This window comes from Mycobacterium sp. M23085 (assembly GCF_045343915.1).
Lineage (GTDB): Bacteria > Actinomycetota > Actinomycetes > Mycobacteriales > Mycobacteriaceae > Mycobacterium.
In genome coordinates this window covers 1,036,366-1,487,714 of record NZ_CP174280.1, presented here as the reverse complement: position 1 = coordinate 1,487,714, position 451,349 = coordinate 1,036,366, and the positions used below count along the sequence as shown (strand labels likewise).

Here is a 451,349-nt window from a genome sequence, read left to right as displayed (position 1 = left end):
GCAGTTGTTCACGGCTGGCCGCGGCGATCGGGGGACCACCGCAGCGGCGGCGCAGCTCGTTGTGGATCCAGCCGTGTGGCTTGCCGGTGCGGTGATGGGCGATCGACACCAGGGTGTTCAGCTCGCGGCGCAGCTCCCGAAGCTGGCCGTGCACGGTGGCCGGCGGGGTGGCGACGGCCGACAGCGGCCCGCCTTCTTTCTGCAGTTGGGCCCGCTTCTGCAGCTGCTCGTCCTGACGCTGGTGCAGCAGCGCACGCATCTGCTCGGCGTCGAGCAGGCCCGGGATGCCTAGGTAGTCGGCCTCCTCGTCGCTGCCGGCCGGGGCGGCGGTGCCGAACGACGATCCGTCGAAGATGAGCTGATCGAGTTCGGCGTCGGCGCCCAGCGAGGTGAATCCCTTGTCGAGGTCGCCCTTCTCGTCCTGGGTCTTGGTGGCGGGATCGTCCTCCAGCGGGTCGCCCTCGGAGACGCGGTGCGGCTCGCCGAGCACGTGGTTGCGCTGCGCCTCCAGCTCGCTCGCCAGCTGCAGCAGGTTCGGCACCGAGGGCACGAAGATGCTCGCGATCTCACCCGGTCGGCGCGACCGGACGAACCGGCCGATGGCCTGTGCGAAGAACAGCGGCGTCGAGGCGCTGGTGGCGTAGATGCCCACCGACAGCCGCGGCACGTCGACACCTTCGGAGACCATGCGCACCGCGACCAGCCAGCGGCTGGTGCTCGCGGCGAATTCGCTGATCCGCGCCGACGATCCCGGGTCGTCAGAGAGCACCAGCGTCGGCGCCTCGCCGGTCAGCTTCGCCAGCAGGGTGGCGTAGGCGCGCGCGGCGGTCTGATCCGAGGCGATGATCATGCCGCCGGCATCGGGTATGTGCGTGCGTAGCTGGCGCAGCCGCAGATCCGCGGCGGTGATCACCGCGGGCATCCATTCGCCGGCCGGGTCCAGCGCCGTGCGCCACGCGCGCGCGGTCTGCTCGGCCGACAGCGGCTCGCCGAGGCGGGCCGCGTGCTCCTCGCCGGCGCTGTCACGCCACCGCGCCTCCCCGGAGTAGGCCAGGAAGACCACCGGCCGGACCACGCCGTCGGCGAGCGCGTCGGTGTACCCGTAGGTGTGGTCGGCCTGCGAGCGCCGTATCCCGTCGGGACCGGCCTCGTAGGTCACGAACGGGATGGGGCTGTCGTCGCTACGGAAAGGCGTCCCCGTCAGGGCGAGCCGGCGGGTCGCGTCGCCGAAGGCCTCGCGGATGGCGTCGCCCCATGTCTTGGCGTCGCCGCCGTGGTGGATCTCGTCGAAGATGACCAGCGTCTTGCGCTGCTCGGTGCGCACCCGATGCAACGTCGGGTGCGCGGCGACCTGCGCGTAGGTGACCATCACACCGTGATACTCCGGCGCGATCCGCGCGTTGCTGTTGGAGAACTTCGGGTCCAGGGCCAGGCCGTAGCGCTGCGCGGCCTGCGCCCACTGCACCTTCAGGTGCTCGGTGGGCACCACGACGGTGACGTGCTCGACGGCCCGCTGGCCGAGCAGTTCGGCCGCCACCCGCAGGGCAAAGGTCGTTTTCCCTGAGCCCGGGGTGGCCACCGCCAGGAAATCGCGCGGCTGGCCGGCGAGGTACTTGACCAGCGCCCTGCGCTGCCAGCCACGCAGCACGCCGGTGTCGCTGGGATCGCTGTCGGCCTGCGCCCGGATGCTGCTGAGCGGCACCGACACAGGCCCCCCGTTCATTGCTCGTCGACGCGGCCGACTCGATTGAGCCGCGGCTGTGAAATCTAGCACGCCAACGCTTTTCGGCGCAGTAATGACTCGACTGGCTATCGTGTCGGGCTGACCGTTTCGCGGGTCTGCAGCCATTCGTGGATGCGTCCGGCAACGTCGGCCCAGCCCGGTTCCAGCATCATGTTGTGGCCCATGGGGAAGAATTCCGGCTCGGTCCGGTAGGCGCGCGCCGTGTTGCGCACCTCGCGGACGCTGACGAAGCCGTCGTACTCGGCGCCCAGCACCAGGATCGGCGTGGTCACCCGCTTGGTCCTGACGCGGCGGACGATCGGGTCGGTCATGGCGGCGCGGACACTCTCGGCCCCGGCGCGTTGCCGGCAGGATTCCACCACGTCCTCGGGCGTATCGGAGCAGAACAGATACTCGCGGGCCAGCGCCGGGGTGGCGAGGAATCTCAGCAGCGTGGGATCGCTCCACGACTCCACCGTCATCGACGGTCGGCGGCGCCACACCCGCAACGCCATCGTGAGCACGCCCTGCGGCGGCACGGATCCCACCAGCACCGCGGCCGGGGCGCGGCGATCTTCCAGGTAGCGCTGGATCACGAAGCCGCCCAGCGAATGGCCCACCAGGACCGGACCGCCGCCCAGGTCGTCGGCCACCGAACGGACGTCGTCGATGTAGTCGGCGATGGACACCTTCGGCAGCGGCTTGGCCGTGGGGCTGGCGCCGTGTCCGCGCAGGCTCATCGCGACCGCGCGGTAGCCGGCGTCGGCGAAGAAGTCCAGAAAGTGTTCCCAGCACCACGCGCCGTGCCAGCCGCCGTGCACGAAGAGCAGCGGCACCGGATGCGCTTCGCTGCACGATCCCTTGGCGATCACCTCGAGCATGAGCCTGACCTCGTTCGGCGGCGGTTTTGTTCGCCCGACCATTCAAGCCCAGTCACCGGCTCGGCGAGAGTGAAATCACGCACACCGTTACCGGCGTGTCGTGTGCGTAGTTTCAGTGTCGCGGTCGATAGCCGCGCCTCCGCCCCGCCGGGCTACCACTAGGCTGGCGGGGTGTTTGAATCGCTGTCCGACCGATTGACCGGTGCCCTTGCCGGGCTGCGCGGCAAGGGTCGATTGACCGACGCTGATATCGAGGCCACCACCCGGGAAATCCGGCTGGCGCTGCTGGAAGCTGACGTGTCGCTGCCTGTGGTGCGCGCCTTCGTCACCCGGATCAAGGACCGCGCCAAGGGCGCCGAGGTGTCCGGTGCCCTCAACCCGGCGCAGCAGGTCGTCAAGATCGTCAACGAAGAACTCATCGGCATCCTGGGCGGACAGACCCGTCAGCTGGCGTTCGCCAAGACGCCGCCGACCGTGGTGATGCTCGCCGGTCTGCAGGGTTCCGGCAAGACGTCGCTGGCCGGCAAGCTGGCCGCCTGGCTGCGCGGACAGGGCCACACCCCGCTGCTGGTGGCGTGCGACCTGCAGCGCCCGGCCGCGGTGAACCAGCTGCAGGTCGTCGGTGAGCGCGCCGGCGTTCCCGTCTTCGCGCCGCACCCCGGTGCGTCCCCCGAATCCGGGCCCGGCGACCCCGTCGCGGTCGCGGCGGCCGGACTCGCCGAGGCGCAGGCCAAGCATTTCGACGTGGTCATCGTCGACACCGCCGGCCGGCTGGGCATCGACGACGAGCTGATGGCCCAGGCCGCCGCCATCCGCGACGCCATCAATCCCGACGAAGTCCTGTTCGTGCTCGACGCGATGATCGGCCAGGACGCCGTCACCACCGCGGAGGCGTTCCGCGAGGGCGTCGGCTTCACCGGTGTGGTGCTGACCAAGCTCGACGGTGACGCCCGCGGTGGTGCGGCGCTCTCGGTCCGCGAGGTGACCGGCGTACCAATCCTTTTCGCCTCCACCGGCGAGAAGCTGGAAGACTTCGACGTCTTCCACCCCGACCGGATGTCCAGCCGCATCCTGGGCATGGGCGACGTGCTGAGCCTGATCGAGCAGGCCGAGCAGGTCTTCGACGCCGAACAGGCCGAGGCGGCCGCCGTCAAGATCGGCAGCGGTGAGCTCACGCTGGAGGACTTCCTGGAGCAGATGCTGGCCATCCGCAAAATGGGGCCGATCGGCAACCTGCTGGGCATGCTGCCCGGCGCCGGCCAGATGAAGGACGCGCTGGCCCAGGTCGACGACCGCCAGCTCGACCGTCTGCAGGCCATCATTCGGGGCATGACCCCCGCCGAGCGTGCCGACCCGAAGATCATCAACGCGTCGCGGCGGCTGCGCATCGCCAACGGTTCGGGCGTCACGGTGGCCGAGGTCAACCAGCTGGTCGACCGCTTTTTCGAGGCCCGCAAGATGATGTCGTCGATGCTCGGCGGCATGGGCATCCCCGGATTGGGCCGCAAGTCGGCGACGCGAAAGTCCAAGGGAGCCAAGGGCAAGGCGGGCAAGAAGGGCAAGAAGGGCGCACGCGGCCCGACACCGCCGAAGGCCCGCAACCCGCTCATGCAGGGCATGCCGGCCGGATTCCCCGACCTCTCGCAGATGCCCGAAGGCCTCAACGAGCTGCCGCCCGGCTTGGCCGACTTCGACCTGTCCAAGCTGAAATTCCCGGGCAAGAAGTCGTGACGATCGCGAGCGCGGCGGCGCCGGGTGAAGCGGGTCGTCACCATCAGAATTAGCCGCCCGGTGCGCATGCACGTGCGGGGCGTGGGGCTGCCCGACGAAACCGAGATCGAACTGTGGATCGTCGACGGCCGGATCAGCGCCGAGCCGGTCGCGGGCGCCGATACCGTCTTCGACGGCGGCTGGATCGTGCCCGGGCTGGTCGACGCGCACTGCCACGTCGGCCTTGGTGATCACGGCGAGATCCCGCTGGACGACGCGATCGCCCAGGCCGAGATCGAACGCGACGTCGGCGCGCTGCTGTTGCGCGACTGCGGCTCGCCCACCGACACCCGCAGCCTCGACGACCGCGACGACCTGCCCCGCATCATCCGGGCCGGCAAACACCTGGCCAGACCCAAGCGCTATGCGGCCGGCTTCTCCCGCGAGCTGGAAGACGAATGGCAACTGCCCGAGGCGGTGGCGCAGGAGGCCCGGCGCGGTGACGGCTGGATCAAGCTGGTCGGCGACTGGATCGACCGCAGCGTCGGGGATCTGGCCCCGCTGTGGTCCGACGACGTGCTCAAGGCGGCCATCGAGACCGCGCACGCCCATGGCGCCCGGGTCACCGCGCACGTCTTCAGTGAGGACGCGCTGCCCGGCCTGATCAACGCCGGCATCGACTGCATCGAGCACGGCACCGGGTTGACCGACGACACCATCGAGCTGATGGTCGAGCACGGCACCGTCCTGGTCCCGACGCTGGTCAACATCATCGAGAACTTCCCCGGGATCGCCGACGCCGCCGCGAAGTATCCGGCCTACGCCGCGCACATGCGTGACCTGCACGCGCGCGGCCTGACACGGATCGCGGCGGCCCGCGAAGCGGGCGTGCCGATCTACGCCGGCAGCGACGCCGGCACCATGGTCGCGCCCGGCCGCATCGCCGACGAGGTCGAGGCGCTCAAAAGCATCGGGATGAACCCGACGCAGGCGCTGGGCGCGGCCTGCTGGGACGCGCGGCGCTGGCTCGGCCGCCCTGGGCTCGATCACGGCGCCTCGGCGGACTTGCTGTGCTACGCCAGCGACCCGCGCACGGGCGCCGCGGTCCTGAATCGACCCGATCTGGTGATCCTGCGCGGCAAGACGTTTCGCCCGGCCGCTTAGCCGCGCGCCGCTGCGCGCGGGCGGATAGGATCGCCGAATGTCGTTGCCAAGCGGCGCGAGCTTTGCCGGCTACCTGGTATCGCGAGAGCTGGGTTCAGGAGTGACGGGTGAGGTCTACCTCGTCCAGGAGCCCGGGTCGATGCGCCGGCAGGCGTTGAAGGTGCTGTCCCGCGAACTGTCGGCGGACACCGACTTCGCGGCACGGTTCCGGGAGGAGACGCCAATCGTCGTCAACCTGCACTACCGCCACATCGTCGAGGTGCACGAGCGCGGCCAGTTCGACGGGCGGCTCTACATCGCGATGGAATACATCGACGGCACCAGCGCCGCCCAGCTCATCACCGACCGGTTCCCGGCTGTTTCGCCGGCCGTCGAGGTGCTGGCCATGGTCACCGCGATCGCCGGCGCCCTCGATTACGCCCATCTGCGCGGGCTGACGCATGGCGATGTGAAACCGGCCAACATCATGCTTACCGATCGTGACGGCGGGAAACAACGAATCCTGTTGAGCGACTTCGGCATAGCCGGGCAACGTGCGCAGGCAGCCGACGGCGCGCCGCACGTCACTGTGGCTTACGCGGCGCCGGAACAGTTGAGTGGCGACGACGTCGACGGGCGCGCCGACCAATACTCGTTGGCTGCCACCGCATTTCATTTGTTGACCGGCGCGCCGCCGGTTGCGCTTGCCGACCCCGTGGCCGCGCTGCGCCGGCACCGCGACGGCAAGCTGCCGCGCCTCAGCGATCAGCGCCCCGAGCTGGCACACTTGGACAGCGTCTTTGCCAAGGCGCTCGCCGAACGACCCGAAGACCGATTCGAAACGTGTCACGACTTTGCCCAGGCGGCAAGCGAACTGGCGGGCCTGCCGGCGGATGAACGCCCCGAACCCGATTCCGATCCGGAGCCAGACGCCGACGTGCAGGACACCGCGGCAGGCCCGGAGGACGTCGCGGCCACGGCACCGGACGAACCGGACGTGCCCCGCAAGCGCAGGCCGCGAACGGTCTTGTTGGGCGCCGCGGTGGTGGCGCTCGTCGCCGGGGCGCTTGTTGCGGGCATCGCCATCGGGCGCCACACCGGTACGACACCTAAGCAGGTCGCCGCTCCGATACCGACCACCCCGGCGCCCCCGCCGGCCCCGCCGGCCCCCCTGGACGGGAGCTACCGCATCGAGGCCGAGCGCACCCAGCAGACCTACAACGACGTCGCCGATCCGCAGCCGCCGGACGTCAGAACGTGGTGGGCGTTCCGGTCGTCGTGCAAGCCAGAAGGCTGCTCCGCGGCCGCGACGCAGCTCGACGACGACGACCACACGCAAGGGATGTCACCCGGTGGGGGATCCCTCTTCATGAAATACACGGACGGCGAGTGGCAGTCGACGCCGGTGCATCTCAACTTCCCGTGCGTGGCGCCGGACGGATCGCAGTTCACGCAGGGCACGACCATGGTCCTCGCGCTGCGGCCGCAGCCCAACGGCGAGTTCGTCGGCGAGGAGACCGTCACCGTGCAAACGGATGAATGCGGCCAGCGGTCGGGCGTGATCCGGGTGCCCACGGTGGCGAGCCGGACCGGCGAGGTGCCGCCGGCCGTGGCCGTGCCGGAGCCTGGCTCGGGTCCGCCCAGCCCGGAGCGGCACGCGCCCAGCGCCGCGCCGACGGCGGCGCCGTTTCGGCCGCAGAACTGATCGGTGACCTGAATAAGCCGGCAGCCCTTGCACCGGCGTGTCGGGTCCGAAAAGATTGCGAGTGCTTGCTATCTAGGTTAGCGTTGTCCGTAATGCCGACATGGAGGACGCCATGGCCTACGACGTGATCATCCGCGACGGATTGTGGTTCGACGGCACCGGCAGCGCGCCCCTGACGCGCACCCTCGGCATTCGCGACGGCGTCGTGGCCGCGGTCTGCACGGAGTCGTTGGACGAGACCGGGTGCCCCGAAGTGATCGACGCCGCCGGCAAATGGGTGGTCCCCGGCTTCCTCGACGTGCACACCCATTACGACGCCGAGGTGCTGCTGGATCCGGGGCTGCGCGAGTCGGTGCGCCACGGTGTCACCACGGTGCTGCTGGGCAACTGCTCGCTGTCGACGGTGTACGCCGATTCCCAGGACGCCGCCGACCTGTTCAGCCGGGTGGAGGCGGTGCCGCGCCAATATGTCTTCGGCGCGCTGGATTCCAACCGCACCTGGTCGACGGCCGCGGAGTACGTCAAGGCGATCGACGCCCTGCCGCTCGGGCCCAATGTCGGCTCGCTGCTTGGTCATTCGGACCTGCGGACCGCGGTGCTCGGACTGGATCGGGCCACCGACGCAACGGTGCGACCCACCAAGGGCGAACTGGCCAAGATGGCCGACCTGCTCGGCGAGGCCCTTGACGCCGGGATGCTCGGCATGTCCGGGATGGACGCGCCCATCGACAAACTCGACGGTGAACGGTTCCGCTCGCGCGCCCTGCCGTCCACCTTCGCGACGTGGCGGGAACGACGCAGGCTGATCAAGGTCCTGCGCAAGCGCGGCCGAATCCTGCAGAGCGCCCCCAACGTCGCAAAGCCGTCGACGGGCATGCTCTTCTTCCTGGCCAGCAGCCGGATATTGAACTGGGGCAAGGGCGTTCGGATGAGCATGCTGGTGTCCGCGGATGCCAAATCGATGCCGCTCTCGGTTTACGTGTTCGGTCCAGGGACTCGCCTGCTCAACAAGCTGCTGGGCGCCAGCGTGAAATTTCAGCACCTGCCGGTGCCCTTCGAGTTGTACTCCGACGGGATCGACCTGCCGGTCTTCGAGGAGTTCGGCGCCGGAACGGCCGCCCTGCACCTGCGGGAGCAGTTGGAGCGCAACGAGTTACTGGCCGATAAGGAATACCGCCGCAAGTTCCGGCGCGAGTTCGACCGCATCAAGCTCGGACCGTCGCTGTGGCACCGCGACTTCCATGACGCGGTCATCGTCGACTGTCCGGATAAGTCGTTGATCGGCAAGAGCTTTGGGGAGATTGCCGATGAACGCAAGTTGCACCCGCTCGACGCATTCCTGGACGTGCTCGTCGAAAACGGTGAACGCAACGTCCGGTGGACCACCGTCGTCGCCAACCACCGACCCAAGCTGCTCGACGCGCTCGCCACCGAAGGCAGCGTGCACATGGGCTTCTCCGATGCCGGTGCGCACCTGCGCAACATGGCCTTCTACAACTTCCCGCTTCGGATGCTCAGGCGTGCCCGGGACGCCCACCGGGCCGGCGCGCCCTTCATGTCGATCGAGCACGCGGTGCACCGGCTCACCGGTGAACTGGCGGAGTGGTTCGGCATCGACGCCGGCACGCTGCGCCACGGCGACCGCGCGGACTTCGTGGTGATCGACCCGGCCGGACTCGACGCGGCGGTGGACGGCTACCACGAGGAGGCGGTGCCGTTCTACGGCGGCCTGCGGCGCATGGTCAACCGCAACGACGACGCCGTGATCGCCACCGGCGTGGGCGGCGCGGTCGTCTTCGGGGGAAGCCACCGCAAAGGCCAATTCCGGGACGGGTACGGGCAATCCGTGCGGTCGGGCCGCTATCTGCGGGCGGGGCGGCGCGGCCGTCGGGAACGCGGCGCGCTGAGCGTCACCGCCTGACATGGCTCGAACCCAGCAGCAGCGCCGCGAGGAAACCGTCGGGCGGCTCATCGACGCCTGCATCGCCACCATCATCGAGGTCGGCTACGCCCGGGCGTCCGCCGCGGTGATCACCAAGCGGGCCGGGGTCTCGGTCGGCGCGCTGTTCCGGCACTTCGACACCATGGGCGATTTCATGGCGGCCACCGCATCCGAGGTGTTACGCCGCCAGCTGGAATCGTTCACCAAAGGGGTCGCCGAGATACCCGCCGACCGGCCGGCCCTGGAAGCGGCGCTGGTGATCCTGCGCGACATCACCAGCGGCCCGTCCAACGCCGTCATCTATGAACTGCTGGTCGCCGCCCGCACCGACAAAAAGCTCAGGGAGACTTTGCAACACGAGCTAGGGCAGTACGCGGCGAAAATCCATGACGCGGCCCGCGCGCTGCCGGGGGCCGAACGCTTCCCCGAAGACACCTTCCCGGTGTTCGTGGCGCTGATGACCAACGTGTTCGACGGGGCTGCCGTGGTGGAAGGCGTTCTGCCGCAACCGGAAATCGCGGCCCAGCGGATTCCGGTACTGATGGCGCTGCTCACCGCGACCCTGCCGGACGCGGACTCCTGACGCAGAATTACAGCGAGCCGATGCTCGCCTGCGGGCTCTGCGCGAATCCCCAGTCGAACAACGTCGCCGCCTGATCCCAGTACGTCGGTCCGCCCTGTTTGATCAGCCCGTACATCATGGCGATCACCAGCCGCCGGCCGCCGCGCGCGGCGGCCCCGACGAACGTCTTGCGCGCCGCGTCGGTGAAGCCGGTCTTGCCGCCGATCGCGCCGGGATAGCGCTGCAGCAGCTCGTCCTGGTTGGTGATCAGGTGATCGCCGTTATCGCCGGGAAACATCGCCGACGGCTCGGCGGTGATCTGCGCGAACACCGGGTTGGCCATCGCGGCGCGGAAGATCACCGCCAGGTCGTGCGCCGTCGACGCGCCGGACCCCCCGGGGCCGTCCAGACCGGACGGTGTCGCGGCGTGCGTATTGGTGGCGCCCAGCGAGGCCGCCTTGGCGTTCATCTTGGCGACGGTGACGTCCGGGCCGCCCAGCATGTGCGCCAGCGTGTTGGCGGCATCGTTCCCCGACACCAGCAGCAGGCCGTCGAGGAGCTGGCGCGCGGTATAGGTGCGGCCCGGTTTGATGCCGACGCAGTTGCACTCCACCTGGGTGTCGGCGACGTCGGCGACGACGGTCGAGTCCAGGCTCACCGAGTCCAGGACCACCTGGGCCAGCAGCGTCTTGATGGTGCTCGCCGGGGGGTGGGCCACATTCTGGTCGCGGCCGGCCAGCACCTGACCGCTGTCCAGGTCGGCGATGATCCAGGTTTGCGCCGGGCCGTCGGGAATGGGAACCGACCCGACGGGCTGCGTGTTGTCGGCCCGCGCGGTGGACAAGGCGACGGTGGCGGTGCAGGTCCCCACCGCGAGCAGGGTGGCGGCCACCCTGCACCCCAGGGCCGTGAGCTTCCGCATGGCCGCAAAGTCTAACTTCCCGTCCCTGTCTTAGCTGGATGGTTCCCTGTGCGACGGCTAGACGGCAGTAGCGGCGGGTACGGCCGCAGCCCGGGTGGGTGCCGGCGTGATGGTGTCGGCGCGCAGGAAGCTGCCGGTGCGCTGCGTGCCCAGCAGGCCGGTGGGCCGCCCGTCGACGAACACCGCTCGCCCGGCGACGAGCACGGCGGCGACGGTGTCGTCGTTGCGGTTGACCATCCGCGACAGCCCGCCGTACTGGTCGACTTCTGCTTCGGCGTAGCTGTCCAGCGAGCCATCGAGGTGCGTCGGGTCGACGATCACCAGGTCGGCCCGGTCGCCCGGCCGCAGATGGCCGGCGTCGATCCGGTACCAGTCGGCCAGTTCGCCGGTCAGTCGATGAACCGCCTGCTCAATGGTCATGAACGGCTTGCCGGCCGTTTCGGCGTCGTGGACGTGGCGCAGCAGCCGCAACCCGAAGTTGTAGAACGCCATGTTGCGCAGGTGCGCTCCCGCGTCCGAGAAACCCATTTGGACGCCCGGTTCGCGGGCCAGCTTCCTGAGCAACTCGGGGCGGTGGTTGGAGATTGTGGTGCGCCACCGCAGCGCGGTGCCGTGCTCGACGACCAGGTCCAAGAACGCGTCGACGGGGTGCAGCCCGCCGCGGTCGATACCGACCTGCCCGAACGACTTTCCGATGACGGACGCATCGGGGCACGCGACGATCTCGGCGTCGAAGAAGTCGCGGTGCCACACCCGCAGCCCGAACTTGCTGTCGTAATCCTTGCGGAACCACCGCCGGTAGTCCTCGTCGCACAGCAGCTGATTGCGTTGGGCCACTTGTTCTTTCAGATGCATAGCCGCCGCGCCGGAACCGAACTCTTCGAAGATCACCAGATCGATGCCGTCGGCATACACCTCGAACGGCACCGGCAGGTGCTGCCAGCGGAAATCGCCGCCCAGCTTGTTGACGAGCCGGGCCGCCGGCCCCATCGTCGCGATCAGCCACGGGTTGGCCTTGATGTCGGCGGCTGAGAGCAGAGTGGTCTTCAGCTGCCTGCGGCCGATCCCCAGCGACTGCATCGCCTGCGATGCGATGTTGAGCGGGTTCTGAATGTCGGGCCCCGCCTGCAGGACTCGCCCACTGCGCCGCAGCAGGGATTTCAGCCGGCGCAGCTCCCGCGGCTTTGCATACGTGGACGGCAAGGTACGGGAGCGGCAGGTCTGGCCGTCGAGCTTGTCGAAAAGCAGTTGCTGCGAAGACATTCCGACAAAGCCCGCCTCCAATGCCTCGGCCAGCAGCTGTTCCATTCGCGCCTGCTCGGTTCTGCTCGGCCGCACCTGCTTGCGGGTGGCGCGGTCTAGCCCCATCGTCGCTGCCCGCATGTCCGAATGACCTACGAAGGCAGCTACATTCGGCCCCAACGGTCGCGCCTCCAAGGCGGCGACGTATTCCTCGCAGCTGCGCCACGTCTTGTGCTGGTTCACCGTGCTGATGACGTGTTCGCGGGGGATGGCTTCGACCCGCGCGAACAGGTCGCCGGCGTCTTCCCCGTCGACGTGAACGGTCGACAACGAGCACGACCCCACCATCACCGTCGTCACGCCGTGGCGCAGTGACTCCGACAGTGACGGAGCCGCCAGCACCTCGACGTCGTAGTGGGTGTGGATGTCGACCATGCCCGGCAGCACCCACTTGCCTGCGGCGTCGATCACCTGGCCGCAGCCGGTTTCGTCGAGCGGTTGCGCGCTGATCGCGGTGACGTGACCGTCACTGATGCCGATGTCGCGGATCGCCGACGGCGCGCCGGTGCCGTCGAACCAGCGGCCGTTGCGGATCACGGTGTCGAAGCTCATGGGGATTCCTTTGGTCGGGTTGCCTCGTCGGCTCCCAGGGTGCGCCCGCGACAGCCGCGCAGTCTTGACATTTCCGGACGATTTTTTGACATTTGTTGACATGTCGGTGGTGCGGGGAACGTCGCTGACGGGCTATCCCCGCCTGGTCGCCGAACTGGGCGGCGACCCGGTCGAGCTGCTGCGCGCCGCCGGCCTGCGGCCCGAAGACGTCGGCGAGCACGAGGTGTTTCTGCCCTACCGCAGCCTCATCGTGGCCGTCGAGAACGCCGCGGCGGCCACCTCGACCCCGGATTTCGGTCGGCGACTGGCGCTGCGCCAAGGCATCGAAATCCTTGGCCCGCTCGGGGTGGCCGCGCGCACCGCGCCCACCGTCGGCGAGGCCTTCACCATCGTCGAAACCTTCTTGGCCGCCTACAGCCCGGCCATCTCAGCGCGCATCACCTCGGCCGCCGAAGCCGACCAGTCGTTCTACGCATTCGAAGTGCTCATCGAGCGGCCACCCCCACATCCACAGACCACCGAACTGTCCCTCGGGGTGTCGCTGGGGGTGTTGCGGTTCCTGCTCGGCGCGCAATACCGGCCCTTGACCGTGCACCTTCCGCACCAACCGCTCACGGCGACCGCAGACTATCTGACGTACTTCGGCTGCCGGCCGTGCTTCGTGCAACCGACAGCGGGCTTCACCTTCCGGACCGCGGATCTGGCGCGCTCCCTTAACCAGGACGCGCTTGCCCATCAAGCGGTCGTGCAGTACTTGACCGGGATCACGACCCACCAACCGGGCATGACCCAGTCGGTGCGCGCGATGGTCCGCCAGCTCCTGCCCACCGGCACCGCCAGCCTCGAGCTGATCGCCGCCCAGTTCGATCTGCACCCCCGGGCATTGCACCGTCGACTGGCCGCGGAGCACACCACCTTCGGCAAACTCATCGACGGCGTGCGCCGCGAAACCGCGGAACACTACCTACGCGACACCGACATGAGCCTGTCGCACCTGACCCGAGAACTCGGCTACGCCGAGCAGAGCGTGCTGAGCCGGTCGTGTCGGCGGTGGTTCGGCTGCGGCCCCAGCGGCTACCGGATGGCGGTCCGCTCCGGCGTGCCCGGCCAGTCCCGCTAGCACGCCGCGCCGGGCCGGCGGATCGTGTTCAATCAACGACATGTTGAGCCTGGCCGAAATCTCCGACCGCCTCGAGATCCAGCAGCTTCTGGTGGACTACTCCACCGCCATCGACCAGCGCCGATTTGACGATCTGGACAAGGTGTTCACCCCCGACGCCTACATCGACTACACGGCGCTGGGCGGCATCGAGGGCCACTATCCGGAGGTGAAGAAATGGCTGGCCGAGGTGCTGCCCAACTTCCCGGTGTACGCGCACATGCTGGGCAACTTCTCCGTCCGGGTCGACGGGGACACGGCCTCGTCACGGGTGATCTGCTTCAACCCCATGGTGCTGGGCGGCGATAAGGACCAGGTGCTGTTCTGCGGACTCTGGTACGACGACGAGTTCGTGCGCACGCCCGACGGCTGGCGGATGACCCGGCGGGCGGAGACCAAGGTCTTCCAGAAAGTGATGTGAACGCAGGTCGCGATTTCAGCCGCGGCGCCCGGTTCTGGCACAATGGGCGGCTGTCCGCCGCGCGATCACGCATCGCCGACCGGTCATACACGCGAGGCAAAACCGGATCCGGGCATCCCGCCCCGATCGCTGAATTGCAGCGTGACACACACAGGAGAAGTCGCTTAACCATGGCTGTCAAGATCAAGCTCACCCGGCTTGGCAAGATCCGCAACCCCCAGTACCGCATCGCCGTCGCCGACGCACGGACCCGGCGCGACGGACGCTCCATCGAGGTCATCGGCCGCTACCACCCGAAGGAAGACCCGAGCCTCATCGAGATCAACTCCGAGCGCGCCCAGTACTGGCTGTCCGTGGGCGCCCAGCCCACCGAGCCCGTCCTCAAGCTGCTCAAGATCACCGGTGACTGGCAGAAGTTCAAGGGCCTGCCGGGCGCCGAGGGCCGCCTGAAGGTCGCCCCGGCCAAGCCCAGCAAGCTCGAGCTGTTCAATGCCGCGCTGGCCGAGGCCGACGGCGGACCGACCACCGAGGCCGCGAGGCCGAAGAAGAAGGCCCCGGCCAAGAAGGCCGCCAAGGGTGCCGACGAGTCCGCCGACCCGCAGGCCGCCGCGGAAACCCCAGCCGAGACCGCCGCCGAGGCCCCCGCTGAGCCCGAGGCGCCCGCCGAGGGCGGCGAGCAGGCCGCGCCGACCACCGAAAGCTGACCGCGGCGATGAGTACGGTTGTCGTGGACGCTGTTGAGCACCTGGTTCGCGGAATTGTCGACAATCCCGACGACGTCCGGGTGGACATGGTGACCAGCCGCCGGGGGCGCACGGTCGAGGTGCACGTCCATCCCGACGACTTGGGCAAGGTGATCGGCCGCGGAGGTCGCACCGCAACCGCGCTGCGCACGCTGGTCGCCGGCATCGGCGGTCGCGGCATCCGCGTCGACGTGGTGGACACCGACCAGTAGCGGAGCGCTGCTCATGGAACTCCCTTGGAGTTGACCGTCGGGCGTGTGGTCAAAGCCCACGGCATCACCGGTGAGGTGGTTGTCGAGGTTCGCACCGACGACCCCGACGCCCGCTTCGCCCCGGGAAACGGGTTGCGCGCCAAGCATTCCCGTGCCGGCTGGGAGCGTGACTTCACCGTCGAGAGCGCGCGCGAACACGGCGGGCGGCTGCTGCTGCGGCTGGCCGGCGTCACCGACCGTGATGCCGCCGACGCGCTGCGCGGCGCGCTGTTCGTGGTCGATTCCGCGGACCTGCCGGAGATCGACGAGGCGGACACCTACTACGACCACCAGCTCGAGGGCCTGCGGGTGCGCACCACGGCGGGCGAGCAGATCGGTGTCGTCGCAGAGGTGTTGCACACCGCGGCGGGCGAACTGTTGGCGGTGCGGCGCGAGGCCGGCGACGAACAGCGGGAAGTTTTGGTGCCGTTCGTCACTGCGATCGTCACAGCGGTGTCGCTGGACGACGGCTCCGTCGAGATCGACCCGCCCGAAGGCCTGCTGGACCTGTAGGCCTTCGAGATGAGAATCGACGTCGTCACGATCTTTCCGGCCTATCTGGACCCGCTGCGGCAATCGTTGCCCGGCAAGGCGATCCAATCCGGCCTGGTCGATCTGCAGGTGCACGACCTGCGGAGCTGGACGCATGACGTGCACCGCTCGGTCGACGATTCCCCCTACGGCGGTGGCCCGGGGATGGTGATGAAGGCGCCGGTATGGGGTGAGGCGCTGGATGAAATCGCTTCTGCGGAAACGCTTTTGGTCGTTCCTACCCCGGCCGGTCGGTTGTTCACCCAGGCGACGGCCGCGCGCTGGAGCGCCGAGGCCCACCTGGTGTTCGCGTGCGGTCGTTACGAGGGCATCGATCAGCGCGTCATCGAGGATGCCGCGAGGCGGATGCGGGTCGAGGAGGTGTCGATCGGCGACTACGTACTGCCGGGCGGTGAGTCGGCGGCCGTGGTGATGATCGAGGCCGTGCTGCGCCTGCTCGACGGCGTCCTCGGCAATCCCGCGTCGCACCGCGAGGATTCGCACTCACCGGCGCTGGACCGGCGCCTGGAGGGCCCCAGCTACACCCGGCCGCCGAGCTGGCGCGGGCTCGACGTCCCCCAGGTGCTGCTGTCGGGTGACCACGCGCGAATCGCGGCATGGCGCCGGGAGATCTCGCTGCAGCGCACCCGCGAACGCCGGCCCGAGCTGCTTGACACTGAAGACGAATCGGCTCGCTAAAGCCCGTGCCGGGGCGCGTCGATGCGGCCCTCGGGAAAGATCGTCTTGACCGCCCGGGTGATGGTGTCGCGGGCGGTGGTGTCGTCAGCGGTTTGCAGCGACTGAACCACCATGATGTAGCGGTGGTCGGCCCCGATCACCCCGGTGGACAGGTGCATCCAGTCGCTGCCGATGCAGCACATCCAGCCCTGCTTGACCGCGACCGGCTCGGCGTACAGACCGTCCGGGATGCCGAATCGCTGCGGATAGCCGTCCAGCCCGTTGGGGGTGGACTGGGCCAGGTCGTTGACGATGATCTTGGCGTCATCGGCCGGCAGGCCACCGGAGCCGTCCAGCAGCATCTCGTAGTAGCGGATCAGGTCGGTCACCGAGCTCATGGTGTTCCACCACCGCCCGTCGCTGGGCGGGGTGGTGGAGGCCAGGCCGTAGCGGGCGGCCACCTCGGTGATGATGGCGGCCCCGCCGCCCTGGCCCCAGAACTTCTCGGCCGCGCCGTCGTCGGACGACTGCAGCATGATGTCCAGGGCCTGGTGGTCGTCGGCGCTCAGCGGCGCCTTGCCCTCCGATTCGTGCAGCAGCAGATCGTCGGCGATGAACAGCTTCGCCACCGACGCGGTGCCGATGACCTGGCTGTTCCCGTTGGAGATCAGTTGATGGGTGCTGCGATCGAGGATGGCCACCGACAGGGCGGCGCCACTGCCGGCAGCTTCGTCGGCGGCCTGCTGGACGCGGGCCTGCAACTGGCCGAATCCCGTGCTCGGTGGTAGCGCCACGGCGGGCGGCGCAGGTGTGGCCGCCTCGAGCCTCAGCGTGGCCGACTGTGGAGGAGTCGAGGGCGGTGGCGCCGAGATGACCCGGACGGGCGCGGCGACCGGCAGCTTGTACACCTTGGCTTGGACCAGCGCCTCGGAACCGGCGGCAACCACCAACGTCACCGCCGCCGTGGCGGTGAGCATCGTCAGCGGACGAACCCGCATTCGGTCTCCTCCGGCGTGACTTCGACCCAGGGCAACGGCGGGCCCCACGCGCCGCCTGCACCGGCCATCACGCTTCGGTGCGGGCAGCGCGTTCTGACCCCAGTCATATGTACCATTTACCAGCGCGTTTGGCGCGTCAGGAACCGCCGACTCGCGGTGATTTTCGTGGCGCGCGCCCCGTCTGGCACAATTGACCAGTTGTCTCCAGCGGTTGCAGGCCGGTTGGGCCGTTTCCCGCCTGCTGCGAGATGCGCCAGAAAGCCCGAAACCATCGGCTTGGCGACCGCCTCACACCTGCGTGTGGGTAGCTGCCGTCGGCCGCGACCGCAAGGAAGTGTCTCGCATGAACCGGCTGGACTTCGTCGATCAGGCGTCGCTGCGCGACGATATCCCGGTGTTCGGCCCGGGTGACACCATCAACGTGCACGTCAAGGTCATCGAGGGCGCCAAGGAGCGTATCCAGGTGTTCAAGGGCGTGGTGATCCGTCGGCAGGGTGGTGGCATCCGCGAGACGTTCACCGTGCGCAAGGAAAGCTATGGCGTCGGCGTGGAGCGGACGTTCCCGGTGCACTCGCCCAACATCGACCACATCCAGGTGGTGACCCGCGGTGACGTCCGCCGCGCGAAGCTGTACTACTTGCGTGAACTGCGCGGCAAGAAGGCCAAGATCAAGGAGAAGCGCTGACCCGGGACGTGTTGGCGGCGCAGGTGATTCGCCCTGTCGTTTCTCTGGTGCGCCGGTTTGGGCGGCCCCCAGGCGCGCTGGCTACGCTGATCTCGTGACCGATACCGCGGATTCATCGAAGCCTGAGCCCCACGCCGGCGAGTCAGATCCGAAGGTCTCTACCCGCAACCCGGAGACGCACCCCGACGACGCCGCGACGACGGCCGGATCGACCCCCGAACCGGGGCCGGCGGCGGAGACGCCCGACCAGGGCGAACCGCAGGACCCGAAGCGTTCGACGCTGCGCGAATTCGCGATCCTGGCCGTGATCGCCGTCGTGCTCTACTACGTCATGTTGACGTTCGTGGCGCGGCCCTACCTGATCCCGTCGGAGTCCATGGAGCCCACGCTGCACGGGTGCAGCGGCTGCGTCGGCGACCGGATCATGGTCGACAAGGTCAGCTACCGGTTCAGCGCCCCGCGCCCCGGGGACGTCATCGTCTTCAAAGGCCCGCCGCCCTGGAACCTCGGCTACAAATCGATCCGGTCCAACAACACCGTGCTGCGCTGGGTGCAGAACGCGCTGTCGTTCATCGGTTTCGTGCCGCCCGACGAGAACGACCTGGTCAAGCGCGTCATCGCGGTGGGCGGGCAGACGGTGCAATGCCGCGCCGACACCGGGTTGACCGTCGACGGCAAGCCCCTCAAGGAGCCGTACCTGGACCGCACCACCATGGCCGCCGACCCGTCGGTGTACCCGTGCCTGGGCAGCGAGTTCGGGCCCGTCGCGGTCCCGGCCGGACGGCTGTGGGTGATGGGCGACAACCGCACGCACTCGGCGGACTCGCGGGCCCACTGCACCAGCGTGCCGGCCGAAGCCCTCAAGGGTGTGCTGTGCACCGGCGACCCGACCTCGGGAACGGTGCCGGTGTCCAATGTGATCGGAAAAGCCAGGTTCATCGTGTGGCCGCCGTCCCGATGGGGCGGCGTGGACTCGGTGAACCCGCAGCAGAATCGGTAGCCGTGGCCACGACGTGGCCGCCGCGGACGGTGATCCGTAAATCGTCGGGACTGCGCACCCTGGAGTCGGCGCTATACCGCAGCGGGTTGGGGCCGGTGGCCGGCGTCGACGAGGTCGGCCGCGGCGCCTGCGCCGGACCGCTGGTGGTGGCGGCCTGTGTGCTCGGCCCCGGGCGAATGGAAAGCCTTGCCGCCCTTGATGATTCCAAGAAGCTCACCGAGGCCGCCCGGGAAAAGCTGTTCCCGCTGATTCGCCGTTATGCGCTGGCCTACCACGTGGTGTTCATCCCGCCGTCCGAGGTGGACCGGCGCGGCGTGCACGTCGCCAACATCGAGGGCATGCGCCGTGCGGTCGCCGGGCTGTCCGTACGGCCCGGCTACGTGCTGAGCGACGGCTTCCGGGTGCCCGGACTGGCCGTCCCGTCGCTGCCCGTCATCGGCGGCGATGCGGTGGCGGCATGTATCGCGGCCGCCAGCGTGTTGGCGAAGGTCAGCCGGGACCGGTTGATGGTCGCCATGGAGGCCGACCATCCCGGCTACGGCTTCGCCCTGCACAAGGGCTACAGCACGCCGGCACACAGCACTTCACTGGCGCGGCTCGGCCCGTGCCCCGAGCATCGTTATTCGTTCATCAACGTGCGGCGCGTGGCCGACGGGGCGGGCGGCCGGGTGGTGGCGGAATGCCGACCGGACCCACCGCTGCAGCGCGACGGATATCGGTGAGGAAAGATGGAACCAGGATTCCCGCCCCGGCGGACGGCAGCTAGCGCCGGGATGCCCGGGGAACGCTGTCTGGGAGAAGGACGTCTGAGCAGATGAGTGCAGAAGATCTCGAAAAGTATGAAACCGAGATGGAGCTCTCGCTGTACCGCGAATACAAGGACATCGTCGGCCAGTTCAGCTACGTCGTGGAGACCGAAAGGCGCTTCTACCTGGCCAACAGCGTGGAGATGACGCCGCGCAACGCGGACGGCGAGGTCTATTTCGAGCTGCGGCTGTCCGACGCCTGGGTATGGGACATGTACCGGCCGGCGCGGTTCGTCAAGCAGGTGCGGGTGGTCACCTTCAAGGACGTCAACATCGAAGAGGTCGAGAAACCGGAGCTGCGGCTTCCCGAATAGCCGCCGCTACGTGCCCGGCGGCAGCTGGTTGTCGCCGGGAACACGCAGCTGGCCACGCTGCTCGATGACCTCGCGTGCGACGTCGGCCAGCTTGATGTTCAGCGCCTGGGAGTGGCGCCGCAGCAGGTCGAACGCGGCCTCCTCGTCCATGTCGTGCAGCATCATCAACATGCCCACGGCCTTGCCGATCTCGCGGTTGCTGATCAGCCCGCGGCGCAGGCTGGCCGCGTCCTCGCCCTTGCTGACCGCGTTGATCGCGACGCTGGCGAACGCGGCCAACACCGCCGCCCGCCCGGCGGATTCGGCGTCGAACACGTTCGGGGTGTCGCTGAACAGATTCAGCGCGGCCCCTTTGCGTTTGTCGACCAGCAGCCGGAACCCCATCGCGCCACGCACCGGTGTCTCGGCGACCAGCACGGCGGCCAGCTTGGGCCACAGCGACGGCGTGCTCAGGTCGGGGTCGATCTGGGGCGTCTCTTCTTCGATGGCGTCGATGCACGGGCCGTCGCCGGCGCGCCGCTCCAGCTCATCGATGGTTTGTGCCAGCCGATCACTGGCGCCGGCGGTGACGTATTTGTCGTTCTCGCGCACCATCAGGCTGGCGTGGTCGCAGCCGCGGACCGTCAGGGTGGCCGCGACACAGATGGCCGCATACATCTGGTTGGCGTCCGAGCCCTGATAGATGATCTCGGCGAGGGCGGCGAAAACCGTCGCGGGGTCGGCTTTCTCCCCGCCCGTCGCGGCTGCGTCCGCGCCGGTCTTCGGTTCGTCGCCCATGCTGCGCCTCGTTTCCTGCGGTGTCGGCGGTGTGATCCCTTCGGATCGTCGTAAATTATCGGTCGCCGAGACCGGCCTCACACGCGGTTCCGTCTTGTTGCGGCCAATCAGCGGGCATCGAGCCGGTCACCGTCGACCCGCACGTCCAACCGCTCACGAATCGCGAGACGCTGGAATGATGGTTCTATCATGCGCGGATTGCGGGCGCCGGGGACTCGGTGACGTCCGCGCACCGGGCTCCGGCTGGCGGCGGCAGGGAAGGAAGTTCTGATGGGAGTGACCGTCGCGGTGACCGGTCCGACGGGGGAGATCGGCGTCTCCGCGGTGACGGCGCTGGAACGCGAGCCCGCCGTCGACGCGATCATCGGGATGGCCCGCCGGCCGTTTGACCCGTCGTCGCGGGGCTGGCTGAAGACCACCTACCAGCAGGGCGACATCCTGGACCACGACGCCCTCGACGCGCTGGTCGCGCAGGCCGACGTGGTGATCCACCTGGCCTTCATCATCATGGGTTCGCGCGACGAGAGCGCCCGGGTGAATCTCGAGGGCACCCGCAACGTGTTCGAGGCCACGGTCGCCGCCGAGCGGCCGCGGCGCCTGGTGTACACCTCGTCGGTGGCGGCGTACGGCTACCACTCCGACAACCCCGTCCCGCTCACCGAGGACGTGCCCGCCCGGGGATCCGCGGAGCACTACTACTCCGAGCAGAAGGCGGCCTGCGAGAAGCTGCTCGCCGACATCACCAAGGACTCGTCGCTGGAGGTGTTCGTTCTGCGGCCCTGCATCGTCGCCGGCCCCCAAGCAACCGCCCTCGCCGACGCCATGCCGTGGAACCAACTGCCCGGCCCGATGCGTGCCGTGGTCAAAGCCGTCCCGATCCTGAAACCGGTGGTGCCCGACCCGGGCTACCCGCTGCAACTGGTGCACCACGACGACATCGCGACGGCCGTCGCGCTGGCCGCCACCGCCCCCGCGCCGCCGGGCGTGTACAACATCGCCGGCGACGGGGTCGTGACGGTGGCCGACGTGGCCAAGGCGCTGGGCGGGCGCCCGGTGCGGGTTCCGGCCGTCGCCGCCACCGCGGCCTCGGCGGCGATCTCGCGGGTGCCGGGGGTGCCGTCCATGCTGGAATGGCTGCACACCGCGCGCACGTCGATGGTGATGGACACCACCAAGGCCAAGACCCAGCTGGGCTGGCGTCCGCTGCACTCCTCGGCCGAGACGTTGGAAGCATTGGCCGCCGGGCCGTGAGAGCGCAATGGAGGATCCGGTTTTCGGCAACCCCGCACCGACCGGAGTAGTTTGATCCGGTGGGTTTCCAGCGTTCCGCCGCTTCGCGCGACGCCTCCGCCGGCGGTGAAATCGCCTAGTGGGGCGCGTCACCTCGCGTCGGCGGGTCATACATCTGACCGCCGAGAAGGCGATCACCCGACCGGAGACCCTGGTCGTCGAGGAGCCGTTGGAGATCCGGGTCGACGGCGCGGCGATCACCGTGACGATGCGCACGCCGGGATCGGATATTGAGCTCGCCCAAGGCTTTCTGCTCACCGAAGGCGTCATCGCTGGCCGCGACGACGTGCACAGCATCCGGTATTGCGCCGGTCGCGACGACGAGGGCGCGAACACCTACAACGTGCTGGACGTGACGTTGGCCGCCGGGGTACCGAAACCCGGCCTCGACGTCACCCGAAACTTCTACACCACCTCGTCGTGCGGGGTCTGCGGTAAGGCGTCACTGGACGCGGTGCGGGTGATCAGCCGGTTTTCTCCGGGAACCGACCACGCCTCGGTCGCGGCGGCCACCCTCAAGGCGATGCCCGACCAATTGCGTTCGGCGCAAAAGGTTTTCGACAGCACCGGTGGACTGCACGCCGCCGCGCTGTTCGGGGTGGACGGCACGATGCTGGTGGTGCGCGAGGACGTCGGGCGGCACAACGCGGTCGACAAGGTGATCGGCTGGGCGCTGGAGCACGGGCGGATACCGCTGCAGGCCTCGGTGCTGCTGGTCAGCGGGCGCGCATCGTTCGAGTTGACGCAGAAGGCCGTGATGGCCGGGATCCCGGTGCTGGCGGCGGTGTCCGCGCCGTCGTCGCTGGCGGTGTCGTTGGCCGAGGAGTCCGGCATCACGCTGGTGGCGTTCCTGCGGCAGGCCTCGATGAACATCTACACCAGGGCGGACCGGATCACGTAGGCCGATCGCGGTTGTGGATGGGCGCCGCACTGGGGATAACTGCCCAGTGGTGACGGGCGCCCGTGCCGATGGAGGCCCCTCTCGTCGGGGGCACCGGGCACCGTGACCCGCATGACGACCGAAACGACGATGACCCGGATCCAATTGGGGGCGATGGGCGAGGCGCTCGCCGTGGATCATCTGATGCGGAGGGGACTGCGGATCCTGCAGCGCAACTGGCGCTGCCGCTACGGCGAGCTCGACATCATCGCCCGCGACGACGCCACGTCCACGGTGGTGTTCGTCGAGGTGAAGACGCGCACCGGCGACGGATACGGGGGACTGGCGTATGCCGTCACCCCGCGCAAGGTGCTCCGGTTGCGCAGGCTCGCCGGGCTGTGGCTGGCGGGCCGCGACCAGCGCTGCGCGGCGATCCGCATCGACGTCATCGGGGTGCGGATCGGGCGTCGCCGCACCCCGGAGATCACCCACCTGGAAGGGATCGGCTGATGGCGCTGGGACGCGCGTTCTCCGTCGCGGTGCGCGGCGTGGACGGGCAGATCGTGGAGATCGAAGCCGACATCACCTCCGGCCTGCCGGGCGTGCACCTGGTGGGCCTGCCCGACGCCGCCCTGCAGGAGTCCCGCGACCGGGTCCGGGCGGCCGTCACCAACTGCGGCAACGACTGGCCCCAGGCGCGCCTCACACTGGCGCTGTCGCCGGCGACGCTGCCCAAAATGGGGTCGGTCTACGACATCGCCCTGGCCGCCGCGGTGTTGTCGGCGCAGCGCAAGAACCCGTGGCACCGGCTGGAGAAGACGGTGCTGCTGGGCGAGTTGTCCCTGGACGGCCGGGTCCGGCCGGTGCGCGGGGTGCTGCCCGCCGTGCTGGCCGCCAAGCGCGAAGGCTGGCCGGCCGTGGTGGTGCCGGTGGACAACCTCGCCGAGGCCAGCCTGGTCGACGGCATCGACGTGTGGGGCGTGCGCACCCTGGGGCAGCTGCACAAGTGGCTCAGCGGCACCGGCGGCCTGGCAGGCAGGATCGACGCGAAACCCACCGACGGGGAGCCCGCCGCGGATCTGGTCGACGTGGTGGGCCAAACGCAGGCGCGGTTCGCCGTGGAGGTGGCCGCCGCCGGGGCGCATCACCTCATGCTCACCGGCCCGCCCGGGGTGGGCAAAACGATGCTCGCCCAACGCCTGCCGGGACTGCTGCCGTCGCTGACCGATGCCGAGTCGCTCGAAGTGACCGCGATCCACTCGGTGGCCGGGTTGCTGTCGGGCGACACACCCCTGATCACCAGACCGCCGTTCGTGGCTCCTCATCACAGCTCCAGCGTCGCCGCGCTGGTCGGCGGTGGGTCGGGGATGGCGCGTCCCGGCGCGGTCAGCCGGGCGCATCGCGGGGTGCTCTTCCTCGACGAGTTCGCCGAGATCCGGGTCAGCGCGCTGGAAGCCCTTCGAACACCGTTGGAGGACGGCGAGATTCGCCTCGCCCGCCGCGACGGGGTGGCGTGTTATCCGGCCCGGTTCCAGCTGGTGCTGGCCGCCAACCTGTGCCCGTGCGCGCCGGCCGACCCGCAGGACTGCGTCTGCGCGGCGGCCGCCAAACGCCGCTACCTGGGGAAGCTGTCCGGGCCGCTGCTGGATCGGGTGGACCTCCGCGTGCAGATGCACCAGGTCAAGGCCGGCGCGTTCGCGGGCCAAGCCGGCGAATCGACGGCACAGGTCCGTCACCGGGTGGCACAAGCCCGTGCGGCCGCCGCCCAGCGCTGGCTACCGCACGGATTCCGCACCAACGGTGAGGTCAGCGGAACGTTGCTGCGCCGAAAATTCCGTCCCAGCAACGCGGCGATGGAGCCGCTGCAACGGGCGCTGGACCGTGGACTGCTCAGCATCCGTGGCCTGGACCGCACGTTGCGGGTCGCGTGGAGCCTGGCCGACCTGGCCGGGCGCACCTCGCCCGGGACCGACGAAGTTGCCGCCGCTCTCAGCTTCCGCCAGCCCGGGGCGCAGCGATGAGCGCCGCGGCCCACCAGCTGGATGTGCTACCAGCGGGCCATGGTCAGCCAATCGGTGTGCCCACCCCGCAGCGCTATCGCGACGGTCACCAGGATCGCGAAGGCGCGGGCGAATTGGGCCATGGCACGGCCACTTTCACCCCGCTGTTCCATCTCGCGCAACCCGATGCAGGCCAGGCCGATGCTGATGAGGGGGATGGGCAAACCGATCCAGCTCACCACGCTGAGCGCGAAAGCCGCGACGGCCCAGGGGTTCTTTGGCCGCTCGGACATGCTGTACGTCATGGGCAGGTCGAGGATCATGGGTCGTTCCGTTCGTTCGGGGCCGGCGTGCGGCGGGCGGCTGACAACACCACGTTCGCGCGCCGGGCTCAATGGATTCTTGACGAGTTCTTGCAGCCGGGGGCACGGCGATGACGGCGGCGCTCGACGATCCCACGTTGCGTGCCTGGGCCTATCTGTCTCGGGTGGCCGAGCCACCCTGCGCCGAACTCGCCGCCCTGGTGCAGCGCGTCGGCCCGGTGGAAGCCGCGGAGCGCATCCGGCGCGGGCTGGTCGACGACGACCTGGCCCGGCGCACCGAGGCCCGGCGCGAAATCGACCGATGCGCCGCCGATCTCGAGATGCTCGCCCGGCGCGGCGGAAGGTTGATTACCCCGGACGATGACGAGTGGCCGCTGCTGGCGTTCGCCGCTTTCCGCGGCGGCGCACCGCGACCCGGCGGCGCGCCGCTAATTGCCCCGCTGGTGTTGTGGGCGCAGGGACCCGTGCGGCTCGACGAGGTCGCGCACCGGGCGGCGGCCGTGGTGGGGACGCGCGCTGCGACCGCGTACGGCGAGCAGGTCGCCGGCGAATTGGCGGCCGGCTTGGCACAGCGCGATGTCGCGGTGGTCTCCGGCGGCGCCTACGGCATCGACGGCGCGGCGCACCGCGCCGCCCTGGACTGCGACGGCGTCACGGTGGCCGTGCTGGCCGGCGGGCTCGACGTCCCCTACCCGAGCGGTCATACCGCACTGCTGCACCGCGTCGGCCAGCACGGGCTGTTGTTCACCGAGTACGCGCCCGGCATCCGCCCGGCCCGCCACCGGTTCCTGACCCGCAATCGTCTGGTGGCCGCCGTGGTGGGGGCCGCCGTCGTGGTGGAGGCCGGCCTGCGCAGCGGCGCGGCCAACACCGCCTCCTGGGCGCGGGCGTTGGGGCGAGTGGTGGCCGCCGTGCCCGGACCCATCACGTCCTCGGCATCGGCGGGCTGCCATGCGCTGCTGCGCAACGGCGCCGAGCTGGTCACCCGCGCCGACCACGTCGTCGAGCTCGTCGGCCACATCGGCGAACTGGCGCACGATGAGCCGCATCCGGGGACGCCACTCGACGGCCTCAGCGACGCCGAACGCCGGATCTATGAGGCGCTGCCGGACCGCGGCGCCGCCACCGTCGACGAGATCGCGATCGCCTCGGGAATGGTGCCCGAGCTGGCGCTGGGGCCGCTGGCGATGCTGGAGCTGGCCGGGCTGGTGCAGCGGCACGAGGGGCGGTGGCGCATCGTCCGGGCTCGCCGGGCCGTGCCGGCGCCGCCGCCTCCATGAACGGGATCAGGCGTAGAGCCGCCCGCGGCCCGGGGAAGCGCAACCGACCCAGCTGGTGCACTCTGAAACCTCATGATGGCCCAACTCGCCAATCTTGAATTCAAATTGGGCGCGCAACGGTTCCCGTTTGCTCAGCCGCTTCTGAACCTCAACCGCGCGCCCCTCCGAGTCCAGTAGTTCAATGTCGACGTGCCCTCTTGATCGCTCGCCGTCCGCGGCACTTCGACGAAAATTCCGAGGCCCACCGATACGGTAAAGGGCTCCGGGTGTCCGGCCGGAATGAGGCCCGGATCTGTGCCTCCCGCCGAGACGTACAACAAGTTGTTTTGCGTCTCCGCGTGGTCGCACAAAATTGCCGTCAACGCCATGTCGAGGTCAGGGCCCGGAAAGCCTTACGGCAGTGACTATTTGGCAGCATTGCCTGCCCACTCCGTGCTGGGTTGAATGATGTTGTGAGTCAACGGAGTTCGCTGACTATTCCTCTTCCGTTGCTCGGAAGTCAGTTGCCGATTCGGGGTCAAGGTTGACTGCAGAGGTGGTGACCGGGGCGGGCGGCGCCGCACTGCGCGTTTGGCTCGCTTACCGTGACGCGGCGGAAGATGTTTGAATTCATCGGCTTCCACTGACGTCTCATGCCATCCGGTAGTGCGATGAGGTCGGGCTCGGCGCTTAGCTGGGCCTCTTCGCCGATCAGGACAAAAGCCGAGCCGGCACCGAAGTCCCGGCGGCCGTCGCGTGTTGGCGGTTCACCGAACGTCCGCCCCCGGCCACTTGGCGATACCGGTTCGATTCCCGAGGCCAGTCCATAAAACAAACGACGGTTGACGAGCCAGCCAAATTTTGTTAAAGGTTAGGGAACCTATACTACACGCGCGCAATAGGAGCCATCGAGGTCGAAGTCGAACCGGCGCAGTTGCAATCTTCTGACTTTGGGTCGTCACCCAATTAACTCAGTGAGAGAAGGCTATGGACTTTGCCGCGCAGCCCCCAGAAGTCAATTCCGCGCGCATGTACAGCGGCCCTGGGTCAGGGCCGCTTCTGGCGGCCGCGGCTGCTTGGGACGCACTGGCCGCTTCACTGGCCTCCACCGCCAGCGGCTACGCCACGGTGCTATCGGAGCTGACGGGCCAGGCGTGGCTGGGTCCGGCTTCGGTGGCGATGCTGGCTGCGGCGACCCCCTATGTTGAGTGGCTGGCTGCCACTGGCAGTCAGGCCGCGCAGACCGCCGCCCAGGCGTATGCGGCGGCGGCGGCCTACGAGGCGGCGTTTATCGCCACGGTGCCGCCCCCGGCGATCGCCGAGAATCGGGCGCAGCTGGCGGCGTTGGTAGCGACGAATTTCCTGGGCCAGAACACTCCGGCGATCATGGCTACCGAAGCCCTCTACATGGAGATGTGGGCTCAAGACGCCGCGGCCATGTACGGCTATGAGGCTGCTTCGACGGCTGCCAGTACCTTGACGCCGTTCGCCGAGCCTCCCCGCACGACCAACCCTGCCGGGCCGGGGGCTCGCGCGGGCGCGCTGGCGCGGGCCGCCGGTGATTCCACCAGCGCTCGAATCCAACATCTGACGCAACTCAGCTCGCATCCATTCTCACAGCAGCTGGGCTCGCCGACCGCGTCTCAGCAACTGAGCTCGACGACGGCTTCCCAGCAATTGGCCTCGGCCGCGGTGTCTCAGCAGCTCAGTTCGCCTACCGCCACCCAGCAGCTGGCCTCCACGACCGCCTCTCAGCAGTTGACGTCGGCCGCGATGTCTCAGCAGGTCGGTTCGCCTGCCGCCACTCAGCAGTTGGCCTCCACGACGGCGTCCCAGCAGGTCGGTTCCAGCGCGGTGTCGCAGCAGGTCGGTTCGAGCGCGGTGTCGCAGCAGGTTGGTTCGTCCGCTGTCTCGCCGCAGTCGACCTCCACCACGGCCTACCAGGCGGCCGCACCCGCCGCGTCCCACCAGCCGTTGATGACGGCCGCCTCGCAGCAGCTCGGCTCTACCACCGCGTCCCAACAGCTGGCCTCGCCCGCCGTGTCGCAGCAGTCGGCGTCGGCGGCGGTCACTCAGCAGTCGGCGTCGGCGGCGGTGTCGCAGCAGTCCGCATCGACCGCAGTCTCCGAACAGGTCAGCACGACCGCCGCCTCGCAAGGGCTCACCGAAACCCACGTCATCATCAACGGCGTCGATCCGATTGCCCTCTCCGGTGACGTCACCGGCACCACGCATCTCACGGCCGGCAACAGCTACGTCGTCCTCGCCGGCAACACCGTCACCATCGACCCAGGCGCCAGCCTGATCGCCGACTCGGGCAGCACCCTCACCGTGGACGGCACCATCACCATCGACGGCGGAACGCTCGGCTCCGGCGGCACCCTGGTCGACAGCGGCGCCATCACCGTCGCGAACGGCGGGGCCGTAACCATCAACGGCGGAACGCTTCTCGCCGACGGCGGCACTCTTTCCGTCAGCAACGCCTTCACCGTCGCGAGCGGCGGTTCCGTCACCGTCAACAGCGGAGCGGTTGTCGGAGCAGGCGGCAGCATCACAGTCGGCTCCGGCGGCACCCTCACCGACGCCGGCAGCATCACCGTCAGCAGCGGAGGAGTTCTCGGCGCGGGTGGCACCGTGACCGACGGCGGCACGTTGACCGTCAGCGCCGGCGGAGTGCTCGCCGACGGCGGCACCGTGACCGTGAGCTCGGGTGGCACGCTGGCCGACGGTGGCACCGTGACCATCAGCTCCGGAAGCACGTTGACCGTCAGCTCGGGTGGCGCGTTGAGCGACGGCGGCGCCTTGACCATCAGCTCGGGTGGCACGCTGACCGATGGCGGCAGCGTCACCGTCACCGGGGGTGGCCTGCTCACCGACGGCGGCACCCTGACGAACACGGGCGGGACCGTCATTGTCAGCACCGGTGGCGCTGATAGCGGCACGTTGACCGTCGGCTCGGGCGTGACCTTCACCGACAGTGGCACCGTGACCGTCGGTTCGGGTGGCACCCTGACGGACGGCGGGACTGTGTCCGTCGCGGGCAGTGGCACATTGACCGACGGCGGCACGGTGACCGTCGCCAGCGGTGCCACGTTGACGGATTCTGGTGCACTGACCGTCAATTCGGGCGGCGTGTTCACCGATAGCGGCTCGTTCACCGTGGGCGCTGGTGTCACGGTTGCCGATAACGGCACGCTCAACCTCAACAACGCCGTCACCCTCACCGGCAGCGCGATCAACGTGGGCCCCACCGGCGCGCTCAACGTCAATAGCGGCGGCACGCTCGCCACCAGCCTGGGTGGCACCTTGACCGACAGCGGTGCTGTCACCATCAATTCGGGCGGCACCCTGACCGACGGCGGGACGGTGACCGTCACTGGCGGTGGCACCTTGACCGATGGCGGCACCCTGACCAATACGGGTGGGTCCCTGGTGGTCAGTACCGGGGGGAGTGATAGCGGCACCTTGACGGTGGGCTCCGGTGTGACCTTCACCGATAGCGGCACGCTGACCGTCAACACCGGCGGCAACCTGACGGTCAACGGAGCGCTGACCGTGGGTCCGACTGGGACGTTGACCGACGGTGGTGCGGTGACGGTGAATTCGGCTGGGGTGTTGACGGATAGTGGTGCGCTGACGGTCAATTCGGGTGGCACTCTGAGCGATGGCGGCACGGTGAGTGTCGGCTCGGGAGTCACGCTCACCGATAGCGGCACGGTGACGGTGGGCCAGGGCGGTGCTTTGACGGACAGCGGCACGCTGAGCGTGAGCTCGGGTGGCGCCGTGTCGGACAGCGGGACGCTGACAGTTGCCAGTGGTGGGACGTTGACCGATGGTGGTGCGGTCACGGTCAATGCGGGCGGGATGCTGGCGGATAATGGTGCGCTGACGGTCAATTCGGGTGCGGTGTTGACGAACGGTGGTTCGTTGACTGTGGGTTCTGGTGTCACCCTTGTTGATAACGGCACGCTGAATATCAACAGCGGTGCCAGCGTCGCGGGCACGATCGACGTGAGTTCCACCGGTGCGGTGAACGTCAATAGCGGCACGCTGACGGTGGCCAGTGGTGGGACGTTGACCGATGGTGGTGCGGTCACGGTGAATGCGGGTGGCACGTTGACCGATGGCGGGACTGTCACGGTCAGCGGTGGTGCGGTGTTGGGTTCGGGCGGCACCCTGACCGACGGCGGTACGGTCACCGTGGCGAACGGTGGCAGTCTTTCCGTCGACGGCGGATCGGTTCTGGGCTCCGGTGGTCTGCTCACCGACAGTGGCAGTCTCACCGTGGCCAACGGCGGCACTTTGTCCGCCAACGGGGGGTCGGTTGTCGGCTCGGGGGGCACCGTGACGGTCGGCTCCGGTGGCGTGCTCACCGATGGCGGCACCGTCACTGTCAACGGTGGAGGGCTTCTCGGGTCGGGCGGCACCCTGACCGACGGTGGGACTGTGACGGTCAGTGCCGGCGGCACCTTGACCGATGGCGGGACTGTGACGGTCAGCGCCGGCGGCACCCTGACCGACGGCGGGACCATGACCGTGGGCTCCAGCGCCACCTTGACCGACAGCGGCACGCTGACCGTCAGCTCGGGTGGCGCGCTAACCGATAGCGGTGCGATGACCGTTGATTCGGGTGGCGTGTTCACCGATAGCGGTTCGTTCACGATGGGTTCCGGTGTCACGATGGTGGACAACGGCACTCTCAATATCAACAGTGGCGTAACCCTGACCGGCAGCACGATCAACGTGGGTTCCACCGGCGCCCTCAACGTCGATAGTGGTGGCACGCTCACCGTTGGTTCCACCGGCACATTGACCGATGGTGGTGCGGTCACGGTGAATTCGGGCGGGGTGTTGGCGGATAATGGTGCGCTGACGGTGAATTCGGGCGGGGTGTTGACGAACGGTGGTTCGTTGACTGTGGGTTCTGGTGTCACCCTTGTTGATAACGGCACGCTGAATATCAACAGCGGTGCCAGCGTCGCGGGCGCGATCGACGTGAGTTCCACCGGCGCGGTGAACCTCAACAGTGGCACACTGACGGTGGCCAGTGGTGGGACGTTGACCGATGGTGGTGCGGTGACGGTCAATGCGGGTGGGACGTTGACCGATAGCGGGACTGTCACGGTCAACGGCGGTGCGGTGCTGGGTTCGGGCGGCACCCTGACCGATGGCGGCACCGTCACCGTGGCGAACGGTGGCAGTCTTTCCGTCGACGGCGGATCGGTTCTGGGCTCCGGCGGTGTCTTGACGGACAGCGGCACATTGACCGTCGCGAACGGTGGCAGTCTTTCGGTCGGCGGGGGGTCGGTGGTCGGTTCCGGGGGCAGCGTGACCGTGGCTTCGGGGGGAACGCTGACCGACGGCGGCACCGTCACTGTCAACGGTGGAGGGCTTCTCGGGTCGGGCGGCACCCTGACCGACGGTGGGACTGTGACGGTCAGTGCCGGCGGCACCTTGACCGATGGCGGGACTGTGACGGTCAGCGCCGGTGGCACCCTGACCGACGGCGGGACCATGACCGTGGGCTCCAGCGCCACCTTGACCGACAGCGGCACGCTGACCGTCAGCTCGGGTGGCGCGCTAACCGATAGCGGTGCGATGACCGTTGATTCGGGTGGCGTGTTCACCGATAGCGGTTCGTTCACGATGGGTTCCGGTGTCACGATGGTGGACAACGGCACTCTCAATATCAACAGTGGCGTAACCCTGACCGGCAGCACGATCAACGTGGGTTCCACCGGCGCCCTCAACGTCGATAGTGGTGGCACGCTCACCGTTGGTTCCACCGGCACATTGACCGATGGTGGTGCGGTCACGGTGAATTCGGGTGGCGTGTTGACGGATAGTGGTGCGCTGACGGTCAATTCGGGTGGCACCCTGAGTGATGGCGGCACGGTGAGTGTCGGCTCGGGCGTCACGCTCACCGATAGCGGCACGGTGACGGTGGGCGAGGGCGGTGCTTTGACGGACAGCGGCACGCTGAGCGTGAGCTCGGGTGGGGTTGTGTCGGACAGTGGCACGCTGACGGTGGCCAGTGGTGGGACGTTGACCGATGGTGGTGCGGTGACGGTCAATGCGGGTGGGACGTTGACGGACAGCGGGACTGTCACGGTCAACGGCGGTGCGGTGCTGGGTTCGGGTGGCACTCTGACCGATGGCGGCACTGTCACCGTGGCGAACGGTGGCAGTCTTTCCGTCGACGGCGGATCGGTTCTGGGCTCCGGCGGTGTCTTGACGGACAGCGGCACATTGACCGTCGCGAACGGTGGCAGTCTTTCGGTCGACGGGGGATCAGTGGTCGGTTCCGGGGGCAGCGCGACCGTGGCTTCGGGGGGAACGCTGACCGACGGCGGCACCGTCACGGTCAGCGGTGGGGGAATCCTGGGGTCGGGTGGCACCCTGACCGATGGCGGGACTGTGACGGTCAGTGCGGGTGGCACGTTGACCGACGGCGGGACGGTGACGGTCACTGGTGGTGGGGTGCTCACCGATGGCGGTGCTCTGACCAATACGGGTGGGACGGTCGTCGTCAGTACTGGCGGCACCGATAGCGGCACCTTGACGGTGGGCTCCGGTGTGACCTTTACCGATAGTGGCACGCTGACCGTCAACACCGGTGGCGAGGTGACGGTCAACGGAGCGCTGACCGTGGGTCCGACTGGGACGGTGACCGACGGTGGTGCGGTGACGGTGAATTCGGGTGGGGTGTTGACGGATAGTGGTGCGCTGACGGTCAATTCGGGTGGCACTCTGAGCGATGGCGGCACGGTGAGTGTCGGCTCGGGAGTCACGCTCACCGATAGCGGCACGGTGACGGTGGGCCAGGGCGGTGCTTTGACGGACAGCGGCACGCTGAGCGTGAGCTCGGGTGGGGTTGTGTCGGACAGCGGGACGCTGACAGTTGCCAGTGGTGGGACGTTGACCGATGGTGGTGCGGTCACGGTCAATGCGGGCGGGATGCTGGCGGATAATGGTGCGCTGACGGTCAATTCGGGTGCGGTGTTGACGAACGGTGGTTCGTTGACTGTGGGTTCTGGTGTCACCCTTGTTGATAACGGCACGCTGAATATCAACAGCGGTGCCAGCGTCGCGGGCACGATCGACGTGAGTTCCACCGGTGCGGTGAACGTCAATAGCGGCACGCTGACGGTGGCCAGTGGTGGGACGTTGACCGATGGTGGTGCGGTCACGGTGAATGCGGGTGGCACGTTGAGCGATAGCGGGACTGTCACGGTCAGCGGTGGTGCGGTGTTGGGTTCGGGCGGCACCCTGACCGACGGCGGTACGGTCACCGTGGCGAACGGTGGCAGTCTTTCCGTCGACGGCGGATCGGTTCTGGGCTCCGGTGGTCTGCTCACCGACAGTGGCAGTCTCACCGTGGCCAACGGCGGCACTTTGTCCGCCAACGGGGGGTCGGTTGTCGGGTCCGGGGGCACCGTGACGGTCGGCTCCGGTGGCGTGCTCACCGATGGCGGCACCGTCACTGTCAACGGTGGAGGGCTTCTCGGGTCGGGCGGCACCCTGACCGACGGTGGGACTGTGACGGTCAGTGCCGGCGGCACCTTGACCGATGGCGGGACTGTGACGGTCAGCGCCGGTGGCACCCTGACCGACGGCGGGACCATGACCGTGGGCTCCAGCGCCACCTTGACCGACAGCGGCACGCTGACCGTCAGCTCGGGTGGCGCGCTAACCGATAGCGGTGCGATGACCGTTGATTCGGGTGGCGTGTTCACCGATAGCGGTTCGTTCACGATGGGTTCCGGTGTCACGATGGTGGACAACGGCACTCTCAATATCAACAGTGGCGTAACCCTGACCGGCAGCACGATCAACGTGGGTTCCACCGGCGCCCTCAACGTCGATAGTGGTGGCACGCTCACCGTTGGTTCCACCGGCACATTGACCGATGGTGGTGCGGTCACGGTGAATTCGGGTGGCGTGTTGACGGATAGTGGTGCGCTGACGGTCAATTCGGGTGGCACCCTGAGTGATGGCGGCACGGTGAGTGTCGGCTCGGGCGTCACGCTCACCGATAGCGGCACGGTGACGGTGGGCGAGGGCGGTGCTTTGACGGACAGCGGCACGCTGAGCGTGAGCTCGGGTGGGGTTGTGTCGGACAGCGGCACGCTGACGGTGGCCAGTGGTGGGACGTTGACCGATGGTGGTGCGGTGACGGTCAATGCGGGTGGGACGTTGACGGACAGCGGGACTGTCACGGTCAACGGCGGTGCGGTGCTGGGTTCGGGTGGCACCCTGACCGATGGCGGTACGGTCACGGTGACCAACGGTGGCAGTCTTTCGGTGGACGGTGGATCGGTTTTGGGCTCTGGTGGTCTGCTCACCGACAGTGGCAGTCTCACCGTGGCCAACGGCGGCACTTTGTCCGTCGACGGGGGGTCGGTTGTCGGCTCGGGGGGCACCGTGACGGTCGGCTCCGGTGGCGTGCTCACCGATGGCGGCACCGTCACTGTCAACGGTGGAGGGGTTCTCGGGTCGGGTGGCACGCTGACCGATGGTGGGACTGTGACGGTCAGCGCCGGTGGCACGTTGACTGACGGCGGGACGGTGACCGTCACTGGCGGTGGCACCTTGACCGATGGCGGCACCCTGACCAATACGGGTGGGTCCCTGGTGGTCAGTACCGGGGGGAGTGATAGCGGCACCTTGACGGTGGGCTCCGGTGTGACCTTCACCGATAGCGGCACGCTGACCGTCAACACCGGTGGCGAGGTGACGGTTAACGGAGCGCTGACCGTGGGTCCGACTGGGACGGTGACCGACGGTGGTGCGGTGACGGTGAATTCGGCTGGGGTGTTGACGGATAGTGGTGCGCTGACGGTTAATTCGGGTGGCACTCTGACTGATGGCGGCACGGTGAGTGTCGGCTCGGGAGTCACGCTCACCGATAGCGGCACGGTGACGGTGGGCCAGGGCGGTGCTTTGACGGACAGCGGCACGCTGAGCGTGAGCTCGGGTGGGGTTGTGTCGGACAGCGGGACGCTGACGGTGGCCAGTGGTGGGACGTTGACCGATGGTGGTGCGGTCACGGTGAATTCGGGCGGGGTGTTGGCGGATAGCGGTGCGCTGACGGTCAATTCGGGTGGGGTGTTGACGAACGGTGGTTCGTTGACTGTGGGTTCTGGTGTGACCCTTGTTGATAACGGCACGCTGAATATCAACAGCGGTGCCAGCGTCGCGGGCACGGTCGATGTGAGTTCCACCGGTGCGGTGAACGTCAATAGCGGCACGCTGACGGTGGCCAGTGGTGGGACGTTGACGGACGGTGGTGCGGTGACGGTGAATGCGGGTGGGGCGTTGGCCGATAGCGGGACTGTCACGGTCAACGGTGGTGTGGTGCTGGGTTCGGGCGGCACCCTGACCGACGGCGGCACCGTCACCGTGGCGAACGGTGGCAGTCTTTCGGTGGACGGTGGATCGGTTTTGGGCTCTGGTGGTCTGCTCACCGACAGTGGCAGTCTCACTGTGGCCAACGGCGGCACTTTGTCCGTCGACGGGGGGTCGGTTGTCGGCTCCGGTGGCACCGTGACGGTCGGCTCCGGTGGCGTGCTCACCGATGGCGGCACCGTCACTGTCAACGGTGGAGGGGTTCTCGGGTCGGGCGCAACCCTGACCGATGGTGGGACTGTGACGGTCAGTGCCGGCGGCACGTTGACCGACGGCGGCACCGTGACGGTCAGCGCCGGCGGCAGCCTGACCGACGGTGGCACCATGACCGTCGGCTCGGGTGGCATGTTGACCGACGGCGGCGCCGTGACCGTCAACGCCGGCGGCGCGTTGACTGACAGCGGCGCCGTGACTGTTGATGCCGGCGGCACCCTGATGGACAGCGGCACCGTCACCGTCAGCAGCGGCGGCACGTTGACCGATGGTGGCAGCCTGACCGTCGCCAGTGGTGGCGCGTTCACGGATGGCGGTGCGCTGACGGTTAATTCGGGTGGGATGTTGACGGATAGCGGCTCGTTCACGATCGATTCCGGTGTCACCGTAATCGATAACGGCACGCTGAATATCAACAGTGGTGTGAGTCTGACCGGCAGCACGATCGACGTGGGCTCCACCGGCGCCCTCAACGTCGATAGCGGCGGCACGCTCACCGTCGGTGCCACCGGCACGCTGACCGATGCCGGTGCGGTCACCGTTCACTCAGGCGGAGCGTTGACGGATGGCGGCACCGTAACCGTCGGCGGCGGAGGGGTTCTCGGCTCGGGCGGAACCTTGACCGACGGCGGCACTCTGACGATCAGCGCCGGTGGCACCCTGACCGACGGCGGCACGTTGACCGTGGGCTCGGGTGGCACGCTGACCGACGGGGGCGCCCTGACCGTGAGCTCCGGCGGCGCCGTGACCGTCGACACCGGCGGCGCCCTGACGGACAGCGGCGCACTGACCGTCAGCTCGGGTGGCACCCTGACGGACGCCGGGACCGTCACCGTCACCGGGGGCGGGACCCTCACCGACGGCGGCACAGTGACCAACACGGGCGGGGCCATCATCGTCAGTACCGGTGGGACCGACAGCGGCACGTTGACCGTCGGCTCCGGTGGCACCCTCACCGACAGCGGCACGGTTTCTGTGGGTTCGGGTGGCACGCTGACGGACAGCGGGACCGTCACCGTTGCCAGTGGTGGGACGTTGACCGACGGCGGGACTGTGACGGTCACCAGCGGCGGCACATTAGCGGATAGTGGTGCGCTGACCATCAATTCGGGCGGGACGTTAACCGATGGCGGGACGCTCACCGTCGGGTCCGGTGTCACTCTGACAGACGACGGCACGCTCGACATCAACAGCGGCATGAGCCTCAGTGGCACGATCGACGTGGGTTCCACAGGCGCGCTCAACGTGAACAGCGGCGGGACCCTGGCGGTCGGGCAGGGTTCCACGCTCACTGACGGTGGCGCCGTCACGATCAATTCGGGTGGCACGCTGACGGATAGCGGGACTGTCACCGTTGCCAGCGGCGGCACGATGACCGATGGCGGTGCGCTGACGGTTGATTCGGGTGGGTTGTTGACCGACAGTGGCTCGTTGACTGTGGATGCTGGTGTCACGGTGGTGGATAACGGGACGTTGGATGTCAATGGTGGTGCCGGCGTTGCGGGCACGATTGATGTGGGTTCGACGGGTGTGGTGAACGTCAACGGTGGGGGCACGCTGAGTGTCGGTTCCACCGGCGCGTTGACCGATGGTGGTGTGGTGACGGTTAATTCGGGTGGCGTGTTGACCGATGGCGGGACGGTCACGGTCAATGGTGGGTCGGTTCTGGGCTCCGGTGGCACCTTGACGGATAGCGGCACCGTCAGCGTCACGAACGGCGGAAGCATTTCCGTCGATGGAGGTTCGGTCCTCGGGGCGGGCGGAACCCTCACCGACAGCGGCACTCTCACCGTCGCGCACGGTGGTGCTCTGTCCGTTAACGGTGGGTCGGTTCTCGGGTCCGGGGGAACGGTGACGGTGGGATCAGGTGGCACGTTGACCGATGGTGGCTCGGTCACGGTCGGCGGTGGCGGGGTGCTGGGCTCGGGTGGCACCCTGACCGATGGCGGCACCGTGACGGTCAGTGCGGGCGGCACGTTTACCGATGGCGGGACCGTGACGGTCAGTTCGGGGGGCTTGTTGACCGACGGCGGCACCGTGACGGTCAGCTCGGGTGGCACGTTGACCGACAGCGGCACCGTGACGGTTGGTTCCACTGGAGCTTTGACGGACGGCGGGACGGTCACCGTCAACGCCGGTGGCACTTTGGCCGACGGCGGCACTGTCACGATCGATTCGGGTGCCACCCTGGCTGATAGCGGGACGGCGACGGTCAGCTCGGGCGGCACCCTGACTGATGGCGGCACGCTGACCGTCAATGCCGGCGGCACGTTGACGGATAGCGGGACTGTGACTGTCACCAGCGGCGGTACTCTGACCGATAGCGGCGCACTGACCATCAATCCGGGCGGCACGCTGACCGATAGTGGTGCGCTGACGGTCAATTCGGGTGGGACGCTGACCGACGGTGGCACCGTGACAGTCGGCGGCACTCTGACCGACAGCGGCACAATCAACGTGGGCGCCACTGGTGCGGTCAACGTCGATGGCTCCCTCGCAGTCAATGCGGGTGGCACGTTGACCGATGGTGGTGCGATCACCATTCATTCCGGTGGTGCGTTGACCGATGGTGGTGTGGTGACGGTTAATTCGGGTGGCGTGTTGGCCGATGGTGGGACCGTCACGGTCAATGGTGGGTCGGTGCTGGGGTCCGGTGGCACCTTGACGGATAGCGGCACCGTGAGTGTCACGAACGGCGGAATCCTTTCCGTCGATGGAGGTTCGGTCCTCGGGGCGGGCGGGACCCTCACCGACAGCGGCAATCTCACCGTCGCGAACGGCGGTGCCGTCTCGATCAACGGCGGGTCGGTGCTGGGTTCGGGCGGGGCGCTCACTGACACCGGCCATCTCACGGTCGCGAACGGCGGTGCCCTATCCGTGAATGGTGGTTCGGTCGTTGGCTCCGGGGGCACGGTGACGGTGGGGTCGGGTGGCACGTTGACCGATGGTGGTTCGGTCACGATCAGCGGTGGAGGGCTGGTGGGCTCGGGCGGCACCCTGACCGATGGCGGCACCGTGACGGTCAGCACCGGGGGCACCCTGACCGACGGCGGGACCGTGACGGTCAGCTCGGGCGGCTTGTTGACCGACGGCGGGACCGTGACGGTCAGCTCGGGCGCCACCCTGACCGATAGCGGCACCGTGACGGTCAGTGCCGGTGGCACCCTGACCGATAGCGGGACCGTGACGGTCGGCTCGGGTGGCTTGTTGACCGACGGTGGGACCGTGACGGTCAGCTCGGATGGCACGTTGACCGATAGCGGCGCGGTGACGGTCAGCACCGGTGGCATCCTGACCGACAGCGGCACGGTCACCGTCGACGCCGGCGGCACGCTGACCGATGGCGGGACCGTCACTGTCACCAGTGGCGGCAGCATGGCTGACGGCGGCGCCGTGACGGTCAGCTCGGGCGGCACCCTGACCGACGGCGGCACCCTGACTGTCGGCTCGGGCGGAACGTTGACCGACAGCGGAACCGTCACGGTCGGTTCTGGTGGGACGTTAACCGACAGCGGAACGGTGACGGTCGGCGGAAGCTTGACTGACAACGGTGCCGTCGAGGTGACCAACGCCGGCTCGCTGACCATCAATACGGGCGGCACGCTGACCGACAGTGGTGCACTGACGGTGGATTCGGGTGGGACGCTGACCGACGGTGGCACCGTGACGATCGGCGGCAGTCTGACCGACGACGGCACGATCAACGTGGGCGCTACCGGTGCGGTCAACGTCAACATCAACGGTTCGCTCACTGTGAATGCGGGTGGCACGTTGACCGACGGTGGCGCGATCACCATTCATTCCGGCGGCGCGTTGACCGATGGTGGTGTGGTGACGGTTAATTCGGGTGGCGCGTTGACCGATGGCGGGACCGTCACGGTCAATGGTGGGTCGGTTCTGGGCTCCGCTGGCACCTTGACGAATAACGGCACCGTGAGCGTCACGAACGGCGGAACTCTTTCCATCGAGGGAGGTTCGGTGCTGGGGGCTGGCGGGACCCTCACCGACAGTGGCACTCTCACCGTCGCGCACGGTGGTGCTCTGTCCGTCAACGGTGGGTCGGTTCTCGGGTCCGGAGGAACGGTGACGGTGGGATCGGGTGGCACGTTGACCGATGGTGGCTCGGTCACGGTCGGCGGTGGCGGGGTGCTGGGCTCGGGTGGCACCCTGACCGATGGCGGCACCGTGACGGTCAGTGCCGGCGGCACGTTGACCGACGGCGGGACCGTGACGGTCAGTGCCGGTGGCGCTTTGACTGATGGCGGGACCGTGACGGTCAGCTCGGGTGGCACGTTGACCGACAGCGGCGCCGTCACGGTCAGCTCGGGCGGCACCCTGACGGATGGCGGCACGCTGACGGTCAATGCCGGCGGCACGCTGACGGATAGCGGGACTGTCACGGTCGCCAGCGGCGGCACACTGACCGATAGCGGTGCGGTGACCATCAATTCGGGCGGCACGCTGACGGATGGCGGTGTGCTGACGGTCAATTCGGGTGGGGTGTTGACCGACAGTGGCTCGTTGACCGTGGACGCTGGTGTCACGGTGGTGGATAACGGGACGCTGAACGTCAATGGCGGTGCCGGCGTTGCGGGCACGATTGATGTGGGTTCGACGGGTGTGGTGAACGTCAACGGTGGGGGCACGCTGAGTGTCGGTTCCACCGGCGCGTTGACCGATGGTGGTGTGGTGACGGTTAATTCGGGTGGCGTGTTGACCGATGGCGGGACGGTCACGGTCAATGGTGGGTCGGTTCTGGGGTCCGGTGGCGCCTTGACGGACAGCGGCACCGTGAGTGTCACGAACGGCGGAACTCTTTCCGTCGATGGAGGTTCGGTCCTCGGGGCGGGCGGGGTCCTCACCGACAGCGGGCATCTCACCGTCGCGAACGGCGGTGCCGTCTCCATCAATGGTGGGTCGGTGCTGGGTTCGGGCGGCGCGCTCACTGACACTGGCCATCTCACGGTCGCGAACGGCGGTGCTCTCTCCGTCAACGGTGGTTCGGTCGTTGGCTCCGGGGGCACGGTCACGGTGGGGTCGGGTGGCACATTGACCGATGGTGGCTCGGTCACGATCAGCGGTGGAGGGCTGCTGGGCTCGGGTGGCACCCTGACCGATGGCGGCACCGTGACGGTCAGTGCCGGGGGCACCCTGACCGACGGCGGGACCGTGACGGTCAGTGCCGGTGGCGCTTTGACTGATGGCGGAGCGGTGACCGTCAGCTCGGGTGGCACATTGACCGACAGCGGCGCGGTGACGGTCAGCACCGGTGGCATCCTGACCGACGGCGGCACGGTCACCGTCAATGCCGGCGCCACTTTGACCGATGGCGGGACCGTCACGGTCACCAGTGGCGGCACCTTGACCGATAGCGGCACGGTGACCGTCAGCGCGGGCGGCACGCTCACGGACAGCGGCACGTTCGCGGTCAATTCGGGCGCCGCGCTGACCAACGGTGGCACCGTCACCGTCGGCGGCACCCTGGCTGACAGCGGCATGGTCACTGTGAGTTCTGGCAGCACCTTCACCGTCGATGCCGGCGGCGTCCTCCCCATCCTCAATGGTGGAAGCATCACCATCGGCCCCGGCGAGGTCATCACCATCGGCCCCGGCGGAAGTTACACCTCCACCGGTGTGATCGGCCCCGTCACCATCGCTCCCGCTACACCGGTGCCGCCCGTGCCGCCGGCCCCGTCGCCGGTGGTGGTCGGCATCTCTCCGAGCGGGCTTGCCGCCCCGGGCCTGTCGGGCCTCGCGGGGCTCTCCGGAATCCAAGGCCCGCAAGATGATTCGACGTTGGCATCGTGTGGACCGGACGATAGGTCCTGCTGTCGATATGTGGATGCCAATGGAGGTCGGTGCTGTTGGGATCTCGTCGCGTCTGAGGTTGACTGATGGGTCCGGTTCAGGCAGCCGCCGTGGCGGAAAGCGTTGGGCGAGGAAACGACTCGAACGCCAGAGCGCCAGAGCCGGTGCAGTCTCCGGCGGGCGAGGCCGCCGGACGGCGCGGCAAGGCCATCTCGCGCGGGCCGTTATCCGTGCCGCTGAGTTGGTCCACGGCGGCCCCGCGGATCGAGCCGGCGTCGCTGTTGTCCGCTGCTGCCAGCCGTAACGCCACCGCTCGGTCCACCGCAGCAATCCCGATGGCAAGCACGTTCCTCAAGGGACTGATGACAATGCTTGCCGGGCCGGGTGCGGCAACCGCAGCGACCCGTTCACTACCGGACCCCAACAAGAGTCACGGAGAAAACGCCGCGGTTCGTCACGCCGAGACAAGGGTCCGAGACGACGCCTCCCCGGAAGCCGCCAACACCGCCGAACGGACCGCGGGCCCCGTCATCGCCATCCGCATCCTGCAAGGTCAAACCGTCACCCTTCGATATGGCAGCACCATCGCTCTCGCCGAAGGCACCACCATGCTCGTCAACAGCGGCTCCATCACCGTGCAAGGCGCCGGGACTTGCCTAGCCAACGCCCCCGTCACCGTCAACGACGGCAGCACTGTCACCACCCTTGGTAGGTGTTACGCGGGTGGCGCCGTAATCCCGTCCGACACGCGACTACACGCCGGCAGCTATGGCCCGTTCACCCTCACCCAGTACCGCCGCGCCAAGGTCGAGGTCGAGCTGTTCAGCGGCTCGGCCACCATGGGTGCCGGCGCACACGTCGGCGAGGTGATCACCCCCGCACACCGAACCGCCACCGCCACCGTCGGCGCGGAGGGTGCCACCATCACCAACACCGAAGGCACGATCACCGTCACCACCCGGCGGTATCCCCAACTCGGGCACTGCCACGGCATGCCTTCGCCGGCTCACGTGCACCCATAGCCAGGGTTGGGTTTCCGACGCCGGGATGGCCCCATAGTCGGGCCGCGCGCGCGGCGAAAAGCGGCCAAGCTGCGTCAACGACACGACTCGTATAGTCGACCGGGAGTCGGGGTTTTAACAGGAGGACAAGTGGCAGGTCGACCACTGCAATGCTTCGAAGTCGTCGGTACCGAACAGCTCACACGCCACATGGTGCGGATAGTGCTCGGAAGCAAGGACTTTGACGCCTTCGTGCCCAGCAAGTTTACCGACTCCTACGTCAAGCTGGTATTCATCGCCGACGACGTGGACGTGGCCGGCTTGCCCGGGCCGCTGACGCTCGACAGCTTCGCCGACCTACCCCCGGAGAAAAAGCCATCGGTGCGCACTCTCACCGTCCGCCACGTCGACGTCGAGAAACGCCGCATCACGCTGGACGTCGTCGTGCACGGCGAGCACGGCATCGCGGGCCAATGGGCAGCCACGGCCCAGCCCGGCCAGCCGATCTACCTGATGGGCCCCGGCGGCGCCTACACACCCGACCCCGCCGCCGACTGGCACTTGCTGGCCGGCGACGAGTCGGCGCTGCCGGCCATCGCCGCGGCGCTGGAAGCGCTGCCCCCCAGCGCGGTCGGCAAAGCGTTCATCGAGGTTGGGGGCCAGGAGGACGAAATCCCGTTGACCGCACCCGAAGGCGTTGAGGTGCACTGGGTCTACCGGGGCGGGCGTGCCGACCTGGTGCCCGAGGATCGCGCCGGCGACCACGCGCCGCTGATCGAGGCCGTCACCAGCACCCCCTGGCTGCCCGGGCAGGTGCACGTCTTCATCCACGGCGAGGCCCAGGCCGTCATGCACAATCTGCGCCCCTACATCCGCAAGGAGCGGGGCGTGGACGCCAAATGGGCGTCGTCGATCTCGGGGTACTGGCGCCGCGGCCGCACCGAAGAGACGTTCCGGCAATGGAAGAAAGAACTGGCGCAGGCCGAGTCGGCGAACTCGTCAGCCTGACGGCCGCCTGGCATTGTCTTTCCCATGGCATTCGGCGACTACCAGAACGAGATCTACTTCAAGGGCCTGGCCGGGGTGGCGCCCGCGCTGCCGATGGCCTTCGCGGAGCTGGAGGCCCGCGCCGAGCGGGCCATGTCGCCGTCGGTGTGGTCCTACGTCACCGGTGGCGCCGGCGACGAACGCACGCAGCGGGCCAACCGGGAGGCGTTCGATCGCTGGGGCCTGATACCGCGGATGTTCGTCGGTGCCGCCGCGCGCGACCTGTCGGTGGAGATGTTCGGCCTGACCCTGCCGTCGCCGGTGTTCATGGCCCCGATCGGCGTCATCGGCATCTGCGCCCAGGACGGCCACGGCGACCTGGCCACCGCTCGCGCGGCCGCGGCCACCGGGGTGCCGATGGTGGTGTCCACCCTGACCGCGGACCCCATGGAAGACGTCGCCGCGCAATTCGGTGACACCCCCGGCTTCTTTCAGCTCTACACGCCGAAGGATCGTGACCTGGCCGCCAGCCTGGTGCAGCGGGCCGAAGCCGCCGGCTTCAAGGGCATCATCGTCACCCTGGACACCTGGATACCCGGGTGGCGCCCGCGCGACCTCAGCACGGCCAACTTTCCGCAGCTGCGGGGGCTCTGCCTGAGCAACTACACCAGCGATCCGGTCTTCCGGGCCGCCCTGCAACGCCCGCCGGAAGAGGACCCGCAAGGCACCGTGCTGCAGTGGGTCACGACCTTCGGGAACCCCCTGACGTGGGACGACCTGCCCTGGTTGCGGTCGCTGACCGACCTGCCGCTGATCATCAAGGGCATCTGCCACCCCGACGACGCCCGGCGCGCCAGGGACGGCGGCGTCGACGGCATCTACTGCTCCACCCACGGCGGCCGCCAGGCCAACGGCGGCCTGCCCGCCCTCGCGTGCCTGCCCGGCGTCGTCGAGGCGGCCGACGGGCTGCCGGTGCTGTTCGATTCCGGGGTCCGCAGCGGCGCCGACGTCGTCAAAGCGCTCGCGCTGGGCGCCACGGCCGTGGGCATCGGCCGACCGTACGCCTACGGTCTGGCGCTCGGCGGCGCCGACGGCATCGTGCACGTGCTGCGCTCGATCCTGGCCGAAGCCGACCTCATCATGGCCGTCGACGGCTATCCCACGCTCAAAGATCTCACCCCGGACACGCTTCGGCGCGTCGACTAGAGCGCCCCGGTCCGCGCCTGCGACCGTGGGGGAGTGCAGGCGATCCTCGACGAGTTCGACGAATACCTGGACCTGCAGTGCGGCCGGTCGGCGCACACCCGGCGCGCCTACCTCGGTGATCTGCGCTCGCTGTTCGCCTTCCTCGCGGACCGCGGCACCGACCTGGACGGATTGACCCTGCCCCTGCTGCGCTCCTGGCTGTCCACCGCGGCCGCGGCCGGCGTCGCCCGCACGACGCTGGCCCGGCGCACCTCGGCGGTCAAGGCCTTCACCGCCTGGGCCGCGCGGCGCGGCCTGCTCACCGCGGACCCGGCCGCGCGGCTGCAGGTCCCCAAGGCGCACCGCACGCTGCCCGCGGTGCTGCGCCAGGATCAGGCGCTCGACGCCATGGCCGCCGCCAAATCCGGTGCGCAGCAAGGTGATCCGCTGGCGCTGCGGGACCGGCTGATCGTCGAGATGTTATATGCCACCGGGATCCGGGTCAGCGAGCTGTGCGGCCTGGACATCGACGACGTCGACACCCACCATCGGCTGTTGCGCGTGCTCGGTAAAGGCAACAAGCAGCGCAGCGTGCCATTCGGCAGGCCCGCCGCCGAGGCGCTCGACGCGTGGCTCGCCGACGGGCGCCCGGCCCTGGCGAACGCCGAATCCGGCCCGGCGCTGCTACTGGGCGCGCGGGGCCGCCGGCTCGACGTTCGGCAGGCGCGCACCGTGGTGCACCAGACCGTCGCCGCGGTGAACGGCGCGCCGGACATGGGGCCGCACGGCCTGCGGCACAGCGCGGCCACGCACCTGCTCGAAGGCGGGGCCGACCTGCGCGTCGTCCAGGAGCTGCTGGGCCATTCCAGCCTGGCCACCACGCAGCTCTATACGCATGTCGCGGTGTCGCGGTTGCGCGCGGTGCACGATCAAGCCCACCCGAGGGCCTGACCGTCCGCTCAACGGTTCAGCGGTTTGAGCCGTACCGGCGTGGATTTCAGCAGCCCCAGCGGATCGACGTACCGCGCGCCCGACGCAGGACCCCACATCGCACCCCAGTGCAGACACGCCGCGACCGGGCACCCGGCATGCCCGGGCATCAGCTCGCCGATCGCAGTCGCGGCCGTCACCGACTGGCCGACCCGCACGGCCGCCCGGACCGGCTCATAACTGGTGTGCAACCCGCCGGGATGGGTCAGCGACACCACCGGCCGTCCGGCCAGCAGCCCGGCGAACACCACGGTCCCGCCGCCCCCGGCGTACACCGGCTGACCGGCCGCACCGGCCAGGTCCACGCCGCGGTGTCCGGGCTTCCAGTCCGGAGCCGGGGCGTCGAAGGCCCGGGTGACGGCCGGAGGCGGGCGCAGCGGCCACTCCAGGCGATCCTCGGCGGCAACCGCCGGCACCGCACCGACCAAGCCCGCGCACAATACGAGCGCTCTGCACCGCACCCAGGCAGTTCAGCGCGGCGCCGCCGTCCGGACCACCCGGGCGCGCCGCGGTTGTGGACCGGCGGCCCGGTTGGGGAAGCGCGGCAAAACCACCTGCTGAGTCGGTGTAAACTGCTGGTCGCAGCTCGTTCGCGGGCTGACTTCGCGCGTCTGCATCGCGTCTCTGGTTCCACTAGGAGAACGCAATCGCATGCCGGGCGGTCCCGACCGGGGGTTTTCCCGGCCGGGTCCGGCATCGCAGCAGCCGCCAGGGCCCGGCCTCAACCCGATGCCAGGCGACAACCGACACAAGTAAGGCATAACCATGGCCGTCGTAACCATGAAACAGCTGCTGGACAGCGGCGCCCACTTCGGGCACCAGACCCGTCGCTGGAACCCCAAGATGAAGCGGTTCATCTTCACCGACCGCAACGGCATCTACATCATCGACCTGCAGCAGACGCTGACCTTCATCGACCAGGCGTACGAGTTCGTCAAGGAGACCGTCGCCCACGGGGGCAGCGTGCTGTTCGTCGGCACCAAGAAGCAGGCGCAGGAGTCCGTCGCCGCCGAGGCGACCCGCGTCGGCATGCCGTACGTCAACCAGCGCTGGCTGGGCGGCATGCTCACCAACTTCTCCACCGTGCACAAGCGGCTGCAGCGCCTCAAGGAGCTCGAGGCGATGGAGCAGACCGGTGGCTTCGAGGGCCGCACCAAGAAGGAAATCTTGATGCTGACCCGGGAGAAGAACAAGCTGGAACGCAGCCTCGGCGGTATCCGCGACATGGCCAAGGTGCCGTCGGCCATCTGGGTCGTCGACACCAACAAGGAGCACATCGCCGTCGGCGAGGCCCGCAAGCTCGGTATCCCGGTCATCGCGATCCTGGACACCAACTGCGACCCCGACGAGGTCGACTACCCGATCCCGGGCAACGACGACGCGATTCGTTCGGCCGCGTTGCTGACCAAGGTGATCGCCTCGGCCGTCGCCGAGGGCCTGCAGGCCCGCGCCGGAGTCGGCCGCGGCGACGGCAAGCCCGAGGCGGGGGATTCACTGGCCGCCGAGCCGCTCGCCGAATGGGAGCAGGAGCTGCTGGCCTCCGCTACCACCACCGCCCCCACCGACGCCGCTGCGGGCACCCCAGAACCAACACCCACGGAAGGCTGAAATGGCGAACTTCACCGCTGCCGATGTCAAGCGGCTTCGGGAGCTCACCGGTGCCGGCATGCTCGACTGCAAGAACGCGCTGGCCGAAAACGACGGCGACTTCGACAAGGCCGTCGAGGCGCTCCGCATCAAGGGCGCCAAAGATGTCGGCAAGCGTGCCGAGCGTGCGACGGCCGAAGGTCTGGTCGCGGCCCAGGGCGGCGCGCTGATCGAGCTCAACAGCGAGACCGACTTCGTCGCCAAGAACGCGGAGTTCCAGGCGCTGGCCGACCAGATCGTGGCCGCGGCCGTGGCCTCGAAGGCCAAGGACGTCGACGAACTCAAGACCGCCACCGTCGGTGGCAAGACCGTCGAGCAGGCCATCGCGGAGCTGTCGGCCAAGATCGGCGAGAAGTTGGAGCTGCGCCGCGTCGCGAACTTCGACGGCACCGTCGAGACCTATCTGCACCGCCGGGCAGCCGATCTGCCCCCCGCGGTCGGTGTGCTGGTCGAATATCAAGGCTCGGACACCGAGGCGGCGCACGCCGTCGCGCTGCAGATCGCCGCGCTCAAGGCCCGCTACCTGTCCCGCGACGACGTGCCCGAGGACGTGGTGGCCAGCGAGCGCCGCATCGCCGAGGAAACCGCCAAGGCGGAGGGCAAGCCCGAACAGGCCCTGCCCAAGATCGTCGAGGGCCGGCTGAACGGCTTCTTCAAGGACGCGGTGCTGCTCGAGCAGCCGTCGGTGTCCGACAGCAAGAAGACGGTCAAGGCGCTGCTCGACGACGCCGGTGTCACGGTGACGCGGTTCGTGCGCTTCGAGGTGGGTCAGGCCTGACCCAGGCCTGATACCGGTTCCGGTCGCCGTCCGTGTCGCGACAAGCCGGGAAATCTCCCGGTGGCACGGGTGCGCGAGTTAGCGTCAGTGCCATGCGACACGTGCACGCGTTCGGCGACGATGCCCTCGGAGATCTGGACGCGGTCGGCCTGGCCGAAGCCCTGAAATCCGGCCGGGTCGGCAGGGCCGAAGTGATCGAGGCCGCGATCGCCCGCACCGAGGCCGTCGACCCGCTGCTGAACGGGCTCGCGTACGCGGCGTTCGAGCAAGCGCGGGCGACCGCGGCGGAGCCGCCCAGCGGTTACTTCGGTGGCGTCCCGACGTTCATCAAGGACAACGTCGACGTCGCCGGGCAGCCCAGCATGCACGGCACCGATGCGTGGACCAGCTGGAACGCCGCCGCGGACAGCGTGTTCACCCGCCTGTTCCTGGGCACCGGCCTGACCTCGGTGGGCAAGACGCAGTTGTCGGAATTCGGCTTCAGCGCGTCGGCCGAACACCCGCGGCTGGGCCCGGTCCGCAACCCGTGGGACACCGACTACACCGCCGGCGCGTCGTCGTCGGGTTCGGGTGCGTTCGTCGCCGCCGGTGTGGTGCCGATGGCGCACGCCAACGACGGCGGCGGATCGATCCGGATTCCGGCCGCTTGCAACGGGTTGGTCGGACTCAAACCCTCGCGTGGGCGGCTGCCGCTGGACGCGACGCTGCGCCGGATGCCGGTCGGTGTGGTCGTCAACGGGGTGGTGAGCCGATCGGTGCGCGACACCGCGGCCTTCTACCGGGAAGCCGAGCGGATCTGGCGCAACCCCAAGCTGGCGCCGGTCGGCGACATCACCGCGCCCGGACGGCAGCGGTTGCGCATCGCGGTGCTGACCCGCTCGGTGCAGCGCGAGTGCAGTCCCCAGATGCGGGAGCTGACGCTGAAGTCCGCAGGCCTACTCGAGGAGCTGGGGCACCGCGTCGAACACGTCGACGAACCCCCGGTCGCGGCCAGTTTCGTCGACGACTTCGTGATGTATTGGGGATTTCTGGCGCTGGCCCAGGTCCGCGGCGGGCGGCACATGTTCGGCGAGACGTTCGACCGCAGCAAGCTGGACAGCCTGACGCTGGGGCTTCTGCGGCACACCAGCCGCAACCTGCACCGCCTCCCGACGGCGATCGTGCGCCTGCGCCGGGCCCGCAGACGCACCGCGCGGTTCTTCCGTACCTACGACGCGGTGCTCACGCCGACCCTCGCCGACGAGACGCCCCGCATCGGGTTCCTGGCGCCGACCGACTACCGGCAGGTGATCAGCCGGCTGATCGACTGGGTCTCGTTCACCCCACTGCACAACGTCACCGGCGAACCCGCGATCTCGCTGCCGCTGGCCCAGTCCGCGAACGGCATGCCAGTGGGCATGATGCTGTCGGCCGACATGGGGCAGGAGGCGCTGCTGCTGGAACTGGCCTATGAGCTCGAAGAGGCGCGGCCGTGGGCGCGCATCGACACCACCATCTGAGCACAAGCGCTAGTCGGAGCCGAGTTTCTCGAGCATCCTTTTGAATTCGCGCTGCTGAGTCTCGGTGAGCTTGGCCAGGATGCGGGCGTCGGCGCCGCGGACCGCGCCTTCGGCGCGTTTGAGCAGCGCGCGGCCCGTGCCGGTCAGGTTGGCCGGCAGCGCGCGCCCCGAGGACACCGACGACGGGCGCGCCACCGCCCCGACTTCTTCGAGCTTGCGCAGCACCGTGTTCATCGCCTGCGGAGTGACGTTGGTGTGGCGGGACAGTTCGGCGCTCGACATGCCGGGGAACAGCGAAAGTATGCGCAGGCAAACGAATTCGGGCAGGGTCAGCCCCAGCGGACCCAGCGCGGCGGCAACTTCCGGTCGCAGCGCCGCCCCCACCCGATAGAGCAGGTAACCCAGCGGGGCATCGTCGGCCTGAATCATGTCAACGATATTGACATATTCGGCCGCTCCGATGCGCACATTGCTCAGACCGTGATTGTCCGCGGGGCGAACGGGTAACCGAGCGGTTACCCGCAGCGCGGAACACAAGGAGGTTCGATGCCGAAGACGACGAAAGGCGGCGCGGCCAAAAAGAGCGAATTGCCCAGCACGTTGCGGCGTTCCAACGCCAAGGCCCAACGCACGTTCGCCAAGACCCATGACGCGGCCGCCGAGGAGTACGGCAGCGAGGAGCGCGCCCACCGGGTGGCCTACGCCGCCGTCAAGCACAGTTTCGAAAAGGTCGGCGACCACTGGGAGCCCAAGGACGAAAAGGGTCCGTCCGATGAGCGGGCCGAGAGCGGCGGTCCGCGGCCAACCGGCCAATCGGCCGAGGGCGTCGACGCGAACGCCAGCAAAAAACATCTGCTCGAACTGGCCCGCCGCCTCGATATCGCCGGCCGGTCCACCATGAACAAGTCGCAGTTGGTCGACGCGATCAAGAAACACAACCGCCGGGTCCGCGGCCGCTGAGGGCGGCCTAGCGCCGAAACCTCGGTTGACCGCGGCGCTTTCGGCTCACCGTCCCGTCGCGCATTTTCGCGGGAGGGCGTTTAGGTTCCGGGTTACCGGGCACCCCGCCCCCCATGGTTGCGTCTACTACCCCCGGTCAACTTCGTCAGTGCCTCAACGATGTGGACTTCCCGGCGAACAAGGATGAGTTGCTCAGCGCGGCCGAGCGCAACGGCTGCGACGGTGAGACCATGCGTGCCCTGCGCGCGGTCCCGCCGGAAACCTACGCCAACCTCGCTCAGGTTGCCGCGTCGGTCACCATCGCCGACGAACACGATGTGTCGGACCGGGACAAGGCCGCGGCGCGTCGCACCCACACCCAGCCCGGCCGCGCCGAAAGCGCCAAGGACATCCCGACTCAGAGCCCGATCGTCGACGAGTTGGGTGAGAACCGGGGCTCGTGAGCGCGGCAGCGAAACCCGCTGCGGGTGACGACGTCCGCTAGAGGATCGGCCGTCCGCCGGTGACCGCCACCCTGGCCCCGGAGATGTAACTCGCGTCATCGGAGGCCAACAGCACGTAGACCGGAGCGAGTTCGGCGGGTTGGCCGGCGCGCCCCAGCGGCACGTTGTCGCCGAAGGACTCCACGCTGTCCGGCGGCATGGTCGACGGGATCAACGGTGTCCATATCGGTCCGGGTGCCACGCTGTTGACGCGAATCCCCTTGTCGCCCAACAGTTGGGCCAAGCTGGCCGAGAAATTGGCGATCGCCGCCTTCGTCGCCGCATAGGGCGCCAGCTTGGGATTGGGCGTATCGGAATTCACCGATGAGCTGCCGATAATCGACGAACCGGGGCTCATGTGCGGCACGGCCGCCTTCGCGAGGTAGAAGTAGGCACCGACGTTGAGCCGGAAGGTGTACTCCCACTCCTCGTCGCTGATCTCGTCGAGGCTGTCGTGCATCATCTGAAAGGCGGCGTTGTTGACCAGAATGTCCACGCCGCCCAACTCGCGCACCGCCCGGTCGACGACGGCGCGACAGTGCGCCGGGTCGGAGAGATCGCCGGGCACCAGTACGCAGTTGCGCCCGGCATTGGTGACGTAACGGGCGACGTCGCGCGCGTCGTCGTCCTCGTTGAGGTAGGCGATCAGTACGTCGGCGCCTTCCCGCGCGAACGCAATCGCGACCGCGCGTCCGATGCCGCTATCGCCGCCGGTGATGATCGCCTTTTTGCCCAGCAGTTTTCCGGAGCCCTGGTAACTGTTTTCCCCACAGTCGGGAATCGGGTCCATCTGCGCCTGTACGCCGGGGACGGATTGTTGTTGCGGCACAAAGCCCATGCGATTTCCTCTACGGTTTCACGAGTCGCGCGGTACCGGACCGGCCGTCGGGACGTCCGGGTCGTCGTCGGCCGGCGGCTCGGGGTCGCGCCATTCCTCACTCCGGCTGGATCGATTGCCGCGAATCGTGCCTTCCAATTCTTCCTTGAGTGCATCGTCCTCGCGTGCACCATGCTTGGAGTTTCCGCGTTGCACGTGACTGCCCCCTTTTCCGGCTGTCTGGCTTGCCTACCTGGCATGCCGTTCGCCAGGAGAAGGCCTCAGCGCACGGACTACCCCCCGGGACGGGACCTAATCGCTTCGCCGGCTGTGAGTGCTGGTGCGGGTGTTACCCATTGATACAAAGATGCTGTCCGAGAATGAAACACCATTTCCACGGCTAACCGGGCGTTATGGACTTAGATGTTTAAATCAGCGATCGGCTGGCTATTTGCTGGACATATTTGTTTGCCCTTCGGGGGGTAATTGTTCGACAGGAAAGGAATGAACAATGAAGGTCGCCAAGACTGCCATTGCGACAGCCGCCGCTGCCGGGGGGATAGCGGTGGCAACGATTTTCGCGACGCCCGCTACCGCTGCGCCCAACATTCAGGGCTTCGGCACCAGCGAGCAACTGGTAGACGGGCCGTTGATCACCAATTACACCGTGAGCAACCTGCAGCCCAGTAACGTCGCCATTCCCGGCTACACGCCGAAAGGCACGCTGTATCAGGCCGACATCACCGCGAGGTCGGACGGTGGGCTGGTAACCCCTATGGTCAACGACTTCATCGCCCGCGGGCCCAACGGCCAGAACTACCGGGTGATCGACAAGGTTGGGGTTCCTAACGGGCTCAGCCCGGCGCCGATCGCACCCGGCAATGAGTCGACCGGCACGCTGTACTTCGACGTGACCGGCGCGCCGCCGAACGGCGTCGTCTACAACGACGGGATGCAGGACATCCTGATGTGGACGTCCAACGTGCAGGGTGGCTCGGCGCCCGGCGCGCCGAACAGCCCGGCACCGGGTGCCCCGCCCGCGCCGGCGCCGCACACCTAAACCGGTCCTCAAAGTCTCCCCGCGCCGCCCGTGGCGCGGGGAGATTTGCATCTGGGCGAATTGTCGGCGCTCGAATCGGGTATTCGACACCGTATGAGTAACCCGGATCACAGGCCGGCGCAGGTGCGCGCCCAAGCGCAGCGGCACGCCGAAGAAGCCCGCGAGGCAATGGAGGAACGACGCAGCAACCTTGGCGGTGGGCTGAGCGGCTGGGTGGCCGAGCGCGCCGCGCGGTGGGATCTCTCCGGCCAGGACGAGACCACCCTGCAGCGACAGAAATATTTGTGGAATGTGCTGGTGGACTACTGGTTTCGGATGGAGATCGACGGCTGGGAGAACATTCCGGACTCGCCACCGGCGCTCTTGGTGGGGATCCACTCCGGAGCTCCGTTCGTCTGGGATGCGTGGACCGTCGGCCTGCAATGGTGGCGGCGCTTCGGGCAGGATCGCCCCTTGCACGGCACCGCTCACGATGCGTTGATGGCAATTCCTTTGTTCGGGCGGTACTTCCGGTCGATGGGGGTGCTGCCTGCCGCCCCGGACGCGATCGCCACCGCGCTGGCGGAAGGGCGTGACGTGGCGCTGTGGCCCGGTGGGGAAGTGGACTCGCTGCGCCCGTGGACCGAACGCGATCGGGCCAACCTGGCGGGACGGACCGGCTTCGTGAAGATGGCGATTCGTGCCGGCGTGCCGATCGTGCCCATCGCCACCGTGGGCGGCGCCGACGCGATGCCGGTGCTGATCCGCGGCGACCGGCTGTCGAAAGCCTTGCGGTTGGATCGCATTCTGCGGCTCAAGGTGTTTCCGCTGGCCGTTTCGTTGCCGTGGGGGATCGCGCCGGCGGCGCTTCCGCAGCTTCCCCTGCCGGCCAAGATCAGGACCCGGTTCATGCCCCCGGTGGAACTCGACAACGATCCCGCGCGGGCGGAGGACGAGCAATACATAGACCGCAAATATCACGAGGTGCAAGACGCCATTCAGGAAGGAATGGATGCGCTGGCGCGCAAGCGGGCGTTCCCGTTCTTTGGCTGATCGCCGGAAGTGTCCGAGCCAAAAATGTTAGGACGTTGACGCTTTCGGGTTCAGCCGATCCACACCGGGGGCGGTGGTCGACGACCAGATCGGCGTCAGCGCCGAATCGGCCGCCACCCATTCCGGCTGTGGGGGTGTGGCGGCCCGGTAGCCGACACCGCGGACGGTGTCGACCAGAAATTGGTGCCGGGGGCCGAGCTTCGCGCGTAACCGCCGAATGTGGACGTCGACGGTACGCACCTTGTCGGTGCAGTCGTGGTCCCAGGCCTCCTGCATCAGCCGTGTCCGGGTGAATGCCCGACCCGCATGCTGCACAAGGAAGTTCAGCAACTTGAACTCGGTCAGCGTCAGGCCCAGGTCGTTGCCGTTTAGCGAGGCGGTGAAACTGTCCGGGCGCAGCTGCAGGTCGCCGAACCTCAGGGTGCCGTCGACCGCACTGCGCCGGCGTCCGACCGCCAGGCGCAGCCGGGCGTACAACTCGTCGGCGCCAGTGCCGGGCAGCATCACCTCGTCGAAATTGCAGTCGACGTCCACGGCCGCGCAGTCGGCCGGTGCCACCAGGGCGATCACGGCGGTGCCGGGGCTGTCGGTGGTCAGCCGATGGCTGACGGCCTGGGCCACCGCCATATTGCTGCGGGCATCGATGATCGCGATGTCGGCCGTGGCGCAATGGCCGTCGGTGTCTGCCGTGAGGGTGACCCGGCGCATCGGCTGCGCGAATGCGGCCAGGTCCGGTAGTGCCGCCTCGAAATCGTCCTCATCGGTGAGTACCACCACGTCCAACGACATCTCCAACCCCTAGTGACGTCCCGGCTTCCCCCCCGGTCCGTAGGCACCTCTGCGGAGATGTCTTACAGCGCTACGCCTGGATACCCGCCCGGCTCAAAACTATGCAGCGTCACGCCGCCCACCAGCCGACTCTGCCTGGAGAACAACGAGGGGCCCAGCCCGTTTCCGGACCAGGCCCCTCGCTTACCACTTGTTACTGGTTCGCCTTCTGGCGCTCCTCCGCCGCCTCGGCGCCGCCGCGCGCGGCTTCCGCTTCGGCTTCCTTCTTGGCCGCATCGCGCTGCGCTTCGGCCTTGTCTTGCTGCGCCTGGCCTTCGCGAGTGAGGTCATCGCGGCCGGCCACGGCGCCCACGGCCTCCTTGGCCTTGCCCTTGACGTCCTCGACGACGCCCTTCACGGCCTCGGCAGGTCCCGACTTGTTTTCTTCGCCCATGGAAGTGTTCCTCCTCGTTGACGTACTTTCAGCGATCCACGCTCAACGGTGAGCGCGAGCGATCCGCCCGGTCATACGGCGAGGCTGGCCCTCGTTGCTCAAGACCGCATAATTCTGCCGCGTTGATGCGGGTTCCCAAGCCAACCGTGGCTCAAACGCGACCCCGAGATTGCCGACGGCAGTAGACCGATTCCGGTACCGATGGACTCGAAAATTGGTCTGGTGCGCCAACTACGCGCATAATGCACCCGCCGACGCCGCATTGTGCTGCGATGAGGCAGGATGTGAAATGCCGTTCCGGATGGAGATCGTCCGGGATGGCACTCTCATGCGAGGAGTCTGATGACGGAGTCCAGGGAGCCCCAAGTCGCCGGCTCGGCGGCTCCGAGGCCGGAGCCGACAACCACCGGCAACGGCGTCGCCGGCCAGCCGCTGGGCCGGGCCAGGTATTCGCGAGTGCTGCTCAAGCTTGGCGGCGAGATGTTCGGCGGCGGCCAGGTCGGCCTGGACCCCGATGTCGTGGCGCGGGTGGCCCGACAGATCGCCGAAGTGGTGCGCGACGGTGTCCAGGTCGCCGTCGTGATCGGTGGTGGCAACTTCTTCCGGGGCGCGCAGCTTCAGCAGCGCGGCATGGAACGCACCCGTTCGGACTACATGGGCATGTTGGGCACGGTCATGAACAGCCTTGCGCTGCAAGACTTTCTGGAGAAGGAAGGCATCGTGACCCGGGTCCAGACGGCCATCACGATGGGCCAGGTCGCCGAGCCCTACCTGCCGTTGCGCGCCGTACGCCACCTGGAAAAGGGGCGCGTGGTGATCTTCGGGGCCGGCATGGGTTTGCCGTACTTCTCCACCGACACCACCGCCGCGCAGCGCGCCCTGGAGATCGGCGCCGAGGTGGTCTTGATGGCCAAGGCCGTCGACGGCGTCTTCGACGCGGATCCGCGGCAGCATCCCGATGCCGAATTGATCACCGCGATCAGCCATCGGGAGGTCATCGACCGCGGTCTACGAGTGGCCGATGCCACCGCGTTCAGCCTGTGCATGGACAATGGCATGCCGATCCTGGTGTTCAACCTGCTGACCAATGGCAATATCGCCCGAGCGGTCGCTGGTGAGAAAATCGGGACTCTGGTCACCACCTGAGGGGGAAACGCGATGACTTGCGCGTGCGAGGATGCGCAGCGCAGCGATGTGGAGGAGCGGCGCACATGATTGACGAGGCTCTCTTCGACGCGGAAGAGAAGATGGAGAAGGCCGTAGCGGTCGCCCGCGACGACTTGTCGACCATCCGGACCGGCCGCGCCAACCCGGGCATGTTTTCCCGGATCGTGATCGACTACTACGGCGCGGCGACGCCCATCACCCAACTGGCCAGCATCAACGTGCCCGAGGCGCGCCTGGTGGTCATCAAGCCCTACGAGGCCAGCCAGGTGGGGCCGATCGAAACGGCGATCCGCAACTCCGACCTCGGCGTCAACCCCACCAACGACGGGACTCTGATCCGGGTGGCGGTGCCGCAGCTCACCGAGGAACGGCGCCGCGAACTGGTCAAGCAGGCCAAGGGCAAGGGAGAGGACGCCAAGGTCTCGGTGCGCAACATCCGCCGCAAGGCGATGGAGGAACTGCACCGCATCCGCAAGGACGGCGAGGCGGGCGAGGACGAGGTCGGCCGGGCCGAAAAGGACCTGGACAAGACCACCCACCAGTACATCACCCAGATCGAAGAGCTGGTCAAGCACAAAGAAGGCGAACTGCTGGAGGTCTAGCGACCGCTCAGCAGCTAAGTTCATCCAGGCCAGTGGCTATCCCAGAACCCGGCGCAGGCGACCCGTCCGACAACCCGGCACGTGCCGCCAAGGAAAGGATCGGGCAGCCGGCGAAGAAGACGTCCCGGGCCGGGCGTGACCTGCGCGCCGCCATCGCGGTCGGGGCCGGGATCGGCGGCGTTCTGATCGTGACGCTGGTGTTCGCGCCCCGCTTCTGGGTCCCGATCGTCGCCCTCGCCATCGTGGTGGCCACCCACGAGGTGGTGCGGCGGCTGCGGGAAGCCGGTTACGTCATCCCCGTCATCCCGCTGCTGGCCGGCGGCCAGCTCACCGTCTGGCTGACCTGGCCGTTCCACGCCGCGGGCGCCCTGGCCGGCTTCGGCGTCACCGTGGTGGTCTGCAACGTGTGGCGGCTGTTCATGCAGGACAACAGCAAACGGCCCGAGCCGTTCGCCGGCTCGCCGTCGGCGAACTATCTCCGGGACGCCTCGGCCACCGTGTTCCTGGCCGCCTGGGTGCCGCTGTTCGCGTCCTTCGGCGTGTTGCTGGTCTACCCGAACGACGGGGCGGGACGGGTGTTCTGCCTGATGATCACCGTCGTCGCCTCCGACACCGGCGGCTATGCCGTGGGGGCGCTGTTCGGCAAGCACCCGATGGTCCCGGCGATCAGTCCCAAGAAGTCTTGGGAGGGATTCGCCGGTTCTCTGGTGTTCGGGATCACTGCGGCGACCCTGACGGCGACCTTGTTGGCTCACAAACCGTGGTGGATCGGCGCGTTGCTGGGTGTCGTCCTGGTGCTGACCTGCACGCTCGGCGATCTGGTGGAATCCCAGATTAAGCGCGATCTCGGCATCAAGGACATGGGCCGGCTGCTGCCCGGTCACGGTGGTCTGATGGATCGGCTCGATGGCGTCCTGCCGTCGGCGGTCGCGGCTTGGACGCTGCTGACACTCGTTCCCTAGGCATGCCTGGACGTGACCGATACTGGACAGGTCATGGTTCAACAATTGGTGTTCTCCGAGCCGCGGCGCGGCAAGCCGCCGCGGCACCTGGCCGACCTCGATGAGGACGGCCGCGCCTTGGCCGTCGCGGAGCTGGGCCTGCCCGGGTTTCGCGCCAAGCAACTGGCGCATCAGTACTACGGCAGGCTGATCGCCGACCCGCGGCAGATGACCGACCTTCCGGCGGGCCTGCGGGACGCCATTGCCGAGACGATGTTCCCGATCCTGCTCACCGCGGCCTCCGAGGTGACCTGCGATGCGGGTCAGACCCGAAAGACGTTGTGGCGCGCCCTCGATGGGGTCACCGTGGAGTCGGTGCTGATGCGTTATCCGCAACGCAACACCGTGTGCATCTCGTCGCAGGCGGGCTGCGGCATGGCCTGTCCGTTCTGTGCGACGGGCCAGGGCGGGCTGACCCGCAACCTGTCGACGGCCGAGATCCTCGAGCAGGTCCGCGCCGGCGCCGCGGCCCTGCGCGACGACTTCGGGGACCGGCTGTCCAACGTGGTGTTCATGGGGATGGGGGAGCCGCTGGCCAACTACGCGCGGGTGGTGGCCGCGGTGCGGCGCATCATCGCCCCGCCGCCTCAGGGTTTCGGCATCTCCGCCCGCTCGGTGACCGTGTCGACGGTGGGCTTGGCGCCGGCCATCCGCAAACTCGCCGACGAACGGCTCGGGGTGACGCTGGCGCTATCGCTGCACGCACCCGACGACGAGCTGCGCGACACCCTGGTACCGGTCAACAACCGGTGGAAGATCAGCGAGGCGCTCGACGCCGCACGCTATTACGCCGGCGTCACCGGACGGCGGGTGTCGGTGGAGTACGCGTTGATCCGCGATGTCAACGACCAGCCTTGGCGCGCAGACCTTTTGGGGCAGCGGCTGCATCGTGCGCTCGGCCCGCTGGTGCACGTGAACCTGATTCCGCTCAACCCGACCCCGGGAAGTGAGTGGGACGCCAGCCCCAAGGCGGTCGAGCGGGAGTTCGTCCGGCGGGTCCGCGGCAAGGGGGTTTCCTGCACGGTGCGCGATACCCGCGGCCGTGAGATCAGCGCCGCTTGTGGACAGCTGGCCGCCGAAGGCGGGTAGCTGGGATGAACCGCCGGGTCGGCCGATACGTCTTCAGGGCATAACGCCGGCAAACGGGGGTGCGCCATGATTCGCCTGTTCTCTCCGCCCAGGTTGTTTGTCGCGGCCCTTTGCGCCGCCGCACTGATCTTCGTGCTGGGCGGTGCCCCACGCGCGCTGGCCGCCGACGAGCGGCTGCAATTCACCGGGACGACGCTGCGCGGGGCGCCGTTCAACGGCGCCGATTTGCAGGGCAAGCCCGCGGTGCTGTGGTTCTGGGCCCCCTTCTGCCCGTTCTGCAACGCCGAAGCCCCCGGCGTCAGCCAGGTGGCGGCCGCCCACCCCGGTGTCACCTTCGTCGGCGTCGCCGGACACTCGGACGTCGTCTCGGAGCAGAACTTCGTTTCCAAATACGGGCTCAACTTCACCAACCTCAACGACGCCGACGGATCGATCTGGGCCCGCTACAACGTCCCGTGGCAGCCCGCCTACGTGTTCTACCGCGCCGATGGCAGCTCGACGTTCGTCAACAACCCGACCTCTGCGATGTCACAGCAGGAGCTTTCCGACCGGGTGTCCGCCCTGAGGTCCTGACTCGGTGGACCAGGGTTTGGTCGGTCTGGCCTTCGCTGCCGGACTGGTGGCCGCACTGAACCCGTGTGGGTTCGCCATGCTGCCCGCCTACCTGCTGCTGGTGGTGCGCGGCCAGCGTTCGGCCGCGACGTCCGGCGCCGCCGCCGCCGGGCGGGCGCTGGCGGCCACCTTCGGGATGGCGCTGGGCTTCCTGACAGTGTTCGGCCTGTTCGGCGCGCTGACGATCTCGGCGGCCACCACCGTGCAGCGGTACCTGCCATACGCCACCGTCACCGTCGGCGTGGTGCTGGTCGTGCTCGGGGTGTGGCTGCTGTCGGGACGGGCGCTGTCGGCCCTGACCCCGCGGCCGGTGGGGCCGCGCTGGGCTCCGACCGCACGGCTGGGCTCGATGTACGGGTACGGCGTCAGCTACGCGATCGCCTCGCTGTCGTGCACCGTCGGGCCGTTTCTGGCGGTCACCGCCGCCGGCCTGCGCGGGGGGTCAATCATGTCCGGCGCGGCGATCTACCTCGCCTACAGCGCGGGGCTGACCCTGGTGGTCGGTGTGCTCGCCGTTGCCGCCGCGACGGCGAGCTCGGCGATGGTGGACCGGGTGCGCCGGATGCTGCCGTTCGTCAACCGGATCGGCGGCGCGCTACTGGTGCTGGTCGGGCTGTACGTGGCCTATTACGGCGGCTACGAGGTGCGCCTGTTCGGCGCGAACGGCAATCCGCGGGACGCGGTGATCACCGCGGCCGGGCGGCTGCAGGGCGCGCTGGCCGGCTGGGTGCATCAGCACGGGATATGGCCGTGGGCGATCGCGGTGCTCGCGTTGGCGGTCGTGGTGATCGGCGGCGCCTGGCGTCGCCGGGCGCGGCGCTAGGGCCACACCGGGGTGGCGGCTACCGGATCCAGCCGCGGCGGCGGCCCCACAGGTCGCGGATCAGGAAGACGAGGATCAGCGCCGCGAATCCGATCAAATACCAGTTCTCGATGTGGCCGACGTGGTTGCCGCGCAGCATCGCCAGCAGGAAACCGAAACCGATCAGGCCGACGATGTGCCAGGTCCGGTGGTTGATCCTGCTCCAACCCCACGCTGCCGACGGCACTTCGGCGGTGTCGACGCCGCTGAAGTGTTCCACCTCGGTACTGGCCACGGCGAATCCCCTTCGGATCGGATTGGCTTGTCGAACACAAATTCTGGCACACCACCCACCGGGCCTGCGGGCACGGCCCGGGAGATGGCCGCCGCCGGTGCCGGGCGGCACAATGAATGGGTGACCAACCCGACGACGGACGGGCAAACGGGGGACCGGCTGCGCGTGCTGGTGCTGGGCAGCACCGGTTCCATCGGCACCCAGGCGCTGGACGTCATCGCCGCCAACCCGGACCGCTTCGAGGTGGTCGGGCTCGCCGCCGCCGGCGCCAACCTGGACACGCTGCTGCGCCAGCGCGCCGAGACCGGTGTGACCAACATCGCGGTCGCCGACGAACGCGCGGCGCAACGGGCCGGCGACATTCCCTTTTCCGGGCCCGAAGCGGCTACCCGGTTGGTCGAAGAGACCGAGGCCGACGTCGTGCTCAATGCGCTGGTGGGGGCATTGGGCCTGCGGCCCACGCTGGCCGCGCTGGAGTCCGGTGCCCGGCTGGCGCTGGCCAACAAGGAATCGCTGATCGCCGGCGGCCCGCTGGTGCTCAAGGCCGCCCAGCCGGGACAGATCGTGCCGGTCGACTCCGAACACTCCGCGCTGGCGCAGTGCCTGCGCGGCGGCACCCCCGACGAGGTCGCCAAGCTGGTGCTGACCGCCTCGGGCGGGCCGTTCCGCGGCTGGACGGCCGCCCAGCTCGAGGACGTCACGCCGGAGCAGGCGGGCGCCCACCCGACGTGGTCAATGGGCCCGATGAACACGCTGAACTCGGCCTCGCTGGTCAACAAGGGGCTGGAGCTCATCGAGACGCACCTGCTGTTCGGCATCCCATACGACCGCATCGAGGTGGTCGTGCACCCGCAGTCGATCGTTCATTCGATGGTCACGTTCGTGGACGGCTCGACCCTCGCGCAGGCCAGCCCCCCGGACATGAAGCTGCCGATCTCGCTGGCGCTGGGCTGGCCGCAGCGCGTCCCCGGCGCGGCCGCTAGCTGCGACTTCAGCACGGCGTCTAGCTGGGAATTCGAGCCGCTGGACGATGACGTCTTCCCCGCGGTCGAGCTGGCCCGGCACGCCGGGCGGACCGGAGGCTGCATGACCGCGGTCTACAACGCGGCCAACGAGGAGGCGGCGGAGGCCTTCCTCGCGGGGCGGATCGGGTTCCCCGCGATTGTCAAAACCATCGCCGACGTGCTGCACGCCGCCGACCAATGGGCGCCCAAATTCGGCGAAGTACCCGCTAACGTGGATGAGGTACTCGATGCGCAGCGCTGGGCACGTGACCGGGCGCAGCGTGCCGTCGCGCAAGCCCAGCCCGCCAAGGTCTCAGCAAAAGCCTCCGGAATGGTGTGAGAAAGGTCCTGCAGCCCAGATGATGTTCGTTGTCGGCATTGTGCTGTTCGCACTGGCCATCCTGATCTCGGTGGCCCTGCACGAGTGCGGACACATGTGGGTCGCCCGCGCGACCGGCATGAAGGTGCGGCGCTACTTCGTCGGCTTCGGCCCCACGCTGTGGTCGACCCGGCGCGGTGAGACCGAGTACGGCCTCAAAGCGGTTCCGCTGGGCGGCTTCTGCGACATCGCCGGCATGACCTCGGTGGAGGAGTTGGCTCCCGACGAGACCGACCGCGCCATGTTCAAGCAGAAGGTCTGGAAGCGGGTGGCGGTGCTGTTCGCCGGCCCCGCCGCGAACTTCGTCATCTGCCTGGTGCTGCTCTACGGCATCGCGCTGATCTGGGGGCTGCCCGACCTGCACCCGCCGACCCGCGCTGTGGTGGGCGAAACCGCTTGTGTGGCACCGGAAATCGCGCCCGGCAAGATCGCGGACTGCACCGGGCCCGGTCCGGCGGCGCTCGCCGGGATCCGCCCCGGCGACGTCATCGTCAAGGTGGGTGACACCCCGGTGTCGACCTTCGACGAGATGGCCGCCGCCATCCGCAAGGTGCACGGCAACGTCCCGATCGTCGCCGAGCGCAACGGCGCCACGATCACCACCCACGTCGACGTCACCACCACCCAGCGCTACCTGGGCTCCGGGACCAACGGGCAGGGCGGCCCGCAGCAGCCCTCGACGGTCGGCGCCATCGGCGTCGGCGCTGTCAAGGTTGCGCCCACGCATTACGGGGTGTTCACGGCGATCCCGGCCACCGTCGCCTTCGCCGGTGACCTCACCGGCGAGGTGGGCAAGGCGCTCGTCGCGATCCCGACGAAGGTCGGTGCGCTGGTGCACGCCATCGGCGGTGGGCAGCGCGACCCGCAGACCCCGATGAGCGTCGTCGGGGCCAGCATCATCGGCGGCGACACCGTCGACCACGGGTTGTGGGTGGCGTTCTGGTTCTTCCTGGCCCAGCTGAACCTCATCCTGGGCGCGATCAACCTGGTGCCGCTGCTGCCCTTTGACGGCGGCCACATCGCCATCGCGGTGTTCGAGAAGATCCGCAACCTGGTCCGGTCGGCCCGTGGCATGGTCGCGGCTGCGCCGGTGAACTACCTCAAACTCATGCCCGCGACGTACGTCGTGCTGGTGTTCGTGGTCGGCTACATGCTGTTGACCGTGACCGCCGATCTGGTCAACCCGATCAGGCTTTTCCAATAACCAACCGAAGGAATTCGAACAGTGACCATTGGCCTGGGCATGCCGCAAAGTCCGGCGCCCACGCTTGCTCCCCGGCGTACCACGCGCCAATTGATGGTCCGCGACGTCGGGGTGGGCAGCGACTATCCGATTTCGGTGCAGTCGATGTGCACCACCAAGACGCATGACGTCAACACGACGCTGCAGCAGATCGCCGAGTTGACCGCGGCCGGCTGCGACATCGTCCGAGTGGCCTGCCCGCGCCAGGAGGACGCCGACGCGCTGGCCGAGATCGCCCGGCACAGCCAGATCCCGGTCATCGCCGACATCCACTTCCAGCCCAAGTACATTTTCGCCGCCATCGACGCCGGGTGCGCCGCGGTGCGGGTAAACCCCGGCAACATCAAGGAATTCGACGGCCGGGTGGGTGAGGTGGCCAAGGCCGCCGGCGCGGCCGGCATCCCGATCCGCATCGGCGTCAACGCCGGCTCGCTGGACAAGCGGTTCATGGAGAAGTACGGCAAGGCCACGCCCGAGGCGCTGGTCGAGTCCGCGCTGTGGGAGGCCTCGCTGTTCGAAGAGCACGGCTTCGGCAACATCAAGATCAGCGTCAAGCACAACGACCCGGTGGTGATGGTCGCCGCCTACGCGCAGCTGGCCGAGCAATGCGATTACCCGCTGCACCTGGGTGTCACCGAGGCCGGCCCGGCCTTCCAGGGCACCATCAAGTCCGCAGTCGCGTTCGGCGCGCTGCTGTCCCGCGGCATCGGCGACACCATCCGGGTGTCGCTGTCGGCGCCGCCGGTGGAGGAAGTCAAGGTCGGCATTCAGATTCTCGAATCGCTGAATTTACGGCCGCGCGGGCTCGAGATCGTGTCGTGCCCGTCGTGCGGTCGTGCCCAGGTCGACGTCTACACGCTGGCCAACGCGGTCAGCGCCGGGCTGGACGGTCTGGACGTGCCGCTGCGCGTGGCCGTGATGGGCTGCGTCGTCAACGGCCCGGGGGAGGCCCGCGAGGCCGACCTCGGCGTCGCGTCGGGAAATGGCAAGGGGCAGATCTTCGTTCGCGGCGAGGTCATCAAAACGGTGCCCGAAGCGCAAATCGTCGAGACGTTGATCGAAGAGGCGATGCGGATCGCCTCCGAGATGAACAGCGGTGACGGGCCGACGGCAACATCCAGCGGTTCACCTGTTGTCACCGTAAGCTGATAAAGGCCAGCGTCGGTCGAAGAGTTCGCAGCACAGAGAGTTCGCCACATGTCGGCTCCGCCCCTGTTCCGCCTTGTCGGTGAGCGACGGGTGTCCGTGGTGCGCGACGCGGCCGCGGTCTGGCGGGTGCTCGACGACGATCCCGTCGCGTCGTGCATGGTCGCGGCGAGGGTGGCCGACCACGGCATCGACCCCAATGCGATCGGCGGCGAACTGTGGACGCTGCGCGGCGCCGACGAATCGCTGTGCTTCGCCGGCGCCAACCTGATTCCGCTACGTGGCGCGCCGGCCGACCTGAGCGCGTTCGCCGACGAGGCCATGCGCGGGACGCGGCGCTGCTCGTCGCTGGTTGGTAGGGCCGACTTGGTGATGCCGATGTGGGACCGGCTCGAGGCGGCCTGGGGCCCGGCCCGTGACGTGCGCGACCATCAGCCGCTGCTGGCGTTGTCCAACCACCCCGACTGTGATCTCGATCCCGGTGTGCGGCAGGTCCGGCCCGAGGAGCTGGACGCCTACCTGGTGGCCGCCGTGGACATGTTCATCGGCGAAGTCGGCGTCGACCCGAGGCTCGGCGACGGCGGCCGCGGCTACCGGCGGCGGGTGGCGAGCCTGATCGCGGCCGGGCGCGCCTGGGCGCGGTTCGAGCACGGCCAGGTCGTGTTCAAGGCCGAGGTGGGTTCGCAGTCCCCAGGGGTGGGTCAGATCCAGGGGGTCTGGGTGCACCCGGAGTGGCGCGGGCTGGGCCTGGGTACCGCAGGCACCGCGACGGTCGCCGCGGTGATCGTCGGCACCGGGCGCACCGCCAGCCTGTACGTCAACGACTTCAACACCGTGGCGCGCGCCGCCTACGCCCGCGTGGGGTTCACCGAGATCGGGACCTTCGCGACCGTGCTGCTCGACTGAGCGGCGACCGGCCGGCCGCCTGCCGTCCGAACGACCGGCCGGCCGCCTGCCGCCGCCCGAACGCCCGGCTGGACGGGCACTCGGGGACGAACGCCCAGCTGGCCGGGCACTCGGCGAGCTCCTGCGCGACATAACGGTTGGGTCTCGGTGTGTCGGCGCTGCTGTCCAGGCCGCAGTTCTTAACATTTGCACCGATGGCAACTAGAACAACACTGGCCTCATCCGCCTCAAGCTTGCTGCTGGTCGCGGTCATCGTCCTGTCCGGCTGCACGCCCCGGCCCGACGGCCCCGGCCCGGCGGCGGAGAAGTTCTTCCGCGCCCTGGCCGTCGGTGACACCGCGACCGCCGCGCAGCTCAGCGACAGCCCCAACGAGGCGCGCGAAGCGCTCAACGCCGCCTGGTCCGGCCTGCAGGCCACCCACCTCGACGCGCAGATCCTCAACGCCAAGTACGCCGAGGACAGCGGGACCGTCGGCTACCGCTTCACCTGGCACCTGCCTAAAAACCGGACCTGGACCTACGACGGCCAGCTCAGGATGGCGCGCGACGAAGGGCACTGGGCGGTGCGATGGACCACCACCGCGCTGCACGCCAAGCTGGGCGAACACCAGACGTTCGCGCTGCGCGCCGACCGGCCGCACCGCGCCTCGGTGAACGAGCTCGGCGGCAGCGACGTGCTGGTGCCGGGCTACGTGTACCACTACACGCTGGACGCCACGCAGGCCGGGCCGGCCCTGTCCGGCACGGCGCATGCGATCGTCGACGTGCTGCACCCCTTCAACGGGGCCCTCAACGACCCCCAGCTGCTCGCCGAGCAGGCCAGCTCGACGCCGCATCCGGTGGACCTGGGGGTGACGCTGCACCCCGACGACAACGACAAGGTGTCCCCGCTGATCGGGCACCTACCCGGCGTCGTGGTCACGCCCCAGCCCGAGATGCTGCCCACCGACCCGCATTTCGCGCCGGCGGTCGTCTCCGCGGTGAAGAAGGCCGTGGTCGACCAACTCGACGGTGAGGCCGGCTGGCGGGTGGTGAGCGTCAACCAGAACGGCGTCGAGGTCGAGGTGCTGCACGAGGTCGAGGGGTCGCCGGCGCCGTCGGTGTCGATCACGCTGGACCGGGTGGTGCAGAACGCCGCCCAGCGCGCGGTCGACAACAAGGGTGGCAAGGCGATGATCGTCGTGATCAAGCCATCGACCGGGGAGATCCTTGCGATCGCGCAGAACGGCGGCGCCGACGCGGACGGTTTACCCGCCACCAACGGCCTGTTCCCGCCGGGGTCGACGTTCAAGATGATCACCGCCGGCGCGGCCGTCGACCGCGGCATGGCGACGCCCAACTCGATGCTCGGCTGCCCGGGCCACCTCGACATCGGGCACCGCACCGTGCCCAACTACGGCGGCTTCGATCTCGGCGTGGTGTCGCTGTCTCGCGCGTTCGCCAGCTCGTGCAACACCACGTTCGCGGAGTTGAGCAGCCGGATGCCGCCTCGCGGCCTGACCCAGACGGCCGCCCAATACGGGATCGGCCTGGACTACACGGTGGACGGCGTCACCACCGTGACGGGATCGGTGCCACCGACGGTGGACCTGGCCGAACGCACGGAGGACGGCTTCGGCCAGGGCAAGGTGCTGGCCAGCCCGTTCGGCATGGCCCTGGTGGCGGCCACGGTCGCCGCCGGCAAGACACCCGTGCCGCAACTGATCGTGGGCCGGCAGACGGCCGTTCAGGGCGACACCACGCCGATCAGTCCGAAGATGATCGATGCGCTGCGCCCGATGATGCGTCTGGTGGTGACCAATGGGACCGCCAAGGAGATCGCCGGCTGCGGTGAGATCTACGGCAAGACCGGTGAGGCCGAGTTCCCGGGCGGATCGCACTCCTGGTTCGCCGGCTACCGCGGCGACCTGGCCTTCGCCTCGCTGATCGTCGGAGGCGGCAGTTCTGAGTGGGCGGTCCGGATGACCAAATTCATGTTCGAAGCGCTGCCGCCGAACTTCCTGGCCTAGTCAAATGGCGGCGACCCGCAGCGCCCGGCTATGCCGCGCTTGCGATCGCCCCTAGTCAAATGGCGGCGACCCGCAGCGCCCGTCCGCGACGGCGGCATCAGCGGTAAATTGCCAACATGACCGATACCGGCGGCGACATGGTGGCCTTGCGGGTCTCCGACGCCGACCGCAACGGCACGATGCGGCGACTGCACAACGCCGTCGCCCTCGGGCTGATCGACATCGACGAGTTCGAGCAGCGCTCGTCGCAGGTGTCCTACGCGCGCACCCGGGGCGAACTGGACGGTCTGGTGGGCGATCTGCCGGGGCCGGGCGCCATCGTCACCTCCGCGGCCGACCGGGTGGAGCTGCGAGGCTGGGCCGGTTCGCTCAAGCGCCACGGTGAATGGACGGTGCCCACCCGCCTGGCCCTGGTCCGCAGGCTGGGCTCGGTAGAGCTCGACCTCACCAAGGCCCGGTTCGCGGGGCCGGTGGTGGTCGTCGAACTCGACATGAGATTCGGCTCGGTGGAGATTCGATTGCCCGACGGCGCCAGCGCGTCGATCGATGACGTCGAGGTCTACGTGGGCAGCGCCAGCGACCGGCGCAAAGACCCACCCGGTGAGGGCCGGCCGCACGTGGTGCTGACCGGGCGGGTGGTGTGCGGCTCGGTGATCATTCGGGGACCGCGCCGCTCGCTGCTGCGCCGCCAGCGGCTCTGATCGCTGCGCTGGACCCCGGTTAAGCTGGTCGCATGCCTGCTCGCACCGCGCTTTCGCCCGGAGAGTTGTCCCCGACTCTGCCGGTGCCCGGCCGTATCCCGCGCCCGGAATACGTCGGCAAGTCCACCGCCCAGGAGGGCAGCGAGCCGTGGGTCCAGACACCCGAGGTGATCGAGAAGATGCGCGTCGCCGGCCGGATCGCGGCCGGCGCGCTGGTGGAGGCGGGCAAGGCCGTCGCGCCCGGGGTGACCACCGATGAGCTGGACCGCATCGCCCACGAGTACATGGTCGACCACGGCGCCTACCCCTCCACGCTGGGCTACAAGGGCTATCCGAAGTCGTGCTGCACGTCGCTCAACGAGGTGATCTGCCACGGCATCCCCGACTCGACGGTGATCCAAGACGGTGACATCGTCAACATCGATGTCACGGCCTACATCGACGGGGTGCACGGCGATACCAACGCGACTTTCCTGGCCGGCGACGTCTCCGAGGAGCACCGGCTGCTGGTGGAGCGCACCCGGGAGGCGACGATGCGCGCCATCAACGCCGTCAAGCCCGGACGTGCCCTGTCGATCGTGGGCCGAGTGATCGAGTCGTACGCGAATCGGTTCGGCTACAACGTCGTTCGTGATTTCACCGGCCACGGTATCGGCACCACGTTCCACAACGGCTTGGTGGTCCTGCACTACGACCAGCCGTCGGTGTCCACCGTCATGCAACCGGGGATGACCTTCACCATCGAACCGATGATCAACCTGGGCGGCCTGGACTACGAGATCTGGGACGACGGCTGGACGGTGGTCACCCGGGACCGTAAGTGGACCGCGCAGTTCGAGCACACCCTGCTGGTCACCGACACCGGCGTAGAGATCCTCACCTTGCCATGACGTTTGCCGGATGACCGGAGCGCTGCTGGTTGCGGGCACCAGCTCCGACGCCGGGAAATCGGTGGTGGTGGCGGGCCTGTGCCGGTTGCTGGCCCGTCGCGGCGTCCGGGTCGCGCCGTTCAAGGCGCAGAACATGTCTAACAACTCCGTGGTGACCGTCGAAGGCGGCGAGATCGGCCGCGCCCAGGCCATCCAGGCGCGCGCGGCGGGGCTGGAGCCCAGCGTGCGATTCAACCCGATCCTGCTCAAGCCGGGCAGTGACCGCACCTCGCAGCTGGTGATCAAGGGTCGGGTCGCCGAATCGGTCAGTGCCAAAAGCTATGTGCGGCATCGCGATCGGTTGGCCTCCATCGTCCTCGACGAATTGGACTGCCTGCGTCACGAATTCGATGCGGTGATCTGCGAGGGGGCGGGTTCGCCGGCCGAAATCAACCTGCGCGCCACCGATCTGGCCAACATGGGCCTGGCCCGGGCCGCCGATTTGCCGGTGCTACTGGTCGGGGACATCGACCGCGGCGGCCTGCTGGCGCATCTGTTCGGGACGGTCGCGGTGCTCGAACCCGACGACCAGGCGCTGATCGCGGGGTTCATCGTCAACAAATTCCGCGGTGACCCCGCGCTGCTCGAACCCGGACTGCGCCGGCTGCAGGACATGACCGGTCGCCCCACCTACGGCGTGCTGCCCTACGCCGACGAGCTGTGGCTGGACGCCGAGGACTCGCTCTCGGTGGTCGCGCACCGCGTCGTCGGCACGCCCGCGCCGCCGCGCGGTGACCAGTGGCTGCGGGTGGCCGCCATCCGGCTGCCCCGGATCTCCAACTCCACCGACGTCGAGGCGTTGGCCTGCGAACCGGGTGTGCTGGTGCGCTGGGTGACCGACCCCGCCGAGGTCACCGACACCGACCTGATCGTCATCCCTGGCAGCAAAGCCACCGTCTCCGACCTGTGTTGGCTGCGCGACCGCGGCCTGGCCGACGCGATCACCGCGCATGCCGAAGCCGGCAAGCCGGTGTTGGGCATCTGCGGGGGATTTCAGATGCTGTGCAGTCGCCTAGACGATCCGGTCGAGTCGGGCGCGGCCGGCGTGCCCGGCCTGGGGTTGCTCGACGCCGACATCGCCTTCGATCCCGACAAGACCTTGCGCCGCTGGCAGCAGCCGCTCACCGGCTACGAGATCCATCATGGCCGGGTCGTCCGCTGCACCGAGGCGAGCTGGTTCGACTCCGATGCGGATTCCCAGGGTGTGGTGCGCGGCGCGGTCTTCGGGACCCATTGGCACGGCTTGCTCGACAACGACGACTTCCGCCGCGCCTGGCTGCGCCGGGTCGCCGACGCGGCGGGTCGCGTCGGCTTCGTGGTCGGCGAGGTCAACGTCGCCGCGCGGCGCGATGCCCAACTCGATGCGGCCGCCGACATGCTGACGTCCCATCTCGACATCGAGGCTGTTCTCAGCCTGCTTGATGGTCCACCGCCACGGCGACCGCATCTCGCAAGTCACTTGTGGCCGTAGGACATTCGCGGCCACCGCAGCTGGACGCGACCGTTGACGACCCGGTTGAAAAAACCGGTTTCGCGCAATTGATGCCGAAGAATCGTCGCGCACGCATGCCGTTTAGTTGTAGCGTGCTGGGGTGTCCTCGATGATGACCACCCTGGACGGGTTCCCCGTGCCGGTGGTTGTGGGCGGCCCGGAAAACGGCGTCGTCGTCGTCATCTTGGGCGACGAGGACCGCGTCCCGGCGGCGTACGACGCGGTCTGCGAGCGGCTGCACACCGCCTCGCTGCGGACGGTGGTGATCGGCTTCGATCCGCGCCTGACCCCCAAGTCGGTGATCGGCATCCTCGACGCGCTGGGCATCGGGTGGGCGGTGGTCATGGGCGACCGCGCCGGCGGCGAGCTCGCCTGGGAACTGACGGCAACCCGGCTGGGCCGGTTCGTCGGTCTGGTGGTGATCGACCGCGGCCACCCGCGGGCCGGCGATTACGAGGGCGCGGTCACTGACGGACACTGCCCGCCGGTCGAGATCGGCACCACCGTGTTGGTCAGTTCGCCGGCCGCCCGGGCGGTGGCCGAGGCCAGCCAGCGTTACGTTTACGCCGAATACCGGGTGGTCCAGCTGGGGCGGCGCACCGTGCAGGAGTCGACGGCGCAGTTGGCCGCCGAGATCATTTTGCGCGCCAGCACCTGGTAGCGCCTGGTTGACTGACGGTCATGGCCAGTGAAGAAAGTGCCGTGACCGATCCCGACGCCGCGATGTTGTCGTTGACCGCGCTGGAAGGGCTAGTGGGCGCCGGCGAGGTGGACACCGTCATCGTCGCATTCGCCGACATGCAGGGCCGGCTGGTCGGCAAGCGGATCGACGCGCGGCTCTTCGTCGACGAGGTGGCCGCCCACGGCGCCGAGTGCTGCGGCTACTTGCTCGCCGTCGACGTCGACATGAACACCGTCGGCGGCTATGCGATGTCGAGCTGGGACACCGGCTATGGCGACACGGTGGCCAGACCGGACCTGCCCACCCTGCGGCGCATTCCCTGGCTGCCCGGCACGGCGTTGGTGCTCGCCGACGTCGGCTGGGCCGACGGGCGTCCGGTCACCGTGTCACCCCGGGCGATCCTGCGCCGCCAGCTCGAGCGGCTGGCCGAACGCGGGCTGGCCGCCGACGTCGCGACCGAGCTGGAATTCATCGTGTTCGACGAGCCGTATCGCCAGGCGTGGGCCAGCGGATATCGCGGGCTGACGCCGGCCAGCGACTACAACATCGACTACGCGATCTCGGCGTCGTCGCGCATGGAGCCGCTGCTGCGCGACATCCGGCGCGGGATGATCGGCGCCGGGCTGCGATTCGAAGCCGTGAAGGGCGAATGCAACAGGGGGCAGCAGGAGATCGGTTTCCGCTACGCCGACGCGCTGGTCACTTGCGACAACCATGTCATCTACAAGAACGGTGCCAAGGAGATCGCCGATCAGCACGGCAAGAGCCTGACGTTCATGGCCAAATACGATGAGCGAGAAGGCAACAGTTGCCACGTGCACCTCTCGCTGCGCGACCCGCAGGGCGGTGCGGTGTTCGCCGACCCCAGCCGCCCCCACGCCATGTCGACGACGTTCGGCGGTTTCCTGGCCGGCCTGCTGGCCACGCTGCGTGACCTCACGTTGTTCCATGCGCCGAACATCAACTCCTACAAGCGATTCGCCGACGGCAGTTTCGCGCCCACCGCGCTGGCGTGGGGTTTGGACAATCGCACCTGCGCGCTGCGGGTGGTCGGTCACGGGCCCAGCACCCGGGTCGAGTGTCGGGTTCCGGGCGGCGACGTCAACCCGTATCTGGCGGTGGCGGCGATCGTTGCCGGCGGGCTGTACGGTATCGAACAGGGCCTGGAGCTACCGGAGCCGTGCGCGGGAAATGCCTACCAGGCGCCCGGCGTGCAGCGGCTGCCCGGCACGCTCGCCGAGGCGGCCGCGGTGTTCGAGCGCTCGGCGCTCGCGCGGGACATGTTCGGCGACGACGTTGTCGCCCACTACCTGAACAACGCCCGGGTCGAGCTGGCGGCGTTCAACGCGGCGGTCACCGACTGGGAGAGGATGCGTGGGTTTGAACGGCTCTGAGTTCGATGGTGGCGACCCGCCGCGCCCGGCTTCGCCGCGCTTGCGATCGCCACAGTTCGATGGTGGCGACCCGCCGCGCCCGGCTTCGCCGCGCTTGCGATCGCCACGCCCGGTAGTCGGCCTGACGACGTATCTCGAGCAGGTGCAGACCGGCATCTGGGACATCCGCGCCGGGTATCTGCCCGCCGACTACTTCGAGGGGGTGATCCTGGCCGGCGGCATCGCGGTGTTGCTGCCGCCGCAACCGGTGGCCGCCGAGATCGTCGACTCGGTGCTGGACGGCTTGCACGCGCTGGTGATCACCGGGGGATACGACCTGGATCCCGCCAGCTACGGCCAGCAGCCGCACGCGACCACCGACCGGCCCCGCGCCGACCGCGACGCCTGGGAGTTCGCGCTGTTGCGGGGCGCGCTGCGGCGCGGCCTGCCGGTGCTCGGAATCTGCCGGGGCGCCCAGGTGCTCAATGTGGCGCTGGGCGGCACGCTGCACCAGCACCTGCCCGACGTGCTCGGCCACAGCGGTCACCGGGCGGGCAACGGGGTGTTCACCAGGCTGCCGGTGCGCACCGTGTCCGGAACCCGGCTGGCCGCGCTGGTCGGGGAGTCCGCCGATGCGCCCAGCTATCACCACCAGGCCGTCGACCGGGTGGGGGACGGCCTGGTGGTCAGCGCGCGGGACGCCGACGGCGTCGTCGAGGCGCTGGAGCTGCCCGGCGACAAGTTTGTGCTTGCGGTGCAATGGCATCCGGAGCAGACGCTGGAAGACCTGCGGTTGTTCGCCGCGGTCGTCGACGCGGCGCGGTCGTACGCGGGACGCGCGCGTTGAGCGCCGCGCAGCTGATCAACCCGGCGACCGAGGAAGTGTTGCGCTCGGTCGAGTGCGCCGACGCCGCCGCGGTCGACGACGCGGTGGGACGGGCCCGGGCGGCCCAGCGGCGGTGGGCGCGGTTGTCCCCGGCCGAGCGGGCCGCCGGCTTACGGGCCTTCGCCGCCGCCGTCGACGCGCACCTCGGCGAGCTGGCGGCCCTCGAGGTGGCCAACTCGGGGCACCCCATCGCGTCCGCCGAATGGGAGGCCGGTCACGTCCGCGACGTGTTGAACTTCTACGCGGCCAGCCCGGAACGCTTGTCCGGCAAGCAGATTCCCGTGGCCGGTGGTCTGGATGTCACCTTCAACGAACCGATGGGCGTGGTCGGCGTGATCACCCCGTGGAACTTCCCGATGCCCATCGCGTCGTGGGGCTTCGCCCCGGCCCTAGCCGCGGGCAACGCCGTGCTGATCAAACCCGCCGAGGCGACGCCGTTGACCACGATGCGGCTCGGTGAGTTGGCGGTGCGAGCCGGGCTGGACGCCGACCTGCTGCAGGTGCTGCCGGGACGGGGCGCGGTGGTCGGCGAGCGGTTCGTCAGCCATCCCGACGTTCGCAAGATCGTGTTCACCGGGTCCACCGACGTCGGTAAGCGGGTGATGGCCGGCGCCGCCGCTCAGGTGAAGCGGGTGACCCTGGAACTGGGCGGCAAGAGCGCCAACATTGTCTTCGCCGACTGCGATCTCGAGCGCGCCGCCGCGACCGCCCCGGCCGGAGTGTTCGACAACGCGGGACAGGACTGCTGCGCCCGCAGCCGAATCCTGGTGCAGCGCAGCGTCTATGACCGGTTCATGGAGCTGCTCGAGCCCGCCGTCGCCGGCGTCGTCGTCGGCGACCCGGCATCCCGTGACACCCAGATGGGCCCGTTGGTGTCGGCCGCGCACCGCGACAAGGTGGCGTCCTATGTGCCCGACGACGCGCCGGTCGCCTTCCGCGGCACGGCGCCGGTCGGCCGCGGATTCTGGTTCCCGCCAACGGTTCTGACGCCGCAGCGCACTGACCGGGCCGCCACCGAGGAGATCTTCGGCCCGGTGGTCACGGTGCTGGCCTTCGACGACGAGCACGACGCCGTCGCCCTGGCCAACGACACCGCCTACGGGCTGTCCGGATCGATCTGGACCGACGACCTGTCCCGCGCGCTACGCGTCTCCCGCGCGGTCGAAGCCGGGAATCTGTCAGTGAATTCACACTCGTCGGTGCGATACAGCACGCCGTTCGGCGGTTTCAAGCAGTCCGGGCTGGGCCGCGAACTGGGCCCCGACGCGCCGATGCACTTCACCGAGACCAAGAACGTATTCATCGCGATCGGAGAGGACTAGCTGGTGGCGGTCGATCTCACCCAACGATTGGCGGGCCGCGTGGCCGTCGTCACCGGCGCCGGCGGCGGCATCGGGCTGGCCGCGGCGCGGCGCATGCATGCCGAGGGCGCCACCATCGTGGTGGGCGACATCGACGGCGACGCGGGCGGCGCGGCGGCCGACGAACTGTCCGGCTTGTTCGTGCCCACCGACGTGTCGGACCAGGCCTCGGTCGACGCGCTCTTCGATACCGCGGCGCAGGCCCATGGGCGCATCGACATCGCGTTCAACAACGCCGGCATCTCACCGCCCGACGACGACCTCATCGAGAACACCGAACTGCCGGCGTGGCAACGCGTTCAAGACGTCAACCTGAAGTCGGTGTACCTGTGCTGCCGGGCGGCGTTGCGCCACATGGTCCCCGCGCAGAAAGGGTCGATCATCAACACGGCATCGTTCGTGGCCGTCCTGGGCTCGGCGACGTCGCAGATCTCCTATACCGCCTCCAAGGGGGGTGTGCTGGCCATGTCGCGCGAGCTGGGTGTGCAGTTCGCCCGCCAGGGCATCCGGGTGAACGCGCTGTGCCCCGGTCCGGTCAACACCCCACTGCTGCAAGATCTTTTCGCCAAGGACCCCGAGCGGGCCGCGCGCCGGCTGGTGCACGTGCCGGTGGGCCGCTTCGCCAGCCCCGACGAAATCGCCTCGGCGGTAGCGTTTTTGGCCAGTGATGACGCATCGTTCATCACCGCGTCGACGTTCATGGTCGACGGTGGCATCAGCGCGGCCTATGTGACTCCGCTTTAACCTCCGTACTCGCTGGCCGCATGTGGGCCGGGCCGCTCGCTGACCGCGACCAGGCGAATCGGCGCGCCGATCCGGTCTTCGCGCAACCGCTGCAGCGTGGGGGCCGCGGCCGCCCAGTCCCGCGGTACCGACAGGACGCCGACCGCGGTGCGACGACCCAGGGCCGCGTTCACGCGGTTGGCGTCAGCCGGCTTGGGGAACAGCGACTTCAGGGCCGCCATCTTATTGATCGAATTGAGGTGGCCGATCGCGAAATCCGACAGCGCGGTCACCGAAGTCAGTTTGGACAGCGACGGGGTGACCGGCGACAGGGACGCCTCGAGCGTCGTCAGCGGCGACTCCGACAGCCGTTTGAGTGCGCCGGGTATCGCCGACATCACCTCGCAGCCGGCCGATATGACATGCAGCGCCGACTGCGCGACCCAATCACGTTCCTTCACAACGGGATTGCCGGGCGGAGCGGGGAAGGGAGCGATCGTCACGGCGGCTGCCGCCGCCACGGCGTAGCCATACATGGCAGCGACGTTTCGCACCCACATCGCGTCGTATTCGGCATCGGCGTCCGCGATCGACGCGCTCAGCTGGCCTAGACAATTCGTCGACACCAGCGACATTCGTCGCGTGCAGTTGGCCGCGATCTCCGGTGGTGGCACCATCGCCGTGAAGGCCGACTGGTACGCGCCGACCGCCGCCTTGAGCTGGGTGGCCGCGTGCTCACTTCGGTCTCCGGCGGCGTCCAGCCAGTCGACATAGCGAGCCACGGCTTCGGTGCGAGCGTTCGGAGCCGGGACCTGCTCGCCCGCCCCCAGCTTCGCCGTCACCGCACGGTAGTCGGCCGCCGCGCTGAAGAGCCGCGCTGCCAACGTCTCCCACGCTGCGGCGGCCTGCATCATCGATGCTGCGCCGGGGCCCGAAAACATCAGCCCGGAGTTGACCTCGGGGGGTAGCGTCGCGAAATCCATTACAACCTCCGCCTGCCTGTGGCGGTACAAGTGGTGCCCGAGAACATGAGGGTCTTCTTTCACGAGATAGACGCGGGGGTTACAGGCCATCGGGCGCGTGCCTGTCGGGGGGCGCGGTGCGCCGGCGACATTCGCTCGGCCCGGGCGCAACGATCAGCGGCGGGCGACGCAGATTCGGGTTGCGATATCTCGGTCGGACGGCATGGCCGCGGGAGCGCGGGCGGGTGCGCCGACGGGCGCGCACCCTATCGGGGTGAACGACGCGGGCGCCGGCGTCAGCACAGATTGCGGCGACAACCGATTCCACGTCGGCGGCCATTCCTTCGTCATCCAGGCGCTGTGGAACGGCTTGGTGTTGGTCTTGTTCGCCGGTGCCGAAGACCGCGACACGGCCGCGGCGGCCCGGTCGAGGGCCGGGGTACGGTCCTGCATCGGTCCGGCGTGCGCGCCGGCGGCCGCCGCTGACCACGCCGCCGGTTCCGGCAGCGCCGCCGCGGCGGCGTTGGGCCGCAACGCCGAACCGGTGATCAGGGCGACGAACACGCCGAGCGCCGCGGCAACCGCGATGGCAGGCTGCCATCGCCGAGTTTCGCCAACGCCAACTCCCCGGAAAACCACAGTGCACCGAATGTACCGCGCAGAAGTTGGTGAACGGTTGCGGCGAGCTGTGAACTCGATTCGAGTCCGGTGTGTGTTTGCGCAGGTGGTGTGCCTGGCCCATCGGCCACCGAGAGCTAAGGCCTACTAAGGCCGGAAAACGATCAGCGGAATCGCCATCTCCGCCGCGGTGGCGCCGCCGTGAAATCCGACCAGGCGCGACGTTTCCGGCGGCTCATGCGCGCTGGCCAGCAGCGCGGCGTCGCCGGAACAGACGACGACCACGTCGCCGAGCCGGCCCAGGTGCGGCCCCGCGACCGGGCCGAACATGCCGCTGGCCACCGCCTGCTCGCGGCTGTACACGGCGGCGCGGCCGTCCAGCAGCTCGGTCCACGCGCCCCGCACGTCGGCGGCGGCGCCGGGCTCGGTGTGCAGATACCGCACCCGCGGTTCGCCGGCCACCAGCCGGATCCCGGCGGCCAGCCGGGCATCGGTGTCGAGGTCGATGCGCGCCTCGGGCGGGACGTTGATGCCGCCGTGGTCGGCGGTCACCAGCGCCGCGGTATTCGCGGGCAGCGCGCCGAGCAGACGCGAGAGCAGCGCGTCGACATTCGTCGCCGCGGTATGCCATTGGTCCGAGCCGATACCGAAGACATGGGCGGCGGTGTCGAGCTCGGCGGTGTAGCCGTACACCAGCCCGGGCGCCGCACGCAGCTCGTCGGCCACCAGCCGCGGGTAGTCGTCGGCGGGGTTGGCCGCGCGGATTTCGGCGCCGCGGTAGGCGGCCTCGGTGAGACCGCTGCCGACGAACGGCGCCGGCAACACGGCGCGGGCGCTCACGCCAGCCTTCTTGAGCCGCTCGAACCAGGTCGGCACCGGCTGCCACACGACGGGGGACGGGTCATCGCGCCACCGGACGTGGTTGAGCACCCGATCGGTGCCGGGCACCCTGAGCGTGAAGCCGAGGATCCCGTGTTCGCCCGGCAGCGCACCGGTGCCCAGCGACACCAGGCTGGTCGGCGTGGTCGACGGGAATGTGCAGTCCAGCCGGGTCAGCCGCCCGGTGGCGCCGGCCAGCACGGACGCAAGCAGCGGCGCGCTCCCGGCCAGCTGCGGAAGCAGGTGCCAGCCCAGCCCGTCGATCAGCATGACCAGTACCCGGTCGAGCCGGTCGGCGCCGACCGCGTCCGTCACCGCAAGCTTGTCCAGGTTGTCCGAAGGATCCGGGACGCCCAGCAGCGCGGCCGCGGCCGGCAGCACGTCGCAGATTGAACCGGGCACCGGGCCAGTCTGGCGGCGAAGTCAGACGCGCGCCAGTCGTTGGCCTGTCGCCAGCAACTGCCGTTTCGTGCTGTCGGTCAGCGCGCACAGCTGCGCCGGCGACAGCCTGCCGCACAACCGGCCCCAGTGCATCGCCACCACATCACCGGCGGCCACGTCGGGCACCGCGCTGTACCCGTCGACCGACACCTCGAGCACGCGCGCCGACGGCTCCGCCAGTGTGAGCGCCTGGCCGTCCCAGGCCAGACGTCGGCACAACACCTCCACTCGGTTGGCATCGCGGGACAGCACTGTGCCGGGCGTGATTCGGCAATTGTCCAGCACGCTCAGCGGCTGCTCGTCGATACCTCGACCCAAAAACCGCGTCCACGGGTACACCCCGAACACATGGAAGCAGTGATTGCCGGCGGCCTCGCACGCCAGATCCGCCGTCAGGTGCGACCAGTAGTGGCCCGCCTGCGGGCCGATGATCGCCAGCAACGCGTCGAAGAATTCCCGCGGCTCCAGCTCGGCGGCGACGCCTCCGCCCAGCCAATACGATTCGACCAGACGGTAATCCAGCGGGTCGGCGATGCCGGTCAGCTCCGACAGCACCCGCAGATACGGCCACGCGCCGGAAAACCTCGTCGCCGCCCTGCGCATCTCGGCCACCGACCCGTCGCGCAAGGTGGCTCCCAACGGCGGTCCGCAATAGCCGAGCGCGTTGGGCGCGTAGGCGTAGTGGGCGAACATCTCAACGCCCTTGTCGCGGCTGTCCATATCGGCCAAGGATCACCCGCGTCCGGCCTGGCCCACCAGCTTGACCGCGTCCCGGTGCATGCGGCCGAAGTTGTAGTAGGCCGCGCAGGCCCCTTCCGGGGACACCATGCACGTCCCGATCGGTGTCTCCGGTGTGCAGGCGGTGCCGAAAACCTTGCATTCCCAAGGCTTTAGGACACCCTTGAGTACCTCGCCGCACTGGCAGGCCTTGGGGTCGGCGACCCGCACGCCGGGCATCGCGAACCGCAGCTCGGCGTCGAACTCGGCGAAATCGTCGTGCAGCCGAAGCGCGCTTTGGGAGATGAAGCCCAGCCCGCGCCATTCGAAGTGCGGGCGCAGCGCGAACACCTTGCCCATCAGCGCCAGGGCCGCGGGGTTGCCGTGCTCGGGTACCACCCGCTTGTACTGGTTCTCCACTTCGCAGCGGCCCTCGCGGATCTGACGCAGCAACATCGCGACCGAAGCCAGGATGTCTAGCGGTTCGAAACCGGCCACCACCAACGGCTTTCGGTACACTTCGGGGACGAACCGGTAGGGGCGGTTGCCCACCACGGTGGACACGTGACCGGGCCCGATGAAACCCGACAGCCGCAGGTCCGGTGACTCCAGGATGGCCCTGATGGGCGGGACGATGGTGACGTGGTTGCAGAAGACGCTGAAGTTGGGCAGGCCCAGCTCGCGCGCCCGCACCAGGGTCACCGCGGTGGACGGCGCGGTGGTCTCGAAACCGATGGCGAAGAACACCACCTGCTTGCCGGGATTGTCGACCGCGATCTTCAACGCGTCCAGCGGCGAGTAGACGAACCGCACGTCGGCGCCGCGGGCCTTGGCGTCCAGCAGGCTGCCGTGCGAGCCGGGCACCCGCATCATGTCCCCGAAGCAGGTGAAGATCACGTCGGGTTGGCGGGCCAGCCACATCGCGTCGTCGATGCGGCCCATCGGGATCACGCAGACCGGGCAGCCCGGGCCGTGCACCAGTTCAACCTTGTCGGGCAGCAGGTGTTCGATGCCGTGCCGGTAGATGGTGTGCGTGTGCCCGCCGCACACCTCCATGAACTTGAACTGCTCACCGTCGGTCCCGGCCAGGTGTTCGATGGCCACCAGCAGCTTGCGGGCCGCGGCCGGGTCGCGGAACTCGTCAACGAATTTCATTGCCGCTCCTCGTCAAACGATGGCCGACGAATCGAAGGCCTGCATTTCGGTCGTGTAGGTGTCGCCCAGTCTCTTGATGGCGGCCAGGGTCAGCAGCGCTTCGGTCTCGTCGATCTTTGCCATCGCGAACCCGACGTGCACCAGCACCCAGTCGTCCGGTGCGGGCAAGTCGTTCTCCAACAGCCGGACGCTGATCACCCGCTGCACGCCGCTGACGTCGACCTTGGCCAAACAATTGGCGGGATCGGTGATCTCCACGATCCGGCCAGGAATCCCCAGACACATGTTCGGTTATCTCCCTTCGTTCTCTGTCGTGGCGACCCGCTGCGTCCGGCTTCGCGGCACTTGCGATCGCCACGTCAGCAGATCCGCGGCAACGGATCCCCGACGAGCATGTCGACGATCCGGGTGCCGCCGAATCCGGTGCGCAGCACCACGCTTTCGGCGGGCTCGGTGACGATTTCGCCGACCTCGGCGGCCTCGGCGCCCAGCGGGTGCGACCGAAGCGCGTCGAGTCCCGACCGAGCCTCGTTCGGCGCGACGACGGCGACGAACTTGCCCTCGTTGGCGACGTACAGCGGGTCGATGCCGAGCAGTTCGCAGGCGCCGACGACCATGGGCGCCACCGGAAGTCGCTCCTCTTCGAGCAGCACGCCGAGGCCGCAGGCCTGGGCCAGCTCGTTGCACACCGTGCCGACCCCACCGCGTGTCGCGTCGCGCATCCATCGGGTGGACGGGGCCGCCGCCATCAACAACTCCACCAACGGGCTGACCGACGCGGTGTCCGAGGCGATGTCGGCCTCGATGGCCAGATCGCCCCTGGCGAGCATCACCGCCATGCCGTGATCGCCCATCGAACCCGACAGCAGCACCTTGTCTCCCGGGCGCACCGCCCGTGCCGACAGCGTGCGGCCCGCCGGGATGACACCGGTTCCGGCGGTGGTGATGAACAGGCCGTCGGCCGCGCCCTTGGGGACCACCTTGGTGTCGCCGGTGACCACCTGCACGCCGGCGCCCGCGGCCGCGGCGGCCATGTCGGCGACGATCTCGCGCAGTTCGGCGATGGGGAAACCTTCTTCGAGCACGAAGGCCGCCGAGATCCAGGACGGCACGGCGCCGGCCACCGCCAGGTCGTTGCAGGTGCCGTGGATGGCGAGTTGTCCGATGGACCCGCCGGGAAACCGGCGGGGCTGCACCACAAACGAATCCGTCGACATCGCCACCCGCTCGCCGCTGGGCAGGTCCAGGACGGCGCCGTCGCCCATCGACTCCAGCAGCGGGTTGCGAAACGCCTCCACGAAGACCGCGTCCACCAGCGCCGCCGACGCCTTGCCGCCCGCCCCGTGCGCCAGGGTCACGTGGTCGTCGAGCAGTCGGGGGCGACGCCGGCGGAACGACTCGATCCGCTCGATCACGTCGCCCTCGCCGAACCGCGGTCCCGACGACAGGTAGTCGTTCGCTGGCTTGTTCATGCCGCCCCCACCCCTCGATCGCCGCCGAGACAGTCGTGCACCGCCGACCACAGTTGATAACCCAGCAGCGCCTGCGATTCCTGAATCCGGTGCACGCTTTGCGAGCGAACGACGAAGCAGGCGTTCACGTTCGGGTTGTTCACGAAGGCGCCGCCGTCGTAGCCGGCGAAACCGATGGTGTACAGGCCGCGCTTGCGCGCCTCGGCCAGCGCGGTCAGCAGATTCGGCGAATTGCCACTGGTCGACATCGCGATCGCGATGTCGCCGTCGCGCGCGCGGGCGATCAACTGCCGGGCGAACACCAGCTCGAAGCCGACGTCGTTGCCCAGGGCGGTCAAGATCGCCTGATCGGCGGTCAACGACCACGCCGGCAGGGCATTGCCGAGCGGTGGCCGCGCGAACAATCGCGCCAGCGTGCTGCAATCGGTGCAGCTGCCGCCGTTGCCGAAGGTGAACAACCTTCCGCCGGCGGCGAATCGGCGCGCCAGCTCGCCGGCGGCCTCCGCCAGCAGGTCGGCGTTGGCCTCCAATGTGGCGCGCCGCAACGCCACGCTCTCGGACGCCTTGGCCCGTGCGGACGCGGCCAGGTCGGCGAGCAGCGCCGAGGCGTCGTCCTCTTCGGCGTCGATGAACGGGTACAAGAAGTTGGTGGGTTCGTCGGTGGGATTCATGAAACACCTTCTCGCTCTTCATCATCGCCGACGCGGTCTGATGGCGCTGCTCCTCGGGTCCCGGCTACGCCGGCATCCTCGTCGCAGACGCGGCTGATCGCCGTGCCGGCGTGCACCAGCACCAGCTCGCCGGGCGACACTGGGTCCACGAGTGTGGTGACCACATCCTCGAGTCCCCGGGCGGTGCGCACCCTGGCTTGACCGTCCACCGCAGCGCTCACCACTTCACCGAGCCGGCCTTCGTCGCTGCAGGTGACACACACCTCGTCGTCGTCGCCGTCGGGTTTGAGCAACCCGGAATGCTCGAAACACACATGGGTCAGCTCCCACAGCAGGTGGTAGAAGAGCACGAAGCCGCCGGTGGCGGGCACCCGCGGATCGGGATCGTCCAGCCAGAGCACGTGATCGGCCATGGCCGCCGCGGGTGGGTCGCCGCTGCCGATCCATATCGTGGTGGCGCCCCATGCCGGGGCACGGCGCATCACCGAGCGCACCTCCGCGTTGCCCGCGCCGGATATCGCGACCACGATGTCGCCGGGCCGCACCGATACCCGGACCAGATCCACCAATTCGGGCCCGGTCAACGCCACGGCCGGCAGGGCCCGCTTGCCCATGATCACCGGATGGACGAATTCGACCGCGATGTGCAGCGCATGGGGTTCCCACGACGGCGCGATGGACCACATGGTGGCGCCCGCGGCGAATCGCCTGGCCAGCGTCAGCGCGGTGGCGGCAAGGTCTTCGGACAGTTCGGCGCTCAGCCCGCGATCGATGGCGGTGGTGATCATCGCGTCCACCCCTCCTCCTGCGCGGTCAGCACCGATACCGCGGCCTGTCCCAGGGCCAGCCCGCCGTCGTTGGGCGGCACGATGCGATGCGTTATTACCTCGAATCCGCTCTGCTGCAACCTCTTACGGCAGTACTCCAGCAGCAGGACGTTCTGGAATACCCCGCCGGTGAGGCCCGCCAGCGCGGTGGAGCCCGCCACCCGGGTGACCACCTCGGCGACCGCGACGGAGACCTCCCGGTGAAACGCCGCGGCCAGCACCGCCGGTGGTGTCCCGGCGTACAGTGCCGACACCATGGTCTGCACCATCGGGGCCGGATCGATCACCCCGTCGGGGCGCACCGGCAGCGGCAACGACGGCTGCGTGGACGTCACATCAACCGATTGCGCCAGCGCCTCGAGTTCGATCGCGGCCTGGCCCTCGTAGTCGATGCGGTGCCGCACGCCGAGCAGCGAGGCGACGGCATCGAACAGGCGGCCCATGCTCGAACACGGCACGCAGCCCGCCCCGGTCTCCAATTGCGAACGGACGAGCCGCAATTCGTCGGCCGTCGCGGCGGTAACCGGCGCCAGGTCGGGGGTCCAGTCGATGTCGGCATTCCACAGCTGGGACAGCGCCATCCGCCATGGGTTGCGCACCGCCGCGTCTCCGCCGGGCAGCGGCACCGCCAACAGGTGGCCGGCCCGGACGAAGCGGTGGCTTCGGGTGTCGAGCGTGACAACCTCACCGCCCCAGACGGTGTCGTCGCAGCCGTATCCGGTGCCGTCGAAGGAGACCCCCACGATGGGTTCGCCGAGGCGCCCGTGTTCGGCCAGCAGCGACACCACGTGGGCGTGGTGGTGCTGGACCAGGTCCAGTGGGCGCTCGCCCGCACGGCGCTCCGCCCAGCTCCGGGTGTGATAACCGGGGTGCAGGTCGGCGGCCAAGCGCACCGGCCGGCCGCGGATTTCGCTCAGCTGGGTCACCGCCCGCTCGAACGCGCGTAGCGTCTCCCAGCTGGCCATGTCGCCGATGTGGCCGGACAGGTAGGCACGGCGGCCGTCGGTGAGGCAGCAGGTGTTCTTCAGTTCGCCGCCGACGGCCAACACGGCGGGGCCGTCGAGCCTGAGGTCGATCGGCAGCGGGGCGTAGCCACGGGACCGGCGGATCGGCAGCTCGTGGGCTCCCTCATCATCGTGGACGACGCGCACCACCGAGTCGTCACACGGCACGTGAATCGGCCGGTCGTGGTCGAGCACCGCGTCGCATAGCGCCGGAAGCCGTTGTGCGGCATCATCTTCGGTGAAGCAGATCGGTTCATCCGAGCGGTTGGCACTGGTCAGCACGAGCGCGTCGGGCACCGGTCCGGCGCTGCCCGGCACCGGCGCCAGCAGCAGGTGATGGATGGGGGAGTACGGCAGCATCAGCCCCAGCAGCGGATTGCCGGGTGCGACGGCCTCGGCGACGGGCGCGCCGGCACGCCGCCGCAGTAAGACGATCGGCCGAGCCGGACCGCACAGCACCGCCGCCTCGGTGCCGTCGACGTGAGCGTAGCGGCGGGCCACATCGAGATCACGAACCAGGATGGCAAAAGGCTTGGCGCCACGAGCTTTTCGCGCGCGCACTACGCCGACCGCCGTCGCATCGTCGACGGCGCAGGCCAGGTGGTAGCCACCGACTCCCTTGATGGCCACCACGGCACCGGTTGCCAGCGCGGCCTGGGCGGCGCTCAGTGCCTCGTCTGAGCCGCGCACCCGGCCGGCCGGCGATGCAAACCACAGGGTCGGCCCACAGTCCGGGCAGGCGATCGGCTGTGCGTGGAATCGGCGGTCCGCCGGATCGCGGTATTCGGCGGCGCAGCGCGCACACATGGCGAACGACGCCATCGTGGTGGCCGGCCGGTCATAGGGCAGTCCGGTGATGATGGTGAACCGGGGCCCGCAGTTGGTGCAGGTCACGAACGGGTGCCGGTAGCGGCGATCGAGTGGGTCGAACAGTTCGGCGACACAGTCGTCGCACAACGCGATGTCGGGGGGAATCGGGGTGGCCGCGCCGGGAGCCAATTGGCTTGGCACGATGCGGAATCCGGCCGGGCGGCCGGCGCGGGTCGCGACGTCGGTGACCCGGATGTCGGTGATCCGCGCCAGGGGCGGCGCCTCGGCGCGCAGCCGGCGGCCGAACTCCGTCACCCGCGCCGGGGAGCCCTGTACCTCGAGAAAGACCGCACCCGAGTCGTTGCCGACGAACCCGGTCAGACCCAGTTCGGTCGCGATCCGATGCACGAACGGGCGGAAGCCGACCCCCTGGACCACGCCGGTCACCGTGACGCGCTGCCGCACTTGGGTGTCCGGGGCGCCGGTCCGCAACAGCAGGGGGGTATCGGTCATGTCAACCGGCCTCCGGCTGCGGTGTCAGGTCGCTGCGGCCCCGGCCCATCAGCTCCAGGCCGGCCATGGCCTGCGCGGCCCCGGCCTGATCGGTCTTCTCGACGACGAAGCCCATGTGAATGATCACCCAGTCGCCGGGCGCGAACGTCTCCTCCGGCAGCATCCCGACATTGACCTTGCGTGATTCACCGGTGACGTCGACGAGTGCGAGCTGCCCCTCGAAACCATCCAGCATTTCGATGACCTGTCCGGGTATGCCCAAACACATGGCTCAGCACTCCTTTTCGGCCATCGACGATGTGGCGGCCTGCAGCGCCGCGACGATCTCTTCCACCGCCCGCGCCGCCCGCGGGATGGCCTGGGCGACCGGTTCGGTCAGCCCGATGCCCTCCCGGACGCTGCCCGCCTCGCACCCGACGACCACGGTGTAGGGCGGATGGCCGCCCAGTGCCCGCAGGCTGGCGAAGACCGCGGCGGGGTCCATGCTGTGCCCGTCCAGTCCGTCCGTCGCGGGCGACGCATCGTGGTCGGCCTGAAAGATGTGCAAGGTGCCGGGATGACCCTGGCTGGGCACGGCGTCGACCAAGACCAGCGTGTCCCACTCTTCGAGTAGGTCATAGGCGAGGTGCATGCCCCGAATTCCATAGTCGATGACCTGGACGGTCGGATCGTCCTGGGGCAGCTCGGCATTGCGGACCACTTCGGAGCCGAACCCGTCGTCTCCCAGGAAGATGTTGCCGATCCCGGCTACCAGGATGCGCGCTGTCATGGCGGTACCCGCGTCGGTTACATCCGCCTCAACTTGAGATAGCGCCGGGCATCCGGTACCGATATCACGCCGAGCGCCAGCGCGACCGCGGCCACCAGCGCGACGATGGCGATGAAGATCCAACCTAGGACTTCCATGGTGAACTCCTTTCAGGGGTTTGTGCTGTGCTGCGACTGCAGCGGTTCGATTTCGTCGGGGGAGAAGTACAGATAGCGGCCGTACCAGTCGTGCAGGTCCGCGGCCGGGTCTTCGTCAACCACGACGCCGACGTGCTTGTTGCCCTCCACGTCCTCATGCACCGACGTGACGCGCGCGATCTTGCCGGCGACGAAGATGTCCTGGGCATCGGCGTTACGCCTCGGCCGCAACCGGACCTTGCTGCCCCGCGCGATCCGCACCCCGTTCACCAGCACCGCATCGATCTCTGGGCGGACGGCGTTGTCGGCCAGCGGATCCCACCAATCCACTCCCTCGGGGATCTCGGGCACCAGCCCGGCGGAGACATCGAGCGTGTGCGGATCACGCAGCACGCCGTGCAGCCGGGCCATCGCCTCGGGTGACATGGCGTCGCATTCGTCGATGATCCGCGCGGCCCGCGGGTCGGTTGCCCGGGCCTGTGCCTTCTCGTCGTCGGTCATGGTCATCACGCGCAGGGTGAGGATCTCGTCGATCTCCGTGCAGTCGTACAGGGCGGTGTCGCTCTGCTCGGCGACCTCGGGGTGGTCGTACAGGATGATCGGTGAGATCAGCAGCATGTCGTCGGCGCCCGGGGGTCCGGCCAACACCGGGAAGCAGCGGTGCTGCCGGCACCGGGACACCGCATCCGTCGCGTCCGGGGACGGCTCGAGCAGCGAGATGAACCGGCCGCCAACCACTTCGGCGAGGACGTGCGTCCCGATCATGGATCGCGCGATCGCATCCGCCTTATCGTGCGCGGGCGCCCCGGTGTTGGCGACCCGTACCGAAACCCGCCGCAGGTCGCCGTCGGGCTCGCTGCTGACCGTCAGCACACCGCGTATCTCGTGTCGCTCGCGAACCAGCCGGCCGCCGTCCAGCACTTCGATGTCGGTTGCCGCGGCGACCGTCAGCGGCAGCGACCAGGGCTCATCGCCGAACGCGAGGGGGCCGAAGGAGAGTTCGCACTCCACCGCTTCGTCCCAAGACAGCCACGAGCCGGCCGGGGTCCGCAATTCGTCGACGGGCGCGAAATCGCCGTCGCCGACTTCCCGTTCGGCCCGCCGGTGCTGCAACTGCAGGAAGCGCACCACCAGCGTCAGCGCCCGGGCGTCATCGATCATGAACTCCGCGCAAAGGGTATCGTCTTCGCCCAGGCCGGCTTCGGCCGCGCCCTGCGGCCCCAAAACGCCGAATTGCCAACGTGATTGGTTCTTGCTCGACGTTCCCCGGTACGGGTACAGCAGATAGCCCTCGTAGAGCACCGCGTCGGCGACGGTGCGCGCCCGATCCCAGCTCGAGGTCATCGCGAAACCTCGTGATCGGCGGTGGCATCCAGCAGCGAGGTGACCGCGTGGTCGAAGTCGAGCATCCCGTGGGCTGACTTGTAACCGGCCAGCTCCGCGATGGTCTCGTGGCTCAGCCGGATCCATCCGCTGTTGGGGTAGTGCTGTGCGATCAGGTCACGCCAGACCGTGACCGGCATGGCATAGTTGTCCTCGCAGTCCCACGACACCTGCTGAACCGAGAACCCGCGCCCGGAGTTGACGAAAACCGTTCCGCTGAACAGGAACTGCAGTGGCACGGCACCATCGCGCAGCGCGTGCAGATATTTGGCCGCGGCGACCTCGAAGTCGTAGGTGCACTCCAGCGGCAGGGTCGCGGTCGTGTGACCGGTGAACCCCGGCACCATCGCGGTGCAATGCTGCCAAAGGAAGGTGCGTTGGGTGCTGGCCCAACGCTCGCGGCCGCCGAACAAATCCAGCAGACCGGCCGCTTCCTCGTCGGAATACGTGCGGCGCAGCGGCTCGATGCGGATCTGGCAGCGCAGGGCGATGGCGTGCACCGGGTCATCGCCGCCGGCGGTGACGCCGACGCGGGCGGTGAGCACCGGACTGACGCTGTACGGTTCGGGCGTCACGTCCAGAACCGCGAAGCTCACGTTCATCGGCGGGCCGTTCATCGCGGTGTCTTTGTGGCGCGGGTGGCGAGCCGGTCGAAGAAGCCGTCGATGAATTCCCGGGCCTGCTGGCCGCCGTCGAAGCCGCGCCACACCATGCGCAGGTGTCCGACGAATTCATAGCAGGCATCGATGGGCACCAGATACGTTTGCGGCTGCGATAACTCGCCATCCTGGCTGCTGTCGGCGACCCGTACCAGCAGCGCCTCGACGTCGTCGGCCAGCAGGCTCACCCGCGGGTCGGCGCCGCGAATGGTGTCCCAGACGTCCATGTCCAGCTCGGATTCGGTGGCCCCGGCCGGCCCCGGGTAGAAGGCGACGGTGTGTCCCAGGGCCGAGTTGGTGAAGAAGAAGGCGACCCCGACCGGGATCTGCAGCGCCTCCCACACCTGGCGATCCAGCGCGAAGTCGGGAAACCACAGGTACCGGTCCGGCACCGCGCGGTACCGCAGGTCGGCTTCGGTGTCGGTGAACAGCAGATAGCAGGCCCGGCAGACGCACATCAGTTGGCGGCCGGCCACATTGACCACGTGCTGATGCTCGTCGGCGATCGACTCCGCGCACATCTCACAGCGCTCGCCCGCCGGCTCGGGGGCGCGCCGGTCGCTCCTGATGCGGGCCAAGACGTCGAACGGGGTGCTCATGCCGGTGCGCCCAGCACGTCGGACCGCAACGCCACCGACAACAGGCCGTCTCGGGTCAGCAGCGGAATCGGATCGAGGTGGACCGCCGCACCACCGGCCGCGGTTCCCGCGGCGACGACGTCGAAATCCGTTCCGCAGCGGGCACATCCCAGCAGGTGACCGCGCAGTTGTGAACCCGTCAGCGAGTCGTCACACACCGGGCAGTGATCGCGGTAGGCGAAGGTCTGGTCGGCGACCCGGCAGGCCAGCACGGCCACCCCCTCGATTACGAATCCCGCGACTTCGCCGGGTGTCAACTCGGCCAGCTCGGGTGCCGGGTGCCAGGCGGTCGGGCCATGGCCGTTCGAATGCAGATGCGCCAGGAGCGATTCGGTGGGAATGACGTTCGGTGAAGTGGCCGTCGGGGCGGCGGTCACCACCTCGATCGCGGAGATCTCCGGGGCCGCCGCGCGCACCGCGTCCTGCACGGCCAGCTCCAGCGTCACCGCCGACGACGGGCAGCTCTTACAGCTACCGGTGAAGGCCAGCCGTACGGTGAGTTCTTCCGGGTGGGCGCCCGGAACGATGTCGAGCAGGTCGACGTCTCCGCCGTGTGAACCCAGGTACGGACGGACCCGATCCAGCGCGTCGGAGACCCTGCGGTGCAGGTCGTGCGGATGTAACCCGTGCACCAGGAGCAGGCTGGCCACCAGGTCGTCGGTGGCCAGCCGCTCGACCAGCCCCCTATCCGGCCCGGGATCACCGGCCATCTGCATGATCCGCTCCAGCCCGGCGCCGTAAAGCCCGACCACCTCGCGAACCAGTTGCTGCGCACGGTCATACGCGGCGGTCCCACTCGCTGCGCAGGAATCCAGCAGTGTCTGGATCCGATCGCCCGCCTCACGCCACCGCGCGTCGTTCGGGGACATCTCCGGGCGATCCGCCATACGTCACTCCTTTAATGGTGCCGACCCGCCGCGCCCGGCTTCGCCGCGCTTGCGATCGTCACTCTCCGGCGGGTGACTGGGTTGGCGTGTGCAGTCTCTCCAGGGATTTGCCCTTCCCCAGGTACATGTGCACGCCACACGGCAGGCACGGATCGAAGCTGCGCACCGTGCGCATGACGTCGATGCCCTTGAAGTTGTCCCGGTCGTTCTCCTCGAAGATCGGCTGGCCCTGCACCGCGTCCTCGTACGGGCCCGGTGTGCCATAACTGTCGCGTGGGTTGGCATTCCACGGGGTGGGCGGATACGGGTGATAGTTGGCGATCTTGCCGTCCCGGATCACCATGTGGTGGCTGAGCACGCCGCGCACCGCCTCGGTGAAGCCGCATCCGATGGCCTCGTCGGGCACGTCGAACTTCTCCCACGTCTTGGTGCGCCCGGCCCGAATCTCTCCGAGCGCCTTCTCGGCGAAGTGCAAAGCGCAGGCCGCCGCATAGGCCTGGAAGTAGGTGCGCGCCCGGTCCCGTTCGATCGTGTTGCTGCCGTACTCGGGGATCTTCCACTCGAACTCGACGGGTCCCTTGAGGGCCGTCTTGGGCAGGTTGATCTTGACGCTGGAACCGGTCGCCTTGACGTAGCCGATGTCGACCAGGCCGGCCAGCGCCGTCGACCACAGCCGGGCCAGCGGGCCGCCGCCGGTGTCCAGCGCCAGGTGGTCCTTGCCGTCGAACCAGCGCGGGGACATCACCCAGCTGTACTTGCCGCCCTCCATATCCCGCTTTTGCGGATGCGGGTTGGTGTGCTGGTTCCACGGATGGCGCCGGTCCACCTGGTTGCCCAGCGGATCGGTCTTGACGAACATCTCCTGGTCGGTCCAGTCGTCGTAATACGAACTGCCCAAAAGGATTCGGATGCCGAGGTTGATGTCCACCAATGAGTGGGTGACCAGCTTTCCGTCGACCACCACGCCCGGGGTGACGAACATCGCGTTGCCCCAGCGCTCCATGTCCTTGTATTCGAAGTTGCACACCTCGGGGTCCTGGAACGAGCCCCAGCAGCCCAGCAGGGTGCGGCGCAGCCCGACGTTTTCGTAACCGGGCAGCGCCTCGTAGAAGAAGTCGAACAGGTCGTCGTGCATGGGCACGACCTTCTTCATGAATTCGACGTAGCGCATCAGCCGGGTCATGTAGTCCGTCATCAGCTGGATCGTGGCCACGGTGCCGACGCCGCCCGGGTACAGCGTGGACGGGTGCACGTGGCGGCCCTCCATGAGGCAGAACATCTCTCGCGTGTACCGGCTGGTCTGCAGGGCCTCGCGGTAGAACTCGCCGCTGAACGGGTTCAGGGAGCGCATGATGTCGGCGATCGTGCGGTAGCCGTGCATGTCGGCACGCGGCGCCGGCGTGTTCTCGGCCCTGGCGAGCACGCTCGGGTTGGTCTCGGAGACCATCTTCTCGCAGAAGTCCACCCCAACCAGGTTCTCCTGGAAGATGTTGTGGTCGAACATGTATTCCGCGGCCTCACCGAGGTTGACGATCCACTCACCCAGGTGCGGCGGTTTGACCCCGTAGGCCATGTTCTGCGTGTAACACGAACACGTGGCGTGGTTGTCGCCGCAGATGCCGCAGATGCGGCTGGTGATGAAGTGGGCGTCGCGAGGGTCCTTGCCCTTCATGAAGATCGAGTAGCCGCGGAAGATCGACGAGGTGCTGTGGCACTCGACGACTTCTCGGTTCTCGAAGTCGATCTTGGTGTAGATGCCCAGACTGCCCACGATCCTGGTGATGGGATCCCAGGCCATGTCGACCAGTTGGCCGGGTTCCCTCTTGGCATGGGTGGGTTCGGGAATGGTGGTTGTCATCGCGCTACTTCTTCCGCTTTGGCTGCTGTCCGCGTTGGCTGACGCGGCGACGGCTCTTCGTCTACGAATTCAGAGAAGAGCGCGCCGACCCGGTAGGTGACCTACCAGGTGCGGCGTGCTCCGGTGGTGAGTTGGTCGCCGTTGTGGCGCCAGCGCGGCTCCTTGTCGACCGTGCGGCCGGTAATGTGCCTCAGGCTGCGGATCACGCCCCCGTACAGACCCGATGCCGCGGTGGACACCTTGCCCCCAGGCGGCTCATCCATGAACGGCATGAACTTGTCCGGGAAGCCCGGCATCGTGCAGCCGATGCAGATGCCACCAACGTTGGGGCAACCCCCGACACCGTTGATCCACCCGCGCTTGGGCACGTTGCACTTTACGACCGGACCCCAACAGCCCAGCTTCACAATGCATTTCGGCGAGCCGTACTCGGTGGCGAAGTCACCCTGCTCGTAGTAGCCGGCCCGGTCGCAACCCTCGTGCACGGTCTTGCCGAACAGCCACTGCGGGCGCAGCGCGTCGTCGAGCGGGATCATCGGCGCCTGACCGGTGGCCATGTAGAGCAGATAGGTCAGCGTCTCGGACAGGTTGTCCGGGTGGATCGGGCAGCCGGGCACGCACACGATCGGGATGCCCGCCTTGCTCTTCCAGTCCCACCCGAGGTAATCCGGTACGCCCATCGCCCCTGTCGGGTTGCCCGCCATCGCGTGGATTCCCCCGTAGGTGGCGCAGGTCCCGACCGCCACGATGGCGGTGGCCTTGGGCGCCAACCGGTCGAGCCACTCGCTGGTGGTCATCGGCTGCCCGGTGGCCGGGTCGTTACCGAAACCGCACCAGTAACCTTCGTCCTTGATCCTCTCGTTCGGGATGGATCCTTCGACCACGAGCACAAAGGGTTCCAACTCGCCGCGGTCGGCCTTGAAGAACCACTCCAAAAAGTCGTCCGCCCCTCCGTTGGGTCCGCATTCGAAGTCGATCAGGGGCCAGTGCACGGCGACCTGCGGGAGTCCGGGCAGGGCGCCCAGAGCGATTTCCTCGACGCTGGGTTGGGTGGCGGCAGTCAACGCCACCGAATCACCGTCACAACTGAGGCCCGCGTTGATCCATAGGACATGAATCAATGTTTGTTCTGCCTTGACTGCTGCTTCCGTTGGCATGCTGCAGCTTTCCGGAGCCGGGCTGGGGCTCCTGCGCCGCCGGAGTCGACCGTCGGCCCACTTGCGCAGCGCTATTTTTCGGGTCTACTCCCGCGATCGTGCGTTGTCAACGGTTCGGCATTACTCACTAATAGTCATATGTCGTATGACGCCGAAACCGCGTGCTGCGCCTGGGAGATTCGCCGAGTCCCGCCAAGCATCGCGGCGCGGTCGTCCTGCGAATGCTTCGCAGGATCACGAGCGGTGCGCGCTCGCGCCCTCCTCAATCAGGCCCCGTCGGCGGCGAAGCGCCGCAGCCAGCCGAACCATGCGGCCATCCCGTCGCCGGTGCGGGCACTGACCGGCAAAATCGTCGCTGCCGCATTGACTTTGCGCACATGGGCGATGTACGTGTCGACGTCCACGTCGAGGTGGGGCACCAGGTCGATCTTGTTCAGCAGCACCACGTCCACCGACCGGAACATCACCGGATACTTCAGCGGCTTGTCCTCGCCCTCGGTCACCGAATAGACCATGGCCTTGGCGTGCTCGCCGACGTCGAACTCCGCCGGGCAGACCAGATTTCCGACGTTCTCGATGATCACCAGGTCCAGCGCGGCGAGGTCGAGGCCGGGCAGCGCGCGGTTGATCATGGGCGCGTCGAGGTGGCATTCGCCGCCAAATCCGTTGCTGGTATTGAGCAGTGATATCTGGGCGCCGCGGCCGCGCAGCTTCGCCGCGTCCAGGTCGGTGGCGATGTCACCCTCGATCACTCCGATCCCCAGCTCGCCGGCGAGTTCATCGAGCGTCGCCCGCAGGACGGTGGTCTTGCCCGATCCCGGCGAGCTCATCAGGTTCAGGGTGCGCACCGCGTTGCTGTCGAAGGCCGCCCGGTTGGCGTCGGCGAGCAGGTCATTCTCGGCGAAGATCGCTTCCAGCACGTCGATGCGCTGACTGCCGGTCTGGTAGTGGCTGTGATCGCCGTGGCCGTGATCGTGCGGAAGGTCATCGTGTGAGTGGGCGTGCACGGTTCCATCGTCGTGCCGATGAAATCTACCCATGGTTGAATCGATTCATAGCCAACGCCTTTCACGAGACATCCAATGACGTCACCAAGAATTCATTGCCGCGCAGCACCTCGACCTCGGAACTGTCGCACCGCGGACACCAAATCGACCACGGCGAGGTGATCTCGGATTGGCCGCCGCACGCGCGGCACCTGACTTCGGCGCTGACGCATTCGAGCTCCAGCTCGGCGTCCGGCATGTCCTCGGCGTCGCGGACCAGCGTCCAGCAGAACGACAGCGACTCGGGCACGACCTGACGAAGCGCGCCCACCCGCACCCGCACCACCTCGACGTGCCGCCCGGCGGCGTGGTCTTTGACCACACCGGCGATCGCCTCGCACAGCGACAGCTCGTGCATGAGCACTGTTCTACACCCGAACGCCGCGGGCAGCACGCGTCTTAGGGCGAGGTCCACTTCTCTTCGATGCGCCCGTAGCGCCAGACGAGCAGGGACACCGCCCAGGTGGCGATGAACATGGCGACGACGACGTAGCCGATCGCGTTGAGGTCCAGCCCACCGATCCAGCTCCAGAACGCACCCCGCCAACCGCATTGGTCGGCGACCAGGGCGAGGAGTTCGACGCTGCCGATCAGGACTGCGACCGCCACCGACAGCGCGGTGATGGTGATGTTGTAGTAGATCTTGCGCACCGGGTTGGAAAAGGCCCAGCCGTAGGCGAAATTCATGAACGAGCCGTCGATGGTGTCCAGCAGGCACATGCCGGCGGTGAACAGCACCGGCAGGCACATGATGGCGTACCACGGCAGCCCGGCGGCCGCGCTGGTGCCGGCCAGCACCAGCAGCGCGATCTCGGTGGCGGTGTCGAAGCCGAGCCCGAACAACAGGCCGACCGGATAGCAGTGCCAGGACTTGGTGATGGATTTCGTGAAGCGGCCGAGCAACCTGTTCATCAGTCCGCGGTTGTCCAGATGCCGCTCCAGTACGGCCGCGTCGTTGTCGGGATCGTATTCGCCCCGGCGCAGCCGCGCGAAGACGCGCAGTATGCCGACCAGGACGATGATGTTGAGCAGGGCGATCGCGTACAGGAACACACCCGAGACACTGGTGCCGATCAGTCCGGTGTAATGGTGTAGCGCCGAGGAGTCGTCGCGGACCGGCCCCACGACCGTCTTCACCCCGCACGCCAGCAGCACCGCCAGCCCGAAGACCACCGTGGAGTGGCCGAGTGAGAAGAAGAAGCCGACCGCCAGCGGGCGCTGGCCGTCATTCATCAGCTTGCGGGTGGTGTTGTCGATGGCGGCGATATGGTCGGCGTCGAAAGCGTGACGCATGCCCAGGGTGTAGGCCGTCAACCCGATTCCGACGCCAAAAGCTCTGCCGCCCAAGCTATATTGGGCCGGCGCCACGAAGACGACCATGGTGAACCAGCCGACTATATGCAGCGCGACGATCACCGCCAGCATCGATGCCAGTCGCCACCACTCCGCCGCTGTCAGGGCGCCGAGAAGCCTGGCCGTCCGTGATGGCCGCCGGTCGATCTCGGTGCTGGCCACTGGGGTCCTTTCGGCGCGTCCGTGCGGTGTCGGGCTGAGAACAACCGGCACGACTGTAAGTTCCCCCGCTCGCCAGATGCAAGTGAGTTGCAGGAATCCCGGAGGGGATGGGTACCGATTGCGTCGAAGACTGGCGATCCCGCCGCCGGGGCGCGACACTGAACCGGTGACGGCCAAGCCATCGGCACCGGATGCGTCGGCCACCGAGCGGATCGGCGAGTTTCTGCGCGCCCGAGGGCTGCGGCGGATGGCCTCGCGTATCCAGGTGCTGACGGTGCTCGAGCCGGTCAGCGGTCATCTGCCGGTCGCCGAGATCCACAAGCGGATGCGGGAGTGTCTGCCGCCCGGCACCCATGCGCCCGACGTGGCGACCGTCTATCGCACCGTGACCACCCTCGTCGACCAGGGGGTGTTGCACGCGCTGACGCTCGACGGCGGGGTGACCACCTACGGGCTGGCCACCGCTCCGCACCACCACGCGGTGTGCACCAAGTGCGGCGCCATCATCGAGGTGCCGGCCTGGCAGCTCAGTTCGGCGCTCGAACACGCGATGGCGGGTAGTTCCTTCGCGCTGTCGGAGGCGGCCGGCCTGACGCTGCACGGCCTGTGCCCGCAGTGCCAGGACGACAAGCCGCGCCGGGGCTGAGGTCAGCGCAGACCCAGGAGCGCGTTCTCCACGACTTCGGGCAGCGCCGGATGGATCCAGTACTGGCCGCGGGCCATCTGTGGGGCGGTGAGTCCGAAGCTCATCGCCTGGATCAACGGCTGGATGATCGACGATGCTTGCGGACCCATGATATGCGCACCCAGCAGTCGCCCGGTGCCGCGCTCGGCGACGAGCTTCACCATCCCGGTGGTGTCCTCCATCGCCCAGCCGTAGGCGACGTCGCCGTAGTTCTGAATGCTCGTCGACACCTTGAAACCCTGTGCGATGGCTTGGTTTTCGGTCAGCCCTACGGAGGCGATCTGTGGATCGGTGAACACCGCCGACGGTACGTAGCGGTGGTCGGTAACGGCCATGGCGTCGGTGTCGTCCCAGTCGCAGAGCAGGTTGTGTTGCACGACGCGCGCCTCGTGGTTGGCGACGTGCTTGAGCTGATACGGCGACGACACGTCACCGAGGGCGAAAATCCCACGCGCCGTGGTTCGCTGGTACTGGTCGACGACCAGCAGACCGTCCTCGACGGCGACACCGACCTGCTCGAGGTCGAGTTGATCGGCGTTGGGCACCCGCCCGGTCGCGACCAGCAGCGCGTCGGCATGCACGGTGCGACCGTCGTCGAGCTGCACGGCCACCCTTGAGCCCTGGTTCTCTGCGCCCACGACGTTGCGGTGGGTGTGCAGTTCCCACTTGCTCGATGCGATGCGGGTGAAGCGTTGGCTCAGGACGTCGTCGCAATGCCGGAGCAAGGCGGAGCCGCGGATCACCAGGGTGACTTTCGAGCCCAGCGAGGAGAAGATGTGGGCGAATTCGGCCGCCACGAAGCCGCCCCCGACGATCACCAGATGCTTTGGCAATTCAGGGATTCGCATGATCGTGTCGCTGGTGTAGTAGCGGGCGCCGCACTCGAGGATCGCCGAGGGGACCACGGCGCGTGCGCCGGCGGCGATCACCACCTGCTCGGCGGTGAACTCGTCGCCGTCATCGGTGCGCAAGAGGTAGCGCCCGTCGTCCTGCACCGGACCGAACCTGGTGTGCTGCTTGTACATGTCGACGTTGGGTGCGGCGGTCCGGTGATCCTCGCCGCTGACCCCGATCGGGTCGATGCGCCCGAAGATGCGCGAGACGATGTCGTCCCAGCGCACCCCGTCGATGCGTGCGTCGATGCCGAAGCGTGCCGCGTCGCGGATCGTCTGGGCCACCTCGGCGGCGTAGACGAACATCTTCGTCGGGACGCACCCGACGTTCAGGCAGGTGCCACCGAAGGTGCCCTGTTCGCAGATCGCCACCCGCTTTTCGGCGAATCGGTCGTCGAGAATGCTGTTGCCCGAACCGGTTCCGATGATCGCGACATCGTAGGTCTCCAAGCCGTCATCCCTTTCGCAGCGATGCCGAGGCATCATTGTCGGTGCGCAGGTAGCCCTCCAGCCAGAGGTCCAGTTCCCGATAGGCGACTGCGCGCGGGCCCGGCACCGACAAGAACACGTCGTGCTTGGCGTCGACCACCGGGACCACGGTGCTGCGGTTGCCGACACAGCCGGCCCAGCGGGCGATCTGGGTGACGTCGAGGACCGCGTCGCCGCACCGCATGGACGCGGAATCGGTGCTTTCCCGCACGCTGTGGTCCGACCGCAGGATCAGATTCGGCACACCGACGTCCAGGCCGCGATGCAGCCGGGCCTGGCCGCGGCGGATGGCGTGCAGCCAGCCGAAGGTGATGGGAAAGCCGCCCACGGGTTTCCATTGCAGGTCGTAGTCGAACTCACCGCCATAGTCGCGGTGCAGGGTGGTGCCGTACCCGCCTTCACCCGGTGACCGGGCGATGCCCTTGGACCGCACCCGGGACAGGCCGGCGATCAGCGCCACGGTCGCGGAATGCCGCAGGATGGGCGGGCCGGGCAACTCCAAGAACGGGCTGTTGAGCACCAGGCCGCCAACCGCGGCGTGCGCGGCCGGATTTCGCCGGCGCAATCGGTCCAGCCACAGCGACACGATGAGTCCGCCCGCCGAATGCGCGTACAACAGCACCCGGCCGTGTTCGGCGGTGCCGGCCAGCGCCTGATCGAGTTCAGCCTCGTAATTGGTGAGGTCGGTGACGAAGTGCGGCGTCTGTCCGTCGCGCCGCGACCGGCCGCACTTATGGAGGTCCAGCGCGTAGAAGGCGAAGCCGCGCGCCGCGAAGTGATCGGCCAGCTCGGTGTGGAAGAAGTAGTCGGTGTAGCCGTGCACCGCCAGCACCGCGTGCCGGGCGGGCGCCGTCTCGCGGCCCGTCTTTTGCGGTTCAGGCCCGCGCCGTATCAGCGTCGCGACGATGTCGCCCTCGCCGGCCGGATCGGGCCCGAGCGCGATGGTGCGCTGCTGATAACCGGGGAGGACATCGGGCATCCAGCCGGTCGCCTCGCCGGTCGCGCCGCCAGTCACCCCGCCTTTCACCACGCCAGCTTAGAGCTTTTGCTGGCATGGGCGGCGCACGGCGTTCGCGCCGACTTCGCCTCGGGATAACCTGGGATCGGCGCAGTCGAGGGAAGGACCAGTAAGCCGGTGTCATCGCTAGCCAGAACCACGTCGACGGACGTCGTGCTGGTGGGCGCGGGCATCATGAGCGCGACGCTGGGAGCGTTGCTGCGCCGGCTGCAGCCGGATTGGTCGATGACCTTCGTGGAGCGCCTGGACGCCGTCGCCGCCGAGAGCAGTAGCCCCTGGAACAACGCGGGCACCGGACATTCCGCGCTGTGCGAACTGAACTACACGCCGCAGCGTGCCGACGGCTCGATCGATATCAGCAAAGCGGTGCGCATCAACGAGCAGTTCCAGGTGACCCGGCAGTTTTGGGCCTACGCCGTCGAGAACGAGATCCTGACCGATCGGCGATTTCTCACCGCGATCCCGCACGCGAGCTTCGTGCGCGGCGCGCAGCGCGTCGAGTATCTGCGGCGGCGCCATCAGGCCTTGGCTCCCAACCCGTTGTTCGCCGGCATCGAATTGATCGACGACGCGGGCGAGTTCGCCCGCCGATTACCGTTCATGGCGGCCGGACGCGACTTCTCCGAACCGACGGCGCTCAACTGGGCCGCCAACGGCACCGATGTCGACTTCGGCGCCCTGTCGCGACAACTGGTCGGGTTCTGCGTGCGCAACGGCGCGACGGTCCTGTTCGGCCACGAGGTGCGCAACCTGTCCCGTCAGTCCGACGGCAGCTGGACGCTGCTGATCCGCAACCGGCGCACCGGCGAAAAACGCCGTCTGAACGCCAGATTCGTCTTCGTCGGGGCCGGCGGTGACGCGCTGCCGCTGTTGCAGAAGTCCGGCATCGCCGAGGTCAAGGGTTACGCGGGGTTTCCCATCGGCGGCCGGTTCCTGCGCGCCGGCAACCCGGCGCTCACCGCCGCGCACCGGGCCAAGGTGTACGGGGCGCCCGCACCGGGCGCCCCGCCGCTGGGTGCTTTGCACCTCGACCTGCGCTACGTCAACGGCGCCCCGTGGCTGGTGTTCGGCCCGTACGCGGGATGGTCGCCGAAGTTCTTGAAACACGGGCACTTCACCGACCTGCCCCGCTCGGTGAAACCGGACAACCTGGCCTCGCTGCTCGGCGTCGGGCTCAGCCAGCGGACCCTGCTCAGATACCTGGTCGGTCAGCTGCGGTTGTCCCAGCCGGATCGGCTTCGCATGTTGCGCGAATTCGCCCCCACCGCAACGGGTTCGGATTGGGAGCTGACGGTGGCCGGCCAGCGCGTGCAGGTGATCCGCCGGGACAAGCGCAAGGGTGGCGTGCTCGACTTCGACACCACCGTGGTTGGCGCCGCCGATGGAAGCATCGCGGGGTTGCTCGGCGGCTCCCCGGGGGCGTCGACCGCGGTGCCGATCATGCTCGGCGTGCTGGAACGCTGCTTTGCCAATCGCTTTCAATCGTGGCTACCCGCGCTCAAGGAGATGGTTCCGTCGCTGGGTGCGTCACTGTCGGATGAGCCGGCGCTGTACGACGAGGTTTTCTCCTGGGGAACGAGGGTTTTGGGGATGGGTGTCAATGGGTGAAGCACTGCGACGTATTTGGGCCAAAGACCTTGACGCCCAGACGCTGTACGAGCTACTCAAGCTAAGGGTGGAGGTGTTCGTCGTCGAACAGGCGATCCCGTATCCGGAGCTGGACGGGCGTGACCTGCTGGCCGAGACCCGGCACTTCTGGCTGGAAACGCCTGACGGCGAAGTGATCTGCACGCTGCGGCTGATGGAGGAGCACGCCGGGGGCGAGAAGGCGTTCCGGATTGGCCGGCTGTGCACCAAACGCAGTGCGCGCGGTCAGGGGCACACCACCCGGCTGCTGCGCGCGGCGCTGGCCGAGGTGGGTGACTACCCGTGCCGGATCAACGCGCAGACCTATCTGGCGGACATGTACGCCCAGCACGGGTTCGTGCGTGACGGCGACGATTTCCTCGACGACGGCGTCCCGCACGTGCCCATGCTGCGCCCCGGCTCGGGTTTGGCGACGATGCCGTGAAGCCCTACCCGTTCAGCGCGATCGTAGGCCATGACCAGCTGCGCCTGGCCCTGCTGCTGTGCGCGGTGCGCCCGGAAATCGGCGGCGCGCTGATTCGCGGTGAGAAGGGCACCGCCAAGTCGACGGCCGTGCGCGGCCTTGCGGCGTTGCTGTCCGAGGCCACCGGCAGCGACGCCGGCCTGGTCGAAATGCCACTCGGGGCAACCGAAGACCGGGTGATCGGCTCGCTGGACCTGCAGCGCGTGCTGCGCGACGGCGAGCACGCCTTCTCGCCGGGCCTGCTGGCCCGCGCGCACGGCGGTGTGCTCTATGTGGACGAGGTCAACCTGCTGCACGATCACCTGGTCGACGTGCTGCTCGATGCCGCGGCGATGGGGCGGGTGCACGTCGAACGCGACGGCATCTCGCATTCGCACGAGGCCCGGTTCGTGTTGATCGGCACCATGAATCCCGAAGAGGGTGAACTGCGTCCGCAGCTGCTGGACCGGTTCGGGCTGACCGTCGACGTCCACGCGTCGCGCGACGTCGACGTGCGGGTGCAGGTCATCCGGCAGCGGATGGCGTACGAGGCCGACCCGGACGGCTTCGCCCAGCGCTATGCCGACGCCGACGCCGAGCTGGCCCGGCGCATCGCCGCGGCGCGGGCGCTGGTCGACGAGGTGGTGTTGCCCGACGAGGAATTACGGCGGATCGCGGCGCTGTGTGCGGCGTTCGATGTGGATGGGATGCGCGCCGATCTGGTGGTGGCCCGCACGGCCGTCGCGCACGCCGCCTGGCGCGGCGCGCACACCGTCGCCGAAGAGGACATCCGGGCGGCCGCCGAACTGGCGCTGCCGCACCGCCGCCGCCGCGATCCCTTCGACGATCCGGGCATCGACCGCGACCAGCTGGATGAGGCACTGGCGCGCGCCCGTTCCGACCCGGAACCCGATCCCGACCCGCCCGGCGGCGGCCAGTCAACGCAAACGGAACAGGATGTGTCACAACAGAACTCATCCGAGAGCGGTAAGCCGCAGCAGCCGAAGACCAGGCCCAGCGCGCCGCCGGCGAAGACCTTCCGGACCCGCGCGCTGCGGGTGCCGGGCGTCGGGGAGGGCACGCCCGGACGCCGGTCGCGGGCCCGCAACGCCAGCGGCAGCGTCATCGCCGCCGCCGATGCGGACGACGCGGGTTGCGCCGGCCACGGGCTGCACCTGTTCGCCACCCTGCTGTCGGCCGCCGAGCGCGCCGGCGCCGGGCCGTTGCGGCCGCGGCCCGACGACGTGCGCCGCGCCGTACGAGAGGGACGCGAAGGCAACCTGGTGATCTTCGTCGTGGACGCATCGGGTTCGATGGCCGCACGCGATCGGATGGCCGCGGTCAGCGGCGCCACGCTGTCGCTGCTGCGCGACGCCTATCAGCGTCGCGACAAGGTCGCCGTCATCACGTTTCGCCAACAACAGGCGCGGCTGTTGTTGCCGCCGACGTCCTCGGCGCACATCGCCGGGCGCCGACTGACCCGGTTCGACACCGGCGGCAAAACCCCACTGGCCGAAGGCCTGCTGGCCGCGCGTGAGCTCATCGTGCGGGAGAAGGCGCGTGACCGGGCGCGGCGTTCGCTGGTCGTGGTGCTCACCGATGGGCGGGCCACCGCCGGCCCGGATCCGTTGGGCCGCAGCCGGATCGCGGCGGCCCGGCTGGTCGCCGAAGGTGCCGCCGCGGTGGTCGTCGACTGCGAAACATCCTTTGTCCGGCTGGGCCTGGCCGAGCAACTGGCCCGCCAACTGGGGGCTCCGGCCATCCGGCTGCAGCAGCTGCACGCGGATTCCCTGACGCGCGCGGTGCGCGACGCGGCCTGAGCGGAAAGGTGACCCCCGATGCCACAGGGTGTTCCACTGCAAGTCCCCAATGACGGCCTGACCACGCGGGCACGGCGTCACACGCCCGTGCTGGCGGTGCACACCGGCGCCGGCAAGGGGAAGTCTACGGCGGCGTTCGGAATGGCGTTGCGCGCCTGGAATGCCGGACTGTCCGTCGCGGTCTTTCAGTTCGTCAAAAGCGCGAAGTGGAAGGTTGGTGAGGAGGCGGTCTTCGCTCGGCTGGGGGAGCTGCACCACCAGCACCAGATCGGCGCTCCCGTCGAATGGCACAAGATGGGCGCCGGCTGGTCCTGGACGCGCAAGGCCGGCAGCGACGTCGATCACGCGGCGGCCGCGGCGGACGGCTGGGCGGAGATCGCGCGCCGGCTGGGCGATCACCGCCACGACTTCTATGTGTTGGACGAGTTCACCTATCCGCTGAAATGGGGCTGGGTCAACGTCGAGGAGGTGGTGGAGGTGTTGGCGGCCCGGCCCGGTCAGCAGCACGTGGTCATCACCGGCCGCGACGCCCCGCAGCGCCTGATCGACGCGGCCGACCTGGTGACCGAGATGGCCAAGGTCAAACACCCGATGGACGCCGGGCGTAAGGGGCAGAAGGGCATCGAGTGGTGAGTGTTCCCGCCGTGGTCATCGCCGCTCCCGCCTCGGGTAGCGGAAAGACAACGGTCGCAACGGGTTTGATCGGTGCACTGCGGCGTGCGGGCCACACCGTGGCGCCGTTCAAGGTGGGCCCGGACTTCATCGATCCCGGTTACCACGGCCTGGCCGCCGGCCGGCCCGGCCGCAACCTCGACCCGGTGTTGGTGGGGGAGAGCCTGATCGGACCGCTGTACGCCCACGGCGCCAGCGGCGCGGACATCGCCGTGGTCGAAGGGGTGATGGGGCTGTTCGACGGCCGGATCGGGCCCGCGGCCACGACTCCGGCGGCGGGATCGACCGCCCACGTCGCCGCCCTGCTGGGCGCGCCCGTCGTGCTTGTCGTCGATGCGCGCGGGCAAAGCCAGAGCATCGCCGCACTGCTGCACGGCTTTTCGACGTTCGACACCGCGACCCGCGCCGCGGGAGTGATCCTCAACCGGGTCGGATCGGCCCGGCACGAGCAGGTGCTCCGGCAGGCCTGCGAACAGGCCGGGGTCCCGGTGCTGGGCGCCATCCCCCGGGTGGCTGAATTAGACTTGCCGACAAGGTATTTGGGTCTGGTCACCGCCGTGGAGTACGGGCAGCGGGCGCGACTGGCGGTGGAGGCGATGACCGCCTTGGTCGCCCGCCACGTCGACTTGCCGGGGATCGCCGCGATCGCCGGAAGCCGGGTCAAGCAGCCGCCCTGGGATCCCGCGGCGGCGGTGGGGGAGAACCCCGGGGGGAGCGCCACCGTCGCGGTGGCGGCCGGCAAGGCCTTCAGTTTCGGGTACGCCGAACACGCGGAGTTGCTGACGGCCGCCGGCGCCGACGTCGTGGAATTCGACCCGCTCGTGGACGCGTTGCCCGACGGCACAGACGCGGTGTTGCTGCCCGGCGGTTTTCCCGAACAGTTCACCGCCGAGCTCTCGGCCAATACAATCGTGCGCCGGCAGATCAACGAGCTGGCCGCCGCCGGGGCACCGATCCACGCCGAGTGCGCCGGGCTGATCTATCTGGTCTCCGAGCTCGACGGACATCCGATGTGTGATGTGCTGGCCGGGCGGGCGCACTTCACGTCACACCTGACCCTGGCGTATCGCGACGCCGTCGCCGTCGCGGATTCGCCGTTGTATGCCGCCGGCCAGCGTGCGGTGGGGCACGAATTCCACCGCACCACAGTCACATTCACCGACGACTATCAGCCCGCATGGATGTACCGAGGCCACGACGCCGACCGGCCGGGCGCTCCGGTGGGTGACGGCGCGGTGCGCGCCGGCGTGCACGCGTCGTATTTGCACACCCACCCGGCGGCCGCCCCGGAGGCGGTCGCGCGCTTCGTCGCACACGCCGCCGCCCGGCTTCGCCGCGCTGGCGGTCGCCACTAGGACGATGGTGGCGACCCGCTGCGCCCGGCTTCGCCGCGCTGGCGGTCGCCACTAGGCTTGCCGGGTGACCGAGAGCGCCTACCTCGTCGGGCTGCGGCTGACCGGCAAAAAGGTCGTCGTGGTCGGCGGCGGAACCGTGGCCCAGCGCCGGCTGCCCTTGCTCATCTCCAGTGGTGCCGACGTCCACGTCATCTCGCGCAGCGCCACCCGATCGGTCGAGGCGATGACCGGAATCACCCTGGCATTGCGCGAATACCGCGACGGCGACCTCGACGGGGCCTGGTACGCGATCGCGGCCACCGATGACGCGCACGTGAACGAAGCCGTGGTCGCCGAGGCCGAAAGCCGCCGCATCTTCTGCGTCCGGGCCGACATCGCCGTGGAGGGAACCGCGGTAACCCCAGCGTCTTTCGACTACGCGGGGCTGTCCGTCGGGGTCCTGGCCGGCGGCGACCACCGCCGATCGGCGGCGATCCGCTCCGCCATCCGCGAGGCGCTGCAGACCGGGCTCATCCGGCCGGACAGCCCGGCGAGCTCCGACGTCGTCAAGGGCGGCGTCGCCCTGGTCGGCGGCGGCCCCGGTGACCCCGAACTGATCACCGTGCGCGGCAGGCGGCTGCTGGCCCAGGCCGACGTCGTGGTCGCAGACCGTCTGGCGCCGCCGGAACTCCTCGCCGAGCTGCCCCCGCACGTCGAGGTCATCGACGCCGCGAAGATCCCGTACGGGCGGGCCATGGCCCAGGACGCCATCAACGACGTCATGATCGAACGCGCCCGCGCCGGCAGCTTCGTGGTGCGCCTCAAAGGCGGCGACCCCTTCGTGTTCGCCCGCGGTTATGAAGAGGTGCTGGCGTGCGTCGAGGCCGGGATCCCGGTCACGGTGGTGCCGGGTGTGACGAGTGCCATAGGAGTGCCCGCTCTGGCGGGCGTTCCGGTCACTCATCGGGCGATAAATCACGAGTTCGTGGTGGTCAGCGGACATTTGCCACCCGGCCATCCCGAATCGTTAGTGAATTGGGATGCACTGGCCGCAATGTCAGGCACCATTGTTTTGCTGATGGCGGTCGAACGCATCGAGCTCTTCGCCCACGCCCTTCTCAAAGGCGGCCGACCTGCGGATACTCCCGTGCTGGTAGTTCAGCACGGAACGACCGCCGCCCAACACAGTTTGCGGGCGACGCTGGCCGACACGCCCGAAAAGATTCGCGCCGAGGGTATCCGACCTCCCGCGATCATCGTGATCGGGGCGGTGGCGGCCTTCGGGCTTTAAACGGTTCTTAAGATTACTGTAAGGTAACCCTTTATGACGGCTCTCAACGATGCAGAGCGCGCGGTGCAGAACCTTGCCGCGGCGCGCCCCGATCGTCCGGCCCCGGTGAGCGCTGCGTTCCCGGCGGAGACCGCCTCCGAGCCCCCGGCGGAGACCGGCTTGAAGCGCATCAGCAAGTACTACCCGGCCTGGCTGCCTTCGCGGCGCTTCATCGCGGCCGTTATCGCCATCGGTGGTATGCAGCTGCTCGCGACGATGGACAGCACCGTCGCCATCGTCGCGCTGCCCAAGATCCAGAACGAGCTCAGCCTGTCCGACGCAGGACGCAGCTGGGTGATCACCGCCTACGTGCTGACCTTCGGCGGGCTGATGCTGCTGGGCGGTCGCCTCGGCGACACCATCGGGCGCAAGCGCACCTTCATCGTCGGTGTCGCACTGTTCACCATCTCCTCCGTGCTGTGCGCCGTCGCCTGGGACGAGGCGACCATGGTCATCGCGCGGCTGTCGCAGGGCGTCGGGTCGGCCATCGCCTCGCCGACCGGTCTGGCGCTGGTGGCGACCACCTTCCCGAAGGGCCCGGCGCGTAACTTCGCGACGGCGGTGTTCGCCGCGATGACGGCGATCGGGTCCGTGATGGGCCTGGTGGTGGGCGGAGCGCTCACCGAGGTGTCGTGGCGGCTCGCGTTCCTGGTGAACGTGCCGATCGGCCTGGTGATGATGTACCTGGCGCGCACCGCGCTGCGCGAGACCAACCGCGAGCGGATGAAGCTCGACGCCACCGGCGCCATGCTGGCAACCCTGACCTGCACCGCCGCCGTGTTCGCCTTCTCGATGGGCCCGGAAAAGGGCTGGGTGTCGATCACCACCATCGGGTCCGGCGTGGTGGCGATGGGCGCCGCTCTCGCCTTCGTCATCGTCGAGCGAACCGCCGAGAACCCCGTGGTCCCGTTCGGCCTGTTTCGTGACCGCAACCGGTTGGTCACCTTCACCGCGATCTTCCTGGCCGGTGGGCTGATGTTCAGCCTCACCGTGTGCATCGGCCTGTACGTGCAGGACATCCTCGGCTACAGCGCGCTGCGCGCCGGCGTCGGTTTCATCCCGTTCGTCATCGCGATGGGCATCGGCCTCGGGATCTCCTCGCAGCTGGTGTCCCGATTCTCGCCGCGGGTGCTGACCATCGGCGGCGGCATCCTGCTGTTCTGGGCGATGCTCTACGGCTGGGCGTTCATGCACCGCGGCGTCGCCTACTTCCCCAACCTGGTGCTGCCCATCGTGGTCGGCGGGATCGGCATCGGCATGGCCGTCGTCCCCCTGACGCTGTCGGCCATCGCCGGGGTGGGTTTCGATCAGATCGGCCCGGTGTCGGCGGTCACGCTGATGCTGCAGAGCCTCGGTGGGCCGCTGGTGCTGGCCGTCATCCAGGCGGTGATCACCTCTCGGACGCTGTATCTGGGCGGCACCACCGGCCCGGTGAAGTTCATGAACGACGCGCAGCTGTCCGCGCTGGACCACGGCTACACCTACGGCCTGCTGTGGGTGGCCGGCGTGGCCGTCATCGTCGGCGGCGCGGCGCTGTTGATCGGTTACACCCCCGACCAGGTCGCGCACGCGCAAGAGGTCAAGGAAGCGATGGACGCGGGGGAGCTGTAGCTCACCGCGCACGGCGCCGCGCCGGTCACTGACGGTCTGGTCGGCAAGCTAGGCTGGCCCGCTGTGATCACCCGGATGTCCCAGCTGTTTTTGCGCACCTTGCGCGACGATCCCGCCGACGCCGAAGTCGCCAGCCACAAGCTGCTGATCCGGGCCGGCTACATCCGGCCCGTCGCGCCGGGGCTGTACAGCTGGCTGCCGCTGGGCTTGCGGGTGCTGCGCCGCATCGAGCGCATCGTCCGCGACGAAATGAACGCCATCGGCGGCCAGGAGATTCTGTTTCCCGCGCTGCTGCCGCGCGCCCCGTACGAGACGACGAACCGGTGGACCGAGTACGGCGACTCGGTGTTCCGGCTGCAGGACCGACGCGGCAACGACTACTTGCTGGGCCCCACCCACGAAGAGCTGTTCACCTTGACCGTCAAGGGCGAATACAGCTCCTACAAGGACTTTCCGGTCCTGCTGTATCAGATCCAGAACAAATACCGTGACGAGGCGCGGCCGCGGGCCGGCATCCTGCGGGTGCGCGAGTTCCTGATGAAGGACTCCTATTCGTTCGACATCGACGACGCCGGACTCAAAGCGGCCTACCACGCGCATCGCGAGGCCTACCAGCGCATCTTCGCGCGCCTGCAGGTGCGCTACGTCATCGTCTCCGCCGTGTCGGGTGCCATGGGCGGCAGCGCCTCCGAGGAGTTCCTCGCTGAGAGCGCGGTCGGTGAGGACACCTTCGTGCGGTGCCTGGAGTCCGGCTACGCCGCCAACGTCGAGGCCGTCGTCACCGCCCGTCCGGAGGCGCGGCCGATCGACGGGCTGCCCGAGGCCGTCGTCCACGACACCGGTGACACCCCGACCATCGCCACTCTGGTGGACTGGGCCAACCGGGCGGGCCTGGGCCGCACCGTCACCGCGGCCGACACGTTGAAGAACGTCCTGCTCAAGGTGCGCCAGCCCGGCGGAGACTGGGAGCTGCTTGCCGTCGGGGTGCCCGGAGACCGTGAGGTCGACGACAAACGGCTGGGCGCGGCGCTGGAACCGGCCGAGTACGCCCTGCTCGACGATGCCGACTTCGCCAAGTACCCCTTCCTGGTGAAGGGATACATCGGGCCCAAAGCGTTGCAGGGCAACGGTGTTCGCTACCTGGTCGACCCGCGGGTAGTAGACGGTACCAGCTGGATCACCGGAGCCGACGAGCCCGGGCGGCACGTCGTCGGGCTGGTCGCCGGCCGGGATTTCACCGCCGACGGCACCATCGAGGCCGCCGAGGTGCGTGACGGTGACCCCTCACCGGATGGCGCGGGCCCGCTGGTCTCGGCGCGCGGCATCGAGGTCGCGCACATCTTCCAGCTGGGCCGCAAATACACCGACGCCTTCACCGCCGACGTGCTCGGTGAGGACGGCAAGCCGGTACGGCTGACCATGGGCTCCTATGGTCTCGGGGTGTCGCGGATGGTCGCCGTCATCGCCGAGCAGCATCACGACGAGCTCGGCCTGCGCTGGCCGTCGGCGGTCGCACCGTTCGACGTTCATCTGGTGATCGCCAACAAGGACGCGGAGGCGCGCACTGGAGCCACCGACCTGGCCGCCGAGCTGGACCGGCTGGGTGTCGACGTGCTGCTCGACGACCGCCAGGCCTCGCCGGGGGTGAAGTTCAAGGACGCCGAACTGCTCGGGGTGCCCTGGATCGTCGTGGTGGGACGCGGCTGGGCGGACGGCGTGGTGGAGCTGCGCGACCGCTTCGGCGGCGAAACCCGCGAACTGGCGACCGGTCCGTCGCTGGCCACCGACATCGCGGCGGCCCTGAACAATTAGTCGTTGCCGCCGGGGAAGCTCGTCGTGATGGGCCAGGCGCCCAGCACGCGGCTCCATCGGGCGGCCATCACCGCGCTCTGAATCAGGGCAGTCGCGGCGAACGCGCGGTCCGCTCCGGTCTCCGCATGCTCGGCCACCACGCGCCAGGCCCCCGCGCCGTCGTTCTCCATCCGCGCGGCCAGCCGAGCGGCGTCGGCGGCGCCGCCGACCACCAAGGGCAGCTGGTAGCCGGCCGCGGCGACCGGAGCGGTCACCTTGCGGGCGGCCAGAATCGCGATCACGTCATCGCGCCGCTGGCGGTGCTGCGCCAGCGCCTCCACCACCATGTCGTTGACGCTGGGCGGCGACAGCGCGGACACGATGCCGTAGCCGTAGATCGTCGAGTGCTCGATCACCAGCGCATCGCACAGCGCCTGGTTGTCGGCGTCCTTCCCGGAGGTCATATCGACGGACCCCCGGGCACCAGCGCCACCATGTACGACGCCGTGCACGACGCCGCGATCGAAGCGAGCAGCCCGGCCCGGTAGCCCGATTCGGTACCCACCAGCCGACTCGCGCTGTCGGCCGAGGCGCGCAGCGCGTCGATCACGTCGGACACCGGCGGCGGCGGTGGGGGCGGCCCGGCCGGCCCTGCCTGGCTCGGGCTGGGGGTCTCGCTGGAAGAGGGGGCGGCGAGCTTGCCGGCCGCGCGGGCGATCTCGGCGGAGAGCGCGCGGGCATGCGCGGCGCGCTGGTTCGCCACCACCGCCAGCGCGGCGGCGACCTGCGGCGGGTTCCCGACGGCCGCGGCGGCGGCACCGGCCAGCGCGCTGTCGTGCCGGGCCTGATCCAGCGGCCCCAGCAGTTGCTCGACGGGCGGTGGCTTGGGCGCCGGCTTGCCACAGGCGGACGCCACCGCGCCGAGCGCAGCCAGGGCCACACCACCGGCGAGGACATCTCGCCTGTTGACGAACGGAACAGCGCTGGGCACAAAGACATCCTGCCATCGGCGAAGGCGGGCGAGATGCCAGGACGCGATCCCGCCGTCAACCGCGGTTCCTGGCGTATCGTGGATAGCTGGTTCTCGCAGCGGACGACGGTCCTCTGCCGGGACACCGGAAGTCGCCCGCACGAGGCCATCGGGGCGCCGACATCCACCAGATGACCGGACAACTCAAGATGAGGAGCTCGCCGTGACCACCGGGCTACCGTCGCCGACGCAGGTGCTCGAGCTACTCGGTGGAGAGTTTGCGCGCGCGGGATTCGATATCGAAGACGTGGTCATCGACGCGCGGACCCGGCCGCCCCGAATCCTGGTGATCGCCGACGGCGACAACGGCCTGGATCTGGACACGGCGGCCGCGCTGTCCCGGTCGGCATCGGCGTTGCTCGACGGCCTGGACACCATCGATGACCATTATGTGCTCGAGGTCTCCTCGCCCGGCGTCGACCGCCCGCTGACCAGCGTGAAGCACTTCCGCCGGGCCCGCGGCCGCAAGGTCGACGTCGTCCTGTCGGACGGATCGAAGCTGACCGGCCGCGTCGGTGAGACCACCGACGACGCGGTCGCGCTGGTGGTTCGCGCCGGGCGGGGCTTTGCGATACGCGAGGTCTCGCTCGGTAACATCGCGAAAGCTGTTGTCCAGGTGGAGTTTTCGCCCCCTAATGAAGCGGAGCTGGAACTGGCGAGTATGGGTCAGGCACGGAGAACGGAGACCGGAGCATGAACCGCGCCGGCGACGAGGAGGAGCCGCGCTGATGAACATCGACATGGCCGCACTGCACGCCATCGAGGTCGATCGGGGCATCTCGGTCAACGAGCTGCTCGAGACGATCAAGTCGGCGTTGCTCACCGCCTACCGGCACACCGAAGGACATCAGAACGACGCGCGGATCGAGATCGACCGCAAGACCGGTGTCGTGCGGGTGATGGCCCGCGAGACCGACGAAGACGACAACGTCATCAGCGAGTGGGACGACACCCCCGAGGGCTTCGGCCGCATTGCCGCCACCACCGCGCGTCAAGTCATGCTGCAGCGCTTCCGGGATGCCGAGAATGAGCGCACCTACGGCGAGTTCTCCACCCGTGAGGGGGAGATCGTCGCGGGCGTCATCCAGCGTGACAGCCGGGCCAACGCGCGTGGCCTGGTCGTGGTCCGGATGGGCACCGAAACGAAGGCCTCCGAGGGCGTGATCCCGGCGGCCGAACAGGTGCCCGGGGAAAGTTACGAACACGGCAACCGCATCCGGTGCTACGTGATCGGGGTGACCCGCGGGGCCCGGGAGCCGGTGATCACCCTGTCCAGGACCCACCCCAACCTGGTCCGCAAGTTGTTCTCGCTGGAAGTCCCCGAGATCGCCGACGAATCAGTGGAGATCGTCGCCGTGGCCCGGGAGGCCGGCCACCGCTCCAAGATCGCGGTGAAATCCAACCTTCCCGGCCTGAACGCCAAGGGCGCCTGCATCGGCCCGATGGGGCAGCGGGTGCGCAACGTGATGAGCGAGCTTTCCGGCGAGAAGATCGACATCATCGACTACGACGAGGACCCCGCGCGCTTCGTCGCCAACGCGCTGTCGCCGGCCAAGGTGGTGTCGGTCTCGATCATCGACCAGGCCGCCCGCGCCGCCCGGGTGGTGGTGCCCGACTTCCAGTTGTCGCTGGCCATCGGCAAGGAGGGCCAGAACGCGCGCCTGGCCGCCCGGCTCACCGGGTGGCGCATCGACATCCGCGGGGACTCGCCCGGCGGGCATTCGGAGAGCCAGTCCGATCACGGTGCCAGCCGCGGAATGGCCCACGACCGCTAGCGGCCCGCCGGGCCGCGACTGCGCACCGTCGGGTGGTTCTGACCATCGATTCGGTGACGCTAGACTGAGCCGTGATCCAGCGTGAGCCTTCAGCCCTGGCGCACCGTCATACGGGTGGACCCGTACGTACATGTGTCGGGTGCCGGAAGCGAGAGCTGGCCGCCGAGCTGCTTCGAGTGGTGGCTGTGCCGAACGGGAACGGCGAGTGCGTCGTGATCGTTGACACAGGCAAGAGCCTGCCGGGGCGGGGTGCGTGGCTGCATCCCGGGCCGCAGTGCGCGCAACAGGCAGTCCGGCGGCGGGCTTTCACCAAAGCGCTGCGCATCACCGGTTCACCGGACACATCCGCGGTGGTCGAGCACGTAGAGTCCCTCTGTGCGCCCGAGCGCCCGGCAACAGAACAGGTAGCAAAGAACATGAGCACACCGTGAAGTCCCGATGACAATGCGTCATAGCTAAACCCGAGGCGCGGCCCCACGACTGTCGCCTCATAGACAGGAGATGTAGTGGCAGGTAAGGCCCGCGTACACGAGTTGGCAAAGGAACTCGGTGTCACCAGCAAGGAAGTCCTCGCCCGACTGAATGATCAGGGCGAATTCGTTAAATCCGCATCATCGACGGTAGAAGCGCCGGTCGCTCGCCGGCTGCGCGAGTCCTTCGGCGGCGGCAAGTCCGCCGACAAGGCCCCCGCGAAAGCCTCCGCACCGGCAGGGGCCAAGGCGCCCGCCGCCAAGGCTCCCGACAAATCGCTCGACAAGGCCCTCGACAACGCCATCGGCAGCGTGGGCGGCAACGGCGAAGCGGCGGCGACGCCCGCCAAGCCCGCCGCCCCCCAGGCCTCCGCCGCGGCGCCCGCCGAGGCCCCGGCGCGCCCCGGCCCGGCTCCCGCCCGGCCGTCCGCGCCGTCTCCGGGCCAGCCGAAACCACCCGCCCCCGGGCAGCCGCCCAGCCAGGCGCCGCGCCCCGGCATGACGCCGGGTCCGCGACCGGGCCCGATGCCCAAGCCCCGCGCCCCGCGCGTGGGCAACAACCCGTTCTCGTCGGCGCAACCCGTCGACCGGCCCATCCCGCGTCCCCAGGCGCCCCGTCCCGGAGCGCCCCGGCCGGGGGCCCCGCGTCCCGGCGGCGCTTCGCCGGGCAACATGCCACCGCGCCCCGCCGGCGCCGGTGGGCCGGGTCGCCCGGCCCGGCCCGGTGCCCCGCGTCCCGGCGGCGGCCGTCCCGGTGGTCCCGGTGGCCGTGACGGAGGCGGCGGCAACTACCGCGGCGGCGGTGGAGTTGGCGCCCCGCCCGGTGGCGGCGGCGGTGCGGGAGGCTTTCGAGGCCGTCCCGGTGGCGGTGGCGGCGGTGGCCGTCCCGGCCAGCGCGGCGGTGCCGCTGGTGCATTCGGCCGTCCCGGCGGTGCGCCGCGGCGGGGCCGCAAGTCGAAGCGGGCGAAACGCGCCGAATACGAGAACATGCAGGCGCCCGTCGTCGGTGGCGTCCGGCTGCCGCACGGCAACGGCGAGACGATCCGGCTGGCCCGCGGCGCGTCGCTGAGCGACTTCGCGGACAAGATCAACGCCAACCCGGCCTCGCTGGTGCAGGCGCTGTTCAACCTCGGCGAGATGGTCACCGCCACCCAGTCGGTCGGCGACGAGACGCTCGAGCTGCTGGGCAGCGAGATGAACTACGTCGTGCAGGTGGTCAGCCCCGAGGACGAGGACCGCGAGCTGCTGGAGTCCTTCGACCTGAGCTACGGCGAGGACGAGGGCGGCGAGGACGACCTGCAGACCCGGCCGCCGGTGGTGACCGTGATGGGCCACGTCGACCACGGTAAAACCCGACTGCTGGACACCATCCGGAACGCCAGCGTCCGCGAGGCCGAGGCCGGCGGCATCACCCAGCACATCGGTGCCTACCAGGTGACCGTCGAACACGACGGCGTCGAACGCCCGATCACCTTCATCGACACCCCGGGTCACGAGGCGTTCACCGCCATGCGTGCCCGCGGTGCGAAGGCCACCGACATCGCCATCCTGGTGGTCGCGGCCGACGACGGCGTCATGCCGCAGACGGTGGAGGCCATCAACCACGCCCAAGCGGCCGACGTGCCGATCGTGGTGGCGGTCAACAAGATTGACGTCGAGGGTGCAGACCCGGCCAAGATCCGCGGGCAGCTCACCGAATACGGTTTGGTGGCAGAGGATTTCGGTGGCGACACCATGTTCGTCGACATCTCCGCCAAGCAGGGCACCAACATCGATCAGCTGCTCGAGGCGGTGCTGCTGACCGCCGATGCGGCCCTGGACCTGCGGGCCAACCCCGACATGGAGGCCCAGGGTGTGGCGATCGAGGCGCACCTGGACCGCGGTCGCGGGCCGGTCGCCACCGTCCTGGTCCAGCGCGGCACGCTGCGTGTCGGTGACTCTGTGGTGGCCGGCGATGCGTATGGCCGCGTTCGCCGGATGGTCGACGAGCACGGCGACGACGTCGAAGAGGCGCTGCCGTCGCGGCCCGTGCAGGTCATCGGGTTCACCTCGGTGCCCGGCGCCGGGGACAACCTGCTGGTTGTCGACGAGGACCGCATCGCCCGCCAGATCGCCGACAAGCGCAGCGCCCGCAAGCGCAACGCGCTGGCGGCACGTTCCCGCAAGCGGATCAGCCTGGAGGACCTGGACTCGGCGCTGAAGGAAACCAGCCAGCTGAACCTGATCCTCAAGGGCGACAACGCCGGTACGGTCGAGGCGCTGGAAGAGGCCCTGATGGGCATCCAGATCGACGACGAGGTGGCGCTGCGCGTCATCGATCGCGGCGTCGGTGGCATCACCGAGACCAATGTCAACCTGGCGTCGGCCTCGGACGCGGTGATCATCGGGTTCAACGTGCGCGCCGAGGGCAAGGCCACCGAGCTGGCCAACCGCGAGGGTGTGGAGATCCGTTACTACTCGGTGATCTACCAGGCGATCGACGAGATCGAGAAGGCCCTGCGCGGCATGCTCAAGCCGATCTACGAGGAGCACCAGCTGGGTCGCGCCGAGATCCGGGCGATCTTCCGGTCCTCCAAGGTCGGCATCATCGCCGGCTGCATGATCTCCTCCGGGGTGGTGCGCCGCAACGCCAAGGCGCGGTTGCTGCGGGACAACATCGTGGTCACCGACAACCTCTCGATTACCTCGCTGCGACGGGAGAAGGACGACGTGACCGAGGTCCGCGAGGGCTTCGAGTGCGGTATGACGCTGGGGTACTCCGACCTCAGGGAAGGCGACATCATCGAGTCCTACGAGTTGGTCCAGAAGGAACGCACCTGATCGCCACCGCCGACGATGCAGAACGAAGTGATGAGGAGGAGGCGGTGAATCCGAATGCCTGACCCGGCCCGGGCGCGCCGTTTGGCCAAGCGGATCAACACGATCGTCGCCTCGGCGATCGAGTTCGAGATCAAGGACCCTGGCCTGGACGGCGTGACCATCGTCGACACGAAGGTGACCGCCGATCTGCACGATGCGACGGTGTTCTACACCGTGATGGGACGCACGCTGGACGAGGAGCCGGATTACGGGGCGGCGGCGGCCGCCCTGGAACGGGCCAAGGGCGCGCTGCGCACCATGGTCGGCGCCGGCACCGGCGTGCGTTTCACCCCCACGCTGACGTTCACCCGCGACACCACGTCCGACAACGTGCAGCGGATGGAGGAGTTGCTGGCGCGAGCCCGCGCGGCGGATGCTGATCTGGCGCGAGTTCGTTCGGGCGCCAAGCCGGCTGGGGAGGCCGATCCATACCGGGGTAGCGGATCGGGCGGGGAGTCCGGCCTCGACGGGAGCATCGGTGACGACGACCAACACGAATACTGAACTGGGCGGCCCCAGGGTAGGGGCACGTGTCGACGCCGCGGGTGCGGTCGAATTGCTGTCGGACGCCGACACGGTCGCGGTGATCGCGCACGTGCACCCCGACGCCGACACCATCGGCGCCGGGCTGGCGCTGGGGCTGGTGCTGGACGACTGCGGCAAGCGGGTCGAGGTCAGTTTCGCCGAGCCGGCGGAGTTGCCGGAGTCGTTGGCGTCGCTGCCCGGCTGCCGGCTGCTGGTCAGCCCGGATGCGATGCGTCGCGATGTCGATGTGGTTGTCACCGTTGACGTTCCGAGCGTCAAGCGGCTCGGCGCCTTGAGCGACTTGGCCGTGGCGGCCGACGAAGTGCTGGTCATCGACCACCACGCCTCCAACGAGATGTTCGGCACCGCGAATTTTGTCGACGTGCAAGCCGATTCGACCACGATGATGATCGCCGACATCCTCGACGCGTGGGGCAAGCCCATTGATTCCGAAGTCGCGCACTGCATTTACGCCGGCCTGACCACCGACACCGGGTCGTTCCGCTGGGCCAGCGCGCGGGCCCTGCGGCTGGCGGCACGCCTGGTCGACGGCGGCGTGGACAACGCGGCGATCAGCCGGACCCTGCTGGACAGCCATCCGTTCGCCTGGCTGCCGCTGCTGTCACGGGTACTGGCGTCCGCGCGGCTGCTGCCGGATGCGGCAAGGGGCCGGGGGCTGGTGTATGCCGTTGTCGGCAACGAGGATTGGATCCGTTCACGCGCGGAGGAAGTCGAGAGCATCGTCGACATCGTGCGCACCACACAGCAGGCCGAGGTGGCCGCGGTGTTCAAGGAGATCGCGCCGCAGCAGTGGTCGGTGTCGATGCGGGCCAAGGCCGCGGTGGACCTGGCGGCGGTCGCGTCCGGGTTCGGCGGCGGAGGGCACCGGCTGGCGGCCGGCTACTCGACCACCGGCTCGATCGACGACGCGGTGGCGTCGCTGCGCACCGCCTTGGACCAGAACGTCCCGGACTAGAACGCCCAGCTGCCCGAGCGCTGCACGACGAAGCCGTGGTCACCGCTGGTGGTGTCCAGGCAGGCGACCAGGTTGTCGGCGCCCGCCGCGCAGGTGACGTTGAGGTAGGTCACCTTCTCGCCCGGCGCCAGCGTCTTGGCGCCGGGCGGCAGTGGGGGCGGGTTGCCGTCGCATGTGCCGTAGGGCATGCGGCTCAACTGATAGCCGGGCCCCTTGAAGTCCACCGCACCCACCACGCAGTCGCCGGGTCGCGGCCGACCGCCGGGCAAGGGGACGTCGTCCATCCCGGGCATGTCGCCCTTGCACTTGATGTCCTGCGACGGTTGCGGCACCGGCGGTGGACCGCCGTAGAAGTCACAGACCAGGGCCGTGCCGGCCGAGAAACTGATCCGCGGCGGGCTGCCCGGGGCGCCGGTGCCCAGGTAGCCGTCGGCAGAGACGGCGGTGAAGGTGTCGAGATTGGGAAATCCTGGCGGCGGCAAGGCGGCGGCCTGCGGCGCGGACACCGCGATCATCGACGCCGCCAGCGTCAGGCCGCCGAGCATCCGCACACTGACGCCGACGACCGTTTGCATCAGCTGATCGTATGGGGTGGGCCGGACCGCGGGAAACGGACCGGCGCAGATCACGCGGTCAGCGCACCTGCGAGCGCCCCCGCTGCAGCACGGCCTCCCGGTTGGCGGCGATGTCGTCGCCGCTGGTCCGGAACTGCCGCGCCGCCGTCGCCTCCTGCCACAGCCCCGCACTGGTCTGCATGTCGTCGATGCGGTGATAGGACGCCAGCAGCGCCCGCACCGCGTCCTGGTTGTTCCCGACGATCGACGCCGCGACGGCGCGGGCAGCGGGAAGCAGCTGGTCGTGGGGCACCACCTCGGTCACCAGCCCGGCGCGCAGCGCGTCGGCGGCGGACAGGTAATCCCCGGTCATGCTCATCCGCCGGGCCAGCCCGACCCCCACCTTCTGCGGCAACCGCACACTCAGGCCCCAGGTGGGCAGCAGGCCCACCCGGGCGTGCGTGTCGGCGAATCGGGCGTTCTCCGAGGCGATCAGGATGTCGCAATACAGCGCCAGCTCCAGCCCGCCGGTTACCGCGGCGCCGTTGATCGCGCCGATCACCGGCTTGGTCAGCGCCGGCCACCGCGGCGAGATGTCGGGCAGCGCCGAGGAGCCACCCAGCTCCTTGAGATCCAGCCCCGCGCAGAACACCGGGTCGGCGCCGGTGACGATGATGACGTCGACGTCGTCGTCGGTTTCGGCGTCGGCCAGTGCGCCGAAGAACCGGTCCCGCAGCGCCGAGGACAGCGCGTTGCGCGACTGGGGTCGGTTGAGGGTCAGGGTGCGCACTCGCTCGTCGGTGTCGATCAGCAGGATCTCGTCGCTCATGCGTTCACCGTAACCAGTTGCCCGGCCGCCGGTGCCGCCGGCCGATCCGTCAGGAAGCGGCGACGCCCAGCAACGCTTATCGTGGGCAACATGTGCCGGAACATCACCGAACTGCGTGGCCTGCAGCCCGCCGCCACCGCCGAGGAGATCGCGGCGGCGGCCAGGCAATACGTGCGCAAGGTCAGCGGCATCACGCACCCCACGGCCGCCAACGCCTCAGCGTTCGAAGCGGCGGTTGCCGAGGTCACCGAGGTGACGACGCGGTTGCTGGGACAGTTGCCGCCGCGCCGGCAGCCGCCCAAGACGGTCCCGCCGCTGCGCCGGCCCGAGGTGATGGCGCGGATGGCGGCCGCGAAATGACCGTCACCACAACGGTGCCCGCGCTCAAGGAGTGGAGCGCCGCGGTGCATGCCCTGCTGGACGGCCGCCAGCAAGTGCTGCTGCGCAAGGGCGGCATCGGCGAGAAGCGGTTCGAACTGGCCGCCCGCGAATTTCTGTTGTTCCCGACGGTCGCGCACAGTCACGCCGAGCGGGTGCGCGCCGAGCACCAAGACCTGCTGGCACCCGCGGCCGCCGACAGCACCGACGAGGAGCTGGTGATCAGGGCCGCCGCGAAAGTCGTTGCGGCGGTGCCGGTTGAGCGCCCCGAGGGCCTTGCGGCCATCGAGGATCTGCACATCTGGACCGCCGAGTCGGTGCGCGCCGACCGGCTCGACTTTCGTCCCAAGCACAAACTGGCCGTCCTGGTGGTGTCGGTGATCCCGCTGGCCGAGCCGGTGCGGCTAACCCGGGCGCCGGAGTTCGGCGGCTGCAAGAGCTGGGTGGAGTTACCGGTGCAGGCGCCGTTGGCGGCACCGGTGCACGTTCATGACCAAGCGGCGTTAGCCGCGGTCGCTGCGCGGGTCCGCGCCGCCGTTGGCTGACAGCTCGGCCGGGCCGACGGGCAACAGCAGCCGGGAGCGCCCGTAGCGCACTGTGTGGGTGACGGGCGTGGGCTGCCGGCCGGTCAGGACCGGTTCGCCGGAGCCGAGGTTGTGCGCATAGCGCGGGGACCAACTCCCGGCGATCAGCACCCGGATGCGTGTGCCGGCCCGGAAGCGGTGGGCCACGCTGTCGAGATCGAGGCGAATGACCTTCTCCGACTTGGGTGTTGCCGCCGACGGCAACCGGCGGTATGCCTCGCTCACGTTGCGTGACCGGCCCTTGGCGTCGACCTCGCTCACCCGCACGAACACATCTACGTGGGGATTGTCCGCACCGTGGGCGAGTTCGATCACCGGGCTGCCGTAGACGTACACATCATCGGTGAGCGTCGCGCTGGTGAACGCCAGCACGTCGGAACGAGATGCCAGCCGGCTGTCGTCGCGGTAGCCGCCGTTGTAGGACAGCAATGGGCCACCGGTGGTCGGTGTCGGATCGGTCGGGTCGTAGCGAAAGGTGGCCGGGGCCAACCTTTTCAGCGTGGGTGCGGTCTCACCCAGGTACCCACCGGGCCGCAGGTACAGCGCGCGTTCGGTGGTGGCCGGCGGCCAGTCGGGCAGGCTGCGCCACCCGCCGCCCGCGCCCCCGCCGGTGACGTAGATGCGGACCCGGCTGGACCGGCGCGACGTGGCCGCATCGCCCAGATGGGTGCCCAGCCAATCCAGTGCCTCGCGGGCGCACGTGGAGAACCCGGTGGTGAGCAACTGGGTGTGCGTCCACGGCCCGACGGTGAGCGCGACGTCGACACCGCGGCTGCGCAGGTGCGCATACTGCTGCAGCGTCTGGCGCAGGAAGATGTCTTGCCAGCCGCCCACCAACAGCACCGGTACCTGCACGCGGTCCAGCGCCTCGTTGCACCGCAACGCATTCCAGAACGGGTCGTCGATTTCGCTGTGTTCGACCCAGGATTCGAACCACGGCGCACCCGTGCCGAGCAGCCCCCGCGCGGCGTCGCCCAGCGGCACCGTCGCCGCCGCCTGCGCCACTCTGCGGCGGGTCTGCAGCTGGCGCAGTGCGGCGCGGACTCGAACCGGGTCTTCCTGGTGCGCCACCATGTCGCTCCAGCCCAAAAAGTCGTTGACCGCAAATGCGCCAGTACCCCAGGTTGATTCGTTGAAATCGTGCGGGCCCACCATGATGACGGCGGTGGTCAGTTCCGGCGGGGGATCCTGCAGCAGGGCCCATTGGGTGAAGCCCAGGTACGACATTCCGATGGTGGCGAACCGGCCGGTGAACCAGGGCTGCTCGCGCAGCCAGGCCACGGTGTCGGCGCCGTCTGCCACCTCGTTGGCCATCGGCTCGAAGACCCCGCCGGATCCGAACGTCCCGCGCACGCTCTGCAACACGACGTGGTAGCCGCGTGCCGCGTACAGCGCGCCGAATATCAGGGTGAACGGGAATCCGCGGCCGTAGGGGCCGCGGACCAGCAAGGTGCCTGCGGGCGACGCGGTGGTCGGTTCGTAGTGGTCGGCCACCAGCTGCACCCCGTCGCGCATCGGCACGCGGACGCGCCGCACGGTGTAGTCGGTGGTCGCCGGCGGCAGGCCGAGCAGCCGGCCGGCGGCCTTGCCGCCGAGGTGTCGCAGGGTGTGCAGCGCCGGCTGCGCGGGCCGGATCGAGGTCGTACTCACGCCTAGAACTTGTAATAGGGCGCGAGGTCGTTGGCGCGCTGCAGGTTGGTCTGCATGCAATCGACCTCGGGATTGGAGTAGACGGTCGAGTAGTACAGCGCCTGCTGCAGCACGCCGTAGCTGGTCTTGAACGCGACCATGCACGAGTAGAACCAGTAGCTGTTGTGGTAGGTCGGCTTGAGCACCCAGTACTGCGCAGCGCGGTGACCGGCGATCGTCGTTTCGACGGCGTCGGCGGGCAGCGACTGCTCGTAGGTGCGCCAGATGATCGGCTCGACGGCCACCTGATAGTTACCGGCGTCGAAGTGGCAGCGCAGCCCGTCTTCGTGTTCGGGCGGTGTGAAGCCCAGCCCGAGGCCCTGGATGACGTCGAACGGAATGTCTTCGCACGGGTCGAAGGGGCGCGGATCGGTGGTCGCCACGATCGGACTCTTCATGGTTGTTTCCATCGGCTGGGCGGTCGACCGCAGCTCGACGGACCGATGGCCGGACCCCGGTGCGGCCGGGGCGCCCAGCAAGCCCACCGTGCCCCCGATGGCCGCTGTGAGCAGCGCACCCAGCGCCCCCATCAGACGAACATTGGCGAACACGACACCCCCCGACGCCTCAGCGGTCCTTTGGGGTGGAGTGTACAAGTCGCTTGCGCGGCGTCACAGGCAAACCTGAACTTGTTCTAACTCGCCCGCTCGAGGCGGAAATGACGCCCGCGGAAGGGTCTTGCCCGGGTCGGGTCGTTAGTGTGGTTAATCGTGGCTGGGCATTCAGCGGGGCAGGAATCCACCAACAGTGGGCAACCGACGCTATGGGCGGTCTCCGACCTGCACACTGGTCACCTCGGCAACAAGCCGGTCACCGAATCGCTGCATCCCTCGTCCCCGGATGACTGGCTGATCGTCGCCGGCGATGTCGCCGAACGCACCGACGACATCCGCTGGGCCCTGGACCTGCTCCGACGACGGTTCGCCAAGGTGATCTGGGTGCCGGGCAACCACGAGCTGTGGACCACCACCCGCGACCCCGTGCAGATCTTCGGCAAGGCGCGCTACGAGTACCTGGTCAACATGTGCGACGAGATGGGCGTCATCACGCCCGAGCACCCGTTCCCGGTGTGGACCGAGCGGGGTGGGCCGGCCACCATCGTGCCGATGTTCCTGCTCTACGACTACAGCTTCTTGCCCGAAGGGGCCGCGAGCAAAGCCGAAGGCCTGACCATCGCACGCGAGCGCAATGTGGTGGCCACCGACGAGTTCCTGCTGTCCCCGGAGCCGTACCCCACCCGGGAGGCGTGGTGCCGCGAGCGGCTGCAGATCACCCGCGCCCGCCTCGAAGAGCTGGACTGGATGACGCCGACCGTCCTGGTGAATCACTTCCCGCTGGTGCGCGACCCCTGCGACGCGCTGTTCTACCCGGAGTTCTCGTTGTGGTGCGGAACCACCAAGACCGCCGACTGGCACACCCGCTACAACGCCGTGTGCTCGGTCTACGGTCACCTGCACATCCCGCGGACCACCTGGTATGACGACGTGCGGTTCGAGGAAGTGTCGGTGGGCTATCCGCGGGAGTGGCGGCGCCGCAGGCCACCCAGCTGGCTGCGCCAGGTGCTGCCGGATCCGCAGTACGCGCCGGGTGACCTCAACGACTTCGGCGGCCACTTCGAGATCACTCCCGAGATGAAGGCGCAGGCCGCGCAGTTCCGGGAGCGGTTGCGGCAGCGGCAATCACGATGACGGGGGACACGCTGGTTTCCTCGGTGCTGCCGGTGAGGGACGGCCTGGCCTACTCGGAGGTGTATGCCGACCCGCCGGGCCTGGCCCCGCTGCCCGAAGAGGAGCCGCTGATCGCCAGATCGGTGGCCAAGCGGCGCAACGAGTTCATCACCGTGCGGCACTGCGCCCGGATCGCGCTGGCCGAGCTCGGCCTGCCGCCGGTGCCGATCCTCAAGGGGGAGAAGGGCGAACCCTGCTGGCCCGACGGTGTGGTGGGCAGCCTCACCCACTGCACGGGCTACCGGGGTGCGGTGGTGGGCCGCACCGACGCGGTGCGCTCGGTGGGCATCGACGCCGAGCCGCACGACGTGCTGCCCGACGGCGTGCTGAACGCGATCAGCCTGCCCGCCGAACGCAGCCAGATCCCCGCCAGCCTGACGGGGGACCTGCACTGGGACCGGATCCTGTTCTGCGCCAAGGAGGCAACGTACAAGGCCTGGTTCCCGCTGACCAACAGGTGGCTGGGTTTCGAAGACGCGCACATCGTGTTCGAGGCCGACGGCCCCGGGGCGGCGACGGGTGGTTTCGTGTCGCGGATCCTGATCGACCCCGAGGCGCTGTCCGGCCCGCCGCTGACCGAGCTGCGCGGCCGGTGGTCGGTCCAGCGCGGGCTGGTGCTGACCGCCATCGTGCTATGAGCGAAAGCCCCACCGGGGCCGGAATAGTCGTCGTCGACAAGCCGCCCGGGATGACCAGTCATGACGTGGTCGGGCGCTGTCGCCGAATCTTTTCCACCCGCAGGGTCGGGCACGCGGGCACGCTGGACCCGATGGCCACCGGCGTGCTGGTGATCGGCGTCGAGCGCGCCACCAAGATCCTCGGCCTGTTGACGGCGACCGCCAAGTCCTACACCGCCACCATCCGGCTGGGTCAGAGCACGTCCACCGACGACGCCGAGGGCGAACCGCTGCGCAGCGTGTCGGCGCGGCACCTGACCAGCGAGGCGATCGAAGCCGCGGTGGACGGCCTGCGCGGCGACATCGCGCAGGTGCCCTCGACGGTCAGCGCGATCAAGGTCGACGGCAAGCGCGCCTACCGGCTGGCCCGGGAGGGCCTGACCGTCGAGCTCAAGGCCCGCCCGGTGCGTATCGACCGGTTCGACGTGTGCGACATCCGGCCAGGATCCGGGGGCCACGACGTCGTCGACCTGGACGTCGAGGTCGACTGTTCGTCGGGAACCTACATCCGCGCCCTGGCCCGCGACCTGGGCGCCGCCCTCGGGGTGGGCGGGCACCTGACGGCGTTGCGGCGCACCCGCGTCGGGCGCTTCGGGCTCGACCACGCGCACCCGCTCGACGAACTGGCGGAGCGCCCGCGGCTCAGCTACAGCCTGGACGAGGCCTGCCTGCTGCTGTTCCCGCGCCGCGAGTTGTCCGCCGACGAGGCTGAGGCGGCCGGCAACGGCCGGCCCCTGGCGGCGGCCGGGATCGACGGCGTCTACGCGGCCTGCGACCCCGCCGGCCGGGTGATCGCGCTGCTGCGCGACGAGGGCTCGCGGACCAGGTCGGTGGTGGTGATCCGCCCGGCGACGCTGTGACGGCCCCGGCCGAACGGTTGGTTGGGCTGCGTTGCACACTGAGTGCCTAGACCGTCCACGGTTCGGAAGGGGACAACGATGTCCAGCGAGATGTCCAGCAAGATGTCCAGCAAGGTGTATGTCGTCGGCGTCGGTATGACGAAATTCGAGAAACCGGGCCGCCGGGAGGGCTGGGATTACCCCGACATGGCCCGGGAATCGGGAACCAACGCCCTGGCCGACGCCGGCATCGACTACCGCGAGGTGCAGCAGGGCTACGTCGGCTACTGCTCGGGTGATTCCACCTCCGGGCAGCGCGCGCTCTACGAGCTGGGCATGACCGGCATTCCGATCGTGAACGTCAACAACAACTGCTCGACCGGCTCGACGGCGTTGTTCCTGGCGGCGCAGGCCATCCGCGGTGGCCTCGTGGACTGCGCGATCGCCCTCGGCTTCGAGAAGATGCAGCCCGGTTCGCTGGGCGGCGGCGCCCAGGACCGCGAATCGCCGATGGCCAAGCACGTCAAGGCGATGGCCGACATCGACGAGTTCGCGATGCCCGTCGCGCCGTGGATGTTCGGCGCCGCCGGACGCGAACACATGAAGCAATACGGCAGCACCGCAGAGCATTTCGCCAAGATCGGCTACAAGAACCACAAGCACTCGGTCAACAACCCCTTCGCCCAATTCCAGGAGTCCTACACTCTCGACGACATCCTGGCGGCGCGGATGATCTCCGACCCGCTGACCAAGCTGCAGTGTTCGCCGACCTCGGACGGTTCGGGTGCGGCGATCCTGGCCTCGGAGGACTTCGTTGACACCCACGGGCTGGCCGGCCAGGCGGTCGAGATCGTCGGGCAGGCCATGACCACCGACTTCGCGTCGACGTTCGACGGAAGCGCGAAGAACCTCATCGGCTACGACATGAATGTGCAAGCCGCGCAACAAGTCTACGAGCAGTCCGGACTTGGGCCGCAGGACTTCCAGGTGATCGAGCTGCACGACTGCTTCTCGGCCAACGAGCTGTTGCTGTATGAGGCCCTGGGCCTGTGCGGTCCGGGTGAGGCGCCCAAGCTGATCGACAATAACGACACCACCTACGGCGGTCGCTGGGTGGTCAATCCGTCCGGCGGCCTGATCTCCAAGGGCCACCCGCTGGGCGCGACCGGCTTGGCGCAGTGCGCGGAGCTGACCTGGCAGCTGCGCGGGACGGCCGACAAGCGTCAGGTCGAGGGCGTCAGCGCCGCACTGCAACACAACATCGGGCTGGGTGGCGCCGCCGTCGTCACCGCCTACCAGCGCGCCGAGCGTTGACGGCGCCATGATCGAGTGGTCCGACACCGACCTGATGGTCCGGGATGCCGTTCGGCAGTTCGTCGATAAGGAGATCCGCCCGCACATCGACGAACTGGAGACCGGCGAAATGTCGCCGTATCCGATCGCGCGCAAGCTGTTCAGCCAGTTCGGCCTCGACGCCATGGCCGCCGAGTCGGTCAAGAAGATGCTGGACCGCGAGCGGGCCAAGCTCGAGGGTACCCCCACTCGCGAAGAGGACGATGAAAAGCCGGGCGCGTCAGGCGGTTTCGGTGGCGGCGCGCAGGGATCGATGATCGCGGTGCTGGTATCCGAAATCGCCCGGGTCAGCATCGGTCTGCTCAGCACGGCGTCGGTGAGCCTCGGCCTGGGCGCGGCGACCATCATGAGCCGCGGGACGCTGGCGCAGCAGGAGCGGTGGCTGCCCGGGCTGATGACGCTGGAAAAGATTGCGGCATGGGCCATTACCGAGCCCGACTCGGGCTCGGACGCGTTCGGCGGCATGAAGACCTACGTCAAGCGCGACGGTGAGGATTACCTCCTCAACGGGCAGAAGACCTTCATCACCAACGGGCCCTGCGCCGACGTGCTGGTCGTGTACGCGAAACTCGACGAGGGCGACGCTTCGATCGACAAGCGCAATCGGCCGGTGCTGGTCTTCGTACTCGACGCCGGCATGCCGGGGCTGACGCAGGGCAAGCCGTTCAAGAAGATGGGCATGATGTCCTCGCCAACCGGCGAGCTGTTCTTCGACAACGTGCGGCTGAGCCCGGACCGGCTGCTCGGCGAGAGCGAACAGCACACCGACGGCGACGGCCGCGACAGCGCCCGCGCCAACTTCGCCGCCGAGCGGATCGGGATCGCGATGATGGCGTTGGGCATCATCGACGAATGTCACCGGCTCTGCATCGATTACGCCAAGAGCCGGACGTTGTGGGGCAAGAACATCGGGCAATTCCAGCTGATCCAGCTCAAGCTGGCCAAGATGGAGATCGCCCGAATGAATGTGCAGAACATGGTGTTTCACACCATCGAGCGCCAGCAGGCCGGTAAGCCGCTGACGCTGGCCGAGGCCTCGGCCATCAAGCTGTACTCCTCAGAGGCGGCCACCGAGGTAGCGATGGAGGCCGTGCAGCTGTTCGGCGGCAATGGATACATGGCCGAATACCGGGTCGAACAGCTGGCCCGCGACGCCAAGTCGTTGATGATCTACGCGGGCAGCAACGAGGTTCAGGTCACCCACATCGCCAAGGGTCTGCTGGCCGACTGAGCGAAACGCACCTAGGCCGTCACCCAGATCGCCCGGGCGGCGGGGCTGCCCAGGTCGACCGTCGTCTCGGCGCCGTCGCCGGAGTCGATCGCGACGGAGATCATGCCGGCGAATTCGCGTCGGGTCAGCACCCGCAGCCGCGAATCGAGATTGATGCCGACGTCGGTGAAGTAGCGCAGCATCTCGGGGTCGGCGTCGGAGATGCGCGCCACCGTCCCGGTGTCGCCGTCGTCGCACGCCCACAGCTGGCGGGCCGGCGGGGTGGGTACTTGCCCGTCCGAGGCCGGGATCGGGTCACCGTGCGGGTCGCGCCGCGGGAATCCCAGCTTCGCGTCGATGCGCGCCACCAGGCGATCGGACACCGCGTGCTCGAGCACCTCGGCCTCGTCGTGCACCTCGTCCCAGGCGTAGCCGAGCTCGTTGACCAGAAACGTCTCCAGCAGCCGGTGCCTGCGCACCATCTCCAGCGCCGCCCGTCGCCCCGCCTCGGTCAGCGTCACGGCACCGTATTTCTCGTGGTCGACGAGGCCCTGCTCGGCGAGTTTGCGGATGGACTCCGAGGCCGTGCTGGCCGACACCCCGATCTTTTCGGCCAGCATCTTGGTGCTGACCTTCTGCGGCGCGTCTTTGGGGGACCACTCCTGGGCATTCCAGATGACCTTGAGGTAGTCCTGGCCGACCGCGGTGATACCGCCACGCTCTTCGTCAGCCCTCACAACGACAGAGTTTAGGCAACCCAGGCCTGATCCGGCGTGTTCCCCGACACCATCGCGAGACTTTGCCGCTCCGCATCTCCCGGCGGACCATTGAGCGCCGTAGGCTTGCGGGCGTGCAGCGGTGGCGCGGCCAAGACGAGATACCCACGGACTGGGGCAGGTGTGTGCTCACCATCGGTGTGTTCGATGGTGTGCATCGCGGTCACGCCGAGCTGATCAACCACGCGGTGAAGGCGGCGCGGGCCCGCAACGTCCCCACGGTGCTGATGACGTTCGACCCGCATCCGATGGAAGTGGTGTATCCCGGCAGCCATCCGGCGCAGCTGACGACGCTGACCCGGCGCGCGGAGCTGGTCGAGGAGCTGGGCGTCGACGTCTTCCTGGTCATGCCCTTCACCACCGACTTCATGAAGCTCACTCCGGAGCGCTACGTGCACGAGCTACTGGTGGAGAACCTGCACGTGGTCGAAGTCGTGGTAGGGGAGAACTTCACCTTCGGCAAGAAGGCGGCCGGCACCGTCGACACCCTGCGCAAGGCGGGTGACCGGTTCGGCTTCTCGGTCGAGTCGATGTCGCTGCTGTCCGAGCATCACAGCAACGAGACCGTGACGTTCTCGTCCACCTACATCCGGTCCTGCGTGGACGCCGGTGACATGGTGGCGGCCACCGAGGCGCTGGGCCGCCCGCACCGCGTCGAAGGTGTGGTGGTCCGCGGCCACGGACGTGGCGTCGAGTTGGGTTACCCGACGGCCAACGTGGCGCCGCCGATGTATTCGGCCATCCCCGCCGACGGCGTGTACGCCGCCTGGTTCACCGTGCTCGGGCACGGCCCGGCCACCGGCACCGTCGTGCCCGGTGAGCGCTACCAGGCGGCGGTGTCCGTCGGCACCAACCCGACCTTCTCGGGGCGCACCCGCACCGTCGAGGCGTTCGTCCTGGACACCACCGCCGACCTCTATGGCCAGCATGTCGCCCTGGATTTCGTTGCCCGCATCCGCGGCCAGCACAAGTTCGACTCGGTCAAGGAACTCGTCGCCGCGATGGGCAAGGACACCGAGAAGGCGCGCCAGCTGCTCACCGAATGAGCTGCTAAACTGCCGGACGACATCGGCGCGTGCTGCGGTTCGCGGTGGCCGCGCCTCAACATTCACCTTTCGCGGACCGATTGATGGAGATAGTTCGTGGCGCTGACAGCCGAGCAGAAAAAAGAGATCCTGGGCAACTACGGCCTGCATGGCACCGACACCGGTTCCCCCGAGGCGCAGGTCGCGCTGCTGACCAAGCGGATCGCCGACCTGACCGAGCACCTCAAGGTGCACAAGCACGACCACCACTCGCGGCGCGGGCTGCTGCTGCTGGTCGGACGCCGGCGCCGGCTGCTCAAGTACGTCGCGCAGATCGATGTCGAGCGGTACCGCTCGCTGGTCGAGCGGCTGGGCCTGCGTCGCTGACGCACGCCCCCCGGGGCCGTTAGCGGCCCCGCAAACTCCGAGCGATATGGCGGGCAGAGATCGCCCGTGTAGAGTGAGGACGTTCTGGGCCGGTTCGGCCCGAGCAAACGGTGCGGTCACGCAGATCCGCGTGTGCCGTTCCAGCGTGTCACTACGCAACGTTCGAGGGAGCAGCCCAGTCTGCATCGGGCGGTCTTCGGTAGTGGCTGCCGGGCTCTCCGGATCTGGGGCAGGTCGGCCGCTTCGATCGATGGCCGTAGCCGTATTCAGACTCAGCGCCTCCCGCGGGTGACCCGTGGCCGTCAGGTCTGCGGTTCGCGCGTGGACACGCGAAAAAGCTGAATACAAGAGAGGCCGTACGGACGTCCATGTCTGTCGCTGAAATTGAAGAGGGCGTGTTCGAGGCGACCGCCACCATCGACAACGGGAGCTTCGGCACCCGCACCATCCGTTTCGAGACCGGCCGGTTGGCCCAGCAGGCAGCTGGCGCCGTGGTCGCATACCTCGATGACGAAAACATGCTGTTGTCGGCGACCACCGCCAGCAAGAGCCCCAAGGAGCACTTCGACTTCTTCCCGTTGACCGTCGATGTCGAGGAGCGGATGTATGCCGCCGGTCGCATCCCCGGTTCGTTCTTCCGTCGCGAGGGCCGTCCCTCCACCGACGCGATCTTGACCTGCCGGCTCATCGACCGGCCGCTGCGCCCGTCGTTCGTCTCCGGGCTGCGCAACGAAATCCAGGTGGTCGTCACCATCCTGAGCCTGGACCCCAACGACCTGTACGACGTGCTGGCGATCAACGCCGCGTCGGCCTCCACCCAGCTGGGCGGCCTGCCGTTCTCCGGTCCCATCGGTGGCGTGCGAGTCGCGCTCATCGACGGCACCTGGGTGGCGTTCCCGACCGTCGAGCAGCTCGAGCGGGCCGTGTTCGACATGGTCGTCGCGGGCCGCAAGGTCGAGGGCTCCGATGGTCCCGACGTCGCGATCATGATGGTCGAGGCCGAGGCGACCGACAAGGTCATCGAGCTCGTCGAGGGCGGTGCCCCGGCGCCGACGGAAACCGTTGTGGCCGAAGGGCTCGAGGCCGCCAAGCCGTTCATCGCGGTGCTGTGCACCGCGCAGCAGGAGCTGGCCGACGCTGCGGCGAAGCCCACCGGCGAGTACCCGGTGTTCCCCGACTACGGCGACGACGTCTACTACGCGGTGGCCTCGGTGGCCACCGACGAGCTGGCCAAGGCGCTGACCATTGGCAGCAAGGCCGAGCGCGACGCCCGCACCGACGAGCTGAAGGCCGAGGTGCTGGGGCGCCTGGCCGAGACCTACGAGGGCCGCGAGAAGGAGGTCAGCGCCGCGTTCCGGGCGCTGACCAAGAAGCTGGTGCGGCAACGCATCCTCACCGACCACTTCCGCATCGACGGCCGCGGCATCACCGACATCCGCGCGTTGTCGGCCGAGGTCGCCGTGGTGCCGCGGGCGCACGGCAGCGCGCTGTTCCAGCGCGGTGAGACCCAGATCCTGGGTGTCACCACGCTCGACATGGTCAAGATGGCTCAGCAGATCGACTCGCTGGGACCCGAGACCACCAAGCGCTATATGCATCACTACAACTTCCCGCCGTTCTCCACCGGCGAGACCGGCCGCGTGGGTTCGCCCAAGCGGCGTGAGATCGGGCACGGCGCGCTGGCCGAGCGTGCCCTGATCCCGGTGCTGCCGGGCGTCGAGGAGTTTCCCTACGCCATCCGCCAGGTGTCCGAGGCGCTGGGCTCCAACGGCTCGACATCGATGGGTTCGGTGTGCGCGTCCACCTTGTCGCTGCTCAACGCCGGTGTGCCGCTGAAGGCGCCGGTGGCCGGCATCGCGATGGGCCTGGTCTCCGATGACGTCGAGGTGGACGGCAAGACCGAGCGCCGGTTCGTCACCCTGACCGACATCCTGGGCGCCGAGGACGCGTTCGGCGACATGGACTTCAAGTGCGCCGGCACCAAGGACTTCGTCACCGCGCTGCAGCTGGACACCAAGCTCGACGGCATTCCGTCGCAGGTGCTGGCCGGCGCGCTGGAGCAGGCCAAGGATGCGCGGCTGACCATCCTCGAGGTGATGGCCGAGGCCATCGACCGCCCCGACGAGATGAGCCCCTACGCCCCGCGGGTCACCACCATCAAGGTTCCGGTGGACAAGATCGGCGAGGTCATCGGGCCCAAGGGCAAGGTGATCAACGGCATCACCGAGGAAACCGGCGCGCAGATCTCCATCGAGGACGACGGCACCGTGTTCGTCGGCGCCACCGACGGACCCTCGGCGCAGGCCGCGATCGACCGGATCAACGCCATCGCGAACCCGCAGCTGCCGACGGTCGGCGAACGGTTCCTCGGAACGGTGGTCAAGACAACGGATTTCGGTGCGTTCGTGTCGTTGCTGCCCGGGCGTGACGGCCTGGTGCACATCTCCAAGCTCGGCAAGGGCAAGCGGATCGCCAAGGTCGAGGACGTGGTGAACGTCGGCGACAAGCTGCGCGTCGAGATTGCCGACATCGACAAGCGCGGCAAGATCTCGCTGGTTCTGGTGGAGGAAGACAACTCGGCTCCCGCCGACGCTCCGGCGGCCGCCCCTGCCGATGCCGCAACGGCGAACAGCTGACTCGTCGACCGGGACGCGTCCCGGTCGGGCCGGCGAGCTGCGCCGGGGCAAGGCCGCTGAGGCGGAGTCGGCACCCCGGGCCGCGCTGCGGCGCACCACGCTGCCGGGCGGCCTGCGGGTGGTCACCGAATACCTGCCCTCGGTGCGTTCGGCGTCGGTCGGCGTCTGGGTCGGGGTCGGCTCGCGCGACGAAGGTGCGACAGTGGCCGGGGCCGCGCACTTCCTCGAGCATCTGCTGTTCAAGTCGACCCCCAGCCGCACCGCGGTGGACATCGCGCAGGCGATGGACGCCGTCGGGGGAGAGCTGAACGCGTTCACCGCCAAGGAGCACACCTGCTACTACGCGCATGTGCTCGACAGCGATCTGGCGCTGGCCGTCGATCTGGTCGCCGACGTGGTGCTCAACGGGTGCTGTGCGGCCAGCGACGTCGAGCTGGAACGCGACGTGGTCCTCGAAGAGATCGCGATGCGCGACGACGACCCCGAGGACGCGCTCGGCGACATGTTCCTGAGCGCGCTGTTCGGTGATCATCCGGTGGGCCGCCCCGTCATCGGCACCGCGCAGTCGGTGGCGTCGATGACGCGAAACCAGCTGCATTCGTTTCACGTCCGGCGCTATACGCCGGAACGGATGGTGGTGGCGGTGGCCGGCAATGTCGACCATGACGAGGTGGTCGCGCTGGTGCGCGAGCACTTCGGGCCGCATCTGGTCCGCGGGCGCGAGCCCATAGCGCCGCGCAAGGGTGCCGGACGGGTCGTCGGCCGCCCCGCTCTGCTGTTGGGCAACCGGGACGCCGAGCAGGCGCACGTGTCGTTGGGTGTCCGCACGCCCGGGCGGGGCTGGCAGCATCGCTGGGCGCTGGCGGTGCTGAACACCGCGTTGGGCGGCGGCCTGAGCTCCCGGTTGTTCCAGCAGGTTCGGGAGCTGCGCGGGCTGGCCTATTCGGTCTACTCGACCGTGGATGTCTTCGCCGACAGCGGCGCGCTGTCGGTGTACGCCGCCTGCCAGCCGGAACGCTTCGCCGAGGTGATGGGGGTGACCAGCGACGTGCTCGGCTCGGTGGCGCGCGACGGCATCACCGAGTCGGAATGCCGCATCGCCAAGGGGTCGTTGCGCGGCGGTCTGGTGCTCGGTCTGGAAGACTCCAGCTCGCGGATGAGCCGGCTGGGTCGCAGCGAGCTCAACTACGGCAAACACCGCAGCATCGAGCACACTCTGCGGCAGATCGATCAGGTGACCGTCGAGGAGGTCAACGCGGTGGCCCACCGGCTGCTCGGCCAGCGCTACGGCGCCGCGGTTCTGGGCCCATACGCCTCCAAACGGTCACTGCCCCAACAACTTCGGGCGATGGTAAAGTAGCCCCACATGTCCGCCCCCACACTCGCGCCGTGCCGGCGCTCGCCGTCGGCGGAGTAGCTGAATGGTACTGGGCTTCTGGGACATCATGGTGCCCATCGTGGGCGCACCCATGGCTGGCGGGCCCGGGACCCCCGCCTTGGCCGCGGCGGTGTCCAATGCGGGTGGGCTCGGTTTCGTCCCCGGCGGGCACCGCAGCGCCGAACAACTCGCCGCCGATATCGCCGCGGCGCGCAAGGCCACCACCGGCCCGCTCGGGGTGAACCTGTTTGTGCCCCAACCCAGCGTCGCGGACTGGGTGGCCCTGCACTACTACGCCGCCGAACTCGAAGAGATCGCCGAGCACTACCAGGTCGAGGTCGGCCACCCGCGGCACGGTGACGACGACGAGTGGGAGCAGAAGCTCGAGGTGGTGGCCGACGTGCGCCCCGAGCTGGTGTCCTTCACTTTCGGCGTGCCGCCGCCGGACGTGATCGGGCGGCTGGGCGCGCTGGGACTGCTGGTGATGGTCACCGTGACGTCGGCCTACGAGGCGGGGATCGCCGTCGCGGCCGGCGCGGACAGCCTGGTGGTCCAGGGGCCCGCCGCCGGCGGGCACCGCGGCACCTTCGCGCCGGACATGGAGCCCGCCAACGAGTCGCTGCATCAGCTCATCGACCGCATCCGCCACGCGCATGACGTCCCGATCGTCGCGGCGGGCGGGTTGGGCACCGCCGACGAGGTCGGGGCTGCCCTGCGCAGGGGCGCGGTGGCGGCCCAGGTCGGCACCGCGCTACTGCTCGCCGACGAGGCGGGCACCAACTCGGCGCACCGCGTCGCCCTGAAGAACCCGCTATTCGCCACCACCGTTGTGACGCGGGCGTTCTCGGGCCGCTACGCGCGCGGTCTGGAAAACGACTTCACCCGCACGCTCGATCACGTCGCGCCGCTGGGCTACCCCGAGGTCAACCAGATGACCTCACCGATCCGGGAAGCCGCCGCCGCCATCGAGGATCCCAACGGGATACCGCTATGGGCCGGGACGTCGTTCAAGAATGCGTGCGCCGGCCCCGCGGCCGACATCATCGCCAGTCTCGCGGCCACCAGCTAGCGCGGACACCGGTCAGCCCAGCACGGTGGCCGGGCCGGTGAACGGCAGGCCGAGGTCGGTGGCCACCTGTTCGGACAGCAGGGCGCCCTCATGCGTCGAAAGACCTTTGGCCAGAGCATGATCCGATCGACACGCCGCCTGCCAACCGTGGTCGGCGAGCGCGAGCACGTACGGCATGGTCGCATTCGTCAGCGCCACCGTCGACGTCTTGGGCACCGCACTGGGCATGTTCGCCACGCAGTAGAACAGGGTGTCGTGCACCGCGAAGGTGGGGTCATCATGCGTGGTGGGCCGGGAGTCCTCGAAGCAACCGCCCTGGTCGATCGAGATGTCCACCAAGACCGCACCCGATTTCATCTGCGCGACAAGAGAATTCGAAATCAGATTGGGTGCCTTCGCACCGGGCAGCAGCACGGCGCCGATGACCAGGTCGGCGCGCTTGACGGTGCGCTCCAGGTCGTAGGCCGACGAGTAGCGGGTGCGCACCCGGCCGCCGAACTCCGCGTCGAGCAGCCGAAGCTTGTTGATGTTGACGTCGAGAACCGTGACCGACGCCCCCATGCCGCCGGCCACCCGGGCCGCGTTGTAGCCCGCCGTCCCCGCCCCCACCACCACGACGTCGGCCGGTTTGACGCCCGGTACACCGCCCATCAGCACGCCGCGCCCACCGTGGGTGCGCATCAGGTGGTAGGCCCCCACCTGCGCGGACAGCCGGCCGGCGACCTCGCTCATCGGGGCCAGCAGCGGCAGCGTGCCGTCGGCGGTCTGGACCGTCTCGTAGGCGATCGACGTCGTCCCGGATGCCAGCAGCGCTTCGGTGCAGGAACGCGACGCGGCCAGATGCAGGTAGGTGAACAGGATCTGGTTGCGCCGCAACAGGTCATACTCGGCCGGTACCGGTTCTTTGACCTTGAGCAACAGGTCGGCGTCGGCCCAGACCTGTTCGGCCGTATCGGCCAGCTGCGCGCCGGCCGCCTTGAACTCCGCGTCGCTGATCGCCGAGCCCTCGCCGGCTCCGGCCTGCACCAGCACGTCGTGGCCGCGGCCGGTCAGCTCGGCGACACCGGCGGGGGTGATGGCCACCCGAAACTCGTTGGTCTTGGTTTCGGTAGGTACGCCGACTCGCATGATCGCCCCTTGATTGCCGGTTCATGTTCAAGTGTGAAGAAAGTTTGCGGGAGCCGCAAAGCCTGGTTGTTTGCTGGCTATGATCGGCGGATGACCGACCCGTGCGTGCAGGCGACCGTGCACATCGTTGCCCGGCCCGACGTGGTGTATCGGCTCATCACCGACCTGCCCACGCTGGCCGAATTGGCCGAGGAGGCGGTCGCGATGGAGTGGCGCAAAGGCAGCGCGGCAAGCCCGGGCGCGGTGTTCACCGGCCACAACCGCAGCGGCAGCCGGCGCTGGAGCACCAAGTGCACGGTCACGGATGCGGAACCGGGCCGCCGCTTTGCATTCGACGTCAGCCACACCGTCTTTCCGGTCGCCCGCTGGCAATACGACATCGTCGCGGCCGACGGCGGATGTGAGGTCACCGAAAGCACCTGGGACCGCAGGCCCGGGTGGTTCCGCAAGGTCGCCGGCAAGGCCACCGGTGTCAGCGACCGGGTGGCCGCCAATACCGAGCATATCCGGCTGACCCTGCAGCGCCTCAAGCAGCGCGCCGAGACCGAGTAGCCGAGTACGTCCGGGAGTCCTCCAATGACGCGACGCGATCCCGCCGTAGCCGTCATCGGAGCCGGTATGTCGGGCCTGTGTGTCGCAATTGCCTTGCTGCGCAACGGTATTAACGACGTGACCATCTACGAGAAGGCCTACGAGGTGGGCGGCACCTGGCGGGACAACACCTATCCTGGCCTGGTCTGCGACGTCCCCTCGCGCATCTACCAGTACAGCTTCGCCAGGAACCCGGACTGGTCGCACCTGTTCTCACCGGGTGGTGAGATCCAGGCCTACTTCCGGGATGTCGCCGACCGCTTCGGGCTGCGGGACCGGATCCGGTTCGGCACCGAGGTCTCCCATGCGCGTTTCGACGACGGCCGCTGGGTGCTGCGCACCGCCGCCGGTGCGGAATCGACGGTCGACTTTTTGATCTCGGCCACTGGCGTGCTGCATCACCCACGCCTGCCTTCCATCCCCGGCTTGGATCAATTCGGCGGCAAGGTCTTTCACTCGGCGCGCTGGGATCACAAAGTCGACGTGCGGGGGAGGCGCGTCGCGATCGTCGGCAACGGGTCGACGGGGGTGCAGCTGGTGTGCGGGCTGGCCGGGGTGGCCGGTCACGTCGCGTTGTTCCAGCGCACCGCGCAGTGGGTGCTGCGGCTGGCGAACCCACGCTACAGCGGGCTCACCGGCTTCACCCGGCGGGCGATGCCGTGGCTGGATAAGTTGGCGTACCGCATCTACAGCCTCGGATACGACTACTTCGCGGTGGGGCTGACCAAGCCGGGCCTGCGCCGGAAGCTCATGGCGGCGCTGTGCCGCGCCAGCCTTTGGGAGATCCGCGATCCCGAGTTGCGCCGGTCCCTGACTCCGGATTACACGCCGGCCTGCAAACGCTTGGTGATGTCGAACGGTTTTTACCGCGCGATGCAGCGCGACGACGTCGAACTGGTGACGGCGAGCATCGACCATGTGGAACGGCGCGGCATCGTCACCGCCGACGGCGTCCTGCATGACGTCGACGTCATCGTGCTTGCCACCGGATTTGACACCCACGCATTCTTCCGGCCGATGGAGCTGATCGGCCGCGACGGCATCCGCGCCAACGACGTCTGGCGGGACGGGCCGCGGGCCTACCAAACCGTCGCGATGTCCGGCTTTCCCAACTTCTTCATGATGCTGGGGCCACACAGCCCGGTGGGGAATCTGGCGCTGACGACCGTGGCCGAATCGCAGGCCGACCACATTGTGGGCTGGATCGAGCGCTGGCAACGCCGCGAATTCGACACGGTCGAGCCGACGGCCGCTGCCACCGAGCGTTTCAACGCGAAGCTGCGCGCCGCGATGCCGGACACCGTATGGACCACCGGGTGTAACAGCTGGTACCTCAACAAGGACGGCGTGCCCGAGGTGTGGCCCCTGACGCCGGCCGAACATCGCCGGATGCTGGCGAACCCCGACCCCGGTCAGTATCACCTGCGCCGCCACGCCCCGGCCGGCTGAGGGCGAGCGGCAAGAACCCAGTACCGGCGGTTTCGCATAACTGTGGGGCGTACCTATACTTGGGGACGCGCGACGCCCACCCCAACACCGTGATCGGGGCTGAACGCAGAGGTAGGGGGCATGATGCTGACCGTCGACAACCAGGCAGCGGGTCCACATGACGCCTCGCTGGATCGTGAGCGTCTGGTGCTCGAGGCCCGCGATGTGGACTTCGACTGGGCGCAGCTGCCGTTCCACTACGTGCCCGGTGAGCCGTTTGCCACCCACGTCCTCAACGTGCTGCACCTGCTGCTGCCCGCCGGGGAAGAGTTCTTCGTCGAGGTGTTCAAGCAGACGCTGCCGCTGATCAAGGACGACCAGCTGCGGCTGGACGTCCAGGGCTTCATCGGTCAGGAGGCCGTGCATTCGCAGGCGCACGCGAATGTGCTGGCGCATTTCGCCGCCCGCGGCATCGACCTGACCCCGTATACCCGCCAGATCAAGTGGCTGTTCGACAAGCTGCTCGGGCCCCGGCCTTACTGGAGCGAGCGCCGCCGGCAGAGCTGGCTGCTCGAGCAGGTGTCGATCGTGTCCGCGATCGAGCACTACACCGCCATCCTGGGGGAGTGGATCCTCGACTCGCCAGCCCACGACGCGATCGGCACCGATCCGGTGATGCTGGACATGCTGCGCTGGCACGGCGCCGAAGAGGTCGAGCACAAGGCGGTGGCCTTCGACACCATGAAGCACCTGCAGGCCGGCTACTGGCGGCAGGTGCGCGCCCAGCTCGTCGTGACGCCTGCCATGCTGCTGCTCTGGATCCGCGGCGTGCGGTTCATGTACTCGCTGGATCCCCAGCTACCGCCGCGAGCCAAACCGCGCTGGCGGGACTACTTTTCGGCCGCGCGCCGCGGCTTGGTGCCCGGGCCGCTGCGCTTCATCCGGGCGATCGGCAACTATTACCGGCCGGGCTTTCACCCCTCGCAGCTCGGTGGCCTGGACCTGGCCGTCGACTACCTGGCCGTCTCACCCGCCGCGCGCGCCTCGCACTGATGACCACCACATCGACCACCACATCGACCACCACATCGACCATCACGGCCAGCGACGGCGTCACGCTGGCCGTGCACCGGTACACCGACATCGACCCGGCGCGGCCAACCATCCTGGCAATTCACGGCTTTCCGGATAACCATCACGTCTGGGACGGCGTAGCCCGGGAGTTGACCGGCAAGCCCTACAACGTCGTCGCCTACGACGTGCGCGGCGCCGGTGAATCAACCCGTCCCCCAAAGAGATCCGGATACCTCTTCGCTCAGCTGGTCTCCGACATCGAGGCGGTGATCGACAGCCTGGGTGTCGGGGGGGTGCACCTGGTGGCCCACGACTGGGGTTCGATCCAGGCCTGGGCGGCGGTTACCGACGACTCGGTGATGGGTAAAGTCGCTTCCTTCACCTCTATCTCGGGCCCGCACCTGAACTACGCCGGCGCGTTTCTGCGCTCGGCACGCACGCCACGAGCCGTAGCCCAGGTGATCAGGCAACTGATCTCGTCGGGCTACATCGCCTTTTTCTTGTGCCCGCTCGTGCCGGAACTGTTGTTCCGCTCCGGAATCGGTGTGAAAGTCATTGAGGCACTTGAGCGTATCGGCCGGACGAGCATACGCAGCCAGCGCCACGATACCCTGCGCTCTGTCACCGACTACGTGTACGGGCTCAACCTGTACCGGCAGAACATGCCGGCGCCGATGCTGGCCCCGGGACGGCGGCTTCCCGAGACCACGGTCGCCGTGCAGACTCTGGTGCCACGCCGCGACATCTTCGTCACACCCGCGCTGCAACGGTTCACCGGCGCGATTCCCAACGGCGGCAGGGTGATCGAGATCGAGGGTGGGCACTGGGTGGTGACCTCACGTCCGGACGTCATCGTCCGGCTGACCACCGAGTGGGTCGACCGCAACCTCGCCGGCGCGCCGCGCCCCGGGACGGCCGAGGTGCGCGGCAAGCGGCGTGAGGTGCGCGGCAAACTCGCGCTGGTCACCGGCGCCGGCGCCGGAATCGGCCGGGCCACGGCGGTGGAGCTGGCCCGGCACGGCGCCCGCAAGGTCGTGCTCGTCGATCGTGATCGGGCGGCCGCCAGCGACACCGCCGACGCTGTCCGCGCCGCGTGCGCCGACGCCGCCGTCTACCAGGTCGACGTCAGCGACGAGGCCGCCATGAATGAGCTTGCGGCGCAGGTGCGCAACGAACACGGCGTGGTTGACATCCTGGTGAACAATGCCGGCATCGGGATGGCCGGCCGGTTCCTGGAGACGAGCTCGGCGAATTGGGACGACATCATGGGCGTCAACGTCCGCGGTGTCATCTCGGGCAGCAGGGCATTCGGGGCGCAGATGGTCGAGCGCGGCGAGGGCGGCACGATCATCAACGTGGCCTCGGCGTCGGCGTACCTGCCGTCGAAATCCATGGTCGCCTACAGCACCACCAAGGCGGCCGTGCTGGCGCTGAGCGAATCGTTGCGCGCCGACTTCGCCGACGAGGGGATCAGCGTCACGGCGGTGTGCCCGGGATTCGTCAACACCAACATCGCGAAGAACACCATCTACGCCGGGATGAGCGCGGACCAGCAGGAGCGGGCACGCGGCAAGGCCGACGCCGCTTACCGACGCCGCAACTTCACCCCGGAAGCGACCGCTAAGGCGATCGTCAAGTCCGTGCAGACCGCGCCGGCCGTCTTGCCGATCGCCGCGGAGTCGCGGATCGGATACGCGATGCGGCGCATCAGCCCGGGGATGATTCGGTTGTTCGCCCGCTTGGACATTCGGCAGAAGTAGGGGCAGTTTGGTGCCGGAGAGCATTTGGGCCAGCAGACCCGCCGACCTGTACGGACGGCGGGACCACGACCGCTTCGGGTCGTTGCTGTGGGGGGTCCGTGCGGTGTTCGAGGGCTTCGCCACGGTGTCACGGTGGACGCCGTCGCGGGTGAAGCCGGTGCAGCGCAAGCTGACCGCGGTGGTGACCAAGCGTGAGATGGTCGCGCCGGACGTCGTCGCGTTGACGCTGGCCGATCCCGACGGCGGGTTGCTTCCGTCCTGGACGCCGGGCGGTCACATCGACGTCCTGTTGCCCTCGGGCCGGCGCCGGCAGTACTCGCTGTGCGGTGCGCCCGGGCGTCGCACCGACTACCGCATCGCCGTGCGCCGGATCGCCGACGGCGCAGGCGGATCCATCGAGATGCATGAGGCTTTCGGCGTCGGCGACACGCTGCAGTTCGAAGGCCCGCGCAATGCGTTCTACCTCGGCACCGCGGAGGCGGACGTGTTATTTGTCATCGGCGGCATCGGGGTGACACCGATCCTGCCGATGATCCAAGTGGCCGCGCAGCGCGGCATCGGTTGGCGCGCAATCTATACCGGCCGCAGCCGCGAGTACATGCCGCTGCTTGACGAGGTGTTGTCGCTGGGGCCGGATCGGGTGACGGTGTGGGCCGACGACGAGCGCGGCCGCTTCGCCACCGTGGCCGAGCTGCTGGATGGTGCGGGACCGGCGACGGCCGTCTACGTATGCGGGCCCAGCGCGATGCTGGAGGCCGTCCGCATAGCCCGCAATGAACATGCCGGGGCGCCATTGCATTACGAGCGGTTCAGCCCGGCGCCCGTCGTCGACGGGGTTCCGTTCGAGTTGGAGCTCGCGCGATCACGGCAGGTGCTCGCGGTACCGGCGAATCGGACCGCGCTCGAGGTCATGCTCGATCACGACCCGACCACCCCCTATTCGTGCCGGCAGGGATTCTGCGGGACGTGCAGGGTCAAAGTGCTTGCCGGACAAGTCGATCACCGTGGCCGGGCCACGCCGGGCGACGACGGCATGCTGGTGTGTGTCTCACGTGCCGACGGCGGGCGGCTCGTCATCGACGCCTGAGGCGATAGCCCAGGTGCGGCACCTTGATGCCGGGCACCGGCTCCCAATCCAGGGTGCGTCCATCGGGGTGAAAGTCGTTCTTTTCATAGAAGCTTCGCGCCACGCCGTTGGCTTTTGCGCACCACAACACGACGTCGCCGCGCGGGTCGGCGTTCAGGGCCTTCGCGAGCAGCAGGCCGCCGACGCCATGCCGTTGGCTTGCCTGCGAAATGTAGAGCGCGTCGAGCTCGAGTCGATTCGGGTCGTCCGGATCCGGCCCGAAGATCGTCATGCCGCGGAGCTGCCCGCCGGCCTCGGCGACCCACATCCGCCATCCCGGCCGGCTGAGGTCTCGCGGATAGAGCAGCACGGCCCAGCGCTTCGGCGACGTGAGCACGTCGAGTACTTCGGCCGGTAGCACGCCGGACCAGGATTGCCGCCACACCCGATAGTGCATCTCGGCCACCTCGGCGAAATCGGTTGGCGTGGCCTCGCGGAGGGTGACGTCGGCCGTCACGGCCGGGACTGCTCCAGGTATGCGGCCAGGGCGTTGGTCAGCCCGCGGCGCGCCATGTCGAGGTCGGCGTAGGAACCCAGCTGACGCTCCGAGACCAGGCCGCGCATCGCGCCGGGGATCAGGGCCGCGACCTCGCGGACCCGATCCGGATCGACGGCCAGACCGGCGAACGCGTGCTGGCAGGTCTCCAGCCAGCTTTTGCCCCAGGAAAACAGCTCGGCGGCCGTGCGCGGGTAGAGCCGCTCGAGCTCGTCGGGATCGCGCGGCAGCGCCGCCCGCAGGTTTTCGATCGCACGTGAATCCGCGGACGCCAGGCCGCGGTAGAGGGTCTCGATGATGGCGCCGACGCGCTCACGCAGCGGCGCGTCCGGCGAGATCGGTGTCGACAGCGTGGAGAACGTCGCGGCGCGCCGTTCGGCGGTGCGGTGCAGGACGGCGGCCCAGAACCCGTCGGTGTCACCGAACTGGTACTGCACGGCGCCCCAGGTGGCGCCGATGTCCTTGGCGATGCGGTTGGCCGATACCGAGCCCGGCTCGCCGGAGGCCAGCGAGCGCAACGCCGCCTCGAGCATGCTTTCCCGAGTCGCGTGGCCCCGCCGATTCGGGCGCCGGCCCGCGATGCCGGCTGCGCTGCTCTGACGGGTCATTTGCCGATCTTATCCACTGGGGTGGCGCCGGACGAAGAGTTTCATAGAGGGTACTTTGATTACGGCGCTGCGCGGCCTATCATTCGTACCCGAGGAGGGCAGCTCACATGGCAGGGCTCGATGGCTAAGCCACCGTTGTCGATGAAACCGACCGGCTGGTTCCAGGTCGCCTGGTCCGACGAGATCGGCGTCGGCGACGTGCGCAAGATGAAGTACTTCGACCACGAGATGGTCGCCTGGCGCGCCGAATCCGGCGAGCTCACGGTGATGAACGCCTATTGCGAGCACCTGGGCGCGCACCTGGGATACGGCGGCAAGGTCGTCGGCGAGGTGCTGCAGTGCCCGTTCCACGGCTGGCAGTGGAGCCGGGAAGGTCGCAATGTCTGCATCCCCTACCAGGATCGGCCCAATCGCGGCCGCCGCATTCGCACCTACCCGGTGGTCGAGCGCAACGCGTCGGTGTACATCTGGCACGACCTGGACCGTCGTGAACCCTATTTCGACGCGCCGGACGTGTTCGCCGGGTTCGAGGACGGCAGCAGCGCCGACGACTACTACCCGCAGCAGCGGCTGTACCGCGAAACCCTGGAAATGCACCCGCAATACGTGCTGGAGAACGGGGTGGACTTCGCGCACTTCAAGTACGTGCACAACACCCCGATCGTTCCGGTGTTCACCCGCCACGACTTCGCCGAGCCGGTGTCCTACGTCGATTTCACCATCACCTTCGAAGGCGACGACGGCCAGAAAATCGAGGACGTGAACAGCGGCGTGCAGGCCATCAACGGCGGACTGGGCATCGCGGTGACCAAGAGCTGGGGCATGATCGACAACCGCACCATCTCCGCGATCACGCCGGTCGACGAGTTCACCTCCGACGTGCGCTTCATGGTCTACATCGGCAAGACACCGCACAAAAATGCGGACCGCGCCGCCGCCAAGGCGGGCGAATTCGGGCGTGAAGTCATCCGCCAGTTCGAGCAGGATATCGAGATCTGGCGGCACCAGCGCTATTCGGATCCACCGGCGTTGGCAACCGACGAGTACGAAGGCTTCACCGCAATCCGCAAGTGGGCCAAGCAGTTCTACCCCGAGGCGGTCGCATCGCAGGAAGGCATAAGCCAATGAGTACAGCACCGGTTCGCGTCTTTCAGGTCGGAAGCGGAAACGTCGGCTCGGAGATGATCAAGCGGATCGCCACTCAGCCCGACATCGAACTCATCGGCGTGCACTGCTATTCGCCGGAGAAGGTCGGCAAGGACACCGGCGAGTTCGCCGGGCTGGCACCCAATGGCGTCGCGTTCACCGGGACGGTCGAAGAGATCATCGCCGCCAAGCCGGACGTGCTGACGTTCCACGGGGTGTTCCCCGACGAGGACCTTTACGTCAAAGTTCTTGAGGCGGGGATCAATATCGTCACCACCGCCGACTGGATCACCGGCTGGCACCGCGACAACAACCACCCGCACCCGTCCGGCAAGCCGGTCAGCCAGCTGTTGGCCGAGGCGTGTGAAAAGGGCGGCGCCACGTTTTACGGTACCGGGATGAACCCGGGGCTGAACCAGATCCTGGGCGTGGTGTGCTCGGCCGACGTCGCCGACATCGAGAACGTCACGACCATCGAGTCGGTTGACGTGTCGTGCCACCACTCCAAGGACACCTGGATCGAGGTGGGTTACGGCCAGCCGGTCGACGACCCCGAAATCCCCGCGAAGCTCGAGAAGTACACCCGCGTCTTCGCCGACAGCGTGTACATGATGGCCGACTGCTTCGACCTGCGGCTCGACGAGGTGAAGTTCAGCTACGAGCTGGGCGCGTGCACCAAGGACGTCGACCTGGGCTGGTATACCCTGCCGAAGGGTTCGCTGGGTGGTAACTACATCAAGTACCAGGGCATGGTCGACGGCGTGCCGCGGGTCGAGACGCACCTGGAATGGCAGATGACCCCGCACACCGAGCCCAGCTGGAACATCAAGGGCTGCTACATCACTCAGATCAAGGGCGATCCCTGTATCTACAACAAGCACATGATCTTCCCCAAGCCCGGCGTCGACCTGTCCAACCCGGACAACTTCGCCTCGATCGGCATGACCGTCACCGGCATGCCCGCGCTGGCCTCGATCAAGTCGGTAGTGGCGGCGCCGCCGGGACTCATCACCAGCGCAGACCTACCGCTGCGCGGATTCGCCGGGCGGTTCCGGAAGTAGGCGTTCGGGGTGGTGAAAGTCGTTGGTGCGCGCGCCGCGGTCTAATGGCGGCGGCGGGATCCACTCGGTGCGGCCCCGGACTGTTTTCCCTGTCCGCCATCCCTTTTCGGCCAGTTTGTGGTGCGGCACGCAGGCGAAGGTGAGGTTGTCGGCGTCAGTCGTGCCGCCGCGCGCCCACTCGTCGGCGTGGTGCACCTGGCACCAGTAGCCGGGTGTGTCGCAGCCGGGGTGGGTGCAACCGCGGTCGTGCGCGTACAACACGATGCGCTGATCCGGGGTGGCAATGCGCCGGGACCGGCCGAGATACAGTGGGCGAGCGGTGTGCTCGTCGAAGACGGCGAGATAGTGGTAGGCGTGGCGGGCCATCCGGATCACATCGCGCATCGGCAGCAGCGTTCCGCCTCCGGTCACCGCGCGCCCGGTGCCCGACGTCAGTTCCTGCAGCGTCGTCGACACGATGACCGTGACCGGTAATCCGTTGTGTTGGCCGAGTTTCGGATCGCCGAGCTGACCGCGCACCAGGGCGTTGAGTGCGTCATGCTGGCGCTGCGCGGGGCTGCGCATATCGGTGCGCACCTGATCGTCGCCGGGTTCGCCTGCGATGCAGGGTGTTTGGTCGTCTGGATTGCACACTCCGGGAGCCGCGAACCGCGACAGCCAGGCGTCGAGGTTGGCGCGCAGCTCGGGCGAGGCGACCAGTTTCGCGACGCTCATCCCGTCGGGGCGTTGGCCGCACCAGGTGAAGCCACGCTGGCGTGCCCGGTCGGCGTCGGAGAACTTTCCGTCGGGGTTGATCCGCAGCGCGCACTGGTGCGCGAGCCTCTGCAACTGGTCCGGACGCAACGTCCGCGCCTGCCCGGCCAGGAATCGCTCCGCGTCCTGCGCGGTGGCAGCCGGTACGGAGTCCGGGAGGTCGCGGACAAACGTCTGAATCACCCGCAGGTGCTGACCGTCGAGCACCCCCTCGCGCCAGGCCACGGCCGTGGCCGGAAGCTGGGGCGGCAGCTCCGCGCCGGTGAGGGTCAGGCGTGCAGACAACTCCTTGGCGTCGCGCAGCCGACGGCACGCCTCCGCGTAGCTGATCCGCAGATAGTCGGCGACGACCTTGTGCACCGGGCCGCCTATGTCGGCGGGATCCTCCGCCGCCAAACCGGCGATGACGTCGTGGCTCAGCGCAATCTGTCGCCGGCGCGAGGTCTCCACCCGTTCGAGCACGTGCAGCCGGATCGCGGGGCTCAGCGCATCGAAGTTGAGGCCGCGCAGCGCCGCGTCGGCGGCGTCCTGGGCAGCCAGGGCGGCGGACACGTCCTCCGGAACCTCGATCGAATGCATGTTCGAATTTTATGTCTCCAGGACGACAAGCGGGAAGGATCGCGCCGCAGCTGTGCATAAACCGCGAACTGTGGAGAACACCCCCCGGCTAGGGTGACTCATGCGGTCCCGTCGTGCACCGCGACTCGCACCGCGAAGCTGACGGCAGGGTCACGAAACGGGTTGCCGCGCAACGGGCCACGCCAGGATTGGCTTGACGCGGGCATCGGACAGTCCGGCGTTTCTCCTGGCAGCGCTGCGGGTAATCTCCCGTGGTGCGCGCGGGATTTGGATTTGCGGCAGCCGCGGTCATCGTGGTCCTTGCCGCATGCCCGTGCCCCTCAGGTTCGGCCGATACCGCGTCCGACAGTGCTCCGTTCCCGATCGGTCAGTTGGGCGTGCCCGTGCATGCGCGGGCGGCCAGCGGCGCGACGGCCGACATCACTGTCAACAGTGCGACGTGGTTACCGCCGGGGTGCGCCTCTCATTTCGCGAATCCGACGCCTGGCTCCGCATGCAACGTGGTGGAACTGACCATCACCGCGACGTCCCACCGATTCTTCCAGTTCAAGCACTCCTATGTTTTCGCCGGATACGGCGGCGGCAATCAGCCCTGGACCCATCCCGACGATGCGCCCCAGCCCGCAACGTTGGCGGTCGACTTCCAGAGGCTCGACAAGATGCCCCCGCTGCAATCGGGGGGCCTGCACGACGGGCAGACCGCGCATGGATTCGTCGGCTTTGTTATGCCGACGGCAGGCGACCTGTACATCACGATCAACGATCCCGAGCAGCACGCTCCCTACACCGAAGCGGGCTTTGTCGTCCACACCTGATCGGCGCGAGAAGCCCTCCAAGCCCCGGGCTAGGGTGAAGGCCATGCGGGTAGGAGTGCTGGGAGCCAAGGGCAAGGTCGGATCGGCGATGGTGGCGGGCGTGCAGGCCGCCGAGGACCTGACCCTGTCGGCCGAAGTGGACGCCGGCGACCCGCTGAGCCTGCTGACCGAGGGCGATACCGAAGTCGTCATCGACTTCACCCATCCCGACGTGGTGATGGACAACCTGAAGTTCGTCATCGACAACGGGATTCACGCCGTGGTGGGGACCACGGGCTTCACCGCCGAGCGGCTGCAGCAGGTGCAGGATTGGCTCGCCGACAGCGCGAACACGTCGGTGCTGATCGCGCCGAACTTCGCCATCGGTGCGGTGTTGTCGATGCACTTCGCCAAGCAGGCCGCGCCCTTCTTCGATTCGGCCGAGGTGATCGAGCTGCATCACCCGCACAAGGCCGACGCCCCGTCGGGCACTGCGACGCGCACCGCGAAGCTGATCGCCGAGTCGCGAAAAGGCTTGCCGCCCAATCCCGATGCCACCAGCACCAGCCTGCCCGGTGCGCGCGGCGCCGACGTCGACGGCATCCCGGTGCACTCGGTGCGGCTGGCCGGCCTGGTCGCCCATCAGGAGATCCTGTTCGGCACCGAGGGGGAGACGCTGACCATCCGCCACGACAGCATCGACCGGACCTCGTTCGTGCCCGGCGTGCTGCTGGCGGTGCGGCGGATCAAGGAACACCCCGGCCTGACGGTGGGTCTCGAGGCGCTGCTCAACCTGCAATGACCAAAGCGCTGCGCACTCAACTGCTCGTCGCCTTCATGTGCGTCGCGCTGTTGGTGTATGTCGTGCTGCTGGGGCGGGTGGCCGTCGCGATGATCGGCTCCGGCCGGGCCGCCGCCGTCGGCCTCGGGCTCGCGGTGCTCATCCTGCCCGTGATCGGGCTGTGGGCGATGATCGCCACCCTGCGCGCCGGATTCGCGCACCAGAAGCTGGCCCGGCTGATCGCGGCCGACGGAATGGAACTGGACATCAGCGCGCTGCCGCGCCGGCCGTCGGGCCGCATCCGGCGCGACGCGGCCGACGAACTGTTCGCCACGGTGCGCGCCGAGGTGCAGGACCACCCGGACGATTGGCGGCGCTGGTATCGGCTGGCCCGCGCCTACGACTACGCGGGCGATCGTCGCCGCGCCCGCGAGGCCATGAAGACCGCCTTGGACTTACACCGAGACCTGCAGGGCCGCCCGTGAACCAAACACCGCGCAAGACGCTGTTGATCGTGCACCACACGCCGTCGCCGCACACCCACGAGATGTTCGAGGCGGTGGTATCCGGCGCCACCGATCCCGACATCGAGGGTGTGGACGTGCTGCGGCGCCCGGCGCTGACGGTCTCGCCGGCCGAGATGCTGGCCGCCGACGGTTACCTGCTGGGCACCCCGGCGAACCTCGGCTACATCTCGGGCGCCCTCAAACACGCGTTCGACTGCGCCTATTACCAACTGCTCGACTCGACTCGCGGGCGACCATTCGGTCTATACCTGCACGGCAACGAGGGCACCGAGGGCGCCGAACGTGCCGTCAACACCATCACGACCGGCCTGGGTTGGGTGAAAGCCGCAGAGACCGTGGTGGTTTCAGGCAAGCCGAGCAAGGACGACGTCGATGCCTGCTGGAACCTGGGGGCGACGGTCGCCGCACAGTTGATGGAGTGAATCGTCCAAAACCGGTCAGGGCGAGTGTGTTTCACCGTGTTGCGGGAAGCTTGTGGAGGCGCCCGGGGTGGAGAACAGCGACCTCGGCTCAACCTGCGGCGATGCAGTGGGCTCGGCGTTAGCCATTGTCGTGAGAAAGGCCGAGCCCATTTCGGGGTGCGCGGTCGCTTCCGACATGGGGTGCGAGGTGATGGGCCGAGCCGCTAAGACGGCCGGGTCCGCCATCTGGAATGGTAAGCCGTGACTGCTGATTCGCTCGCCGAAGCGGTCGAACGGCGTTGCCAGCGGGTCGCCCTTGGGCGCTGCGATCTGGCTCTGCCAAGGTATGACGGGCGGCCGGTCGATCACCTTCGGCGGTATCGTGTCCATGCTCCCGCTGGGGGTTTCGGGTGGATTCGGCCCATTCGGCGGAGGACCGCTGTCGGCGTCGTCGGCGGGAGCCGGGGTCGGTGACGGCGGGGTCCACGCCGGACTTGCGCCCGTCGCCTGCTCGAGGTACCGCCGCCACGCCTGGAGGTAACCGAACAGCTGCTGGGTGTAGTCGGCCGGCGCGGGTGGCACCGGCGACCCCGCAACGGTGGGCGGCCCCATCGGCATCGGCGGCATGAACGGCATCGGCGGCATGACGGGCATGTACGGCATGAAGGGCATGAACGGTGCCATGTTCTGCCCTCCCGCCGCCGCGTTGGGCAGCACGGGCGGCGCGGTCAGGAAGGGTGACCCGGCCGCCATGGCCGCCCACTGCTCCAGCAGCTGCCGCCAATTCTGGAGATAGCAGAGCAACTGCTGGTTGTAATCCGTTGCGGGCATGGACATTTGTTGACCTCCAGCTAGTGCGGGATAGGGGGCGGAGGGGTGGTGAACGAAAACCCGGCCGGTGCGTCCAACGGATGCGGTAGCGAGTGCTCGTAGAATCTCGAGTCGAGAATGCGCAGCGCGCGGGTGTCGGCCGGCTCACGGTTTTCGATGTCGAACACGTAGCAGTAGTCACCGGCCGGTGTCGGCATCCGGATCGGACTCGACAGACCTTGATCGAGGAACCCGTATGGGAATTCCCAGTAGAGCGCGGGGCTCTTCTCGCGGCGATCGCGGCCACCCGATTCGACCCAGATGTAGTGGTCCAGAATGGCATTGACGGCATGTCGTCCCGACTCGCACGCAGACTCCATCGACGTCACCCGGGTGAACGTCTTGTTCCACGTGCCCGCGAAGACCACCGAATTGTTGTGCACCTGGTAGCCACCGTGGCGGGCCTGCCAGACATTGCGCTGCGTGAGATCTTCGAGCCACCCGTCGTCATCCGGGGTGGTAGTCCACGACGTTCCGTGCGGGTTCCACGGGTCGCTGCCGGGCCGGTTGTTCCAGTCGCCGACGATGGGAACGAGATACGGTGACTCGTTGCGAATTATCCGGCCATGGCCCTGGCCGGGTCCGGCCGCCATGACCAGCCCGCGGTCGAGTGCATACCACGCGGGCCACGGCATGACCTCTTCCCCCGCGGATCCCGGGCAACTGGTGAGCGCGGAGATGATCTGGCGCCATACCTCCGCGGCGATTTCGTCGGGTGTGCAGTCGCGGGCCGCCTTACCCCGCCCGGAAGCGTCGACCAGATGGGAAGAGGGGGTGTTGAAATCCCCGATGTCCACCGAGAGCACCGAGATGCAACCGTCGCGGTCCAGAATCGGCCGCTTCTCCCACAATCCAGACTGGTTGATCGACGACAGCGCCCACTCCGTGCCGGTGAGCAAGATGTGCCCGCGGAGCAATTGAAATTCCGTGTCGAAGTAGTACTGGATGCCGCACAGTGTTTGGAACCGATCCCATGGCACCCGTCCCATCTCGTCCATCGAGTAGGGATTCCGTCGGTGCTGCGGCCGCGTGGTCTGGGGCTGCAGCGGACCGTCGGGCGGGGGAGGGATGGTGGTGAAACCGTCCAGTCTGGCCACGGTTCCGCCGGTGCCCGCCGAGCGCAGCGCGGTGCTGATGTATTCGGCTGCCGGGGCGTCGACGGCGACGACCGTGTAATCGGGAGCCACTTGGGTGCCGTCGGCGAACGTGATCCGCGCGCGGGGCCGCAGCTGGGGTGGCTGAGCCGGGTCGAAGGCCGGAGGGTCGAGGCGAGTCGCCGTGTTGTGGACGAAGCTCACGCCGAGTGTGACGAGGTGGCGGTACCAATGGTCGAGCCACGACTCGGTAGTGGGACCATTGAGCACCCCGTCAGCCTTGTTGTCGCGGCGGTCCATATTCAGGTACAGCTGCAGATAGGTGCTCATGTTGGTGCGCGCGTCGCCCCAGATTGAATCGAGAGCGACCAGGATCCTTGGCATTTGCCGCAACAGCATGTCGCAACTGGGCGAATAGGAGTACTTGTTGATCCCGGTCGTGGGGTCGTGTCCGACCAAGAAGTCGTAGGCGGATACGTTCTGTAGTTCCCGCGCGCGACGCAACGGGCTGGTGGACAGGTAGTGCAGCAGCCTGCCCAGGTAGGTCCCCACGTCGCTGGGGGTGAAGCCCAATGTTGCGAGTTCGCTGAGGATTCCGAGGAACTCGGCGGGGCTGCGTGGAAGTTCGCTCGGGAAGACCAGCGACGGCCGGTCATGCACCGTGGTGCCCTTGGTGATGACCCGTCGAACGTTGTCGTAGACAGTGCGTGAAGTCGGTGTCCAGGCGGCCGTGTTGCCGGACGTCTGTGTCAGCTGATAGAGCGGGATGCGTTGGAACAGGTCCCAGATGTGTAGGTAGAACGCCGGAAAGAAGCGAAAGCCGTGTTCGCCCGCCACCGCTCGCTGCGGGTTGCGCGGCCGGCCCCGCCGTCCCGGGAATGGACGCAGCTCGGCTTGGCTTCCGTCCTGCGTGCCCACCGTCGAATATTGCGAGGCGGCCAGGCCGCCGAGCTTGACGGGTGGGTAGGTTCCCGCCGGCTCGGATCCCAACCCGTTGCGTTCATCCTGTCGTGACTCGTACACCGTGACGACGAAGCCGCGTTCCGCGAGTTCGTGAGCGGCGGTCAAGCCGGCGATGCCGGCACCGACTACCGCCACCGTAAGGCGCCGTTGCTGTGACGCAGGCGTCGTTATGCGCTCGGACATGTTGCCCCCGCGCGCAATTCGGACAGGAGTGTGGGCTGCGAGGGGGCCCGGACCGCGGCGTGGACGTACGCCAGCAGCGAATCGTGCGCACGCTGGACATCGTCGAGCGGACCACGTACCCGCACCCTGCCGCTCTCCACGGCCTGGCCCAGCCCCACTCTGGCATCGAGCAGGTCGAGGATGGTGACTCGCGAGGTGGCGATCCGAGCGCCGGCCGGCTGCGCCGCCCCTTCCGACACTCGGAGTCGAGGACCACCGCTCAGCGAAAACATCTCGCCGTCGACGTCGAGTTCGACCACCATCGGGCCGAGCGCTGCGACCAGCAATCGGTAGCTGTCGGGCACCTCGGCCTCCAGGTGCTCGAGTGAGCGCCGCAACAGCGCCGAAACCCGTTCAGCCATAGAGGAACTCGAATACGCCGGTGCCGACGAAGTCGAAGGGCTCGCCGTTGATCGTGCCGCTCGCCCGGGTGGTACCGCCCGTCTCGCAGAGCACGGTCGATCGGTCCAGGAACGCCTCGCTCGGCTGCGCCAGGCGGGCGTACGAAAGCGAGCCGAACTCGGCGTGCACCCTGTCGCCCGCCCGTGTCGCGGTGATATCCATCCGGGCCGGAACGGCCGGCACCTCGCCGTCCAGCAGCATCCGCATCGGGGGCGGCAGGGTGCAATCGGCCGGCCGGTCGAGCCGGCCGTCCGAGCGGGTCCGCACCGCGGCGTGCCGGAATATCGCGGCGGGCTCGTCGTGGTGCCAGACGTACACCGCTTGGGACAGGCAGCGCAGCCGGCTGCGATCGGTCGTCTGCAGGAACACCATTGACCACGGGTTCCCGGGTTCGGTCGGCAAAATGGTGCCCCACGTCCAGCCGAAGTCGTCGCCCCACCGGAACCGGCCCCAGTTGTGGTCGTGATAGGCGAGGTCGCCGTCCACACGGTGCTCGCGACCTCCGATACAGAGCCATCCGTCGGCGCGCAGCCGCGGGACGAAGAGCCAGTTGATCCTGCCGTCGCCGAGCGGTTGGTTGCGGACCACGAACGGCCGGGTCGCCGAGGTGAAGCGTAGCTCACCCCGAATGTCCTTGTCGGGCAAGTTGATTGTCACGTGGTAGCCGTCGGGTAGCACGGTCATCCGGTTGCCCCCGATGGTCAGCTCACCCAGATCGGCCGAGATGTTCGGGGTGCGCTCGTCGAACCGCTCGATGGCGCCGGTCCAATTCTCGTCGTGAGCGATCACGATGACGCGCGGCGCAAGCCGGACCTCGTTCGCGCCGAACCCTTCATTGTTGAGGCTGAAGTTGATCAAGAGCCGCCAGTCGCGTCCATGGACCACAAAGTGGTGCCACTCCTTGAAACCTGTGGGGCGCGCGGTGGCCAGCACCGGCGCGCGGAGGAAGTCGTTGCGGGCCAAGAGCGCGCTCATCGTAGCCACCGCGTGGTCGATGTGAGTGCCGAGACAGCCGGATTCTGCTGTGCCGTAATCGGTGCGGCGATCCGCTCGATCGCTGCACCGAGACCGGCAAGCCCGAGCAGGACGTACACGAAGTCATCTGGGCCGCGGCATGCGTCGGGTCGGCGGTCGTCGTCGGCCAGGGTGCGGACCATCCGGGCCACGCCGGCGAGGCCGACCAGGTAGCCGATGAAATTGCTCTGATCGGCAAGCGCTGCGCGAGGATCGGTGAGCGTCATGCGAACCCCTCGGGCCGCAGGCGGGCCAGGATGGAGTCGTCGAGGTCATGCCCGATGACGACGTCGGCCAGCAGATCCGCCCAGGCATCGGGTGCGGCGTCGGGTGCGGCGGGGCCGTCAAGAACGTTGAGGCTCACCATCTCCCAGACACGTCGGAGGTTCTCGACGGCTTCGGAGGCGACCAATGCGTCGCGCAGCCGCGCCCCTCGCGGGGTGGCTGCGTAGCGGCGGCCTTCGGCGACGAGTAGGTCGTGCAGCCTACGGGCGGCCGCGGGGTTGCCCAGCACCGCGCGGCGTGCGCCGACAAGCAACTCGAACGCGGTTCGCTCCGCCCCGCCGGCGTCCTCCGGCGGCACCGGGCGCAATTGCGGTGTTTCCCGATCGATGAGGTCGAGAGTGAGCTCGCGGATCCGTTCGAGCTCGGCGAGCATGCCGATCATGGATTCGGGGTTCATCGGGTCCGCCCGTGCACGTAGTCCACCAGATCGTCCAGCATGTCTCGATGGCGGCTGCGGGGGAACCAGTCGAGACCGGCGAGCACTACCGCCGCCTCCTTGGCATGCTTGGCGGCGACATTCCGGGCGTGCTTAAGTGAACCGGTTCGGTGCATCAGCTCATAGATCCATCGAATGTCGTTGAGGCTCTTCGCCTCCGAGGGATGGTGTACCTGCAGTCGAGCCTGGATTTCGGCCCGTCCCGCCTCAGACAGTTGCCCGCAGACGGTAAGTCGATCCAACAACTGGTTCAGCTCCAACTCGCCGTCGGGTCCCGGTCGGCGCTTTGCCAGGATCGCCACGGCGCGTTCCCGGTCGTTCGGCTCGGCGGATCGCAAGGTGTGCAACAGCATCAGGGTCCGCTTGCCCTCCCAGATGTCGCCGCCGATCTCCTTGCCGTACTCCTCTGGATCCGCTCGCAAGTTCAGTAGGTCGTCGGTGATCTGAAAGGCCGCTCCGAGGTGCCGGCCGAGGGACTCCAAGGGGGCCATGCGCTCGGGCCCGGCGCCGGCAGCGATCGCACCCGCCTGCAGCGGGGTGATGAACGTGTACCAGCTGGTCTTGAGCTCCACCATGGTGAGGTAGTCGCTGTCGTCGAGCCGCCAGGTGTTGGACCGTACCCACTCGAGTTCCAGTGCCTGGCCGTCGACGGTCATTCGGGTCATCTTGGCGATGGCTCGCAGGATGCGCAGGGCCGGCCCGAGCCCGACCCGCTCGACGTTGTCCAGCAGCGGTTGCAGCGACAGCGACAACATCGCGTCGCCGACGTTGACGGCGATCGGCACCCCGTGGTCGATGTGCAGCGTGGGTTTGCCGCGCCGCCACCATGATTCGTCCTCGATGTCGTCGTGGATGAGGAACGCGTTGTGGTACAGCTCGAGCGTCGCGGCGGTCGGAAGTACCGCCTCGAGATGGCCGCCGAGGCCGAGGCAGGTGGCGATGCTCAGCGCAGGCCGCAGCGCCTTCCCGCCGCGCAGCGGGTAGTCGAGGATCAGGTCGTAGAGGCCGGTGGATCCGCGCTCGCCGGCGCCGTACAGCCGGTCGATCTCGCCGTCACAGGCCTCCTTGCACAGGGCGAGATAGTCGTCGAGCGGGTGGCAGGCTATCGGGTTCGTACCGCTGTCACGTGATTCACACTTTGAGAGCGACGAGGCCTGTGGCATCGGTAATCCTTGCCGCGTAGCGGATCCGGGGGGAGAACTGGATTGTGCCCGTGGCGGTTTCGCCGTCGACCTCCAGGCTGGGGAGGGCACTGAATGCGACGTCGACCGGCTCCTCACCGGGCGATGCCTCCGGCGCCGCGCCTTGCGCGATCCGCCGGCGACGGCCGATCAAGACCATCCGGACCTTCGCTTGGTTAGTGCCGTCGAGCGGCTCGAATCGGTACAGCGAGTTGATGTTCGCCGCGTCCAGTATCTGCTGCGCGATGTTGTAATAGCCACTGACCAACTGGTTGAGCTGTTGAAACCCCACGGTATTGGTGACCAGGCAGGACGGCGCCCGGTACCCGGCGTTCTCGACGAGCACACGGGCGCCGATCAGCCCGTTCTGTAGGTCCTGGACGCCGGTCGACCCGAAGGTGATGGTATTCGTGGCGCTCGGTGCCGCAAAGCACTGCTTGAGGACGTCGGTGTCAAAGCTGTTGGCGAGGGTCTTGGTCGCTGTCATCACTGCGGTGAGCAGCGCGTCGGGGGTCGGCGCGATTGTCTCCGCGACTGTCAGCTGGATCGTCGGCGGCGGCGGAGGAGACGGAGGCGGGCCGACGGCTAGAAAGCCCGCGTTCGCACCCAGCAGGCCGTTGGCGACATTGAGCTGGCCGGGGTCGCCGGTGTCCCAATGCGGGATCGCCTGCCAGGCAATGCTGCACTGGCCGAACGCCTCTTTGACTGCTTGGTTGGCGTGGGCCAACCGCTCTGCACTCAGGTACATGGCTAGTGCTCCTTGACCCGCCCGTGGCTGTCGGTACAAATCATGAGACAACTACCACACTCGCGCGATCGCTTCAGCAAAGTTTCAAAAGTGGAGTAGTGCGCTACTTATTCAGGAGTGCTACCTCTTGACCAGGGGTCATCTCACCGCGCGCCACCGCGTCGCAGTGGGCGAGATGCAGCGGTGCGACGGGGTCGTCGGGCAGCAGCTCGCGGCATCGTTCGAAGGCCGCGCGTGCCCCATCGACGTCGCCCGCGTCGAATAGTGCAAAGGCCTCGTCGAACGCCGGCTGTGCGGCGCGCTTCGCGGCGCGAAGCGGAGCCGAATCCTCGTCGTACACCTCGTAAATCGTCACCGGCCGACGCCGATTGACCACCATGACGCGCTCCATGCGACGAACGTTGAACCGCTCCGACGCGGCGAGGCGCTGGTACGTGTTGTCGGAGATGAGGAGGGCGGATCCGTAGCGCTTGTTGGTGCTCTCGATGCGCGCGGCCAGGTTTACCGCGTCGCCGATGATGGTGAGCACCATGCGGTTCACCCCGCCGACGAGTCCAACTCCGACCATCCCGGTATTGATGCCGATCCCGGCGCGCAGTTCTTCGGACCCGACCGCTGTTCGCTCCCGGTTGTGTGCTCGCAACGAGCGCAACATCGCCAGTCCCGCCCGCACGGCGTCGGGTTCGGACTCGAAGACGGCGACGATCTCATCTCCGCGGACGTCTTGAATCATGCCGTTGTAGCCGATGATTGGGAGCTCGACGGCGCGCAGAAAACCCATCGCCAGGTTGCTCGCCTCGCCGACGTTCATGTCCTCGATCATGGTCGTGTAGCCACGGATGTCGCTGATGAGCACCGTCATCTCGCGCTCGACCCGGTAGCCGTTGCGGACGCGGCGAAGGTCGTCGATGTCGAGGATGCGCAGCAGTTCGTTGGGAACGAATCTCGATTGCGCGTCCATCAGGGACTGTCGGTGCTCGTCTGCGGCCCGTAGTCGCGCCTCGAGCTGGAAGTTCCACAGTGGAGCGGCGGCCTGGGCGCACAGGAAGGTGACCGCCTGCTCGTGGTCGGCGCCGAAGTGTCTGCCGGGCTCGTCCTGCTCGGCGTAGATGACACCAATTGTCCTGTTATGCACCCTGATCGGAGCAGCGAGTATGGACGGCGCCTGATGCTCGGCGGCGACGATGACCGGCGAGCCACCGTCCAGCACGCGGCGCACGACGTCCCTGTCGTAGGCAACCTCGGTCCACGGTCCCTCGACGATCGAGATGTGGCCGTGATCCTGCATGGCCCGGACCGACAGATTTTCGGCTTCGCCGGTGAGCAGCAGGACGCGGCCGGCCCCCGTGGTTTCCGCGACCGAGCCCAGGATGATGTTGGCCAATCCTTCCGGATTCGCCGCCCCGGACAGCGCGCGCACCAGCTGATGCGCGCCGACCGGGTCGATCCCGGTCGAGCCCGTCGTGAGGTCGCGTCTGAGTAGCCATGGGTGCTCCCGCGCGAGCCGGTCCGTGCGCACGGTGAAACCCAGGTTCAGCCAGCGCTGGTATGCCGAGCGCAGCATGTGCTCGCGCAGCATTGTTCGTCCGAGTTCCGCGTAGAGGGCGGCGGCCTCCTCGTGGGCGTAGGCGCTGATCACGGGGAGCTGGTTTTCCTCCGCCAGCTCGATCGCCTGGTGAAGGTAGCGCTCCGCCTTGGTGTGTTGACCCTGCGCTCGGGCCCACGAGCCCTGGAGCAGGGCGTACGGCGCCGCGTAGTTCTCCGGTGCGCCGGCCGCCCACTTGCGGTGCATGGCCAGTGTCCGGCGTACGAAGGGGGCGGTCGAGCGATTCCGCGGCGCACACCGAATCATGCTCAGGGCCCCGATCAGGTAGATGAGTTGGGAGATCACGGAGCCCGCCATGCCGCCGACATGTTCGATCGACTCGGGTGTGGCGGCGACTGCACCGGCGTAGTCGCCGCACCAGAAGTGCAATGCCTGCTGCCGGGCGGCGGCCGCGCTCAGCGCCACCTCGTCCCCCTCCCGGCGGGCGGCCGGCAGCACGTCTCGCTCGTCGAAACCGCTCTCACCCGCGACAAGCAGGGCATCGGCGCTGCGGCCCATCAGGTTGAGGCAGAACTGATGCGTGCCCAGGCAAAGCGCGCTGGGCACGGGCTGGGAACGAATGTGGGGGATGAGCGAGCTGGCGAGGGCATCGATTTCCGGGAGTGGACGACCCACCCAGACCGACTGAGCGAGCAGGGCCGCGACCAGAAATCCGGCGTACTCCTGATCGCCTTGGTCGAGTGCTTCCTCGATGGCGTCGCGGAGCTCAGCCAGGCCGTCTCGTACCGGGTGGCGCCAGTGGCGGATGAAGTTCAGATGCGTAAACACCGTCTGCGGCCGGGCCTCCCGGAATTCCGGACGTTCGGCAAGCCGCATGGCTACCTCGCCGAAGCGCTGGCCGCCCGTGCGATCGCCGAGCACTACTCGGATGACCCCGTAACCGCCGATCACCAGCGGCGAATACGGGGTGTGACCGTGGGTCAACGTCAGATCGAGCTGCTTTCGTACGAACAACGGCATGAGGTTGGGCCGGACCAGGTACGACATGTTGCGCAGTTCGAGAAGAATGCGGTGGATCTCGATGACCCGCTGGTCATCGCAGTGCGGTAGCTGCAGCAGCCGCTCGGTGCTCCAGCGGCGGGTCGTCATCATCATCCGCACGATCGCGTTGCCCATGCGTGGCTTGCCTGCGTCGGTCGGCACTCGTTCGCCCAGCTCGGCCAGCGTTTGCAGCCCGATCTCGAGCGCCTCCTGCAGACGGTTCTCCGCGACCCGCCCTTTGAGCCGGAGGTAAGCGATGCGCGCGCGGTCGGGCGGGTCGCGCAGCACCTCCTCGACCTCGTCGAGTAGCGAATTCAGCGCCCCTACGTCACCGACCAGCAGCGCGGCGTCGGCGGCGTCGAGCTGCAGCTGCCGCGTCAGATCGAAGTGTGCGGTCCAGCGCTGCGCACCGAGCAGACTCAACGCGTCCCGGCAGTAGTCGAGCGCCAACGGGAAGGAAGCCTGGGCCCGTGCTTTTTGTGCCGCGCGCCGCAGGACGTCGACATAGCCGACCCGCTCGGTGCTGTCGGTCAGCCCGCGTCCACCGATGCCGAGGTGGCGCGCGGCCTCGAACAGCCGGTCGTCCCCCCGCTGGATCAGCCAGCGACCGATGCGCAAGTGGGTCTCGCGGATCTCGCCGTCGGACAGGCCGACGCGCGCCGCCTCGGTCACCCGGTCATGGCTGAACCGGTACCGGGCGTCGCGGCTGATCGCGTTGGCGATCCGTCTGCCGCCACTGTCGACCGCCTCGAGCAGGCGAAGCTCGAGGCACGCCCATAGCGCCTTGGCCACCACATCGGGCGACCGCCCGGCCGCCGCCGTAGCGTCGTTCAGGTCGAATTCGCCACCGAAGCAGGACAGCGAACTCAACACCGACCGATCCTGCGGACTCAGCTGGCCGAGGTAGCGGCCGAGAAACTCCGCGGCCGTCGCGGTGACCTCGAGCGATGCCAGGACGCGCAGGTCCCAACCGGGGCGCCCGCCCGGCCCCACCGGGAGCAGCGCCCCTTCGCGTTGCGCGCGGTACAACAGCTGACGGACCTGCAGTGGGTTGCCGCCGGTGCGATGGTGGAACTCGGCGGCCACGTCGGCCAGCTCCACGCTCTGACCGCACACGTCGGCCAGCAGCTCCTCGACGTGTTCGGGGGCCAGCGGTTGCAGTTCGATGGTGCTGAGGTTCTCCGATTTGATGCCCCCGGCGGCCGGGTCGAACTCACCCGCGCGGTGGCCGCCGACCACCAGGACATTGCGAAGCGACACGGTCAACAATTCGGACAACAGCAACAGCGTGTCCCGGTCGGCCCACTGCAGGTCATCGATCGCCAGTACCACCGGACGGTAGGACGCGGTGGTCGACACCAGCAGGATGGCGGCGCGGTGCAGACGATGGCGAGCATCTGCCGCATCGAGGCCGGCATCGGTCGAGGACTCGCCCAGCACCGGCGCCAGTTCAGGTACGAGTGGCGACAGGACGCCCGCAAACCCCGCCATCTCGCTGACGAGTTCGGCACGCCAACGATCACGCTCGGCCGGGCCGGTGGCCTCCATGGTGCGGACGACCGAGCTCAGTGCGTCGGCCAAGGCCGAGTACGGAGCCGGCCCGCCGTCTCGACACCTCCCGTAGGCGAATACGCAATTGCGACGGGCGATCTCGACGCCGAACGCCTGAATGAGCGTCGACTTTCCCACTCCGGGGACCCCGCTGAGTAGGACGCACCCTCCGCTGACCCGTTCGGCCGTCGCCACCGCGTTCCGGAGCTCCCTGAGCTCCTGCCGTCGGTCGGCGACACGGCCGTCGAGGTCCAGTAGCGGAGTCGTCACGGCCCGAGGCGCTCCGTGGTGGGCGCCGTCCGTCGGATGGCGCTGCAAGGGGATCGCGAGTCGGAGCGCATGTGCATGGCGGCTCCCCTCCACGGGAATCTCCACCCACCGGAGTGACGGTCCCCCCGCTGCGGGACTGTGCAGATCCGTTCGGCGGGTAGTGCACAGCAGCATAGCCCAATACCAGGCGCTATCCGAGGTCTGGAGCCCGGCTGAGGGGTCGCCGCACAGCCGATGGGGTGACGTCCGGCTAGGCGAAGGTCGGCTTGAAGGCGTCCGCGGGTTGGGCCAGCGCCAGCGCCGAGCTGGTGCCGATGGGTCCGTGCCGATCGAACAGCGTCGCGGCGCCGGTGGCGACTCCGGCCGTGCCGTAGTGGCTCTGGGCGGCCAGCCCGAGAAACTCGCCGTCCGGCAATCGGCTTGCGGTGACGGTGTAGTCGGCGTTGATGTAGCGCAATCCGCCGGTGCCCCAGTGGGTGAGGGAACTGGTGATGTCGCCGACGAACGCCAGGCGGGTGAATGGTGTGAGCGGGTGCCCATCCACCATCGGGCGAAAGAGCCGGGCCCAGGCGAACTTCTGGGAGTGGGTCTGCTCCCACTCGCCGGCGGCGATTCCCGGACTGCCTTGCAACGTCGCCCCGTATCCCCAGATGTGGAACGGCATCTCGTCGGGAAAGCCGTCCGTCGACGCCGGAAGCGGCGGCATTTGCGCGGGCGACGACCACACCTGGCCTTCGGGATGCTCACCGCGGCGCAGGAACAGCGCGCTGGCCCGCGCGACGACCGTGTCACGCTGAATCAATGTGGCGTCGACCAGCTTGATGCGCCGGCCTTCCCGCTGCACCGAGGTCCGGATCTGCACCGGCACCAGCATCGCCGGGCGTAACAGGTCGACCGTGAATCGGGCGGGCTGCAGGTCCGGATCGATGCCGGATTGCTCTATGCCCCAACCCAACAGGCCGCCGACGATCTGGCCGCCCATGGCCGCGCCCCACGGGCCTTGCGTCAGCTGGCCCGGAACATAGGAGTCGCCGTCGACAGTGAAGAACGCCTCGGGCATGATGGCGGAATCCTCGATCGTCACCGCTATCACGATAGGACACGCCGATAGTAAGGACCGGGCATGCCTGAAGTGATCGAAATCCCGCGTGGCCACAACCCGTTCCCGGTGACCGGCGTCTCCCGCGGCCGCGACGGCATCCCGCGCTATGACGAGCTGCCCGCCACGCTGCTGGACATGCTCGCCGCACAGGTCGACGCTCGTCCGGACGCCGAAGCGCTGGTCGAGCTGGGTGCGGGACGGCTGACATACCGCCAGCTCTGGGACCGCGCGGCGCGAGTCGCCGGCGGGCTGCGCGCGGGCGGCCTGCAGCAAGGCGATCGCGTCGCGGTGCGCTACCCTGCCGGAATCGACTGGGCGCTGGCGTTCTGGGGCACCGTGATGGCCGGTGGCGTTGTGGTGGCGGTCAATACGCGGTCGGCGCAACCGGAAGTCGAGTTCGTCCTGGCCGACTCCGGCGCGGGGGTGGATCTGGCGCCGGACGCCGCGCTGCCCGACGGGCAGCCCTACGTCACCGAGCATCTCGGCCTCGCCGACACGGCCGCCCTGTTCTACACGTCGGGCACCACCGGCCACCCCAAGGGCGTGCCGACCACGCACGAGGCGTTCCTGACCAACACCGAGAACGCGATCCGCTGCCTGCAACAGCCGCGGGACCTCGGCGAGGCGATGCGCACGCTCATCTCGGTTCCGCTGTTCCACGTGACGGGTTGCAACAGCCAGCTGCTGGCGGCGGCGCGACTGGGGGGAGCATCGGTGATCATGCCCACGCTCAACCTGGACGCGCTGCTCAACGCGCTGACCGCCGAGCGTGTTTCGGTCATGGTCACCGTCCCGGCAATCTACTCATTGTTGTTGCGGCACAGCGGTTTTGCCGCGCTCGATGTGTCGAACGTACGGTGGGTGGGCTACGGCGGCGCACCGATCGCACCTTCGCTGGTGCGGTCGGTGAAGGACGCGTTCGGCCATGCCACGGTGTTCAACGGCTATGGCATGACGGAGACGGCATCGCTGATGACGGTGCTGCCCGATGGTGAGGCCGTCGAGCACGCCGACTCCGTCGGTTACGCGGTCCCGTCGGTGGACCTGGGGGTGATCCCGTTCGGGGACGACCCGACCGAGGGCGAATTGGTGGCCCGGGGCGCCAATGTGACCACCGGCTACTGGAATCGGCCCGAGGCCAGCGCCGCGACCTTCGCGGACGGTTGGCTGCACACCGGCGATGTGGTGCGCGTCGACGAGGCGGGCCGGGTGCACATCGTCGACCGGCTCAAGGACATCATCAACCGCGGGGGCGAGAACGTCTCCAGCGTCGAGGTGGAGGCCGTGCTGCTGGCGGCGCCCCATGTGGCCGACGCCTGTGTGCTCGGGGTTGCCGACGACGTCATGGGCGAGAAGGTGGGGGCGGTCCTGTTCGGCGGCGGCGACGAGATCGACGTGCCGGCGGTGCTCGACTACTGCCGCGGCCGGCTGGCCGATTTCAAAGTGCCGCAATATGTCACGGTGGTCGGCAGCGCGCTGCCGCGCAATGCGGGCGGCAAACTGATCAAGGCCAGACTCCGCGAGCAGGTACGGTGGGGAGAGCCGCTTCGATGAGTACGAGCCTGCTGGTCGCCAACCGCGGCGAGATTGCCCTGAGAATCATCCGCACCGCAATCGAATTGGGCATCCGCACCGTCGCGGTCTACGCCGAAGATGATGCGGAGAGCCCGCATGTGCACGCGGCCGACGAGGCGATCGGCCTGCCCGGCGCCGGCCCGCGAGCCTACCTCGACCAGTCCGCCGTCCTGGCGGCGGCCAAAAGCTCCGGCGCGAACATGATCCACCCCGGTTACGGATTCCTCAGCGAGAACGCCGAATTCGCCCGCGCCTGCACGGCGGACGGCTATACGTTCGTGGGTCCCGACGCCTCGGTGCTCGAGCTGCTCGGCAACAAGACCTCGGCGCGCGGCGCCGCGATCGCCGCCGGGGTCCCGGTGCTGCCGGCGACCGAGGGGCCCAGCAGCGTCGAGGACATCAAGGCGTTCTTCGCCGAGCGGGCCGGCGGCATCATGATCAAGGCCCTCGCCGGGGGCGGAGGGCGCGGAATGCGCAAGGTGCACAGCGCCGATCGGATCGACGACGCCTACCAGCGCTGCGCCGCCGAAGCGCGGCTGGGCTTCGGCGATCCCGGGTTGTTCGCCGAGGCGCTGCTCACCGACGCCCGCCACATCGAGGTGCAGGTCGTCGCCGCGCCGGCCGGTCACCAGACGCACGCGCACGCGGTCGGGGACCGCGACTGCAGCATCCAGCGGCGTTACCAGAAGCTGGTGGAAATCGGTCCCGCTCAAGGCCTTTCGGCTGATCTGCGCCGAGCCCTGCACCAGGCGGCGGTGCGGCTCTGCGCCCGCGTGGGCCTGCGCGGACTGGCCACCGTCGAATTCCTGGTCACCGGCGAGGAGTTCGTCTTCCTCGAGGTCAACCCGCGCATCCAGGTCGAGCACACCGTCACCGAGGAAACCACCGGGCTCGACCTGGTGGCCGTCCAGCTGGCGATCGCCGGCGGCGCATCCATCTATCAGCTGGGGCTGCCATCCGGAATCGCTTCCGACGGAACCGAAGTCATCGGCGAGCCGGCCGCACGCCGCGGAATCGCGATCCAGCTCAGGGTCAACACCGAGACCTTCGGACCTGACCTCGCCGTCGTACCCTCGGCCGGCACCCTTGCGGTGTTCTCCCCGCCCACCGGTCCGGGCGTGCGCGTCGACACGTACGGCCGGGCCGGACTGGCGATCAGCCCGCAGTACGACTCGCTGCTTGCCAAGCTCATCGTGGGCGTGCACGGCACGTCCTGGCGGGCGGCGGTGCGCAAGGCCCGCACCGCCCTGGCCGAGTTCGGCATCGAGGGCGTCCACACCAACCTCGGATTCCTGCGCGAGCTGCTCACCGACGATCGGATCGAGTCCGGTTGGGTGAGCACCGGTTTCGTCGATGAAAAGCTGCCCGAATTGGCCCAAGCCGCGCTATCTCACCAGCAAGAACCCCCGGCGGCCGCGATCGAGCTGTATCCCGGCGAGGACGTGCTGCGCGCGCAGTTGGCCGGCACCGTGGTCGAGGTGGCGCCCGAGGGAGCCGAATACGCCGCGGGCGGCCAGCTGGTCGTGCTGGAGGCGATGAAGATGCAGCACGTGCTCGTCGCGCCGGACGCGCTGCGGACCGTCCGCGTCCTGGTGCGGCCCGGGCAGGTGGTCGGGACCGGAGACCCACTGCTGGTCTTCACCCGCACGAGGGCCACCGGGGATGGCGAGTCCGTCTCGGCTGCAATGGATCTCGACCGACCGCGCGCCGATCTCGACGAGGTGATGCACCGGCGTTTCCTGACCCTGGATGAGGGCCGTCAAGCCGCGGTTGCCAAACGACACGAGCGGGGTCGCCGCACCGCGCGGGAGAACATCGCCGACCTCGTCGATCCCGACAGCTTCGTCGAATACGGTGCGCTGGCCATCGCGGCGCAACGCAGCCGTCGCTCGGAGGAGGACCTGATCGCCAACACCCCGGCCGACGGCCTGGTCGCCGGTCTGGCCACCATCGGCGCGGACCGGTTCGGCCGAGCCGCGGCGCGGGCCGTCGTGGTGTCCTACGACTACACCGTGCTGGCCGGCACGCAGGGCATGCGCAACCACGCCAAGACCGACCGGGTGTTCGACCTCGCCGCACGAAAGTGGTTGCCCGTGGTGCTGTTCGCCGAGGGCGGTGGGGGCCGGCCGGGGGACACCGACGTCGGCGGCGCCGCCGGGCTGGACGTCCCGACCTTCCGGATGTTGGCGGCATTGAGTGGGCAGGTGCCGTTGGTGTCGGTCGTCTCGGGCCGGTGCTTCGCCGGCAACGCCGCGCTGGCCGGGGTGTGCGACGTGATCATTGCGACGCCGGACGCCAACATCGGGATGGGCGGACCGGCGATGATCGAGGGCGGCGGGCTCGGTGCGTACCCGCCCGAGGCGATCGGCCCGATCGGTGTGCAGCGCCGCAACGGCGTGGTCGGCCTGGTCGCCCGGGATGAAGCACATGCGGTCGCACTGGCCAAGCAATACCTGTCGTACTTTCAGGGCGCCGTGAGCGACTGGGCGGCGCCGGATCCGCGGCTGGCCCGGCATGTGGTGCCGCAGAACCGATTACGCGCCTACGATGTGCGCCGGGCCATCGAGGCCATAGTCGACATCGGCTCGGTGCTGGAACTGCGGCCCGACTACGGCGTGGGCATCGTCACCGCGCTGGTGCGCGTCGAGGGAGTGCCGTACGGGCTGATCGCCAACAGCACCCATCACCTCGGTGGCGCGATCGACGCCGAGGCGGCCGACAAGGCCGGTGACTTCCTCGCCATGTGCGAATCGTTCGGGCTGCCGGTGATCTCGCTGTGCGACACGCCGGGGTTCATGGTCGGGCCCGAGGCGGAGAAGGAAGCGGCGGTTCGCCGGTTCGGTCGGATGTTCGTGCTGGGCGCCCGGTTGACGGTCCCGCTGGGAATGATCATCCTGCGCAAGGGTTATGGGCTTGGCGCGATGGCGATGGCCGGCGGTTCGTTCCGCGCGCCGCAATTCACCATCGCCTGGCCGACCGGAGAGATCGGCGGCATGGGCCTGGAGGGCGCCGTGCGGCTCGGTTTCAGCAAGGAATTGGCCGCTGTCGACGATCCGGCCGAGCGGCAAAGCCTGTTCGACCGCCTGGTGGCCGCGGCCTACGAGCACGGCAAGGCGCTGCGCTCGGCCACAACCTTCGAACTGGACGACGTCATAGACCCAGCAGCCTCCCGGGCCTGGATCACCAGGCTCGCGGGAGGCTGACGGGTCGAATGATCAGGCGTGGCCGGAGCCGCAGCCGACGCCGGGCAGACAGCCGGTGCCGCCGGGGATGCCACCCGGGCCCGCGTTCTGCCCGCCGGAGCCGCAGCCGACGCCGGGCACGCAGCCCTGGCCGCCCGGACCGCCGCCGGGGCCGTTGAACTGGCCGCCGGAGCCGCAGTTCCCGTTCGCGTCGCAGCCGCCGCCGCCCGGGTCGTCCTTGAAGGTGACGTGGGTCGGGGCGGGGAAGTGGGCGGCCGGTCCGGCGGCATAGACATCAGCCGCGGCCACCGGCGCAGCGGCGATGGCCGCAGCGACAGCCCCGCCGACAACCAGCGGTTTCATGAATGTCAATTTCGATAACATGCGCGTGGCATACCACCTCAACATGTGTCCAAAACGTCGCGAATAAAATTCGACGGCAACCACAATCTCCGCGTCCAGACGGCGGCTCTCACCGCGACGGAAGGCCTGACAACATGACCTCACAAGACCTGACCGGCCGCACCGCGATCATCACCGGCGCGTCGCGCGGAATCGGCCTTGCCACCGCCCAGCAGCTGGCGGCCGCGGGGGCCAATGTGGTGCTGACCGCGCGCAAGCAGGAGGCCGCCGACGAGGCCGCCGCCCAGGTGGGCAAGCAGGCCCTCGGGGTGGGGGCCCACGCGGTCGACGAGGACGCGGCGCGCCGCTGCGTCGAGCTCACGCTGGAGCGTTTCGGCAGCGTCGACATCTTGGTCAACAACGCCGGAACCAACCCGGCCTATGGTCCGCTGATCGACCAGGACCATGCCCGCTTCACCAAGATCTTCGACGTCAACCTGTGGGCCCCGCTGCTGTGGACCTCGCTCGTCGTCAAGTCCTGGATGGGTGAACACGGCGGGTCCATCGTCAACACGGCCTCCATCGGCGGCATGCACCAATCGCCGGCGATGGGCCTGTACAACGCCACCAAGGCCGCGCTGATCCACGCCACCAAGCAACTGGCGCTCGAGCTTTCGCCGCGCGTGCGGGTCAACGCGATATGCCCGGGTGTGGTACGCACCCGGCTGGCCGAGGCGCTGTGGAAGGACCACGAGGACCCGCTGGCGTCGTCGATCGCGCTCGGACGCATCGGGGAGCCGATCGACGTGGCCGCGGCCGTCGCTTTCCTGGTGTCCGACGCGGCGAGCTGGATCACCGGCGAGACCATGGTGATCGACGGCGGCATGTTGCTGGGCGCCGCACAGGGATTCCGGTCCGCACCCGGCGACGGGCAATGACCACCGTCGATGCGGCCGACCTGAGCTGCACGGCGGCATCGGTATGACCTTCGAATATCCGGCACACCTGTAACTCAAGCGGGCCAAGAGCGACCAGCTGGCATTCGGCACCGCCTACCGTCACCGCGCCCGGCTGGCCGAATTGGCGGACCTGCCGGCGTTTTGAGGTCCGGCACCGCCACGCTTGAGCTCGCGATGATTTTTATGCGTGCGCTGGCGAAAGCCGGCCCGCCGCGCAGGAATTTGCTACGAGGTTCGCGCCTCGACCCCCGGCCGACGATAAAGTTTGCCGACCAAGCAGGTGGGAGTGGCGCGAATGCGGGTGTTGCTGTCGGCGTACGACTCGCGCGGCGGCGTCGAACCGTTCGCCGCGCTCGCGGTGCAGCTGCGGGCGCTCGGCGTCGACGCGCGGGTGAGCGCGCCGCCCGACGCCGAATTCGTTGAGCTGCTGGCCCGTGTCGGCGTGCCGCTGCTGCCGTTCGGCGACTCGCTGCGCGCGATGAAGACCGGGGCGATGCCGTCGGAGGCGGACCTGCGCCGGCACCTGAACGGGCTGATCGCCGCGCAATTCGACACCGTGGCCGCCGCGGCACAGGACTGCGATGCGCTGGTGGTGGCCGGCTTCCCGCCGGCCGCCGCGGCGGCCCGATCGGTGAGCGAGAAGCTGGGGATCCGCTACCTCTACGTCAGCTACCAGCCCACCATCTTGCCGTCGCCGCACCACCCGCCGCCGACCTACGCCAACGCGCCGTTGCCGCCCGGCATGATCGACAACCGGATGTTGTGGCAACTCGACGGGCGGCACCTGCAGGAATCGTTCGGCGCGACGCTCAACGGTCACCGGGCGGCACTCGGGCTGCCGCCGCTGGACAATCTGCGCGACTACGCGCTGACCGACTGCCCGTGGCTGGCGACCGATCCGATCCTGGACCCGTGGCAGCCCGGCGACCTCGACGTGGTCCAAACCGGCGCCTGGCTGCTGCGCGACGAACGGCCGCTGCCGGCCGAATTGGCCGAATTCCTCGACGCCGGCGCACCGCCCGTCTATGTGGGCTTCGGCAGCATGCCGATGCGCGCCTCGCAAGACGTCGCGGAGACGGCCATCGAGGCGGTCCGCGGCCAGGGGCGCCGGGCCGTGGTCTCGCGCGGCTGGGCCGGCCTTGCCCCCATCGACGACCGAGACGACTGCTTCACCGTCGGCGAGGTCAACCACCAGGCGCTGTTCGGCCGGGTCGCCGCCGTGGTGCACCACGGCGGGGCGGGCACCACGACGACGGCCGCCTTAGCCGGCGCGCCGCAGGTGGTGGTGCCCCAGGGGGCCGACCAACCCTACTGGGCGAGGCGGGTACGCGACCTTGGCATCGGCGCCGCCCACGACGGTCCCAGCCCGACCATTGAGTCGCTGTCGACCGCGCTCAAGGCTGTGCTGACCGACCCGACCCGCGCCCGGGCGAGATCCGTGGCCGCCACGATCCGCACCGACGGCGCCGCGGTGGCCGCGACGCTGCTGATGACCGCGCTAACGCGGTAACGCCGACGCGAACAACTCGGTCATCGCGTCCCAATGCCGCTCGGCCGCGGCGGCGTCGTAGGGTCCGTTGTCCGGGACCGCGAATCCGTGGCCGGCCGCATACCACTCGATGGTGTGCTCGACGCCGGCCGCCGTCAGCGCCTTGTCCAGCTGTTCGGCGTGATCGGCGGTGAATGACGCGTCGTTCTCGGCGCCACCCACGTACACCGTGGCGTTCATCTTGTCGGCCAGCAGGTGCGGGCTGTCCTCGTTGTCGGTCACCAGGCCGCCGCCGTGGAAGGACGCCGCCGCGGCCACCCGGTCGGGCACCCGACCGGCCACCATGAGCGACGTCCGACCGCCCATGCAGTAGCCGCACACCCCGAATCGCTCGCCGATCACCTCGGGGCGGGCAGCCAGGTAGTCGAAGAACGCGCCGGCGTCGGCGGCCATCCGGTCCGGGGTGACGCTGCCGATCATCGAGAACAGCCGGGCGCGTTCATTGTTGTCGCTGAAGACGGTCGCCATGTCGAACGGCGCCCAGTCCGGTGTTCGGTAGTAGACGTCCGGCAGCAGCACGGCGTAACCGAACCCGGCCAGCTTGGCGGCCATCTGCTGGAATGTGTCGCGCACGCCGCCGGCGTCGGGATACATGACCACTCCGGTCCACGGGACTTGCGATTCGGGACCGTCGGGGGTGAACAGGTGCACCGTGCAGGTGCCATCGGGTGTGGTGACGACGTCGATGATGTTCGGCATGGCACCCGTTCTACTCCGCGCCGCGAAACCGAATACATCCGCGTCGACCCGCCGCGCCCGGCTTCGCCGCGCTCGCGATCGCCGCTATTCTGACGGCGTGCCGATCCCGACGCCCTACGAGGACCTGCTCCGCCGGGTGCTCGAGCAGGGAACGGCCAAATCCGACCGCACCGGGACCGGGACCCGCAGCCTGTTCGGTCAGCAACTGCGCTACGACCTGGCGGCCGGCTTCCCGCTGCTCACCACCAAGAAGGTGCACCTCAAGTCGGTGGTCTACGAATTGCTGTGGTTCCTGCGCGGCGATTCCAACGTCGCCTGGCTGCACCAGCACGGTGTCACCATCTGGGACGAATGGGCAAGTGACACAGGCGATCTCGGACCGATCTACGGTGTGCAGTGGCGGTCCTGGCCGACGCCGTCGGGCGAGCACGTCGATCAGATCAGCGCCGCGCTGGAGCTGCTGCGCACCGATCCCGACTCGCGGCGCATCATCGTGTCCGCCTGGAACGTCGGTGAAATCCCGCAGATGGCGCTGCCGCCGTGTCACGCGTTCTTCCAGTTCTACGTGGCCGACGGGCGGTTGAGCTGCCAGCTCTACCAGCGCAGCGCCGACCTGTTCCTGGGTGTCCCGTTCAACATCGCCAGCTATGCGCTGCTGACGCACATGATGGCGGCCCAGGCGGGTCTCTCGGTCGGCGAGTTCGTGTGGACGGGTGGGGACTGCCACATCTACGAGAACCATGTCGAACAGGTGCGGTTGCAGCTGAGCCGCGAGCCCCGGCCATACCCGCAACTCGTTCTGGGTACCAGGGATTCGATTTTCGATTACACCTACGACGACGTCGTCGTCCAGAACTACGACCCACACCCGGCGATCAAAGCCCCAGTCGCAGTATGAGCCGCGCCGGCGACGATGCGGAGCGAAGCGATGAGGAGGAGCGGCGCACCTCCACGGTGGGTCTGGTGTGGGCTCAGTCGACCTCCGGCGTCATCGGGCGCGGCGGCGGCATCCCCTGGAACGTGCCGGAGGACCTTTCCCGGTTCAAAGAGGTGACCATGGGCCACCCGGTGATCATGGGCCGGCGGACCTGGGAGTCGTTACCGGCGAAGGTGCGCCCCCTGCCGGGCCGGCGCAATGTCGTCCTGTCCCGCGACGCCCGCTTCGTCGCGGAGGGGGCGCGGGTGGCCGGGACCCTGGAGGAGGCCCTCGCCCACGGCGACGGCGGGCCCGAGACGTGGGTCATCGGCGGAGAACAGATTTATTTGCTGGCGCTGCCGTACGCCACCCGCTGCGAGATCACCGAGATCGAGATCGATCTGCGCCGCGACGACGACGATGCGCTGGCCCCGACGCTGGACGACGCCTGGGTGGGGGAAACGGGGGAGTGGCTGGCCAGCCGCTCGGGGCTGCGGTACCGCTTCCACAGCTACCGCCGGGCAGCCGCGCACCCGCTGGCGCCCACGCCCTGACCTGACATACTCGGACGCGGGGGTCGGTCGCACAGGGTGAACCCGGCGTTTGGAGTGAAGGGGGAATTGGCAGTGAAAACCGAACCCGTGAAGACGTTCTCTCGAAAATTCATGGGCTACGACGCGGCCGCGGTCGATGCGCACATCGAGATGCTGACCACCAAGCAGCAGCTGCTGCTTGACGACGTCGAGAGCCTACGGGCCAGGCTGCAGGAATCCGGCGACCAGACGGCCGCGCTGCGCAAGGAAGTTGCCGTGCTGACCGACACCTCGCCGTCGCCGCACGCCGTGCAGCAGCGGATGGCGAAAATGCTGAGCCGCGCTGTCGACGAGGTGGCCGAGATGCAGGCCGAGGCGCGCGCCGAGGCGGATGCGCTGATCGCGGCGGCCGAGGCCGAGGCCGAAGCCGCGGAGCGAAAGCGCGACGAGGTGCTCGCCGACATGGCCGCCCAGCAAAAGGCCCTGGAAGCCGAGTACCAGGAGACCAAGGAAAAGCTCGAGGCCGAACTGGCCAGCCTGCGGGCCGACGCCCAGCAGGCGCGTGAGCAGCTGCTCGCCGAGGCCAAGGAGCGCGCCGACCGGGACCGTGAGGAGGCCCGGCGTGCGGTGGAAGAGGCGAGCCGGCAGCGAATCAAGATTCTCGAGCAGCTGATGGGCGTCTACCGCGATCTGGGGGCGGTTCCGGCCGCTCTCGAATCGGCGTACGAGCAACAAGGCAAACCGGCAAAGGAACCGGTCGGCGCCAGCTGACCTCGCGTCATCGCCGAAGACTGTCCTAGCGGGCAGGTATTCTCGGCGCGTGTCGACCCGCAGGCTATCGCCCGCCCAAGCGCGGCGGATAGCCGTTGCGGCCCAAGGTTTTAACGGCCCAAGGCCCGGTGGTGAGGTCAGCCGGGCGCACCTGAACCGGCTGATCTCCAAAATCCAAGTGCTGCAACTGGATTCGGTCTCGGTGGCGGTGCGGGCACACTACGCTCCGGTGTTCAGCCGGCTCGGCCCCTACGACCGCGCCGTGCTCGACCGCGCCGCCTGGGGCCCGCGGTCGTCGCGGCTGCTGGTGGAATACTGGGCGCACGAGGCCGCGCTGATGGCCGTTGAGGACTGGCCGCTGCTGCGCTGGCGGATGCGCCAGTACCGGCACGGCCGGTGGGGCACCCACATCGTCAAGGCCAACCCGCGGCTGGCCGACGAGATCGTCGCCGCCGTCGCCGAGCTCGGGCCCAGCACCGCGGGGCAGATCGAAGCGCATCTGGCTGCCGAGCCGCGACCGGGTGCACGGCACCCGAAAAAGGTGTGGTGGACCCGCAGCGACACCAAGTGGGTGGCCGAGGCGCTGTTTTCCGCCGGGGTGCTCACCACCGCCACCCGGGTGGGCTTCGCCCGACAGTACGACCTGGTGGAGCGGGTGCTGCCGGCCGCCGTGCTGGCCCGCGAGGTCGACGACGACGAGGCGATCCGCGAACTCACGCTGCGGGCCGCCACCGCGCTGGGCGTAGGCACCGAGGCGGACATCCGCGACTACTTTCGGCTGTCGGCCGCCCAGGTGAAGCCGGCGATCGCCGCGTTGGTGGCCGCAGGCGACATCGAGCCGGTCGACGTCGACGGCTGGCCCGCACCGGCGTACCTGCGCGCGGGCCGCGCGGTGCCCCGCGCCGACCGCGGCACCGCGCTGCTGTGCCCGTTCGACCCGCTCATCTTCTTTCGCCCGCGCGTCGAGCGACTGTTCGAATTCCATTACCGCATAGAGATTTACACCCCGGCCGCCAAGCGGCAGTACGGCTACTACGTGTGGCCGCTGCTGATGGACGGGCGGCTGGTGGCGCGGGTCGACCTCAAGGCCGACCGGGCCGCCAACTCGCTGCGTGTCCTGGGCGCCTTCGGCGAGCCCGATGCGCCGAAGGCCCGCGTCGCCGCCGCACTGGCCGGTGAACTTGGGTCGATGGCGTCTTGGTTGGGGCTGGGCGGATTCAGCGTCGCAGCGCGCGGTGATCTGTCCGGCGAGCTGCGTGCGGCGGCCAAGCGGGTCAGCTGATGACGGCGCCGACGTCCAAGGAGCTCGAGGCCACGCTGTGGAAGGCGGCCGAGAAGCTGCGCGGCTCCCTGTCGGCCGGTCAGTACAAGGACGTGATCCTGGGGCTGGTGTTCCTCAAACACGTCTCCGAATCACACTGGAAAGTGTTGGCGGACAACGTAACATCCGCGCACCTGGGCCGGCTGGCCGACGAGGCCATGGACGCCGTGATGGCGGCGAACCCGGCGCTAGCCGGGACGCTGCCCCGGCTGTACGAAAACCTCGACCGGCGCCGCCTCGCCGAGCTGTTGACCGTGCTCGACCAAGCGCGCTTCGGCGATGCCGGCGGGCGGCCCGGGGACCTGATGGGCGAGGTGTACGAGTATTTCCTGCGCAAGTTCGCCCGCTCGGAGGGGCGGCGGGGCGGCGAGTTCTTCACCCCGGCCAGCGTGGTGCGGCTGCTCGTCGAGGTGCTCGAACCGGCCGGCGGCCGGGTCTATGACCCGTGCTGCGGTTCGGGCGGGATGTTCGTGCAGACCGAACACTTCATCGCCGAGCGCGACGGCGACCCCACCGACGTCGCCGTCTACGGACAGGAGAGTGTCGAGCAGACCTGGCGGATGGCGAAGATGAACCTCGCCGTGCGCGGCATCGACAACTCTGGCCTGGGCGCGCGGTGCGCCGACACGTTCGTCATCGACCAGCACGCGGAGCTGCAGATGGACTATGTGCTGGCCAACCCGCCCTTCAACATCAAGGATTGGGCCCGCGACGAGGACGACCCGCGCTGGCGATTCGGCGTGCCGCACGCGACCAACGCCAATTACGCGTGGATTCAACACATTCTGTCCAAACTGGCCCCGGGCGGCAAGGCCGGCGTGGTGATGGCCAACGGTTCGATGTCGTCGAACGCGTTGGGCGAGGGCAGCATCCGGGCCAGGATCGTCGATGCGGACCTGGTGTCGTGCGTGGTCGCGCTGCCCGCACAGCTGTTTCGCAGCACCGCGATACCGGTGTGTCTGTGGTTCTTCGCCATGGACAAGGCGCACCGATCGGGGCAGGTGCTGTTCATCGACGCGCGCGGCCTGGGCTACCTGGTGGATCGCACCGAGCGCGCATTGACCCGCGAGGAGATCGCCCGGATCGCCCACACCTACCACGCGTGGTCGGGCGCGGCGTCGGCCCTCGGCAAAGGCCTTACCTACCAAGATGTTCCGGGCTTTTGTCGGTCCGTTCCGCTGGACGACATCAAGGCCGCGGGCTACCCGCTGACGCCCGGACGCTACGTGGACCCACCGGCCGCGCCGGACGACGGTGAGCCGGTCGGGGACAAGATCGCGCGGTTGGCCAATGACCTGCTGGCCGCGCTGGACGAATCGAGCCGCGCGGAAACGTTGGTGCGCCGGCAGGTGGAGCGGCTGCGGTGAAGACCGTGCTGGGCGAGCACCTCGACTTCAGCACCGGAAGCAGCGCACCGCGGCGGACGCCCGACGGGCGCGTCCCCGTCTACGGCGCCAACGGGGCGATCGGTTACGCCACCGAACACAATTTCACCGGGCCGCTGATCGTCCTCGGCCGCGTCGGGTCCTACTGCGGCAGCCTGCGCTATTGCGACGCCGATGTCTGGGTCACCGAGAACGCGCTGGTGTGCCGCGCCAAGGACCCGCGCGAGACCCGGTACTGGTATTACGCCCTGCAGACCTGTCGGCTGGCCGATCACCGATCCGGGTCCGGGCAAGCCCTGCTCAACCAGCGGGTCCTCAACGACGTTTCGGTGCGGACCGTCGCGGCGCGGCAACGGCGGCGGATCGCCGAACTGCTCGGTGCCCTCGACGACAAGATCGCCGCCAACGACCGGGTGATCGAGGCGTCCGAACGCCTGATGGTCGCCCTCGCCGAATCGGCGCCGGGTCGCGCGCCGCTGTCGTGCCTGGCCACCCGCTCGACGGCGACCCGCAACGTCAGCGAGTTCGCCGATCGCCTCGCCCACTTCAGCCTGCCGGCGTTCGACGACGGGGCGAAACCCCGCCTGGTCGGCGCCGGGGCGGTGCGCAGCGCCAAGTTGCTGCTGACCGCGCCGTGCGTCCTGTTTGCCAAGCTGAACCCGCGGATCCCGCGGATCTGGAATGTGGTCAGCCTACCGCCGGAAATGGCGCTGGCCAGCACGGAGTTCGTCGTGCTGCGCCCAACGGGCATCGATTCCTCGGCGCTGTGGTCGGCGCTGCGGCAACCGGATGTCGCACGGCGGCTGCAGCAACGGGTCGCCGGAACATCGGGCAGCCACCAGCGAATCCGGCCCCGTGACCTGCTGGACGTACGGGTGCCCGACGTGCGCAGGTTGAGCCCGGCGGTGTTGCGCACCATCACCGGCCTGGGTGCGCTGGGCCATGCGCGCCGCGCCGAAAGCGCGCGGTTGTCGGAATTCCGCGATGCGCTGCTGCCCGGGCTGGTCTGCGGCGAGGTGCGGGTCAGCGACGCCGCGCCGCCGGGCTCAGGCTGACTGCCCGGCTCAGTCTGACTGCCCGGCTTCTCCTCGCGCCACTCCGTGGCGCGCATCGTCGCCGGGCTCAGGCTGATTGCCCGGCTTCTCCTCGCGCCACTCCGTGGCGCGCATCGTCGTCGGGCTAAGGTGAGCGCCGTGGCCGAGATCGCGCCGCTGCGCGTGCAACTGATCGCCAAGACCGACTTCTTGGCGCCCCCGGACGTGCCCTGGGACACCGACGCCGAGGGCGGCCCCGCGCTGGTCGAGTTCGCCGGCCGGGCCTGCTACCAGAGCTGGTCGAAACCCAACCCCAGGACCGCGACCAACGCCGGCTACATCAAGCACATCATCGACGTCGGGCACTTTTCGGTGCTCGAACACGCCAGCGTGTCGTTCTACATCACCGGCATCTCGCGATCGTGCACCCACGAGCTGATCCGGCACCGGCACTTCTCCTATTCGCAGCTGTCGCAGCGCTACGTCCCCAAGAAGGAGTCGCACGTCGTCGTGCCGCCGGGCATGGAGGACGACCCGGAACTGCAGCAGATCCTCGCCGCGGCCGCCGACGCCAGCCGCGCCGCCTACACCGAGTTGCTGGCCAAACTGGAAGCGAAATTCGCCGACCAACCGAATGCGGTGCTGCGCCGCAAGCAGGCCCGCCAGGCTGCCCGCGCCGTGCTGCCCAACGCGACCGAAACCCGCATCGTCGTGACCGGTAACTACCGCGCGTGGCGGCACTTCATCGCCATGCGCGCCAGCGAGCACGCCGACGTCGAAATCCGGCGGCTCGCCATCGAGTGCCTGCGCCGGCTGGCGGGAGTGGCACCCGCGGTGTTCGCCGACTTCGAGATATCCACCCTGGCCGACGGCACCGAGGTCGCGACCAGCCCGCTGGCCACCGAAGCCTGACGCGCGACGCGCGGCACCGCGCGTCTACGTGGATGCAAAATGCCTTGCCGCCGCCAGGTAACCTGAACACCGTGAGCACGGTCGGATTCGACGCCCCAGCGCGGTTGGGAACCGTGCTGACCGCGATGGTCACACCGTTTCGTCCGGACGGCTCCCTGGACACCGCGACCGCCGCGCAGCTGGCCAATCATCTGATCGACGCCGGCTGTGACGGCCTGGTGGTCTCCGGAACCACCGGCGAGTCCCCGACCACCACCGACGACGAGAAGCGCGAGCTGCTGCGCGTCGTGCTGGAGGCCGTCGGCGACCGGGCCCGCGTCATCGCCGGCGCCGGCACCTATGACACCGCCCACAGCGTCCGGTTGGCCCAGGCCTGCGCGGCCGAGGGCGCCCACGGGCTGCTGGTCGTGACGCCGTACTACTCGAAGCCCCCCCAGAGCGGGCTGATCGCGCACTTCACTGCCGTCGCCGACGCGACCGAGTTGCCGGTGGTGCTCTACGACATCCCGCCACGCTCGGTGATACCGATCCAGCCCGACACCATCCGCGCGCTGGCCGCCCACCCGAACATCGTCGGGATCAAGGACGCGAAGGCCGACCTGCACAGCGGCGGCCAGATCATCGCCGAAACCGGCCTCGCCTACTACTCCGGCGACGACGCGCTGAACCTGCCGTGGCTGGCCATGGGTGCCACCGGATTCATCAGCGTGATTTCGCATGTGGCGGCCGGGCAGCTCCGGGAGATGTTGTCGGCCTTCAACTCCGGGGACGTCGCCACAGCCCGCAAGATCAACGCCACCGTCGCCCCGCTGTGCGACGCGATGGGCCGGCTGGGCGGGGTGACAATGTCCAAGGCGGGCCTGCGCCTGCAGGGCATCGACGTCGGCGATCCGCGGTTGCCGCAAATGCCGGCAACACCACAACAACTCGACGCGTTGGCCGCCGATATGCGTGCGGCCTCGGTGCTGCGGTGACTCGAGGAGTTTCCGAGAAGTGGATGTAGACCTCGCCCCGCCAGGCCCCTTGGCCACAGGAGGGTTGCGGGTCACCGCTCTTGGCGGGATCAGCGAAATCGGCCGCAACATGACGGTTTTCGAGCATCTGGGCCGACTGCTGATCATCGACTGCGGCGTGATGTTCCCCACCCACGACGAGCCCGGCGTCGACCTGATCCTGCCGGACCTGCGCCACATCTCCGACCGGCTCGACGACATCGAGGCGCTGGTGCTTACCCACGCCCACGAGGACCACATCGGCGGAATTCCGTTCCTGCTCAAGCTGCGCCCCGACATCCCGGTGGTCGGTTCGAGATTCACCCTGGCGCTGGTCGCCGCGAAGTGCCGCGAACACCGGCTCAAGCCGGTGTTCGTCGAGGTAGCCGAGGGCCAGAAGAGCAGCCACGGCGTGTTCGAATGCCAATACTTCGCCGTCAATCACTCCATCCCCGACGCGCTGGCGATCGCCGTGCACACCGGCGCGGGAACCGTGCTGCACACCGGTGACATCAAGCTCGACCAGCTGCCCCTGGACGGCCGCCCGACCGACCTGCCCGGTATGTCCCGGCTCGGTGATGCCGGGGTGGACCTGTTCCTTTGCGACTCAACCAATTCCGAGCATCCCGGGGTCGGGCCGTCGGAGAGCGAAGTGGGCCCGACGCTGCACCGGCTGATCCGCGGCGCCGACGGCCGCGTCATCGTGGCGTGCTTCGCCTCCAACGTGGACCGGGTGCAGCAGATCATCGATGCGGCAGTCGCTTTGGGTCGGCGGGTGTCGTTCGTCGGCCGATCCATGGTGCGCAATATGGGCATTGCCCGCGAACTCGGATTCCTGCGGGTGGCGGACTCCGACGTGATCGACATCGGCGCCGCCGAGATGATGCCGGCCGACCGCGTGGTGCTGATCACCACCGGCACCCAGGGCGAACCGATGTCGGCGCTGTCGCGGATGTCGCGCGGGGAGCACCGCAGCATCACGCTGACCGCCGGTGACCTGGTGGTGCTGGCGTCGTCGCTGATCCCGGGCAACGAGGAAGCGGTCTACGGCGTCATCGACGAGCTCGCCAAGATCGGGGCCCGCGTCGTCACCAATGCTCAAGCGCGCGTACACGTTTCGGGCCATGCCTACGCCGGGGAACTGTTGTTCCTGTACAACGGCATTCGGCCGCGCCACGTCATGCCCGTGCACGGGACATGGCGCATGCTGCGCGCCAACGCCAAACTGGCGGCGCGCACCGGCGTGCCGGAGGAGTCGATCCTGCTGGCCGAGAACGGCGTGAGTGTCGACCTGGTCGCGGGTAAGGCCTCCATCGCCGGCGCGGTGCCGGTCGGCAAGATGTTCGTCGACGGCCTGATCAACGGCGACGTCGGCGACATCACCTTGGGCGAGCGGCTCATTCTGTCGTCGGGTTTCGTCGCGGTGACCGTGGTGGTGGCGCGCGGCACCGGACGCCCGGTCGCCCCGCCGCACCTGCAGTCGCGCGGATTCTCCGAAGATCCAAAGGCGCTGGAGCCCGCCGTGCGCAGGGTGGAGGCGGAGCTGGAAGCCCTGGCGGCCGACAACATCACCGATCCGAGCCGCATCGCCCAGGGCGTGCGGCGCACCGTCGGCAAGTGGGTGGGCGAGACCTATCGGCGGCAGCCGATGATCGTGCCGACAGTCATCGAGGTCTAGTCAGATCTTCTCGGCGTAGGCCGACCACTCCAGTTGCGAGGCTTTGAGTTTGCGCCCGGTCGGCTCGACATAGCGAGCAGCGAGCTCGTCGGGACCGGCCTGCTCCACCAGCCGCCAGCCATACTCGCCGAGGAACGCGGCGACCTCGTCGGGCTGCAGGCCGAAATGCCACAGCTGCCGCCGCTGGCGCACGGTGCGGTACAGCGTGCGGGTGCCATAGCGGTTGCTGCCGTCGATGAAATCCCTACGGACGTAGGTGAACACCAAACGGCTACCGGGTGCGGTCGCGCGCAGCCCGTCCAGCGTGCGCCGCACGGTCGCCTCGGTGAGGTATTGGGTGACGCCCTCGCAGATGAAGAACACCCGGTAGTCGGTGCGATAGCCGTGCTCGGCGAGCGAGGTGAGCAGGTCGTCATGCTCGAGGTTCAACGCCACCAACCGGACCGACAGCGGCAGCTCTCCGAGCACCCGGCGCACCGTTTTGAACTTCCTCGCGACGTTCACCGGCAGGTCGACCTCGAACACCGGGATGCGGACCCGCCGCGTCAACAGGTAGGCACGGGTGTCCAGGCCCGCCCCGAGGATGACGACGGCGTTGATGTCGTCGAGTGACTCCTTGAGCTTGTCGGCGATGAAGCGCTTGCGGCAGGCCAGGTTCGCCCACAATCCCGGACCGGTGAATTCCGACGCCCGGATCATCAGCCGGCGAACCGGCGCGAACCGAGTCGCCCCGACCAGCCACCGCAGCGGCGCGGGCAGGAACAGCTCGGCGAAGTCGTCGTCGACCAGGCGCCGGCCGGGTGGTTCGTTCTGCTCGACGGCGGCCAGCACCATCGGACCAAATGCCGTCTGTGCAACCGGATTTCGTGCCATGACGGCTACTTGTTCAAGAATCCCGCATCGACCGGCAAGGTCACACCGGTGATGTAGCGCGCCTGGTCGGACACCAGCCACGCCACCGCGTTGGCAATGTCCTCCACATCCAGCACCTCCACCGGCATGGCGTTGCCCATGGCGCCCGGCGTATCCGTCGCGGCGGCCATCTTGGCCAGCCACTCGCGGGTGAACTCGTTGTTGATCATCGGGGTCTCGACGCCGGACGGATGGATCGAGTTGACCCGGATCATCTGCCCGGCAAGCAGATTCGCGTAGATCCGCATCAACCCCACCACGCCGTGTTTGGCGGCGGTGTAGCCGACGGATCCGGCGTCCGGGCTGCCCACCCCGGCCAGCCCGGCACTCGAACTGATCAGGACGATCGAGCCCCCGGTGCCTTGCTTGACCATGGTGGGTATCGCGGCCTTGATGGTGTTGTAGACGCCGGTGAGGTTGACGTCGATGACGTCGTGCCAGCCGTCGTCCCCGGATTGCATGGGGGCGATGCCGGCGTTGGCGACGACGATGTCCAGGCGGCCGAACTCGTCCAGGCCCGCCTGCAACGCCGCCGACAGCGATGCCCGGTCGCGGACGTCGCCCTGCCTGGCGACGATGCGAGCGCCGGTGTCCTCGACCAGTTTCACCGTGGCCGCCAGGTCGTCGGGGGTGGCCAGCGGGTAGGGGACGCTGGCGATCTGGTCGCACAGGTCGACGGCGATGATGTCCGCGCCGTCGGCGGCCAGTCGCATCGCGTGCGCGCGTCCCTGGCCGCGCGCCGCGCCGGTGATGAAGGCGACCTTGCCCCGCAGGGGGCCTTGCGACGAGCGGGCCATCAGGGCCGCAACTGTCCCTTGGCCGGATCCCCCGCCGGCACCGGCTGCAGCATCTTGATGTCGGGGGCCCCGTCCAGGTGCTCGCCGGCCGCGGTGAACATCTTGGTGACCGCCGGCGCGGTGCTGTGCGCCTTGAGCGCCTCGGCGTCGGCCCACTGCTCGACGAAGACGAAGGTCTCGCCCGACTGGTGCAGCGAATAGACCTGGCAGCCCGGCTCGTCGTGCACTTCTTCGACCGCCCGGGTGAGGATGTCGCGAACGGTGTCGACCGAGTCAGGTTTGACAGTCATGGTGGCAACGACGACAACGGGCATTGATGGCCTCCTGGGGCGCTGTGTGGGGGTGACGAGCACGACTTCTGGCAACCGAATGTCACCCTACTCACGCGTGTTACCGGCCGATCCGCCCCATCCGGAGAAGCCGAACCGTTACCAGTGTGGCGGGTGGTGTAGATGATGTCGTTGCGACTACCCTAGCCGTCATGCCCAGTAAGACCGCCGCCCGCTCCGGAAGCCGAACGAGCAGGTCAAAGGCCGCTTCGCGGACTGCCCGGTCCCGAGGCGCCCGCCCGGCGGCGCCCCGCAAGAAGGTCGGCAAGCCCGCCCGCCGGCGTAATCAGGCGCCGCTGGTTTCGGCGGGCCTGGCCTGCGGTCGCGCCGCGCGCACCGTCTGGTTGATGGCGGCCCGCGGGACGGGCGGCGCGGCCCGGTCGATCGGCCGGGCCCACGACATCGACCCGGGGCATCGCCGCGACGGCATCGCGCTGCTGTTGCTGGGCTTTTCGGTGGTGGTCGCCGCGAGTTCGTGGTTCCACGCCGCCGGACCGGTCGGCACCTGGGTCGACACGCTGCTGCGGACCTTCATCGGCGCGGGTGTGCTGGCGCTGCCGGTCGTCACCGCCGCGGTGGCGGTGACCCTGATGCGCACCGAGCCCAACCCGGACGTGCGCCCACGGCTGATCCTGGGCGCCAGCCTGATCACGCTGTCGGTTCTCGGTCTGCGGCACCTGTGGTCGGGGTCGCCGGGGGACCCCGAGGCGCGCCGCCGCGCGGCAGGGTTCATCGGCTTCGCCATCGGCGGCCCGCTGTCCGATGGGCTCACGCCCTGGATCGCCGCGCCGCTGTTGTTCATCGGTTTCATGTTCGGCCTGCTGCTGCTGACCGGAACCACCATCCGCGAGGTGCCGGTGGTGATGCGCAACCTGTTCCACACGCGGTTCGTCGACGAGGACTACGACGACGAGCCCTACGACTATGCGGACGAGTTCGATGACGCCGAGGCGGACCGCGACAACCACGACGAGGCGTCTTTTGCCCCGGACGAGGCGCCGGCGTGGTCGCCGGACGACGATGCCCAGGCCGCGCTGCAGGACGACATTCCCACCGTGCCCGAACCCGCCGTGCAGCCCGCTGTGCAGGCCGCGCGGGGCCGCAAGCGCGGACGCTCGGCGGACAAGCACGACACGATGGAGCTGGACCGGGTCGTCGAGGGCCCCTACACGTTGCCCTCGCTCAGCCTGCTGGTGGCGGGGGATCCGCCCAAGAAACGCAGCGCCGCGAACAACGTGATGGCCGACGCCATCACCGAGGTGCTGACCCAGTTCAAGGTGGACGCGGCCGTCACCGGCTGCACCCGCGGGCCGACCGTCACTCGGTACGAGGTCGAGCTGGGGCCGGGGGTGAAGGTCGAGAAGATCACCGCGCTGCAGAAGAACATCGCCTACGCGGTGGCCACCGAGAGCGTGCGCATGCTGGCCCCGATCCCCGGCAAGTCGGCCGTGGGTATCGAGGTGCCCAACACCGATCGGGAAATGGTGCGGCTGGCCGACGTGCTCACCGCGCCGTCGACCCGGCGCGACCACCACCCGCTGGTGATCGGGCTCGGCAAGGACATCGAGGGCGACTTCATCTCGGCCAACCTGGCCAAGATGCCGCACCTGCTGGTCGCCGGCTCCACCGGCTCCGGTAAGTCGAGCTTCGTCAACTCGATGCTGGTCTCGCTGCTGGCGCGGGCCACCCCGGAAGAGGTCAGGATGATCCTGATCGACCCGAAGATGGTGGAACTCACGCCGTACGAAGGCATTCCGCATCTGATCACCCCGATCATCACCCAGCCGAAGAAGGCCGCGGCCGCGCTGGCCTGGCTGGTCGAGGAGATGGAGCAGCGCTACCAGGACATGCAGGCCTCCCGGGTGCGGCACATCGACGACTTCAACGAGAAGGTCCGCTCCGGCGCCATCACCGCGCCGCTGGGCAGTCAGCGCGAATACCGCCCCTACCCGTATGTGGTGGCGATCGTCGACGAGCTGGCCGACCTGATGATGACGGCGCCGCGCGACGTCGAGGACGCCATCGTGCGGATCACCCAGAAGGCCCGCGCCGCGGGCATTCACCTGGTGCTGGCCACCCAGCGGCCCTCGGTCGACGTCGTCACCGGCCTGATCAAGACCAACGTGCCGTCCCGGCTGGCGTTCGCCACGTCGTCGCTGACCGACAGCCGCGTCATCCTGGACCAGGCGGGCGCCGAAAAGCTGATCGGCATGGGCGACGGTCTGTTCCTGCCGATGGGCGCGGGCAAGCCGATCCGCCTGCAGGGCGCGTTCATCACCGACGAGGAGATCCAGGCCGTCGTCGCCGCCTGCAAGGACCAGGCCGAACCCGAATACACCGAGGGCGTCACCACCGCCAAGCCCACCGGGGAACGCACCGACGTCGATCCCGACATCGGCGACGACATGGACGTGTTCCTGCAGGCCGTCGAGCTGGTGGTGTCCAGCCAGTTCGGCTCGACCTCGATGCTGCAGCGCAAGCTGCGGGTCGGCTTCGCCAAGGCCGGCCGGCTGATGGACCTGATGGAGACCCGCGGCATCGTCGGGCCGTCGGAGGGTTCCAAGGCGCGCGAGGTGCTGATCAAGCCCGACGAACTGGCCGGCACGCTGGCGCTGATCCGGGGCGGAAGCGACGCCGACGGCAGCGACCCCGACGAGTAGTGGCGCCGAGCAGACGCAGAGTCGCACTGTTATCGCCCGTCCCGTGCGATTTTGCGTCTGCTCGCGGCCCTACAGCCGCAACAGCATCCGCGAGTTGCCGAGAATGTTCGGCTTGACGTAGCTGAGGTCCAGGAACTCGGCGACACCGATGTCGTAGGAGCGGCACATCTCCTCGAACACCTCGGCGGTGACGGGCGTGCCCTCGATCTCGGTGAACCCGTGCCGGGCGAAGAACTCGGTTTCGAACGTCAACACGAACAGCCGTTTGAGCTCCAGCTCGCGGGCGACTTCCAGCAGCCGGTCGACGATTGCGTGGCCGATGCCGTGACCGGTCATCGCCGGGGCGACCGCGACGGTGCGAACCTCGCCGAGGTCTGACCACATCACGTGTAGCGCGCCGCAGCCGACCACCTCGCCTGGAGAGTCCGGGTGCTCGGCCACCCAAAACTCCTGGACCGCCTCGTACAGCGTCACCAGGTTCTTCTCTAGCAGGATCTTTCCCGCGTAGGTGTCGACAAGGTGCTTGATCGCCGGAACGTCGGACGTTCGCGCGCGCCGAACCAGCGGCCGGGGACGCTGCGGACTTCTGCTCACGGCTAACAGTATCGACATCTCGGACGGCCGTGCTGGTCAACCGTTATTCTGTTGCGGTGTCGGGGCAGCCGCAGACGGGTCCGTTGACCGGACCGCCGGGCCGCGCAAACATCGCGAACCTGGCCAACACGCTGACCCTGTTGCGGCTCGTGCTGGTGCCCATCTTCCTGCTCGCCCTGTTCGGCGGTGACGGCCACCAAAACGGTTTCCGGGTGGTGGCTTTCGTCATTTTCGCGGCCGCCTGCATCACCGATCGGCTGGACGGCCTGTTGGCCCGCAACTACGGCATGGCTACCGAATTCGGCGCGTTCGTCGATCCGATCGCGGACAAGACGCTGGTGGGGTCGGCGCTGATCGGGCTCTCGATGCTCGGCGAACTGCCGTGGTGGGTGACCGTGCTGATCCTGGTCCGCGAAGTCGGGGTCACCGTGCTGCGATTGGCCGTCATTCGCCGCGGCGTCATACCGGCCAGCTGGGGCGGCAAGCTCAAAACGGTGGTGCAGGTGCTGGCCATCGGGTTGTTCGTGCTGCCCTGGGCGGGCACCCCGGGGCCGTTCCGGGTGGCCGCGGCGGTGGTGATGGGCGCGGCGATCGTGCTGACGGTGATCACCGGCATCGACTACGTCGTGTCGACCGTCCGGGAAATGCGCCGCACGCGGGGCTGATTCCGGCGGCACCGCGCGGGAACCAGACCACCGCCGTCGGCGTTCACCTAGTGAGCACCTGCCGGAGGCTAGCTGAGTACGTGCCGCGCAGGGCCGACTGGACGAAGGAGGGCGGGATGCCGCCATTGGTGCGCGAGGTCATCGGCGACGTGCTGCGCGAGGCCCGCACGACACAGGACCGGACACTGCGCGAGGTCTCCGATTCGGCGCGGGTGAGCCTCGGATACCTGTCCGAGGTGGAACGCGGACGCAAGGAGCCCTCCAGCGAGCTGCTGAACGCGATCTGCGACGCGCTGGACGTCCCGCTGTCCTCGGTTCTCACCCACGCCGGCGAACGGATGGCCAGCGAGGAGCGGGCGGCCGTCGGCGCGGCCACCGACGGCGCGAGCGGCACCAGCATCAAGGTCGTCATCCCGCCGGTGGGGTCGTTGGCGCTGGCCTGAGCGCCGGGCACCGATCCCGCGTAAGGGGTGGGGCGATCGGCGCCGACCCACTAAATTGAGCGACAGGCACGGAGCCCGCTCAGGCCCATCCGGGGACCATCCGGATCCTCAAGAAGCGAAGGTGGAGCTAACTCATGGCCAATCCGTTCGTCAAGGCGTGGAAGTACCTCGCGGCGCTGTTCAACGCCAAGATCGACGAGCACGCCGACCCCAAGGTGCAGATCCAGCAGGCCATCGAGGAAGCGCAACGCACGCATCAGGCGCTGACCCAGCAGGCCGCGCAGGTTATCGGCAACCAGCGGCAACTCGAGATGCGGCTCAACCGTCAACTGGCCGACGTGGAGAAGCTGCAGGTCAACGTGCGTCAGGCGTTGACGCTGGCCGACCAGGCCACCGCGTCCGGTGACGCCGCGAAGGCCACCGAGTACAACAACGCCGCCGAGGCGTTCGCCGCCCAGCTGGTAACCGCCGAGCAGAGCGTCGAAGACCTCAAGACGCTGCACGACCAGGCGCTGGGCGCGGCAGCGCAGGCCAAGAAGGCCGTCGAACAGAACGCCATGGTGCTGCAGCAGAAGATCGCCGAGCGCACCAAGCTGCTCAGCCAACTCGAGCAGGCCAAGATGCAGGAGCAGGTGAGCGCCTCGCTGCGGTCGATGAGCGATCTCGCCGCCCCCGGCAACGTGCCCAGCCTGGACGAGGTGCGCGACAAGATCGAGCGCCGCTACGCCAACGCAATCGGGGCCGCCGAGCTCGCCCAGGGTTCGGTGCAGGGCCGGATGCTCGAGGTCGAGCAGGCCGGGGTGCAGATGGCCGGTCACTCCCGGCTCGAGCAGATCCGCGCCTCGATGCGCGGTGAAGCCCTGCCGACCGGCGGAACCCCGGCCGCGGGAACCACTCCCGCACCCGCGGAGAGCGCCGGCGGCCCGGTCACCGAGAAGCCGCTTGGCCAGTAGCCGAAGTGTCATGGCGGTGAAAGCGTCGCAGCCCGGTGTGTGGCGCGCGTTGCTGCACCGCGGACTGGCCACCGCCGCCGACCTTTCCGACCTGGTGGCCCGCCGGCTCAGCGCGGCCGCGGATCCGCGGGCCCGCCAGCTGCGTCGCCGCCGCCGCGCACTGCGCTGGGGCCTGATCTTCAGCGCGGGATGTGTGTTCTGGGCGGCGGTGACGATGCTGCTGGCGGCCTGGGGATGGTTCGCGCTACTGCTGGAAATCACCGGCGGCGTCGCGGTTCTGATGGCCATCCCGGCGACGCTGTTGCTGCTGCGCTATCGCTGGCTGCGGTCCGAGCCGTTGCCGGCGCCCCGGACCGTCAACGTGCGCCGGCTGCCGCCGCCGGGCTCGGCGGCGCGCCCCGCGATGTACGCGCTGGGCGCCTCCGAGCGCGGCTTTTCCTCCCTGATCGCCGTGATCGAGCGGGGCGCGATGTTGCCGACCGCCGAGATCCGCGACCTGACCGCGGCCGCCGCCCGGACCTCGGCGGCCATGGCGTCCACCGCCGCGCAGGTGGTGTCGATGGAACGGGCGGCGCAGGCCAGTGCGGAGTCCCGGTCGTATCTGGTGCCCACCATCAACGCGTTCACCGCGCAGCTGTCCGCCGGTGTTCGCCAGTACAACGAGACGGTCACCGCGGCAGCGCAATTGGTGTCCTCGGCGAACGGCGACGGATCCACCGCGTCGCAGCATTACCGCGCCGAGCTGGCCGGGGCCACCGATCGCCTGCTCGGTTGGGCGCAGGCGTTCGACGAACTCGGCGGCCTGCGCGGGGCCGGCTAGTGTTGTGAGTCGTTAATTCGCTTGCAGTAGTTGGCGATGGATTCGAGGATTTGATCGGCGGTCTTGGTCCAGACGTAGGGGCGCGGGTTGTCGTTCCAGGTGTCGATCCAGGCGCGGATGTCGGTGTTGAGTTGGCGCACCGAGGTGTGGGTGCCACGGCGCAGTTTTTTGGTGGTCAGTTCGGCGAACCAGCGCTCGACGAGGTTGAGCCAGCTTGAGCTGGTCGGGGTGAAGTGCAACACGAAGCGTGGGTGAGCGTTCAGCCAGCGTTTGACCTGCGGTGTTTTGTGCGTGGAGGCATTGTCCAAGACGACATGGCAGTCCAAGTCGGCAGGCACCGCGGTGTCGATCTTCTTGAGGAAGGCCAGAAATTCCTGGGCGCGGTGACGCGAGTGCAGGGCACCGATGACCTGGCCGGTGGCCAGATCCAGGGCGGCATACAAGCTCGAGGTGCCATGGCGGACGTAGTCGTGGCTGGCTCGCGCCGGCGTGCCGGGCAGCATCGGGAACACCGGTGCGGTGCGGTTGAGGGCCTGGATCTGGGTTTTCTCATCCACGCACAACACCACCGCCCGCTCGGGTGGGTTCAGATACAACCCGACGACGTCACGGACCTTCTGGACAAACAGCGGGTCTTTGGACAGCTTCCACGAATCCTGTTTGTGCGGAGCCAATCCGAACGCCCGCCACACCCGCGAGACCATCGACTGGCTCAAACCCAGATGCTCGGCCATCGACCGCGTCGACCAGTGCGTGGCATCGGGGGGCGTGGTCTCTAGCGTCGCGGTGATCAACGCTTCAATCCGCTCATCACCGACCACCCGGGGCCGGCCCGGGCGCGGCTCGTCGAGCAATCCCTCCAGGCGGTCAGCGGCAAAGCGATTACGCCACTTGGTCACCATTCCCCGCGTGATACCCAGATCGCGTGCTACCGCGGTATTACTCGAATCCCCTTCGCAGGCAAGCACAATCCGCGAGCGCAAGGCCAACGCCTGGGCGCTCTTGGGGCGGCGCGCCCATCCCTGCAACTGCTCACGTTCCTCATCGGTCAACACCACGGGCACAGCAATCGGACTCGGCACACCCCAAGTCTACCCAGTGATCGCGAATTAACGACTCGCGACACTAGGTGTTAACGGTCAGAACGTCGCTCTCAGTGACGGCACTACCAGCGCCGCCAGGCCGCGCGCGGTGGCCTTGAGCATGTCGAAGAAGTCGAAGTAGTCCCGCCACAACGTGATTCGCCCATTCTGAACTTCGAACACGCCGCACACCCAGAACTGCAGCCGCAGCGGGCCGAAGATCAGCGCGTCGGTGCGTTCGGTCAGCACCGCGCCGCCGTCAGCGGCGATGCGATGGATCTTCACCTCGAAGGCGGCGCGGCCCTCCATCTGGCGGAACAGCTTGATGGCCCTGGCCCGGCCATGGATGGTGGGCAGGCCGACGTTTTCGTAGACGAGATCGTCGGCCAGCGCGGCGTCGGCGGCGTCGTAGTCGCCGTCCTGCAGGGCGTTCAGGAATCCTTCGACCGTGCGGATGTTCGCAACGGTTGTCCCAGTCAGCTCGGTCATCTTGCCAGCGTAGGCGCGTGGCGGCCGGGCGCTGTGGCAGGGTAAGCACGATGCGCGTCGCGGTGGTCGCCGGGCCGGATCCCGGGCACTCGTTCCCGGCGATCGCGCTGTGCCGGCGCTTCGCCGAAGCGGGTGACGAGCCCACGCTGTTCACCGGCCCCGAATGGCTGGACACCGCCCGCGCCGCCGGCATCGACGCCGTCGCGCTGGACGGGCTGGCGGCCACCGACGACGACGTCGACGCCGGGGCCAGGATCCACCGGCGCGCCGCGCGGATGGCGGTGCTCAACGTCCCCGCGCTGCGCGAATTGGCGCCCGACCTGGTGGTGTCCGACGTCATCACCGCCGGCGGCGGCATGGCCGCCGAGCTGTTGGGCATCCCCTGGATCGAACTCAACCCGCACCCGCTGTATCTGCCGTCCAAGGGGCTACCGCCGATCGGCAGTGGGCTGGCGCCGGGCACCGGCATCCGGGGCCGGCTGCGCGATGCCACGATGCGCGCGCTGACCGCGCGTTCCGTGCGCGCCGGCCTGCAACAGCGCGCGAACTCCCGGGTCGAGATCGGGCTGCCGGCACGCGATCCCGGGCCGCTGCGGCGGCTGATCGCGACGCTGCCCGCGCTGGAGGTTGCCCGCCCGGACTGGCCCGCCGAGGCCGTCGTCGTCGGGCCGTTGCACTTCGAACCGACCGATCGGATCCTCGAGGTCCCCTCGGGCGCCGGACCGGTGGTGGTCATCGCGCCGTCGACCGCCCTGATCGGCACCCAGGGCCTCGCCGAGGTCGCGCTGGGCTGCCTGACGCCGGGGCAGACCCTGCCGGCGGACTCGCGCCTGCTGGTGTCGCGGTTGGACGGACCGGAACTGCCGGTGCCGCCCTGGGCGGCGGTCGGGCTGGGACGGCAGGACGAGCTGCTGGCGCACGCCGACCTGGTGATCTGCGGCGGCGGCCACGGCATGGTGGCCAAGACGCTGCTGGCCGGCGTGCCGCTGGTGGTGGTGCCCGGCGGCGGCGACCAGTGGGAGATCGCCAACCGGGTGCAGCGCCAGGGCAGCGCGCGGCTGATCCGGCCGCTGAGCGCCGACGCGCTGGTGGCCGCGGTCAACGAGGTGCTGTCGTCGCCGGGCTACCGGGCGGCGGCGCGGACGGCGGCCGCCGGCATCGCCGACGTCGCCGATCCGGTCCGGGTATGTCGCGACGCGCTGGCGGTGGCCGGATGATCCGCTGCGCGCCGCCCGGGCCGACTTATGCTTCGGCGGGAGGCACCCGAATGAGGATCAGCACGACAATCGCCGCCGGCGCCCTGCTGGCGGCCTCGCTGGCCGGCCCATTGGCCGGCGCCGCCGTCGCGCATGCCGACAGTCCCGAGGAACAGCAGGCATGCCGGTTGATGGACGATCCGGCCGCCGCCGAACAGGGGTTCGCCCCGGCCGAATACGCGTTCATGCAGTTGCGCGCCACCATGTCGGCCCAACGCGCGCGAGACGTGATGTCCATCGCGGCCCAGGAGGACTGCCCCAACCACATCATCGACCTGCCGGCCAGCTGGAGGTAGCGGGCGTCGCGCTCAGGTGTCCGATGAATGCGGGCTGGGTATCTTGACTGACGTGCGGCTAACGGAGTTTCACGAGCGGGTGGTGCTGCGCTTCGGCACCACCTACGGATCGTCGGTCTTGCTGGATCACGTGTTGACCGGGTTCGGTGGACGCACGGCCGCCCAGGCCATCGAGGCGGGAATTGAGCCCCGCGATGTCTGGCGGGCGTTGTGTGTGGACTTCGACGTGCCTCGGGATCAGTGGTGATCCCGACGCACTATTCGTATCCCGGGTAGGCGTGCTGCCGCAGCACGATGCCGCTGCGGCTGAGGACATCGGGGCCAGGTACCCCGGGGCGCCACGCCAAACGACGCCCGCTTTCCTCCGATCGGCCTACCGCCGGGTCCGGTGCAGCACGCAGTCGCCACACAGGGAGCCCCCCGGCAGGCGATAGAAGAGGCAGCAGCTGCGGCGCCGGAAGCCCAGCTGCGGGCCGGTGACGACGCCGGACCCGGCCAGCACGCCGGTGCCCAGCAGCGACCGGACCGTCTCGACGATGGCGCAGCGCAGGTCCGGCCGCGCCGACAGCAGGGCCGCTGCGGCGCCCACCAGCGCGGAGGCGATGTTGCCCGCGAGCAGGGCGGGCGCCAGCTTGACCGGCAGGCCGGCGCCGAGCGGCCGCATGTGCTCGCTCACCACGATCCGGTACAGCATGTTCGCCGCGGGCGAGGTGACGGGTTTCCCGACGGGTGTGGGCAGTCGTAGCTGGGCACCGTCGTCGGCGCGTTGCAGGCCCTCGAGGTCGGGGACGACGCCATGGCCGATCGCGCACGCGAGCACCGGTGACCACAGCCGGGTGGCGTGGGAGAGGTGCACCAGTGACGCGCCGATCCGCCGATCGGTGGTGCGGTAGCGCCGGATGGTTGCATCGATCAGGTCGGCGTAGCCGTCGGCGTAGGACTGTCCGACCGGATGCCATCCCGCCGCGTCGCCACCCACGGTCAGAGCGAAAAAGCCTCCGTAGGAAGCTATTTCGGCCAGCTGAGCGGAGATGTCCATGGCTTCGCGACCGCCTCTCGGGGAAATCCGCCCCGGTTGTGGTGAGGATGCGTCGACGGCGAGTATCTGGCTCTCTCGCCGGGCGTGCCCTTCGAGATCACAGTGGCGGGACCGCACCGGAGTCACACCGGTTTCCTCGGACCTTCCGGCTGAAGGCCCGTTGGCGCCGTTCGGCAGCAGATGTTGCCACACGCGACGGGGAGAACGGCGTGTCGAACTTGAATCGAACACCTGTTCGGCTACTGTGGTGAACGTTCGGCCAGTCAACTTGTCGGTGGCCTTCTCTAGTGTCACCGCCAACCGACCGATACCGGTCAGACGAACACCGACTATAGGAGAGGCACCATGGCGCAAGCCCCCGACCGCGAGAAGGCTCTCGAACTGGCGATGGCCCAGATCGAAAAGAGCTACGGCAAAGGCTCAGTGATGCGTCTCGGCGACGAGACCCGTCAGCCGATCTCGATCATTCCGACCGGATCCATCGCATTAGACGTGGCTCTGGGCATCGGCGGGCTGCCCCGCGGCCGGGTCGTGGAGATCTACGGCCCGGAATCTTCGGGTAAGACCACCGTCGCCCTGCACGCGGTGGCCAACGCCCAGGCCGCCGGCGGCGTCGCCGCCTTCATCGACGCCGAGCACGCGCTGGACCCGGAGTATGCCAAGAAGCTTGGCGTGGACACCGATTCCCTGCTGGTCAGCCAGCCCGACACGGGGGAGCAGGCCCTCGAGATCGCCGACATGCTGATCCGCTCCGGCGCCCTGGACATCCTGGTCATCGACTCGGTGGCCGCGCTGGTGCCGCGCGCCGAGCTCGAAGGCGAGATGGGCGACAGTCACGTCGGGCTGCAGGCCCGGCTGATGAGCCAGGCGCTGCGGAAAATGACTGGCGCGCTGAACAATTCGGGCACCACCGCAATCTTCATCAACCAGCTGCGCGAGAAGATCGGGGTGATGTTCGGTAGCCCCGAAACCACAACGGGTGGAAAGGCTTTGAAGTTCTACGCGTCGGTGCGCATGGACGTGCGCCGGATCGAGACGCTCAAGGACGGCACCAACGCGGTCGGTAACCGCACCCGGGTCAAGATCGTCAAGAACAAGGTGGCGCCGCCCTTCAAGCAGGCCGAGTTCGACATCCTCTATGGCCAGGGAATCAGCCGGGAAGGCTCGCTGATCGACATGGGTGTGGAGCAGGGCTTCATCCGCAAGTCCGGTTCCTGGTTCACCTATGAGGGCGAGCAGCTCGGCCAGGGCAAGGAGAACGCCCGCACCTTCTTGAAAGAAAACGACGAAGTCGCCAACGAGATCGAGAAGATGATCAAGGAAAAGCTCGGCATTGGCGCGGTCGTGACCGATGACGACGTCCTGCCCGCCCCCGTCGATTTCTGAGCCCTCCCGCGAGGAGCAGGCGCGGGCGCTGTGTCTGCGCCTGCTCACCGCGAGGGCGCGCACTCGGGCGGAGCTGCACGGCCAGCTGGCCAAGCGCGGCTATCCCGACGACGTCAGTGAGCGGGTGCTCGACCGGCTGGCCGCCGTCGGCTTGATCGACGACGCGGACTTCGCCCAGCAGTGGGTGGAGTCCCGCCGGGTGCACGCCGGGAAGAGCAAGCGCGCCCTGGCCGCCGAGCTGCACACCAAGGGCGTCGACAACGATGTGATCACCTCGGTGCTGGCCGGGATCGACGCCGGCGCGGAGCGGGACCGGGCCGAGCAGTTGGTCCGGTCCAAGCTGCGCCGCGAGACGCTGACCGACGACGATGCGCGGGTGACCCGCAGGCTGGTAGGGATGCTGGCGCGCCGCGGTTACAGCCAGACCATGGCGTGCGAGGTCGTTTTCGCCGAGTTGGCCGCCGAGCGGGAGCGCCGCCGGGTCTAGCCCCGTGACGTGCGGTTTCTCGCGGGCGGACCGGCCGCCGTACCATGGCCCCGTGACTTCGATGGTGGCGCGGGACGCGGGGGCCGCAGACGTGGGTGCCGTGTCCGTGCGCACCTACCAGGTCCGCACCTACGGCTGCCAGATGAACGTCCACGACTCGGAGCGGCTGGCCGGCCTGCTGGAAGCTGCCGGCTATCGGCGGGCGGCCGAGGGCTCGGATTTCGGCGACGCCGACGTGGTGGTGTTCAACACCTGCGCCGTGCGGGAGAACGCCGACAACAAGCTGTACGGCAACCTCAGCCACCTCGCGCCGCGCAAGCGCGGCAATCCCGAGATGCAGATCGCCGTCGGCGGCTGCCTGGCCCAAAAGGACCGGGAAGCCTTGCTGCGCAAGGCGCCCTGGGTCGACGTCGTCTTCGGCACCCACAACATCGGGTCGCTGCCCACACTGCTGGAGCGCGCCCGGCACAACAAGGTAGCCCAGGTGGAGATCGCCGAGGCGCTGCAGGAGTTCCCGTCTTCGCTGCCCAGCGCGCGCGAATCGGCTTACGCCGCTTGGGTTTCCGTATCGGTCGGCTGCAACAACAGTTGCACGTTCTGCATCGTCCCGTCGCTGCGGGGCAAAGAGGTCGACCGCAGCCCGAGCGACATCCTGGCCGAGATCGCCTCGCTGGTCGCCGACGGGGTGCTCGAGGTCACCCTGCTGGGCCAGAACGTCAACGCCTACGGCGTGTCCTTCGCCGACCCGGCCCTGCCCCGCGACCGCGGCGCCTTCGCCCGCCTGCTGCGCGCCTGCGGCGACATCGACGGGCTGGAGCGGGTGCGGTTCACCTCGCCGCATCCGGCCGAATTCACCGATGACGTGATCGAGGCGATGGCGCAGACGCCGAATGTCTGCCCCGCCCTGCACATGCCGCTGCAATCCGGATCCGACCGGGTGCTGCGCGCGATGCGCCGGTCCTACCGCGCCGAGCGCTACCTGGGCATCATCGACCGTGTCCGGGCCGCCATGCCGCATGCCGCCATCACCACCGACCTGATCGTCGGATTCCCCGGTGAGACCGAAGAGGACTTCGCCGCCACGCTGGACGTGGTACGCCAGGCCCGGTTCTCGGCCGCGTTCACCTTCCAGTACTCCAAGCGGCCCGGCACCCCGGCCGCCGAACTCGACGGGCAGATACCGAAAGCCGTTGTGCAGGAACGCTATGACCGGCTGATCGAACTGCAGGAGGCGATCTCGCTGCAGGGCAATCGGGCGCTGATCGGGCAGACCGTCGAACTGTTGGTCGCCACCGGCGAAGGGCGCAAGGACAGCCGCACCGCGCGGATGACCGGGCGCGCCCGCGACGGCCGGCTGGTGCACTTCGCCGTCGACACACCAGGCGACGTCAGGCCCGGCGACATCATCACCACGGTGGTCACCGAGGCCGCACCCCATCACCTCATCGCCGACGCGGGCGTCGTCACGCATCGCCGCACCCGCGCGGGTGATGCCCAGGCCGCCGGGCAGCGCCCGCGCGGCGTCGGCCTCGGCATGCCCGCCGTCGGGCCGCCCGTCGGCCCGGCCGAACCCCTTGGATGTGCGCTGTGAAAAAGCAGATGAAAAACGAAGACCCGCAGCTGGGCGCGCTGCGGACCGAAATCGAGGCCGCTGAACGCCGGGTGGCCCGCGGAATCGACCCCGGCCCGCGGGCCTTCTTCGTGTCGATCCTGGTTTTCGTGCTGCTGGCGTCGTTCGTCCTGCCGCACACCGGTGACGTGCGCGGCTGGGACGTGCTGTTCGGTAGCCACGGCGCCGGCGCGGCCGCCGTCGCCCTGCCGTCGCGGGTGTTCGCCTGGCTGGCGCTGGTGTTCGGGGTGGGCTTCTCGATGCTGGCGCTGGTGACACGGCGCTGGGCGCTGGCGTGGGTCGCGTTGGCGGGCACGGCTATTGCCGGGGCCGCGGGCATGCTGGCGATCTGGTCGCGTCAGACGGTGGCCGCGGGGCACCCGGGGCCGGGCTGGGGTCTGATCGTCGCCTGGCTCACCGTGCTCGCGCTCATCTACCACTGGGCTCGCGTGGTCTGGTCGCGCACCATCGTGCAGCTCGCCGCCGAGGAGCAGCGGCGCCGCGTTGCGGCGGCGCAGCAATCCACCTCGCTGCTGGACGGCCCGGCCATGCCCGACGAGACCGGGGAGGACCCCGGCACGACCCCGGGCTCTGCCGGCCGCTAGGGCCTGCGGGTCAGGGCCTCAACCGCCGCCTGCGCCCACTGTCGCCACTGCTCGGCGTTCGCCTTGGCCTCTTCGGCTTCCTTGGTCCGCCCGGCGGCCGCGGCTTTCTGAGCCTGCTGTTCGTATTGTTCGGCGCGGGCCTGGAACTGCTCGGCCCGGGCCTGCGCCTGGGGGTCGGACCAGCCCGCGTCGCCGGCGTCGCGCACCTTCTTCTCGACCGCGCGCAGCCGTCGCTCCAATTCGGCGGACCGCTCGCGCGGCACTTTGCCGATCGCGTCCCACTTCTCGGTAATGGTGCGCAGCGCCGCGCGGGCCGCGTCGTGGTTGCTGGTGTCGAGTTTCTCCGCCTCGGCCAGCAGGGCCTCTTTCGCGGTCGCATTGGCGCGGAACTCCGCATCCTTTTCCGCCGTCACCGCGTTGCGCGCGGTGAAGAACACGTCCTGGGCGGCCTTGAAACGCCGCCATAGGGCGTCGTCGACCTCCCGGGTCGCCCGGCCGGCCGCTTTCCACTCGGTGAGCAGCTTGCGGAATTCGGCGCTGGTGGCCGTCCAGTCGGTCGAGTCGGACAGCGCTTCGGCCCGCTCACACAGGCGTTCCTTGGCCTGCCGGATCCCCGAACGCTCCCGGTCCAGCTCGGCGAAATGCGATCCCCGCCGCCGGTTGAAGGCCTCGCGGGCCGCGGAGTAGCGCTTCCATAACGCGTCGTCGACCTTGCGGTCCACCCCGCTGATCGTCTTCCACTCGTCGAGGATGGCCCGGAACCGGTCACCCGCGGCCTTCCACTGCGTCGAGTTGGCGGCCAACTCCTCGGCCTCCGCCGCCAGCGCCTCCTTGCGGGCGGTCTGGGCGGCCCGATGCTCCTCGCGCCTGGAGCGTTCCGCGGCGACCGTCGCCTCGGCGTGCTCGGCGATGGTGGTCAACCGGCCCGCCAGCGCATCGATGTCGCCCAGCACGGCCGCCGTCGGCAGCGTCTCGGCCAGCTCGGCCGCATGCGCCTTGATCTTGCGCGCGTCACCGGTGCCGGAGGCCAGGCGCTCCTCCATCAGGGTGACCTCGGTGGCCAGGTCATCGAAGCGGCGGCCGAAGTGGGCGAACGCCGCCTCCCGATCGCCCGCCTGCCAGGAGCCGACGATGCGCTCGCCGGCGGCGCTGATCAGCCATACCGTGCCGTCGTCGTCCACCCGCCCGAACTGGTGCGGATTGCTGCGTGGCGGCGCCACCAGCGGATGAGCGGTGGTGGGCCGCGGGGTCGGCCGCGGGCCGGGACGGGGTCCCGGACGCGGCGCGGGCCGAGCGGAATCGTCCCGAGGCTCGTCAGCCGTCATGCGCTCGTCACTACCCTTTCGCAACCCTTCCGCGCGGTCCGTGTCCCGCGCGCCTGCCGCGCGTAGCGGCACCGTCTCCTGCCGCTGCCGGATGCCCGGGGCCGGGTTCTCCGAACAGCTGCTTAACGATATTCAAGCAGCTTGGCGGGGCGCGCGCCGCCACCTTGCCACACCGCAGGGGCCCGGCGGCCGCACGCCACCGGCGCCGTGCCCGCCCGGGCGGGTACGGTCGTGCTAATCGCGTCACCGCAGCGGAGTTCGCCGATCCCGGGTGAGCCCTGGTGAGCGGTGTCTTCGACCCTTTTCCGGGTCGCACGTCGGTTGGAGGTCAGCATCGCCAAGGTGGATATTGCGGCGCTGCTCGCGCTGATCGCCGCGCTGATGTCGGGCGTCGGGGACGTGATCCGGCAGCGGTCGGCGCAAGAGATCACCGACCAACAGGTGGGCCACCTCGCGCTGCTGCGGATGTCGTTGCGCGACGTCCGGTGGTGGCTGGGCGGTGTCGCGGCGGTGGCAAGCTTCACGCTGCAGGCGGTGGCGCTGAGCCTGGGCTCGGTGGTGCTGGTGCAGGCCCTGCAGGTGACGGCGTTGCTGTTCGCCTTGCCGGTTTATGCCTGGCTGACCAAGCACCGGCTGAGCCGCCGGGAGTGGGTGTGGGCGGTCCTGCTGGCCGCCGCGGTCGCCGTTTTCGTCATCGTCGGCGAGCCGGCCGCCGGTTATCAACGGGCGTCGCTGGATGCCTGGGCGGTGGTCGCGATGGTGATCGGGCCGGCGATGGCGTTCTGCGTGCTGGGCGCACGCATCTGGTCGGGCCCGCTGGCCGCGGTGCTGCTGGCGCTGGTGTCGGCGTCCTCGTGGGCGTTGTTCGCGGTGCTCACCAAGGCGGTCGTCGACGTGCTGCCGTATGGGCCGGGGGCGCTGCTTGGCACCCCCGAACTGTATGGCTGGGTGCTGGTCGCGGTGCTGGGCACGATCTTCCAGCAGTCGGCCTTCCGGGCCAGCGCGCTCACCGCGTCATTGCCGACCATGACGGTCGCCGAGCCCCTGGTTGCATCGGTGCTGGGGGTCACCGTGCTGGGGGAGACGCTCGGCGCCAAGGGGCCCGCGGTGTTCGCCTTGGTGGCCGCGGTGGTGGTGGTCATCGTCGCGACCACCGCGCTCGCGAGGGGCGAGGCCGCATCCATGAATGCGGCCGCGCCGGACGATCCAGCCGATGTTGTGACGCTCATCCCATCGCGCGCCGGGGGCGAGACGTAAAACGGCTGGCCGCGGATGGGGCTTAGCCATCGCGCACGGCCCGTCTGTGTAGTTCTCTTACAGTTAGCCCACGCGTTACATAGGTTCACGCGTTACATAGGTTGCTGAAGTACTAGTTGAACCGGTTACCTGCGGCGCAGTGAGCAATGTGTGGAACGTCATGCATTTGTAGTTGAACTGAACGCAAATTGTGCGTGTATTTGCCCGCGCCTCGGGGAAAGCTGGGTCGAACGACTGTGAGGCGGAGGGGTCGATATGTCGAAGGTTGATGTCGCAGCGTTACTTGCCCTGTGCGCGGCGCTGGCATCGGCGGTCGGCGACGTGGTCCGGCAGCGGTCGGCGCACGAGGTCACCGACAGGCAGGTAGGCCACCTCGAACTGTTCCGCATGTCGCTCCGCGACACCCGCTGGTGGCTCGGCGGCCTGGCCGCGATCACCAATTACAGCCTGCAGGCCGCCGCGCTGGCGTGGGGCTCGGTGGTCCTGGTGACCGCCCTGCAGGTGACCGCGCTGCTGTTCGCGCTGCCCATCTACGCGCGGCTCGCCCATCACCGGGTGAAGCCGCGGGAATGGATGTGGGCGCTCATCCTGGCCGCCGCGCTGGCGGTGGTCATCATGGTCGGCGACCCCGCGGCCGGCGAGCAGCGCGGGCTGCTGCGAACCTGGCTGATCGTGGCCGTGGTGATGATCCCGCTGCTGGTGGCTTGCGTGGTGGCGGCGCGGCGCTGGTCCGGCAGCCCGTTCTCCGCGGTGCTGCTCGCGGTGGTGGCCGGCTCGTCGCTGGCGCTGTTCGCGGTGCTGACCAAGGGTGTCGTCGAGATGTCCGAGAACGGCCCGCTGGCCGTGCTGACCTCACCGGAATTCGTGCCCTGGCTGCTGGTGGCGCTGGCCGGGATGATCTTCCAGCAGTCGGCGTTCCGCGCCGGCGCGCTGACCGCGTCGTTGCCGACGATGACCGTGGCCAAGCCGGTGGTCGCCGGCCTGCTCGGGGTTCTGGTGCTGGGTGAGACGCTGAACGCTAACGGCCCCAAGGCGTTCGTGCTGATCGGGGCGGTAGCGGTGGTCATCATCGCGACCATCGCGCTGGCCCGTGGTGAAGCCGCTTCCATCGACCGCGCCGAGCAGAGGTCCGGTGGTGCCCCGCGAGAAATCCCGGCCCCCGAGGTGATCGAAGACGACTTCGGGCCCTTCAGTGACCGGCTGGTGGTGGCGGACAGCGTTCGTCGCTGACTGGGGCCGCAGCCACATCGCACTGGTGGCGGGTCGCCGCGCTACTTTAATGGCGTGCTGAGCGCGATCGCGATCGTCCCGTCGGCGCCGGTTCTCGTTCCCGAACTTGCCGGAGCGGCCGCGGCCGAGGTGACCGATCTGACCGCGGCGACGCTCGCCGCCGCCGCGCTGCTGCCCGACAGCTGGGTGGTGATCGGAACGGGGCCCGCCGACGACGTGCTGGGTCCTGATGCGGTGGGCAGCTTCGCGGGTTTCGGCGTCGACGTGCGTGTCCGGCTCTCCCCACAGGCAGGCGAGGCCGCGCCGCCGCGTGCGCTCCCGGTCTGCGCGTTGCTGGCCGGCTGGGTGCGCGGTCAGGCGCAGCCGCACGCCGCCGCACAGGTCCGGGTCTACCGCGCCGACCACGACGCGGACACCGCGCTGAGGCTCGGCAAACACCTGCGCGCCGAGATCGACCGGCTGCCCGGACAGGTCGGGGTGCTGGTGGTGGCCGACGGCGCGAACACGCTGACAGCGGCCGCCCCGGGTGGACACGAGCCCGCCAACGCCGCCGCGCAGGAGGCCCTGAACGACGCGCTGGCCAGCGGTGATATCGCCGCGTTGCGCGGCCTGCCGCAGCAGATCCTCGGGCGGGTCGCATTCCAGGTGCTGGCCGGCCTGGCCGAGCCCGGGCCCCGATCGGCCAAGGAGCTGTACCGCGGAGCGCCCTACGGGGTGGGTTACTTCGCCGGCGCCTGGCAACTGTGACGGCCGCCGTGCGCCCCCTGGCGATCATCGGACCCACGGGCACCGGCAAGTCACAGCTGGCCCTCGACTTCGCGGAACGGGTCGAGCGGTTCGGCGTCCGCGCCGAGATCGTCAACGCCGACGCGATGCAGCTCTATCGCGGCATGGACATCGGCACCGCCAAGCTGCCCGTCGAGGACCGCCGCGGCATTCCGCATCATCAACTCGACGTCCTGGACGTCACCGAGACCGCGACCGTCGCCCGCTATCAGGGCGCCGCGGCCGCCGACGTGGAGGCGATCGCGGCGCGGGGCGCGCTGCCCATCATCGTGGGCGGCTCGATGCTCTACATCCAGTCGCTGCTCGACGACTGGGCGTTCCCGGCCACCGATCCCGCGGTCCGCGCCCGCTGGGAGCGACGGCTGGCCGAGATCGGAGTGGGGCGGCTGCACGCCGAGCTGGCCCGCCGCGATCCCGCCGCGGCCGCGTCCATCCTGCCCACCGACGCCCGGCGCACGGTGCGGGCCCTCGAAGTGGTCGAGCTGACCGGTCAGCCGTTCGCCGCCTCCGCGCCGCAGATCGGCAAGCCGAGGTGGGACACCGCCATTGTCGGGTTGGACTGCGACACAACCGTTCTCGATGAGCGGCTGGCCCGGCGCACCGACGCGATGTTCGCCCAGGGCCTGGTCGGCGAGGTGATCGCGTTGCTGGACAGGGGCCTGCGTGACGGTGTCACCGCGTCGCGCGCGCTGGGCTACGCGCAGGTGCTGGCGGCGCTGGACGAGAGCGGTCCGGCCGGGCCCGGCGCCGATCGGCTGCGGGACGCGCGCGAGCAGACGTTCGTCGGCACCCGGCGTTACGTTCGGCGCCAGCGGTCCTGGTTTCGCCGGGATCACCGCGTGCAGTGGCTCGATGTCGGCGCGGTGACCGCGGCCGAGGGCGCGGCCCTTGTCGAGGCCGCCGTGCGGGTATGGCGGGAAGTACCCTGAACAGGTGATCTTCGCGAAGGGGCACGGCACCCAGAACGACTTCGTGGTGCTGCCGGACCCGCAGGCCGAGCTGAGCCTGACCGCGGCCCGGGTGGCCGCGCTCTGCGACCGGCGACGCGGCCTCGGCGCCGATGGAGTGCTGCGGGTCACCACGGTGGGCGCGGCGCTGTCGGCCGGCGTGCTCGACCGGGTGCCCGACGGGGTGGCCACCGGCGACTGGTACATGGACTACCGCAACGCCGACGGGTCCGTCGCCCAAATGTGCGGCAACGGCGTGCGGGTCTTCGCGCACTACCTGCGCGCCAGCGGCATGGAATCACGCGACGAATTCGTGGTCGGGTCGCTGGCCGGTCCGCGGCCGGTCACGCTGCACCGCGTCGATGCGACCACGGCCGACATCAGCGTCGACATGGGCAAGGCCAACGCGCTGGGCCCGGGTGAGGCGGTCGTGGGCGGCCGGTGGTTCTCCGGCCTGGCGGTCGATGTGGGCAATCCCCACCTGGCCTGTATGGACCCGCAGCTGACGGCCGAGGCGCTGGCAGCGCTGGACGTGGCCGCGCCGGTGAGCTTCGACGCCGCCCAGTTCCCGGACGGGGTGAACGTCGAGATCCTCACCGCACCGGTCGACGGGGCGGCGCACATGCGCGTGCACGAGCGGGGGGTCGGCGAAACACGCTCGTGCGGCACCGGCACGGTCGCCGCCGCGGTCGCCGCGCTGGCCGGTGCCGGTGCGGCCACCGGCACGCTGACCGTTCGGGTGCCCGGCGGCGAGGTCGTCGTCACCGTCACCGACGCCACCAGCTTCCTGCGAGGACCGTCCGTGCTGGTAGCCAGAGGAGAACTCAGCGGGGAATGGTGGCGCGCACAGCAGCGTTAAATCAGGTGCGCGACATCGTTTTCGCGTGCATCATCGTTTATTGCCTATGACAGAACCTGAATTTCGCGAGCACGCTCCGACAGTCCCGGAGCCCAGCACGGGCGAACTCGCCCTAGAAGATCGGTCAGCGCTGCGTCGTGTCGCCGGCCTGTCCACCGAACTCGCCGACGTATCCGAAGTCGAGTACCGCCAGCTGCGGCTCGAGCGGGTCGTCCTGGTGGGTGTGTGGACCGACGGCACCGCCGCGGACAGCGAGGCCAGCATGGCCGAGCTCGCCGCGCTGGCCGAGACCGCCGGCTCCGAGGTGCTCGAGGGGCTGATCCAGCGCCGCGACAAGCCCGACCCGTCGACCTATATCGGTTCGGGTAAGGCCGCCGAACTGCGCCAAGTGGTGCTGGCGAGCGGCGCCGACACCGTCATCTGCGACGGCGAGCTGTCCCCGGCGCAGCTCACCGCGCTGGAAAAGGCGGTGAAGGTCAAGGTCATCGATCGCACCGCGCTGATCCTCGACATCTTCGCCCAGCACGCCACCAGCCGGGAGGGCAAGGCTCAGGTCGCGCTGGCCCAGATGGAGTACATGCTGCCGCGACTGCGCGGCTGGGGTGAATCGATGTCGCGGCAGGCCGGTGGTCGTGCCGGCGGCAGCGGGGGAGGCGTGGGTCTGCGCGGTCCCGGTGAAACGAAGATCGAGACCGACCGGCGGCGCATCCGCGAGCGGATGGCCAAGCTGCGCCGCGAGATCAAAGACATGAAGCAGGTCCGCGACACCCAACGCAGCCGGCGGGTGCACAGCGACCTGCCCTCGATCGCCATCGTCGGCTACACCAACGCCGGCAAATCGAGCTTGCTCAACGCCCTGACCGGGGCGGGGGTACTGGTGCAGGACGCGTTGTTCGCCACCCTGGAACCCACCACCCGGCGCTCCGAGTTCGATGACGGCCGGCCGTTCGTGCTCACCGACACCGTCGGATTCGTCCGGCACCTGCCCACCCAGCTGGTCGAGGCCTTCCGCTCCACGCTGGAAGAGGTCGTCGACGCCGACCTGTTGGTGCACGTCGTCGACGGCTCCGACGTCAACCCGCTGGCGCAGATCAACGCGGTCCGTCAGGTGGTTTCCGACGTCGTCGCCGACTACGGGTCCGACGGCGACGCGCCGCAGGAGCTGGTGGTGGTGAACAAGGTCGACGCCGCAAGCGATTTGGCGCTGGCCAAGCTTCGTCATGCCCTCCCGGGCGCCATGTTCGTGTCCGCCCGCACCGGCGACGGTATCGACGCCCTGCGCCGCCGGATGGCCGAGCTGGCCGTTCCCGCCGACACCGCCGTCGACGTGGTGATCCCGTACCACCGCGGCGACCTGGTGGCCCGCCTGCACGCCGATGGGCGCGTCCAGCAGGAGGAGCACAACGCCACCGGGACGCGCATCCGGGCCCGGGTTCCGGTGGCCCTGGCCGGCCGGCTGCGCGAGTTCTCCGCCCACTGATCGCGCATCGCCCCTCCTAGCAGGGCACGGTGCCGGCGGCGTGGGGCAGCCCCACAATCCCGACGGGACGCGACCCCGGCGGCTGTCTACCAACCGTCCGGTTGGTATATGTTGGGCTGCAGAAATCCCAGCCGCCGGAGGTCTTCCATGAGCAGCGCCATCAAATATCAGCGCACTCTTTTCGAGTCAGAGCACGACCTGTTCCGTGAGTCCTACCGGGGCTTCCTCGAGCGCCATGTCGCGCCCTACCACGACGAGTGGGAGAAGGCGAAGATCGTCGACCGCGGTGTCTGGCTGGAGGCCGGTAAGCAGGGCTTCCTCGGCATGGCGGTGCCCGAAGAGTACGGCGGTGGCGGCAACCCCGACTTCCGGTACAACACGATCATCACCGAGGAGACCACCGCCGGTCGCTACAGCGGCATCGGTTTCGGCCTGCACAACGACATCGTGGCGCCGTACCTGCTGGCCCTGGCGACCGAGGAGCAGAAGCAGCGCTGGCTGCCGAAATTCTGCACCGGAGAGCTGATCACGGCGATCGCGATGACCGAGCCGGGAACCGGAAGCGACCTGCAGGGCATCAAGACCCGTGCCGTCAAGCAGGGCGACCACTACGTGCTCAACGGCTCAAAGACGTTCATCACCAACGGAATCAACTCCGACCTGGTGATCGTGGTCGCACAGACCGACCCGGAAAAGGGCGCGCAGGGCTTCTCGCTGCTCGCCGTCGAGCGCGGCATGGAGGGCTTCGAGCGCGGGCGCCACTTGGACAAGATCGGGCTGGACGCGCAGGACACGGCCGAGCTGTCGTTCACCGACGTGCACGTGCCGGCCGAAAACCTGTTGGGCCAAGAGGGCATGGGGTTCATCTACCTGATGCAGAACCTGCCGCAGGAACGCATCTCGATCGCCATCATGGCGGCCGCGGCCATGGAGCAGGTGCTCGAGCAAACCCTGCAATACACCAAGGAGCGCAAGGCATTCGGCAAGCCGATCGGCAGCTTCCAAAACAGCCGCTTCGTGCTGGCCGAGCTGGCGACGGAGGCGACCGTGGTCCGCATGATGGTCGACGAGTTCGTCCGCCTGCACCTGGACCACAAGCTGACGGCCGAACAGGCCGCGATGGCCAAGTGGTACGCGACCGAAAAGCAGGTGCACCTGATCGACCGCTGCCTGCAACTGCACGGCGGCTACGGCTACATGCGCGAATACCCCGTTGCCCGTGCCTATCTGGATGCCCGGGTGCAGACCATTTACGGCGGCACAACCGAGATCATGAAGGAAATCATCGGCCGCAGCCTCGGCGTATAGCGTTTCGTTTGCTCGACACCGGCGCGGGCCGCGACTCTATTGTCGGTGAGCGACAAAGCGACCCACCCGCGTCTGCGCGCATCGTCAGGCCCTTGGTCTCGGCTGCCGGTGACTGCCCACGCGCCCCGTCGCAATTCTGCTGTGCGGGTGGGTAGCCGGCGCCGTCACCGAGCCCGCGTTTCGGCCGCCTTTCCGTGCGAAATCTGCAACGCCGCGCGAACGATGCCGCGGCGGATCGTGCGGGGGCCATTGGCAGGCATCATTTCGACATCGGTGTGGTATCCGTTTTTGTAAAATTTGTAATTTGACTTCGCATTGCTTGTTGGCTGGAGCAAAGTTATGCGAGCCCGGCGATGAGGCTGATCGTGCGCGGGTCCATTTTCCGCGCAAGTACCGCCCACTCGCCGGTTATGGCAGGTACGGGCATAGCCGCAGATAGAGCCATATCCGCCGGCTGGAAGGCTTGGTGAAGGTGCAGAGAGGTCACATGCGCAGGCTGATCGGAAGCGCGCTGGTCAGCTTGACGACCACAGCACTGGCCGCCGTGTTGCTGGCCCCGTCCGCGGTCGCGAGTCCGATCGGCGACGCCGAAGCCGCGATGATGGCCGCATGGGATAAGGCCGGCGGCGACACCTCACCGCTGGGCGCCCGCAAGGGCGACGTGTACCCCGTCGGGGACGGTTTCGCGCTGGATTTCGACGGCGGCAAGATGTTCTTCACCCCGGCCACCGGGGCAAAATTCGCCTACGGGCCCGTCCTGGACAAGTACGAGCAGCTCGGTGGGCCGGCCGGCAGCGATCTGGGCTTCCCGACCATTAACGAGGTGCCCGGTCTGTCCGGTCCGGACAGCCGGGTGATCACCTTTTCGGCCAGCGACAAGCCGGTGATTTTCTGGACGCCCGAGCACGGCCCATTCGTGGTGCGCGGCGCCCTCAACACCGCCTGGGACAAGCTGGGCAGCTCGGGCGGGGTGCTCGGCGTGCCGGTCGGCGACGAGACCTACAACGGCGAGGTGTCCTCGCAGAAATTCAGCGGCGGCCAGGTCTCATGGAACCGGCAGACCAAGCAGTTCAGCACCGATCCGCCGGCGCTGGCCGACCAGTTGAAGGGCCTGCAGGTGGCGATCGATCCCACCGCGGCAATCAACACGGCCTGGCGCGCGGCCGGCGGACCCACCGGCCCGTTGGGCGCCAAGCAGGGCGGGCAATATCCCGTCGGCGGCGACGGAATCGCCCAGAACTTCGCCGGCGGCAAGGTGTTCTTCACCCCGGCTACCGGCGCGAACGCCGTCGAGAGCGACATCCTGGCCAAATACGAGTCGCTGGGCGGCCCGGCCGGTAGCGATCTGGGATTCCCCACCACCAACGAAACCGACGGCGGCATCGGGCCGTCCAGCCGGATCGTCACCTTCTCCGCGGCCGACAAGCCGGTCATCTTCTGGACGCCCGATCACGGCGCGTTCGTCGTGCGCGGGGCGATGAAGGCCGCGTGGGACAAGCTGCGCGCCCCGGCCGGCAAACTCGGTGCGCCGGTCGGCGACCAGGCCGTCAACGGCGACATGGTCTCGCAGCAGTTCACCGGCGGCAAGATCTCGTGGAACCGGGCGAAGAACACGTTCAGCACCGAACCGGCCAACCTGGCGCCGCTGCTGTCCGGCCTGCAGGTATCCGGCCAGAACCAGCCGAGCAGTTCGGCCATGCCGGCGCACCCGAAGAAGTTCACCTGGCACTGGTGGTGGCTCATGGCCGCCATTCCGGTGCTGGTGCTGCTCGTGCTGTTGGTGTGGGTGCTCTTCGTCTGGCGCCGGCGCCGGCCGCGGCCCGAGGACGCCGCGGGCTACGCGCCCGGCCACGGCGGGGACTTCGGCGTCGACCCCGACGGACGCTGGGCACACGACGATTCCGACCACGAGGCCGAGCCCTTCGGGCTCAGCGCGCCGCACCAGCCTGAACCGGAACGGGAGGCCGCGCGGGTCGGCTGGCAACGTCAGGTTCCCGCCGAAAGCGACTACGGGTTCGAGGAGGAAGACCCGGACGCCGTCGACACCGATTCCATCCCGGTCGTCTCCGAGGAGATGCTGTCGGAGGCAGAGTATTCCGACGCCGGCGCCGACTACACCGACTACACCGACGCCGTTCCCGAGGTCGCCGAGTCCGAGACCGCCGACGACGCCGCCTACGTCGATGCCGACGACCCGGACGCCGGCTACGCGGAGGAGGAGGTGTACGACGAGGACGAGTACCCCGACGTCGCCGTTCCCCGCACCCCGCCGGACAGCGACGCCGTTACCGGGGCCCTGGAAACCGCTGAGCCGCAGGACGAATACCTCGAGCTGGCGACGCCGGAGCCGGCAGCCGACACCGCGGCGGGAGCCGACGTGGCGGAGGCCGTGGTCGCCGGTGCGGTCGCGGCCGGGACGCCGGCACGAAGCGGCCGGCACGCCGCCGCGGACGCCGAGGACGGCTCGGAGAACGGCCTCGCCGGCCCGGACGGCCGACCCACCATCCACCTGCCGCTCGACGATCCCTACCAGGCGCCCGACGGATACCCGATCAAGGCGAGCGCTCGTTACGGGCTGTACTACACGCCGGACAGCGACCTGTATCAAGACACGCTCGCCGAAATCTGGTTATCGAGCGAAGAGGTCGCGCAGGCCAACGGCTTCACCAGGGCTGATTGACCCGGCCCGCGCCCCCGGTCAGACCTTGCGGATCACCGTGACGACCTTGCCCAGCACGCTCGCGTCGTTGCCGGGGATGGGATCGAACGCCGGGTTGTGCGGCATCAGCCACACCTGACCGCCGGCGCGTTTGAACGTCTTGACGGTGGCCTCGCCGTCGAGCATCGCCGCGACGATGTCGCCGTTGTCGGCCACGTTCTGCTGCCGGACCACCACCCAGTCGCCGTCGCAGATCGCGGCCTCGACCATCGAGTCACCGACCACCTTGAGCAGGAAAAGCGTGCCCTCGCCGACCAATTCGCGCGGCAGGGGGAAGACGTCCTCGACGGCCTCTTCGGCGAGGATGGGCCCGCCGGCCGCGATGCGCCCGAGCACCGGGACGAACGTGGGCTCCGGCAGGGCGTCCGAGCCGGCCACCTCGGTGGCGGGCGCCGCCACCTCCTCGTCGGCACCGCGGACGTCGACCGCGCGCGGGCGGTTGGGGTCGCGGCGCAGGTATCCCTTGCGCTCCAGGGTGCGCAGCTGGTGCGCCACCGATGACGTCGACGTCAGACCGACGGCGTCGCCGATCTCCCGGATGCTCGGCGGATAGCCGCGGCTGGTGACCGAGGTGCGGATGACATTCAAGATGGTGCGCTGCCGTTCGGTCAGCGAGGAGTCCACGGAGTGCAACCGGCCCTCGGGGCCGGCCGATGAAATGTCGTTGCTGTCTCCCATGGCAATGAATGTAGCCGCATCGCGAACAGGAATCAAACATGTGTTCGAGTGGCGTGTCGGCGTCGGATCGCTCGCGGAAAAACCCGAGAACCGGGTGAATCACAAATGTGTAACTCTTCGAAATACCGGGTATTTGAGCCTCGTGACAGTGGTAGAGGCCGACGAACTTGTCGGTGGTGTGATCTAGCGTTTGCTCGTGCGACACGCTTCGCTCAAATGTTCGGGTTTCGAACATATAAGCGATTAGAGTCGAACACACGAGCGAGAGCTAGTTGACCGGAGGAACGAAGATGACAGTCATCCACACGTCTGCGCCGCGTACCAGCAGTCTGCGGCGCCCGATCAACGGGCCCGTTCAGGGCGCTCACTATGGACGGGACGGCCTGGCCCGTTCGCGCAGGCCCGCCCCGTCGCGGCCGGCGGGTGAGGCGACGCGCTACTACGGCACCGGGGTGGCCATGTCCGTCGCCCCGCACCGCCGGCGTGCCACCACCTGGGCGTCGACCATCGGGCTGGCGCTGGCCGCCGGGGCGATCACGCTGTGGCTGGGTCTCGTCGCGAATGTCGGCCAGGCGCTCAACGGCGACTCCGCGAACACGGCGGCTCACGTACCCGACCGGCTCGCGGTCGTCCGCGTCGACGCGGGGGAGTCGCTTCAGGACTTCGCGCACCGGGTGGCACCCAACGCGCCGACCACCCAGGTCGCCGACCGCATCCGCGAACTCAACGATCTGCACTCGTCCAACCTGATGGCCGGCCAGACCCTGATCGCACCGGTGGGCTGACACTTCTTGTGCCAAAACGGCTCTGGGGCGCCCGGCGGCTCCATTAGCCGGTCAAGTCGGGGCGCGGGTACGCTCAAAGTCCTGCGGTACCTTGTCGGCGCGACGAAGGAGCGGTCATGCACTGTCCGTTCTGCCGCCATCCCGACTCCCGGGTGATCGACTCGCGTGAAACCGATGAAGGGCAGGCCATCCGCCGCCGCCGATCCTGTCCCGAGTGCGGACGACGCTTCACCACCGTGGAGACCGCGGTCCTGGCGGTGGTCAAGCGCAGCGGCGTCACCGAACCTTTCAGCAGAGAGAAGGTCATCAGCGGCGTCCGTCGGGCATGCCAGGGGCGCCAGGTCGACGACGATGCGCTGAACCTGCTGGCCCAGCAGGTCGAAGACACCGTGCGCGCCGCGGGTTCGCCGGAGATCCCCAGTCACGAGGTCGGTCTGGCCATCCTGGGGCCGTTGCGCGACCTCGACGAGGTGGCCTACCTGCGGTTCGCCTCGGTGTATCGGTCGTTCGAGTCGGCGGACGATTTCGAACGTGAGATCCAGGCGCTACGCGATCACCGGGGAGTGACGACCCCGGGCTGACGGAACCCGGCGGGCCACCCCGGCCTAGGCTCGCGTCCATGCCCACTGACTTGCATCCCGACCTTGTGGCGCTGGCCCCGCTCGTTGGGGCCTGGTCTGGTCAGGGTTCCGGAAAGTACCCGACGATTCCGCCCTTCGACTATCTCGAGGAAGTCGTGTTCGCCCACGTCGGTAAGCCGTTTCTGGCCTACGGGCAGAAGACCAAGGCGGTGGCCGACGGCAAGCCGTTGCATGCCGAAACCGGATATCTTCGCGTGCCCCAACCGGGTCACCTCGAACTGGTTCTGGCGCATCCGTCCGGCATCACCGAAATCGAGGTCGGCACGTACTCGGTCACCGGGAGCCTCATCGAGATGCAGATGTCGACGACCACGGTCGGGTTGACGCCCAGCGCGAAAGAGGTGACGGCGCTTGGCCGTTTCTTCCGCATCGACGGCGATGAGCTGTCCTACACGGTGCAGATGGGTGCGGTCGGGCAACCGCTGCAGGACCACCTCGCCGCGACGTTGCACCGGCAGCGCTGAGCACTCTGGAGTGCCTGCCGTCAGTCCAGTTGTCTCACACCGTCATTGATGACGCGCCCGGCCACCCCGACCCAGCCCTCGGCGCTCCACGTGGTGTCGATGACGGAGCCCTTGCCCTGGGTGATCCGCAGGCCTTGGCAAAGATAGTCGGTGATCCGCATCGCCGCCGAACCGGTCGCCTCGTCCTCCACCACACCGAGGTTGGCGGCGAACATGCGCACCCGCAGCGACCCGGCCGCCCGGTCGGTCCATGCCCACAGGTAGTGCGCGGTGTCATCGGGATAATCCGCCGGGTCGGCGGCGAGAACCGCTTCGGCCGAGTCGAATTCGTGCAGGGCGAAGTCGGGCGCCCATTCCGCGCGGGCGTTGATGGCGGCGCGGTCGCCGTCGTAACCCACCTGCACGATCCCGGCCGGGACCTGCAGCGTGTTGATCGGCGAACCGTTCTCGCGCAGCCACCACGTCGCGCCGACGGTCGGGTGCCCGGCGAACGGCAGTTCGGTTCGCGGCGTGTAGATGGTGGCGTGCGCGGTGGTGGAGCCGGGAGCCGGAAGGTCGACGAAAACCGTCTCGCTGTACCCCAATTGGGTTGCCAGCCGCTGCCGGTCCGCGGGCTCGACCTGACCGGCATCCACGACGCCCAGCGGATTACCGAAATTGCCGTCCTGGTCGGTGAACACCCGCAACACCGTCACGTCGATCCCCATGGCACGACTGTACGGCGCCGCGCGCCGCATCGATCAAGGCGATCAGGTGGCGCTGCGTTCGTCGGACCCCATCGCGTTCAGCACGGCGACGCGGGTGGGAGCGGGACCCGAGACGGCCCGCTCGCCGCCGCCGGTGCGGAGCAACGCGCGAAGACTGGCCTGGTCGTATTCGGCGGGGTCGGTGGAATCGATGAAGCGCTCCACGACGTCGATGAAACGCGCCGGATCGTCGTGGAAGGGAAAGTGGCCGGAGCCTTCGAAGATCTCCAGACGGGAACCTGGCATCGCGGCGTGCGCCATCCACGCGTGCCGGACGGGAACCACCACATCCTTTGTGCCCCATACGATTTGCACTGGAATGGCTTCGGTCAGATAACAACGGTCGAGCATGGTGACGATCTGCCCGCGCCAATCCACCACCGCCCGCAACGTCCGGCTGAATGCCGCGGAGGCCGTCGGTTCGGGCAGGTCGTCGAGGATCCGCAGCACGTTGGGCAGGTCACGGCCCAGGCCGCTGCTGCCCAACGCCACGCCCAGCACGCGTCCCATGAGGTGAACCGCCGGCCGCACCAGCGGCAACCGCAGCAGGGCGATCGCTTCGCTGCCCATCGGCAGCGAAGCCCAGCGCAACACGAAGTTGACGTCCTTGGTTACGCCGCCGGCGCCGACCAGGATCAGCCGTTCCACCAAATGCGGGAACTGGTAGGCGAATTGCATGGCCACGCCGCCGCCCAGTGAGTGGCCGATGATGGTGACCCGCTCGATGTCGAGCACGCTGAGCAGGTCACGCATCCCGTTCGCATAGGCGGCAATCGAGTAGTCGGCGCGCGGCTTGTCGGATCGCCCGTGCCCCAGCAGGTCGGGAGCGATCACCGTGAAGCGCTGGGCGAGCTTGGCCTGCACCGTATTCCATGTGGTCGAGTTGTCACCGATGCCATGGATCAGCAGGATCGCCGGCCCGGAACCGGCGATCCGATAGGCCCGCCGGTAACCGTGGATGGTGCGGAACTCGAGCTTGGGTGCGATGACTTCACGCACCGGGCGGAGCGTGGTCTTGCGCTTCCGCTCGGTCATATCGCCAACCTTGGTGTCGGTGCGGGGTAAGGGCGGTTAGGGCTTGTCGTCGTCGTCGTACTTCTTCTCTGCCTGCTGGGCCAGGAAGCGCTCGAACTCCGCGCCCAGCTCGTCTCCGCTAGGCAGATCCTCGTCGCGAGCTAGTAACGATCTGTTCTCCTGAGCGTCGATGAAGGCATCGTACTGGCGCTCCAGCGCGGCCACCACTTGAGCGACTTCCGCGCTCGCTTCGACCTGTTCGTCGATCTTGGCCCGAATCACCTCGGCCGCTTCGGCCAAAGCCGTCAGCGGCAGCTCCAGCGACGCGGTCTTGGCGACCTGTTCGAGCAACGCCTGCGCGGCGGCCGGGTAATCGGTCTGCGTGAGGTAGTGCGGGACGTGCACGGTGTAACCGACGACCTCGTGGCCATGCTGGCCCATCCGGTATTCCAGCAGGTTGGATGCGCTGCCGGGAACCTGGATCTCCGAGATCCACGGCTGGAAGCTGGCGATCAACTCCGGGTTGTTCGAGTGCGCGGTCATGGTGGTCGGCCGGGTGTGCGGGACGGCCATCGGGACGGTGCCCAGGCCGATGGTCTGGCGCACGCCGAGGCGTTCGGCGAGCAGGCGCACGGCGGTGATGAAGCGTTCCCACTTGAGGTCCGGTTCCATTCCGGCCAGCAACAGGAACGGCGTGCCGACGGTGTCCCGCATCGCGTACAGGCTCAGCTCGGGTTCCTCGTAGTGGGTGAAGTGATCCGTCTTGAACGTCATCATCGGCCGCCGCGATCGGTAGTCCAGCAATTCGTCAATCGCGAAGGACGCGACCAGTTCGGTGTCCAGCACCGCCTTCAGATGCCCGGCCGCCAGCTTGATGGCATGACCGGCGTCGGAAAAGCCCTCCAGGGCGTGCACCAGCACCGGGCCGCGGCCGTCGGACGTCGACAACTGCGGCGCCGGCAGTTCGAGCTCATACATGCCAGCCTGCCCTGGCTGGTACTGATCATCTGGGTCTTGATGGTGAGCCATCGCGATCGCCTCCTCTCGGGGGGTCTCTCCAGGGTGCCCTACCCAGTGTCCCCCGAATCAGGCGGAACCAACATCTATCAGCGAACTTCGCGTTCACGCTGATAGCTGAAACGCGATGCCTCTACGGCGAATCCGTCAACGACACGGCCGGGGGCGCCGGGCGCGCCGGCAAACCGCGTACTGCACCGCGATGAGTGGCAGTCGGCTTGCCGCCCCCCGGTCAGGCATGATGAAGGCGATGCGCATTCGGATCTTGCTGCTCTGTTCGCTGGTGGGGGTGGTGACGTCGCTGACGTCGTGCCGGCCGCCCGTCCAGCATGCGTCGGGAGCGCCGGTATCCGCCCCCCGCGTCGGCGGCCCGGTGCAGCGGCTCAGCCAACCCGAGCAGAAGGCCGTTGCGGGTCCGGTCGAACCGGATCGGCGCATCGGGGCGATCTTCATCGACGGTGGCCCGCTGCACGTGTGCACCGGGTCGGTGGTGCATTCGACGGGCGGCAACCTGATCATGACGGCCGCGCACTGCCTGGCCGGAGCCTCGCTGATCACCTTCGTCCCCGGTTTCGCCGGGGACGCCGCTCCCGGCCCCGCCGACGTGTGGAAGGCCGACACCGTCTACCTCGATCCACGCTGGACGGCCAGCAAAGACCCGCACGCCGACTACGCGATCGCTCGGGTCAGCAACGAGGCCGGCGTCCCCGTCGAGTCCCGCGTCGGCCTGGCGCTCACGCTGGGGGTCACGCCGCCGCCCGGCAGCCGCGTCACCGTGCTGGGGTATCCGGCGGGCGTGGGAGGCTCGCCCATCGGCTGCCAGGCCAGCACGTCGGTCACCGATACCGGGTTTCCCGCATTGGCCTGCGAGGGGCTGGTGGACGGCACCAGCGGGGCGCCCTGGGTCAGCGGCACCACGCTCATCGGGCTGATCGGTGGTCTGGAGCGGGGCGGCTGCGCCGCCAACATGTCGTACTCGGCACCGTTCGACGCCCAAACCGCGGAGCTGCTGAAGCGCGCCGAGGCCGGCGGTCCAGGGGACCCGGTCCCGAACGACCTCCAAGACGCCTGTTAGTGGCGATCGCCAGCGCGGCGTAGCCGGGCGCCGCAGGTCGTCACCATTGGTTTAGTGGCGATCGCCAGCGCGGCGGGTCGCCACCATCCCAGTCAGTGGCGCCCAGTCAGTGGCGGAACTGGTTGAGCGCCCGGACTTTGTTCATCACGTCGAGCGCCGCCACCTTGTAGGCCTCGGAGAAGGTGGGGTAGTTGAACACCGCGTCGACGAGGTACTCCACCGTGCCGCCGCAGCCCATCACGGCCTGACCGATGTGCACCATCTCGGTGGCGCTGGTCCCGAAGATGTGCACGCCGAGCAGCTTGAGGTCCTCGGTGGACACCAGCAGTTTGAGCATCCCGTAGGAGTCGCCGGCGATCTGGCCGCGGGCGAGCTCCCGGTACCTGGCCACGCCGACCTCGTAGGGCACTGCGTTCTTGGTCAGTTCCACCTCGGTGGCGCCGACGTAGGAGACCTCGGGGATCGAGTAGATGCCGATCGGTTGCAGCTCGGTGATGCCGTCGGACGCCTCCCCGAACGCGTGGTAGGCGGCCAGGCGTCCCTGCTCCATGGACGTCGCGGCCAGCGCCGGGAAGCCGATCACGTCGCCGACGGCGTAGATGTGCGGCACCTTGGTCTGGAAGTTCTCGTCGACGAAGATCCGGCCGCGGTCGTCGGCCTCCAGCTCGGCGTTGTGCAGATCGAGGTGATCGGTCTGGCCCTGCCGCCCGGCCGAGTACATCACCGTCTCGGCGGGAATCTGCTTGCCGCTGGCCAGCGTGGTCACGGTGCCCGCCGACCCGACGTCGACGGCGGTCACCTCCTCACCGAACCGGAACGTCACCGCCAGGTCGCGGAGGTGGAACTTCAGCGCCTCGACGACCTCGGGGTCGCAGAAGTCGAGCATGTCGTCGCGCTTCTCCACGACGGTGACCTTGGTGCCCAGGGCGGCGAACATCGAGGCGTACTCGATGCCGATGACGCCGGCGCCGACCACCACCATCGAGGTGGGCAGCGACTTGAGATCGAGGATCCCGTCGGAGTCGAGCACCCGGTGCTCGTCGAACTCGACGCCGGAGGGCCGTGCGGGCCGGGTGCCGGTGGCGACGACGACGTAATGGCCAGTGATGGTTATCTTTTCGCGTCGCGACGGGTCTTCGACCTCAATGGTGTGCGGGTCCACGAAGCGCCCGTGGCCGATCAGCAGGTCGATGCGGTTGCGCATCAGCTGGTTGCGCACCACATCGACTTCCTTGCCGATCACGTGCTGGGTCCGGGCCAGCAGATCGGCCGGGGTGATCTTCTCCTTCACCCGGTAGCTCGCGCCGTAGAGTTCGCGCTGGCTCATCCCGGTGAGATAGAGGACCGCCTCGCGCAACGTCTTTGACGGGATGGTGCCGGTCTGGACGCACACCCCGCCGAGCATTTGGCCCCGCTCGACCACGGCGACCGACTTACCGAGCTTGGCCGAGGCGATCGCGGCCTTCTGCCCGCCGGGCCCGGACCCGATGACCACCATGTCGTACTCTTGCGCCGAACTCATGGCTTAAACAGTAAGCCAGCACAACGCACAGTGCTGGGTTCGTCCACAGGTCCGCTGCCGCACCACCGCAGGTGCGCACCGCTTGACGGTGGCGGCCGTCAGCGTTGGTGCTCATGACGACGCATCGACCAGACTTCGAACTTTCCCGCCCCGGCGCACTCATCGCCGCGCTGCCGGCCGTTCTCGGCTTCGTTCCCGAAAATTCATTGATATTAGTGTCTTTGGGCGACGGGGAACTCGGCTCGGTGATGCGCGTCGACCTCTCCGAGGAGCTCGTCGATCGGATCGAACACCTGGCGGAGGTCGCCGCCGCGGCGGCCCCTGAGGCGGTGATCGCGGTGATCGTCGACGCGGACGGGGCCTACTGCCCATGCTGCAATGAGGAATACCGGCAGCTGTCGGTGGCGCTCGCAGAGGCCTTGTCGCAGCACAACATTGAGCTCTGGGCCACCCATGTGGTCGACCGGGTGGCCGTCGGCGGCCGCTGGCATTGCGCCGAAGGCTGCGGGTCGAGCGGCGTGGTCGACGACCCCGCGGCCTCACCGCTGGCCGCCGCGGCGGTGCTGGAAGGCAGACGGCTCTATTCGCGTCGCGCCGACCTGCAGGCGGTCATCGCGCCCGACGACCCGGCGCGCAGCGCCGCCCTGGCCGCCGCGGTCGAACGGCAGGCCGCCCGGCGCCGGGCGGCGCATGATGCGCAGCCGGTCCGCTGCACCCGCGCCGACGTGGAGACGGCGCTGGCCGCCGCCGCCCGGGTCGCGGCCGGGCAATCACTGTCCGACACGGAGCTGGCGACGCTGGGCTGCGCGCTCAGCGACCCGCAGGTGCGCGACATCCTGTACGCCCTTGCGGTCGGGGAGAGCGCCGGGCAGGCGGAGTCGTTGTGGGCGCTGCTGGCGCGCGCGTTGCCCGCGCCGTGGCGGGTCGAGGCGCTGGTCCTGCTCGCCTTCAGCGCGTATGCCCGCGGCGACGGCCCGCTGGCCGGGGTGTCGCTGCAGGAGGTGCTGCGCTGCGCGCCCGACCATCGGATGGCGGGCATGCTGGACACCGCTCTGCAGTCGGGTCTGCGGCCCGAGGACATCCGGGATCTGGCGCTGACCGGGTACCGGCTGGCCAAGCGGTTCGGCGTGCGGCTACCGCCGCGACGGCCGTTTCGCCGCAGGGCGGGATGACGGGACGGAAGCGCCGGGTCAGACCTTCTCGACCTTGACCGCGTGGGCCATCTCGTGCGGCAGGGTGACGTTCTCGTGGCCTGGAATGACGATGGTCACCCCGGCCGAGCTGGTCTCGACGGTGACGCGCGCGTTGGGGACGACGCCGGCGTCCTTCAGGCGGGAGATCAGGTCGATGTCACCCTGGACGTGTTCGGTCAGCTGGCGCACCACCACGGCCACCGGCGCGCCCGCGGGCAGCTCGGTGAGTCGGACCAAAGGACCGTCCTCGGACCAGGATTCCGGGCCCACGCCCAGGTCCAGAAGCCCGGGGATCGGGTTGCCGAAGGGGGAGGTGGTCGGGTTGTTCAGCACCTTCACCAGGCGCCGCTCGACGTCCTCGCTCATCACGTGCTCCCAGCGGCAAGCCTCGGCGTGGACCTCTTCCCACGGCAGGCCGATGACGTCGACCAGCAGGCGTTCGGCGAGGCGGTGCTTGCGCATCACGGAAATGGCCAGCGCCCGGCCCTTGTCGGTGAGCTCGAGGTGGCGGTCGCCGGCCACGTGAAGTAAACCGTCCCGCTCCATGCGCGACACGGTTTGGCTGACAGTCGGCCCGCTCTGATCGAGGCGTTCGGCGATCCGGGCACGCAGCGGCGTCACGCCCTCTTCTTCGAGGTCGTAGATGGTCCGCAGATACATCTCGGTGGTGTCAACCAGGTCGTTCATTCAGCACCCTCCGTCGACGCTGAGTCTACTTGGCCAGCTGCGCGAATGGTTGTAACGCCTCCCAGGCAAGCAGTATGCCCGCCGCTGACGCGGCGGGCATACCGTCTGCTACCTAGCTTGTGTGAGGTGTTAACTCGCGTACGACCGTAGCCGGTCGGCACGCTCCCCGTTGCGGAGTTTCGACATCACGTCGCGCTCGATCTGGCGCACCCGCTCGCGGGACAGACCGAACAGCTTGCCGATCTGGTCCAGGGTGCGCGGTTGGCCGTCGTCGAGGCCGAACCGCAGCCGGATCACCTGGTGCTCACGCTCGTCCAGGGTGGCCAGCACGCTGCGGATGTCGGTGTGCAGCAACTCGGCGATAACCGCGTTCTCGGCCGACATCGCTTCGGCGTCCTCGATGAAGTCACCCAGCGGGGCTTCTTCCTCGGAGCCGACCGGCATGTCCAGGCTCACCGGGTCGCGGCTGTGCTCGAGCAGGTCGTTGATCTTTTCGACCGGGATGCCGGACTCGGCGGCCAGTTCCTCATCGGTGGCCTCGCGCCCCAGGTTCTGGTGCATCTCGCGCTTGATCCGCGCCAGCTTGTTGACCTGTTCCACCAGATGAACCGGCAGCCGGATGGTGCGGCTCTGGTCGGCCATGCCGCGGGTGATGGCCTGACGGATCCACCAGGTCGCGTAGGTGGAGAACTTGAATCCCTTTGTGTAGTCGAACTTTTCCATTGCGCGGATCAGTCCGAGGTTGCCCTCCTGGATCAGGTCCAGCAGTGGCATGCCGCGACCCGTGTACCGCTTGGCCAGCGACACCACCAGACGCAGGTTCGCTTCCAGCAGGTGGCGGCGCGCCGCCTGCCCGTCACGAACAACGGCCTCCAGATCACGTTTGCGGTTCTCCCCGAGTCGCTTACGCGTGGCGAGCAGGTGTTCGGCATAAAGCCCGGCTTCGATGCGCTTGGCGAGTTCGACTTCGCCGGCCGCATTGAGAAGTGCCGTCTTGCCGATTCCGTTCAGATATACGCGCACTAAATCCGCTGCGGGGCTTTGAGCATCCAGATCGCCGTCAAATCTGCTCGTGCTGGCGTTCGCCATAGCGACCTCCCGTTCGGCTTTGTTCTGTCATTGAGTCCAACGACAGATCAGCTCTGAGAGTTCCCATCGGTTCTGCATCTCACACGTCTTGACGTGCAGAAATGTGCCGCAGACCTGAGAAAGTCCTGAGAAGTCCGGCGGCGGCACTGTCAGGAGAAACGCCGGCTAGTCGGGATCGATTCCGCCGCGCGGGCCCGGCGGCCAGTGTGGCTGCGGGTGCTGCGGGGCCTCGAGCGCGGGACGTTCGGCCCGGGGAAACAGCGGCGTGCGCTGGTGCGCATTGTCGAACCGGCGTGGCTCATCGGCACTGCGCGGCGGCCGGTCATTGGCGATCAGGACAGCCATCCATGGCAACGGGATGGACAGCGCGACGATCGCCAGAGAGATCAGCCCGTTGTGCCACGCGCCGTAGGCGACCGCGGCCAGGATGAGCGCCGGAATCCGGAAAGCCATCAAGGTCAGGTACTTACGCACCCGCGCGCGGTGCTGCTCCTCGTAGGAGGTGGCGGCGGCGGTGATGAGCACTGGGCGGCCTTTGTTGCCGTCAAAGTCATCGAACCCCGAATCGGAGCCGTGCTTCATTTCTCCACTGTCCCACAACTGGCCGATTCCGGCTCGACCGGTTTTCGGGGCGCTGGGCGGTGCACAATGTCAGGTATGCAGACCCAAACGATCGAACGCACCGAGACCGACGAACGCGTCGACGACGGGACCGGCAGCGACACCCCCAAGTACTTCCACTACGTCAAGAAGGACAAGATCGCCGAGAGCGCCGTGATGGGCAATCACGTGGTGGCATTGTGCGGCGAAGTCTTCCCCGTCACCAAGGCGGCCAAGCCCGGCTCACCGGTCTGCCCGGACTGCAAGAAGATCTACGACCGGATGAAGAAGGACTGATCAGCCGGGCGGTTCCGCCGGCGCCACCTCGCGTTGTTGCGTTGCGGGATTCGCTATCGGGCTGGCCAACGTCTCCACCGTCCGCTTCAGGGCGGGCGAACGCGTGAACAACCACTTGCGCAGCCGGTGTGCGTGCGTGCGGGGTGCGGGAAACTCCTCCTGAACGGCGGCGTTCAGTTCGGCGCCGAGCATGATCGCGAAGCCGCCGAAGAACGCGAACAACAAGAACGCGATGGGCGTGGAGAGCGCGCCGTACGTGTAGCCGGTGCTGGTGATCCACCTGAGGTAGAACCGCAGGCCCAGAGTGGCGGTGACGAACACCGTCGTCGCCAGCATCGCGCCCAGGATCAGCCGGTGCGACGGCAACGGCTCGGGCAGTGCGACCCGGTACAGGACCATCACCCCGATCGTCAGGATCAGGATCAGCGCCGGGTAGTAGCCGTAGCCCAGCAGGTTGGACAGGCCGAGCGGGATGTGTTCACCCACCTTGCGCGGCCCCACCACCACCAGCGGTGCCGTCGCCACCACGAACACCAGCATCACCACGTAGAGGAACAGCGCGAACAGACGCTGGCGCACCGGGTGGCGCAGCGGCGTCTGGTCATGCGCCTCGACCACGGAGTCGACGAACGCCGAGATGGCCGACGATCCAGCCCACAGCGAGATGATGAACCCCAGGGACACCACCTCGCCGCGGGCGTGGTTGGCGATGTCGCGGACGGTCGGCTCGATGATCTCGTTGACCACGCTGGGGGAGAACACGCTGTGCGCGGTCGAGATCAGCTGGCGCAGGATGCTGGGCAGCATGTCCGGGCCGAACAGCGGTGCCACGTAGGCCAGGGTGCCCAGCACGCCGAGCAGCAGCGGCGGCAGTGACAGCGCCGACCAGAAACCAGCCTGAGCCGACTCCGAGAAAATCGAGTCGTCCCAACTCTTGGAAAGAGTCCTCAGGGTGATTCGCCAAATATGGTGGCGCGACGGTTTTGCGACCTGCTCGCTCATACCCGTCCAGCATTACCGAAGATCGCTCGCACCGCCCACATTGGCGATGGGCGAGTTCACTACGGGCTAGCTTTCGCTGAACTCCAGCACGGCGTCCAGTTCGGTCAGCTTCGCCTCGTGCTCATTCGCGTGATGCTGGCAGAAGAGAAGCTCCAGTCCGGAAGGCAGCTTGGCGCGTACCCGAGCCGCAGCACCGCAGCGGTCGCAGCGGTCGGCTCTGGTCAGTTCGGGACTCGTCAGAGTTGCATTCATGGCTTCTCCGTTCTCTTTCATTCACTTTCTCAGACGTATGGCGTTTTCGCCTTGTTCCCCGATCGTTATCGGTGTGTCGTTTCTCACGAGCTGGTCAGGTTTGGTTTAACCGCTGTCTAGGGTGTCGAAGTTGTGACCTTCACACCCGGCGTCCTGGTGCACCTGTGCGGAACCGAGCAGTGGGAGCAGGCACGGCGGCGGGGCGGCATCGACCCGGAAGCCGCTGGCGGCGGCGACTTCATCCACCTGTCGACGCCGGAGCAGGTGCACCTGCCGGCCAATCGGCTCTACCGCGGTCGTGACGATCTGGTGCTGCTGCACATCGACCCGGCCCTTCTGGCCGCGCCGGTGCGGTGGGAACCGGGGGTAGCAACCGATCCGGAGTCGATGTTGTTCCCGCACCTGTATGGCCCGCTGCCGGTGGCCGCTGTGGTCCGGGTCACCGCCTACCCCCCGGCCGACGACGGCACTTTCGCGCCGGTCGCCGGGGAGTCGACGTAAGCGTCGGCCTCGATCTCCACCAGCAGCTCGGGCGCGATGAGCGCCGACACTTCCACCATGGTGGCCGCGGGGCGTATCGCACCGAAGACCTGCTCGTGCACGGCTCCCACCTCGCGCCAGCGTGAGATATCGGTGATGTAGATGCGGGTGCGCACCACGTCGGTGAGCGCGGCGCCCGCCTGCTGCAGTGCAATCTCGATGCGGCGCAACGCATCTCGTGCCTGGGTGGCGATGTCACCGGCGGGCCCGGTGCCGGTCGTTCCGGCCACCGCCACGTGCGGACCGACCCGCACCGCGCGCGAGTAACCGACCTCCGATTCGAAGACGGATTCGCCGGAGATGACTGTGCGGTTGGTCGACATGGCAGTCACGGTACGACGCCGGCGCCCGCGGGCGCAGCCGAATTAACCGGTGGCAGCGGTCCTTTGGGCTACCGGCACCGACGACAACGAAACCGACTGCACCCCAACTCTTCTGGGGTGAACGGCCGAATGTCGATCAGTCTAGGTAGTCGCGCAACACCTGGGAGCGACTGGGGTGGCGCAGCTTCGACATCGTCTTGGACTCGATCTGGCGGATGCGCTCGCGGGTCACGCCGTAAACCTGCCCGATCTCGTCCAGGGTGCGCGGCTGGCCGTCGGTCAGACCGAAACGCAGCCGTACTACGCCCGCCTCGCGCTCCGACAGCGTCTCCAGCACCGACTGCAGCTGGTCTTGTAGCAGCGTGAACGACACCGCGTCCACGGCCACCACGGCCTCGCTGTCCTCGATGAAATCGCCCAGCTGGCTGTCGCCCTCGTCGCCGATGGTCTGGTCCAGCGAGATCGGCTCGCGGGCGTATTGCTGGATCTCCAAGACCTTTTCGGGCGTGATGTCCATTTCCTTGGCCAGCTCTTCGGGCGTGGGCTCGCGGCCCAGGTCCTGCAGCAGCTCGCGCTGGATGCGGCCCAGCTTGTTGATCACCTCGACCATGTGCACCGGGATGCGGATGGTGCGGGCCTGGTCGGCCATGGCGCGGGTGATGGCCTGTCGGATCCACCACGTCGCGTACGTGGAGAACTTGTAACCCTTGGTGTAGTCGAACTTCTCGACCGCGCGGATCAGGCCCAGGTTGCCTTCCTGGATGAGGTCCAGGAACGCCATGCCGCGGCCCGTGTAGCGCTTGGCCAGCGAGACCACCAGTCGCAGGTTGGCTTCCAGCAGGTGGTTCTTCGCCCGGTCACCGTCGCGGCAGATCCACACCATGTCGCGGCGCTGCGCGGCGGGCAGTTTGTCGCCGCGCTCGGCCATCTCGGCCATCAGCTGCGTCGCGTACAACCCGGCTTCGATCCGCTTGGCCAGCTCAACCTCTTCCTCGGCGTTGAGCAGCGCGACCTTACCGATCTGCTTGAGGTAGGCGCGAACCGAGTCGGCGGACGCCGTCAGCTCGGCATCCTTGCGGGCCTGCCGCAACGCCTCGGACTCGTCCTCGTCCCACACGAAATCGCCGGACGCCTTGTCCTTTTCGCTCGGCTCGGCGATTTCCTCGTCATCCTCTGCGGCGGCCTCGGCCGCCTTGGCGGGCTTCGCGGCGACCTCTTCCTCGGCGTCACCCTCCTCGGAGTCGACCTCGCCCTCGTCGGCCTCTTCGCCGTCGGACGCTACGTCGTCCTCGAGGTCGTCGAGGCTGAGATCGGTGTCGATGTCGAGGTCTTCGCCGGGCTCACCCTCGAGGTCGGGCTCATTGTCGAGATCCTCGACGGCACCGTCGGAATCGAGGGCGTCGGGATCCGCCGGTCCGCCCTTGGCCGCTTTGGTTCCGCGCGCAGGCGCCTTGGCGCCGGCGCCCTTGGCCGCGGCGCGGGTCTTCTTGGAGTCGTCGGCCGCGTCGCCCTCGGACGTGGTGGACGGCGATGCCGCCTTGGCGGCCCGTTTCGCGGGTGCCGAGCCGTTGGCCGCCTTGGCCGCCGGCCGCTTGGCGGGGGACGACGGAGACTTCGTGGCGGTACGTTTCACCGGCCCATCCGTCGCCGGGCTTGCTTTCGTCGCTGCCACTTACACCCCTTCGTTTGGGCTCACTTTCGGTGGGTAGTGGGCATGGTTAACCGAAAGTGTCTGCTATGTCGATGTCGGCGTTGGTATCAGCGTGAGTAGTCGCACGCTGTCGGTTGGGCGTTCGCCGAGCACCATTGTAACGACAGCGCGCGGTACTACGGCTCTGCCGGGCAAAATCAGTGGGTCACGTCCGAGGTGGCGGCCATGGCCGCGCCGACGATCCCGGCCGTGTTGAGCAAGGCCGCGGCCACCACCGGGGTGCGGTTGGTCAGCAGCGGCACCCATTTGTCGGCCTTGCGGCTGATCCCGCCGCCGGCGATGAACAGGTCCGGCCACACCGCATTCTCGATGGTCACCAGCACTTTGGTCACCTGCTTGGCCCACTTCTCGAAGGACCAGTCGTTTTTCTCCTTCACCGAGGACGCCGCCCGCTGCTCGGCCTCCTTGCCGCCGACCTCGAGATGGCCGAACTCGGTGTTGGGAATCAGCGTCCCGTTGTGAATCACCGCCGAACCGATGCCGGTGCCGAACGTCAGCAACACCACCAGGCCCGACTGGCCCTTGCCCGCGCCGTAATGCTCCTCGGCCAGCCCGGCCGCGTCGGCGTCGTTGAGGACGGTGACGTCCTGACCGTCCAGCTCGGCGCTGATGATGTCGCGCGCGTTGGTGCCGATCCAGGCCTTGTCCACGTTGGCGGCCGTCTGCACGACGCCGTGGGTGACGACGCCGGGATAGGTCACTCCGAGCGGACCGGTCCAGTCGAACGCGTGCACCACCTGGGCGATGGTCTTGGCCACCGCCGAGGGCGTCGCCGGCTGCGGCGTCAGCAGCTTGACCCGCTCACCGATCAACTGCCCGGTGTTCATGTCGACGATGCCGCCCTTGATGCCGCTGCCACCGACGTCGATGCCGAATCCGCGCCGCTGCGGCGCGCCGTCGCCGGCCACGATGGCGGGCGTGTCCGTGGTCGAGTCGGTGCTGGTCATCGAATCTCCTGGGCATGACTGGGCTGTCCGCTCACCTTAGCGCCGCGACGGTGTCGGCCGTGGTGTCTGCGCGGCCGTGACGACTGTGCTGCGATAGACCCGTGACCTTTTCCGATGACGAGCTGGTACGGCTGCGTTCGGTCGCCGAAACCTTGGCCGCGGAGGCCGCCGCATTCGTCCGGCGTCGGCGGGCGGAGGTTTTCGGCGCCGAGGCGGGCGGTTCGCAAACCCCGGGCAGTGGCGCGGTGCGCTCGAAGAGCACCCCGACCGATCCGGTGACGGTGGTCGACACCGAAACGGAACGGCTGTTGCGTGATCGGCTGGCCGAGTTGCGGCCTGGGGAACCGGTTCTCGGCGAGGAAGGCGGCGGGCCCGCCGATCCGGTGGGCACGCCGGGATCGGTCACCTGGGTGCTCGATCCCATCGACGGCACGGTGAATTTCGTCTACGGCATCCCCGCCTACGCCGTGTCGGTCGGCGCACAGGTCAACGGCGAGTCCGTGGCCGGTGCCGTCGCCGACGTCGTCGGAGACCGGATCTACTCGGCGGCACTCGGGTTGGGTGCACACGTCGCCGACGGCGAGGGGACGCAGCCGCTACAGAGCGCCGCCGTCGACGATTTGTCGATGGCGTTGCTGGGCACCGGTTTCGGCTACTCCCGGCAGCGCCGCGCCGCGCAGGCGGCGTTGTTGGCGCGCATGCTGCCGGTGGTCCGCGATGTCCGCCGCATCGGCTCGGCGGCGCTTGATCTGTGCATGGTCGCCTCGGGTCGGCTCGACGCCTACTACGAGCACGGTCTGCAGGTGTGGGATCGCGCCGCGGGCGCGTTGATCGCGGCGGAGGCCGGGGCGCGGGTGGTACTGCCGGCACCCGGAACGAACGGGGCCGGCCTGGCGCTGGCCGCCGCGCCCGGAATCGCCGACGAGCTGCTGGCCGTCTTGGAGCGGTTCGACGGCCTGGATCCGATTCTGGATTGACCGCCCCGGGTCAGCAGCTGCTGGCGTGAATCTTGGCCAGCAGCGTGGGATCTGCGGGCTCGGTGGCGCCGGGACGCAGGGTGGCGAGCACGGCGTCGATGTCGTCGTTGTGTGCCAACGCGCTGAAATCGGTGCCCAGGGATAGATCGACGGAGTCGTCGGCGCGGTTGTCGTTGAACAGCTCAGTGCACGGCGCCACCAGCCATACGGCGGCCGCGGTGGCCTGTCCGGCGGTGCCGAAACGGATTTGGCCCTGGCAGGTGAGTCTGGTGCCCGCATAGAGGGGATCGTTGGCAGCGGTCGGTTGGGCGAAGCCGAGATCTTTCATCGCCCCGGCGACATCGCCGGCCTGCCCGCCGCGGCCGCTGGCGTTGAGGACGCGAACCTTGGTGTCCGCGAGCTTGGCGGGCATGACGTCCATCATGGCGCTGCGCGACACCTGCTCACCGAGTTGGGCCGGCGCCGAGCCGCTGGCCTGGGGCGGCGGATTGCACACCGCGGCCTCGTGCACCTTGGCGGGCCGCGTCAACGCGATCGTCCAGATGACACCGGTCGCCACTGCGAGGAGAGTCACCACGACGATGGCGGGCCGCGGGTTGCGGCGCCGAAATGGCCGACCGTGCTTGTCAAACGCTGTACCCTCGGTGATTTGCGTGACCACAGCTGCACTCTAGCCGCACGCTAAACCCACTGTTCAGACACGAGCGCAAGGGTCAAAATAGGGATGTGACGCAAATCACACCTTAATGGGCCGCGATACGGGCACGAATCATTTGGTGGATGCGTTCGACGCTGGTACAAAGCGATGCTTGGATATCGCGGGCATGTAGAGGCAATAGGGCAGGGGAAGAGATATGCCTACCGACTATGACGCTCCACGGCGTACCGAAACCGACGACGTTTCGGAGGACTCGCTCGAGGAGCTCAAAGCGCGACGGAACGAGGCGGCTTCGGCCGTCGTCGACGTCGACGAATCTGAATCCGCGGAGAACTTCGAACTGCCCGGCGCCGATCTGTCCGGTGAGGAACTGTCGGTGCGTGTGATTCCGAAGCAGGCCGACGAGTTCACCTGCTCGAGCTGCTTCTTGGTGCAACACCGCAGTCGGCTGGCCAGTGAGAAGAACGGCATGATGATCTGTACCGACTGCGCGGCCTGATCGGTCAGCTGCGTAATGCCGACAGCACCCGCTCGGGGTGACGGCAGCTCACCAGCCAGTACGGCGTCGGATCGTCCGGGTCGTCGAGTACCGCCAGGACCATCGGCCCCACCCATGCCCTGTGTAGGACGTAGGCCGCCGGATCGAGTTGGCGGCCCAGGGCGGCGGACTTGGCCGATGGCGCTATCTCCGCGGATCGGGAGATCACGGTGACCGGCAGATGCGCCTGGCCGGCCCACAGCTGCACTTCGCCGGGCGCCGCGGCGTCGGCGGTGACCCGGATCTCGATGCGGCCCAGCCACAGCAGCGCCGCGGCGGCCACCGCGAACAGCGTCGCGTACGGCCACCAGGTCGACTGGCGGGTGACGCCCATGTTGAATTCGAAAGCGATGATGCCGGCCAGCGCGAAGGCCGGTGGCCACCACCACCAGGGAACCCACAATCGTTCGCGATACCGCACGTTGTGCGGCGCGACGCGCGTATCTGACACGCAGTCAAGGGTAATCTGTGGCCCCGTGTCGACCAGTTTGGCCATCGTCCGCCTTGACCCCGAGCTTCCGCTGCCCAGCCGCGCCCACGAGGGCGACGCCGGGATCGACTTGTACAGCGCCGAAGACGTCAAACTGGAACCGGGGCGACGCGCCCTGGTCCGAACGGGGGTCGCGGTCGCCATCCCGTTCGGCATGGTCGGCTTGGTCCATCCGCGGTCGGGATTGGCTGCGCGCGTTGGACTTTCGATCGTCAACAGTCCGGGTACCATCGACGCGGGCTATCGCGGCGAGATCAAGGTGGCGCTGATCAACCTGGACCCGACCGAGCCGATCGTGGTGCACCGCGGCGATCGCATCGCCCAGTTGTTGGTGCAGCGAGTCGAGTTGGTGGAGCTGGTCGAGGTGTCGTCATTCGACGAGGCCGGGCTGGCCGAGACATCCCGCGGCGACGGCGGTCACGGTTCCTCCGGCGGACATGCGAGTTTGTGATGCGCCGGCCACATGCAGAAGGAGGGGCGATGAGGTTTGGTACCACCCGCTTGCGGGGGAGGAGCGGCGCTGATGGCTGCATTCGGTAAGCGCACACCCAAAGACGACGACGCCTCAGGCGCCGACATACCCGCGGCGGACGAGGTGGCGGGCCGCGACGCCGATGAGCAGGCGCCCGAAGAGCTCGAGGGCCCGTTCGACATCGAGGACTTCGACGACCCGGCGGTCGCCGAGCTGGCCCGGCTCGACCTGGGCTCGGTGTTGATTCCCATGCCCGAGGCCGGCCAGCTGCAGGTGGAGCTGACCGAAACCGGTGTGCCGAGCGCGGTTTGGGTCGTCACGCCGAACGGCCGGTTCACCATCGCCGCCTATGCCGCACCCAAGACGGGCGGCCTGTGGCGCGAAGTGGCCGCCGAGCTCGCCGAATCGCTGCGCAATGACTCGGCCCAGGTGAGCATCAAGGACGGGCCGTGGGGCCGCGAGGTGGTGGGCACCGCGACCGGCGTAGTGCGCTTCATCGGCGTCGACGGCTACCGCTGGATGATCCGCTGCGTCATCAACGGTCCGCACGAGACGATGGAAGCCCTGGAGGCCGAGGCGCGAGCGGCCTTGGCGGACACCGTAGTTCGGCGCGGCGATACGCCGCTCCCGGTGCGCACTCCGCTGACCGTGCAGCTGCCCGAGCCGATGGCGCAGCAGCTGCGTGAAGCCGCCGCCGCCCAGCAGGCCGCGCAGCAGGACGAGGCCCAGGGGCAACAGGCACCGGCCGACGAGCCGGCCGCGCGCCGCAGCGTCGACGGCTCGGCCATGCAGCAGTTGCGCACCACCACCGGCGGCTAGCGCCCGACGATGCGCGCCGCTGTGCGGCGGGCGCAGGAGTTGGGCAATCGGGCCTAGCGGCTACAGGTCGGCCAGCGCGCTCAGGCAGGCCGCACCCAGGGCGGCGGGATCCGCGCCGATCTCATCCAGCGTCACCGTGCGCAGCGCCGCGCGCGGCGCCGCGGCGACCCAGTCGCGCCCGGCCTGCAACGGGTGGATCGGATCGTCGACCGCGGACGCCACTCCCAGCGGCGCGGCCAGCCCGGCCAGCTCCGCGCAGCTCGGCGCGACGTAGGCGGCCGCCTCTTCCATGGCGGCGGGCAGATGCGGCCACTGTGCCTGCCACGACCGGGTCAGCTCGTCGGCCAGCCACGGCGGGCTGGACGCTCGCATCTGAGTCGTGGTCACCGCCAGCCCGTCGGTGCGCAACTGGGACGCCGAATACCGCGCCGCCAGGGCTGCCGGCGCCGCCCCCGGCGCGCCCGCCCAGGCCGGCAGCGCGGCCAGCACCGCGACGGCCCGCTCGGGATGGGCCAGCGCCCAGGCGGCCGCGACCGCGGCGCCGATCGAGACCCCGCCCACAGCGATCGGCCCTTCGCGCGCCGCATCATTCAACGCCGCCAGGTAGCCCTCGATCAGCCGGTCGGGTCGCGGCGGCGGGGTCACCAGCAGGGCGCCGATCTCGGATAAGGGGCCCGAAAATGCCCGGTGAACGTAGTCGTCGTCGGAGCCGGTCCCGGGCAACAACACCGTCGTGACACCGCGCAGATCGACCACCACCCCTTGATAGTGCCCCGCCGTTCGGCGGCCCTCCAACACGACGTTTGAGTAGTTTGGCGCCGGGGAACCAACAGGTCTACGGTGTCCGTTGGCATAAATGGAAGCGTCGAGGCTTATCAGCATTGTCAGGAGTGGCCATGAGGGCCCAAGGGTATCTGCGCCGGCTCACCCGTCGGTTGACGGAGCATCCGGAGCGACTCGACTCGGAGGAGCTCTCCGACGAGGTCGCAAGCACCGGCGCGCAACGCGCCATCGACTGCCAGCGTGGCCAGGAGGTCACGATGGTGGGAACACTGCGTAGCGTCGAGTGCAACGGCAGGGCCTGCGCCGGCGGCGTCCGCGCCGAATTGTTTGACGGCAGCGACACCGTCACGCTCGTCTGGCTGGGTCAGCGCCGCATTCCGGGCATCGACTCGGGGCGCACGCTGCGAGTGCGTGGCCGCCTCGGCAAGCTGGAGAACGGAACCAAGGCGATCTACAACCCGCACTACGAAATTCAGCGGTGACCGATCCCGGACATTCGGGGGTAACCCCACCGCAGTCGGGCTCGTCGGAACGAATGACCACCAACCGCATCAACCCGGAACGTCTGCTGGCACAGGCAGGCGGGGTCAGTGGTGTCATCTACTCGTCGCTGCCGGTGGTGGTCTTCGTCATCGCCTCGAGCGTCTCGGGATTGGTTCCCGCGATCGTCGCCGCGCTGGGGGTCGCCGCGCTGATCCTGTTGTGGCGGCTGATCCGCCGCGAATCCGCGCAGCCGGCGTTCTCCGGATTCTTCGGCGTCGCGCTGTGCGCGCTGATCGCCTACGTGCTGGGGGAGTCCAAGGGCTACTTCCTGCTGGGCATCTGGATGTCACTGGTGTGGGCGGTGGTCGTCGCGGTCTCGATGCTGATCCGCCGGCCCCTGGTCGGTCACGCGTGGAGCTGGGCCACCGGGCGCGGTGACGGCTGGCGCAAGGTGCCCCGGGCCGTCTACGCGTTCGACATCGCCTCGGCGGCCTGGGTGCTGGTGTTCGCCGCGCGGTTCGTGGTCCAGGGGCTGCTGTACGACGCCGACCGAACCGGCTGGCTGGCGGTGGCGCGGATCGCGATGGGCTGGCCGCTGACCGTGCTGGCGGCGTTGGCCACCTACGCCGCGATCAAGTCGGCCCAGCGGGCCATCGCCGCCGCCGGCCCAGCTTCGGTCGAAATGGAACCCGGCGCCGTCACCGACTGACTAGTCGCCGGCCGGGCTGTGACTGCCCAGCAGCAGCTTTTGCAGATCCTCCTCCGCCTCGGCGACCGCGACGAACAGCAACTCGTCACCGCCCTCCAGCGGTTCGTCCTCCTCGGGCACGATCACCCGCGGGCCACGCAGGATGGTCACCAGCGAGGTGTCGCGCGGCAGCTGCAGTTTGCGCACCGGCTTGCCGCCCCACGGCGTGTCGTCGGGCAGGGTGATCTCGACGAGATTGGCCTGCCCTTTGCGGAATTCCATCAGCCGCACCAGATCGCCGACGGCGACGGCCTCCTCGATGAGGGAGGCCAGCATGCGCGGCGTCGATACCGCCACGTCGACTCCCCACGCGTCGGTGAACAGCCATTCGTTGCGGGGATCGTTGACCCGGGCGACCACCCGCGGCACCGCGAATTCGGTTTTGGCCAGCAGGCTCAGCACCACGTTGACCTTGTCATCGCCGGTCGCGGCCACCACCACGTCGAACTCATGCAGGCGCACCGACTCCAGCAGGCTCAGCTCGCAGGCATCCCCCAGCCGCCAGTGCGCCGCCGGGATGGCGTCGACGTCGACGTGATCGGGATTGCGTTCGATCAGCGTCACGTCGTGGCCGTTGCCGATGAGTTCGCGGGTGACCGAGCGCCCTACCGCGCCGGCGCCGGCAACAGCTACCTTCATGTGCGCCGCTCCTCAAACCGCTCGTTCGGATTCATCACAGGTCTTCGCTGGGTGGCAGCGCGGCGATGGCCACCGCCTCGGCGGCGCGGCCGGAGATCGCCGCGACATAGACCTGGTCGCCGGCCTGGATCACGGTTTTGGGCTCGGGCAACACGCCCGTCCCGAAACGGATCAGGAAGGCGACCCGGGCGCCGGTGGCCTGCTCGAGATCGGTGACCCGATGCCCGATCCAGTCCTCGTGCAAGACGACCTCGGACACGGCGACGGTTCCGGTCGGATCGCGCCACTTGGCCGTCTCCGTCTCGCGCAGCAGGGCGTTGAGGAGCCGGTCGGTGGTCCAGGGCACGGTCGCGATGGTGGGAATGCCCAGACGCTCGTAGACCTCGGCGCGCTTGGCGTCGTAGATGCGGGCGACGACTCGCTTGACGCCGAACGTCTCCCGGGCCAGTCGCGCCGAGATGATGTTGGAGTTGTCGCCGGACGACACGGCGGCAAACGCGTCCGCTTCCTCGATGCGCGCCCTCAGCAGCACATCTCGGTCGAATCCCTGGCCCAGCACCCGCTCACCGGCGTATTCGGGGCTGAGCCGGTTGAACGCGGTGCTGTCACGGTCGATGACCGCGACGTCGTGTCCGATGCGGGAGAGCCCGTCGGCGACCGAGGAACCGACCCGGCCGCAACCCATCACCACTACTCGCAACTTCAGGTCCTCCCGGGCCGCGTCCTGAGCCCTTCACCGGCAACCCGCGTCGGCGGCCGTTCTCGGTCGGCAAACATTCTCCTACGAACGCTACCGCCAAACCCGTTGGGGCTTACCCTTGGCTCTCGTGTCCAAACTTTCAACCGCCACCCGTCGGTTGCTTATCGGTCGGCCGTTTCGCAGCGACCGGCTGAGTCACACGCTGCTGCCCAAGCGGATCGCCTTACCGGTGTTCGCCTCCGACGCTTTGTCCTCGGTCGCGTACGCGCCCGAGGAGGTCTTCCTGATGCTGTCGGTGGCCGGGGTGACGGCCTATGCACTGACGCCGTGGATCGGGCTGGCGGTGGCAGCGGTCATGCTGGTGGTGGTGGCCAGCTACCGGCAGAACGTCCACGCCTACCCGTCCGGCGGCGGCGACTACGAGGTGGTCACTACCAATCTCGGCGACACCGCCGGCCTGGTGGTCGCCAGCGCGTTGATGGTGGATTACGTTCTGACCGTTGCCGTCTCGACGGCGTCGGCGATGGCGAACATCGGCTCGGCGATCCCGATCGTGGCCCAGCACAAGGTGTTCTTCTGCGTGGTGTCGATCCTGCTGGTGATGGCCCTGAACCTGCGCGGGGTGCGCGAGTCCGGGTTGGCGTTCGCCATCCCGACCTATGCGTTCATCGTCGGTGTCCTGGTGATGATCGGCTGGGGTCTGTTCCGCATCTTCGTGCTGGGCAATCCGCTGCGGGCCGAGTCCGCCGGCTTCCAGATGCATTCCGCCCACGGCCCGGTCGTCGGTTTCGCCCTGGCGTTCCTGGTGGCGCGGTCGTTTTCGTCGGGGTGCGCGGCGCTGACGGGTGTCGAGGCGATCAGCAACGGGGTGCCGGCGTTTCAGAAGCCCAAGTCGCGCAACGCGGCGACCACCCTGTTGATGCTGGGCGGCATCGCGGTGACCCTGCTGATGGGCATCATCGTGCTGGCCCAGCAAACCGGCGTGCAGCTCGTCGAGGACCCCGCGACGCAGCTGGGTGGGTCGCCGCCGAATTACTACCAGAAGACCCTGGTCACCCAGCTGGCGCAGGCGGTGTTCGGCAGCTTTCACATCGGGTTCTTGTTGATCGCCACGGTCACCGCCCTCATCCTGGTGCTGGCGGCCAACACGGCGTTCAACGGGTTCCCGGTGCTCGGCTCGATCCTGGCGCAGCACAGCTACCTGCCGCGCCAATTGCACACCCGCGGAGACCGATTGGCGTTCTCCAACGGCATCCTGTTCCTGTCCGGGGCGGCGCTGCTGGCGATCATCGCGTTTCGTGGCGAGGTCACCGCGCTGATCCAGCTGTACATCGTCGGGGTGTTCATCTCGTTCACGCTGAGTCAGATGGGCATGGTCCGGCACTGGACCCGGTTGCTGCGCACTGAAACCGATCCGCGGGCGCGGCGCAAGATGATGCGCTCGCGGGCGGTCAACACGGTCGGATTGCTGTCCACCGGCGCGGTGCTGTTGGTGGTCCTGGTCACCAAGTTCGCAGCCGGGGCGTGGATCGCCCTGTTCGCGATGAGCCTGCTGTTCGGGATCATGAAAATGATTCACCGGCACTACAACACCGTGAACCGCGAACTGGCGGAGCAGGCCGCCGCCCAGGAAGACGTGGTGCTGCCCAGCCGCAATCACGCCGTGGTGCTGGTGTCGAAGCTGCACCTGCCGACACTGCGTGCGCTGGCCTACGCCAGGGCCACCCGGCCCGACGTTCTGGAGGCCGTCACGGTCAGCGTCGACGACGCGGAAACCCGCGAACTGGTGCACAAGTGGGAGGAAAGCGAGATCAGCGTCCCGCTCAAGGTCATCGCCTCGCCGTACCGTGAAGTCACCCGTCCGGTATTGGAATACGTCAAGCGGGCCAGGGAAGAGTCGCCGCGCACCGTGGTGACGGTGTTCATTCCGGAGTACGTGGTGGGCCACTGGTGGGAACAGGTGCTGCACAACCAGAGCGCCCTACGGCTCAAGGGGCGGCTGTTGTTCATGCCCGGCGTCATGGTGACTTCGGTTCCGTGGCAGTTGAGTTCGTCGGAACGGCGCAAGACCCTGCAGCCGCACGTGGCGCCCGGTGACGCTCGTCGGGGTATCTTCGATTGACCCGCGATTCGACACGCGCACCGCGCCCGGCGGCGCCCGCGGTGGGGGAGCTGACCCTGACCACCGATGCCCCCGCCAACGGCGGCAGCTGCGTCGCGCATCACGAAGGCCGCGTGGTGTTCGTCCGGTACGCGTTGCCCGGGGAGCGGGTGCGGGTCCGGGTCACCGCGGACCGCGGATCTTATTGGCACGCAGAGGTTCTCGAGGTTCTCCAGCCGGCGGCCGGCCGCGTCGCGTCGCTGTGTCCGATCGCCGGGGTGGGCGGTGCCGGCTGTTGTGACCTGGCCTTCGCCACCCCGGAGCTGGCCCGCACACTCAAGGCCCAAGTCGTGGCCAATCAGCTCGAGCGGCTCGGCGGGCATGCGTGGAGCGGAGAGGCCGAGCCGCTGGCGGATTCGGCGACGACGGGGTGGCGGACCCGCGTCCGGCTCGACGTGGGTCCCGACCGTCGCGCGGGCTTTCACCGGTACCACAGTGAGGAATTGGTGACCGACCTGCGCTGTGCGCAGCTGCCGGACGGCATGCTCGACGGGATCGCCGAGGGCGAGTGGCCCCCGGCCGCCCAGCTGCATGTGGCCGTCGACGACGACGGCGCCCGCCACGTGGTGCGCACCCTGCGGCAGGGCCGGCAGACCGCGACCAAGGTCGTGGAGGGTCGCTACGAGGCGGTGCAGCGCGTGGCGGGCCGCAGTTGGCAGGTGCCGGTGACCGCCTTCTGGCAGGCGCACCGCGCAGCGGCTGGCGTGTACAGCGAACTGATCGCCGACTGGGCGCAGCCGGGCGCGGGCATGCGCGCGTGGGATTTGTACGGCGGCGCAGGGGTTTTCGCCGCGGTGCTCGGCGATGCCGTCGGACACTCCGGGCGGGTGCTCAGCGTCGAGACCTCGCGCGCGTCAACCCGGGCCGCCCGTATCGCCCTGGCCGACCTGACCCAGGTGCACATCGTCACCGACTCGGTGCGCCGCGCGCTGGCGGCCCAGCGCGGGCGCGCCGACGTAGCGGTGCTGGATCCGCCGCGGGCCGGCGCGGGCCGCGAGGTGATCGATCTGCTGGCCGCGGCCGGCGTTCCGCGGGTGGTGCATATCGGTTGTGAGGCAGCGTCTTTCGCCCGAGACATCGGGATCTACCTCGGGCACGGCTACACCGTCGAGAAGATCAAGGTGTTCGACGCATTCCCGCTGACGCATCACACCGAATGCGTCGCGCTGCTGACCCGTTAAGTAAGTACGAAGTACCGAAGCCACAGATAGAGCGCGCAGAGTGCGGTGGACAGCAGGGTGACCAACACGCCCTTGCGGGTGAATTCCCAGAAAGAAATGGGATTTCCCGAACGCACGGCGATGCCCAGCATGACGATGTTCGCAGTGGAGCCGACGGCGGTGAGGTTGCCGCCGAGGTCGCCACCGAGCGCCAGCGCCCACCACAGCGCGTTATGGTGCGCCTGGCCGTGGATGGTCGTGGCGAGATGACCGACGATCGGGGTCATCGTTGCCACGTACGGGACGTTGTCGATGACACCGGACACCAGCGTCGAGAACCCCAGGATCAGCACGGTCGCCACCAGCGCGTTGCCGCCGGTGAAGTTGGCCGCCAACCGGCCCACAATGCCGATGACGCCTGTTTTGAGCAGGGCGCCGACCATGACGAACAGCCCCACCATGAACAGCAGCGTGTCCCATTCGACATGGGAGAGGTAGTCGGACTTTTCCAACCTGGACGCCAGAATGAGCAGACCGGCGCCGAGCAATGCCACCAGCGACGGCGCGATACGTATCGTCGGGGACAAGACGAAGCCGGCGAACACGACGAGCAAGACAACGCCGCACTTGATGAGCAGCAAGCCATCTCGGATGGTCTCGCGCTCTTGCAGCGCCATGACGTCGGCGATGCGTTCGGGGTTGACGGCAGAAAAGCCGCGGAACAACAGCGGTGACACGGCGATGAGGGCCAGCAGCACGATGGCCACGATCGGCGCCATGTTAACCAGGAATGCATTGAACGACAGGCCCTTGCGGGCGCCGATGATGATGTTGGGCGGGTCACCCACCAGCGTCGCCGCACCCCCGATGTTGGAGGCGAATACCTCCGCGATCAACATCGGTACCGGGTTGATCTCCAGCCGCTCGCAAACCAGCAGGGTGACGGGGGCGATCAACAAGACCGAGACGACGTTGGGCAGCACGGCCGAGGCGAGTGCCATCACCAGCATCAGCAGGATCATGATGCGCAGCGGGGAGCCGTTGGCACGCTTGACAGCCCAGATCGCAACGTACTCGAAGACGCCGGTATTGCGCAGGACGCTGACGATCATCATCATCCCCAGCATCAGAAAGATGACATCCCAGTCGATTCCGTTGTCTTCGGAGTAAAACACGTCGGCCGAATCGATCACCGGCAGCATGACCACCAGCCCGGCGCCCACCAGTGCGACCGTTGTCTTGCTGAAGCGTTCGCTGATGAGGAAGGCATACGTGACCAGGAACACCGCGATCGCGTAATACATCATCGGCGCTGCCTCCCCCCGAGGCCCCTCACTGTTGCAGCGCCACGGCCAGCGGGCGCGATGCCGTGACCACTCCTTGCAACTCACCGTCTTCGACCACGGCGACCGGCTGACTGCTCGACCGCGGCGTGTGGACGGCTCTCGCATCGCTGCTGAGCCTCAAGGATTCGGCGAGATCCGGCTCAGCGGTCAGACCGCCCGGTCGGTGGTGGCGCCGCAAGCTGTACCTCCTGGGGTCGTTGAACTGCAACGCCGACCAGGCTTCCCGGCACACCGTGCAGAGAGGTTACCAAAGGCGCGGCCCGGAGCCGGACGGCGGAATTTGAAATTGTCTGATGGGACCACTCGCCACGAGCTGCGTAGACTGACTGGATGCTGGAACAGATCCGCGGGCCCGCTGATCTGCAGCACCTTTCCCACCATGAACTTTGCGAGCTGGCCGCTGAGATCCGCGAGTTCCTGATTCACAAGGTTGCTGCCACGGGGGGACACCTGGGGCCCAATCTGGGCGTGGTCGAGCTGACGCTGGCCCTGCACCGGGTTTTCGACTCGCCCCACGATCCGATCATCTTCGACACCGGCCATCAGGCCTACGTCCATAAGATGCTGACGGGTCGCGCCCACGAGTTCGAGAGCCTGCGCAAGAAGGGCGGGCTGTCCGGATATCCGTCGCGGGCCGAGAGCGAGCACGACTGGGTGGAGTCCAGCCACGCCAGCGCATCCTTGTCCTACGCCGACGGGCTGGCCAAGGCCTTCGAATTGAGCGGGCACCGCAACCGGCACGTGGTCGCGGTGGTGGGCGACGGCGCGCTCACCGGCGGCATGTGCTGGGAGGCGCTGAACAACATCGCCGCTTCCGGCCGGCCGGTCATCATCGTGGTCAACGACAACGGCCGCAGCTACGCCCCGACGATCGGCGGTGTCGCCGACCATCTGGCCTCGCTGCGGCTGCAGCCGGCCTACGAGCAGGCGCTGGAGAAGGGCCGCGACGCATTGCGCGCGTTGCCGCTGGTCGGCAAGATCGCCTATCGCGTCATGCACAGCGTCAAGGCCGGCATCAAGGACTCGTTGTCGCCACAGCTGATGTTCACCGATCTGGGGCTGAAGTACGTCGGTCCCGTCGACGGTCACGACGAACGCGCGGTGGAGGCCGCGCTGCGTCATGCCCGCGGCTTCGGCCGCCCGGTGATTGTGCATGTGGTGACCCGCAAGGGGATGGGCTTCGCCCCGGCCGAGGACGACGAAGCCGAGCAGATGCATTCCTGCGGCGTCATCGACCCGGTGACCGGCCAGGCCACCAAAATCGCCGGCCCCGGCTGGACGGCGGCGTTCTCCGACGCCCTCATCGGGTACGCCAGGAAGCGCCGCGACATCGTGGCCATCACGGCCGCCATGCCCGGGCCGACCGGGCTGACCCCGTTCGGGCAGCAGTTCCCGGACCGTCTGTTCGACGTCGGCATCGCCGAGCAGCACGCGATGACGTCGGCGGCCGGGCTGGCCATGGGCGGCATGCATCCGGTGGTGGCCATCTATTCGACCTTCCTCAACCGGTCCTTCGATCAGATCATGATGGACGTGGCGCTGCACCGGCTGCCCGTCACCATGGTGCTCGACCGGGCCGGCATCACCGGTTCGGACGGCGCCAGCCACAACGGCATGTGGGACATGTCGATGCTGGGCATCGTGCCCGGCATGCGGGTGGCCGCGCCCCGGGACGCCACCCGGTTGCGTGAGGAACTCGGTGAGGCGCTCGACGTCCACGACGGCCCCACCGCGCTGCGTTTCCCCAAAGGTGATGTGGGCGAGGACCTTCCGGCGATCGAACGCCGGGGATCGGGCATCTCGGGTGTGGACGTGCTCGCCGTCCCGGCCGGCGGATGCAACCACGACGTGCTGCTCGTCGGCGTCGGCGCGTTCGCGCCGATGGCGCTGGCGGTGGCCAGGCGGCTACAGGACCAGGGGATCGGCGTCACGGTCATCGACCCACGCTGGGTACTGCCGGTGTCGGAGAGCGTTCTGGAACTGGCGGCCCAGCACAAGCTCGTCGTCACCTGCGAGGACAACGGGGTCAACGGCGGGGTGGGTTCGGCGGTGTCCGCCGCCCTGCGCCGCGCCGAGATCGACGTTCCGTGCCGTGACGTCGGCCTGCCGCAGCGGTTCTTCGAGCACGCCTCCCGCGGTGAGCTGCTGTCGGATTTGGCGCTGACCGACCAGGACGTGGCCCGCCGCATCACCGGGTGGGTCGCCGCGTTGGCCAGCGGCGTCGCCGAAGCGGAGATCCGCGAGCACCTCGACTAATCGGGGGGCTGCGCGGTCTCCGGCGGCGCCTGCAGGGCGCGCGCCAAGGCCGGGTCCACCAATTCGCGCTGCCAGGGCCGGGCCTGCCCGGCGCGCAGGAACGTGTCGACGGCGTCGAACGCATCGGGCACTGGCGTCCAGTCCCAGCACAGTCGTCGCACCAGGTCGGGCGAGACCAGGTTCTCGGTGGGGACGTGGACCCGCTCGGAGACCTCCGAGAGCGCCGCGCGCGCGGCCTCCAGCCGGGCGGCGGCCTCCGGTTTGCGCCTGCTCCATCGCGCCGGCGGTGGCGGCCCGTTCGGCGGCTCGCTGTCCCCGGGCGGGTTCTTGGTCCGGCGGGCCTCGTCCAGCGCCGCCAGCCACGTCGCCGCACTGCGGCGCTGATTGCGCCCACCGAACACCGGCAAGGCGACGAGCTCCTCGACGGTCGTCGGGTTGGCCAGGGCGGCATCGATGATGGCCGAGTCGGGCAGGATGCGGCGCGGCGCGATGTCGCGGCGCTGCGCGATCCGGTCGCGCGTCAGCCACAATTCGCGGACCGCGGCCAGACCGCGCTGGTCGCGCACCCGATGGATGCCCGAGGTTCGCCGCCACCGGTCCCGCCGCACGGCCGGATCCTTCGAACCCACCTCGCGCAGATATTCGAATTCCTGTGCGGCCCAATCGGTTTTACCTTGCTCGGCCAGCACGTCGGCGATCGCGGCGCGCAGCTCGATGAGCAGTTCGACGTCCAGGGCGGCGTAGTTGAGCCATTCGGCGGGCAGCGGCCGTTTCGACCAGTCCGCCGCGCCGTGCCCTTTGGCCAGCCCGAAGCCCAGCAGCCGTTCGACCATGGTCGCCAGGTTCACCCGGTCGAACCCGGCGAGCCGTCCGGCGAGTTCGGTGTCATACAGCGCCGGCGGCCGCAGGCCGACCTCCTCCAGGCACGGCAGATCCTGATCGGCGGAGTGCAGGATCCATTCGTCGCTGTCGAGCACCTCGGCCACCGGCCGCAGGGCCTCGAGGGGGTCGGCGCCGTGGCTCACCGGATCGATCAGCACGGTGCCGGAACCGGCCCGCCGGATCTGGATCAGGTAGGCCCGGTTGGAGTACCGAAAACCCGATGCCCGCTCGGCGTCCACCGCGAAAGGCCCGTGCCCACGGTCGAGTCGCTGCGCGGCGGCCTCGATGTCGTGAACGCTCACCGAGATGGGCGGGACGCCCTCGGAAGGGTGCGGCAGCGGGGTGGGCGCGGGGTCGGTGCCGACATCGCCGGGCACGCTGCCGCGCGGCCCGTCGGCCGACGGTTCGCCCATGCTAGGCGCGTGACCGGGAGTTCAGGTCGGTGACTCCGGCGGGTGGTAGCCCCGCGGCGTGCTCCAGCACCTCACAGAACGCCTCGACATGCCCGCCGACCGCGGACGACGTCGCGGTCCATGACGCGCGCAGCTCGAGTTGGTGGGCGCGCGGCGGCCCGGAGATGTCTCCGTAGCGCACCGATGTGGTGGCGGTGACGGTACCGCCCAGGGCGACGACTTGCTCCATACGTGACTCCAGTGCCTCGACTAGCCAGCTCCACGCTACTTCGGGCAGCAGCGGGTCGACCGCCTCACTGGGGTCAAGGTCGGCCTGGATGTAGGCGACCATCCGGATGGTGCCGTCCCACGCGTCGGCCCCTTCGGGGTCGTAGAGCAGGATCAGCCGTCCGAAGGCGTCGCCGTCGGATCGTTCTGGAATGATTTCGCGATCGGGATGTTTGACCTCGGCACCCAGGGCGTAACTGTGGGGGGCCAAGCGTTGCGGCGGCCGGATGGGACCCAACTCGATCTCCGGCCGCACGACGACGGCGTTCATCGCCGCTACCGCCTCGCGGAAGGGGGCCGGTTCGGATGAGGTCACTTGGCGCCGCTCCTGTTCATCCCGACCGTTCTGCATCGGCACGGCACGGGTCACAGGGAACGACGGTAGACCTCCAGCCCGACACGCCGCGACAGGCGCGCCGCGTTTCAAACCGGCCGCGACCAAGCCGTTACCAGGCCTCCACCAAAGCTATATGTGCAGCTCAAGCGGCGGTCAGCCGGTAAAACGCGCCGGGCGCTTCTCGCGGTGCGCGGCCAGGCCTTCCTGCACGTCGGGGCCGCTGAAACTGAGGAATTCCAGGCCCACCGAGGTCTCGAAGGTGGGACCCATCATCCGATACCAATGGTTGAGGCTGCGCTTGGTCCACCGGATCGCGTTCTGCGCTCCCTGCGCCAGGTTCTCGGCGATGCGGGTGGCGGTGGGCAGCACGTCGTCGTCGTCGACGCAGGTGGACACCAGTCCGATCCGCTCGGCTTCCTCGCCCAGCAGCGTCTCGCAGGTCAGCAGGTAGTACTTGGCCTTGGCCATGCCGACCAGCAGCGGCCAGCAGATCGCGGCATGGTCGCCGGCGGCGACGCCGAGCTTGGTGTGGCCGTCGATGAGCTTCGCGGTCCGGCCGGCCACCGAGATGTCGGCGAGCAGGGCCACCACCAGTCCCGCACCCACCGCCGGCCCGCGGATCGCGGAGACGACGGGTGTGTCGCAGTTGATCATGTTGTGCACCAGGTCGCGGGCTTCACGCATGATGCGGATCCGGCCCTCGTAGTCGTTGATGGTCTCGTCGATCAGGTCGAAGCTGCCGCCGGAGGAAAAGGCCTTGCCCTCCCCGCGGACCAGCACGGCGCGCACCGCGGGATCGCGGTCGATCACCGGCCAGATGTCGGCGAGGTCGCGGTGCATCTGCGGCCCGACCGAATTGAGCCCCGGGGAGTCGAGAACCAGCGTCAGCACGCCGTTCTCGCCGAGCTCGCGGCGCAGGCTGGGGAAGTCGTCGTAACTCGCCGCGGGCTGACTCACTGGCATCACCGAGCTCCTGACGTTCAAACGGTTGCGGTCGTTGATAGTACGCAGCGCGGTTCGGTCCTCTGCGGTCATGGCAGCATTGAGGCCGATGAGTACTCGCCGCGATCTTCCCGAGTCGCCGTATCTGGCGGCCGTGAGCGGCCGCAAACCGAACCGGGTGCCGGTGTGGTTCATGCGGCAGGCCGGTCGTTCGCTGCCCGAATACCGGGCGCTGCGGGCCCAGACCGACATGCTGTCGGCCTGCTTCGACGCCGAGCTGGTCTGCGAGATCACCCTGCAGCCGGTGCGCCGCCATGACGTCGACGCGGCGATCCTGTTCTCCGACATCGTGGTGCCGCTGCTGGGTGCGGGCATCGACCTGGACATCGTCGCCGGGGTGGGGCCGGTCATCGGGTCACCGGTGCGTACCGCCGCGGATGTAGCAGCGATCAAACCCCTTGAGCGGCAACGGGTTCAGCCGGTGTCCGACGCGGTTTCGCTGCTGGTGGCCGCGCTCGGCAACGTTCCGCTGATCGGCTTCGCGGGCGCCCCGTTCACGCTGGCGTCCTATCTGATCGAGGGCGGACCCAGTCGCCACCACGCGCGCACCAAGGCGATGATGCTGGCCGAGCCGGACACCTGGCATGCGCTGATGGAGAAGCTCACCGACATCACCGTGGGCTTCTTGCGGGTGCAGCTCGACGCGGGAGTGGACGCCGTCCAGGTGTTCGACTCGTGGGCCGGGGCGCTGTCCCTGGCGAACTACCGCGCCTATGTGCAGCCGCACAGCAGCCGGGTTTTCGCGGCGCTGGCTGACTACGGCGTGCCGATGACCCACTTCGGGGTCGGCACCGCCGAACTGCTGGGCGCGATGTCGGCGGTCGGCGCGAACGTGGTGGGCGTGGACTGGCGAACGTCCCTGGCCGACGCGGCCGCACGCGTACAACCCGGTACGGCGTTGCAGGGCAACCTCGATCCGGTGGTGGCGCTGGCGGGCTGGCCGGTGGTGGAGCGAGCCGCTCGCGCGGTCGTGGACGACGGACGGCGGGCGATCGACGCCGGCGCCGCCGGTCACGTCTTCAACCTCGGCCACGGGGTACTGCCCGAGACGGATCCCGGCGTGCTGACCGACCTGGTGTCGCTGGTCCACTCCCTATGACTTCGCCCTCGTATTGTGTTGTAGGGGGCGGTGTTTCGGGGCTGACGGCGGCCTATCGGCTCCGCATGGCCGCCGGCGCCGACGCGGCGATCACCTTGTTCGATCCGGGGGACAGGCTCGGCGGAGTGCTGCGCACCGAGCTGGTCGCCGGGGTGCCGATGGACGTGGGCGCCGAGGCCTTCGTGCTGCGTCGCCCCGAAATGCCGGCGCTGCTGGCCGAAATGAATCTGTCTGAGCGTCAACGGGTTTCGACCGGCGCGCGCCCGCTGATCTACAGCGGGCAGGAGTTGCGGGCGCTGCCGGCAGGCACCGTCGTCGGGATCCCGTCGTCGGCGGCGTCGGTGGCGGGGCTGGTCGACGAGGCCACGGTGGCCCGCATCGAGGCCGAACCCGCGCGCCCGCTGGTGTGGCAGGCGGGCAGCGACCCCGCGGTGGCCGACCTGGTGGGTGACCGATTCGGTGACCAGGTGGTATCCCGATCGGTGGACCCCCTACTGAGTGGGGTTTATGCGGGTTCGGCGGCCACCATCGGCCTGCGCGCGGCCGCCCCGACTGTGGCCGCGGCGCTGGACGGCGGCGCCACCAGCCTGACCGACGCGGTGGCTCAGGCGCTGCCGCCGGCCACCGGCGCGCCGGTGTTCGGGGCGCTCGACGGCGGCTATCAGGTGCTGATCGACGAGCTGGTCGCGCGCGGGCGCCCGCGCTGGGTGCGCGCCGCGGTGTCACGGCTCGAGCCCGCCGAAGCCGGCTGGTCGGTGATCGACGACACCGGCGCCCGTTGGGCCGCCGACGCGGTGATCGTGACCGTGCCGGCGGGTCGGTCTTGCCGCCTGCTGGCCGAGATCGCCCCGCGCAGCGTCGCCGCCGCCGGACGCATCCGCAGCGCATCGTCGGTGGTGATGGCGCTCGCCGTGCCGGGCGATACCGCGTTTCCCGAGTGTTCGGGCGTGCTGGTGGCCACCGGCGAGCCGTTGCGTGCCAAGGCCATCACTTTGTCGTCGCGCAAGTGGGGTGCTCGCGGAGGCGCGCAGCTGCTGCGGCTGTCGTTCGGGCGGTTCGGCGATCGGGTGGCGGCCGAAACGTCCGACGACGAGCTGCTGACCTGGGCGCTGGGCGATCTGGCCAGCGTGTTCGGGCTGACCGTCGACCCCGTCGACGTCCGCGTCCAGCGCTGGATCGACGCGATGCCGCAATACGGGCCCGGCCATGCCGAGCTGGTCGCCGAGGTGCGGGCCGGGCTGCCCCCGACGCTCGCCGTGGCCGGCAGCTACCTCGACGGCATCGGTGTGCCGGCCTGCGTCGGCGCGGCCGGTCGCGCGGCCGAACGTGTGATCAGGGCCATCGGAGACTTGGACGCGCAGGTGGCACGATAGGTTCCATGGCCAAGCTCGACTACGACTCGCTGAACTCCACGATCCGGTACCTGATGTTCTCGGTGTTCTCCGTGGAGCCGGGTGAGCTCGGTGAACAGCGGGACGACGTCATCGACGAAGCGTCGACGTTCTTCAAGCAGCAGGAGGAGCGCGGCGTGGTGGTGCGCGGCCTCTACGACGTCGCGGGGCTGCGGGCCGACGCCGACTTCATGATCTGGACCCATGCCGAACGCGTCGAGGCGCTGCAGGCCACCTACGCCGACTTCCGGCGTACCACCGCGTTGGGCCGGGCCAGTGCGCCGGTGTGGAGCAGCGTGGCGTTGCATCGGCCGGCCGAGTTCAACAAGAGCCACATCCCCGCGTTTTTGGCCGGCGAGGAACCCGGCGCCTACATCTGCGTGTATCCCTTCGTGCGGTCCTATGAGTGGTACCTGCTGCCCGACGAGGAACGCCGCCGCATGCTCGCCGAGCACGGCATGGCCGCGCGCGAATACAAGGACGTCCGCGCCAACACGGTGCCCGCGTTCGCGCTCGGCGACTACGAGTGGCTGCTGGCCTTCGAGGCCCCCGAACTGCACCGCATCGTGGACCTGATGCGGGAATTGCGCGCCACCGACGCCCGTCGGCATACCCGCGAGGAGACACCGTTTTTCACCGGACCGCGGGTGCCCGTCGAGCAGCTGGTGAACTCCCTGCCATGACCGCGCCGGCGACGATGCAGTGGGGGCACCTCCCGCTTGCGGGGGACGAAGCGATGAGGAGAAGCGGCGCCATATGACCCAGCCATTCGACCCGACCGACCCCACTCGCTTCGAGGAGATGTACCGCGACCAGCGGACATCGCACGGCCTGCCGGCCGCCACACCGTGGGACATCGGCGGCCCACAGCCGGTGGTCCAGCAGCTCGTCGCGTTGGGCGCCATCAAGGGTGAGGTGCTCGACCCGGGCACCGGCCCCGGCCATCACGCCATCTATTACGCGTCCAAGGGATATTCGGCGACCGGCATCGACGGGTCGGCCGGCGCCATCGAGCGTGCCCGGGAGAACGCCGAAAGGGCCGGCGTCTCGGTCAATTTCGAGCTGGCCGACGCGACGAAGCTGGAAGGCTTCGACGGCCGGTTCGACACGGTGGTCGACTGCGCTTTCTACCACACCTTCAGCACCGAGCCCGAGCTGCGCCGGTCCTATGTGCAGGCGCTGCACCGCGCCACCAAGCCGGGCGCGCGGCTGTACATGTTCGAGTTCGGCGAACACAACGTCAATGGTTTCAAGATGCTGCGGTCGTTGTCGGAGAACGACTTCCGCGACGTGCTTCCCGACGGTGGCTGGGAGATCACCTATCTGGGCACCACCACCTATCGGGTCAACGTGAGCGTCGAGTCCATCGAGGCGATGGCCAGGCGCAATCCCGACATGGCCGATCAGGCGGAGAAGCTGCTGGAGCGCTTCCGGGTGATCGAGCCGTGGCTGGAGGGCGAACGGGCACACGCCCCGTTCTGGGAAGTGCACGCCACCCAAATCGACTGAGGGGCGGCCGACCGCCGCCGTCCCGCCCGCGCCACGACACGTAAACGTCTGCGACGACACGCCGACAGGTATCGCGGTGGCTTATATCTGGTGGATCCCCGCGGCGGGCAGAGGCGTCTTCAGTGCGTGGAAGACGTGTTCAGAGGCAGCGAGGCTGTGCGCCGGGGAAGCCTGAGCCCATATCAGCTGCGAACCCAGTTCCGTGCGATCTATCCCGACATCTATCTGTCGGGCGACGCCGCACCGGCGCTGCGAACGCGATGTATCGCGGCATGGCTGTGGTCGGGCCGGCGCGCCGTGCTCGCCGGACTGGCCGCGGCGAAGTTGCACGGCTCGAATTGGATCGACGACGACCAACCCATCGAGTTGATCTGGCGTAACCCGAATGCGCCGGCCGGTGTGATCACCCGCAATCAGCGAGTTGAGCCGGACGAGATCACCCGTATCGCGGGACTGCCGGTGACCACTTTGGTGAGAACGGCCTACGACCTGGCCAGGCAGCTGCCCAGGGGCGAGGCGGTGGCGCGACTCGACGCGCTGATGCGCGCGACACCGTTTGACGTCGAGCAGGTGTCGCTGCTGGCCAAGCGGTACCCGCGTGCGCGGGGGCTGCGACGCCTCCGCACGGCACTACCGCTCGTCGATCCCGGTGCCGCGTCACCCAAGGAGACCTGGCTGCGTCTGCTACTGGTCGACGCCGGGCTGCCCGCACCCGAGACGCAAATACCCGTGAATGAGAACTGGCGAACGGTTGGCGTGCTCGATATGGCTTGGGAGAGATACAAAGTGGCCGCCGAGTATGACGGTGATCATCACCGCGCCGACCGTCGCCAGTACGCCCGAGACCAGTGGCGGGTGCGCAAGCTCGAAGAACTCGGCTGGATCGTCGTCCGGGTAATCGCCGAGGACAAACCTGAAGGCATCGTGCGACGTGTGCGCGACGCTCTTATCCGCCGAGGTTGCCGCGAGATTTAAAGCGTTGCGATCCGCCTCGGCGTGTCGTCACAACTGGTTACGTGTCGTGGAGCGACGCCGCGCGGCCCGCAGGCTATCCGCCCGCGAACGCAACCCGCAGGCTATCCGCCCGCCGGCACCAGCCGCAGCGAGACGGAGTTGATGCAGTAGCGCTGGTCCGTCGGCGTCGGATAGCCCTCGCCGGCGAACACGTGGCCGAGATGGCTGTGGCAGTTCGCGCACAGCACCTCGGTGCGCGTCGTGCCCATGGAATGGTCGGGCCGCAGGATCACCGCGTCGGACTTCGCGGGGTCGAAGAACGACGGCCAACCACAATGCGACTCGAATTTCTCTGTGCTGCGGAACAATTCGGCGCCGCAGGCCCGGCACTGATATACGCCTTCGGTTTTGGTGTCGGTGTATTCACCGGTGAAGGGCCGCTCGGTGCCGGCTTGGCGCAGCACATAAAACTCTTGCGGGCTGAGTTTCTTGCGCCACTCGTCGTCGCTCAGTTGCACCTTGGGCCGCGAGACGTCGGGGGAGGTCATGCATCCACGCTAGCTCGAAAGGCGATGACCCGCTGCGCCCGGCTCCGCCACCCCTGCGGTCACCGGTTCGCGCTCGGGCTCGGCGCGCAGCCACGCCGGGTCGATGCCGTCGTCCAGTCGGTTCTCGGCCCTGGCGTCCAGATAGCGGAACAGCAGCACCGTGAAGGCGACGATCAGCAGCAGCGACCAGCCGTAGGTGATCTTCAGGTAGTGCAGCGCACGGCCGTATCTCATGTACTTGTAGATCAGCCAGTCATCCAGCGTCATGAAGCCGTAGATCCCGAGCCAGGCCGGCCAGTTGCGGATCAGCGAGTTCTGCAGCACGACGGTCATCAGGAACGGGAACAGCATCATCGAGTAGTAGCCCTGGGCCAGCGGCAGCACCAGCCAGGAACACAGCAACAGCACCCCCGACGAGCTGGTGAACCAGAACAGCGGGTCGCGGGTGCGGTAGTAGCGGTACAACAGCCACAGCGCGCCGATCGCGATCAGCACGAACAGAATTCGCATGAACACGATCAGCCAGGTGGGCAGGCCGAAGTACACCCCGTTGCCCTCGATCGAGCTGTTGAAGTAGTCGCGGGTGCCTCCGATGTACGGCAGCGTTTTGGTGACGAAGTCCATCGGGTCGCTCACCAGCGGCCAGGCCGCCAAGTTGACGACGACGGGCACCGCGATGGCCGGCACCAGGGCGCGCCACTGGCGGTTCAGCAGGGGAAGCAACAGCAGCGGGCCCAGCACCGGTTTGAGCGTGAGGGTGAGCCCGATCGCGAGCCCGGCCCACCACTGCCTGCTGACCCTGCCGTCCAGCAGCCAGCGCAGGAACAGCACCTCGGCCAGCAGGACGCAGCCGTTGATATTGGTGAACACCAGCGTGCTGGTCACGCTTTCGGTGCAGAACATGGCCAGCAGCAGGGCGGGCGCGGCCACCGAGGACAACGTGAATTTGAACATCCGCAGCAACAGGTACCAGGCGATCAGAATCGCCACGGTGTTGATCAGGATGAACGCATAGCGCGACGGCGTGAAGGGCAGGTACCCGAACGGTGCCATCAGCAGGGTGCCGCCGGGCGGGTACAGGTAGTGCGGGTCGACGTAGTCGAAGTGCTCGTTGTAGATGTCCCAGCCGTGCCGGAAGTTGAGGACCGCGCGGTACACCGGTTTGAAGTCGTCGGTGATGTTGCCGTTGAGGGTGAGCACGATGCTGCGGTGCAGCACCGAGAGGATGGCCATCGGCCACAACGCCATCCGCAGCACGGTCGCGACGTCCGGTGGGCTGGTGCGGGGACGAAAGGCGGCCAGGGTCCGATCACGTAGGCCGGTTCGGGTCGATTCAGCTGCCGTCACCAGCGCACCGTACACCGGCGCCCGCGCCCGCCGGAAAGCAGCGTCAGGCCGGGCAGTAGGTGTCGGTGTTGGGCAATTTGCCGCTGTTGAGGTAGCCGATCAGCGGCGGAACGGCGCAGCCGGAGAAGATGCTGGCGCCGTGGCCGATGCCTTGCCACATCACCCGCTTGCTGGCCGCGTTGGCGTTGATGATGCTGGCGGCGGTCGCCGCGACGCCGTCGGTACCGACGATCGGGTCGTTCTGCACACCGAGCAGCAGCACGTCGACCTTGAGGGTCTTCGGGGTGGGCGGCGGCGAGCCGGTGGGCCAGTGCACGCACTTGACCATGTTCAGCGCGGCGACGGTACCGAACTCGGGGTAGAGCTTGCCCCACGCGACGACCAGTTCGCGCACCCGGTCCGGCGTGGGACGGTTGACCGCATCACTGCACACGTTGACGAACTGGCCGTCGGAGTCCTCGATGGCGTTGGCGTGGTTGATCAGGTTGTTCAGCGCGTTGGTGTCGCCGGAGCGGGCGCTGGCCAGCGCGTTGGCCAGGTTGGTGGTGGCGCCGACGCGGCCGTCGGCGGGGTAGCCGAGCGCCACGGTGATGGCGTTGGCCACCTGCGCCACCGACGCGCCGCCGGGACCCTTGCCGGCGCGGGCGTCGGCCAGCAGGGCGCTGACGGCGCCCTTCGGGTCCCCACCCAGCGCGCAGTTCACCGCGATGCACTGCGCGGCGAAGGCGTCGAGGGCGGCCTGTTGCCCCTTGACCTGTTGCTCGGCGGCGGCTTCGGCGTTGGTGCCCAACGCGACCGGCGAGTCGAGGATCAGCCGGGCCACCTTGTCCGGCCGTGATCCGGCGTAGGCCAGCGCCACCTGCGCGCCGTTGCCGATGCCGACCAGCGCGAGGGCGGGCACGTCCCACAGGGCGCGCAACCGCTCGATGTCGGAGGCGGCGTGCGCGTCGTCGTAGGACGACGCGTTGGGCCCGATTCCGACCGCGTCGCCGCAGTTGGTGGTGGCGGTGTTGGAGACCTCGGACAGGTTGGCCACCGGGTCGTCGCCGCTCTGGAATTGCGACTGGTCGCGCATCTGCTGACGGTCGAACTTGTCCCGGCAGTCGATGGGACTGGACATCCCCATGCCGCGGCGATCGACGGACACGATGGGGTGGGTGGCGAGCACGTCGGCGCCGGCCCGAGACAGCCAGATCGGCAATTGCGCCGAGGACGGCAGGTCGGAGCCGGTGGTGAAGACCAGCGGCCCGGCATCCTGGGGTGTCTGATTCGAGCGGGCCCGCACCACGCCGATGCTCAGGGTGCCGCCCCCGCCGTTGACCGGGTCCAGGTCGGCGTCGTAGTTCGCGCAATCCAATTGGACACCGGCGGCGGCGGGAACCGCCGCGTCTGCGAACACCTTGGAGGTGCAGTCGTGCCACGCCAAGTCGTTTTTGGGTGCGGCGATCGGCGGCGGCCCGCTGGGCGCCGGCTTCGAGGTAGCCGCCCCCTGCGGCCGGGCACCGGAATTGGTGGCGAACCGCGGGTTGGCGGCCAGACCCGGGACGCATCCGGCCAGCAACGCGGTCACCGCGACCAGGATCGTGGCGCACGTGTACGGCCGACTCATGCCGACCACAGTAGCTAGGCCTTGACGTAGCGGGTGTAAAGGTAGCCGGCGTCGTCGGTCAGGACATGGGCACACCGCATCCGGGTGAGCAGCTGCCCCGAACCGGTGGCGATGCGTCGCGCCTGGCCGCCGACGATGCAGGGCGCGATCGTCAGGCACAGCTCGTCGAGCATGTCGCGCCGTATCAGCGAGTCCAGCAGTGTCGGCCCGCCCTCGGTGAGGATGTGGCGCATGCCGCGCGTGCCGAGGGCCGCCAGCAGGGCCGCCTCGTCGACCGTCTCCGGATCGTGGCCGGAGCAGTCGAGCACCTCGCACAGGCCGCTGAGAGCGCGGCGCGTCTGCTCGGCCACCGCGGTGCAGGTGAGCACCAGCGGCTGCACCTCGGTGCGGGTGAACACCGCCATGTCGCGGTTGAGCTGGCCGGATCGGGTCACGATCGCCAGCTGCGGGACCTCGCTTTGCCCGCGGGCCTGCCGCCGCTGCCGCTGGGCGACGCCCACCTGCGCGCCCGAGTAACCCTCGATCCGCACCGTGCCGGCGCCCACCACGATGACGTCGGCGAGCTCACGCAGCAGGTTGAAGATGAACCGGTCGCCCGGACCGCCCATGGCGCCGCTGCTGCCACCCGTGGTGGCCCCGCCGTCCACGCTGGTGATGAAGTTCGCCCGTACCCACGTGCCGTCGTGTTCGGGGTAGCCGTAGAGCTGGGGGAGGTCGCTGTCGTCGAGTCCCCGGACCGACCCGAGCAGCGACAGCGACGTCTCCGAAGTCGCAGAATTGGCCGGGCCGCCAGAGTCGGGCATGGGTCTGATTGCAGCACGCCGGTACAGTTCCTGAATGCACGGGTCCACCTCCGCGGGCGCTCCGGACGGCCCGGCTCACCTGGTGGATCGGCATCCGACGGTGTCGCCGGAGCGGTTGATCGCCCAGTTGACGCCGCCCCCCACCTTCGCCGACGTCAGCTTCGCGACGTATCGGCCCGATCCGGCGGAGCCGACGCAGGCCGCCGCGGTGGTGGCGTGCCAGGAATTCTGTCGCCAGGCGGTCGAGCGTCGCGCCGGGCGGCGAAAACTGTTGGGCCGCCGCGAAACTCTGCCCGGCGTCGGGCTGTACCTGGACGGCGGTTTCGGCGTCGGGAAGACGCACCTGCTGGCCTCGGCCTACTACCAGCTGCCCGGTGCCGGGCCGGGCGGGTCACCGGATGGCCCGCCGCCCAAGGCGTTCGCGACGTTCGGTGAGCTGACCCAGCTGGCGGGGGTGTTCGGCTTCGCCGAGTGCATCGAGCTGTTGGCCGGCTACACAGCGGTCTGCATCGATGAATTCGAACTGGACGACCCGGGCAACACCACGCTGATCTCGCGGCTGCTCTCGTCGCTGGTCGAGCGCGGGGTGTCGGTGGCCGCCACCTCCAACACGCTGCCGGAGCAGCTCGGTGAGGGCCGCTTCGCGGCGCAGGATTTTCTGCGCGAAATCAACACGCTGGCAAGCATTTTCACAACCGTGCGGATCGAGGGGCCCGACTATCGGCATCGCGGCCTACCGCCGGCGCCGCAGCCGCTGTCCGACGACGAGGTGGCCGCGCGCGCCGCGCAGGTCGACGGCGCGACGCTCGACGACTTCGATGCGCTGTGTGCGCATCTGGCCACCATGCACCCGTCGCGGTATCTGACCCTGATCGAGGGGGTGAGCGCGGTGTTTCTGACTGGCGTGCACGCCCTCGACGATCAAAATATCGCGCTGCGGGTGGTGGCGCTGACGGATCGGCTTTATGACGCGGGCATTCCCGTGGTGGCCTCGGGTGCCAAGCTGGACACCATCTTCAGCGAGGAGATGCTGGCCGGGGGATACCGAAAGAAGTACTTACGGGCCATTTCCCGGCTCTTGGCGCTGACCGCGGCGGCTAACCCAGCTCGCGGGTCATGACATAGTCGCTCTCGATGCCAGCACCCAGCCGAAAGGTCCTGGTGCCGTTGACCACGAACCCGCTCTTGAGGTAAAAGCGTTGTGCGCGTTGGTTTGCCCGGTTCACGCCCAGCCACACGCAGCGAACGCCCCAGTCGGCCGCGACGGCCAGCACGTGTTCCATCAGCGCCGCCGCGGCCCCGCGCGAATGGTGGTCGCGCTGGACGTACATCTTCGACAGCTCGGCCGCCGGGCGGCTGCGCACCGCTTGCTCGACGCCGGGGTGGTCGGAGACGCCGCGGACCAGCATGGCGTAACCGACGATCCGGCCGTCCCGGCGCGCGGTGACGATGGCGCGATCCGCATCGTTGAGGTATTCGGCGAAGCGGTTGGCCGACAGGTTGGTGTCAATGAACGACGCGATGTTCTCCGCGGTCGCCGTGGGCGGGCAGGCCAACGGAAAGGTCTGTGCCGCAACGGCGGCCAGCTCTACGGCGTCACCGGAGTCCGCCCGTGCGATGCGGAGAGTTCCGGTCAGAGGTTCCACTGCGCCAGGTGATAACCCGTCTTCTTGTCCAGCAGCACGACGGTCGAGACCGGATCGCGGTAGGCGTCCCAGTACACCTCGCCGCGCACAATCGCCCCGTTGGGCGCGTTGACCAGCACGTTGTCCAATGCGTCGGGTGCGTCGGAGGCCCGCGGCTTGTAGGCGTCGGCGTTCGGGGTGACGCCGTTGAAATCCATCACGGTCGCCATCACGTACGGGTTGGGCACCCGGATCGCGCGGATCGTCACGTCGGCGCGCTCGACGGTGCTGCCCGGGAAGCCCTTGTAGGTGCCTTCGCGGGTGTAGCCGAATCCCGGCGGCGGGTCGCAGGCCGACACGCCGCTCACGGTGACGTCGGCGATGAACGTGCCGTTGTCCACGCGCAGCGTGTCACCGATGTGGCCGATCGGCGCGTCACCGGCCCACGCGCGGGGCAGCGGAACCGCGGCGGCACCGACTGCGGTGAGGCCGGCGACGGCAACCAGAACGGCGGAGGCGACCATCAGCCAGTGGTGCATCTTCGCCATGTCGGGCCTCCTTGGCGCCGGTGCGGGGGACCCTCGCATGATCGCACACGCGCCGAAGCCGAAGGGAGGGGTCGGCTGAACCCCCGGGCGGCCGGCCCGGCCGGTCAGGGGGGCTCGGGCGTCGACCGACGATCGACGGTTTTGACGTAAAATTAGCGCCGATAAGATGCAAATCCTTTCTCGTTCTGCCACCCTGTAAAACATGAAACTTCTGCTTATTGTCGCCAGCGCTTTCGCCGCAATTGGCATGGCTGTTCCCGCGTACGCCGACGACGACATGGACAGCAAATTCCAAGCGTCGCTCGACGCGGCCGGCATCACCTACGACCCGTCCACGGTGGTTGCCGCCGGCAAATGGGTGTGCACCACCTACCAGGGCGGCTCGGGGACGTCCGATGTCGTCAGCGGCCTTCAGGCCAAGAACGATGGTCTGAGCGACGAAAAGGCCGCGAAGTTCGCCGCGATCGCCGCCAGCACGTATTGCCCTTACGTCCTGACGTCCAGGCCGGAGACGAAGACGGCCGACAGCTCGTCGTAACCGGCACACGGGTGAGGCGCCCGTTAACATAATTGTGCGCTGCAGCGGGTTACGCGAAACACGGCTGCAATATTTCGCTTTTATAATTCCGGGTCTGAATGCGGGGCGGGTTTTGCGTTAATTGTCGCGGGCGTCCATTCTTTGTTGTGCCGAGAGAATGGCGTTAACCATTCTTCGCGGGCGGTGGCGTCGACGCCGGGGCGCGGCGCGAGCGAACGTTCACGTCCTGTTCGCCGGACGAGATGCCAAACCACCGGCAGGTTTGCCACAATGACTGCGTTATGCGAATTCTCCTCGGGCTGAGCAGCCTCGCAACCATGCTGATCCTGGCGGTGCCGGCGCACGCGGACATCGACAACGATCAGGACTTCCTCAAAGACCTCCGCGACGCCGGCCTCACCTACCAGGACGGCGGCAACGCGATCACCATCGGCAAGTCGGTGTGTGAACTGCTCGACGACGGCCAGTCCGACGCGAAGATCGTGACGGACCTGCGCAACCAGAATCCGGACTTCCAGGGCGCCGCCGCGGCCAAGTTCACCTATCTGTCGGCGGCCCACTACTGCCCGAAGTACATCACCGGCGAGGACCGCGGTCCGAAGCCGGACGGTGCCGTCGGCAACTGAGCCGATCCCGGCCGCAATAGGCTGGTGACCGTGCGCGTCGATCCCGGACCGCTGACATGGGGTGCGGCGGTGCAGACCTGGCATTTCGACCTGGTCTCCGCGGCCGTCGTCGCGCTGCTCGCCGCCGGATACGCCTGGTGCTACCGCCGCGCTCGCGGCGCGGAACGCCCGGTCCGCCCCGCCAACGCCGCCTGCTTCGGCCTGGGCCTGCTGGTGTGGCTGCTGGCCACCGTCAGCGCGATCGGCGCCTACGCCTACGTGCTGTTCTGGGTCCGCGCGCTGCAGGTGCTGCTGCTGCTCTACGTCGTGCCGTTCTTCATCGCGCAGGCCAGGCCGCTCACCGTGTTCCGCGACGCCGTCGGTCCTGCCGGCCGCGACCGCATCGATCGGATGTTGGCGACCCGGGGCGCCCGCCTGCTCCTGCATCCGGCGACCACGTCGATCGCGATGCTCGCCACGCCCTGGTTGCTGTACCTGACGCCGTGGTACACCGCCGCTCTGCAAACCGAGTGGATCGGTGCACCGACGCGAATCCTGTTGGTCGCCTTGGGCTTCGGCTACTTCTATGCCCGGCTGCAAGAAGACCCGGTGCCCCGCAGGTACCCGCAGTCGATTTCGCTGCTGATCACCGTCGCCGAGGCGCTCGGCGACGGCGTGCTGGGGCTGGTCATCTGGCAGGGCGGGCTGATCGGCGCGACGTATTACGCGGGGCTGCACCGGTTTTGGGGGCCGGATCCGCGGCTCGACCAGACGATCGGCGCCGGCGTCTTGTGGATCCTCGGCGACCTGGTCGGGTGGCCGTTCGTGCTGCTGCTGATGCGCGCGATGTCCCGCGACGAAAAGGCACACGCGGTCGCCGTCGATGCCGAGTTGGACGAGGCCGAGGCCGCTAAGGCGCAAAGCCTCGACGGTGCCGAAGGTGATGCCGCCCCTTCGGCGTCGGGGCTGTGGTGGGAGAACGACCCGCAGCTGCGAGAGCGGTTCCGCCGCTGAGGTCTGATCGCCTCAGGCGGCGCGCGCCGTCCAGGTGAAGCTCTGCATCTCCGGGATCTGCGGCGTCAGCGCCGCGGCGACGCGGCGACCGATCTGGTCGGAGGCCGCCAGCGGGGTATCGGCGTTCAAGAAGCCTTCCACCTCGACGCGCAGGGTCCGCCCGGTCCATCTGGCCCGGGCGTGCGCGTGCGTCACACCGGGAACCGAGGTGGCGACGGCCTCCGCGGTGGTGATGATGTCCGGGTCGACGCCGTCGAGCAGGCGATGCGCGATCTCGGCCGTCACCTCCCATCCGACGTGGCAGATGAACCCGGTGACGGCGATCCCGGCGACGGCGTCGGCCCAGCCCCAACCCAGTGCCACGCCGATCAGCCCGAGCACCGCGCCGCCCGACGACAGCGCGTCCAGCCAGGAATGCTTGGCGTCGGCCACCATGGTGGCGGACCGGATTCGCCGGCCAACCACCAGTTTGTAGCGGGCCACCAGCTGGTTGCCGACCACGCCCACGACCGCCGCGCCGATGCTCCAGCCCACATAACCGGTGCCGCCGTGGCGCAGCAGCTTGGTGACGCTCTCGAAGCCGGCGACGACGGCGCTGCCCCAGATCACCAGGGCCACCCCGATCCCGGCGAGGTCTTCGGCGCGCTGGTAGCCGTAGGGGTAACGCTCGGTGGGCAGTTTGCGCGACGCGCGGAAGCCGATGAACACCAGCGCGCTGGTGGAAACGTCCGACAGGTTGTGCAGCGCGTCGCCCAGCAGCGCCACCGAGCCGGACAGCAGCGCGATGACCAACTCGACGAGGCCGGTCAGCGCGAGTCCGACGGCGCTGACGGCGACGGCGCGATTGGCCTGGCGGCGTTCGCCGGCGTCATCCGCTGCGTTGTCCAGAGGAAAGCTGGCCGCGGGGTCGCGTACTCCGTTGATCACATGCATACCGCCAGCATGCCCGACTCGGGGCCGGCTCCCAAGTCCCCGATTGAAGCGCACCCGCCTTGCTACACCGTTACCCGATCACGCCGGCGCCGGTCGGCGGGAATCGCCTCCGGCCCAATGGGTGTCGAGGATTTCGGTGCAGCTGGTCATCGCCGTAGCCCCACCGCCGCCGCGGCTACCGCGGTTGCGTACCTCTACTTGCCCTGTTCCGGCTTGGATGGGCCGTCGCGCCAGGGGCGCGGACTCTTCGGCAGGATCATGAACGCGACGGGCAGGCGTACCAGCGCGTCGCGGGCGGCGACCTCGAGGAACACGATTTCCATCTCCAGGCTGTTCAGCGGCCGCGTTTCCATCATGAAACGCGTCCGCAAGTAGCGCGGGGTCCTCAGCCACTCGACCACATTCATGCCCGTGACTCTACCCCTTTAGTGGAAATACTTGATTTGCATGGCATTTCACCGGAAACGGTGCTTGAGGGCTGAAATTCGGGGGTCAGCAATGCACCCTGTTCTGGTTGACCACGGCGTACGAGAATGGTTCCACCGGCAAGGCCCGGCCGTAACGCCCACACGGCGCATGTCCACGGTGTGGGAACCGATTATTCAGCTTTTCATAAGCCGCATTTTCCCGGCTGTCCCTATTCTTCGTCTGCATGCCGCTATGGGTCGACGGCGCCGTGAACGCCAACAAGAAAGGAAGCGCATCACATGCCCTCACCTCGCCGGCTGGCCGCACTGGCCGTCCCCGTCATCGCGGGCGCTGCCCTGGTTACCAGCGCTGCAGTCGCGGCCGCCGACCCCCTCGATGACGCATACCTCGCTCAGCTGCGTGCCGCCGGCTTCAGCTGGCCGCCAGACCATGACGCCGCGCTCACCGGGATGGGCCGGTTGATCTGCGACGACATCGGATGGGGTTGGACGTATGACCAGGTGGCCCAGAGCATCCACCAAACTCTCGACCCGCGCAAGGTGACGTTCGGAGACGTCGGATCCATGGTGAGCCTTGCGCATTCGACCTATTGCCCGCTGCAGCGGTGCTGGACGGATCACTGCTGAGCGTGACAAAATCCGTTGTGCCGCTTCGCGTTGCGCGCTGGCGCGCGGCATCCGGCGTCAGGACGAGCAGTGGGTGCTCTTGACCCGCCCGTTGGGTGACCCCAGCCGGGCCAGCGCGTCGTTCGCGGATGCGGTCGTGTCCGGACCTGAGCCGCCCTGGAACCGGCCGGAGACGCGGTCGAACGCCACCGATGCGCAGCCGTTGCGCGTGCCGGCCACCACTTCACAGGCGTCACCGGCTTCGGCGGTGCAGTGGGCCAGCGCGATTTGGTTCGCCTGGTCCTGACTGGACCCGGTACCCCAGCCGGCGGCTCGTCCGCTGCCGACGGACACGGCCAGTGCAACGAAGTCATCGTCGGCCCGGGCCGTCGGCGCCGGCACGGCGACGACCGCGCAACCGACTGCGACGACAATGGCAATGATCAACCGCACCGCTTCGCTCCTTTGCAATGCTCAGGTGAAAGAATTTAGCGCCCAAGAACGGTGATGCGCGGGGGAATGGGCCGCCGCGTCTTACGCATTGCCCTCCGGGTCTTCGGCCAGATAGGTGACGTCATACCACCGCCCGCTCGATTCGGCGTCGTGCACCTCGGTCGCGGTTGCCCGCTCCAGGCGCACGTCGGTCAGATGCGGATTGTCCACGCGGATACGGTCTTCGAGCTCGGCGTGCAGCGCATCGCCGTCCAGGGCGCTATCGGCGAGCGCTCTGGCCGTGTACCTCGTCCAACTCACGTCCAACATTGTGCTCCGGTGACGGCGCCGCATGAAATCCTCGGGCCACCTGTGGGTCTCACGAACAAATTCGCCCTTCGCGAGCCGATCCGTTTCTTCTATACTCGGCATACTCTCGTGGAGGATGCGATGGCTACAACCTGGGATACGTTGGATCGTTACGTCGTCATCTCGACGGACACCCACGCCGGGGCGGATCTCTACGGCTACAAACCGTATCTGCCGGCGCAGCTGCACGAGGAGTTCGATGCGTGGGCGAAGGCTTACGCCAGCCCGTTCGACGATCTGATCGTCGCCACCGCCAACCGGAACTGGGACCACGAGCTCCGGATCTCGGAGATGGACGCCGACGGGGTGGCCGCCGAGGTGCTGCTGCCCAACACCGTTCCACCGTTCTTCCCGAGCACCCCGAACATCACCATCAGCCTGCCCCGCAGCCGGGCGGACTTCGAGAAGCGTTGGGCCGGCGTGCAGGCCCACAACCGGTGGCAGATCGACTTCTGTTCGCTGGCCCCGGCCCGGCGCCGCGGGTTGATTCAGATCTTCCCCAACGACGTCGAGCTGGCGCTGGAAGAAATCCGGTGGGGCGCCGAGCAGGACTGCTTCGGCGGCGTGCTCATTCCGGCGGTCTCGCCCGGTGACCCGCACGTGGCCCCGCTTTTTCACACCCGCTATGAACCGATCTGGGCGCTGTGCGCGGATTTGGACCTGACGGTGGTGCAGCACGCCGGTGCCGGCAGCCCCGAGATGCCGATGGACCAGCCGGCGTCCAACGCGGTGTTGATCACCGAGATGGCGATCTGGGCCCAGCGCACCCTCGGCCACTTGATTTTGGCCGGGGTCTTCGAGCGCTATCCGACGCTGCGATTCGTGCCCACCGAGCAGGGCACGCTGTGGGTTCCCGGGCAGATCGGCATCCTCGACGCCATGGTGCCCACCATGAAGTCTGACGCCGGCAACCGCACCTACGGGATGTTCGGCGGCTCGTCGGTCGATGCGCTGACCCTCACTCCGAGTGAATATGTGCAGCGGAACTGCTATCTGGCCAGTGAGCTGATGCCTTTCGACGGCGCGATGATCGACTTCATGGGCCCCGACCACATCATGTGGGGCAGTGACTATCCCCATGAGGAAGGCTTCGCACCGCACTCCAAGCTGGCCATTCGCTGGGCCCTGCACGACAGGCCGTCGCAGGACTGTCGAAAGATCTTGGGCGGCAACGCCGCTCGCCTGTACCGATTCGACCTCGAGGCATTGGTGCCGGTGGCTACTCAGATCGGCCCCTCCGTCGAGGAGGTGCACACCCCGTTGGAGGACACGGGCTATCGTGCTCCGGCCGCTTTCGGTTACCGACCGTTTGAGGGTGGGCTGGCGCTCAAGCGGCTCGCTCCGCAACGGCACTAGCCCGACGTTTCGCGACAAGCACGGTCCGCGGTGCCGGGAATGAAAGCGCCGAGCGGCTTAATCGGCCTCGCCGGACACGCCAGAATCCAACCCCAATCCAACGCCGAGGCGCTTGCGGACGGGGCGCGCAGCCTGTTTTGCTGTAGAGAAGAGTCGGCAGCCGGGTGCGAACATCGTCTCTCATTGCGGATTCAAACCAGCGGGAGGTCCGTATTTCCTTGCGGCACATAGTGTTAACCCAACCGCGAGATCGACTGCCTTCCACATGTCTTCTGCCGGCTACGGGCGTATCGGGAACCCGCCGTGCGGCAAGAGCAAATCGCTGGTGCTGATGGATCGAGCGTGACCCTCAAACGTGTTGACCAGTTGAAGCCCGGGGACAGGATCCGGATGAAGATCGGGCACGCGACCATCGTCGCTACCGAGCCCCTGGACGACGACCGCACACTGCTCACCTTCACGTACGGGACCAAGGGCCCAGCCGACAACGCTCTGACCGTGGATGTCCTCGACGACGACGAGTGGGGCTGGTGAGTGATTCGGCATACCTGTGGGCGAGCTCGGGCTATCGCCGATGACCTTGTCGGCGACGGGTCGGCATATGACTATGGAACCGGATCCGGAGGAGGGACGATGACTCCATACCGCCTGAAATGCTCCGCGGGTTTGTCCGCCGCGTCGCTCGCCATCGCCTTGTCGCTGCCGCCGACCGCCTCCGCTGACGAGCCGTCGTGGAATGGCCAGTACGCGATCACGTTCATGGTCGGCCCCAAGGCGGGCACCAGCATGGCGGTCGGCAATCCGGAGGTGCAGCACACCGAGATCTACGGATTCCGCTCGAGCTGTACGAACGGCAAATGCGTCGCCACCATTGTCAGTGGCCCTCCGCCTCGTAATCCGACCGTTCCGCAGCCGGTTCAGTTCACCTGGGATGGCAAGTCGTGGTCGCAAACCAACGATTTCCAGTGGGACTGCATGATGCCCGACACCACGATCCAATGGAACCCGGCCCACGCCGAGACGCGCTACACGCCTCAACCCGATGGGTCGCTCGCGGGCATCATGCACACCGACATCCTGAGCGGCGCGTGCCAAGGGACCATCGACATGGACATGTCCGCCGAGCGCGTCTGAATCTGCGCTCAGAGAACGCAGCCCACGCGGTTAACCGGCCGATTCACGGTGGCGGTGGCGGTGGCGCCGGCGGGTTATCCCAACTCCCCGGTGTGCCGGCAGGGACCTGCATTCCGAGCCAGTTGCACGGCATCATCGACCGCCATGCGATGAAGGCGCACTGCTGCTCGGGCGTCAACGGGCTGGGACCCGCGCACGGCGGCGTTCCCGGCGTGCCACATATCGGGTCGGCCGACGCAGGGGGCGCGTAGCAGAAAGCGGCAGTCGCCATCGGCAACGCGACGGCCGTGACGACTGTGGTGACGAGACGTCGGGTGCGGTCCATGGCCCCTCGAATCCGATAGCGCTTCCGCCGATCGTAACCCCAGGTTCTGACACGGAAAGGCACTTTGAAATGCATCTACACGTGAGCGGTCGCGCTGTCGCGGCAAGGGCGCGCCGAGTGCGCTTTCGTCCGCTCAGGTATGGACTTTCCAGCCCGCTAAGGGGGTCGGCGCCGCGGGAGCATCGGGGTCGTTGAACTCGACATACACGTCGCCCTGTTTGACGTTGCTGTCATAGGCGATGAAACCATGGGCGGACTGGCCGTTGGTGACGCTGCCCGAGCGCAACGGCGGCGTCTTGTTGATCTTCTGGTAGTCGACGAGCGACGAGCCGACCTCGACATCTCGGTTCGGGTCCTGCCGCCACGGGGTCGATGAGGCGGTCAGCGAGGCCTGGCTGTAGTTGAACGGCGTGTTGGATTTGCCTTCGATGGTGAGTTCGATGACGTTGCAGCCCCCGCCGCCGGAGCAGCCGGACGAGATCCAGGTCGCGTTGTTGAGCGTGACGTCGGCGGTCGCGGTGCTGTATTCCGTGACGTGGATGCTGGTGCCGGATTTTCCCGTCGGGAAAGGCGACTGCTGGGTGGTCGGGTCGGCGGTGCCGTGCGGCGCAGTGAAAGACGCCGTCAGCGCCAGCGTCGCTACGAGTGCGCTCACGTGAGCAGGTCGGGTCACTGCAAGAAAATAGCATTCGGGGATTTCACCGTGAATTCGCGACGGCGGCGCCCCGCTTTCGGCGAATGCGAGCACCAAAAGGCTTTGGCGTAAACGTATTCAGAAAGCGGCGCGCGTGCGTCACGACGATGCAGCCGGCGTCAGCGCTAGTGCGGCAAGTTGGCCAGATAGCACCGCACTCGGGTGGCGGCGTCCTCCGGCTTGACTCCCATAGTGATCAATCTCTGAACTATTTCGTCCGCGGGCACAGCAGAGACGAAGTCGTTGTCGATGACATGAACGCTGGGAAACCAGTTGTCCGCGCTTACTCCCGGTGGGGGAGGCTTCGCATCGCCCCCTACGCACTGAGCGTAACCATTGACGCCAGTGTCAGCGTGAGCTGTCGGCACGCCCATCGACAAAGGAATGGCGATACCGACCGTCGCGGCGGCGCAGAGGAGACGCATGCTGGCATTATTCCGCGTTCGCCATGTTTAACAACCACAAATTTCGAACCGCCACCGCGAACAGGTGCATACGGCCCCTGCCGGTTTCCCTCGAGGCGGGCCGGCTACATTCGATTTTCCCCGCGCGAGCCGACCGTCGGCCTTACACTGAGCGACAAATGAGCGCCTATCAGACCGTTGTGGTCGGCACCGACGGCTCGGACTCCTCGCTGCGCGCGGTGGCGCGCGCGGCCGCGATCGCCGCGGATCACGGGGCGAAATTGATCATTGCGACGGCGCATCTTCCCGTGCCCGAGGAACGCGGCCGCTACGCCATCCCGCCGGGCAGCGACCACGGTCAGGACTACCGGACGGTGGGCGAGGCTCCTTACTACGCGATCTTGCGGGACGCGAGGGAGCGGGCGCACCAGGCCGGGGCCCAGAACGTGGAGGAGAAGTCGATCGTCGGCGCCCCCATCAACGTGCTGGTGCAACTGGCCGAGGAGGCTGACGCCGACCTGCTGGTCGTCGGCAACGTCGGACTCGCCAGCGTGGCCGGTCGGCTGCTGGGATCGGTGCCGTCCGCGGTCTCCCGCAGGGCCAAGACCGACGTATTGATCGTGCACACCAGCGACTAAGGATCGGGCCATCGTGTGCCCGAGCCGCACTCGTACATGGCTGCTGAACCACCACGCGAAATATGCTGCGCGATAGTGGGATTGGACATTCCGGGTGAGCCCAGCAGTTTAGGTGATCGAGACCAACGCGACGCCGCTGGTGATCAGCAGCCGACCGGACCGCCGCCCGCGGGACAGGTGATTCCGCTAGGTGTGCAGCTCACCGACGTCGTTGAGACGGCGAACGCGAGCAGCAGCGCAAACAGGACCTTCTTCCCCCTGGTCATGAGCTGGAAGCGTACGCCCGTCCGAGATCTCCCGTGACGGTTTCCGCGGAAATCCCGCGCCATGTCGGTGATGTGGTGTACCGCTTGTGTTGCCTTGAGCGACAACTAGTTTCCGGGCAAACTTTGGCGAATCTGCTTGGGAACCGGGAGGCCATCTCGGCGGAGGTCGCCGGGGAAGCACGGCGACGTTGCGACGATGGTCGGTGGATAGTCCGGGGGATATGCCGCCTTGATTTGGATGTGGTATCCGTCTGGGAAGTAACCGAATTGGTTCGGCTTTTCAAATCCGTCGCGCTCCATCACTGTGGCACCCCAGCTTCGCCAAAGCTCGCCGGCGTGCGCGACGACATCTGCGCCCTTCGTTCCGGCGGGCCCGATCACCTTGGCGAACAACGAGAATTCGGTGGGGCCGGGGCCAGGGCCGGTGTAGTTGTCGTCGCATCCGAGGTTGCTGCCGCCGATGGTGTCGGAGGTGTCGAGGATGGTGCCCGGCGGTAACCCGTCGACCGTTTTCTGCAGGTAGCCGACCACTGAATCCTGAGCCTCTTGTTGGCTTTTCGGGATCTTCGGCGAGGGCGCGATGGGTATGGATTCCATGGGGCCTCCTGGGATGATTGTTGCGCCGGACGGGGCTGATGATCCCGGCCCTGAGTGCTTAGTCGGCGTGGTCGACGAACATGCGGCGAGCACACCGGCTGCCAACAGAACGGCGAACAGGTCGAGCAATTCGCGAGTTTTCGTCTTCGTCATCCTTCTTGCCGTCACTTCGGTGGTGTCACATCGGTGCGTCCGGCGATAATGCGCCCCATGTTATCGAGCGCGGGGTTCCCACTGTCCCAGTAGCTGCTGTGTGCCGCTATTGAGGGGAGTCCAAGGGGCCAGGCGGGTCCGGGTGCCGCCTCGAAAGTCGTAGCCCCGAAGTCTGCCCCGGTGGGGTCTGGGCCAAGTGTCCATCCGGTCGCGACGCCGATGATGTCGTGTTGTGCTTTCGTCGCATAGACGTGCGCGCCGGGGTCGAGGTTGAGGTCGCCGGCATGGGCGGTGAGCACGCCGGGGCTGGCTACCGCGATGACATTGTTGGCGTCGAGGTGGTGACCGTTCAATGCCGCTGCGCCGACTTCGGTTGAGCCGTAGCTGTGTCCGATCACAGTGTTGATCGATGGCCCGCCGGTAAGAGCGTCGTTGTGCGACGCCCGCAACCCGGTTTGGAAGTCGTCCAATGCGGCGGCTCCGTTGTGGGCGTAGCTGGTTGACGCGGCTTGGAAGACGTCCATTGGCCGGTCATATCCCATCCACGTCGTCACCGACACGTCGCCGGGCTGCAGCCGGGCGTCGGCGTCTCGTGCAGCCTGATACATCCGCAGGGATTTGTCTTGGCTGCCGCTGAAGCGTCTCGTATCTTGACCGGTTCCGGGGACGAAGGTGGCGTCACGTTTGGCGGTATCGGGATTGTTGATGGAGATCGCGGCGTGGCCTTTGTCGTCAATGATCCCGAGATACTTGGGCGGGTTGCGTGGATCGACTTTGCCCCCTGGCGCCACTTGGGCCGGGGGTGGCCCGAGGGAATTCTTCACGTCCGCGTACCCGTCACGAGTCCGGTTGGCGGCGTCCCACTGTGCGCGCCAGTCGCGGTAAGTACTGGTCATGATTCCCGGCGTGAAGCCGCTGGCCCAGTCCGGGTGTTGGGCGCGCAGGCGGTCCAGGTCGGCCTGGTTGGCTTTCTGCAGTTCGTCCAGATGCATGCGGTTGTAGTGGTCGCGGTCCGTGAACGGCATGCCGCCGTGGTTACCGAGGAAATGATCGCGGTCGTATTCTGCGTCTTTCTGCTCTTGGGTAAGCGAGTTCCAAACTCGCGCAAACTGCCTCGGGTCGTCCGGCAGCGGGGGCGCCGGTGACAGTGGCCCCTCCTGCGCCCTGATACCTGCGGGGTCGTATCCATCACTGCGCAGGGTGCCCAGCGCGTTTTGCAATTTGTTCGAGTAACCGTCGCGGGTGGCCTGCAGCTGGCCCAGCGCGGCCTTCGTAACGCGAATGGCGTCGTCTTCGAGTGAGGTGATGTAGCCATTGAGCGCATTTCTGTCGGCCGCGCTGAGGTTGGGATGATCGTTTTCTATCTGGACGGCCTCGGCGATCATGTCGTCGAGCCCCTTCAGCTGCGCTTCCAACGTGGCGATCTGGCCGGCGGCGGCTTTTTGCGCCTTGGCCAATGAGGCGGCGATGTCTTCCAGGTCTGCACCGATTTTGGGCAGTTTTACCGACTGCGCCCCAAGGGATTTCGTCACCCGCTGCACTTCGGCGGAGTCGTTGATCGGATGATCGCCGTCCTGGTGGTTCCAGGCCGCGTCGAAGCGGGAGCGGGCCTGGGCGAACGTGGTGTCGGCTTCAGCGGTGGAGCGGCCCGCGGCGTGAAATGCGTTGGCCAGGTTGGAGATCTGCAGAGGGCTGCCGGCTTGCAAGCTTCGATTGATCATCCATGGGTCACCGCCGGCGAGGGCGATCAACGCTGGGATGCTTATGTACTTGAGCTGCATCGCGCTGCGGGCTGCCCGCGACCAACCTCAACAGACATCCCACCCCCTCTGAGCTGGTGTAACCCTACTACCGCCAGTGGTGACGTCAATTTACTTGGGAGGCTGGAAATGCCGCAGAGGCGGTCGGCCGGGTGGGGGCGGCTCGGCTTGGGGTGAGTGGTTTGCCGGCGCGGGTCGTCGGTCTGGTGTTCGCGCCGGCCACAGTTGGAGCGGGGGCCGGGGAAAATCGTTCGAACCGTACGGTGGGCAGCCATTTCCTGTTATTTCGGTTGATGCTGACGGCTATGAATGAGTGTCAGAGTCGCACCCGGCGAGCTTTTGATACAGGCTATGCGACATTGCGACGTGAGAGTTGTTGGTCTCACGCGACAGCAAGTACCGCGTTTCAAGTCTTTAGTTCTGAGAAAGCCGTTAGCGGTGTTCTTTGGGAGCTTGGGCAGATGTCCGGTAAAACGAAAGCGCCGATCACCGAACGCTTCGGCGTGGCGCGCCAGATGCTGTAGTAATTGACGAACGAACTTGCTCTGTCGACGGCCGGACCTGTTGGGCTGGTGCCTGTTGCCAGCGGATAGCCTGCGCCGGACTTGCTTGCGGCGTAGCGTTCCATGACTGTGACTGCACCACATCAGCCGGGCTGGTACCCGGACCCGTCAGGAGCGCCCGGAGTTCGCTACTGGAACGGGCAAGATTGGGGCGCAACCGAACCAGGGAACACGATCAACGACCGTGGCCCCAAGGGTCGCGCGATGGCCCCTGCCGGCCCACCATTCGGGCAGGCGGGTCCGGCTGAAGTCAGCCGTAAGAACCGCTTGTGGAGTCGAATGGTCGAACATAAAGGTTGGTCCGCTGTCGGTGCTATCGCTGGCGTCGCCGCACTTGTCCTTCCTTTCGTTGTAGCGCAACAGCTGTCGTCTTCCAATACGCAGACGGGCAATCGATGCACCGCGAATGGCAGCAACATCACAATCAGCTGCTCAGACTCAGGTACTAGCAGCGCTGCCCCGAACCAATCCGGTCCGACCCCCGTGAACTCTAAGCCTGATCCGAACAGTCCGCTTCAATTGGCGACAGTATGGCCATGGATATCAGGGTGTCCCGCCTATGGAAGCGCGATTGGGATGCCGGTAGGTGGTGGGGCGATCCAGGACTTTCACTCGGCAGGGGATATAGGTCCCATCTTCGCAAAGAATGGCGCCGGGTCCTGGATCCAGGGATCGATGTACCTTCATCTCCAGGCCGCCAAGGGTAAGCGGCTTGAGATCGTCGATCTCAAACCACATATTCAACGGCGTGACCTTGCTCCGCCTGCATGGGTTTACATACAACAGAGCGGATGCGGCCCCGCTCCGGGAGATCGCCGATTTTTATTGAACTTGGATAAGCCTTTGCTGACCGACGCGGGTATCGAATCCACTATCAATCATCGATCGACTGCGCCAACCGCTGACTTGGGAACAAGCTTCGTCGTTGATGACCATAACGACAGTCAGATCCGACTCGACACTCTTAGCTGTAGAGGGAACTACCAATGGACAATTGAGGTCCGCTATGTCGACGCCGACAGCGGCGAGGTTAAGAGCTACGAGATCGGCCCAATTACATCTTATGGTAGGGCGGACAATACCGTCCGATATGTCGGTGATCCCGGACCCGACGGCATAATTCGGGTGAAAGACCAATCGATTATCACCGGCGGTGATCCTAAGTACTTCACTAGCCAGTGCGCGGGTAGTTGACGATAATCATGACGTACCGGACCTGGCGCTGGCGGCCTAGCCGGCCCGTCGGGTATAGCGCGACGCTGTCTGGGCGCGGCGTTCTGGTGTCTTCGCGCAGCTAACGGTGGGCCCGCAGTGTTAAGCGCCGCAGCTCCCGAGCAACCGATGTTTCAACGCCCTCGTCGCAAGCAGCCCGAGGGTCGTATCGCAATTCAAATGCGAGCGACCGCACAACATATGCCGCCGCGGGTAACTTGCGGCGCACGTTTGACTCGACACTTGAGAAGCTAAGAACGTTAGAGATGAGACTAAAAGCTGGCGGTCCTGCCGGCTCGCCTGACTAGAAAAAGTTCATCTCCGCGTCGCGCTCGCATGGATCAGCCCGCGCTGCGAGGCATAGCTTCCGTCAACTCTGCGGACAGTCGCCACCGGGCCGAGTGCTTATCGACAGCCGATTTCATCGTGCTGAGAGTGATGTGGGCGGCGACGCAGAAATCGTCGGCGGGGTTCCACTGCACTCCCGCTTTGCCGAAAGGCCACAAGAGTCGTCTTGCTCCTAACGCGGCCCATCGTCGATCTAGAAGCTGATCCTGCAAGGTTCTTGCCGTGTGTCCGTGGCCATGAAAAAGTCCCCACTGGTGGCCAAGTGGAGGTCCCCGCTGGTGGCCAGATAAAAGTCCCCACCCCGTGTTCGTCGTGTCGACCAGGAACTGCGGGCCCCGATGGTGACGGTGAAGGCGCCAACCAATCGCCGCCACCACCGGGGAGTTCCATTGAAGTCTGCGAAGGACCGCATGGACATCATTTCTGCCTATCAACAACTCGGGACCTACCGAGCCGCCGCCGAGCAGTGCGGCACCACCCACAAGACCGTCAAGCGTGTCGTGGACAAGTTCGAGGCCGACCAGGCCGGCGATACGCCTGCACCGCGGGTTGGACGGGCCCACAACTACGACGCGGTGGCCGGGCTGGTCGCCGAACGCGTGGCCAAGTCCCAGGGCCGGATCTCGGCCAAACGGTTGCTGCCCATCGCGGCGGCCGCGGGTTATGAGGGCTCGGACCGCAACTTCCGGCGGCTGGTCGCTCAAGCGAAAGCGTTGTGGCGCAGCAACAATCACGTGGGTCGCCGTCCGGCGGTGTGGTCGCCGGGTGAGTATCTAGTCATCGACTGGGCCCAAGCAGCACCCGGATTGTTTTTGTTCTGCGCCGTGTTGGCGTTCTCGCGGTGGCGGTTCGTGCGGTTCGCCACCGATCAGCGGGCGTTCACCACGCTGGCGTTGATCGCCGAAACCTTGGCTGCGATCGGCGGGGTCCCAGCCCGGGTGCTGGCTGATCGGATGGCCTGCCTCAAAGGCGGGGTGGTCGCCGACGTGGTGGTCCCGACGCCGGACTACGTGCGGCTGGCCAGCCACTACGGGTTCGCTCCGGACTTTTGCCACGCCAATGATCCGCAGTCCAAGGGCATCGTGGAACACCTGTGCGGCTATGCCCAGCGCGATCTCGCGGTTCCGCTGCTGACAGAGGCCGCCATCGCCGGCACTGCGGTCAACGTGCGAGTCGCTAACACTGCTGCGGCAGCCTGGTGCACTGAGGTCAACGCCGCGGTGCACGCGGAGATCTGCGCCATCCCCGACGAGCGGCTAAGCGCCGAACGGGAACTGCTGCAACCATTGCCGTCGCTACGACTGCGGGTCGGGGCACCGTCGGTACTGCGCAAGGTCGATCGGCTGTCCTGTGTCCGCTACGGGTCGGCTCGGTACTCGGTGCCGACCCGGCTGATCGGCACCACCGTGGCAGTTGTCGTCGATCACGGCGCGGTCTGTCTGGTCGAGCCTTCGACGGGGATGATCGTGGCCGAACACGAGCTGGTCGCCCCCGGCGCTGCATCGATACTCGACACCCACTACGACGGACCCCGGCCAGCGCCGGACCGCGGACCTCGCCCGAAGACCAGCGTCGAGAAACAGTTCTGCGACCTCGGTGAAGACGCCGAGGCGTTCCTGGTCGGGGCCGCCGCGATCGGCAACACCCGGCTGGCATCGGAGTTGGAGATCCTGCTGGCGCTGGGCGCCGCCCACGGCACCGACGCCTTGGTCGCCGCGTTGCACCGGGCCGTCGCATTTCGGCGGTTCCGGGCCACCGATGTTCGTTCGATCCTGGCCGCCGGCACCGGAACACCCCAACCACGCCCAGCTGGGGATGCCCTTATCCTCGACCTGCCGGTCGCCCCGACTCGCTCGCTGGACGCCTACAAGATCGCTCCCGTCGCCGACGGCGAGGCGACGTCATGACAACAACGGCCAAAGAGATCAAACCCGTTGCACCACCGTCGCTCCCACAATTGGCTGCTGATCTGGATGCGGGGTTGCGCCGCCTCAAGCTCGCGGCGATCCGGCGCACCGCACCCGAAGTCCTGCTGACCGCCAAAACGCAACGCTGGACTCCCGAGGAAGTGCTACGCACCCTGGTCGAGACCGAACTGGCCGCCCGGGACGCCTCCAACATCGTCAACCGGCTCAAGGCCGCGGCGTTCCCCGTTCCCAAGATGCTGGATCGACGTGGCCGCCTCGTCGATCCAGCCCAGGGTGTTCGACTACTTATCGAGCCTGGAATGGATTCGTGCGCAACAGAATCTGGCGATAATCGGACCAGCTGGAACGGGCAAGTCGCACACCTTGATAGGACTCGGGACCGCCGCGATCCACGCCGGGCACAAGGTCCGCTACTTCACCGCCGCCGACCTCGTCGAAACCCTCTACCGCGGACTGGCCGACAACACAGTCGGCAAGATCATCGAATCTTTGCTCCGGGTCGACTTGATCATCCTCGACGAACTAGGCTTCGCACCCCTCGATGACACCGGCACCCAGCTGTTGTTCCGGCTCGTCGCCGGCGCCTACGAACGCCGCTCGCTGGCCATCGGCTCGCACTGGCCCTTCGAGCAATGGGGCCGGTTCCTGCCCGAGCAGACCACCGCGGTCAGCATCCTGGACCGCCTGCTGCACCACGCCACCGTCGTCATTACCGACGGTGACTCCTACCGGATGAAAGACGCCCAACACCGGAAGGAGCAGCCCTAACAACCAAGAATCACCGCACGGGAGTGGGGACTTTTATCCGGCCACCAATGGCGACAAAGACTTGGCCATTGACACCGTGCCGATCCCTGCCGCTTCAAGTCGCTGAGCTGCGGCGACTCCCTCGCCTTCATGGCTGTGGCTGTGATAAGCGCTGATGATGCCGTCGAGAGCGGGCTTCACGATGTCGACGAGCGAGGTCGTGGGTCTGGACTCCCGCGTGTCCGTGATCTGGACCTTGATAAGGAATCGCGTTGGCGCAGTTGCTGTCTCGATCGGGGGCGCGGCGCACTCCCGTATAGCGTTCCACACCGGCGCAGGTTTATCGTCGACCGATTCAACCGGGACATTAAAGAATGCCCCGAGCAGCTTTCCCGGTGTCCAGAACCTGAACGAGTCATCGCGTGCCTCGCTGTACCGATGGTAGTGCAGGGCCTGACCTCCGGTCACTCCATCGGGTGGGTGCGGCGGCGCATGATAGCTACGTTCGAAGGTCACTGAGCGTGCCAGCAACGGCCGGAGTGTCGTGTCGCCGACGTTGAAGAGCAAGACGTTTTCGGTATCGACTAGCGCGCCGTCATCGGCCGCGCTGTACACAGCATGGAGCCGCCCGGTCGATGTGCGAGAGAAGTCGCCTAGCGCTCGACATAGATCGTTTCGCATGTCGAGCAGCCAGCCGCGTGGTTGGTATGGCAAACGGACTGCCGACCACAGTTCGACCACGCCTGGCGTGGAGCGTATGAGGTACGGGTCTTGCATGGCGACAGCCTATGGTGGTCTCCCGCGACGTCGGCGATAGCTAACTGGAAACAGACCGACGTATGACGCGAGTTTTGTGAATCCGAGAACGTTAGTCTGAGAAAAGATTCGCTCCTGCCGGGCACCTTCGCCGATGTCCGTTAATCCTGCGCAGTTGGTAGGTGTATTGGCTCGATGAACAAGCGAACAATCTCGTCGAACAACGGGTCTGCGGTGTTTGGGGTGTACGGCGGCGACCTGGTCAGACAAATAAAGTCGTATGGGCCATCTGTTTCAAAGGCTTCCGCTAAGCACGATTGATAGCGAACAGGCGGCTCGAAATCCGAGATGTTAGGAGGGCCTGCGGCTGGCCGTCTTACTCGGTCTAGCTGACTCTTCGTCATTGCGGCGAGTTGGATGTTGTCGGCGCGCAAATCAAAGTTCTGCATCACGTACCGCAATTCATCGCTACCGCCACCGGTATCGTGGACATAAATCAGGTCGCTGATCCACCGGCAAGCAATCGCGAACAAGAGCCAGTTCCCGTCCGTGAGCCCGCGATCGCGATCGACCATCGGCAGCAGTCGTTGTTCAGGTGGCTCGAAGAGCAGGGATGTCAGCAGGTACTCGTAACCACCGTCCCCCATCCCGAGGTCCGCATGTGCGTCCAAGTGTGTCACATGGAATGGGGGCCGCAATAAGCCATTGCCCACAGCTTCTCGCCAGCGACCAAAGAGTTCGCTGTGATTCTCAGTAACAAACCCCGGTAATCGCTCACTCAAACCACATCGAGTTCGTAGGTAGTCAATCGCCTCGTCGATTGGCTTGACTGAGTGATCTTTTGCTAAGGGGCGATCCGCCCCCTGCGCCCGGTAGACAACCGGCCAAACAAAGAAGTCGAGATCAATGTCCAAGACTCGCTGCATATCGCCGACGCTACTATGTGTCTAACCCTGCCCAGCGCGCAAAACCTCCCCCGGGCCGGTTTCCCCGAGTTAGTGGGCGAGGTTGTCGCCGAACTGACCGATTGGGGTTATGTCGGAACCAGGAGCTGGATACCAGGATGCACGCACAGCGATTGGGGTCCCATGGCCAGACCTCGAAAAAGAACGGCGTGAATCCGCCCCAGCCGCCACCTACGGTCAGCCTCATGCAGCATATGGGCGTCAAAGTCGATGGAGAATACCGCGACACCACCGACCACCGCACCGACGGATCCACGGCACTGGTCGACACCGCAAGGAAATCCAGTAACTGAGTGGGTTCCGGACCCGCTGGAGTAGGGCTAAATCCCTAGCCGGCACGCTTCCGCGACCCTGCGGGTGGTTAGCGTTGCTAACCATCTTTGGGAAATATGTGGCCGCATTGCTGTCCGTCGGGCCATACCCATTGCATGAATTTTGCATGGCAGCTGGTTAGTTAATCTAAATACCGCGCTGAACTGCTAAAACTCTGGTGCGCGATACTGGGATTGAACCAGTAACCTTGTGGTTTGCTATAACTTCCCTGACCTGCGTGAATAACCCGTCTTACCTGCGGATACACACCCATCGTATATGAATTTCAGAGAAGATGAATGTAAGCTGAGGAACGGTATCGAGTTCACGACGAGTTCACGCCCGGAGGTCCAGTGACGCGAGGAGAAGGCCGCCGAAACCAGGACCGGGGCGCCTTCGGCACCGTCTCGCAGTTGCCGTCCGGGCGGTGGCGGGCGATGCATTACGGGCCGGAAGGCAAACAGGGTCGCCGCTATAAGGCTCCGACGACGTTCACGACGAAGAAGGCCGCCCGGCAGTGGTTGTCGACGGTGCAGGCCGACATCATTCGGGGCAAGTGGCTGCCGCCGGAAGACGACGCACAGCCCGCGCCGGGTACCAAGGCGCTCACGCTGGCGACATACGCCAACACTTGGCTTGAGCAACGCGACCTCAAACCGCGTACCCACGAGCACTACCGGAAATTGCTGGACGGGCACATTCTGCGTCCGCCGCTGGGCAATCTGCCGATCGCATTGATTACCGCCGACGACGTGCGCTCGTGGTATGCGAAGACCGCGAAGGGCACCCCGACGTTGCGGGCGCACTGCTATTCGCTGCTGCGGACCATCATGAATGACGCGGTTCGCGACCGTAAGGCGTCGGCGAATCCCTGCGTGATTCGGGGTGCGGGCAGCGCTAAACGTGCGGTGGTGATCCGCCCGGCGACGATCGATGAGTTGGCGAAGCTGGTTGAGGTGATACCTGAGCGGTACAAGGCCATGGTGTTGTTGGCGTCGTGGTGTGCGCTGCGGTTCGGCGAACTAACCGAGCTGCGCCGCAACGATATCGATATTGAGGAGGGTGTGGTCCGGGTGCGGCGGGGTGTGGTGCGCACCAAAGCTGCCGGCTTCACCGTGGACACCCCTAAAAGCGTCGCGTCGGTAAGGGACGTGAACATCCCGTCGACCTTGTTGCCGGCGCTGCGTCACCACCTCGTGAACCACGTCGGACCGGGAAATTCGCTGCTGTTCACGGCGGTCGGCGACCCGGACAAGCATCTGCAGCCAAGCACCCTGACCAGGCATTTCTACAAAGCCCGCGCGGCGGCGGGTCGCCCCGATTTGGCGTTTCATCATTTACGCCATTCCGGCAGCGTTTTGGCGTCAGCGGCGGGCGCGTCACTCGCGGAAAACATGCAGCGCCTTGGACACTCGACCCCCGCCGCCGCGATGCGATATGCGCACGCCGCGCAAGGCGCAGACCGCAAGATCGCGGACGCACTGGCGAAGCTTGTCGGCGACACGCCAGACCAATAGCGCCAAATTTCATCGAAACAGGTATCTTTCATCCTGAGTCGCTGTCGCGTCTCTCGGCCAGCCGAAACAAACTTTGCCAGCCGAAACCTTTTCTCGAAGGGTTTCGTTGCTGTGCCTGGAAACAGTTCCACCCCGCCTAATCGGCAGGCCCGTCGCCACACCTCCGATGCAAAGCCGCAAGGCCGGCGCTGGGCAAGCGCCAAAGAAACCGGCGAATATCTCAGCCTGACCACACGCACCATCTGGACGATGATCGATGACGGCAGGCTCCGCGCCTACCGCAACGGCAAAAAACTTGTGCGCCTAGACCTTAACGAGGTCGACGCCGCGATGACACCTCTCGGCGGTGCCTCAGAATGACGAACGCCGCCCGTGTCGGGGGCGGCGATCGCGGCGAACTGACCCAAGTTCACCCCGAGCATAGCGCCCCGCCCCGACAGTGCAATGTCGCCGCTGATCTACGTCGCCGCCGTGAAGGGGCGTATCGGTCGCCGCCGCTGATGTGTGGTTGCCGCGATCCGTGGGTTTGCGATTGCCACGGCGACGAATTCACCGAGGCCGAGTTGGACGGGTTCGTCGCTGCCACCGAACATCTATTCGCGTGCGGTCTGACTCCGCTTGTGCCGCTTCAGGTCTGCCAACAATTGTGGCGACGTCGCGCCGACCGTGAACTCGCGGTGACGCTGGCCCGGATTCGCGGTGCCGCATGAGTGATGACCTGATTGCGCGGGGAAAACAGATAGCGGAATCCGGCAAGTACCGACCCTCGGTGAATGGCGTTGCGCATGCTACGCCGCCGGCCCGACATCGCGACGACCCCGGAGACCAAGAGCCGCCGATCAACGAATCCGAACCACCGCCGCCGGCCGATTCCGAAGACGACAACGAAGGCGCCATCCAACACCGGCTGCACGTGCTGCGGATCAATTACGAGGCGCGGTGCCGGCTCGATGAGGAGAACCGGCCCCAAGTCGCCTTGCCGCCCGTCAAAAGCCTTGATGTGCTGCTCGCTGAACCTGACAGCCCGGTCCGCTACCGCATCGAAGGGCTTGCCCCCACCGAGAGCCGCATTATCTTGTCAGCACAGTTCAAAGCGGGCAAAACCATCATGGTCGGGAACCTGCTGCGGTCCCTAGTCGACGGCGACAAATTCCTCGGCGCGTTCACCGTCAACGCCACCGCCAAACGGGTCGTGCTCATCGATGACGAACTGTCCGAAAACACGTTGCGGCACTGGCTGAGAGACCAGAACATCACCGACACCGCGGCGGTAGCCGACGTGATCGCGCTGCGCGGCAGAGTCTCTGCGTTCAATCTGCTCGACGATCGCTGCCGCGACATGTGGGCCACACGGCTACGTGACCTCGGCTGCGATTACCTGATGCTGGATTGCCTGCGCCCCGTGATTGATGCGCTGGGGCTTGATGAAAACCACGACGCCGGCAGGTTTCTCGCCGCCTACGATGCACTGCTGACAGAGGCCGGCGTCAGCGACTCACTGATGGTTCAGCACATGGGCCACACCAACGAACGCGCCCGCGGCGACTCACGGCTCCAGGACTGGCCTGACGCCATCTGGCGACTCGTACGCGAAACCGAAGACCCCAACTCGCCGCGCTACTTCTCCGCATACGGACGTGACGTCAACATCACCGAAGGCCGGCTGAGCTATGACCCAGTCAAGCGGCGGCTGACGTACGCCGCCGGCTCGCGACTCGACGCGAAAACCGAAGCCGCACGCCGGGCCGTGGTCAGGCTACTCGCGAAGTCGCGAGCCGAGCTGAGCGGGAACGCCATCGAAAACGATCCAGCCCTCGCCGATTACAGCCGCAAACCGATCCGCGCCGCACTGAAGAGAGCCATCGAAGACGGGTTTGTCACCGTCACAGACGGCCCCCGCGGAGCGAAGCTACACCGCATCAACTACCCCTGCGAGCAATGCGGGATGCCCGTCGTCGGCGGGGGGACACGGCACGAATCTTGCCCTGAAGAACCGGACCCGGAGCTGTTCGAATGAGCTTCACCTCGCCAGCTCGCCGCACCTCGCCACCAACTCGCCGGCGAGGTCGTGAGTGTGACCTCGCCAGCTCGCCACCTCGCCTTAGTAAAGGCGAGGTCGAGGTGGCGAACACACGGCACGTTCAGCACGCCCAGATTCAAGGCAGCTCGCCATGAAGACCCGTCATCAACTCGCACTCCTGGTGCCGCGCCCGGCCATCTCATGTACGCGGACAACACCCGGTACGGCCGCAGCGGCGAGGAGCTGTGTCGCGAGTGCCTGCTTATCCACCTGGCGGCGGTCCGCCGCCGCAACGACGAGTTTCGGCCCGCCACCCTGGCGGCCAGGAAAGGAAGAACGCCATGAGTGACAACACTCCCTTGTCAATGAAATTGACCATCAAGGTCGTTAACGGTGAACCGTTGATCGATGCGACCGCCCTGTCGCTCCTGTTCGGCGTCGGCGAGGAACTCGTCACTGCGTTGAGCGCGCGAGACACTACCAACGGGTATACAACCTTCCCGCCTGAATGGATCCGCAACGGCAGGCGCCGCGCGCGGGAAGCCTTCGCCCACACAAAAAGCAACGACATGGTTTCTTCGCTCACCTACTGGGCGCGCAAGGATCGCGGCGCCGAGCTGCAACTCGTGTACGAAGACGAACAGTGACCAATTACCGAATCCGGCTCTACGACGCGTCAACGATCGATGTCTCCGCCGACGAGCTGACGACCCGCAGCGACGGCAGTCTATGGGTGATGGTGACGGTTGAGACGCCCGAAAGGCGGCGCTCCGCGTTGCCCCTGCTGCGTCCAGTGCTGGTCTTGGCGCGCGGCGACTGGGTTCGGGTTTGGGCGGCAGACCAGCCGAACCCATTCGCGCCGCAGGACGAGCCCGCGTCGGCGGAATCAGCCAGGGCGCCTTCAGCTTTGGTGCAGATGACTCCCGCCGAAGCCGACCAGGCCCGCCGGCAAGCTGTCGCCCAGCGGATCGCCGCGCTAGACCAGACCTGAGATGACCGGTCGTCGATCACGAGCACGCCGGCGCCACCAACGCGTCGCACGGTGGCTCCAGCGCGCCCACCACCGCCGGCAGTCGGCCGCCGAGCCATTGCCGGCGCCGACGTTCCGCGTACGCCCCAGCTTTAACCGGGGCGAACGGAACGTGCAGCAATGCCCGCCCGGCAAGCGCGAAGCGGCCGAGGCCGCGTTACGCCGCGACTCCACCCGCACTAACGACACCATCGCCGCTGAAGCCGGCGTTTCAGCGGCTCTTGTCGGCAGGGTCCGCCACGTGCTCGAAGGCCGCCGCGTAATTCACGCTTACCGCAGCAAGGTCCGACTGCGGTCCAACGGCGACTTAGGGGTTGCTGCCGAACACTCCGCCGCGCACTGCTGGTGCGAAGGACGCCCATCCGAACAACCTGAACCCACCACCGACGAACCCACCATGGACATCGACAAGCCATGGGCACTCGTTCGGTGGGTCGGCCCGTCATTGACCGGCCACATCGCCCACTTCGCCACCGAAGCCGAAGCCCTTGCCGCCGCACCCCAAGACAGCCCTTTTACCGTGCTGGACGTCTCCAAAGCGGGCACCAAACGCCCCGTCAGCATTGACGGCATCCTGGCCGCTGGGCGCCGCGTCCTCGACCGCCCCTACCCGAGAGAGCACAAACCATGGTGGGACCACTGACATGACCGCCCCTTGCCGGGGCTGTATTTACCGGCCAGCCACGAACGCCCGACCCTAAGCCTCCCGCCCCGCCGGGAGGCTATTTTGCGTCTGGGGGCTTCTCATCTCCCAAATCCGTTGATACAGCGCGCTGTTACATCTTGTCAGACCGAAACCCGTTACTAAAGCGCGCTGTTGAACACGCCGAAATCGAAATCAACCACGGCCACGGAAAACCCGCGCCTAACCTGACCACCGAGGCGTTCGCGGGGCGTGGGTCGTGTGTCGAGCCACCACCAGCGGCCGGCTTCCGGGATCAGAGCCCTAGTCAAGCCCTGACCGGGCCGGCGCTCCACCGAAAACCTCAACGCGGGGTGTCGACTAACACCACTGCGCAGGGCGGGTCACGGCGCCCCTGAATACGCCAACCCGTGGCGAGGCGTGACACGGCGCGCCTGGCCCGCCCGTTCAGACCGACCCCTGAAAACCACTGCGGCAGCAGGACTATCGGGGGTGGCGCGCACCCGAAGAGGTCTACCCGTGGACGCCGATTCTCTCCGCGCTCAGCGCGAGGCTATTCGCCGCAAAACACAATCGTGGTTGCTCGACATAATGCTGGCTCACGGCGCCGGCGCGGTGCTCACCCGGCGCCAGCATCTTCGTGTCCTGCAGGCCCGCAAAGACATCGAAACCCTGTCCGACCAGCTCACATGGGCGGCGGTGTCCTGATGAACAAGCGTGAGCAACTGCTCGATGTCCGCGAAGTCCGCCAGTTGGCGTCGCCGTTGGCGATGCGCGACGCCACCGATCCGGGACACATCGTGCTCGAAGGCTACGCCTCGACGTTCGAACCCTACGACGTGTACGGCGGCGCTCAGGCCGGCGGCTGGGTCGAACAACTCGACCGCCGCGCCTTCGACAAGACACTGGACGCCAAGCCCGATGTGCACTTGCTGATCAACCACGAGGGTATGCCGCTGGCCCGCACTAAAAGCGGGACACTCGAGTTGTCCGTCGACCACCATGGCCTGAAGGTCCGTGCCCGGCTCGACCGCTCCGACCCCGATGTGCAACGGCTGCTGCCGAAGATGGCCCGCGGCGATATGGACGAAATGTCGTTCGCGTTCCGGGTTTTGGAGCAGGACTGGGACAAGACCTATACGCACCGCACTATCCACGAGGTCAACCTCCAAAAGGGCGATGTCTCAGTCGTGAACTGGGGCATGAACCCGACGACCTCGGCCGCGGTGGCGGAGACGGTCGACGCGCTGGCGGCACTCCCGAAACAAGAACTCGCCGAGGTCCGCCGCCGGTTGGGGCTTCCGGCCGAACCAACAAGAGTCGGGACCGCACTAAAAGACCACCGCGAGCAGTCGGCGGAGCCGACTGACGTGGCCGCCGCGCTGCGCCGGCACGGGCTTTCCGTACCCAAGCCCGCGCAGCGGTCCAGCACGACCGCGACGTCGCTCGCTCTCCGTGACATCCCGGCCGTGGACTTGCCCACGCGCGTTCCGATCGATTCCCACTCGGACAAGCATCTGGTGTACCGGCGAGGTTCGGCTCTACATCCTTACGGCGACGAGAAAAGGTCATCGTGGATCGCGGACCTGTTGAAAACCAAATGTGGGATGGACAGTAACGGCGAATGCCGGGCACGTCTGGCCAAGCACGCGCAGCAGGTCAGAACCGATCCCGCATTTGCGGAATGGCGTGATATCTCCACCGTGGACGGAGATGCAGGCTTCGCGGTGCCGCCGAAATACCTCATCGATGACTATGTGCTTGTTGCGCGCCCTGGCCGGGCGTTCGCGGACTGCTGCACTAACGAGACGTTGCCGGCGGGGACCGATTCCGTGAATCTGCCGGCTGCTACTCAGGGCACCGCCGCCGCGATCCAGACCGCCGACAACACCGAAATCGTCGACGTCGATATCACCGACACCCTCATCAGCGCACCGGTCCGGACGATAGCGGGTCAGATCGGCGCCTCTATCGAGTTGATCGAGCAGGCGCCAGTTGACCTGTCGGCGATCATTTTCCGGGATCTGATCGCCGCGCACGCCACGCAACTCGATCTGCAAGTCATCGCCGGAACCGGCGAAAACGGGCAGGTCCAGGGCATCGACAACACCCCAGGCGTGCAGAGCATCGAGGCCGCGAGCAGCGATATCCCAGGCTTTTTCAACGCGCTGGCTCAGGCCTTGTATCTGATCAATTCGAACAGGTACGAGCCGCCCGAAGTCATCGTCATGAGCCCGATCCGCTACGCGTGGATTTGCTCGCTGCTCGACAGTGAACACCGGCCGCTGCTATTGCCGTACGCGAGCGGGGCAACCAACATGGCCGGCGTACTCCAGAAAGTTGCGGCGGAGCGCATCGTCGGGCAAATCATGGGACTGCCGATTGTGCTGGACGCCTCGGTCACCATGGTCGACGGCTCCGACACCGTCTATATCGGCCGGACCAGCGACTTGGTTCTCTGGGAAAGCCCGTTCAAGTTGCTGGTGCGCCCGCAGGTCAAAGCACCCAATTTGACGGTCGTTCTCCAAGCGTGGAATTACAGCGCTTTCGCCTGCCGGTATCCATCGAGCGTCGTCCGGATTACCGGGCTGGCTGCCGTCGAATTCTGATCGCCACCTATCGATTTTGAGTTTGTGAGGGGGTGACGGAATGACGGAACCCGTTGGTTCAGAAGGAATTTCGTGGATCGATGTCGCCGCGAGCGCGGTCGGAATCGAGCAGCAGATGCGCACCTCCACCGTCGAGTTAGTGGTCGCGGAAGTTCGCTTGGAAATGCCGCACGCAAGCCTCGTAGGCTATGTGATCACTCGCTCGAGTTAGCGTCACGACCGCGCCGTTCTTTGGGTGCCATGTAGCGGTGAAGGTCGGCTCCGCTGCTCTTGCTGTGGCGACGTCCATTTCGCGTCGGTAGTAGCCCTGCTCGATGGTCGCGTGGCTTGAGATCAGCAGCCACGTGCGGCGCTGCTTTTTGGCGCCGTCGACAGTCTGAGGAACTCGCGGATCGTCGTTGTCGACTAACGTTTGGGTGGGCCGGTGGAGCCATTTGCCGCGGCTCCAACTCAGCTTGCGGGGGCCGTAGCCCTTGGCGTACTTCACTGTTACCCCTCTGGCCGGCTCGAACTGCGGTGCCTTGCGTCGCGCGCGATTCACTCTTCCGGTCGATAGGAAATGTGGTCGTCGTCGTATTCCGGGCGTTTCCCCATGATGGTGTTGGGATCAATCAAGGGCCGCGGTGACGTCGGTCCGGTGACCGACGTCCATTCTGGGTCCGTGTACAGGTCGATTCGACGGTCTCGGATCCAGCGGCAATACCAGTAAAAGAAGATAGTGAATAGAGCCATCAAGGCCACCATCGCGACCAATCCGAGAATTGCGGTCGTCATGCGGGGCACGCCGCTTGTAGGGCTTGGCCAGCTTGTTGGCTGTGTGCGGCGTAGTCGATGTAGGCGCGCTGGAAGTTCTGACTTGCTGCTGAGCTGTCGTCGGATCCGTTCTGTGACTGTCCCGGAATCGTCTGGTGCCACACGGCGAGCATCTGCTCATCGAGATTGACTAAAGCGTAGGCCTTTTCACGCAAACCAGGATCGTGGATCTGGTCGGCGTACTGTCGCAGGCGGGTTTCGCGAGTTTGGTACGCATCCACTAGTTTCTGCGGGTCGTCGATGCTGGTTGGGATGAGATCGCGCATTCGCGCGCTCTCGGATCTCGAGTACTTGAGCATGTCATTGACGGTGGTGCAATCCGAGTTCGGACTTGGCCTCAGATACAGCCACACCGAAATCCCGGCTATGGCGAAGACAAGCACGGCAGCGGCCGCCGCGGTGACAATGGTGCGCCTAGTTGCCACGGGTCATCACTGGAGGTGTTGGGATGCCCGTGGAGGGTAGGCCGCCGGCCCACCAGCCGTTCTTGATGTCGATGCTGCCGCCGTTGAGGTCGGGTAGGTGGATGGTGGCTTCTGGATAGATCGTAGATGTTTGCATGAGTTGTCCCAGGGTGACTGGCTTCCATGTGTGGGCTTGGCTCATGTCTGGCATTGTCAAATCGCCGAACGGTCCTCCGACCCCTTGAACGACCGGAATGGTGTTGAGTTCGTACTGGTATTCCTGCCATTGCGCCTGATACCAGCGGCCGTTGATCTGAACCGCCTTAGTGATGCCGTTGAATTCAGTACCACTGACCCGCACCTTTGATGTGCCCTGGAGATCTATTCCCCAGGCCTTGGCCTTCTGTGGATTGTCGGATCCGCCACCGATTGACGTCACGCCGGTCGATCCTCCGGTCAGCAAATCAGGGCGCACGCAGGGCGGACCCGATTGATACAGCGAGGGGTCTGGCAACCCGTTAGGGCTGTCCGCTGGGTGATCTGGGTCTAGCGCCCAGTAGCCGGTGCCGGGATGCCAGCCGGGCGGCGGCGGTCCGTCCCACCTGCCGGCTGGCGGATCGTGACGCGGCAGTTGCGGAACGCCACCGTTCGAGTCGTCGCCGCCTTGGGTGTTGTCCACGAGTTGGACACCGCTGCCTTTGCCGTTGCGTGCAAAGGTAGGGTTGCCCAGACCGGTCGTGGCGGCGGTGAGTTGACCCGCGACCTTGACTTCGGTTCCGTCGAGTTGTTTCGCGCGAGACCAGATTTCACTAGCCATCGTTTCTGCTTGCGCTTGGCGAGCGGCCTGCTGTGCCGGTGTGCCGCCATGGTCGGTGTACGAGACTGACAGGTCTTCTCCGACATCGAATCCCGCATTCTCGGCGTCCGCGACGGCATTCAACACACTTCGCTGGGCTGCGCTGATGTCGCTCGCGCCGTTGCGTGCTATCCCGGCTGCCTGGCGGAGCTGGTCAGCTCTGCTACTGACGGTGGATAGATCAGATGTGGTGCGTTGCCGCAACGCGTCACCCCCGGCGCCTTTCCATGCGATGGAGTGGGACTGGTTGCGCATCGTCAAAAATGTGTCTTCCCACTGGTCGGCGGTTTTGCTCCAATAGCTGGCGGCATCGGTGAGGTGCTGGGTGCTCCATGCCCGGATCTGTGAGAGGGTGGCGGCCATCTAAACCACGGTCACCTTTGGTACGTCAGCCATTTCGCCCGCTGAAGTGGCTTCCTGGGTGCCGTAGCCAGCCGCGGCGTTAGTCACCTGGCCAGCAGTTTCCTGGGTTCGAGTCGCGAACGCCGCCGCAGCAGCGCCGATCGTTGCGTTGATGCTGCTGACCGCCGCTGTCGTAGGTTGAAATGGTTGTCCTGCTGACGGTGGCGTAGTCGCGATGAGCTGGGCGCCCAGTCCCTGCCATTGTCCCGCCGTCGCGACTAGCTGGTCCAGAACGACCTGCAGCCCGTCGGATCCCATCTGACGATCGTAAGCCGATCCCCGGAGGGACACTATTCACTCACGAGTGATTGGCGTGACCCGAGTTGCGGCAAGCTCAGTGTGTGGCGCCATATTGCCGCCGCAACGATCATCAGACTCGTCAAACAGGCCGGCACCGAAAACGCCACGTAAACCCGGCGAGGGTACAACCCCAAGGGCCGACAAAGTTAGCCGTCGATCTCGGCGCCATGGTGGCAAGGCGCGCCGAGATCAACGCCGTTTCGCCCGAATTCACGGACACATCAGCAGGGTGACCCTGTACGGTGCGGCAGCGTCCCAGGCTTTGATGGCGAGGTTCTTCAGGGTGCGTGCGACTCTTGCCATAACCCCACCTCCCTTTCTAGCCGATGCTGACAGCAGGTGAATCATCTCCGTGATCACGAAGACCGCGAGGAAACCCTCGGGGTCCATCCACTGGTTAACGATGGCTGCCATCGTCAGCGCTGTGACGCCAGTCGCAGCGGACACGTCCGTCGTGTTTCGGCTTGTCGTTGTGGCTGAAGTCTACCTAATCCTCGCGTGCACGCGCGTCGCTTACGCCCTGTTGCGAGCGCCGTGAGGCGTCGGGGGCTGCGATAGAGGGGTCTACGGTTCGTACCTGGCGTCAGGGACTCCGTTGCGGTAGAGGATCTCCTGTTCAAACCTGACGTCGGTGACACCGTTTGGCGTCTTCGCCAAGGCGTCGATGATCTTCTGCTTAAGTTTGTTCGGGATGTCGAAGGACGACTTAATTATCACGGGCTTGCCATCGCCGACCTCGTAGCTCATCACGTTGCCGCCGATTGGGATTACATAGTCGCGCAGAGCCGTCGTAACAACCTCGTGAACGTAGTCTCGGCTTACCATGCCCCCAAGCTAGCCCCGGCCGCAGTTCGAGGTGGTCGCTCGGCGCAACAGTGCATGGAGGTTTTGGTGTCAGGCAGGGTTTACCTTCTCGGTGCGGGTTTCAGCATGGCGATTAGCTCGGACGCACCCGTCGAGTCCAAGATGCCGGACATGCGTGGATTGTCTGAGGCAGTTATAGCCAAATTCAGGCACGAAGTGCCGCTGGTTCGTCACGCCGGTTCCGTTGACACATCCAGCATGGTTTCTGAAGGCTATCGCCAAGCCGCAGAGTTTCTTATACGGGAGGGCAAGTTCAAAGACTTAAGCGATGCCATGCGAGATTGGGCTATTCTTCATTTGATTCCCGGTTTCGCTACGCCGCTCGTTAACAACTTCGAGCAGTGGCTAAGTTTTTTGATCGAATCGCCGCCGTGGCTACCGCTAGCCGAACAGGCTCGGAACCGGTCTGCTTTCCTCTATATCGCTGACGCCATCGCCACGACCTTGCGCCGGCGTCAACAAATGACAGTTGAGTCACACAAGGGCAACTGCCCCGTTTGGTTGTCGCATCTAGTCGACCTGTGGGAGCGGCATTCCGCGAAGGTGATCACCTTCAACTACGACCAGCTAGTCGAATTGGCGTGGCTCTCCGCCCGTAATATCCAGAACCGCGCACGGTCCGTGGATCTATACCCGGCTCCATTGACACCGCTCATAGCGAGGACCGGCGCGATCCCTCCCGCGCCCGCCGTTTCAGGTGGCTTTGAACTCCTTAAGCTGCATGGCTCAATTGGATGGTGGTACTCAGGTCCGGACGGGCCTCCGGGCGACGTCGTATATGACCAGGGAATAAAGGGGTTCGCTTGGAGTCGAGAAGGACTCGAGCCAGACCAGGAAACGACGACTAGGTTAGCGGCCGATCGTGTACCGATGATCGTCCCGCCGGCGGCGGTGAAAAGTCCGTACTACAACAACAGCATCTTGCGTGCACTGTGGAAGTCTGCCGCAGACGCACTCAATTCCGCAGACGAGGTTGTTCTGATGGGCTTCAGCTTGCCGCAGACTGACATGCTCGTCAGTTCGATGCTGTGCACCAACGTTCCTCGGCACTGCAAGATCACTCCGGTGAACCCTTACCCCGACATCATCGACAGAATTTGCGCGACATTCGGAATCGAGCCCGATGATGAGCGCTTGAACAAGGATTATCTAGGTACGGACGATCAGCCTATGTGGGATGCGATTCCCAAATGGATCGACGATTGGTACGTCCGATGGTAACGACCCGCCGGTGACGAAGGGTTGCGTTATTCAGGCGACAGCACACCGAACCGTCGCAGCACTTCGCCGACGGCTTCAGTCACCACGCGCGCCAGCTCCGGATCATTAGGCAGCGGCACCACAAGCTGTAACCCCGAAGCGTCCGCCATCGGCAACACCACCTCCCGATCCCGTGCCCGCCGCGCCGCAACCCTTTCACGTGTGTGCCTCAGGTTGGCCTCCAGCGCGTCGGCACGCGCGCGCCTGGCCGCAGCCTCACGCACCGAACGACGCTGCGCCAGCGCTGCTTTGCGATCCTGCTGCCACTGCGACGAGTAGCGGTCCAGCCGTTCAGCCGGCACCGGCCCCGACCGCAAATCACTGAAGGTGAAACCGTCGTCGTCCACGGTCATCACCGGCCGTCCAGCGCAGCCCGCAACGCGGCCGCACGCGTCGCGAACCGACCCAACGACGACACCCGGCCCTGACCAGCCGTGAACAACTCGAACACCGAGCCATCAGCCTGCGGGAACACCAACACCGTGTACACCGCGCCACGTAACTCGCGCCGCCACACCGCGCGACCCGTGACCTTCTCGGTAATCACGACGCCACAGGCCTAACAACCGCGACATGCCAGCCGAAATGACCACACGTCCAATCAAGACCACGGCAACCGCACGTCAGAAAATCGCTCTCGGCCTCGAACCGCGCCACGTCGAACCCAGCGCCATCCACGTAATTGCACCAACCGGCCCACCATTCGCGGTCGGCCGCGCCAATCCCGTCGATGTCCAGATCCGTAACAGCGTCAACCATCTTGCTTCTCCAATCTCGTGGGATGTCCGGCAAGAGCAACAGCGAACCGATAACGCGTCGGCCGGTACCAGAATTTTATGCCGCTGACCAGGCGTAGGCAACGCGAAACGCTAACTCGCACAAGCCAATTCGAGAGTCTGCCCTCTCAAGTCGCTGGTCAGGGGCTCGCGGGACGGTCCTGTCGAAGTATTTCCCCCCGCAACACGTACTGGTGTTTTGGGGCCATTCCGCGACGTATTGGGTTGACGGCAAATCGGGCTTGTCCGAATCGCGCTGCATGGCACCGATGTGCAGCGCGCTGCCTGATTACGAATGCTGGTGTAGCGCATAGTGATTCACTCGTAGCAAACACGGTGGGTGTCTAGTCGGACGGTTGTACTACAGGTCGGTATTGGTAAATGGCGGAATGGATTCCAAAACGGGCGATACCCGGTTTGATCAGCGGAAACGTGTTTTTGACGGGCGGCAATGGTAATAATCCGGAGTATGGCTGATGGTGAATCGCAGGATATCGCCGCTCTGCGGGCGGAAGTGCAGAAACTAGTGGAGAGGTACCACGAGTACATCGTGGCGCGGGACGAGGGTCGGGCGGTGGAGGCGCTCAACGCTGCGGGGGCTGCTGCCAGGGATTTGCTTGTGGCGCGGGTCGAGTCGGACGAGGCTCCGAACAAGATGACTGACAACGATCATGCGGTGTGGAACCTAGTCACGAGCGCGTCGATTGAGTACTCCCACGGGAACCAGCAACTTGGGGACTGGTTCACCGAAAGCGCCCGGCGCCGTGCCTTGCAGCCCTACCTTGATCCTCCCGGCGTTTGAGGCAGCCGGGCGGCTGGCGAACCCGAGCCTCAAGCGCCGATTCAGGTCGGCGGTGGAGGGATGGCAATCTCGATTTGATCGGTGTCGTTGAACATCATCTCGGGCGTCTCGTCGTGGAATTTAATCGTTATGGCCGTGATGAATGACTGGCTGGTGTCTGTCCTGAAGCCTTGGTCGCTGATGGTTTTGACGAGGTGCCATGTGTTGGGGTCGTCGGAGTCGCCTTCTATGCGTAGCCGTATTGGGACGCCGTCCAGTTGGGGGATGACGAGGTATTGAGCGGTTGTGCGAAAGGTGTGCAGCGCCATGGGGAGGGGCCGTTTAGCTGCGTTTGCGTCGGATGACGTTGCCCATGACTGCGTTCGCTCCGGGGTCGTTGACGATGGTTTCGGTGTAGCGGTGGAAGGTCCATTTGCCCGGTTCGTGTTGTTCGATCTTCCAACTGCCGAGGCCGGTGCCTTCTCCGGTGACGCGGTCGATCGTGACCCATTGGTCTGTGGGGAGATCAAAGAGGTAGTCACCCTCGGTGATCTGCTCACGAGAGACCATTTCCTGGTCTGATTCGGGGACATCGCTGAGGTGTGTGGGGGGTTGGGCTGCCATGGTCTGTGAGTATGCCCCTATCCAGTCGCTGCTGATGATGGGCAAGGAGGACTGGTGACAGTTCGGGCTGTCGTAGCGTGGATTGATGGAGACGAGCACGGTCGACATGTATGCGCCGGACGGCGACCATAACCACCCTGTGTTTCTCGCTGAACTCAAGGCGAAAGATCCGGGCTTCGTGGCTGTCAAGGGTGTCCAGTTGATAGGTGACGGTGGCCGCCGAGCGCGTGACGGGTGGGTGTTCAGCCGGATCACGTACACGCGGCATGACGTAGCGGGGTGATTGTGCTGGTCAGTCGGGTGAGCGACATCGTGTAACTCGCCCGGTCAGAGTTCGAGTTTGCGGATGATGCGGTGTGCTGTGCCTCGTGAGCAGCCGAGCACGGCGGCGATGTCCCGGACGGATTGGCCGGCCTGACGGAGTTCGCGTACCTGTTGCTCGGTCTGGTCGTTGTTGAAGCGGTCCCACGTGGGCCGGGTGCGGCCGTCTGCGCCGATCGTGCGTGATGCGGCTTCGAGTTGGGCGGCCCGGCTGAGGAGTTCGGCGGCTTGGGCGCGGAGTTGGGCGGGGTCCATGGTGTCCAACTCTGCGGCGGGTTGGCCGGGCGGGCTGTCCATGGTGTCCAAGTTGACGGGTGGGGGTTCTGGCTCCGGGACGGAGCCGAGCTGGACACGGACGTTCCCGCCGCCCACCTTTTTGGTGGTGGTCTTGAGTCGAAGCTGCTGCTTACCCGGCTTGTCCATGGTGTCCAACTATACCGGCATGTTGGACACATTGGACACAGATAGTTACGGGGCTGGTGACCGAGGGGGAATTTGGGTCACCAGCCCCGACCAGACCGAGCCGCGCCCCGCCATGCCTCGCCTGACCGTGCCGTAACAGGTTGATGGTCACACGGGCCGGGTATGGCTGCAATCCGGGTTTGTTAGTGGTTGTCTTCGCGGTCGCGTTCTAGCTGTTTTACGCGCCGGGTCAGGCCGATGACCTGCAAAAACAGGACGACGATGACGGCGGGGTAGATGGACTATCAGCAGGCTGTTTTGGAATTCGGTCATTGGTCGCACCGGCCTTCGATGATGTCCCAGTTGGTTCGTTGTTGGGCTTGCCATGGGGTGATCCGGTGATCGTTGCGGGTCAGGTCGCCGGGGATATCGCCTTGCGGCGTGCCCAGATTCCAAGCGGTGCAGATCTCGGTGTCAGTGTCGTCGGCGCGGGCGGTCGCGGGGCTGGTCAGCGCGAGCATGACGAGCAGAGCGACGGTGATTTTCACCAGCATGGGTTGTAGCCCAGGCCGTCGGTGGTGCAGGCGGGCATGCATCCTGATGTGAGGGGGACGGTGCTGGCGATCATCAGGGCGGCGATGATTCTGGTGATACGTGTCATGGCCTTAGTCTCTCGTCTCATATCGCCGCGCACAGCCGGTCGATGACTTTGCGGCTGGCGACGCCCCAGACGTCTTGACCTCGGGCCGTGGATCTCAAGCCGGCTGGTCTCGGCTGTCGGACCGGAGAGGACGGATATGCGCAGCCGAACGGGGTTGAGGCCGTAGCGGGCCTTGAGTAGTAGGTAGTGGGAGTTCTCGTGTGCTTCCTCGACCTTGCCCAGTTCCTCGGCGGCTGTCTTGAGCCGGTCCCAGGCCATTTCGGGCGGCAACTGTAACTCGACGGTGGTTTTTTTCATGCGCGTGAACTCCTTTGCGGTAGTGGACCATTCGGCAGCGTCGCGCGGGAGTTCACGGGGAGTTCACGATTTGGGGGCGAGGCCTCAAAAACATGGCCTGAGCTGCATTGGAGCTGGTGCGCGATACTGGGATTGAACCAGTGACCTCTTCCGTGTCAGGGAAGCGCTCTCCCGCTGAGCTAATCGCGCCGGGAAACCAAAAGCTGGAGGTGGAGACGGGAATCGAACCCGTGTGCACGGCTTTGCAGGCCGTTGCCTCACCACTCGGCCACTCCACCGTTGGGGTCCACGCCACTTGCACCTTCGAGCGGATGACGGGATTCGAACCCGCGACCCTCACCTTGGCAAGGTGATGCGCTACCAACTGCGCTACATCCGCACGCCTCGGACGAGATCGTCGCCCGGTGCGAAGCACGACGATAGTCCACGTGAGCGGGCACATACAAATTTCTTGGTACGAGCCGTGTCCAGGCTAGCGCGACGACCTACTACCGGAGGCGGCCGGTATTGTCGGGGGCTGGCGCGTGCTAATCTTCGACGTCGTTCGCCGTCTCGGCGCCGGTCCCGTGGCTCAGTGGGAGAGCGTCCGCTTCACACGCGGAAGGTCGCTGGTTCGATCCCAGCCGGGACCACAAGAATCTGCCCAGCTCAGAGCACGTTTCCGGCTCGATCTGAGCCACCGTGCCAGATACATGGTCAGATCATCGCAGCAAACCTCGAACCGGGTATCGGCGTGTTGAGTAGGTCGATCACCTTATTAGCACTAGTGTTCGAAACGGCTGCGCACCCTCGCGTAGCTGTGCAGCGCGCTAGAAGCTATGGAGATGATAGGTATGTCCGACTTGGGCGACGACATAGAGAGATATGTCAGCGACCATTTTCCGAAGGGCGTCAGCGTCCCGACCGGCGTCAGCGAAAATGAAGCGATTCGCTCGGTCCAAGATCAGTTCCGTAAGGTTGGCTTCGGGTGCCCCGAAGAGACGGCCCGAGGACTTGTGCACGAAGCATGGCGTCGGGCCGGGTAGTTCCTAACTCGATCCTCGTGCGAGCGGCTGCCTTCGATCCGCGTCGGTGCGCGGCGGAAACTTTGGAAGCCACGAGGCGTAGTTAATGTTTGAAGCGTTCGTGCTGAAGGTTTTGATCTCGTCACCGGGGGACACCGAAGACGAGGTTGCGGCAGTAGTCGAAAGCCTCCATGGCTGGAACGGTTCGCGGGCCGAAGCCGCTCATGTGGTCTTGTTGCCGCGTCACTGGAAGTTCGATGCGGTGCCCCGCCTAGGGGGCGGCAGCGGGCAGGGTGTGATTAACGAGCAGTTGGTAGACGATGCCGACATCGTGATCGCATTGTTCGACAGTCGTCTCGGGCAGGCCACCGCGGACGCGGTTTCGGGCACTGCTGAAGAGATTCAGCGGGCGGTCGACGCTGGAAAGCATGTGCACGCGTGGTTTTCCAACGAGCCGATAGACCGTCACGCCGACCTTGATCAGATTGTCGCGCTGAGGAAATTCCGATCCCATCTGGAAGCTCAGGGGCTACTCGGGGAGTACGACAACCTGCCCGATCTGGCGTTCAAGGTGCGCAACGCCATTGAGGATGACGTGGCCCAGATGGGTTTGGGTTCGCCGGATGTGCGACGACACGAAGCCGAACATGCAGCACCCCGAGCGCGGCGCGACGGTGACCGCCTGGTCATTGAGAACAAGAGCAGCACCGTTACTGCGGAACAATTCCGGTTCATTTTCGAGGGCGTCGGGCCTTCCGGCGTTGGTTCTGGCAGTGAGCCAGTCCATCTAATGTACGACGGCGAACCGTTTGACTTGTTGCCAGATTCCGAAATGTCATGGGGCTTAGCGGTTTTCGGGCAGAGCCCACCACAATTGAAGCTAACAATGCGCTGGACGGAAGGTGGCGAGCCCCAAGAGATTAGTCAGATCATCAACATTGTGGGGCGTTGAAAGTGAAGAGGAGGAATGGTTATGGCTTTGATCGATGAAGTTCTCAAGACTATCCAAGGGGTCGAGGACAATCCGCACGCTCCGCACACAACCGAACAGGCGTTACAGATCGCGCAGATTAAGGCGCTGATCATCATTGCCCAGGCGATCGAACAGTCCAACCAATAAGAGCTGCTACGGGCGGCTGGAATCAGGCCGCAGTGATCGTGTCGTCGGCGTGCACCACAACCTCGCGGACACCGCCAAGCCATGGAACCATTGCGCCACTGCGTCAAAGCGACAGCCACGCAGCTTCCCCGCCGGGATCACCAGCGGCTTACCGGCGAGAAGATCAGCCAGCATGCCGGCCGGCGGCTGAGATCCGGCTTCGGCACACGCGGCGTCCCACTGCGCCGGGCGTGCGGCCGGGCGCATAGCTTCGCAAGCTGGCGGGGCCGGTGCGCTCTTAGCCAAGGCTTTAAGTCGCGTGTCGACCAGCCGCGTCTTATCGTTGGTCATGAAACTCGGCAGGGGACTGTTGACCACGGCTCTTGCCGCAGCTGCGATTGGGGTCGGCATCGCTTCGGCACCGCCGGCTTCTGCGGGGTGCTTGGCGGTCGACCAGGAAAATACCTATTGCGATGACCCGGTAGCACCAGACGGGACCTGGCACCGATGCCATCGACTGTCCCTAATCGTGTACCAGGGCGGCTGGGTGTGGAAGCGGATGCCGCCGACCAACACCTGTTACCAGGTTGATCCGTCGCAGCCGTGGGCGCCGACCCCGGCCGGACAGCCACAGTTCCACATTGACAATTAGGGCTCGTCAGTTTGGCCCTTGCCCGATCGCGCCCGCTAAGCCACGATGAACTGCATGGGTAAGGTTACCCTAACTACCGAGCTGCCGATCCCGGCGCAGACGGCGTCCGCGCTGGCGCGCAAGCCGGAGATGATGCGCCACGTCCTCAGCCCGGTACTGCGGGTCTACCGGCTCGATGTCCCCGAACGGATCGAGGTCGGCACCCAGGGGTCGGCCCGGTTCTGGTGGTTCGGCGTGATCCCGGCCTGGACGCACCACCTGACCATCAAGCGGCTCGAGCCCACCGAGATCTACACCAACGAGCACGGCGGACCCGTGCGCACCTGGAATCACCGCTTGACGTTCGAACCCATCGACGAGCGCAGCTGCCGCTACACCGACGAAATCGAGACGGACGGCGGCGTGCATGGGATGCTGACCCGTGCCTTCGTCCGGGTCATGTTTCGCCACCGGCACCGGCGCTGGCGCAAACTCGCCCGAATCCTGCAACCACCCGAGAGGACATGAACCATGGTCGGCAATCAAGAGGGCGTCGGCATGCTGAAACTCGAATGCCCGCAACGCCATCCCGTCGGCAGGATTCTCAAAGACGCTCCACATCAGTCGGTGCAGTTCGACCCTGGGGCTCAGGTCGCGCCGCGCCGGTTCTGGCCGGACGAGGAAGAACAGCCGAACTTCAAGACGCACTGCAGGTTCTGCGAAAAGCCGGTGGCGGACGCCACTTCGGCCCTGCAAACCAAGCTCGCCTCGGTGGTGGCCGATGCGTCTGCGACCGCCGAGACGGTCACGCTGCCTTACGTGTAGGCGCCCGACTTCGCCGCTACGGTAAGAGCCACAGTAGCGGCGCGACGCATCCGCGGCGACGCCCCACCTGAGAGGAGTCCCGTGGCGCAGACAACGCAGAGCAGCCCCCGTCCACCCGAAGGCGATTGGCTGGGCACACCGTACCTGCGCTTCGAGCGCCAGGGACCGATCGCGGTGTGCACCATCGACCGGCCCGAGGCGCGCAACGCCCTGAGCCCGGCGATGTACTTCGGCATCCGTTGCGCGGTGGGACGTCTCAACGAGGACCCGGATCTGGCCGGGCTGGTGCTCACCGGGACGGGCGACGTCTTCGCCCCCGGTGGGGACATGGGCGGCGGGGGTGGCGAGGACAACTGGATCACCTTCGGGTCCGCGCTGGGCATGGACGTCACGCCGTTCGGCGCGGTCCGCACGTCGGCCAAGCCCATCGTGTCCGCCGTCAACGGGCTGTGCCAGGGCGGCGGATTCCAGATCGCGCTGTGCAGCGACCTGTCGGTGGTGAGCGATCGGGCGACCTTCCGGGTGCCCGAGCTGTTCCGCGGCTACGCCGACACCTACTACAGCCAGATGCTCACCCGGGTCATCGGCCCGGTGCGCACCCGCGATCTCATGTTCACCGGACGGGTGCTCACCGCGGTCGAAGCCCTCGACTGGGGTCTGGTCACCCGGGTGGTGCCGCACGAGGGCCTGCTGGACGCGGCGAAAGACATTCTCGCGCAATGCTGTCGAACCGCCCCGCGTGCCCGCGGCGTCATCAAGTCCAGCATCGACAGCTACCTGGGTCTCTATGACCGCATCGGCATGACCGCCAGCCTGTCCGACGCCGAGGCCGTCGAAGGGTTCCGTTCGTTCAAGGAGCGCCGCTCACCCGACTGGGTGCACCCCGAGCTGCGCGTCGAGGGACGCCTGTAGCACGTTCAGGCGATGTCGACCACCGTCGTCGGGCCGCCCAGCACGCTGATCGCCGCGTCGCGCCGCGCGGCATCCACCCGAGCGCTCATATGCCACGCGCCCGATCCCGCCAAAACGGCTCGCGCAACTGGGCTTTCAGTATCTTTCCGCTCGCGTTGCGGGGGAGTTCTGGCACGAAGTCAACGGTCCTTGGACATTTGAAGCCGGCCAGATGCTGTCGGCAGAACTCGATGATGTCTTTCGCGTCGACGTCGCCGTCGGCCACCACGATCGCCTTGACCGATTCGCCCCAGAAGTCGTCGGGCACCCCGATCACCGCGGCATCTTCGACGGCGGGATGCTCGATGAGCACGCTTTCCACCTCGGGGCCATACACGTTCTCGCCGCCGGTGATGATCATGTCCTTGATGCGGTCTTCGATGTAGACGTAGCCGTCGGCGTCCAGCCGGCCGATGTCACCGGTGCGCACCCAATCGTCGGCGGTGATGGTTTCGGCCGTCGCGTCCGGGCGGTTGAGGTAGCCGGTCATGTTCTGGTTGCTGCGCACCCACACCTCGCCGGACTCGCCGGGGGGCAACGGATTTCCGCTCTCGGGATCGACGATGCGAATCTCGCAGCCCAGCACCGCCTTTCCGGCCGCCAGTTGCAATTCGGGCCGCGCGGTATCGCGATGATCCTCGTCGGACAGCGCGGTGACGGCGCCGCACAATTCCGTCTGCCCATACACCTGCACGAATTTCGTGTCGGGCCACGTGGACAGCGCCCGATGCAGCAACGGCAACGGCATCGGCGCTGCGCCGTACACGATGTAGCGCAAGCCGGCGATGGCCGCGGTCGCCGCCTCGCCCGCGTCCAGGAACCGGGCGATCACCGGCGGGACGAAGAACGCGTGGGTGGCGCCGGCGCGCACCGCGCCGATCAGCGCCGCGGCATCGGGCTCACGGGTCATGAAAGTCGGTGCCCCGGAACGGATTCCGAACAGCGCGTAGCCGATGCCGCCGACATGAAACAAAGGCATGGCGACCAAGTTCGCGTCACCCTCGGCGAAGGGAAACGCCGGAGCCAGATTCGACGCGTGATTGACCAGTGCGCGCTGGCTGAGCAGCACCCCCTTGGGGCGCCCGGTGGTTCCGGAGCTGTAGATCACCAGCGCGGTCTCGTTCCCGTCGACGTTCGGGTCGGGCTGCGCGGGCGCCGCCGCGGCGAGCAGCGATTCGTACTCGTCGCCGATCTCGACGATGCGCTGCACGCCCGATGCCCGCTCGGCGGCCGCCTCGGCCGTCGAGCGCAACTCGGCCCCGACCAGTAACACGCGGGCGCCGCTGTCGTCCAAGACGTGGACCAGCTCGTCGCCAATCACCCGCCAGTTGACGACGGTGGTGACGACGCCGATGGACGCGCCGGCGATGAGCACCTCGAGGCAGGCGGGGTGATTCTTGTCCAGGACGGCCACGCACTGGCCCGGCCCGAGACCGGCGCCCTGCAGCGCCCCCGCGGCGCGACGGATCCGCGAGTGCCACTGGGCCCAGGACCACTGGCGTTCGCCGAAGCGGATGGCGATCGCGTCGGGCCGCTGCTGTGCGTGTCGTTCCACGATGCCGGCGAGCGTCTGCGCCGTGCTGGTCGTCGTGTCGGCTGGTGGCATGAACCCCTCCGCGTTCGATGTGTTCCCGTTTGTAATACGCGGTCGCTTCCGTGCCCGCGACGCCGACCCTCTGCTGCGCAGGTCGCTGGCTCGACACAGCGCATCTGTCAAACCGCGAGGAGATTCTGTAAACCCCACGGCGCGAAGCGATTTGGCGACAAACCCGATCTTTGCGAACCGAATGCGCCGGCGTGTGTCACCATGACTGGGCCGGCTGACCGAACCAGACAAGGATCGCAAGATGGTGAATCCCGACCGCGCCCGTGCCCGCACCTTCGTCGTGACCGGCGCTGCGTCGGGGATCGGGCTGGCCACCGCGCGGCGGCTACTGGCCGAGGGCGGCACCGTGATCGGCGCCGACCTGGTCACCCCGCCCGACGACCTGGGTCCCCGGTTCACCTTCGTGTCGGCCGACGTGACCGACGAAGCCGCGATCGCCGCGGTGCTGGCCGCCGTGCCGGACCGCCTCGACGGCCTCTTCCACGCCGCCGGTGTCGCCGGGGGAGGCCCGGTGCACCTGCTCGATCGCGCCGAATGGGACCGGGTGATCGGCATCAACCTCACCGGCACCTTCCTGGTGGCCAAGGCGGCGCTGGCCAAGATGATCGAACAACCCCGGGCCGACGGCGAACGGGGCTCCATCGTGACCGTCGCCAGCGTCGAGGGCCTGGAAGGCACCGCGGGCGGCAGCTCGTACAATGCGGCCAAGGGCGGCGTCGTGCTGCTCACCAAGAACATCGCCCTCGACTATGGGCCCAGCGGCATCCGGGCCAACGTCATCTGCCCCGGCTTCATCGAAACGCCCATGGCGCACAACGTGTTCAGCATTCCCGGAATGGAGGGGCCGCTGGCCTCCATCACCAAGGAGCATGCACTGCAGCGGCTGGGGCAGCCCGAAGAGATCGCGGCCGTGGCCGCCTTCCTGCTGTCTACCGACGCCTCGTTCGTCAGCGGTCAGGCCCTCGCCGTCGACGGCGGCTACACCGCCGGCCGCGACCACGGTGTCGTCGAACTGTTCGGCTTTCCCCGGTGATCCGACTAAGATTCGTCCATGAGCGGTGGACTTACTCCTGACGAAGCGATCGATGCGATCCGGAGCGCCGGGGGAGCCCAGCCTGGCTGTCGCGCACTGCACGCCAAAGGCACCCTGTACCGCGGCACGTTCACCGCGACCCCCGACGCGCTGTTGCTCTCGCGCGCACCGCATCTCAATGGTTCGACCATCCCGGCGCTGATTCGCTTCTCGAACGGGTCGGGCAACCCCAAGCAACGCGACGGCGCGCCGGGGGTGCGCGGGATGGCGGTGAAGTTCACCCTGCCCGACGGTTCCACCACCGACGTCTCGACGCAGACGGCCCGCCTGTTCGTTTCGAGCACACCTGACGGCTTCATCGATCTGCTCAAGGCGATGCGGCCCGGCCTCACGACGCCGCTGCGCATGGCCAAACACCTGCTCACCCATCCGAAATTGCTCGGCGCGCTGCCCATCCTGCGTGAGGCGAGCCGGATCCCGGCCAGCTACGCCACCACCGAATACCACGGGCTGCATGCCTTCCGCTGGATCGCCGCCGACGACAGCGCCAGATTCGTTCGCTACCACCTGGTTCCGACCGCATCAGAGGAATACCTGTCGGGCTCGGACGCCCAGCACAAGGATCCGGACTTCCTCACCGACGAGCTGAAGGCCCGGCTGGACGGCGGGCCGGTGCGGTTCGACTTCCGGGTGCAGATCGCCGGGCCCACCGACTCGACGGTGGACCCGTCGGCGGCCTGGCAGAGCACCCAGATCGCCACCGTCGGCACCCTGACGATCACCGGTCTGGACACCGAGCGAGAGCACGGCGGCGACATCGTGGTGTTCGACCCGATGCGCGTGACCGACGGCATCGAACCCTCCGACGACCCGGTGCTGCACTTTCGGACGCTGGCGTATTCGGCCTCGGTCAAGCTGCGTACCGGGGTGGAACGCGGCGCCGAAGCTCCGCCGGCCTGATCGGTAGCACCGGGGGCGACAGCCGCCTCGCGCCGAAATCGGCGGCAGGCTAGGGTTTTTCTTCGGTGTCGCCATTCCAGATGTTCCTCATATGCCTGGCCGGCCTGGGTGCCGGCGCGATCAACGCGCTGGTCGGGTCCGGCACCCTGATCACCTTCCCCACCCTGGTCGCGCTGGGGTATCCGCCGGTGACGGCCACCATGTCGAACGCGACGGGTCTGGTCGCCGGCAGCGTGTCGGGCACCTGGGGCTATCGCGCCGAGCTGCGCGGTCAGGGGGACCGGCTGCGGTGGCAGCTCCCGGCCTCGCTGGCCGGCGCGGTGCTGGGCGCCTATCTGTTGCTGCACCTGCCGGAGAAGGTGTTCGCCGAGATCGTGCCGGCGCTGCTGGTGCTGGCACTGATCCTGGTGGTGATCGGACCACGGATTCAGGCGTGGACGGCCCGGCGCGCCGAAGAGGCGGGACGCTCGCCCGAGCACATCAGCCCGCGCCGGATGGTCATGCTGGTGTTCGGCACGTTCGCCGTCGGTGTCTACGGCGGCTACTTCACCGCCGCGCAAGGCATCCTGCTGGTCGGCCTGATGGGTGCCCTGTTACCGGAGTCGGTGCAGCGCATGAACGCGGCCAAGAACCTGCTCGCCCTGGTAGTGAATGTGGTTGCCGCCGTTGCCTATACGTCGGTGGCGTTCGACCGGATCAGCTGGCCGGCGGCCGGGCTGATCGCGGCCGGCTCACTGATCGGCGGACTGCTCGGCGCGCGTTATGGGCGCCGGTTGTCGGGCAACACGCTGCGCGCCATCATCGTGGTGGTGGGCCTGGTCGGCTTGTATCGCCTGCTCGCGGTGGCCTGACGAGACGTCAGGTAAGACAGATCGACCCGTTCACCGCGCCTCAACTCAGCGTGGCCGCGGCGGCTTCGGCGATGACGTCGCGGACGTCGGCGCGTTTGCGCCAGGCCCGCAGCTGACGCATCGCCCCATTGCCTTGCGATACGACGCGGTTGAGTTCTTTGATGACGCTGTCGTATTCGCCCAGCGATTCCAGCGCGGGGCGCACCCGCCGCACCAGCGCTCCCAGTTGTTCACTCGCCGGCACCGCCCCGCGGCCGTTGATCAAATCCAGTGTGCGGCCGGCTAATCCGTCGTGTGCACTCTTCCAGTACGCCGCGCGCAGTGCACCGGGTGGGAGCCGCCGGGCCTCATCGGGTGCGACCAGAGCGGTCATCACCGCCGCCCGGATCAAGGTGGCGAGCAGCACGGTCTCGGCGACGGTGGCCGGAACGTCGGCCACCCGGACCTCCACCGTCGGGAAGTCCGCGGAAGGGCGTACGTCCCAATAGATCATGTCCTTGTCCAGGATCACGCCGGTTTCGACCAACATGCGCACCGCGTCGTCGTACTCGTCGGGTGAGGCGAAAAACGGGGGCGCTCCGGCGGCGGGCCAGCGCCGCCACAGCACGCTGCGCCAGCTCGCGTGACCGCTGTCCGCGTTGCGATACACCCGCGAATTCGCCGACAGCGCAAGCAAAGACGGCAACCATGGGCGCAGCCAGTTGCTGACGTGGATGGCGGCGGCGCGGTCGGGCACCTGCACGTGCACGTGGCATCCGCAGATGCCCTGCTCGTGGGCGATCATGCCGAAGTCTTCGCCGATCCGGCGGTAGCGCGGGGTGTCGGTGACGGGGAACCGGTGCGGTGTGGTCGGCGGAAGTGCACAGGCCAGCAGCTGAACGCCGGCGGCCTCGGCGGCCTGCGCCGCGGTGCGCCGCAGTCGACTCAGCTCCGCCCCGAGCTCGGCGCTGGTCGACGCCACCTGAGAGGTGGTTTCCACCTGGCAACTGCTCAGTTCGAGCTGCAGCTCGACGCCTCGCTGCCGGGCCTGGGCGGCCACCGCCTCGTTCTGCGGCGCGGGCTCCCCGGTTTGTGGGTTGATAAGGAGGAATTCCTCCTCGGCGCCAATGGTCGGATGGTCCCCCATCAGCCGACGACGGCCCGCGGGTTTACCAGCGAGCGACCGCGGACAGCGCGGAGTCGACGGTCGGGTAGATCGGCAGGACGTTGCCCAGCCCGCAGGCGTCGACAATGCGGGCGATCTGCGGCTCACAGCTCACCAGGCGCAGGTCGATGCCGCGTTCCTGGCAGCGCTTGGCCTCCTCGGCGAGTACTTCGAACGCGCAGCAGCCCATGAAATCGAGTCCGGTGACGTCGACGACGAAGGGGCCGGGGGCGGTGACACCGCTGGCCGCTTCGCTGACCAGGTGGCGCCAGGTGTCCTCGTTGCAAGCGTCGACCTCGCCCCCGGCGTAGATCACCACCGAGGGGCCGCTGCGATCGGCGGTCGCGCGCAGCGTGGAGTTGGGGTCGCCGAGTTCGTAGACGAGCTTGGTGCTCAGCGTCAGATGACTGGTGGACATCGCTTCAATAACGACGGAATTCATGGTGGACCCCCTGATCGGCAGGCGCCGTAGACGCCTCGATGGATGCCCGTCCTAATGTCTGAAGACAGACTGCTCGCGAAATGTGCGAATCTCATTTGTATAACGAGACAGGGCGGTCTGTCTACCGACAGGGGCTAAGAGTACGGTAAGGCCTGTATGACATCTCCCGATTCCGGAGCACCCATCCCATCGCCTCGCGAACGCATCCTGACCGCGGCATATGAGCTGTTCAGCCGGCGTGGCATCCACGCGGTGGGCACCGAGGAGGTGATCGCGCGGGCCGGTGTCGCCAAGGCGACGCTGTACCGCCATTTCGCGGCCAAGGATGACCTGGTGCTGGCCGTACTGCAGCGTCGCGAGGAGCTCTGGACCTACGGTCTGATCGAGGAGCAGTCGCGGCAGCGCGGCACCACCCCCGAAGAACAGTTGCTGGCGATCTTCGACGTCCTGCACGACTGGTTCCAGCTCCGCGACGGCTACGAGGGCTGTTCGTTCATCAACGTCCTGCTCGAGGTGGGCCCCGATCACCCGGCCGGGAAGGCCTGCATCACCCACATCGACCACGTCCGCGACATCGTGCGGCGCCGCGCCGTCGCGGCGGGATTGACCGACGTCGAGGACTTCGCGTCGTCCTGGCACATCCTGATGAAGGGCGCGATGATCCTGGCCGCCGTCGGCGACCTGGACGCGGCGCTGCGGGCCCGCAAGATGGCCCGCGCTTTGATCGACGAACACCGGCCGCCACTGGTGGCGGAAACCGGCGAGGTCGTCTAGTCAGACGGTGTCGGCGCGGTGCTGCCGGCCTTGCGGTGATGCTCGGCCTCCAGTTCCGCGATCATCCGAGAGGTTCGCTCCCGCAACAGCATTGCGGCGGTCAGCCCGGCCACGACGGCGATCGCCAGGCCGATCCAGGAGAACCGTTCCAGCCAGCGCTCGGCGGCGATTCCGGCGAAGTACACCAGCGCGGTGGTGCCACCCGCCCAGCAGATGGCGCCCGAGACGTTGGCCGCCAGGAAACGGCGATAGTGCATTTTCAGCGCCCCGGCCAGCGGGCCGGCCAGTATTCGCAGCAGCGCGATGAAGCGGCCCAGGAAAACGGCCCGAACACCCCAGCGGTTGAACAGCTTTTCGGCGAGCGCGATGTGTCCGGGACCGAAATGTTTCGGGAACCGCCGGCCGAGCCGGTCGAAAAGCGGCATGCCGAACCGGTGGCCGATCGCGTAACCGATCGAATCACCGGTCACCGCACCGATCACCGCGGCGACGCCGACTCCGACCGGATTGACGGCCAGCTCATGGTGCGACGACATCAGCGCCGCCGTGACCAGCACGATCTCTCCCGGCAGCGGAACGCCCAGGCTCTCGATCCCGACCACCCCGCCGACCACCAGGTACACGGCGAGCGGCGGAATCGACTGCAGCAAGGGCTCCAGATTCATGCGTCAAGGATGCCTGACCGGCCGCCGATCCGTGCCTCAGGGAGTGCGCTTGAATTCGCTCGGGATGTCCAGCCCGGCCAGCCGCGGGCGTTTGGGCTCGCGCCCGTCATACGAGGAGAGGCCGCGCAGCCGCCGCCAGATCCACGGGACGAAGCTCTCGTGTGCCCAGCGAAACTGTTCGTACGTGCCGGCCGCGAAGGAACGTTGGGTGGGGTTGAGGCCGCCGCGCGCCCAATCATGGTTGCTGTCAGGCAAATTGAGCGCTTCGGCGGCCGCGGCGGCGAACAGCATGTGGCCCTTGCTCGACGCGTGCACGCGGTCGACGGCCCAGGTGTCCAGCTCGCGCATCGACGGCGCGTTATACAAATCGACGAGCCGGAACCCGTAGCGGTGGGCGGCGGCGCTGATGACCCCGTTGATGCGGGCGAGCCGCCCCGCCACCAGCCGTCCCAGCGGGAGGAACTGGGCGACGTTCGGGAAGGTCGTCGTCACCACCGTCGCGCCCGATTCGGCCAGCGCCGCGTAGATGTGCTCCAGGTCGGCCAGGGCCGGAGCGAAGGACCGCCCGGGCTGGATGACGTCGTTCATCCCGGCGCAGACGGTGATCAGATCGGGCCGCATCGCCAATGCCTGGGGGAGCTGCTCGGCGAGCACGTGCCCGATCCGCTTACCGCGGATCGCGAGGTTGGCATACTGCAGGCCGGGATAGACCGAATCGAGCATCACGGCGAGCCGATCGGCGAATCCGAGCAGGCCGATGGTGTCGTCGCCGTCCCACAAGCCCTCGGTCTGGCTGTCACCAATGGCCACGTAACGGTGGTATCCAGCGTGAATAGCCCCGCTCACGATGCCGAGAATAATAGCTATCCCACGATTCCGAGCCATGTGAACCGCGCATCGTCTTGCTCTGGCTGCGGCGCCACCCGGGGCGCGCCTCGGGCCGGCTTTGGTCTAGCGTCATGGAGCATGGCGAAGCCATTGCCGGTCAAGGCAATTGGGACGTTGCGAAGCGCGGATGTCGCATTCGGTGTGCTGTTCGCATCGACGGTGTTCGTGACTGGACTGCTCTGGGCGAAGTGGATGCCCTATGTGACCAAGGCCATGAGCGCCGGGCGCACCCATCACTGGTCCGGCAGCAACATCTTGACCGTGGGTTCGGTGCACGCCGGCGACAACCCTTCGTGGCGTGCTGCCGCGACGTTCTTCCACGCGTACTGGTCGTCGATTTGGCCGGCCCTGGTGGTGGCGTTGCTGATCAGCGCGTCGGTGCAGGCGTTATTGCCGCACTCATGGCTGCCGCGAGCCTTGAACCGCCGCCATCCGATCTCGAGCGGACTGGCCGGCGGGGTTGCCGGCCTGCCGTCGATGATGTGCACGTGCTGCGCCGCGCCCGTTGCCGTGACGTTGCGCCGCAACGGTGTCACTTCCCCCGCGGCTGTCGCGTACTGGCTGGCCAATCCGTTGCTGAATCCGGCCGTGATCGTCTTCCTGTCGTTGGTCGCCCCCTGGCAGTGGACGCTGACCCGAGTTGTCGTCGGCCTTGCCACGGTGCTCGGGGCCGCGGCGTCGGTGGCGCTGGTTACTCGCGCGGATGGCGGTCGGCCTCCGGTGGCTGCGGCGCGCGATGTCCCCGACGAGGGCGGGCGCGTGGGGAAAGGACGCCGGTTCGTGCGAGCGCTGCTGGGCCTGTGCGTGTTCCTGTTGCCCGAGTACGCAATCCTGGTTCTCCTGGTCGGTGCGTGTCGTGGCCGGCTGCTCACACTCGCTCAGCCGGCGCACCACGACCTGCTGTGGGGCCTCGTTATCGTCGTGCTCGCCGCAATCGTCGGCACTCTGCTCGTGATCCCGACGGCCGGCGAAATCCCGGTTCTGCAGGGCCTGGCGCTGCTCGGGGCGTCGTCGGGAATGCTCGGTGCGCTGTTGATCACCCTTCCCGCCGTCAGCATCCCGGGCGCGGCGATGGTCGCCCGCGGCCTCGGCTGGAAGGCCGTCGCGGTCAGCACCACCGTTGTGACGGCCGCGGGATCAGTGGGTGCGATCATGCTGAGCCTGCTCTGACGGGGCAATTTTCCGCGGCGCCGCGAGTACCGTCATGTCATGCCGAAGAAGCGCGAGCCCGTCGCCGATTCGCTTGCGCCGCAGTATCCGATCGAGTCGGTGGACAACGCGCTCAAGCTGTTGTTGCTGTTGGGTGAACAGCCCCAGATCCGGTTGAGCGAGGCGACCCGCTATCTGGGTGTGGCGTCGTCGACCGCGCATCGGTTGCTGGCGATGCTGGCCTACCGCGGGTTTGTCCGGCAGGACCCGGTGTCCAAGGCGTACCTGCCCGGCCCGTCGTTGACCGGTGTGGCGTTCGCGATCTTCGGCCGCATCGACATCGCGGGATCGGCTATGCCCGTGATGCGCAGCCTCAGCGAACAGCTGCGCGAAACCGTGCACGTCGGCATGCTGGACGGCGCCAGCGTCCGGTTCGTCGCCGCCGTCGAGGGACCGGCAGCGGTGCGGGTGGCGTCGCGGCTGGGCCGGTCCATGCCGGCCCATTGCACGTCGACGGGCAAGGTCATGCTGGCCCAGTTGCCGCAACCGGAATTGCGTGCGCTGCTGCCGCGTGAGCGGCTGAAGCGCATCACCGCCCATTCGATCGGCAGCCGGACCGAGTTGGAGGCCGAGCTTGCCGGCATCCGCGAGCGCGGCTACGCCACCAACCGCGAAGAGAGCGAGGAAGGCGTCGCGTCGGTGGCCGTACCGATCCCGACCCGCGCGCCCGGGCTGCGGCTCGCACTCAACGCGGCCGCACCGCAGAACCGGCTCGATGGCTCCCGGTACCCGGCGGTGGCCGCCGCACTTGTGGCCGCCGCCAAGGAGATCGGCGATCAGCTCGGCTAGCCTTCGGCGAGGCGAGCGACCTCGTGTCGCCATGCGGTCTCGGTGGTGAACGCAGATCCCAAGTCCGGCAGGTCTTCCCAGTCGGCGTCGTCGATGTCGCGCAGGGTGCCACCAGCCGCCCGCACCCGCAGCGACATCCGGGCCAGGGCATCGAGACTGATCGCCTGCAACACCGCCTGCGGCACCGTGGCGGCGGCGCTGGTGATTCCGTGCCCGCGGCAGATCACCACCGGGTGGCCGCGCATCGCCGCGACCATCTCCTTGCCCAAGCGCGAACTGTGGATCAGCACAGCGCGTTCGTAAACGGGGACACCGCCGCGCGCCAGCCGGGCGCCGGGAATGTCATGGGCGCCGTAGATCGGCCGGATCGCGATGCCGGCCAGATCAGCGGCGACCACGTCGGGTGGATGCAGGTGCGCGACGGCGCGGTGCGCCGGGTCGGCCAGCATGGTCTCGACGTGGATCGGCAGTTCGTTGGGAACGCGGTAGCCGTCGAGTTCACCTGGGGCACCGGCGGTTCCGTCGAATCCGATCAGCCGGATGTCGTCGGGCCGGGTGAATGCCACCCCGGTGTCGGCATCGCTTCGGCAGCGCACCAGCAGGCGTTCGTCGTCGACGCGCAGGCTCAGGTGGCCGAGGATGCCGTCGACCAGGCCGCGGGCCGCCGCGACGCGGCAACCCTGCGCCACCAGAGCGCGCTGCTGATCCAGGTCCGTCATCGCGGTGCACCCAAGCCGAATCCGCCGTCGGGACGCACTGTTTCGCCGGTGATCCCGCGGGACCGCTCGGATGCCAGGAACACATAACTCCAGGCGTGGTTCTCGCCGGTGAGCGCCACGTGCAGGGGAGTGCGCGCGGCCACGTCGCGCGCCCGGCCCGGGCTGTCGTCCAGACGGGTCTCGTCGAGCCCCAGGCTGGACAGGCCGCGCAGGTCGGTGTTGAGGGTGCCGCCGGGTGCCACCCCGTTGACCCGGATGTCCGGCGCCAGTTCGTGTGCCAACGCCGACACCAGCCCGCGCACCGCGAATTTGGAGGACACGTAGAGCGCACCACCGCGTCCGGGATAGAACGACGACGCGGACTCGGTGAGCACGACCGAGGAACCCCGTGCGCTGCGCAGCGCCGGGATCGCGGCCTTGACGGACTGCAGATGGCTGAGCACGTTGGTGCGGAACATCTCGTCGAAGGCATGGGGAAGCGCGTCGGCATCGATGTCACCCACGCCCCGGTAGAAGTCGAAGACGCCGACACAGTTCACCAGAGTGTCCAGTCCGCCGAAGGCATCCACGGCGGCGGCGACGGCGCGGTCGTTGGCGTCCCGGGTGGTGGCGTCGCCCTCGACCACCGGAACCTGCGGCAGCTGCTGTCGCAACGCGTCGCACTTATCTGGATCACGTTCCAGCACAGCAACATTGGCGCCCTCGGCGCCGAAGGCCGCGACCACGGCACGGCCGATCCCGGAACCGGCGCCCACCACCAGGGCGCGCTTGCCCTCCAGCCAGCCGGTCATGGTTGCGGTTCGCTCTCATCGGGCAGCAGCGGCGCGTGGGAGTTGCCGACCATGGCGGCCAGCGTACGGGGGTTCTGCCAGGTCAGCGCCTCGACCTCGAGCGCGTCCAGGGTGATCCACTGCCCGGATCTGGGCGAGCTGATCAGTAGGCGCGATCCGTTTCGGGTGTCGACCCGCCGGACCGCGACCTCGGTGAATTCGTTTGCGATGCTGATCTTTTCGCCGACGGCGCCGTCGAGCAGCCGCCGCAGTTCGTCGTTCACAGGAACACCGCCAGGTTCTGCATCCGTAGCACCGACTCGTCGGCGATGATCTTGCGGCGGGCCAGCTTCCAGCGATCGTCGCACCGGCGCAGTACATCCTCGCGCCCGCATGACATCAGGGCGCTGTCGTTGACGTCGCCCCGGCTGCGGAACAGCAGTTCGGCCGATTCCACCACCAGATGGGCCTCGTCGTCGCCGGCGAAGGTGCGCACGTTGGTGATGAAATGGCGCAGCCGCGACGGTGGGTCCTCGGCCCACACGTGCTCGGTGCCCATCCGCGCGACCCGCTGGCTCAGCGAGTATTTGTCCTCGTCGAAATGGTCCATGCCGGGTGCGGTGTCGAACCCGGCGCCGCGCGCGGTCGTGACGCGCACCGGCATGGCGTAGCGGACGTCGTCGGTGAGCGTGTCCAGCCACGCCTGGTAGTGCTGGGCGTCGAGCAGGTACGCCTCGTCCACCAGGAACTGATGCGCCTCGAGGTGACGAATATCGTTGAAGGGCAGGGGCTTTGTCATGCGGGGACCCGCTGCAGATAGTCGGCCCACATGTTCAGCAGCGCCCGCTGGTTGTGCTCGTTGTAACCGACCTGCGCGCGTCCGGGACCGTGGAAAGCGCTGGTGGACAACGCCTCGATGACGGGACGGTCGTCGGCGAGCAGACCCATCCGGCTGTTCAGCAGCAGCCGGCGCGCCATGGAACCGCCCGCGGTGGTGGTCAGCGACACCCAGTTCTCCACGTCGTCCTGTTCGAACATGCCGGTCGACCCGAAGCACATCAGATACGCCTTGTACGAGTCTCGTTTGTACTGCGGGGAAGCGGCGGAGTCCACCGCGAACCACGAACACACTTCGGTCTCGTTCGCACTGATCGGCTGCCACAACCGGATGGAGATGAACGGCAACACCTGGTCCTCGCGGTCGTGCACCTTGGGCCAGTTGTGCACGAAACTCAAGTTCGGGAAGCACGTCGCGGCCGAGATCATGAAGCCGTCCTCGCCGACCACCCGTTGCTGTCGGGGCGTCCAGGCGTCTTTGATCCGGTCGATCATGTCGTCGGGGTAACCGACGTAGCGCATCCGCTCCTCGAAGCTGCCCGGCGGAAGTTTGTAGGTGGTTCCGCCGCCACGGTGGGCCCAATAGGTGGCACCGTCCTTGCGCTTCTGGGCTTTCGGCTCGCGAAAGAGCCCGATGTCGACGATCGACGCATGGGTGTGCGGGGTGTGGTACATATCGCCGGCGAAATTCTCCGCGCCGATCTTCCAGTTCGCCTTGATCCGCCAGCGCTGCGGCCCTCGCACCTCGACGCCGCCGGCGCTTTGCTTGGTGTAGTAGTCCAGATAGAACCTGAAGTCGCCCAGGAAATCTTCCAGTGGTTCGGCGCCAGGGTCCATGCTGATGAAGAGCATGCCGTTGTAACTCGCGAAATTCGGTGCGGGCAACAGGCTTTGGTCTTTGGTGAAGCCCTCGTCGCCGCCGTAGGCCTCCCGGTGGAACGGCAATCCGGTGAGCCGGCCGTCGTTGCGGTAGGTCCAGCCGTGGTAGGGGCAACGGAAGTTGGAGGCATTGCCCATCTCCGCGCGACAGACCTGCATTCCGCGATGAAGGCACATATTGAACAGAGCCCGGACGGTGCCCTGTGAGTCGCGAGTGATGATGAATGAGTCGTCGAGCACGCGGCGCACCACGTAGTCGCCGTCCTGGCCGATCTCGGACTCGTGTCCCACGAATGTCCACGCCCGGCTGAACAGCCGTTGCTTCTCCAGCGCGAACAGTTCCGCGTCGTTGTAGATGTGCGCGGGGATCATTCCCCGGCGCACGTTGTCGAAGACCTCCACCAAGTCGCCGCGATGGTCTGTCATGGCCCCTCTGCGATCTCTGTTATACAGAAACATTCTCCATTCAGTAGAATCTCGCAGTCTTCGGCGCCGGTCAATCACCGGGCAGACGCGCCATGAGGTTTCTACAAGAAGGCTTTGTGCTAATTCACAGGTTGCACTCGATTAAAAGGGTGAGGTCCCCGGCTACGGTAGGTCACGACAGCCGTTCCGGGCGTGTGAGCGCGTCGTAAACAAGGGGTAGCCGCTCGGTTTTGCCGTGCGTGCGGCGCTGGTGCGCTCTCTCTGACCCCGGCCACACCGCCCGCTTGCGGGACTGGGTGGGCCACCGAGAGTAGCCTCACGGCACATGAACCCCGAGTGTGCCGCTTCTCAGGGTGACATCACGGCGGAGATCGCCCGCATCGCAGCGCAATACCCGGCCGGGGGAGCCGGACACCGCGGACGGCCGCGGCTGAATTTTCCGCCGTACCGCAGCTCCCGTCTGCGGCATCCGAAGCAACCGCTGGTGGTCGTCGATCCCGAGGGCGTCGAACGCTGGGCGCCGTGCTTCGGCCACCAGGACGTCGACACACTGGACGCCGACCTGACGGCCGGCCATCCCGGCGAGCCGATCGGGGAGCGCATCGTCGTGACCGGACGCGTCCTCGACGAAGCCGGCCGGCCGGTCGTGGGGCAGCTGGTCGAGATCTGGCAGGCCAACGCCGGCGGTCGCTACCGCCATCAGCGCGACCAGCATCCGGCGCCACTCGACCCGAACTTCACCGGCGCGGGCCGCTGTCTGACCGGGCCGGACGGCACCTACCGGTTCGTGACCATCAAGCCCGGCCCCTACCCGTGGCGCAACCACCACAATGCGTGGCGCCCGGCGCACATCCATTTCTCGGTCTTCGGGACCGCGTTCACCCAGCGCCTGGTCACCCAGATGTACTTTCCGGGCGACCCGATGGTCGAACTGGATCCGATCGTCCAGTCGATCCTCGACCCCGCCGCCCGGCAACGGCTGATCGCCCGCTATGACCACGACCTCACCGAGCCGGAGTACGCGACCGGGTATCGGTGGGACATCGTGTTGGCCGGTGGGGCGCGCACCCCGTTTGAGGGCGAACATGGCTGAGTTGGCTTGCACGCCAGGGCAAACCGTCGGGCCCTTCCTCGACCTGGGGTTGCCTTACCCCGGTGACAACCAGCTGGTCGACGACGGTCATCCGCGGGCCATCCGGCTGTACGGCACGGTGTACGACGGCGTCGGCGCCGCCGTGCCGGACGCGCTGGTGGAGCTATGGCAACCCGACGAGGCGGGAAATGTTCCACGGCAAGCCGGTTCGCTGCGCCGGGAGCACGCGGTGTTCACCGGCTGGGGGCGCTGCGCGACGGACGCCGGCGGAACCTACTCCTTCACCACCGTGGCGCCCGGTTCGGGGAGCGCCGGGCGACCACCGTTCTTCGCGCTGACCGTGTTCGCCCGGGGGTTGCTGGACCGGCTGTTCACCCGCGCCTACCTGCCCGGCGCCGACCCGGCCGCCGATCCGCTGCTCTCGATGGTGGCCGCCGAACGCCGGACCACATTGCTTTGCGTCCCCGAAAACGACGGCGCCGCCTACCGTTTCGACATCCACCTGCAGGGCGCGGCTGAGACCGTGTTCCTCGCGTACTCCGAAGACGCGCGATGACCAACCTGTTGTGGCCCGGCGACCATCGCGCCGGCGCGCACATGACGGATCCGGCGCTGCTGGGATCGATGGTCGCGGTGGAATCCGCATGGCTGAGCGCGCTGACGGCCGCCGGCCTGGCTCCGGGAAAATGCGCCGCGGTCGACCTGTCGACACTGGTCTCGCCCGACGACTGTGAATCTGTCGCGGTGGCCGCCGAGGACGGCGGCAACCCGGTCATTGCCCTGGTGAAGCTGCTGCGGCAGCGCGCCGAACCGAGCGTCGCACCCTGGATTCACCGCGGGCTCACCAGCCAGGACGTCCTGGACACCGGCCTGATGCTGGCGGTGCGCGCGGTCGCCGACGAGCTGGAAACCCAACTGCGACAGCAGATCTCCACGCTCTCCGAGCTCGCCGCCCGGCACCGGGCCACGGCGATGCCGGCCCGCACCCTCACGCAGCACGCCGCACCCACCACCTTCGGCGCCAAGGCCGCCGGTTGGCTGAACGGGGTCGTCGACGCGTTCGAGCGGGTGACCGCGCTGACCACACCGATCCAAATCGGCGGCGCCGCAGGTACATTGGCCGCAACGACGGAGCTGGCCACATTGCTCACCGGCGCGACCGACGCGGCCGGCGCGTCGCTCGAGCTGGTGCGCGGCGCCGCAGCCAGGTTGGGTTTGCATGACCGGCCCTCCTGGCATACCGCCCGCGCGCCCATCACCGCGGCCGCCGACGCCTTCGTCGGCTGCACCGACTGCTGGGGCCGCATCGCCTCCGACATCGTCACCCTGGCCCGCCCGGAGATCGCAGAACTGCACGAGCCGGCGGCCGCGAACCGCGGCGGCTCGTCGTCGATGCCACACAAGCGAAACCCGGTGCTGTCCATCCTGATTCGCCGTGCGGCCATCGCGGCACCACCCTTGGCCGCGACACTGCACACCGCCGCGGCGCTGGCCAACGACGAGCGGCCCGACGGGGCGTGGCACGCGGAATGGGACACCCTACGCACGCTGGCCCGGCGCACCCTCGTCGCGGGATCTCAAAGCGGGGAACTGCTCGCCGGGTTGACAGTACGTGCCCAGCGGATGGCCGAGAACCTGGATGCCGCCGATGTCCTGGGCGAACAGCGGGCGATCGCCGAACTGGCGGGCAAAGAGCCGTCGTCCACCTACTTCGGCGCCGCCGGCGCGTTGATCGACGAGACGCTGGGCCGGGCGGCCCGGGTGCTCGGTCAGCGCTGATAGATGCTGGCCAGCCAGATGTGCAGCAGCGTGTCGACCGCCCGGTCCTCGGGGATCGCCAGATCCTCTGCGGTGAACGTCGCGGCCATTACCCGCTCGCTCAGCATGTTGAGCGCCACCGACAGCTCCGCGGCCGGGATGGTGTCGGGGGCGGCGCCCCGGCTGCGCTCGGCCTTGATCGCGATGGTGGTGTAGGAGATCCACTTGCCCATGACCGCGGACCACAGCTGCCGCACCTCGGGGTTGGTGGCTTTGGCCGCCGCACCAGCGACGGCGACCGCCCGGTGCGACCCGGAGACCTCGAAGAACGATTCGATGCGCGCCCGCCAAATCGTCTCGGGATCACCGGACGACACGACGTCGAGCGCCCGCAGCGCCGCCTGTGCCTTACTGTTCATCTGGTCGAGCAGCGACAGCAGCACCGCATTCTTCGACCGGAAATAGAAGTAGAAGGTGGGTCGCGATATCCCGGCGCCTTTTGCTAGGTCGTCGACGGAAAAGTCGGCCAGCGGCCTTTCCTGCAACAGCCGCTCGGCGGTGGCAAGTATCGCCTGTTCACGGTCGTCGCCGGGATAGTGCGACGCGCGGCGGCCCCTCGAGGCCTGCGGATACTTTGTTTGTGTCGGGAAGTCGGACACGCCCGTTACTGTTGGGCACGTCGATATACGTCAACAAAACTGTTGATGAAAACCAGCAATAATGTCGATTAAGAACCGCGCTTTGCTGGATTACTTCTCAGTCGGCCACCGCGATCTCGATGGCCAAACACTCGCTCAGCGCGTGCGCGGCCGCCCAGTCGCCGCCACAGACGGCGCGCTCGAGTTCGTCGACCAGTGGGCTGTTGGCACCCAGGTCGGCCAGCCACGCCGCTACCGTCGCCGTGATCTGGTGGGCGGGTACCCGAGCGACGTGTCCCTTGTGGAGGCGGTCGGTCAACTGGTAGATCGTGGCCGTCGGCCTCCGCTGCGGCCAATGAACCATCCATTTCGGTGAATTCATCGTCCCCTCCCCGCTAGCCTCAACGACTCATCCGACCCGGCCCGCGCGTTCAGCTCTAGGGCACAATAGTACGTCTGTACCAATGCGTTGGCCGGTATTTCCGCCGTGAGAAATCCAGTGTTTTTGAGATCTTTGATCATCGGATCGCCTACCTGTGCCTACGGAACAAACAGGCCGATCAGTGCCGCGCCAGCGTGTCGCGGCCGCGGGTCATGATGCGTTCCAGGACGTTGTGCGACAGGTCGCCGTCGTCTGCCACCCGGGCGAGGCCGCGCCGCCGCAGGAACGTGTCGAGCCGTCGATCCGGTGACCAATCGGCGTAGATGGATCCCAGGTAGTGCGACTGCAGGAAATCCGACGCCAGCGCGTCCAGGTCGGATTCCGTCAACAACGGTGAGGTAGCACCCATAACCGGCAATCTCCTTTGTTCTCCCCGCAACTGCCGCAGCCAAGTTTCATCAGGGGGCGTAACTAAACCGTCACGCCGAGATTGCGGAACGGGCCCAAAACCGGTGGCGCGACAAAGCCCAAGGTGGAGGCCTTGCAGCGGTCGTCCCGCTCGCGCAGCCGGCTACGTCAAGTTCGTTGGCGGCCATAGGGTTCCGACGACCTCCGCCCTAGTTTGTACAAGTTTTGTTGTGTAAACTCTGCGCATGACGTACGCGATCGGGAGGCCATGCATCGATGTGATGGACCGCGCCTGCGTCGACGAACGCCTGGTGGACTGCCTTTATAAAGCGGCCGGGCGCTCCAGATTCATCCCGACGAATGCATCGATTGCGGCGGGTGTGGACCGGATTGTCCGGCGGAAGCGGTTTCCGACGAAGATGACCTGCCCGAGGACGTCAAACCCCACCTGGCCGACAATGAGGCATTCATCGCGGACACGCTGCCGGGTCGGCACGCCCCCCTGGGGTCTCCGGGCGGGGCGGGTCGGCACGCCCCCGGGGGCGTGTGACCGCCAAGGAGCGAGAGGGGCCCTTTGAAACCCGACAATTCCCACCACTCGCGGGACGCGTCAACCGGGGAATCAGCCGGCCGCCGCCGCGCCGTGCTGCGGCTGTTGCGGGCCTCGCCGGATCCGATGAGCATCGCCAAAATCGCGGACGTGCTGGGCGTGCACCCCAACACCGTCCGCTTTCACCTCGACGGCCTGGTCGCTGACGGACAGGTGGAACGTGTCGAGTTGGATCGCAAGGGGCCAGGGCGTCCACCGCTGATGTTCCGCGCGGTCCGGCAGATGGATCGTGGCGGCACCCGGCACTATCGGCTGCTGGCACAGATCCTGACCACGGCCTTCGCCGCGGAGCGCGACGCCGCCGCCAAGGCGCTGGCCGCCGGGCGCGCCTGGGGCCGGAAAATGGATGCCGAGTTGCGCCCCCTGCCCGACGACGCCGACGGCGCCGAGGCGGCCATCGCCCACTTGATCGACGTGCTCGACGAGCTCGGTTTCGCCCCCGAGCGCCGCGTCAGCGACGGGCAGCAGCAGGTCGGGTTGCGCCACTGCCCCTTTCTGGAAATGGCGGAAAACGCCTCGAGTGTGGTCTGTCCGGTGCATCTGGGCCTCATGCAGGGAGCCATGGAGACCTGGGGGGCGCCGGTCTCGGTGGACCGGCTCGACCCGTTCGTCGAGCCGGATCTGTGCCTGGCTCACCTGACGCTGCAAGGGGCGGCCAAATGAGCACCGGCACAGCCATTGCCGTCGCTCTGACCTTCATCTGGCTCGGCATGGTGGCGGCCATCTCCTTCCTCGAAGCCCCACTGAAATTCCGGGCGCCCGGGGTGACGTTGCAAATCGGACTCGGCATCGGGCGCTTGGTCTTTCGCGCGCTGAACACCGTCGAGGTGGCATTCGCCCTCGTCATCGGCGCCGTCGTGGTCGCCGGTCGGACGCGGGGCGGTGTCGCGGCGGCGATCGCCGTCGCCGTGGCCGCACTGGCCCTCCAGCTGGTCGCGGTGCGTCCCGCGCTGACTCGTCGCGCCGACAAGGTGCTCGCGGGATCGGACGGGCCGCGGTCCCGCGCCCACTACGCCTACGTGGCCCTGGAGCCGGTCAAAGTCATCGCCCTTGTCGTGGCGGGGATACTGCTACTCAGCGGTTAACTCCCAACTCTCAGGGCCCGCGCGGGCCTGGCAACTTCGAAGGACCCACGAAATGGACTCCATCTCGCTGACCGACCTCTCGTCCGAAAAGATCGCCGAGGCCAAGCAGTCGCACAGCGGACGGGCCGCCCACACCATCCACGGCGGTCACACCCACGAGCTTCGCCAGACGGTGCTGGCCCTGCTGGCCGGTCACGACCTGTCCGAACACGACAGCCCCGGTGAGGCGACGCTGCAGGTGCTGCAGGGCCACGTGCGCCTGACAACCGGCAGCGACGCCTGGGACGGCAAGGCCGGTGACTACGTTGCAATTCCGCCCGAACGCCACGCCCTGCACGCGGTCGAAGACTCGGTGGTCCTGCTGACCGTGCTGAAGACCATTCCCTCGGCGCACTGACCGATGCTGTCGACACCCTGGTCAACGAATTTCGGTCTGCGGGTCCCCATCGTCAACGCCCCGATGGGCGGAGTCGCCGGCGGTCGGCTGGCCGCGGCCGTCACCGCTGCCGGTGGTCTCGGCATGGTCGGCATGGGCAGCGTCGCTACCCGGGAGCTGCTCGCCGAACAGCTCGAGCACGTCGACGGGCGGTTCGGCATCGGCATGGTCGATTGGGTGATGCGCAACCAGGCCGGCCTGCTCGAGGACGCGCTGGCCGCCCGCCCCGCCCTGTTGTCGGTCAGCTTCGGCACCGAATGGTCATGGGTCGCAGAGGCGCATGACGCCGGAATACTAACGGCCACACAGGTTTACGACGCTGCCGGGGCGCGCCAGGCGGTCGACGCCGGCGTCGACATCCTGGTTGCGCGCGGGTCCGAGGGCGGCGGGCATGGCGAGGACAAGCTGGGGCTGCTGCCGCTGCTGGACGCGGTGCTGGACGCGGTCTCGGTGCCGGTGCTGGCCGGCGGCGGGGTCGCCTCGGCGCGCAGCCTGGCCGCGGTGCTGGCCGCCGGTGCCAGCGGGGCGTGGGTGGGCACGCGCCTGGCCGCGTGTCCGGAAGCGCTCTCCGGTGACGGCAGCCGCCGCGCACTGCTCGCGGCCGGCGCCACCGACACCGCGGTCACCCGGGCCTTCGACGTTGCCCAGGCCCGGCCGTGGCCCGCGCGATTCCCGTCGCGGGTGCTGACCAACGACTTCGTCGAGCGCTGGACGGGCAACGAGGACGGGCTCGACCCGCAGGCTTGCGACGAACTCGCGGCCTCCATCGCCGCCGACGACCGCCGGATCGCGCCCGTGGATGCCGGGCAGGGCGTCGGGATGATCCGCGACGACGCGTCGGTGGCCGACGTCATCGACGAGATGTGCACGGGTGCCGAAGAGCTGTTGTCCCGCTGGGGCAGATAGCGCCCGCAGTCAGACCGCACGCAGATAGCGTCTGGCGATGAGGCGCTGGCCCACCTTCACCACCGGCCCCCCGGCCTTGCTCCACCACGTCGCGGGCCGCGAGAAGGCCGACACCTCCGCGTATACCGCGTCGGTGGCCGGGTCGTGGCGAACCACGAATCGTTCCTCGCCGGACTCGGGATGGCCCGGCAGGGTGCCGTAGCCGAAGCCGCGGATGTCGGGTTCGTCGACGACGTAGACGACGCGGCAGGGGGCGGGCAGAAAGCCCATCTTCACCACCACCACCGCATCGACGACGGCGATCTCGGAGCTGGCCTGCACTCGCAACCCCGACCCGCGCTGCATGCCCCAGCGCATGACGGCGGCCGCGGCCTCCTCGAAACGTTGCCGGCCCGTGCCGATTTGGCGCTCGGCATGTTGATGGTCGTATCCGGCGGGCAGCTCGCCGGCCGCCGTTGCCCCCACTTCGGCGTAGGTCAGGGGGAGTTCCTCTAATGCTCCTAAGTCCACCTGCCCAGCTTGCCACGCAAGACGCGTGTCATGCCCGATGCTCCGCTCGGGGACGGACTCAGAGCGAGAGGTAGTCGTTGATTTGGCGGATCGTCATCGAGCCCTCACCGACAGCAGACGCGACCCGCTTGACCGAGCGGCTCCGCACGTCACCCGCGGCGAAAACGCCGGGCCGACTGGTTTCCAGCGGCAACGGACGGCGCCGGGAAGTCGATTGCTGGCGATCATCGCCCGGGTAGAGGGCGTCGGCGCCGGTGGAGATGAAGCCGTGGTCATCGAGGGTGACCACCCCGCGAAGCCACGCGGTGTTGGGCACAGCGCCGATAAAAACGAAGAGCGAACGGGTGTTGATCTGAAATCGGCGTCCGGTCCGGTTGTCTTCGGCCACAATGAATTCGAGTTGGTCGTCGCCGCACGCCTCACGTACCTCCGTGTGCAGATGCACCGACACCCTCGGGTCTTGTTCGACCTGGTCGACGAGGTAGCGCGACATGGATTTGCCGAGATCGTCGCTGCGGACGAGCAGATGAACCGGATTACCTCGCGAGGCCAGGAAGACGGTTGCCTGGCCGGCCGAGTTCCCGCCGCCCACCACGACCACAGCGCCGGCGCCGCACATCAACGCCTCCTGGTGAGTGGCGGCGTAATAGACGCCGTTGCCTTGAAATCTCTCAATCCCGGGAACCGACAGCATGCGATATCGGGCTCCGGTGGCGAGCACAACGGCGCGGCAGTCAAGGCACGCGTCGTCCGCTAACCGGATGACATGGCGGCCGCCCTCCGACTGCAACGCGATTGCCTCTGCGGAGATGGCGATGCGAGCGGCGAATTTATCCGCCTGAAGCGCTGCTCTCTCGGCCAGATCCGAGCCCGAGATTCCGGCTGGGAATCCCAGGTAGTTCTCGATTCTCGATGACGTCCCGGCCTGCCCGCCGACCGCGGTCAACTCCAGCGCCGTGGTCATCAGACCGTCGGATGCGCCGTACACCGCGGCCGCCAGTCCGGCCGGCCCGGCGCCCACGATCACCACATCCCATTCCTGAATTGCGATGTCGGCCACCGGCAATCCGACTAGGCGGGCGAGTTCGCTGTTCGTCGGATTGCGCAGCACCTGGTCACCCAGGATCACCACCGGGGTCTGCTCTGTCGAGAGTCCGAAATGACGCACCAGCCGCTCGGCATTGCGGTCACGATCAAGGTCGAGCCATCTGTGCGGTAGTCGGTTGCGCGCGGCAAATTCCCGTAGCCGTGCGGTGTCGGGGGAGTAGCAGGAACCTATGATGCGTAGCCCTGGCGCGTCTTCGATCAGTAGCGACCGGCGCAGCAGGTACGCGCGCAAGATGAGGTCGCTGAGGTCTTGATCGTGTTCGACCAGACGGCGAACCTGTTTGACCGGTACCACCAGCACTTCGCCGTCTTCGGCCATGGCGGCCGTGAAGAAAGAGGCTTGCCCTTCCAGCTCGGCCAGCTCGCCGAGGAACCTGCGCCGGCCGTGTACCCGGATCAGTTGCGGCGCACCGGTTTCGTCATTGACCATGATGGCGGCCATTCCGCGCAGGATCACGAAGAAGTCGTCGGACCGGTAACCTTCCCGGATCAGGAACTCGCCTCTACGGACAGCGCGCCGGCTGCCACCCACCTCGAGCGTGGCGATCTGATGATCGCTGAGCCGCGGATAGGCTCCGCTGGTGTCCGGCGTCTCTACCAGCTGCGAGGCCTTCGGGATGACGTCGGCGACGCTAGACATAGTTCTCATGGACGTAGCACCACCGCCACGTTTCTCCGGGCTCCAACGATTGCACGATGGGGTGCTCGGCGGTATGGAAATGGGCTCTGGCGTGACGCAGGGGTGATGAGTCGCAGCAGCCGACGTGTCCACATGTCAGGCATAACCGCAGATGCACCCACGGCGTGCCCAGCCGCAGGCACTCTTCGCAGCCCCGGTGAGTGCGCGGGCTCACGGGTCTGATGGCGCTGATGTCGGGGTCCGTCCCGATCGAAGTCATGAAGGTGCCTCCTTGGTGGTGTGTTCTGCGAGCGACTCATCGAGCCAATGTCGCAGCGCCGCAACGGGAGCGGCGCCCGACTGCCGGGCCAAAACCTGCCCGTGGTGCATGAGCAGCAGTGTGGGTACCGCCCGCACGGTGAAGCGCTCTGAGGTCGCGGGTGACTTGTCCACGTCGACTTTGACCAGTTTGAGCCGGCCGGCACGTTCGGTGGCGAGCTGTTCCAACGCCGGGCTGACCATCCGGCATGGTCCGCACCAGGTGGCCCACAAGTCCACCAGCACCGGCACCGGCGCCTTCTCGACGACGCTGGCGAAGTCGCGATCGTCGCTCGCCGCGATCCACGGCAGCCACTGGTGGCAGTTGGCGCAGCGTGGCTTTCCGTCGGCTGCAGCAGGCACCCGATTTCGCTTCCCGCAGTGCGGGCAGGTGACGACGGTTGATTCCATGCCATCGCCCTCCTCAGGCCGCGGCGACCGGGGCTTTGTAGGCGACGGACAGTTCGTCACCCTCGACGTCGACCTCGATTCTGCCGCCGGCCGCGATCTCGCCGCGCAGCAAGGCGCGGCCGATCCTGGTCTCCACTTCGTGGGCGATGTATCGGCGCAACGGCCGCGCTCCGTAAACCGGGTCGTATCCGTGCTCGGCGATGATCCGGCGAGCTTCCGGGGTGATAGCGAAGTCAATTTGGTTCTCGGCCAACCTGTTTCGCAACTCCTCGAGTTGCAGCTCGACGATGCGTTCGATCTGTGGCATCGACAGCGGGGTGAACAACACGATGTCGTCGACCCGGTTGAGAAACTCGGGGCGGAAGTGTGTTCGCAGGTCCGCCATGACCAGCTCGCGGGTGTCCGGCTTGATTTCGCCGTCGGGCGTTACGCCGTCGAACAGGTAGTGCGATCCGATGTTGGACGTCATGATGACCACCGTGTTGCGGAAGTCGACCTGGTGTCCCTGCGAATCGGTGAGCCGCCCGTCGTCCAGCACCTGCAGCAAGGTGTTGAACACGTCAGCGTGCGCCTTTTCGATTTCGTCGAACAGCACCACCGAGTAGGGCTTGCGCCGTACCGCTTCGGTCAGTTGGCCGCCCTCGTCGTATCCGACATATCCGGGCGGCGCCCCGACCAATCGGCTCACCGTGTGCCGCTCCTGATACTCACTCATGTCGAGTCGCACCATGTTGTCCTCGCTGTCGAACAAGGCGGCGGCCAATGCCCTGGCGAGCTCGGTCTTGCCGACCCCGGTCGGGCCCAGGAAAATGAACGACCCGATCGGACGGCGAGGGTTTCGGATTCCGGAGCGCGCACGGATGACGGCGTCCGCGACGAGCTGCACGGCCTCGTCCTGGCCGATCACCCGTTCATGCAGGATTTCGTCGAGGCGCAGCAGCTTTTCGCGTTCGCCCTCCCGCAGCCGGGCCACCGGGATACCGGTCCAGGCGGCGACGATTTCGGCTATCTCGTCCTCGGTCACCACCTCGCGCAGCAGCGGCCGGTCGCCCTGCTTGGCCCTCAATTGATCTTCGGCGGCGTGCAACTTGCGCTCGAGGTCGCTGAGCTGTCCATAACGCAGTTCGGCGGCGCGATTGAGGTCGTAATTGCGCTCAGCCTCGTCTGCCTCCCGGCGTATCTGTTCGATTTGTTCTCGCAGTTGTTGCACGCGCCGGATCGCCTGCCGCTCGGCATCCCACTGCGCATGCCGGGCGTCGGCCTCGCTCCGCAGGTCGGCCAACTCTTTACGCAGCTCCTCTAGGCGGGACTTGCTGGCTGGGTCGGTCTCCTTGGACAGGGCGGCCTCTTCGATCTCGAGCCGCGTGACGCGACGAATGATCTCGTCCAGTTCCGCTGGCATGGAATCGATTTCGGTGCGTAACCGGGCGCAGGCCTCGTCGACCAGGTCGATCGCCTTGTCGGGTAGGAACCGGTCGGTGATGTAGCGGTGGGACAGGGTGGCCGCGGCCACCAGCGCACCATCTTGAATCTTGACGCCGTGAAAGATTTCGAGGCGCTCGCGAAGCCCGCGCAGGATCGAGATGGTGTCCTCCACGTCGGGTTCGTCGACCAGGACGGTCTGGAATCGGCGCTCCAACGCGGCGTCGTTTTCGATGTACTTGCGGTACTCGTCCAGGGTCGTCGCACCGATCATGTGCAATTCGCCGCGGGCGAGCATGGGCTTGAGCATGTTCCCGGCGTCCAGCGAGCCCTCGGCCGCCCCGGCGCCGACCACGGTGTGAAGTTCGTCGACGAACAACAGGATTCGTCCTTCGCCCGCCTTGACCTCCGACAGCACGGCCCGCAGTCGCTCCTCGAACTCGCCACGGTACTTCGCACCAGCCACCAGCGAACCCATGTCTAAAGAGAAGATTGTCTTGTCCCGCAAGCCTTCCGGGACATCGCCGCGCACGATTCGTTGGGCGAGACCCTCCACGATCGCCGTCTTGCCGACGCCGGGATCACCGATCAGCACCGGGTTGTTCTTCGTCTTGCGGCTCAGGATTTGGATCACCCTGCGGATCTCGCCGTCTCGGCCGATCACCGGGTCCAGCTTGCCGGCCTGGGCCTCGGCCACCAGGTCCCGGCCGTACTTCGACAACGCCTCGTAGGAGCCCTCCGGTGTCGCCGAGGTCACTCGCTGATTGCCCCGGATCTTCGTGAGCGCTGTCAAAAACGAATCCCGGGTCACCTTGCGCGAGGCCAGGATTCGCCCCGCAGCGGTCGAATTGCCTTCTTCGGCCAGCGCTATCACCAGGTGCTCGACCGACACATACTCGTCCTTGAGCCGTTTGGCTTCCCGCGTGGCGGTATCCAGCAGTTTCGCCAGCCGTGGGGTCACCGTTACCTGCCCCGGCGTGGCGCCCGGACCACTGACCCGCGGCCGCCTGTTCAGCTCAGCTTCAAGGTCGGCGCGCAACCCGGCGGTATCGGCCCCCGCCTGATCCAACAGCCGCGGCACCAAACCGTCGGGCTGGTCGATCAACGCCAGCAGCAGGTGTTCGCCGTCGACCTCGGTGTGACCCATGCGCGTCGCGATGCTCTGCGCCTCTTGCAGTGCCTCCTGTGACTTCTGCGTCAAACTGTTGATATCCACTGGGATTGTCTCCTTGAGCGAGAACGGATTTCGAGCTCTTCAATGCGGTCCAGCAGGTCGAGCACCAGCCCAATCGCCGCGTAGTTCAGTCCAAGCCCGGCGCGCAGTCGCTGAATCCGGGCCACGACGGCCAGGTCGGATGCGGTGAACCACAGCTCGCCCGCAGCGTCCGACCGGCCTGGCAGTAGGCCGAGGGCGACCAGCCGGCGCACCATGTCGGGATGCATCCGACATCGTCGGGCAAACGCGTCGAGGCGCAGACCTGGTCGGCGTGCCAGGACATAGCGGGCGGCCGGCGCCGTCATTGTCCCCTCCTCGGGTCGAACGTCGATTCTGCGGCCAGCTGCTGGAACAACTCTCGTTCCCGGGCGGTGGGTTTGGGCGGCACCATAATTTTTATCTCGGCGTACAGGTCACCCGGTTTGCCGTGCGGGTTGGGCATTCCCTCACCCCGCAGCCGTAGCCGCCTGCCGGTCGAGGAGCCGGCCGGCACCTTGACCTTTGCCTCACCCGCCGGGGTGCGAACGGCGACGGTTGCTCCCAGCGCCGCTTCCCAGGGCGAGACGCGCAGATCGGTGATGACGTCACGGCCGTCGAGCCGGAAGAGGGGGTGCGGCGCAATCCGCACCACCAGGTACAGGTCTCCTGCGGGCCCGTCCCCGCTGCCCCGGCCGCCCTCGCCGGCCAAGCGGATCCGCTGCCCGTCGACAACCCCGGCGGGGATGTTCACGGTGTAGTTGCGGCCGTCCAGGGAGATCTGCCGCCGGCCGCCCCGGTAGGCCTCCTCGAGGGTCAGTTCCAGCACGGCCTCTTGGTCGGCGCCGGGGACGGGCCCGAAGCCCCCGCCGCCCGAGAACATGTCGCCGAAGAGGTCTTCGATGTTGATGCCGCCGCCGGCGCCACCGAAGCCCTGGCCGAAGCGCACCCGGGTGCCGGAGCGACCGCCGCCACCAAATCCGGTGGAACGGCTTGCTCCGGCCTCGGCTCGCTCCTCCCAATCCTCGGGAACCCGCCGGAAGTCCTCCCCGAACCGGTCGTATCGCTTACGGGTCTGCGGGTCGGAGAGAACGTGATAAGCCTCGTTGAGCTCTTTGAACCGGTCTTCTGCCGAGGGATCCTTATTGACATCGGGATGGTACTTGCGGGCCAGCGTGCGAAACGCCTGCTGGATTTGTTCAGCGGTCGCGTCCCGCGAAATCCCGAGCGCGTCGTAGTAGTCGCGGGCCAATGGATCTCACTCCTCGCGCCGGCTGACCACCACGGCCGCCGGCCGGAGTTGCCGGGTGCCCTCGCCGTAGCCCGGGCGGAGCACCTCAAGGACCGTCCCGGGCGCGCGGTCGGGTTGGTCGACGACCCCGACGACCTCATGGCGTTCGGGGTCGAACTGCACCCCGACCTCCGCGTCACGTGGGTAACCGAGACGCTCCAGCACCTGTACCGCTTCTTGCAGGACGCTGCGCACACCGTCGAGGACCGCGCTCGACTCGTCGCCGGCATGACTGATCGCGCGCTCGAGGTTGTCGACGATCGGAAGCCACGCGCGGGCCACAGTCGAGCGTTCGGCCGTACGCTCGCGGTCCAATTCGCGTGCGTACCGCTTGCGCAGGTTGTCCAGGTCGGCAAGCGCTCGTCGCCAGCGGTCTTCCAGCCGAGCGAGCTCTTCGTCCTGATTCCCTTGCTGGGCAGCGGGTTCCGCCGCCGGGCCGCGTGGGTTGTTGTGGTTCTGCTCGGTCGTCGATTGTTCGGCGGGGGTGCCCATACCGCTCAGCCCCGGTCGAATTCGGCGTCAACGACGTCGTCATCGGCCGACCTTGCCCCGTCGCCGGCGCCGGCGCCGTTGCCGGACGCCGGTCCGCTGCTGCCATCGGTCGTGACCGGTTGCAGGCCCTGCAGCAGCTGGTGCAGCTCCGAGGTCAACGACTGCACGCGGTCGAGTGGGGCTTCCTCTTTGACGGCCTGTCGGGCGTCGGCGACCAGCATCTCGGCGCGCGCCCGGTCATGGGGCGCGGCCGAGTCGCCGAGCTGGGTGAGCCGCCGCTCTACCTGATATGCCACCGAATCGAGTTCGTTGCGCGCTTCGACGGCCTGGCGGAGCTGCTCGTCGTCGCGCCGATGCGCTTCGGCCTCGCTGACCATCCGCTCGACCTCACTCTTGTCGAGGTTGGACTGCTCGCTGATGGTGATGCTCTGCTCGGCACCGGTGTCCTTGTCCCGCGCGGTGACGTTGAGGATGCCGTTGGCGTCGATGTCGAAGATGACCTCGATCTGCGGTTCGCCGCGCGGTGCGGGGCGGATGTTCTGCAAGCTGAATCGGCCGAGAACCCGGTTGTCCCTGGCTAATTCGCGCTCGCCCTGCAATACGACCACATCGACGGCGGGTTGATTGTCTTCGGCGGTGGTGAACACCTCGCTGCGACGCACCGGGATGGTGGTGTTGCGTTCGATGATCTTGGTCATCACGCCGCCGCGGGTTTCCACCCCCAACGACAACGGTGTCACGTCGAGCAGCAGGACGTCGGAAACCTCACCTTTGAGCACCCCAGCCTGCACGGCGGCCCCCATCGCGACCACCTCGTCGGGGTTCACGCTCATGTTCGGGTCCTTGCCGCCGGTGAGCCGGCGGACGAGGGCCTGGACGGCGGGGATGCGGGTCGACCCGCCGACCAGGATGACCTCGTCGATATCGTTGGCCGATACCTTCGCGTCGCTCATCGCCTGCTGGACCGGGCCCATGCAGCGCTCGACAAGGTCGGCGGTGAGATCGTCGAATTTGGACCGCATGACGGTCATGGTGAGGTGCTTGGGCCCGCTGGCGTCCGCCGTGATGAAGGGCAGGTTCACCTGCGTCTGCGCCATCGATGACAGCTCGACCTTGGCCTTCTCCGCCGCCTCGAACAGCCGTTGCAAGGCCTGCGCGTCCGAGCGCAGATCGATGCCGTTTTCCCGCTGAAAGTCGTCAGCCAGGTAATCGACAAGTCTGCGGTCGAAATCGTCGCCGCCCAGATGCGAATCGCCCGCCGTGGCACGGACTTCCACGACTCCGTCACCGACGTCGAGCAGGCTCACGTCGAAGGTGCCGCCGCCGAGGTCGAAGACGAGAACGGTTTCGTGTCCCTTCTTGTCCAACCCGTATGCCAGGGCCGCAGCGGTGGGCTCGTTGATGATGCGCAGAACTTCCAGACCGGCGATGCGCCCGGCGTCCTTGGTGGCGTTGCGCTGTGCGTCGTTGAAGTAGGCCGGGACAGTGATGACGGCTTCGCGTACTCGCTCACCCAGGAACTTGCCCGCATCGTCGGCCAGTTTGCGCAACACCTGTGCGCTGATTTCCTCCGGCGCGTACTGCTTGCCACGCACCAAGAACCGGGCTTCGCCGTTTTCGCCTTCGACGACATCGAAGCTGACAGCCTTGGCTTCCTCGGTGACCTCCGAGAACCGGCGGCCGATGAATCGCTTCGCCGAATAGATCGTTCCCTTGGGGTTCATGATGGATTGTCGCCTGGCCAACTGGCCGACCAGGCGCTCCCCGCTTTCGGTGAACGCCACGACCGACGGGGTGGTTCGCGCCCCCTCCGCGTTGGCGATCACCACGGGTTCCCCGCCCTGCCAGGCGGCGATAACGGAATTAGTGGTTCCCAGGTCGATTCCTACTGCGGTGGCCATGTGCTAGTCCCTTCGGCTGCTGTCCCGGATTCGTTGCTTGGTGGTTGGTTGCTTTTTTGGAGGAGTTGCAGGGCGCGCGAAGCCATCCCTACGTCGACGACGATGTCGTAATGTCTCGGCTGAAGTGAGGTGACCGTGGTGAAATCGCGTTGACCGCGCTGCATCGCGTACACGAGCATGCCGACCAGCGCGCCCACGGCGGCGCCGAAGACAAGGCCGTAGAACGCGAGCATCAGTTCGGCTATCAAGGGCTGGATCCAGCTGAAGAGGCCGAAAATCCAGCCGATCAGCGCGCCTACCAGACCACCTGAGGCCGCGCCGCGCAGCGCCGCCACGCCATAGTTCAGTTGCCCGGTGACCCGCTCGACAAGCTCGACGTCTCGGCCGACAATGGCCAGCCGGTTTATCGGGAACTGCTGATCGGCGAGGTAGTCCACCGCGCGCTCGGCGTCGGCATAGTTATCGAAGGTGGCGATGGCCTGGCGGGCCGGCGCATTTGGTTGGACCGACGAGCTCATCGCTGTGGGTTGTTGCGTCATAGCGACCCCGAGGCGTTAACCGACTCGCGCTGAGCGGAACCCGTTTCGACGGACTGAGTCATGGTGTTTTCCTTGATCGGCTTGTCTTCTGTGCGAAGCTGCGGCCGGCGGAAATCTTCTCTCGCACCTACCGGATCTAGCTCCGTGTCCACTGTCCCAATCTCGGGTGGCCAATGCGTGCTCCCGGCGGGCTGAAAAAGTCGGTCATGGTTGGTCCTGTCAGCACGACTGCCCGAATCGGATCACATCGGGTGACGGCGGCGCGTGGAACGCCGCTTTCGGTAACTGATGGACCCCAGTCAGCGACTCCCGTTGCCGCGCTGGGCATTCCGTGACATCCTGCGCTCAGCACGGCCGGCCGGTCCCACGCAGGCTCGGTCTCCTCGGCTCAGGCCGAAACGGCCTGCGGAACCAGGCGAGCGAATTCCTCGACGATTGTGCTGTAGAAAGCGCGCAGGGCCTGCGACGAGACCAGCCCGCCATCCAGTATGGCGGCCCCGTTCTTTCGCAGGGCTCGCGTCGTCAGGTACGACGGAGAGGTTCTGCCCCGGGCGACCCCGGCTTCGAGCAGCGTCCAGGCGCCGTGGCAGACCACAGCGACCGGTTGCCCCGAAGCGATGAAGTCACCCACGAACGCGACCACGGTGTCGTCGCCGGAAAGCCGGCGCCGTCCGCCGCGAGCAATGCAATTCGCCATCCTTGCAAACGCTGATCCACGTCGAACTCCGCTCGGCAGTGGTTGAAATGCGGATTCTTCCGCCTATCCAAGCGTCGCTGTTACTGACGTCGATTTCCTGCTCCCCGGAGAGCAAATGTGTCAAGCGGTATTCGCCCCGCGGTGACAGGGCGGTCCGGGTGCCGCGATCGAGCAGGCGCGAGGGGCACCGCGTGGGCGCCGGATCAATCCGGCCCTCGATCAGCGCGGGTTATTGCGTCGGAAAGCAGTCATGTAGCGCACGATCTCGCTGCGGGTGAGACCCATATAGGCACCCTTTTCGAGAATGTCCTCTACTCCGTAGCCCTGGCTTTGCAGCGCATGAACGAACTTAATTCTGTTCGGCGAGTGCCGCTGCGGTCTCGGCTTGCGGAACTCTGCTTTCGGAACGTCGAATCGGGCCGCCTGGCTTTCTCGTTTGACCACAACGGGATCGCGGCGGTATTTGCCTTCTCTCATGTCCCGGAGGGCTCTTTCGCCGGCTTCGCCCTTCAGGATCACGTACTCGGCATTTGTCTTATGCTGGCCGATCTCCGCCACTATCATGCCTTCAGCATTGTCACGGACGCATTCTCGCTTGGTGCAATAGGTGAATCCCAATTGTTCTCGTTCAAGCAGAATTTCGTCTCCGCAGGTAACACACTTCACTTGTCGTCCTTAAGTTCATCGCAGCCCACCGGCGAAATCGGTGGCGCATAGATAAACGATTGGTGAACCGCGTTGGTTCCTGGTCAACTCTGGCCGACGGGGGAGCCGTCGACCGACGAAATGGTGCCCGGCACCGTGGAATCGGTCGTGATGTCGGTTCCTCGGTCGGCGCTCGGGTAACAATCGAGGGATGGCGAACGAGTACGCGCCGGCGCTGACGGTGCGGCCCCGCGATCGAGTCGCGCTCTATGCGGTGAATTTCTTCATGGCCGACATGGAGGCCGGGATGGGTCCGTTCCTGGGGGTGCTGTTGCAGGGCCGTGGCTGGAGCACGGGTTCCATCGGCGCAGTAATCACGCTGGGGGCTATCGTCGGCATGCTTGCCGTCACGCCCGCGGGTGCGCTGGTTGATGCCACCAACCACAAGCGTGCGTGCGCCATCGTCGCCGGTCTCGGCGCCGTGGCCGGCGCGGCGGTGATTCTGACGTCACGGCACTTCTGGGTGATCGCCGGGGCGCAGGCGGTGATGTGCATCTCCGGAGCGACCATGGCGCCCGCCCTGATCGGGATCACCCTCGGCTTGGTCGGACAGGCGGGATTCACCGGTCAAAACGGCCGCAACCAGGCGTTCAACCACGCCGGCAACATGGCGGGGGCCGCCCTAGCCGGCGTACTGGGCTGGCACTTCGGCTACGCGGCGGTGTTTTGGCTGGCGGCGGGGTTTGCGGTGGTCACGATCGTCGCCGTGCTGGCGATTCCCGCCGGTCGCATCAATCACCACCTCGCCCGCGGGGAGGCCGTTGCCAAGGATCAGCCCCCGGTCAAGCCGCTACGGGTACTGCTCGGGTCCCGCCCGCTGCTGGCGCTGGCCGCGGCCGTGACGCTGTTTCACCTGGGGAACGCGGCGATGCTGCCCCTTTACGGGCTGGCAGTGGTGGCGACGAACGCCAACCCGTTCACCACCGTGGCGAGCACCGTCGTCATCGCGCAGGCGGTGATGGTCCCCGCCGCGCTGGCAGCCATGAAAATCGCCGAAGCTCGCGGTTACTGGCCGGCGATCTTGGTCGCGTTCACCGTGCTGCCGGTCCGCGCCTTCTTTGCCAGTTACGTCATCACCACCTGGGGCGTCATTCCGGTACAGATACTCGACGGCGTTGGTGCCGGCCTGTTGTCAGTTGCGGTGCCGGGGCTGGTGGCCCGCATACTCGACGGCACCGGGCACATCAACGTCGGCCAGGGCGCAGTGATGGCTGCGCAAGGGTTCGGTGGTGCATTGAGCCCCGCGCTCGGGGGCTTTGCAGCCCAAACATTCGGGTTTCCAACCGCTTTCGCGATGCTCGGGGGACTTTCGCTGGGCTCACTGGTTATCTGGCTGGGTTTCGCATCGTTGCTGCGGCGCACCGGCGCCGGGGTAGGCCAAGGCGTCCAGCACCGCACGGATGTGCCGCTGAAAAACGGTACATAGAAACCCGTTTGGTCGTCGACGGGCGAGGGTAGGCTATTCGGTTAGGGCCGCGGCGGCCCGGGGCGCTTTCAAAGCGCCAGGGGTTCGGCGGCTCATCGGCTCATGGGTTAAGCGAGGGAGGTGGGGGCGCGCGGCTGGCGCCCTTTCCCACGGCCACCAGGCGACAGATGAGTCGCGTTGTCCCGTGACGCAAAGGACCCACTCCGCGTGTGGAGACAATGGACGCGACCTCTGAGTACGACGACCTCGAGGCTTCGGGTGCCGCGTCGGGGTTGACGGCGCTCGCCCGGATCAACTTCGGATCGCTGGATCCGAGGGAAATTCTGGCCGTGGCGGTTGACGGAGCAACCACGCTCGCCCAATGCGTAGTCGAGGCCAGCTACCGCGCGTCCGAACAGCAGATGACGCTGTGCCCGGCGTCGCAATCCGAGCGCCCAGAACTGACCGACCTACTGCGGCGGTCGGAGTGGAGTGGCCAGGTCGTCCTTGCCCACCGAGGCTGGGGTTGGGCGTTCGCGCTATGTCATCGGGATGAGATCCAGGGCTGTCTCGTGGTGGGCGCCGCTGCCGCCCCCACTGAAGACGAATTCCTGCTGCTGGACCTGCTCGCACAACAGGCCGGTGCCGCGCTGGCTTGCGCGGAACTGCACCAGCGCGACGTGCGACGAGCCCGACAACTCGAGGAGTCCAATGCCACGCTGGCCGACGCGGTGCAGCGGCTGAAGGCCCGGACCCACGCGCACGAGCTCTTGGGGGCGGCGTTGGGGGCCGACGCAGGCGAGCAAGGCATCGTGGACGCGCTTCATCGATTGACCGGGCGCCCGGTCTGCGTCGAAGACCGGTTCGGCAATCTCCGCGCGTGGGCGGGACCCGGACGGCCAGAGCTGTACGGGAAGCCGACCCAGAGTCAGCGCGACGGTTTCTTGCGGCTGCTGTCTGGACAACCCGGGCCGGTGCGCGCCGGGGATCGTGTGTGCATGCTGATCCAGCCGCATGCGGAAGTATTCGGTCTTCTCGCGCTCATCGACCCCGAGGAAGATGCCACTGACGAGGACCTGTTCGCCCTGCAGTACGGCGGCAGTGTGTTAGGACTCGAGTTTTCGCATCAACGGAACCTCGCCGAACTGCAACTCAATGTGCGCCGCGAACTGGTCGACGACCTGCTGGCGGGCACCGACGACGACGGGGCCTACGCGCGAGCCGACGCGCTCAGCCACGATCTGCGGCGTCCTCACTATGTCGTAGTGGTTCACAGCGCGCGCGGCGCCGACAATGGCTTGCTCGCCGCCGCGGGCCGTGCCGCGGCGTACGCCCACCTGAATCATTTGTCCGGCCGCCATGGGAGCCTGGTGGTCTTACTGACCGACGGGCGTCCTGATCCCGTTGCGCTGCACGGGGCGATCAGTCAGAAGCTTGGCCACACAGCGATCGCAATCGGCATGGGGCCGCGCTGCGATGTGCCGAGTGACTTCCCGCAGGCCTTCACGAAAGCCCGTCGCGCCCTGAACATCCGGCTGAACTCAGCCAATCCTTGGGGAGCGTCGGCTTATGACGAACTGGGTTTCTACCACCTGGTCGATGCGGCGCATGCCGCGGGTGCTGCCCACGAATACGTCCGCCAGTGGCTGGGCGTGCTGATCGACTACGACGCCGCCAAGAATGCCGACCTGGTGCCCACCTTGAGCCACTATCTGGAACGCGGCGGTAACTACGACGAATCGGCTACTGCTCTGCATGTTCACCGCAGTACGCTGCGGTATCGGCTCGGCCGCATCGCCGACCTGACCGGTTTCGACCTCCGCGATATCGATACCCGCTTCAATCTGCATGCCGCTACCCGGGTATGGCGCTTCCTTACCCCCACTTCGTGATGTGCGCCGGGCGCGGGGAAGTCGTTGCCTGCGTCCAAGTTTCGGCGCGGCGAGCACCGCCGGGCAGCGGATTATGTTGTGCTGCCAGGACCAAATCCGTGCATGATTTCGGGCCTAGGCGGCCAGTTTGCCGTCATCACCCTCGGGTATCCGGGCGCAGAATCGCAAAATCACTGATTGTCAGGAGAAGTCGATGCACGCGATGACGTACCGCGGCCCCTACAAGGTTCGGGTCGAAGAGAAGCCGGTCCCGACCATCGAGCATCCCAATGATGCGATCGTCAGGGTGCAGTTGGCCGCGATCTGCGGATCCGACCTTCACCTCTACCACGGCTTGATGCCCGACACTCGGGTCGGCCATACCTTCGGTCACGAGTTCATCGGCGTCGTCGAAGAGGTGGGTGCCTCCGTTGAGAACGTGAAACGCGGAGACCGGGTGATGGTGCCTTTCAACATCTACTGCGGGTCGTGTTACTTCTGCGCCCGGGGGCTATATTCCAACTGCCACAACGTGAATCCCAATGCCACCGCGGTGGGCGGAATCTACGGCTATTCCCACACGTGTGGGGGCTACGACGGCGGACAGGCAGAGTACGTGCGGGTACCCTTCGCCGACGTCGGCCCGTCACCGATTCCCGACTGGATGGACGACACGGACGCGCTGTTGTGCACCGATGCGCTGTCGACCGGATACTTCGGGGCTCAACTCGGAGACATCGCCGAGGGCGATACCGTAGTCGTCTTCGGGGCCGGTCCGGTGGGCCTCTTCGCCGCGAAGTCGTCGTGGTTGATGGGGGCCGCTCGGGTGATCGTGGTCGATCACCTGGAATATCGACTGGAAAAGGCCCGCAGCTTTGCACACGCCGAGACCTACAACTTCGCCGAGTGTGACGACATCGTTCTGGAGATGAAGAAGACCACCGACTATCTCGGAGCGGACGTGGCAATCGACGCTGTCGGCGCCGAGGCCGACGGAAATCTGCTTCAACACGTCTCAACGGCGAAACTCAAGTTGCAGGGTGGCTCGCCGATCGCACTGAACTGGGCTATAGATTCGGTTCGAAAGGGTGGAACGATTTCCGTCATGGGCGCCTACGGCCCGTTGTTCAGTGCCATCAAGTTCGGCGACGCCATGAACAAGGGTCTGACCATTCACACCAACCAGTGCCCGGTCAAGCGGCAGTGGCCCCGGCTGTTCTCACACATCCAAAACGGCTATCTGAAGCCGAGCGAGGTTGTGACACACAGGATTCCGCTCGAGCACATCGCAGAGGGCTACCACATTTTCTCATCCAAACTCGACGACTGCATCAAGCCGGTCGTTCTACCGCACGCCAGCTGAACAGACAGGAGCAGGGCCATGACTCAGACACAACGGCCGCCGGCCTACACGGCGGAACATCCGCCGACACCGAACAGCGACGAATTGCGGGCGCAGATCCCCGGTTGGGGTGCTGACCTCGATCCAAAAGATCGGCCGTCGGAGCCCAAGTTGCGGCTGGACCTGCCCACCGGAGCGCACTGGGACTTTCCCGAGCGCCAGGGCGAAAAGTGGCCACGTGAGCGGTCTGTCGAGCACAGGTTTCTGACCCCGGTGTTCGGAACCGCGCAGCCCCCAGTGGCATTTCCGGCATCATCCGCAGGTACGCCTACCGATTCAGTGAAGGCCGCGCGGCGCACTGGCTGATGCTGCTGTATGCGGACCGCGTGGATGCGGCCGAGCACCACGTCCGTTCGCTTTTCACCGCGCGTCCAGACAACCCGATCACCGAGACGGGAATCAAGAGCGAACTCACCCATCACGGCATTCAATCGCGCTTGGGCCGCAACCGGGCCGATCTGGCACATGTCTGGATGGATCCGATCATCGTGGCCGGCCCGTGGATTCTGACCGGCGAAGCGATCACCTTCGCGGTGGGGAAAGTATTGAAGGGCTTAGGATCTCGTCCGAGGCGCTAACCGATTGCGACAGTGCCCCTCAGCTTCGGCTGAGGGGCACTGTCGCGGGAACGAGGTCAGGTTAGCTTCACGACCTGAGCGGCAACCGGGTCACTGCGCGCTCAGCCGCTCAAAGTCCCTGGGGAGCTGGCTCAGCAGGTCTTCGAACTCACCGGGCGTCACCGCGTCGCGAAGCGTCGACATGACCGCAATTACGCCGGTCTCGGCCACGTCAGGATCGAGACCGCTCCGTTCGGCCACACGGTCGACGAACTCCTCGAAGCTGAACCCCTCGGCCTCTTCTTCGGTCGGGAGCAAGCAGTCCTGGAGCGGTCCGGGCAGTTGGGCGGCCAGATCCCGAGCCTCGCCGCCGGTGATGCGTTCGGCGAGGGTGGTCAAGGTGGCGCGTACGAGCGCCACCGCTTGGCCTTCGTACAGGCCGGTGCGCTCGGACACCAGCGCAATGATCTCCTCGTACCTCATTGAATCTCCTCAAGTTTGGATTTCTCCGTATCCTCCCGCGGCGTGAGCGCCGGTGCCTCGTGCTGGTGAGCCGAAATCCCGCGGCGGTTATGGACCTGTCAGGCCGCGCGCACATCGCTCCGGCAGCGGCCGGCGCACTTGCTCGACGAAGGTAAAGGGTTCGATGCTTTTAGAGCGTGCGGAGGCGGCAGCTGAGAGCGACGATGCGGCTGTCGCCCCTGCCACCAGATCGGCTCGTAATCGAATGGCTGATCACGTTCGTGCACAGTGCCTTTCAGCGTTGGTCAGCCGAAGCAACGCACCGATGTGAGCAGAGTGACCGTAGGCCATGCGGAGGCACGATCAGGTGATTGAGAAACGGGAGCTTGCAGAGCGTCTTAACGGTCGGACCGCCAGGACGATCGCCGCGGGCGTTTTCTGTACCGCGAGGCCGAGGCGGTCACGGATGCGATCTTCCACCATTGTCCAATGACGTTGAACAGTATGAAGATTGGTCTTTTGGCGCCGCCGTGGGCGGCGGTGCCTCCGCCGGGCTACGGAGGGACCGAGTCGGTGGTGTGCCAGTTGGCGCGGGGGCTGACCGCCGCCGGACACGAGGTGGTGCTGTATGCCACCGGCGACAGTACGGCACCGGTGCCGATTCTGTACGCCATGGCCACCGCGGACTGGGACCGCGTCGGCAACGGCGAGGTGGAACTGCCGCATGTGATGCACGGCTACGAAGCGCTCGCCGGCTGCGACATCATCCACGATCACACCCTGCTGGGGCCGGCCTGGGCCTTGGCGGTCGGCTACGACCGGGTGGTCACCACCTGCCACGGCCCGTTCAGTGGTGAGCTTCGCGCTATCTATCGTCGCTACGGCAAGCGCCTGCCCGTGGTCGCGATTTCACACGATCAAGCCGCGCACGCGCCCGAGATCGCCGTCGATCGGGTCATTCACCACGGCCTGGACCCGGTGGAGTACCCAGTGGGCAAAGGTGACGGGAACTTCCTGTTGTTCCTCGGTCGGATGACTCCGGACAAGGGCGTGCGCGAGGCGATATTGGCGGCACGGGCCGCGGACGTGCCGCTGGTGATCGCCGCCAAGAACCGAGAACCAATCGAACAGGCCTACTTTTCTGAAGAGATCAAGCCGCTGCTCACCGACGGCGTCGAAGTCATCGGCGAAGTCAGCGGCGATACGAAGCTGGGCCTACTGGGTTCGGCAAAGGCTCTACTGAATCCCATTCAATGGGCAGAGCCGTTCGGGCTGGTGATGATCGAGGCGATGGCCTGCGGCACGCCGGTGATAGCGTGCCCCAACGGTGCCGCGCCCGAGATCGTGGATTCCGGCAGCACCGGATATCTGTCCTCCGATCCCGCCGAACTGGTGGCCGCCATCCACCGCGTCGACGAGCTGGACCGAGGCGCCTGCCGCGCCGCCGCCATCCAGCGGTTCTCCACCACTCGCATGGTGGCCGACCACCTCGCCCTCTACCAGGAGATGATCGCCCGGTGACATTCGTCGACGGTGAAGAATGCGCGGCCGGCGCGTGGGCCTCCGGAACAGGCCCACCGGTCAGCGGGGACGGCGGCGAGATCACGCTTCTGGAAGGTTCGGCGTTCTGTATTTCCGCCGTGTCGGGCGATGTCCATCGCGGCCGGCCACACGGACTCTTCGTGGCCGATACCCGAATGCTGTCCTGTTGGCGACTTGCCATCGACGGGGCGCCGCTGCAGAACCTGTCCACGGTTGAGGAGCCCAACGAACCGTACCGGGCAACCTTCATCGGCCGGACACCACCGCGTCAGTGGATGGCCGACAGCACGATGTTGGTGTTGCGCAACAGGTTTGTCGGCGACGGGATGCGCGAGGACGTAGTTTTGCGCAACCTCGGGGCGGAGCCTATCGGGGTCATTTTGACCATGACCGTCGACGCGGACTTCGCCGATCTCTTCGCCGTGAAAGAGGGCAGAGTTCAACCGCCGCATGGCCTGATCGTCGACATGGGCGCGGCGTCAATGACTTTCACGATTGCCGGCCCGGACGATACCCGTAGCGCCCAGATCAGCGCCACCGGCAGCCCGATCGTCACGCCAGGAAGGTTCACCTTCCGGATCGTGGTTCCACAACGGTCAGAGTGGTCAACCTGCTTCGCTGTCGAAGCAGCAGTCGGCGGGAGGCGAATACAGCTGCGGCACCGCTGCGGCGAGCCGATTGATATCAGCGCGCCTGCCCAGCGACTTCAGGCCTGGCGGCTATCGAATCCGCAGGTAGAAACCGCGGATCCGGTGTTCCAGTGTTCGCTCGATGCCGGGACCCGCGACCTGGGCTCGCTGCAGATCGAAGACCCGAATCAGCCGGGCTGTCCGATCCTGGCCGCCGGGGCACCCTGGTTCATGACGCTGTTCGGACGCGATTCCCTACTGACCGCTTGGATGGCGCTGGGTCTGGACCCGCGCTTGGCGCTGAACACATTACGTACTCTTGCGCGGCTGCAGGGGGTTCGGGTCGACCCGCTGACGGAGGAAGAGCCCGGCCGTATCCTGCACGAGGTGCGTCTCGGAAGGGAAGCGACACTGGCGCTGGGTGGAGGGAGCACGTACTACGGAACCGTCGACGCGACACCGCTTTTCGTCATGCTGCTTGCCGAGCTCGCCCGGTGGGGAGCCCTTCCCGATGCCGACCGCCCGTCACTGCTGGCGGCGGCTGACCGCGCGATGGCATGGATCCTCAAGTACGGTGACGCCGATGGTGACGGATTCGTGGAGTATCGCCGGCATACCGACCGCGGATTGGTCAACCAGGGCTGGAAAGACTCGTTCGACGGAATCAACCACGCCGACGGACACCTGGCCGCCCCGCCGATAGCGCTGTGTGAGGTACAGGGTTACGTTTACGCTGCGTTTCAGGCTCGAGCTTTCCTGGCCGAGGGTGACGGTGACACTGCCGGGGCCCAGCAGTTGCGCAGTCGAGCGGCGCGGCTCAAAGCGGCGTTCAACCTCGCCTACTGGATGCCGGAGCAACAGGCGTTCGCGTTGGCGCTCGACGGTGCCAAGCATCACGTCGACGCTGTCGCTTCGAACATGGGGCACTGCCTGTGGACCGGCATCGTCGATGCTGATAAGGCCACCGCGGTGGTGGCGCATCTTTTTGGGCCCCAGCTGAACTCGGGCTTCGGGGTGCGCACGCTGGCCGCTGATATGAATGCCTACAACCCGATGAGCTACCACAACGGCTCAGTGTGGCCGCACGACACCGCCATTGCCATCGCGGGGCTGGCGAATTACGGCTTTGTCGAAGAGGCGCAACAGATTGCGCTGGATCTTCTCGATGCGTCCGCATACTTCGGTGGGCGGCTACCCGAACTGTTCTGTGGGTTCTCCCGAGCCGAATTCTCGCGCCCCGTGCCCTATCCGACGTCGTGTTCGCCGCAAGCCTGGGCTGCTGCCTCCCCGCGCATGGTGCTGCGCAGCCTGTTGCGGTTCAATCCCGATATCCCGCACGGCCACATTCAGGTTTCTCCGATTGTTCCCGATCGGTTACTGCCGATTCGTATTCAAAATCTTCCCCTTGCCGGAGCACGGTTGGACGTGAGCATCCAAAAAGACGGTGTCGTCGACGTCGGGCACTTGCCCGCGGGAGTGCGGCTGGTCACGGGCCAGTCCGGGAATCCGCCCGGCCGCGGCGCGGAACAGCAGGATCAGAGTCACTGACCGGGTGCAATTGCATGCTGTGCCCGACGTTACCGGCCGGTCGCTTGCGGTTATAACTCATCGGGATCTCGCTCTTCGGCGATATTGGCCAGCCGCCACAGGCATTCACGGTTCCGCGGAGCGAAGGCCGCCGCCTGCACGGTCTCAGGCAGCAGGCTCATTGGGCCCGAGACCGCTATTTCCGACATTGCTACCCGGCACCGCCCCGCGGTGTCGCTCAACCGCAACGTGACCAGTGCCTCCGAGGCCGGCCTCACGCGGGCGAAAAGGACGAGTTCCTGGTGAGGAACACAGGTTTCGACGACGGTCTCGTCGTCGATGACCGCGGGCCAGGCGCCGATGGAGTGCAGAATGCGGGTACCGGGCGACGGCCACTTCCTGCTGACGGCCCGGATGCGGCTGTTCCCCACCACCCAACCCGAATACGTCCACCCGTTGGCCAGGACATCCCAGACTCGGCCGGGTGGCGCGTCGATGTCTCTCGTGACCGTCATGACGTGGGTCCTCCAGTTCCAGTGGACTCGTTCACAGTTCATCGAGCCTGGGGTACAGAAGTTCTTGAACGCACAGCTGAATGGCGGCAGCAATCGGAATGGCAACGAGCGCACCGGCAATCCCGAGCAGTGCCCCGCCGACAAGTACGGCCAGCAAGGTGGCCACCGCCGGCACCTTGACCGCCCGCCCGATGATCTTGGGTACCAGGAGATAGTCCTCGGCCAACCGGAACACCGCATAGAAGGCCAGCGTGGCGAGAGCTACCGGGACGGACACGGTGAGCGCGACGGCCGCAACGATGAGCCCGGCGACCGTTGATCCGAACGGGATGAGGTCCAGCACGGCGACAAATATCCCGAGCAGCAGCGGATAGGGCACATCGAAGATGACGAGCCAGACGAAGGTGGCCACCCCCGCGATGATCGATATCACGATGTTGCCCAACACGTAAGCGCCGACTTTCGCGTATACCTGGTCGCCGATGAGGATCGCCCGTGGCCGGCGGGATCCAGGCACCAGACGGTACAGAGTCGCGCGTATTCGGGGCAGGTCGATCAGAAAGTAGGTGGCGAGTACCGCCACCACGAGGAGATCGGCGACGGCTCCGAATACCGCCGTCCCGGCCTTGACGGCCTGCCCCAGCACCGCACCACCGGAGCCGTTGACCGTTTCGGTGATGCGTTGATGAAGGTGCATGAGGTCATTCAGCCTGCCGATCCAGGATGAATGGTCACCGAAGCGCTGGATGTAGCGCGGCGCCTGGTCGATGAACTGGCGCGCCTGCTGCACGAGCGGGGGGATGGCGGCGGCAAGCGTTCCCGCTACGACTGTCAGCACCGCGACGAGCACCGCGCTGACCGCCGCCCAACGGGGCAGCTTCTTGCCGACCAACCACGACACCGCCGGCTCGAGTCCCAGGGCCACGAAGAAGGCCACCCCGATCAGCAGCAGCATCGACGCCACCGTCGCAAGGCAGCGCACCATGCCGTATGTCACGGCGACGCCCGCCGACGCGGTCAGCCCCACCAAGAACGGTGAGCGCCAATTGAATCGGGGCCCCGGTGGTCCCAGCGGTCGTTCTGGCGTACTGATCTGCGCCGCGGCACGTTCGGCAGCAGCGATGGGTTCCTCGTCTGTCGTGTCGGGTCGGTCCACCGTGAAGGGATCACCGTCGTCGGCCCCGGTTGCAGGCCCGGCCGGCAAGCCGAAGCTGTCGGCTACCGCCACGTTGCGACCTGTGCTCACGGATGCCGACTTAAGAAGGTTCGTGGTGCTTGCACTGCGATTCGACGATCTCGCAGGCAAGGTCGCGCACCGGTGTATTGGTCTGTTGCGAGATCGCTTTGAGTATCGCGAAGGCACGAGAGGCGTCGACGTCGAAACGTCCCATTATCATGCCTTTCGCTTGCCCGATAACGTCGCGCGTAGCCAACGCCGCTTTGAATTGGCGTGTCCACTCGTCATTGACAAGCGCAGTTGCGGCATGGCTCGCGACCATTGCGCCGATGAATTCCGACTCGAGGCTGAAAACGTTGGGCGCGAATCCGAACAGACTCAACGTAGTAGCACCGGCACTGGGGATGCGTACTGGACAAGATAAAACGCTGCGCACACCGGTGGTTGCGGCCGAGCCCGCAAATTGCGGCCATCGGACATCGGACCGCAAATCATCGCAGCGGACCGCTTTCAGCGCGCTGATCGCGTCCAGACAGGGGCCTTGCCCGGCCGTCCGCTGCGCGGTGTCCAACAACGCGGTCAGGCTCGATGTGGCTGCGAGGGAACGGATCTGGCCGTTGTCGATGACGGATATCTTTGCAAAATCTGTACCCGGCACCAGCGCTATCGAGGCACAGGCAACCTTGGCCAGCACATCCGCTACGGGCGCACCACCAACCAACGCATCGGCGAGTTCTGCAATCCTCGACTGAACCGCATCGTCGCGGCGAGCCCGAGTTAGTTGTTTCGAATCGGCAAAGCAACCCATTGACCACGCCGACGTCATTCCGGATGAAATTCCTTGACTCAGCATTCCGCAGCTTCCTTGCCTGACTGATCTACCTTTTCCCACTGCGCCCCCAAGTGCGGCCGTCATGTGAACCAAACTGCGTCGACTATGTCAACCGGAATGGGCCGAAGCGTCGGCCCGCCAGATCAATAAATGGCGAGCGCCGTTGACCTCTGGGAGCCAGTCCACGCCGATCACAGTCAGCAGCCGGCGGAGCGGACCGGTCGCGTCGCAGCGCCCTGGCCGCGGCGCTGGGTTGACGCCACCGGGGAGCGCCTTGTGAGAATAGGGTGGGGCTAGTAGAGAGCGACCAAGGTCGGGAGCGATCGACACGTGGGGCAGCGGGTTCGGTGAAGAGTGCAGGTCAACACAACGTTCTGCGTCACCTCGGCACACTCACGTCGGGTTGGGCACCCCTGCTCGACACGACGGATGTCGACCAAGCGACGGAGTTGCTGCGGCCCGCGTTCTTCCCCGTGGACATCACTCCGAGCGGCAAGGACGGGTTGCGCATCCGGGTGAAGGCCGACCGGCTACCGCTGCTCAGTATCGGCTACCTCGGCATGAGTGATGAGGCGATGATGCGGGTAGCCGATCTGCCCAGCCATCAAATCGCTGTCGCGATAGCGGGTCACACCGTGACGACGTGGCCCGGTCGACTTGGCACCACCGTTACCGGGCCCGGATCGGCGACAGTATTCGCGCCCGGCGGGGACGTCGAGCTGGCCTGGTCACGGGGTTGCGCTCAGCTGGGCATCAAGATCTCTCCCACGCAGATCATGCGCGAGCTCGAACTCTTGCTGGACCGGCCGCTTCGTCGCCCTGTGCAATTCGCCCGGAGCCTGGACCTGACAACCAATACCTCACGCAGTTGGGTGAGCCTGCTGGGGATCTTGGCGCATGAGGCCGGCCGGAACGACGGACCGCTCAGGCACCGTCTTGCCCTCGCCAACCTGCAGCACCTGCTCATCGAGGGTCTGCTGCTCACGCAGCCGCACAGCTACGCCGATGCGCTCAGCGAAGACGGCAGGCCGGCGCCTGAAGCGGTGGTGAAGCGGGCGATTGACCTGATGCACGGGCAGCCCGAAATGGTGTGGACAACAACGGAACTTGCCCGCGCGACGGGTGTCAGCGCAAGGGCGCTGCAGAAGGCCTTCGCAAGATCTGGGGAGCCGCCGCCCATGACATATCTGCGGCACTTACGCCTGCGTCGGGCGCGCGTCGAGCTGGCTGACGCGTCTCGGTCTCCGGCCTCGGCAGCCGTCACCGCAGTCGCGGGCCGATGGGGCTTCGTGCACCTTGGCAGGTTCGCTCAGCAATACCGCGAACTATTCGGCGAGGCCCCGTCAGAGACGCTTCGCCTATCGAACGATTAGCGATTACGTGTCGCTTCGCGGACTGTCGCGAAGATTTCGAAACGCTCGATCAAGTCTTCGGCAGCGAGAACTCTCACGAGCGGACTCGCCTCGGGGGCGACTAGGCAAAACGAGATGTTGGACTCTGCTGCCAGCGCCGAGGCGGAGAGCACGGCTTCGACGGCGGCGCCGTCGACGGAGGTCGTGCCGGAGAGTTCAAGCACTAATTGTGTGGGCTTGCGTACCAATTCGTCGGCAATGACCTGGCACATCTGCGAGCCCGTCTGACCGTTCAGGTGACCCGTCGTCCGGACCAGCGTGACACCGGCGGGAAGTCGTCGCACGGCACACGTGAACGACCCGCCCTGGCGCCCGTCTCCGTCACACTCGCTTACCGACTTCACCCCGCACTCGTTCACCAGCCGAGTCAAGCAAGGCGAGCCGAGTCTCAAAATCCGATGGGCGCCCCGGCACTATCCGATATGCGACCGAACCGTGCCGTCGTGGCTTTCACGTCGCAGGCGTCTCGGCGTACGGTCGTAGAAGTGACCGCAGAAAACTCGAAAACTGTTGCAGGGGCCTCCGGAACATTCACCTTCGGTGGTGACCTGACCGTCAATCGGCTCGGCTTCGGCGCCATGCGCCTGACGGGTAAGGGTGTGTGGGGCCCGCCCGACGACCGCGACGAGTGCGTGCGGGTGTTGCGGCGGGCCGTCGAACTCGGGGTGAACTTCATCGACACCGCCGACTCCTACGGTCCCTACGTGTCCGAGGAGATCATCCGGGAGGCGCTGCATCCCTACGACGGTGTGGTGATCGCCACCAAGGCGGGACTGCTGCGTACCGGGCCGGATATCTGGATCCCGCTGGGCAATCCGAACTACCTGCGCCAGGAATGCGAGATGAGCCTGCGTCGGCTGGGCGTGGACACGATCGATCTGTTCCAGCTGCACCGCATCGACCCGGATTTCCCGCTGGAAGATCAGGTGGGCGAGCTGCTCAAGCTGAAGAACGAGGGCAAGATCCGCCACATCGGCCTGTCCGAGATCGACGTCGACCAGCTGAACGCCGCCCTGCGGATCACCGAGATCGTCTCGGTGCAGAACATGTACAACCTGACGGCCCGCGACGCTGACCCGCTGGTGGACGCCGCGACCAGGCAGGGCATCGGGTTCATCCCGTGGTTCCCGCTGGCCGCCGGGCCGCTGGCCGCCGCGGACGGCCCGCTGCAGCGCATCGCCGCCGACCACGACGCGTCGCCGTCCCAGTTGGCGCTGGCGTGGTTGCTGAAACGCTCACCGGTGATGGTGCCGATCCCGGGCACGTCCAAGGTCGCGCACCTGGAGGAAAACGTCGCCGCCGCCCAGATCGAGCTGTCCGATGACGAATTCGAAACCTTGTCCGCCGCGGGGGCGCAGCAGCCGGCCTAACCACCGCGCGAAAGCGCGTTCGCCGGGCAATACGGTGTGGTGGTGGCCGAACACCAGCGACACCCCGGCGGCGGATTCAATCCGCCGGAACCGACGACCAAGGGCGGACCCGACTACGGCAGGTTCATCGACGCCGTGCGCTCGTTGCAGGATCACGCCCGGGCCGCCGACGCGCCCGCCGAGGTGTTCACCGAGGCCGCTGACCTGCTGGAGAAGGTGTCGGCGCTGCTGGCGCCGTTCGACGCCGACGAATGGGCGTCGCCGTCGGGCCGGCGGATGGACCTGCCGATGCGCGGCAACATCCTGACCATTCCGATGTCGGCGCATAAAGGCGAAGACGGCCGCATCCACGGCCGGGCCCGCTTCGCCCGCTTCCACCTGGGCCGCAACGGCGCCGTGCACGGCGGCGCGCTGGGAATGCTGTTCGACTCCGTCCTCGGGTTGTCGGCCTCGGTGCTCACCGGCAACCCTCGACAGCGCACCGCGTACCTCAAGATCGACTACCGGCACATCGTCCCGGTGGAAAAAGAACTGCAGTTCGAGGCGGGCATCGACCGGGTGGAGGGCCGCAAGATCTTCGTGTCGGGCCGGTTGACCGACGGCGATCAGTTGCTGACCGAGGCCGACGCGCTGTTCGTGCGGCTCAAACCTGGCCAGCCCTGAGCGCTGAGCGCCCCGATAGCATGGTCGTCGACCCATCGAGCCTTGGAGACCGCCGCAATGACCGCCGCCGCACAGCCCACCTCAGGAGCCAATGGCGGCGACCCGCAACGCCCGGTCTCGCCGGGCTCGCGATCGCCGCAAGCCCCGATCCGGGTGGCCGCTGGGACCACCGCGGCCGCCGCGGTCGGTGAAGCCGGGCTGCCGCGGCGGGGCACGCCCGACGCCGTCGTGGTGGTGCGCGACGAGTCGGGGAAGCTGCGCGACCTGAGTTGGATCCCCGACGCCGACGCCGACGTCGTCCCGGTGGCCGCCAACACCGACGAGGGCCGCAGCGTCATCCGGCATTCGGCCGCACACGTGTTGGCCCAGGCCGTCCAGGAGCTGTTCCCGCAAGCCAAGCTGGGCATCGGGCCGCCCATCGCCGACGGCTTCTACTACGACTTCGACGTGCCGGAGCCGTTCACGCCGGAGGATCTGGCCAAGCTGGAAAAGCGGATGCGCCAGATCGTCAAAGAGGGCCAGCTGTTCGAGCGGCGCGTGTACGAGTCCAAAGACCAGGCGCGCAGCGAGCTGGCCAACGAGCCGTACAAGCTCGAGCTGGTCGACGACAAGTCCGGCGATCCCGAAATCATGGAAATCGGCGGCGACGAGCTCACCGCCTATGACAACCTCAATCCCCGTACCCGGGAACGGGTTTGGGGCGACCTATGCCGCGGGCCGCACATCCCGACCACGAAGCACATCCCGGCGTTCAAGCTCACCCGTAGCTCGGCCGCCTACTGGCGCGGCGACCAGAGCAACGCCAGCCTGCAACGCATCTACGGCACCGCCTGGGAGTCGCAGGAGGCGCTCGACGCCTACCTCCAGCTGATCGAAGAGGCGCAGCGCCGCGACCATCGCAAGCTGGGCGCCGAGCTGGACCTGTTCAGCTTTCCCGACGAAATCGGTTCCGGCCTGGCGGTTTTCCATCCCAAGGGTGGCATCATCCGTCGGGAACTGGAGGAGTATTCGCGGCGCAAGCACATCGAGGCCGGGTACGAGTTCGTCAACACCCCGCACATCACCAAGGAGCAGCTGTACATCACGTCGGGCCACCTGGAGTGGTACGCGGACGGGATGTACCCGCCGATGCACCTGGATGCCGAGTTCAACGAGGACGGCTCGGTGCGCAAGCCGGGCCAGGACTACTACCTCAAGCCGATGAACTGCCCGATGCACCACCTGATCTACCGGTCGCGCGGCCGCTCTTATCGCGAACTCCCGTTGCGGCTCTTCGAGTTCGGCAGCGTGTACCGCTACGAGAAGTCCGGCGTGATCCACGGCCTGACCAGGGTGCGGGGCATGACTCAAGACGACGCCCACATCTACTGCACGCGCGAGCAGATGCGCGACGAGCTGACCTCGCTGCTGCGCTTCGTGCTCGATCTGCTGGCCGACTACGGGCTCAACGACTTCTACCTGGAGCTGTCCACCAAGGACCCGGAGAAGTACTCGGGCTCCGACGAGATGTGGGACGAGGCCACCGAAGTCCTGCGCGAGGTCGCCGAAGCGTCCGGATTGCATTTCGTTCCCGACCCCGGCGGCGCCGCCTTCTACGGCCCGAAGATCTCGGTGCAGGTCAAGGATGCGTTGGGTCGCAGCTGGCAGATGTCGACGATCCAGCTCGACTTCAACATGCCGGACCGGTTCGAGCTGGAATACACCGCGTCCGACGGGTCGCGGCAGCGGCCGGTGCTGATCCACCGGGCGCTGTTCGGGTCGATCGAGCGGTTCTTCGGCATCCTCACCGAGCACTACGCGGGAGCGTTCCCGGCGTGGCTGGCGCCGGTGCAGGCGGTGGGAATCCCGGTCGCCGACGAGCATGTCGCGTACCTGGAAAACGTTGCCGCACAACTGAAGTCGCACGGCGTTCGGGTAGAGGTGGACGCGAGTGACGATCGGATGGCCAAGAAGATCGTGCACCACACCAACCAGCATGTGCCGTTCATGCTGCTGGCCGGCGACCGCGACGTGCAGGCCGGCGCTGTCAGCTTCCGGTTCGGTGACCGTACGCAAATCAACGGCGTGCCCCGCGACAGCGCGGTCGATGCGATCGTGAAGTGGATCGCCGACCGCGAGAATTCCGTGCCCACGGCCGAACTCGTGAAAGTGTCAAGTGGTGAGTGATCGCGAACCGGCCGACCGGGGTGCCGACGACACCATCGTGGACACCGGTGTCGGCGAGCAGGATCATCTGCAGCGGTTGTGGACGCCGTACCGGATGACCTATTTGGCCGAAGCGCCGATGAAGCGCGGCCCCAACTCTTCGGGCAAATCCGACCAGCCGTTCACCGACATTCCGCACCTCGCCGACGAAGACGGTCTGGTGGTCGCCCGCGGCGAGCTCGTCTACGCCGTGCTCAACCTCTACCCGTACAACCCCGGACACCTGATGGTGGTGCCCTACCGGCGTGTCTCCGAGCTCGAAGACCTGACCGACTCGGAAAGCGCGGAGCTGATGTCCTTCATTCAGAAGGCGATTCGGGTCATCAAGAGCGTTTCGCGGCCGCACGGTTTCAATGTCGGCCTGAACCTGGGGACGTCGGCCGGGGGCTCGCTGGCCGAACACCTGCACGTGCACGTGGTGCCGCGCTGGGGCGGTGACGCGAACTTCATCACCATCATCGGGGGGTCCAAGGTGATCCCGCAGTTGCTGCGCGAGACGCGTCAGCTGCTGGCCACGGAGTGGACAAGCCAACCATGAGCAAAATGCCGTTCCTGTCGCGGGCGGCGTTCGCGCGGCTCACCACTCCGACCGCACGGGCATGCCTGCGGCTGGGATTGACCCCCGACGTCGTCACGGTTTTGGGCACCATCGTCGCGGTGGCCGGGGCGCTGACGCTGTTCCCGACGGGCAAGCTGTTCGCCGGCACGCTGGTGGTCTCGTTCTTCGTCCTGTTCGACATGCTCGACGGGGCGATGGCCCGGGAACGCGGCGGCGGCACCAGGTTCGGCGCGGTGCTGGACGCCACCTGTGACCGGGTCAGCGACGGCGCGGTGTTCTGCGGGCTGCTGTGGTGGATCGTCTTCGGCCTGCACGACAAGCTGCTGGCGGTCGCGACGCTGATCTGCCTGGTCACCTCGCAGGTGATCTCCTACATCAAGGCCCGCGCCGAAGCCAGCGGGCTCCGCGGCGACGGCGGCCTGATCGAACGCCCGGAACGGCTGATCATCGTGCTGGTGGGCGCCGGCGTGTCGGACTTTCCGTTCGTCGCCTGGCCGCCCGCGCTACCGGTCGCGATGTGGGTGCTGGCGCTGGCCAGCCTGCTCACCTGCGCGCAGCGGTTGCACGCGGTGCGCACCTCGCCGGGCGCCACCGACCGGCTGGTGGGATCGGACGAGCCGTGATCCCCACTCCGTCGGGCATGAAAGTGATTGGGGCGCAACGCCGGATGGTCCGCCGGCTGGCGAGCCGGGCGGCGGACAGCCTGACCGGCGGGCGGGGCGCCGACTGGGCGTACGCATCCGGCTGGATGGCGGTGCGCGCGATGCCGGAGTTCGCCGCGCGCAACGCCTTTGCGGCCGGGGCGCGCTACGCGGCCCGCGGGGGCGGGCCCGACCAGCTGCGCAAGAACTTGGCCCGCGTCATCGGCGTACCCCCCGAGGACGTGCCCGACGAGTTGATGCGGGCCTCGCTGGCCTCCTACGCGCGTTATTGGCGCGAGGCGTTCCGCCTGCCGGGGATGGACCTGGGCGCGGTCGGCCGCGAGCTGCACGATTCGGTGCTGGGCCGAGACCACATCGAGGCGGCGCTGTCCAGCGGCCGCGGCGCGGTGATCGGATTGCCGCACAGCGGCAACTGGGACATGGCCGGGGTATGGCTGGCCCAGACGCACGGCACCTTCACCACCGTCGCCGAGCGACTCAAACCGGAATCGCTGTACCGGCGGTTCATCGCCTACCGTGAGCGCCTCGGCTTCGAGGTGCTGCCCCTGTCCGGGGGAGAACGACCGCCGTTCGACGTGTTGTGCGATCGGCTGCGCGACAACCGGGTGGTGTGCCTGATGGCCGAGCGCGACCTCACCCGCACCGGCGTGCAGGTCGACTTCTTCGGTGAGCCCACCCGGCTGCCGGCCGGGCCGGCCAAGCTCGCCATCGCCACCGGGGCGGTTCTGCTGCCCGCACACTGCTGGTTCGAGGGCCGTGGCTGGGGCGTCTCCATCCACCCGCCGCTGGACTGCACCAGCGGCGACGTCGGCGCCATCACCCAGGCGATGGCCGATCAGTTCGAGAAGAACATCGCCGCCCGTCCCGAGGACTGGCACATGATGCAACCGCAGTGGCTGGCCGACCTCCCGGAAGCCAAGCAGGCCCGGCTGAAGGACACCTGATGCGGATCGGGATGGTCTGTCCCTACTCGTTCGACGTTCCGGGTGGGGTGCAGTCGCACGTCCTGCAGCTGGCCGAGGTGATGCGCGCCCGCGGGCATGACGTCAGCGTGCTCGCGCCGTCCTCGCCGCACGCCGCGCTGCCCGACTACGTCGTCTCGGCCGGCAAGGCCGTCCCGATTCCCTATAACGGGTCGGTGGCCCGGCTTCGGTTCGGGCCGGCCACCCACCGCAAGGTGAAAAAGTGGCTCGCCGACGGTGATTTCGACGTGCTGCACCTGCACGAGCCCAACGCGCCGAGCCTGTCCATGCTCGCGCTCAACATCGCCGAAGGTCCGATCGTGGCGACATTTCACACCTCGACCACCAAATCGCTGACGCTAACGGTGTTTCAGGGCATCCTGCGCCCGATGCACGAGAAGATCGTCGGGCGGATCGCGGTCTCCGACCTGGCCCGCCGCTGGCAGATGGAGGCGCTGGGCACCGACGCGGTGGAGATCCCCAACGGCGTCGACGTCGCCTCGTTCGCCGCCGCGCCGCACCTGGAGGGTTACCCCCGGCCCGGCAAGACGGTGCTGTTTCTGGGCCGCTACGACGAGCCGCGCAAGGGCATGTCGGTGCTGCTCGACGCGCTGCCGGGGCTGGTCGAGCGCTTCTGCGACGTGCAGCTGCTCGTCGTCGGGCGCGGCGACGAGGACCAATTGCGAGGCCAGGCAGGCGAATTGGTGAACCATATCCGCTTCCTCGGCCAGGTCGACGACGCCGGCAAGGCATCGGCCATGCGCAGCGCCGACGTGTATTGCGCACCCAACCTCGGCGGCGAGAGTTTCGGCATCGTCCTGGTGGAGGCGCTGGCCGCCGGCACCCCGGTGGTGGCGAGCGACCTGGACGCCTTCCGGCGCGTGCTGCGCAACGGCGACGTGGGCTGCCTGGTGCCGGTCGGCGACGGCGACGCGCTTGCCGATGCGCTGATCGCGGTGCTGGAGGATGATGTGCTGCGGGAACGCTATGTGACGGCCGGATCGGCCGCTGTCCAGCGCTACGACTGGTCGGTGGTGGCCAGCCAGATCATGCGGGTTTACGAGACGGTCGCCGCGTCAGGCGCCAAGGTTGAGGTGGCCAGTTGATGGCATGGCTGATTGTCGCCATCGCGGTGTTGGTCGCGGTGCTGGCGGTCTTCGGCGCCTGGGCGTACCGGACGGCCAACCGGCTGGACCGCCTGCACGTCCGCTACGACCTGTCGTGGCAGGCGCTCGACGGTGCACTGGCACGACGCGCGGTGGTGTCGCGCGCCGTGGCCATCGACGCCTACGGCGGTGCGTCCGAAGGGCGGCGGCTGGCGGCGCTGGCCGACGCCGCAGAGGGGGCGCCCCGGCCCGCGCGGGAGAACGCCGAGAACGAGCTGTCGGCCGCGCTGGCCGTCGTCGATCCGGCGTCGCTGCCGGCCGGGTTGATCGCCGAGCTGGCCGATGCCGAGGCCCGGGTGGTGCTGGCCCGTCGCTTCCACAACGACGCGGTCCGGGACACCCTGGCCCTGGCCGAGCGACCCCTGGTGCGGCTGTTCCACCTCGGCGGGACGGCCGCGCTGCCAAGCTATTTCGAGATCGTCGAGCGGCCGCACGCGCTGGCCCACGGCGATCACGGCGTGCTCAACCATCGCACCTCGGCGCGCGTCGTGCTGCTCGACGACACCGGCGCGGTGCTGTTGCTGCGCGGCTCGGATCCCGCGCTCGCTGCCAAGCACGCGCCGAAGTGGTGGTTCACGGTGGGCGGCGAAGTGCAGCAGGGGGAGCGGCTCGCCGAGGCCGCCGCGCGGGAGCTGGCCGAGGAAACGGGTCTGCGGGTCGCACCGGCTGAGCTGGTCGGGCCGGTCTGGCGCCGCGACGAGGTCTTCGAGTTCAACGGCACGCTGATCGACAGCGAGGAGTTCTACTTCGTCTACCGCACCCACCGTTTCGAGCCGTCGCGCACCGGGCGAACCGAACTGGAACGCAGCTACATCCACGGCCACCGCTGGTGTGACGCTGCCGACATCGCTGCGCTGGTCGCGGCGGGGGAGACGGTGTACCCCATGCAACTATCCGGACTGCTCACCGACGCGGCCGCGCTCGCCGGTGGCCGCACCCCCGGGCCACTGCTGTCCATCCGCTGACTCCGTGGCGTCAACGCGGGCCGAACCGCCTCATTAGACTGGGTCGACAACGGTTGAAGGAGATCAAGCAGTGAATACCGCCCACCCACCGAACGGCGACGGGCGAACCGGAACGGCGCGCGTCAAACGCGGCATGGCCGAGATGCTCAAGGGTGGCGTCATCATGGACGTCGTCACCCCCGAGCAGGCCAAGATCGCCGAGGCCGCCGGCGCCGTCGCCGTCATGGCGCTGGAACGGGTGCCCGCCGACATCCGCGCCCAGGGCGGGGTGTCGCGGATGAGCGACCCCGACATGATCGAGGGCATCATCGCCGCGGTGACCATCCCGGTGATGGCCAAGGCCCGGATCGGCCACTTCGTCGAGGCGCAGATCCTGCAGAGCCTCGGCGTGGACTACGTCGACGAGTCCGAAGTGCTCACCCCCGCGGACTACGCCCACCACATCGACAAGTGGAAGTTCACCGTGCCGTTCGTGTGCGGGGCGACCAACCTCGGTGAGGCGCTGCGCCGTATCAGCGAGGGCGCCGCCATGATCCGCTCCAAGGGCGAGGCCGGCACCGGCGACGTCTCCAACGCGACCACGCACATGCGGGCGATCGGTGGCGAGATCCGCCGCCTGACGTCGCTGTCGGAAGACGAATTGTTCGTCGCCGCAAAGGAATTGCAAGCTCCGTACGACCTCGTCGTCGAGGTGGCCCGGGCCGGCAAGCTGCCGGTCACGCTGTTCACCGCCGGTGGCATCGCCACCCCGGCCGATGCGGCGATGATGATGCAGCTCGGCGCCGAGGGCGTGTTTGTGGGCTCGGGGATCTTCAAGTCCGGCGATCCCGCGCAGCGCGCGGCCGCGATCGTCAAGGCCACCACCTTCTACGACGACCCCGACGTGCTGGCCAAGGTGTCGCGCGGGCTGGGCGAGGCGATGGTCGGCATCAACGTCGAGCAGATTGCGGAGCCCCACCGGCTGGCGGAACGCGGCTGGTAAAAACAGTCCGTGGCGATCGAAGAGATCCTTGATCTCGAGCAACTCGAGGTCAACATCTACCGTGGCAGCATCTTCAGCCCAGAGTCGGGATTCCTGCAGCGCACCTTCGGGGGCCATGTAGCCGGTCAGTCGCTGGTGTCCGCCGTGCGAACCGTGGACCCGCGGTATCAGGTGCACTCGCTGCACGGGTATTTTCTGCGACCCGGGGACGCCAAGTCGCGCACCGTCTTCATCGTCGAGCGCTCCCGCGACGGCGGGTCGTTCGCCACCCGGCGGGTGAACGCCATCCAGCACGGGGAAATCATCTTCAGCATGGGTGCCTCCTTCCATACCGATCAGGAGGGCATTAATCACCAGGACCAGATGCCGGCCGCGCCGCCGCCGGACGGGCTGCCGGGGCTGAACTCGATCAAGGTCTTCGATGACGCCGGGTTCAAGCAGTTCGAGGAGTGGGACGTTCGCATCGTGCCGCGCGATCGGCTGCAGCTGTTGCCGGGCAAGGCCTCCCAGCAGCAGGTGTGGTTCCGCCATCGTGACCCCCTGCCGGACGACCCGGTGCTGCACATCTGCGCGCTGGCCTACATGAGCGACCTGACGTTGCTGGGGTCGGCGCAGGTCACGCATCTCGACGTGCGGGAGCACCTGCAGGTGGCGTCGCTGGACCATGCGATGTGGTTCATGCGGGCGTTCCGGGCCGACGAGTGGCTGCTGTACGACCAGAGCTCGCCGTCGGCCAGCGGTGGCCGCTCGTTGTGCCAGGGCAAGATCTTCACGCAGTCCGGTGAGATGGTCGCCGCGGTGATGCAGGAGGGGCTGACCCGCTTCAAGCGCGGATACCAGCCGACCGCCCAGTGAGCGCGCGGTGAGCTCTCCGAGGATCGGCGTCCTGGCCCTGCAGGGCGACACCCGCGAGCACCTGGCGGCCCTGCGCGAGGCGGGGGCCGAGTCGATGCCGGTGCGCCGGCGCGGCGAGCTCGAGGCGGTCGACGGGCTGGTCATTCCCGGTGGGGAATCGACCACCATGAGCCACTTGCTGCTCGACCTCGGCCTGCTGGAGCCGTTACGGGGCCTGCTGGCCGACGGGCTGCCCGCCTACGGTGCCTGCGCCGGGATGATCCTGCTGGCCAGCGAAATCCTGGACGCCGGCGCGGGCGGCCGCGAGGCGCTGCCGCTGCGGGCGATCGACATGACAGTGCGGCGCAACGCCTTTGGGCGACAGGTCGATTCGTTTGAGGGTGACATCCCGTTCGCGGGGCTGAGCGATCCGGTGCGTGCGGTGTTCATCCGCGCCCCGTGGGTCGAGCGGGCCGGCGAGGGCGTCGAGGTGCTGGCCAGCGCGGCCGGGCACGTCGTCGCGGTGAAGCAGGGCCGCAAACTGGCGACGGCGTTTCACCCCGAGATGACCGGCGACCGGCGCATCCACCACATGTTCGTCGACCTGGTCACCGGCGGCCACTGAGACCGGCGGGTAGTGGCCGGGCAGCCTACCCCGGCCGTCCACGTAGACTCGTCTGGCGAACTTTCGAAGACAGAAGAGGTAAGAGACACCGATGAGCGGCCATTCCAAGTGGGCCACCACCAAGCATCAGAAGGCCGTCAAAGACGCGCGCCGGGGCAAGGAATTCGCCCGGCTGATCAAGAACATCGAGGTCGCCGCACGCACCGGCGGCGGCGACCCGGCGGGCAACCCGACGCTCTACGACGCGATCCAGAAGGCCAAGAAGACCTCGGTGCCCAACGACAACATCGAGCGCGCCCGCAAGCGCGGCGCCGGCGAGGAAGCCGGTGGCGCCGACTACCAGACCATCATGTACGAGGGCTACGGGCCCAACGGCGTGGCGGTGCTGATCGAGTGCCTCACCGACAACCGCAACCGGGCGGCCGGCGAGGTAAGGGTGGCGGTGACCCGCAACGGCGGCAACATGGCCGATCCCGGATCGGTGTCCTACCTGTTCACCCGCAAGGGCGTCGTCACGCTGGAGAAGAACGGCCTGACCGAAGACGACGTGCTGACCGCGGTACTGGACGCCGGCGCCGAGGACGTCAACGACCTCGGTGACAGCTTCGAGATCATCTCCGAGCCGACCGACCTGGTCGCCGTGCGCACCGCGCTGCAGGACGCCGGCATCGACTACGAGTCGGCCGAGGCCAGCTTCCAGCCGTCCGTCAGCGTGCCCGTCGACGTCGAGGGTGCGCGCAAGGTGTTCAAGCTCGTCGACGCGCTGGAAGACAGCGACGACGTGCAAAACGTCTGGACCAACGTCGATCTGTCCGACGAGGTGCTCGCCGCTCTCGACGAGGAGTAACCGGCGGCGTCAGGACTACTCGTAGCCGTGCCGCATGTCCTCGACGACGAGCGGATTGTCCAGGGTGGACGGCTGCACCGGGCGCGGGCCGACGTCGCCGGAAAAGACGCAAGCGGCGTCGAGCACCTCCTGGCTGAGGAAGCGCAACCGCGGCGCATCGGCGGGCACCGTGGGGGTCGGCGGGGTGTCGCCGCGGCGCGCCAGGGCGAATCCCCAGTCACCGAACGTCGGGACGTGCACGTGATACGGCGTGACCGCGTAGCCGGCGGCCCGGATCGTCGACACCGTGCGCCAATAGGCCGTCGGGGTGGAGAAGGGGCTGCCGGCCTGCACCACCATCAGCCCACCGGGGACCAGCGCGCGGGCGATCAGCGCGTAGAACTCCGTCGAATACAGCCGGCCCAGCACGGGTGTGTCCGGATCGGGAAGGTCGACGATCACCGCGTCGAAGCGGTCCACGTCAGGTCCGCGCAGCCACTTCATCGCGTCCTCGGTCAGCACGGCCACCCGCGGGTTGTCCAGCGAACCGCCGTTTGCGGCGCGCAGCGTGGTGCGCGCGATGTCGATCACCGCGGGATCGAGCTCGACTTGCACGATCTTGGAAATGCCGGGCTGGCGCAGTAATTCGCGCGCCGCCAGGCCGTCGCCGCCGCCGAGCACCAGCACCGAATGCGCGCCTTGGGAAACCCCGCCGAGGGCGGGGTAGACGAGGCTCTCGGTGTAGCGGTATTCGTCGCGGGTGGAGAACTGCAGCCCCCCGTCCAGGTAGAGCCGGGTGTCATCGCCACGGCGGGTCACCACGATCTCCTGATAGGGCGTGTGCCGGTAGGCGATGATGGGGTCGGCGTAAAGCCTTTGCCTGCTTGTGGTTTCGATGTCGGCCGAATGCAGCAGCAGGGTGGCGAGCAGTGTCACGGCGGCGGCCAGCGCGCCCAGCGCCAGCACCAGCTGCCGCGTCGAAACCACATGGCGCAACAGGAAAATCGCCACGACGGCGGCCGCCGCCAGGTTGATCATGCCGGTGGCCGCCGCCCCGCGAATCATCCCCAAGTGCGGCAGCAGCAGGAACGGCCAGACCAGCCCGCCCAGCAGCGCACCCAGATAGTCGGCGGCGTTCAGGTTGGCCAGCGTCCGTCCGGCGTCGGCGGCCGGGTCTGTTTCGCGGCCGGTCCGCCGCTGCTGCAGCAGCGTCATCAACAGCGGTACCTCGGCGCCGACCAGGCCACCGATCAGCGCGGTGCTCACCGCGAGCACCCACGTCGACCCGACGGAACCATCCAGGAACGCGAACACCACGTACAGCGCCGCCGCCGACAGGCCGCCGATGATGCCCAGCAGCGCCTCGACGGCGATGAAGGTGATCGCGGCGCGCGCCAGCAGCGGTTTGACCAGCAGCGCGCCCACGCCCAGCGCGGCGATGTAGCCCGCGACGATCAGTGAGGTGGCGACGATCCCGCCGCCGTCGAGGCTGGCCGACAGCGTCAGCAGCGCGAGTTCGTAGATGATGCCGCAGGCCGCGCACGCCGCCACGGCGGCCAGCAACAGCGCCCGCCACCGCCCCGAAGGCCCCGCGCCCGGCGTCGCCTCGGCCGGCCGTAGTTCTGCGGTGCTCATGAGACCGCCGCGGCGGTCACCCCTCCCACGGCGAGCAGGATCAGCGCCACCGCGAACGATCCCGGATGCAGCTGCGGCTCGTCGACGTGCTCGTGGAAGCTGCCCGGTATCAGCAGGTGCATCGTCAGCAGCGCTATCCCTAGCAGGACCACGCCCATCAGCCCGTACACCGCCACGCCGACCAGACCCTGGCCCAGCTGGCTGTAGCTGTTGGCGATCGCGGTGATGATGACGATGGTCAAGGCGATGTACATCGCGCCCGCGACCACCACGGCGTTGGGGCGGCGGTCGATGAACACCAGCTGGCGCAGCTTCCCCGGGGTCAGCACGTCGACCGCGTAGAACCCGACGAGAAGCACGGCCATGCCGACGACGAAGTACAGGATCGTCGCGACTGCGCCCTTGAGGACGGGATTGAGGTCGACGGTGCCGATCTCGACGGCGAGGTACATGGTGCTCTCCTTTGTGGTGGTGGGAGTCACTTGGTTCCGCCGGGGCCGCCGGGGGTGCCTCCGGCGCCGCCCGACGGGGATCCAGGGGAAAATCCGGGGCCCAGGAAGATGAAGGCGCCGTGGCTGTATCCGGCGCTCAGCGGTTCGACGCGGATGCTGCACGGATAGCTGCCATCGGGGCCGACGATGACGATGTTGTTGCTGTAGCGCAGGTATTCGGTGTTGCCGTTGTCCGCCCGGGCGTCGGGTTCGGCATAGTCGGCCAGCGCGTCGGCCACCTGTTCGGGCGACCCGCTGCACTGGTAGCGAGTGCCGTTCACGTCGCGGGCGTACTCGTGATAGTGGCCGGCGACATACGACGCAATGTTCTTCTGCAGCAACATAATTCCGAAGATCAGACACGCCACGCCGGCGACGCCCAGCACGCCGGCGATCACGAACAGGCGGTTGCGGCTCACCGGCGCCACCGGCTGGCCGTGTGAACCACCGTTCCGCCGTTGCCGGCCGGGCGCGCCGGGTACAGGTGCCAGGTCTGCCAGCGCCAGCCGGCGCCGTCGGGTTCGGCGGCCAACACGGTCAGCGCGGCGTCGTCGCCGGGGAACGTGCCGCCCAGCCAGCCCGCGCGGTGGGCACACCGGCCGCGCAGGTCGTGCGCGAGGCGGCGAAAGCTCGCCTCGTCGTGGGTGTCGGTGCGGGATCGCAGACTGTAGCCCGGCGCGTCGGTGCGCTCGGGCAGGTCGGCTCCGAGACTGCGTGCGGTACAAGAGATTTCCTCGGAGAACCGGCCGCCGGGGTGCTCGACCGCGACGACGTGCGAGGCGCCGAGCACGCCGAGCAGCAGCGCCGCAGCACCGGTGGGGTGGTCCAGCCGGCAGCTGGCCAGCGGCGCGGGTACGGGCGCGTTGAGCGCGAGTCCCAGCCTTTCGCCGGAGACGTCGGCCGGAGTCACGGCGAGCTGATGGAGGGGCACCGAGGAGACCTCGTGCTCTACGCCGGGCCGGGCGGGGGCGCCGAATACACGGTGATCTCGCCGGGCGAGACGGACTTGCCCGTCGATACCTCCCACGGCATGTCCGGGCCCCAGCGCTCGAACGAGAGCAGCGCCGACTCGTCGGCGTTGGTGCAGTCGACGAATTCCATCTCGCCGCCCGCAGGCAGGCCGGTGGTGCCTTCGGTCGTGTAGGAGGCGCGGCCGCGCTCGGTCTCGTGGAACGTCACGCCGTCCACGACGTATGGGTCACCGGGTCGCAGCGCCACGTCCTTGCGGGTCACCCACATCGCCAGCTCGAGGCGGCCGTCGTCTTCCTCGACGCTGAACCAGACCGGCTGGTCGCCGCCCTCCAGCAGGTGTTCCCACCACACGAAGGGGCCTTCGCGGTAGGTGACCGAACCGCGCACGATGTAGTCGATGCCGCCGTAGCTGACGATGGCGCCGGGACCGAGCTGGCGCGGCCCGAACTGCGGCATCGCGTCGGAGGCGAGCGGATCCTGGCGCCCGCCCCGCGGCGCCGGCTGCTTGGGCCGCCGCAAAGCCACCACCAGCACCACGATGGACGCGATGAAGAGCATCACGGCGATGATGACCAGCACAGATCCCACGCCAACCCCTCCGTTGCCACATTGCTCGAGCGAACGTGGGCTAAAGCTAACAGCTTTTTCGCGGGTTCGGCGTCGTAACGTCACGCCGGGAATCGGCGGCACGGCCGCGTGTCCTACCGGGAGCCGTCGGCGTCGGCCGTTATTGTATCGAACAGTTGTTCTACCAGGTGGGAGCGGGAATGCGGGTGATGGGCGTCGACCCCGGCCTGACCCGATGCGGTCTGTCGGTCGTCGAAAGCGGGCGCGGCCGAACGGTCGTCGCGCTGGACGTCGACGTGGTGCGCACCCCGTCGGACGCGCCGCTGGCCGAGCGGCTGCTGAAGATCAGTGATGCCGTCGAGCATTGGCTGGCCACCCACCAGCCGGACGTCATGGCGGTCGAGCGGGTGTTCTCGCAACTCAACGTGTCCACGGTGATGGGCACCGCGCAGGCCGGCGGCGTGGTCGCGCTGGCGGCGGCCAAGCGCGGCATCGACGTGCACTTCCACACCCCCAGCGAGGTCAAGGCCGCGGTCACCGGCAACGGCGCGGCGGACAAGGCACAAGTCACCGCGATGGTCACCAGAATCCTTGCGCTGCAGGCGAAACCGTCGCCGGCCGACGCCGCCGACGCGCTGGCGTTGGCGATCTGTCATTGCTGGCGGGCGCCGATGATCGCGCGCAGGGCCGCGGCCGAGGCGATGGCCGCCGAGCAGCGGCAGAAATATCGGGCCAAGTTGGACGCCAAGCTGAAGGCCGCGCGATGATCGCCTCGGTGCGCGGGGAGGTCCTCGAGGTGGCGCTTGATCACGTGGTGATCGAGGCGGCCGGCGTCGGCTACCGGGTGAACGCCACCCCGTCGACGCTGTCCACGCTGCGAACCGGGACCGAGGCCCGGCTGATCACCGCGATGATCGTGCGCGAGGACTCGATGACGTTGTACGGGTTCACCGACACCGATACCCGCGACCTGTTCCTGACGCTGCTGTCGGTCTCGGGCGTGGGGCCGCGGCTGGCCATGGCGACCCTGGCTGTGCACGACGCCGGGGCGCTGCGACAGGCGCTGCACGACGGTGACGTCACCGCGCTGACCCGGGTGCCCGGCATCGGCAAGCGCAGCGCCGAACGGATGGTCTTGGAGTTGCGCGACAAGGTCGGGGTCGGCGTCGCGGCCGGGGGCGCGTCAGCGAGTGCGGCCCTCAACGGCCACGCGGTGCGCGGGCCGGTGGTGGAGGCACTGGTCGGGCTCGGCTTTGCCGTCAAGCAGGCCGAGGAAGCCACCGACAAGGTGCTGGCCGGCGAACAGGGCGCGACCACATCGGGCGCGCTGCGCGCCGCGCTGTCGATGTTGGGTAAGTCCCGATGACGGACGGCTTTGAGGACGGTTTCGAGGACGGCTACGCCGAACGCGAGGTCTCCGGCGCGCTGGTGGCCGGGGAGGGCGACATCGACGTCAGCCTGCGACCGCGCTCGCTGCGCGAGTTCATCGGCCAGCCGCGGGTGCGCGAACAGCTGCAGCTCGTCATCGAGGGGGCCAAAAACCGCGGCGGCACACCGGATCACATTCTGCTGTCCGGCCCGCCGGGGCTGGGCAAGACGTCGCTGGCCATGATCATCGCTGCCGAGCTCGGGTCCTCGCTGCGGATGACCTCGGGTCCGGCGCTGGAACGCGCCGGCGACCTGGCGGCGATGCTGTCCAACCTGGTCGAGCACGATGTGCTGTTCATCGACGAGATCCACCGCATCGCCCGGCCCGCCGAGGAGATGCTGTACCTGGCCATGGAGGACTTCCGGGTCGACGTGGTGGTCGGCAAGGGCCCGGGGGCGACGTCGATTCCGCTTGAGGTGGCGCCGTTCACGTTGGTCGGCGCGACCACCCGGTCCGGTGCGCTGACCGGCCCACTGCGGGACCGGTTCGGATTCACCGCGCACATGGACTTCTACGAGCCCCCCGAGCTGGAGCGGGTGCTGGCCCGCTCGGCCGGGATCTTGGGTATCGAACTCGGCGGCGACGCGGCCGAGGAGATCGCCCGGCGCTCGCGCGGCACGCCGCGGATCGCCAACCGGCTCCTTCGCCGGGTGCGCGACTTCGCCGAGGTGCGCGCCGACGGCGTGATCACCCGCGACGTCGCCAAGGCCGCGCTGGCGGTGTACGACGTCGACGAGCTGGGCCTGGACCGGCTCGACCGGGCGGTGCTCTCGGCGCTGACCCGCAGCTTCGGCGGCGGACCCGTCGGCGTCTCCACGCTGGCGGTGGCGGTGGGTGAGGAGGCGGCCACCGTCGAGGAGGTGTGCGAGCCGTTCCTGGTGCGCGCCGGGATGGTCGCCCGCACACCGCGCGGGCGGGTGGCCACCGCCCAGGCCTGGACGCACCTCGGCATGACGCCGCCGGCCGGGGTGACCGGCTTCGGCCAGGCCGGTCTGTTCGACTAGTAGGCCAACCGCCTCCGGGCCATTTCGCGGCCAAATCGTGACCTTTGCGCCGAGCCGGGGCCCCCGCGTCGCCCGGCGCGGCCTCCGGCCAGCTCAGACCGCCGGCACGGGGAAGACGCGAACCCGTCCGGGGCGGCGCACCCCGCGCCTCAGTGACCCCAGCAAACACTCGCGCACCGGGTGACCGGTTACACCCCGGCGCCGTCGGGTAACCAGCCTCACAGCAGTCATACCTGTTAAAAGGAGGTTCCGATGAGGACCACGAGCAACGACTACGACCGCCCTCGCGCGCTGTACATGCCACGTACCCGCGGCGCGCTAATCGGGTTACTTCTGATTCTTCTGGGTGCGTGGGGTGCGTTGGTGCCGTTCTTCGGGCCCGACGTCAACTGGGCGTACATGGCCGACCCGGCCTGGACGTGGACCACGGCCAAGGGCTGGCTGGAGGTTCTCCCCGGCCTCGCCACCGCAGTGGGCGGCCTGCTGGTGCTGATGTCCGGTAACCGCGCCAGTGCCGTGCTCGGCGGCTGGCTGGCCGTCGCCGGCGGCGCCTGGTTCGTGGTCGGCCGCGCATTCGCGTCGCTGCTCGGTATCGGCGACATCGGTCAACCGATGGCGTCGACCGACCTGAAGCGGGCCCTGCTCGATGTCACCTACTTCACCGGCCTGGGCACCCTGATCGTCTTCCTGGGCGGGGCCGCGGTGGCGCGCCTGGCCGTCCGCCACGCCCGCGACGTCGTGGTGACGCACCCGGCGCCGGTGGCGGCTGAGGCCGTCCCAGCGGCTCAGCCGGCCATGTACGACGAGACTCGCGTCCCGGCAGGAGCGCCGGCGGACGCCGTGCCGGACGAGCGGGGGACCCGTGGACGCACCGGCGGTGGCCTGTTCCGTCGGCGCACCGGCGATGGCGGCCTGTTCCACCGGCACCACCACGCCGGCGCCTAGCGAGGCACTCCCACCCAAGGTGAGAAGGCGCCGGTAGCCCACGGCTACCGGCGCCCTTTCGCGTCAGGCTGGCCCGGGTAACCGGCCGTGGGTAATGTTCACCAGGCGCCGAGTCAAGCAAATCCAGGCCGCCGTGCGCGGGCCTCGACGAGCGAGGAGCAGCGATGATCGCCGCCGGATTGGTGTTCGCCGCCCTGGCGGCGTTACTGCACGTCTACATCTTTGTGATGGAATCGTTGACCTGGACCTCGCCACGCACCCGCGCCACCTTCGGCACCACCGCGGCCGAAGCCGAGACCACCAAGCTGCTCGCCTTCAACCAGGGCTTCTACAATTTGTTCCTGGCTGTCGTCGCCGGTGTGGGAATCATCGCAGTTGCTTTGGGGCACAGGGGGATTGGGGCGGCGCTGATCTTCGCCGGCGTCGGATCAATGGCCGCCGCAGCGGTGGTGCTGGTCGCGTCCGACCGCGGCAAGGCGCGCGCCGCCGCGACGCAGGGCACCTTCCCGGCGATCGCAATTGTGCTGCTGCTGCTCGGCCTTCAGTAGTAACAGCAGTCCCATCAGCCTCAAAAGTCACCGGCTGGCGGTGGCTTTCGCCTGCCGCGTGGGTTACTAGTGGTAGGCGCTGGGTAACCATCCGAGGCCGGAATTCGACCCGGTATTCAACGAGGGGAAATCATGAAATACGCAGAAGACGGCCAAACCCGCGGGCTGAGTATGCCGCGCTCGCGCGGTGCGGTCAGCGGATTGCTCCTGGTCATTTTAGGAGCCTGGGGGGCGTTAATACCGTTTGTCGGCCCGCACTTCAATTTTGCCTACACACCGGACCGGGACTGGGCGTGGTCGACGGCCCGGGGCTGGCTCGAGGTGGCGCCGGGCGTGGCCACCGCACTGGGCGGTCTCATGCTGATCGTCGCCGGGAACCGTGTCGCCGCGATGCTGGGTGGTTGGCTGGCCGTGCTGGCCGGTGCCTGGTTCGTGGTGGGTGGTCAGGTCGCCCCGCTGCTGGGCATCGGCTCCGCCGGTGACCCGATTGCCGCGACGGATCGCAAGCGCGCGGTGCTCGAGGTCACCTATTTCTCCGGCCTGGGCGCGCTGATCATCTTCGTCGGTGGCGTCGTGCTGGCGCGCACCGCCGTGCGGCTGGCCCGCGACGTGCATCCGGTGACGGCCGAACGCGCCGCGGCGCCGGCCGTTGAGCCCTACCGGGATTCGGCCTACGAGCCGGCCGAGGTCTCCTCGGGCGCGCTGACCAAGCCGCGAGCCTCGGTGGAACCCGAACCCAAGCGGGGATGGCGCCGCAACCGCGCCGGTGCCGGAGCCGGGCCTAACGCCGCGTACCTGCGCTGGCCGCACCCACAGCAGTAGTTTCCGCCGATCAATAGCAATCGCCCAGTCCCGCAACGGGACTGGGCGATTGTGTTCTTGCCTTTACAGCAGTCCGAGCAACTCGAGGTTGGTGATGTACTTGACGATGACCGCCGGCGACACATGCGGAATGTCTTTGTCGGGGCCAATTTTCGCTTCCTGCACCGCGGCACGGAACACATCGGTCGGCGCCATCGAACCGTTGATCGGCTTTTCCGGCTTCTGGTAGTTGTGCAACAGCGGCAGCAGCGAGTACTGACGCTGCCGATCCGGCAGGGTCCGTAGCGAGGTCTCGAACCGCCGCAGCCACTCGGAGTAATCGGCGATGCGCTCGATCGGATACCCGGCCTCGACCAGCCAGTCGATGTACTCGTCGAGTCCGATGCCGTCGTCGTACGGGTTCATCACGTGGTAGGTCTGGAAGCCGGTGTCACTGTCGGTGATCTGGGTTCCCAGCGTCGAGATCGCCGCGGCGATGAACTCGACCGGCAGGCCGTCGTAGTGCGCCCGCTGCCGGTTGCCCTCGGCGTCCAACTCGTAGAACGACTTTGGCGCGATACCGGTGGCGACCAGGCTCAGCATCAGCCGGGTGAACATGTCCGGCAGGTTGAGCTGTCCGGCATAGGTGGTGTCGGCCAAGATCATGTCGCAGCGGAACACCGTGACGGGCAGGCCGCACAGGTCGTGCGCCTCCCGCAGCAGCACCTCGCCGGCCCACTTGCTGTTGCCGTAGCCGTTGGCGTAGTTGTCGTTGACCTCGCGGGTGGCGCTGATCTGCCGGATGTCGGCGTTCTCGACGAACTTGCCCGGCTCGATCTGGTCACCCACACCGATCGTCGACACGTACGTGTACGGCTTTTGCTTTGACGTCAGTGCGATCCGGATCAGCTCCGCGGTGCCCAGGGCGTTGGGCCCGAACAGTTCGCTGTACGGCAGCACGTGGTTCACCAGCGCCGCCGGGTCGACGATGATATCGACCGTGTCGGCCAGTCGCTGCCAGGTCTGGGCATCCAGGCCAAGGTTGGCCTCGCCCTTGTCGCCCGCAATGACCTCGAGGTGATCGGCGGCCAGCTTCTGGTAGTGCGCCAGCAGTTTCGGGTCGCCGCTGTCGAACGTCTTGTCCAGCCGGGCGCGTGCCTCCTCGTCGGAGCGGGCCCGCACCAGGGCGATGACCTTGCCGTCGACCATGTCCATCCGCTCGAGCCATTCCAGTGCCAGGTAGCGGCCCAGGAATCCGGTGGCGCCGGTCAACAGCACCGTGCGCACCTCGGCCGACGGCTTCGGCAGGCTCGGCGCGCCGGCCAGGATGGCCTCGTCGAGGAACTTGTCCAGCGTGAGGTCACTGGCGTGCACCGTGGTGGCGTCGCGGCCGTGCACCGCGGCGAACGTCGGTCGCTTGGAACCCTGCCGCTCGGCCTCGACGTAAGCGGCGATGGCCGCCAAGTCGTTGGCCGGGCTGACGATCACGCCAACCGGCACGTCGACGTCGAAGATCTCACGCAGCAGGTTACCGAATGTCAACGCCGACAACGAGTCTCCACCCAGATCGGTGAAGTGGGCGTCGGGGGACACCTCGGTGCTCGCGGTCCCCAGCATGGCGGCCGCGGCCCGGCTCACGGTCTGCAGCACCGGCGCCTGGGCGCCGCTGCGGCGCAGTTCGGCCAGCTCGTTGGCCTGTCCGGCGGCCAGGTCGGCGTAGATCTGCTCGAGGCGTTCCCCGTAGTGCTGCTTGAGCTTCGGCCACGCCAGCTTGCGGATCCCGGTCAGCAGACCGTTTTCCAGGCTGAACGGCGTGGTCTCGATGATGAAGTCGCGCGGCACTTCGTAGGACTGCAGCCCGGTCTCTTTGGCGACCTTCTGCATCGAGTCGGCAATCTTTGGCTTGAGCGACGCTAGCCCTGTTTCGGCGTTTTGGCCCAAGGCCTCTTCGGTCGGCACCACGACAGCCAGCAGGTAGGGCTGGGAGCTGTTGCCGTACACGTAGATCTGCCGGATCAGCGGGCTGTTGCCGAACACCGCCTCCAGCTTGGCCAGCGTCACGAACTCGCCCTGGGCCAGCTTCAGCACGTTGTTGCGGCGGTCGACGTACACCAGCCGGTCCGGAGCGAGCTCGGCGAACACGTCACCGGTGCGGTAGTACCCGTCGTCGTCGAAAACGTTCGCGGTGGTCTCGGCCCGCTTGTAGTAGCCCGGGAACATGTTCTCGGTCCGCAGCAACAGCTCACCGCGCGGATGCGGCCGGTCGGTGCTGAAGTAACCCAGGTCCGGAACGTCGACCAGCTTGTAGTCGACCACCGGCGGACGCTGAATCTGCCCGTCGAACAACACCATTCCGGCTTCGGTCGAGCCGTAGCCGTCCATCAGGTGCATCTGCAGCAGCGACTCGGTCCACTTCTTCAACTCCGGCGAGGTGGGTGCCGATCCCGTCATCGCGAAGATGAACCGCCCGCCCAGCAGGTACTGGCGCTGTTCGGCCAGCACCTCGGCCTCGACCGCTTCACGGTCGCCGCCGTCGGCCAGACGACGCTCGACCTGGCGCTGGAATTCACCGAACAGGGTTTCCCAGATGCGGGGCACGAAGTTCAGCTCGGTGGGGCGCACCAACTCGAGGTCCTCGAGCAGGGTGGACAGGTCGCTGCGGGCCGCGAAGTAGGCGGTGCCGCCATTGCCCAACGTGCCGTAGAGGATGCCGCGTCCCATGACGTGGCTCATCGGCATGAAGTTGAGGGTGATCGACGCGGCGCTCTCGCCGAACCAGTTCTTGCTGCCGCGGCGCCACATCTTGCCGACGTTGCTCTGCGGGTACATGGCGCCCTTGGGGGCGCCGGTGCTGCCGGAGGTGTAGATCAGCAGGGCCAGCGAGTCCTCGTCGGTCTCCTGCTCGGCAACCGGCGGCAAGTCCTTGCCGCGCTGCAGCACGTCGGCGAGCCGCTCGACAACCACGTCGGTGTCGGCCAGCCGCGCAACCGCGTCGTCGAAGGCCTCGCGCTGGTCGTCGACCTCGGGCTGATAGTCGAACACCACGAGCTTGCCGGGCATGTGCTCGCCGGCCAGGATCAGCTCGACGGCGTCGGGCAGTTGGTCGACGCTGGAGGCGATCAGGCTCGGCTCGGTTTCGGCAACGATGGGCAGCAGCGACGTGGTCGCCGCGCTGGTCTGCAGCGGCACCGAGACGGCTCCGATGGTGCCCAGCGCCATGTCGATGGTGGCGTAGTCGACGCTGTTGAAGCCCAGCACGCAGACGCGGTCGCCGGGGTTCACCGAGTCAGTGGCCCAAGCGCGACCGAGGGCCGAAACCCGTTCCCCGAGCGCGCCATACGTGATGGTTTCGAAGCGGGGGAGCAGCTCGGCCGACGTACGCCCGGTCTTGGCGTCTTTGACGAATTCCACGACGCGCTGCGCGAGTGCCGGCCGGTCGGCGTAGCCGTCCAGCACGGTCTTGATGATCTGGGGCAGTCGCAGTCCGGGCTGTTCGAGGGCGGCGGTGATCGCCGGGTCCGGTCGGGCGGCGGCGAATTGCGGGTCGTTGGCAGTGAGTTCCTCGACGCGGCGGTCGAGTTGTTCGTCATGCATAGCAGTCGACATAACAGATCCCTTGCGAATGAAAGATAGCGAGTCAATTTGCGCTTTCGCGCTGACCCATAGAACGTTAGCTAAAGTAACGTTATTCCACCATGATCTGGCGGTTGTGGTGTTTGTGACATTGCCCACGCGGGGCTTCGGAGGTCCTACAGGTCGCGCAGCAGTCCGGCCAGGATGTCGATCCCCTCCGCCAGCAGCTCGTCGCTGATGGTCAGCGGGGGCAACAGCCTGATGATGTTGCCGTACATGCCACAGGTCAGGACGATCACTCCGGCTGCGGCGGCCGCGACGGTCAGTTTTTGAGTCAGTTCCTTGTCGGGCTCGGCGGTTCCCGACTTCACCAGTTCGATGGCGATCATCGCGCCCCGCCCGCGCACATCGCCGATCCGGTCGTCACCGGCCTGCAGGCGCAGCAGTGGCTCGGTGATCAAGCGTTCCAATTGCCGGGCCCGGTCGATCAATCCGTCGTTCTCGATCGTCTCGATGGTGGCCAACGCTGCCGCGCAAGCTAGTGGGTTTCCGCCGAAGGTGCCGCCCAAACCGCCGACATGCGGCGCGTCCATGATCTGGGCCCGGCCGGTGACCGCCGACAGCGGCAGTCCGTCGGCGATCGCCTTGGCGGTGCAGATCAGGTCGGGCTCGATGCCCTCGTGTTCACAGGCGAACATGGCGCCGGAGCGCGCGAACCCGGTCTGCACCTCGTCGGCGATGAACACCACGTCGTTCTTGCGGCACCACTCCAGCAAGGACGGCAAAAATCCCTCCGCCGGAACGATAAAGCCGCCCTCGCCCTGGATGGGCTCGATGAGGAGGGCGGCCAGGTTGTCGGCGCCGATCTGACTGTCGATCACGTTGATGGTGCGCGCGGCGGCCTTCTCCCCGTCGGTGGCCAGTTCCTTGTCGACCAGGCCGTCCCGGTAGGGGTAGGACAGCGGCGCGCGGTAGACCTCCGGCGCGAACGGGCCGAAGCCGTCCTTGTAAGGCTTCGACTTGGCCGTCAGCGCCATGGTCAGATTGGTGCGGCCGTGGTAGGCGTGGTTGAACGCCACCACGGCGGGCTTGCGGGTGTACGCGCGGGCGACCTTGACGGCGTTCTCGACCGCCTCAGCGCCGGAGTTGAACAGCACCGAGCGCTTCTCACCGGAGCCCGGGGTGATCCGGTTGAGCGTCTCCGCGACGGCGACGTAGGACTCGTAGGGCGTCACCATGAAGCAGGTGTGGGTGAACTCGCCCACCTGCGCGCGCACCGCCTCGACCACCCGGGGCGACGAGTTGCCGATCGTCGTCACCGCGATGCCGGATCCGAGGTCGATCAACCGGTTGCCGTCGACGTCCTCGACGATGCCGCCGCCGGCGCGGGCCACGAAGACCGGCACCGACACGTTCACCGCGTGCGACACCGCGGCCGCCCGGCGCTTGGTCAGTTCCAGCGATGCCGGACCGGGGATCTCGGTGACCAGCTGGCGAGTCTGCTCGAGGCTGGCCACCACATAACTCCTCCCGGCGCCGCGCGCATCACGTCGCCCCAAAAGCCTATCGAGCTTGGCGCCGGCGGGCACTCCGTGCACCGTGGCGGTCGGTCGCGGCCTGGGGCCTGCCACACTGAACGGGCACACTGGACCGTTACGGGGTGCGCGACGCTCGAGTCGTACCGGCACCCAGCCACCAGGAAGCCCCAAAATTTACGACGAAAGACAGGCGCGTCCATGCAGAGTTTGATCCTGTTCCTGCCCTTCCTGCTCATCATGGGCGGGTTCATGTACTTGGCATCGCGCCGCCAGAAGCGTGCGATGCAGGCCACCATCGACCTGCAGGAGTCGCTGCGCCCCGGCGACCGGGTGCACACCACCTCGGGCCTGCAAGCCACCGTCGTCGGCATCACCGACGACACCGTCGACCTCGAGATCGCACCCGGAGTGGTGACCACCTGGATGAAGCTGGCGATCCGCGACCGGATCCTGCCCGACGACGACGAGGATCTGGCCGACGGCGACGACGCCGCCGACGAGGGCTCGATCACCAAGGATTTGTGACGCGGATTGCGCACCGATCGCGGAGCCGGTGGACCGCTTGCGCAGTGGGCGAATGCGGGCCACGTAGGCTCTGTCCGGGGTAAGTAACCGATTTTCGAGGAGATAGAAGGAACGTGGCATCGTCTTCCGCGCCGGTGCACCCTGCCCGCTACCTGTCGGTCTTCTTGCTATTGCTCGTCGGCGTGTACCTGCTGGTGTTCCTCACCGGGGACAAGCGGGCCGCTCCCAAGCTCGGCATCGACCTGCAGGGCGGCACCCGCGTCACGCTGACCGCACGCACCCCGGACGGCTCGAAGCCCAGCCGCGAGGCGTTGGCACAGGCCCAGCAGATCATCGGTGCCCGGGTCAACGGTCTCGGCGTCTCCGGTTCGGAGGTTGTCGTCGACGGCGACAACCTGATCATCACGGTCCCCGGCAACGACGGGAACGAGGCCCGCAACCTGGGCCAGACCGCCCGGCTTTATATCCGGCCGGTGCTCAACTCGATGCCCGTGCAGGGCGCCGAGCCCAAGCCGCCGGCCCGCCAGCCGGCGCCCGGCCAGCCGGCGCCCGGTCAGCCGGCGCCGGGGCAACCTGCGCCCGGTCAGCCCGCGCCGGGCCAGCCGGCGCCCGGTCAACCGGCTCCGGGTGCTCAGCCGGCCCCCGCTCACCCGGGTGCCCAGCCGCGGCCGTATCCGCAGGATCCGCCGCCGTCGCCCAGCCCCGCGCCCGCTCCCGCGCCCGCTCCGGCCCCGGCTCCCGCACCCGGGGCACCCGCCCCAGCACCGGGAGGGCCCGCAGCGGAGGCGCCGCCCGGCGAACAGCCCGCGCCGCCTGACCCGCGCAAGGAACTCGCCGACCGCATCGCCGACGAGAAGAAGTGGCGCCAGAGCACGCGTCAGGGCATTCAGTTCCTCGCCCTGCAGTTCCAGGCGACACGCTGCGACAAAGAAGACATCCTGGCCGGCAACGACGATCCGGCCCTGCCGCTGGTCACCTGCTCGACCGATCACAAGGTCGCCTACCTGCTGGGCCCGTCGATCATCAGCGGTGACCAGATCCAGGACGCCAGCGCGAGCCAGAATCCGCGCGGCATCGGCTACGTCGTCGATGTCCAGTTCAAGCCCGCCGCCGCCAACACCTGGGCCGACTTCACCGCCGCCCACATCGGTACCCAGACCGCGTTCACCCTGGACTCGCAGGTGGTCAGCGCCCCGATGATCCAGGAAGCCATTCCCGGCGGCCGGACACAGATCAGCGGGGGCGATCCGCCATTCACCGCGGCGACCGCCAAACAGCTGGCCAACGTCCTCAAGTACGGTTCACTGCCGCTGTCGTTCGAGGCGTCGGAGGCCCAAACCGTCTCGGCGACACTGGGATTGACCTCGCTGCGAGCGGGGCTGGTCGCGGGTGCGATCGGCTTGGTCCTGGTGCTGCTGTATTCGCTGCTGTATTACCGGGTGCTGGGATTGCTCACGGCGCTCTCGCTGGGTGCTTCCGGCGCAATGATTTTCGCCATCCTGGTGATCCTGGGCCGGCAGATCAACTACACACTGGATCTGGCGGGTATCGCGGGTCTGATCATCGGTATCGGCACCACCGCCGACTCGTTCGTCGTCTTCTTCGAGCGCATCAAAGATGAGATCCGCGAAGGCCGTTCGTTCCGGTCGGCGGTGCCACGAGGTTGGGTGCGGGCCCGCAAGACGATCGTGTCGGGTAACGCCGTCACCTTCCTGGCCGCCGCGGTGCTGTACGCGCTGGCGATCGGCCAGGTGCGGGGATTCGCCTTCACGTTGGGCCTCACCACGGTCCTCGACATCGTGGTGGTGTTCCTGGTGACCTGGCCACTGGTGTACCTGGCGTCCAAGTCCCCGACGCTGGCCAAGCCGGCGTACAACGGCCTGGGTGCCGTCCAGCAGGTCGCCCGGGAACGGCGGGCTTCGGCGCAGGTCAAGACGGGACGGGGTTAGCGCATGCCTTCCTCCAAAGCCTCCAAGGAGGCAACCGAGATCACCGAAGCCTCCGACGGCGCCACCGAGCTGACCGATAGCGGCGCCGCCGGGCTGCCGCGCCATGGCTTCCTGTCGCGCCTCTACACCGGCACCGGCGCGTTCGAGGTGGTCGGGCGGCGCCGGTTGTGGTTCGGCATCAGCGGCGCGATCGTCGCCGTCGCCGTGCTGTCGATCCTGTTGCGCGGCTTCACGTTCGGCATCGACTTCAACGGCGGCACCACGGTGTCGATGCCCGCCGCCGGACAGGCCGGCACCGTGCAGACCTCGCAGGTCTCCGAGGTGTTCCGCAAGACCCTCGGCAGCGATCCGGAATCGGTGGTCGTCGTCGGCAACGGTTCCGGGGCGACCGTGCAGATCCGCTCCAAAACCCTGACCAACGACCAGACGACCAAGCTGCGCAACGCCCTGTTCGACGCCTTCAAACCCAAGGGCGCCGACGGGAAGCCCAGCAAGCAGGCCATCAGCGACGCGGCGGTGTCCGAGACCTGGGGCGAGCAGATCACCGACAAGGCGCTGATCGCCCTCGCCGTCTTCCTGGTGCTGGTCGGCGTCTACATCATGGTGCGCTACGAGCGGTACATGGCGATCTCCGCGCTGACGACCATGGTTTTCGACCTGAGCGTCACCGCCGGGGTGTACTCGCTGGTCGGTTTCGAAGTCACGCCGGCCACCGTGATCGGCCTGCTGACGATTCTCGGTTTCTCCCTCTACGACACGGTCATCGTGTTCGACAAGGTCGAGGAGAACACCCACGGCTTCCAACACACCACCCGGCGCACCTTCGCCGAGCAGGCCAACCTGGCGATCAACCAGACGTTCATGCGCTCCATCAACACCAGCCTGATCAGCGTGCTGCCGGTGCTGGCGCTGATGGTCGTGGCGGTGTGGCTGCTGGGCGTCGGCACGCTGAAGGATCTGGCGCTGGTGCAGCTGGTCGGCATCCTGGTCGGCACCTACTCGTCGATCTTCTTCGCCACACCGCTGCTGGTCACCCTGCGCGAACGCACCGAGCTGGTGCGCACCCACACCCGCCGCGTGATGCGGCGGCGCAGCCCCGGCTCGCGCGCGGCGGCCGAGACCGCCACCGACGCCGACGCCGACGCCGACGCGGCCGCGGATGAAGCGACGGAGGCGGCCGAGCCGTCCAAGCCCGCGCCGAGCAAGCCGGCGCCGGGCGCCCGTCCCGTGCGGCCGACCGGGACCCGGCGTCCCACCGGCAAGCGGAACGTCGGCCGGCGGTAGGCCGATGGCCACCGGGTACCGGGGAACTGGGGCCGATCGTGGCGCGCTCATCGGCCGGCGGACCCTGGCCGGCTGGATCGGCGCCGGATTGGCGGTAGTCCTGACGGCGGGCTTCGCGCTGACCGCATGCGCCGGCAGCGCCGCCTCCCAGATCGACTACGTGGTCGACGGCCCACTGTCCACCTACAACACCAACACCGTCGCCGGTGCCGCGTCGGCCGGGGCCCAGGCATTCGCCCGCACGCTCACCGGATTCAGCTATCACGGCCCCGACGGGCAAACCGTCGCCGACCGCGACTTCGGCACCGTGTCGGTGGTCGGCGGGACGCCGCTGGTGCTGGATTACCAGATCGCCGACAACGCGGTCTACTCCGACGGCAAGCCGGTGACCTGCGACGACATCGTTCTCGCCTGGGCGGCCCAGTCCGGCAAGTACCCCGACTTCCACGCCGCCACCCAGGCCGGCTATCTCGACATCGCCAACGTCGAGTGCATGCCCGGGCAGAAGAAGGCCCGGGTTTCCTTCATCCCGGACCGCGGCGTCATCGACTACAACCAGCTGTTCACCGCGACCACGCTGATGCCGTCGCATGTCATCGCCGACCAACTCAACGTCGACGTGACCGCGGCTTTGCTCAGCAACAACGGCCCCCTGGTGCAGCAGATCGCGAAGCTGTGGAACACCATCTGGGACCTCAAACCCGGGATCGACCTGAAGCGTTTCCCGTCGTCGGGGCCGTACAAGATCGAATCCGTGCTGGACGGCGGCGCGGTGGTGCTCGTCGCCAACGACCGGTGGTGGGGACCCAAGGCCATCACCAAGCGGGTGACCGTGTGGTCGCAGGGGCCCGACATCCAGGACCGGGTCAACAGCCGCAACGTCGACGTGGTCGACGTCGCCGCGGGTTCGTCCGGGGCACTGACCACGCCGGACAACTACGAGCGCTCCGACGGGCCATCAGATGGCGTCGAGCAGCTGATCTTCGCTCCGCAGGGACCGCTGGCGGCGGTCAAGGCGCGGCGCGCGGTCGCGCTGTGCACGCCGCGCGATTCACTGGCCAAGGACGCGGGGACACCGATCGCCAACTCGCGCCTGGACCCGGCCACCGATGACGCCGTGTCGGCTGGTGACGGGGCCGCCGAGGCCGACCCGTACAGCAAGGCCGATCCCGTCGCCGCCCGCAACGCCCTCGGCGGTGTGCCGTTGACGGTCCGGATCGGGTATCACGGGCCCAATGCGCGGCTCGCGGTCAACGTCGGGGTCATCACCAAGGCATGCGCCGCGGCGGGAATCACAGTCGCCGGCGTCACCCTGGACGGTTCGGGCCCGCAGGCGCTGCGGGACGGGAAGATCGACGCGTTGCTGGCCAGCACCGGCGGGGCCACCGGCAGCGGGTCGACGGGCTCGTCGGCGCTCGACGCCTACACCCTGCACACCGGCAACGGCAACAACCTGTCCGGGTATACAAACCCGCAGGTCGACAACGCGATCAGCGCACTGGCCGTCTCGGCCGACGCCGCCGAGAAAGCCCGGCTGCTGACCGAAACCGCCCCGGTGCTGTGGGCCGACATGCCGACGTTGCCGCTGTATCGGCAGCAGCGCACGTTGCTCACCTCCAAGAAGATGTACGCGGTGAGCAAGAACCCGACCCGGTGGGGCGCGGGCTGGAACATGGACCGATGGGCCCTCATCCAGTGACCCCGTCCGTCGCCGACGTCATCGAAGCGTTGACCCGTAAGGTGCCCGACTTCCCCAAGCCGGGGATCCAGTTCAAGGACCTCACCCCGGTGTTCGCCGACCGCGCCGGCATGACGGCGGTCGTCGACGCGCTGGCCGAGCTCACCTCCGGCGCCGACCTGGTGGCCGGCATCGACTCCCGCGGGTTCTTGGTGGCGGCGGCCGTCGCCGACCGGCTGCGCACCGGCGTCCTGGCCATCCGCAAGGGCGGGAAACTCCCGCCGCCGGTGCACAGCGAGTCCTACGACCTGGAATACGGCAGCGCGACGCTGGAGGTGCCCGCCGACGGGATCGACCTGCGCGGGCGCGAGGTGGTGATCATCGACGACGTGCTGGCCACCGGCGGCACCCTGGCCGCGGCGGCCCGGCTGCTTGACCGCACCGGAGCCCGGGTCACCGCGGCGGCGGTGGTGGTGGAGCTCGCCGGCCTGCGCGGCCGGGAAGCCGTCGCTCCGCTGCCGGTACACAGCCTGAGCCGCGCCTAGCCTGGCCGATCACGCGATATCCTCGAGGGCGGAGGTGACTAACGTGGCGGACGATCAGAGCACCGCGCAGGCGCTCAAGACGCCTGCCGAGCCGCCGGTTGCCGAGCAGCCCGCTGCGCCGGCCGCCGAGCCCGCGGAGCCACCCACCGAATCGCTGAAAACGTCCAGCAGCGCGTCGCGGCGGGTCCGGGCCAGGCTGGCCCGCCGGATGACCGCCCAGCGCAGCACGCTCAACCCGGTGTTGGAACCGCTGGTGGCGGTGCACCGGGAGATCTACCCGAAGGCGAACGTGTCGCTGCTGCAGCGGGCCTTCGAGGTCGCCGACCAGCGGCACGCCACCCAGTTACGCCATTCCGGTGACCCCTACATCACCCACCCACTGGCCGTCGCCACGATTCTGGCCGAATTGGGCATGGACACCACCACTTTGGTGGCCGCGCTGCTGCACGACACCGTCGAGGACACCGGGTACACGCTCGAGCAGCTCTCCGAGGAGTTCGGGGAAGAGGTCGGCCACCTCGTCGACGGGGTGACCAAGCTGGACCGGGTGGTGCTGGGCAGCGCCGCCGAGGGCGAGACCATCCGCAAGATGATCACCGCGATGGCCCGCGACCCCCGGGTGCTGGTGATCAAGGTCGCCGACCGGCTGCACAACATGCGCACCATGCGGTTCCTGCCGCCGGAGAAGCAGGCCCGCAAGGCCCGCGAGACGCTGGAAGTCATTGCGCCCCTTGCGCATCGGTTGGGTATGGCCAGCGTCAAGTGGGAACTGGAAGACCTGTCGTTCGCGATCCTGCATCCCAAGAAGTACGAGGAGATCGTGCGGCTGGTCGCCGGGCGTGCGCCCTCGCGGGACACCTACCTGGCCAAGGTCCGGGCCGAGATCGTCAACACCCTGAACGCGTCCAAGATCAAGGCGACGGTGGAGGGCCGGCCCAAACACTACTGGTCGATCTACCAGAAGATGATCGTCAAGGGCCGAGACTTCGACGACATCCACGACCTGGTCGGCATCCGCATCCTGTGCGACGAGATCCGGGACTGCTATGCCGCTGTCGGCGTGGTGCATTCGCTGTGGCAGCCGATGGCGGGACGGTTCAAGGATTACATCGCCCAGCCGCGCTACGGCGTTTACCAGTCGCTGCATACCACCGTGGTAGGGCCGGAAGGCAAGCCGCTGGAGGTGCAGATCCGCACCCGCGACATGCACCGCACCGCCGAATACGGCATTGCCGCGCACTGGCGTTACAAGGAAGCCAAGGGGCGCAACGGCGTTCCGCATCCGCACGCCGCCGCCGAGATCGACGACATGGCCTGGATGCGCCAGCTGCTCGACTGGCAGCGGGAGGCCGCGGACCCGGGTGAGTTCCTCGAGTCCCTGCGCTATGACCTTGCGGTGCAAGAGATCTTCGTGTTCACCCCCAAGGGCGATGTGATCACCCTGCCCAACGGTTCCACGCCGGTGGACTTCGCCTACGCGGTGCACACCGAGGTCGGCCACCGCTGCATCGGCGCCCGCGTCAACGGCCGGCTGGTGGCGCTGGAACGCAAACTGGAAAACGGGGAAGTCGTCGAGGTTTTCACGTCCAAGGCGGCCAACGCCGGGCCGTCGCGGGACTGGCAGCAGTTCGTGGTCTCACCGCGCGCCAAGGCCAAAATCCGGCAGTGGTTCGCCAAGGAGCGCCGCGAGGAGGCGCTCGAATCCGGTAAGGATGCCATGGCCCGCGAGGTGCGCCGCGGCGGACTTCCGTTGCAGCGCTTGGTCAACGGCGAAACGCTGGCGGCGGTGGCTCGCGAGCTGCACTACACCGACGTGTCGGCGCTCTACACGGCGATCGGCGAGGGGCATGTGTCGGCCCGGCACGTCGTGCAGCGACTGCTCGCCGAAATCGGTGGCATCGATCAGGCCGAAGAGGACCTCGCCGAACGGTCCACGCCGACAACGATGTTGCGCCGTCCACGCAGCAGCGACGACGTCGGCGTCTCGGTCCCTGGTGCCCCGGGTGTGCTGACCAAGCTGGCGAAATGCTGTACCCCGGTGCCCGGCGACCAGATCATGGGTTTCGTCACCCGCGGCGGCGGGGTGAGCGTGCACCGCACCGACTGCACCAACGCGGCCTCGCTACAGCAACAGTCAGAGCGCATCATCGAAGTCCATTGGGCGCCGTCTCCGTCGTCGGTGTTCCTGGTGGCCATCCAGGTCGAGGCGCTCGACCGGCACCGGCTGCTGTCTGACGTCACACGGGTACTGGCGGACGAGAAGGTCAACATCCTGTCCGCATCGGTCACCACGTCTGGCGACCGAGTTGCCATCAGCCGCTTCACCTTTGAGATGGGCGACCCTAAACATCTCGGCCACCTGCTCAACGTGGTGCGCAACGTCGAAGGCGTCTACGACGTCTACCGCGTTACGTCCGCGGCGTGAGCCGGCCGGGTCCTAGCTCAGTCGCACCGAGGTGATCTTCACCGGGTTGGTGGGCGCACCGCTCTGCCGGTCGCCGGCGACGCCGGCCCGGGCGATCTTGTCCAGGGTCGCCAGGCCGGTCTGGTCGATGGTGCCCAGCACCGTGCTCTGCGGCTCCATCTCGGAATCTCGGTAGATCAAGGTGAATTGGCTGCCATTGGTGTTGGGTCCCTCGGTGGCCATCACAATGGTTCCGCGCGGATACACCACCGTCGCGCGCAGCGCGGGGTCGTCGGGCTTGTATTGGTCCGCGGGGTACTCGTCGGCGAATTCGTAACCGGGACCGCCCGATCCGTCCACATCGGGGCCGCCACACAGCAGCGACCCGCCGTCTTGCGAGCTGATCAACCGGGCGCACTGGGTGTTGTCGAAGAACTGCTGTCTGACCAGGCTGACGAAGCTGTTCACCGTGCACGGCGACTCCGAATTGGCGAGCTGGATGGCGATGTCACCGAAGTTGGTGGAGATGACGGCACCGATCCGGGGTGGACTGGTGGACACCCGGCCCGACTGCGGTGGGTTCACCGGCCGGCCCCCCGGATCGGGCACCGAGTGATATTGGCAGTTGGCGCCCAGATCGGGCGGAGGTGCGAACACCGGCAACGGCGGCGCCGTAGCCGACGCCGGGCCGCTGGACCCGGGCCGGCCGGGCACCCGCGCCCGGGCCTGGGTGGAGGCTGTCGCGCTGTCGGCCGAACCGTGGCTCTGCGTCACCAACGCGATGACCAGGACCGCCACCGCGGCCAGCGCCAGCGCCGACGCGCCGGCGACGCCGACCATCGCACGCCGCGACCGCGTCGGGCGGCCATCATGCCGCGGCGCATCGGATTTGCTGTCCGATGGGGGAGCCCCGGGTCCCGGCGGCGAGGCACCCGACGGTCCCGCCAGGCTGGGCGTCGTCGCCATGCCACCGCCGACCAACACCGCTCTTGCGGCCTCAGCGAGCTCAATTGCAGTCTGGTACCGCTGTTCGGGGTCCTTGGCCATGCCCCGGGCGACCACGGCGTCGAAGCCCGACGGCACACCGGGTGCGGCTACCGATGGTCGCGGCGGCGGCGCGTTCAGGTGCGCGTTGAGCTGCTCTTCGAGGCTCTCTCCGGCGTAGGGTCGCTTGCCGGTCAAGCACTCGTGCAAAACACAGGCCAGCGAGTAGACGTCGGCACGGTGATCCGTTTTGCCTTTGAAGCGCTCGGGCGCCATGTACGCGACGGTGCCCATCGTGGCACCGGTCTGCGTGAGATGGGTGTCGGCCTCCGTTCGGGCAAGGCCGAAGTCGATCAGGTAGACGAAATTGTGTGCGGTGGTGATCAAGATGTTCATCGGTTTGATGTCGCGGTGGATCAACCCCGCCTGGCGGGCGCTGTCCAGCGCCGCCGCCACCTGCTCGATCACCGCGACGGTTTGTTCGGGGCTGAGCCGGTCACCGTTTTCGCTGATGTACTGGGACAAGTGGCGGCCCTCGATGAGCCGCATGTCGACGTAGAGCCGACCGTCGAGCTCGCCATAGCTATGGATGGGCACCACGTGCGGGTCATTGAGATTCGCCGCTATGCGCGCCTCCCGGCGGAAACGCTGCTGAAAGTCCTGATCCTCAGCCAGATGCGGCGGAAGCACCTTCAGAGCTACGACCCGGTCGGTGGTTGAGTCGTAGGCGCGGTACACGCGTCCCATCCCGCCGCGCCCCAACAAATCCAATATTCGGTAATGGCCGAATGAGTCTGGATCCAGATTCACCCAACGACCATAAGCTCTGGGCGGTGCACGCCGGGCGAATCCCGCCGATCAGGAGGGAGTTTGGTGGTGACCCGCTTCGCCCGGCTACGCCGCGCTCGCGATCGCCACTAATTCCGATGGTGGCGACCCGCTTCGCCCGGCTACGCCGCGCTTGCGATCGCCACTAATTCCGATGGTGGCGACCCGCTTCGCCCGGCTACGCCGCGCTTGCGATCGCCACTAGTCGAGCGCCACCGAGGTGATGGTCACGTCGGTGGCGGGTGCACCGTCCTCGCCGCCGCCGGCGACGCCGGCCTTGGCGATCTTGTCCAGGGTGGCCAGCCCGTCGGGCTGGATGGTGCCGAACACGGTGTACTGCGGCGGCAGCTGGGAGTCCTTGTAGACCAAGAAGAATTGGCTGCCGTTCGTGCCGGGCCCGGCGTTGGCCATGGCCAGGGTGCCGCGCGGGTAGACGACGGGCTCCTGCGCCTTGGGGTCATTCGGCGGAAACTGGTCGGTCGGGTACTCGTTGGCGAACTGGTAGCCCGGACCGCCCGTGCCGTCGCCCTTAGGGTCGCCGCACTGCAGCACACCCAGGCCCGGCGAGGTGGTCAGCCGATGGCACTTGGTGTTGTCGAAGTATTTCTGGCCGACCAGGCTCGCGAAACTATTGACTGTGCACGGTGATTCGTTGTTCGCCAGCATCAGGCCGATGTGCCCCTGGTTGGTCACCATGCTGACGCTCACCTGCGCCGGATCGGTCGGCACCTTGCCGCTCCGCGGCGGCTTGACCTGCTTGGCCGCCGGCTCGGCTGAGGCCGGGTACTGACAGTTGGCGCCCAGGTCGGCCGACGGCTTGAAGGGCGGCAGCGGCGCGGCGGACGGCGTCGGTCCGGCGGGCGTCGTCGACTCCGGCGCGCTGCTGGTGGTCGTCGACGCCGCGGTGTTGCTCTTGTGGTCGTCGTGCTTGGTGTTGACCAGCGTGATCACCACCGCCGCGATCACGGCCACGGCCACGATCGAGCCGGCCGCGATCAGCACGATCCGGCGCGTCTTGGCTTGCTTCGCACGCCGCTCCAGCTGGCGTTCGAGCTTGCGTTTGGCGTTGGCGCGTCGCTGTTCGTTGGTCGGCACGGCCGATATGCCTCCATGATCCTTACGGGTGAGGTGCCAGCTCAGGCTAATGTGGGCGCCGCGACTGGTGTCAAGTGGGGCCCGTGGGAAACTGGGAACCGTGTTGATCACCGGATTCCCCGCCGGCATGTTGCAGTGCAACTGCTACGTGCTGGCCGAGCGGCCAGGAACGGATGCCGTCATCGTGGATCCGGGGCAGCGGGCGATGGGCCCGCTGCGAACCATCCTGGACAAGAACCGGCTGACGCCGGCCGCGGTGCTGCTGACCCACGGGCACATCGACCACATGTGGTCGGCGCAGAAGGTGTCCGACACCTTCGGTTGTCCGACCTACATCCATCCCGAGGACAGGTTCATGCTCACAGACCCGATCTACGGCCTGGGCCCGCGCCTGGCGCAGATGGTGGCGGGCGCCTTCTGGCGGGAGCCCAAGCAGGTCGTTGAGCTGGACCGCGACGGCGACAAGCTGGACTTGGGCAGCGTGACCGTCAACGTCGACCACACGCCCGGGCACACCCGCGGATCAGTGGTATTCCGGGTCGCCGGGGACGAGGACGTCGTGTTCACCGGTGACACGCTCTTCGAACGCGCGGTGGGCCGCACCGACCTGTTCGGCGGCAGCGGCCGCGACCTGCTGATGTCGATCGTCAATAAGCTTCTGGTGCTCGACGACAAGACCGTCGTGCTGCCGGGGCATGGCAACTCCACCACCATCGGCGCCGAGCGGCGCCTCAACCCGTTCCTCGAAGGCCTGTAGCCCGTGCCTGACGTCTCAGCGTTCGCCGCGCCGAAAGGCGTGCCCGACTACGTCCCGCCGGATTCGGCGCAGTTCGTCGCGGTGCGCGACGGCCTGCTCGGCGCCGCCCGCCGGGCCGGCTACGGCGATATCGAGCTGCCCATCTTCGAAGACACCGCCCTGTTCGCCCGCGGCGTCGGTGAATCCACCGACGTGGTGTCCAAAGAGATGTACACGTTCGCCGACCGTGGCGATCGTTCGGTGACGCTGCGGCCGGAGGGCACTGCCGGCGTGGTGCGCGCGGTCATCGAACACGGGCTGGACCGCGGCGCACTGCCGGTCAAACTCTGTTACGCGGGGCCGTTTTTCCGTTATGAACGTCCGCAGGCCGGGCGCTATCGCCAGTTGCAGCAGGTCGGGGTGGAGGCGATCGGCGTCGACGACCCGGCTCTGGACGCGGAAGTGATCGCGATCGCCGACGCCGGCTTCCGCTCGCTCGGGCTCGACGGATTCCGCCTGGAGATCACCTCGCTGGGCGATGACAGTTGCCGCCCGCAATATCGGGAACTGTTGCAGGACTTCCTTTTTGGGCTGGACCTGGATGAGGAGACGCGACGGCGGGCACAGATCAATCCGCTGCGGGTGCTCGACGACAAGCGGCCAGAGGTGCGTGCCATGACGGCCGAGGCGCCGGTGCTGCTCGATCACCTGTCCGATGCGGCCAAGCAGCATTTCGACACCGTGCTGGCGCACCTGGACGCGATGGGAGTGCCCTTCGTGATCAATCCCCGGATGGTGCGCGGTCTGGACTACTACACCAAGACCACCTTCGAGTTCGTCCACGACGGTCTGGGCGCACAGTCCGGCATCGGCGGTGGCGGTCGCTACGACGGCCTGATGCGCCAGCTCGGCGGACAAGACCTGTCCGGCATCGGGTTTGGCCTCGGCGTGGACCGTACCCTGCTGGCGCTGCGCGCCGAGGGCAAGAGCGTGGGGGAGACCGCGCGTTGCGACGTGTTCGGCGTGCCGCTGAGCGAGCAGGCCAAGTTGCGGCTGGCGGTGCTGGCCGCAGAGTTGCGCGCCGGCGGTGTGCGCGTCGACATGGCCTACGGCGACCGCGGACTCAAGGGCTCGATGCGCGCCGCCGATCGCTCCGGTGCCAGGATCGCGCTGGTCATCGGCGACCGCGACATCGAGTCGGGCAGCGTCGGGGTCAAGGATCTCGGCACCGGGGAGCAGGTTCCCGTCGCCTTGGATTCCGTTGTCGCCGAGGTGCTCGGGCGGCTCGGCCGCTGAGGTTGAGTGTCATAGCCGCGTGGCATAATCGAACGCGTGTTCGAGGATGTGCGGGCTCGGTTCACCGAGCAGTTTGAGCGTTGCTATCCGTCGGTGACGCCGGTGTCGAGGGGCCTGCTGGGGCGGATCGGTGTCGCCGCGCGGGCCGAGAATCGGGCCGCGGCTGCGCAGTTGGTGGCCATCGGCGAGTTGTTTTCGTACCGGTTGTCACGGTGTTCGGAGACCGAGCAGTGGGCGGTGGATACCGAGGCGGCGGTCAGTGCGGAGGTGGCCGCCGAGTTGCGCATCGGTCAGGGACTGGCGGCAAGTCGGGTGCGTTATGCCCGCGCGATGCGCGAGCGGCTGCCGCAGGTCGGTGCGGTGTTTGCCGCCGGCGATATCGACTACCGGATGTTTCAAACGATGGTGTTCCGCACCGATTTGATCACCGACCCTGAGGTGTTGGGTGCTGTGGATGGCGTGCTGGCCGCGCACGTGACCAGGTGGCCGTCGCTGAGTCAGGGACGGCTGGCCGCGCAGGTGGACAAGGTGGTGGCGCGGGCCGACGCGGACGCGGTACGGCGCCGCAAGCAGCGGGTGGCCGATCGCGAGATCTGGATGGCCGATGCCGGCGATGGCCTGTGGCATCTGGAAGGCAGCCTGTTGAGCCCGGATGCGCATGCGCTGGATCAGCGGTTGAATGCGTTGGCGGCCACGGTGTGTGAGCATGATCCGCGCAGCCGGGAGCAGCGCCGCGCCGATGCGTTGGGCGCGTTGGCCGCCGGTGCGGATCGGTTGGGGTGCCGGTGCGGACGATCGGATTGCGCGGCGGGGAAACGGCGCGCCGCCGGCCCGGTGGTGGTTCATGTGATCGCCGAGCAGTCCACGCTGGGCGGCGGCCAGGCGCCGGGCGTCGAGATGGGTGCTGGCGGGCTGATCCCGCCGGAGCTGCTCGCCGAAGTGGCCGCCTCGGCCAAGCTGGTGCCGCTGGTCCATCCCGGTGATGCGCCGCCGGAGCCCGGTTACCTGCCGTCCAAGGCGCTGGCCGATTTCGTGCGCTGCCGGGATCTGACGTGTCGTTGGCCGGGCTGCGACCGCCCGGCCACCGACTGCGACCTCGACCACACGATCCCGTATGCCGACGGCGGCCCCACGCACGCGTCCAACCTGAAGTGTCTTTGCCGCACACATCATTTGGTGAAGACATTTTGGGGATGGCGCGATACCCAATTGCGCGACGGCACGTTGATCCTGACCTCACCGACTGGGCAAATCTACGTCACCATTCCGGGCAGCGCACTGCTGTTCCCCAATTTATGCGTCCCCACTGGGGCGTGCCCCACGCCGACGGCCAGTAGCGTGGAGCGATGCGCCGACCGGGCGGCAATGATGCCCCGACGCCGGCGTACGCGGGCGCAAGACCGTGCCGCTCGCGTCGCCGTCGAACGCCGCCGCAATCGAATGGCACGCAACGTCGAAAAGCCTTCGTATGCTTGGGATTACGCCTCAACCCAGGGCGTCGGAGATGGTGAGCCGCCGCCGTTCTAGCACGTCATTTTTTGCTGGGAATGATGATGACGACGATCAATGTCAGGATAGAGAAGAACAGCCCGAGAATTCCCCAGCCCAGTGGATTGCGGCCCTTCATCATGGCGATGATTCCGCAGACTATTGCGGCGATAATGCTGCCGATGGCGACGAAAATTCCTTTGATGCCACGGAGGATAAAGCCGGCCGCGACGGGGTCCGAACTCGCCAGAATCACCTGGTGCAACATGACAGGTCCTTTCGTGAGGGGCCCCGAGGTAATACCCGAACAAATGTCGCGTGAAACCGCACTCCCGAATTACTCGCTCACCCGAAAATCGCGTTATTGCTGAGGGATTTCGACGATCGGCTACGACGTCAGCAGCGGGTTGTGTGGGTAGGGGACATGGTCGGTTTCGCTCACGGAGTGCAGGGTGGTCGTGATCACCTGCTGCGGGATGAATTTCACACGACGTCCGGTGTGGGCGTCGTCGCCGACGGCGGGAACGCCCCAAAGCACGGACGCGGTGCCGGACAGCTGAAGCACTGTGCTGCTGGGGAAGTCGACGAACAACAGGGCCGCGGCGGGGTCCACGGCAAGGTTGCCGAAGCTGTTGAACATGTTGTTGCCCGGGTAATCCGGCCACCACAGGTAGTCGTGTGCTATCCGGACGAAACCCGCTGGGCCCCCGCGATGGGAGGCGTCGTTTCCATAGTCGGGGTGTGTGGTGCCCAGAAAGAAGGTGTCCGCGGCGCGCACCAGGGCGTTGTCTTCCGGCCGTAATGCCTCCCCGCTGAACAGCCGTGACCGGCTGGTGTCGGGCGGCGGTGACCCGATGTGGAGTCGGCGTTGCTGAATGTATTGCGGGCAGTTGCCATAGGCCTGCTCGACATCGACCATCAGGCCGCCGGCGCCGACCGACGCGAGGAAGCCGTTGACGCGCACGCGGCGCCGCGTACCGAAGTCGATGGCGATCAAACCGACCGGCTGCCCGTCAGGCAGTCCGGATAGCGGATCGGCGTCGGGCAGTGTCGTGTCGATCCACAATGTGTTCGACGACGCGGGCCGCAGCAAGCCGGGCGCCCCGAGCAGCGGCGAAGTCCACAGACGTCCGGTCCGGTCGCGTGCGGTCAACGCCGCGAACGTCGTCTCGGCGAGGAACGCGGCCACGCCGGAGCGCAACTCGCCGCGGGAGACCATCGGCGCCAGCCGCGCGGCCTGCAGCTGCACACCGGCCCGTCGTTGAACAGCCAGCTCACCGCCGTGGAATCCCGTGCCGGCTGACCGCGCCGCAGTGTTCGCCATCGTGGTTTCCTTCCTGCCACCGCTTCTTAGGGTTAGAACCGAGGGCACCGGTGCCGATATTTCAACGCGGCCGCACTTGACTCGCTGTCGAACTAATGTTCGAATAGGCACGTGCGGTGGGCAAATCAGGCTGTCGCGGTCAACGGGAAGCCGGTCGAGGACGGGGCGCTGCCGGGGCTGCAGCGCATCGGCTTCGTGCGCAGCGTGCGCTCGCCCCAGTTCGACGGGATCACCTTCCACGAGGTGGTGTGCAAGTCGGCGCTGAACAAGGTGCCCAACGCGGCGGCGCTGCCCTTCCGCTACACCGTCAACGGCTACCGCGGCTGCTCGCACGCCTGCCGGTACTGTTTCGCCCGGCCCACCCACGAATACCTGGAGTTGGACTGCGGCAACGACTTTGACACTCAGGTCGTCGTCAAGACCAACGTCGTCGAGGTGCTGCGGCGCGAGCTGCGGCGGCCGTCCTGGCAGCGCGAGACCGTCGCACTGGGCACCAACACCGATCCTTACCAGCGGGCCGAGGGGCGCTACGCGCTGATGCCGGGCATCATCGGCGCGCTGGCCGAATCGGGCACACCGCTGTCGATCCTGACCAAGGGCACGCTGTTGTGCCGCGACCTGCCACTGATCGCGGACGCCGCGGCGCAGGTTCCGGTTTCGGTCGCGGTGTCGCTGGCCATCGGCGATCCGGAACTACACAAGGACGTCGAGCCCGGCACGCCGACACCGCAGGCCCGGCTGGGCCTGATCAGCGCGATCCGCGCCGCCGGGTTGAACTGTCATGTGATGGTGGCGCCGGTGCTGCCACATCTCACCGACTCCGTCGAACATCTCGACGGGCTGCTCGGCCAGATCGCGGCGGCCGGTGCCGGCAGCGTCACGGTTTTCGGCCTGCACCTGCGGAGCTCGACGCGGGGATGGTTCATGGCGTGGCTGGCGCGCTCGCATCCCGAGTTGGTCGACCGCTATCGCGAATTGTACCGGTGCGGCGCATATTTGCCGCAGGGTTATCGCAACATGTTGCGGGAGCGGGCCGCGCCGCTGATCGCCAAGCATCGACTGGCCGGCGACCACCGCCCGTTCTCGCAAGCTGTGTCGGCCGCGCCGGCGCCGGAACCCGTTCAGGCAACGCTTTTTTGAGCTAGCCGGCCCGGTCACCGCGCGGCTTGGTGAGCGTGAATTCGTCGATCACGGCGACCTCGCCGAACGGGCCGCGCAGCGCGTAGTGCGTAGCCTTGATCGAGGTGTTACCGCCGGGCCGGCCCGGATCGACGTCGAAAGCCGCGAAGCCGTACGGGTTCTCGCGGTCGCGAAAGGCCGACCACGGCGCGTCCTCCAAAACGTAGACCGGGGCCTTGCGGCCCAGCCCGGGATCGAATGCGCCCACTCCGGTCAGCACCCGGCACCGGGGCTCGGGGAAGAACATCGCGTTGCTCGGCGCCGAGGTGCCGCCGCCCCCGATGACCAGGTGCACCGTGCCGCGCGTGGCGTCGATGACATCGGTTCGGGTGTCGACCGGTACCGGCGTGCGGGTGTCGGTGCCCAGCGTGCCGCGCAACGGATGTGAGCGTTCGTAATGGTGTTCGTGACCGCACACCACGAGATCGACCTGGTACTGGTCGAACAGCGGCAGCCACTCCTCGCGGATGCCCAGGTCGGCGCCGTTGGTCTTGTCGGCGGTGGAGATCGCCGTCTGATGCATGCACACCACGATCCAGTCGATGTCCGGGTCACGCCGGGCGGCGGCGAGTTCGTCTGCCAGCCAGCGCTTTTGCTCTCCGCCGGAGTAGCCGTGCACGTAGAAGCTGCCGCCGTCCTGAAAGGCGACGTCGTCGTTGCTCAGGCTGATTACCCGCACCGAGCCGGCGGTGAACGAGTACCACATGCCGAGGGTCTCGGGGCTCGATCCGGACTCGGGCACCGCGAAGTAGGCCTGATAGGCCCCGTAACCGATTGGCCCGTTGCCCAATTCGTTTTCATGATTGCCGGCCGCCGGCATCCAGGGCCGGTATCGCGCCGAGCGGGTGTTGTTCTCGAACCAGTTCGACCAGGTCCGCACCCGGTCCCGGGCCAGGTTGGCGTAGCACAGGTCGCCGTTGACCAGATTGAACAGCGGGCCCATCCGTTCGATCGCCATGGTGGTGTCGGCTGCGGCCGGCGAGCCGATGTTGTCGGTGGCGTAGCGGCCGTCGGGCATCTTGGCCAGCGCCGGTGTGGATTGGTCACCGAAGCTGGTGAACAGCAGGCGTTTCCGGCCTTTCGGCGCCGTGCGCACGGTGCCCTGCTCCGGTTGCGCGCCGTCGTGCACCGCGGCGTACACGTAATCGGTGTCCGGGGTGAGATTGGTCAGCCGGGCGTGGTTGACCCGAACTTCTGTGTTGGACTTGGCGTCTCGGTAGGTACGCGTCTCCGCGGCCACTGTGCGACCGAAGCCGGATGCCGGCGTCCCGAGCGAAACGCGCGGATTGCGGACCGCGTCGGTGGTATGCCAGGACACCACCACTTCGGTGCCGGCGTCCTTCCCGAACTGCAGATGCAGCCCACCCACCGGCGGTGCGCCGTGGCGATCGGGCTGCAGCCAGGGCATCGGGCCGCGCGGGCGTGACCACAGCAGCACGGCACCGCCCCCGATCCCCGCCCCCAGAGCGGCCGACGCCCCGGTCGTCAGCAACCGGCGGCGGGTCACCGCCGCTTCGGCGCTATCGGCCCGGTCGGGGGCCGGATGCGGGTCATCGCTCATGCTTGCTTCATACCCGAGCCGGGCGACCGCGGGCACAGCTGCCGGTAAACAGCGAACCCGCGTTAACGAATCCGGTAGCGTTTTCGATATGACAGACGTGCAGAAGACAGCGAGCGCGATCTCAGCGGTCATCCTGGCAACGGCCGCGGGGGCGGTGCTCACGCCGGCTACGGCGCATGCGGATGGCCACCAGGTGACCTACACCGTGAGCAGCCCGAACAATGTGACCGCCAACGTCTCGTACGTGAACGCCGACCCGCCCAGCCAGGCCGCTTACGCCGCGGACCCGTCGAAGTTCTCGACCAGCGTGCAAGCCCCCCTCAGCGGCGGAACGCCGGTCACCTACACCGCCACCCTGGCGAACCCGAACCAGTATGCGAGCATCACCGCCAGCGGCATGCTGCACTGGCCGGATTCGGGCAATGGCCCGGCCCAATTCCACTGCGAGATCGCCGTGGACGGCCAGGTGGTCGCGCACGCGGACGCCACCACCACCGTTACCTGCCGACCCAGCTAATCAGCCGGCAAACACGTACATCCACGCGGTCGCGCCGGCACCTCGACTAAAACGGGCTAACCCAGATCGGGCGCTGCGAACGTGTCACACGCTTTCACATCACCGGTCTGGTACCCCACGGTGAACCAATGCTGGCGCTGCTCGGACGATCCGTGCGTCCAGGACTCGGGGTTGACCCGCCCGGTGGATTGCTTCTGGATGCGGTCATCGCCCACCGACGCCGCGGCCGAGAGGGCGTCCGCAATGTCCTTGTCGCTCAACGGTTCCAGGTAGGGCACGCCGGTGCTCTCCTGCTTGACCGTGGAGGCGTAGTGCGCCCAGATCCCGGCGTAGCAGTCGGCCTGTAGCTCGGTGCGCACGCCGTTGCCGCCGGCGCCCTGCGCGCCCTGCTGCGAGCGGCCCAGCAGACCCTGCAGCTGCTGTACGTGGTGGCCGTATTCGTGGGCCACCACATACTCCTGGGCGAACGGCCCACCGCTGGAACCGAATCGGTCGACCAGTTCCTTGAAGAAGCCGGTGTCGAAGTACGCCGTCTGGTCGACCGGGCAGTAGAACGGCCCGACCGCGGTGGTGGCCGCCCCGCAGCCGGTGTCCACCTGCCCGGTGAACAGCCGGACGTGGGGGCGAGTGTAACCGGGCAGCAGTTGGTGCCACACCGCGTCCACGGAGTTGCCGGTGGCGATCACGCGGCATTGGACGTACTTGTTGGCGTCGGCGCCGGTCTTGCACTGGCTCAGGTCGAAGCCCGGCGCCGAGTAGCCGCCGGTGTTCGCCTGCTGGGAGTTCATCACGCGGCCAGGGTCGACGCCCAAAAACAGCGCCCCGATGAGAATCAGCAGCCCCAGGCCGCCGCCCCCGACGGCCATCCCCATCCCACCCCCGCCGGACGACGACGCGGTGCTGGTGTCGATCTGCATGCCCTCGTTGAAGGTCATGACGCTCTCCTAACGGTGAAGCTGGTGTCGACGCGTTCGCGGGGGAACATGACAACAACTTAGCCGGGGCCGTCGCTGGCCGCGGCCAGTAAGGGCACTATGACGTCGCTGATCGGGGTGGCCAGGCCGTGGGCCCGGCCTTTGCGAATGATCACGCCGTTGCGGTTGTCCCACTCCATCCGCCGGTGCTGTTCGGCGTCGGTCAGGATCGATGTGCCCATGTCTTCGGCGACGTTGCGGAACATGTCCACCAATTCGTCGACCACGCCGTCGGCCAACCGGGCGCCCTCGGCCCGCGCGACGGCCAGACACTCGGCGACATAGCGGCGCGACAGCGCGGCGACGTCGTCGCGGCGGAACATCCCGGACCGCCTGCGCGCCAGTGCCATGAACCCGGCCAGCGCGTTGGTGAGTAGCTTGTGCCAGGCCGCGGTGATGATGTCGGGGTCGCAATCCACCCGGCAGCCGGCGCCGCGCAGCAGTTCGGCGACGGTCTCCCCGGACGGCCCGCTGGGCAGGACCAGGGCCGCCTCGGTGCGCAACCGCACCCAGCCCTCGGGCTGGGCCTGGGCCGAGTACCACACGATCGCGGGGAGGACGGGGGACAGCGGGCAGAGCGGTCGCACCTGCTCGACCTGCTCCACGCCGTTTTGCAGCACCACGACGATGGTGTGGGCGTCGCACAGCCGGGCCAGCCAGCCGGCCGCCGCCTCGTTCTGGGTGGCCTTGACGGCCAGCAGCACCACGTCCACCGGCCCGGTCACCTCGGCGGGATCGGTGTGCACCGGCCCCGGGACGACGATCGGGTCGGCCCCGTCGGGCCGCAGTTCGATGGTGTCCCGCGGGGTACGCCCGCACACCATGACCGAATGGCCCGCCCGGTACAGCAGCGCGGCGGCCGTCGTGCCGACGGCGCCGGGACCGACCAGGGCGATGTTGGTAGCAGCGTCTGTGACGATGCCATCGAAATTACCTGCTTTAGACTGGGCACTCGTTCAAGCCGGGTGAGTAGGAGTCTTTTGTGCTGCGCAGTCATGCCGCGGGTTCGCTGAGGAGTGGCGACGCCGGGCAGCAGGTGACGCTGGCGGGCTGGGTGGCCCGTCGCCGCGACCACGGCGGTGTCATCTTCATCGACCTGCGCGACGCCTCCGGGATCGCCCAGGTCGTGTTCCGCGAAGGCCTCGAAGAGGGGCAGGTACTGGCCCAGGCGCACCGGCTGCGCGCCGAGTTCTGTGTCGCGGTGACCGGTGTGGTCGAGATTAGGCCCGAGGGCAACGCCAACCGCGAGATCGCCACCGGTGACATCGAGGTCAACGCCACCTCGCTGACGGTGCTGGGGGAGAGCGCCCCGCTGCCGTTCCAGCTCGACGAGCCCGCCGGGGAGGAAACCCGGCTGAAATACCGATACCTGGATCTGCGCCGCGACCGTCCCGGGGCGGCAATTCGTTTGCGCTCCAAGGTAAATGCCGCCGCGCGGTCGGTGCTGGCGCGGCACGACTTCGTCGAGATCGAGACGCCGACGATGACGCGCTCGACACCGGAAGGCGCGCGCGACTTTCTGGTGCCGGCCCGGCTGCAGCCCGGCTCGTTCTACGCGTTGCCGCAGAGTCCGCAGCTGTTCAAGCAGTTGCTGATGGTGGCCGGCATGGAGCGCTACTACCAGATCGCCCGCTGCTACCGCGACGAGGATTTCCGCGCCGACCGCCAGCCGGAATTCACCCAACTCGACTTGGAGATGAGCTTCGTCGAGGCCGAGGACATCATCGCCATTTCGGAGGAGGTGCTGTCCGCGCTGTGGGCGTTGATCGGCTATCAGATCCCGACGCCCATCCCGCGGATCAGCTACGCCGACGCGATGCGGCGATTCGGCTCCGACAAGCCCGACATGCGCTTCGGACTCGAGCTCGTCGACTGTACGGAGTTCTTCAAAGACACCACATTTCGCGTCTTCCAGGCGCCGTACGTCGGCGCCGTGGTGATGCCGGGCGGGGCCTCGCAGCCGCGCCGCACGCTGGACGGCTGGCAGGAGTGGGCCAAGCAGCGCGGCCACCGCGGGCTGGCCTATGTGCTGATCGCCGAGGACGGCACGCTGGGCGGTCCGGTCGCCAAGAACCTGTCCGACGCCGAGCGCGCCGGCCTTGCCGCGCACGTCGGGGCCAAGCCCGGCGACTGCGTCTTCTTCTCGGCGGGTCCGGCCAAGCCGTCCCGGGCGCTGCTGGGCGCCGCCCGCGGTGAGATCGCCCACCGGCTCAACATGATCGACCCCGACGCCTGGGCGTTCGTCTGGGTGGTGGACCCGCCGCTGTTCGAGCCCGCCGACGACGCGACCGCCGCCGGCGACGTCGCCGTCGGGTCGGGGGCGTGGACCGCCGTGCACCACGCGTTCACCTCGCCCAAGCCCGGCCACGAGGACGCCATCGAGACCGATACCGGCAACGTGCTCGCCGATGCCTACGACATCGTCTGCAACGGCAACGAGATCGGCGGCGGCTCGATCCGTATCCACCGCCGCGACGTTCAGGAGCGGGTGTTCGCGGTGATGGGCCTGGACCATGCCGAGGCCCAGGAGAAATTCGGATTCCTGTTGGAGGCGTTCACCTTTGGCGCGCCGCCGCACGGCGGGATCGCGTTCGGCTGGGACCGGATCAACGCGCTGCTGTCCAGGTTCGACTCCATCCGTGAGGTGATCGCCTTCCCGAAGACCGGCGGCGGGGTCGACCCGCTCACCGACGCGCCGGCGCCGATCACCGCACAGCAGCGCAAGGAGTCCGGAATAGACGCCAAACCCAAGCGGGTTGACGAGGCATGACTCAACAAACTCCGGACCCCGCATTCATCAACGACTTCAACGAGAAGATCATCGCGGAGTTCCGCGCCAACGACGGCAAGGTCGGCGGCCAGTTCGCCGACGCCAACCTGTTGCTGCTCCACACGACCGGCGCCAAGTCCGGTCAACCCCGCACATCGCCGCTGGCCTACTTCCACATCGACGACAGACTCATCATCATCGGCTCGTTCGCCGGTGCACCCAAGGACCCGGCCTGGGTGCACAACCTGCGGGCCAACCCGCAGGCGCGTGTGGAAATCGGCACGGACGCATTTAATGTCGCCGCCCGGGAGCTGCCCGCCGACGACCGTGCCGCCCTCTTCGACAAGATCACCGCCGTCGCACCGGGCTTCGCCGAGTACCAGGCCAAGACCACCCGGGTGATTCCGCTGTTCGAGTTAAACCGGACCTAGCCGGTGGGCACTTCGCGGCCGGCGGTGCCCTCGCTGGGCCTCGCCGTCGCGCGTGCCGGCACCAAACGGCTGCGGATGGTGTGGTTCAACCTGGTGCAGACCGCGGTGGCCGCGGGGCTGTCCTGGTACCTGGCCCACGATGTGCTGGCGCACCCGCAGCCCTTCTTCGCGCCGATCGCCGCCGCGGTGTCGTTGTCGACCAGCAATGTGCTCCGCGGGCAGCGCGCCGTGCAGATGATGATCGGGGTGACCCTGGGGATCGGGGTGGGCTCGCTGGTGCAGGACCTGCTCGGGCCCGGCGACGTGCCCATCGCGGTCGCCGCCGCGCTGGCGCTGGGCGCCGCGGTGTTCATCGGGGGCGGCTTCATCGGGCACGGGATGATGTTCGCCAATCAGACGGTGGTGTCGGCGATCCTGGTGCTGGCCCTGTACCGCGGCGGCGTCGGCCTGGAACGCATCTTCGACGCCCTGATCGGCGGTGCGGTGGCCATCGTTTTCGCGGTCCTGTTGTTCCCCGCCGATCCGCGCAAGGTGCTGCGCAACGCCCGGGTCGGCGTGCTCGGCGTGCTGCACGACGTCCTGTCCCGGGCCGCGGACGTCGCCGCCGGACGCACGGCGCCGCCGCCGGACTGGCCGCTGACCGCCGTCGACCGGGTGCACGAGCGGCTCAGCGGGCTACTCGAGGCGCGCACCACCGCCCGCAACGTCGTCACCATCGCACCCCGCCGATGGGGCCTGCGGGCCGTCATCCAGGCCGCCGATCACCAGGCCGTGCACGTGGGCCTGCTGGCCGGCTCGGTGCTGCAACTGGCCCGCGCCGTCTCGGACGGCGGCCGCGAACGCCTTCCGCAGTCCGTGCCCACCGTGCTGGTGGTGCTGGCGGCTGCGACCGCGCTCGCCGACTCCGATCCCGCCGGTGCCTGCGCGTACACGGCTTCGGCGCACCGGCAGGCCGCGGAATTACAGTCCGGCGCGCGCGAGAAGGCGCAGGTGGTTTTCGCCGAAGTCCTTAGCGCCTGCGTCGACGACCTGCAACGCGTCATCGACCTTCGGCACGCCTGAGCCGTTCAGCGCGAGTCGGCCAGGAACTCCTGAACCAGTTTCCGCGGCGCCTGGGTCAGCCACGCCTCGGTAATCAGCTCCTCGAGGGCGCGCACCGAGATTTCGGCCAGGTTGACCAGCACCGCGGGATAGCCGTCGAAATGCGGGGTGGTGAAGTAAATATCGGGCTCGTCGTCGATCAGCGCGAACTTGACGCCCTCGTCGGACACCCGAACGCCGAGGATGTCGCCCCCCGGTGGTTGCGGGCCCTCGCGCTCCAGCGCCTCGCGCTCGGAGGGCCGCAGCGGCCGCTCCCAGGCCAGCAATTTCTTGCCGACCCGCCAGTCGTGCGGTGACGGCTCGGAGGTGAGTGCCAACTCACCAACGATGCGGGCGACGTCGCCCCACGTGGCCACAACACGATTGTGCTCTCGTTTTGGCGGGAGCGCCGTCGGATCGGCAAACGGTGGGCGGCGCGACGTCGCGCGGACCCCGTGCAAACCGGCCGACATGTGATGAGATCAGCGGTGAGGAGGAAGCGCTTGCCAGCAGCACCAGGCGAACCGGGGCCCGGGGTCGGCCGCCGCCACCGGATAACCCATCGCACCGAATACCGCTACTCCGACGTCGTGACCAGCTCGTACGGCCGCGGATTTCTCACCCCGCGCGACTCGCTGCGGCAGCGCTGCGTCGCGCACCGGCTGGTCATCGAGCCGGCCCCCGCCGACAGCTCCACCAGCGTGGACAGTTACGGCAACATCAGCTCCTACTTTCACGTGACCGAGCCGCACCGCGCCCTGAAGGTGACCAGCGATTCCATCGTCGACGTCTATCCGCCGGGCCCGGATTCCTCCACCGGCGGGCCGGCGACCCAGCCGTGGGAGGCGGCCCGGCCGGCCGGGCCCAGCGGAGCCCTGGCGACCGAGTTCACCCTGGACCTGAATCCGCCGGAGATCACCGACGAGATCCGCGACTATGCGGCGCCCAGCTTCACACCCGGGCGACCGCTGATCGAGGTGTTGCGCGAGCTGGCGTCGCGCATCTTCACCGACTTCACCTACCGGTCGGGATCGACGACGATTTCCACCGGAGTCAAGGAGGTTCTGGCCGCCCGCGAAGGGGTATGTCAGGACTTTGCCAGGTTGGCGATCGCCTGCCTGCGAGCCAACGGGTTGGCGGCCAGTTACGTATCCGGTTACCTGGCCACCGACCCGCCACCCGGAAAGGATCGGATGATCGGCATCGACGCCACCCACGCCTGGGCGGCCGTGTGGACTCCGCAGCAAGCTGGCCGATTCGAATGGCTGGGGCTTGATCCCACCAACGACCAGATGGTCGACGAGCGCTACATCGTCGTGGGTCGGGGTCGCGACTACGCGGACGTCCCGCCACTGCGCGGCATCATCTACACCAACTCGGAGCACAGCGTGATCGACGTCGCCGTCGACGTGGTGCCATTCGAAGGCGACGTGCTCTATGCGTGACTTCACCTGCCCCAACTGCGGTCAGCGCCTGACCTTCGAGAATTCCACCTGCCTGAATTGCGGCAGCGCCCTTGGTTTTTCACTCGACCAGATGGCACTGCTGGTGATTTCGGAGGACGACACCGGCGAGCACGCCGGTTTCGTGCCGGCCGCCGAATATCAGTTGTGTGCCAACCTGTTGCTCGCCGAATGCAATTGGCTGGTCCCGGTCAACACCCCCCGGCTGTTGTGTGCATCCTGCGCGCTGACGATCGAGCGGCCCAACGACGCCGACACCGTCGGGATGGCCGAATTCGCCCGCGCCGAAGCCGCCAAACGCAGGCTGATCGCCGAGCTGCACGAGTTGAAGCTGCCGATCGTCGGGCGGGACAAGGATCCCGACTACGGGTTGGCCTTCCGGCTATTGTCCAGCGCGCACGAGAAGGTGATGACCGGACACGAAAACGGGGTCATCACCATCGATTTGGCCGAGGGCGACGACGCGCACCGCGAGCAGCTGCGCGTGGAGATGGACGAGCCGTACCGGACCCTGCTGGGGCACTTCCGCCACGAGATCGGCCATTACTACTACTACCGGCTGATCGCACCGTTCAGCGACTACGTCGAGCGGTTCAACGAGCTGTTCGGTGACCACGAGGCCGACTACCAGGAGGCGCTGGACCGCCACTACAGCGAGGGAGCGCCCGAGGGCTGGCAGGAGAACTTCGTGTCGTCCTATGCCACCATGCATCCCGCCGAGGACTGGGCCGAGACGTTCGCCCACTATTTGCACATCCGTGACACGCTGGACACCTCGGCGTGGTGCGGGCTTGCGCCGGCGTCGGCGACGTTCGATCGGCCCGCTCTGGGCCCCAGCGCTTTTCAGACGATCATCGACATGTGGCTGCCGCTGTCGTGGTCGCTGAACATGGTGAACCGGTCGATGGGACACGACGACCTCTACCCGTTCGTGCTGCCGGTCGCGGTGCTGGAGAAGATGAGGTTCATCCACACCGTGGTCGATGAGGTGACCTCGGAGTCGCGCGGACGCGCCTCGGCGGCAGGCTAGGCCGGCATCACCCGCCGTTCGTCGGGACCCCAAATCGGTTGCATGCCACCGGGCAGCGTCAACTGGGTGGTGGTGATGAGCTCGGCCAGGTTGCGCAGCTCGGCGTGCACCGAGGCGAGCAGCTCCGCCAGCTCGGCACGCCGGCCGTCGCCGCTGACCCGTTCGAGCTCGGCGGGATGAGACCGCCGCAGCAGGGTGCCGATCTCGTCCACCAGCCGTTCCGGGCGCGACGACCCCGACGAGCCGGGCAGGTCCTTGAGATTGCTCCGCAGCCGCTCCAACTGGTACAGCAGCGACCGTGGGTTCTGCGCGTCGAACAACATCAGCTCTGCCATGGCGGCCACGCTGACCTTGCCCACCGTGCGGCGCCGGTAGATGACCGAGGACTCGCAGGCGACCAGGGTGGACTCGATGACGGTTTCCTCGGCCGCGGCGCCGCGGCCGACCGTTAATGTTGCCTGCAGCAACGCCGTCAGCCACAGCCCGCGTTCGATCCGCTTGCCGACGTCCATCATCGTCCAGCCCACGTCGCGCACCATCGACTCGTTGGCCACCCCCGACAGGGTCAGCATGCCGGCCAGCGTCTGCGCATGAGCCGCGGTGAGCAGGGCGTCGGCCTCGGAAAGTGATTCCGGCGGTTCGCTTTTCAGTGCCAGGGCACGCTCCACCGCGGCCAGCACCATCCAGGTGTCGTTGGACATCTGGTCGCGCACCGCCCGCGCCGCCAGCGCCAGGCCCTCCACCGATTGCACCAGGGAGCCGGGCCGGTTCGGATCGACGGTGAGCGACCACAGCGTGGACGGGGCGATCGCGATCATCTCGGCGTGGTCGCCGTCGCTGTCGGCCGCGATGTCGGTGCCGGTGATGCGGCCCAGCGCCGTCATGAGCACCGGCACGCATTCGCTTTCCTCGCTGTGCTGGTGGTGGCGGTAGACGTGGAACCGGTCGCGGGCGACGATCAGCAGCCGCGCCATGCTTTCCGCCCGCTCACCGTAGCGGCCGATCCAGAACAGGTCGGACAGTACGCGCGGCGAGCTGACGCCCCAGGTACCCGCGGCCGTCTTCGCCGGCGGCTGGGGTGTCGGAAAGCCGACCGCCTCGGCGCGCGCCCGCTCGGTGGGCCTGACCCAGACATCCTTGGCCGCAATGGTTTTCAGGGTGTATGCGGCAGGTCCGGGGGCCAGCACGTAGCCGATGCCGCCGATCATCGGCGCGTAGCCGCCCCGCTGGGCGACGGTGAACAAACGGATGCCCACCCCCGTCGACGACAACACGCCGGCGTGGTCGGTCGGCGCGGAGGAGAATTGCGGCAGCTCCTGGCCGACCCACTGCCACGGCATCTGCTCGATGCGGGCCGCCAGCTGCGTCAGTTGCCGAGACGAAAGCGTGGGCCCGACAAGGGCTTTCTCACCAATGGTCGACTTCACCAACAACGACGACAGGTTCGCCAGCAGGTGGGAGCGCTCACTGGCGATGCCGCCCCAGTACACCTGGGCGGTGGGCAGCTGCAGCGTCTCCGACAACAGGTGCTGGGCCATCTCGGGCAGAAAACGCAGCAGCCCAGGGCTTTCCAGAACACCGCTGCCCAGCGTGTTGACGACCGTCACCGTCCCGCGCTGCTGGGCCTCCACCAAACCGGCCACCCCGAGCCGGGAGTCGGCGCGCAGATCCAGCGGGTCGGTGTACTCGGCGTCGACCCGGCGCAAAACGACGTCGACGCGCTTCAGGGTGCCCAGCGAGCGCATCCACAACATGCCGTCACGCACCACCAGGTCGGCGCTTTCCACCATCGGAAAACCCAGCAGGGTGGCCAGATACGCCTGGTCGAACGCCGTCTCGGAATAGATGCCCGGGGACAGCACCACCACGACCGGGTCCTGTGCGTCGTCCGGTGCCGCGTCGATCAGCGCCAGCCGCAGCGCCTGGGCGAACGGTGTCATCGGGCGCGGCGCGATGCGCTCGTAGAGGTCGGGAATCGAGTGTGCGACCACGCGCCGGTCGGCCAGCGCATAGCCGGCTCCCGAGGGCGCCTGGGTGCGGTCACCGTTGACGACGAACGCGCCGTCGGGTCGGCGGCTGACATCGCAGGCATGCATGAAAAGCTGATGGCGCCCGGGAATGTGGATTCCCGTGGCCGCACGCACGTACCCGGGGTGACCGAACAGCAGCTCGGGAGGCAGCACGCCTTCGGTCAGCAGGCTGCGCGGCCCGTACAGGTCGGCCAGCACGGCGTCGAGCACCCGCGAGCGTTGCAGCAGGCCGGCCTCGAGCACCTCCCAGTCGGCCGCAGACAGCACGATCGGCAACGTGTCCAGCTGCCAGGGCCTGGGCTCCAGGCCGCGACCGCCCGGCTCGACGTCGGTGTAGGTGATGCCGTCGTTGTCGATGAGGCCGCGCACCACCGAGCGCAGCCGGTCCAGGCCGGCGCGGCCGCGCTCCGCGATGGCGTCGGCCAGCTCGGCCCAGGCCGGGCGCACGTTGCCGTCCCGGTCGACGAACTCGTCGTAGCCGCTCGCCGGACCGTGCCGCAGATCGAACAGCGCCTCCTGGGCCCGTGCGGCGCGGTATCCGGCCAGCAGCCGATCGGCGTCATAGTGCGCGGTGCCGGCCATCGAGCCGGGCCCAGCCGCTGCGCCGGTGCCGAATGTCATGTCCGCAAACGCATTACCGCGCAACGGTACGCAAACCCGCGCGCAGCTAGGCCGATGCGGGCCCCGGAGGTGTGCCGGGTGGCGGGCCGGCCTGGTATCCGGCCTGCTGCGGCGCCGCGACGTGTCCGCCGGAAAGCTTGCGGTAGGCGTAGGTCAGGATCAGCGCGCCCAAAGGAGCCGCCAGCAGGGCGCCGAGGCCGCACGTCACCAGGCTGACGAAGGCGGCGGCCAGCATCACCAGCCACACCAGCAGTGCGTTGGCGAAGTTGGAGCCGACGAGCGAAAAGCTGGAAGTGAAACCTTTGATCGCCGACTCCGAACGGTCGACCACGAACAGGATGGTGAACTGCACGAACAGGCTCAGGATGAGGCCGGGGACGATGCAGAGGGAAAGGCCGATCGAGGTGAGGATGCCGACCAGCAGCGCGGCCAGGAACGCCATGCCGAAGTTGCGCGGCTTGAAGAACGAGCCGATGGTCACCGGGCGTCCGTCGGCCAGATCCAGGCACCCGGAGAGGAAACCGGCGTGGGCGAACGCGGACACCAGGTACCCGAGCAGGTAGCCGAGGATGAGCAGCGCCAGCCCCGTGCCATTGAGGTCCGCCGTGAAGGTGAGGTAGTCGTCATCGGAGCCGCTCGTCGTGCCCAGGTTTTGGCTGAGGCCGATCAGGGTGGAGGCGACGCCGATCAGCACCACATAGGCCAAGGCCGAAACCACAAGCGCCACAGCGTTTTTGGTGAACGTGCTCCAGGCCCACCCGAACGCGTCGCCGATGCTGAACTGGGGCCGGGGCGGGGGGCCGTAGCCGGGCGGGGGTCCGTAGCCGGGAGGCGGCGCGCCATAGCCCGGGGGCGGCCCGTAACCGGGGGGAGGAAGAGGTGTGCCATACCCGGGCGGCGGAGGGTAGCCGGGAGGGTTACCGCCGTGAGGGTCTGCCGGGATGCCTGGATACTCGGGAGGTTGGCTCATGTCCGTCCTTGCTGTCGCGCGGGACTCGGCAAACGCCGAACTTAGCAAAGATGCGGACCCGGCGCGCGGTTGCCGGACGGCGCGCCCGGGCGGGCGCGGGCGTCCGTCCCTCGTGGTATGCCTGAAACCGTGTCCGACGGTCTGTTTGACCTCCCCGGTGCGCCGCAGCCGACCGATCACGGGCTGGGCGTGTCGGCCGGTGCGCCCCTGGCGGTCCGGATGCGTCCGGCGTCGCTGGACGAGGTGGTCGGGCAGGACCATCTGCTCGCGCCCGGATCTCCGCTGCGCCGCCTGGTCGAGGGTTCCGGCGTGGCGTCCGCCATCCTGTACGGGCCGCCCGGCAGTGGCAAGACAACGCTGGCGGCACTGATCTCGCAGGCGACCGGCCGCCGTTTCGAGGCGCTGTCGGCCTTGTCGGCCGGCGTCAAAGACGTTCGGGCGGTGATCGACACCGCCCGCCGGGCGCTGCTGTCCGGTGAGCAGACGGTGCTGTTCATCGACGAGGTGCACCGGTTCTCCAAGACCCAGCAGGACGCGCTGCTGTCCGCGGTGGAGAACCGGGTGGTGCTGCTGGTGGCGGCGACCACGGAGAACCCCAGCTTCTCCGTGGTCGCGCCGCTGTTGTCCCGCTCGCTGATCCTGCAGTTGCGGCCGCTGAGCGCCGACGACATCCGCACCGTGGTACAGCGCGCGATCGACGACCCGCGCGGGCTGGGCGGGCAGATCACAGTCGCGCCCGAGGCCGTCGACCTGCTGGTGCGGCTGGCCGCCGGCGACGCCCGCCGCGCGTTGACGGCGTTGGAGGTCGCGGCCGAAGCGGTGGACCACGGCGGCGAGCTGACCGTCGCCGCCGTGGAGCAGTCCCTGGACGAGGCGGCGGTGCGCTACGACCGGGACGGCGATCAGCATTACGACGTCATCAGCGCCTTCATCAAGTCGGTCCGCGGCTCCGACGTCGACGCCGCGCTGCACTATCTGGCCCGCATGCTGGTCGCTGGCGAGGACCCGCGGTTCGTCGCGCGCCGGCTGATGATCCTGGCCAGTGAGGACATCGGCATGGCCGACCCGGTCGCGCTGCAGGTGGCGGTCGCGGCCGCGCAGACCGTCGCGCTGATCGGCATGCCCGAGGCGCAGCTCACCCTGGCGCACTGCACGATCTATCTGGCCACCGCGCCGAAGTCGAATGCGGTCACCACGGCGCTGGGCGCGGCGATGGCCGACATCAGGGCCGGCAAAGCCGGCCTGGTGCCGCCCCATCTGCGTGACGGTCACTATTCGGGTGCGGCCGGGCTGGGCAATGCGCAGGGCTACAAGTACTCGCATGACCACCCCGATGGCGTTGTCGGGCAACAATATCCACCGGACGAGCTGGTGGGGGTCGACTATTACCGGCCCACCGGCCGCGGCGGCGAACGCGAGATGGGCGGCCGGCTGGACCGGTTGCGCGCGATCATCCGCAACAAGAGGGGACGGTCATGAAAGTCTTCACCGACGAAGAGATGGGCCAGCTGCTGCCCACCGCCAAGCCCTACAGCGTCGTGATCCTCACCCGGGGTCCGCGGTTCGGCGATGAGTCGTCGGTGGGCGTGATCTGGGAGCACGGCCGGCGCAATTTCGGGCTGCGCGACGACGGCGTGCTCGCGGTGGTTCTTCCGGTCAGCGACGAATCCGACGTGTGCGGCATCGGGGTGTTCGCGGCGACGGTCGACGAGACCACCGACATCATGAAAGACGACCCCGGGGTGGCGGCGGGCGTGTTCACCTATGAGGTGCACGCCTGCCGCGGATTTCCGGGAGACGCGCTGCCCTGACCCGCGCTAGACGAGCTCGGGCACCCGTAGGTGGGCGATCGCCAGCTCGAACTCGGCCACGTCGATCACCTCGGCGCCCAGCTCGCGGACGCGCCTGCTGCGCGGTTCGCTGGCCCGGTCGCGGTTGCGGGCCATCGCCTCCATCGAGTCGAACGTCGAGCAGGTGACGGCGCGGCGGCAGGCGGGGTAATCGACCATCAGGCTGGCGCTGCAGAAGCCGTCGAGCTCCTCCAACTCGGGCAGCACCGCCATCCGGTAGAAGTCCAGCGACCGGCCGAGCTGATCCGGCACCACTTTGAGCCAGGTGGCGCGCACGCAGGCGCCGGGGCGGGAGGGGTGGTCGCGGTGCAGCAGCGGGATGTCCCATTCCTCGACGCGCGCGCTGCCGTCGAACATCAGCGCGGCCCGGTCACGGATGGGCGCGACCCGTTCGGCGCTGCCGCGCATCGCCTCCACGGTCTCCCACGAGCTGGTGATGATGCAGGTGCCGGATTGCCGGTCAACCAACAGCGACAACCCCACACACCCGTCGATCTCGGTGAGGGCGGGCATGACGACATCGCGAACGTGCGCAATTCCGATGTCGACCGACAGGGGTTGCGCCTGGATGGTGGTGGAGCGTGCGTACACGATCGACCCCTTTCGTGTCGGGGCTTGTATCCGATGGGCTCCGGTGGCGCCACCGGTCCCACCCGTTACCTTCCTCCTGCCGGTTACCCGCCGCAATGGCCAATTGTGGCCGCGCTCACATCGGATTGGCTGGTCGTGAGGCCGGCGCCGTAGGCTGGTCCGGATGCATACCGATGTGCTGGACGTGGACACGTCGCGCCGCCGCATCGTCGATTTGACCGAGGCGGTGCGCGGGTTCTGCTGGTCGCGCGGGGACGGCCTGTGCAACGTGTTCGTGCCGCACGCCACCGCGGGGGTGGCGATCATCGAGACGGGTGCCGGTTCCGACGACGACCTGGTGGACACGCTGGAACGGCTGCTGCCGCGCGACGATCGCTACCGGCATTCGCACGGCTCGCCGGGCCATGGCGCCGACCATGTGCTGCCGGCGCTCGTCGCGCCGTCGGTGACGGTTCCGGTGTCGGCCGGTGAACCGATGCTGGGGACGTGGCAAAGCATCGTCCTGGTGGACCTGAACCGGGACAACCCGCAACGCTCGGTCCGGCTGAGCTTTCTGGAGGGTTAGCGGCCCGGTGCCCGGCGCACCGGGGCAGGTACTGTGAGCGGTCGAAATGCGTCGCGGGACGGGCTCGCCAGGCCCCGGCGAATAGGCTGGAGCCAGACGTCGAAGTAACAGGAAGAAGCGGACTCCGAAAGTGCAGACACACGAGATCAGGAAGCGGTTTCTTGATCATTTCGTGAAGGCGGGCCACACCGAGGTGCCGAGCGCATCGGTGATCCTCGACGACCCCAACCTGCTGTTCGTCAACGCGGGCATGGTGCAGTTCGTGCCGTACTTCCTGGGCGCTCGCACCCCCGAGTACTCGACCGCCACCAGCATCCAGAAGTGCATCCGCACCCCGGATATCGACGAGGTCGGCATCACCACCCGGCACAACACGTTTTTCCAGATGGCCGGCAACTTCTCCTTCGGCGACTACTTCAAGCGTCGCGCCATCGAGCTGGCCTGGACCCTGCTGACCAACGACGTCGAGCAGGGTGGTTACGGCTTGGATCCCGAACGCATCTGGACGACGGTCTTTTTCGACGATGACGAGGCCGTGCGGCTGTGGCAGGAGATCGCCGGGCTGCCCGAGGATCGCATCCAGCGCCGCGGCATGGAGGACAACTACTGGTCGATGGGCATCCCCGGCCCGTGCGGCCCGTCCTCGGAGATCTATTACGACCGCGGGCCGGAATTCGGCGTCGAGGGCGGCCCGATCGCCAACGAGGACCGCTATATCGAGATCTGGAATCTCGTGTTCATGCAGAACGAACGCGGCGAGGGCACCGGCAAAGCCGACTTCGAGATCCTTGGACCGTTGCCCCGCAAGAACATTGACACCGGCATGGGCGTGGAGCGGGTCGCCTTCATCCTGCAGGGCGTGCACAACGTCTACGAGACCGACCTGCTGCGGCCGGTCATCGACACCGCCGCCGCGCGGGCGCCGCGCGGATATGACGTGGGCAACCACGACGACGACGTGCGCTACCGGGTCATCGCCGACCACAGCCGCACCGCGGCCATCCTGATCGGCGACGGCGTCACCCCCGGCAACGACGGCCGTGGCTATGTGCTGCGCCGGCTGCTGCGCAGGGTGATCCGCTCGGCCCGGCTGCTCGACATCGAGGGTCCCATCGTCGGTGACCTGATGGCCACGGTGCGCGATGCGATGGGCCCCTCGTACCCGGAGCTGGTCGCCGACTTCGATCGGATCCGGCGCATCGCCGTCGCCGAGGAGACCGCGTTCAATCGCACACTGGCGGCCGGCTCGAAGTTGTTCGACGAAGTGGCCGGAAACACCAAAGCCTCTGGTGCGAAGGCGATTTCGGGTTCAGACGCCTTCACCCTGCACGACACCTACGGATTCCCGATCGAGCTCACGCTGGAGATGGCGTCCGAGGCCGGCCTGCGCGTGGACGAGGTGGGCTTCCGGGAACTGATGGCCGAGCAGCGCCGCCGCGCCAAAGCCGACGCCGCCGCGCGCAAGCACGCGCACGCCGACCTGACCGCCTATCGGGAACTGGTCGACGCCGGCCCCACCGAGTTCACCGGTTTCGACGAATTAACGTCCGAGGCAACGATTCTGGGCATATTCGTGGACGGCAAGCGGGTTCCGGTGGTCACCCACGGCGCCGAGGGGGCCGATCGCGTCGAGCTGGTGCTGGACCGCACGCCGCTGTACGCCGAGGCCGGCGGACAGATCGCCGACGAGGGCACCATCAGCGGGACGGGCGCCGGACAGAGCGCCCGCGCCGCGGTCACCGACGTGCAGAAGATCGCCAAAACCCTGTGGGTGCACCGGGTCAACGTCGAGTCCGGTGAGTTCGTGGAGGGCGACACCGTGGTCGCGGCCGTCGACCCAAAGTGGCGCCGGGGTGCCACCCAGGGTCACTCGGGCACCCACATGGTGCACGCGGCGCTACGACAGGTGCTGGGGCCCAACGCGGTTCAGGCCGGGTCGCTGAACCGCCCGGGCTACCTGCGGTTCGACTTCAACTGGCAGGGACCGCTGTCCGAGGACCAGCGCACCCAGGTCGAAGAGGTGACCAACCAGGCCGTGCAGGCCGACTTCGAGGTGCACACGTTCACCGAGCAGCTGGAGAAGGCCAAGGCGATGGGCGCGATGGCCATGTTCGGCGAGGCCTACCCCGACGAGGTCCGGGTGGTCGAAATCGGTGGCCCGTTCTCGCTGGAACTCTGCGGCGGAACCCACGTGCACAACTCGGCCCAGATCGGACCGGTGACCATCCTGGGCGAATCCTCGGTCGGTTCCGGGGTGCGCCGGGTGGAGGCCTACGTCGGGCTGGACTCGTTCCGGCACCTGGCCAAGGAACGCGCGCTGATGGCGGGGCTGGCGTCGTCGCTGAAGGTGCCGTCCGACGAGGTGCCCGCCCGGGTGGCCAACCTGGTCGAGCGGCTCAAGGCGGCGGAGAAGGAACTCGAACGCGCCAGGCTGGCCGGCGCGCGGGCCGCCGCGACCAACGCCGCGGCCGGCGCGGAGCGTATCGGTAACGTCCGGGTGGTGGCGCAGCGGATGTCCGGCGGGATGACGGCGGGCGACCTGCGCTCTCTGGTCGGCGACATTCGCGGCAAGCTGGGCAGCGATCCCGCGGTGGTGGCGCTGATCGCCGAGGGCGAGGGCGGGTCGGTGCCGTACGCCGTCGCCGCCAATCCGGCCGCCCAGGATCTGGGGCTTCGCGCCAACGACCTGGTCAAGCAGCTGGCCGCGACGGTCGACGGCCGCGGCGGCGGCAAGGCGGACCTGGCACAGGGCTCCGGCAAGAATCCGGCCGGCATCGACGCGGCGCTCGACGCGGTACGTTCCGAGATCGCGGTGATAGCGCGGGTCGATTGAGTGGTCTCCACACAGCATCGCTTGCCTGACCGGCCCGGCGACCCCCACCAGGACCCGGGCCGGGGACGACGGCTCGGCATCGACGTGGGCAGCGTCCGCATCGGGGTGGCCTGCAGCGACCCCGACGCCATCCTGGCCACCCCGGTGGAGACGGTGCGCCGCGACCGCAACGGCAAGCATCTGCGGCGGCTGGCCGCGCTGGTCGCCGAACTCGAGGCCGTCGAGGTGGTCGTCGGGTTGCCGCGCACGCTGGCCGATCGCACCGGTCCGTCGGCGGTCGATGCGATCGAGGTGGCGGACGCGTTGGCGCAACGTATCGCGCCCACTCCGGTGCGGCTGGCCGACGAGCGGTTGACCACCGTGGCCGCGCAGCGATCGCTACGCGCGGCCGGGATGCGGGCCAAGGAGCAGCGTGCGGTGATCGACCAAGCGGCGGCGGTGGCGATCCTGCAGAGTTGGCTGGATCAACGCCGGGCCGCGGTGGCGGGGGAGCGCAGCGATGGTTGACAGCGCACGGTGGGAACGGGCCGAGCCCGAGGCGGTGGGTGCGCCGTCCCGGCGCCGGTCGAGCCGCGTCTCCCGGAAAAAGGCCGAGCGGGGCCGTCGGCGGCGCTTCGCCGGAAAGGTCGCGTTCGCGGTCCTGGTCGTGGTGGTCCTCGCCGGCGTCTTCGTGGGCGGCAAACTGTGGCACACGCTGTTCGGGCTCGACGACGATTTCAGCGGTGGTGGCAAGCGGGACCTGGTGATTCAGGTGCAGGCCGGGGACTCGACCACCAACATCGGCGAGACCCTGCAAAAAGAGCAGGTCATCAAGACGGTCCGGGCGTTCGTCAACGCCGCGCACGGCAACAGCGCCATCAACTCGATCCAGCCCGGCTTCTACCGGATGCGCACCGAAATCCCGGCGGCCAACGCCGTCGCGCGGCTGACCGACCCGAAAAGCCGGGTGGGCCGGCTGGTCATCCCGGAGGGCCGCCAGCTCGACGACACCACCGACATGAAGACCAACGTGGTGACGCCGGGCATCCTGACGCTCATCTCGCGTGCCACCTGCGTGAATCTCGACGGCGACACGCACTGCGTCGCGGTGCAGGACCTGCGCGCGGCGGCGACGAACAGTTCCGCCCTGGCGTTGGCGGTGCCGCCGTGGGCCACCGAACCCGTCGGCGAGCTCGGCAAGGACCACCGGCGGATCGAGGGCCTGATCGCCCCGGGCACCTTCAACATCGACCCGTCCGCGTCGCCGGAGAGCATCCTGGCCACCCTGATCGGGGCCGGGGCCGAGGAGTACGTGAAATCCGGGCTGGTGGACACCGCCCAGGCCATGGGTCTGTCGCCCTACGACATCCTGGTGGTGGCGTCGCTGGTGCAGCAGGAATCCAACTCACAGGACTTCGCCAAGGTCGCACAGGTGATCTACAACCGCCTGCACGCCCACCACACGCTCGAGTTCGACTCCACGGTCAACTATCCGCTGGACCGCCGGGAGGTGGCCACCAGCGACGCTGACCGGGCCCAGAAGACGCCGTGGAACACCTACGTGTCGCAGGGGTTGCCGGCCACCGCGATCTGTTCACCCGGCATCGACGCGCTAAACGCCGCCGAGCACCCGCAGCCCGGTGACTGGCTGTACTTCGTCACCATCGACGCCCAGGGCACCACCCTGTTCACCCGCGACTATCAACAACATCTGGCCAACATCGAGCTGGCTAAGCGCAACGGTGTCCTCGACAGCACGCCCCGCTAGCGAGGCCGCCCGAAAGGCGGCCGTGCTCGGCAAGCCGATCGCGCACTCGAAGTCCCCGCAACTGCACCTGGCGGCCTACCGTGCGCTGGGCCTGGCCGACTGGACCTACGACCGGATCGAATGCGACGCCGAGCAGCTGCCCGGCGTGGTCGGCGGCTTCGGCCCCGAATGGGTCGGGGTGTCGGTGACCATGCCCGGTAAGTTCGCCGCCCTGCGGTTCGCCGACGAGCGCACCGACCGTGCGCGGCGGGTGGGGTCGGCCAACACCCTGGTGCGCACCCCGACGGGGTGGCGGGCCGACAACACCGACATCGACGGGGTGACGGGGGCTCTCGGCCACGCCTCGGGATGGGCGCTGGTCTGTGGATCGGGCGGCACCGCGCCGGCCGCCGTCGCCGGGCTGGCCCAACTGGGCGTCGCCGGCATCACCGTGGTGGCCCGCAGTCCCGACAAGGCGGCGCGGTTGCTGGAGCTGGGCGATGGACTGGGCGTGCCGACCCGGTTCTGCGAACTGGACGGCGGCGGGCTGGCCGACGAGGTGGCGGGCGCCGAGGTGCTGGTCAGCACCATCCCGGCGGCCGTCGCCGCACGCTACGCCGGCACCTTCGGACGCATCGGGGTATTGCTGGACGCCGTCTACGACCCGTGGCCCACACCGCTGGCCGCCGCGGTCAGCGCCGCCGGCGGCCGGGTGGTCAGCGGCCTGCAGATGCTGCTGCACCAGGCCTTCGCGCAGGTGGAGCAGTTCACCGGGCTGCCCGCCCCGCGCGAGGCCATGACTTGCGCGGTGGCCCCGCCGGATTAGCCTGCCGCGCATGCGGATTGCGGCGGCGGCTGCGGTGCTGGCCTGGTTGGCGGCGTTGAGTTGGGGTGACATCCGGGACCGCCGGCTGCCAAACACGCTGACCCTGACCGGGGCCGCGGCGGTCCTGGGAGCCGCGACGCTGGCCGGGCGCGGATCGGCGGCGCTGGCCGGAACCGTGGCCCTGACCGCGATCTACCTTGCGGTGCACTGGGTGGCGCCGGGCGGGATGGGCGGTGGTGACGTCAAGCTGGCCCTCGGATTGGGCGCGCTGACCGGTTGCTTCGGTGTCGGTGCGTGGTTTCTGGCGGCGTTGGGCGCGCCGCTGCTGACCGCGGCGCTCGGGGCGCTCGCGATGGCGCGGGGCGCCGGCGGCGCGGTGCCGCATGGGCCGTCGATGTGTCTGGCCAGCGCGGCGGGCATCGCGCTGACGCTGCTGTGACGGCTTCAGGTCGGGACGGCGGCAAGGTGCACGGGCGGCCGTAAAATTCAGGACGCAGCAAACCGTTGCCGGAAGTGTCCGCCCCTGACAGCCTTGCGTCCCATGCCCGTTGGATCCCACCAGCACGCGACAGTAGATCCGGCGGGGACCGACGGCGTGCTCGCCGACATCGCCGCCGACTATCGCCAGCGGTTGGCCGGCGGCGGCACCGAGCCGCCCCTGCTCGGCCTCAAACTCGTCCGGGACCGGCGGTGGGGCGCGGTGCGATTGGCCCGCGAACACGGCGGCGCCGGCTACTCGGTGCCCCAATTCTTCGACCACCTCATCGCGCTCGCCGCCGCCGACCCCGACCTGGCCCACATCCTGCGGATCCACTACGCGCTCGTCGAGGAGCTACAGGTCTCGCCCCGGCCGCCGGGCAGCGACCGGTGGATCGCGGTGGTCGCCGGGGGTGGGCTGATCGGCGGCGCCAACGCCGAAAAAAGCCAGAAGTCGGTGGGCGGCAACGATCGTGACACCAGGCTGGTGGCCACCGGCGACGGGCTGCGGCTGCGCGGCCGGAAGTTCTACAGCACCGGCGCACAGTTCTCCGACTATCTGCGCATCACCGCGCAGGACGACGACAACACCCCGACCGCCGTGGTGATCCCGGTGGACCGGACCGGCGTCGAGCACCTCGACGACTGGGACGGCATCGGACAGCGTCAAACCGGCAGCGGCACAACGGTATTCAACGACGTCGCGGTTGCGCCCGACGAAGTGTTCCCGTTGCCCGACACCATCGGGGTCAACCGCGCCCGGGGCGCGCTGATGCAGCTCTACCTGCACGCGATCGCCGCCGGCATCCTGCGGGCCCTGACCGCCGACGCCGCGGCGCTGCTGCGCGGGCGGGGTCGCACCTACACCTTCGCCAGCGGTGAGGAGCCCACCGCGGATCCGCAGCTGCTGCAGATCGTCGGCGAGATCGACGCGGTGGCCTACACCGCGCAGGCGCTGGTGCACAGCGCGGCTGCCGAACTCGCGCCCGCGCTGCAGGCGGCGCGCGACACCGGGATCGATCCCGCGCTGGAAACCAGGTCGTCGATCGCGGCGGCCCGCGTCAAGGTCGCGCTCCAGGAGCCCGCGCTGCGGGCGGCGTCGCGCGTCTTCGACGTCGGCGGCGCGTCGGCCGTGCAGGCGTCGGCGCTGTTGGACCGGCACTGGCGCAACCTGCGCACGCTGTTCTCGCACAACCCGACCGTCTACAAGGCGCGGGTGCTCGGCGATGTCGCCGTCAACGGTGCGGACCTGCCGCAGAGCAGTTTCTTCTGACAAGCGCCGCGCGCGGACCTGATACCGCCGCGGACTGCGCGAATCGGCTTTCGGAAGTCGACATGGGAAGATGGGACCCGTGTTGCGTTGGATCACTGCTGGGGAGTCGCATGGCCGCGCGCTGGTGGCCGTGCTCGAAGGCATGGTCGCCGGTGTGGAGATCACCTCCCTCGACATTTCGGAACAGTTGGCCCGTCGGCGCCTCGGGTACGGTCGCGGCGCCCGGATGGCGTTCGAGCGTGACGCGGTGAGCGTGCTGGCCGGGGTGCGTCACGGCGTCACCCTGGGCGGGCCCATCGCCGTCGAGATCGGCAATACCGAATGGCCGAAGTGGGAGACCGTGATGGCGCCCGACCCGGTCGACCCGGGGGAGCTGGCGGACAGCGCGCGCAACGCGCCGCTGACCCGGCCGCGGCCCGGGCACGCCGACTACGCGGGCATGCTCAAGTACGGCTTCGACGACGCCCGGCCGGTGCTGGAGCGGGCCAGCGCCCGCGAGACGGCGGCGCGCGTCGCGGCCGCCACCATCGCCCGCTCGTTCCTGCGTCAGGCGCTCGGCGTCGAGGTGCTCTCGCACGTCATCGCGATCGGCCCGTCGGCGCCCTACGACGGCCCGCCGCCCGGGCCGGGCGACCTGCCCGCGATCGACGCCAGCCCGGTGCGCGCCTTCGGCAAGGCCGCCGAGGAGGCGATGATCGCCGAGATCGAGGCCGCCAAGAAGGACGGCGACACGCTCGGCGGTGTGGTCGAGGTGGTGGTCCTGGGCCTGCCCGTCGGGCTGGGCTCGTTCACCAGCGGAGACAATCGGCTGGACAGCCAGCTCGCGGCCGCCGTCATGGGCATCCAGGCGATCAAGGGCGTCGAGATCGGCGACGGCTTCGAGACGGCACGCCGCCGCGGTAGCCGCGCCCACGACGAGATGTATCCCGGCCCCGACGGGGTGGTCCGCTCGACCAACCGCGCCGGCGGGCTGGAAGGCGGCATGACCAACGGCCAGCCGCTGCGGGTTCGCGCCGCGATGAAGCCCATTTCCACCGTGCCGCGGGCGTTGGCCACCGTCGACATGGCGACCGGCGACGAGGCCGTCGCCATCCACCAGCGCTCCGACGTGTGCGCGGTGCCCGCCGCCGGCGTGGTGGTCGAGGCCATGGTGGCGCTGGTGCTGGCCCGCGCGGCGCTGCAGAAGTTCGGTGGCGATTCGCTGGCCGAAACGCGTCGCAACGTCGAGGCCTACCGGCGGGCGGTCGCCGAGCGGGAGGCGCCGGCCGCCCGGGGTACCGCGTAATGGCGCCCAAAGCCGTCCTGGTGGGCCTGCCGGGATCGGGCAAGTCCACCATCGGCCGCCGGCTGGCCAAGGCGCTCGGGGTCGATTTCCTGGACACCGATGTGGCCATCGAGCAGCGCACCGGGCGCCGCATCGCCGACATCTTCGCCACCGACGGCGAGGCGGAATTTCGCCGCATCGAGGAAGAGGTGGTGCGCGCCGCGCTGGGCGACCACGACGGCGTGGTGTCGCTCGGGGGCGGCGCGGTCACCACTGCAGGGGTCCGCGAGGCGCTCGCCGGTCACACCGTCATCTACCTGGAGATCAGTGCCACCGAGGGTGTGCGGCGCACCGGCGGCAACACCGTGCGTCCGCTGCTGGCCGGGCCCGATCGCGCCGACAAGTACCGCGCGCTGATGGCCGAACGCAGCCCGCTGTACCGGCGGGCGGCCACCATGCGCGTCGACACCAACCGGCGCAACCCCGGCGCGGTGGTGCGCTACATCGTGTCGCGGTTGCAGGCGCCCGCCGGGGCCGCCACATGACGCGCCCGGACGATCCGGTCACCATCGAGGTGGCCGTCGCTCCGCCGTACCCGGTGATCATCGGTACCGGCTTGCTGGGTGAGCTGGACGAACTTCTCGGCGGTCGGCACAAGGTGGCCATCGTCCACCAACCGGTGCTGACCGAGACCGCCGAGGTGATCCGGAGCCGGTTGGCGGACAAGGGCATTGACGCACACCGCATCGAAATCCCGGACGCCGAGGAGGGCAAGGACCTTCCGGTGGTGGGGTTCCTGTGGGAAGTGTTGGGCCGCATCGGGATCGGGCGCAAAGACGCGTTGGTCAGCCTCGGCGGCGGCGCGGCCACCGACGTCGCCGGATTCGCGGCGGCCACCTGGCTGCGCGGCGTCGACATCGTGCACGTGCCCACCACGTTGCTCGGCATGGTCGACGCGGCCGTCGGCGGCAAGACCGGGATCAACACCGACGCGGGCAAGAACCTGGTCGGGTCGTTCCACCAGCCGCACGCCGTCTTGGTCGACCTCGACACGCTGCAGACCTTGCCGCACAACGAACTCGTCGCGGGGATGGCCGAAATCGTCAAGGCGGGATTCATCGCCGATCCGATGATCCTCGACCTCATCGAGGCCGACCCGCAGGCCGCGGTGGACCCGTCGGGTGACGTGCTGGCGGAGCTGGTCCGCCGCGCGATCGCGGTCAAGGCGGAGGTGGTGGCCGCCGACGAGAAAGAGTCGGAGCTGCGCGAAATCCTCAACTACGGACACACGTTGGGTCACGCGATCGAGCGTCGCGAGCGCTACCAGTGGCGGCACGGCGCCGCGGTGTCGGTCGGCCTGGTCTTCGCCGCCGAACTGGCCCGGCTGGCCGGCCGGCTCGACGATGCCACCGCGCAGCGGCACCGCACCATCCTGTCCGCGCTCGGCCTGCCGGTCAGCTACGACGCCGATGCGTTGCCGCAGTTGCTGGAATACATGGCCGGAGACAAGAAGTCACGGGCCGGGGTGCTGCGGTTCGTCGTCCTCGACGGACTGGCCAAACCGGGCCGGTTGGCCGGCCCCGACCCGTCGCTGTTGGCGGCGGCCTATGCCGGGCTCGCGGAGGCTTCATGACCACGACGGTGCACGTCATCAACGGCGCCAACCTGGGCCGGCTGGGCCGCCGCGAGCCCGACGTGTACGGCGACACGACGCACGAGCAGCTGGCGGCGCTGATCGAACGGGAAGCCGACGCGCTCGGTCTCAAAGCCGTTGTGCGACAAAGCGATAGCGAAGCCGAACTGCTGGACTGGATCCATTCGGCGGCCGACGCGGGGGAACCGGTGATCCTCAACGCCGGCGGCCTCACCCACACATCGGTGGCGCTGCGCGACGCGTGCGCCGAGTTGAGTGCACCCCTGATCGAAGTGCACATCTCCAATGTGCATGCGCGCGAAGAATTTCGGCGCCACTCGTACCTCAGTCCGGTCGCGACCGGGGTGATCGTGGGGCTGGGGGTGCAGGGCTACCTGCTCGCCCTGCGCTATCTCGCCGGGAAGCCTGGAGCCGACAGCTAGCCCCTGTCGCGCTCGTCGCCCGGCTTGGTGTGCTCTGCATCGTCGCCGCCGCGGGTGCGGATCACCTCGGTCTTCGGGTCGTCCTCGTGCTGGGCGATGGTTTCGGTCGGCGAGTCGGTGGTGGCCGCCGTCTCGGTCGGTGCCTCGCGCTCGGCCGTGGCGACCGCCGACGTCCGCGGCTCGGCATGGGCGCCGGAAGCCTGCGCGGGAATCTCGCCGGTGGGCGCATCGTCGGCACGCACCGCGGAGAACACGTCGGTGTCGGCGCGCTCGTCGTCGGTGCCGGGCCGGCGCGCCGGCGGATTGCGGTCCACCCGCCAGCGCCCGATGGTCACGCCGATGATTGCGGGCAGGAAGACGCACAGCGCGGTGAAGGCCGCGAACGTCGTCACCTCGTTGAGCAGCCCACCGGTGTACAGGCCGCTGTACACGATGGCGATCAGCCAGGAGACGAGCCCGCTGAGCACACCGGCCACCAGGCCGGCCAGCAGCCAGGTCATTGCCAGGTCGCCGCGGCGATCCGGGTCGGGGTTGGCGATGGCGTCGGCCCGCCCGTCCAGCACCCCCCAGATGACCACGCCGATGATGAACAGAATCAGCAGCGTCACGCTGAACAGCCCGGCGTTTGTCTGCCACGCGTTGATCAGTGCACCTTGGAACAATCGGACCACGACCATCGCCACGGCGTAGACCAATCCGCGCAGCATCCAGTTACTCATGGCCCAAAAGCGTAGCGAGTACCGTCAAGACCTGTGACACATTCACAGCGTCGAGACAAACTCAGAACGCGACTTGAGGCCGGCGGGTTGGATGCGCTGCTGGTCACCGACCTGGTGAACGTCCGTTACCTGTCCGGTTTTACCGGGTCCAACGGCGCGTTGCTGGTGTTCGCCGACGATCGCGACCCCGTGTTGGCCACCGATGGCCGGTACCGAACCCAGGCCGCCGAGCAGGCACCGGACCTGGAGGTCGCCATCGAGCGGGCCCTGGGGCGCTACCTGGCCGCGCGGGCCGCCGACGCCGGCGCGCAGAAGCTGGGCTTCGAAAGCAACGTCGTGACTGTCGACGGATTCGACGCCCTGACTCGCGAGCTGGACGAGCGGAAGGCGCACACCGAGCTGGTCAAGGCAGCCGGAACCGTCGAGGCGTTGCGTGAGGTCAAGGACGCCGGCGAGGTGGCGTTGCTGCGGCTGGCGTGCGAGGCGGCCGATGCGGCGCTGACCGATCTGGTGGCGCGTGGCGGCCTGCGGCCCGGCCGGACCGAACGCGAGGTCAGCCGCGAGCTGGAGGCCCTGATGCTCGACCACGGCGCCGACGCGATCTCGTTCGAGACCATCGTGGCGGCCGGGGCGAATTCGGCGATCCCGCATCACCGCCCCACCGACGCGGCGCTGGCCAGCGGCGATTTCGTCAAGATCGACTTCGGTGCGCTGGTCGGCGGTTACCACTCCGACATGACGCGCACGTTCGTGCTCGGCAAGGCGGCCGACTGGCAGCTGGAGATCTACCAGCTGGTCGCGGACTCGCAGCGGGCCGGCCGGGAGGCGCTGCACGCCGGCGCCGACCTGCGCGGGGTGGATGCCGCGGCTCGCCAGGTGATCGCCGACGCCGGCTACGGCGAGCAGTTCAGCCACAGCCTGGGCCACGGCGTGGGCCTGGAGATCCACGAAGCACCGGGTATCGGCGCCACGTCCACCGGCACGTTGCTGGCCGAATCCGTGGTCACCGTGGAACCCGGCGTGTACCTGCCCGGCCGGGGCGGCGTGCGCATCGAGGACACGTTGGTGGTGACGGAAGAGGCGGCCGGCAAGCCGCCGGAATTGCTCACCAAGTTTTCCAAGGAGCTGGCCGTCCTGACCTAGCGTCGCGCCTGCGATCGGCACCGGCCGAACCACAGCACCCCGGCCCGCCGGGGCCGGCCGCGGAGCGCTCTAAACTGGCCGACAAGTTATAGACAGTTCGCGCAGACGACTGTCCAACGTCCGAGGAGATATACCGAACCGTGGCAAGCACTGCCGATTTCAAGAACGGACTGGTGCTGGTGATCGACGGCCAGCTGTGGCAGATCGTCGAGTTCCAGCACGTCAAACCGGGCAAGGGCCCGGCCTTCGTGCGGACCAAGCTGAAGAACGTGCTCTCCGGCAAGGTCGTCGACAAGACATACAACGCCGGCGTCAAGGTGGAGACCGCCACCGTCGACCGGCGCGACACCACCTACCTGTACCGCGACGGATCGGACTTCGTGTTCATGGACAGCCAGGACTACGAGCAGCACCCGCTGCCCGAGTCGCTGGTCGGCGACGCCGCCCGGTTCCTGCTGGAGGGCCTGCCGGTACAGGTGGCGTTCCACAACGGGGCGCCGCTGTACATCGAGCTGCCGGTGTCGGTGGAGATGGAGGTCACCCACACCGAGCCGGGCCTGCAGGGCGATCGGTCCAGCGCCGGCACCAAGCCGGCCACCGTGGAGACGGGAGCCGAGATCCAGGTGCCGCTGTTCATCAACACCGGCGACAAGCTGAAGGTGGACACGCGCGACGGCAGCTACTTGGGGCGCATCAACGCGTGAGCAAACCCGTCCGGGGACGCCATCACGCCCGCAAACGCGCCGTCGACCTGTTGTTCGAAGCCGAGGCCCGCGGGCTGACCCCGGCGCAGCTGGTCGACGTCCGGACCGGGCTCGCCGAGACGAACCCCGAAGTCGCGCCCCTGCAGCCGTATACGGCCGCGGCGGCCAGGGGGGTGGGCGAACACGCCGCGCACATCGACGACCTGATCAGCTCGCATCTGCAGGGCTGGACGCTGGACCGGCTGCCCGCCGTGGACCGCGCGATCCTGCGGGTCGCGGTATGGGAGCTGCTGTACGCCGACGACGTGCCGGAGCCGGTCGCCGTCGACGAGGCCGTCCAACTGGCCAAGGAGCTGTCCACCGACGACTCGCCGGGCTTCGTCAACGGGGTGCTCGGCCACGTCATGCTGGTGACGCCGCAGATCAGGGCAGCCGCCCAGGCGGTCGGAAACTCGGTGGGTTCCGACACCGCCGGCACACCGGAGGACCCCGGGCCCCAGCCATGACCCGGCTGGAGCTGCGCCTGCTCGTGGCGGCCGTCCTGGCCGCCACAGTGGTGGTGGGTGCGGTGATCTGCGCCGCATTTCGCCTGACCATCGTCGCCTCGGTGCTCTCGATCTACGCGCTGGGTGTGGGCGCCTGGCTGTATCACTGCGTCGAACGGGTGGCCGTCGCCCGTCGCATCCGCACGGTGCGCTCGGCGGCCAAGCCGCTGCAGCCGCTGCTGCCGGTGATGGCCGCCATCATGGGGCTCACGCAGGGCGTGGTGCGCTCGCTCAGCGATGTCACCGAGCTGCCGGCCCGTCGCTGGGAGCTGCCCATGTTGCGCTGGGCGGACAGCACCCGGGGTAATCGGCGCGTGGTGGACGGCGATGACGAAGCGGGCCACTGATCGGGCTGAGGTGAAACGCCCACGGGCATGGCGCAGCGGGTTCACAATACGAGCGGCACGTCAGCGGCGGCGATCCGAGAAGAACAGGTGAGGCCATGAATCGATACAGCAACCAGCCGCGGCGACTCCGAGTGTCCGCACTGGCGGCCGTGGCCAACCCGTCGTACGCGCGGATCGACACCTGGAACCTGCTCGACGACGCCTGCCGTCACCTCGCCGAGGTCGATCTGGCCGGACTGGACAAAACCCACGACGTGGCGCGGGTGAAGCGCCTGATGGACCGCATCGCCGCCTACGAGCGGTACTGGCTGTACCCCGGCGCGGCGAATCTGGCGGTCTTCCGCGCCCACCTGGAGAGCCTGTCCACGGTGCGGCTCACCGAAGAGGTCTCCCTGGCCGTGCGGTTGCTCAGCGAATATGGCGACCGCGCAGGGCTTTTCGACACGTCGGCGCCGCTGGATGACCAGGAGCTGGTGGCCCAGGCCAAGCAGCAGCACTTCTACACCGTGCTGCTGGCCGACGACGCCCCGAGCTCGGCGCCGGACAGCCTGGCCGAGTGCCTGCGCGCGCTGCGGTCGCCGTCCGACGACGTGCAATTCGAGATCCTGGTGGTTCCCAGCGTCGAGGACGCCATCACCGCGGTGGCGCTGAACGGGGAGATCCAGGCCGCGATCATCCGCGACGACCTGCCGCTCCGGTCCCGCGACCGGCTGCCGCTGATGAACACGCTGCTCGGGCCCAACGAGGATGCGGGCGACGGCATTCCGGACCGCGCCAACTACTGGGTGGAGTGCGGCGAGTGGATCAGGGAGCTGCGGCCCCACATCGACCTGTATCTGCTGACCGACGAGTCGATCGCGGCCGGTGACGACACCGAACCCGACGTCTACGATCGGACGTTCTACCGGCTCAACGACGTCACCGACCTGCACAGCACGGTGCTCGCCGGGCTGCGGAACCGTTATGCCACACCATTTTTCGACGCGCTGCGGGCGTATGCGGCGGCGCCGGTCGGCCAATTCCACGCCCTGCCGGTCGCGCGCGGCGCCAGCATCTTCAACTCCCGGTCGCTGCAGGACATGGGGGAGTTCTACGGCCGCAACATCTTCATGGCCGAAACCTCCACCACCTCCGGCGGCCTGGACTCGCTGCTCGACCCGCACGGCAACATCAAGAAGGCGATGGACAAGGCCGCCAAGACGTGGAACGCCGACCACACCTACTTCGTCACCAACGGGACGTCGACCGCCAACAAGATCGTGGTGCAGTCGCTGACCCGGCCGGGCGACATCGTGCTGATCGACCGCAACTGCCACAAGTCGCACCACTATGGGCTGGTGCTGGCGGGCGCCTACCCGCTGTACCTGGACGCGTATCCGCTGCCGCAGTTCGCGATTTACGGCGCGGTGTCGCTGCGCACCATCAAGCAGACGCTGCTGGACCTGGAGGCGTCCGGGCAGCTGGACCGGGTCCGCATGCTGCTGCTGACCAACTGCACCTTCGACGGCGTGGTCTACAACCCGCTGCAGGTCATGCAGGAGGTGCTGGCCATCAAGCCGGACGTCTGCTTCCTGTGGGACGAGGCCTGGTACGCGTTCGCCACGGCCGTGCCGTGGGCCCGGCAGCGGACCGCGATGGTGTCCGCCGAGCGTCTCGAGCAGATGCTGGCGTCGCCGGAATACGCTGAGGAATACCGGAAATGGGCCGCGTCCATGGCGGGAGTGGACCGGTCGGAGTGGATCGAGCGTGAGCTGATGCCCGACCCGGCGGCCGCGCGCGTCCGCGTCTACGCCACGCACTCCACGCACAAGTCGCTGTCGGCGCTGCGGCAGGCGTCGATGATCCACGTGCGCGACCAGGATTTCAACGCGCTCACCCGGGATTCGTTCGGTGAGGCGTTTCTGACCCACACCTCGACGTCGCCGAACCAGCAACTGCTGGCGTCGCTGGATCTGGCGCGCCGGCAGGTCGACATCGAAGGCTTTCAACTGGTCCGGCAGGTCTACGACATGGCGCTGGTCTTCCGGCATCGGGTGCGCAAAGACCGGCTGATCAGCAAGTGGTTCCGCATCCTCGACGAATCCGATTTGGTGCCAGAGGAGTTCCGGGAGTCCTCGGTGAGCTCCTATCGCCAGGTCAGGCAGGGGGCGCTGGCCGAGTGGAACGAGGCGTGGCGCTCCGACCAGTTCGTGCTGGACGCGACGCGGGCGACCTTGTTCGTCGGCGCGACCGGGATGAACGGCTACGACTTCCGCGAGAAGATCCTGATGGAGCGATTCGGCATCCAGATCAACAAGACGTCGATCAACAGCGTGCTGTTGATCTTCACCATCGGCGTCACCTGGTCGAGCGTGCACTACCTGCTCGACGTGTTGCGAAGGGTGGCAACCGATTTCGACCGCGCCGAGAAGGCGGCCAGCGTCGCCGACCGGGCGCTGCAGCAGCGCCACGTCGAGGAGATCACCGAGGATCTGCCGCATCTGCCCGACTTCAGCGAATTCGACGTCGCGTTCCGGCCCGTCGACGAGTGCAAGTTCGGTGACATGCGGTCGGCGTTCTACGCCGGATACGAGGAGTCCGATCGCGAACACGTGCTGATCGGCATGGCCGGGCGACGACTGGCCGAGGGCAAGACCCTGGTGTCGACCACCTTCGTGGTGCCCTACCCGCCGGGGTTCCCGGTGCTGGTGCCGGGTCAGGTGGTCTCCAAGGAGATCGTCTACTTCCTGGCCCAGCTCGACGTCAAGGAAATCCACGGCTACAACCCGGATCTCGGGTTGTCGGTCTTCACCGAGACGGCGCTGGCGCGGATGGAGGCGCAACGCACCGCCGCGATGGCGGCGGTGGGTTCGGTGACCGCGACGTTCGAGCTGCCGGCGGACGCGTCCGGAACGAACGGCGGGCGCAACAACGGCGCCAACGACACCCCGGCCGTGCCGTCGGTCGCCGACAGCAGCTGAGCATGCGGAGCTCGGTGCTTTCAGCGGAGGCCGCCGGCCTGCAGAATCAAAGGCGTGCGGGTATCCGATGTCTGGCTGTGTCGGCGCAGCGGGCGAGTGCGCTCGCGCCGGTTGCCGCACTGGGGCATTTCGGCTCGCTCGGCCGCGGTGTCGGCGCTCGTTGTACTGTGCGCCCTCAGCGTGGCCGGCGCGGGCTTGGACGCGATCCTGTACCGCTCGTTGTTGGCGGGCGTCGACTACGCCGCCGCCGAACGGGTCCGCGACATCGGCAAGGCGCTGCAGTCCGCTTCGCCTGACGACCTCGACAGTCGACTGCTGGCCACCGACCAGCGGGTGGTCGCGACCCAACTGATCGGTCCGGATGGCAACGTGGTCAAGCGATCCGGATCCGCCCCGAAGACACCGCTGGTGCCGGCGAACCAGTTCGACTTCACCCTGCGCCGCGGCCTGCCCGATGACGCGGTGGCCGGTGACGACATGCGTGTCAGCGGCCAGAAGGTCGCGACGCGATCCGGCGTGTACACGGTGCTGGCGGGAGGCGGCAGCGAGGCGGTCGAGGCGACCGCGCGGACGCTGGCGATCCTGCTGGCCTGCAGCGCCCCGGTCATCGTCGGGGTGGTCGCCGGGGCGACCTACTGGCTGGTGCGCCGGTCGTTGCAGTCGGTGGACGCCATCCGGACCAGGGTGGCCGACATCTCGACGTCGGATCTGGGCGAGCGGGTGCCGGTACCGGACACCCACGACGAGATCGCGGCCCTGGCCGTCACCATGAACGAGATGCTCTCGCGGCTGGAAGCGGGTCACCTTGCGCAGCAACGCTTTGTCGGTGACGCGTCACACGAGTTGCGCAATCCACTGACCACCATCATCTCCGGTCTGGAAGTGGCCGAGGCCCATCCCGATCTGCTCGACGCCGAGCTGGCGGTCAACACCTTGCTGCCCGAGGCGCAGCGCATGCACACCCTGATCGAGGATCTGCTGCTGCTGGCCCGCGCCGACGAGCAGCGCCTGGTGCGGCACAGAGAAGAGATCGGCCTGGATGAGCTTGCCGAGGCCGAAGTTGCCCGAGTGCGGCGCGACGCCAGGTGCGCCATCCACACCGATACCCGCCCCGTGCAGCTGGACGCCGACCCGGTGGCAATGTCACGCATGGTTCGCAACCTCGTGGACAACGCTGTGCGCCACGCGGTTTCGTGTGTCACGATCGAGGTCGGCGGACAGGACGGGACGGCAATTCTCACGGTCACCGATGACGGACCCGGGATCGACCCCCCCGACCGCGACCGGGTGTTCGAACGCTTCGTGCGGCTGGACTCCGATCGGGCCCGCAGCGGGGGAGGGACGGGCCTGGGCCTGGCGATCGTCGCCGAGGTCGTTGCCGCACACGGGGGTTCGGTCACCATCGACGATCCGCCCGGCGGGGGAACCCAGATGATCGTGACGTTGCCGGTGTCTCAGCACAGCAGTCGGTAACCGACACCCCGAATCGTTTCAATGGTGTTGGTGCCGAAGGGAACGTCGATCTTGCGGCGCAGGTATCCCACGTAGACCTCGACCACGTTGTCGGGGCCGTGATGGTGCGCATCCCAGACGTTCCGCAGGATCTCGGCCTTGGTCACCACGACGTCCTTGTTCCGCATCAAGAACTCGAGTAGCCCGTATTCGCGGGGAGTGAGCGCGATCGGGGTCGAGCCCCGGTTGACCGTGTGCCGGGCGGGATCCAGCGCCAGCGTCCCCGCTTTCAAGACCACCGGCCGCGCCGGTGCGCCGCGACGGATCAACGCCCGCAACCGCGCCACCAGTACGCGGAAGGAGAACGGCTTGGTCAGATAGTCATCCGCACCCAGGTCGAAGGCATCGGTTTCGTCATACTCACCGTCCTTGGCGGTCAGCATGAGCACCGGTGTCCACACGTTGTGCGACCGCATCCGGCGCAGTACCTCGTAACCGCTGAGGCCGGGCAGCATGATGTCGAGAACGACTGCGTCGAAAGTGTTTTCGGTGGCCTCCCGCAGGCCCTCGTCGCCGCTGCCGGCGGCCACGACGACGAACCCCTCCGCCGTGAGCCCTCTGGCCACGGTGGCGGACAGCAGTGGTTCATCCTCGACGAGCAGGACCCTCATCTTTCAACGCTACGTCGCGCGCCGGAGCGCCCTCAATCGGGCCAGCAGGCCTCGATCAGCACCTCGGCGAACGGGCCGCCCATCCGGCAGAACCGGTTGGTGGCCACCCACACGACGCCCGGGTGTTCCAGCCGGATGCGCACCGGGTGGCCGACGATGGTCTCGCCGGGATTGGTGTGGCTGAAGAATGTTGTCATGCTGTCGATGTCGACGTCGACTTCCCAGTCAGGCCACGGTTGTTGGAAGAAGTCGCGGTTGAACCACATCGTCGGGCATTCCTCAATGGGGGACTCTCTCAACCACATCGGGGGAAGCATCATGAGGGCCGTGGCCTGACGCTGCTGCGTGCCGGGTGGCATCCCCGCTCCTTTGTGCCGTCGTCACTACCGACCTCACCGACCGTACGGTCACATCACTGTGAAATCGTTGAGAATCATCGCCCATCACCGCCGTTGTCGCGGGTGGAGCCCGGTCAGCGAATTGACTTCTCGATGAGCGCGGCCTGTGGAGCGGCCGGTCAATGGGCATCGCGGTCCGGTTGCTCGATACCGGCATCCGGATGGGCTTCTGCGACATCGTCTTTAGGCTGGCCGGGGTGGCGACCGGGACGCTGCGGTATGACGACGAGCAACACCGCGATGAGCGCCGCGAGCACCGCCGAGGCGAGCGGGCGACTCCACGCCAGGCCGCCGTCGGCGACCGGCTTGTCGATGAAGTCACCCACGGTCGCCCCCAGCGGCCTGGTGAGAATGAACGCGACCCAGAACAACGCGACCCGCGAGACGGGGGTCCAGAAGTACAGGGCCGCGACCGCGGCCAGGCCGACCGCGAAAACCAGTGCGCCGCGTTCGTAACCGAAATCGCGCGTGTCGGCCAGCCAGTCGCCGAGCGCGGTGCCCAGCGTCTGCGAGAACGTGATGGTCGCCCAGTAGAAGGCCTCGACTTTGGGCGTCGAGACGGTACTGACCGATACGGTGCCCTGCGACCAACGCCACAGCGCCAGGGTGGCCAGCAGACACGCCAGCAGCAGCAGCGATCCCCCCGTGTAACCGATGCCCAGGGATCGGTCGGCGAAATCGGCCAGCACGGTGCCGAACGTCGTCGAGGCCACGATCGTCGCCCAGTAGAGGGCCGCATGGAATCGCCTGGCCAGGATCTGCGCCGCGACCAGAGCCACCAGCGCGACCCCGAAGATCGCCACCCCGGCGGCGTACCCCCAATTCAGCGTCATCGTGACGGTGTCACCGCCGGTCTCGCCCAACGTCGTCGCCAGCACCTTGATGACCCAGAAGCCCAGGGTGACGGCCGGCACCTTGGTCCATGCGTGTTTCGAAACGTCAGTCATGCAAGCCATCTTGCGCCGTCGAGGGCTCGCCCGGGAATCGTCGGGACCACGGGATGGCAAATTCTGCTCACCGGGATCACAAAGCCGACGAGTCGCGGCAGGTGGCGCAATACCGCGACGGGTGGCGGTTTTGGCTGGTCGGGCCCGAAGGCGGCCCGGCGCAATACCCGCGGCCGCCGGCGCTGGGCCGCATCGGCGACCCGGAAAACGGCCTTGAGCTGCGTTAGCGTGACTCCCGTGGCGCAACCAGTACCCATCCAGGGGCCCAGGGCAGACCGTGCCCGCCGGGTCGCCGATGTGTTGCGCCAGCAGATCCACGCCGACGCCTATCCGGAGGGCCTGCCCGCCGAACTGGAGCTGGCCGCCGAATTCTCGGCCTCACGCAACACCATTCGCGAGGCCCTGACCGTCCTCAAGCACGAGGGCCTGATCGACCGCGGACCAAAGGTCGGCACGCACGTGGCGCAGCGCAAGTACGACCACGGGCTCGACGCCCTGCTGGGTCTGAAGGAGACGTTCAAGGATCTCGGTGAGGTCCGCAACGAGGTGCGCGCCGCGATGCCGGTGACCGCGCCGCCGTCGGTGGCCCGCCGGTTGCGGCTGCAACCGGGCGAGCAGGCGGTGTTCGTCGAGCGACTGCGATACCTGGGCGATCTCCCGCTGAGCCTCGACCTCACCTACCTCGCCCCGGGCGTCGGCCGCCAGGTGCTCGACCATCCGCTGGAGACCGACGACCTGTTCGCGCTCATCGAGGAGGTCAGCGGGCAGCGGCTGGGCTCGGCGGCGCTGGCGCTGGAGGCCATTCCCGCCGACGCGCACTCGGCGGCCACGTTGCAGGTGCCCGACGGCGCGGCGCTGCTGATGCTGGAGCGGCTCACCAGTCTCGCCGACGGCACACCCGTCGACCTGGAGTACATCCGGATGCGCGGCGACCGAATCACCATGCGCGGCAACTTGATGAGGAGCAACCCGTGACGCTGATCAACAACAACCGCGCCGACGTGCCGGTCACCATCGACGAGTCGCTCTGTATCGACGGCTGCACGCTGTGCGTGGAGGTCTGCCCGCTCGACGCGCTGGCCATCAACCCCGACACCGGCAAGGCCTTCATGCACGTCGATGAGTGCTGGTACTGCGGCCCCTGCGCGGCCCGCTGTCCGACCGGCGCCGTCACGGTCAACATGCCCTATCTCCTTCGCTGAAAAGCGTTCAACCCCAGGATCTTTGATGAAACGACGCGCCATCCGGCCGGCGTCGGTGGTGATGGCGATCGCCGCGCTCACCTCCGGCTGCTCACTGGAATCCCTGTCGCAGTCATCCGGTGTGGTCAACGTGGTGGTGGGCTATCAATCCAAGACCATCAACACCGTCACCGCGGGCACGCTGCTGCGCGCGCAGGGCTACCTGGAGCACCGGTTGGCCGACATCGCCACCCGCACCGGCACCAAATACGCGGTGCGATGGCAGGATTACGACACCGGAGCCCCGATCACCGCCCAGATGCTCGCCGAGAAGATCGACATCGGCTCGATGGGCGACTACCCCATGCTGATCAACGGCTCCAAGACGCAGGCCAACCCGCTGGCGAAAACCGAGATCGTCTCCATCACCGGCTACAACCCGAAGGGCGCCCTCAACATGGTGGTGGTGGCGCCCGGTTCGCCGGCGACCACATTGAGCGACCTGGCCGGCACCAAGGTCTCGGCGAGTGTCGGGTCGGCCGGTCACGGCACCTTGATGCGGGCGCTGGACAGGGCCGGAATCAAGGGTGTGGAAGTGCTCAACCAGCAACCGCAAGTGGGCGCCTCTGCTCTGGAATCCGGTCAGGTGCAAGGCCTTTCGCAGTTCGTCGCCTGGCCGGGGCTGCTGGTGTACCAGGGCAAGGCCAAACTGCTGTACGACGGGGCCGAACTGAACCTGCCCACCCTGCACGGGGTGGTGGTGCGGCGCTCGTACGCGTCGTCTCATCCGGAGGTGCTGGGCGCGTTTCTGCAGGCCCAACTCGACGCCACCGACTTCCTGAACCAAAAACCACTGGAGGCCGCGCGTATCGTCGCCCAGGGGAGCGGTCTGCCGCAGGAGGTGGTGTACCTCTACAACGGTCCCGGTGGCACCTCGTTCGACACCACGCTCAAACCTTCACTGGTCGACGCGCTGAAAAACGATGTGCCATACCTGAAGTCGATCGGTGACTTTGCCGACCTCGACGTATCCGGTTTCGTCCAGGATAAGCCGCTGCGCACCGTGTTCGGCGCTCGCGGCCTGAACTACGACGCGGCCCGGGCCGCCACCGCCAACCCGTCCACGCTGCGCGGAAATCCCGCCCTGGCAAGCGAACTGTGGCTGGACGGTGCGGATTCCACTCAAACGGTCGCCGACCCTACCAGCCTACTCCGGGCGGTGCGAGACGCCTCCGCCCGCGGCGCCAAAGTCCGCGCCGCCTACGTCCCCGACGCCGAGCTGGGCACCCGGTGGTTCGCCGACAAGGCGGTCTGGGTGCAAGCCGGCCAGAACTACCTGCCGTTCGGAACGCCGGCCGGCGCGCACCGCTACCTCGCCGCCCACCCGGGCGGCAGCATCGTGAATTACCAGCAGGCCCTTGGAGGTTCGGTATGACCGCCTATCTCGCCGGCGACCCGGCAGCCCCGGTATCTGCGCAAGTCGTCGACGCGGTCCCGGCGACGGCCAACCCGCGGCGTGCCGGCTCGCCGTGGCGGTGGCGGCTGGTGCGCCTGGCGTCGGTTGCCGCCGCGGTCGGGTTGTGGCAGGTGCTGACCGCCGACAAGGTACGGCTGCTGCTGCGCTTCGACACGCTGCCCACCGTCACCGAGATCGTGCACGCGCTGGGACGCCGGCTCGACACCTCCGAGTACTGGCTTGACCTGGCGCAGTCGCTGATCCGCATTCTCACCGGCTTCGGATTGGCCGCGGTGGTGGGCGTAACGACGGGCGTGCTGCTGGGCCGGTCCCGCTTGTTCGCCAACACCGTCGGCCCGCTCACGGAGTTGGTCAGACCCGTTCCGGCCATCGCGATGGTGCCGGTGGCGATCCTGCTGTTCCCGACCGACGAGGCCGGCATCGTGTTCATCACCTTCCTCGCGGCGTACTTCCCGATCCTGGTCAGCACCCGGCACGCGGTGCGGGCGCTGCCAACGCTGTGGGAGGACTCGGTGCGCACGCTGGGCGGTGGCCGGTGGGATGTGCTCAAGCAGGTGGTGTTGCCGGGCATCCTGCCGGGGGTGTTCGGCGGCCTTTCGGTCGGCATGGGCGTGGCGTGGATCTGCGTGATCTCCGCGGAGATGATCTCCGGCCGGCTCGGGATCGGCTATCGCACCTGGCAGGACTACACCGTGCTGGCCTATCCCCAGGTCTTCGTCGGCATCATCACCATCGGCGTGCTGGGTTTCGCGACGGCGGCGGCCGTCGAGCTGGTGGGCCGTCGGGTGACCAGCTGGCTGCCGCGGGCAGAGGAGGAGCAGCGATGACGGTAGAACAGGCCGGAGTGAGTCTGGAACTGGATCGAGTTCGCTTGTCCTACACCGGGGAACCGGTGATCGACGGGCTGAGCCTGACGGTGCGTCCCGGGGAGATTTTGGTGCTCACCGGCCCGTCGGGCTGCGGCAAGTCGACGGTGCTGCGGGCCCTGGCGGGACTGCTGCGGCCCGACGAGGGCCGGATCGTGGCCGACGGCGACGAGGTGACGAGCACCTCGGGCGACCGGGGCATGGTGTTCCAGGACAACGCGTTGCTGCCATGGCGCACCGTGCGCTCCAACATCGAGTTGGCACTGCGGCTGCGCGGCGTGCCGCGGGCCGGCCGGCGCGCCGAGGCGGACCGCTGGATCGCCGAGCTCGGTCTCACCGGCTTCGGCGACTATCTGCCCAAGCGGCTGTCCGGCGGGATGCGGCAGCGCGTTCAACTGGCCCGCGGGCTGGCCGGCGCGCCGCGCGCGGTGATGATGGACGAACCCTTCGGCGCGCTGGACACTCAGACCCGTACCGCCATGCAGCGTTTACTGATCGACACCTGGCGCGCCCATCCCACGACGATCGTGTTCGTCACCCACGATGTCGACGAGGCGCTGCTGCTGGGTGATCGCATCGCGGTGCTGGGCAGGGCCGGTCAGCCACTGCGCACCCTGGTCGATGTGCCGGAGCCGCGCGCCGACCGGCAGCGCGCCGCGCTGCGCGCCGAAGTCATTGCGGCACTGGACCACTCGGCGGTGGCGGCATGATGCAGATTCCCGACCCGGCCACCCCGGTCCGGCTCGACTGTGACGTGCTGGTCATCGGCGGCGGCACCGCGGGCACCATGGCCGCGCTGTCGGCCGCCGAGCACGGCGCGCAGGTGCTGCTGCTGGAGAAGGCCCACGTGCGCCACTCCGGCGCCCTGGCGATGGGCATGGACGGGGTGAACAACGCGGTGATCCCCGGCAAGGCCGAACCCGAGGACTACGTCGCCGAGATCACCCGCGCCAACGACGGAATCGTCAACCAGCGCACCGTGTACCAGACCGCCACCCGCGGCTTTGCGATGGTGCAGCGGCTGGAGCGCTACGGGGTGAAGTTCGAGAAGAACGAGCACGGCGAGTACGCCGTGCGCCGGGTGCACCGCTCGGGCTCCTACGTGCTGCCGATGCCGGAGGGCAAGGACGTCAAGAAGGCGCTGTATCGCGTGCTGCGGCAGCGGTCGATGCGGGAGAAGATCCGGATCGAGAACCGGCTGATGCCGGTCCGGGTGCTGGTCGACGGCGGCCGCGCCGTCGGTGCCGCGGCGCTGCACACGCGCACCGGGGAGTTCGTCACGGTCGGCGCCAAGGCGGTCATCCTGGCCACCGGCGCGTGCGGCCGCCTCGGATTGCCCGCGTCGGGCTACCTGTACGGCACTTATGAGAACCCCACCAACGCCGGCGACGGCTACTCGATGGCCTACCACGCCGGCGCGGAGCTGTCCGGCATCGAGTGCTTCCAGGTCAACCCGCTGATCAAGGACTACAACGGCCCGGCATGCGCCTACGTGGCCAATCCCTTTGGCGGCTACCAGGTGAACGCGCACGGCGAGCGGTTCGTCGACTCCGACTACTGGTCCGGGCAGATGATGGCCGAGGTCAAAACCGAGATCGATTCCGCGCGCGGACCCATCTACCTCAAGGTGTCACACCTGCCCGACGAGACGCTGACGGCGCTGGAAAACATCCTGCACACCACCGAGCGGCCCACCCGGGGCACCTTCCACGCCAACCGCGGCCACAACTACCGCACCCACGACATCGAGATGCATATCTCCGAAATCGGGTTGTGCAGTGGTCATTCCGCGTCGGGTGTGTGGGTCGACGAGCATGCCCGCACCACCGTGCCCGGCCTCTACGCCGCGGGTGACATGGCCTGCGTCCCGCACAACTACATGATCGGGGCCTTCGTGTTCGGCGATCTGGCCGGCACACACGCCGCCTCGACCCTGGCCGAAGTCGTCGCACCGCAACAACTTCCGGCCGAGCAGGTGCGTGAGGCGCACGAGCTGATCTACCGGCCGCTGCGCCATCCGGATGGCCCGCCGCAACCCCAGGTCGAATACAAGCTGCGTCGCTTCGTCAACGACTACGTCGCGCCCCCCAAGACCGGGGCCAAGCTGTCGCTGGCCATCCGCACCTTCGAGCGGATGAGCACCGAGATCGCGGAGATGGGCGCCCGCAATCCGCACGAGCTGATGCGCGCGGTGGAGGTGTCGTTCATCCGGGATTGTGCCGAGATGGCCGCCCGTTCGTCGCACACCCGCACCGAATCCCGTTGGGGCCTCTACCACGACCGTGCCGACCTGCCGGGCCGCGATGACAACCAATGGGGCTATCACCTCAACCTGCGCAAGGACGCCGGGGGTCAGATGGTGTTCCTCAAGCGGCCGGTGGCGCCGTATTTCGTGCCGGTGTCGGAGCTCGACGGGCTGCCGCCCACCGACCAGACCGTGTACCCGGTGGAGCAGCCACCACTGGTCGGCGGTCAAGCCCCGGCTACCGCAGTGTCCCGAATCGACTCGCCCGCTACGGTATTCGAGCCACCGTCGCCGCGCATCGCCGAGGTGCTGGCGCTCGAGGAGCCCACGATGGCCGACCTGGGGCCCTACCTCACCGATCCGGATCCCGGCGTACGCCGCACCGCGGTGTCGACCCTGACCGAGCACATTCCCGACGGGTACGCGCCGGCACTGGTGGCCGCGCTGAGCGACGACGCCGCCGCGGTCCGCAGCACCGGCGCCGACGGCATCCGTGAGCTGGTCGAGGTGCTGCCCGAGCCGGAAAGTGTTCGGGCGCATCTGGATTCGGCCGATCGGGCGGTGCGCGCGGCCGTGCTGTACGTGCTGGCCGCGCGCCGGGTCGGTGACGCCGCACAATTCCGTCGCGCCCTCGACGATGTCGACCATCGGGTGCGCATCGAGGCCGTGCGGGCGCTGGTGTCCGTCGACGACGTCGCGGGGGTGGTGACCGCCGTGGGTGATGAGAACCGCGAGGTGCGCATCGCGGCGGCGGCCGGGCTGGCGACGCTGAGGGGGGCGGCCCCCGCCGGCCGGGCCGTGCGCCGGCTGGTGGCCGACTCCGACCCCTTGGTTCGCGCGGCCGGGCTGGCCGCCCTGGGCCAATTAGGTTGCGGCCAAGACGATTACGCCGTCATCAAGCAGGCGTTGCGGGCGCCGGCCTGGCAGGTCCGGGAAGGCGCGGCACGCGCGCTGGCCGGGGCGCCGGTCGACTTCGCGGTTCCGCATCTGGCCGAGGCGCTGGGCGACGCCCACCTGGACGTGCGCAAGGCCGCCGTGCTCAGCCTGACCCGGTGGGCCGGGGAGCCCGCCGCCCGGGACGCGCTGGGGCTTGCGCTCAAGGACGGCGACGCCGACGTGCGGGCCTATGCACGCCGGGCGCTCGAGCGGGACGGCCTGGCCGAGAAACGCTAGTCAGCGCAGAATCTTGGCGTAGAGCAGGCTGTCCTGCGGTTCGGGGCCCATGGTGGGGTAGACCGCGTGCCGGGCCAGCCGTCCCTCCAGAAAGAAGCCGGCGTGCTCGAGCAGTCGCGCCGAGCGCTCGTTGTCCACACTGCAGGTGGCCCAGACGCGATACACCTCGCCATCGGCGTCGAGCGCGGTGAGCAGCATGCCGAGCGCCTCGGACATCAAACCCTTGCCCCACCAGCGCCGGCCCAGGCAGTAGCCGACCTCCACCGAGTGGGCGGCGGTGCGTCGACAGCTGGCCAGCCCGATCACCTCGCCGCGGTGCCGCGACTCGATGACCCAGGTCTTCTCGTCGGCGCTGGCATTGAGTTTTTCGGTGATCACCCGCCGGGTGGCGGCCACATCCGGGTGCGGCGCCCACAACAGGTACTTGGTGACCTGCGGATCGCGGGCGACCCGCTGGAACAGCGGCCCGGCATCGTCGAGCGCGGGCGGGCGCAGCAACAGCCGCGGACCGCTGATCCGGTCGGGTGGGTACTCGGGCATCGGGATGTGACTCTAGAGGTCGAGGGCGCGATAGGTGTTGCGGACGAATCTCGGTTGAGCCGTGCGAAGTTTGGCCAGCGACGTGTTGCCGGCCACCGCCGTGGCGGCATCGACCGTCAGGTCCGGCAGGTTCTGAATCAGGTAGAGCAGGATCAGATCAGCGCTGGGGTCAGCCTGCCACCAGGTTCCGTAGGCGCCGGGCCAGCTGAACGTGCCGAGGCCGCCCGGCCCGAAAAGCGGTGCGCTCTTGGCGGGATCGGTGACCAGCGACAGGTTCAGGCCGAAGCCGCGACCGACCCAATACGGCGCGCCCAGGAAGTTGTGCCGCTTCTGTTCCTCGGTGAGCCGGTCGGTCCGCATCTGCCGGACGGACTCCGCCGAGAGCACCCGCACGCCATCGACCGTTCCGCCGCCGAGCAGCATTCGCACGAACCGCAGGTAATCGTCGGCGCTCGACCACAATCCGCCGCCGGCGTTGCAGAACGAGGGCGGCGTGATGTGCGGTGGGCCCATCACGCCGTGATGCAGCCGGCTGTGCTCGTCGAGTGAGTACATGGTCGCCGCGCGGCGCCGCGCCTCGGGTGAGACGAAGAACCCGGTGTCGGTCATCCCCGCGGGACCCAGGACCCGTTCGTCGAGCACCTGGTGGAACGGCTTGTCCTCGATGCGGGAGGCGACGACGCCCAGCAGGTCGATGGAGTGGCTGTAGGTGACGCGGTCACCGGGCTGGTGCACCAGCGGCAGCTTGGCCAGCTCGGCCAGCCAGGCGTCCGGGCCCTGGTTGAACGGCAGCCGCATATAGGCCTTGGCGATCGGCCCGGACACCGAGAAGCCGTAGGCCAGCCCGCTGGTGTGGGTGAGCAGATCCTCGATCAGGATGGCCCGGTTCACCGGGTGCGTGCGGTCCAGCGGGCCGTGCGGATCGTCGAGCACCCGCACGTCGGCCAGCTCCGGGGCCCACCGGGTGACCGGATCTTTGAGCGTCAGCTTGCCCTCGTCGACCAGGCTCATCACCGCCGCGACGGTCACCGGCTTGGTCATCGAGGCGATGCGAAACAGCGTGTCGCGCTGCATCGGCAGACCCGCTTCGACGTCGCGGGAGCCGATCTCGTTGACCTGTAGCAGTTCTCCGCTCCGCCAGACCACCGTCACCGCGCCGGCGAGCAGGCCGGCGTCGCACACTTCGCGGATGGAAGCGGCATTGCCATCAAGATTCACCTGGTCAGGCTAATCGTCGCGCGGTGTCGGCGTCTGCGAGGCCAAAATTTCATCACGGTTTCGGTTGCGCAAAGGTACTGCAGCTTAGCCGCGATGCGAGTGCCGATGACACCTGTTTGGTTCTAGTGTTGGCTGTCATGGGCGGGCTGAACAATCATGTGAAGCGCTGGCGCACAGCGCTTCACGTAGCCGTGTCGGCAGTGCTGGTCGCCATCCCCGGACTCGTCGTCACCCCCGTGGCCCATGCGGCTGCGGTGATGGCGACCTTGTCGGTGGAACATGCGTGGCAAACCGGTTTCATCGCCCGCTTCATCGTCACCAATTCGAGCACGGCGCCGCTGACCGATTGGAAGCTCGAATTCGACTTGCCGGCCGGAGAATCCGTCTTGCACACGTGGAACAGCACCCTCACCCAATCCGGCACGCACTATGTGCTCACCCCCGCGAACTGGAATCGCGTCATCGCACCCGGTGGTTCAGCCACGGGTGGTCTCAGAGGCGCGGTGACCGGTTCCTTCTCGCCACCGGCGAACTGTGTCCTCAACGGGCAATACCGCTGCACCTAGAGGCGCTGGGCCCTGAGCTGGACGGCTCCGCCCCGGCGCCCGCGGCCCCTATACATTCGGTACGGAAAAATTAGAATTGGGCGTCATGGCCAACCACAAGGCCAGGACGATTGCCGCAGCGTGCGGTGGCGCCGCCGCGTTTGCCCTGGCGCTCAGCGGAGTCGGCGGCGCTGATGTCCCGCCCACCCATTTGTCGGACCCCGGGACGACCGTGGAACCGACGCCCACCTCGCCGGATGACGTTTGCTGCGATACGCCGCAACCCCAGGCAAGCCGCTGGGACTGCAAGATCGGCCTCAACTGCGGGCCCATCAAGCCACGCCGCACCTGGCCGCCGCCGCCTCCTCCGCCTGCTCAGTAGGCTCCCGTCGCTCACGAACCGGGCGCAATCCATGCCGGCCTCCCCGCGACGAAACGCGCCCCGGCATGCCCCAGCCCCGGGACTGATGGGGCTGATGTGACCAGCGCGGGTGAGGGGCGACCGGCACCACCCGCGCCTGGCGGCGCCGTCCTCGAAATAAGTGCTAGGCTGCGTCGCAGTCGACATCCTTTAACGATCCGTCCGGCGAGGCGGAGAAGGAGGTCAAGTTTCGCATGGGTGCTGCGGGTGACACCGGCTCCGCCGGTTTGAAAGGCAGCGATTCCCGGGAGTTGATGTCGGCGGCCGATGTGGGCCGCACCATTTCCCGCATTGCACATCAGATCATCGAAAAGACCGCGCTGGACGGTCCCGACGCGCCGCGGGTGGTGCTGCTCGGCATACCGACCCGCGGTGTCATTCTCGCCGATCGGCTGGCCACCAACATCGCCGAATACAGCGGCGTCGAGGTGGGCCACGGCGCCCTGGACATCACGCTCTACCGCGACGACCTGATGCAAAAACCGCCGCGGCCGCTGGAGGCCACCTCGATTCCGGCCGGCGGCATCGACGGCGCCCTGGTGATCCTGGTGGACGACGTCTTGTACTCCGGCCGGTCGGTGCGGTCCGCGCTGGACGCGCTGCGCGACGTCGGCCGGCCGCGGGTGGTGCAGCTGGCGGTGCTGGTCGACCGCGGCCACCGCGAACTCCCGCTGCGCGCCGACTATGTGGGCAAGAACGTCCCCACCTCGCGCAGCGAGAGCGTGCACGTGCTGCTGAGCGAAACCGACGGTGACGACGGGGTGGTGATCTCCCGATGACACGCCATCTGCTGGCGGCCGGCGACCTGAGCCGCGATGACGCCACCGCCATCCTCGACGACGCCGACCGGTTCGCGCAGGCGCTGGTGGGTCGCGAGATCAAGAAGCTGCCGACGCTGCGCGGCCGCACCATCGTCACCATGTTCTACGAGAACTCCACCCGGACCCGGGTCTCCTTCGAGGTGGCCGGCAAGTGGATGAGCGCCGACGTGATCAACGTCAGCGCGTCCGGATCGTCGGTGGGCAAGGGGGAGTCGCTGCGCGACACCGCGTTCACGCTGCGCGCCGCCGGCGCCGACGCGCTGATCATCCGGCACCCGGCCTCCGGCGCCGCGCACCTGCTCGCCGACTGGACCGCGGCCAACGACGACGGCGGGCCATCGGTGATCAACGCCGGCGACGGAACCCACGAGCACCCGACCCAGGCACTGCTGGACGCGCTCACCATTCGCCAGCGACTCGGCGGCATCGAGGGCCGTCGCGTCGTGATCGTCGGCGACATCCTGCACAGCCGGGTCGCCCGGTCCAACGTGATGCTGCTGGCAACCCTGGGCGCCGAGGTGGTGCTGGTCGCGCCGCCGACACTGCTGCCGGTCGGCGTCGAGGACTGGCCGGTCACCGTTTCCAACGACTTCGACGCCGAACTGCCCGCCGCCGACGCGGTGCTGATGCTGCGGGTGCAGGCCGAGCGGATGAACGGCGGGTTCTTCCCGTCGGTACGCGAATACTCCTCGCTGTACGGGCTTTCCGATCGCCGCCAGGCGATGCTGCCCGGCCACGCGGTGGTGCTGCACCCGGGGCCGATGCTGCGCGGCATGGAGATCGCCTCGTCGGTGGCCGACTCATCGCAATCGGCTGTGCTGCAACAGGTTTCTAACGGTGTACATGTGCGAATGGCGGTGCTCTTCCATGTCCTGGTCGGCACCGAACTAGCCGGAGAAGAGGGTGCGGCGTGAGCGTGCTGCTGCGCGGGGTTCGGTTGTACGGTGAAGGCGACCGCGTCGACGTGCTGGTCGACGACGGCCAGATCGCTCGCATCGAGGCCGGTCTCGACATTCCCGACACCGCCGACGTCGTCGACGCCACCGACCACGTGCTGCTGCCCGGCCTGGTGGACCTGCACACCCATCTGCGTGAACCGGGGCGGGAATACGCCGAGGACATCGAGACTGGCTCGGCCGCAGCGGCTTTGGGAGGCTACACCGCGGTGTTCGCGATGGCCAACACCAGCCCGGTGGCCGACAGCCCGGTGGTCACCGATCACGTGTGGCATCGCGGCCAGCAGGTCGGCCTGGTCGACGTGCATCCGGTGGGCGCCGTCACCGTCGGCCTGGCCGGCAAAGAGCTCACCGAGATGGGCATGATGGCGGCCGGGGCGGCACAGGTGCGGATGTTCTCCGACGACGGCATCTGCGTGCACGACCCGCTGGTGATGCGGCGCGCCTTGGAATACGCCACCGGGCTGGGCGTGCTCATCGCCCAGCACGCCGAGGAGCCCCGGCTGACCGTCGGCGCCGTCGCCCACGAGGGACCCACCGCGGCCCGGCTGGGTCTGGCGGGATGGCCGAGGTCGGCCGAGGAGTCGATCGTGGCCCGCGACGCGATACTGGCGCGGGACGCCGGCGCCCGGGTACACATCTGTCACGCCTCCACCGCGGGCACCGTCGAGATCTTGAAATGGGCTAAGGGCCAAGGGATCTCGATCACCGCCGAGGTTACCCCGCACCACCTGATGCTCGACGACAGCAGGCTGGCCAGTTACGACGGCCAGAACCGGGTCAACCCGCCGCTGCGTGAAGCCGCCGACGCGGCGGCGCTGCGCCGAGCGCTGGCCGACGGCGTCATCGACTGTGTGGCCACCGATCACGCCCCGCACGCCGAGCACGAGAAATGCTGCGAGTTCGCCGCGGCGCGCCCGGGCATGCTGGGGCTGCAGACGGCGCTGTCCATCGTGGTGCAGACGATGGTCACGCCCGGACTGTTGACCTGGCGTGACGTCGCCCGGGTGATGAGTGAAAATCCCGCGCGCATCGTCGGCTTGCCCGACCACGGCCGCCCGCTGGAGGTGGGCGAGCCGGCCAATCTCACGGTGGTGGACCCCACGGCATCGTGGACCGTGGCCGGGTCCAATCTGGCCAGCCGGTCGGCCAACACGCCGTATGAGGCGATGACCCTGCCCGCCACTGTGACCGCGACGCTGTTGCGCGGCAAGGTCACCGCCCGAGATGGGAAGTGTCCGGCATGAATTCGGGCACGCTGGTCGGGTCGCTGATCTTCGCGGCCGCGGTGGTGCTGGTGATCACCGTGGTGATCCAGCTGATGATGCGGTCCTGGCATCGTCGCTCGCAGCGGCAGGCCGAGCTGATCGGGCAGTTGCCCGAGATACCCGACCACGTGGGGGCGGCGACCCTAACTACCCGCGGCCACTATTGCGGTTCCATGATGGCGCCGGGCTGGAGTGAGCGGATCGCGGCCGGCGATCTGGGTTTCCGAAGCAAAGCGGTGCTGACCCGCTACGACGGGGGCATCATGCTGGAACGCGTCCGGGCGCAACCGATTTGGATCCCGCGGGACTCGATCGGGGAGATCCGCATGGAGCGCAGAATGACGGGCCGGGTCGGGATCCTGGCGATCCGCTGGCGGCTGCCGTCCGGCGTCCAGATCGACACCGGCTTCCGGGCCAACCACCGCCACGAATACGACGGCTGGCTCGAATCGCGACATGAAGAGGAGCGGCGCTCGTGACTAGCGCCGTCGACGATGCAGAGCAAAGCGATGAAGAGGAGCGGCGCTCGTGAGTAGCGCCGTCGACGATGCAGAGCAAAGCGATGAAGAGGAGCGGCGCTCGTGACAAAAGCGCAATTGGTACTCGAGGACGGGCGCGTCTTCACCGGCAGGCCGTTCGGCAAGGTCGGCCAGACGCTGGGCGAGGCCGTGTTCTCCACCGGCATGTCCGGCTACCAGGAGACGCTGACGGATCCGAGTTATCACCGGCAGATCGTGGTGGCCACCGCGCCGCAGATCGGCAATACCGGCTGGAATGGCGAGGACGCCGAGAGCCGCGGCGACAAGATCTGGGTGGCCGGCTACGCCGTGCGCGATCCGTCGCCGCGCCCGTCCAACTGGCGGGCCACCGGAACCCTGGAGGACGAACTGGTACGCCAGCACATCGTGGGGATCGCCGGCATCGACACCCGCGCGGTGGTGCGGCACCTGCGCACCCGCGGCTCGATGAAGGCGGGGGTGTTCTCCGGTGACGCGCTCGCCGATGCGGACGAACTGCTGCAGCGGGTACGCGGCCAGCAGTCGATGCTGGGGGCCGACCTGGCCGGCGAGGTCAGCACGCCGGAGCCCTACATCGTGGAATCCGAAGGCCCGCATCGGTTCACGGTGGCCGCGCTGGACCTGGGGATCAAGACGAACACGCCGCGCAACTTCGCCCGCCGGGGCGTCCGCACCCACGTGCTGGCATCGTCGGCAACCTACGAGCAGATCGTCGACATCAAGCCCGATGGCGTGTTCTTGTCCAACGGCCCCGGTGACCCTGCCACCGCCGATCACGTTGTCGCCGTCACCCGCGAGGTGCTGGGCGCCGGGATCCCGTTGTTCGGCATCTGTTTCGGCAATCAGATTCTGGGCCGGGCGCTGGGACTGTCCACCTACAAGATGGTGTTCGGCCACCGCGGCATCAACATCCCGGTGATCGACCACGCCACCGGCCGGGTGGCCGTGACCGCCCAGAACCACGGCTTCGCGCTCGAGGGGGAGGCCGGTCAGTCCTTCGACACGCCGTTCGGCTCGGCGGTGGTCAGCCACACCTGCGCCAACGACGGAGTGGTCGAAGGCGTCAAACTCAAGGACGGGCAAGCTTTCTCGGTCCAGTACCACCCCGAGGCCGCGGGTGGGCCGCACGATGCGGAGTACTTGTTCGACCAATTCATCGACCTGATGGCGGCCGCAAACCGCGGAAGGGAGCGGTAGTGCCGCGTCGTACCGACCTGCGTCACGTGCTGGTGATCGGCTCGGGTCCGATCGTGATCGGGCAGGCCTGCGAATTCGACTACTCCGGCACGCAGGCGTGCCGGGTGCTGCGGGCCGAGGGCCTGCAGGTCAGCCTGGTCAACTCCAACCCGGCGACCATCATGACCGACCCCGAATACGCCGACCACACCTACGTCGAGCCGATCACCGCCGCCTTCGTGGAGAAGGTGATCGCCCAGCAGGCCGAGCGCGGCAACAAGATCGACGCGCTGCTGGCCACCCTGGGTGGGCAGACCGCGCTGAACACCGCTGTTGCGCTGTACGAGAACGGGGCGCTGGAGCGCCACGGCGTCGAGCTCATCGGTGCCGACTTCGACGCCATCCAGCGCGGCGAGGACCGGCAGATGTTCAAAGACATCGTCGCCAAGGTGGGCGGTGAATCCGCCCGCAGCCGAGTCTGTTTCACCATGGAGGAGGTCCGCGAGACGGTCGAGGAGCTCGGCCTGCCGGTCGTGGTGCGGCCCAGCTTCACCATGGGCGGCCTGGGTTCGGGCATGGCGCGATCCGTCGAGGAGGTCGACCGGATGGCCGGCGCCGGACTGGCGGAAAGCCCCAGCGCCAACGTGCTGATCGAGGAATCGATCTACGGCTGGAAGGAATTCGAACTCGAGCTGATGCGCGACGGCAACGACAACGTGGTCGTGGTGTGCTCGATCGAGAACTTCGACCCGATGGGGGTGCACACCGGCGACTCGGTCACCGTCGCGCCGGCGATGACGCTGACCGACCGGGAATACCAGCGGATGCGCGACCTGGGCATCGCGATCCTGCGCGAGGTCGGGGTGGACACCGGCGGCTGCAACATCCAGTTCGCGATCAACCCGGTCGACGGCCGGCTGATCGTCATCGAGATGAACCCGCGGGTGTCGCGGTCCAGCGCGCTGGCGTCCAAGGCCACCGGTTTTCCCATCGCCAAGATCGCCGCCAAGCTCGCCATCGGGTACACGCTCGACGAGATCGTCAACGACATCACCAAGGAGACGCCGGCCTGCTTCGAGCCCACCCTGGACTACGTGGTGGTCAAGGCTCCGCGGTTCGCGTTCGAGAAGTTCCCGGGTGCCGATCCCACGCTGACCACCACCATGAAATCTGTTGGCGAGGCAATGTCGTTGGGCCGCAACTTCATTGAAGCGCTGGGCAAGGTGATGCGGTCGCTGGAGACCACTCGCGCCGGCTTCTGGACCAAGCCGGACGATCCGGCGGCGGCCGAAAATGGGCCGGCCGAGGTGCTGGCCCGGCTGCGGACGCCGACCGAGGGCCGGCTCTACGACATCGAACTGGCGCTGCGGCTGGGCGCGCCGGTGGAGCAGGTCGCCGAGGCCAGCGGAGTCGACCCGTGGTTCGTCGCACAGATCGGCGAGCTGGTCGAGTTGCGCGCGGAGCTGATCGCCGCCCCGGTGCTCGACGCCGACCTGCTGCGCCGCGGTAAGCACAGCGGGTTGTCGGACCGGCAGATCGCCGCGCTGCGGCCCGAATTGGCCGGCGAGAACGGCGTGCGGTCGCTGCGCGAGCGGCTTGGTGTGCACCCGGTGTACAAGACCGTCGATACCTGCGCGGCCGAATTCGAGGCCAAGACGCCGTATCACTACAGCAGCTACGAACTGGATCCCGCCGCCGAAACGGAGGTGGCCCCGCAGACCGAGAAGCCCAAGGTGCTGATCCTGGGATCGGGACCCAACCGGATCGGCCAGGGCATCGAATTCGACTACAGCTGCGTGCACGCGGCAACCACCTTGTCGCAGGCCGGCTTTGAGACCGTGATGGTCAACTGCAACCCGGAGACGGTGTCCACCGACTACGACACCGCGGACCGGCTGTACTTCGAGCCGCTGACTTTTGAAGACGTGCTCGAGGTGTTCCGCGCCGAGCAGCAGTCGGCCGGTGACGGCCCCGGTGTGGTCGGGGTGATCGTGCAACTCGGCGGCCAGACCCCGCTCGGGCTGGCGCAGCGCCTGGCCGACGCCGGCGTGCCGATCGTCGGGACCCCGCCGGAGGCCATCGACCTGGCCGAGGACCGCGGCGCCTTCGGCGACGTGCTCACCGCGGCCGGCCTGCCCGCGCCGAAGTACGGCACCGCAACGAGTTTCGCCCAGGCCCGACGGATCGCCGAAGACATCGGCTACCCGGTGCTGGTGCGGCCGTCCTACGTGCTGGGCGGCCGGGGCATGGAGATCGTCTACGACGAGGAGACGCTGCGGGGCTACATCACCCGCGCCACCGAACTCTCCCCCGAGCATCCGGTGCTCGTCGACCGCTTCCTCGAGGACGCGGTGGAGATCGACGTGGACGCGCTGTGCGACGGCGCCGAGGTCTACATCGGCGGCATCATGGAGCACATCGAGGAGGCCGGCATCCACTCCGGCGACTCGGCGTGCGCGCTGCCGCCGGTCACGCTGGGCCGCAGCGACATCGAGAAGGTGCGCCGCGCCACCGAGGCCATCGCGCACGGCATCGGCGTCGTGGGCCTGCTCAACGTGCAGTATGCGCTCAAGGACGACGTGCTCTACGTCCTGGAGGCCAACCCGCGGGCCAGCCGCACGGTGCCGTTCGTGTCGAAGGCCACCGCGATCCCGCTCGCCAAGGCGTGCGCCCGGGTCATGTTGGGGGCCAGCATCGCCCAGCTCCGCGAGGAGGGACTGCTGGCGGCGTCCGGCGACGGCGCTCATGCCGCGCAGAACGCTCCGATCGCGGTCAAGGAAGCCGTGCTGCCCTTCCACCGGTTCCGCCGCATCGACGGCGCCGCCATCGACTCGCTTCTCGGCCCGGAGATGAAATCCACCGGCGAGGTGATGGGTATCGACCGCGACTTCGGCAGCGCCTTCGCCAAGAGCCAGACCGCCGCGTACGGTTCGCTGCCCGCCCGGGGCACCATCTTCGTGTCGGTCGCCAACCGGGACAAGCGCTCGCTGGTGTTCCCCGTCAAGCGGCTGGCCGACCTGGGATTTCGCGTCCTTGCCACCGAGGGAACCGCGGAGATGCTGCGCCGCAACGGGATTCCCTGCGACGAGGTGCGCAAGCACTTCGAGGACCCGCAGCCCGGCCGACCCGAGATCTCGGCCGTCGACGCCATCAAGGCCGGCGAGGTCGACATGGTGATCAACACGCCCTACGGCAACTCCGGTCCACGCATCGACGGCTACGAAATCCGTTCGGCCGCCGTGTCGGTCAACATCCCGTGCGTCACCACGGTGCAGGGCGCCTCGGCCGCCGTGCAGGGCATCGAAGCGGGCATCCGCGGCGACATCGGCGTGCGTAGCCTGCAAGAATTGCACAGCCAGATCGCTCAGGGCGGCGCGCCCGGCAACGGGGATCGGTGACCGGGTTCGGCGTCCGGCTGGCGGGCGCGAAGGCGGAACGGGGGCCGCTGTGCGTGGGCATCGACCCGCATCCCGAGCTGCTGCGCGCGTGGGGACTGCCCACCACCGCTGACGGTCTGGCCGCGTTCTGCGACATCTGCATCGAGGCGTTTTCCGGATACGCCGTCGTCAAACCGCAAGTGGCGTTCTTCGAGACGTACGGCGCCGCCGGATTCGCGGTGCTGGAACGCACCATCGCGGCGCTGCGCTCGGCGGGGGTGCTGGTACTGGCCGACGCCAAACGGGGCGACATCGGCACCACGATGGCGGCGTACGCCGCCGCCTGGGCGGGTGATTCGCCGCTGGCCGCCGACGCCGTGACGGCCACCCCGTACCTGGGGTTCGGCTCGCTGCGGCCGCTGCTGGAGGCCGCCGCGGCGCACGACCGCGGGGTGTTCGTGCTGGCGGCCACCTCCAACCCGGAGGGGGCGACGGTGCAGCGTGCCGCCTTCGACGGCCGCACCGTGGCCCAGCTGGTCGTCGATCAGGCGGCGGTGGTGAACCGCTCCGCGACGCCGTCCGGGCCGGGCTATGTGGGCGTGGTGGTGGGCGCGACGGTGTTGCAGGCGCCCGATCTCAGCGCGCTCGGCGGTCCGGTCCTGGTGCCCGGGCTGGGTGTCCAGGGCGGGCGGCCCGAGGCGCTCGCCGGGTTGGGCGGCGCGGCACCCGGTCAGCTGCTGCCCGCGGTGGCCCGCGAGGTGCTACGGGCCGGGCCGGGCGTGGCGCAGCTGCGGGCGGCGGCCGATCGGATGCTGGACGCGGTCGCCGACCTGGCGATGTGACGGGGACTAGTCCGACGCGAGTGCGGTGCTGGGCCGCGCGGTTTCGACGATGACGGTGGTGGCCTTGACGACGGCCACCGCGACGCTGCCGGGACGCAGCTGCAGTTCCTCGGCGGCCTCCGTGCTCATCAGCGACACGACCGTGAACGGGCCGCATTGCATTTCCACCTGGGTCATCACCTTGTCGCTGACCACCGACGTGACCAGCCCGACGAAGCGATTGCGGGCCGAGCTGCCGATGCTGAGCGGGTCGGCCGGCGGGGCGGGCGCATTGGTGCGGGAGAACTGCGCGAGGTCCTCGCTGGCGATCACCTTGCGGCCGGCGGCGTCGTGACTGACCGCCAGGGTGCCCTGGTTGATCCAGCGCCGCACGGTGTCGTCGCTGACGCCGAGCAGCTCAGCCGCCTGGCGAATTCGCAGGTTGGACACTCGTCGATGGTATCGGATTCCGTACCGCCGATTAGCTGAAATGGGACGGGGCGGCGGCGCCGTCCGGCAAGTACGGACTCGCGGTCATTCTCAGTCCGCGGATGCGGCGATAGGCGCGATATTCGCCCGGTTCCCGCGGGAATCGAGCACCCGGCGTCGCCGCGCACATCCGGCGTGGCGCCGAACCGTCGGCGATCAACGCCCCTGTGGCCCTTGGAGGTTGGCGAAAGTTCACCATTTGTTCGGGTGAGCGAACCCTGATCGTCCGAGGTGGTTCGGTCGCGGCGTCGGTTCCGACGCCCGCCGCCGAGCGGAGGCGCGCCGCGGCGGCCGGTCCGACCGGCGACCTCGGCCACCACGTCCATCGGCGGCCCGGTCGGTTGCTGGACGACCCGCGCGTGACCTGCGGACAGCGGCCCAGCTAGGCCGGCGTCCCCGCGCGGCGGCGGCCCGCGGCGCCGGCCCGCCCCGCCCCGCCGGTGCCCGGGCCCGCGTGAATCCGGAGATCGCAGACCGCCGTGGGCGCCGCCCGCGCCCGCCGAGACCGGTTCATCGGGCCGGACGGCGGTTTTGGCCTGCCGTTTGGCCGGCGGCGCGACACGCGCGACACGCCGCAAGAGAATCCGTGATCCCTCTTACCAGGCGTGCCGGTGGCCAGCAGGCGCCTCCCCGGACGGACCGGCACCACGGCCGTCGGCCCCGCCGGAAGCCGAATGCCCAGGTAGGCGGTGCAACAACGCGCTGAACCGGGGCGGGTGCCGGCACCCGGACGGCGCCCGACGCGGCCATCGTCGACGCCGGCTGCCGCGCCGCCCGGGCCGGCCACACGCCGGTGCATGCTGGGACTTTGCCCCCTTAACCAGGGGGTCGGGTTAGATTTCGTCAGGAGGCCTGAGTACGGTCGTCTGCGCTGGCAGAAGTACCGGCGAGACAAAATGAGATCGATTGAAATTGATTGATCAGATACGGAGGAATCGTGGCCCTTCCCCAGTTGACCGACGAGCAGCGCGCGGCCGCGTTGGAGAAGGCGGCAGCCGCACGTCGAGCGCGAGCAGAGCTCAAAGACCGCCTGAAGCGTGGCGGCACCAACCTCACCCAGGTGCTCAAGGACGCCGAGACCGACGAAGTCCTGGGCAAGATGAAGGTTTCCGCGCTTCTCGAGGCGTTGCCCAAGGTGGGCAAGGTCAAGGCGCAGGAAATCATGACTGAGTTGGAGATCGCCCCCACCCGCCGCCTGCGCGGTCTCGGTGATCGTCAGCGCAAGGCCCTGCTGGAAAAGTTCGGCTCCTAACCCGGCCGCCGACGATGCAGGCCGAATGGCCTGAGGAGAAGGCGGGCAATCCGACCCGAGCCGTGGGCGCACCCGCCCAGGAGCGCCCGTGAGCGCCGGCGGGGGACCGGACGTCCAGCACGGGACACGTCCTGAACCATCAGGTAACGGACGTGTGGTCGTGCTGTCCGGTCCCTCCGCGGTCGGCAAGTCGACTGTGGTCCGATGCCTGCGTGAGCGGGTCCCGGACCTGCATTTCAGCGTCTCGGCCACGACGCGGGCGCCGCGGCCCGGCGAGGTCGACGGCGTCGATTACCACTTCGTCAGCCCCGCCCGTTTCCAGCAGCTCATCGACGAGGGCGCGCTGCTGGAGTGGGCCGAAATCCACTCGGGACTGCACCGATCCGGCACCCTGGCCGAACCGGTCCGGGCAGCGATGGCCCGCGGACTGCCGGTGCTGATCGAGGTGGATCTGGCCGGTGCCAGGGCCGTCAAGCAGGCGATGCCCGAGGCCCTGGCGGTGTTTCTGGCGCCGCCCAGCTGGGAGGACCTCGAGGCCAGGCTCGTCGGCCGCGGCACCGAGTCGCCGGAGGTCATGCGGCGGCGCCTGGAGACCGCCCGCGTCGAAATGGCGGCCCAAAACGACTTCGACCGGGTGGTCGTGAACAGTGAATTGGAGTCAGCCTGCTCGGAATTGGTATCCTTGCTGGTGGGAACTGCGCCGGGCCGGCAAGAACCGTCCGGCCAAAGCAGGAACCGGACCGCATCCCAGCAAGATTGACCACCGAATTTTTCAGCTTTTCCAGTGGCTTTTCGGTTCAAGAGCCGCTCTAATCCGCCAGGAGATTGACCTAAGTGAGTATTCCGCAGTCCGACGCGGCATTGGCCGCCGTCCCCGACCGGTTCGATCCGTCCGCCGGGGGACAGGGCGCATACGACACCCCGCTGGGCATCACCAACCCGCCCATCGACGAGCTGCTGGACCGCGTCTCGAGCAAGTACGCCCTGGTGATCTACGCCGCCAAGCGGGCCCGTCAGATCAACGACTACTACAACCAACTCGGTGAGGGCATCCTCGAATACGTCGGTCCGCTGGTCGAGCCGGGGCTGCAGGAGAAGCCGCTATCGATCGCGATGCGCGAGATCCACGGCGACCTGCTCGAGCACACCGAGGGCGAGTAACAGGGCCGGGCCGGGCGCGCTGTGGACAACCGCGATCGGGTCGCGAAGAGAGTAATCGTCGGCGTCTCCGGCGGTATCGCCGCCTACAAGGCGTGCACCGTCGTGCGTCAGCTCGCCGAGGCCGGTCACTCGGTCCGCGTCATCCCGACCGAGTCCGCGCTGCGTTTCGTCGGGGCCGCCACGTTTGAGGCGCTCTCCGGTCAGCCGGTGCATACCGGCGTGTTCGACGACGTGCCGGAGGTTCCGCATGTCCGGCTCGGCAAACAGGCCGACCTGGTCGTGGTGGCGCCGGCCACGGCGGACCTGCTGGCCCGGGCGGTGCACGGCCGGGCCGACGATCTGTTGACCGCCACGCTGCTCACCGCGCGATGTCCGGTGCTGTTCGCGCCGGCCATGCACACCGAGATGTGGTTGCATCCCGCCACCGTGGACAACGTGGCCACCCTGCGCCGCCGGGGCGCGGTGGTCCTCGAACCCGCCGCCGGCCGGCTCACCGGAACGGACAGCGGGTCGGGCCGGCTACCCGAAGCCGAAGAGATCACCACCCTCGCTCACCTGCTGCTCGAGCGAAACGACGCGCTGCCCTACGACCTCGCCGGCTGCAAGGTGCTGGTGACCGCGGGGGGCACCCGCGAACCGGTCGATCCGGTGCGCTTCATCGGCAACCGCAGCTCCGGCAAGCAGGGCTACGCGGTGGCGCGGGTGGCCGCCCAGCGCGGCGCCGAGGTCACGCTGATCGCCGGGCACACCGCCGGGCTGATCGATCCCGCCGGCGTCGAGGTCGTCCACGTCAGCTCGGCCGAGCAACTGGGTGACGCCGTGGCCAAACACGCGGCCGAGGCGGACGTGCTGGTGATGGCCGCTGCCGTCGCCGACTTCCGGCCGGCCCGGGTTGCGGCCGCCAAGATCAAAAAGGGCCCGCAGGATGAAGACCGGCCGCCCACCATCGAGCTGGTCCGCAACGACGACGTGCTGGCCGGTGCGGTACGGGCGCGCGCCAACGGGGAACTGCCCGGCATGCGGGCCATCGTGGGGTTCGCCGCCGAGACCGGTGACGCCAACGGCGACGTGCTGTTTCACGCGAGGGCGAAGCTGCGCAACAAGGGTTGCGATCTGTTGGTCGTCAACGCGGTGGGCGACGGCAGGGCCTTCGAGGTGGACAGCAACGACGGTTGGCTGCTGGCGGCCGACGGGACCGAGTCGGCGCTGCAGCACGGCTCCAAGACATTGATGGCCAGTCGTATCGTGGATGCGATCGCCGCGTTCCTGCACGGGGGCAGCGGGTAGAACGGTCGAGTTCTTCTCGGCACCGGGGCAGGTGCTGGCCGGGCCGACGCCAGCCGATATAATTCGGCTAACTAACTATTTGGAAGGATTGGCATTGTGAGCGAAAAGGGTCGCCTGTTTACCAGTGAGTCGGTGACTGAAGGACATCCCGACAAGATCTGTGACGCGATCAGCGACTCGGTCCTTGATGCGCTGCTGGCCCAGGACCCTCGTTCACGTGTCGCGGTCGAGACGCTGGTGACCACCGGGCAGGTGCACGTGGTCGGTGAGGTGACGACGACGGCCAAGGAAGCCTTCGCCGACATCACCAACACGGTTCGTGAGCGCATCCTCGACATCGGTTACGACTCGTCGGACAAGGGCTTCGACGGGGCGTCGTGCGGGGTGAACATCGGTATCGGTGCGCAGTCGCCCGACATCGCCCAGGGTGTGGACACCGCGCACGAGGCGCGCGTCGAGGGGGCCGCGGACCCGCTGGACGCCCAGGGCGCCGGTGATCAGGGTCTGATGTTCGGTTATGCGATCAATGACACCCCCGAGCGGATGCCGCTGCCGATCGCGCTGGCCCACCGGTTGTCGCGCAAGCTGACCGAGGTGCGCAAGAACGGCACGCTGCCCTACCTGCGCCCGGACGGCAAGACACAGGTCACCATCGAGTACGAGGACGACGTCCCGGTGCGGCTGGACACCGTGGTGGTCTCCACCCAGCACGCCGAGGGCGTCGACCTGGAGAAAACGCTGGATCCCGACATCCGCCGGCACGTGCTCAAGACCGTGCTCGACGAGCTGGCCCACGACACCCTGGACTCGTCGGCAACGCGGGTGCTGGTCAATCCGACCGGCAAGTTCGTCCTGGGTGGGCCGATGGGTGACGCCGGGTTGACCGGCCGGAAGATCATCGTCGACACCTACGGCGGGTGGGCCCGTCACGGCGGTGGCGCGTTCTCCGGCAAGGATCCGTCCAAGGTGGACCGCTCGGCGGCCTACGCGATGCGTTGGGTGGCCAAGAACATCGTCGCGGCCGGGCTGGCCGAGCGGGTCGAGGTGCAGGTGGCCTACGCCATCGGCAAGGCGGCCCCGGTCGGGCTGTTCATCGAGACGTTCGGTACCGCGACGGTCGATCCGGTCAAGATCGAGAAGATCGTGCCCGAGGTGTTCGACCTGCGGCCCGGTGCGATCATCCGCGACCTGGACCTGCTGCGCCCCATCTACGCCCAGACCGCCGCCTACGGGCACTTCGGCCGTACCGACGTCGAGCTGCCCTGGGAGCAGCTGAACAAGGTCGACGACCTCAAGCGCGCGATTTAGCGCGACGCTCGCGGCGCCGGGTGATCGGCATCCAGCGCGGGTAGTCCGTCGATGCTGCGCTGGTTGCGATCCACCAGCCGGCCGAACTGCTCATCGGTGGCCTTGCGATGCACGGCGGCAAGCACCGGGCGTTCGTCGACGAGCTCGTAATGCGGCACCGCGAAGCCGCAGGCGTCGGCGATCCGCTCCACATCGATCACGATGATGGTGCGGATCCCCGCATGCTGGTCGCCGAAATGCCGCATCAGCTGGGCGAATTCGGTGTCGTCCGGGCGAACCACCCGCCCGGTGCCGAACAGCCGCAGAATCCGCGAGTTGCGGGTGAACGAGCAGAACATCACGGTGATGCGGCCGTTGTCGCGCAAATGGGCGACCGTCTCCACGCCGCTGCCGAACAGATCGAGGTAGGCGACGGTGTGCTCGTCGAGCACCGCGAACGTGTCGCGATATCCCTTGGGCGACAGATTGATTCGCCCGCCCTCGGTGGGAGCGGTGGCGACGAAGAAGACGGCCTGCTCCCGGATGAAGTCGCGAAGCGACTGGTCGATGCGCGCAAATTCCTTGGCCACGTGAGAAGCCTAGCCGCCGACTAGCGGGTGAACCGGTAGTCGTCCAGACTGAACCGCCGGCTGCGCCAGTACACCTCCGGCGTGGTGCCTGGCCGCAACGGCACGTCGCCGTTCTTGTCGAAGTAGTAGCTGTTGGCCAGCCGGCAGCTGTCCTGCCAGAAGATCTGCCGGGGCCGCCGGCGCATCATCTCGGCGAAGTAGCGGTCGTTGGCCTCCTGGCTCACCTCGACGCGGGTCGCGCCGACCCGCTCGGCCCGCTTGAGGCAGCGCACGATGTGATGCGTCTGCGCCTCGATCAGCGCGAAATAGGAGGAGCCGACGTAACCGTACGGGCCGAACACGGTGAACAGGTTGGGAAACCCCGGGATGGTGACGCCCTCGTACGCCTGCAGCCGGTGCTCATCCCAGAAGCGGCTCAACGACTTTCCACCGCTTCCGATCACGGCGAACGTCGGCACGTTGTCGGGGTCCATCACCTTGAAGCCGGTCGCCAGGATCAGCACGTCGATCTCGTGGTTCTCGCCGTCCGTGGTGGCCACCGCGTCGGGGGTGATCTTGTCGATCGGTTCGGTGACCAACCGCACGTTGTCGCGGTTGAACGTGGCGAGGTAACCGTTGTGGAAGCCGGGGCGTTTGCAGCCGACCGCGTACTTCGGGGTGAGCTGCTCGCGCACGGCCGGATCCCGAACCTGTTGGCGCAGATAGGACTTACCCAGCGAGGCCATCCTCTTGGCCAGCGGGATGACGGTGAAGTAGTGCGCCGAGATGGGGAAGGTGAGCTCCACGTAGGCCTGGCTGAGCAGGCGCTGCAGGGACTTGCCCCCGGGAATTCGCATCGCCCAGCGCGCCGGCGCGGGCAGCGGGACGTCGAACTTCGGGAAGCACCAGATCGGCGTGCGCTGAAACACCGTGAGCGACGACACGATCGGCGCGATTTCGGGAATCACCTGCACGGCCGAGGCGCCGGTGCCGATCACCGCGACGCGCTTGCCGCGCAAGTCCTGGTCGTGATCCCAGCGCGCGGTGTGCATGGTGATGCCGCCGAACGAGTCCACGCCGTCGATGTCGGGCAGGTTGGGCACCGTCAGGACCCCGCAGGCGCTGATCAGAAACCGCGCGGTGATTTCGCCCGCGGGGTCGGTCTGCACCCGCCACACGCCATGCTCGTCGTCGAACTCGGCGGTTTGCACCTTGGTGTTGAAGCGGATCCGCGATCGGATGCCGTACTTGTCGGCGCAGTGTTCGGCATAGGCCTTGAGCTCTCGGCCCGGCGCGTAGGTGCGCGACCAGTGCCGGCTCTGCTCGAAGGAGAATTGGTAAGAGAACGACGGAATGTCCACGGCGATACCGGGATAGGTGTTCCAGTGCCAGGTCCCGCCGACCCCGTCGCCGGCTTCGATCATCAGGTAGTCGGGCAGCCCGGCCCGGTCCAGGTTGATGGCCGCGCCGATGCCGGAGAAGCCGGCGCCGATGATCAGCGTGTGATAGTCGGGGGATTGGGCTTCCTGCGTGACCATCGTCGCCTGCCTACGGGTGCAGCGCCTTGTTAAGCGCCGTCAGGCCCCGCTCGGTGGCCTCGGCGGCGGCGGGTATCGCCAGGGCGAAACTGACGAACCCGTGCACCAGGGTGGGCTCGTTGCTCAGCTCGACCGGGACGCCGGCGGCGCCCAGCAGCTCGGCGTACCGGGCCCCGTCGTCGCGCAGCGGATCGTGTTCGGCGGTGCCGATGTAGGCGGGCGCCACGCCGGACAGGTCCGCGGCGTTCGCCGGGGCCATGGTGGCGGGCAGCGCCTTCGGGTCGCTGATATCGAGGTCGGGGACGTACCAGGCCAGAAAGGCGTCGATCACCTCACGGTTCAGAATCGGCGCGTCGGCGTTCTCGGTGTACGACGGCAGGGACAGATCCGCGGTGACCGTGGGGTACCACAGCAACTGGAAGCGCAGTGCGGGCCCGCCGTTATCGCGGGCCAACAGCGCGGTCACTGCGGCGAGGTTGCCGCCCGCCGAGTCACCGGCCACGGCGATGTTGTTCGGGTCTCCGCCGAGTTCGGCCGCATGCTCGGCGACCCATTGCAGGGCCGCCCAGCAGTCGTCCACGCCCGCCGGGAACGGATGCTCCGGGGCCAGCCGGTAGCCGACAGACACCACGATGGCCTCGGCGCCGACGGCGTGCGCGCGGGCAACCGGGTCGTGGGTGTCCAAGTCGCCGAGGCAAAACCCTCCGCCGTGGTAGAAGACGACCACCGGCAGCGGGGCGAGGTCGGTGTCGGGCCAGCAGATGCGCACCGGGATGTCGGTGGCCTCGCCGTGGGCGATCATGCGATTCTCGAGCCGCAGGTCCGGCAGCATTTCCGCGGGCACCTTGAGCAACTTGAGGCGCGCGCGGGCGGCCTGGACGCCGTCGGCCTGGCGGAAGGTCATCGGATACGCGTCGAGCAATGCCTTCAGCGTGGGATCGATCGCGGGGCGGGCGGTGGTCGGCTCGCTCATGCGTTCACCGTACGCCGCGGGATCACCGGTGTAGGGCGTTCCGCAGCGCGGTCAGTCCGCTTTCCAGCGCCGCGGTGGCCGCGGGCACCACGCCGGCATAGCCCAGGTAGCCGTGCACCAGCGTCTCCGCGTTGTGTACCCGGGCGGCGACGCCGGCGGCGGTCAGCAATTCGCCGTACCGGATGCCGTCGTCGCGCAGCGGGTCGTATCCGGCGACGGCGATGTAGGCCGGCGCCAGGTTGCTCAGGTCCCTGGCCCGCCCCGGCGCCATGTCCGACGGCGGATCGGACAGGTCGACTTCCCCGGCGTACCAACGAGAGAACTCCGCGACCGCCTTGACGTCCAGGATCGGTGCGGTGGCGTTCTCGGTGAACGACGGCAGCGACGCATCCCACATGGTCGACGGATACCACAACAGCTGGAACACGATCGGCGGAGCGCCATGGTCCCGCGCCCGCTGCGAAACCGCGGCGGAGATGGTGCCGCCGGCCGAATCCCCGGCGACGGCGATCCGGCGCGGGTCGCCGTGCAGTTCGGCGGCGTTCTCGGCAACCCAAAGTGTTGCGGCCCAACCGTCTTCGACGGCGGCGGGGTAGGGGTGCTCGGGAGCCAGCCGGTAGTCGACGGACACCACGATCGCGTCGGCGCCGACCGCATGCTGACGGGCGGTGCCGTCGTGGGTATCCAGGTCGCCGATGACGAAGCCGCCGCCGTGGAAATACAGTACGACGGGTGCCGCGGCGCCGTCCGGATGGTCATCGGAATGGCTTGGTGGCCAATAGATCCGGACCGCGAGAGGGCCGGCGGGCCCGGGTATCGTGCGGTCCTCGACGCGCAGCTCGGGATGCAGTGGCCGGCGGGGCAGGTCGCGGAAGCGTTGCCGCGCTGCGTCGATTCCGTCTTCAGTGGATAGCCGGAAGGGAACCGCATCCAGTACCTTCTGCAGGATGGGGTCGATAGCGGGTTTCTCGTCGGCTGTGTTATCCAAGCTGGGCATGGACGTACCGTACGCACCTCGTCTGGTGGCCGGCGCTTGGGTGGTGGCCGGCTGGGTGGCCCTCGGCTACGGCATCTACCTGACCGTGCTGGCGCTGCGCTCGCCGCCGGGAACGGAGCTGACCGGGCACTGGGTGTTGCAGCCGGCGTTCAAGGCCTCGATGGCGTTTTTGCTGACGCTGGCCGCGGCGGGGCACGCCAAGGTGCGCGAGCGGCGGTGGCTGATGTCGGCGCTGCTGCTTTCGGCCATCGGCGACTGGGCGCTGGCCCTCCCGTGGTGGTCGCTGTCGTTCGTGGTGGGCCTGGCGGCATTCCTATTGGCGCACTTGTGTTTTGTGGCCGCGCTGCTCCCGCTGGTCCCGGCATTCTCGGCGGGGTCACCCGACGCGCGGCCATCGACGGTGCGCATCGTCGCGGCGATGCTGATGTGTGCGGCGTCGGTCGCGCTGCTGGTCTGGTTCTGGCCCCACCTGGGCCCGGAAAAGCTGACGCTCCCGGTGACGGTCTACATCGTGGTGCTGACCGCGATGGTGTGCACGGCCCTGCTGGCCAAACTGCCCACGATCTGGACGGCGGTGGGAGCGGTGTGCTTCGCGGCCTCGGACTCGATGATCGCCATCGGCCGCTTCATTCTGGGCAACGAGGCGCTGGCCGTGCCGATCTGGTGGTCGTATGCCGCGGCGCAGATCTTGATCACCGCCGGGTTCTTCTTCGGCCGGGAGCTTCCCGCTGAGGCCGCCGGGACCGCGCCGGCGTCCGCCGAAAACTGATTGTCGCCGGTGTCCGGTACGCTGCGGCCCGGACGGTAACAACATTGGATGACAACATGATTCGCGGTCCGGGGACGCGGTGAGCCCCAGCGCGCGCACGCCCGTCGAGGTGGAGCCGATCGCCCGGGTGCTGCCGATGCTGTCGGTGCCGCATCTGGACCGGGAGTTCGACTACGTGGTGTCGGCCGAGCAATCCGACGACGCCCAGCCCGGGGTACGGGTACGGGTGCGCTTCCACGGCCGGCTGGTCGACGGATTCGTGCTGGAGCGCCGCAACGACACCGATCATCCCGGCAAGCTGGGCTGGCTGGACCGCGTCGTGTCGGCCGAACCGGTGCTCACCCCGGAAATCCGCCGGCTGGTCGATGCAGTGGCCGCCCGCTACGCCGGCACCCGTCCCGACGTGCTGCGCCTGGCGGTGCCGGCCCGGCATGCCCGGGTGGAGCGGGAAACGCCGCAAAGCCGCGATTCGGCGGTCCCGGAGCCCGTCGACCCGAGGGGCTGGGACGGTTACGGCCGCGGCGCTCAGTTCCTGGCCGCGCTGGCCGAATCGCGGGCGGCCCGGGCCGTCTGGCAGGCGCTGCCGGGTGAGTCGTGGACGGACCGGTTCACCGAGGCCGCCGCGCAAACCGTGCGGACCGGCCGTTCGGTGCTGGCGATCGTCCCCGATCAGCGCGACCTGGACGCGCTGTGGCAGGCCGCGACGACGCGGATCGACGAGCGCAGCGTGGTGGCCCTGTCGGCCGGCCTGGGGCCGGCGGCCCGGTACCGGCGCTGGCTGGCGGCGTTGCGCGGCTCCGCGCGGCTGGTGATCGGCACCCGCAGCGCGGTGTTCGCGCCGCTGAGCGATCTGGGGCTGGTCATGGTGTGGTCCGACGCCGACGACAGCCTGGCCGAGCCGCGGGCGCCATATCCGCATGCCCGCGAGGTGGCGATGCTGCGGGCGCATCAGGCCCGGTGCGCGGCGCTGATCGGCGGCTATGCACGCACCGCCGAAGCCCATGCGCTGGTGCGCAGCGGCTGGGCGCACGACATCGTCGCGGCGCGGCCGGTGGTGCGCGCCCGCACGCCGCGGGTGATCGCCCTCGACGACACCGGCTACGCCGACGAGCGCGACCCGGCGGCGCGCACGGCACGTGTTCCGTCCATCGCACTGCGCGCCGCCCGATCGGCGCTGCAAGCCGACGCGCCGGTGCTGGTCCAGGTGCCGCGGCGGGGGTACGTCCCGTCGCTGGCCTGCGCGCGGTGCCGGACCGTCGCCCGCTGCCGGCACTGCACGGGGCCCCTGTCGTTGCAGGAGGGCGGCGCCGCACTGCTGTGCCGCTGGTGCGGTCGGGTCGACCCGACGCGGCGGTGTGCGCGCTGCGGGTCGGACGCGGTGCGCGCCGTCGTCGTCGGGGCGCGGCGCACCGCCGAAGAACTCGGCCGCGCGTTTCCCGGCACGGCGGTGATCACGTCATCGGGCGACGGTGTGGTGCCCCAGGTCGCGGCCGGCCCGGCTCTGGTGGTGGCCACCCCGGGCGCCGAGCCGCAGGCGTCCGGTGGTTACGGGGCGGCGTTGCTGTTGGACACCTGGGCGCTGCTGGGCCGGCAGGACCTGCGCGCGGCAGAGGACGCGCTGTGGCGCTGGATGAGCGCCGCCGCGCTGGTGCGCGCCCGCGGCGACGGCGGCGTGGTGATGGTCGTCGCCGAATCCTCCCTTCCCACAGTGCAATCGCTGATCCGGTGGGATCCGGTGGGTCATGCGGAGGCGGAGGTGACGGCGCGGGCCGAGGTCGGTCTGCCGCCCAGTGTGCATATGGCCGCCGTCGACGGGACGGCCGACGCCGTGGCCGCGCTGCTCGACGCGGCCCGGCTGTCCGATCAGGAATCGTTTGACGCCGATTTGCTTGGGCCGGTGGACCTTCCGGCCGGCGTCCGCCGGCCCGCCGGAACCCCGGCCGGCGCCCCGGTGACGCGAATGCTGGTCCGGGTGCCGCGTCAGCAGGGGCTGGCGCTGGCGGCGGCGCTGCGCCGCGGCGTCAGTGTGCTCAGCGCCCGGCAAACCTACGAGCCGGCCAGGGTGCAGATCGACCCGCTGCACATCGGATAACCTTCACGGACCATTTCCCTAGGCGACAATATGTGCATGCAATAATCACGTCTTACGACATTGGAGTGTTGCTACACTTTCTCATCCTCAAACCGCCGAAAGGTCCGGACACCATCCGGGAAGGGGCGATATGGCAGCCGACCGCACCACAGTTGACGAGTCATTGGACGTCATCACCGATGCTCTGCTGACGGCCTCCCGTTTGCTGATGGCCATTTCGGCTCGCTCCGTCGGGCAGGTGGACGAGACCATCACCATCGCCCAGTTCCGGACGCTGGTGATCCTGTCCAATCGCGGTCCGGTCAACCTGGCCACCCTGGCGGGTCTGCTGGGCGTGCAACCGTCGGCCACCGGCCGGATGGTGGACCGGTTGGTCGCCGCCGGGCTGATCGACCGGTTGCCCCATCCGACCTCGCGGCGTGAACTGCTCGCCGCGCTCACCACGCGCGGCCGCGACGTCGTCCACCAGGTCACCGCGCACCGGCGCGCCGAGATCGCGGCCATCGTGGCGAAGATGCCGTCGGCGGAACGGCACGGGCTGGTGCGGGCCCTGACCGCGTTCACCGCTGCCGGTGGCGAGCCCGACGTCCATTTGGACGCCGAGCTCGACCTGTAAGTCGGCTAGTCGCGCCGCTTTTCGGCGATCACCAGCAGGTACTCCCAGCCCATGGTGCCGTCGGTGAGGTGCTGCTGCGCGAGTTCGACGAGCTGAGCGTCCAGTTCGTCGGCGAGCGCCCGGTTATGGCCGATGTTCGCGTACGCCTCGATGGTGGGGCCGTAGTGCTGCTTGAAGTACGCGTGCACCGCCTCGGCGCTGTCGAACCGGTCGACCGTCAACATGCCTCGCGTGGCGGTGATGTGGCCGATCTGGTCACCGAGCAGCGCGGCGACGTAGCCCGGACGCCCCCAGAGCGCCGCCGGCGGCACCGGGTGCGACAGGCTCGGCCGGTAGGGCCGGATGGTGGCGAGCATGCGGCCGAAGAATCCTTCGGGGGTCCAGCTGATCACGCCGATCGTGCCGCCCGGCCGGCAGACCCGGACCAGTTCGGTGGCCGCGCGCTGCTGGTCGGGGGCGAACTGCACCCCGATCGCGGAAATCACGGCATCGAATTCGCCGTTGCCGAACGGCAGCGCCTGTGCATTGGCCTCCCGGTAGTCGATCGCCAAGCCCCGTGCCTCGGCCCTGGCCTGCGACCGTCGCAACAGCTCGGGGGTGAGGTCGGTGGAGACGACGGCGGCGCCGGCGGCGGCCGCCGGCAGCGAGATGTTGCCCGAGCCGGCCGCGACATCGAGCACCCGTATTCCGGGCCGGATCCCGGCCGCTTTGACCAGGGTGGGGCCGAGGGGGGCCATCACTTCCTCGGCCATCAGGGCGTAGTCGCCCAACGCCCATACCGTGCGATGCGTTGCTGCCACCGAGGTGTCGGTGATCGGGGTGCCGAGGGTCATCTAGACCTCCTTGAACAGGGGAAAGGGCTGCCTTGCGACCTCGTTGTCGACATGAATCGGCGGTGTGGTCCACGCCGCCATTTAATGGCTCTCAGAAATAATAGCCATAGGAAACAATATACGCGCGTCTCTTGCCCGGTTCGGGCGGGTCGGGTCCGCGTCCGCGGCTTCCTAGACTGGGTCGGTGCGTCTTGTCTTCGCCGGAACCCCCGAACCAGCGCTCCCCGCACTGCGCCGCCTCATCGATTCGCCGCGGCACGAGGTGATCGCGGTGCTGACCCGGCCCGATGCGGCCGCCGGGCGGCGCGGCAAGCCGGAGCCGTCACCGGTGGCGCGCGAAGCGCTCGACCGCGGCATTCCGGTGCTGCGGCCATCGCGCCCGAACTCCGCGGAGTTCGTCGCCGAGCTGTCGCAGTTGGCGCCGGACTGCTGCGCGGTGGTGGCCTACGGCGCGCTGTTGCGCGAC

The 451,349-nt window shown here is 68.0% G+C and carries 442 protein-coding genes, 4 tRNA genes, 1 other RNA gene, 10 pseudogenes and 1 riboswitch (2 of these 458 only partly in view); of the genes and pseudogenes, 272 read left to right on the top strand and 185 right to left on the bottom strand.

Annotation, left to right across the window (positions count from 1 at the left end; genetic code table 11):
- Positions 1-1,723 carry the 5' portion of a DEAD/DEAH box helicase gene (locus ACIUM1_RS06525; protein ID WP_406816416.1) on the bottom strand. 47 nt of this gene lie to the left of the window's left edge, so 1,723 of the gene's 1,770 nt are visible here — the first part of the coding sequence; the start codon lies at positions 1,721-1,723; its stop codon lies beyond the left edge, outside the window.
- Positions 1,724-1,809: 86 nt separating this feature from the next.
- Positions 1,810-2,604: an alpha/beta hydrolase gene (locus ACIUM1_RS06520; protein ID WP_406816415.1), complete on the bottom strand. Its 795-nt coding sequence runs from the start codon at positions 2,602-2,604 to the stop codon at positions 1,810-1,812.
- A 171-nt stretch (positions 2,605-2,775) separates the two neighbouring features.
- On the opposite strand from ACIUM1_RS06520, the gene ffh reads away from it, so the two are divergent.
- The 5 genes from ffh to ACIUM1_RS06495 all read left to right on the top strand — a co-directional run bounded on the left by ffh (position 2,776) and on the right by ACIUM1_RS06495 (position 9,687).
- Positions 2,776-4,335: a signal recognition particle protein gene (gene ffh, locus ACIUM1_RS06515; RefSeq protein ID WP_406816414.1), complete on the top strand. Its 1,560-nt coding sequence runs from the start codon at positions 2,776-2,778 to the stop codon at positions 4,333-4,335.
- A 24-nt stretch (positions 4,336-4,359) separates the two neighbouring features.
- Positions 4,360-5,478, top strand: coding sequence for an amidohydrolase family protein (locus tag ACIUM1_RS06510; protein WP_406816413.1), 1,119 nt, complete (start codon positions 4,360-4,362; stop codon positions 5,476-5,478).
- A 37-nt stretch (positions 5,479-5,515) separates the two neighbouring features.
- A complete protein-coding gene (locus tag ACIUM1_RS06505; RefSeq protein ID WP_406816412.1) occupies positions 5,516-7,162 on the top strand; it encodes a serine/threonine-protein kinase in 1,647 nt (548 codons plus the stop codon).
- A gap of 100 nt (positions 7,163-7,262) precedes the next feature.
- A complete protein-coding gene (locus ACIUM1_RS06500; protein WP_406816411.1) occupies positions 7,263-9,083 on the top strand; it encodes an amidohydrolase family protein in 1,821 nt (606 codons plus the stop codon).
- Between the two features lies 1 nt (position 9,084).
- A complete protein-coding gene (locus ACIUM1_RS06495; protein WP_406816410.1) occupies positions 9,085-9,687 on the top strand; it encodes a TetR/AcrR family transcriptional regulator in 603 nt (200 codons plus the stop codon).
- A 7-nt stretch (positions 9,688-9,694) separates the two neighbouring features.
- Here ACIUM1_RS06495 and ACIUM1_RS06490 read toward each other — a convergent pair whose 3' ends face one another.
- A complete protein-coding gene (locus ACIUM1_RS06490) occupies positions 9,695-10,588 on the bottom strand; it encodes a D-alanyl-D-alanine carboxypeptidase family protein (RefSeq protein ID WP_406816409.1) in 894 nt (297 codons plus the stop codon).
- Positions 10,589-10,645: 57 nt separating this feature from the next.
- Positions 10,646-12,442, bottom strand: coding sequence for an amidohydrolase family protein (locus ACIUM1_RS06485; protein ID WP_406816408.1), 1,797 nt, complete (start codon positions 12,440-12,442; stop codon positions 10,646-10,648).
- A 100-nt stretch (positions 12,443-12,542) separates the two neighbouring features.
- Between ACIUM1_RS06485 and ACIUM1_RS06480 the strand changes: the two genes are divergently transcribed.
- From ACIUM1_RS06480 to trmD, 6 genes are all read left to right on the top strand, one after another.
- Positions 12,543-13,562 (top strand): AraC family transcriptional regulator, encoded by a 1,020-nt coding sequence (locus ACIUM1_RS06480; RefSeq protein ID WP_406817558.1) that lies wholly within the window; start codon positions 12,543-12,545, stop codon positions 13,560-13,562.
- 40 nt (positions 13,563-13,602) lie between these two features.
- Positions 13,603-14,022 (top strand): nuclear transport factor 2 family protein, encoded by a 420-nt coding sequence (locus tag ACIUM1_RS06475; protein ID WP_406816407.1) that lies wholly within the window; start codon positions 13,603-13,605, stop codon positions 14,020-14,022.
- Between the two features lie 170 nt (positions 14,023-14,192).
- Positions 14,193-14,726: a 30S ribosomal protein S16 gene (gene rpsP, locus ACIUM1_RS06470; protein WP_406816406.1), complete on the top strand. Its 534-nt coding sequence runs from the start codon at positions 14,193-14,195 to the stop codon at positions 14,724-14,726.
- 8 nt (positions 14,727-14,734) lie between these two features.
- A complete protein-coding gene (locus ACIUM1_RS06465; protein ID WP_003878715.1) occupies positions 14,735-14,977 on the top strand; it encodes an RNA-binding protein in 243 nt (80 codons plus the stop codon).
- Between the two features lie 24 nt (positions 14,978-15,001).
- Positions 15,002-15,529, top strand: coding sequence for a ribosome maturation factor RimM (gene rimM, locus ACIUM1_RS06460; protein WP_406816405.1), 528 nt, complete (start codon positions 15,002-15,004; stop codon positions 15,527-15,529).
- 9 nt (positions 15,530-15,538) lie between these two features.
- On the top strand, positions 15,539-16,246 hold the full coding sequence (gene trmD / locus ACIUM1_RS06455; RefSeq protein ID WP_406816404.1) for a tRNA (guanosine(37)-N1)-methyltransferase TrmD: 708 nt from the start codon (positions 15,539-15,541) through the stop codon (positions 16,244-16,246).
- Here trmD and ACIUM1_RS06450 read toward each other — a convergent pair.
- Positions 16,243-17,223, bottom strand: coding sequence for a hypothetical protein (locus ACIUM1_RS06450; protein ID WP_406816403.1), 981 nt, complete (start codon positions 17,221-17,223; stop codon positions 16,243-16,245). The two genes, trmD and ACIUM1_RS06450, sit on opposite strands and share 4 nt — an antisense overlap.
- 343 nt (positions 17,224-17,566) lie before the next feature.
- On the opposite strand from ACIUM1_RS06450, the gene rplS reads away from it, so the two are divergent.
- From rplS to ACIUM1_RS06430, 4 genes and pseudogenes are all read left to right on the top strand, one after another.
- Positions 17,567-17,908 carry a 50S ribosomal protein L19 gene (gene rplS / locus ACIUM1_RS06445; protein ID WP_064877853.1) on the top strand — a complete coding sequence of 114 codons (342 nt, stop codon included), beginning with the start codon at positions 17,567-17,569 and terminating at the stop codon, positions 17,906-17,908.
- Between the two features lie 94 nt (positions 17,909-18,002).
- Positions 18,003-18,908, top strand: coding sequence for a signal peptidase I (lepB, locus tag ACIUM1_RS06440; protein ID WP_406816402.1), 906 nt, complete (start codon positions 18,003-18,005; stop codon positions 18,906-18,908).
- A gap of 2 nt (positions 18,909-18,910) precedes the next feature.
- Positions 18,911-19,718, top strand: a pseudogene (locus ACIUM1_RS06435) (ribonuclease HII).
- A 4-nt stretch (positions 19,719-19,722) separates the two neighbouring features.
- Positions 19,723-20,028 (top strand): DUF2469 domain-containing protein, encoded by a 306-nt coding sequence (locus ACIUM1_RS06430; protein WP_003875077.1) that lies wholly within the window; start codon positions 19,723-19,725, stop codon positions 20,026-20,028.
- 6 nt (positions 20,029-20,034) lie between these two features.
- Here ACIUM1_RS06430 and ACIUM1_RS06425 read toward each other — a convergent pair whose 3' ends face one another.
- On the bottom strand, positions 20,035-20,805 hold the full coding sequence (locus tag ACIUM1_RS06425) for a GAF and ANTAR domain-containing protein (protein ID WP_406816401.1): 771 nt from the start codon (positions 20,803-20,805) through the stop codon (positions 20,035-20,037).
- A 270-nt stretch (positions 20,806-21,075) separates the two neighbouring features.
- Here ACIUM1_RS06425 and ACIUM1_RS06420 point away from each other — a divergent pair, with 270 nt between their 5' ends.
- From ACIUM1_RS06420 to ACIUM1_RS06405, 4 genes are all read left to right on the top strand, one after another.
- Complete coding sequence (locus ACIUM1_RS06420; RefSeq protein ID WP_406816400.1) at positions 21,076-22,056, top strand: NAD-dependent epimerase/dehydratase family protein; 981 nt, start codon at positions 21,076-21,078, stop codon at positions 22,054-22,056.
- Between the two features lie 118 nt (positions 22,057-22,174).
- Positions 22,175-22,996 (top strand): formate dehydrogenase accessory sulfurtransferase FdhD, encoded by an 822-nt coding sequence (gene fdhD, locus ACIUM1_RS06415; RefSeq protein WP_406816399.1) that lies wholly within the window; start codon positions 22,175-22,177, stop codon positions 22,994-22,996.
- A gap of 111 nt (positions 22,997-23,107) precedes the next feature.
- Positions 23,108-23,485 (top strand): YraN family protein, encoded by a 378-nt coding sequence (locus ACIUM1_RS06410; RefSeq protein WP_406816398.1) that lies wholly within the window; start codon positions 23,108-23,110, stop codon positions 23,483-23,485.
- Positions 23,485-24,996, top strand: a complete 1,512-nt coding sequence (locus tag ACIUM1_RS06405; protein WP_406816397.1) for a YifB family Mg chelatase-like AAA ATPase — start codon at positions 23,485-23,487, stop codon at positions 24,994-24,996. Before ACIUM1_RS06410 ends, ACIUM1_RS06405 begins: the two co-directional genes overlap by 1 nt.
- A 26-nt stretch (positions 24,997-25,022) precedes the next feature.
- Here the strand turns inward: ACIUM1_RS06405 and ACIUM1_RS06400 are convergent, their stop codons facing one another.
- Positions 25,023-25,298, bottom strand: a complete 276-nt coding sequence (locus ACIUM1_RS06400) for a DUF4190 domain-containing protein (RefSeq protein ID WP_406816396.1) — start codon at positions 25,296-25,298, stop codon at positions 25,023-25,025.
- Positions 25,299-25,408: 110 nt separating this feature from the next.
- Between ACIUM1_RS06400 and dprA the strand changes: the two genes are divergently transcribed.
- From dprA to ACIUM1_RS06370, 6 genes are all read left to right on the top strand, one after another.
- Positions 25,409-26,578, top strand: a complete 1,170-nt coding sequence (dprA, locus tag ACIUM1_RS06395) for a DNA-processing protein DprA (protein WP_406816395.1) — start codon at positions 25,409-25,411, stop codon at positions 26,576-26,578.
- A gap of 966 nt (positions 26,579-27,544) precedes the next feature.
- On the top strand, positions 27,545-42,073 hold the full coding sequence (locus ACIUM1_RS06390) for a PPE domain-containing protein (RefSeq protein ID WP_406816394.1): 14,529 nt from the start codon (positions 27,545-27,547) through the stop codon (positions 42,071-42,073).
- Positions 42,074-42,150: 77 nt separating this feature from the next.
- Positions 42,151-43,008 carry a hypothetical protein gene (locus ACIUM1_RS06385; RefSeq protein WP_406816393.1) on the top strand — a complete coding sequence of 286 codons (858 nt, stop codon included), beginning with the start codon at positions 42,151-42,153 and terminating at the stop codon, positions 43,006-43,008.
- Between the two features lie 129 nt (positions 43,009-43,137).
- Positions 43,138-43,995 carry a siderophore-interacting protein gene (locus ACIUM1_RS06380; RefSeq protein WP_406816392.1) on the top strand — a complete coding sequence of 286 codons (858 nt, stop codon included), beginning with the start codon at positions 43,138-43,140 and terminating at the stop codon, positions 43,993-43,995.
- 24 nt (positions 43,996-44,019) lie between these two features.
- Complete coding sequence (locus ACIUM1_RS06375; RefSeq protein WP_406816391.1) at positions 44,020-45,180, top strand: alpha-hydroxy-acid oxidizing protein; 1,161 nt, start codon at positions 44,020-44,022, stop codon at positions 45,178-45,180.
- Between the two features lie 33 nt (positions 45,181-45,213).
- The gene (locus ACIUM1_RS06370) at positions 45,214-46,110 is read left to right on the top strand and encodes a tyrosine recombinase XerC (RefSeq protein WP_406816390.1); all 897 of its coding nucleotides are present in this window, start codon (positions 45,214-45,216) and stop codon (positions 46,108-46,110) included.
- 14 nt (positions 46,111-46,124) lie between these two features.
- Here the strand turns inward: ACIUM1_RS06370 and ACIUM1_RS06365 are convergent.
- Positions 46,125-46,595 (bottom strand): annotated as a pseudogene (locus tag ACIUM1_RS06365) (M23 family metallopeptidase); the annotation flags it as partial.
- A gap of 319 nt (positions 46,596-46,914) precedes the next feature.
- Between ACIUM1_RS06365 and rpsB the strand changes: the two are divergent.
- The 3 genes from rpsB (at position 46,915) to ACIUM1_RS06350 (ending at position 50,073) form a co-directional block, all read left to right on the top strand.
- Positions 46,915-47,757 (top strand): 30S ribosomal protein S2, encoded by an 843-nt coding sequence (gene rpsB, locus ACIUM1_RS06360; RefSeq protein ID WP_406816389.1) that lies wholly within the window; start codon positions 46,915-46,917, stop codon positions 47,755-47,757.
- Position 47,758: 1 nt separating this feature from the next.
- Complete coding sequence (gene tsf / locus ACIUM1_RS06355) at positions 47,759-48,574, top strand: translation elongation factor Ts (RefSeq protein WP_406816388.1); 816 nt, start codon at positions 47,759-47,761, stop codon at positions 48,572-48,574.
- Between the two features lie 92 nt (positions 48,575-48,666).
- Positions 48,667-50,073 carry an amidase gene (locus ACIUM1_RS06350; RefSeq protein ID WP_406816387.1) on the top strand — a complete coding sequence of 469 codons (1,407 nt, stop codon included), beginning with the start codon at positions 48,667-48,669 and terminating at the stop codon, positions 50,071-50,073.
- 9 nt (positions 50,074-50,082) lie between these two features.
- Here ACIUM1_RS06350 and ACIUM1_RS06345 read toward each other — a convergent pair whose 3' ends face one another.
- Positions 50,083-50,502, bottom strand: coding sequence for a MarR family winged helix-turn-helix transcriptional regulator (locus ACIUM1_RS06345; protein WP_406817557.1), 420 nt, complete (start codon positions 50,500-50,502; stop codon positions 50,083-50,085).
- Positions 50,503-50,619: 117 nt separating this feature from the next.
- On the opposite strand from ACIUM1_RS06345, the gene ACIUM1_RS06340 reads away from it, so the two are divergent.
- Both ACIUM1_RS06340 and ACIUM1_RS06335 read left to right on the top strand, forming a co-directional pair.
- Positions 50,620-51,033, top strand: a complete 414-nt coding sequence (locus ACIUM1_RS06340; protein WP_406816386.1) for a ChaB family protein — start codon at positions 50,620-50,622, stop codon at positions 51,031-51,033.
- Between the two features lie 161 nt (positions 51,034-51,194).
- Positions 51,195-51,476 carry a DUF2795 domain-containing protein gene (locus tag ACIUM1_RS06335; RefSeq protein ID WP_406816385.1) on the top strand — a complete coding sequence of 94 codons (282 nt, stop codon included), beginning with the start codon at positions 51,195-51,197 and terminating at the stop codon, positions 51,474-51,476.
- Positions 51,477-51,513: 37 nt separating this feature from the next.
- Here the strand turns inward: ACIUM1_RS06335 and ACIUM1_RS06330 are convergent, their stop codons facing one another.
- Both ACIUM1_RS06330 and ACIUM1_RS06325 read right to left on the bottom strand, forming a co-directional pair.
- On the bottom strand, positions 51,514-52,353 hold the full coding sequence (locus ACIUM1_RS06330) for an SDR family oxidoreductase (RefSeq protein WP_406816384.1): 840 nt from the start codon (positions 52,351-52,353) through the stop codon (positions 51,514-51,516).
- Between the two features lie 18 nt (positions 52,354-52,371).
- Complete coding sequence (locus ACIUM1_RS06325; RefSeq protein WP_406816383.1) at positions 52,372-52,548, bottom strand: hypothetical protein; 177 nt, start codon at positions 52,546-52,548, stop codon at positions 52,372-52,374.
- A gap of 295 nt (positions 52,549-52,843) precedes the next feature.
- On the opposite strand from ACIUM1_RS06325, the gene ACIUM1_RS06320 reads away from it, so the two are divergent.
- Complete coding sequence (locus ACIUM1_RS06320; protein ID WP_406816382.1) at positions 52,844-53,392, top strand: MPT63 family protein; 549 nt, start codon at positions 52,844-52,846, stop codon at positions 53,390-53,392.
- Positions 53,393-53,485: 93 nt separating this feature from the next.
- Positions 53,486-54,424, top strand: a complete 939-nt coding sequence (locus ACIUM1_RS06315; protein WP_406816381.1) for a lysophospholipid acyltransferase family protein — start codon at positions 53,486-53,488, stop codon at positions 54,422-54,424.
- A gap of 27 nt (positions 54,425-54,451) precedes the next feature.
- Here the strand turns inward: ACIUM1_RS06315 and ACIUM1_RS06310 are convergent, their stop codons facing one another.
- The gene (locus tag ACIUM1_RS06310) at positions 54,452-55,213 is read right to left on the bottom strand and encodes a winged helix-turn-helix domain-containing protein (RefSeq protein ID WP_406816380.1); all 762 of its coding nucleotides are present in this window, start codon (positions 55,211-55,213) and stop codon (positions 54,452-54,454) included.
- 193 nt (positions 55,214-55,406) lie between these two features.
- On the bottom strand, positions 55,407-55,646 hold the full coding sequence (locus ACIUM1_RS06305; RefSeq protein WP_406816379.1) for a CsbD family protein: 240 nt from the start codon (positions 55,644-55,646) through the stop codon (positions 55,407-55,409).
- A gap of 342 nt (positions 55,647-55,988) precedes the next feature.
- Between ACIUM1_RS06305 and pyrH the strand changes: the two genes are divergently transcribed.
- The 6 genes from pyrH (at position 55,989) to ACIUM1_RS06275 (ending at position 60,940) form a co-directional block, all read left to right on the top strand.
- Complete coding sequence (gene pyrH / locus ACIUM1_RS06300; RefSeq protein ID WP_406816378.1) at positions 55,989-56,792, top strand: UMP kinase; 804 nt, start codon at positions 55,989-55,991, stop codon at positions 56,790-56,792.
- Positions 56,793-56,857: 65 nt separating this feature from the next.
- On the top strand, positions 56,858-57,415 hold the full coding sequence (frr, locus tag ACIUM1_RS06295) for a ribosome recycling factor (RefSeq protein WP_406816377.1): 558 nt from the start codon (positions 56,858-56,860) through the stop codon (positions 57,413-57,415).
- 32 nt (positions 57,416-57,447) lie between these two features.
- Positions 57,448-58,377, top strand: a complete 930-nt coding sequence (locus ACIUM1_RS06290) for a phosphatidate cytidylyltransferase (RefSeq protein ID WP_406816376.1) — start codon at positions 57,448-57,450, stop codon at positions 58,375-58,377.
- Between the two features lie 33 nt (positions 58,378-58,410).
- The gene (rlmN, locus tag ACIUM1_RS06285) at positions 58,411-59,505 is read left to right on the top strand and encodes a 23S rRNA (adenine(2503)-C(2))-methyltransferase RlmN (RefSeq protein WP_406816375.1); all 1,095 of its coding nucleotides are present in this window, start codon (positions 58,411-58,413) and stop codon (positions 59,503-59,505) included.
- Between the two features lie 66 nt (positions 59,506-59,571).
- A complete protein-coding gene (locus ACIUM1_RS06280; RefSeq protein ID WP_406816374.1) occupies positions 59,572-60,078 on the top strand; it encodes a protein disulfide oxidoreductase in 507 nt (168 codons plus the stop codon).
- Positions 60,079-60,082: 4 nt separating this feature from the next.
- On the top strand, positions 60,083-60,940 hold the full coding sequence (locus ACIUM1_RS06275) for a cytochrome c biogenesis CcdA family protein (protein ID WP_406816373.1): 858 nt from the start codon (positions 60,083-60,085) through the stop codon (positions 60,938-60,940).
- A 19-nt stretch (positions 60,941-60,959) separates the two neighbouring features.
- On the opposite strand, the gene ACIUM1_RS06270 is transcribed toward ACIUM1_RS06275, so the two are convergent.
- Positions 60,960-61,214, bottom strand: a complete 255-nt coding sequence (locus tag ACIUM1_RS06270; protein WP_406816372.1) for a DUF2631 domain-containing protein — start codon at positions 61,212-61,214, stop codon at positions 60,960-60,962.
- Positions 61,215-61,334: 120 nt separating this feature from the next.
- On the opposite strand from ACIUM1_RS06270, the gene dxr reads away from it, so the two are divergent.
- The 13 genes from dxr (at position 61,335) to ACIUM1_RS06205 (ending at position 76,069) form a co-directional block, all read left to right on the top strand.
- Positions 61,335-62,558, top strand: coding sequence for a 1-deoxy-D-xylulose-5-phosphate reductoisomerase (gene dxr / locus ACIUM1_RS06265; protein ID WP_406816371.1), 1,224 nt, complete (start codon positions 61,335-61,337; stop codon positions 62,556-62,558).
- A 19-nt stretch (positions 62,559-62,577) separates the two neighbouring features.
- Positions 62,578-63,801, top strand: coding sequence for a M50 family metallopeptidase (locus ACIUM1_RS06260; RefSeq protein ID WP_406816370.1), 1,224 nt, complete (start codon positions 62,578-62,580; stop codon positions 63,799-63,801).
- 21 nt (positions 63,802-63,822) lie between these two features.
- Positions 63,823-64,989: a flavodoxin-dependent (E)-4-hydroxy-3-methylbut-2-enyl-diphosphate synthase gene (gene ispG / locus ACIUM1_RS06255; protein ID WP_406816369.1), complete on the top strand. Its 1,167-nt coding sequence runs from the start codon at positions 63,823-63,825 to the stop codon at positions 64,987-64,989.
- A 48-nt stretch (positions 64,990-65,037) separates the two neighbouring features.
- Entirely contained in the window at positions 65,038-65,892 is an 855-nt protein-coding gene (locus ACIUM1_RS06250) for a GNAT family N-acetyltransferase (protein WP_406816368.1), read from the top strand.
- A 194-nt stretch (positions 65,893-66,086) separates the two neighbouring features.
- The gene (locus ACIUM1_RS06245) at positions 66,087-67,901 is read left to right on the top strand and encodes a penicillin-binding transpeptidase domain-containing protein (RefSeq protein ID WP_406816367.1); all 1,815 of its coding nucleotides are present in this window, start codon (positions 66,087-66,089) and stop codon (positions 67,899-67,901) included.
- A 116-nt stretch (positions 67,902-68,017) separates the two neighbouring features.
- Positions 68,018-68,602: a DUF1707 domain-containing protein gene (locus ACIUM1_RS06240; RefSeq protein WP_163710455.1), complete on the top strand. Its 585-nt coding sequence runs from the start codon at positions 68,018-68,020 to the stop codon at positions 68,600-68,602.
- Between the two features lie 32 nt (positions 68,603-68,634).
- Complete coding sequence (gene map, locus ACIUM1_RS06235) at positions 68,635-69,492, top strand: type I methionyl aminopeptidase (RefSeq protein ID WP_406816366.1); 858 nt, start codon at positions 68,635-68,637, stop codon at positions 69,490-69,492.
- A 10-nt stretch (positions 69,493-69,502) separates the two neighbouring features.
- A complete protein-coding gene (locus tag ACIUM1_RS06230; RefSeq protein WP_406816365.1) occupies positions 69,503-71,002 on the top strand; it encodes a cobyric acid synthase in 1,500 nt (499 codons plus the stop codon).
- A 130-nt stretch (positions 71,003-71,132) separates the two neighbouring features.
- Positions 71,133-71,684: an alpha/beta hydrolase gene (locus ACIUM1_RS06225; RefSeq protein ID WP_406817556.1), complete on the top strand. Its 552-nt coding sequence runs from the start codon at positions 71,133-71,135 to the stop codon at positions 71,682-71,684.
- A gap of 20 nt (positions 71,685-71,704) precedes the next feature.
- Entirely contained in the window at positions 71,705-73,099 is a 1,395-nt protein-coding gene (locus ACIUM1_RS06220; RefSeq protein ID WP_406816364.1) for a glutamine synthetase family protein, read from the top strand.
- A complete protein-coding gene (locus ACIUM1_RS06215; RefSeq protein ID WP_406816363.1) occupies positions 73,080-73,925 on the top strand; it encodes a gamma-glutamyl-gamma-aminobutyrate hydrolase family protein in 846 nt (281 codons plus the stop codon). Before ACIUM1_RS06220 ends, ACIUM1_RS06215 begins: the two co-directional genes overlap by 20 nt.
- Positions 73,922-75,286, top strand: coding sequence for an aldehyde dehydrogenase family protein (locus ACIUM1_RS06210; protein WP_406816362.1), 1,365 nt, complete (start codon positions 73,922-73,924; stop codon positions 75,284-75,286). The genes ACIUM1_RS06215 and ACIUM1_RS06210 overlap by 4 nt, the downstream gene beginning before the upstream one ends.
- A 3-nt stretch (positions 75,287-75,289) precedes the next feature.
- Positions 75,290-76,069 carry a 3-oxoacyl-ACP reductase gene (locus tag ACIUM1_RS06205; protein ID WP_406816361.1) on the top strand — a complete coding sequence of 260 codons (780 nt, stop codon included), beginning with the start codon at positions 75,290-75,292 and terminating at the stop codon, positions 76,067-76,069.
- Here ACIUM1_RS06205 and ACIUM1_RS06200 read toward each other — a convergent pair.
- From ACIUM1_RS06200 to ACIUM1_RS06095, 22 genes and pseudogenes are all read right to left on the bottom strand, one after another.
- Positions 76,066-77,031 (bottom strand): PPE family protein, encoded by a 966-nt coding sequence (locus ACIUM1_RS06200; protein WP_406816360.1) that lies wholly within the window; start codon positions 77,029-77,031, stop codon positions 76,066-76,068. The two genes, ACIUM1_RS06205 and ACIUM1_RS06200, sit on opposite strands and share 4 nt — an antisense overlap.
- A gap of 153 nt (positions 77,032-77,184) precedes the next feature.
- Positions 77,185-77,574: a hypothetical protein gene (locus ACIUM1_RS06195; RefSeq protein WP_406816359.1), complete on the bottom strand. Its 390-nt coding sequence runs from the start codon at positions 77,572-77,574 to the stop codon at positions 77,185-77,187.
- Positions 77,575-77,775: 201 nt separating this feature from the next.
- Positions 77,776-78,909, bottom strand: coding sequence for an alkaline phosphatase family protein (locus ACIUM1_RS06190; RefSeq protein ID WP_406816358.1), 1,134 nt, complete (start codon positions 78,907-78,909; stop codon positions 77,776-77,778).
- 21 nt (positions 78,910-78,930) lie between these two features.
- Positions 78,931-79,668, bottom strand: coding sequence for a DUF6390 family protein (locus ACIUM1_RS06185; protein ID WP_406816357.1), 738 nt, complete (start codon positions 79,666-79,668; stop codon positions 78,931-78,933).
- Positions 79,669-79,680: 12 nt separating this feature from the next.
- The gene (gene hypD, locus ACIUM1_RS06180; RefSeq protein WP_406816356.1) at positions 79,681-80,820 is read right to left on the bottom strand and encodes a hydrogenase formation protein HypD; all 1,140 of its coding nucleotides are present in this window, start codon (positions 80,818-80,820) and stop codon (positions 79,681-79,683) included.
- Between the two features lie 12 nt (positions 80,821-80,832).
- Positions 80,833-81,105 carry a HypC/HybG/HupF family hydrogenase formation chaperone gene (locus ACIUM1_RS06175; protein WP_406816355.1) on the bottom strand — a complete coding sequence of 91 codons (273 nt, stop codon included), beginning with the start codon at positions 81,103-81,105 and terminating at the stop codon, positions 80,833-80,835.
- Between the two features lie 74 nt (positions 81,106-81,179).
- Positions 81,180-82,292: a hydrogenase expression/formation protein HypE gene (gene hypE, locus ACIUM1_RS06170; protein WP_406816354.1), complete on the bottom strand. Its 1,113-nt coding sequence runs from the start codon at positions 82,290-82,292 to the stop codon at positions 81,180-81,182.
- Positions 82,289-82,963, bottom strand: coding sequence for an SIS domain-containing protein (locus ACIUM1_RS06165; protein ID WP_406816353.1), 675 nt, complete (start codon positions 82,961-82,963; stop codon positions 82,289-82,291). Before ACIUM1_RS06165 ends, hypE begins: the two co-directional genes overlap by 4 nt.
- Positions 82,960-83,751: a HypC/HybG/HupF family hydrogenase formation chaperone gene (locus ACIUM1_RS06160; RefSeq protein ID WP_406816352.1), complete on the bottom strand. Its 792-nt coding sequence runs from the start codon at positions 83,749-83,751 to the stop codon at positions 82,960-82,962. The genes ACIUM1_RS06165 and ACIUM1_RS06160 overlap by 4 nt, the downstream gene beginning before the upstream one ends.
- Positions 83,748-86,117 (bottom strand): carbamoyltransferase HypF, encoded by a 2,370-nt coding sequence (hypF, locus tag ACIUM1_RS06155; RefSeq protein WP_406816351.1) that lies wholly within the window; start codon positions 86,115-86,117, stop codon positions 83,748-83,750. The genes ACIUM1_RS06160 and hypF overlap by 4 nt, the downstream gene beginning before the upstream one ends.
- A 1-nt stretch (position 86,118) precedes the next feature.
- Positions 86,119-86,385, bottom strand: coding sequence for a HypC/HybG/HupF family hydrogenase formation chaperone (locus ACIUM1_RS06150; protein ID WP_406816350.1), 267 nt, complete (start codon positions 86,383-86,385; stop codon positions 86,119-86,121).
- 3 nt (positions 86,386-86,388) lie between these two features.
- Entirely contained in the window at positions 86,389-86,886 is a 498-nt protein-coding gene (locus ACIUM1_RS06145; protein WP_406816349.1) for a hydrogenase maturation protease, read from the bottom strand.
- Positions 86,887-86,903: 17 nt separating this feature from the next.
- Complete coding sequence (locus ACIUM1_RS06140; RefSeq protein ID WP_406816348.1) at positions 86,904-87,023, bottom strand: DUF6893 family small protein; 120 nt, start codon at positions 87,021-87,023, stop codon at positions 86,904-86,906.
- Positions 87,011-88,367, bottom strand: a pseudogene (locus ACIUM1_RS06135) (hypothetical protein). Before ACIUM1_RS06135 ends, ACIUM1_RS06140 begins: the two are co-directional and overlap by 13 nt.
- Entirely contained in the window at positions 88,364-89,023 is a 660-nt protein-coding gene (locus ACIUM1_RS06130; protein WP_406816347.1) for a DUF6084 family protein, read from the bottom strand. Before ACIUM1_RS06130 ends, ACIUM1_RS06135 begins: the two are co-directional and overlap by 4 nt.
- Positions 89,020-89,664, bottom strand: a complete 645-nt coding sequence (locus tag ACIUM1_RS06125) for a DUF5947 family protein (protein WP_406816346.1) — start codon at positions 89,662-89,664, stop codon at positions 89,020-89,022. Before ACIUM1_RS06125 ends, ACIUM1_RS06130 begins: the two co-directional genes overlap by 4 nt.
- Complete coding sequence (locus ACIUM1_RS06120; protein WP_406816345.1) at positions 89,661-90,590, bottom strand: NifU family protein; 930 nt, start codon at positions 90,588-90,590, stop codon at positions 89,661-89,663. Before ACIUM1_RS06120 ends, ACIUM1_RS06125 begins: the two co-directional genes overlap by 4 nt.
- Before the next feature lie 58 nt (positions 90,591-90,648).
- A complete protein-coding gene (locus ACIUM1_RS06115; protein ID WP_406816344.1) occupies positions 90,649-92,448 on the bottom strand; it encodes a nickel-dependent hydrogenase large subunit in 1,800 nt (599 codons plus the stop codon).
- Between the two features lie 101 nt (positions 92,449-92,549).
- Entirely contained in the window at positions 92,550-93,605 is a 1,056-nt protein-coding gene (locus ACIUM1_RS06110) for a hydrogenase expression protein HypE (RefSeq protein ID WP_406816343.1), read from the bottom strand.
- A 266-nt stretch (positions 93,606-93,871) separates the two neighbouring features.
- A complete protein-coding gene (gene hypB / locus ACIUM1_RS06105; RefSeq protein WP_406816342.1) occupies positions 93,872-94,645 on the bottom strand; it encodes a hydrogenase nickel incorporation protein HypB in 774 nt (257 codons plus the stop codon).
- A gap of 28 nt (positions 94,646-94,673) precedes the next feature.
- Entirely contained in the window at positions 94,674-95,009 is a 336-nt protein-coding gene (locus ACIUM1_RS06100; protein WP_406816341.1) for a hydrogenase maturation nickel metallochaperone HypA, read from the bottom strand.
- A 41-nt stretch (positions 95,010-95,050) separates the two neighbouring features.
- Positions 95,051-96,166, bottom strand: coding sequence for a HoxN/HupN/NixA family nickel/cobalt transporter (locus ACIUM1_RS06095; protein ID WP_406816340.1), 1,116 nt, complete (start codon positions 96,164-96,166; stop codon positions 95,051-95,053).
- A 166-nt stretch (positions 96,167-96,332) separates the two neighbouring features.
- Between ACIUM1_RS06095 and ACIUM1_RS06090 the strand changes: the two genes are divergently transcribed.
- On the top strand, positions 96,333-96,812 hold the full coding sequence (locus ACIUM1_RS06090; protein ID WP_406816339.1) for a Fur family transcriptional regulator: 480 nt from the start codon (positions 96,333-96,335) through the stop codon (positions 96,810-96,812).
- A gap of 2 nt (positions 96,813-96,814) precedes the next feature.
- Here the strand turns inward: ACIUM1_RS06090 and mtr are convergent, their stop codons facing one another.
- Both mtr and ACIUM1_RS06080 read right to left on the bottom strand, forming a co-directional pair.
- Positions 96,815-98,194: a mycothione reductase gene (gene mtr / locus ACIUM1_RS06085; protein ID WP_406816338.1), complete on the bottom strand. Its 1,380-nt coding sequence runs from the start codon at positions 98,192-98,194 to the stop codon at positions 96,815-96,817.
- A gap of 4 nt (positions 98,195-98,198) precedes the next feature.
- Complete coding sequence (locus ACIUM1_RS06080) at positions 98,199-99,212, bottom strand: alpha/beta hydrolase (protein ID WP_406817555.1); 1,014 nt, start codon at positions 99,210-99,212, stop codon at positions 98,199-98,201.
- Between the two features lie 156 nt (positions 99,213-99,368).
- Between ACIUM1_RS06080 and mqo the strand changes: the two genes are divergently transcribed.
- The 8 genes from mqo (at position 99,369) to ACIUM1_RS06040 (ending at position 109,919) form a co-directional block, all read left to right on the top strand.
- Positions 99,369-100,859, top strand: coding sequence for a malate dehydrogenase (quinone) (mqo, locus tag ACIUM1_RS06075; protein ID WP_406816337.1), 1,491 nt, complete (start codon positions 99,369-99,371; stop codon positions 100,857-100,859).
- Positions 100,852-101,322, top strand: coding sequence for a GNAT family N-acetyltransferase (locus ACIUM1_RS06070; protein WP_406816336.1), 471 nt, complete (start codon positions 100,852-100,854; stop codon positions 101,320-101,322). Before mqo ends, ACIUM1_RS06070 begins: the two co-directional genes overlap by 8 nt.
- Positions 101,319-103,160 (top strand): magnesium chelatase subunit D family protein, encoded by a 1,842-nt coding sequence (locus tag ACIUM1_RS06065; protein ID WP_406816335.1) that lies wholly within the window; start codon positions 101,319-101,321, stop codon positions 103,158-103,160. The genes ACIUM1_RS06070 and ACIUM1_RS06065 overlap by 4 nt, the downstream gene beginning before the upstream one ends.
- Positions 103,161-103,178: 18 nt before the next feature.
- Entirely contained in the window at positions 103,179-103,793 is a 615-nt protein-coding gene (cobO, locus tag ACIUM1_RS06060; RefSeq protein ID WP_406816334.1) for a cob(I)yrinic acid a,c-diamide adenosyltransferase, read from the top strand.
- Positions 103,790-105,187 carry a cobyrinate a,c-diamide synthase gene (locus ACIUM1_RS06055; protein ID WP_406816333.1) on the top strand — a complete coding sequence of 466 codons (1,398 nt, stop codon included), beginning with the start codon at positions 103,790-103,792 and terminating at the stop codon, positions 105,185-105,187. The genes cobO and ACIUM1_RS06055 overlap by 4 nt, the downstream gene beginning before the upstream one ends.
- A 64-nt stretch (positions 105,188-105,251) precedes the next feature.
- Positions 105,252-106,457, top strand: coding sequence for a uroporphyrinogen-III C-methyltransferase (gene cobA, locus ACIUM1_RS06050; protein WP_406816332.1), 1,206 nt, complete (start codon positions 105,252-105,254; stop codon positions 106,455-106,457).
- A 33-nt stretch (positions 106,458-106,490) separates the two neighbouring features.
- Positions 106,491-108,107: an MFS transporter gene (locus tag ACIUM1_RS06045; RefSeq protein ID WP_406816331.1), complete on the top strand. Its 1,617-nt coding sequence runs from the start codon at positions 106,491-106,493 to the stop codon at positions 108,105-108,107.
- A gap of 63 nt (positions 108,108-108,170) precedes the next feature.
- Positions 108,171-109,919: a proline--tRNA ligase gene (locus ACIUM1_RS06040; RefSeq protein ID WP_406816330.1), complete on the top strand. Its 1,749-nt coding sequence runs from the start codon at positions 108,171-108,173 to the stop codon at positions 109,917-109,919.
- Here ACIUM1_RS06040 and ACIUM1_RS06035 read toward each other — a convergent pair.
- Positions 109,916-110,362 carry a ferritin-like domain-containing protein gene (locus tag ACIUM1_RS06035; RefSeq protein ID WP_406816329.1) on the bottom strand — a complete coding sequence of 149 codons (447 nt, stop codon included), beginning with the start codon at positions 110,360-110,362 and terminating at the stop codon, positions 109,916-109,918. The genes ACIUM1_RS06040 and ACIUM1_RS06035 overlap by 4 nt on opposite strands.
- Positions 110,359-110,889: a hypothetical protein gene (locus ACIUM1_RS06030; protein WP_406816328.1), complete on the bottom strand. Its 531-nt coding sequence runs from the start codon at positions 110,887-110,889 to the stop codon at positions 110,359-110,361. Before ACIUM1_RS06030 ends, ACIUM1_RS06035 begins: the two co-directional genes overlap by 4 nt.
- Positions 110,890-111,091: 202 nt before the next feature.
- Here ACIUM1_RS06030 and rimP point away from each other — a divergent pair, with 202 nt between their 5' ends.
- From rimP to ACIUM1_RS06000, 6 genes are all read left to right on the top strand, one after another.
- Positions 111,092-111,625, top strand: a complete 534-nt coding sequence (gene rimP / locus ACIUM1_RS06025; protein ID WP_406816327.1) for a ribosome maturation factor RimP — start codon at positions 111,092-111,094, stop codon at positions 111,623-111,625.
- A 31-nt stretch (positions 111,626-111,656) separates the two neighbouring features.
- On the top strand, positions 111,657-112,703 hold the full coding sequence (nusA, locus tag ACIUM1_RS06020; RefSeq protein ID WP_406816326.1) for a transcription termination factor NusA: 1,047 nt from the start codon (positions 111,657-111,659) through the stop codon (positions 112,701-112,703).
- Between the two features lie 71 nt (positions 112,704-112,774).
- Entirely contained in the window at positions 112,775-113,134 is a 360-nt protein-coding gene (locus tag ACIUM1_RS06015) for a YlxR family protein (RefSeq protein ID WP_406816325.1), read from the top strand.
- A gap of 75 nt (positions 113,135-113,209) precedes the next feature.
- Positions 113,210-115,993, top strand: a complete 2,784-nt coding sequence (gene infB, locus ACIUM1_RS06010; protein ID WP_406816324.1) for a translation initiation factor IF-2 — start codon at positions 113,210-113,212, stop codon at positions 115,991-115,993.
- 54 nt (positions 115,994-116,047) lie between these two features.
- On the top strand, positions 116,048-116,536 hold the full coding sequence (rbfA, locus tag ACIUM1_RS06005; protein ID WP_406816323.1) for a 30S ribosome-binding factor RbfA: 489 nt from the start codon (positions 116,048-116,050) through the stop codon (positions 116,534-116,536).
- Positions 116,511-117,533 carry a DHH family phosphoesterase gene (locus ACIUM1_RS06000; RefSeq protein WP_406816322.1) on the top strand — a complete coding sequence of 341 codons (1,023 nt, stop codon included), beginning with the start codon at positions 116,511-116,513 and terminating at the stop codon, positions 117,531-117,533. The genes rbfA and ACIUM1_RS06000 overlap by 26 nt, the downstream gene beginning before the upstream one ends.
- Here the strand turns inward: ACIUM1_RS06000 and ACIUM1_RS05995 are convergent.
- Entirely contained in the window at positions 117,530-118,108 is a 579-nt protein-coding gene (locus tag ACIUM1_RS05995; RefSeq protein ID WP_406816321.1) for a hypothetical protein, read from the bottom strand. The two genes, ACIUM1_RS06000 and ACIUM1_RS05995, sit on opposite strands and share 4 nt — an antisense overlap.
- A gap of 58 nt (positions 118,109-118,166) precedes the next feature.
- Positions 118,167-118,916, bottom strand: coding sequence for an enoyl-CoA hydratase (locus ACIUM1_RS05990; RefSeq protein ID WP_406816320.1), 750 nt, complete (start codon positions 118,914-118,916; stop codon positions 118,167-118,169).
- Between the two features lie 90 nt (positions 118,917-119,006).
- On the opposite strand from ACIUM1_RS05990, the gene ACIUM1_RS05985 reads away from it, so the two are divergent.
- Together ACIUM1_RS05985 and ACIUM1_RS05980 are read left to right on the top strand one after the other, a co-directional pair.
- Positions 119,007-119,276 (top strand): DUF2277 domain-containing protein, encoded by a 270-nt coding sequence (locus ACIUM1_RS05985; protein WP_406816319.1) that lies wholly within the window; start codon positions 119,007-119,009, stop codon positions 119,274-119,276.
- Positions 119,273-119,839: a DUF1802 family protein gene (locus ACIUM1_RS05980; protein ID WP_406816318.1), complete on the top strand. Its 567-nt coding sequence runs from the start codon at positions 119,273-119,275 to the stop codon at positions 119,837-119,839. Before ACIUM1_RS05985 ends, ACIUM1_RS05980 begins: the two co-directional genes overlap by 4 nt.
- Here the strand turns inward: ACIUM1_RS05980 and ACIUM1_RS05975 are convergent.
- Both ACIUM1_RS05975 and ACIUM1_RS05970 read right to left on the bottom strand, forming a co-directional pair.
- Positions 119,798-121,528 (bottom strand): CocE/NonD family hydrolase, encoded by a 1,731-nt coding sequence (locus ACIUM1_RS05975; protein WP_406816317.1) that lies wholly within the window; start codon positions 121,526-121,528, stop codon positions 119,798-119,800. The genes ACIUM1_RS05980 and ACIUM1_RS05975 overlap by 42 nt on opposite strands.
- A gap of 2 nt (positions 121,529-121,530) precedes the next feature.
- Positions 121,531-122,118, bottom strand: a complete 588-nt coding sequence (locus tag ACIUM1_RS05970) for a DUF3558 domain-containing protein (protein WP_406816316.1) — start codon at positions 122,116-122,118, stop codon at positions 121,531-121,533.
- Between the two features lie 159 nt (positions 122,119-122,277).
- Here ACIUM1_RS05970 and ACIUM1_RS05965 point away from each other — a divergent pair, with 159 nt between their 5' ends.
- From ACIUM1_RS05965 to ACIUM1_RS05945, 5 genes are all read left to right on the top strand, one after another.
- Entirely contained in the window at positions 122,278-123,255 is a 978-nt protein-coding gene (locus tag ACIUM1_RS05965) for a metallophosphoesterase family protein (RefSeq protein ID WP_406816315.1), read from the top strand.
- Entirely contained in the window at positions 123,252-123,932 is a 681-nt protein-coding gene (locus tag ACIUM1_RS05960; RefSeq protein ID WP_406816314.1) for a 4'-phosphopantetheinyl transferase, read from the top strand. Before ACIUM1_RS05965 ends, ACIUM1_RS05960 begins: the two co-directional genes overlap by 4 nt.
- Positions 123,929-124,831, top strand: coding sequence for a tRNA pseudouridine(55) synthase TruB (truB, locus tag ACIUM1_RS05955; RefSeq protein WP_406816313.1), 903 nt, complete (start codon positions 123,929-123,931; stop codon positions 124,829-124,831). Before ACIUM1_RS05960 ends, truB begins: the two co-directional genes overlap by 4 nt.
- 102 nt (positions 124,832-124,933) lie before the next feature.
- On the top strand, positions 124,934-126,124 hold the full coding sequence (locus ACIUM1_RS05950; protein ID WP_406817554.1) for a lipid-transfer protein: 1,191 nt from the start codon (positions 124,934-124,936) through the stop codon (positions 126,122-126,124).
- 7 nt (positions 126,125-126,131) lie between these two features.
- Positions 126,132-127,394, top strand: a complete 1,263-nt coding sequence (locus ACIUM1_RS05945) for an acyl-CoA dehydrogenase family protein (RefSeq protein WP_406816312.1) — start codon at positions 126,132-126,134, stop codon at positions 127,392-127,394.
- 11 nt (positions 127,395-127,405) lie between these two features.
- Here ACIUM1_RS05945 and mntR read toward each other — a convergent pair whose 3' ends face one another.
- Positions 127,406-128,110, bottom strand: a complete 705-nt coding sequence (gene mntR, locus ACIUM1_RS05940) for a manganese-binding transcriptional regulator MntR (RefSeq protein WP_406816311.1) — start codon at positions 128,108-128,110, stop codon at positions 127,406-127,408.
- Positions 128,111-128,223: 113 nt separating this feature from the next.
- Here mntR and ACIUM1_RS05935 point away from each other — a divergent pair, with 113 nt between their 5' ends.
- The 5 genes from ACIUM1_RS05935 (at position 128,224) to ACIUM1_RS05915 (ending at position 134,644) form a co-directional block, all read left to right on the top strand.
- Positions 128,224-129,195 carry a bifunctional riboflavin kinase/FAD synthetase gene (locus ACIUM1_RS05935; protein ID WP_406816310.1) on the top strand — a complete coding sequence of 324 codons (972 nt, stop codon included), beginning with the start codon at positions 128,224-128,226 and terminating at the stop codon, positions 129,193-129,195.
- A gap of 96 nt (positions 129,196-129,291) precedes the next feature.
- On the top strand, positions 129,292-129,561 hold the full coding sequence (gene rpsO, locus ACIUM1_RS05930; protein WP_007775081.1) for a 30S ribosomal protein S15: 270 nt from the start codon (positions 129,292-129,294) through the stop codon (positions 129,559-129,561).
- Between the two features lie 368 nt (positions 129,562-129,929).
- A complete protein-coding gene (locus tag ACIUM1_RS05925; RefSeq protein WP_406816309.1) occupies positions 129,930-132,197 on the top strand; it encodes a polyribonucleotide nucleotidyltransferase in 2,268 nt (755 codons plus the stop codon).
- Positions 132,175-133,557 (top strand): M16 family metallopeptidase, encoded by a 1,383-nt coding sequence (locus tag ACIUM1_RS05920; RefSeq protein WP_406816308.1) that lies wholly within the window; start codon positions 132,175-132,177, stop codon positions 133,555-133,557. The genes ACIUM1_RS05925 and ACIUM1_RS05920 overlap by 23 nt, the downstream gene beginning before the upstream one ends.
- 61 nt (positions 133,558-133,618) lie before the next feature.
- The gene (locus ACIUM1_RS05915) at positions 133,619-134,644 is read left to right on the top strand and encodes a nitronate monooxygenase (RefSeq protein WP_406816307.1); all 1,026 of its coding nucleotides are present in this window, start codon (positions 133,619-133,621) and stop codon (positions 134,642-134,644) included.
- Between the two features lie 12 nt (positions 134,645-134,656).
- Here the strand turns inward: ACIUM1_RS05915 and ald are convergent, their stop codons facing one another.
- Positions 134,657-135,772, bottom strand: a complete 1,116-nt coding sequence (gene ald / locus ACIUM1_RS05910; RefSeq protein WP_406816306.1) for an alanine dehydrogenase — start codon at positions 135,770-135,772, stop codon at positions 134,657-134,659.
- 90 nt (positions 135,773-135,862) lie between these two features.
- Between ald and ACIUM1_RS05905 the strand changes: the two genes are divergently transcribed.
- The 5 genes from ACIUM1_RS05905 (at position 135,863) to ACIUM1_RS05885 (ending at position 141,712) form a co-directional block, all read left to right on the top strand.
- Positions 135,863-136,324: an SRPBCC family protein gene (locus ACIUM1_RS05905; RefSeq protein ID WP_406816305.1), complete on the top strand. Its 462-nt coding sequence runs from the start codon at positions 135,863-135,865 to the stop codon at positions 136,322-136,324.
- A 24-nt stretch (positions 136,325-136,348) separates the two neighbouring features.
- Positions 136,349-137,812, top strand: a complete 1,464-nt coding sequence (locus tag ACIUM1_RS05900; protein ID WP_406816304.1) for a flavin-containing monooxygenase — start codon at positions 136,349-136,351, stop codon at positions 137,810-137,812.
- Between the two features lie 120 nt (positions 137,813-137,932).
- Entirely contained in the window at positions 137,933-138,844 is a 912-nt protein-coding gene (locus ACIUM1_RS05895) for a metal-dependent hydrolase (protein ID WP_406816303.1), read from the top strand.
- On the top strand, positions 138,844-140,625 hold the full coding sequence (locus ACIUM1_RS05890; protein ID WP_406816302.1) for an SDR family oxidoreductase: 1,782 nt from the start codon (positions 138,844-138,846) through the stop codon (positions 140,623-140,625). Before ACIUM1_RS05895 ends, ACIUM1_RS05890 begins: the two co-directional genes overlap by 1 nt.
- Before the next feature lie 10 nt (positions 140,626-140,635).
- Positions 140,636-141,712 (top strand): PDR/VanB family oxidoreductase, encoded by a 1,077-nt coding sequence (locus ACIUM1_RS05885; RefSeq protein WP_406816301.1) that lies wholly within the window; start codon positions 140,636-140,638, stop codon positions 141,710-141,712.
- Here the strand turns inward: ACIUM1_RS05885 and ACIUM1_RS05880 are convergent.
- Both ACIUM1_RS05880 and ACIUM1_RS05875 read right to left on the bottom strand, forming a co-directional pair.
- Positions 141,699-142,148 (bottom strand): GNAT family N-acetyltransferase, encoded by a 450-nt coding sequence (locus ACIUM1_RS05880; protein WP_406817553.1) that lies wholly within the window; start codon positions 142,146-142,148, stop codon positions 141,699-141,701. The two genes, ACIUM1_RS05885 and ACIUM1_RS05880, sit on opposite strands and share 14 nt — an antisense overlap.
- A 56-nt stretch (positions 142,149-142,204) precedes the next feature.
- A complete protein-coding gene (locus tag ACIUM1_RS05875; protein WP_406816300.1) occupies positions 142,205-142,855 on the bottom strand; it encodes a TetR/AcrR family transcriptional regulator in 651 nt (216 codons plus the stop codon).
- Positions 142,856-142,975: 120 nt separating this feature from the next.
- Here ACIUM1_RS05875 and ACIUM1_RS05870 point away from each other — a divergent pair, with 120 nt between their 5' ends.
- A complete protein-coding gene (locus ACIUM1_RS05870) occupies positions 142,976-143,983 on the top strand; it encodes a Rieske 2Fe-2S domain-containing protein (protein WP_406816299.1) in 1,008 nt (335 codons plus the stop codon).
- A complete protein-coding gene (locus tag ACIUM1_RS05865; protein ID WP_406816298.1) occupies positions 143,980-145,062 on the top strand; it encodes a dihydrodipicolinate reductase in 1,083 nt (360 codons plus the stop codon). The genes ACIUM1_RS05870 and ACIUM1_RS05865 overlap by 4 nt, the downstream gene beginning before the upstream one ends.
- Here ACIUM1_RS05865 and ACIUM1_RS05860 read toward each other — a convergent pair.
- Positions 145,024-146,394 (bottom strand): HNH endonuclease signature motif containing protein, encoded by a 1,371-nt coding sequence (locus ACIUM1_RS05860; RefSeq protein WP_406816297.1) that lies wholly within the window; start codon positions 146,392-146,394, stop codon positions 145,024-145,026. The genes ACIUM1_RS05865 and ACIUM1_RS05860 overlap by 39 nt on opposite strands.
- Before the next feature lie 254 nt (positions 146,395-146,648).
- On the opposite strand from ACIUM1_RS05860, the gene ACIUM1_RS05855 reads away from it, so the two are divergent.
- The 4 genes from ACIUM1_RS05855 to ACIUM1_RS05840 all read left to right on the top strand — a co-directional run bounded on the left by ACIUM1_RS05855 (position 146,649) and on the right by ACIUM1_RS05840 (position 148,918).
- Positions 146,649-147,209 carry a hypothetical protein gene (locus ACIUM1_RS05855; RefSeq protein ID WP_406817552.1) on the top strand — a complete coding sequence of 187 codons (561 nt, stop codon included), beginning with the start codon at positions 146,649-146,651 and terminating at the stop codon, positions 147,207-147,209.
- A gap of 43 nt (positions 147,210-147,252) precedes the next feature.
- The gene (gene dapB, locus ACIUM1_RS05850; protein ID WP_406816296.1) at positions 147,253-147,990 is read left to right on the top strand and encodes a 4-hydroxy-tetrahydrodipicolinate reductase; all 738 of its coding nucleotides are present in this window, start codon (positions 147,253-147,255) and stop codon (positions 147,988-147,990) included.
- The gene (locus ACIUM1_RS05845; protein ID WP_406816295.1) at positions 147,987-148,454 is read left to right on the top strand and encodes a hypothetical protein; all 468 of its coding nucleotides are present in this window, start codon (positions 147,987-147,989) and stop codon (positions 148,452-148,454) included. Before dapB ends, ACIUM1_RS05845 begins: the two co-directional genes overlap by 4 nt.
- 62 nt (positions 148,455-148,516) lie before the next feature.
- Positions 148,517-148,918 (top strand): flavodoxin family protein, encoded by a 402-nt coding sequence (locus ACIUM1_RS05840; RefSeq protein WP_406817551.1) that lies wholly within the window; start codon positions 148,517-148,519, stop codon positions 148,916-148,918.
- Positions 148,919-149,293: 375 nt separating this feature from the next.
- Here ACIUM1_RS05840 and ACIUM1_RS05835 read toward each other — a convergent pair.
- The 9 genes and pseudogenes from ACIUM1_RS05835 to ACIUM1_RS05795 form a co-directional block, all read right to left on the bottom strand.
- Positions 149,294-152,007: pseudogene (locus ACIUM1_RS05835) on the bottom strand (FAD-dependent oxidoreductase); the annotation flags it as partial.
- Positions 151,992-152,408: an SCP-2 sterol transfer family protein gene (locus ACIUM1_RS05830; protein WP_406816294.1), complete on the bottom strand. Its 417-nt coding sequence runs from the start codon at positions 152,406-152,408 to the stop codon at positions 151,992-151,994. The gene ACIUM1_RS05830 and the pseudogene ACIUM1_RS05835, both read right to left, overlap by 16 nt.
- On the bottom strand, positions 152,401-153,423 hold the full coding sequence (locus ACIUM1_RS05825; RefSeq protein WP_406816293.1) for a hypothetical protein: 1,023 nt from the start codon (positions 153,421-153,423) through the stop codon (positions 152,401-152,403). The genes ACIUM1_RS05830 and ACIUM1_RS05825 overlap by 8 nt, the downstream gene beginning before the upstream one ends.
- A complete protein-coding gene (locus tag ACIUM1_RS05820; RefSeq protein ID WP_406816292.1) occupies positions 153,420-153,689 on the bottom strand; it encodes a hypothetical protein in 270 nt (89 codons plus the stop codon). The genes ACIUM1_RS05825 and ACIUM1_RS05820 overlap by 4 nt, the downstream gene beginning before the upstream one ends.
- Positions 153,686-154,144, bottom strand: coding sequence for a hypothetical protein (locus tag ACIUM1_RS05815; RefSeq protein ID WP_406816291.1), 459 nt, complete (start codon positions 154,142-154,144; stop codon positions 153,686-153,688). Before ACIUM1_RS05815 ends, ACIUM1_RS05820 begins: the two co-directional genes overlap by 4 nt.
- The gene (locus tag ACIUM1_RS05810) at positions 154,141-155,346 is read right to left on the bottom strand and encodes a polyprenyl synthetase family protein (protein ID WP_406816290.1); all 1,206 of its coding nucleotides are present in this window, start codon (positions 155,344-155,346) and stop codon (positions 154,141-154,143) included. Before ACIUM1_RS05810 ends, ACIUM1_RS05815 begins: the two co-directional genes overlap by 4 nt.
- Positions 155,315-156,091, bottom strand: coding sequence for a hypothetical protein (locus ACIUM1_RS05805; protein ID WP_406816289.1), 777 nt, complete (start codon positions 156,089-156,091; stop codon positions 155,315-155,317). Before ACIUM1_RS05805 ends, ACIUM1_RS05810 begins: the two co-directional genes overlap by 32 nt.
- Positions 156,092-156,215: 124 nt before the next feature.
- The gene (locus ACIUM1_RS05800) at positions 156,216-160,520 is read right to left on the bottom strand and encodes an AAA family ATPase (protein ID WP_406816288.1); all 4,305 of its coding nucleotides are present in this window, start codon (positions 160,518-160,520) and stop codon (positions 156,216-156,218) included.
- A gap of 250 nt (positions 160,521-160,770) precedes the next feature.
- On the bottom strand, positions 160,771-161,604 hold the full coding sequence (locus ACIUM1_RS05795) for a thioesterase family protein (protein WP_406816287.1): 834 nt from the start codon (positions 161,602-161,604) through the stop codon (positions 160,771-160,773).
- A 39-nt stretch (positions 161,605-161,643) separates the two neighbouring features.
- Between ACIUM1_RS05795 and ACIUM1_RS05790 the strand changes: the two genes are divergently transcribed.
- Both ACIUM1_RS05790 and ACIUM1_RS05785 read left to right on the top strand, forming a co-directional pair.
- Entirely contained in the window at positions 161,644-163,176 is a 1,533-nt protein-coding gene (locus tag ACIUM1_RS05790; RefSeq protein ID WP_406816286.1) for a class I adenylate-forming enzyme family protein, read from the top strand.
- Positions 163,173-166,400, top strand: a complete 3,228-nt coding sequence (locus tag ACIUM1_RS05785; protein WP_406816285.1) for a carboxyl transferase domain-containing protein — start codon at positions 163,173-163,175, stop codon at positions 166,398-166,400. Before ACIUM1_RS05790 ends, ACIUM1_RS05785 begins: the two co-directional genes overlap by 4 nt.
- Positions 166,401-166,412: 12 nt before the next feature.
- On the opposite strand, the gene ACIUM1_RS05780 is transcribed toward ACIUM1_RS05785, so the two are convergent.
- Complete coding sequence (locus tag ACIUM1_RS05780) at positions 166,413-166,742, bottom strand: PE-PGRS family protein (RefSeq protein WP_406816284.1); 330 nt, start codon at positions 166,740-166,742, stop codon at positions 166,413-166,415.
- A gap of 134 nt (positions 166,743-166,876) precedes the next feature.
- Between ACIUM1_RS05780 and ACIUM1_RS05775 the strand changes: the two genes are divergently transcribed.
- The 3 genes and pseudogenes from ACIUM1_RS05775 (at position 166,877) to ACIUM1_RS05765 (ending at position 169,190) form a co-directional block, all read left to right on the top strand.
- Positions 166,877-167,659: an SDR family oxidoreductase gene (locus ACIUM1_RS05775; RefSeq protein WP_406816283.1), complete on the top strand. Its 783-nt coding sequence runs from the start codon at positions 166,877-166,879 to the stop codon at positions 167,657-167,659.
- A gap of 22 nt (positions 167,660-167,681) precedes the next feature.
- Positions 167,682-167,825 (top strand): annotated as a pseudogene (locus ACIUM1_RS05770) (acyl-CoA dehydrogenase); the annotation flags it as partial.
- Positions 167,826-167,975: 150 nt separating this feature from the next.
- On the top strand, positions 167,976-169,190 hold the full coding sequence (locus tag ACIUM1_RS05765) for a glycosyltransferase (protein ID WP_406817550.1): 1,215 nt from the start codon (positions 167,976-167,978) through the stop codon (positions 169,188-169,190).
- Here the strand turns inward: ACIUM1_RS05765 and ACIUM1_RS05760 are convergent.
- Positions 169,179-169,928: a dienelactone hydrolase family protein gene (locus ACIUM1_RS05760; protein ID WP_406816282.1), complete on the bottom strand. Its 750-nt coding sequence runs from the start codon at positions 169,926-169,928 to the stop codon at positions 169,179-169,181. The two genes, ACIUM1_RS05765 and ACIUM1_RS05760, sit on opposite strands and share 12 nt — an antisense overlap.
- A gap of 97 nt (positions 169,929-170,025) precedes the next feature.
- Between ACIUM1_RS05760 and ACIUM1_RS05755 the strand changes: the two genes are divergently transcribed.
- From ACIUM1_RS05755 to ACIUM1_RS05715, 9 genes are all read left to right on the top strand, one after another.
- Entirely contained in the window at positions 170,026-170,826 is an 801-nt protein-coding gene (locus ACIUM1_RS05755; protein WP_406816281.1) for a thymidylate synthase, read from the top strand.
- Positions 170,823-171,398, top strand: coding sequence for a dihydrofolate reductase (locus ACIUM1_RS05750; protein WP_406816280.1), 576 nt, complete (start codon positions 170,823-170,825; stop codon positions 171,396-171,398). The genes ACIUM1_RS05755 and ACIUM1_RS05750 overlap by 4 nt, the downstream gene beginning before the upstream one ends.
- Before the next feature lie 111 nt (positions 171,399-171,509).
- Entirely contained in the window at positions 171,510-172,148 is a 639-nt protein-coding gene (locus ACIUM1_RS05745) for a cell division protein DivIVA (protein ID WP_406817549.1), read from the top strand.
- 49 nt (positions 172,149-172,197) lie between these two features.
- Positions 172,198-173,430 (top strand): winged helix-turn-helix domain-containing protein, encoded by a 1,233-nt coding sequence (locus tag ACIUM1_RS05740; protein ID WP_406816279.1) that lies wholly within the window; start codon positions 172,198-172,200, stop codon positions 173,428-173,430.
- Positions 173,430-174,836 (top strand): type I restriction-modification system subunit M, encoded by a 1,407-nt coding sequence (locus ACIUM1_RS05735; protein WP_406816278.1) that lies wholly within the window; start codon positions 173,430-173,432, stop codon positions 174,834-174,836. The genes ACIUM1_RS05740 and ACIUM1_RS05735 overlap by 1 nt, the downstream gene beginning before the upstream one ends.
- A complete protein-coding gene (locus ACIUM1_RS05730; protein WP_406816277.1) occupies positions 174,833-175,909 on the top strand; it encodes a restriction endonuclease subunit S in 1,077 nt (358 codons plus the stop codon). Before ACIUM1_RS05735 ends, ACIUM1_RS05730 begins: the two co-directional genes overlap by 4 nt.
- Before the next feature lie 138 nt (positions 175,910-176,047).
- A complete protein-coding gene (gene thyX / locus ACIUM1_RS05725) occupies positions 176,048-176,800 on the top strand; it encodes an FAD-dependent thymidylate synthase (RefSeq protein ID WP_406816276.1) in 753 nt (250 codons plus the stop codon).
- A 71-nt stretch (positions 176,801-176,871) separates the two neighbouring features.
- Positions 176,872-177,774 carry a 4-hydroxy-tetrahydrodipicolinate synthase gene (gene dapA, locus ACIUM1_RS05720; RefSeq protein ID WP_406816275.1) on the top strand — a complete coding sequence of 301 codons (903 nt, stop codon included), beginning with the start codon at positions 176,872-176,874 and terminating at the stop codon, positions 177,772-177,774.
- Positions 177,775-177,793: 19 nt separating this feature from the next.
- Positions 177,794-179,470 (top strand): ribonuclease J, encoded by a 1,677-nt coding sequence (locus ACIUM1_RS05715; protein WP_406816274.1) that lies wholly within the window; start codon positions 177,794-177,796, stop codon positions 179,468-179,470.
- Here the strand turns inward: ACIUM1_RS05715 and ACIUM1_RS05710 are convergent, their stop codons facing one another.
- The 3 genes from ACIUM1_RS05710 to ACIUM1_RS05700 are packed head-to-tail and all read right to left on the bottom strand — an operon-like array spanning position 179,471 to position 181,493.
- On the bottom strand, positions 179,471-180,343 hold the full coding sequence (locus tag ACIUM1_RS05710; protein WP_406816273.1) for an SAM-dependent methyltransferase: 873 nt from the start codon (positions 180,341-180,343) through the stop codon (positions 179,471-179,473). It abuts the gene before it with no gap.
- 5 nt (positions 180,344-180,348) lie between these two features.
- Positions 180,349-181,179, bottom strand: a complete 831-nt coding sequence (locus ACIUM1_RS05705) for a mycofactocin-coupled SDR family oxidoreductase (protein ID WP_406816272.1) — start codon at positions 181,177-181,179, stop codon at positions 180,349-180,351.
- Positions 181,179-181,493, bottom strand: coding sequence for a putative quinol monooxygenase (locus ACIUM1_RS05700; protein ID WP_406816271.1), 315 nt, complete (start codon positions 181,491-181,493; stop codon positions 181,179-181,181). The genes ACIUM1_RS05705 and ACIUM1_RS05700 overlap by 1 nt, the downstream gene beginning before the upstream one ends.
- 167 nt (positions 181,494-181,660) lie before the next feature.
- Here ACIUM1_RS05700 and ACIUM1_RS05695 point away from each other — a divergent pair, with 167 nt between their 5' ends.
- Positions 181,661-184,168, top strand: coding sequence for a DNA translocase FtsK 4TM domain-containing protein (locus ACIUM1_RS05695; RefSeq protein ID WP_406816270.1), 2,508 nt, complete (start codon positions 181,661-181,663; stop codon positions 184,166-184,168).
- A gap of 69 nt (positions 184,169-184,237) precedes the next feature.
- On the opposite strand, the gene ACIUM1_RS05690 is transcribed toward ACIUM1_RS05695, so the two are convergent.
- Positions 184,238-184,780, bottom strand: a complete 543-nt coding sequence (locus tag ACIUM1_RS05690) for an amino-acid N-acetyltransferase (RefSeq protein WP_406816269.1) — start codon at positions 184,778-184,780, stop codon at positions 184,238-184,240.
- A gap of 38 nt (positions 184,781-184,818) precedes the next feature.
- On the opposite strand from ACIUM1_RS05690, the gene pgsA (ACIUM1_RS05685) reads away from it, so the two are divergent.
- From pgsA (ACIUM1_RS05685) to pspM, 4 genes are all read left to right on the top strand, one after another.
- On the top strand, positions 184,819-185,427 hold the full coding sequence (pgsA, locus tag ACIUM1_RS05685) for a CDP-diacylglycerol--glycerol-3-phosphate 3-phosphatidyltransferase (RefSeq protein ID WP_406816268.1): 609 nt from the start codon (positions 184,819-184,821) through the stop codon (positions 185,425-185,427).
- Between the two features lie 116 nt (positions 185,428-185,543).
- Positions 185,544-185,870: a helix-turn-helix domain-containing protein gene (locus ACIUM1_RS05680; RefSeq protein ID WP_406816267.1), complete on the top strand. Its 327-nt coding sequence runs from the start codon at positions 185,544-185,546 to the stop codon at positions 185,868-185,870.
- Positions 185,871-186,004: 134 nt separating this feature from the next.
- Positions 186,005-186,823 carry a phage shock protein PspA gene (gene pspA, locus ACIUM1_RS05675; RefSeq protein WP_406816266.1) on the top strand — a complete coding sequence of 273 codons (819 nt, stop codon included), beginning with the start codon at positions 186,005-186,007 and terminating at the stop codon, positions 186,821-186,823.
- 10 nt (positions 186,824-186,833) lie between these two features.
- Positions 186,834-187,643 carry a phage shock envelope stress response protein PspM gene (pspM, locus tag ACIUM1_RS05670; RefSeq protein WP_406816265.1) on the top strand — a complete coding sequence of 270 codons (810 nt, stop codon included), beginning with the start codon at positions 186,834-186,836 and terminating at the stop codon, positions 187,641-187,643.
- Here the strand turns inward: pspM and ACIUM1_RS05665 are convergent.
- Together ACIUM1_RS05665 and ACIUM1_RS05660 are read right to left on the bottom strand one after the other, a co-directional pair.
- Positions 187,640-188,725, bottom strand: a complete 1,086-nt coding sequence (locus ACIUM1_RS05665; RefSeq protein ID WP_406816264.1) for an IS630 family transposase — start codon at positions 188,723-188,725, stop codon at positions 187,640-187,642. The genes pspM and ACIUM1_RS05665 overlap by 4 nt on opposite strands.
- Positions 188,726-188,782: 57 nt before the next feature.
- Positions 188,783-189,214, bottom strand: a complete 432-nt coding sequence (locus ACIUM1_RS05660) for a limonene-1,2-epoxide hydrolase (protein WP_406816263.1) — start codon at positions 189,212-189,214, stop codon at positions 188,783-188,785.
- 50 nt (positions 189,215-189,264) lie between these two features.
- Here ACIUM1_RS05660 and ACIUM1_RS05655 point away from each other — a divergent pair, with 50 nt between their 5' ends.
- Genes ACIUM1_RS05655 through ACIUM1_RS05645 form a run of 3 tightly spaced genes read left to right on the top strand, consistent with a single transcriptional unit; the run spans position 189,265 to position 191,013 of the window.
- The gene (locus ACIUM1_RS05655) at positions 189,265-190,431 is read left to right on the top strand and encodes a glycosyltransferase (protein WP_406816262.1); all 1,167 of its coding nucleotides are present in this window, start codon (positions 189,265-189,267) and stop codon (positions 190,429-190,431) included.
- A gap of 50 nt (positions 190,432-190,481) precedes the next feature.
- Positions 190,482-190,766: a hypothetical protein gene (locus tag ACIUM1_RS05650; RefSeq protein WP_406816261.1), complete on the top strand. Its 285-nt coding sequence runs from the start codon at positions 190,482-190,484 to the stop codon at positions 190,764-190,766.
- Positions 190,767-190,818: 52 nt separating this feature from the next.
- Positions 190,819-191,013, top strand: a complete 195-nt coding sequence (locus ACIUM1_RS05645; RefSeq protein ID WP_406816260.1) for a DUF3046 domain-containing protein — start codon at positions 190,819-190,821, stop codon at positions 191,011-191,013.
- Between the two features lie 126 nt (positions 191,014-191,139).
- Here the strand turns inward: ACIUM1_RS05645 and ACIUM1_RS05640 are convergent, their stop codons facing one another.
- Complete coding sequence (locus ACIUM1_RS05640) at positions 191,140-191,805, bottom strand: (2Fe-2S)-binding protein (protein WP_406816259.1); 666 nt, start codon at positions 191,803-191,805, stop codon at positions 191,140-191,142.
- Positions 191,806-191,844: 39 nt separating this feature from the next.
- A riboswitch (cobalamin riboswitch) is annotated at positions 191,845-191,991 on the bottom strand.
- 159 nt (positions 191,992-192,150) lie between these two features.
- On the opposite strand from ACIUM1_RS05640, the gene recA reads away from it, so the two are divergent.
- The 4 genes from recA (at position 192,151) to ACIUM1_RS05620 (ending at position 195,892) form a co-directional block, all read left to right on the top strand.
- On the top strand, positions 192,151-193,191 hold the full coding sequence (gene recA / locus ACIUM1_RS05635) for a recombinase RecA (protein ID WP_007774959.1): 1,041 nt from the start codon (positions 192,151-192,153) through the stop codon (positions 193,189-193,191).
- On the top strand, positions 193,157-193,678 hold the full coding sequence (gene recX, locus ACIUM1_RS05630; protein WP_406816258.1) for a recombination regulator RecX: 522 nt from the start codon (positions 193,157-193,159) through the stop codon (positions 193,676-193,678). Before recA ends, recX begins: the two co-directional genes overlap by 35 nt.
- Before the next feature lie 61 nt (positions 193,679-193,739).
- A complete protein-coding gene (gene miaB, locus ACIUM1_RS05625) occupies positions 193,740-195,269 on the top strand; it encodes a tRNA (N6-isopentenyl adenosine(37)-C2)-methylthiotransferase MiaB (protein ID WP_406817548.1) in 1,530 nt (509 codons plus the stop codon).
- Positions 195,270-195,277: 8 nt separating this feature from the next.
- Positions 195,278-195,892 (top strand): hypothetical protein, encoded by a 615-nt coding sequence (locus tag ACIUM1_RS05620; RefSeq protein ID WP_406817547.1) that lies wholly within the window; start codon positions 195,278-195,280, stop codon positions 195,890-195,892.
- On the opposite strand, the gene ACIUM1_RS05615 is transcribed toward ACIUM1_RS05620, so the two are convergent.
- Entirely contained in the window at positions 195,889-197,217 is a 1,329-nt protein-coding gene (locus ACIUM1_RS05615) for a DUF349 domain-containing protein (protein WP_406816257.1), read from the bottom strand. The two genes, ACIUM1_RS05620 and ACIUM1_RS05615, sit on opposite strands and share 4 nt — an antisense overlap.
- A 333-nt stretch (positions 197,218-197,550) precedes the next feature.
- Between ACIUM1_RS05615 and ACIUM1_RS05610 the strand changes: the two genes are divergently transcribed.
- The 8 genes from ACIUM1_RS05610 to ACIUM1_RS05575 all read left to right on the top strand — a co-directional run bounded on the left by ACIUM1_RS05610 (position 197,551) and on the right by ACIUM1_RS05575 (position 207,764).
- A complete protein-coding gene (locus tag ACIUM1_RS05610; RefSeq protein WP_406817546.1) occupies positions 197,551-198,474 on the top strand; it encodes a DMT family transporter in 924 nt (307 codons plus the stop codon).
- Positions 198,475-198,729: 255 nt separating this feature from the next.
- Positions 198,730-199,704, top strand: coding sequence for a DMT family transporter (locus ACIUM1_RS05605; protein WP_406816256.1), 975 nt, complete (start codon positions 198,730-198,732; stop codon positions 199,702-199,704).
- A gap of 54 nt (positions 199,705-199,758) precedes the next feature.
- Entirely contained in the window at positions 199,759-200,451 is a 693-nt protein-coding gene (locus ACIUM1_RS05600) for a hypothetical protein (RefSeq protein ID WP_406816255.1), read from the top strand.
- An 8-nt stretch (positions 200,452-200,459) separates the two neighbouring features.
- On the top strand, positions 200,460-201,419 hold the full coding sequence (gene miaA, locus ACIUM1_RS05595; RefSeq protein ID WP_406817545.1) for a tRNA (adenosine(37)-N6)-dimethylallyltransferase MiaA: 960 nt from the start codon (positions 200,460-200,462) through the stop codon (positions 201,417-201,419).
- Between the two features lie 4 nt (positions 201,420-201,423).
- The gene (dapF, locus tag ACIUM1_RS05590) at positions 201,424-202,296 is read left to right on the top strand and encodes a diaminopimelate epimerase (protein ID WP_406816254.1); all 873 of its coding nucleotides are present in this window, start codon (positions 201,424-201,426) and stop codon (positions 202,294-202,296) included.
- 46 nt (positions 202,297-202,342) lie between these two features.
- Positions 202,343-203,776, top strand: a complete 1,434-nt coding sequence (gene hflX / locus ACIUM1_RS05585) for a GTPase HflX (protein ID WP_406816253.1) — start codon at positions 202,343-202,345, stop codon at positions 203,774-203,776.
- 147 nt (positions 203,777-203,923) lie between these two features.
- Positions 203,924-205,084 (top strand): acyl-CoA dehydrogenase family protein, encoded by a 1,161-nt coding sequence (locus ACIUM1_RS05580; protein ID WP_406816252.1) that lies wholly within the window; start codon positions 203,924-203,926, stop codon positions 205,082-205,084.
- A 487-nt stretch (positions 205,085-205,571) separates the two neighbouring features.
- On the top strand, positions 205,572-207,764 hold the full coding sequence (locus tag ACIUM1_RS05575; RefSeq protein ID WP_406816251.1) for an LGFP repeat-containing protein: 2,193 nt from the start codon (positions 205,572-205,574) through the stop codon (positions 207,762-207,764).
- Between the two features lie 18 nt (positions 207,765-207,782).
- Here ACIUM1_RS05575 and lexA read toward each other — a convergent pair whose 3' ends face one another.
- Positions 207,783-208,481: a transcriptional repressor LexA gene (lexA, locus tag ACIUM1_RS05570; RefSeq protein ID WP_406816250.1), complete on the bottom strand. Its 699-nt coding sequence runs from the start codon at positions 208,479-208,481 to the stop codon at positions 207,783-207,785.
- A 290-nt stretch (positions 208,482-208,771) separates the two neighbouring features.
- Between lexA and ACIUM1_RS05565 the strand changes: the two genes are divergently transcribed.
- The 3 genes from ACIUM1_RS05565 (at position 208,772) to ACIUM1_RS05555 (ending at position 210,371) form a co-directional block, all read left to right on the top strand.
- Positions 208,772-209,266 (top strand): LysM peptidoglycan-binding domain-containing protein, encoded by a 495-nt coding sequence (locus ACIUM1_RS05565; protein WP_406816249.1) that lies wholly within the window; start codon positions 208,772-208,774, stop codon positions 209,264-209,266.
- Positions 209,267-209,382: 116 nt separating this feature from the next.
- A complete protein-coding gene (nrdR, locus tag ACIUM1_RS05560; RefSeq protein ID WP_406816248.1) occupies positions 209,383-209,847 on the top strand; it encodes a transcriptional regulator NrdR in 465 nt (154 codons plus the stop codon).
- Positions 209,848-209,885: 38 nt separating this feature from the next.
- Positions 209,886-210,371: a peroxynitrite isomerase gene (locus ACIUM1_RS05555; RefSeq protein WP_406816247.1), complete on the top strand. Its 486-nt coding sequence runs from the start codon at positions 209,886-209,888 to the stop codon at positions 210,369-210,371.
- A 20-nt stretch (positions 210,372-210,391) separates the two neighbouring features.
- On the opposite strand, the gene ACIUM1_RS05550 is transcribed toward ACIUM1_RS05555, so the two are convergent.
- The 3 genes from ACIUM1_RS05550 to ACIUM1_RS05540 are packed head-to-tail and all read right to left on the bottom strand — an operon-like array spanning position 210,392 to position 213,160.
- Positions 210,392-211,078 carry a PhzF family phenazine biosynthesis protein gene (locus ACIUM1_RS05550; RefSeq protein WP_406816246.1) on the bottom strand — a complete coding sequence of 229 codons (687 nt, stop codon included), beginning with the start codon at positions 211,076-211,078 and terminating at the stop codon, positions 210,392-210,394.
- Between the two features lie 42 nt (positions 211,079-211,120).
- Positions 211,121-212,152 carry an alpha/beta fold hydrolase gene (locus ACIUM1_RS05545; RefSeq protein ID WP_406816245.1) on the bottom strand — a complete coding sequence of 344 codons (1,032 nt, stop codon included), beginning with the start codon at positions 212,150-212,152 and terminating at the stop codon, positions 211,121-211,123.
- A 36-nt stretch (positions 212,153-212,188) separates the two neighbouring features.
- Positions 212,189-213,160: a proteasome assembly chaperone family protein gene (locus ACIUM1_RS05540; RefSeq protein WP_406816244.1), complete on the bottom strand. Its 972-nt coding sequence runs from the start codon at positions 213,158-213,160 to the stop codon at positions 212,189-212,191.
- Positions 213,161-213,386: 226 nt separating this feature from the next.
- Here ACIUM1_RS05540 and ACIUM1_RS05535 point away from each other — a divergent pair, with 226 nt between their 5' ends.
- Positions 213,387-214,223: a trypsin-like serine peptidase gene (locus ACIUM1_RS05535; protein WP_406817544.1), complete on the top strand. Its 837-nt coding sequence runs from the start codon at positions 213,387-213,389 to the stop codon at positions 214,221-214,223.
- Positions 214,224-214,329: 106 nt separating this feature from the next.
- On the opposite strand, the gene sthA is transcribed toward ACIUM1_RS05535, so the two are convergent.
- Entirely contained in the window at positions 214,330-215,745 is a 1,416-nt protein-coding gene (gene sthA / locus ACIUM1_RS05530) for a Si-specific NAD(P)(+) transhydrogenase (RefSeq protein WP_406816243.1), read from the bottom strand.
- Positions 215,746-215,858: 113 nt separating this feature from the next.
- On the opposite strand from sthA, the gene ACIUM1_RS05525 reads away from it, so the two are divergent.
- Positions 215,859-216,917: a DUF4192 domain-containing protein gene (locus ACIUM1_RS05525; protein WP_406816242.1), complete on the top strand. Its 1,059-nt coding sequence runs from the start codon at positions 215,859-215,861 to the stop codon at positions 216,915-216,917.
- A gap of 18 nt (positions 216,918-216,935) precedes the next feature.
- Here the strand turns inward: ACIUM1_RS05525 and ACIUM1_RS05520 are convergent, their stop codons facing one another.
- The 3 genes from ACIUM1_RS05520 to ACIUM1_RS05510 all read right to left on the bottom strand — a co-directional run bounded on the left by ACIUM1_RS05520 (position 216,936) and on the right by ACIUM1_RS05510 (position 219,314).
- Positions 216,936-217,625: a metal-dependent transcriptional regulator gene (locus ACIUM1_RS05520; protein WP_067839871.1), complete on the bottom strand. Its 690-nt coding sequence runs from the start codon at positions 217,623-217,625 to the stop codon at positions 216,936-216,938.
- A 129-nt stretch (positions 217,626-217,754) separates the two neighbouring features.
- On the bottom strand, positions 217,755-218,714 hold the full coding sequence (gene sigB / locus ACIUM1_RS05515; RefSeq protein ID WP_007774892.1) for a sigma-70 family RNA polymerase sigma factor SigB: 960 nt from the start codon (positions 218,712-218,714) through the stop codon (positions 217,755-217,757).
- Positions 218,715-218,879: 165 nt separating this feature from the next.
- Complete coding sequence (locus ACIUM1_RS05510) at positions 218,880-219,314, bottom strand: DUF3099 domain-containing protein (protein WP_406816241.1); 435 nt, start codon at positions 219,312-219,314, stop codon at positions 218,880-218,882.
- 57 nt (positions 219,315-219,371) lie between these two features.
- Here ACIUM1_RS05510 and ACIUM1_RS05505 point away from each other — a divergent pair, with 57 nt between their 5' ends.
- Entirely contained in the window at positions 219,372-219,611 is a 240-nt protein-coding gene (locus tag ACIUM1_RS05505; RefSeq protein WP_406816240.1) for a DUF3039 domain-containing protein, read from the top strand.
- Here ACIUM1_RS05505 and ACIUM1_RS05500 read toward each other — a convergent pair whose 3' ends face one another.
- Entirely contained in the window at positions 219,612-220,613 is a 1,002-nt protein-coding gene (locus ACIUM1_RS05500) for a YihY/virulence factor BrkB family protein (RefSeq protein ID WP_406816239.1), read from the bottom strand. It lies immediately after the preceding gene.
- 66 nt (positions 220,614-220,679) lie between these two features.
- Complete coding sequence (locus ACIUM1_RS05495) at positions 220,680-220,865, bottom strand: hypothetical protein (protein WP_007774888.1); 186 nt, start codon at positions 220,863-220,865, stop codon at positions 220,680-220,682.
- 132 nt (positions 220,866-220,997) lie between these two features.
- Between ACIUM1_RS05495 and ACIUM1_RS05490 the strand changes: the two genes are divergently transcribed.
- The gene (locus ACIUM1_RS05490) at positions 220,998-221,366 is read left to right on the top strand and encodes a DUF952 domain-containing protein (RefSeq protein WP_406816238.1); all 369 of its coding nucleotides are present in this window, start codon (positions 220,998-221,000) and stop codon (positions 221,364-221,366) included.
- Here the strand turns inward: ACIUM1_RS05490 and ACIUM1_RS05485 are convergent.
- From ACIUM1_RS05485 to ppgK, 3 genes are all read right to left on the bottom strand, one after another.
- Positions 221,312-221,728 carry a RidA family protein gene (locus ACIUM1_RS05485; RefSeq protein ID WP_406816237.1) on the bottom strand — a complete coding sequence of 139 codons (417 nt, stop codon included), beginning with the start codon at positions 221,726-221,728 and terminating at the stop codon, positions 221,312-221,314. The genes ACIUM1_RS05490 and ACIUM1_RS05485 overlap by 55 nt on opposite strands.
- 136 nt (positions 221,729-221,864) lie before the next feature.
- Positions 221,865-223,400: an RNA polymerase sigma factor gene (locus ACIUM1_RS05480; protein WP_406816236.1), complete on the bottom strand. Its 1,536-nt coding sequence runs from the start codon at positions 223,398-223,400 to the stop codon at positions 221,865-221,867.
- Positions 223,401-223,576: 176 nt separating this feature from the next.
- Positions 223,577-224,386, bottom strand: coding sequence for a polyphosphate--glucose phosphotransferase (gene ppgK, locus ACIUM1_RS05475; RefSeq protein WP_406816235.1), 810 nt, complete (start codon positions 224,384-224,386; stop codon positions 223,577-223,579).
- Between the two features lie 101 nt (positions 224,387-224,487).
- Between ppgK and ACIUM1_RS05470 the strand changes: the two genes are divergently transcribed.
- Positions 224,488-225,363 (top strand): inositol monophosphatase family protein, encoded by an 876-nt coding sequence (locus tag ACIUM1_RS05470; RefSeq protein ID WP_406816234.1) that lies wholly within the window; start codon positions 224,488-224,490, stop codon positions 225,361-225,363.
- A 10-nt stretch (positions 225,364-225,373) separates the two neighbouring features.
- Here ACIUM1_RS05470 and cei read toward each other — a convergent pair whose 3' ends face one another.
- Positions 225,374-226,024 carry an envelope integrity protein Cei gene (gene cei / locus ACIUM1_RS05465; RefSeq protein WP_406816233.1) on the bottom strand — a complete coding sequence of 217 codons (651 nt, stop codon included), beginning with the start codon at positions 226,022-226,024 and terminating at the stop codon, positions 225,374-225,376.
- A 193-nt stretch (positions 226,025-226,217) separates the two neighbouring features.
- Between cei and ACIUM1_RS05460 the strand changes: the two genes are divergently transcribed.
- Entirely contained in the window at positions 226,218-226,520 is a 303-nt protein-coding gene (locus ACIUM1_RS05460) for a DUF4193 domain-containing protein (RefSeq protein ID WP_330980327.1), read from the top strand.
- Positions 226,521-226,524: 4 nt separating this feature from the next.
- On the opposite strand, the gene ACIUM1_RS05455 is transcribed toward ACIUM1_RS05460, so the two are convergent.
- Complete coding sequence (locus ACIUM1_RS05455; RefSeq protein ID WP_406816232.1) at positions 226,525-227,010, bottom strand: DUF3093 domain-containing protein; 486 nt, start codon at positions 227,008-227,010, stop codon at positions 226,525-226,527.
- Positions 227,011-227,035: 25 nt separating this feature from the next.
- On the opposite strand from ACIUM1_RS05455, the gene dut reads away from it, so the two are divergent.
- Together dut and ACIUM1_RS05445 are read left to right on the top strand one after the other, a co-directional pair.
- The gene (dut, locus tag ACIUM1_RS05450; RefSeq protein WP_083096368.1) at positions 227,036-227,500 is read left to right on the top strand and encodes a dUTP diphosphatase; all 465 of its coding nucleotides are present in this window, start codon (positions 227,036-227,038) and stop codon (positions 227,498-227,500) included.
- Between the two features lie 72 nt (positions 227,501-227,572).
- Positions 227,573-228,340: a DUF3710 domain-containing protein gene (locus ACIUM1_RS05445; protein ID WP_406816231.1), complete on the top strand. Its 768-nt coding sequence runs from the start codon at positions 227,573-227,575 to the stop codon at positions 228,338-228,340.
- 60 nt (positions 228,341-228,400) lie between these two features.
- Here ACIUM1_RS05445 and ACIUM1_RS05440 read toward each other — a convergent pair whose 3' ends face one another.
- On the bottom strand, positions 228,401-229,099 hold the full coding sequence (locus ACIUM1_RS05440) for an alpha/beta hydrolase (RefSeq protein WP_406817543.1): 699 nt from the start codon (positions 229,097-229,099) through the stop codon (positions 228,401-228,403).
- 137 nt (positions 229,100-229,236) lie between these two features.
- Here ACIUM1_RS05440 and ACIUM1_RS05435 point away from each other — a divergent pair, with 137 nt between their 5' ends.
- Both ACIUM1_RS05435 and ACIUM1_RS05430 read left to right on the top strand, forming a co-directional pair.
- Positions 229,237-229,605, top strand: a complete 369-nt coding sequence (locus ACIUM1_RS05435) for an OB-fold nucleic acid binding domain-containing protein (protein ID WP_406816230.1) — start codon at positions 229,237-229,239, stop codon at positions 229,603-229,605.
- 53 nt (positions 229,606-229,658) lie between these two features.
- Positions 229,659-230,315 carry a DUF3159 domain-containing protein gene (locus ACIUM1_RS05430; protein ID WP_406817542.1) on the top strand — a complete coding sequence of 219 codons (657 nt, stop codon included), beginning with the start codon at positions 229,659-229,661 and terminating at the stop codon, positions 230,313-230,315.
- On the opposite strand, the gene ACIUM1_RS05425 is transcribed toward ACIUM1_RS05430, so the two are convergent.
- Positions 230,316-230,993: a potassium channel family protein gene (locus ACIUM1_RS05425; RefSeq protein WP_406816229.1), complete on the bottom strand. Its 678-nt coding sequence runs from the start codon at positions 230,991-230,993 to the stop codon at positions 230,316-230,318.
- Between the two features lie 34 nt (positions 230,994-231,027).
- Positions 231,028-231,693, bottom strand: a complete 666-nt coding sequence (locus ACIUM1_RS05420; protein WP_406816228.1) for a potassium channel family protein — start codon at positions 231,691-231,693, stop codon at positions 231,028-231,030.
- A gap of 127 nt (positions 231,694-231,820) precedes the next feature.
- Here ACIUM1_RS05420 and ACIUM1_RS05415 point away from each other — a divergent pair, with 127 nt between their 5' ends.
- Both ACIUM1_RS05415 and ACIUM1_RS05410 read left to right on the top strand, forming a co-directional pair.
- Complete coding sequence (locus ACIUM1_RS05415; RefSeq protein WP_406816227.1) at positions 231,821-233,815, top strand: APC family permease; 1,995 nt, start codon at positions 231,821-231,823, stop codon at positions 233,813-233,815.
- A 41-nt stretch (positions 233,816-233,856) separates the two neighbouring features.
- A complete protein-coding gene (locus tag ACIUM1_RS05410) occupies positions 233,857-235,035 on the top strand; it encodes a class I SAM-dependent RNA methyltransferase (RefSeq protein ID WP_406817541.1) in 1,179 nt (392 codons plus the stop codon).
- Here ACIUM1_RS05410 and ACIUM1_RS05405 read toward each other — a convergent pair.
- The gene (locus ACIUM1_RS05405; protein WP_406816226.1) at positions 235,032-236,321 is read right to left on the bottom strand and encodes an SLC13 family permease; all 1,290 of its coding nucleotides are present in this window, start codon (positions 236,319-236,321) and stop codon (positions 235,032-235,034) included. The two genes, ACIUM1_RS05410 and ACIUM1_RS05405, sit on opposite strands and share 4 nt — an antisense overlap.
- Before the next feature lie 369 nt (positions 236,322-236,690).
- Here ACIUM1_RS05405 and dxs point away from each other — a divergent pair, with 369 nt between their 5' ends.
- Positions 236,691-238,616, top strand: a complete 1,926-nt coding sequence (dxs, locus tag ACIUM1_RS05400; protein ID WP_406816225.1) for a 1-deoxy-D-xylulose-5-phosphate synthase — start codon at positions 236,691-236,693, stop codon at positions 238,614-238,616.
- Here dxs and ACIUM1_RS05395 read toward each other — a convergent pair.
- The 3 genes from ACIUM1_RS05395 to ACIUM1_RS05385 all read right to left on the bottom strand — a co-directional run bounded on the left by ACIUM1_RS05395 (position 238,613) and on the right by ACIUM1_RS05385 (position 241,478).
- On the bottom strand, positions 238,613-239,911 hold the full coding sequence (locus ACIUM1_RS05395; protein WP_406816224.1) for an HRDC domain-containing protein: 1,299 nt from the start codon (positions 239,909-239,911) through the stop codon (positions 238,613-238,615). The two genes, dxs and ACIUM1_RS05395, sit on opposite strands and share 4 nt — an antisense overlap.
- 1 nt (position 239,912) lies before the next feature.
- On the bottom strand, positions 239,913-240,530 hold the full coding sequence (locus ACIUM1_RS05390) for a DUF3000 domain-containing protein (protein WP_406817540.1): 618 nt from the start codon (positions 240,528-240,530) through the stop codon (positions 239,913-239,915).
- A gap of 138 nt (positions 240,531-240,668) precedes the next feature.
- Entirely contained in the window at positions 240,669-241,478 is an 810-nt protein-coding gene (locus ACIUM1_RS05385) for an enoyl-CoA hydratase/isomerase family protein (RefSeq protein WP_406816223.1), read from the bottom strand.
- Positions 241,479-241,566: 88 nt separating this feature from the next.
- On the opposite strand from ACIUM1_RS05385, the gene hemE reads away from it, so the two are divergent.
- From hemE to ACIUM1_RS05355, 6 genes and pseudogenes are all read left to right on the top strand, one after another.
- Positions 241,567-242,616, top strand: a complete 1,050-nt coding sequence (hemE, locus tag ACIUM1_RS05380) for a uroporphyrinogen decarboxylase (RefSeq protein WP_406816222.1) — start codon at positions 241,567-241,569, stop codon at positions 242,614-242,616.
- Positions 242,613-243,989, top strand: a complete 1,377-nt coding sequence (locus ACIUM1_RS05375; protein ID WP_406816221.1) for a protoporphyrinogen oxidase — start codon at positions 242,613-242,615, stop codon at positions 243,987-243,989. The genes hemE and ACIUM1_RS05375 overlap by 4 nt, the downstream gene beginning before the upstream one ends.
- Before the next feature lie 5 nt (positions 243,990-243,994).
- On the top strand, positions 243,995-244,690 hold the full coding sequence (hemQ, locus tag ACIUM1_RS05370) for a hydrogen peroxide-dependent heme synthase (protein ID WP_406816220.1): 696 nt from the start codon (positions 243,995-243,997) through the stop codon (positions 244,688-244,690).
- 1 nt (position 244,691) lies between these two features.
- Positions 244,692-244,760, top strand: a pseudogene (locus ACIUM1_RS05365) (16S rRNA (guanine(966)-N(2))-methyltransferase RsmD); the annotation flags it as partial.
- Between the two features lie 3 nt (positions 244,761-244,763).
- Positions 244,764-245,516, top strand: coding sequence for a class I SAM-dependent methyltransferase (locus tag ACIUM1_RS05360; RefSeq protein WP_406816219.1), 753 nt, complete (start codon positions 244,764-244,766; stop codon positions 245,514-245,516).
- A gap of 126 nt (positions 245,517-245,642) precedes the next feature.
- Positions 245,643-246,491: an endonuclease domain-containing protein gene (locus ACIUM1_RS05355; protein ID WP_406816218.1), complete on the top strand. Its 849-nt coding sequence runs from the start codon at positions 245,643-245,645 to the stop codon at positions 246,489-246,491.
- 101 nt (positions 246,492-246,592) lie between these two features.
- Here ACIUM1_RS05355 and msrB read toward each other — a convergent pair whose 3' ends face one another.
- From msrB to ACIUM1_RS05335, 4 genes are read right to left on the bottom strand one after another with little or no spacing between them, the layout of a single operon-like run.
- Positions 246,593-247,018, bottom strand: a complete 426-nt coding sequence (gene msrB / locus ACIUM1_RS05350; RefSeq protein WP_406816217.1) for a peptide-methionine (R)-S-oxide reductase MsrB — start codon at positions 247,016-247,018, stop codon at positions 246,593-246,595.
- Positions 247,019-247,027: 9 nt separating this feature from the next.
- Positions 247,028-248,380 carry an arabinofuranan 3-O-arabinosyltransferase gene (gene aftC, locus ACIUM1_RS05345; RefSeq protein ID WP_406816216.1) on the bottom strand — a complete coding sequence of 451 codons (1,353 nt, stop codon included), beginning with the start codon at positions 248,378-248,380 and terminating at the stop codon, positions 247,028-247,030.
- A gap of 28 nt (positions 248,381-248,408) precedes the next feature.
- Entirely contained in the window at positions 248,409-249,974 is a 1,566-nt protein-coding gene (locus tag ACIUM1_RS05340; protein WP_406816215.1) for an alpha/beta fold hydrolase, read from the bottom strand.
- A gap of 14 nt (positions 249,975-249,988) precedes the next feature.
- Positions 249,989-250,777, bottom strand: coding sequence for a pyrimidine reductase family protein (locus ACIUM1_RS05335; RefSeq protein WP_406816214.1), 789 nt, complete (start codon positions 250,775-250,777; stop codon positions 249,989-249,991).
- A 34-nt stretch (positions 250,778-250,811) separates the two neighbouring features.
- Between ACIUM1_RS05335 and zapE the strand changes: the two genes are divergently transcribed.
- Positions 250,812-251,897: a cell division protein ZapE gene (zapE, locus tag ACIUM1_RS05330; RefSeq protein ID WP_406816213.1), complete on the top strand. Its 1,086-nt coding sequence runs from the start codon at positions 250,812-250,814 to the stop codon at positions 251,895-251,897.
- On the opposite strand, the gene ACIUM1_RS05325 is transcribed toward zapE, so the two are convergent.
- Positions 251,875-252,423 (bottom strand): GNAT family N-acetyltransferase, encoded by a 549-nt coding sequence (locus tag ACIUM1_RS05325; protein WP_406816212.1) that lies wholly within the window; start codon positions 252,421-252,423, stop codon positions 251,875-251,877. The genes zapE and ACIUM1_RS05325 overlap by 23 nt on opposite strands.
- The gene (locus tag ACIUM1_RS05320) at positions 252,411-252,941 is read right to left on the bottom strand and encodes a DUF1942 domain-containing protein (protein WP_406817539.1); all 531 of its coding nucleotides are present in this window, start codon (positions 252,939-252,941) and stop codon (positions 252,411-252,413) included. The genes ACIUM1_RS05325 and ACIUM1_RS05320 overlap by 13 nt, the downstream gene beginning before the upstream one ends.
- Before the next feature lie 211 nt (positions 252,942-253,152).
- Between ACIUM1_RS05320 and ACIUM1_RS05315 the strand changes: the two genes are divergently transcribed.
- The 3 genes from ACIUM1_RS05315 (at position 253,153) to ACIUM1_RS05305 (ending at position 255,107) form a co-directional block, all read left to right on the top strand.
- Positions 253,153-253,488 carry a DUF732 domain-containing protein gene (locus ACIUM1_RS05315; protein ID WP_406816211.1) on the top strand — a complete coding sequence of 112 codons (336 nt, stop codon included), beginning with the start codon at positions 253,153-253,155 and terminating at the stop codon, positions 253,486-253,488.
- A gap of 281 nt (positions 253,489-253,769) precedes the next feature.
- Positions 253,770-254,114 carry a DUF732 domain-containing protein gene (locus tag ACIUM1_RS05310; RefSeq protein WP_406816210.1) on the top strand — a complete coding sequence of 115 codons (345 nt, stop codon included), beginning with the start codon at positions 253,770-253,772 and terminating at the stop codon, positions 254,112-254,114.
- Positions 254,115-254,144: 30 nt separating this feature from the next.
- A complete protein-coding gene (locus ACIUM1_RS05305) occupies positions 254,145-255,107 on the top strand; it encodes a cytochrome c oxidase assembly protein (protein ID WP_406816209.1) in 963 nt (320 codons plus the stop codon).
- A gap of 12 nt (positions 255,108-255,119) precedes the next feature.
- On the opposite strand, the gene ACIUM1_RS05300 is transcribed toward ACIUM1_RS05305, so the two are convergent.
- A complete protein-coding gene (locus ACIUM1_RS05300; protein ID WP_406816208.1) occupies positions 255,120-256,040 on the bottom strand; it encodes a cation diffusion facilitator family transporter in 921 nt (306 codons plus the stop codon).
- Between the two features lie 194 nt (positions 256,041-256,234).
- Positions 256,235-256,447: a hypothetical protein gene (locus ACIUM1_RS05295; RefSeq protein ID WP_406816207.1), complete on the bottom strand. Its 213-nt coding sequence runs from the start codon at positions 256,445-256,447 to the stop codon at positions 256,235-256,237.
- 300 nt (positions 256,448-256,747) lie between these two features.
- Here ACIUM1_RS05295 and ACIUM1_RS05290 point away from each other — a divergent pair, with 300 nt between their 5' ends.
- On the top strand, positions 256,748-257,095 hold the full coding sequence (locus ACIUM1_RS05290) for a DUF732 domain-containing protein (RefSeq protein ID WP_406816206.1): 348 nt from the start codon (positions 256,748-256,750) through the stop codon (positions 257,093-257,095).
- Between the two features lie 57 nt (positions 257,096-257,152).
- Here the strand turns inward: ACIUM1_RS05290 and ACIUM1_RS05285 are convergent, their stop codons facing one another.
- Entirely contained in the window at positions 257,153-257,527 is a 375-nt protein-coding gene (locus tag ACIUM1_RS05285; RefSeq protein WP_406816205.1) for a DUF4189 domain-containing protein, read from the bottom strand.
- Positions 257,528-257,608: 81 nt separating this feature from the next.
- A complete protein-coding gene (locus ACIUM1_RS05280; RefSeq protein WP_406816204.1) occupies positions 257,609-257,827 on the bottom strand; it encodes a hypothetical protein in 219 nt (72 codons plus the stop codon).
- 129 nt (positions 257,828-257,956) lie between these two features.
- Between ACIUM1_RS05280 and ACIUM1_RS05275 the strand changes: the two genes are divergently transcribed.
- The 3 genes from ACIUM1_RS05275 to ACIUM1_RS05265 all read left to right on the top strand — a co-directional run bounded on the left by ACIUM1_RS05275 (position 257,957) and on the right by ACIUM1_RS05265 (position 260,365).
- A complete protein-coding gene (locus ACIUM1_RS05275; RefSeq protein ID WP_406816203.1) occupies positions 257,957-259,231 on the top strand; it encodes an amidohydrolase family protein in 1,275 nt (424 codons plus the stop codon).
- Between the two features lie 342 nt (positions 259,232-259,573).
- Entirely contained in the window at positions 259,574-259,765 is a 192-nt protein-coding gene (locus ACIUM1_RS05270) for a hypothetical protein (protein ID WP_406816202.1), read from the top strand.
- A gap of 132 nt (positions 259,766-259,897) precedes the next feature.
- Positions 259,898-260,365 carry a hypothetical protein gene (locus ACIUM1_RS05265; protein WP_406816201.1) on the top strand — a complete coding sequence of 156 codons (468 nt, stop codon included), beginning with the start codon at positions 259,898-259,900 and terminating at the stop codon, positions 260,363-260,365.
- Between the two features lie 43 nt (positions 260,366-260,408).
- Here the strand turns inward: ACIUM1_RS05265 and ACIUM1_RS05260 are convergent, their stop codons facing one another.
- Together ACIUM1_RS05260 and ACIUM1_RS05255 are read right to left on the bottom strand one after the other, a co-directional pair.
- Positions 260,409-260,690 carry a hypothetical protein gene (locus ACIUM1_RS05260; RefSeq protein ID WP_406816200.1) on the bottom strand — a complete coding sequence of 94 codons (282 nt, stop codon included), beginning with the start codon at positions 260,688-260,690 and terminating at the stop codon, positions 260,409-260,411.
- Positions 260,691-260,823: 133 nt separating this feature from the next.
- On the bottom strand, positions 260,824-261,345 hold the full coding sequence (locus tag ACIUM1_RS05255) for a hypothetical protein (RefSeq protein ID WP_406817538.1): 522 nt from the start codon (positions 261,343-261,345) through the stop codon (positions 260,824-260,826).
- A gap of 622 nt (positions 261,346-261,967) precedes the next feature.
- Between ACIUM1_RS05255 and ACIUM1_RS05250 the strand changes: the two genes are divergently transcribed.
- Positions 261,968-262,426: a universal stress protein gene (locus ACIUM1_RS05250; protein WP_406816199.1), complete on the top strand. Its 459-nt coding sequence runs from the start codon at positions 261,968-261,970 to the stop codon at positions 262,424-262,426.
- A gap of 371 nt (positions 262,427-262,797) precedes the next feature.
- Here the strand turns inward: ACIUM1_RS05250 and ACIUM1_RS05245 are convergent, their stop codons facing one another.
- From ACIUM1_RS05245 to ACIUM1_RS05235, 3 genes are all read right to left on the bottom strand, one after another.
- Positions 262,798-263,289, bottom strand: coding sequence for a hypothetical protein (locus ACIUM1_RS05245; protein WP_406816198.1), 492 nt, complete (start codon positions 263,287-263,289; stop codon positions 262,798-262,800).
- Positions 263,290-263,453: 164 nt separating this feature from the next.
- On the bottom strand, positions 263,454-265,193 hold the full coding sequence (locus tag ACIUM1_RS05240; RefSeq protein WP_406816197.1) for an alpha/beta hydrolase: 1,740 nt from the start codon (positions 265,191-265,193) through the stop codon (positions 263,454-263,456).
- A gap of 415 nt (positions 265,194-265,608) precedes the next feature.
- Positions 265,609-265,830 (bottom strand): hypothetical protein, encoded by a 222-nt coding sequence (locus tag ACIUM1_RS05235; RefSeq protein WP_406816196.1) that lies wholly within the window; start codon positions 265,828-265,830, stop codon positions 265,609-265,611.
- Between ACIUM1_RS05235 and ACIUM1_RS05230 the strand changes: the two are divergent.
- The 4 genes and pseudogenes from ACIUM1_RS05230 to istB all read left to right on the top strand — a co-directional run.
- Positions 265,829-265,888: pseudogene (locus ACIUM1_RS05230) on the top strand (hypothetical protein); the annotation flags it as partial. The gene ACIUM1_RS05235 and the pseudogene ACIUM1_RS05230 overlap by 2 nt on opposite strands.
- Positions 265,889-266,440: 552 nt before the next feature.
- Complete coding sequence (locus tag ACIUM1_RS05225) at positions 266,441-266,959, top strand: hypothetical protein (protein ID WP_406817905.1); 519 nt, start codon at positions 266,441-266,443, stop codon at positions 266,957-266,959.
- Positions 266,960-267,714: 755 nt separating this feature from the next.
- Positions 267,715-269,232, top strand: coding sequence for an IS21 family transposase (gene istA, locus ACIUM1_RS05220; protein WP_406815131.1), 1,518 nt, complete (start codon positions 267,715-267,717; stop codon positions 269,230-269,232).
- Positions 269,229-270,021 (top strand): annotated as a pseudogene (gene istB / locus ACIUM1_RS05215) (IS21-like element helper ATPase IstB). Before istA ends, istB begins: the two are co-directional and overlap by 4 nt.
- Positions 270,022-270,054: 33 nt before the next feature.
- Here istB and ACIUM1_RS05210 read toward each other — a convergent pair.
- Together ACIUM1_RS05210 and ACIUM1_RS05205 are read right to left on the bottom strand one after the other, a co-directional pair.
- Complete coding sequence (locus ACIUM1_RS05210; RefSeq protein ID WP_406816195.1) at positions 270,055-270,777, bottom strand: hypothetical protein; 723 nt, start codon at positions 270,775-270,777, stop codon at positions 270,055-270,057.
- 140 nt (positions 270,778-270,917) lie between these two features.
- On the bottom strand, positions 270,918-271,670 hold the full coding sequence (locus ACIUM1_RS05205) for a hypothetical protein (protein ID WP_406816194.1): 753 nt from the start codon (positions 271,668-271,670) through the stop codon (positions 270,918-270,920).
- An 800-nt stretch (positions 271,671-272,470) separates the two neighbouring features.
- Between ACIUM1_RS05205 and xerC the strand changes: the two genes are divergently transcribed.
- The 8 genes from xerC to ACIUM1_RS05165 all read left to right on the top strand — a co-directional run bounded on the left by xerC (position 272,471) and on the right by ACIUM1_RS05165 (position 279,852).
- Complete coding sequence (gene xerC, locus ACIUM1_RS05200) at positions 272,471-273,550, top strand: tyrosine recombinase XerC (RefSeq protein ID WP_406817537.1); 1,080 nt, start codon at positions 272,471-272,473, stop codon at positions 273,548-273,550.
- 111 nt (positions 273,551-273,661) lie between these two features.
- A complete protein-coding gene (locus ACIUM1_RS05195) occupies positions 273,662-273,910 on the top strand; it encodes an excisionase family DNA-binding protein (protein ID WP_406816193.1) in 249 nt (82 codons plus the stop codon).
- Between the two features lie 346 nt (positions 273,911-274,256).
- Entirely contained in the window at positions 274,257-275,567 is a 1,311-nt protein-coding gene (locus ACIUM1_RS05190; RefSeq protein WP_406816192.1) for an AAA family ATPase, read from the top strand.
- 344 nt (positions 275,568-275,911) lie between these two features.
- Entirely contained in the window at positions 275,912-276,217 is a 306-nt protein-coding gene (locus tag ACIUM1_RS05185) for a hypothetical protein (protein ID WP_406816191.1), read from the top strand.
- Complete coding sequence (locus tag ACIUM1_RS05180; RefSeq protein WP_406816190.1) at positions 276,214-276,561, top strand: hypothetical protein; 348 nt, start codon at positions 276,214-276,216, stop codon at positions 276,559-276,561. Before ACIUM1_RS05185 ends, ACIUM1_RS05180 begins: the two co-directional genes overlap by 4 nt.
- Before the next feature lie 436 nt (positions 276,562-276,997).
- Positions 276,998-277,243, top strand: a complete 246-nt coding sequence (locus ACIUM1_RS05175; protein WP_406816189.1) for a hypothetical protein — start codon at positions 276,998-277,000, stop codon at positions 277,241-277,243.
- Positions 277,244-277,762: 519 nt separating this feature from the next.
- Positions 277,763-277,951, top strand: coding sequence for a hypothetical protein (locus ACIUM1_RS05170; RefSeq protein ID WP_406816188.1), 189 nt, complete (start codon positions 277,763-277,765; stop codon positions 277,949-277,951).
- A complete protein-coding gene (locus ACIUM1_RS05165; protein ID WP_406816187.1) occupies positions 277,951-279,852 on the top strand; it encodes an HK97 family phage prohead protease in 1,902 nt (633 codons plus the stop codon). Before ACIUM1_RS05170 ends, ACIUM1_RS05165 begins: the two co-directional genes overlap by 1 nt.
- A 136-nt stretch (positions 279,853-279,988) precedes the next feature.
- On the opposite strand, the gene ACIUM1_RS05160 is transcribed toward ACIUM1_RS05165, so the two are convergent.
- From ACIUM1_RS05160 to ACIUM1_RS05130, 7 genes are all read right to left on the bottom strand, one after another.
- A complete protein-coding gene (locus ACIUM1_RS05160; RefSeq protein WP_406816186.1) occupies positions 279,989-280,339 on the bottom strand; it encodes a hypothetical protein in 351 nt (116 codons plus the stop codon).
- Positions 280,340-280,389: 50 nt separating this feature from the next.
- A complete protein-coding gene (locus ACIUM1_RS05155; protein ID WP_406816185.1) occupies positions 280,390-280,626 on the bottom strand; it encodes a hypothetical protein in 237 nt (78 codons plus the stop codon).
- On the bottom strand, positions 280,623-281,048 hold the full coding sequence (locus ACIUM1_RS05150; RefSeq protein WP_406817536.1) for a hypothetical protein: 426 nt from the start codon (positions 281,046-281,048) through the stop codon (positions 280,623-280,625). Before ACIUM1_RS05150 ends, ACIUM1_RS05155 begins: the two co-directional genes overlap by 4 nt.
- Before the next feature lie 31 nt (positions 281,049-281,079).
- Entirely contained in the window at positions 281,080-282,288 is a 1,209-nt protein-coding gene (locus ACIUM1_RS05145; RefSeq protein WP_406816184.1) for a hypothetical protein, read from the bottom strand.
- A complete protein-coding gene (locus ACIUM1_RS05140) occupies positions 282,289-282,585 on the bottom strand; it encodes a hypothetical protein (protein ID WP_406816183.1) in 297 nt (98 codons plus the stop codon).
- A gap of 443 nt (positions 282,586-283,028) precedes the next feature.
- Positions 283,029-283,092, bottom strand: an RNA gene (locus ACIUM1_RS05135) — hammerhead ribozyme type II.
- Between the two features lie 99 nt (positions 283,093-283,191).
- The gene (locus ACIUM1_RS05130; RefSeq protein WP_406816182.1) at positions 283,192-283,452 is read right to left on the bottom strand and encodes a hypothetical protein; all 261 of its coding nucleotides are present in this window, start codon (positions 283,450-283,452) and stop codon (positions 283,192-283,194) included.
- A gap of 66 nt (positions 283,453-283,518) precedes the next feature.
- Here ACIUM1_RS05130 and ACIUM1_RS05125 point away from each other — a divergent pair, with 66 nt between their 5' ends.
- Positions 283,519-284,712 (top strand): hypothetical protein, encoded by a 1,194-nt coding sequence (locus ACIUM1_RS05125; RefSeq protein WP_406816181.1) that lies wholly within the window; start codon positions 283,519-283,521, stop codon positions 284,710-284,712.
- A 26-nt stretch (positions 284,713-284,738) separates the two neighbouring features.
- On the opposite strand, the gene ACIUM1_RS05120 is transcribed toward ACIUM1_RS05125, so the two are convergent.
- The 3 genes from ACIUM1_RS05120 to ACIUM1_RS05110 are packed head-to-tail and all read right to left on the bottom strand — an operon-like array spanning position 284,739 to position 285,510.
- The gene (locus tag ACIUM1_RS05120; RefSeq protein WP_406816180.1) at positions 284,739-285,104 is read right to left on the bottom strand and encodes a hypothetical protein; all 366 of its coding nucleotides are present in this window, start codon (positions 285,102-285,104) and stop codon (positions 284,739-284,741) included.
- Positions 285,104-285,298 carry a hypothetical protein gene (locus ACIUM1_RS05115; RefSeq protein ID WP_406816179.1) on the bottom strand — a complete coding sequence of 65 codons (195 nt, stop codon included), beginning with the start codon at positions 285,296-285,298 and terminating at the stop codon, positions 285,104-285,106. Before ACIUM1_RS05115 ends, ACIUM1_RS05120 begins: the two co-directional genes overlap by 1 nt.
- Positions 285,295-285,510, bottom strand: a complete 216-nt coding sequence (locus ACIUM1_RS05110; RefSeq protein ID WP_406816178.1) for a hypothetical protein — start codon at positions 285,508-285,510, stop codon at positions 285,295-285,297. Before ACIUM1_RS05110 ends, ACIUM1_RS05115 begins: the two co-directional genes overlap by 4 nt.
- Before the next feature lie 486 nt (positions 285,511-285,996).
- Between ACIUM1_RS05110 and ACIUM1_RS05105 the strand changes: the two genes are divergently transcribed.
- Positions 285,997-286,329 (top strand): hypothetical protein, encoded by a 333-nt coding sequence (locus ACIUM1_RS05105; protein ID WP_406816177.1) that lies wholly within the window; start codon positions 285,997-285,999, stop codon positions 286,327-286,329.
- 41 nt (positions 286,330-286,370) lie between these two features.
- Here ACIUM1_RS05105 and ACIUM1_RS05100 read toward each other — a convergent pair whose 3' ends face one another.
- The 8 genes from ACIUM1_RS05100 to ACIUM1_RS05065 form a co-directional block, all read right to left on the bottom strand.
- Positions 286,371-286,637, bottom strand: coding sequence for a hypothetical protein (locus ACIUM1_RS05100; RefSeq protein ID WP_406816176.1), 267 nt, complete (start codon positions 286,635-286,637; stop codon positions 286,371-286,373).
- A 13-nt stretch (positions 286,638-286,650) separates the two neighbouring features.
- Entirely contained in the window at positions 286,651-287,031 is a 381-nt protein-coding gene (locus ACIUM1_RS05095; protein ID WP_406816175.1) for a hypothetical protein, read from the bottom strand.
- 228 nt (positions 287,032-287,259) lie between these two features.
- Positions 287,260-287,676, bottom strand: a complete 417-nt coding sequence (locus ACIUM1_RS05090; protein WP_406816174.1) for a helix-turn-helix domain-containing protein — start codon at positions 287,674-287,676, stop codon at positions 287,260-287,262.
- 308 nt (positions 287,677-287,984) lie between these two features.
- Entirely contained in the window at positions 287,985-288,209 is a 225-nt protein-coding gene (locus tag ACIUM1_RS05085; RefSeq protein WP_406816173.1) for a hypothetical protein, read from the bottom strand.
- Entirely contained in the window at positions 288,200-288,613 is a 414-nt protein-coding gene (locus tag ACIUM1_RS05080; protein ID WP_406816172.1) for a hypothetical protein, read from the bottom strand. Before ACIUM1_RS05080 ends, ACIUM1_RS05085 begins: the two co-directional genes overlap by 10 nt.
- 114 nt (positions 288,614-288,727) lie before the next feature.
- A tRNA-Val gene (locus tag ACIUM1_RS05075) sits at positions 288,728-288,802 on the bottom strand.
- Positions 288,803-288,817: 15 nt separating this feature from the next.
- A tRNA-Cys gene (locus ACIUM1_RS05070) sits at positions 288,818-288,891 on the bottom strand.
- A gap of 28 nt (positions 288,892-288,919) precedes the next feature.
- Positions 288,920-288,992: transfer RNA gene (locus ACIUM1_RS05065), tRNA-Gly, on the bottom strand.
- A gap of 181 nt (positions 288,993-289,173) precedes the next feature.
- Between ACIUM1_RS05065 and ACIUM1_RS05060 the strand changes: the two genes are divergently transcribed.
- From ACIUM1_RS05060 to ACIUM1_RS05035, 6 genes are all read left to right on the top strand, one after another.
- Positions 289,174-289,245 (top strand) — tRNA-Val (locus ACIUM1_RS05060).
- Between the two features lie 478 nt (positions 289,246-289,723).
- The gene (locus ACIUM1_RS05055) at positions 289,724-290,569 is read left to right on the top strand and encodes a hypothetical protein (protein ID WP_406816171.1); all 846 of its coding nucleotides are present in this window, start codon (positions 289,724-289,726) and stop codon (positions 290,567-290,569) included.
- Between the two features lie 21 nt (positions 290,570-290,590).
- A complete protein-coding gene (locus ACIUM1_RS05050) occupies positions 290,591-290,737 on the top strand; it encodes a hypothetical protein (RefSeq protein ID WP_406816170.1) in 147 nt (48 codons plus the stop codon).
- A 676-nt stretch (positions 290,738-291,413) separates the two neighbouring features.
- Positions 291,414-291,875: a hypothetical protein gene (locus ACIUM1_RS05045; RefSeq protein WP_406816169.1), complete on the top strand. Its 462-nt coding sequence runs from the start codon at positions 291,414-291,416 to the stop codon at positions 291,873-291,875.
- 3 nt (positions 291,876-291,878) lie between these two features.
- Positions 291,879-292,172 carry a hypothetical protein gene (locus ACIUM1_RS05040; protein WP_406816168.1) on the top strand — a complete coding sequence of 98 codons (294 nt, stop codon included), beginning with the start codon at positions 291,879-291,881 and terminating at the stop codon, positions 292,170-292,172.
- Between the two features lie 81 nt (positions 292,173-292,253).
- Entirely contained in the window at positions 292,254-293,084 is an 831-nt protein-coding gene (locus ACIUM1_RS05035; protein WP_406816167.1) for an enoyl-CoA hydratase/isomerase family protein, read from the top strand.
- A gap of 85 nt (positions 293,085-293,169) precedes the next feature.
- Here the strand turns inward: ACIUM1_RS05035 and ACIUM1_RS05030 are convergent, their stop codons facing one another.
- A complete protein-coding gene (locus tag ACIUM1_RS05030) occupies positions 293,170-294,729 on the bottom strand; it encodes a long-chain-fatty-acid--CoA ligase (RefSeq protein ID WP_406816166.1) in 1,560 nt (519 codons plus the stop codon).
- A gap of 241 nt (positions 294,730-294,970) precedes the next feature.
- On the opposite strand from ACIUM1_RS05030, the gene ACIUM1_RS05025 reads away from it, so the two are divergent.
- The 3 genes from ACIUM1_RS05025 to ACIUM1_RS05015 all read left to right on the top strand — a co-directional run bounded on the left by ACIUM1_RS05025 (position 294,971) and on the right by ACIUM1_RS05015 (position 297,573).
- On the top strand, positions 294,971-295,762 hold the full coding sequence (locus ACIUM1_RS05025) for an SDR family NAD(P)-dependent oxidoreductase (protein ID WP_406816165.1): 792 nt from the start codon (positions 294,971-294,973) through the stop codon (positions 295,760-295,762).
- A gap of 18 nt (positions 295,763-295,780) precedes the next feature.
- The gene (locus ACIUM1_RS05020; protein WP_406816164.1) at positions 295,781-296,722 is read left to right on the top strand and encodes a catalase family peroxidase; all 942 of its coding nucleotides are present in this window, start codon (positions 295,781-295,783) and stop codon (positions 296,720-296,722) included.
- Between the two features lie 65 nt (positions 296,723-296,787).
- The gene (locus ACIUM1_RS05015; RefSeq protein ID WP_406816163.1) at positions 296,788-297,573 is read left to right on the top strand and encodes a sulfite exporter TauE/SafE family protein; all 786 of its coding nucleotides are present in this window, start codon (positions 296,788-296,790) and stop codon (positions 297,571-297,573) included.
- Positions 297,574-297,613: 40 nt separating this feature from the next.
- Here the strand turns inward: ACIUM1_RS05015 and ACIUM1_RS05010 are convergent, their stop codons facing one another.
- Positions 297,614-298,699 (bottom strand): glutamate--cysteine ligase, encoded by a 1,086-nt coding sequence (locus ACIUM1_RS05010; protein WP_406816162.1) that lies wholly within the window; start codon positions 298,697-298,699, stop codon positions 297,614-297,616.
- Positions 298,700-298,721: 22 nt separating this feature from the next.
- Complete coding sequence (locus ACIUM1_RS05005) at positions 298,722-299,159, bottom strand: anti-sigma factor antagonist (RefSeq protein ID WP_406816161.1); 438 nt, start codon at positions 299,157-299,159, stop codon at positions 298,722-298,724.
- Between the two features lie 156 nt (positions 299,160-299,315).
- On the opposite strand from ACIUM1_RS05005, the gene ACIUM1_RS05000 reads away from it, so the two are divergent.
- Positions 299,316-299,933 carry a TetR/AcrR family transcriptional regulator gene (locus tag ACIUM1_RS05000; protein ID WP_406816160.1) on the top strand — a complete coding sequence of 206 codons (618 nt, stop codon included), beginning with the start codon at positions 299,316-299,318 and terminating at the stop codon, positions 299,931-299,933.
- Here the strand turns inward: ACIUM1_RS05000 and ACIUM1_RS04995 are convergent.
- Positions 299,930-300,598 (bottom strand): DedA family protein, encoded by a 669-nt coding sequence (locus ACIUM1_RS04995; RefSeq protein WP_406816159.1) that lies wholly within the window; start codon positions 300,596-300,598, stop codon positions 299,930-299,932. The genes ACIUM1_RS05000 and ACIUM1_RS04995 overlap by 4 nt on opposite strands.
- A 36-nt stretch (positions 300,599-300,634) precedes the next feature.
- The gene (locus ACIUM1_RS04990) at positions 300,635-301,444 is read right to left on the bottom strand and encodes an SGNH/GDSL hydrolase family protein (RefSeq protein WP_406817535.1); all 810 of its coding nucleotides are present in this window, start codon (positions 301,442-301,444) and stop codon (positions 300,635-300,637) included.
- Between the two features lie 120 nt (positions 301,445-301,564).
- Here ACIUM1_RS04990 and ACIUM1_RS04985 point away from each other — a divergent pair, with 120 nt between their 5' ends.
- Positions 301,565-302,656 carry a permease gene (locus ACIUM1_RS04985; protein ID WP_406816158.1) on the top strand — a complete coding sequence of 364 codons (1,092 nt, stop codon included), beginning with the start codon at positions 301,565-301,567 and terminating at the stop codon, positions 302,654-302,656.
- Positions 302,657-302,695: 39 nt separating this feature from the next.
- Positions 302,696-303,484, top strand: a complete 789-nt coding sequence (locus ACIUM1_RS04980) for an IclR family transcriptional regulator (protein WP_406816157.1) — start codon at positions 302,696-302,698, stop codon at positions 303,482-303,484.
- Here the strand turns inward: ACIUM1_RS04980 and ACIUM1_RS04975 are convergent.
- The 5 genes from ACIUM1_RS04975 to ACIUM1_RS04955 are packed head-to-tail and all read right to left on the bottom strand — an operon-like array spanning position 303,481 to position 307,115.
- On the bottom strand, positions 303,481-304,203 hold the full coding sequence (locus ACIUM1_RS04975; RefSeq protein ID WP_406816156.1) for a class II aldolase/adducin family protein: 723 nt from the start codon (positions 304,201-304,203) through the stop codon (positions 303,481-303,483). The genes ACIUM1_RS04980 and ACIUM1_RS04975 overlap by 4 nt on opposite strands.
- Positions 304,200-304,994, bottom strand: coding sequence for a 3-(cis-5,6-dihydroxycyclohexa-1,3-dien-1-yl)propanoate dehydrogenase (hcaB, locus tag ACIUM1_RS04970; RefSeq protein WP_406816155.1), 795 nt, complete (start codon positions 304,992-304,994; stop codon positions 304,200-304,202). Before hcaB ends, ACIUM1_RS04975 begins: the two co-directional genes overlap by 4 nt.
- The gene (locus ACIUM1_RS04965) at positions 304,991-305,257 is read right to left on the bottom strand and encodes a dihydrodiol dehydrogenase (protein WP_406816154.1); all 267 of its coding nucleotides are present in this window, start codon (positions 305,255-305,257) and stop codon (positions 304,991-304,993) included. Before ACIUM1_RS04965 ends, hcaB begins: the two co-directional genes overlap by 4 nt.
- A complete protein-coding gene (locus tag ACIUM1_RS04960; protein WP_406816153.1) occupies positions 305,254-305,772 on the bottom strand; it encodes a 3-phenylpropionate/cinnamic acid dioxygenase subunit beta in 519 nt (172 codons plus the stop codon). The genes ACIUM1_RS04965 and ACIUM1_RS04960 overlap by 4 nt, the downstream gene beginning before the upstream one ends.
- Positions 305,769-307,115 carry a Rieske 2Fe-2S domain-containing protein gene (locus ACIUM1_RS04955; RefSeq protein WP_406816152.1) on the bottom strand — a complete coding sequence of 449 codons (1,347 nt, stop codon included), beginning with the start codon at positions 307,113-307,115 and terminating at the stop codon, positions 305,769-305,771. The genes ACIUM1_RS04960 and ACIUM1_RS04955 overlap by 4 nt, the downstream gene beginning before the upstream one ends.
- Before the next feature lie 325 nt (positions 307,116-307,440).
- Between ACIUM1_RS04955 and pcaH the strand changes: the two genes are divergently transcribed.
- Genes pcaH through ACIUM1_RS04940 form a run of 3 tightly spaced genes read left to right on the top strand, consistent with a single transcriptional unit; the run spans position 307,441 to position 309,987 of the window.
- Positions 307,441-308,208 (top strand): protocatechuate 3,4-dioxygenase subunit beta, encoded by a 768-nt coding sequence (pcaH, locus tag ACIUM1_RS04950; RefSeq protein ID WP_406816151.1) that lies wholly within the window; start codon positions 307,441-307,443, stop codon positions 308,206-308,208.
- A complete protein-coding gene (pcaG, locus tag ACIUM1_RS04945; RefSeq protein ID WP_406816150.1) occupies positions 308,201-308,764 on the top strand; it encodes a protocatechuate 3,4-dioxygenase subunit alpha in 564 nt (187 codons plus the stop codon). Before pcaH ends, pcaG begins: the two co-directional genes overlap by 8 nt.
- Positions 308,761-309,987: a lyase family protein gene (locus ACIUM1_RS04940; RefSeq protein ID WP_406816149.1), complete on the top strand. Its 1,227-nt coding sequence runs from the start codon at positions 308,761-308,763 to the stop codon at positions 309,985-309,987. Before pcaG ends, ACIUM1_RS04940 begins: the two co-directional genes overlap by 4 nt.
- Here the strand turns inward: ACIUM1_RS04940 and ACIUM1_RS04935 are convergent.
- The 3 genes from ACIUM1_RS04935 to ACIUM1_RS04925 form a co-directional block, all read right to left on the bottom strand.
- Entirely contained in the window at positions 309,978-310,625 is a 648-nt protein-coding gene (locus ACIUM1_RS04935; RefSeq protein WP_406816148.1) for a TetR/AcrR family transcriptional regulator, read from the bottom strand. The two genes, ACIUM1_RS04940 and ACIUM1_RS04935, sit on opposite strands and share 10 nt — an antisense overlap.
- A 97-nt stretch (positions 310,626-310,722) precedes the next feature.
- Positions 310,723-310,986: a hypothetical protein gene (locus ACIUM1_RS04930; protein ID WP_406816147.1), complete on the bottom strand. Its 264-nt coding sequence runs from the start codon at positions 310,984-310,986 to the stop codon at positions 310,723-310,725.
- 178 nt (positions 310,987-311,164) lie between these two features.
- Entirely contained in the window at positions 311,165-311,374 is a 210-nt protein-coding gene (locus ACIUM1_RS04925) for a hypothetical protein (RefSeq protein WP_406816146.1), read from the bottom strand.
- A gap of 265 nt (positions 311,375-311,639) precedes the next feature.
- On the opposite strand from ACIUM1_RS04925, the pseudogene ACIUM1_RS04920 reads away from it, so the two are divergent.
- The 5 genes and pseudogenes from ACIUM1_RS04920 to ACIUM1_RS04900 all read left to right on the top strand — a co-directional run bounded on the left by ACIUM1_RS04920 (position 311,640) and on the right by ACIUM1_RS04900 (position 314,431).
- Positions 311,640-311,944: pseudogene (locus ACIUM1_RS04920) on the top strand (ferredoxin family protein).
- Between the two features lie 24 nt (positions 311,945-311,968).
- Positions 311,969-312,667, top strand: coding sequence for a helix-turn-helix transcriptional regulator (locus ACIUM1_RS04915; protein ID WP_406816145.1), 699 nt, complete (start codon positions 311,969-311,971; stop codon positions 312,665-312,667).
- Positions 312,664-313,089, top strand: coding sequence for a hypothetical protein (locus tag ACIUM1_RS04910; RefSeq protein ID WP_406816144.1), 426 nt, complete (start codon positions 312,664-312,666; stop codon positions 313,087-313,089). Before ACIUM1_RS04915 ends, ACIUM1_RS04910 begins: the two co-directional genes overlap by 4 nt.
- Positions 313,090-313,141: 52 nt before the next feature.
- Positions 313,142-313,486, top strand: coding sequence for a cupin domain-containing protein (locus tag ACIUM1_RS04905; RefSeq protein WP_406816143.1), 345 nt, complete (start codon positions 313,142-313,144; stop codon positions 313,484-313,486).
- A 3-nt stretch (positions 313,487-313,489) separates the two neighbouring features.
- Entirely contained in the window at positions 313,490-314,431 is a 942-nt protein-coding gene (locus ACIUM1_RS04900; protein ID WP_406816142.1) for an NAD(P)H-dependent flavin oxidoreductase, read from the top strand.
- 9 nt (positions 314,432-314,440) lie between these two features.
- Here ACIUM1_RS04900 and ACIUM1_RS04895 read toward each other — a convergent pair whose 3' ends face one another.
- The 12 genes from ACIUM1_RS04895 to ACIUM1_RS04840 all read right to left on the bottom strand — a co-directional run bounded on the left by ACIUM1_RS04895 (position 314,441) and on the right by ACIUM1_RS04840 (position 325,596).
- Positions 314,441-314,941 carry a DUF1990 family protein gene (locus tag ACIUM1_RS04895; protein ID WP_406816141.1) on the bottom strand — a complete coding sequence of 167 codons (501 nt, stop codon included), beginning with the start codon at positions 314,939-314,941 and terminating at the stop codon, positions 314,441-314,443.
- Positions 314,942-314,999: 58 nt separating this feature from the next.
- Positions 315,000-316,688, bottom strand: coding sequence for an FAD-dependent oxidoreductase (locus tag ACIUM1_RS04890; protein WP_406816140.1), 1,689 nt, complete (start codon positions 316,686-316,688; stop codon positions 315,000-315,002).
- The gene (locus tag ACIUM1_RS04885; protein WP_406816139.1) at positions 316,681-316,947 is read right to left on the bottom strand and encodes a UBP-type zinc finger domain-containing protein; all 267 of its coding nucleotides are present in this window, start codon (positions 316,945-316,947) and stop codon (positions 316,681-316,683) included. The genes ACIUM1_RS04890 and ACIUM1_RS04885 overlap by 8 nt, the downstream gene beginning before the upstream one ends.
- Complete coding sequence (trxA, locus tag ACIUM1_RS04880; RefSeq protein WP_406816138.1) at positions 316,944-317,396, bottom strand: thioredoxin; 453 nt, start codon at positions 317,394-317,396, stop codon at positions 316,944-316,946. The genes ACIUM1_RS04885 and trxA overlap by 4 nt, the downstream gene beginning before the upstream one ends.
- A 13-nt stretch (positions 317,397-317,409) precedes the next feature.
- Entirely contained in the window at positions 317,410-320,034 is a 2,625-nt protein-coding gene (gene clpB, locus ACIUM1_RS04875) for an ATP-dependent chaperone ClpB (protein ID WP_406816137.1), read from the bottom strand.
- Positions 320,016-320,339 (bottom strand): chaperone modulator CbpM, encoded by a 324-nt coding sequence (locus ACIUM1_RS04870; protein ID WP_406816136.1) that lies wholly within the window; start codon positions 320,337-320,339, stop codon positions 320,016-320,018. Before ACIUM1_RS04870 ends, clpB begins: the two co-directional genes overlap by 19 nt.
- Positions 320,336-321,262 (bottom strand): DnaJ C-terminal domain-containing protein, encoded by a 927-nt coding sequence (locus ACIUM1_RS04865; RefSeq protein WP_406816135.1) that lies wholly within the window; start codon positions 321,260-321,262, stop codon positions 320,336-320,338. The genes ACIUM1_RS04870 and ACIUM1_RS04865 overlap by 4 nt, the downstream gene beginning before the upstream one ends.
- A gap of 6 nt (positions 321,263-321,268) precedes the next feature.
- Entirely contained in the window at positions 321,269-321,793 is a 525-nt protein-coding gene (locus tag ACIUM1_RS04860) for a nucleotide exchange factor GrpE (protein WP_406816134.1), read from the bottom strand.
- A gap of 5 nt (positions 321,794-321,798) precedes the next feature.
- Positions 321,799-323,694 carry a molecular chaperone DnaK gene (gene dnaK / locus ACIUM1_RS04855; protein WP_406816133.1) on the bottom strand — a complete coding sequence of 632 codons (1,896 nt, stop codon included), beginning with the start codon at positions 323,692-323,694 and terminating at the stop codon, positions 321,799-321,801.
- Complete coding sequence (locus ACIUM1_RS04850) at positions 323,679-324,212, bottom strand: general stress protein (protein WP_406817534.1); 534 nt, start codon at positions 324,210-324,212, stop codon at positions 323,679-323,681. The genes dnaK and ACIUM1_RS04850 overlap by 16 nt, the downstream gene beginning before the upstream one ends.
- A 409-nt stretch (positions 324,213-324,621) precedes the next feature.
- On the bottom strand, positions 324,622-324,930 hold the full coding sequence (locus ACIUM1_RS04845) for a DJ-1/PfpI family protein (protein ID WP_406816132.1): 309 nt from the start codon (positions 324,928-324,930) through the stop codon (positions 324,622-324,624).
- 219 nt (positions 324,931-325,149) lie between these two features.
- On the bottom strand, positions 325,150-325,596 hold the full coding sequence (locus ACIUM1_RS04840; RefSeq protein WP_406816131.1) for a hypothetical protein: 447 nt from the start codon (positions 325,594-325,596) through the stop codon (positions 325,150-325,152).
- Between the two features lie 190 nt (positions 325,597-325,786).
- On the opposite strand from ACIUM1_RS04840, the gene ACIUM1_RS04835 reads away from it, so the two are divergent.
- The 4 genes and pseudogenes from ACIUM1_RS04835 (at position 325,787) to ACIUM1_RS04820 (ending at position 330,891) form a co-directional block, all read left to right on the top strand.
- Positions 325,787-327,061 carry an MFS transporter gene (locus ACIUM1_RS04835; protein ID WP_406816130.1) on the top strand — a complete coding sequence of 425 codons (1,275 nt, stop codon included), beginning with the start codon at positions 325,787-325,789 and terminating at the stop codon, positions 327,059-327,061.
- Between the two features lie 272 nt (positions 327,062-327,333).
- Entirely contained in the window at positions 327,334-328,932 is a 1,599-nt protein-coding gene (locus tag ACIUM1_RS04830; protein ID WP_406816129.1) for a PucR family transcriptional regulator, read from the top strand.
- A 193-nt stretch (positions 328,933-329,125) separates the two neighbouring features.
- On the top strand, positions 329,126-330,274 hold the full coding sequence (locus ACIUM1_RS04825; protein ID WP_406816128.1) for a zinc-dependent alcohol dehydrogenase: 1,149 nt from the start codon (positions 329,126-329,128) through the stop codon (positions 330,272-330,274).
- 18 nt (positions 330,275-330,292) lie between these two features.
- A pseudogene (locus tag ACIUM1_RS04820) lies at positions 330,293-330,891 on the top strand (hypothetical protein).
- A 90-nt stretch (positions 330,892-330,981) separates the two neighbouring features.
- On the opposite strand, the gene ACIUM1_RS04815 reads toward ACIUM1_RS04820, so the two are convergent.
- Entirely contained in the window at positions 330,982-331,353 is a 372-nt protein-coding gene (locus ACIUM1_RS04815; RefSeq protein WP_406816127.1) for a DUF2267 domain-containing protein, read from the bottom strand.
- A gap of 483 nt (positions 331,354-331,836) precedes the next feature.
- Between ACIUM1_RS04815 and ACIUM1_RS04810 the strand changes: the two genes are divergently transcribed.
- Together ACIUM1_RS04810 and ACIUM1_RS04805 are read left to right on the top strand one after the other, a co-directional pair.
- Complete coding sequence (locus tag ACIUM1_RS04810) at positions 331,837-332,853, top strand: glycosyltransferase family 4 protein (protein WP_406816126.1); 1,017 nt, start codon at positions 331,837-331,839, stop codon at positions 332,851-332,853.
- Positions 332,850-335,051, top strand: coding sequence for a glycogen debranching N-terminal domain-containing protein (locus ACIUM1_RS04805; protein ID WP_406816125.1), 2,202 nt, complete (start codon positions 332,850-332,852; stop codon positions 335,049-335,051). The genes ACIUM1_RS04810 and ACIUM1_RS04805 overlap by 4 nt, the downstream gene beginning before the upstream one ends.
- A 50-nt stretch (positions 335,052-335,101) precedes the next feature.
- Here ACIUM1_RS04805 and ACIUM1_RS04800 read toward each other — a convergent pair whose 3' ends face one another.
- From ACIUM1_RS04800 to ACIUM1_RS04790, 3 genes are read right to left on the bottom strand one after another with little or no spacing between them, the layout of a single operon-like run.
- On the bottom strand, positions 335,102-335,545 hold the full coding sequence (locus tag ACIUM1_RS04800) for an SRPBCC family protein (protein ID WP_406816124.1): 444 nt from the start codon (positions 335,543-335,545) through the stop codon (positions 335,102-335,104).
- 31 nt (positions 335,546-335,576) lie between these two features.
- Positions 335,577-336,749, bottom strand: coding sequence for an AI-2E family transporter (locus ACIUM1_RS04795; protein WP_406817533.1), 1,173 nt, complete (start codon positions 336,747-336,749; stop codon positions 335,577-335,579).
- Positions 336,750-336,801: 52 nt separating this feature from the next.
- Entirely contained in the window at positions 336,802-337,575 is a 774-nt protein-coding gene (locus ACIUM1_RS04790) for an ANTAR domain-containing protein (RefSeq protein ID WP_406816123.1), read from the bottom strand.
- A 326-nt stretch (positions 337,576-337,901) separates the two neighbouring features.
- Here ACIUM1_RS04790 and ACIUM1_RS04785 point away from each other — a divergent pair, with 326 nt between their 5' ends.
- On the top strand, positions 337,902-338,927 hold the full coding sequence (locus ACIUM1_RS04785; protein ID WP_406816122.1) for an AraC family transcriptional regulator: 1,026 nt from the start codon (positions 337,902-337,904) through the stop codon (positions 338,925-338,927).
- Here the strand turns inward: ACIUM1_RS04785 and ACIUM1_RS04780 are convergent.
- Positions 338,924-339,310 (bottom strand): STAS domain-containing protein, encoded by a 387-nt coding sequence (locus ACIUM1_RS04780; protein WP_406816121.1) that lies wholly within the window; start codon positions 339,308-339,310, stop codon positions 338,924-338,926. The genes ACIUM1_RS04785 and ACIUM1_RS04780 overlap by 4 nt on opposite strands.
- Before the next feature lie 141 nt (positions 339,311-339,451).
- On the opposite strand from ACIUM1_RS04780, the gene ACIUM1_RS04775 reads away from it, so the two are divergent.
- From ACIUM1_RS04775 to ACIUM1_RS04720, 12 genes are all read left to right on the top strand, one after another.
- Positions 339,452-340,336 (top strand): aldo/keto reductase, encoded by an 885-nt coding sequence (locus tag ACIUM1_RS04775; protein WP_406816120.1) that lies wholly within the window; start codon positions 339,452-339,454, stop codon positions 340,334-340,336.
- A gap of 36 nt (positions 340,337-340,372) precedes the next feature.
- Entirely contained in the window at positions 340,373-340,999 is a 627-nt protein-coding gene (locus ACIUM1_RS04770) for a PaaI family thioesterase (protein WP_406816119.1), read from the top strand.
- A 57-nt stretch (positions 341,000-341,056) separates the two neighbouring features.
- Positions 341,057-343,165, top strand: coding sequence for a threonine--tRNA ligase (thrS, locus tag ACIUM1_RS04765; protein WP_406816118.1), 2,109 nt, complete (start codon positions 341,057-341,059; stop codon positions 343,163-343,165).
- The gene (locus ACIUM1_RS04760; protein WP_406816117.1) at positions 343,158-343,742 is read left to right on the top strand and encodes an HIT family protein; all 585 of its coding nucleotides are present in this window, start codon (positions 343,158-343,160) and stop codon (positions 343,740-343,742) included. The genes thrS and ACIUM1_RS04760 overlap by 8 nt, the downstream gene beginning before the upstream one ends.
- A complete protein-coding gene (gene pgsA / locus ACIUM1_RS04755) occupies positions 343,739-344,386 on the top strand; it encodes a phosphatidylinositol phosphate synthase (RefSeq protein WP_406816116.1) in 648 nt (215 codons plus the stop codon). The genes ACIUM1_RS04760 and pgsA (ACIUM1_RS04755) overlap by 4 nt, the downstream gene beginning before the upstream one ends.
- 44 nt (positions 344,387-344,430) lie before the next feature.
- Positions 344,431-345,369, top strand: a complete 939-nt coding sequence (locus ACIUM1_RS04750; protein WP_406817532.1) for a phosphatidylinositol mannoside acyltransferase — start codon at positions 344,431-344,433, stop codon at positions 345,367-345,369.
- Complete coding sequence (locus ACIUM1_RS04745) at positions 345,369-346,493, top strand: glycosyltransferase family 4 protein (RefSeq protein ID WP_406816115.1); 1,125 nt, start codon at positions 345,369-345,371, stop codon at positions 346,491-346,493. Before ACIUM1_RS04750 ends, ACIUM1_RS04745 begins: the two co-directional genes overlap by 1 nt.
- Complete coding sequence (locus ACIUM1_RS04740; RefSeq protein ID WP_406816114.1) at positions 346,493-347,518, top strand: NUDIX domain-containing protein; 1,026 nt, start codon at positions 346,493-346,495, stop codon at positions 347,516-347,518. The genes ACIUM1_RS04745 and ACIUM1_RS04740 overlap by 1 nt, the downstream gene beginning before the upstream one ends.
- Positions 347,519-347,651: 133 nt before the next feature.
- Positions 347,652-348,500 carry a pyridoxal 5'-phosphate synthase lyase subunit PdxS gene (pdxS, locus tag ACIUM1_RS04735; RefSeq protein ID WP_406817531.1) on the top strand — a complete coding sequence of 283 codons (849 nt, stop codon included), beginning with the start codon at positions 347,652-347,654 and terminating at the stop codon, positions 348,498-348,500.
- A 9-nt stretch (positions 348,501-348,509) separates the two neighbouring features.
- The gene (gene tesB, locus ACIUM1_RS04730) at positions 348,510-349,355 is read left to right on the top strand and encodes an acyl-CoA thioesterase II (RefSeq protein WP_406816113.1); all 846 of its coding nucleotides are present in this window, start codon (positions 348,510-348,512) and stop codon (positions 349,353-349,355) included.
- Between the two features lie 7 nt (positions 349,356-349,362).
- Positions 349,363-349,959 carry a pyridoxal 5'-phosphate synthase glutaminase subunit PdxT gene (gene pdxT, locus ACIUM1_RS04725; RefSeq protein ID WP_406816112.1) on the top strand — a complete coding sequence of 199 codons (597 nt, stop codon included), beginning with the start codon at positions 349,363-349,365 and terminating at the stop codon, positions 349,957-349,959.
- A gap of 91 nt (positions 349,960-350,050) precedes the next feature.
- On the top strand, positions 350,051-350,806 hold the full coding sequence (locus ACIUM1_RS04720) for a YebC/PmpR family DNA-binding transcriptional regulator (RefSeq protein WP_066863840.1): 756 nt from the start codon (positions 350,051-350,053) through the stop codon (positions 350,804-350,806).
- A 15-nt stretch (positions 350,807-350,821) separates the two neighbouring features.
- Here ACIUM1_RS04720 and ACIUM1_RS04715 read toward each other — a convergent pair whose 3' ends face one another.
- Genes ACIUM1_RS04715 through ACIUM1_RS04695 form a run of 5 tightly spaced genes read right to left on the bottom strand, consistent with a single transcriptional unit; the run spans position 350,822 to position 354,471 of the window.
- Positions 350,822-352,420: a polyamine aminopropyltransferase gene (locus ACIUM1_RS04715; RefSeq protein WP_406816111.1), complete on the bottom strand. Its 1,599-nt coding sequence runs from the start codon at positions 352,418-352,420 to the stop codon at positions 350,822-350,824.
- Positions 352,417-352,872, bottom strand: coding sequence for a DUF350 domain-containing protein (locus ACIUM1_RS04710; protein ID WP_406816110.1), 456 nt, complete (start codon positions 352,870-352,872; stop codon positions 352,417-352,419). The genes ACIUM1_RS04715 and ACIUM1_RS04710 overlap by 4 nt, the downstream gene beginning before the upstream one ends.
- A gap of 26 nt (positions 352,873-352,898) precedes the next feature.
- Positions 352,899-353,330: a DUF4247 domain-containing protein gene (locus ACIUM1_RS04705; RefSeq protein ID WP_406816109.1), complete on the bottom strand. Its 432-nt coding sequence runs from the start codon at positions 353,328-353,330 to the stop codon at positions 352,899-352,901.
- Positions 353,327-353,842, bottom strand: coding sequence for a DUF2617 family protein (locus tag ACIUM1_RS04700; RefSeq protein ID WP_406816108.1), 516 nt, complete (start codon positions 353,840-353,842; stop codon positions 353,327-353,329). Before ACIUM1_RS04700 ends, ACIUM1_RS04705 begins: the two co-directional genes overlap by 4 nt.
- Before the next feature lie 17 nt (positions 353,843-353,859).
- Positions 353,860-354,471 carry a DUF4178 domain-containing protein gene (locus tag ACIUM1_RS04695; protein WP_406816107.1) on the bottom strand — a complete coding sequence of 204 codons (612 nt, stop codon included), beginning with the start codon at positions 354,469-354,471 and terminating at the stop codon, positions 353,860-353,862.
- 179 nt (positions 354,472-354,650) lie between these two features.
- Here ACIUM1_RS04695 and ruvC point away from each other — a divergent pair, with 179 nt between their 5' ends.
- The 6 genes from ruvC to ACIUM1_RS04665 all read left to right on the top strand — a co-directional run bounded on the left by ruvC (position 354,651) and on the right by ACIUM1_RS04665 (position 359,198).
- A complete protein-coding gene (ruvC, locus tag ACIUM1_RS04690; RefSeq protein WP_406817530.1) occupies positions 354,651-355,217 on the top strand; it encodes a crossover junction endodeoxyribonuclease RuvC in 567 nt (188 codons plus the stop codon).
- Positions 355,214-355,816, top strand: a complete 603-nt coding sequence (gene ruvA, locus ACIUM1_RS04685; protein WP_406816106.1) for a Holliday junction branch migration protein RuvA — start codon at positions 355,214-355,216, stop codon at positions 355,814-355,816. The genes ruvC and ruvA overlap by 4 nt, the downstream gene beginning before the upstream one ends.
- Complete coding sequence (gene ruvB, locus ACIUM1_RS04680; protein WP_406816105.1) at positions 355,813-356,883, top strand: Holliday junction branch migration DNA helicase RuvB; 1,071 nt, start codon at positions 355,813-355,815, stop codon at positions 356,881-356,883. Before ruvA ends, ruvB begins: the two co-directional genes overlap by 4 nt.
- A gap of 252 nt (positions 356,884-357,135) precedes the next feature.
- The gene (locus tag ACIUM1_RS04675) at positions 357,136-357,828 is read left to right on the top strand and encodes a hypothetical protein (RefSeq protein WP_406816104.1); all 693 of its coding nucleotides are present in this window, start codon (positions 357,136-357,138) and stop codon (positions 357,826-357,828) included.
- A 164-nt stretch (positions 357,829-357,992) separates the two neighbouring features.
- Complete coding sequence (locus ACIUM1_RS04670) at positions 357,993-358,376, top strand: DUF1304 domain-containing protein (protein WP_406816103.1); 384 nt, start codon at positions 357,993-357,995, stop codon at positions 358,374-358,376.
- Positions 358,377-358,508: 132 nt separating this feature from the next.
- A complete protein-coding gene (locus ACIUM1_RS04665; RefSeq protein ID WP_406816102.1) occupies positions 358,509-359,198 on the top strand; it encodes a hypothetical protein in 690 nt (229 codons plus the stop codon).
- A gap of 63 nt (positions 359,199-359,261) precedes the next feature.
- On the opposite strand, the gene car is transcribed toward ACIUM1_RS04665, so the two are convergent.
- The gene (gene car, locus ACIUM1_RS04660) at positions 359,262-362,783 is read right to left on the bottom strand and encodes a carboxylic acid reductase (protein WP_406816101.1); all 3,522 of its coding nucleotides are present in this window, start codon (positions 362,781-362,783) and stop codon (positions 359,262-359,264) included.
- Between the two features lie 143 nt (positions 362,784-362,926).
- Positions 362,927-364,267 carry a 4-aminobutyrate--2-oxoglutarate transaminase gene (gene gabT / locus ACIUM1_RS04655; RefSeq protein ID WP_406816100.1) on the bottom strand — a complete coding sequence of 447 codons (1,341 nt, stop codon included), beginning with the start codon at positions 364,265-364,267 and terminating at the stop codon, positions 362,927-362,929.
- A gap of 219 nt (positions 364,268-364,486) precedes the next feature.
- Between gabT and yajC the strand changes: the two genes are divergently transcribed.
- From yajC to ACIUM1_RS04625, 6 genes are all read left to right on the top strand, one after another.
- Positions 364,487-364,813 (top strand): preprotein translocase subunit YajC, encoded by a 327-nt coding sequence (gene yajC, locus ACIUM1_RS04650; protein WP_406816099.1) that lies wholly within the window; start codon positions 364,487-364,489, stop codon positions 364,811-364,813.
- Positions 364,814-364,926: 113 nt separating this feature from the next.
- The gene (gene secD, locus ACIUM1_RS04645; protein WP_406816098.1) at positions 364,927-366,762 is read left to right on the top strand and encodes a protein translocase subunit SecD; all 1,836 of its coding nucleotides are present in this window, start codon (positions 364,927-364,929) and stop codon (positions 366,760-366,762) included.
- A gap of 3 nt (positions 366,763-366,765) precedes the next feature.
- On the top strand, positions 366,766-368,046 hold the full coding sequence (secF, locus tag ACIUM1_RS04640; protein ID WP_406816097.1) for a protein translocase subunit SecF: 1,281 nt from the start codon (positions 366,766-366,768) through the stop codon (positions 368,044-368,046).
- 4 nt (positions 368,047-368,050) lie between these two features.
- Positions 368,051-369,745 (top strand): ABC transporter substrate-binding protein, encoded by a 1,695-nt coding sequence (locus tag ACIUM1_RS04635; RefSeq protein ID WP_406816096.1) that lies wholly within the window; start codon positions 368,051-368,053, stop codon positions 369,743-369,745.
- Positions 369,727-370,269 (top strand): adenine phosphoribosyltransferase, encoded by a 543-nt coding sequence (locus ACIUM1_RS04630; RefSeq protein WP_406816095.1) that lies wholly within the window; start codon positions 369,727-369,729, stop codon positions 370,267-370,269. The genes ACIUM1_RS04635 and ACIUM1_RS04630 overlap by 19 nt, the downstream gene beginning before the upstream one ends.
- A 43-nt stretch (positions 370,270-370,312) precedes the next feature.
- On the top strand, positions 370,313-372,694 hold the full coding sequence (locus tag ACIUM1_RS04625) for a RelA/SpoT family protein (RefSeq protein ID WP_406816094.1): 2,382 nt from the start codon (positions 370,313-370,315) through the stop codon (positions 372,692-372,694).
- Positions 372,695-372,706: 12 nt separating this feature from the next.
- Here ACIUM1_RS04625 and ACIUM1_RS04620 read toward each other — a convergent pair whose 3' ends face one another.
- Together ACIUM1_RS04620 and ACIUM1_RS04615 are read right to left on the bottom strand one after the other, a co-directional pair.
- Positions 372,707-374,467 carry a protein kinase domain-containing protein gene (locus ACIUM1_RS04620; protein ID WP_406816093.1) on the bottom strand — a complete coding sequence of 587 codons (1,761 nt, stop codon included), beginning with the start codon at positions 374,465-374,467 and terminating at the stop codon, positions 372,707-372,709.
- A gap of 219 nt (positions 374,468-374,686) precedes the next feature.
- Positions 374,687-375,580 carry a peptidylprolyl isomerase gene (locus ACIUM1_RS04615; RefSeq protein ID WP_406816092.1) on the bottom strand — a complete coding sequence of 298 codons (894 nt, stop codon included), beginning with the start codon at positions 375,578-375,580 and terminating at the stop codon, positions 374,687-374,689.
- Positions 375,581-375,680: 100 nt separating this feature from the next.
- Between ACIUM1_RS04615 and ACIUM1_RS04610 the strand changes: the two genes are divergently transcribed.
- The 3 genes from ACIUM1_RS04610 to ACIUM1_RS04600 are packed head-to-tail and all read left to right on the top strand — an operon-like array spanning position 375,681 to position 379,139.
- Entirely contained in the window at positions 375,681-376,337 is a 657-nt protein-coding gene (locus ACIUM1_RS04610) for an MBL fold metallo-hydrolase (RefSeq protein WP_406816091.1), read from the top strand.
- Between the two features lie 3 nt (positions 376,338-376,340).
- The gene (gene hisS, locus ACIUM1_RS04605) at positions 376,341-377,612 is read left to right on the top strand and encodes a histidine--tRNA ligase (protein ID WP_406816090.1); all 1,272 of its coding nucleotides are present in this window, start codon (positions 376,341-376,343) and stop codon (positions 377,610-377,612) included.
- Positions 377,613-377,648: 36 nt separating this feature from the next.
- Positions 377,649-379,139: an HNH endonuclease signature motif containing protein gene (locus ACIUM1_RS04600; RefSeq protein ID WP_406816089.1), complete on the top strand. Its 1,491-nt coding sequence runs from the start codon at positions 377,649-377,651 to the stop codon at positions 379,137-379,139.
- 4 nt (positions 379,140-379,143) lie between these two features.
- Here the strand turns inward: ACIUM1_RS04600 and ACIUM1_RS04595 are convergent, their stop codons facing one another.
- Together ACIUM1_RS04595 and ACIUM1_RS04590 are read right to left on the bottom strand one after the other, a co-directional pair.
- The gene (locus ACIUM1_RS04595; protein WP_406816088.1) at positions 379,144-379,368 is read right to left on the bottom strand and encodes a deoxyribodipyrimidine photolyase; all 225 of its coding nucleotides are present in this window, start codon (positions 379,366-379,368) and stop codon (positions 379,144-379,146) included.
- Positions 379,369-379,488: 120 nt separating this feature from the next.
- A complete protein-coding gene (locus ACIUM1_RS04590) occupies positions 379,489-380,424 on the bottom strand; it encodes a pyridoxamine 5'-phosphate oxidase family protein (RefSeq protein ID WP_406816087.1) in 936 nt (311 codons plus the stop codon).
- 111 nt (positions 380,425-380,535) lie between these two features.
- Here ACIUM1_RS04590 and ACIUM1_RS04585 point away from each other — a divergent pair, with 111 nt between their 5' ends.
- On the top strand, positions 380,536-381,564 hold the full coding sequence (locus tag ACIUM1_RS04585) for an Rv2578c family radical SAM protein (RefSeq protein WP_406816086.1): 1,029 nt from the start codon (positions 380,536-380,538) through the stop codon (positions 381,562-381,564).
- 1 nt (position 381,565) lies between these two features.
- Here ACIUM1_RS04585 and ACIUM1_RS04580 read toward each other — a convergent pair whose 3' ends face one another.
- The gene (locus ACIUM1_RS04580; RefSeq protein ID WP_406816085.1) at positions 381,566-383,164 is read right to left on the bottom strand and encodes a purple acid phosphatase family protein; all 1,599 of its coding nucleotides are present in this window, start codon (positions 383,162-383,164) and stop codon (positions 381,566-381,568) included.
- Between the two features lie 88 nt (positions 383,165-383,252).
- On the opposite strand from ACIUM1_RS04580, the gene ACIUM1_RS04575 reads away from it, so the two are divergent.
- Positions 383,253-383,681, top strand: a complete 429-nt coding sequence (locus ACIUM1_RS04575) for a hypothetical protein (protein WP_406816084.1) — start codon at positions 383,253-383,255, stop codon at positions 383,679-383,681.
- A 56-nt stretch (positions 383,682-383,737) separates the two neighbouring features.
- Here the strand turns inward: ACIUM1_RS04575 and ACIUM1_RS04570 are convergent, their stop codons facing one another.
- Together ACIUM1_RS04570 and ACIUM1_RS04565 are read right to left on the bottom strand one after the other, a co-directional pair.
- Entirely contained in the window at positions 383,738-384,616 is an 879-nt protein-coding gene (locus tag ACIUM1_RS04570; protein WP_406816083.1) for a neutral zinc metallopeptidase, read from the bottom strand.
- Positions 384,617-384,675: 59 nt separating this feature from the next.
- Complete coding sequence (locus tag ACIUM1_RS04565; protein WP_406817529.1) at positions 384,676-385,545, bottom strand: oxidoreductase; 870 nt, start codon at positions 385,543-385,545, stop codon at positions 384,676-384,678.
- Positions 385,546-385,637: 92 nt separating this feature from the next.
- On the opposite strand from ACIUM1_RS04565, the gene aspS reads away from it, so the two are divergent.
- The 3 genes from aspS to ACIUM1_RS04550 are packed head-to-tail and all read left to right on the top strand — an operon-like array spanning position 385,638 to position 388,918.
- Positions 385,638-387,425 (top strand): aspartate--tRNA ligase, encoded by a 1,788-nt coding sequence (gene aspS / locus ACIUM1_RS04560; protein ID WP_406816082.1) that lies wholly within the window; start codon positions 385,638-385,640, stop codon positions 387,423-387,425.
- Positions 387,422-387,856 carry a nitroreductase family deazaflavin-dependent oxidoreductase gene (locus tag ACIUM1_RS04555; RefSeq protein WP_406816081.1) on the top strand — a complete coding sequence of 145 codons (435 nt, stop codon included), beginning with the start codon at positions 387,422-387,424 and terminating at the stop codon, positions 387,854-387,856. Before aspS ends, ACIUM1_RS04555 begins: the two co-directional genes overlap by 4 nt.
- 3 nt (positions 387,857-387,859) lie before the next feature.
- Positions 387,860-388,918, top strand: coding sequence for an FUSC family protein (locus ACIUM1_RS04550; protein ID WP_406816080.1), 1,059 nt, complete (start codon positions 387,860-387,862; stop codon positions 388,916-388,918).
- Positions 388,919-388,923: 5 nt separating this feature from the next.
- On the opposite strand, the gene ACIUM1_RS04545 is transcribed toward ACIUM1_RS04550, so the two are convergent.
- Entirely contained in the window at positions 388,924-389,313 is a 390-nt protein-coding gene (locus tag ACIUM1_RS04545) for an MmcQ/YjbR family DNA-binding protein (protein WP_406816079.1), read from the bottom strand.
- A 126-nt stretch (positions 389,314-389,439) separates the two neighbouring features.
- Here ACIUM1_RS04545 and ACIUM1_RS04540 point away from each other — a divergent pair, with 126 nt between their 5' ends.
- Together ACIUM1_RS04540 and ACIUM1_RS04535 are read left to right on the top strand one after the other, a co-directional pair.
- Positions 389,440-390,381 (top strand): transglutaminase N-terminal domain-containing protein, encoded by a 942-nt coding sequence (locus tag ACIUM1_RS04540; protein WP_406816078.1) that lies wholly within the window; start codon positions 389,440-389,442, stop codon positions 390,379-390,381.
- Positions 390,374-391,429, top strand: coding sequence for a putative zinc-binding metallopeptidase (locus ACIUM1_RS04535; protein WP_406816077.1), 1,056 nt, complete (start codon positions 390,374-390,376; stop codon positions 391,427-391,429). The genes ACIUM1_RS04540 and ACIUM1_RS04535 overlap by 8 nt, the downstream gene beginning before the upstream one ends.
- Here ACIUM1_RS04535 and ACIUM1_RS04530 read toward each other — a convergent pair.
- Both ACIUM1_RS04530 and ACIUM1_RS04525 read right to left on the bottom strand, forming a co-directional pair.
- Entirely contained in the window at positions 391,426-394,041 is a 2,616-nt protein-coding gene (locus tag ACIUM1_RS04530) for a circularly permuted type 2 ATP-grasp protein (RefSeq protein ID WP_406817528.1), read from the bottom strand. The genes ACIUM1_RS04535 and ACIUM1_RS04530 overlap by 4 nt on opposite strands.
- A gap of 85 nt (positions 394,042-394,126) precedes the next feature.
- On the bottom strand, positions 394,127-395,050 hold the full coding sequence (locus ACIUM1_RS04525; RefSeq protein WP_406816076.1) for a hypothetical protein: 924 nt from the start codon (positions 395,048-395,050) through the stop codon (positions 394,127-394,129).
- A 117-nt stretch (positions 395,051-395,167) separates the two neighbouring features.
- Between ACIUM1_RS04525 and ACIUM1_RS04520 the strand changes: the two genes are divergently transcribed.
- Together ACIUM1_RS04520 and ACIUM1_RS04515 are read left to right on the top strand one after the other, a co-directional pair.
- Positions 395,168-396,529 carry a replication-associated recombination protein A gene (locus ACIUM1_RS04520; RefSeq protein WP_406816075.1) on the top strand — a complete coding sequence of 454 codons (1,362 nt, stop codon included), beginning with the start codon at positions 395,168-395,170 and terminating at the stop codon, positions 396,527-396,529.
- The gene (locus tag ACIUM1_RS04515) at positions 396,526-396,861 is read left to right on the top strand and encodes a hypothetical protein (protein WP_406816074.1); all 336 of its coding nucleotides are present in this window, start codon (positions 396,526-396,528) and stop codon (positions 396,859-396,861) included. The genes ACIUM1_RS04520 and ACIUM1_RS04515 overlap by 4 nt, the downstream gene beginning before the upstream one ends.
- 6 nt (positions 396,862-396,867) lie before the next feature.
- Here the strand turns inward: ACIUM1_RS04515 and ACIUM1_RS04510 are convergent, their stop codons facing one another.
- The gene (locus ACIUM1_RS04510) at positions 396,868-397,491 is read right to left on the bottom strand and encodes a hypothetical protein (protein WP_406816073.1); all 624 of its coding nucleotides are present in this window, start codon (positions 397,489-397,491) and stop codon (positions 396,868-396,870) included.
- A gap of 175 nt (positions 397,492-397,666) precedes the next feature.
- Here ACIUM1_RS04510 and ACIUM1_RS04505 point away from each other — a divergent pair, with 175 nt between their 5' ends.
- The 11 genes from ACIUM1_RS04505 (at position 397,667) to aroQ (ending at position 408,531) form a co-directional block, all read left to right on the top strand.
- Positions 397,667-398,056 carry a secondary thiamine-phosphate synthase enzyme YjbQ gene (locus tag ACIUM1_RS04505; RefSeq protein ID WP_406817527.1) on the top strand — a complete coding sequence of 130 codons (390 nt, stop codon included), beginning with the start codon at positions 397,667-397,669 and terminating at the stop codon, positions 398,054-398,056.
- A gap of 130 nt (positions 398,057-398,186) precedes the next feature.
- Positions 398,187-400,889 carry an alanine--tRNA ligase gene (gene alaS, locus ACIUM1_RS04500; protein ID WP_406816072.1) on the top strand — a complete coding sequence of 901 codons (2,703 nt, stop codon included), beginning with the start codon at positions 398,187-398,189 and terminating at the stop codon, positions 400,887-400,889.
- Entirely contained in the window at positions 400,890-401,396 is a 507-nt protein-coding gene (gene ruvX / locus ACIUM1_RS04495; protein WP_406816071.1) for a Holliday junction resolvase RuvX, read from the top strand.
- A complete protein-coding gene (gene mltG / locus ACIUM1_RS04490; protein ID WP_406816070.1) occupies positions 401,389-402,636 on the top strand; it encodes an endolytic transglycosylase MltG in 1,248 nt (415 codons plus the stop codon). Before ruvX ends, mltG begins: the two co-directional genes overlap by 8 nt.
- Positions 402,611-403,441, top strand: a complete 831-nt coding sequence (locus tag ACIUM1_RS04485; protein ID WP_406816069.1) for a shikimate dehydrogenase — start codon at positions 402,611-402,613, stop codon at positions 403,439-403,441. Before mltG ends, ACIUM1_RS04485 begins: the two co-directional genes overlap by 26 nt.
- A 10-nt stretch (positions 403,442-403,451) precedes the next feature.
- A complete protein-coding gene (locus ACIUM1_RS04480; protein WP_406816068.1) occupies positions 403,452-403,880 on the top strand; it encodes a prepilin peptidase in 429 nt (142 codons plus the stop codon).
- A gap of 102 nt (positions 403,881-403,982) precedes the next feature.
- On the top strand, positions 403,983-405,191 hold the full coding sequence (locus ACIUM1_RS04475) for an acyl-CoA dehydrogenase (RefSeq protein WP_406816067.1): 1,209 nt from the start codon (positions 403,983-403,985) through the stop codon (positions 405,189-405,191).
- Between the two features lie 79 nt (positions 405,192-405,270).
- On the top strand, positions 405,271-406,476 hold the full coding sequence (gene aroC / locus ACIUM1_RS04470; RefSeq protein WP_406816066.1) for a chorismate synthase: 1,206 nt from the start codon (positions 405,271-405,273) through the stop codon (positions 406,474-406,476).
- Positions 406,476-407,000: a shikimate kinase gene (locus tag ACIUM1_RS04465; RefSeq protein WP_406816065.1), complete on the top strand. Its 525-nt coding sequence runs from the start codon at positions 406,476-406,478 to the stop codon at positions 406,998-407,000. Before aroC ends, ACIUM1_RS04465 begins: the two co-directional genes overlap by 1 nt.
- A complete protein-coding gene (gene aroB / locus ACIUM1_RS04460) occupies positions 406,997-408,088 on the top strand; it encodes a 3-dehydroquinate synthase (RefSeq protein WP_406816064.1) in 1,092 nt (363 codons plus the stop codon). Before ACIUM1_RS04465 ends, aroB begins: the two co-directional genes overlap by 4 nt.
- The gene (gene aroQ / locus ACIUM1_RS04455; protein ID WP_406816063.1) at positions 408,085-408,531 is read left to right on the top strand and encodes a type II 3-dehydroquinate dehydratase; all 447 of its coding nucleotides are present in this window, start codon (positions 408,085-408,087) and stop codon (positions 408,529-408,531) included. Before aroB ends, aroQ begins: the two co-directional genes overlap by 4 nt.
- Here the strand turns inward: aroQ and ACIUM1_RS04450 are convergent.
- Complete coding sequence (locus ACIUM1_RS04450) at positions 408,528-409,250, bottom strand: B-4DMT family transporter (RefSeq protein WP_406816062.1); 723 nt, start codon at positions 409,248-409,250, stop codon at positions 408,528-408,530. The genes aroQ and ACIUM1_RS04450 overlap by 4 nt on opposite strands.
- Before the next feature lie 33 nt (positions 409,251-409,283).
- Here ACIUM1_RS04450 and ACIUM1_RS04445 point away from each other — a divergent pair, with 33 nt between their 5' ends.
- The 6 genes from ACIUM1_RS04445 (at position 409,284) to ACIUM1_RS04420 (ending at position 416,422) form a co-directional block, all read left to right on the top strand.
- Entirely contained in the window at positions 409,284-410,393 is a 1,110-nt protein-coding gene (locus ACIUM1_RS04445; protein ID WP_406816061.1) for a M24 family metallopeptidase, read from the top strand.
- Positions 410,394-410,533: 140 nt separating this feature from the next.
- On the top strand, positions 410,534-411,097 hold the full coding sequence (efp, locus tag ACIUM1_RS04440) for an elongation factor P (RefSeq protein WP_406816060.1): 564 nt from the start codon (positions 410,534-410,536) through the stop codon (positions 411,095-411,097).
- Positions 411,094-411,603, top strand: a complete 510-nt coding sequence (nusB, locus tag ACIUM1_RS04435; RefSeq protein WP_406816059.1) for a transcription antitermination factor NusB — start codon at positions 411,094-411,096, stop codon at positions 411,601-411,603. Before efp ends, nusB begins: the two co-directional genes overlap by 4 nt.
- Positions 411,600-411,989, top strand: a complete 390-nt coding sequence (locus ACIUM1_RS04430) for an antitermination protein NusB (RefSeq protein WP_406816058.1) — start codon at positions 411,600-411,602, stop codon at positions 411,987-411,989. The genes nusB and ACIUM1_RS04430 overlap by 4 nt, the downstream gene beginning before the upstream one ends.
- A gap of 95 nt (positions 411,990-412,084) precedes the next feature.
- Positions 412,085-414,949 carry an aminotransferase class I/II-fold pyridoxal phosphate-dependent enzyme gene (locus ACIUM1_RS04425; RefSeq protein ID WP_406816057.1) on the top strand — a complete coding sequence of 955 codons (2,865 nt, stop codon included), beginning with the start codon at positions 412,085-412,087 and terminating at the stop codon, positions 414,947-414,949.
- A gap of 96 nt (positions 414,950-415,045) precedes the next feature.
- The gene (locus ACIUM1_RS04420) at positions 415,046-416,422 is read left to right on the top strand and encodes an ATP-binding protein (RefSeq protein WP_406817526.1); all 1,377 of its coding nucleotides are present in this window, start codon (positions 415,046-415,048) and stop codon (positions 416,420-416,422) included.
- Here the strand turns inward: ACIUM1_RS04420 and ACIUM1_RS04415 are convergent.
- From ACIUM1_RS04415 to ACIUM1_RS04405, 3 genes are all read right to left on the bottom strand, one after another.
- Positions 416,404-417,072 (bottom strand): response regulator transcription factor, encoded by a 669-nt coding sequence (locus tag ACIUM1_RS04415; RefSeq protein WP_406816056.1) that lies wholly within the window; start codon positions 417,070-417,072, stop codon positions 416,404-416,406. The genes ACIUM1_RS04420 and ACIUM1_RS04415 overlap by 19 nt on opposite strands.
- 32 nt (positions 417,073-417,104) lie before the next feature.
- The gene (locus tag ACIUM1_RS04410; RefSeq protein ID WP_406816055.1) at positions 417,105-417,431 is read right to left on the bottom strand and encodes a hypothetical protein; all 327 of its coding nucleotides are present in this window, start codon (positions 417,429-417,431) and stop codon (positions 417,105-417,107) included.
- Positions 417,432-417,589: 158 nt separating this feature from the next.
- Positions 417,590-418,417, bottom strand: coding sequence for a hypothetical protein (locus ACIUM1_RS04405; protein ID WP_406816054.1), 828 nt, complete (start codon positions 418,415-418,417; stop codon positions 417,590-417,592).
- 53 nt (positions 418,418-418,470) lie between these two features.
- Between ACIUM1_RS04405 and ACIUM1_RS04400 the strand changes: the two genes are divergently transcribed.
- The 7 genes from ACIUM1_RS04400 to ACIUM1_RS04370 are packed head-to-tail and all read left to right on the top strand — an operon-like array spanning position 418,471 to position 425,359.
- Positions 418,471-418,644: a hypothetical protein gene (locus ACIUM1_RS04400; RefSeq protein ID WP_406816053.1), complete on the top strand. Its 174-nt coding sequence runs from the start codon at positions 418,471-418,473 to the stop codon at positions 418,642-418,644.
- Between the two features lies 1 nt (position 418,645).
- Positions 418,646-419,392 carry a GntR family transcriptional regulator gene (locus ACIUM1_RS04395; protein WP_406816052.1) on the top strand — a complete coding sequence of 249 codons (747 nt, stop codon included), beginning with the start codon at positions 418,646-418,648 and terminating at the stop codon, positions 419,390-419,392.
- Entirely contained in the window at positions 419,389-419,619 is a 231-nt protein-coding gene (locus tag ACIUM1_RS04390; protein WP_064885673.1) for a ferredoxin family protein, read from the top strand. Before ACIUM1_RS04395 ends, ACIUM1_RS04390 begins: the two co-directional genes overlap by 4 nt.
- 25 nt (positions 419,620-419,644) lie before the next feature.
- The gene (locus ACIUM1_RS04385) at positions 419,645-421,033 is read left to right on the top strand and encodes an ABC transporter substrate-binding protein (protein WP_406816051.1); all 1,389 of its coding nucleotides are present in this window, start codon (positions 419,645-419,647) and stop codon (positions 421,031-421,033) included.
- The gene (locus ACIUM1_RS04380) at positions 421,030-421,902 is read left to right on the top strand and encodes an ABC transporter permease (protein WP_406816050.1); all 873 of its coding nucleotides are present in this window, start codon (positions 421,030-421,032) and stop codon (positions 421,900-421,902) included. The genes ACIUM1_RS04385 and ACIUM1_RS04380 overlap by 4 nt, the downstream gene beginning before the upstream one ends.
- Positions 421,899-422,651, top strand: a complete 753-nt coding sequence (locus ACIUM1_RS04375) for an ABC transporter ATP-binding protein (RefSeq protein WP_406816049.1) — start codon at positions 421,899-421,901, stop codon at positions 422,649-422,651. The genes ACIUM1_RS04380 and ACIUM1_RS04375 overlap by 4 nt, the downstream gene beginning before the upstream one ends.
- A complete protein-coding gene (locus ACIUM1_RS04370; protein ID WP_406816048.1) occupies positions 422,648-425,359 on the top strand; it encodes a fumarate reductase/succinate dehydrogenase flavoprotein subunit in 2,712 nt (903 codons plus the stop codon). Before ACIUM1_RS04375 ends, ACIUM1_RS04370 begins: the two co-directional genes overlap by 4 nt.
- Here the strand turns inward: ACIUM1_RS04370 and ACIUM1_RS04365 are convergent, their stop codons facing one another.
- Together ACIUM1_RS04365 and ACIUM1_RS04360 are read right to left on the bottom strand one after the other, a co-directional pair.
- Complete coding sequence (locus tag ACIUM1_RS04365) at positions 425,360-425,899, bottom strand: GNAT family N-acetyltransferase (RefSeq protein ID WP_406816047.1); 540 nt, start codon at positions 425,897-425,899, stop codon at positions 425,360-425,362. It lies immediately after the preceding gene.
- Positions 425,900-425,911: 12 nt separating this feature from the next.
- A complete protein-coding gene (locus ACIUM1_RS04360) occupies positions 425,912-427,117 on the bottom strand; it encodes a serine hydrolase domain-containing protein (RefSeq protein WP_406816046.1) in 1,206 nt (401 codons plus the stop codon).
- Positions 427,118-427,254: 137 nt separating this feature from the next.
- On the opposite strand from ACIUM1_RS04360, the gene ACIUM1_RS04355 reads away from it, so the two are divergent.
- The 8 genes from ACIUM1_RS04355 to pyrF all read left to right on the top strand — a co-directional run bounded on the left by ACIUM1_RS04355 (position 427,255) and on the right by pyrF (position 437,041).
- Positions 427,255-427,683, top strand: coding sequence for a cellulose-binding domain-containing protein (locus tag ACIUM1_RS04355; protein WP_406816045.1), 429 nt, complete (start codon positions 427,255-427,257; stop codon positions 427,681-427,683).
- A 594-nt stretch (positions 427,684-428,277) separates the two neighbouring features.
- Entirely contained in the window at positions 428,278-428,862 is a 585-nt protein-coding gene (pyrR, locus tag ACIUM1_RS04350; protein WP_406816044.1) for a bifunctional pyr operon transcriptional regulator/uracil phosphoribosyltransferase PyrR, read from the top strand.
- The gene (locus ACIUM1_RS04345) at positions 428,859-429,818 is read left to right on the top strand and encodes an aspartate carbamoyltransferase catalytic subunit (protein WP_406816043.1); all 960 of its coding nucleotides are present in this window, start codon (positions 428,859-428,861) and stop codon (positions 429,816-429,818) included. The genes pyrR and ACIUM1_RS04345 overlap by 4 nt, the downstream gene beginning before the upstream one ends.
- Complete coding sequence (locus ACIUM1_RS04340) at positions 429,815-431,107, top strand: dihydroorotase (RefSeq protein ID WP_406816042.1); 1,293 nt, start codon at positions 429,815-429,817, stop codon at positions 431,105-431,107. Before ACIUM1_RS04345 ends, ACIUM1_RS04340 begins: the two co-directional genes overlap by 4 nt.
- Entirely contained in the window at positions 431,104-431,607 is a 504-nt protein-coding gene (locus ACIUM1_RS04335; RefSeq protein WP_406816041.1) for a transporter, read from the top strand. The genes ACIUM1_RS04340 and ACIUM1_RS04335 overlap by 4 nt, the downstream gene beginning before the upstream one ends.
- A 102-nt stretch (positions 431,608-431,709) precedes the next feature.
- Entirely contained in the window at positions 431,710-432,843 is a 1,134-nt protein-coding gene (carA, locus tag ACIUM1_RS04330) for a glutamine-hydrolyzing carbamoyl-phosphate synthase small subunit (RefSeq protein WP_406816040.1), read from the top strand.
- Positions 432,843-436,220: a carbamoyl-phosphate synthase large subunit gene (carB, locus tag ACIUM1_RS04325; RefSeq protein WP_406816039.1), complete on the top strand. Its 3,378-nt coding sequence runs from the start codon at positions 432,843-432,845 to the stop codon at positions 436,218-436,220. Before carA ends, carB begins: the two co-directional genes overlap by 1 nt.
- Complete coding sequence (pyrF, locus tag ACIUM1_RS04320) at positions 436,217-437,041, top strand: orotidine-5'-phosphate decarboxylase (RefSeq protein WP_406816038.1); 825 nt, start codon at positions 436,217-436,219, stop codon at positions 437,039-437,041. Before carB ends, pyrF begins: the two co-directional genes overlap by 4 nt.
- A 6-nt stretch (positions 437,042-437,047) precedes the next feature.
- Here pyrF and ACIUM1_RS04315 read toward each other — a convergent pair whose 3' ends face one another.
- Positions 437,048-437,470, bottom strand: coding sequence for a molybdopterin-binding protein (locus ACIUM1_RS04315; protein WP_406816037.1), 423 nt, complete (start codon positions 437,468-437,470; stop codon positions 437,048-437,050).
- A gap of 976 nt (positions 437,471-438,446) precedes the next feature.
- Between ACIUM1_RS04315 and mihF the strand changes: the two genes are divergently transcribed.
- The 5 genes from mihF (at position 438,447) to metK (ending at position 442,517) form a co-directional block, all read left to right on the top strand.
- Entirely contained in the window at positions 438,447-438,761 is a 315-nt protein-coding gene (mihF, locus tag ACIUM1_RS04310) for an integration host factor, actinobacterial type (protein ID WP_007171927.1), read from the top strand.
- Between the two features lie 88 nt (positions 438,762-438,849).
- Positions 438,850-439,521 (top strand): guanylate kinase, encoded by a 672-nt coding sequence (gmk, locus tag ACIUM1_RS04305; protein WP_406816036.1) that lies wholly within the window; start codon positions 438,850-438,852, stop codon positions 439,519-439,521.
- A 74-nt stretch (positions 439,522-439,595) separates the two neighbouring features.
- Entirely contained in the window at positions 439,596-439,922 is a 327-nt protein-coding gene (gene rpoZ / locus ACIUM1_RS04300) for a DNA-directed RNA polymerase subunit omega (RefSeq protein ID WP_067142516.1), read from the top strand.
- Between the two features lie 21 nt (positions 439,923-439,943).
- Positions 439,944-441,209, top strand: coding sequence for a bifunctional phosphopantothenoylcysteine decarboxylase/phosphopantothenate--cysteine ligase CoaBC (gene coaBC, locus ACIUM1_RS04295; RefSeq protein WP_406816035.1), 1,266 nt, complete (start codon positions 439,944-439,946; stop codon positions 441,207-441,209).
- A 96-nt stretch (positions 441,210-441,305) separates the two neighbouring features.
- Entirely contained in the window at positions 441,306-442,517 is a 1,212-nt protein-coding gene (gene metK, locus ACIUM1_RS04290) for a methionine adenosyltransferase (protein WP_406816034.1), read from the top strand.
- Here metK and ACIUM1_RS04285 read toward each other — a convergent pair.
- From ACIUM1_RS04285 to ACIUM1_RS04270, 4 genes are read right to left on the bottom strand one after another with little or no spacing between them, the layout of a single operon-like run.
- Positions 442,514-443,086, bottom strand: a complete 573-nt coding sequence (locus ACIUM1_RS04285; RefSeq protein WP_406816033.1) for a pyridoxamine 5'-phosphate oxidase family protein — start codon at positions 443,084-443,086, stop codon at positions 442,514-442,516. The genes metK and ACIUM1_RS04285 overlap by 4 nt on opposite strands.
- 20 nt (positions 443,087-443,106) lie before the next feature.
- Positions 443,107-444,603, bottom strand: coding sequence for a flavin-containing monooxygenase (locus ACIUM1_RS04280; protein WP_406816032.1), 1,497 nt, complete (start codon positions 444,601-444,603; stop codon positions 443,107-443,109).
- A 10-nt stretch (positions 444,604-444,613) separates the two neighbouring features.
- A complete protein-coding gene (locus ACIUM1_RS04275) occupies positions 444,614-445,576 on the bottom strand; it encodes an alpha/beta hydrolase (protein WP_406816031.1) in 963 nt (320 codons plus the stop codon).
- Between the two features lie 22 nt (positions 445,577-445,598).
- Complete coding sequence (locus tag ACIUM1_RS04270) at positions 445,599-446,573, bottom strand: alpha/beta hydrolase (RefSeq protein ID WP_406816030.1); 975 nt, start codon at positions 446,571-446,573, stop codon at positions 445,599-445,601.
- Between ACIUM1_RS04270 and ACIUM1_RS04265 the strand changes: the two genes are divergently transcribed.
- The 3 genes from ACIUM1_RS04265 to ACIUM1_RS04255 all read left to right on the top strand — a co-directional run bounded on the left by ACIUM1_RS04265 (position 446,572) and on the right by ACIUM1_RS04255 (position 450,050).
- Entirely contained in the window at positions 446,572-447,342 is a 771-nt protein-coding gene (locus ACIUM1_RS04265) for a lysoplasmalogenase (RefSeq protein ID WP_406816029.1), read from the top strand. The genes ACIUM1_RS04270 and ACIUM1_RS04265 overlap by 2 nt on opposite strands.
- 79 nt (positions 447,343-447,421) lie before the next feature.
- Positions 447,422-449,434, top strand: coding sequence for a primosomal protein N' (locus ACIUM1_RS04260; protein ID WP_406816028.1), 2,013 nt, complete (start codon positions 447,422-447,424; stop codon positions 449,432-449,434).
- A 130-nt stretch (positions 449,435-449,564) separates the two neighbouring features.
- On the top strand, positions 449,565-450,050 hold the full coding sequence (locus ACIUM1_RS04255) for a MarR family winged helix-turn-helix transcriptional regulator (RefSeq protein WP_406816027.1): 486 nt from the start codon (positions 449,565-449,567) through the stop codon (positions 450,048-450,050).
- 5 nt (positions 450,051-450,055) lie between these two features.
- Here the strand turns inward: ACIUM1_RS04255 and ACIUM1_RS04250 are convergent, their stop codons facing one another.
- Positions 450,056-450,883, bottom strand: coding sequence for a class I SAM-dependent methyltransferase (locus tag ACIUM1_RS04250; RefSeq protein WP_406816026.1), 828 nt, complete (start codon positions 450,881-450,883; stop codon positions 450,056-450,058).
- A gap of 184 nt (positions 450,884-451,067) precedes the next feature.
- On the opposite strand from ACIUM1_RS04250, the gene fmt reads away from it, so the two are divergent.
- Positions 451,068-451,349, top strand: the beginning of a protein-coding gene (gene fmt / locus ACIUM1_RS04245; RefSeq protein WP_406816025.1) for a methionyl-tRNA formyltransferase. The gene runs 666 nt beyond the window's last position; the window shows 282 of its 948 coding nt (coding positions 1-282); its start codon is at positions 451,068-451,070; its stop codon lies off the right edge, out of view.

What these genes read in the sequence shown, in the direction of transcription:
- ACIUM1_RS06520 (WP_406816415.1), bottom strand. Translation starts at nt 2,604, where the DNA reads ATGCTCGAGGTGATCGCCAAGGGATCGTGCAGCGAAGCGCATCCGGTG.
- ACIUM1_RS06505 (WP_406816412.1), top strand. Translation starts at nt 5,516, where the DNA reads ATGTCGTTGCCAAGCGGCGCGAGCTTTGCCGGCTACCTGGTATCGCGA.
- ACIUM1_RS06500 (WP_406816411.1), top strand. Translation starts at nt 7,263, where the DNA reads ATGGAGGACGCCATGGCCTACGACGTGATCATCCGCGACGGATTGTGG.
- ACIUM1_RS06495 (WP_406816410.1), top strand. Translation starts at nt 9,085, where the DNA reads ATGGCTCGAACCCAGCAGCAGCGCCGCGAGGAAACCGTCGGGCGGCTC.
- ACIUM1_RS06490 (WP_406816409.1), bottom strand. Translation starts at nt 10,588, where the DNA reads ATGCGGAAGCTCACGGCCCTGGGGTGCAGGGTGGCCGCCACCCTGCTC.
- ACIUM1_RS06485 (WP_406816408.1), bottom strand. Translation starts at nt 12,442, where the DNA reads ATGAGCTTCGACACCGTGATCCGCAACGGCCGCTGGTTCGACGGCACC.
- ACIUM1_RS06480 (WP_406817558.1), top strand. Translation starts at nt 12,543, where the DNA reads ATGTCGGTGGTGCGGGGAACGTCGCTGACGGGCTATCCCCGCCTGGTC.
- ACIUM1_RS06475 (WP_406816407.1), top strand. Translation starts at nt 13,603, where the DNA reads ATGTTGAGCCTGGCCGAAATCTCCGACCGCCTCGAGATCCAGCAGCTT.
- rpsP (WP_406816406.1), top strand. Translation starts at nt 14,193, where the DNA reads ATGGCTGTCAAGATCAAGCTCACCCGGCTTGGCAAGATCCGCAACCCC.
- ACIUM1_RS06465 (WP_003878715.1), top strand. Translation starts at nt 14,735, where the DNA reads ATGAGTACGGTTGTCGTGGACGCTGTTGAGCACCTGGTTCGCGGAATT.
- trmD (WP_406816404.1), top strand. Translation starts at nt 15,539, where the DNA reads ATGAGAATCGACGTCGTCACGATCTTTCCGGCCTATCTGGACCCGCTG.
- ACIUM1_RS06450 (WP_406816403.1), bottom strand. Translation starts at nt 17,223, where the DNA reads ATGCGGGTTCGTCCGCTGACGATGCTCACCGCCACGGCGGCGGTGACG.
- rplS (WP_064877853.1), top strand. Translation starts at nt 17,567, where the DNA reads ATGAACCGGCTGGACTTCGTCGATCAGGCGTCGCTGCGCGACGATATC.
- ACIUM1_RS06430 (WP_003875077.1), top strand. Translation starts at nt 19,723, where the DNA reads ATGAGTGCAGAAGATCTCGAAAAGTATGAAACCGAGATGGAGCTCTCG.
- ACIUM1_RS06425 (WP_406816401.1), bottom strand. Translation starts at nt 20,805, where the DNA reads ATGGGCGACGAACCGAAGACCGGCGCGGACGCAGCCGCGACGGGCGGG.
- ACIUM1_RS06420 (WP_406816400.1), top strand. Translation starts at nt 21,076, where the DNA reads ATGGGAGTGACCGTCGCGGTGACCGGTCCGACGGGGGAGATCGGCGTC.
- ACIUM1_RS06410 (WP_406816398.1), top strand. Translation starts at nt 23,108, where the DNA reads ATGACGACCGAAACGACGATGACCCGGATCCAATTGGGGGCGATGGGC.
- ACIUM1_RS06405 (WP_406816397.1), top strand. Translation starts at nt 23,485, where the DNA reads ATGGCGCTGGGACGCGCGTTCTCCGTCGCGGTGCGCGGCGTGGACGGG.
- ACIUM1_RS06400 (WP_406816396.1), bottom strand. Translation starts at nt 25,298, where the DNA reads ATGATCCTCGACCTGCCCATGACGTACAGCATGTCCGAGCGGCCAAAG.
- dprA (WP_406816395.1), top strand. Translation starts at nt 25,409, where the DNA reads ATGACGGCGGCGCTCGACGATCCCACGTTGCGTGCCTGGGCCTATCTG.
- ACIUM1_RS06390 (WP_406816394.1), top strand. Translation starts at nt 27,545, where the DNA reads ATGGACTTTGCCGCGCAGCCCCCAGAAGTCAATTCCGCGCGCATGTAC.
- ACIUM1_RS06375 (WP_406816391.1), top strand. Translation starts at nt 44,020, where the DNA reads ATGGCATTCGGCGACTACCAGAACGAGATCTACTTCAAGGGCCTGGCC.
- rpsB (WP_406816389.1), top strand. Translation starts at nt 46,915, where the DNA reads ATGGCCGTCGTAACCATGAAACAGCTGCTGGACAGCGGCGCCCACTTC.
- tsf (WP_406816388.1), top strand. Translation starts at nt 47,759, where the DNA reads ATGGCGAACTTCACCGCTGCCGATGTCAAGCGGCTTCGGGAGCTCACC.
- ACIUM1_RS06350 (WP_406816387.1), top strand. Translation starts at nt 48,667, where the DNA reads ATGCGACACGTGCACGCGTTCGGCGACGATGCCCTCGGAGATCTGGAC.
- ACIUM1_RS06345 (WP_406817557.1), bottom strand. Translation starts at nt 50,502, where the DNA reads ATGATTCAGGCCGACGATGCCCCGCTGGGTTACCTGCTCTATCGGGTG.
- ACIUM1_RS06340 (WP_406816386.1), top strand. Translation starts at nt 50,620, where the DNA reads ATGCCGAAGACGACGAAAGGCGGCGCGGCCAAAAAGAGCGAATTGCCC.
- ACIUM1_RS06330 (WP_406816384.1), bottom strand. Translation starts at nt 52,353, where the DNA reads ATGGGCTTTGTGCCGCAACAACAATCCGTCCCCGGCGTACAGGCGCAG.
- ACIUM1_RS06320 (WP_406816382.1), top strand. Translation starts at nt 52,844, where the DNA reads ATGAAGGTCGCCAAGACTGCCATTGCGACAGCCGCCGCTGCCGGGGGG.
- ACIUM1_RS06315 (WP_406816381.1), top strand. Translation starts at nt 53,486, where the DNA reads ATGAGTAACCCGGATCACAGGCCGGCGCAGGTGCGCGCCCAAGCGCAG.
- ACIUM1_RS06310 (WP_406816380.1), bottom strand. Translation starts at nt 55,213, where the DNA reads ATGTCGTTGGACGTGGTGGTACTCACCGATGAGGACGATTTCGAGGCG.
- ACIUM1_RS06305 (WP_406816379.1), bottom strand. Translation starts at nt 55,646, where the DNA reads ATGGGCGAAGAAAACAAGTCGGGACCTGCCGAGGCCGTGAAGGGCGTC.
- pyrH (WP_406816378.1), top strand. Translation starts at nt 55,989, where the DNA reads ATGACGGAGTCCAGGGAGCCCCAAGTCGCCGGCTCGGCGGCTCCGAGG.
- frr (WP_406816377.1), top strand. Translation starts at nt 56,858, where the DNA reads ATGATTGACGAGGCTCTCTTCGACGCGGAAGAGAAGATGGAGAAGGCC.
- rlmN (WP_406816375.1), top strand. Translation starts at nt 58,411, where the DNA reads ATGGTTCAACAATTGGTGTTCTCCGAGCCGCGGCGCGGCAAGCCGCCG.
- ACIUM1_RS06280 (WP_406816374.1), top strand. Translation starts at nt 59,572, where the DNA reads ATGATTCGCCTGTTCTCTCCGCCCAGGTTGTTTGTCGCGGCCCTTTGC.
- ACIUM1_RS06260 (WP_406816370.1), top strand. Translation starts at nt 62,578, where the DNA reads ATGATGTTCGTTGTCGGCATTGTGCTGTTCGCACTGGCCATCCTGATC.
- ACIUM1_RS06250 (WP_406816368.1), top strand. Translation starts at nt 65,038, where the DNA reads ATGTCGGCTCCGCCCCTGTTCCGCCTTGTCGGTGAGCGACGGGTGTCC.
- ACIUM1_RS06245 (WP_406816367.1), top strand. Translation starts at nt 66,087, where the DNA reads ATGGCAACTAGAACAACACTGGCCTCATCCGCCTCAAGCTTGCTGCTG.
- ACIUM1_RS06240 (WP_163710455.1), top strand. Translation starts at nt 68,018, where the DNA reads ATGACCGATACCGGCGGCGACATGGTGGCCTTGCGGGTCTCCGACGCC.
- map (WP_406816366.1), top strand. Translation starts at nt 68,635, where the DNA reads ATGCCTGCTCGCACCGCGCTTTCGCCCGGAGAGTTGTCCCCGACTCTG.
- ACIUM1_RS06230 (WP_406816365.1), top strand. Translation starts at nt 69,503, where the DNA reads ATGACCGGAGCGCTGCTGGTTGCGGGCACCAGCTCCGACGCCGGGAAA.
- ACIUM1_RS06225 (WP_406817556.1), top strand. Translation starts at nt 71,133, where the DNA reads ATGATGACCACCCTGGACGGGTTCCCCGTGCCGGTGGTTGTGGGCGGC.
- ACIUM1_RS06220 (WP_406816364.1), top strand. Translation starts at nt 71,705, where the DNA reads ATGGCCAGTGAAGAAAGTGCCGTGACCGATCCCGACGCCGCGATGTTG.
- ACIUM1_RS06200 (WP_406816360.1), bottom strand. Translation starts at nt 77,031, where the DNA reads ATGGATTTCGCGACGCTACCCCCCGAGGTCAACTCCGGGCTGATGTTT.
- ACIUM1_RS06185 (WP_406816357.1), bottom strand. Translation starts at nt 79,668, where the DNA reads ATGGACAGCCGCGACAAGGGCGTTGAGATGTTCGCCCACTACGCCTAC.
- hypD (WP_406816356.1), bottom strand. Translation starts at nt 80,820, where the DNA reads ATGAAATTCGTTGACGAGTTCCGCGACCCGGCCGCGGCCCGCAAGCTG.
- ACIUM1_RS06175 (WP_406816355.1), bottom strand. Translation starts at nt 81,105, where the DNA reads ATGTGTCTGGGGATTCCTGGCCGGATCGTGGAGATCACCGATCCCGCC.
- hypE (WP_406816354.1), bottom strand. Translation starts at nt 82,292, where the DNA reads ATGAACAAGCCAGCGAACGACTACCTGTCGTCGGGACCGCGGTTCGGC.
- ACIUM1_RS06165 (WP_406816353.1), bottom strand. Translation starts at nt 82,963, where the DNA reads ATGAATCCCACCGACGAACCCACCAACTTCTTGTACCCGTTCATCGAC.
- ACIUM1_RS06160 (WP_406816352.1), bottom strand. Translation starts at nt 83,751, where the DNA reads ATGATCACCACCGCCATCGATCGCGGGCTGAGCGCCGAACTGTCCGAA.
- hypF (WP_406816351.1), bottom strand. Translation starts at nt 86,117, where the DNA reads ATGACCGATACCCCCCTGCTGTTGCGGACCGGCGCCCCGGACACCCAA.
- ACIUM1_RS06150 (WP_406816350.1), bottom strand. Translation starts at nt 86,385, where the DNA reads ATGTGTTTGGGCATACCCGGACAGGTCATCGAAATGCTGGATGGTTTC.
- ACIUM1_RS06145 (WP_406816349.1), bottom strand. Translation starts at nt 86,886, where the DNA reads ATGACAGCGCGCATCCTGGTAGCCGGGATCGGCAACATCTTCCTGGGA.
- ACIUM1_RS06140 (WP_406816348.1), bottom strand. Translation starts at nt 87,023, where the DNA reads ATGGAAGTCCTAGGTTGGATCTTCATCGCCATCGTCGCGCTGGTGGCC.
- ACIUM1_RS06130 (WP_406816347.1), bottom strand. Translation starts at nt 89,023, where the DNA reads ATGAACGGCCCGCCGATGAACGTGAGCTTCGCGGTTCTGGACGTGACG.
- ACIUM1_RS06125 (WP_406816346.1), bottom strand. Translation starts at nt 89,664, where the DNA reads ATGAGCACCCCGTTCGACGTCTTGGCCCGCATCAGGAGCGACCGGCGC.
- ACIUM1_RS06120 (WP_406816345.1), bottom strand. Translation starts at nt 90,590, where the DNA reads ATGGCGGATCGCCCGGAGATGTCCCCGAACGACGCGCGGTGGCGTGAG.
- ACIUM1_RS06115 (WP_406816344.1), bottom strand. Translation starts at nt 92,448, where the DNA reads ATGACAACCACCATTCCCGAACCCACCCATGCCAAGAGGGAACCCGGC.
- ACIUM1_RS06110 (WP_406816343.1), bottom strand. Translation starts at nt 93,605, where the DNA reads ATGCCAACGGAAGCAGCAGTCAAGGCAGAACAAACATTGATTCATGTC.
- hypB (WP_406816342.1), bottom strand. Translation starts at nt 94,645, where the DNA reads ATGGGTAGATTTCATCGGCACGACGATGGAACCGTGCACGCCCACTCA.
- ACIUM1_RS06100 (WP_406816341.1), bottom strand. Translation starts at nt 95,009, where the DNA reads ATGCACGAGCTGTCGCTGTGCGAGGCGATCGCCGGTGTGGTCAAAGAC.
- ACIUM1_RS06080 (WP_406817555.1), bottom strand. Translation starts at nt 99,212, where the DNA reads ATGCCCGATGTCCTCCCCGGTTATCAGCAGCGCACCATCGCGCTCGGG.
- ACIUM1_RS06070 (WP_406816336.1), top strand. Translation starts at nt 100,852, where the DNA reads ATGGGTGAAGCACTGCGACGTATTTGGGCCAAAGACCTTGACGCCCAG.
- cobO (WP_406816334.1), top strand. Translation starts at nt 103,179, where the DNA reads ATGCCACAGGGTGTTCCACTGCAAGTCCCCAATGACGGCCTGACCACG.
- ACIUM1_RS06045 (WP_406816331.1), top strand. Translation starts at nt 106,491, where the DNA reads ATGACGGCTCTCAACGATGCAGAGCGCGCGGTGCAGAACCTTGCCGCG.
- ACIUM1_RS06035 (WP_406816329.1), bottom strand. Translation starts at nt 110,362, where the DNA reads ATGACCTCCGGGAAGGACGCCGACAACCAGGCGCTGTGCGATGCGCTG.
- nusA (WP_406816326.1), top strand. Translation starts at nt 111,657, where the DNA reads ATGAACATCGACATGGCCGCACTGCACGCCATCGAGGTCGATCGGGGC.
- rbfA (WP_406816323.1), top strand. Translation starts at nt 116,048, where the DNA reads ATGCCTGACCCGGCCCGGGCGCGCCGTTTGGCCAAGCGGATCAACACG.
- ACIUM1_RS05995 (WP_406816321.1), bottom strand. Translation starts at nt 118,108, where the DNA reads ATGCAAACGGTCGTCGGCGTCAGTGTGCGGATGCTCGGCGGCCTGACG.
- ACIUM1_RS05990 (WP_406816320.1), bottom strand. Translation starts at nt 118,916, where the DNA reads ATGAGCGACGAGATCCTGCTGATCGACACCGACGAGCGAGTGCGCACC.
- ACIUM1_RS05985 (WP_406816319.1), top strand. Translation starts at nt 119,007, where the DNA reads ATGTGCCGGAACATCACCGAACTGCGTGGCCTGCAGCCCGCCGCCACC.
- ACIUM1_RS05980 (WP_406816318.1), top strand. Translation starts at nt 119,273, where the DNA reads ATGACCGTCACCACAACGGTGCCCGCGCTCAAGGAGTGGAGCGCCGCG.
- ACIUM1_RS05960 (WP_406816314.1), top strand. Translation starts at nt 123,252, where the DNA reads ATGACGGGGGACACGCTGGTTTCCTCGGTGCTGCCGGTGAGGGACGGC.
- truB (WP_406816313.1), top strand. Translation starts at nt 123,929, where the DNA reads ATGAGCGAAAGCCCCACCGGGGCCGGAATAGTCGTCGTCGACAAGCCG.
- ACIUM1_RS05950 (WP_406817554.1), top strand. Translation starts at nt 124,934, where the DNA reads ATGTCCAGCAAGGTGTATGTCGTCGGCGTCGGTATGACGAAATTCGAG.
- ACIUM1_RS05945 (WP_406816312.1), top strand. Translation starts at nt 126,132, where the DNA reads ATGATCGAGTGGTCCGACACCGACCTGATGGTCCGGGATGCCGTTCGG.
- ACIUM1_RS05925 (WP_406816309.1), top strand. Translation starts at nt 129,930, where the DNA reads ATGTCTGTCGCTGAAATTGAAGAGGGCGTGTTCGAGGCGACCGCCACC.
- ACIUM1_RS05920 (WP_406816308.1), top strand. Translation starts at nt 132,175, where the DNA reads ATGCCGCAACGGCGAACAGCTGACTCGTCGACCGGGACGCGTCCCGGT.
- ACIUM1_RS05915 (WP_406816307.1), top strand. Translation starts at nt 133,619, where the DNA reads ATGGTACTGGGCTTCTGGGACATCATGGTGCCCATCGTGGGCGCACCC.
- ald (WP_406816306.1), bottom strand. Translation starts at nt 135,772, where the DNA reads ATGCGAGTCGGCGTACCTACCGAAACCAAGACCAACGAGTTTCGGGTG.
- ACIUM1_RS05905 (WP_406816305.1), top strand. Translation starts at nt 135,863, where the DNA reads ATGACCGACCCGTGCGTGCAGGCGACCGTGCACATCGTTGCCCGGCCC.
- ACIUM1_RS05900 (WP_406816304.1), top strand. Translation starts at nt 136,349, where the DNA reads ATGACGCGACGCGATCCCGCCGTAGCCGTCATCGGAGCCGGTATGTCG.
- ACIUM1_RS05895 (WP_406816303.1), top strand. Translation starts at nt 137,933, where the DNA reads ATGATGCTGACCGTCGACAACCAGGCAGCGGGTCCACATGACGCCTCG.
- ACIUM1_RS05890 (WP_406816302.1), top strand. Translation starts at nt 138,844, where the DNA reads ATGACCACCACATCGACCACCACATCGACCACCACATCGACCATCACG.
- ACIUM1_RS05880 (WP_406817553.1), bottom strand. Translation starts at nt 142,148, where the DNA reads ATGCACTATCGGGTGTGGCGGCAATCCTGGTCCGGCGTGCTACCGGCC.
- ACIUM1_RS05875 (WP_406816300.1), bottom strand. Translation starts at nt 142,855, where the DNA reads ATGACCCGTCAGAGCAGCGCAGCCGGCATCGCGGGCCGGCGCCCGAAT.
- ACIUM1_RS05870 (WP_406816299.1), top strand. Translation starts at nt 142,976, where the DNA reads ATGGCTAAGCCACCGTTGTCGATGAAACCGACCGGCTGGTTCCAGGTC.
- ACIUM1_RS05865 (WP_406816298.1), top strand. Translation starts at nt 143,980, where the DNA reads ATGAGTACAGCACCGGTTCGCGTCTTTCAGGTCGGAAGCGGAAACGTC.
- ACIUM1_RS05860 (WP_406816297.1), bottom strand. Translation starts at nt 146,394, where the DNA reads ATGCATTCGATCGAGGTTCCGGAGGACGTGTCCGCCGCCCTGGCTGCC.
- dapB (WP_406816296.1), top strand. Translation starts at nt 147,253, where the DNA reads ATGCGGGTAGGAGTGCTGGGAGCCAAGGGCAAGGTCGGATCGGCGATG.
- ACIUM1_RS05845 (WP_406816295.1), top strand. Translation starts at nt 147,987, where the DNA reads ATGACCAAAGCGCTGCGCACTCAACTGCTCGTCGCCTTCATGTGCGTC.
- ACIUM1_RS05840 (WP_406817551.1), top strand. Translation starts at nt 148,517, where the DNA reads ATGTTCGAGGCGGTGGTATCCGGCGCCACCGATCCCGACATCGAGGGT.
- ACIUM1_RS05830 (WP_406816294.1), bottom strand. Translation starts at nt 152,408, where the DNA reads ATGGCTGAACGGGTTTCGGCGCTGTTGCGGCGCTCACTCGAGCACCTG.
- ACIUM1_RS05825 (WP_406816293.1), bottom strand. Translation starts at nt 153,423, where the DNA reads ATGAGCGCGCTCTTGGCCCGCAACGACTTCCTCCGCGCGCCGGTGCTG.
- ACIUM1_RS05820 (WP_406816292.1), bottom strand. Translation starts at nt 153,689, where the DNA reads ATGACGCTCACCGATCCTCGCGCAGCGCTTGCCGATCAGAGCAATTTC.
- ACIUM1_RS05815 (WP_406816291.1), bottom strand. Translation starts at nt 154,144, where the DNA reads ATGAACCCCGAATCCATGATCGGCATGCTCGCCGAGCTCGAACGGATC.
- ACIUM1_RS05810 (WP_406816290.1), bottom strand. Translation starts at nt 155,346, where the DNA reads ATGCCACAGGCCTCGTCGCTCTCAAAGTGTGAATCACGTGACAGCGGT.
- ACIUM1_RS05790 (WP_406816286.1), top strand. Translation starts at nt 161,644, where the DNA reads ATGCCTGAAGTGATCGAAATCCCGCGTGGCCACAACCCGTTCCCGGTG.
- ACIUM1_RS05785 (WP_406816285.1), top strand. Translation starts at nt 163,173, where the DNA reads ATGAGTACGAGCCTGCTGGTCGCCAACCGCGGCGAGATTGCCCTGAGA.
- ACIUM1_RS05780 (WP_406816284.1), bottom strand. Translation starts at nt 166,742, where the DNA reads ATGAAACCGCTGGTTGTCGGCGGGGCTGTCGCTGCGGCCATCGCCGCT.
- ACIUM1_RS05775 (WP_406816283.1), top strand. Translation starts at nt 166,877, where the DNA reads ATGACCTCACAAGACCTGACCGGCCGCACCGCGATCATCACCGGCGCG.
- ACIUM1_RS05765 (WP_406817550.1), top strand. Translation starts at nt 167,976, where the DNA reads ATGCGGGTGTTGCTGTCGGCGTACGACTCGCGCGGCGGCGTCGAACCG.
- ACIUM1_RS05760 (WP_406816282.1), bottom strand. Translation starts at nt 169,928, where the DNA reads ATGCCGAACATCATCGACGTCGTCACCACACCCGATGGCACCTGCACG.
- ACIUM1_RS05750 (WP_406816280.1), top strand. Translation starts at nt 170,823, where the DNA reads ATGAGCCGCGCCGGCGACGATGCGGAGCGAAGCGATGAGGAGGAGCGG.
- ACIUM1_RS05745 (WP_406817549.1), top strand. Translation starts at nt 171,510, where the DNA reads ATGGGCTACGACGCGGCCGCGGTCGATGCGCACATCGAGATGCTGACC.
- ACIUM1_RS05735 (WP_406816278.1), top strand. Translation starts at nt 173,430, where the DNA reads ATGACGGCGCCGACGTCCAAGGAGCTCGAGGCCACGCTGTGGAAGGCG.
- ACIUM1_RS05710 (WP_406816273.1), bottom strand. Translation starts at nt 180,343, where the DNA reads ATGGCACGAAATCCGGTTGCACAGACGGCATTTGGTCCGATGGTGCTG.
- ACIUM1_RS05705 (WP_406816272.1), bottom strand. Translation starts at nt 181,179, where the DNA reads ATGGCCCGCTCGTCGCAAGGCCCCCTGCGGGGCAAGGTCGCCTTCATC.
- ACIUM1_RS05700 (WP_406816271.1), bottom strand. Translation starts at nt 181,493, where the DNA reads ATGCCCGTTGTCGTCGTTGCCACCATGACTGTCAAACCTGACTCGGTC.
- ACIUM1_RS05695 (WP_406816270.1), top strand. Translation starts at nt 181,661, where the DNA reads ATGCCCAGTAAGACCGCCGCCCGCTCCGGAAGCCGAACGAGCAGGTCA.
- ACIUM1_RS05690 (WP_406816269.1), bottom strand. Translation starts at nt 184,780, where the DNA reads ATGTCGATACTGTTAGCCGTGAGCAGAAGTCCGCAGCGTCCCCGGCCG.
- ACIUM1_RS05680 (WP_406816267.1), top strand. Translation starts at nt 185,544, where the DNA reads ATGCCGCCATTGGTGCGCGAGGTCATCGGCGACGTGCTGCGCGAGGCC.
- pspA (WP_406816266.1), top strand. Translation starts at nt 186,005, where the DNA reads ATGGCCAATCCGTTCGTCAAGGCGTGGAAGTACCTCGCGGCGCTGTTC.
- pspM (WP_406816265.1), top strand. Translation starts at nt 186,834, where the DNA reads ATGGCGGTGAAAGCGTCGCAGCCCGGTGTGTGGCGCGCGTTGCTGCAC.
- ACIUM1_RS05660 (WP_406816263.1), bottom strand. Translation starts at nt 189,214, where the DNA reads ATGACCGAGCTGACTGGGACAACCGTTGCGAACATCCGCACGGTCGAA.
- ACIUM1_RS05655 (WP_406816262.1), top strand. Translation starts at nt 189,265, where the DNA reads ATGCGCGTCGCGGTGGTCGCCGGGCCGGATCCCGGGCACTCGTTCCCG.
- ACIUM1_RS05650 (WP_406816261.1), top strand. Translation starts at nt 190,482, where the DNA reads ATGAGGATCAGCACGACAATCGCCGCCGGCGCCCTGCTGGCGGCCTCG.
- ACIUM1_RS05640 (WP_406816259.1), bottom strand. Translation starts at nt 191,805, where the DNA reads ATGGACATCTCCGCTCAGCTGGCCGAAATAGCTTCCTACGGAGGCTTT.
- recA (WP_007774959.1), top strand. Translation starts at nt 192,151, where the DNA reads ATGGCGCAAGCCCCCGACCGCGAGAAGGCTCTCGAACTGGCGATGGCC.
- recX (WP_406816258.1), top strand. Translation starts at nt 193,157, where the DNA reads ATGACGACGTCCTGCCCGCCCCCGTCGATTTCTGAGCCCTCCCGCGAG.
- miaB (WP_406817548.1), top strand. Translation starts at nt 193,740, where the DNA reads ATGGTGGCGCGGGACGCGGGGGCCGCAGACGTGGGTGCCGTGTCCGTG.
- ACIUM1_RS05620 (WP_406817547.1), top strand. Translation starts at nt 195,278, where the DNA reads ATGAAAAACGAAGACCCGCAGCTGGGCGCGCTGCGGACCGAAATCGAG.
- ACIUM1_RS05615 (WP_406816257.1), bottom strand. Translation starts at nt 197,217, where the DNA reads ATGACGGCTGACGAGCCTCGGGACGATTCCGCTCGGCCCGCGCCGCGT.
- ACIUM1_RS05605 (WP_406816256.1), top strand. Translation starts at nt 198,730, where the DNA reads ATGTCGAAGGTTGATGTCGCAGCGTTACTTGCCCTGTGCGCGGCGCTG.
- hflX (WP_406816253.1), top strand. Translation starts at nt 202,343, where the DNA reads ATGACAGAACCTGAATTTCGCGAGCACGCTCCGACAGTCCCGGAGCCC.
- ACIUM1_RS05580 (WP_406816252.1), top strand. Translation starts at nt 203,924, where the DNA reads ATGAGCAGCGCCATCAAATATCAGCGCACTCTTTTCGAGTCAGAGCAC.
- ACIUM1_RS05575 (WP_406816251.1), top strand. Translation starts at nt 205,572, where the DNA reads ATGCGCAGGCTGATCGGAAGCGCGCTGGTCAGCTTGACGACCACAGCA.
- lexA (WP_406816250.1), bottom strand. Translation starts at nt 208,481, where the DNA reads ATGGGAGACAGCAACGACATTTCATCGGCCGGCCCCGAGGGCCGGTTG.
- ACIUM1_RS05565 (WP_406816249.1), top strand. Translation starts at nt 208,772, where the DNA reads ATGACAGTCATCCACACGTCTGCGCCGCGTACCAGCAGTCTGCGGCGC.
- nrdR (WP_406816248.1), top strand. Translation starts at nt 209,383, where the DNA reads ATGCACTGTCCGTTCTGCCGCCATCCCGACTCCCGGGTGATCGACTCG.
- ACIUM1_RS05555 (WP_406816247.1), top strand. Translation starts at nt 209,886, where the DNA reads ATGCCCACTGACTTGCATCCCGACCTTGTGGCGCTGGCCCCGCTCGTT.
- ACIUM1_RS05550 (WP_406816246.1), bottom strand. Translation starts at nt 211,078, where the DNA reads ATGGGGATCGACGTGACGGTGTTGCGGGTGTTCACCGACCAGGACGGC.
- ACIUM1_RS05545 (WP_406816245.1), bottom strand. Translation starts at nt 212,152, where the DNA reads ATGACCGAGCGGAAGCGCAAGACCACGCTCCGCCCGGTGCGTGAAGTC.
- ACIUM1_RS05540 (WP_406816244.1), bottom strand. Translation starts at nt 213,160, where the DNA reads ATGGCTCACCATCAAGACCCAGATGATCAGTACCAGCCAGGGCAGGCT.
- ACIUM1_RS05535 (WP_406817544.1), top strand. Translation starts at nt 213,387, where the DNA reads ATGATGAAGGCGATGCGCATTCGGATCTTGCTGCTCTGTTCGCTGGTG.
- sthA (WP_406816243.1), bottom strand. Translation starts at nt 215,745, where the DNA reads ATGAGTTCGGCGCAAGAGTACGACATGGTGGTCATCGGGTCCGGGCCC.
- ACIUM1_RS05525 (WP_406816242.1), top strand. Translation starts at nt 215,859, where the DNA reads ATGACGACGCATCGACCAGACTTCGAACTTTCCCGCCCCGGCGCACTC.
- ACIUM1_RS05520 (WP_067839871.1), bottom strand. Translation starts at nt 217,625, where the DNA reads ATGAACGACCTGGTTGACACCACCGAGATGTATCTGCGGACCATCTAC.
- sigB (WP_007774892.1), bottom strand. Translation starts at nt 218,714, where the DNA reads ATGGCGAACGCCAGCACGAGCAGATTTGACGGCGATCTGGATGCTCAA.
- ACIUM1_RS05505 (WP_406816240.1), top strand. Translation starts at nt 219,372, where the DNA reads ATGCAGACCCAAACGATCGAACGCACCGAGACCGACGAACGCGTCGAC.
- ACIUM1_RS05500 (WP_406816239.1), bottom strand. Translation starts at nt 220,613, where the DNA reads ATGAGCGAGCAGGTCGCAAAACCGTCGCGCCACCATATTTGGCGAATC.
- ACIUM1_RS05495 (WP_007774888.1), bottom strand. Translation starts at nt 220,865, where the DNA reads ATGAATGCAACTCTGACGAGTCCCGAACTGACCAGAGCCGACCGCTGC.
- ACIUM1_RS05485 (WP_406816237.1), bottom strand. Translation starts at nt 221,728, where the DNA reads ATGTCGACCAACCGCACAGTCATCTCCGGCGAATCCGTCTTCGAATCG.
- ppgK (WP_406816235.1), bottom strand. Translation starts at nt 224,386, where the DNA reads ATGACCAGCACCGACTCGACCACGGACACGCCCGCCATCGTGGCCGGC.
- ACIUM1_RS05460 (WP_330980327.1), top strand. Translation starts at nt 226,218, where the DNA reads ATGCCTACCGACTATGACGCTCCACGGCGTACCGAAACCGACGACGTT.
- ACIUM1_RS05445 (WP_406816231.1), top strand. Translation starts at nt 227,573, where the DNA reads ATGGCTGCATTCGGTAAGCGCACACCCAAAGACGACGACGCCTCAGGC.
- ACIUM1_RS05435 (WP_406816230.1), top strand. Translation starts at nt 229,237, where the DNA reads ATGAGGGCCCAAGGGTATCTGCGCCGGCTCACCCGTCGGTTGACGGAG.
- ACIUM1_RS05430 (WP_406817542.1), top strand. Translation starts at nt 229,659, where the DNA reads ATGACCACCAACCGCATCAACCCGGAACGTCTGCTGGCACAGGCAGGC.
- ACIUM1_RS05425 (WP_406816229.1), bottom strand. Translation starts at nt 230,993, where the DNA reads ATGAAGGTAGCTGTTGCCGGCGCCGGCGCGGTAGGGCGCTCGGTCACC.
- ACIUM1_RS05405 (WP_406816226.1), bottom strand. Translation starts at nt 236,321, where the DNA reads ATGATGTATTACGCGATCGCGGTGTTCCTGGTCACGTATGCCTTCCTC.
- dxs (WP_406816225.1), top strand. Translation starts at nt 236,691, where the DNA reads ATGCTGGAACAGATCCGCGGGCCCGCTGATCTGCAGCACCTTTCCCAC.
- ACIUM1_RS05395 (WP_406816224.1), bottom strand. Translation starts at nt 239,911, where the DNA reads ATGGGCGAACCGTCGGCCGACGGGCCGCGCGGCAGCGTGCCCGGCGAT.
- ACIUM1_RS05390 (WP_406817540.1), bottom strand. Translation starts at nt 240,530, where the DNA reads ATGCAGAACGGTCGGGATGAACAGGAGCGGCGCCAAGTGACCTCATCC.
- ACIUM1_RS05385 (WP_406816223.1), bottom strand. Translation starts at nt 241,478, where the DNA reads ATGCCAGTGAGTCAGCCCGCGGCGAGTTACGACGACTTCCCCAGCCTG.
- hemE (WP_406816222.1), top strand. Translation starts at nt 241,567, where the DNA reads ATGAGTACTCGCCGCGATCTTCCCGAGTCGCCGTATCTGGCGGCCGTG.
- ACIUM1_RS05375 (WP_406816221.1), top strand. Translation starts at nt 242,613, where the DNA reads ATGACTTCGCCCTCGTATTGTGTTGTAGGGGGCGGTGTTTCGGGGCTG.
- hemQ (WP_406816220.1), top strand. Translation starts at nt 243,995, where the DNA reads ATGGCCAAGCTCGACTACGACTCGCTGAACTCCACGATCCGGTACCTG.
- ACIUM1_RS05360 (WP_406816219.1), top strand. Translation starts at nt 244,764, where the DNA reads ATGACCCAGCCATTCGACCCGACCGACCCCACTCGCTTCGAGGAGATG.
- msrB (WP_406816217.1), bottom strand. Translation starts at nt 247,018, where the DNA reads ATGACCTCCCCCGACGTCTCGCGGCCCAAGGTGCAACTGAGCGACGAC.
- ACIUM1_RS05340 (WP_406816215.1), bottom strand. Translation starts at nt 249,974, where the DNA reads ATGAGTCGGCCGTACACGTGCGCCACGATCCTGGTCGCGGTGACCGCG.
- ACIUM1_RS05335 (WP_406816214.1), bottom strand. Translation starts at nt 250,777, where the DNA reads ATGCCCGACTCTGGCGGCCCGGCCAATTCTGCGACTTCGGAGACGTCG.
- zapE (WP_406816213.1), top strand. Translation starts at nt 250,812, where the DNA reads ATGCACGGGTCCACCTCCGCGGGCGCTCCGGACGGCCCGGCTCACCTG.
- ACIUM1_RS05320 (WP_406817539.1), bottom strand. Translation starts at nt 252,941, where the DNA reads ATGCACCACTGGCTGATGGTCGCCTCCGCCGTTCTGGTTGCCGTCGCC.
- ACIUM1_RS05315 (WP_406816211.1), top strand. Translation starts at nt 253,153, where the DNA reads ATGAAACTTCTGCTTATTGTCGCCAGCGCTTTCGCCGCAATTGGCATG.
- ACIUM1_RS05310 (WP_406816210.1), top strand. Translation starts at nt 253,770, where the DNA reads ATGCGAATTCTCCTCGGGCTGAGCAGCCTCGCAACCATGCTGATCCTG.
- ACIUM1_RS05300 (WP_406816208.1), bottom strand. Translation starts at nt 256,040, where the DNA reads ATGCATGTGATCAACGGAGTACGCGACCCCGCGGCCAGCTTTCCTCTG.
- ACIUM1_RS05295 (WP_406816207.1), bottom strand. Translation starts at nt 256,447, where the DNA reads ATGAATGTGGTCGAGTGGCTGAGGACCCCGCGCTACTTGCGGACGCGT.
- ACIUM1_RS05290 (WP_406816206.1), top strand. Translation starts at nt 256,748, where the DNA reads ATGCCCTCACCTCGCCGGCTGGCCGCACTGGCCGTCCCCGTCATCGCG.
- ACIUM1_RS05275 (WP_406816203.1), top strand. Translation starts at nt 257,957, where the DNA reads ATGGCTACAACCTGGGATACGTTGGATCGTTACGTCGTCATCTCGACG.
- ACIUM1_RS05260 (WP_406816200.1), bottom strand. Translation starts at nt 260,690, where the DNA reads ATGGACCGCACCCGACGTCTCGTCACCACAGTCGTCACGGCCGTCGCG.
- ACIUM1_RS05250 (WP_406816199.1), top strand. Translation starts at nt 261,968, where the DNA reads ATGAGCGCCTATCAGACCGTTGTGGTCGGCACCGACGGCTCGGACTCC.
- ACIUM1_RS05245 (WP_406816198.1), bottom strand. Translation starts at nt 263,289, where the DNA reads ATGGAATCCATACCCATCGCGCCCTCGCCGAAGATCCCGAAAAGCCAA.
- ACIUM1_RS05235 (WP_406816196.1), bottom strand. Translation starts at nt 265,830, where the DNA reads ATGGAACGCTACGCCGCAAGCAAGTCCGGCGCAGGCTATCCGCTGGCA.
- ACIUM1_RS05225 (WP_406817905.1), top strand. Translation starts at nt 266,441, where the DNA reads ATGTACCTTCATCTCCAGGCCGCCAAGGGTAAGCGGCTTGAGATCGTC.
- ACIUM1_RS05210 (WP_406816195.1), bottom strand. Translation starts at nt 270,777, where the DNA reads ATGCAAGACCCGTACCTCATACGCTCCACGCCAGGCGTGGTCGAACTG.
- xerC (WP_406817537.1), top strand. Translation starts at nt 272,471, where the DNA reads ATGCATTACGGGCCGGAAGGCAAACAGGGTCGCCGCTATAAGGCTCCG.
- ACIUM1_RS05190 (WP_406816192.1), top strand. Translation starts at nt 274,257, where the DNA reads ATGAGTGATGACCTGATTGCGCGGGGAAAACAGATAGCGGAATCCGGC.
- ACIUM1_RS05185 (WP_406816191.1), top strand. Translation starts at nt 275,912, where the DNA reads ATGAGTGACAACACTCCCTTGTCAATGAAATTGACCATCAAGGTCGTT.
- ACIUM1_RS05175 (WP_406816189.1), top strand. Translation starts at nt 276,998, where the DNA reads ATGGACATCGACAAGCCATGGGCACTCGTTCGGTGGGTCGGCCCGTCA.
- ACIUM1_RS05165 (WP_406816187.1), top strand. Translation starts at nt 277,951, where the DNA reads ATGAACAAGCGTGAGCAACTGCTCGATGTCCGCGAAGTCCGCCAGTTG.
- ACIUM1_RS05155 (WP_406816185.1), bottom strand. Translation starts at nt 280,626, where the DNA reads ATGACGACCGCAATTCTCGGATTGGTCGCGATGGTGGCCTTGATGGCT.
- ACIUM1_RS05145 (WP_406816184.1), bottom strand. Translation starts at nt 282,288, where the DNA reads ATGGCCGCCACCCTCTCACAGATCCGGGCATGGAGCACCCAGCACCTC.
- ACIUM1_RS05140 (WP_406816183.1), bottom strand. Translation starts at nt 282,585, where the DNA reads ATGGGATCCGACGGGCTGCAGGTCGTTCTGGACCAGCTAGTCGCGACG.
- ACIUM1_RS05130 (WP_406816182.1), bottom strand. Translation starts at nt 283,452, where the DNA reads ATGGTAAGCCGAGACTACGTTCACGAGGTTGTTACGACGGCTCTGCGC.
- ACIUM1_RS05120 (WP_406816180.1), bottom strand. Translation starts at nt 285,104, where the DNA reads ATGACCGTGGACGACGACGGTTTCACCTTCAGTGATTTGCGGTCGGGG.
- ACIUM1_RS05110 (WP_406816178.1), bottom strand. Translation starts at nt 285,510, where the DNA reads ATGGTTGACGCTGTTACGGATCTGGACATCGACGGGATTGGCGCGGCC.
- ACIUM1_RS05105 (WP_406816177.1), top strand. Translation starts at nt 285,997, where the DNA reads ATGGCTGATGGTGAATCGCAGGATATCGCCGCTCTGCGGGCGGAAGTG.
- ACIUM1_RS05100 (WP_406816176.1), bottom strand. Translation starts at nt 286,637, where the DNA reads ATGGCGCTGCACACCTTTCGCACAACCGCTCAATACCTCGTCATCCCC.
- ACIUM1_RS05090 (WP_406816174.1), bottom strand. Translation starts at nt 287,676, where the DNA reads ATGGACAAGCCGGGTAAGCAGCAGCTTCGACTCAAGACCACCACCAAA.
- ACIUM1_RS05085 (WP_406816173.1), bottom strand. Translation starts at nt 288,209, where the DNA reads ATGCTGGTGAAAATCACCGTCGCTCTGCTCGTCATGCTCGCGCTGACC.
- ACIUM1_RS05080 (WP_406816172.1), bottom strand. Translation starts at nt 288,613, where the DNA reads ATGAAAAAAACCACCGTCGAGTTACAGTTGCCGCCCGAAATGGCCTGG.
- ACIUM1_RS05055 (WP_406816171.1), top strand. Translation starts at nt 289,724, where the DNA reads ATGTTTGAAGCGTTCGTGCTGAAGGTTTTGATCTCGTCACCGGGGGAC.
- ACIUM1_RS05050 (WP_406816170.1), top strand. Translation starts at nt 290,591, where the DNA reads ATGGCTTTGATCGATGAAGTTCTCAAGACTATCCAAGGGGTCGAGGAC.
- ACIUM1_RS05045 (WP_406816169.1), top strand. Translation starts at nt 291,414, where the DNA reads ATGAACTGCATGGGTAAGGTTACCCTAACTACCGAGCTGCCGATCCCG.
- ACIUM1_RS05040 (WP_406816168.1), top strand. Translation starts at nt 291,879, where the DNA reads ATGGTCGGCAATCAAGAGGGCGTCGGCATGCTGAAACTCGAATGCCCG.
- ACIUM1_RS05030 (WP_406816166.1), bottom strand. Translation starts at nt 294,729, where the DNA reads ATGCCACCAGCCGACACGACGACCAGCACGGCGCAGACGCTCGCCGGC.
- ACIUM1_RS05025 (WP_406816165.1), top strand. Translation starts at nt 294,971, where the DNA reads ATGGTGAATCCCGACCGCGCCCGTGCCCGCACCTTCGTCGTGACCGGC.
- ACIUM1_RS05020 (WP_406816164.1), top strand. Translation starts at nt 295,781, where the DNA reads ATGAGCGGTGGACTTACTCCTGACGAAGCGATCGATGCGATCCGGAGC.
- ACIUM1_RS05010 (WP_406816162.1), bottom strand. Translation starts at nt 298,699, where the DNA reads ATGGGGGACCATCCGACCATTGGCGCCGAGGAGGAATTCCTCCTTATC.
- ACIUM1_RS05005 (WP_406816161.1), bottom strand. Translation starts at nt 299,159, where the DNA reads ATGAATTCCGTCGTTATTGAAGCGATGTCCACCAGTCATCTGACGCTG.
- ACIUM1_RS05000 (WP_406816160.1), top strand. Translation starts at nt 299,316, where the DNA reads ATGACATCTCCCGATTCCGGAGCACCCATCCCATCGCCTCGCGAACGC.
- ACIUM1_RS04995 (WP_406816159.1), bottom strand. Translation starts at nt 300,598, where the DNA reads ATGAATCTGGAGCCCTTGCTGCAGTCGATTCCGCCGCTCGCCGTGTAC.
- ACIUM1_RS04985 (WP_406816158.1), top strand. Translation starts at nt 301,565, where the DNA reads ATGGCGAAGCCATTGCCGGTCAAGGCAATTGGGACGTTGCGAAGCGCG.
- ACIUM1_RS04980 (WP_406816157.1), top strand. Translation starts at nt 302,696, where the DNA reads ATGCCGAAGAAGCGCGAGCCCGTCGCCGATTCGCTTGCGCCGCAGTAT.
- ACIUM1_RS04975 (WP_406816156.1), bottom strand. Translation starts at nt 304,203, where the DNA reads ATGACGGACCTGGATCAGCAGCGCGCTCTGGTGGCGCAGGGTTGCCGC.
- hcaB (WP_406816155.1), bottom strand. Translation starts at nt 304,994, where the DNA reads ATGACCGGCTGGCTGGAGGGCAAGCGCGCCCTGGTGGTGGGCGCCGGT.
- ACIUM1_RS04960 (WP_406816153.1), bottom strand. Translation starts at nt 305,772, where the DNA reads ATGACAAAGCCCCTGCCCTTCAACGATATTCGTCACCTCGAGGCGCAT.
- ACIUM1_RS04955 (WP_406816152.1), bottom strand. Translation starts at nt 307,115, where the DNA reads ATGACAGACCATCGCGGCGACTTGGTGGAGGTCTTCGACAACGTGCGC.
- pcaH (WP_406816151.1), top strand. Translation starts at nt 307,441, where the DNA reads ATGAACCCCGAGTGTGCCGCTTCTCAGGGTGACATCACGGCGGAGATC.
- pcaG (WP_406816150.1), top strand. Translation starts at nt 308,201, where the DNA reads ATGGCTGAGTTGGCTTGCACGCCAGGGCAAACCGTCGGGCCCTTCCTC.
- ACIUM1_RS04940 (WP_406816149.1), top strand. Translation starts at nt 308,761, where the DNA reads ATGACCAACCTGTTGTGGCCCGGCGACCATCGCGCCGGCGCGCACATG.
- ACIUM1_RS04930 (WP_406816147.1), bottom strand. Translation starts at nt 310,986, where the DNA reads ATGAATTCACCGAAATGGATGGTTCATTGGCCGCAGCGGAGGCCGACG.
- ACIUM1_RS04910 (WP_406816144.1), top strand. Translation starts at nt 312,664, where the DNA reads ATGAGCACCGGCACAGCCATTGCCGTCGCTCTGACCTTCATCTGGCTC.
- ACIUM1_RS04905 (WP_406816143.1), top strand. Translation starts at nt 313,142, where the DNA reads ATGGACTCCATCTCGCTGACCGACCTCTCGTCCGAAAAGATCGCCGAG.
- ACIUM1_RS04900 (WP_406816142.1), top strand. Translation starts at nt 313,490, where the DNA reads ATGCTGTCGACACCCTGGTCAACGAATTTCGGTCTGCGGGTCCCCATC.
- ACIUM1_RS04890 (WP_406816140.1), bottom strand. Translation starts at nt 316,688, where the DNA reads ATGTCTAGCGTCGCCGACGTCATCCCGAAGGCCTCGCAGCTGGTAGAG.
- ACIUM1_RS04885 (WP_406816139.1), bottom strand. Translation starts at nt 316,947, where the DNA reads ATGACTTCGATCGGGACGGACCCCGACATCAGCGCCATCAGACCCGTG.
- trxA (WP_406816138.1), bottom strand. Translation starts at nt 317,396, where the DNA reads ATGGAATCAACCGTCGTCACCTGCCCGCACTGCGGGAAGCGAAATCGG.
- ACIUM1_RS04870 (WP_406816136.1), bottom strand. Translation starts at nt 320,339, where the DNA reads ATGACGGCGCCGGCCGCCCGCTATGTCCTGGCACGCCGACCAGGTCTG.
- ACIUM1_RS04860 (WP_406816134.1), bottom strand. Translation starts at nt 321,793, where the DNA reads ATGGGCACCCCCGCCGAACAATCGACGACCGAGCAGAACCACAACAAC.
- dnaK (WP_406816133.1), bottom strand. Translation starts at nt 323,694, where the DNA reads ATGGCCACCGCAGTAGGAATCGACCTGGGAACCACTAATTCCGTTATC.
- ACIUM1_RS04850 (WP_406817534.1), bottom strand. Translation starts at nt 324,212, where the DNA reads ATGAGCTCGTCGGTCCAACCAAATGCGCCGGCCCGCCAGGCCATCGCC.
- ACIUM1_RS04845 (WP_406816132.1), bottom strand. Translation starts at nt 324,930, where the DNA reads ATGGCGAATTGCATTGCTCGCGGCGGACGGCGCCGGCTTTCCGGCGAC.
- ACIUM1_RS04835 (WP_406816130.1), top strand. Translation starts at nt 325,787, where the DNA reads ATGGCGAACGAGTACGCGCCGGCGCTGACGGTGCGGCCCCGCGATCGA.
- ACIUM1_RS04825 (WP_406816128.1), top strand. Translation starts at nt 329,126, where the DNA reads ATGCACGCGATGACGTACCGCGGCCCCTACAAGGTTCGGGTCGAAGAG.
- ACIUM1_RS04815 (WP_406816127.1), bottom strand. Translation starts at nt 331,353, where the DNA reads ATGAGGTACGAGGAGATCATTGCGCTGGTGTCCGAGCGCACCGGCCTG.
- ACIUM1_RS04810 (WP_406816126.1), top strand. Translation starts at nt 331,837, where the DNA reads ATGAAGATTGGTCTTTTGGCGCCGCCGTGGGCGGCGGTGCCTCCGCCG.
- ACIUM1_RS04800 (WP_406816124.1), bottom strand. Translation starts at nt 335,545, where the DNA reads ATGACGGTCACGAGAGACATCGACGCGCCACCCGGCCGAGTCTGGGAT.
- ACIUM1_RS04790 (WP_406816123.1), bottom strand. Translation starts at nt 337,575, where the DNA reads ATGCTGAGTCAAGGAATTTCATCCGGAATGACGTCGGCGTGGTCAATG.
- thrS (WP_406816118.1), top strand. Translation starts at nt 341,057, where the DNA reads ATGACCGCCGCCGCACAGCCCACCTCAGGAGCCAATGGCGGCGACCCG.
- pgsA (WP_406816116.1), top strand. Translation starts at nt 343,739, where the DNA reads ATGAGCAAAATGCCGTTCCTGTCGCGGGCGGCGTTCGCGCGGCTCACC.
- ACIUM1_RS04750 (WP_406817532.1), top strand. Translation starts at nt 344,431, where the DNA reads ATGGTCCGCCGGCTGGCGAGCCGGGCGGCGGACAGCCTGACCGGCGGG.
- ACIUM1_RS04745 (WP_406816115.1), top strand. Translation starts at nt 345,369, where the DNA reads ATGCGGATCGGGATGGTCTGTCCCTACTCGTTCGACGTTCCGGGTGGG.
- ACIUM1_RS04740 (WP_406816114.1), top strand. Translation starts at nt 346,493, where the DNA reads ATGGCATGGCTGATTGTCGCCATCGCGGTGTTGGTCGCGGTGCTGGCG.
- pdxS (WP_406817531.1), top strand. Translation starts at nt 347,652, where the DNA reads ATGGCCGAGATGCTCAAGGGTGGCGTCATCATGGACGTCGTCACCCCC.
- ACIUM1_RS04720 (WP_066863840.1), top strand. Translation starts at nt 350,051, where the DNA reads ATGAGCGGCCATTCCAAGTGGGCCACCACCAAGCATCAGAAGGCCGTC.
- ACIUM1_RS04715 (WP_406816111.1), bottom strand. Translation starts at nt 352,420, where the DNA reads ATGAGCACCGCAGAACTACGGCCGGCCGAGGCGACGCCGGGCGCGGGG.
- ACIUM1_RS04710 (WP_406816110.1), bottom strand. Translation starts at nt 352,872, where the DNA reads ATGTACCTCGCCGTCGAGATCGGCACCGTCGACCTCAATCCCGTCCTC.
- ruvC (WP_406817530.1), top strand. Translation starts at nt 354,651, where the DNA reads ATGCGGGTGATGGGCGTCGACCCCGGCCTGACCCGATGCGGTCTGTCG.
- ruvA (WP_406816106.1), top strand. Translation starts at nt 355,214, where the DNA reads ATGATCGCCTCGGTGCGCGGGGAGGTCCTCGAGGTGGCGCTTGATCAC.
- ruvB (WP_406816105.1), top strand. Translation starts at nt 355,813, where the DNA reads ATGACGGACGGCTTTGAGGACGGTTTCGAGGACGGCTACGCCGAACGC.
- ACIUM1_RS04675 (WP_406816104.1), top strand. Translation starts at nt 357,136, where the DNA reads ATGAGGACCACGAGCAACGACTACGACCGCCCTCGCGCGCTGTACATG.
- ACIUM1_RS04670 (WP_406816103.1), top strand. Translation starts at nt 357,993, where the DNA reads ATGATCGCCGCCGGATTGGTGTTCGCCGCCCTGGCGGCGTTACTGCAC.
- ACIUM1_RS04665 (WP_406816102.1), top strand. Translation starts at nt 358,509, where the DNA reads ATGAAATACGCAGAAGACGGCCAAACCCGCGGGCTGAGTATGCCGCGC.
- car (WP_406816101.1), bottom strand. Translation starts at nt 362,783, where the DNA reads ATGTCGACTGCTATGCATGACGAACAACTCGACCGCCGCGTCGAGGAA.
- yajC (WP_406816099.1), top strand. Translation starts at nt 364,487, where the DNA reads ATGCAGAGTTTGATCCTGTTCCTGCCCTTCCTGCTCATCATGGGCGGG.
- secF (WP_406816097.1), top strand. Translation starts at nt 366,766, where the DNA reads ATGCCTTCCTCCAAAGCCTCCAAGGAGGCAACCGAGATCACCGAAGCC.
- ACIUM1_RS04635 (WP_406816096.1), top strand. Translation starts at nt 368,051, where the DNA reads ATGGCCACCGGGTACCGGGGAACTGGGGCCGATCGTGGCGCGCTCATC.
- ACIUM1_RS04630 (WP_406816095.1), top strand. Translation starts at nt 369,727, where the DNA reads ATGGGCCCTCATCCAGTGACCCCGTCCGTCGCCGACGTCATCGAAGCG.
- ACIUM1_RS04595 (WP_406816088.1), bottom strand. Translation starts at nt 379,368, where the DNA reads ATGTTGCACCAGGTGATTCTGGCGAGTTCGGACCCCGTCGCGGCCGGC.
- ACIUM1_RS04590 (WP_406816087.1), bottom strand. Translation starts at nt 380,424, where the DNA reads ATGGCGAACACTGCGGCGCGGTCAGCCGGCACGGGATTCCACGGCGGT.
- ACIUM1_RS04580 (WP_406816085.1), bottom strand. Translation starts at nt 383,164, where the DNA reads ATGAGCGATGACCCGCATCCGGCCCCCGACCGGGCCGATAGCGCCGAA.
- ACIUM1_RS04575 (WP_406816084.1), top strand. Translation starts at nt 383,253, where the DNA reads ATGACAGACGTGCAGAAGACAGCGAGCGCGATCTCAGCGGTCATCCTG.
- ACIUM1_RS04570 (WP_406816083.1), bottom strand. Translation starts at nt 384,616, where the DNA reads ATGACCTTCAACGAGGGCATGCAGATCGACACCAGCACCGCGTCGTCG.
- ACIUM1_RS04555 (WP_406816081.1), top strand. Translation starts at nt 387,422, where the DNA reads ATGACTCAACAAACTCCGGACCCCGCATTCATCAACGACTTCAACGAG.
- ACIUM1_RS04535 (WP_406816077.1), top strand. Translation starts at nt 390,374, where the DNA reads ATGCGTGACTTCACCTGCCCCAACTGCGGTCAGCGCCTGACCTTCGAG.
- ACIUM1_RS04530 (WP_406817528.1), bottom strand. Translation starts at nt 394,041, where the DNA reads ATGGCCGGCACCGCGCACTATGACGCCGATCGGCTGCTGGCCGGATAC.
- ACIUM1_RS04525 (WP_406816076.1), bottom strand. Translation starts at nt 395,050, where the DNA reads ATGAGCCAACCTCCCGAGTATCCAGGCATCCCGGCAGACCCTCACGGC.
- ACIUM1_RS04520 (WP_406816075.1), top strand. Translation starts at nt 395,168, where the DNA reads ATGCCTGAAACCGTGTCCGACGGTCTGTTTGACCTCCCCGGTGCGCCG.
- ACIUM1_RS04515 (WP_406816074.1), top strand. Translation starts at nt 396,526, where the DNA reads ATGAAAGTCTTCACCGACGAAGAGATGGGCCAGCTGCTGCCCACCGCC.
- mltG (WP_406816070.1), top strand. Translation starts at nt 401,389, where the DNA reads ATGGTTGACAGCGCACGGTGGGAACGGGCCGAGCCCGAGGCGGTGGGT.
- ACIUM1_RS04480 (WP_406816068.1), top strand. Translation starts at nt 403,452, where the DNA reads ATGCGGATTGCGGCGGCGGCTGCGGTGCTGGCCTGGTTGGCGGCGTTG.
- ACIUM1_RS04475 (WP_406816067.1), top strand. Translation starts at nt 403,983, where the DNA reads ATGCCCGTTGGATCCCACCAGCACGCGACAGTAGATCCGGCGGGGACC.
- ACIUM1_RS04465 (WP_406816065.1), top strand. Translation starts at nt 406,476, where the DNA reads ATGGCGCCCAAAGCCGTCCTGGTGGGCCTGCCGGGATCGGGCAAGTCC.
- aroB (WP_406816064.1), top strand. Translation starts at nt 406,997, where the DNA reads ATGACGCGCCCGGACGATCCGGTCACCATCGAGGTGGCCGTCGCTCCG.
- aroQ (WP_406816063.1), top strand. Translation starts at nt 408,085, where the DNA reads ATGACCACGACGGTGCACGTCATCAACGGCGCCAACCTGGGCCGGCTG.
- ACIUM1_RS04450 (WP_406816062.1), bottom strand. Translation starts at nt 409,250, where the DNA reads ATGAGTAACTGGATGCTGCGCGGATTGGTCTACGCCGTGGCGATGGTC.
- ACIUM1_RS04430 (WP_406816058.1), top strand. Translation starts at nt 411,600, where the DNA reads ATGACCCGGCTGGAGCTGCGCCTGCTCGTGGCGGCCGTCCTGGCCGCC.
- ACIUM1_RS04425 (WP_406816057.1), top strand. Translation starts at nt 412,085, where the DNA reads ATGAATCGATACAGCAACCAGCCGCGGCGACTCCGAGTGTCCGCACTG.
- ACIUM1_RS04415 (WP_406816056.1), bottom strand. Translation starts at nt 417,072, where the DNA reads ATGAGGGTCCTGCTCGTCGAGGATGAACCACTGCTGTCCGCCACCGTG.
- ACIUM1_RS04410 (WP_406816055.1), bottom strand. Translation starts at nt 417,431, where the DNA reads ATGCCACCCGGCACGCAGCAGCGTCAGGCCACGGCCCTCATGATGCTT.
- ACIUM1_RS04405 (WP_406816054.1), bottom strand. Translation starts at nt 418,417, where the DNA reads ATGACTGACGTTTCGAAACACGCATGGACCAAGGTGCCGGCCGTCACC.
- ACIUM1_RS04400 (WP_406816053.1), top strand. Translation starts at nt 418,471, where the DNA reads ATGGCAAATTCTGCTCACCGGGATCACAAAGCCGACGAGTCGCGGCAG.
- ACIUM1_RS04385 (WP_406816051.1), top strand. Translation starts at nt 419,645, where the DNA reads ATGAAACGACGCGCCATCCGGCCGGCGTCGGTGGTGATGGCGATCGCC.
- ACIUM1_RS04380 (WP_406816050.1), top strand. Translation starts at nt 421,030, where the DNA reads ATGACCGCCTATCTCGCCGGCGACCCGGCAGCCCCGGTATCTGCGCAA.
- ACIUM1_RS04375 (WP_406816049.1), top strand. Translation starts at nt 421,899, where the DNA reads ATGACGGTAGAACAGGCCGGAGTGAGTCTGGAACTGGATCGAGTTCGC.
- ACIUM1_RS04370 (WP_406816048.1), top strand. Translation starts at nt 422,648, where the DNA reads ATGATGCAGATTCCCGACCCGGCCACCCCGGTCCGGCTCGACTGTGAC.
- ACIUM1_RS04365 (WP_406816047.1), bottom strand. Translation starts at nt 425,899, where the DNA reads ATGCCCGAGTACCCACCCGACCGGATCAGCGGTCCGCGGCTGTTGCTG.
- ACIUM1_RS04355 (WP_406816045.1), top strand. Translation starts at nt 427,255, where the DNA reads ATGGGCGGGCTGAACAATCATGTGAAGCGCTGGCGCACAGCGCTTCAC.
- pyrR (WP_406816044.1), top strand. Translation starts at nt 428,278, where the DNA reads ATGGGTGCTGCGGGTGACACCGGCTCCGCCGGTTTGAAAGGCAGCGAT.
- ACIUM1_RS04345 (WP_406816043.1), top strand. Translation starts at nt 428,859, where the DNA reads ATGACACGCCATCTGCTGGCGGCCGGCGACCTGAGCCGCGATGACGCC.
- ACIUM1_RS04335 (WP_406816041.1), top strand. Translation starts at nt 431,104, where the DNA reads ATGAATTCGGGCACGCTGGTCGGGTCGCTGATCTTCGCGGCCGCGGTG.
- ACIUM1_RS04280 (WP_406816032.1), bottom strand. Translation starts at nt 444,603, where the DNA reads ATGGTCACGCAGGAAGCCCAATCCCCCGACTATCACACGCTGATCATC.
- ACIUM1_RS04275 (WP_406816031.1), bottom strand. Translation starts at nt 445,576, where the DNA reads ATGAGCGAGCCGACCACCGCCCGCCCCGCGATCGATCCCACGCTGAAG.
- ACIUM1_RS04265 (WP_406816029.1), top strand. Translation starts at nt 446,572, where the DNA reads ATGGACGTACCGTACGCACCTCGTCTGGTGGCCGGCGCTTGGGTGGTG.
- ACIUM1_RS04270 (WP_406816030.1), bottom strand. Translation starts at nt 446,573, where the DNA reads ATGCCCAGCTTGGATAACACAGCCGACGAGAAACCCGCTATCGACCCC.
- ACIUM1_RS04255 (WP_406816027.1), top strand. Translation starts at nt 449,565, where the DNA reads ATGGCAGCCGACCGCACCACAGTTGACGAGTCATTGGACGTCATCACC.
- ACIUM1_RS04250 (WP_406816026.1), bottom strand. Translation starts at nt 450,883, where the DNA reads ATGACCCTCGGCACCCCGATCACCGACACCTCGGTGGCAGCAACGCAT.